The organism is Delftia acidovorans SPH-1, assembly GCF_000018665.1.
Classification (GTDB): Bacteria; Pseudomonadota; Gammaproteobacteria; order Burkholderiales; family Burkholderiaceae_C; genus Comamonas; species Comamonas acidovorans.
In genome coordinates this window covers 5,078,542-5,535,175 of record NC_010002.1, presented here as the reverse complement: position 1 = coordinate 5,535,175, position 456,634 = coordinate 5,078,542, and the positions used below count along the sequence as shown (strand labels likewise).

Below are 456,634 nucleotides of genomic sequence, written 5' to 3'. Positions count from 1 at the left end.
TGGAGTCCGAACTGTTCGGCCACGAGCGCGGCGCCTTCACTGGCGCCCAGACGCAACGGCGCGGACGCTTCGAGCAGGCCGAGGGCGGCACGCTCTTTCTCGATGAAATCGGCGACATGCCCTTCGACCTGCAGACGCGCCTGCTGCGTGTGCTGTCGGACGGGCACTTCTACCGCGTGGGCGGCCACCAGGCCGTCAAGGCCCATGTGCGCGTCATCGCCGCCACCCACCAGGACCTGGAGCAGCGCGTGCGCAACGGCGGCTTCCGCGAGGATCTGTTCCACCGCCTCAACGTCATCCGCCTGCGCCTGCCCGCGCTGCGCGAGCGCAATGAAGACGTGCCCATGCTGGCTCGCCACTTCCTGCAGCAAAGCGCGCGGCAACTGGGCGTGGAGCCCAAGCGCATGGGGGTCGATGCCATGCAGCGGCTGCAGACCTTCGCCTTCCCCGGCAACGTGCGACAGCTGGAGAACATCTGCCACTGGCTGACCGTCATGGCCCCTGCCCAGGTCATCTCGGTCAAGGACCTGCCCCCCGAGGTGCTGGGCGAAGCCGCCCCGCCCGTGGGCGGGGGCAACGGCGGCGTGCCTGCACCGGCCGCGCTGCCGCATGCGCCGGCACCGCTGGCGGAAGAGGGCCTTGGCCGACTGGCCGTGCCCGTGTCCGCGCTGGCCCCGCCGCATGACACCGCCCTGGCCGCTTCCGACCTGGACTGGGTCCATCTGCTGGGGCAACAGGCGCGCCAGCTGCTGGAGCACACCCACGCCCAGGGGCATGGTGAAGTCTGGGACCAGCTGTCCCGCCGCTTCGAGGCGCAGCTGATCCGCTCGGCCCTGGCCGTCACCCACGGCCGCCGGGTCGAGGCCGCCCAGCGCCTGGGCATTGGCCGCAACACCATCACCCGCAAGCTGCAGGAGCTGGGCATGGACGAGGACGCCTTCGAGTAAGGCAAGCCGGTGGGCGGCCGGGCCCTTGCCTCGGCAAGGGTCCGGCTCCTACAGGCCGGCGCCCGGGGTGCTGACGGGCCGGGCCGCCCGGGCTTGGGACAATGGAGTCCTCTTCGCTGGAACGGCCTACGTCCCGACCTATCGTGCCCACAGTCCTCTCCAACCTCTGGCAAAAAGCCAAGCCCGCTCGTCCGGGCCTGATGTACCCATCGACACCGCGCACGCTTGGCGAGCCGGTCGATGCGTACTGGCATGACCGCTACTTCCTGGAGCCTTACTTCGTTGCGGGGCGTGGTTACGACAAATACCGTCCCGCCTACGCACTGGGCTGGAAAGCGTCACTTGAACCCGAGTACGCGCAGCAGGATTTCGACGATGTCGAATTCGAGCTCGAAGAGCGCTGGGAGCAGGTTCGGGGCAGCAGCCTGCTGCGCTGGAGCCAGGTGCGCGAGGCCGTCGAGGCCTCATGGCTGCAGGCGCGCCAGCGCACGCCCACACAGCCAGTGGCCACCACGCTGGAATTGCAGAGCACGGCCCTGCTCAATGCCGTGCTGGCCCTGGGCCGCCAGGCCCATGCACGCCTGGGCGAATGCATGGATCCCATGCCCCAGGGGCTGATCGGACAGGTGCTGGCGCGGCACTTCAATGCCAGCCAGATCCTCGTCGAAGACCTGGAACGCGCCATCGGCTCCAGCGGCGGCGTGGTCCTGCCCGTGCGCGACAGCCGTGCCGCATTGCGTCGCAACGCCTTCTGGGACGGGCTGCTGGGCAGGGAAGAGGGCGCGGACTACGTGCTGGACCAGGCCGAGTCCTGCCAGCAGCAATGGCTGAGCGCCTATGAGGCTGCTGAGCAGTCCCGTCTGCCGGGGCCGCTCAGCGAAGTGCTGCATCGCCAGTCCCTGATGCTGCGCGGGCAGATCGAGGCCATCCACTGGCTGCGCCGGTACATGCTGTAGCCGGTTGGCTGGAATTCAGCCCAAGGTCACGACCACGGGCGCGTGATCGCTGGGCTGCGGGTTCTTGCGCGGCGCGCGATCCACGCTGCAGGCGCTGACGCTGGGGCGCAATGCCTCGCTGACCAGGATGTGGTCGATGCGCAGGCCCCGGTTCTTCTGGAAACCCAGCATCCGGTAGTCCCACCACGAATAGCTTTTCTCGGGCTGGTCGAACATGCGGAAGGCATCGGTCAGGCCCAGCTGCAGCAGCGCCTGGAAATGCGTGCGCTCTTCCACCGTGTGGTGGATCGTGTCCTTCAGGCCGATGGGATCGTAGGAGTCGCGGTCCTCGGGCGCCACGTTGAAGTCACCCACCAGCACCAGGCGCGGGTGGATCGCCATTTCGCTTTTCACCCAGTCCTGCAGCGCCTGCAGCCAGCGCATCTTGTAGGCGAACTTGTCGGTGCCCGGCGCCTGCCCATTGACGAAGTAGCCATTGATCAGGCGCACCGGGCCGCCTTCGGCATCGAGGGTGGCGGCAATGATGCGGGCCTGCTCGTCATCCAGGCCCGGAATATTGCGCACCACGTCGCGCACCGGCGTGCGCGTCAGCCAGGCCACGCCGTTGTAGGTCTTCTGTCCATGGCTGACCGCGTGGTAGCCGGCCTCCTGCAGCGCCTGCAGCGGAAACTTGTCGTCGGTGAGCTTGAGTTCCTGCAGCGCCAGCGCATCGACAGGGTTGGCCTGCAGCCAGGCCAGCACCTGCGGCAGGCGCACGGACAGGGAGTTGACGTTCCAGGTGGCGATTTGCATAAATAAATCCAATTAAATCAAATGGTTGCGTGATTTTTCGATGGTTGCTCTTGTGGTGGTTGCCAGCCTGTTCACCCGAAAAATCATGCCCTTGCCGTAGCAGTCAGCCCCTATTTTGATGCGCGATTGCGCTTGGGTGTTTTTCAGGCGATTCGGCAGCGCGGCTGTCAGCCCTGGCTTCGGCCAGCGTATCGGCATGCGGGGCCGTTGACGTGATGGGGCCTGCCTCGCCACGACCTTCATGGCTCCGGGCAGACCTTGAATCAGATTGATCTGATTTCATCTCGGATGAAAGATGTCTACGATTGAAAATTTACCAAGGAAATGCGGCCTTGGGATTTTTTCATTATCCGGGGGTATTCAAAATGCATATATTCGCAGGTGCTTTTTGCAGAATAAACAAGGCTGTCATGATATTTATTTTGGCAATGATGGCCACCTCCGCATGGTCCGCATGCGCAATTATAGATACAAGTGATGGGTCAGGCTATTACAAGTATGTGTTCAGCAATTTCAATCCTCCAGAATTCAATCCCAATGTAGCCAAGAACACGGTGATTTACTCAAAAACCGCTATAGCGGTACTGCGTAATGGGGTTGGCGATAGATTGATGCGTTGTAGTCCAGCGGTCACGGGCTATAGTTTGGGTAAATCTACACCAGTCAATAATATATACCCGACGACAGTCGAGGGTATTGGAATGAGGGTTTCGACTGTAAATGGTGCTGCGCCTGTAAGTACTTCGGAGCATTCCAATCACCCCGGATCTTTTGCATATCAATATGCCATTGTCACAGTTGAGTTGATCAAGACCGCAGATGGCGATATCACTGCAGGTGGCGTGCTGGACAGCGATTTCCTGTACGAACGCGCGACTGATGCATTTGGCCAGCTTCTCGCTCAATACAGCTTTTCCTCGCCCGTCGTCCTCCGGCCCAAGGTGCCCACCTGTACCCCACAGGCGCCGGAGCCCGTGCGCATGGCCCAGACTGTCACTCAAAAACTCACCTCAATCGGCTCAACCGGTGCTCCCCGCTCCTTCCTCATCTCGTTGTTGTGCAAGGGCGGCATCCCAGGTTCGTTGACCAACGCCTATGTCACCCTGACGGATGTGGCAAATCCTGGAAATATCGGCAATGCTCTGACCCTGTCGAAAACCTCGGTGGCAAAAGGTGTGGGTGTGCAGATCCGCAAGGATGACCAGATACTGGGCTTTGGCCCGGACTCCAATGCCGCCGGCAACAGGAATCAATGGTTTGCAGGGTCTGTTGCCTACGGGCAGGAGCGGTTGGATATCCCGCTGACGGCGCGCTATGTCAAGACCGGAGAGAACGTGACCATAGGCAGTGCCAATGCGGCGGCGACCTTCACCATCAGCTACCAGTAGTTCCCCCTGATCCCTTGCGCTTTCGGTCTGACCGCTGGCAGGCCATTCAGCGTGGTCAGGCAAGTCTGCGGGTGCGTGGCCATGCCCGCAGAATACGCAGATGCTTGATCTACTCGTCATTCACGCCACGCTGCCCGACGGCCGCCAGGACATGTCCATCGCCGTGCAGGGCGGGCGCATCGTCGAGGTCGCGGCCGGTCTTTCGGCGCCTGCCCACCAGGTGGTCGATGCACAGCACCAGCTGGTGTCGCCGCCCTTCGTCGATCCGCATTTCCACATGGATGCCACGCTGAGCCACGGCCTGCCGCGCGTCAACCGCAGCGGCACGCTGCTGGAGGGCATAGCGCTGTGGGGCGAGCTCAAGCCGCTGCTCACGGCCGAGGCGCTGATCTCTCGCGCGCTGGAGTATTGCGACTGGGCGGCGGCCAAGGGGCTGCAGGCCATCCGCAGCCATGTGGATACCAGCGATGCCCGCCTGCTGGCCGTCGATGCGTTGCTGGAGGTCAAGCGCCAGGTGGCTCCCTATATCGACCTGCAGCTGGTGGCGTTTCCGCAGGACGGCGTGCTGCGCTCGCCCGGCGGCGTCGCCAACCTGCGGCGGGCGCTGGACAAGGGCGTGGACGTGGTGGGCGGCATTCCCCACTTCGAGCGCACCATGGCCGAGGGTGCCGACAGCGTCAGGCTGCTGTGCGAGCTGGCGGCCGAGCGCGGCCTGCTGGTGGACATGCACTGCGACGAGTCCGACGACCCGCTGTCGCGCCACATCGAAACCCTGGCCTTCGAGGCGCAGCGCCTGGGCCTGCAGGGCCGCGTGACGGGCTCGCACTGCACCTCCATGCACAGCATGGACAACTACTACGTGAGCAAGCTGCTGCCGCTGATCGCCGAAAGCGGCGTGGCCGTGATTGCCAATCCGCTGATCAACATCACGCTGCAGGGCCGCCAGGACAGCTATCCCAAGCGCCGCGGCATGACGCGCGTGCCCGAGCTGCTGGCCGCAGGCGTCAACGTGGCCTTCGGCCATGACTGCGTGATGGACCCGTGGTACGGCATGGGCTCGGGCGACATGCTGGAGGTCGCCCACATGGGCCTGCATGTGGCGCAGATGACCAGCCAGGACGGCATGCGCGACTGCTTCGACGCCGTGACCACGCGCGCGGCGCGTGTGATGCACCTGGACGGCTATGGCATCGAGGCCGGCTGCGATGCCAGCTTCGTGCTGCTGCAGGCGCGCGATGCGGCCGAGGCGATACGGCTGCGCGCCACGCGCCTGAAGGTGTTCCGCAAGGGCCGGTTGCTGGCCGAGGCGCCTGCTGCAACGGCTGCGCTGCATCTGCCGGGCCGCCCGGCAAGAATCGACTGGCGGCGCTGAACCGGCGCTGAACCGGCGCTGAACCGGCGCTGAACCGGCGCTGAACCGCCGGCGCGCTGGCGCCGGCCTCAGGCGCCGGCCAGGCTGGCCTCGCGCACGATGGTCTGCAGGGCCACCAGGTCCCTCACCACCAGACCCTGGGCTTCCACGCGAATGCAGGCGTCGCGCTCCATGCGCTTGAGCTCCTGGTTCACGCGCTGGCGCGAGGCGCCCAGCAACTGGGCCAGCTCCTCCTGCACCAGTTGCAGGCCTATGCGCAGCTCGCGCGGGTCGTCCAGCACCTGTGTGCCGTAGCTGCGCGACAGGTGCAGCAACTGCTTGGCCAGGCGTGCGCGCAGCGGCAGGGTGTTGAGGTCTTCCACCAGCCCGTAGGTCTGGCGTATGCGGTGGGCCTGCAGGCGCAGCAGGGCGTCGTAGAACTCCACGTGCGTGGCCAGGATGGCGTGAAAGCTCTCCTTGTCCACGCACAGCAGCGTGGTGTCGCCGTGGGCATAGGCATCGCGCGTGCGAGGCTCGTCAAGAAAGGTGGACATGGCACCGAACCAGGCGCCCGGCTCCACATAGGCCAGCGTGGTCTGCCGACCCGACAGGCTGGTCGAGCTCATGCGCACGGCGCCCTGCGCACAGGCATACCACCTGTGCGGCACATCGCCGCGTGCATAGATCAGTGCCCCGTCCTTGAGCCGCCGGACCGTGGTCTGGCGCAGGATGTCATGGCGCAGCGAGGGCGAAAGGCTGCAGAACCACTGGCCGGAATTGATGGCCTCGCGCTCGGCGGGGGTGAGCATGGGCTCGTGGGTACTCGTTTGCAAACCGCTTGTCTCCAATCGGCCGCAATTTTAGGGCGTGCGGGCCTGCGGATAGGCGTGCAATTGCTCGCGCAGCAACTGCACGAAGCAGTCAGCCCTTTCGGTGGGCGCGTATTGGGGCGGCAGGGCCAGCACCACCTCCACCGCACAGGCTGGAAGCAGTGGCAGCACACGCAGGTCGCGTGCGAACACCGAGGCCACGTAGGGGTTGACCACGCCCAGCCCCAGCCCCTGTGCGGCCAGGCTGCAGATGGTGGAGGAGTAGGTGGTCTCCATGGTGGAACCGGCTTCTATGCCCTGCTCCTGCATGGTGCTGCGCAGTTGCAGGTAGATGTCGTCATCGGCGTTGAGGGTCAGCAGCAGCTGGCCCTGCAGGTCACGCACATGCAGCCGCGTGCGCGTGGCCAGCGCATGGTCCGGGTGCATGACGCAGACGGCGCGGCTGCGGTGCAGCACGGTGGCGTCCAGCTCGGGCGTGCTCAGCGCCATGGTGCTGACCACCAGGTCGAAGTGGCCATGCAGCAGGCCCTCGCGCAAGGGCGTGGAGCCCAGGGTCTGCAGGCTGATGTGGGTGCCCGGGTAGCGCTGCGCGAAGCTGCGCACCACGGCCGGGATCACGCTCAGGCCCAGGGCCGGCGTGCAGCCTATGCGCAGCGTGCCGGCGCCGGACTGGCGCAGTGCGGCCAGGTCGCGCTCTATGCGCTCGCGCCCCAGGAAATGCTGCTGCACGGTGGCGAACAGTTCCACGGCCTCGGCCGTGGGGCGCAGCCGGCCCTTGTGCATGTCGAACAGCTTGAGCCCTGCGGCCGCCTGCATCTGGGCCAGCAGCCGGCTGACCGAAGGCTGCGTGGTGTGCAGCAGCCGCGCGGCGGCCGTGGTGGTGCCGGTCTGCATGACGGCACGGAAGGCCTCGATCTCTCGGGAGCTCAGGGGTCTGGACATGGCGATTCGTTCCTGCTCGGGGTGGCTGGCAATGTATATCTTTTCTGTATAGAGGCCACGGAAAAATGCATTTTTCCAAAGATGCCCGGCTTTCTACACTGGCCCCATTGCATCGTTTGCCCAGGCGCAGCAGCGCCATCGAAAGGATTCCATGATCAAGACAAGCGCAGGCCGCAAAGCCGCCATGCTCGCTGCGGCCATCTCCGCCTCGGTGGCAGGCACGGCGCCCGTCGCCGCCATCGCGCAGGATGGCTTTCCCCAGCCAGGGCGCCAGTTGCGCATCATCGTGCCGTTCACTGCAGGCGGCAGCTCTGACGTGCAGGCACGCATGCTGGCCGACCGCCTGAGCCGGCTCTGGGGCCAGCCGGTGGTGGTGGAAAACAAACCTGGCGCGGGCGGTCATCTGGGAGGCCGATATGTGGCCGATCAGCCGGCCGACGGCTACACGCTGATGGTGGGCTCCATCGGCCTGCATGCCGCCTATGGCGTATACGGCAAGCTGGCCTATGACCCCGCAAGGGATCTGCGCGTGGTGACCGTGCTGGCCGAGATGCCGCATGTGGTGGTGGCCACGCCCGGCCTTGCCGCCAGCAACCTGGCCGAGCTGACGGCGCTGGCCAAAAAGGCGCCTGGCACGGTCAACTTCGGCTCGGCCGGCGTGGGCTCGTCCGTGCACATGATGGGCGAGCTGTACAAGCTGCAGGCGGGCGCGCCCATCGTGCACGTGCCTTATCGCGGCAGCTCGGCCGCGCTCAACGACCTGCTGGGCGGCCAGATCCAGCTCATGTTCGAGAACCCGCCCACGGTGCTGTCGCACATACGCGGCGGCAAGCTCAAGGCGTTGGCCGTCACGGGCAGCCAGCGACTGCCGGCCCTGCCGGACGTGCCCACGGCGGCCGAGTCCGGGCTCAAGGACTACGTGGCCACCTCCTGGACCACGGTGGCCGTCTCCTCCAAGGTGCCCGAGGCCATCGTCAAAAAGCTCAACGACGACATCCGAAAGGTCGTGGCCACGCCCGAGTTCCGCAAGGGCCTGCAAGAGCAGGGCATGAGCGCCGTCGCCAACAGCCTGCCTGAGGCGCAATCCTTCGTTGCCCGCGAAAAGCAGCGTTGGGACCGCGTGATCGCCGAAGGCCACATCTCCGCCCAATGAAACGCTCCATGACTTCGAACACCCCCGCATCCTTCGTCCCCTGCCGCCGTCTGGGCGATGGCCGCCAGCACCACTTCTTCGGCTACTACAACAAGTCCAGCTGGGACCGCAGCAATCGCCTGGTGCTGGCGCAGCAAACGCCGTGGATGGACCAGTACCTCACGCCCCAGGCGCGGGCGTCCATCGGCTACTTCGATACCGAAAACGGCGACTGCTTCCACGCCGTGGGCGAGACCGGCGCCTGGAACTGGCAGATGGGCAGCCAGCTGCAGTGGCTGGACGGGCTGGCGGGCCGGCAACTGATCCACAACGACAGGACGGCAGATTCCGGGGGGCGCTATCCGGGGTTCGGCTCCGTGGTCATCGATGTGGACAGCGGCGAGCGGCGCACCCTGCCCATGCCCGTCTATGTGGTGGCGCCCAGCAGCGCCTGGGCGCTGTGCGTGGACTACCGTCGCCTTTACATCACGCACGAAACCATCGGCTACAGCGAAGAGGGTGGTCCCTTCGCCTTGCCCCTGGCGCCCGAGGAAGACGGCATCTGGCGCATGGAGGTCGCGACGGGCGAGGCAAGGCTGCTGGCCAGCTATGCGCGGCTCAAGGCCTTTCATCACCGTACATCGATGGACAAGGCCATCCACTGGGTCAGCCATATCGAGGTCAACCCGTCGTCATCGCGCATCCTGTTCCTGCACCGCTGGACCGAACGCGTCAAGGACGAAACCTGCTTTCTGCACCGCCTGATCACCATGGCGCCCGACGGCTCCGACATGCGCCTGCTCGAATGCTCGGACCATCCGCTGCCTCAGCTGGCCGGCGACTTCGACCCGATGGCCGTGGGCACGTTCGACTACGAAAAGTCCGAATACCAGATCTCGCATCCGCTATGGCAGGACGACAGCCACATCATTGTGTGGGGCCCGCATGCCGGGGCGATCCACTATCACCTCTATGACGATGTGGAGGGCGGTGACGTGCAGGTGGTGGGTGCAGGCGTGCTGGTGGAGAACGGCCACATGAGCTTCTCGCCCGTGGACACGCGCTGGCTGCTCAGTGATACCTACCCCGGCGACCGCACGCACGAGCGCTTCCTGTTCCTGTACGACATGCACACGGGCGAGCGCCACGACCTGGGCAGCTTCTACGCCTCGCCCGATCTCAGCAAGGAAAACCGCTGCGACCTGCACCCGCGCTGGAGCCGTGACGGGCGCCAGGTCTGCATCGACTCCGTGCACGAGCACCAGCGGCAGATGTATGTGCTGGATGTGTCGGGGATCGTGGAGGCTTGACTCGGGTAGCCGGGGGCGCGTGAGCAGCCCCCGGCTACAGCGTACGACTCAGCGCGGCTTGCGCATTCGCGTGCGGCGTCCGGCCAGGACTGCGACGCCCAGCATCAGCGCTGCCAGCATCCACTGACCCCATTGCGAAAGCGTGGGAATGGCCGCGGGGCTGCCGCCGGCAGCGGCGGCCACCACGGCCACGCCGCCCGGGTCACTGATGAAGGCGTTCACATCCAGGTCGTCATCGCCGTTCCTGCCGTCTTCAATCGTCAGCGTCACGCTGTTGTCGCTGGAGTTGAACTGCGCGCCGGTGAAGTGATACCAGTGCGGCGTTGCGTTGTCGGACGTGGGGCCGTACTTCCAGTACTGTGCATTGCGGGGCAGATTGTTCGGGAACGTGAGCTTGATGCTCACCGTGGATCCCGGCGCACCGTTGTGGACAGCGAAATCGAACAGGCCCAGCGGGAACTGAAGATTGGCAGGCGGTGCATCGGCAGGTGACCTGATGTGCCCCTGCAGCGGGATGAAGCCCGCAGTCTGCGCCGGGCCTGTTCCCATGGGTGTGAAGACCCATGGGCTTCCCGCAGCAATCTCTGCTGAGACCGTCGTTCCGCCCACGGTACCGGTGATGGTGCTCAGAGAGTGGGGGGGCAGGGTGATCGTGAAGGTCTGGTTCACGGGCGTTGCCGCGGCGTACTCGGCATCGCCGGCCTGGCTGGCCTGCAATGTGCATTCGCCCGTACGCATCAGGCGCAGCGAGGTGCCCGTGACCACGCAGGTCTGAGGGGTGAGGCTGCTGAAGCTGATGGGCAGGTTGGAGTTGGTGCCGGCGGCGTTGGCCAGAGACAGGGCCTCGGGGCTCAGATAGCGCAGGGACGAGAAATCGAAGGTGATGTTCTGGATCGCCTTGCCGACTGCAATCTGTACCGAGCCGGTGGCCTGTGCATGGTTGGCATCGGCCGCCTTGGTCGCCGTCACCGTGCAGCTGCCTACGGCCGTGCCGGTGACGGTGTTGCCGAACAGCGTGCAGTTGCCAGCGCCTGCCGTCAGCGCCAGCGTGAGCGCACCGCTGCCGCTGCCGCCAGTGACGGTGACCGTGCTGGAGTCGCCTTTGGGAATGCTGGCGGGTGATGCCACCACGGACAGGGCCACCTGGCTTGCCTGTGACACCGTCACCGAAGTGCTGGCCGTGGCCTCTTCATGGTCGGCATCCGCTGCCTTGGTGGCCGTGACCGTACAGGTTCCGACAGCCAGGCCGGTGAGCGTGGAGCCCGCGATGCTGCAGGGGCCCGCGACGCTCAAGCCGATGGCGCCGGTGCCCGAGCCGCCCGTGGTGCTCAGTTGCGAAATGCCGCCAAAGCTGATGGCTGCAGGACTGGCCTGCACCGACAGTGCTGTCTGTCCAGCCTTGGCCACGATGACGGTGGTGCTGGCGCTGATGGCCTGGTGGTTGATGTCGCCAGCCTTGGTGGCCGTGATGGTGCAACTGCCGGCGCCAATGGCACTCAACTGGTTGCCCGTCACCGCGCAGAACTGGGCACCACCCGTCACGGCGTAGGTGACGGCGCCGCTGCCCGAACCCCCAGTGGTCGCCAGGGTTGCCGTGGCGCCGAAGGTCAGGGTTGAAGGCGTGGACTGCACGCTCAGGGTGACCTGGGCTGCAGGGGTCACGGTCACCACGGTGGTGGCCAGCGTGTCCTGGTAGTTGGCATCGCCCAGCTTGGTGGCAGTCACTGTGCAGGAGCCCGTGCCTTCCGCAGTGAGCGTGTTGCCGTTGACGGAGCAAAAGGCGGCTCCATCCGTGATGGAAAAGCCCACGGCGCCTGCCCCTGCGCCGCCACTGGTTGACAGCGCGGCCGTGCTGAAGGCCGCCAGCGTGCTGGGCGTTGCCATCGCCGTCAGAGCAGGCTGCTGGGCCTTGATCACCGAGATGTCCACGGTGGTCGTGGCGGCCAGGTAGCTGGCGTCTCCCGCCTTGGTCGCAGTCACGGTGCAATCGCCCACGGCCGTGGCTGTGACCGTGTTGCCTGTCAGGGCGCAATAGGCCGCGCCTGCGGTTACGGCGTAGCTGATGGCGCCTGCGCCAGAGCCGCCGGTGGTGCTCAGCGTGGTGGTGCTGGCATAGGGCAGGGTCTGGAGTGCTGCACTTGCCGTCAGTGCAGCCTGCGGGCTCTTGTCATTGGTCAGCGAGAACGAGGTGCTGGCCGCCCCTGCCTGCGCCGTTACGGTATAGCTGCCGGCGAACAGGTTGGCCGTGGCACTCAGCGATGCGATGCCCTGGGCGTTGGTCGTGACCGAGGTTCTTGTGGCAAAGGTGGTGGATGGCCCCGATGCGGCAGGCGCATTGAAGTCCACCATGATGCCGGCAAGCGGCTGGTCGTCGATGTCGGTGACCTTGACCGACAACGGCGTGGCAAAAGGCTGCTGGATGCGGGTGGACTGTTGAGAGCCAGTGAGCACCGCCATGGCCGCAGGTGGGCCGAAAGGATCGATGCGAAATACCAGACCATTCGAAAGGCTCTCGTTTGCGCTGAGGGCGCTGTTCGCAGGGTTGGTCAGGCCGTTGGTGCCCGATGTGGTGGTGGCGCCGCCCACGGAAAGAAGGGTCCTGCCCTGCACATTGGTTGCGGCCAGGCTGCGCATGGCCTCGTTTTCCGAGGTGCCCAGGAACCCGGCATAGTCCCAGCCGTTCGGATTGTTGGTTGCGACGCTGACCAGGAAGCCGTCCTGCTTGCCACCTGGCGTGGTGGACAGGCCGCTTTGAGCCTTGACGGGAAAGCCTGCGCCATTGTTGGTGCTGCCCGTGGCGAACCAGTTCCGGCCGTCGCTGGCCAGCCCTTCCACGCTGTCGTAGCCATTGCCACCCAGGTAGGTGGCGTCCAGCACCTGGTCTCCTGTTGCATTCAGGCGCAGCACAAAGCCGTCCATGCCGGTGCTGCGCGCGATCTGCGGCCCGAGGCCCTGGCGCCGTCCGCTGTTGTCGGCGGGAAAGTAGTCGGACCCGGTCTCCCCGCCCACGAGCAGTGAGCCGTCATACATCAGGTTCAGGGCCAGTGCACGGTCCGCACCGTCCCCCGAGCCTGTCAGCAGCGTGAAGTAGTCGAAGGCGCTGCCGTCGGCCCGGATCTTGGCGACGAAGCCGTCTGATCCATCGATGGCGCGCGAATTGATTTGTGTCCTGAAGCCCGTTGCGCCCGGCAGTCCCGAGACAGAGTCGGTAGCGCCAGCCACATAGGCCGCGCCGGTGCTGTCCACGGCAATGGCATATCCGATGTCGGCGCCACCGTCGCCGCCGATGTATCCGGCGTACTCCAGCCCGCTGCCTGAAGCGTCGATGCGGGCCACGAAGGCATCCCGCATTTCTGACTGCGCAGGGCCGGAGCCGTGGTTGAGCTGCGGCCCGTTCACGGCAGGAAAGCCTTTGCCTTCCGTGAATCCGGTCACGTAGGCCCTGCCGCTGTTGTCCAGAGCCAGGGCATTGGCCTGATCGTCACCCGTTCCACCAATCAGGCCCGAATACAGAATGCCGGCACCGTCTGGTGTCAGGCGCATGACGAAGGCATCCCTATCCGTCGTGCTCTTGCTGCGCCGAAAGCGTTGGTTGGCATCTGTGCCAAGCAGGGGGAAGCCGGTGGATTCCGTGCTGCCCGCCAGGTGGATGCGGTTTTGTATGTCCACGGCCAGGCCGTTGCAGGCGTCGTCTTCCGATCCGCCCACATAAGTGACGCTCATGGGGACACCCTTGGGATCGAATCTGACGACGAAGGCATCCTCGCCACCTTTGCTGCTGCCCGCGTTGGGCAGGTCGGACGATTGCGTCACGCCACAGGCGTAGGTGTTGCCGTCGCTGTCTCGCGCCACGGCGTTGACCTGGTCGGCCGAGTTGCCTCCGACCAGGCCCGAGTAGCCGGTCCACGCCGGATCGATGACCAGTGGCAGGCCTTTGTCATGGCTGCCCAGCTCAAAGCCCACGCGCCAGGTGGTGGCGTCCACCTGCTCCAGCCGGTAGCGGGCGGGCACGTCCACGCGGCCATTGCCCCGGGGTTGGTAGACCAGCGGTGCATCGTCGGTGAAAAGGTCGTTGCCTATGCTCCACTGCAGCGCTCCCGTGGGCAGGATGCGTGCATCCGTCGCACCTTCCACGCGCAGCCAGACCTGTGCGGCATCGGCACCAGGAGCCAGTTCAAACTGGTACTTGAGGCCACCGGGCTCACCCTGGAAGACAGCATCGATGCCGGGCCAGACACTGCGGTAGCCCAAGGCGCCGAAGCTGCGCAGGCCCGTGCGCCATTGCGCGGCTTCGCCGACCAGCCAGTGATAGAGAGTGGGCGAAGGGTGCAGGCCCTGCGGGGCCGACATCGATGCGTTCTCGAAGCTGTAGCGCAGGCGCGAATCCGGGCGCAGGCTCAGGCTCCGGGCCACGCCGGATGCGGCCACCGACCGGCCTTGCACGCCGTTGGTCTGGCCGGGCAGGTCGATGCTCATGCCTTGCGCATCGAAACTGATGCGCTTGCCTGCGGCCATGGCGCGAAAGCCGGCACCGGGTATCTCTATGAAGCGGTTGTCCCTGCCGGAGAATTCGCGTTGGACCAGGGGATCGGCCTGGACCCCCGTGGTCAGGGCCAACATGGTCAAGGCCGCAATGGAGCTGCGCATAGGTGTACTCAGCTCCGTGGGGGGAAGATGCCCTGCAAGGCGATGATGAAGTTCATGACCAGGTAGGGCGGAAGATTGTTGTGTGGCTGGCTGCCGCCCGCAGCTTGAGGGGGAGCCATGGTGACCGCAGAGGTGCTGGAGGCTGGCGCGATGTAGGGGCGCGTCGGTGCGGTGCCCAGGACGGCGTCTGCCGGGCTTGCTACAGCGGGATCCGCAGGCGTGCCCGCTCGGGCCAGATGGTTGTGGGCGGGAATTTCCGATGCCTGCAGCGTCACGGTTTCAACACCGCCGGATTCGCCCAGATCGCGCGGTGACAGTCCAGGTCCTTGGCCCGGGTGCATGGGCATGCGGCCCTGCAAGTCGGGAAGCGCGAAGCTGGACTTGCCATCTCCACCATATGCCGTTCCCAGCAGGGAAAACAGCGCCGTATTCTGAGAAATCGGCAGGAGCCGACCATCGCAAAAGGCCCAGCCCTTGGGTGCGAAGTTGAATCCGCCAAGGCGGATTTCGGCGACAAAGGGATCGGACATGGTCTTCAGGTCTGAGAAGGAAAGATGCCTTGCATGGCCATGCAAAAGCTCAGTGGCAGATAGGGCGGCATATTGAGGTGTGGCTGGCTGCCGCCCACATTGGCCAACAGGGCGGGCATGGTCGTATTGCCGCTTTGCGCATAGTGGCCGCGCGCCGCTGCAGGCAGGTTGCCGTTGCCCGATGTCGCCTGGCCCGTAGTGCCGGAAGCGGCCATGGCGTGGCTGTGCTGCGGTATCTCTGGCAGGGTCAGGGTATGGGCTTGCTCGCCTGCTTTCTCTCCCAGGGTATGGCCGGCTCCCATGTGCATGGGCATGCGGCCGCGCAGGTCGGGCAGTGCAAAGTTGGTCTGCCCGTTGCCACCATAGGTGGTGCCCAGCAGCGAGAACAGCGCCTGATTCTGGTTGATGGGCAGCAACTGCCCATTGCAAAGAGCCCAGCCTTTGGGGGCGAAGTTGAAGGAGAAGACGCGAACCTCTCCGAGAAAGGGGGTAGACATCAGGTGGGGGAGGGATAGATGCCGAACAGCGAGATGATGAAGTTCACGCAAAGGAAGGGCGGCATATTGGTATGCGGCTGCGACCCTCCTACCCAACTCACCATCGATGTAGCCATGTACGTGGCGGGGACGCCTTTCACAAAGGCCTTGTGATCCCTGTGCTTGGCAAACACTGCGTCGGCGGGCGAGGCCAGAAAGCCGGTGCCGGAGGAAGCGGGAACGCCGTGCGTGTGGGCTGGAATCTGATTGACGGTCAGCGTGACCTCTTCGACTCCAGCGGCCTGGGCCAGCGTGAATTCGTTGCCCGCGTGCAGGGGGATGCGGCCACGCATGTCTGGCAGGGCGAACGTGCTTTGGCCATCACCGCCGTATGTCGTGCCGATCAGATTGAAAAGGGTTTCGTATTCCGAGATGGGCATTTGCTGCCCTTCGCAGAACATCCAGCCTGCCGGCGCGAAGTTGCCGGCAAACATCCGGATTTCCCCAACGTAGGGTTGAGCCATGGCAAAGTGGGGTGAAGTTAGAAAACGTTAATAATTGCAAAATAGTTTAGTATGCCAACCTGTTGCGCAGCAAAAATATTTTGCTGCCGTTGCTTTGGCAGGAAGGGCCACGATGAAGACAGGACGCCGTGCTTTCATGCAGGTTGCAGGGGCCTTGCCCGCTGCAGCGGCTGCTTCCAGCATTTCGATGGGCGTCAGCGCTGTGGCCATGGAGTTGCGCCGCAGCCACTTTCAGCCGCTGCTTGGCCAAAATTTCTCGGTCGCCGGGGAAGCGGCTGAGTTACGTTTGGTTGCGCTGAGCGCGCTGCCGCACGCGCTGCAGAGTGACCGGTCTTTCAGCGCCCTGTTTGAGTTGTCCCGCCCTGGTGCCTTGCCACAGAACACCTGGGAAATCGCTCACCCGGCTCTGGGACGCCACGCTGTCTTCCTGAGTCCCAGCGACGCGCAAGGCGTTCTGCTGGAAGCCGTGTTCAACCGCGGCTGAGCGCTGCGGTCCTGCGCATGCGCAGGTAGATGCCTTCCTGGTCCTGCTCGACAAAGCCCAGGCGCGTATACAGGCGCCGGGCTGGATTGTTGGTTTCCACGAACAGCTGCATGTCGCGCCCTTCTTGATCTGCCCAGCCGGCCAGCCATTGCATGAGGGCCGTGCCCAGTCCCTGGCCTTGAACAGCGGCGTCGAGCGAGATGTCCATCACTCCCAATGGCCCGGGTGCGAGATTGAGGTAGAGCCGGCCTATAGGCAGTCCTGCCCTCTCGATCACGAAAAACGCGCTGTGTGCGTAGTGCTTGCGGTAGTGCTGGTCCTGCAAAGCGAACTGCGAATCGCAGAAGGCATGCTTTTCAGCTTCGCTCCAGGGCACGGGCGCCAGTTCGGCAGCGCGTACCTGGCGGTACAGGGCGCGGAGAAAAGCGTAGTCGGCTTCTTCGGCCAGGCGCAGCCGCACATCCTCAAGATACAGCGGCGGCAACTCGGGCACGAACGGATCAGACGGCATGGGAAAAGCAGGCCTCGTAATCGACATGGCCTGCCGACTGCGCAATGGGCGTGATGAAGATGGCGTAGTCACCGAGCTGCGCATGGCGCACGCGGTAAGTGCGCTGCGACAGCTGCGGCTGGCGCGGACCGCGAAACACCAGGGAGAACTGCAGCATGCCGGGCGTGTCGATTGATGTCTGCGTTGCGCCGAGCACTTGCATATCGATGCCGATGGTGTGCTCGCCCTCCGCCATGAAGAAGCTCACGGTCTGCTGGGCCAGGGCCTGGGCGTCGCTCCAGGTCAGGGCTCTTGCATACAGCGCGTCGTCCAGCTCGAAGTCGGGAGGGGGAAAAGAGGTGGCGGACATGGGCGGCAGTCGATTCATTGGGGCTGGGCAGGCAGAGCGGCAGCATAGCCCATGCGCAGGCGGCTGCAGCCCTCTGGTGCCCCTCTAATGCACCTCTAGTGCCCCTCTAATGCCCCTCTAATGCGCCCCCAACAACCCAATCCCTCAGCGCCCCCAGCGCAGCACCAGCGGATCGAGCCGCCGCGCGATGTCCAGCAACTGGCGGCGCACCTCGGGGTGCATGGGCGGCCAGGGCGCGCGCGGCGCGTCGCAGGCGATCACGCCGCCGGCCTTCATCAGCGCCTTGGCGGCCAGGAAGCCGGCCTGGCGGTTTTCGTGGTTGATCAGGGGCAGCCAGCGCTGGTAGAGGGCGAATGCAGTGTCGGGGTCGCCGTTTCTGTGCGCTTCGATGATGGGGCGTATGCCGTCGGCAAAGCCGCCGCCCGTCATCGATCCCGTGGCGCCGGCCTGCAGGTCGGCCAGCAGGGTGATCGCTTCCTCGCCATCCCAGGGGCCTTCGATGGCCTCGCCGCCCAGGGCGATGAGTTCGCGCAGCTTGCCGGCGGCGCCTGCGGTTTCCATCTTGAAGTAGCAGACCTGCTCGATCTCGCGGGCCATGCGCGCGAGGAAGGCGGGGGACAGCGGCGTGCCTGCGGCCGGCGCGTCCTGCACCATGATGGGAATGGCGATGGCATCGGACACGGCCTGGAAGAAGCCCTGGATCTGGGGCTCGCCGAAGCGGAAGGTGGCGCCGTGGTAGGGCGGCATGACCATCACCATGGCCGCGCCCATGTCCTGCGCGCGGCGGCTTCGCTCGGCGCACACGCGCGACGAGGTGTGCGTGGTGGTGACGATCACGGGCACGCGGCCCGCCACATGTTCCAGCGCCGTGCGCGTGAGGACCTCGCGCTCGTCATCGGCCAGCAGGAACTGCTCGGAGAAGTTGGCCAGGATGCACAGGCCGTCCACGCCCGAGTCGATCATGAAGTCCAGGCAGCGCCTCTGGCTGGCCAGGTCCAGCGTGCCGTCCTCGTGGAAGGTGGTGGGTACCACGGGGAAGATGCCGCTGTAGCGCGGCCGAGAAATTCCGGGCATGGCGTGCTCCCTCATTCGACGATGCGGAACTGGTCCAGGTACTCGGTCTTGAGCGTGAGGCCCAGGCCCGGCACATCGTCCCTGAGCTGCAGGAAGCCGTTCTCGGCCACGGGCTCGCCGTCGAAGATGTACCAGAACAGCTCGTTGCCCACCTCCACGTCGAAGATGGGAAAGTACTCGGCCATGGGCGAGGCCAGCGTGCTCATGGTCAGGTGGTAGTTGTGCATCTGGCCCGCATGCGGGATGACGGGCACGCTGAACGCCTCGCACAGCGCATTGATCTTGTGCGCGGCCGTGATGCCGCCCACGCGGTTGGTGTCGTACTGCACGACGCTGACGGCCTTCTTGTCGAGCAGTTGCTTGAAGCCGTAGAGGCTGAACTCGTGCTCGCCGCCCGAGATCGGAATGCTGTTGAGGCGGCTGAGTTCGGCGTAGCCGTCGATGTCGTCGGCGATCACGGGCTCCTCCAGCCAGCGCGGCTCGAACTTCTCCAGCTTGGGGAGCATGCGCCTGGCGTACTCCAGGTTCCAGCCCATGTAGCACTCCAGCATCAGGTCGCAGTCGTAGCCTATGACCTCGCGCACGGCCTCGACCGAGCGCAGGTTCTCGCGCACGCCTTCCTGCAGATGGGCCGGGCCGTAGCCGAAGCGCATCTTGAAGGCCTTGAAGCCCTGGTCCAGGAACTTCTGCGCCTCTTCCTGCATGGCCTTGAGGTCGGTGCGGTACAGCTTGCTGTAGTAGCAGGGAATCCTTTCCTTGGTGCGCCCGCCCAGCAGCTTGAACACAGGCTTGTTCACGCTCTTGCCCAGTATGTCCCAGATGGCCAGGTCCACGGCCGAGATGGCGGCCATGGTCACGCCCTTGCGGCCCCAGGCGTGCGTGGCGCGGTACATGCGCTGCCACAGGTATTCGTAGTCCCACGGGTCGTGGCCGATGACCAGGGGCGCCAGGTACTCGTCGATGATGGCCTTGGCGATGCGCGGCGCCAGCGCCACGTTGCCCAGGCCGACGATGCCGTCGTCGGTCTCGATCTCCACCACCGTCCAGGAATGGAAGCGGAAGGTGGACATGGTCTCCTGCGGCGCATAGAGCAGGTCCATGGCGTTGGAGCAGAAGTTGCCCTGGGGCGGCACGGTCTTGCCTTGCCATTCGTAGACGCGGGCGCGGACGGATTTGATTTTCATGATGGTGATGGCGAGGGAGTGAAGTCAGTCAGGACAGGCGCGCGGCGCCCATGCGGCAGGCGATCAGGAAGGCCTGCCAGGTGGCCTCCACGCTGGCCCGGCCCTGGCCCGCGATGTCATAGGCCGTGCCGTGGGCCGGCGTGGTGATCGGGATCGGCAGGCCGCCCTGCACAGTCACGCCGCGCGAGAAGCCCAGCAGCTTGATGGCGATCTGGCCCTGGTCGTGGTACATGGTCACGATGGCCTGGTACTCGCCCGCCTGGGCCTTCAGGAAGATGGTGTCGGCCGGGAAGGGGCCGTGGAACGGATCGGGCGTGGGCCAGTCGCGGGCCTGCAGCGCGCGCACGGCCGGCGCGATGATGTCGATCTCCTCGCGCCCGCAGGTGCCGCCATCGCCGTTGTGCGGGTTGAAGCCCGCCACCGCCACCTTGGGGGCTGCCATGCCGCTGGCCAGCAGCGCGCGGTAGATCAGCTCGGCCGCCTGCGCGATGCGCTCCTGGCTCAGATAGCCGGCCACGTCCCTGAGCGGCACATGGGACGAAATGCGCGAGGTCCACAGATCGCCCAGCGTATTGAATTCGCAGAAATAGCCGGTGACGCCCAGGTACTCGGCAAAGTGGTGCAGCTCGTCTTCATGGCGCAGGCCGCCCAGCTTCATGGCCTGCTTGTTGAGCGGCGCAAAGCAGATGGCGTCGATCTGGCCGGCCTGGGCCGCGTCCATGCACAGGTCCAGCACCTGCAGCACCGAGCGCCCGCCTGCGGCTTCGGCACGGCCCTGGTGCACGGCATCGGGGGCCACCGTGTCCAGGGCCAGGAAGGCGGGCAGGGCGGTGTCGGTGCGGCCCCGTGCATGGGCCATGCTGGCGATGGGTGCGGTGGCCACCTGCAGGCCCGCGATGCGCTGGCCCTGCTGCCACAGCCAGGGGTCGCCGGCCAGCACGATGTTGGCCTTTTGCATGGCCTCGGGCCGCGCCAGCAGGCGTGCGATCAGTTCGGCGCCTATGCCGGCGGGATCGCCCAGGGTCAGGGCGACGACGGGAAGTTCGGATGCGGGCATGTGCGGCTCAGTCGATCTTGATGTGGTTCTTGCGGATGATTTCGCCAAAGCGCTGGTACTCGGCGTTGTGCAAGGCGATGAACTCCGCCTGGCCCATGGGCTGCAGCTCGGCGCCCACGGCCTCCAGGCGCGTGCGCGTCTCGGGCATGGCCAGCACCTTGTTGACCTCGTCGTGCACCCGGGCCTGCACGGCGCGGGGTGTGGCCGCTGGCATGTAGATGCCGTACCAGGCGCCTATCTCCACGCCGGGCAGGCCGGCCTCGGCCAGCGTGGGCACCTGGGGCAGCTGGGCGTTGCGCCGGGGCGATGTCACGCCCAGGGCGCGCAGCTTGCCGGCCTTGATCTGGCCGATCACCGAAGGCATGGTGTCGAAGCTCATCTGCACCTGGCCGCTGACCAGGTCCACCAGGGCGGCGGCGCTGCCCTTGTAGGGCACGTGGGTCAGTTCAATGCCGGCCGCGTCCTTGAACATCTCGGCCGCGATGTGCTGGGTGCTGCCCGTGCCGCTGCTGGCGAAGTTGATCCTGCCGGGCTCCTTGCGGGCCAGGGCGACCAGTTCCTGCACCGAGTTGGCGGGCAGGTTGTTTCCCACCACCAGCACATTGGGCACTGCGCCCACATAGGCCACCGGCACCAGGTCGCGGTTGCTGTCGTAGCCCAGCTTGAGCAGGTGCGGGGCAATGGCATGGGCCGTGACGACGCCCATCACCATGGTGTGCCCGTCCGTGGACTTGGCCGTCATGTCCACGGCCAGGGTGTTGGAGACGCCGGGGCGGTTTTCCACGATCACCGGCTGGCGCAGCAGCGGCGCCAGCCGGTCGGCCACGGCGCGTGCCATGGCGTCGGTGCCGCCGCCGGGGGCCGAGCCCACAAGCATGCGCACGGGCCGCGTGGGCCAGTCCGGCGGGGTTTGGGCCAGGGCGATGGCGGGCAGCAGGGCAGCTGCGGCCAGCAGCAGGGGGCGGCGTTGCATGTCTTGTCTCCGGTGCTTTTGTTGTGGACCCATGCTAGGCAGATGATTGATTGCCGTAAACTGAAAGTTGCTGATGAATCAATAACCTTGGGTAATCAATTCGCGGGATATTCCTATGGGCTCCATCGACCGCAGGGACAGCACGCCGCAACTGCTCAACCGCCTGCGCATGCGGCAGGTGGCGCTGATGCTGGCCATCGACCAGAAGGGCACGCTGCGCGGCGCCGCAGCCGAGCTGGGACTGAGCCAGCCGGCCGCCACCAAGATGCTGCATGAGCTGGAAAGCGCGCTGGGCCTGCCCCTGTTCGACCGCGTGGGGCGCGGCCTGCAGCTGAACGCGGCGGGCGAGCGCGTGACGGGCTACTTCCGCCATCTGCGCGGCGGCATGGAGGCGCTGAACCGCGAGCTGCAGGAACTGCGCGAAGGCAGCGCGGGGCGGCTGGCCGTGGGCAGCATCATGGCGGCCTCGCCGGGGCGGCTGACACAGGCGCTGCTGGCGCTCAAGCGCCAGTGGCCGCTGCTGTCCATCGAGGTGGCCGTGGACACCAGCGACCGGCTGCTGGCGCAGTTGCAGGACGGCGTGCTGGAGGTGGTGGTGGGCCGGCAGACCGGGCAGGCCGATCCCGCCCATCTGTTCCGCACGATTGATGACGAGGCCCTGTCCATCATCGTGGGCTGCAACCATCCGCTGGCGCGTGCTCGCAGCCTGGGCTTTGCGCAGCTGCAGGCCCATGGCTGGGTGCTGCAGCCGCCCGGCAGTCCCATGCGCGCACTGATCGATCAAGAGTTCCAGGCCCATGGCCTGCCGCTGCCGCGCGGCCTGATCGAGACGGGCTCCATCCTCACCACCATGAACCTGGTGCGCAACTCCGACCTGATCGCCGTGATTCCGCAGGCCGTGGCCCGGGACAGCGCCGCGCACGGCATGGTCCGCATCCTGCCCTATCGCATGCGCCGCAACCTGCAGGCCTACGGCAGCCTGGTGCGCCGCGACCGGCCGCTGAGCCAGGCTGCCGCCAGCTTTCTGGCGCTGTTGCACGGGCAGGAGCCGCCGCCGGCATCCGCGCCCTAGCCGATGTACCGCGCCAGATGCGGGCTGACCCGCTTGCAGTAGCTCTTGCAGACCCGGCGCAGCACCTGGGCCGTGTCGGTGACGCCGGGTGACGGGCTCTTGGGGTACCAGGTGGTGATGCGAAAGGAGGGCGGCGTGGGCAGTTCCAGCTCCACCAGCTCCCCGCTTTCGAGCTGCGGCGCCACCAGCATGCCGTGCATGATGGCGACGCCCAGGCCCTCGCGCACCAGCGAGACCAGGGCCGCCAGCGAGGGCGATCCCGAGATGCGCAGGTCGCTGGAGACCATGCCGTTTTGCACGGCCAGCTGCTGTGCCATGGCCACGGCCTGCTCGTAGGGGCCGGTGCCGCGCATCTGCGTCAGCAATTGCTTGCCCAGCGCCTTGTGCAGTCCATCCTTCCTGGGCACCAGGCCCCGCCTGGCAATCCAGTGCACGGGCACTTCCAGCAGGTTCTCGACCACGGCGAACTGGGGGTCCACGCCGCTGCCGGTGCGCACGATCAGGTCCAGGTCGCGCCGCATCATCTGCTCCGACAGGTGGGTGCTCAGATCGACGGTCAGGTCCAGCTCGATGTGCGGCAGGCTGGCGCCCATCGCCTTGACGAATTCGGGCAGGAAGGTGTGTACCGCCGTCTCCAGCACGCCGACCCGCAGGCGGCAGCCGATGGCGTCGTCGGACCTGGCGGCACGCTCCAGGGTGCGTGTGGCTTCGATGACGGCTTCCGCATGCCGCAGCAAGCGGGCTCCGGCATCGGTGATCTGCAGCGTCTTGCGGTCCCAGTGGAACAGGGTCACGCCCAGGTCCGACTCCAGCCCGCGTATGCGCATGGAGACGGCACCGGGGCTGGCGTGGACCAGTTCGGCCACGCGGCGCACGCTGCCGATGCGTGCCAGCAGCACGAAGGTTTCCAGAAAGCGGATGTTCATGGGGAGGCTGCGCGGGCTGCGGTGGCTGTTCAGTTTTCCTGGGGGAGGCTGCGCACAATTCCTGAGTGGACCGGTGGCCTGCTGCTTTTTACATTGGGAGGCATCTCCATTCAATAGAGGCTCCCCCATGACGCATTGGACCCATCCGACCGAATTCCGCCAGGAGGTGCGCGCCGGACGCTTTCGCGGGCAGACGGCCGGGCAGTGCCCCGGCTACACCCAGGGCAACCTGGCGATACTGCCGCGCGAGTGCAGCGAGGAGTTCCTGCGCTTTGCCCGGCTGAATCCCAAGTCCTGCCCGCTGATCGGCGTGACCGAGCCCGGCAGCAGCCGCGTGCCCGAGCTCGGCGATATCGATCTGAAGACCGACCTGCCCTCGTACTGGGTGTTTCGCGATGGTCACAGGGCAGAGCAGGTGAATGACCTCACGGACCTGTGGCGCGACGACCTGGTGGGCTTCGTCATCGGCTGCTCCTATTCCTTCGAGGACGCGCTGCGCGACGCCGGCGTGCCCGTGCGCCACATCGACGAGGGCCGGGGCGCTCCCATGTTCATCACCGACATTGCCAACGGCCAGGCGGGCCGGTTCGGAGGCCGGATGGTGGTCAGCATGCGGCCCATGACGGCCGCCCAGGCCATCCGTGCGATCCAGGTGACTTCGCGCTTTCCCAGCGTGCATGGGGCGCCCGTGCACCTGGGCGACCCTGCGCAGATCGGCATTGCCGATATCGAGCGGCCGGACTTCGGCGAGCCCATGGCGCTCAAACCCGGGGAGATCCCCGTGTTCTGGGCCTGCGGCGTGACGCCCCAGCAGGCCATCCGCTCGGCGGCCCTGCCATTCGCCATCACGCACGAGCCGGGCCACATGCTGGTGACGGAGTTGCGCAACAGCCATCTGGCCGCGTTCTGACGGCCTGCCTGCCTGGCTGACTGGCTTGGGGCCCGCTTCGGCGGGCCTTTTTCTTTGCGTTGCCGGCCGGCAAGGGGCCGCTCCTGTTCAGTTTTCGTGAACAGAGGGGGCGAAAACTTCTCGATGGACGCGGTCCAGGGGCACTTTTAGATTGGACGCCAGTGGTGGGCATCGGCGGCGGGCCGTGCTCCAGGCCACGGTTTTCCTGACTTCAACTTCGAGACAAACGGGTTCCGACACCATGCAAGAACGCTCCACTCCCCATGACAGGCGCTGGCAATTCTGGATAGACCGCGGCGGCACATTCACCGACATCGTGGGCAAGCGGCCCGATGGCAGCCTGGCCACGCACAAGCTGCTGTCGGAAAACCCCGAGCAGTACCGTGATGCGGCCGTGGCCGGCATCCGCCACCTGCTGGGCCTCAAGCCCGGCGAGCCGGTCACGCCGGACCTTGTGGAGTGCGTGAAGATGGGCACCACGGTGGCCACCAATGCGCTGCTGGAGCGCAAGGGCGAGCCCACGCTGCTGGTGACCACGCGGGGCTTTCGTGATGCGCTGCGCATTGCCTACCAGAACCGCCCGCGCCTGTTCGACCGGCATATCCAGCTGCCCGAGCTGCTGTACAGCGAGGTGGTGGAGGCACTTGAGCGCGTGGATGCCCATGGGCAAGTGCAGCAGGAACTGGACGTGCTGCACCTGCACACCGCGCTGCTGCAGGCCCATGCCCGGGGCCTGCGCAGCGTGGCCATCGTCTTCATGCATGGCTACCGCTACATGCGGCACGAGCAGATTGCGGCGCGCATTGCGCGGCAGGCGGGATTCACGCAGATCAGCACCTCGCACGAGACCAGTCCGCTGATGAAGTTCGTGAGCCGGGGCGACACCACGGTGGTCGATGCCTACCTCTCGCCCATCTTGCGCCGCTATGTACAGCAGGTGGCTGGCGAGATGCCGGGCGTGCAGCTGTTTTTCATGCAGTCCTCCGGCGGGCTGGCCGATGCGGGCAGCTTCCAGGGCAAGGATGCCATCCTGAGCGGGCCGGCCGGCGGCATCGTGGGCATGGCCCGCACGGCGGGGCTGGCCGGGCACGACAAGGTCATCGGCTTCGACATGGGAGGCACCTCCACCGATGTCAGCCACTACGCTGGCGCCTTCGAGCGCGAGTTCGAGACCCAGGTGGCCGGTGTGCGCATGCGCGCGCCGATGATGAGCATCCACACGGTGGCCGCCGGTGGCGGCTCGGTACTGGCCTATGACGGCTCGCGCTTTCGCGTGGGACCGGAGAGCGCGGGTGCCAACCCCGGCCCCGTGAGCTACCGCCGTGGCGGGCCCCTGGCCGTGACCGATGCGAACGTGATGGTGGGCAAGGTCCAGCCCCGCTACTTCCCCAGCGTGTTCGGCCCGGCCGCCAACGAGCGGCTCGATGGCGAGGCCGTGCGGGCGCGCTTCGATGAACTGTCGGTGCAGACGGGGCGCAGGCCCGAGGAAGTGGCCGAAGGCTTCATCCGCATCGCCGTGCAGCAGATGGCCAACGCCATCAAGAAGATCAGCGTGGCGCGCGGCTATGACGTGACGCGCTACACGCTGCAGTGCTTTGGCGGCGCGGGCGGCCAGCATGCCTGCCTGGTGGCCGATGCCCTGGGCATGACCCGTGTGTTCGTGCATCCGCTGGCCGGCGTGCTCAGCGCCTACGGCATGGGCCTGGCGGACCAGACCGTCATCCGTGAACAGGCGATGGAGGTGGCGCTGTCTGCTGCGGCCTTGCCGCTGATCGCGGAGTCGCTGGATTCGCTGGGCGACGCGGCCAAGGCCGAGCTTGAGCGCCAGCAGGTCGGTGCCAGCCCCGTGCAGGTACGCTACAACGTGCATGTGCGCTATGAGGGCACGGATTCCGCCCTGGCCGTGCCCTTCGGCGGGCTGGACGACATCCAGGCGGCCTTCGAGTCGGCCTATCGCCAGCGGTTCGCCTTCCTGATGGCGGGCAAGGGCCTGGTGGTGGAAGCCGTTTCCGTCGAAGCCGTGATTGCGGGCGATGCGCCCAGCGAGCCGGTGCTGCAGGAGCATCCGCCGCGCGAGCATCCGCGCCGCGAAACCGTGCGCATGTACTCCGACGGTGCCTGGCATGACGCGGCCCTGGTGGTGCGCGAGGACCTGCGGCCCGGCGACGCCATTCCCGGCCCGGCCATCATCGCCGAGCGCAATGCCACCACGGTGGTCGAGCCCGGCTGGCTGGCGCGGCTCACGGCGCTGGACCATCTGGTGCTGGACCGCGTGGTCGCGCGCAAGGCCGAGTACGCGGCCGGCACCTCGGTGGACCCGGTGCTGCTGGAGGTCTTCAACAACCTGTTCATGAACATCGCCGAGCAGATGGGCCTGCAGCTGCAGAACACGGCCTACTCGGTGAACATCAAGGAACGGCTGGACTTCAGCTGCGCGCTGTTCGACGCCGAGGGCCATCTCATCGCCAATGCGCCGCACATGCCCGTGCACCTGGGCTCCATGGGCGAGAGCATCCAGACGGTGATCCGCAAGAACGCCGGGCGCATGGCCCAGGGCGATGTCTATGTGCTCAACGACCCCTACCAGGGCGGCACCCACCTGCCCGACATCACGGTCATCACGCCCGTTTACGTGGCCGACGAGGCCTCCCCCACCTTCTACGTGGGCAGCCGGGGCCACCATGCCGACGTGGGCGGCATCACGCCCGGTTCCATGCCGCCGTTTTCCACGCGCATCGAGGAAGAGGGCGTGCAGATCGACAACTTCAAGCTGGTCGATCGCGGCGTGCTGCGCGGCCAGGAGATGGTCGAGCTGCTGCAAAGCGGCGAGTACCCGAGCCGCAACCCGCACCAGAACCTGGCCGACCTGAAGGCCCAGATTGCGGCCAATGAAAAAGGCGTGCAGGAGCTGCGCAAGATGGTGGCCCAGTTCGGCCTGCCCGTGGTGCAGGCCTACATGGGCCATGTGCAGGACAACGCCGAGGAGTCGGTGCGCCGCGTCATCACGCGGCTCAGGAACGGGCAGTTCACGCTGCCGCTGGACAACGGCGCGCAGATCCGCGTGGCCGTCACCGTGGATACGGCGGGCCGCAGCGCGGTCATCGACTTCTCGGGCACCAGCGCCCAGCAGACCAACAACTTCAATGCGCCGCGCGCCGTGTGCATGGCGGCCGTGCTGTACGTGTTCCGCACGCTGGTGGACGACGACATTCCGCTCAACGCGGGCTGCCTCAAGCCTTTGAAGGTCATCATTCCCCAGGGCTGCATGCTCAACCCCAATGCACCGGCCTCGGTGGTGGCGGGCAATGTGGAGACCTCCACCTGCATCACCAATGCGCTGTTCGGCGCGCTGGGCGTGATGGCGGGCAGCCAGCCCACCATGAACAACTTCACCTTCGGCAATGCGCGCCACCAGTACTACGAAACCATTGCCGGCGGCAGCGGCGCGGGCGCGGTGCTGGACGCCGAGGGCCGGGTGGAGCGCGGGTTCAACGGCACCAGCGTCGTCCAGACGCACATGACCAATTCGCGCCTGACAGATCCGGAGGTGCTGGAGTTCCGCTTCCCCGTCATGCTGGACAGCTATGCCATCCGCGAAGGCTCGGGCGGCAGCGGGCGCTGGCATGGGGGCAGCGGCGGTGTGCGGCGCGTGCGTTTCCTGGAAGCCATGACGGCCAGCATTCTGTCCAACGGACGCCTGAACCCGGCCTTCGGCATGGCGGGCGGCCAGCCGGGGCAGCCGGGCATCAACCGTGTGCTGCGCGCCGATGGCCAGATCGAGGCGCTGGAGCACATCGGCGCCGTGCAGATGCAGCCCGGCGATGTGTTCGAGGTCTGCACGCCGGGGGGCGGCGGCTACGGAACGGCGGCCTGACACGCCGCCTGCAGGGGTCTGTCCGGGTGGTGGATGAGGGCCGCCCGGCCAGGCCTGGTTCATCACCGATGCAATGCCATTGAAGGCAAGACGCTTCTCCATACCGAAGCGCAAGGAGACTGAAAAATGACAAGCCTTGACAATGCCAAGCCCCTGGCTGGCGAACAGTCGCAGGGCAGCTGGCTGGGCCAGCTCGAACCCCGGGAAAAACGCGCACTGACGGCCTCGTTCGGCGGCTACGCGGTCGATTCCTTCGACTACTACACGCTGCCCCTGGTCACGCCCATCCTGCTGTCGCTGTGGGGCATGAGCAAGACCGAGGTCGGCCTGATCGGCACCTCGACCCTGGTGGCCTCGGCCATTGGCGGCTGGATGGCCGGCATCCTGGCGGACCGCTACGGGCGTGTGCGCGTGCTGCAGTGGACCATCCTCGTGTTCGCCCTTTTCACCTTCGCCTGTGGCCTGGCGCAGACGCCGGGCCAGTTGCTGCTGGCCCGCACGCTGCAGGGTCTGGGCTTTGGCGGCGAATGGGCCGTGGGCTCGGTGCTGATCGCGGAAACCATACGGCCGGCTTTCCGTGGCAAGGCGGTGGGGCTGGTGCAAAGCAGCTGGGCCATAGGCTGGGGGGCGGCCGTGCTGGTGTCCATGGCGCTGTTCTCGTTTCTGCCGCCCGAGATCTCATGGCGGGCCATGTTCCTGCTGGGCCTGCTGCCGGCCTTGCTGATCCTGTTCATCCGCCGTTCCGTCAAGGACCCCGAGGTCTACCTGAAGACCCGCGCCGCCGTGGGCCGGGGCGAGCGCAGCGGGCACTTCCTGGACATCTTCAAGGGCGGCATGCTCAAGACCACGGTACTGGCCAGCCTGATGTTCACCGGCATGCAGGGCGGCTACTACGCCATTGCCGTGTGGCTGCCCACCTTCCTGAAGAACGAGCGCCACCTGACGGTGCTGGGCTCGGGCGGCTACCAGTTCATGTTCATCTTTGGCGCCTTTGCAGGCTACCTGTGCGGTGCCTACGCTTCCGACCGGCTGGGCCGGCGCCTGGCCTTCACGCTGTTCGCCATCGGCGCCGGCAGCCTGGCCTATGCCTATACGCTGCTGCCCATCACCGATGCCTGGATGCTGGTGCTGGGCTTTCCGCTGGGCTTTTTCATGTCGGGCATCTTCAGCGGCGCCGGAGCCTTCCTGGCCGAGCTGTTCCCCAACGAACTGCGCGGCTCCGGCCAGGGCTTTTGCTACAACTTCGGCCGCGGCATCGGGGCCACCTTCCCCGCGCTGGTGGGCGTGTTCAGCGACCGGCTGGGCCTGTCGCTGGGCACGGCCATCGGCATCTGCGCCACGGCCGGCTACGTGATGGTGGTGATGTTCGCCATGTGCCTGCCGGAGACGCGAGGCCGGGATCTGGCCGCGCAATGAAGCGCTGGCCAGACCGGCCACGGCACGCTCAGTAGCTGCCCATGTAGTCGCGCTTGCCGACCTCGACACCGTTGTGGCGCAGCAGGGCATAGGCGGTGGTCACATGGAAGAAGAACTGCGGCAGGCCGTAGTGCAGCAGGTAGGCGCTGGCGCTCAGCTTCTTTTCCTTGGGCGTGCCGGGGCGCAGCACGATCTCACGGGACTCGCTTTGCGCGAACTGCTCGGGCGCGAACGAGCCCACATGGTCCAGCGCCTTGGTGATCAGCGCCTGCAGGTCGGCAAAGCTGGTCTGCGTGTCGGGCCACGAAGGCACCTCGGCGCCGGCCAGGCGCGAGGCGATGCCCTTGGCGAAGTCCGCAGCAATCTGCACCTGGCGCACCAGCGGGAACATGTCGGGGAACAGGCGGGCCTGCAGCAGGGCGTCGGGATCGATGTTCTTCTGCGCGGCGTGTTCCTCGGCCTTTTTGAGCACGTCGGACAGGGCCTTCAGCATCTGCTGCAGGACGGGAATGGAGGCGGTGTACAGGGGGCTGGTCATGGCGGGCTCGCTTCGGGGTTGGCTCGATGGGTCAGGCGCTGGCAGGCGGCTGCCGCGCCAGCGCAGGAAGGCTAACAGCAAACCGCGAAAGCCTGCTCCGTCCCCGCGATGAACCTCACTGGAACCTGTAGTTCAGCGTCGCCACCACGCTTGGCGGCGCACCCCAGGCCGATGCGCCGTAGTAGCCGATCTGGCTGCAGTACTTCTTGTCGAAGGCATTGTTCAGGTTCACTTGCAGCGACAGCTGGCGGTTGAATTGGTAGCGCGCCATAAGGTAGACCAGGCCGTAGGCGCCTTGCTGCACGCGCTCTTGCCCGTTGGGGCTGCTGGCCAGGGTGTAGTTGCTGCTTTGCGCAAGTCCTGCGCGGCGCTGGACTACGACATCAGCGCCAGCACCACGGCGGGCCTGGCCGAGGGACAGCGCCACAGCCGCTCGCGCCCCATGATCTACCAGGGCCAGATCTTCAACACCTGGACGCCCCGGCACATGCTGCGCCAGTGGGGCAGCTACCGCCTGCCGGGCGGGCTGGGCCGCTGGACGGTGGGCACGGGCGGGAATGCGCAGACGGACACCCTCAGCTCCGACCGAGCCTTCCGCCTGGCAGGCTTTGCGCTGTGGAATGCAGGCGTGGCCTACCAGGTCTCGCCCGAGCTGAGCGTGGCGCTCAACGTCAGCAACCTGCTGGACAAGCGCTACTAACTACGGTGCGCTCAGATCGCTGTTGCTGACGCTGCGCTACGCGCCGCGGATCTAGCGCGTGCTATGCGGCAGCGGCCGCCGCAACGCCGAACTCCTCGCTGTCCGCCTGGGCGCCGTCGTCGAAGACCAGGCGGCGCTCGGGCCAGCGCATGGCGGCAAGCTTGAAGCGCTGCTGCGGGTCCTCGCCCGCCAGGCGGGCATTCCAGCGGCCGCCGACCGAGTAGTCCACGCAGAACACATTGCCGCGCCGGCCGTGCCAGGACAGCGGACCGGTCTGGCCGAACAGGTTCTCGGCCTGGGCGCCGTGGAAGGACGGGCCGCCCCGGTTCAGGCGCCGCCAGTAGTGGCCCACGACCACAGCCTGCGCATCCTCATATTCGTTCCACCAGGCCACGCGCTCGACGAAGCGCCACTTGCCGCCCGCGTAGAAGGGATTGCGGCATTCGCGCTCCACGCCCGAGGTCAGCACCTTCAGCGGATTGACCATGGCCTTGGCCAGTTCGCTCTCGCTGTGCGCGGGCAGGAAGGGCGGCAGCCAGTTGCGGTCTTCCAGGTCATGCGGCCATTGCTGGCGTTCGGCACGCATGCGCTCGGCCACCTTGTTGACCTGGGCCTGCTGGGCGGCCAGGGCCTCGTAGTGGTCGTAGGCGCTGCGTGCACTGCCCAGCGGCAGCTCGCGCGCCATGGCGATCTGCTGCGGGCGCCAGGCCGCATGGACCACGCGCAGGTCCTCGCGCTCCATGGCAATGGGCAGGCGTTCCAGCAGGGCCAGGGTGTCAGGGATATCGCACAGCGGCATGCGCGCGAACGGCGCGTACTTGGGCGTATCGGAGGCCACGCGGCTGTCGAAGAACCAGCCGGAGCCGTCCTTGGCATCCTCGCGCAGCAGGTTGATTTCATGGTTGCCGAGCACGGCCAGCGCATGGCCCGACTCCAGCATGGGCACCACACGGGCGAGCACGCCCGGGCTGTCGGGTCCCCGGTCGCAGAAGTCGCCGACGAAGACCAGGCGCCGACCCTGGGTATGGCGGCCCAGCGCGTCGTAGCCCAGGTGCCCCAGCAGCTGGTCCAGCGCCTCGGACTCTCCATGGATGTCGCCGACGATGTCGAGCGGACCGGGGGGCAAGGGCTGGACGAGGCTCATGGCGAAGAGGCGCGAAAGACGGCAAAGGCGTGGAAAAACGACATTATTTGCACAGACCCGCCGCGCCCGCCAGCCCCGTGCGCGACAGGGGTATGTCAGCGTCGTTGCAGGCGCACAAAGCTGTAGGGCAGCCCGTTGGCGGCCACGTGGCGGCTGCGTGACGCTTCCTGCCACTCGGGGCCGAGCGTGGGGGCGAAGGCATCGCCTTCGTAGTCGCGCTCTATCTCGGTCACCTCGATGCTGTCGGCCAGCGGCAGGGCCTGGGCGTAGATCTGGGCACCGCCCATGACCCAGACGTCGGCCGATGCCTGGCGGCCCAGTTCCATGGCCTGCTCCAGGCTGGTGGCGTGCAGCACGCCGGGGGCGACCGGCTCGGGCGCCCAGTCCGCCTGTCGCGTGACGACGATGTTGGTGCGCCCGGGCAGCGGCCTGAAGCGGGCCGGCAGCGAGTCCCAGGTCTTGCGGCCCATGACCACGGCCGAGCCCTGGGTCAGTTGCTTGAAGTGCGCCAGGTCCTCGGGCAGGTGCCAGGGCATGGCATTGTCCTTGCCGATGACGCCGTTGGCGGCGCGTGCGTAGATGAGATGGATGGCCATCGGGCGGGTCTTTCTGCAGCCTCAGACGGCCACGGGGGCCTTGATGGGCTCGTGGTGCTGGTAGCCGACGACCTCGAAGTCCTCGTACTCGTAGCCGAAGATGGAGTCGGGCCGGCGCTTGATCTGCAGCGTCGGGTAGGCGAAGGGCTGGCGCGCCAGCTGGGTCTCGACCTGGGCAAAATGGTTGTTGTAGATGTGGCAGTCGCCGCCGGTCCAGACGAAGTCACCCACCTGCAGGTCGCATTGCTGGGCCAGCATGTGGGTCAGCAATGCGTAGCTGGCGATGTTGAAGGGAACGCCCAGGAAGATGTCCGCGCTGCGCTGGTACAGCTGGCAACTGAGCTTGCCGTCGGCCACATAGAACTGGAAGAAGGCGTGGCAGGGCATGAGCGCCATCTGCGGCAGGTCGGCCACGTTCCAGGCGCTGACGATGATGCGGCGGCTGTCCGGGTTGCTCTTGAGCTGCTTGACCACTTCGGCGATCTGGTCGATGTGGCCGCCGTCCGGCGTGGGCCAGTTGCGCCATTGCACGCCGTAGACCGGGCCCAGGTCGCCGTCCTCGCGTGCCCATTCGTTCCAGATGGTGCAGCCGCGCTCCTGCAGCCAGCGCACGTTGCTGTCGCCGCGCAGGAACCACAGCAGTTCCAGGATGATGGATTTGAGGTGCACCTTCTTGGTGGTGACCAGCGGAAAACCTTCGGACAGATCGAAGCGCATCTGGTGCCCGAACACGCTGCGCGTACCCGTTCCGGTACGGTCGGTCTTGGACACGCCATGTTCGTAGACATGGCGCATGAAATCTTCGTACTGTGAGCGGGCAGGGCGGGGCGCGGCAGTCATGTTCATGGCGGGGATTATCCCTTGATGAATACGGCGCCTTGTCCGACGGTATCCATGCCCCTCGAAACAAGGTTTGCAACCCCGGGTGCGAAAATGACTGCCGACGGGCGCCGGTGTCTTGCCTGGGCTTTCATACCGGCGCCATGGTTTTTTCGCATCCGCTTTGACAAGGAGCTTGCGCATGTCTTCCATGCTCTCCCCCTGGCAGGCCGGAATCGCACTGGGTGCCGCCATGCTGGCGCTGACAGCCTGTGATCCGCGCTCTCCCACCGTTCCCACTCCCAAGGCCGTGCAGTCCGTGGCACTCGATGTGGCCGCGCCCGCGCCCGCATTGACGCTGAACTTTCCCGAGCGCACGCGCCTGCCGTCCACGGCCAAGGCGGGCGAGCCCGGCCTGGACAGCCTGGCCGAGTACCTGGGCAAGTACCCCTATGACGGCACCAACTACCTGGAGCAAGGCGTGCTGGCCGAGCGGCTCAAGGCGCTGCTGGGCACCAGCTACCCGACCCTGCTGAGCAATATGCGCACCGTGGGCCCGCTGACCAAGGAAGGCGATGTGTGGAGCATCGTCGGCCTGCGCCCCCACCAGGGCGGCGAGGAGATGGGCGCCATCGTGATCGACCCCGCGCGCAACGCACTGCGCGTGTGGCTGCTGACCGATGGCAAGCAGACCGACTTCTCCGACGCGGCCGGTGCCGACATCGCCTGGCCCGAACAGGTCAACAAGACGATGGCCAATATCGAGGCCAAGCCGGTTTCCTGACAAGGCAGGCACGGGCCGCTCCTGGCTCAGGACGGCGCGTGCAAACCTGGCGCCGCCCCAGAAGGGGCGGCGTTGCCCTCAGGAGGCTTGTCGCGGCAGGATGCAGCCCGGGTTCATCAGTCCCTGCGGGTCCAGCGCCTGCTTGATGGCGCGCATCATGCCCAGCGCCACGGGCGACTGGTACTTCTGCAGCTTGTCCACCTTGAGCGCGCCCACGCCATGCTCGGCAGAGAACGAGCCGCCGAATTCGGCCACGGCCTCGTAGACCAGGTGGTTGACCAGGTGCTCGCGCTCATTGAGGAAGGCCTTGGCGTCGCCGCCCACGGGCGCCTGCACGTTGTAGTGCAGGTTGCCGTCGCCCAGGTGGCCGAAGTTGACCAGGCGCACACCCGGGATCTCGCGCTGCAGCACGGCATCGGTGTGTTCGACGAAGGCGGGAATGCGCGATGCCGCAATGGAGATGTCGTGCTTGATGTTCAGGCCTTCCTCGGCCTGGGCCAGGGGAATGCTCTCGCGGATATGCCACAGCTCATGGGCCTGCGACAGGCTTTCGGCCACCACGGCGTCGAGCACGCAGCCGTCCTCGAAGGCCAGTTCCAGCAACGCCTCGAAACGCTCGCGCGCATGCTGCTCGGACTCGCTGTCCGAGTTCTCGACCAGCACGTAATAGGGCGGCGCGCCGTCCAGGCCCGCAAAGGGCACGCGCAGCTGGGGCATGTGCTTGATCACCAGGGACAGCGCGAACTGGCCCATGACCTCGAAGCCCGTCAGGCCCGCGCCCAGGTACTGGTGCGCCATGCCCAGCAGGCGCACGGCCGCTTCCATGGAGGGCACGGCGGCAAAGGCCGTGAGCTGGGCCGCAGGCTGGGGGAACAGCTTCATGGTGGCGGCGGTGATGATGCCCAGCGTGCCTTCGCTGCCGATGAACAGGTCGCGCAGGTCGTAGCCGGTGTTGTCCTTGCGCAGGCCCTTGAGGCCGTCCCAGACCTCGCCCTGCGGCGTGACCACTTCCAGGCCCAGGCACAGCTCGCGCGTGTTGCCGTAGCGCACCACCTGGGTGCCGCCCGCGTTCGTGCCCAGGTTGCCGCCAATGGTGCAGCTGCCTTCGGCGGCCAGCGACAGCGGGAACAGCAGGCCCTCTTTCTCGGCAAGCTCCTGCAGGCTTTGCAGGATGCAGCCGGCCTCGACGGTGAAGCTCAGGTTGTCGCGGTCGATGTGGCGCACGGCATTCAGGCGCGTGAGGCTGAGCACGACCTGCGTGCCGCTGTCGTCCGGCGTGGAGCCCACCGACAGGCCGGTGTTGCCGCCCTGGGGAATGATGCTGGTGCCTGCGGCCGCGCATTCGCGCACCACGGCGGCCACCTCGGCCGTGCTGGCCGGGCGCACCACGGCCAGGGACTTGCCGCGCACGCGGCGGCGCCAGTCCTGTTCATAGGCGACGAGGTCGCCCTCGGTGAGGACATGGGCTTCGCCGACGATCTGGCGCAGGCGTTCAAGCAGTGCAGTCATGTTGCAACTTCTTTCAAAGACGTGAAGGCATGAAAACGGGGACTCAGCCGCCGGCCGCCCGGGCCGCGCGGCGCGCGCTGCGCTGGCGCCAGCGCACATGCAGGGCGCAGGCGGTGAACAGCATCAGGCAAAGGAAAACTTCGAGCAGCGCCAGCCAGCGGCCGGGCGCCGGGTCGCTCCAGGCGCGCACCACGCCCTCGGTGAAATAGATCCACACCAGCAGGCTGACCCAGCGGTAGGTATACATGCGGTGCTTGAGCAGGCCTATCAGCGGAACCGCCAGCGGCAGGGCCTTGAGCACCAGCCAGGAGCCCCCTGGCCGCATGGGCGCCAGCCACAGTTCCCAGGCCAGGCTCAGCACGATCAGGCCCATGAGGCTGGAGACCGCCAGCCAGCGGGTGGCGGCGACATCGGCGCCGGGGCGAGAAATGGAATCAGTCATCGGGGTGGCATCATATCGGCCATGGTCTTGTCCTTTGAACATGTGATTGCTTGGATGGTCACGCGCGTTCCCGTTTCAGGCACGCGCGTTGCAGCGGAGATATGGCGATGAGCGGCGGCCTCGGGCAGGAGCCTGCCGGTGGCCTGGAGGACGGTGCCGTTGCACTGCCCGCGCCCGAGCAGGAGCGCAGCCTTTCGCTGATGGAGCGGCCCGAGCCGGTGGTGCCCCCATCCTGGCGCGAACGCCTGCGCTGCTTTCCCTGGCGCAATACCGCGCACACGCTGCGCGAACGCTTTCGCGAGGACCGGCTGGGCGTCACCGCCAGCAGCCTGACCTTCACCACGGTGCTGGCCCTGGTGCCGTTCTTCACGGTGGCGCTGGCGCTGTTCACGGCGTTTCCCATCTTCTCGCGCGTGCAGATCGTGCTGGAGCGCTGGCTGATCGACAGCCTGATTCCGGAGACCATTGCACGCCAGGTGCTGGGCTATCTGACGCAGTTCGCCTCCAAGGCCAGCCAGCTGGGCATGGCCGGTTTTTCCATTCTGGTGATCACGGCGGTCGCGCTGATCCTCACCATAGACCGCACGCTCAACAACATCTGGCGCGTGCGCCAGCTGCGGCCGCTGGGCCAGCGCGTGCTGATCTACTGGGCCGCGATCACGCTGGGCCCGCTGGTGCTGGGCCTGAGCCTGGTGCTGTCGTCCTATGTGATGTCGGCCTCGCGCGGGCTGGTCAATGCGCTGCCCGAAGGCTTGCGCTTCATCTTCGATTCCATCGAGTACCTGGCGCTGGCCGCTGGCATGGCAGGCCTGTACCACTACGTGCCCAATACGGCGGTGCGCTGGCGCCATGCCTGGGTGGGCGGCCTGTTCGTGGCCACCTGCATGGAGCTGGCCAAGAAGGCGCTGGGCCTGTACCTGGCCTCGGTGCCTACCTATTCGGTCATCTACGGCACCTTTGCCACCTTGCCGATCCTGCTGATCTGGATCTACATGGCCTGGATCATCGTGCTGCTGGGCGCCGTGGTCACCGCGTACCTGCCCATCGTGATGGCCGGCGTGCAGCGCATGCCCGGACAGCAGGGCTGGCAGTTCGAGATGGCCGTGGAAATCCTGCAGTACCTGGAGCAGGAGCGCGAGTCGCCCGCCAAGGGCCTGTATGCCAGCGATCTGGCACGCCGCCTGCATGTGGACTGGCAGCAGATCGATCCGGTGCTGCAGGCGCTGTCCGTGCTCGACTGGGTGGGAACGGTGCAGGCGCCAGGCGTCGCGGCGGGCAGCGAGGGCACCGAGCCCCGCTACATGCTGCTGGTGGACCCGCAACACACGCCCTTGGCACCCCTGGTCGAACGCCTGCTGCTGGCGCCTTCCGCGGCCGTGCAGCCGCTGTGGGAGCGCACGGGCCTGGCGGGCATGACGCTGGCCAGCCTGCTGGAGAGCCGGCCCCGGCCGTAGTGCCCGGCGCGGCGCTAGAGCGCAATGCGTCCGGTGAGGATGTCGCGCCACATCACCCAGTCGCCGCGAAAGCTGTACAGCGGGCGCTTGAAGCTGGCGGGCCGGTTTTTCTCGAAGCCGAAGTGCCCTATCCAGGCAAAGCCGTAGCCGAACAGCAGGCCGCCCAGCAGGAACCAGAAATTGCCGGTCAGGAACAGCGCGAACAGGCACAGCAGCGCCAGCGTGGAGCCGACGAAGTGCAGGCGCCGGCAGGTACGGTTGCTGTGCTCCTGAAGGTAGAACGGATAGAACTCGGCAAAGCTCTTGAACTGGCGCGGGTCCACGGCAGCCTGTGCGGCGCCGGGCAGGGGAGCGGAAGCGTGTGACATGGCAGGCCTTCGCGTGCATGGGGTGGCTTCAACTTATACGCCGCTGCCTGGCCTTTCACCATCGGAGGAACCCGCGCGCCCGGGTTCGCAAAAGCTGCCCCGAGAGAGACAAAAGCTGCCGCATTCCGCCCCGCGCGTCGCCACGGTGTCGCCCTCTGGCGGCATGCAGGCGCATGATGTCTGCCGGGCCGGCGCCGACCGGCATGGAGTTTTTTTCGATGCCTTCCTCGTGCATGACCGACATCCCCGCATCCTTGAACGAAATCCGCATTCCCACGCCGCAGGGCAGCATCTACGTCAGGCGCTGGCAGGCGCCGGCGGCCGGCGAAGGCGAACAAGGCCCGGCGCGCGCGCCCATCGTGCTGCTGCACGACTCGCTGGGCTCGGTGGCGCTGTGGCGCGATTTCCCGCAGCAACTGGCCGAGGCCACGCGCCGCGATGTGCTGGCCTATGACCGGCTGGGCTTTGGCCAGTCCGATCCCTATCCGGGCACGCTGGGGCCGGGCTTTGTGGCCCGGGAGGCAGAGACCGCGTTCCCGGCCGTGCACCAGGGGCTGGGCCTTGGGGATTTCATTGTGCTGGGCCACAGCGTGGGCGGCGGCATGGCCGCCATGGTGGCGGCCCGATATGGCGCGCAGTGCAAGGCGGTGGTCACGGAGTCCGCCCAGGCCTTTGTGGAAGATCGCACCTTGCAGGGCATTCGCGCGGCCCAACAGGATTTCGCCCGGCCCGGCCAGCTGGCACGCCTGGAGAAATACCACGGCGACAAGGCGGCCTGGGTGCTGTCTGCCTGGGTCGATACCTGGCTGTCCCCGCCTTTTGCCGACTACCGGCTGGACGAGGCGCTGGAGCGCGTGCGCTGCCCGGTGCTGGCCATCCATGGAGAGCTCGACGAGTTCGGCTCCCTGGTCCACCCCGAGCGCATCCGCGACCGCGCCAGCGGCCCGGTGGAGGTGGAGATCGTGGCCGGTGGCGGCCACGTTCCCCACCGCGAGCAGCCCGAGCGCATTGCCCAGCGCATCGCGCGCTTCCTGGCACGGGTCTGATCCCGGGCGGGCTTCATGGGCCCGCCTGGGCGGACGCCGAGAGTTCCGGCGGAAACAGCGCCTTCTTGATCACGGCGTGCACGCCCCAGTTGCCGTCCACCACCTGCGTCACGGCGAAGTCCACGGCCACGGAGATCAGCGATACGGCCTCGTCCTCGTCCAGCCCGTGGGCCAGCATCAGATAGCGCCTTGCCTTGTGGAAGGCGTCACGCATGGCGCCTTCCAGCGATGACTTGCGATAGACCTGGGACTGCGCCTGGCTGCCCAGTTCGGCCAGGTGGTCGGTGAAGCTGAAGCCCTGTATCACCCACTCGGAGCCGGTCTCCAGGAAAGGGTGGTCCAGCTCTGCAAGGAAGCGGTTGTCCAGCGCGGCGCGCTTGTGCACCCGCAGCTCGAAGCTGCCGGTCAGCGAGCATTCGATGGCCGTGCCGCACAGTTCCGAGTCGCCTTGGGATGCATGCGGGTCTCCCACCGAAAACAGCGCGCCTGGCACCGATACGGGCAGGAAGAGCGTCGCGCCCTTGCCGGCGCGCCAATTGTCCAGGTTGCCGCCGAAGTAGCTCGGCGGTATGGAGTCGATCAGGCCGGCCTCTCGCGGTGCCACGGCCAGCATGCCGAAATGCGGACGCAGCGGCACGCGTGCCTTGTCCAGCACACCAAAGCGCCGGGTGATGGTGGCGGGGTCCACGGGCACGCCCGGGTAGTCGATGGTCGGATGGACCACGCCGAAGGGGTCGGTCTGCGGTGTCCAGCGGTAGTTGTAGACAGCGCGGGCCGTGGGCTCCTCGGGCAGTGCGTGGTCGATTTCGTAGATGGTGACCACTTCGCGCTGGCGGGGCTCCGTGATCTGGTCGCGGTAGTGAAAGCCCCACCAGGCGGCGGCGTTGCTGCCGAAGACACGGCCGTGGTGGGCGGGGCTGCAGCTGGGGCGTGGCTGCACATCGAGGATGCGTATCTCCAGCAGGTCGCCGGGTTCGGCCTCATGCACATAGACGGGGCCGGTGCAGATGTGCACGCCGAAGCCCTCGCCCGCGCCGCGGCCGTAGATCGAGGCGTCCATCGGGCCCGCGCCGCGCCGGTCCACGGCCTTCTGGGCCGCGGTCCAGTGGAACACGCTTTCGGCGCCCGGATCGCCTTCGATCATGCGTTCCCAGTCGTCCGAGGCATGCTGGGTCAGCGTCTCCATGGTCACCACGTCACCCGAGCGCACGGAAAGCACGGGCTTGAGTGAACGGCTCAGGTAGCCCCAGTGCACGGTCTTGTCGGAGACCGGAAGGTAGTAATGCTGGGGCGACGCACCGCCATTGTCTGCGTGCGCCGAGCGCTTGGGCACAAGGGCCAGCGCCTGGGCGTAGCGTGCATGGTCGCGCAGCAGGGCCTGGAACGGGCTGTGTGCCAGGCGCGCTGCGGCCGGTTCTGCACCCTGCGCAGCGCTCTCTGCGGGCGAGGGGCGTCCGCGCTGGCCGGGCGGCGCATCCTGCACACGCGCCGGACTGGCGCGATAGGCCTTGGGGGACAGACCATAGCGGGCCGTGAAGGCTCGGCTGAAGTTGGCGGCATCGCCAAAGCCCCAGCGAAAGCACAGCTCGGCAATGGAGAAATGCTGCAGCGAGCGGTTGCTCAGGTCCATGCGGCAGCGCTCCAGCCGGCGTTCGCGCAGGTAGGTGCTGAAGCTGGTGGCAGCCCCCTTGAACAGCTTTTGCAGATAGCGCGTGGACAGCCCCTCGGCGTCGGCGATGGCATCGATGGACAGCTCGGCATCGCCCAGCCGGGTTTCGATGGCGCGGCAGATGCGGCGCAGATGGCCAAGCTGTACGGCGCTGGGCGGCTCGGTCGCCTCGGCCTGTTCCTGATCGGGATTGCCGGCGCGCGGTGTCAGGCAGGTGACCAGCATGTCGGTGAGCGTGGCCTCCACCGACAGCAGATCGTCCTGTGCCAGTGTGTCGATCTGCTCTGCCAGTGAGGCCGCCATTGCCATGCACATGGCCCCCACGCCGCCTGTCCCGCCGATGTGCCTGGCCTCGGGCGGGCACGAGCGCAGCAGGCGCAGCAGAAAGCTCGAGGACTCCAGCCGCGCAAGCAGCAGGCGGCCGTCGCCGGGCAACTGCAGCTGCCAGTCCCGGTCTGACTCCAGCAGCAAGGCCGAGCCGGCCTTGAGCGGGAATGCGGCGTCCTCAATCACCGCATTGGCGCTGCCTTGCAGCAAGGCGCACAGCAGCAGGCCCGGGCCGCGCAGCCGCTTGGCCACGGCCCGCAGCGTCAGCGGCGAGGTGGCCAGCGTGATGAACACCGATCCCAGTGGCGAGCTGCGCAGCGCCAGGTGGGTGGCCGGCGGCGTGGGCGCTTCGCCATGGATGTCTGCCCTGGACAGCGCCTCATTGAGCGCAGCCTGCCGCAAGGCATCGGGAAATGCGTGGGTGGAAAAGCGTCTTGGATCGTCGTGCATCAGGGGCGAACTATGAACTGCCGCGTACAGCCTGTCCAAGCCGGGCGCACCGGATGGCAGCCGCGACAAGTTTTTGTGCGCGCAGGAACAACCGGCCTGGACATGCTCGCCTGGACACTGGCGCTGCCGGCACCGATCCACAACAGCAGGAGTATTTTCGATGACCATCCCCCACCAAGAACATATCTGCGGCCCGGGCTGCCAGCACGGTGCTTCGCCAGCCGACGAGAAGCTGATCCGCGAGGAATTCCAGGTTGCACGCCGCTCCTTCCTGCGCGACGCCATGGTGGTCGGTGGCGGCGCGGTCTCGGCCGGCGCCATCAGCGGCGCGATGGCACCGTCCCGGGCCTTTGCCCAGGGCGCGCCTGGCGCCCGGGCCGGCCAGGGCATGGCCAGCCACTACTACATTCCCGCCTCTGCCAGCACCGTGCTCTGGGGCTACTTCAGCAGATCGGCCAAGCCGGTGGTCGAAGTCGAATCGGGTGACTACGTGACCATGGAGACGCTGACCCACCATGCCAATGACGATGCCGAACGCATGGTCCGGGGCGACCCGGGCGCCGAGAGCGTGTTCCACTGGGACAGCCAGCGCAAGAACGTCGATCGCCGGGGCGCCGGTCCCATGGATGCCAAGAACGGCGCAGGCGCAGGCCAGGGCGTGCACATCTGCACGGGGCCGGTACGCATCAAGGGCGCCCAGCCCGGCGATGTGCTGGAAGTGCGCATCATTGATGTGGTGCCACGCCCCTCGGGCAACCCGCAGTTCAAGGGCCGGACCTTCGGCAGCAATGCGGCGGCGAACTGGGGCTTTCACTATGGCGACACGCTCACCGAGCCCCGAAAGCGCGAGGTGGTCACCATCTACGAGGTGGACGCGACCGGCGAGCGCAACTGGGCCCGCGCCGTCTACAACTACCGCTGGACGCCACAGACCGACCCCTTTGGCGTGGTCCACCCGACCATCGACTATCCGGGCGTGCCCGTGGACCACCGCACGATCAGCAAGAACGAAAACGTGCTGCGCAATATCCGCGTTCCCGTGCGCCCGCACTTCGGCACCATCGGCGTGGCGCCGGCCGAGGTGGAGATGGCCAGCTCCATTCCGCCCAACCACACGGGCGGCAACATCGACAACTGGCGCATCGGCAAGGGGGCGACCATGTATTTCCCCGTGGCCGTGCCAGGGGCCAACTTCACCGTGGGCGATCCGCATGCCTCGCAGGGGGACTCCGAGCTGTGCGGCACGGCCATCGAGTGCTCGCTGACCGGCACCTTCCAGCTGGTCCTGCACAAGAAGGCGGACCTGCCTGGAACGCCGCTGGCCGAGCTGGCCTATCCGCTGCTCGAAACCCAGGACGAATGGCTGCTGCACGGCTTCAGCTACGCCAACTACCTGGCGGAGCTGGGGCCAGATGCGCAAAACCAGATCTTCAAGAAGTCTTCCGTGGACCTGGCGCTGCGCGACGCCTATCACAAGATGCGCCACTTCCTCATGACCACCCAGGGGCTGGGAGAGGACGAGGCCATCTCGCTGATGTCGATTGCCGTGGACTTCGGCATCACCCAGGTGGTGGATGGCAACTGGGGCGTGCACGCGCTCGTGAAAAAGAGCATCTTCCCCGCGCGCGGCGCGTAAGTGCGTCCGGGCCCTGCGGGCAGGACCCGGCCGGGCTCAGCGCGCCAGGAAATCCCGGATGGCGAACAGCGTCTGGTCGGGCGCCTCGGTCATCTGGTTGTGGCCGCTGGGCAGGTGCACGATGCTGACCTGGCGCTGCGCGCCCCGGGCCGCCTCGATCAGGCCCTTGGCGGCCTTGGGCGGCGTCATCTGGTCCTGCTCGCCCAGGGCGAACAGGACTGGACATTGCAGCGCCGCCATGGCCGCCTCGCCGCCCGCGTAGCTGTCGCAGGCCTTGAAGCCGGTGTGCAGCAGGTTGGTGCGGTCATTGCTGGCCAGCACGCGCCGGCCCAGCGCCATGCCGGCGCCGAATACCCAGCTGCCTGCGCCGCTGGGTGGCGCCAGCGTGGCGCGCGAGAACACATTGACCATGCGGATGGCCTGCTCTGGCGTGCTCAGTGCGGAGTCCAGCAGGGCGGGCGAGACCTTCATCGGATAGGCCGTGCCCACCAGCACCAGGTGGCTGACGCGCGCGCCCAGCCGGGCGGCCGCTTCCATGGCGATCAGACTGCCCCAGCTGTGGCCGACCAGCGCGGCCTTCCCGATGCCTGCCGCATCCATGAGCTGGCCGATGAAATCCGCCGCTGCCTCCACGCTGGCGGGCGCGTCACCCGCGCTGCGGCAGTGGCCCGGCAGGTCTATGGCCAGCACGTTCCAGCCGTGGTTGGCCAGGTAGCGGCTTTGCAGAGCCCAGACGCTGTGGTCGCACAGCACGCCGTGGATGAGGATGGCCGTGGGCTGGGCGGGGTTGAAGGCCTTGCCGCCGGTATAGGCGTAGATGGCGTGGCCCTGAACATCGATCTTCATTGTTGGTGTCTCCCTTGTCGGCTCACGCTGCCTTTTCAGCGGCCTTGAGGGCGCGCTTGAGGTCATCGATCAGGTCGTCGGCATCCTCCAGTCCGATGGACAGGCGTATCGTGCCCTGGCCGATGCCGGCCTGGGCCAGTGCTTCGTCGCTCATGCGGAAATGCGTAGTGCTGGCCGGATGGATCACCAGGCTGCGGCAGTCGCCCACGTTGGCCAGATGGCTGAAGACCTTGAGTGTCTCGATGAACTTGCGCCCCTGGTTGCGGTTGCCCTTGATGTCGAAGCTGAACACCGAGCCCGCGCCGCGCGGCAGCAGCTTCTTTGCCAGTTGGTGCGAGGGATGGGTCTCCAGCAGCGGGTGGCCCACGCGGCCCACCAGCGGATGGCTGGCCAGGAATTGCACCACCTTCTCGGTATTGCGAATGTGGCGCTCCATGCGCAGCGGCAGCGTCTCTATGCCCTGCAGGATCAGCCAGGCCGTGTGCGGGCTCATGCAGGCGCCGAAGTCGCGCAGGCCTTCGCGCCGCGCGCGCAGCAGGAAGGCGCCGGTGCTGCTTTCCTCGCTGAACACCATGTTGTGGAAACCGTCGTAGGGCTCGGTCAGCTCGGGGAAGCGTCCCGACTTTTCCCAGTCGAAGCTGCCGCCATCCACCACGATGCCGCCGACCACGGTGCCGTGGCCCGACAGGAACTTGGTGGCCGAGTGGTAGACGATGTCCGCGCCATGCTCCAGCGGCTTCATCAGCCAGGGCGAGGTCAGCGTGGAGTCCACCAGCAGCGGCACGCCGGCCTCATGTGCGATGGCGCTGATGGTGGGGATGTCCAGCACGTCCAGGCCCGGGTTGCCCACCGTCTCGCCGAAGAACAGCTTGGTGTTGGGGCGCACTGCGGCGCGCCAGCCGTCGATGTCACCGGGCTTGACGAAGGTGGTCTCTATGCCGAAGCGCGCCAGCGTGTAGTGCAGCAGGTTCTGCGAGCCGCCGTACAGCGCCGTGCTGGCCACGATATGGCTGCCCGCGCCCATGAGCGTGGCCACCGACAGGTGCAGCGCCGCCTGGCCGCTGGCCACGGCGATGGCGCCCACGCCGCCTTCCAGGGCCGAGACGCGCTGCTCCAGCACGGCATTCGTGGGATTGGAGATGCGGCTGTAGACGTGCCCTGGGCGCTCCAGGTTGAACAGCGAGGCCGCATGGTCGCTGGACTCGAACACGAACGAGGTCGTGAGGTGGATGGGCGTCGCGCGCGCTCCGGTGGCGGGGTCGGGCTGTGCGCCCGCGTGCAGCGCCAGGGTGTCAAAGCCGGGGTCCGAGTAGCCGGGCATTCCTGTCTCCATGGTTGTCAAGGCAAGCGGGCATTGTGGGCTATATTTCCTGTCAGACACGGGCTTGCCGCAACCACGGCGACACAGACAAATTTGGAGATACGGCATGAAAGTAAGTGACATCCTGCGCGTCAAGGGCAACACCCTCTACACGGTGTCGCCGGACGAAAGCCTGGCCAGCGCGGTGCAGGTGATGTCGGAGCGCGATATCGGCTCCCTCGTGGTCATGGAGCATGGCGACGTGGTCGGCATGCTGACCTTCCGCGAAGTGATCCAGGGCTTCGTCAAGCACGGCGGGGTGGGCGAGACGCTGGTGCGCTCGGCCATGGACGACGCTCCCATGACCTGCACCATGGAAACCGACATGGACGAGGTGCGCCGCATGATGCTGGACCGCCACGCACGCTACATGCCGGTGATGGACAAGCGCATGCTCATGGGCGTGATCAGCCTGTACGACGTGGCCAAGGCCGTGGTGGACAGCCAGAACTTCGAGAACCGTATGCTCAAGGCCTACATCCGCGACTGGCCCGAGGGCGAGCGCCAGGGCGCGGACTGATCGTCGGGGCGATATCGACCTTTCGACCATTTCACCTTGGGCAGCAAGGCCTCCGAACGCAAAATGCGGCGGAGGCCTTTGTCTTTGCGCGCAGGGCGCAAAGCAGACAGTCGCGCGAACAGCGAATGGACGGGAGACCGCAGGACCTGTCAGTGCACGCGGCGGCGTTTGGGCTTGAGCAAGGCGCTGGGCGGCACGTCATAGGCCTGTCTGAAGACACGGCTGAAGTGCGAGAAGCTGGTGAAGCCACAGGCCAGCGCCACATCGGTCACGCGCCGCGCATTGTCTGCCCGAAGCAGCAGGTGCGCCTGGGCCAGCCGTTCGTTCCAGAGCCAGCGGCTGGGGGTCAGGCCTTCGGTGGCAAACAGCCGCGCCAGGCTGCGCAGCGACATGCCCATGTCCTGGGCCACCTGCAAGGGCTTGAGCTCGGGGTCGTCGAGCCGGGCCCGCATGTACTGCTTGGCCTGGGCAAGCCTGTTGCGGGTTCTGAAATCGCCAGGGCTGGACGATGTCAGCAGCACATTCAGCAGCGAGGGGCGAAGGTCCTGCTCCTCGTCCTTGGGCTGAAGGCCTGGCGATGCCGGTGGAGTGCTGCCCGCATGGTCGCCGTGATCCTGGATTTGCGTTGAGTCGTAAGAGGCCTGCATTTCACGAACCTCCCGCAGTTTGCGGCTGGTGCCAGCGTGGTGATCCGCAGGCGGTTGAAAAAGGGTGGATTGCAATTTTAACTATGAATATTTGCAATCCGATAGCTATTTTTATTCTCGCCGGGCGATGGCTGCCTGCGCAATGCACCGCCGCCGCGGGCACGGCGCTTGCGGGCTACCCGGGCATAATCGTCGGCCTATGAGCGGCAACACCTTCGGCACCCTATTCACTGTCACCAACTTCGGCGAATCGCATGGCCCGGCCATAGGCTGCGTCATCGACGGCTGTCCGCCCGGCATGGCGCTGAACGAAGCGGATATCCAGCAAGAACTGGATCGCCGCCGTCCCGGCACCAGCAAGTTCGTGACCCAGCGCAACGAGCCCGATTCGGTGGAAATCCTCTCGGGCGTCTACGAAGGCCGCACCACGGGCACGCCGATCGCGCTGCTGATCCGCAATACCGACCAGCGCAGCAAGGACTACTCCAACATTGCGCAGAGCTTTCGTCCCGGCCATGCCGACTACGCCTACTTCCAGAAATACGGCATCCGTGATCCGCGCGGCGGCGGCCGTTCCTCGGCACGGCTGACGGCCCCCACGGTGGCCGCTGGTGCCGTGGCCAGGAAGTGGCTCAAGGAAAAGTTCGGCACCGAGTTCCGCGCCTGCATGACCCAGGTGGGCGAGCTGTCGCTGCCCTTCGAGAGCTGGGAGCATGTGCGCAACAACCCCTTCTTTGCGCCGGTGGCCGATGTGTCTCAATACGAGGAATACATGGATGCGCTGCGCAAGTCGGGCGACTCCTGCGGCGCGGCGCTGCGCGTGCAGGCCAGCGGCATGCCGGTGGGCCTGGGCCAGCCGCTGTATGACCGCCTGGATGCCGACGTCGCCTACGCCATGATGGGCCTGAATGCGGTCAAGGCTGTGGAGATCGGTGCCGGTTTCGAAAGCGTGGTCCAGCGCGGCACCACGCACGGCGACTCGCTGAGTCCCGAAGGCTTTCGCAGCAACAACGCCGGTGGCATCGTCGGCGGCATCAGCACGGGCCAGGACCTGGAAGTGCGCATAGGCATCAAGCCCACCAGTTCCATCATCACGCCGCGCGAATCCATCGACGTGCAGGGCCAGAGCACCGAGGTCATCACCAAGGGCCGCCACGACCCCTGCGTCGGCATCCGCGCAGCGCCCATCGCCGAGGCGCTGCTGGCCCTGGTGGTGATGGACCATGCGCTGCGCCACCGCGCCCAGTGCGGTGACGTGGATTCGGGCCTGGCTCCCATCCCTGCCGCCGCGCCCTGAAAGCACTGCCAGGCACCAAAGAAAAAGCCGCCCAAGGGCGGCTTTCTTGCGTCCTGCCGGCCTGATCAGCCGGGATTGCGCACCTCATCCATGACGTTCTTGAAATCGTCCACATCCTCGAAACTGCGGTAGACGCTGGCGTAGCGGATGTAGCCGACCTTGTCGAGCAGCTTGAGCTCGCGCATCACCATCTCGCCCAGGCGGCTGGAGAGCACTTCGCGCTCGCCCAGGTTGCGCAGCCGTTCCTCGATGCGCTCGATGGCGGCATCGATCTGCTCTGTGCTCACGGGGCGCTTGCGCAGCGCGATCTTGAACGAGCCCAGCAGCTTGGCGCGCTCGTACTCGATGCGCCGCCCGTCCTTCTTGACGATGGCGGGAAAGCTGACCTCGGGCCGCTCGTACGTGGTGAAGCGCTTGTCGCAGCCGCCGCACTGGCGGCGGCGGCGGATGAAGCCCCCATCCTCGGCCTCACGGGTCTCCACGACCTGGGTGTCCGGATGGCTGCAGAACGGGCACTTCATGGCAGGCCTCTATGCGTGCAACTCAGGCGCCGTAGACCGGGAAGCGGGCCGTCAGCTCGGCCACCTGGGCGCGCACGCGGGCCAGGTTGGCTTCGTCGGCGGGGTTCTCCAGCACGTCGGCCAGCAGGTTGGCTGTCAGGCGGGCTTCCTCTTCCTTGAAGCCGCGCGTGGTCATGGCGGGCGTGCCCACGCGGATGCCGCTGGTCACCATCGGCTTTTCGGGATCGTTGGGGATGGAGTTCTTGTTGATCGTCATGTGGGCGGCACCCAGCGCGGCTTCGGCCGCCTTGCCGGTGATGCCCTTGGCGCGCAGGTCCACCAGCATGACGTGGCTTTCCGTGCGGCCGGAGACGATGCGCAGACCGCGTGCCGTCAGCGTTTCCGCGACAACCTTGGCGTTCTTCACGACCTGTTCCTGGTAGGTCTTGAACTCGGGCGACAGCGCTTCCTTGAAGGCCACGGCCTTGCCGGCAATGACATGCATCAGCGGGCCGCCTTGCAGGCCGGGGAAGATGGCGCTGTTGATGGCCTTCTCGTGCTCGGCCTTCATCAGGATCACGCCGCCGCGCGGGCCGCGCAGGCTCTTGTGCGTGGTGGTGGTGACCACGTCGGCATGGGGCACGGGGTTGGGGTACACGCCTGCGGCGATCAGGCCGGCATAGTGGGCCATGTCCACCCAGAAGATGGCGCCGACTTCCTTTGCGATCTTGGCGAAGCGTTCGAAGTCGATGGCCAGGGCGTAGGCCGATGCGCCGGCCACGATGATGCGGGGCTTGTGTTCGCGCGCCAGCGCTTCCATCTTGTCGTAGTCGATGGCTTCTTCGGCGTTCAGGCCGTAGGAGACCACGTTGAACCACTTGCCCGACATGTTCAGCGGCATGCCGTGCGTCAGGTGACCGCCTTCGGCCAGGCTCATGCCCATGATGGTGTCGCCGGGCTTGGCAAAGGCCATCAGCACGGCCTGGTTGGCCTGGGAGCCGGAGTTGGGCTGAACGTTGGCGGCTTCGGCGCCGAACAGCTTCTTGACGCGGTCGATGGCGAGCTGCTCGACCACATCGACGTTCTCGCAGCCGCCGTAGTAGCGCTTGCCCGGATAGCCTTCGGCGTACTTGTTGGTGAGCTGGGAGCCCTGGGCTTCCATGACGGCAGGCGAGCAATAGTTCTCGCTGGCGATCAGCTCGATATGTTCTTGTTGACGCAGGTTCTCGGCCTGGATGGCGGCAAAGACTTCGGCGTCGACCTTCTCGACGGTATTGGTGCGTTGAAACATGGCAGTCCTGTGAACTTGAAATTCCCTTGAGGCCAAGGGCTGCCCAGGCGAACGGCGGAACACTCCAGATCCCGCGTGCGCATGGAGGCTGGGCGGTACGCTCCCCGGTGGTTCACAGAAGGTGGTCCTTCTCGGGCCTTCTGCTGGTTTCCACGTCAGCGGCAGCGGTGCGTGAAGCGGCTGCGCCTATCGCCAGTTGCGTACCCCGCTAGTGTAGCTGAGCCGGTGGCGCCGAAGACCTGGCAGGGGCGTTGCAGAAGGCGTTTGCGTGGGCCACCTGCAGTTGGAACGGGCATGAAAAAGCTGGCCTTGGCCAGCTGTGCATTCACTATGCCGGGAAGTCAGGCTACAGCGCCGGCTCCTGGGACTGAAGGGCCACCTGCTCGGAGCGGGCAGAGGTGTTGCTCGAGCTGACCGGCACGGCTGCAGGCGCAGCCGCTGCTGCCGGGCCCGAGGCCTCGGCCACGGGGGTGGCCGGCTTGGTGGAGGCAACCTGTACAGCCTGCCGGGGCTGATCGACCTTGGCGGTCATCAAAGGCACGGCACGCAGGCCGGCGGCCATGCGCAGGCGCTGGTGCTCGGCCAGCACCTTGGCGGCGTAGCCACCATCGGTGGGCAGGTTGGCCGCGCCCACATAGTAGCGCAGGCCTCCTTCGATGGAGCCGGCGCGCTCGATGCATTCCTTGAGCACGCGCACGCCCACGCGCAGATTGCTGACCGGGTCGAAGGCAGCATTCTGGCCACCGAAGTTCTCATACTTGTCGGTATGCACCGTGGTCATCACCTGCATCAGGCCCTGCGCGCCGACAGCGCTTTGCGCAAACGGGTTGAAGCTGGACTCGATGGCCATGATGGCCAGGATCAGCGTCGGGTCCAGGCGGTTGACCTTGCCCAGGTCATAGGCCTCGCTGACCAGTGCCGCGATCGGCTCAGGCGCCACGCGGTACTTCTTGCTGAGCCAGAAGGCCACGGCTGCCTGCTCCTTGGGCAGGTTCTTGGGGTTGGTCGCCGTCGCCCGATCGCTGGCAGCGAGTTCGACGGGAACACCCAGCTCGGCCATCTGGCGAGCGGTCAGCCAGGAGCGCAGCTGGCTCTCTCCGGCATCGCGCAGGTCAGGGCGGGCGAACAAGGTGATGGCCATGAAGGCCACAGCAAGGCCCAGCAGGGCGAAGCTGTTGTGGATGATGGCAAGAAAACCGTTGGCCACATCGATGGCGAACGTTCGCGCGGCGGCGAAAAATTTTCCTGACGCTGGCATAGCTTTTTCCTTTCTAGGGGCACCAACCCGAAACGGCCTTCGCCGAAGCGAAGGCCGGTGAGGCTGACACCCTGGATTGGGTGCTGCGGATCCGGGAGGCTGGCGCTTGGTGCGCCATTGCGTTGTAGGCCTGCGGGATCTGCTCAGTCGTGAGGCAGCAGAAACAAAAAACGCTCTATTCGAGCGCTGGCGGATTCTAGGAGTTCACCAAATACACGGTCAACACTATGAAATCAACTTTTTAGATCAATGAATAATAACAAACCATGGATGCAAACACAGTTTTGAGGTCTTGAAGAGCGGGTGGCGTGCTACCGATGTACGCCGCTTCCGTCGTTTTCAGAGTGCGTCATGAAATTGCAATGAAATGCAAAAGCACTGGCAGGCCGACCCTGCGTCCTTCTATATTGGAGGCGACTGCTCCTGCAGTCGTCTCGCCAAGGTGGAAGACAGGTAAAAGTGGTGTTCGATAGTGCGGACACCGTGGTTCAAGTCTTCTTCCGCGGCCTTCCTGGAAGCAATCTCTTGCTTCCAAGCATCAAGGACCATCCTCTCCTTGACTGCGGAAAACGGTCGGGACTTGTGCCCGCCGTAAAGCCCGGAAGCCGGCTCACGGCTTCCGGGCTTTGTCGTTCAAGGATGGCCGCAACGTCAAGAAATGTGCCGTGGTGCGGACCCAGCCGTTGCTGCCGCCCCAATTTCTGGTGCAATGCAGCCGTTGCCCTGTCCTGTGTCCCAGGATGGGCTGTACTAGTTACCAGAGCCCCATGCAATCTCTCTTCAAGCACCGCTGGCTGCGCAGGCTGGCCATCGCCCTTGTGGCGTTCCTTTTGCTGTGGCTGCTGCTGTGGGCGCTGGTGCCCGTTGTGGCCAAGAGTCAACTGGAAAAGCAGGCATCGGCCAAGCTGGGCCGTCAGGTCCGTGTGGGTGCAGTGGAGTTCCGGCCCTGGTCGCTGGAGCTGACCCTGCGGGACCTGAGCATTGCCAGGAGCCAGGCGGAAGGCGCGGCGCCGGAGTCCGTGCCGTCTTCATCTTCGTCCCCCCAGCTTCAGATCGACCGCATCTATGTCAATGCCAGTATCCAGTCGCTGTTTCGGCTGGCGCCGGTGCTGGATGCCATCGAGGTCGATGCGCCGGTGCTGCGCCTGACCCAGCAGAGCCTGGGGCATTTCGATGTGGACGATGTGCTGGCCAGGCTGGCCGAACCCGGCGACACGCCGCCCTCCAAACCCGTGGGCTTTGCGCTGTACAACATTGCGCTGCGCGACGGCCGCGTGGAATTGCAGGACGAGGTCCAGCGGCGCCAGCACATGCTCGAGCAGTTGCAGCTGCGCCTGCCCTTCATCAGCAACCTGGAGTCCAAGCGCGAGATCAAGGTGCTCCCGCACCTGTCCTTCGCGCTCAACGGCAGCCGGTTTGAATCCAGCGCCCAGAGCACGCCCTTCACCGAGCAGCGCCAGACCGCTGTCGATCTGAGCTTGCAGGGCGTGGACCTGACACCTTATTTGGGCTATGTGCCCGTCACCGCGCCTGTCAAGCCGCGTTCCGGCGTGCTGGATGCCAACCTGCACATCTCCTTTGAGCAGGCCGAGCAGGCCGTGGTCCGCATCACCGGGGAGGTCAGCCTGTCCGGCGCCGAGCTGCACGACCGCGACGGCGTCCCCCTGCTGCGCTTCGAGCGCCTGGCCGCCGTGCTCAAGAACGTGCAGCCGCTGCAGTCGGTTGCGGAGCTGGAGTCCGTGCAGTGGAGCGCTCCCGAGATTTTTGCGGCCCGCGATGCGCAAGGCCGCATCAATTGGACGGCGATGGGGGGTGCTTCCTCCCCGGATGCCAGGCCGGCAGCGGAAAAGCCTGCCTCCGACGCGCCCCAGCCGTGGAAGGTCAGCCTGGACAGGCTGTCCGTTGCCCATGCCACGGTGCATTGGCGCGATGCCGCTCCCGACGCTGGAAAGTCGGGCGCTGCGCTGCAGGCGCGCGAGCTGTCGTTGCAGGTGCGCGATATCCGCTGGCCCCTGGAGCAACCGCTGCAGCTTGCTGCCAGCATGCAGGTGCAGCCCGAATCGGCGGGGGAGGGGGCGAAACCTGCCGAGTTGCAGCTGAGCGGGGCCTTGACCGACAAGCAGGGCCAACTGGCCATCTCCGCGCGGCAATTGCCGCTGCAACTGGCAGCACCGTACCTGTCCGCCCATATCAAACCCGAGCTGACGGGCCTGTTGAGCACCGACGCAGGCCTGGGCTGGAACGGTTCCGCCATGGTGGTTCAGGTGGCCGGGCTGGGCGTGGAGCAGTTGAGCCTCAAGGACAAGGCCGCGCCCGTCGACATCGCGCACCTGCAGCTGGAGCAGGTGCAGGTCAATCTGGCCAGCCAGCAGGTCTCCGTTGGCCGCCTGGCACTGCAAAAGCCGCAACTGGCCGTGTTGCGCGATGCCCAGGGCCGGTGGATGTACGAGCAATGGCTGCCGCCCGCCTCCTCGGCACCCGCATCGCAGGACGCCGGCAAGGACAAGTCCCGGCCCTGGGGGCTGAAGCTGCAGGCGGTGGAGGTCGATGGCGGCGCCATTGCGCTGCGTGACGAAGCGCCCGTGCGCAACGCGGATTCCGCGCGCACCGTGTCGCTGGACCTGGGTTCACTGCGCCTTCGCATGGGCGCCATCGAGCCGCTGGCCGCCAAATCCGCGCCCACGCCGCTGGAGCTGTCCGCCCAGGTCGGCTCGGGCCGGCGTGTCCAGGCGGGCTCGCTGAGCCTGCGGGGGGACCTGGGACTGGCGCCGCTGTCGCTTCAGGGCAGGTTGCAGGCGCGCAGCCTGCCGCTGCATGCACTGGAGCCCTACTTTGCCGACATGCTCAATGTGGAGTTGGTGCGTGCCGACGGCAATTTCCTCGGACAACTGCGCTTTGTCAGCCAACCGGCCGGCCCCGAGCTGGCGGTGCAGGGGGATGTCGAGCTCGTGGATCTGCGCATGCGCTCCGCGCTGGCCTCTCCCGTGCAAGCGGCGGGCGAGGCCGCAGGGCAGGGCGCGCCACGCACGGCGGCAGGTGCCGTGGCTGCCGTGCTCAGCGAGTCCACGGCCGACCGGGCCAAGGCCCAGTCGGTTGCCTTGGGACTCGGCCTGCGCGATGAACTGCTGGCCTGGAAGACGCTGGCCGTGCGCGGCCTGGACCTGCAGATGCAGCCCGCCCAGCCGCTGCGCCTGAGCGTGCGCGAGACGGCGCTCAGCGACTTCTTTGCGCGCGTCATCGTGCAGCGCAACGGGCGCATCAACCTGCAGGACATCGTCAAATCGGCGAAGTCCCAGCAGTCCCTGGAGCAGAACGCCACGCCGGCTGCAGAGGGCACGGCGGCTTCCGCCGAACCGGCGCCGCCGCAGGCTGCCTCCGGGCCCGCGCCCGTCATCAAGATCGGGCCGATTGTGCTGACGGGCGGCAGGGTCCAGTTCTCCGACTACTTCATCCAGCCCAACTACTCGGCCGACCTCAGCGAGCTGGCGGGCCGCCTGAGCGCCTTCTCGTCCGAGCAGCCTGCCAGCCAGCAGGCGCCGCAACTGGCGGATGTGGAACTGCGCGGCCGCGCCCAGGGCACGGCTTCGCTGGAGATCACCGGCCAGGTCAATCCGCTGGCCAAGCCGCTGGCCCTGGACATACGTGCCCAGATGCGCGACCTGGAACTGCCCCCGCTGTCCCCGTACTCCATCAAGTACGCGGGCCACGGGATCGAGCGCGGCAAGCTCAGCATGGACGTCAACTACAACATCGAGCCCGATGGCCAGCTCACGGCGCGCAACAAGCTGGTGCTGCATCAGCTCACTTTCGGCGAAGCCGTCGAAGGCGCGCCCGCCTCGCTGCCCGTGCGCCTGGCGGTGGCGCTGTTGGCTGACCGCAACGGAGTCATCGACCTGGACCTGCCGGTCAGCGGCTCGCTCAACGACCCGCAATTCCGGCTGGCGCCGGTCATCTTCAAGATCATTGGCAACCTGATCATGAAGGCCATCACCTCGCCTTTCTCGCTGCTGTCGGGCGCTTTTGGGGGCGGCAGCGAATCGGGAGTGGTGGCCTTTGCCCCGGGGCGTGCCCAGATCGACGGCAAGGCCCGCGAGAGCCTGGACAAGGTGGTTGCCTCCCTCAAGGAGCGCCCGGCCCTCAAGCTCACCGTGATCGGTGAGGCGCGCGAGGCGCAGGACAAAGAGGCCTGGAAGCAGGCGGAGCTCGATCGCCTGCTGCTCGCCCAGAAACGCCGCCAGGTGCTGCGCGACGGCAAGTCGGCAGAGTCCGTGACCGAGTTGCCCGCCTCCGAAGTGCCGGCCTTGACCAAGGCGCTGTACAGTCGCGCCGACTTTGCCAAGCCGCGCAATGTCATCGGCATGGCCAAGGACCTGCCCACCGAACAGATGCGCAGTCTGCTGCTGGAGCAGATTGCCGTGCCCGACGACGCCATGCGCGAACTGGCGCTGGCCCGCGCCGTGGCCGTGCGCGACTACCTTGCCCAGCAGCAGTTGCCGCTTGAACGCCTGTTTCTGGGGGCTCCAAAACTGGACTCCGACGACCAGGAATGGAGTCCGCGCGCCCAGCTCAGCCTGTCCACGCAGTAGCCCGGTTTTGGCTCCGCTTCAAATAACGGCGAGAATATGGTTTTCCCGGTCCGGCTAGCATGCCCGCATGCGGCCTGGCCGGCCGCGTCTGGCGGCCCGCGGCAGCCAGACATTCAACGATTGATTCATGTCTTCTCTTTCCCCCCGCAGCACCATGTCCGATGCACCTGAAGTGAGCCCTGCTTCTGCCAAGAATCCCGAACAACACCCCTTGGATGTGCTCACGGGCGGTGCCTTCTCCGCCGAAACCTCGGGTGATCGCGCCGCGCGCATCCGCGACTGGCTGGCAACCCAGCCTTCGGTCGAGCAATTGCAGGACGTCCTCAAGGAACTGAGCGCGCGCGACAAGGGCGCGGCCCGTGCCGTGCGTGAGCGCCTGGACGAGATCCGCCGCACCAAGGACCAGGAAAAGATCGCAGTGGAGTGGGCTGAAAAGGCCCAGGCGCTGCTGGTCGCATCGCCCTTCAATGCCGCCGACGCCATCGCCTGGCAGCGCGACGCCGCCAAGGCGGGCGCACCGCTGTCGCGTGAACCTCTGTCGCAGCACAAGGCCCAGCTGGCCGAGCGTGTCAAGGCCATCGAAGAGCTGCAGCACCGCGTGCAGGTCCAGCGCGAAGTGGCCGTTTTGCTGGCCCAGCGCATCGAGGTCCTGTCCACCAAGCCCTGGCGCGATGCCCAGGCTGTGCTCGACAACCTGCGCGCCGACGTGGCCCGTTGGCAGGAGCAGGCCGGCGAACTGACTGGCGATGACAACTGGGCCAGCGTGGACGGACGTTTCCCGCCCCAGCTGGAAGCCGCCAGCGCACAGCTGATCCTGGTCTGGGATGCCTTCCAGTCTGCACTGGCGCTCACCGAAGCTGCCGCCGCCGACGAAGCCGCTCCGCTGCCCACCGTGCCCGTGTGGGCCGATGAGCTGCGCGTGGCGCGTGGCCTGCCTCCCGAGGCAGCGGCTGCCGAGCCGTCCAAGCCCGCTCCCGCTGCCCGCAGCGCAGCCCAGCCCAAGGCGAAGACATCGCCTGAGCAAGTGGCTGCCGCCAGCAGTGCACTGACCCAGGCGCTGGAGCAGCTCCAGGCCGAGACGGCTGCAGGCGAAAGCAAGGCGGGTTCCGCCGCCGTGCAGGCCGTGCGCGCCGCCATCAAGGCCCATGGCCGCCTGGTGGACGATGCACTGGTCACCAAGGTGCATGAGGCCCTTCTGGCAGCTGGCGAGTCCGAAGGCTGGCCGCGCCAGAACGCCGACAAGCTGCGCGAGGAACTGGTTGCCAAGGCCGAAGCCCTGCTGAATCGCCCGGAAGGCCAGGCGCTGGGTGGCCGCAAGATCCAGGAATCGCTGCGCAGCCTGCGCGAGCAATGGAAGCTGGCCGATCAGGGCAGCGCGGCCAACCACGCACTGTGGAAGAAGTTTGACGAAGCCTGCAACACGGCCCACAAGGTGGTCGAGTCCTGGCACGACAAGCTGCGCACCGAAACCACCCAGTCCAAGGCACAGCGCCTGGCGCTGATCGAAGAGATCAAGGCCTGGGCGGCACAGCAGTCCGCCAGCGAAGATCTCAAGGGTGCGGCGCGTGCACTGCGCCAGTTCGCTGAACGTTGGCGTGAAAGCGGGCACATCGGCGAGAAGCTGTTTGCCGAACTGCAACCCCAGTTCAAGCAGGCCATGGCCCTGGCCGAGGCTCCGTTGCATGCCGCGCAAAAGGCCAGCCTGCAGCGTCGCCACGCCATGATCGACGAAGCCACCGCTCTGGGCGCAGCGCCCAACCTGCGCATCGACGCCGTCAAGGCCCTGCAGCAGCGCTGGCAGGCCGAGGCGCAGGCCGTGCCTCTGGATCGCAAGCATGAGCAAAAGCTCTGGGATGCCTTCCGCAAGCCGCTGGACGAAGCCTTCAACCGCAAGGGCACCGAGCGGGGCCCCCGCGCCGCAGCCGTGGCACTCAGCGACCATGATCGCCGCGTGCTGGAAGCGTCGCAGGCCGTGGAAGCTGCCAACACCTCGGGTGACGTGCAGCAAATCCGCGCTGCGGTGGAGGCCCTGGAGCAAGCGCTGCGTGGCCGTGCCGATGCTTCCGTGAATGCGGCCCAGCCAGCACAGGAACCTGCCGCTGCTGCAGCGGGTTCGGAAGAGTCCGAAGCCAAGCCGGTGCCGGTGCGCCCCGTGGTTGCCGTGCGCGGCGACGATCGTCCTGGTATGAAGAAGGAAGAGGGCGGTGCACGCGCTGCCCGTCCTGGCGACCGCCGCGATGGTGGCCGTGGTCGCGACGGCCGGGATGGCCGAGACAGCCGCGACAGTGGCCGTTTCAGCCGCGAGCCGCGCGAGGAGCGCGGACCGCGTCTGGCGGACCCCGCCTTCCGCGCCCAGCGTGAAGCCTTGGAACATGCCCAGGACGCCCTGCGCAAGCTCGCGGCCCAGGCCCATGGTGAGGCACTGACCCAGTTGATGGCGGCGTGGGAGTCGCGTGATGCTTCCCAGATGCCGGCTGCACAGCAGCTTGGCAGCCGCGTGTCTGCACAAGTGCGCAGTGCCTGGTCGCAGGCCCTCGGCCAGGCTCCCAAGGGAGACGCGGGCGAAGCCCTGCTGCGCCTTGAAATGGCCGCCGACGTTCCCACACCTGCGGAACATCTGAGCGCCCGCCGTGCCCTGCAGCTGCAGCTGCTGACGCGCCGCAACGATCCTGCTCCGCAGGAAACCTGGGGCAACGATGCCGCCCGGGTGCTGGCATCGCCGCGCGATGATGCCAGCGCGCGCCGTCTGCAGAACGTGCTCAAGCAACTGCTGCGCAAGTGATGCACGGGAGGTGATCCTCTCATCCAGGAAGGGAGCCGCTGGCTCCCTTTTTTTGCGCCATGGATGCGGTCTTCTGAGGCCAATGCGTCTGCAGCGCCCAAGAAAAAAGGCCGTTGCATGTGCAACGGCCTTTTCATGTTTGGTGCCCAGGAGAGGACTCGAACCTCCACGGAGTTACCCGCTAGTACCTGAAACTAGTGCGTCTACCAATTCCGCCACCTGGGCATTTCAGAGTGAGCAAATTATATAGCGCGAAATCTCCGCCTGAAGCCGATTTCCCAAGTTTTTGAGAAATTTCTGCGGGATGGTGCAGAGGCTTGCGACGGTGCCGGCGAGGCAAGGAAAAAGGCCGTTGCGTGTGCAACGGCCTTTTCGTGTTTGGTGCCCAGGAGAGGACTCGAACCTCCACGGAGTTACCCGCTAGTACCTGAAACTAGTGCGTCTACCAATTCCGCCACCTGGGCATTTCAGAGTACGCAAATTATATAGCGTGAAAGCGATGTGCCGGGCAGGTTTGCAAAGATTTTCCTGAACTTTTCTTGCCGAGATGCCCTTGCCATCGGCTTTCAGCGATCAGAAAAGAAAAAGGCCGTTGCGTGTGCAACGGCCTTTTCATGTTTGGTGCCCAGGAGAGGACTCGAACCTCCACGGAGTTACCCGCTAGTACCTGAAACTAGTGCGTCTACCAATTCCGCCACCTGGGCTTGCTGAAGCTGAAATTCTACTGCATTTTTTGCAGAAGCATCCCGATCTTCGATTTTTTTCTTGAGACTGTCATCTGCCAAGCCATGAAGCCAGGGAACTGCCTTCTGCTGAAGATAGTTCCTTAGTTCACCGCAACCTCTGCAGGTTGTCGTTAAACTTGGTGCCCAGGAGAGGACTCGAACCTCCACGGAGTTACCCGCTAGTACCTGAAACTAGTGCGTCTACCAATTCCGCCACCTGGGCATCTCAGGAAAGATTTAGATTGTATACCAAGAAAATGAACCCTCACGCCAAAAGCGCCGATGTGAACGACGAAATCGAGGGCAGTGTGCAGGGGCACCGCGACGGACATGGCTTCGTCATCCGCGATGACGGCGAAGGCGACATCTTCCTCCCCCCCAATGAAATGCGTGCCGTGCTGCACAAGGACCGCGTGAAGGTCCGCATCGTGCGCCAGGACCGCCGCGGCCGGCCTGAAGGCCGCGTGGTCGAGATCATCGAGCGCCCTGCGCACAACATCATTGGCCGCTTCTTGCAGGAAAGCGGTGTGTGGCTGGTGGCGCCCGAGGACAAGCGCTACGGCCAGGACATCCTGATCCCCGCCAATGCCACAGGATCGGCCAAGATCGGCCAGGTGGTGGTGGTGGAACTGACCGAGGCGCCTGCGCTGTTCGGCCAGCCCGTGGGACGCATCATCGAAGTGCTCGGTGAAGTCGATGATCCCGGCATGGAGATCGAGATCGCAGTGCGCAAGTACGGCGTCCCGCATGTGTTTTCCGATGCTTGCCTGGCACAGGCCAAGGCGCTGCCGGACAGGGTGCGGCCTGCCGATTGCAAGAAGCGCATCGACCTGACCGATGTGCCCCTGGTGACCATCGATGGCGAGGACGCACGCGATTTCGACGATGCCGTCTACTGCGAGCCCGCCAAGGTCGGGCGCAGCAAGGGCTGGCGCCTGCTGGTGGCGATTGCCGATGTGAGCCACTACGTGACCACGGGCAGCGCCATCGACATCGATGCCTATGACCGCGCCACCAGCGTCTATTTCCCGCGCCGCGTGATCCCCATGCTGCCCGAGAAGCTGAGCAATGGCCTGTGCTCGCTCAACCCCGATGTGGACCGCCTGTGCATGGTCTGCGACATGCTGATCACCGCCAAGGGCGAGATCCATGCCTATCAGTTCTATCCGGCGGTGATGCACAGCCATGCGCGCTTCACCTATACCGAGGTGGCGGCCATCCTGGCCAATACGCGTGGCCCGGAGGCTGCCCGGCGCTCGGAGCGCGTGGGTGACTTGCTCAATCTTCATGGCGTCTACCAGGCGCTGCTCAAGTCGCGCGAGGCGCGCGGCGCCGTGGACTTCGAGACCACGGAGACGCAGATCGTCTGTGACGAGAACGGCCGCATCGAGAAGATCGTGCCGCGCACGCGCAACGAAGCGCACAAGCTGATCGAGGAGGCCATGCTGGCCGCCAATGTCTGCAGTGCGGACTTCATCGAGCAAAGCGGTCGCGTCGGCCTGTTCCGCGTGCACGACAAGCCCTCGCTGGAAAAGCAGGACATTCTGCGCAACTATCTGAAGGCCATGGGGGTCGGTGTGGCGCTGAGCGAGAACCCGGCCACGTCCGAGTTCCAGGCCATTGCCAACGCCACCAAGGACCGTCCCGACTCCCAGCAGATCCACACCATGCTGCTGCGCTCGATGATGCAGGCCTTCTACACGCCCGAGAATTCGGGCCACTTCGGCCTGGCATTCGACGCCTATACGCACTTCACCAGCCCGATCCGCCGCTATCCCGATTTGCTGGTGCACCGCGTGATCAAGGCCGAGCTCGAAGGCACGCACTATCGCCTGCCCGAGCTGCCCACCCCCGGAGAAGCCGAGGCCAAGCTGGCCAAGCGTCTGGCATCACGCGTCAGCCCACCCGGCCAGAAGCCGCGCAAGCGCGCGCCCGCCGCCGAGGTCCAGGCCTGGGAGGCCGCCGGCCTGCACTGCAGTGCCAACGAGCGCCGGGCCGACGAGGCCAGTCGCGATGTCGAAGCCTGGCTCAAGTGCAAGTACATGCGCGAGCATCTGGGCGAGGAGTTCGGTGGCATGGTCTCTGCGGTGACCACCTTCGGCATCTTCGTCACGCTCGACGCCATGTATGTGGAGGGGCTGGTTCACATCACCGAGCTGGGCGGCGACTATTTCCGCTTTGACGAGGCGCGCCAGGAACTGCGCGGCGAGCGCTCGGGCATTCGCTATGGCATCGGCACGCGGCTGCGCGTGCAGGTCAGCCGCGTGGACCTGGATGGCCGGCGCATCGATTTCCGCCTGGTGCGCGATGGCGAAGAGCAGCCGGCCTCGGGCCGGCCCGGCAGGACGCCGGCGCGCACGGAAACCCATCAGGGCGAAAAATGGGGCCGTCGCGATGCCAAGGAAAAAAGGGCGCAGCGCAACTCGGGAGGCTCCGGCGGTGCAAGGCCTGAGTCTGATGCAGCGGCGTCGGCCGGCAAGCAGGGGCGCAAGGCGTCTAAAAAGGCCATGGTCAAAGGGGTGAACCTGGCCGCGCTGGAAGCTGAATATGCGAATGCCCAGCCGCGCCCGGCCACCACGGCGCGGCAGAGCGACATGGGCGAGGCGGTTGCGGAACCATCATCCGCTGGCTCCGCTGCGCGGCCCCGCAGAGGTCGGGCGTCCGAGGCGCGCAAGTCCGAGGCACGCAAGCCTGCGGCCACGGATGCTGCTGCCCACGGCCTGCCGCAGCTGCCTCCACCGTCGCCGGTGCAGGCACTGCGCGCCTTGGGCAAGAAGGCCTTGGGTGCCGTCAAGTCCAAGGTGACGGGCAACACGTCCAAGCCCCGGCGCAAGTCCTGAGGGTTTTTATGCTCCGAGCCGCTGGGCCAGTGCGCTGGCGCTGAACGGGATGCGCGCAGGCCAATGGTCTGCCGCAAACCCATGGCGCCAGGCTGCCAGGGCTGCTGCCTGCGTGGGCTCCAGGCCCTGGGCCCACAGCGCGGCAATCAGCCCGGCGAGTACATCGCCGGTTCCTCCGGTCGACAGGCGGGCGTTTCCCGTGGGATTGATCCAGCAAGTCGGTGCATCACTATCTCCCTGAGGCCCGGCGATCACGGTGCCGGAGCCTTTGAGCAGCGCGGTGCAGTTGAAGCGTTGCGCCAGTTGCCTGGCGGCGTGCAGCCGCTGTGCCTGGACCTGTGCGGTGTTCGTCTTCAGCAGGCGGGCGGCCTCCAGCGGGTGGGGTGTCAGCACCGTGTGCAGGTTGCGCTGGCGGCGCTCTTTCAGGAGCGAGGCCAGCGATTCATCTTCGGCAACGGCATTCAGTGCGTCTGCATCCAGCACCAGCCTGGGGGCTTGTTCCAATATCTGGGGCAGCCATGCGCGCACCGCCACGCCGCCCCCGCATCCGCACGCCACGGTGGTGCTGCGCCAGTCCTGCGCCTCGGGGCTGCGCAGCATGATTTCGGGCCAGGGCGCGGTGGCCTGGCCTGACCCGGCCGAGGCATCGAGCAGAGCAAGCATCACGCGCCCCGCGCCCCCATGCAGCGCGGCCAGGGCAGCCAGCCAGGCGGCGCCGGTCATGGAAAGGCCGCGCTGTCCCAGCCCCTCTCCGCCAAGGATGGCCACGTCGCCAAAGCTTCCCTTGTGGCTGGCGTGCGGGCGCGGGGTGCTGGCGCCTGGTGAAAACAGTTGTGCGCAGGGCAGGGAAGTGAGGATTGGCTCGCCTTTCGCCAGTCCCGTGTCCAGGTCATCCCACCATATCTGGCCGCAGGCATCGCGGCCACTTCCTGTGAACAGTCCGGGCTGCAGCGTCAGCAGCGCCAGTGTGTGCCGTGCGCTGGCTGGGGCGTTCGGGGGCGCGAATCCAGTCAGGTACTGCCCGGTGTCGGCATCCAGTCCGGAGGCTATGTCCGCGCAAAGGACCGAGCTGGTGCTGGACTGCAGGCTGCGCAGCAGAGTGAGCAGGCGCTCATTCATGCCGGTGCGTGGGCTTGCGGCGTCTGGCAGGCGCAGGCCGATGCCCAGCAATGCGTCAATGCACAAGTCCTGTGGCCCCATGTCGGCGGGCATGTGCTCGGTCCATTGCACGCCGGCTTCTCGGGCGGCGTCCCAGGCGGCGCGTGCATCGTCTGGCATGTGGGCGCGTTCGCGCACGCAGCTGACCAGAATGCGGCAACTGCGTGCCGTTTCTGGCGCCGCATTCAGGCTTTGTTGCAGCCAGGCGGCTGCCTGCAAGCCATCGCCGCCGTTGTTGCCGGGGCCACAGGCTATCCAGATGCAGCGTGCATGGGGAGCGATGGCGCGTGCCAGGCGTGCCAGGCCCGCGCCTGCACGTTGCATGAGGCTGTGCGCGGGCAGTCTGGCTGCCGCCTGCTGTTCCAGGGTGCGAGTGGCCGCCGTATCAAACAGCGGCAAGGCGGTGGATGTGGGAATGCGCAGCATGGACCGAGCATAGCGGTCCGCCGCCCGGTGGTGGATGGGGCGATCAGCCGAAGCGGCGCGGGTCGAGCAGTGCGCTGTCCAGGAAGCTGGCGCGGTTGTCCATCAGGTCGCTCAGCATGCTTGCACACCCCTGCGCGATGGCGGCGCCGCAGCTGCCGTGTCCCAGGTTGAGCCAGATGCCGGGCAGTCCGCTGGCGCCCACCAGCGGCAGTCCATCGGCCGTGCACATGCGCGTGCCATGCCAGATCTGTACGCCCGAGGCCAGCACCGCGCTGCCGGGAAAAACCATGTTGAGGCGGTGATACATGCGCTGCAGTGTGGACTCATGCATGGGGCTGCGGCGGCCTAGCTCCGCGCCGGCCACGATGCGCATGCGCTGGCCCAGGCGGACCAGGGTCATCTGCTCACTCCAGTCCACGATGGCGTGGCGGGGTGCATAACCTTGTTCGCGCAAAGGGGCGCTGACGCCATAGCCGTGCAGGGCGATCATGGGCGGGCGCAGGCCCAGCGGCGTGAGCAGGTTCGCGGCCTCGGCGCCGGCGCAGACGACGATGGCGTCGTGCGAACGGGGGACGTCTTCGCCCAGCAACTGCAGGCGTGCGGTGCGCCCGGCGCCGCCGGGCTGCAATCTCTGCACCAGGCGCTGCGTCTCGAATCGTGCTCCTGCCGACTGCGCTGCCTGGCGTTGCATCAGCGTGGCAAGGCGGCCATTGGCTGCGCCTGCCTGTGGAAAATACAGGGCGCCTGCGAGCGTGGTTTCCTCGCCCAGGGCGGGTTCGCGCAGCCGGGTCTGGGTGGCATCCAGTGCCTCGCAGCGCGTGCCGGCCTCGGCCAGTGCGTCCAGCGCAGGCTTGAGTTGTTCGTGCTCGGCCTCGCTGCCCAGCAGCACCAGGCTTCCGGCGACATATTCCGGGTCAAACTCCCATTGCCGCCACAGCGATTGCTGGAACTGCTGGCTGCGCTGCGTGAGCGCCTCCAGCGCCGCCATGGCGGCTGTGGGCACGTTGCCTTTGCGCAGTTGCCGTCCGGCCTGGCGCCATTGCCATAGCCAGCGCAGCTGGGCTGCGAGGTTTCCGGAGCCCAGTCGCGGCAGGGCCTGCCGGCCGGGGAGGGTGGGGGAGCGTTCGGCGGTTGAAAGGCCGGGTACGCTCCAGGGCTGGAGCAGGCTGGGGCCCAGCCAGCCGGCATGTCCGAAGCTGGCTTCTTCGGCGGCGGTGCCGTGACGCTCGTAGACGGTGACCTCGTGGCCGGCCTGTGCCAGTGCGTGGGCTGTCGCAACGCCAATGCTGCCGGCGCCCACAATCGCGATGTTCATTTTTGGGTGGAATCTGCTGAAGTGCCCGGATTATCAAGCGGATGCAGCTATCACTACAGGAGTGTGTGCATCTTGTGCAACTGCCGTGGCCGTGAGGGGCGGTGAGCGCGCTTTGAGCGCGAAGCCTCGGTTGAGGGGTGGCGTGTGCTAGAATCTTGCGGCTTTGCTAGGGGTTCCCCTGATTTTCTCCGGGATTGCCGGGGGTCAGGCGAAAGCTTTTGGGTGCGGGGTGTTCGTCAAGAACGCCTGCCCATGCTTGGGGATCCTGCGCAAAGTCAATCGCAAACCAGTCCCTTCAAGGTGTTGCGCCCTGTGTTTCAGGGGGCAATTGTCGGGCTGGATTTTAGACCTAACCTTTGAGGTATTCATATGTCCGTCACTATGCGCGAGATGCTGGAAGCAGGCGTCCACTTCGGTCACCAGACCCGTTTCTGGAACCCCAAGATGGCCCCCTTCATCTTCGGTCACCGCAACAAGATCCACATCATCAACCTGGAAAAGTCGCTGCCGATGTTCCAGGACGCCCAGAAGTTCGTCAAGCAACTGGCGTCCAACGGCGGCACGATCCTGATGGTCGGCACCAAGCGCCAAGCCCGCGAGATGGTGGCTGCAGAAGCCCAGCGCGCTGGCGTGCCCTTCGTTGACCAGCGTTGGCTGGGCGGCATGCTGACCAACTTCAAGACCGTCAAGACGTCCATCAAGCGTCTGAAGGAAATGAAGGCCCAGCAAGAAGCCGGCCTGGAAGCCATGAGCAAGAAGGAACAGCTGATGTTCGTTCGCGAACTGGAAAAGCTGGAAAAGGACATCGGCGGCATCCAGGACATGAACAGCCTGCCCGACGCCATCTTCGTGATCGACGTGGGCTTCCACAAGATCGCCGTGGCCGAAGCCAAGAAGCTGGGCATCCCCCTGGTTGGCGTGGTTGACTCCAACCACAACCCCGAAGGCATCGACTATGTCATCCCCGGTAACGACGACTCTGCCAAGGCTGTGCAACTGTACGCCCAAGGCATCGCCGACGCGATCCTGGAAGGCCGCGCTGCTGCACTGACCGACGTGGTCAAGGCTGCATCCGGCGAGAGCGGTGACGAGTTCGTGGAAGTGGAAGAATCCGCTGCCTGATTGAGCTTGTCCGGCTGAGCGACCTCGTCGCTGAATAAGAAGCGGGGCTCAGGGTAGCCCCGTTTTTTTAGCCGAAATCCTGTAACGAATCGAACTGACATTGGAGAAATACGATGGCTGCAATTACCGCAAGCATGGTGGCTGAACTGCGCGCAAAGACTGACGCGCCCATGATGGAATGCAAGAAGGCCCTGACCGAAGCCGAGGGCGATCTGGTCAAGGCTGAAGAGCTGCTGCGCGTCAAGCTCGGCACTAAGGCTGGCAAGGCTGCCTCGCGCGTTACCGCCGAAGGCGTGATCGCCGCCTTCATCAATGGCAACCAGGGTGCCATGATCGAAGTCAACAGCGAAACCGACTTCGTGTCCAAGAACGACAGCTTCATCGCGATGGCCAATGCCGCCGCCAAGCTGGTCGCCGAGCAAAACCCCGCTGACGTGGCCGCGCTGAGCGCCCTGGCCTATGAGCAGGACGGTTTCGGCCCCACCCTGGAAGACGTGCGCAAGGGCCTGATCGGCAAGATTGGCGAGAACATGTCCTTCCGCCGCTTCAAGCGTTTCGACGGCACCAGCCTGGCTTCGTACCTGCACGGTTCGCGCATCGGCGTGGTCGTCGAGTTCGACGGCGATGCAACCGCTGCCAAGGACGTCGCCATGCACGTGGCCGCCATGAAGCCCGTGTCCGTGACCAGCGCCGACGTGCCTGCCGAGCTGATCGAAAAGGAACGCACCGTTGCTGCCGCCAAGGCTGCCGAATCCGGCAAGCCTGCCGAGATCGTCGCCAAGATGGTCGAAGGCTCGGTTCAGAAGTACCTGAAGGAAGTCTCGCTGGCCGACCAGGTCTTCGTGAAGGCTGCCGACGGCAAGCAGACCGTGGCCCAGATGCTCAAGGCCGCCAACACCAACGTCAAGGGCTTCACCCTGTACGTGGTCGGCGAAGGCATCGAAAAGAAGGTGGACGACTTCGCTGCCGAAGTGGCTGCCCAAGTGGCCGCTGCCAAGGCCGGCGCCTGATTCGTCTGAGCGCCTGAACCGTTCCCTTCACCATCCACCACCATCCACCTTTCGGAGAAACACCATGTCCAACGCCGCACCGGCCCACAAGCGCATCCTGCTCAAGCTGTCCGGTGAGGCGCTCATGGGCGACGACTCGTTCGGCATCAACCGTGCCACCATCGAGCGCATGGTCTCCGAGATCGCCGAAGTCACCCGCGTGGGTGTCCAGGTGGCCGTGGTGATCGGTGGAGGGAATATTTTCCGTGGCGTGGCTGGTGGTTCGGTCGGGATGGACCGCGCCACTGCCGACTACATGGGCATGCTGGCCACCGTGATGAATGCCCTGGCCCTGGCCGATGCCATGGACAAGCAGGGCCTCATCGCCCGTGTCATGTCGGCCATTGCCATCGAGCAGGTCGTGGAGCCCTATGTGCGCCCCAAGGCCCTGCAGTATCTCGAAGAGGGCAAGGTGGTGGTGTTCGCTGCCGGCACCGGCAACCCGTTCTTCACGACCGATACGGCCGCGGCACTGCGCGGCGCGGAGATCGGTGCAGAAGTGGTGCTCAAGGCCACCAAGGTCGATGGTGTCTACACCGACGACCCGATGAAGAATCCCAACGCGACCCGCTATCACAAGCTGGCTTTCGACGAGGCCATTTCGCGCAACCTGGGCATCATGGACGCCACTGCCTTTGCGCTGTGCCGCGATCAGAAGCTGCCTATCCGGGTGTTCTCCATCATCAAGCCCGGCGCGCTCAAGCGCGTGGTCATGGGCGAGGATGAGGGCACGCTGGTGTACGCTTGAGCGTTTTGATCCCGCGTTTCACAGCTCTTCAAGGAACAAGAACATGACGATTGCAGACATCAAGAAGACCACCGAGTCCAAGATGGGCCAGTCCATCGAAGCGCTCAAGAACAATCTTGCGCGTGTGCGTACCGGCCGTGCCAACCCCTCGCTGCTGGACTCCATCCATGTGGATTACTACGGCTCCATGGTGCCGCTGTCCCAGGTGGCCAACGTGAACCTGCTCGATGCGCGCACCATCAGCGTGCAGCCCTGGGAAAAGAGCATGTCCGCCAAGGTGGAGAAGGCCATTCGCGAAAGCGATCTGGGTCTGAACCCTGCCTCGCTGGGTGATCTGATCCGTGTGCCCATGCCTCCCATGAGCGAGGAACGCCGCAAGGAAATGACCAAGCTGGCCCGCAACGAAGGCGAAGCTTCCAAGATCGCCGTGCGCAACCTGCGCCGCGACGCCAACGAAGCCGTCAAGAAGCTGGTCAAGGACAAGGAAGCCTCGGAAGACGACCAAAAGCGTTGCGAAGCCGATGTCCAGAAGATGACCGACAAGCACATCACCGAGATCGACGCGCTGGTGGCTGCCAAGGAACAAGACATCATGGCGGTCTGAGGCTTTCTGCCTCGCTTGCCTCAGGGCCTGTACCTTTGACAAACCAAGACTCCGGCGCGGTGCCGCGCCATATTGCCGTCATCATGGATGGCAATGGACGCTGGGCCAATCGCCGCTTTCTGCCGCGACTGGCCGGCCACAAGCAGGGCGTGGAATCGCTGCGCCGCTGTGCCCGCGCCTGCGTCCAGCGCGGCGTGCAGGTCCTGACCGTCTTCGCTTTCTCTTCCGAGAACTGGAACCGCCCCGAAGAGGAGGTTTCCGGTCTCATGGGCCTGCTGGCCAATGCCCTTGCCAAGGAAGTGCAGCAACTGAGCCGCGATGGCGTGCGCCTGCACTTCATCGGCGACCGCAGTGGCCTGAGCGAGAAAGTGTGCGCAGGCCTGGCCCAGGCCGAGCAGGTCACGGCACACAACAACCGCCTGGTGCTCAATGTCTGCTTCAACTACGGCGGGCGCTGGGACATTGCCCAGGCCGCAGCCCGGCTGGCAGAGCAGGGCGAGCCCATCACCCCGCAGAACCTGGACCGCGCACTCGCGCTGGCCCATGTGCCCGACCCGGACCTGCTGATCCGCACTGGCGGGGAGATGCGCATCAGCAACTTCCTGTTGTGGCAGGCCGCGTATTCAGAGCTCTTCTTCAGTGCCAGCCTGTGGCCTGATTTCGACGAGGCCTGCCTGGACGAGGCCATTGCCGCCTTCACTTCGCGCGAGCGGCGCTTCGGCCAGACCTCCGCGCAAGTACACCAATCACAATCGAAGTCGTCCCATCAACAGACGACCTGAACAAGGGGGAGCCATGCTCAAGCAGCGAGTCATCACCGCCCTGATCCTGCTGGCCATCTTGCTGCCTGCGCTGTTCTATCCGACGGGCGTTCCGTTCGCCGTGGTGGTGCTCGTGCTCATGGCGGCGGGTGCCTGGGAATGGGGTCGTCTCAACGGCTTTGGCTCCGCTGGTGCCATCTGCATAGGTGCCATCTGCACGGCGATGTGCGTGGGAGCCTGGGCCGCGGGCTGGCTGGAGCGTCCTCTGACCGCGGTCTGGGTGGTCGCTGGCTCTGCCTGGGTGCTGGGCGGCGGGGCACTGCTGCGCGCAGGCGTGGCCGGCTGGCCGCGCATTGCGGGGCCTGTGCGACTGGTCGGCGGAGTGCTGGCCCTGTGGCTGGCCTGGGTGGCCGTGGTGCAGGCACGCATGATGGGCATCAACTTCCTGCTGTCGGTGCTGGTGCTGGTCTGGGTGGCCGATGTCTTTGCATATTTCGCAGGCCGGACCCTGGGCCTGAAATTCACCAAGTCCAAGCTCGCGCCGTCCATCAGTCCTGGCAAGAGCTGGGAAGGCGTGTGGGGCGGCATGGCCGGCGTGCTGGTGCTGGCCTTGGCCTGGGTCTGGGCGGACCGCCACTACGCGGTGGCCGTGCCCAGTTTCTATTCGTTGCTGTTGGCGCGCGGGGCCTGGTTCCTGCTGCTGGCGGTTGTGTTCATGGCCGCGATGAGCGTGGTCGGCGACCTGGTCGAATCCCTGGTCAAGCGCAGCGTGGGCGTCAAGGACAGCAGTGGTCTGCTGCCCGGCCATGGCGGCGTGCTTGATCGCGTCGATGCCCTGCTGCCGACCCTGCCGCTGGCCATGATGCTTTCCTCTTTCGCGCATTCATGAAGCAGAAAATCACCGTCCTGGGCTCCACGGGCTCCATCGGTACCAATACGCTGGACGTGGTGGCGCGCCACCGCGAGCACTACGAGGTCTTTGCACTCAGCGCGGCCACGCAAGTGGACCTGATGCTGCGCCAGTGCGCCGAATTCAAGCCCCGCTACGCCGTCATGGCCAGCGCGCCACACGCGAAGCTGCTGGCTGAACAGCTGCGCAGCAATGGGCTGGCGACCGAAGTGCTGCAGTCGCCAGACGCGCTGGAGCAGATCGCCTCGCATCCCGAGGTCGATGCCGTCATGGCTGCCATCGTCGGTGCGGCGGGCCTTGCGCCTTGTCTGGCGGCCGCGCGCGCGGGCAAGCGCCTGCTGCTGGCCAACAAGGAGGCTCTGGTTGTTGGCGGCGCACTGTTCATGGACACGGTCAAGCGCCATGGCGCGACCCTGCTGCCCATAGACAGCGAGCATTCGGCCATTTTCCAGTGCCTGCCGGAAGACCGAGCCAGCTGGCCCGATCGCGTGGACAGCCTGCTGCTCACGGCCTCGGGCGGACCCTTTCGCTTGCGCGATCCGGCCACCTTGTCCGAGATCACGCCGGAGCAGGCCTGCGCGCACCCGAACTTCTCCATGGGGCGCAAGATCTCCGTGGACTCGGCGACCATGATGAACAAGGCGCTGGAGGTCATCGAGGCACGCTGGCTGTTCGACATGGCTCCCGACAAGATCAAGGTCGTCATCCACCCGCAGCAGATCGTGCACTCCATGGTGCAGTTCAAGGATGCCTCGGTGCTGGCACAACTGGGCACGCCCGACATGCGCGTGCCCATCGCCTCCGGCCTGGCCTGGCCACGGCGCATCGCCAGCGGCGCGGCGCCCCTGGATTTCGCGAAGCTGTCGGCCCTGACCTTTGAAGAGGCGGATGCCGTGCGCTTTCCGGGCCTGCATCTTTCCTGGCAGGCGCTGCTCGCCAGCGAGGGAACTACGGCGGTTCTCAATGCTTCCAACGAAGTCGCCGTTGCCGCCTTCCTGGAGCGACGCCTGGCATTTGACCGTATCCACGCTGTGAATTTGCGCACTCTCGAAACCTTGCTGCCGCCTACACTGGGCAGCCTGGACGACCTGCTGGCCCTGGACGCCCAGGCCCGCGAAATCGCGCACACCGTGGCTCGGCAGTGGCAGCTGTAGTGCCGGCTTCGCGGGCCAGTCCGGGTTTCTCGGTGGGCCTGCGGCGGTATCCAGGCGCGCATTGGATTCAAAGGAGTATCAATTGTTGCTGACCGTAGTTGCATTCGTGGTCGCGCTGGGCGTGCTGATTGCCGTCCACGAGTGGGGCCACTACCGCGTCGCTGTGGCCTGCGGCGTGAAGGTGCTTCGGTTTTCCGTCGGCTTCGGTCGCCCCATCCTGCGCTGGAAGCGCAAAGGTTCGGACACGGAATTCGTCATCGGTGCACTGCCGCTTGGCGGCTATGTGCGCATGCTCGACGAGCGTGAGGGCGAAGTCCCTGCCGACCAGCGCCATCTGGCATTCAACACCCAGCCGCTGCGTGCACGTGCGGCCATCGTGGCGGCAGGCCCGGTGGCCAACCTCGTGCTGGCCATTGCGCTGCTGGCCATCGTCAATTGGATGGGCATGCAGGAGCCCGTGGCGCGGTTGGCCACGCCGCCGGCGGGCACGGTGCTGCAGATGGCGGGCGTGCAGGGCGGCGATCGCGTGCTGCGCATCGCCTTGGGCGACCAGGAGTGGGAAGAGGTCCGCTCCATCAATGATCTGCGCTGGACACTGACGCGCGCCGCGCTCGATGACGAGTCGGTGCGCATGGAAGTGCTCCAGGGCCGGCGCACGGCTCCGTCCGAACTGCGGCTGGCGCTGGCCGGGCAGGTGCAGGGCGAGCCCGATGCCGCCTTCTTCGAGCGCCTGGGCCTGCTGGGGCCCTGGACACAGCCCGTGCTGGACAAGGTGATCGCCGGTGGTGCCGCCGAAAAGGCCGGCTTGCGCCAGGGCGACCTGGTGCTGCGCGTGGGCAGCACCCTGGTTGATGACGGCACCCAGCTGCGCAATCTCATCCGCAAGATGGGTGCATCGGGCCAGGTCCAGCAGCAGGTCTGGCTGGTGGAGCGCGATGGCAGGCAACTGCAGATCCCCGTGCTGCCCGATCTGGGCCGCTCGGAAGATGGCAAGGAGAGCATCGCCCGCATCAGTGCCTACATCGGCAGCGCTCCCGAGATGGCTCTGGTGCAGCGCGGTCCGCTGGAAGGCCTGTGGGCTGGCGTGCAGCGCACCTGGGAGCTGTCGTCGCTGACGCTGCGCATGATGGGCCGCATGGTGATAGGCGAGGCATCGCTCAAGAACATCAGCGGCCCCTTGACCATTGCCGACTATGCGGGGCGTTCGGCCAGCATGGGCCTGGTTCAATACCTGTCGTTCCTGGCGCTGATAAGCATCAGCCTGGGGGTTCTCAACTTGCTCCCCCTGCCGGTGCTCGATGGCGGGCACCTGATGTATTATCTTTGGGAGGGCGTGACTGGCCGAAGCGTGTCGGAAGTCTGGGCCGGGCGCTTGCAGCGTGCAGGCGTGGCGGTTTTGATGATGATGATGTCCGTCGCCTTTTTCAACGATATCAACCGGCTTTGGGGCTAACTTTTCAGCCGTTTTCGGCAAGCCGCAGCGGCGGCAAATCCATTCATGACTAAACGTATCAATCGCCTGGGCGTGCGCGCTGCATCGACCCTGGCTGCCATGGTTTTGGCTGCCAATGCAGCCTGGGCGCTGGAGCCCTTCCGGGTACAGGACATCCGCATCGAAGGCCTGCAGCGCGTGGAGCCGGGCACGGTCTTCGCATCCATCCCGCTGCGCGTGGGCGACCAGTATGACGATGACAAGGGCGCAGCTGCGATCCGCTCGCTGTTCGCGCTGGGATTGTTCAAGGACATCCGCCTCGAAGCCAATGGCAACGTGCTCGTTGTCGTCGTCGAAGAACGACCGACCATCGCCGAGGTGAACTTCGCCGGCACCAAGGAGTTCGACAAGGAAACCCTGCAAAAGGCCATGCGCGATGTGGGCCTGGCAGAAGGTCGTCCCTTCGACAAGGCCCTGGCCGACCGTGCCGAGCAGGAACTCAAGCGCCAGTACATCAACCGCAGCCTTTATGGCGCGGAGGTCGTCACCACGGTCACGCCCATCGAGCGCAACCGCGTCAACCTGACCTTCACGGTGACCGAGGGCGATCCGGCCCGCATCAACGAGATCCACATCGTCGGCAACAAGGCCTTCAGCGAATCCACGCTCAAGGACCTGTTCGATCAGGATACCGGCAACTGGATGAGCTGGTACACCAAGTCGGACCGCTATGCGCGCAACAAGCTCAACGCCGACCTGGAAACGCTGCGCTCGTACTACCTGCAGCGTGGCTACCTGGAGTTCCGCGTGGACTCCACCCAGGTGGCCATCTCGCCCGACAAGCAGACCATCTCGCTGACCCTGAACATCCATGAAGGCGAGCGTTTCGTCGTCTCCGGCGTCAAGCTGGAGGGCAACTACCTCGACCGCGACGACGAGTTCAAGTCCCTGGTCAAGATCAAGCCGGGCGAGCCCTACAACGCCGACCAGGTCACGGCGACGACCAAGGCCTTCACCGAGTACTTCGGCAACTTCGGCTTTGCCTTTGCACGCGTCGAGGCCGTGCCGGACATCGACCGTGCGACCAACCGCGTGGCCTTGGTACTGCATGCCGAGCCGTCGCGCCGCGCCTATGTGCGCCGTATCAACGTCAGCGGCAACAATCGCACGCGTGACGAAGTGATCCGCCGCGAATTCCGCCAGTACGAAGCTTCCTGGTATGACGGCGACAAGATCCGCCTGTCGCGCGACCGCGTGGACCGCCTGGGCTTTTTCACCGAAGTCAATGTCGAGACCCAGGAAGTGGCGGGCTCGCCCGACCAGGTGGATCTGGTCATCTCGGTGGCTGAAAAGCCCACGGGTTCGCTGCAACTGGGTGCCGGCTTCTCCAGTGCCGAAAAGGTTTCGCTGTCGTTCGGCATCAAGCAGGAAAACGTGTTCGGCTCGGGCAACTACCTGGGCGTGGACGTGAACACCAGCAAGTACCGCCGCACCATGGTGCTGTCCACCACGGACCCGTACTTCACCGACACCGGCATTTCGCGCACCTACGATCTGTACTACCGCACCGACCGTCCCTACTACGACGATGCGGCCTACAAGATCGTCACCTCGGGCGGCAGCGTTCGCTTTGGCGTGCCGTTCAGCGAGATTGACACTGTGTATTTCGGCGGTGGCGTGGAGCGCTCGGAAATCAAGCCCGGCACCTACCTGCCCCAGGCTTACAAGGACTATGCCGACAAGTACGGCTATGCCAACACCGGCATTCCGCTGACTCTGGGCTGGTCGCGTGACAGCCGTGACAGCGCGCTGGCGCCCAACTCGGGTCTCTACCAGCGCCTGAACACCGAGTGGTCGGTGGGTGGCGAGGCCCGCTATGTGCGAGCCAACTACCAGATTCAGCAGTACATCCCGCTGAGCAAGAAGTACACGCTGGCCTTGAACGGTGAACTCGGTTATGGCAAGGGCCTCAATGGCCGTCCGTTCCCATTGTTCAAGAACTTCTTCTCGGGTGGTCTGGGCTCGGTGCGTGGCTTCGAGCAGGGCTCGCTGGGTCCGCGCGACTCTGCAGAGAACATTGCCCTGGGCGGCTCCAAGAAGGTGACTTTGAACGCCGAGTTCATGGTTCCGTTCCCCGGAGCCGGCAATGACAGGACTTTGCGTCTTTTTACATTCCTCGATGTGGGTAATGTCTACGGCGCCAACCAGAACTTCGATCTCGGGGAGCTGCGGGCTTCCACGGGCCTTGGCATCAGCTGGATTTCCCCGCTGGGCCCCCTGCGTCTCGCCTTTGCTCAACCCATCCGCAAGCAGACCGGGGATAAAATCCAGCGACTGCAATTCCAAATCGGAACCTCTTTCTAATGAAATCTCTATCTAGCCATTTTTCCCTGGCTGTGCTGCTTGGCGCCATGGCTGTTTCTGCGCACGCTCAAGAGTTCAAGGCCGGCTTTGTGAACACGGACCGCATCTTCCGTGAAGCGTCGACGGCCAAGGCTGCGCAGTCCAAGCTGGAGCAGGAATTCTCCAAGCGTGAGAAGGAACTGGTCGACCAAGGCAATACGCTCAAGAGCGCTTCGGAGAAGTTCGAGCGTGAAGCGCCCACCATGGCCGAAAGCCAGCGCGTCTCCCGCCAGCGTCAGCTGGTGGACCAGGACCGCGAGTTCCAGCGCAAGCGCCGTGAGTTCCAGGAAGACCTGAACTCCCGCAAGAACGAGGAACTGGCCCAAGTGCTGGAGCGCGCCAACAAGGTGGTCAAGCAAGTGGCGGAAGCCGAGAAGTACGACGTCATCCTCCAGGAAGCCGTCTACATCAACCCCAAGTACGACATCACTGACAAAGTGATCAAGGCGCTGAACGGCGGCGGCAAGTAAGCCAGCGTCCAGGGCTGCATGCCGTGAGCGTATTGTTGGGTCAGATCCTCGATGCACTCGGTGGCGAACTGGTCGGTGGCGACAGGGAGATGCCCATCTCCCGCATCGCGCCGCTGGATTCCGCCGGGGCCGGGGATCTCAGTTTTCTGAGCAACCCCCGCTACCGCCAGCAACTGGCCGCCTCCGAGGCGGCCTGCGTTATTGTGGCGCCCGCCATGCGTGAGCTGGCGCAGCAGCGGGGTGCCTGCATCGTGGTCCCTGACCCGTATGCCTACTTCGCCAGGGCCACGCAGTGGTGGAAGCGGAACTGCAGGTCTGTGGCGCCGGCCGGTATTCATCCAAGCGCGGTGGTGCATGAGAGTGCCATCGTTGATGCCTCTGCCACGATCGGCCCGCTCTGCGTGGTTGAAGAGGGTGCCACCATCGGTGCCCACACCGTGCTGAAGTCGCGCGTCACTATTGGCGAGAACTGCCATGTGGGGGCGCGCTGTCTGCTGCATTCCGGCGTGGTGCTGGGAGCGGACGGCTTCGGGTTTGCTCCCGAGAACGGAGCATGGGTGAAGATCGAGCAGCTCGGTGGCGTGCGGATCGGCGACGATGTGGAAATCGGCGCCAATACCTGCATAGACCGCGGAGCGCTGGACGACACGGTGATCGAGGACGGGGTCAAGCTCGACAACCTGATCCAGATCGGTCACAACGTGCACGTCGGCAAGCATACGGCCATGGCCGGTTGCGTGGGGGTGGCCGGCAGCGCGCGCATTGGCGCGCATTGCACCGTGGGAGGCGGCGCCATCGTGCTGGGCCATCTGCAGCTGGCCGACAGGGTGCATATTTCGGCAGCGACGGTAGTGACCCGTTCGCTGACACAATCAGGTGTTTACACGGGCATGTTTCCCGTGGATGAAAACGCCAAATGGGAAAAAAATGCTGCGACGCTGAAGCAGCTGCACTCCATGCGCGATCGCATCAAGGCCCTGGAGCGGCAACTGCAGCAATCGGCGGATCAAGGCCATAACGGAACGCAATGATGGATATTCACGCAATTCTCAAGCAACTGCCCCACCGCTACCCCTTCCTGCTGGTGGACAAGGTCACGGAGCTTGAGCGCAATACACGCATCAAGGCGATCAAGAACGTCACGTTCAACGAGCCCTATTTCATGGGCCATTTCCCAGGCCGTCCGGTCATGCCGGGCGTGCTCATCCTGGAGGCGCTGGCGCAGGCTGCCGGCCTGCTGGCCTTCGATGCCATGGGCCAGGTTCCCGACGAAAACAACATCTACTACTTCGTGGGCATCGACGGTGCGCGCTTCAAGCGCCCCGTGGAGCCGGGCGACCAGCTGGTGCTGGAGATCACCATCGACCGCGTTCGCGGCGGCATCTGGAAGTTCAAGGGCGTGGCCCGCGTCGAGGACGAAGTGGCCTGCGAAGCCGAGCTGATGTGCACCATGCGCAACGTGGGCTGACGGGCGCATGGCTGGCATTGAACGCATCCATCCCACGGCACTGATAGATTCCGCTGCACAGCTGGATTCATCGGTGTCGGTCGGCCCCTATGCCGTCATCGGGCCGCATGTGGAAATCGGCGCCGGCACCACGATTGGCGCGCATTGCGTTGTCGAAGGCCATACCCGCATTGGTTGCGACAACCGGATTTTCCAGTTCGCGTCCCTGGGCGCGCAGCCCCAGGACAAGAAGTACGCAGGCGAGCCCACGCGGCTTGTCATCGGTGACCGCAACACGGTGCGCGAGTTCTGCACCTTCAATGCGGGCACCGTGCAGGACCAGGGTGTCACGGTCATCGGCCATGACAACTGGATCATGGCCTATGTGCATGTGGCCCACGACTGCGTCGTGGGCAGCCACACCATCCTGGCCAACAACGCCACCCTGGCCGGCCACGTGCATGTGGGCGACCATGTGATCCTGGGCGGCCTGACGGGCGTGCACCAGTTCACCAAGGTGGGCGCCCATGCCATGGCGGGCTTTGCCAGCCATATCTCGCAGGATGTGCCGCCCTTCATGATGGTGGATGGCAATCCCCTGTCCGTGCGTGGCTTCAATATCGAAGGCCTGCGCCGGCGCGGATTCGGGCCGCAGCGTATCCAGGCCATCAAGCAGATGCACCGTCTGCTGTATCGCCAGGGGCTGACCCTGGAGGCCGCGCGCGACGCCATTGGAGCGCTGGCTGGCGAGCAGCCCGAGGCCGCTGCCGATGTATCGCTGATGCTGGATTTTCTGGGCGCTTCGACCCGGGGCATTGCGCGCTGATCCGGCGCGCGAAAGGACGGCATGACAGAGAACGCGGCGCCATTGGCGCGCCTGAGTCCATCGATTGCCATGGTCGCCGGGGAAACCTCAGGCGACCTGCTGGCGTCCTTGCTCCTGGATGGGCTGCAGGCCCGCTGGCCCGAGGCTTCGGCCTTTGGCATCGGCGGGCCCCAAATGCAGCAGCGCGGTTTTGAGGCATGGTGGTCCTGCGAGCGGCTGGCCGTGCATGGCTACAGCTGGGAAGTGTTTCGCCGGTTGGCCGAGATTCTGAACATCCGCCGGCAGTTGCGCCAGCGCCTGCTCAAGCAGCCGCCAGCCGTTTTTGTCGGCATCGATGCGCCCGACTTCAACCTGGGCCTGGAAGCCGACCTGCGGGCTGCGGGCATCAAGACCGTGCATTTCGTCTGCCCTTCGATCTGGGCCTGGCGTGCCGATCGCGTCGAGAAAATCCGGCGTGCGGCCGACCATGTGCTGTGCATCTTTCCCTTCGAGCCCGAGTTGCTGGCCCGTCACGGCATAGATGCCACCTACGTGGGCCATCCCCTGGCCAGCGTGATTCCGCTGCAGCCCGACCGTGCCGCCGCGCGCCGTCGGCTGGGTCTGCCGGAAGATGGTCTGGTGCTGGCCGTGCTGCCCGGCAGCCGACGCTCCGAAATCCGCTATCTTGCAGCCCGTTTCTTTCAGGCTGCAGCTTTGGTCCGGAAGGCGCTGCCAGCTATTAAAATAGTAGTGCCTGCCGTGCCTTTGCAACTGGACGAGTTGCGGCGCATTGCCCAGGAGTCCGGCATGGCCTCGTCGCTGCACATCGTGCGCGGCCAGTCCCATGATGCATTGGCAGCCTGCGACGTGACGTTGATCGCCAGCGGCACAGCCACGCTGGAAGCCGCGTTGTACAAGCGTCCCATGGTGATCGGCTACAACATGCACCCCTGGAGCTGGCGCCTGATGCGTGGCAAGCAGTTGCAGCCCTGGGTGGGCCTGCCCAACATCCTGTGCGGCGATTTCGTCGTGCCCGAGCTGATCCAGGATGCGGCAACGCCCCAGGCGCTGAGCGCGGCTGTGCTGCAATGGCTGCAGGCGTGCGAACATTCCCCTTCAACCGTCGAGGCGCTGGTACAGCGCTTCACAGCGCTGCACCATGAATTGCGGCGCGATACTGCCGAACTGGCCGCCCATGCGATCGAGAAAATCATTGCCCCCACTGCCGCCTGAACAGGCGTGCCTGCCCTGGCATCCGCCGGGGTTGGTTGCGGGCGTGGACGAAGCGGGCCGCGGCCCGTTGGCCGGCCCTGTCGTGGCCGCTGCTGTCATTCTTGACGATCTCAATCCCATCGAGGGCCTGAACGATTCCAAGAAGCTCACGGCTGCGCGCCGCGAGGCACTCTATGACGAGATCCGTGCCAAGGCGCTGTGCTGCAGCATTGCCGAGGCCTCGGTCGAGGAGATTGATCGCCTGAACATCCTGCAGGCCACGCTGCTGGCCATGCGTCGCGCGGTGCTGGGCCTGCGCCTGAAGCCGGTGCTCGTGCTGGTGGATGGCAACCAGCTGCCGGTGCTGGATGTGCAGGCCGAGGCCATCGTCAAGGGGGACTCCCTGGTGCAGGCCATCTCGGCCGCCTCCATTCTGGCCAAGGTCACGCGCGACCGCTGGTGCGAACGGCTGCATGAACAATATCCGGAATACGGTTTCGACGGCCACAAGGGCTACGGCACGGCGGCCCACCTTGCGGCGCTGCGCCTGCACGGTGCCTGCGAGGAGCACCGGCGAACCTTCGCGCCGGTGGCCCATGTCGTGAGCATTGCCCGCATGGCCGAGCCTCTGGCCGCTGCCCGCGTGGCAGCTGCGGCGCAGGGCGCGCAAGCCTTGCTGCTGTCGGCCTGAGCGCCTTTGCCGTTTCTTTCTGCGCCCGTGGCGCGCTGTTCCCTTTGCCCGAAAGCCCCACCATGAGCCGACAACCCGCCGCCACATTGATCCAGTCCCGTGACAACGTCCTGGTCAAGGATTTGCGCAGGCTTGTCCAGGATAGTGGGGCCTACCGCAAGCAAGGGCGCGTCTGGCTGGAGGGGGACCATCTGTGCCGTGCCGCGCTGGCGCGTGGCATGCAGCCCTCCGTGGCCGTGGTGGCCGAATCCTTCTGGCCGCTGGTGCCGCTGGAATGGGTGCAGGGCGCAGGCAAGTGCGTGGTGCTGGCAGATGCCCTGTTTGCCGAAGTCAGCGGCCTGGAGTCCCCGGCGCGCATCGGTTTTCTGATGGACTGGCAGGCATCGGCGGTCATTCGTGCCGGCGTGGCCACGGTGGTGTTGGACCGCGTGCAGGACGCAGGCAACGTGGGCTCCATCCTGCGCAGTGCCGCTGCCTTCGGTTTCAGCCAGGTCGTGGCCCTGAAGGGCACGGCTGCGCTGTGGAGCCAGAAGGTGCTGCGCGCCGGCATGGGGGCGCATTTCGGTCTGCAACTGGTCGAGTCGGCCTCGTCCGAAGACCTGGATGCGCTTGGCTTGCCCCTGATCGTGACCAGTTCCCACCAGGGCGAACTGATCCACAATGCCGCGCTGCCCTGGCCTTGTGCCTGGGCCATGGGCCATGAAGGGCAGGGCGTTGGAGAGGCGCTGATGCAGCGGGCAGCGCAGCATGTGCGCATCGGCCAGCCGGGCGGTGAGGAGTCGCTGAACGTGGCTGCTGCAGCGGCGATATGCCTGCACGCAAGCAGCGTGAGTGCCGGCTCACGTCAAGGGTAATCCCGCCTCCTGTCAGGAGGCTGAAGCACGACCAGCCTATAATGGGCGGCTTTCAAGCATTCCACACTACGCCTAGCGACGCTTCCTCGCCACCCCCTGCAGACAAGCTATAACCCGCCCGGATCCGTCCGTGCGGCACGCTGGGCGTAACCGTAATTAGAACCGGAGAACCCAGTGCTTTTGTCTCTCAAGGGAGCATTCCCATCCGCCATCCTGGCGCTCGCAGACGGCACGGTCTTTGTTGGCAACTCGATCGGTGCGCAAGGCACCACGGTTGGTGAAGTCGTTTTCAACACGGCAATCACCGGCTACCAGGAAATCCTCACCGACCCCAGCTACTGCCAGCAGATCGTGACGCTCACGTATCCGCACATCGGCAACTACGGCGTCAACGCAGAGGATGTCGAGGCTGGCAAGGTCCATGCGGCGGGCCTGATCATCAAGAACCTTCCGCTGCTGGCCAGCAACTTCCGCAAGTCCGAGACCCTGCCCGACTACCTCACGCGCAGCGGCACGGTGGCGATTGCCAACATCGACACGCGTAAGCTCACACGGCTGCTGCGCGACAAGGGCGCACAAAACGGCGCCATCGTCGGTTTGGCCGCTGGCGAAGAAGTGACCCAGGCGCGCATCGACGAGGCACTGGCTGCGGCCAAGGCGGCCCCCAGCATGAAGGGCCTGGATCTGGCCCAGGTGGTGAGCGCCGCCCAGCAGTACGAATGGACGGAAACCGAGTGGAAGCTGGGCGAAGGCTACGGCCAGCAGCAGGCCCCGCGTTTCCATGTGGTGGCCTATGACTTCGGCGTGAAGTTCAACATCCTGCGCATGCTGGCCGAGCGCGGCTGCAAGCTGACCGTGGTGCCGGCCAAGACGCCCGCCAAGGATGTGCTGGCACTCAACCCCGACGGCGTTTTCCTGTCCAACGGCCCTGGCGACCCGGAGCCCTGCGACTACGCCATTGCCGCCACCAAGGAACTGGTGGAGTCCGGCAAGCCCGTCTTCGGCATCTGCCTGGGTCACCAGATCATGGCCCTGGCCGCCGGTGCCAAGACCTTCAAGATGGCCAACAGCCACCACGGCGCCAACCACCCCGTCAAGGACCTGGACAACGGCCGGGTCAGCATCACCAGCCAGAACCACGGTTTTGCCGTGGAGATGGAGTCTCTGCCCGACACGCTGCGCGCCACGCACATCAGCCTGTTCGACGGCACGCTGCAAGGCCTTGAGCACAAGGACAAGCCTGCGTTCTGCTTCCAGGGCCACCCCGAGGCTTCGCCCGGCCCGCACGATATCGCCTACCTGTTTGACCGCTTCACGGCGCTGATGGAGAAACACAAAAATGCCTAAGCGCACCGACCTCAAAAGCATTCTGATCATTGGCGCCGGTCCCATCGTCATCGGCCAGGCCTGCGAGTTTGACTACTCCGGCGTGCAGGCCTGCAAGGCGTTGCGCGAAGAGGGCTACAAGGTCATCCTGATCAACAGCAACCCTGCCACGATCATGACCGACCCGGCCACGGCCGACGTCACCTACATCGAGCCCATCACCTGGCAGACGGTCGAGAAGATCATCGCCAAGGAGCGTCCCGACGCCATCCTGCCGACCATGGGCGGCCAGACCGCGCTGAACTGCGCGCTGGACCTGTGGCGCAACGGCGTGCTGCACAAGTACAAGGTCGAGCTGATCGGCGCAACTCCCGAGGCCATCGACAAGGCCGAGGACCGCCTCAAGTTCAAGGATGCGATGACGCGCATCGGCCTGGGTTCGGCACGCTCGGGCATCGCCCATTCGATGGACGAAGCCTGGGCCGTGCAAAAGGAAATGGGCTTTCCCACCGTCATCCGCCCCAGCTTCACGCTGGGCGGCACGGGCGGCGGCATTGCCTACAACCCCGAAGAGTTCGAGACCATCTGCAAGCGCGGCCTGGAAGCGTCCCCGACCAATGAGCTGCTGATCGAGGAATCGCTGCTCGGCTGGAAGGAGTACGAGATGGAAGTCGTCCGCGACAAGGCGGACAACTGCATCATCATCTGCTCCATCGAGAACCTGGACCCCATGGGCGTGCACACCGGCGACTCGATCACCGTGGCACCCGCGCAGACGCTGACCGACAAGGAATACCAGATCATGCGCAACGCCTCGCTGGCGGTGCTGCGCGAGATCGGTGTGGACACGGGCGGCTCCAACGTGCAGTTCTCGGTGAATCCGAAGGACGGCCGCATGATCGTCATCGAGATGAACCCGCGCGTGTCGCGTTCCTCGGCGCTGGCCTCCAAGGCCACGGGCTTCCCCATCGCCAAGGTCGCTGCCAAGCTGGCCGTGGGCTACACGCTGGACGAACTCAAGAACGACATCACGGGCGGCAAGACGCCCGCTTCGTTCGAACCCTCGATCGACTACGTGGTCACCAAGATCCCGCGTTTCGCGTTCGAGAAGTTCCCCGCTGCCGACAACCGCCTGACCACGCAGATGAAGTCCGTGGGCGAGGTCATGGCCATTGGCCGTACCTTCCAGGAGTCCTTCCAGAAGGCGCTGCGCGGCCTGGAAGTCGGCGTGGACGGCATGAACGAAAAGACCCAGGACCGCGAAATCCTCGAAAAGGAACTCGGCGAGCCAGGTCCGGACCGCATCTGGTATGTGGGCGATGCCTTCGCTGCCGGCTGGACGCTGGACGAGGTGCACAACATCACCAAGATCGACAAGTGGTTCCTCGTGCAGATCGAAGAGATCGTGAAGATCGAACTCGAACTGGACCAGGTCTACGAGGAAAAGGGTGATGCCGCGCTGGCCGCACTGGACGCCACCACGCTGCGCACGCTCAAGCAAAAGGGCTTCTCCGACCGTCGCCTGGCCAAGCTGCTGCACAGCAATGAAAAGGCCGTGCGCGAGGCACGCAAGGCACTGGGCGTGCGTCCCGTGTTCAAGCGTGTGGATACCTGCGCTGCCGAGTTCGCCACCGACACGGCCTACATGTACTCCACCTATGACGAGGAGTGCGAAGCCGAGCCGACGGACAAGAAAAAGATCATGGTGCTGGGCGGTGGCCCGAACCGCATCGGCCAGGGCATCGAGTTCGACTACTGCTGCGTGCATGCTGCGCTCGCCATGCGCGAGGACGGCTATGAAACCATCATGGTCAACTGCAACCCCGAGACCGTGTCCACCGACTACGACACGTCGGACCGCCTGTACTTCGAGCCGCTGACGCTGGAAGACGTGCTCGAAGTCGTGGCTGTCGAGAAGCCTGTTGGCGTCATCGTGCAGTACGGCGGCCAGACGCCCCTGAAGCTTGCGCTGGGTCTTGAAAAGGAAGGCGTGCCCATCATCGGCACCACGCCCGACATGATCGACGCGGCCGAAGACCGCGAGCGCTTCCAGAAGCTGCTGCATGAGCTGGGCCTGCGCCAGCCGCCTAATGCCACGGCCCGTACCGAGCCCGAAGCGCTGGAAAAGGCGGCCGGCCTGGGCTACCCCCTGGTCGTGCGTCCCAGCTATGTGCTGGGTGGCCGTGCCATGGAAATCGTGCACGAGCAGCGCGACCTGGAGCGCTACATGCGCGAAGCCGTCAAGGTCAGCAACGACTCGCCCGTGCTGCTGGACCACTTCCTGTCCAACGCCATCGAGTGCGATGTGGACTGCGTGCGCGACCGCGAAGGCGCCGTCTTCATCGGCGGCGTGATGGAGCACATCGAGCAGGCTGGCGTGCATTCGGGCGATTCCGCCTGCTCGCTGCCGCCTTACTACCTCAAGCCCGAGACCGTGGCCGAGATCAAGCGCCAGACTGCCGCCATGGCCAACGCGCTGAGCGTGGTCGGCCTGATGAACGTGCAGTTCGCCATCAAGGAAACGGCCGACGGCGACGTGATCTACGTGCTGGAAGTCAACCCGCGTGCCTCGCGCACCGTGCCCTTCGTCTCCAAGGCCACCGGCATCCAACTGGCCAAGGTGGCTGCGCGCTGCATGGCCGGCGACACGCTGGCCCAGCAGGGCATCACCAAGGAAGTCACGCCGCCGTACTTCAGCGTCAAGGAAGCCGTCTTCCCGTTCGTGAAGTTCCCTGGCGTGGACACCATCCTCGGCCCCGAGATGAAGTCCACCGGCGAAGTCATGGGCGTGGGCAAGACCTTTGGCGAAGCCTTCGTCAAGAGCCAACTGGGCGCCGGCGTCACGCTGCCGACCCAGGGCAAGGTCTTCCTGACCGTGAAGAACGCCGACAAGCCGCGTGCCGTGGCCGTGGCCAAGGAACTGGCTGCGATGGGCTTCGTGCTGTGCGCCACGCGCGGCACGGCAGCGGCCATCTCCGAGGCCGGCATCGAGGTGCAGCTCGTCAACAAGGTGACCGAAGGCCGCCCCCACATCGTGGACATGATCAAGAACGGCGAGATCGCCATGGTCATCAACACGGTGGAGGAGCGCCGCAATGCCATCGCCGACTCGCGTGCCATCCGTACCAGCGCCCTCCTGGCGCGTGTGACCACCTTCACGACCATCTTCGGTGCAGAAGCTGCCGTCGAGGGCATGAAGTCCATGGGCAACATGGACGTGCACTCGGTCCAGGAATTGCACGCCCAACTGCAGGCTGCCTGAGATCCTTCCATTGCCGCTGCGCCTGTTTTTTGATGGCGCGCAGCGAGCGGCACTGTCCGACAGTGCCGCCGGGTTATCCCACCATTTCGGGTGGGTAAACACGGCATAATGGAACGAATCATTCGATGAAACCGCCGCGCGGCAACGTGCGGCGGTTTGCTTTTGGGGTGCAGGTCCAGCCGCAAAGTCGCCGGCCCGCCTGTACCAAAGAAACCGCGCAGCGCGCGGCGTTCGCTGAACATGGAGACTTTTCAATGGCCACCATTCCCATCACCAAGCGCGGAGCCGAGAAGCTCAAGGACGAACTGCACCGCCTGAAAACCGTGGAGCGTCCCTCCATCATCCAGGCCATTGCCGAGGCACGTGCCCAGGGCGACCTGAGCGAAAACGCCGAATACGAGGCCGCCAAGGACCGCCAGGGCTTCATCGAAGGCCGCATTGCCGAGGTCGAGAGCAAGCTGTCGGCTGCCCAGATCATCGATCCCTCTTCCGTGGATGCCGGTGGCCGCGTGGTCTTCGGTGCAACGGTGGAGCTCGAGGATGAAGACAGCGGCGACACGGTCAAGTACCAGATCGTCGGCGAGGACGAGGCCGACCTCAAGCTGGGCCTGATCAACGTCTCCAGCCCCATCGCGCGCGCGCTGATCGGCAAGGAAGAGGGCGATACCGCCGTCGTGCAGGCACCGGGCGGCGAGCGCCGCTATGAAGTGGTGTCGGTGCGCTACCTCTGATGCGTCGGCGCCTGTGCCTCGATCATTGAGGAAGGCCTAAGCCCATGAGCAACCTGTACGAACGCGTTCCCCTGCTGGCTGCTGCCCTGTGGTGGGGCAGCCTGTCGGCCATCGGCTTCATGGCCGTGCCCATGCTGTTCGCCCAATTGCCCACGCCGGCTGTCGCGGGCTTTATGGCAGCCAAGCTGTTTGCCGCGCAGACCTGGGTGTCCATCGCCTGCGCGGCCGTGCTGCTGGTCCTGTCCCGGCGCAACAAGGAGCAGGTCCTGCAGCCCTGGGCCAAGGCCTGTCTGGGCTTTGTGATCGCAGGCATGCTGCTGGCATTTCTGGTCCAGTACGGCGTGTCGCCGCGCATCGTGGCACGCGACAACCTCAAGCTGTGGCACAGCGTGGGCACGGTGATGTATGCGCTGCAGTGGCTGTGTGCGCTCGTCGTGCTGTGGCGCATAGGCAGTCCGTCTCAAGCGAAAGCCGAGGCCACGGCCTGATCCCGGTCCTGCCGGTTCGGCACCATCCCAAACGAAAACGCCCGCAAGCGCGGGCGTTTTTTTGTGGGTCGAGCTGCTCACTCGTGCCAGTGCTCGGCCACCCAGGTGGCAGGCCGGATATAGCGAAAGCGCCGATTGCGCCGGCCGGCCAACGCGTCAGGCGGGTTGCATTCTCCGTGGAAGATCACCACGCGTGCACCCTCCGGCACGAAGGGCGGCTTCCAATAGTTCGTCGGCCATGCGGGAATGCAGTGGTACTTGAAGCTGGGGCACCAGGCCTGCGGCCAGTACTTGAGCTTGCCCTGCTTGTGCAGCATGTCGGACAGGTAGGCCTGTTCGTTGCGGAAGCTGCTGCGGATCTCTTCGAAATGCGTGCGGAAGTAGTCCAGTACCTCGGGGTGGGCACCCAGCTCGAAGCGGTACACCGAGGAATTGCCCGTGATGCGCCAGGGACGCTTGTAGTCGTGGATGATCAGGAATTCGCCGGGCTCGGTGAAAAAATCGTCCAGCGGCCCGGTGATGACCACGTCCACGTCAAGAAACAGCGCCGTGCCGTGCAGGCCATGCAGGTCGGCGCTGAAGGTGGCCAGCTTGTTCCAGCCACGCTCGGGAATGCCGGCGGGCAGGTTCAGCGGCGGAATGGGCAGGCATTCGACTTCGTCACGAATCCCCACGCCGTCATCGGTCAGGCAGACAAGGCGAAAATCGCCCTTCAGATGCCGACGCACCATGGCGTAGAGCCTGTTGACATACTCCGGACCGTACTTCTTGCCCCACTTCATGCAGATCACGAAGCGCTGCTGCGCAGAGGGGGAGGCGGAGGGCGGTTGCGCGGCCTGGGCCACGCTGGCGGCATGGGATGCTACGGTCATGGATGCGGCGGACTCAGTCTGCCTGGCGCTTCTTGACCGACTTTTGCTTGGGCTTGGCGCGCTTGACCTGGCCGCCTGCCGTCAGGCGCTGGTTGCCCAGCACGCGGATCTGCTTGACCTCGGGCTTCTGGCCGGAGCGCTTGCTGAACTTGAGCAGCTTGACATCGCGAGGACCGGGCATGCGGTTCTCGTCGATGGCTTTTTCCTTTTCTGGCATGGGGCGCCAGAGCACCAGCAGCTTGCCGATGTGTTGAATGGGTGCAGCGCCAAGTTCGTCGCACAGCTGCAGATACATCTGCTCGCGTGCGGCGCGGTCGTCGTTGAAGACACGGACCTTGATCAGGCCATGTGCGTTAAGGCCGGCGTTGACCTCCTTTTGCACGGCAGCCGTCAGGCCGTCACCTCCGATGAGGACCACGGGGTCCAGGTGGTGTGCGTTGGCGCGGTGTTCCCGGCGCTCGGCGGGAGTCAATTGAATTTGGGGCATGGCCGTATTATCGAGGCTGAAAGAATCCAGCATGAAAGTCAACACAAAAAGCAAGAAGGTCAACAAGGCTTGGCTCAACAGCCACGTCAACGATCCTTACGTCAAAGCCGCCCAGAAGGACGGCTACCGCGCTCGCGCGGCCTACAAACTCAAGGAGATAGACGAGCAACTCAAGCTCATCCGGCCGGGTGCCACGGTGGTGGACCTGGGCTCTACGCCCGGGGCGTGGAGCCAGTATGTGCGCCGCTGCCTGTCGCCAGAAGGTGCGGCGGTGGGAGCGCTCAATGGCCGGATCATCTCGCTGGATCTGCTGCCCATGGAGCCCATCGAGGGCGTGCAGTTCATTCTGGGCGATTTTCGCGAGGAGCCGGTGCTGGCGCAGCTTCAGGAGGCTCTGGGCGGAGGCAAGGCCGATGTGGTGGTCTCCGACATGGCTCCGAACCTGTCGGGCAACGGGACGACGGATGCAGCGCGCATTGCGCTGCTGGTGGAGCTGGCGGTTGATTTCTCCATCCACCATATGAAACCTGAAGGGGCCTTGGTCGTGAAGCTCTTCCACGGCGGGGCCTACGACGACCTGGTGGCGCTGTTCCGGCAGACCTTCAAGGTGGTCAAGCCGATCAAGCCCAAGTCCTCGCGCGACAAGTCTTCGGAGACGTTTCTGGTGGGCATGGGGCTCAAGTAGCCCTGCACAGCCGCCCGGCGCGGCCCTGACGCGGGTCAAGACCGCATTCAAGCTATGGCTGCTATAGAGGGATATAGGCGACCAGCCAGCTTGAAACACCTAAAATGAACCGCAAATACGCTTCGAGCACGCTGGAAGTCGTTTTATCTGTATCCCCATTGGAGCCCCGCTTGAACAATCAGTGGTTTTCAAAAATTGCCGTCTGGCTGGTCATCGCCATGGTGCTGTTTACGGTGTTCAAACAATTTGACACCCGCGGCGGCGCCGGCGCGTCCCATGTCGGTTACTCCGAGTTCCTGGAAGAGGTGCGAAGCAACCGCATCAAGAGCGCCACCATCCAGGAAAGCCCCGGCGGCACCGAGATCGTGGCCACGACCAACGATGACCGCAAGGTGCGCACCACGGCCACCTACCTGGATCGCGGGCTCGTGGGCGATCTGATCAACAACAACGTCAAGTTCGACGTCAAGCCCCGCGAAGAAGGCTCGGTCCTGATGACCCTGCTCGTCAGCTGGGGCCCCATGCTGCTGTTGATCGGCGTGTGGGTGTACTTCATGCGCCAGATGCAGGGCGGCGGCAAGGGCGGTGCTTTCAGCTTCGGCAAGAGCAAGGCGCGCATGCTGGACGAGAACAACAACACCGTGACCTTTGCCGACGTTGCAGGCTGCGACGAAGCCAAGGAAGAGGTCAAGGAAGTCGTGGACTTCCTAAAGGACCCCAACAAGTTCCAGAAGCTCGGCGGCCGCATTCCGCGTGGTCTGCTGCTGGTCGGGCCTCCGGGTACCGGCAAGACGCTGCTGGCCAAGTCCATTGCGGGCGAGGCCAAGGTCCCGTTCTTCAGCATCTCGGGTTCCGACTTCGTGGAAATGTTCGTGGGCGTGGGCGCTGCCCGTGTGCGCGACATGTTCGAGAACGCCAAGAAGAACGCACCCTGCATCATCTTCATCGATGAAATCGACGCCGTGGGCCGCCAGCGCGGCGCAGGCCTGGGCGGTGGCAACGATGAGCGTGAACAGACCCTGAACCAGATGCTGGTCGAGATGGACGGCTTCGAGACCAACCTCGGCGTTATCGTCGTGGCTGCAACCAACCGTCCCGACATCCTGGATGCGGCGCTGCTGCGCCCCGGCCGTTTCGACCGCCAGGTGTATGTGACGCTGCCCGACATCCGCGGCCGCGAGCAGATCCTCAATGTGCATATGCGCAAGATTCCTGTCGGCCAGGACGTGAATCCGGGCGTGATCGCCCGCGGCACGCCCGGCATGTCGGGCGCCGATCTGGCCAACCTTTGCAACGAAGCAGCCCTGATGGCCGCGCGCCGCAATGCGCGTACCGTGGAGATGCAGGATTTCGAGAAGGCCAAGGACAAGATCATCATGGGCCCCGAGCGCAAGAGCATGGTCATGCCCGAGGAAGAGCGCCGCAACACGGCCTACCACGAGGCGGGCCATGCGCTGATCGGCAAGCTCCTGCCCAAGTGCGATCCCGTGCACAAGGTCACCATCATCCCGCGCGGCCGTGCGCTGGGCGTGACCATGAGCCTGCCCGAAAAGGACCGCTACTCCTATGACAAGGAGTTCATGCTCAACCAGATCGCCATGCTGTTCGGTGGGCGCATTGCCGAAGAAGTGTTCATGAACCAGATGACCACGGGCGCGAGCAACGACTTCGAGCGGGCCACGCAGATCGCACGCGACATGGTCACGCGCTACGGCATGACCGACGCGCTGGGTCCCATGGTCTATGCGGAGCAGGAAGGCGAGCCTTTCCTGGGCCGCTCGATGAGCAAGACCAACAGCATGAGCGAGCAGACGATGCAGAAGGTGGACCAGGAGGTTCGCCGCATCATCGACGAGCAGTACGGACTGGCGCGCAAGCTGATCGAGGACAACTCCGACAAGATGCACGCCATGGCCAAGGCCATGCTCGACTGGGAAACCATCGACGCCGAGCAACTCGATGACATCATGGCCGGCCGCGAGCCGCGTCCTCCCAAGGACTGGGTGCCGCGCAACCCGCCGTCGTCCGGCGGTGGCAACTCGTCCGGCGGCACGCCGGCAGTGGATGCCGACCCTGCGCCCACCACGGCCTGATCTGCTTGCCGCAGAATCTGCCAATCCCATGCAAAGGGCCCCGAGGGGCCCTTTTGCTTTGCTTGCAGGATGTGCTCAATCGCCCGCAGCGGTGGCCGAGCGAGGGACCAGGTCCGGCAAGCGCCTACCTTCAGGAAATCCCATGCCGCATCAATGGCAGACTTCGCGCTTTGTTCTAGACCTTCAGCGTCCACTGGTCATGGGCATCGTCAATGTGACGCCCGACTCGTTTTCCGATGGCGGGCGGCACAACACGGTGGAGCAGGCCTTGCGGCATGCAGAGCAGCTGGTCGGTGAAGGCGCGCACATCCTCGACATCGGCGGCGAGTCCACCAGGCCCGGGTCGCCGGCCGTGCCGCTGGACGAGGAATTGCGGCGCGTGCTGCCCGTGGTGCAGGGCGCGGTGCAACTGGGCGTGCCTGTCTCCGTCGATACCTACAAGCCCGAGGTCATGCAGGCCGTGCTGGATCTGGGGGCCGACATCGTCAACGACATCTGGGCGCTGCGCCAGCCGGGCGCGCAGCAGGTGGTGGCCGCGCACCCGCGCTGCGGCATCTGTCTCATGCACATGCATGGCACGCCGCAGGACATGCAGACCACGCCCATGCAAGGCGATGCCGTGCCCGCCGTGCGCGATTTCCTGCAGTTGCACAGCGATGCCCTGCTGGCTCGGGGCGTGGCGCGCGAGCGCATTGTCTGGGACTACGGCATCGGCTTCGGCAAAAGCGTGGCGCAGAATTTTTCGCTGCTTGCGCGCCAGCAGGAATTGCTGGGCCTAGACTTCCCGCTGCTGGCGGGCTGGTCGCGCAAGGGCTCGCTTGGGCAGGTCAGTGGCCTTGCGCAGGGCCAGCGCATGGTGCCCAGTGTGGCGGCGGCGCTGCTGGCGGTGGAGCGGGGCGCGCGCGTGGTGCGCGTGCACGACGTGGCCGATACGGTGGCGGCATTGACGGTCTGGCAGACCATGCACGACAACAACTGAACAACAAAGGAGCACTATGGCACGCACATATTTTGGTACAGATGGAATTCGCGGCCTGGTGGGTCGCTCGCCCATCACCCCCGATTTCGCGCTGCGTCTGGCGCACGCCGTGGGCCGTGTGCTGCGGCGCAAGGAAGCCCGCCCGATGGTGCTGATCGGCAAGGACACCCGGATCTCGGGCTACATGCTGGAAAGTGCCCTGGAGTCCGGCTTCAACTCGGCCGGCGTGGACGTGATGCTGCTCGGTCCTCTGCCCACCCCGGGCGTGGCCTACCTGACGCGCGCCCAGCGAGCCAGTCTGGGCGTGGTCATCAGCGCCAGCCACAACCCTTACTACGACAACGGCATCAAGTTCTTCAGCGCCCAGGGCACCAAGTTGCCCGATGCCTGGGAGGAAGAGGTCGAGCAGGCCTTGACCGAAGATCCCGTGTGGGCCGACTCTGCCGCTCTGGGAAAGGCCCGGCGCCTTGAAGACGCGGCAGGGCGCTATATCGAGTTCTGCAAGAGCACCTTTGACCATGCACTCACGCTCAAGGGCGTGAAGATCGTTGTCGATGCGGCCCATGGCGCGGCCTATCAGATCGCACCCAAGGTCTTCCATGAACTGGGGGCCGATGTGGTGGCCATAGGCTGTGCGCCCGATGGACTGAACATCAACGAAGACGTGGGTGCCACGCACCCCGAGGCCCTGGTGCTGGCCGTGCGTGCCAACAAGGCCGATTTCGGCGTGGCGCTGGATGGCGATGCCGACCGGCTGCTGCTGGTCGATGCCGCAGGGCGGCTCTACAACGGCGACGAACTGCTGTATCTGCTGGCAGCCGACCGGCTGGCGCGCGGCGAGGCCGTTCCGGGCGCCGTGGGCACGCTGATGACCAATATGGCCGTGGAGGTGGCGCTGAAGTCCCAGGGCGTGGGCTTTGTGCGTGCCAAGGTGGGCGACCGCTATGTGCTGGAAGAGCTGCACCGCCAGGGCTGGACCCTGGGCGGTGAGGGCTCGGGCCATCTGCTGGCGCTGGACAAGCACACCACGGGCGACGGCCTGGTCAGCGCGCTGCAGGTGCTGCAGGCCTGCGTGCGCTCGGGCAAGAGCCTGTCGCAGTGGCTGTCGTCCGTGCAGCTGTTTCCCCAGGTGCTGCTCAACGTGCGGCTGCAGCCGGGCCAGGACTGGAAGCGCAACACCCAGTTGGAAGAGGCCACCGAGGCCGTCAAGGCCGAGCTGGGAGATACGGGGCGCGTGCTCATCCGCGCCAGCGGCACCGAGCCTTTGCTGCGCGTGATGGTGGAGGCGCGCGATGGCGATCAGGCCAGCCGCTGTGCCGAGCGTCTGGCCAGCGTGGCCAAGAATTCGCCGGCTGCCTGAGCGGTTGCGCGCTCCTGTGCATGGAAGGCCGAGGCTTCATGCCTCGGCTTTTTTTCGTCTGGATTCCGGTGCGCGAGGTGATGCGATGCGCGCGGTGATGCAGCCCGGTCAGCCCTGGCTGCGCAAGAAGGACTCCAACGCCTCTGGTGCCAGCGGGCGGCTGAAATGGTAGCCCTGGGCCTCATCGCAGCCTTGCTCGCGCAGGAACTCCAGCTGTGCCTCGGTCTCCACGCCCTCGGCCGTGGTCTGCATGCCCAGGGCCTGGGCCATGCGGATGATGGCGCTGACAATGGCGCGGTCGTTGCTGTCGTGGTCCAGGTCCTGGATGAAGGACTGGTCGATCTTGAGCTTGTAGATCTGAAAGCGCTTGAGCTGGCTCAGGGATGAATAGCCGGTGCCGAAGTCATCCATGGCCAGGCGCACGCCGTGCTCGCGCAACCGGTCCATGGTGGCTGTCGCCTGGCGCGGATCATGGATGGCCACGCCCTCGGTCAGCTCCAGCTCCAGAGAATCGGCCGGCAGGTCGCTGTCGAGCAGGATGCGGTTGATGATCTCGGGCAGTTGCTGCTGATGGAACTGGATGGCCGAAAGATTCACGGCCACCTTCAGGTCGCACAGGCCCGCATTGCGCCAGACCTGCAACTGCTGCATGGCGCTGCGCAGCACCCATTCGCCGATCTGCAGGATCTGGCCGCTGTCCTCGGCCACGGGAATGAACTCGGCCGGTGAGACCGAGCCCAGTTCCGGGTGCTCCCAGCGCAGCAGCGCCTCCACGCTGCGCACGCGGCCCGTGCTCAGCGTGATCTGCGGCTGATAGTGCAGATACAGCTGATTGCGCTCCAGCGCCCGGCGCAGCGCGTTCTCCAGCTGCAGGGCGCGCAGGGACTGGGCCTGCATCTGCGGCGTGAAGAAGCGGTAGGTGTTGCGGCCGGCCTGCTTGGCGTGGTACATGGCCGCGTCGGCGGCCTGGGTCAGCGAGTCGATGTCGTGGCCGTCGCGCGGGTACAGCGCAATGCCAATGGACGGCGCAATGGTCAGCTCATGGCGGTCGATCTGGTAGGCCTGGCGCGACGCCTCCTGCAGCTTGCCGGCCACGCGGGCCGCACCCTGGGCATTGGCACCGGGCAGCAGCAGCACGAATTCGTCGCCGCCGATGCGGGCCACCGTATCGCGGTCGCGCACGACGGCACGCAGGCGGCGGGCAATCTCCACCAGCAGGGCATCGCCCACGCGATGGCCCAGCGAATCATTGACATGCTTGAAGTGGTCCAGGTCCAGGAACATCACGGCCAGCGGCGTGTCGTTGGCCTTGGCCAGCTCGATGGCGCGGGCACTGCGCTCGGCCAGCAGCGTGCGGTTGGGCAGGCCGGTGAGCGCGTCGTAGTGCGCCATCCAGTAGATGCGTTCCTGGTCCAGCTTGCGGTCGGCAATCTCCCGGTGCAGGTTCTCCACCGTGGCGCTGAGTTCGCGTGTGCGGTCGCGCACCTGCTGCTCCAGCAGTTCGTGGGCCTGGCTCAGGGCCTGCTGGGCACGCAGGCGGTCGTCGATATCGCTCACGATCCAGATCGATCCCTCGCGCGCATCGCCCGGATTGATGAGCCGCCCCGTGAGTTCTCCCCAGAACAGGCTGCCGTCCTTGCGGCGCAGGCGGCGCTGCGTGCGAAAGGACAGGCCGGCGCTCAGCGTGCGGTAGGCCTCGCGTCCCAGGCTGCGCAGCTCATCGCGGCTGGGATGCAGATGTTCGCTGTTGATGCCCACCAGCGCATGCTCGCCCGCGTAGCCGAAGATGTCTGCGTAGCACTGGTTGCAGCGGACGATGACGCGTTGGCGAATGAAGACGATGCCGACGCCGGCATTGTCGAGCAGGGCCTGCTGCTCGCGCAGGCTGCGTTGCAGGGACGCCGCCATCATCGAAGACGGACGTTCGAGTACAGGGTCGTACGCAATCGTCGGCGCGGACATGGCGAAGCGGTGGGGCGGTTATAGAGGGAGGGTGGGAAGCTTACAAAGTGTAGCACTTGTGCGAAAAACACTCCATCGGCCTTCCCTGACGCAAGCAGGGCCTGCGCCGTCATGGGACGTCATGGGCCGGGTGCCACTTGCCTGCGCCTGTGTTTTCCGGAGGCTTCGGCATCCAGCCGTTCAGCCAGCTCATACAGCACGCCATGCCGCAGGGCGCCATGCGTCACGCGCATGCGCTCGATGCCCAGGCTGGAGAAGATCGCCCGCATCACGCTCATGCCGCCGCCGATCATGGGACGCAGTTCTTCCTTGAGCCCGTCCATGTTCACGCGGCTGACATGCCCTGCACGCAGCAACTGCGCCTGGAGCCAATCCAGTCCCTGCCGCGTGATCCAGCCGGCCGTGCCATTAGGTGCATGGGCCAGCACCTTGACGATGGCACCGGCCGTGCCCGAGGACCCATAGGCATGGCTCCACTGCCCGGCGGCAAACCGCGCGGCTTCGGGCGCAATGATGTCGGCCACCGCCGCTTCGGCCTGGGACAGTGCCTTGGCCGACAGCTCTCCATCGGGAAAGTGGCGCAATGCCCAGGTCACGCTGCCGAAGGCGAAGGAGCGTGCCTGCAGCACCTGCCGCTGCTGGCCAAGGCACAGCTCGGTCGATCGGCCACCGATGTCCACCACCAGCCGCCGCTGGGGACCGGGCGGTAGCAACTGGGCGACGCCGCGATAGATCAGGCGCGCTTCTTCCTCGCCGTCGATGACTTCGATGGAGCAGCCCAGGATGCGCTGGCCCTCGTCCAGGAAGACCTGGCGGTTCGATGCCTCTCTCAGCGTCTGCGTGGCCACGGCACGAACGCGGTGGCGGGGCAGGTCGCCCAGCACCTGCGCATAGCGCTCCAGGCAGGCCCAGCCACGCTGCATGGCCTCCAGGCTCAGGGCTCCCTGTGCGTCCAGGGCGCTGCCCAGGCGTATGGCTTCCTTGCGGTGGCTGAACAGCTGTACCTTTGCGCCGTCGCTGCGGGCCATGGCCAGCAGGCAGCTGTTGGAGCCAATGTCGATGGCGGCCAGGCGGCTTTCGGGGGGATTGGAAGAGGGCATGCGCGAAAGGCGGACGACGACACGGCTGCGGCAGGTTTGCAGCAGCCAACGCCATCCAGGGGGATGGCAGTGAGCTTAGCACCCTGGCGATACAGCGTGGCCCTCGTGGCTGCGTGACCTCGTCATGACCTTTGCATGACAGCGCCAGCGCAGCCCTTCATTGCCGGAAGTCGCTTGTATGACAGGTGTCATGCGTGGACGGGATTTATGTCATGAACATGTCACAAACACGGGGCAGACTGCCCGAATCCCCGGTCCACGGGGTGACTACCGGGTCCTGCACAGGCCGGGCCCCTGCATCCATGCCCCAGACATTCACGCCGATTCCCGCCAGCGCCTCTGCCGCGCCTGCCGAGCCAGAACATGAACAGGGGCTGCGCACCATGCCCGCAGGGCCGGCCTCGCTGGGCATGGCCCGCGAGACAGCGCCCATACCCGTCTCTGCACCCTTGAATGTCCCGATGATGCCCCTGGCCAAAAGCCTTTCCACCGCCCTGCTGGAATTGCAGGGCCAGGCGATGCCGGCGTCTGCCCCGGTCTCTGCTGCGGGGCTGGCCGCCGCGGCATACACTGGCCTGTACGCCACAGCCGAAAGCGGTGAAGTGCAACAGCAACAGCAGCAACAACAGTTTCTGGACCGCGACCATTGCATCCTGGCGTTCAACGAACGCGTGCTGGACTGGGCCGTGCGCGAGGATGTGCCGCTGCTGGAGCGGCTGCGCTACCTGTGCATCGTCTCTTCCAATCTCGACGAATGGTTCGAGGTGCGTTGCGCCCCCCATGTGACGGCGGCCAAGGCCGGCGACGCCAAGGGCCTGTATACGCTGCAGAGCTTTCGCTCGCTCATGGACAAGGCGCATGAGCTGGTATTGCGCCAGTACACGCTGTACAACCAATCGCTGATTCCTGCCTTTGCGGGGCAGGGCATACGCGTGGTCTCCCATGGCGAGCGCAGCAGCGCCCAGCGCAAATGGGTGCGCGAATACTTTCTGCGTGAAGTCCAGCCCCTGCTCATGCCGGTGGGCCTGGACCCATCCCATCCATTTCCCCAGGTGGCCAACAAGGCGCTGAACTTCATCGTGCGCCTCAAGGGTGTCGATGCCTTCGGCCGCGCCAACGAGGTGGCCATCGTCAAGGTCCCGCGCGCCTTGCCTCGCCTGGTGCGCCTGCCGGAGAAGATCGCGGGCAAGCAGCGCCTGTTCGTGAGCATCTCCAGCATCGTGCGCGCCCATCTGGTCGAGCTGTTCCCGGGGCGTGAGGTGGCGGAGTTCGCGCAATTTCGTGTCACCCGCCATTCGGACCTGGCGGTGGATGAGGACGATGTCAGCGACCTGCGCATGGCGCTGCGCCAGGGTCTGCACCACCGCCACTACGGTCAGGCCGTGCGGCTGGAGGTGTCCTTTGCCTGCTCGCCCATGTTGTCCGACCTGCTGCTGGGCCAGTTCGGCCTGCCGACCGAGGCATTGTTCCGCGTCAAGGGGCCCGTGAACCTGGTGCGCCAGTCGCAGCTGGTCGATCTGGTCGATGACCCCGCACTGCTGTTCCCGCCGTGGCGTCCGGCATGGCCGCGCCAGCTGCAGCCGGGCCGCTCGGTGATGGCCCAGATCCGCAAGCGTGATGTGCTGATCCACCAGCCTTTCGAGAGCTTCGACGGCGTGCTGGAGCTGCTGCGCGAGGCCGTCAACGACCCCGAGGTGCTGGCCATCAAGCAGACCATCTACCGAACCGGGTCCGACTCCGAAATCATGCAGCTGCTGGCCGAGGCCGTGCGCCGCGGCAAGGAGGTGCTGGCCGTGCTGGAGCTCAAGGCCCGCTTTGACGAAGAGGCCAACATTAACTCCGCCGAGAAGCTGGAGGCGCTGGGCGCCCAGGTGGTCTACGGCGTGCTGGGCCTGAAGACGCACGCCAAGATGCTGCTGATCACGCGCCGCGAAAAGCGCAGCGGGCAGCTCAAGCGCTATGGACACCTGTCCACCGGCAATTACAACGTGCGCACGGCGCGCCTGTACACGGACATCAGCCAGCTGACCTGCGATGCGCAGATCACGGCCGACATGGATGCCGTATTCAGCCACCTGTCCAGCCACAACCGCCTGCCCAAGCTGCACCAGCTGGTGATTGCGCCGTTCCAGCTGCACGACCGCATGCTGGCGCTGATCAACCAGGTGGGCGAGGCGGCGCAGCGCGGCGAAGAGGCGCGCATCGTGCTCAAGATGAATGCGCTGACCGACGAGCTGCTCATGCAGGCCCTGGTGCGTGCCGGCCAGCAGGGCGCGCGCATCGATCTCATCGTGCGCAGTGCCTGCATGCTGCCGCCGCAGCGCAAGGGCTGGACCGACAACATCCGCGTGCGCTCCATCATCGGCCGTTTCCTGGAGCACTCGCGCGTCTTCTACTTTGCCTGGGGTAAGCAGGAGGAACTGCTGCTGTCCAGCGCCGACTGGATGAACCGCAACATGATGCGCCGGGTGGAACTGGCCTGGCCCGTGCGCGACCCCGTGCTGCGCCAGCAGGTGATAGACGAATGCTTGGTCGCTGGCCTGTATGACAACCGCGATGCCTGGACCCTGGAGGCCAATGGTGCCTACCAGCGTGCACCCTATCCGACCACGGGCCTGGGTGCGCAGCGCGCCTTGATGGAGCGCTACGGCCCCCAGGTCTGAGCTGCGTCACGGCCGGCCGGCCGGCCGCCCCGCGCCATCCCCCGGCGCAAGCCGAAGCGGGTGGCCGTGCTCAGTGCAGATGCAGCTGCAAGGTCCAGGGTGTCTTCTGCCATGCCACGGCCTCGGTGCGCAGCAGCTGGGCGGACTGGGGATAGCTTTTGGCCCAGCCTTCCGGCACGGTCAGGTGAAAGACGCTGTCCGAGCGATGCAGGCGAATGCCCTGCAGATCGGGGTCTCGCCGGGCATGGCACAGCTGCACGGCCAGCCGCAGTGCGAGCAAGGGCCAGGCCACGGCCTGGTCCTCGATGGCGGCTTCCAGCTTGCGCAGCTTGCCCTGGTGGCCGAGCACGAGCTGGGTGATGCGCGCGCGCAGCTCCACAGGCCATGTCGCGGCACCGCAGTGCTCGGTGATGTAGGCGCCGTGCCGGTGGTAGGCGCTCAGGGAGATGCGCATGCCGATCTCGTGCAGGCTGGCGGCCGTGTCCAGTGCATGCGTGGACAGGGCATCGGGCGGTTGTTGCGCGTGCAGCGATTGCCAGGCCCAGCGTGCCACCTTGCGCACGCGCAGCGCATGCGGGGCGTCAATGCCGAAGTCCTGCTGCAGCGCGGCAATTTCGGCTGCCTCGCGGTCGGCGGGGGGCTCGTGCTCCAGCAGGTCGTGCAAAACGCCCTGGCGCAGCGCGCCCTGGGCGACTTCCAGTTCATTGATGCCCAGCAGGCCCAGGGCCGCAATCAGGATGCTCAGGCCTCCGGCGATGACGGCGCGGCGGTCTTCCTTGAGTCCGGCCAGCCGGATGCGGTCCACATGGCCGGCCTCCATCAGCTGCTCATGCAGCCAGCGCAGGCTGTCGGGCGTGATCATCCCGCCGGAATATCCGTTGGCAGCCAGGATGTCGCCCACGGCGTTGGCCGTGCCCGACGAGGCATAGGCGCAGTCCCATGCAGTGGCCGGGTAGGCCGAGACGGTCTGGGTGAGGGCCGCCTGCGCGGCCTTGATGGCGGCCGAGAAATGTGCGCGCGACAGCGTGCCTTCGCCAAAGAACTGCGTGCTCCAGGCGACGCTGCCTATGGGGTAGGAGGCCACCTGGCGCGCCTCGCCATGCTGGCCGATGATGACTTCGGTCGAGCGGCCGCCAATGTCCACCACCAGGCGCCGCTGCTGTGAGGGCGGCAACAGGCTGGAGACGCCGCGATAGATCAGCCGGGCCTCTTCCTCGCCCGAGATGACCTCGATGGGAAAGCCCAGCAGGGCGCTGCCGCGTGCGATGAAGACATCGCGGTTGCGGGCCTCCCGCAGGGTTTGCGTGGCCACGGCGCGGACCTGGTCGGCAGGAAAGCCGGCCAGGCGCTCGCCAAAGCGTGCCAGGCAGTCCCAGCCGCGTTGCATGGCCTCGTCGGTCAGCTCATGGTGCTCGTTGAGCCCATTGCCCTGGCGCACGGTCTCCTTGAGATATTCCACGCGCTCTATGCGCTGGTGGCTGCCGACGCGGCCTATTTCCAGGCGAAAGCTGTTGGATCCGAGGTCAACGGCGGCGAGCAGGGATTCTGGTGCCATGAAAGAAACGCCAATCAAGATTCGTCGAGCAGGAGTGCGCAGCGGTGCCGGGTGGCAGGGCTGCGCTTGTCTGGTGCCAGCTCGTGCGAGGCACAAGACTAAGACGGAATTGTGACACCGCGATGACCCGGGTCTTACAGACTATGGCCCAGCATTTGTGACGCCTTTTCTCTGTGTCATATCAATGTCACAAAGCCTTCTTACAGTCCAGCCATCGCATCTTTCAACCCCTAAGAGGTCTGTACATGAAGTTGTCTGTGATTCACATTCTGGTGGCTGGTGCTCTGTCTGCGGGCGGTATGGGCCAGGCCCTGGCCCAGCAGGAAGCCACCGGCGCCGGCGCCAGCTTCCCTGCGCCGCTGTACTCGAAGTGGGCCGCCGATTACCACAAGGCCACCGGCGTGAAGATCAACTACCAGTCCGTGGGCTCCAGCGCCGGCATCAAGCAGATCGAAGCCAAGACCGTGGACTTCGGTGCTTCGGACGAGCCGCTCAAGGACGACGAACTGGCCAAGAAGGGCCTGGTGCAATTCCCCACCGTGATCGGCGGCATCGTGCCCGTGGTCAATATCAAGGGCATCCAGCCCGGCCAGCTCAAGCTGACCGGCCAGGTGCTGGGCGACATCTACCTGGGCAAGATCACCAAGTGGAACGACGAGGCCATCAAGGCCCTGAACCCCGGCGTGACCCTGCCTGACGCCACCATCGCTCCCGTGCGCCGTGCTGACGGCTCGGGCACCACCTTCGGCTTCACGAACTACCTGTCCAAGGTCAATGCCGAGTGGAAGGAAAAGGTTGGCGAAGGCAAGGCCGTGAACTGGCCCACGGGTGCCGGCGGCAAGGGCAATGAAGGCGTGGCCGCTTTCGTGGGCCGCCTGCCCAACTCCATCGGCTACGTCGAGTACGCCTATGTCAAGCAAAACAAGCTGACCTACACGCAGCTGCAGACCGCTGGCGGCGCCTTCGTGTCGCCCGACGACGCCACCTTCAAGGCCGCTGCCGCCGGTGCCGACTGGGCCAAGAGCTTCTACCAGATCCTGACCAACCAGCCCGGCAAGGATGCATGGCCCATCACCTCGGCCACGTTCATCATCATGCACAAGGCCCAGGACAAGCCCGCACAGGCCGCTGCCTCGCTGAAGTTCTTCGAGTGGGCCTACAAGTCCGGCGACAAGACCGCCACCGACCTGGACTACGTGCCCATGCCTGACGCCGTCAAGAACGTGATCTTCCAATCCTGGGGTCAAGTCAAGGATGCCTCGGGTACCGCGATTTCCCTGAAGTAAACCCTGAAAAGGGGCCGTGGCGCACCGCCGGCAGGTGCATCATGGCCCCCCTGATCTCCCCACAAACCGCGAATAAAGGCGCCTCACGTGTCCACAACGTCGCCCTCGAACTCGCTGGCCGCCTCTGCACAGGCTTCCCAGCGACGCACACCTTCTCCGCTACGCCCCCCGATGCTGTCGGGGCGCGTGGCGGATCGCTTGTTTGGCGCTCTCGCGCGTCTGGCCGCGCTGCTGACGCTGGGCCTGCTGCTGGCCATCCTGGCTTCGCTGCTGGTCGGCGCCTGGCCCGCCATCTATGAATACGGCCTGAGCTTTCTGGGCCGCAGCGTCTGGGACCCCGTTCGCAACGAATATGGCGGCCTGGTCATGATTTACGGCACGCTGGCCACTTCGGCCATCGCGTTGCTGATTGCGGTGCCCGTGAGCTTTGGCATCGCCCTGTTCCTCACCGAGCTGTCGCCCGCCTGGCTCAAGCGCCCGCTGGGCACCGCCGTCGAGCTGCTGGCCGCCGTGCCCTCCATCGTCTACGGCATGTGGGGCCTGATGGTCTTCGGTCCCGTGCTCTCCACCTATGTGCAGCAGCCGCTGCAAAAGCTGTTTCAGGGCGTTCCTTATCTGGAAGCCTTCGTGTCCGGCCCGCCCGTGGGCATCGGCATCCTGTCGGCCGGCATCATCCTGGCCATCATGATCATCCCCTTCATCGCCTCGGTGATGCGCGATGTGTTCGAGGTCACGCCGGCCCTGCTCAAGGAGTCGGCCTACGGCCTGGGCTCCACGACCTGGGAAGTGGTCTGGAAGGTCGTGCTGCCCTACACAAAGACCGGCGTGCTCGGTGGCGTGATGCTGGGTCTGGGCCGTGCGCTGGGCGAGACCATGGCCGTCACCTTCGTGATCGGCAACATGAACCAGCTCAACTCTCTGTCGGTCTTCGAGGCTGCCAATAGCATCACCTCGGCGCTGGCCAACGAGTTTGCCGAAGCGGGCGAAGGCCTGCACCAGGCTTCGCTGATCTATCTGGGCCTGGTGCTGTTCTTCATCACCTTCGTGGTGCTGGCCTGCTCCAAGGTGCTGCTCAACCGTCTGCAGAAGAATGAAGGAGCCCGCTCGTGAGCAGCACCTCCACCAAGATGATCAATGCCGCCGAACTGACGCGCGTGCGCCAGGCCAAGTACGCCAAGCGCAAGCGGGTGAACCAGGTGGCGCTGACCCTGTCGCTGGCTGCCATGGCCTTCGGCGTGTTCTGGCTGGTCTGGATCCTGTGGGAAACCATCACGCTGGGTATCGGCGGCCTGAGCCTGGCGCTGTTCAGCGAGATGACGCCTCCGCCCAATGAGGCGGGCGGCATTGCCAACGCCATCTTCGGCTCGCTGATCATGGTGGCGCTGGCCACCTTCGTCGGCACGCCCATCGGCGTGATGGCCGGTGTCTACCTGGCTGAATACGATGCGCGCGGCTGGCTGGCCAATACCACGCGCTTCGTCAACGACATCCTGCTGTCGGCGCCTTCCATCGTGATCGGCCTGTTCGTCTACACCGTGGTCGTGGCGCGCTTCAAGAGCTTTTCCGGCTACGCGGGCGTGGTGGCGCTGGCGCTGATCGTGATTCCCGTGGTCATCCGCACCACCGAGAACATGCTGGTGCTGGTGCCTGCCAGCCTGCGCGAAGCGGCCTATGCACTGGGCACGCCCAAGTGGAAGGTCATCATCATGGTGACGCTGCGTGCAGCGCGTGCCGGCGTGATCACCGGCGTGCTGCTGGCCGTGGCCCGCATTGCCGGGGAAACCGCTCCGCTGCTGTTCACGGCGCTGAACAACCAGTTCTGGAATGCCGACCTGTCCAAGCCCATGGCCAGCCTGCCGGTGACGATCTTCAAGTTCGCGATGAGCCCTTACGAGAATTGGCAGCAACTGGCCTGGGCCGGCGTGTTCCTGATCACCGTGGCGGTGCTCGGTCTCAATATCCTGGCGCGGTTCCTGACCCGCCAGAAGTAATGCAGCAATAAGCAATCAACAAGGACAAGGATCACGCAATGACTGCGACCTCTTCCACCGCGCTGAACTCCTCCAAGCTGACGGTTCGCGACCTGAACTTCTACTACGGCAAGTTCCACGCCCTCAAGGGCATCAACCTGGACATCCCCGAAAAGAAGGTCACGGCCTTCATCGGCCCGTCGGGCTGCGGCAAGTCCACGCTGCTGCGCACCTTCAACCGCATGTTCGAGCTGTACCCCGAGCAGCGCGCCGAAGGCCAGATCATGCTGGACGGCGAGAACCTGCTGACCAGCAAGCAGGACGTGGCGCTGATCCGCGCCAAGGTGGGCATGGTCTTCCAGAAGCCCACGCCGTTTCCCATGTCCATCTACGACAACATCGCCTTCGGCGTGAAGCTGTTTGAAAACCTCAGCTCCTCCGACATGGACGACCGGGTCGAATGGGCACTGCGCAAGGCGGCCCTGTGGGGCGAGGTCAAGGACAAGCTGCAGCAAAGCGGCTCGGGCCTGTCCGGCGGCCAGCAGCAGCGCCTGTGCATCGCGCGCGGCATTGCCATCAAGCCAGAAGTGCTGCTGCTCGACGAGCCCTGCTCGGCCCTGGACCCGATCTCCACGGCCAAGATCGAGGAGCTGATTGCCGAGCTGAAGAACGACTACACCGTCGTCATCGTGACGCACAACATGCAGCAGGCAGCGCGCTGCAGCGACTACACGGCCTACATGTACCTGGGCGATCTGGTGGAGTTCGGAGACACCGAGCAGATGTTCTTCAAGCCCCAGCGCAAGGAAACGGAAGACTACATCACAGGCCGCTTCGGCTGAGCAGGAGCAATCGATGAACGAAAAACACCTTTCCAGCCAGTTCGACAGCGAACTCAACCGCGTCTCTGCGCGCGTCATGGAGCTCGGCGGCCTGGTCGAGTCCCAGATCCGCCAGGCGGTCTATGCGCTGTCGCGCTTCAGCATCGAGGCCGTGGAGCAGGTCGATGCCGCGGAAAAGCGCGTCAACGCCATGGAAGTGGAGATCGACCACGAGCTCTCGTCCATCATCGCCCGGCGCCAGCCCACGGCGCGCGACCTGCGCCTGCTGATCGCCTTCTCCAAGGCCACGGCCAATCTGGAGCGCATGGGTGACGAAGCGCACAAGATGGCGCGGATGGTCAAGTCCATCATCGAAAGCGGTGCTGCGCGCTCCCTGCCCACCGGCGACCTGCGCACGGCGGCCGAGATGGCCTCGGGCCTGCTGCGCAAGACGCTGGACGCCTTTGCACGCCTGGACACCAAGGCGGCCGTGGCCATCCTCAAGGAAGATGATCTGATCGACCAGGAGTTCGACGGCTTCGTGCGCAAGCTCATCACCTACATGATGGAAGACCCGCGCACCATCTCGGCCAGCCTGGACCTGCTGTTCCTGGCCAAGGCCATTGAGCGCATCGGCGACCATTCCAAGAATGTGGCCGAGCTGATCATCTATCTGGTGGAGGGCAAGGATGTCCGTCACCAGACCATGGATGCCATTGAGTCGGCAGTGCTGTAAGTGCCGGAGGCGAACAACGGATGAAGAAGATGCCCATGGTCCTCATCGTCGAGGACGAGCCCGCCATCGCGGAGCTGATCGCTGTCAACCTGCGGCACAACGGCTTCCAGCCGGTCTGGGCCGAGGATGGCGTGACGGCTCAGCGCGAGCTGGATGCCGTGCTGCCCGACGTGATCCTGCTTGACTGGATGCTGCCCGGCGCCAGCGGCCTGTCCCTGGCGCGCAAATGGCGCGCGGACAGCCGCACCAAGGCCGTGCCCATTCTGATGCTCACGGCGCGCGGCGATGAACCGGACAAGGTGGCGGGGCTCGATGCGGGCGCCGATGACTACATCACCAAGCCCTTCTCGACCCAGGAGCTGCTCGCGCGCATCCGTGCCGTGCTGCGGCGCCGTGCGCCCGAGCAGATTCAGGACAAGGTCAATATCGGCGAGCTGGTGCTCGATGCCGCCGCGCACCGCGTGAGCTGGCAGGGCGACATGATCAAGGTGGGGCCCACCGAGTTCAAGCTGCTGCACTATCTGATGAAGCACCCCGAGCGCGTGCACAGCCGTGCCCAGTTGCTGGACAAGGTCTGGGGCGATCACGTCTTCATCGAGGAGCGCACGGTGGACGTGCACGTCAAGCGGCTGCGCGAGGCGCTGGGCATGGCCGGTGCATTGATCGAGACGGTACGCGGCGCCGGCTACCGGCTCAGCGCGCAGGCGCTGGCCTGAGGCCGTTTTTTCCGCATGAATCCACGCATGGCCTTCACGGGTCATGCCAGGGCGCCGCTGCCCCGGGCAGCGAATACAACGCAAAGAAGGCGCAAGTATGGGTTGGCGAGGTTTTCGCTTGTTGGCGTCCCAGATCGCGGGCGCATTGCTGGGCTGGTGGCTCTGGGGCGTCATGTCCGCCTCCAGCCCCGGCATGGCCGCCCAGGCCGTGGCGGCCCTGACGGGAGCGCTGTGCGCGGGCTGGATCTGGTGGCTGGTGGACAGCTGGAACGCCATGCGCCTGCTGTCCTGGCTGCGCCAGTCGGAGTTGCGGGAGGCGCCCGAGCTCAGCGGCATCTGGGGTGAGGCCAGCGTGCGCATGCGCCGGTGGCTGCGCCAGAGCGTGCAGCAGGTGCAGCAGGGCGATCAGCGCCTCAACGACATTCTTTCCGCCCTGCAGGCCAGCCCCAATGGCGTGGTCCTGCTGGATGCCGATGGACGTATCGAGTGGTGCAACCAGATCGCGGCGCGGCAGTTCGGCTTCGATGCCGAACGCGACCTGCTGCAAAGCATTGGCAACCTGGTGCGCGACCCCGAGTTCAGCGCCTATTTCGCCACCCAGGATTTCTCACGCGACCTGGTCATGCAGGGCCGCGAAAGCACGGCCTCGCGGCCCGTCAAGCTGTCGGTGCAGCTGTATGGCTATGGCGAAGGGCGCAAGCTGCTGCTGGCGCGCGATGTCACCGCGGTGGAGCAGGCAGAGGCCATGCGCCGCGACTTCGTGGCCAATGTCTCGCATGAAATCCGCACGCCGCTGACCGTGCTCGTGGGCTTTGTGGAGACGCTGCAGAACCTGCCGCTGGAGCCCGAGGAGCGCAACCGCTACCTGGGACTGATGGCCCAGCAGGCCGAGCGCATGCAGCATCTGGTGGAAGACCTGCTGGCGCTGTCGCGCCTGGAGGGCAGCCCCTTGCCCAGCAGCAACGAATGGGTGCCCGTGGCCCAGCTGATGCAGCGCTGCGAGAACGAGGCGCGCGGCCTGTCTTCCATGCTCACGCGCAAGCAATCCCTGCCGCATGCGCTGAGCTTTCCGTCGGCCGAGATGCTGGCGCAGGCCGGTGAGGTGGCCGGCGCCAGCGCCGAGCTGCAAAGCGCTTTCTCCAACCTGCTGGCCAACGCCATGCGCTACACGCCGGCAGGCGGGCGCATCGAGGTGACCTGGGAGAGCCTGCCTGATGGATCGGCACGCTTTGCCGTGCAGGACTCCGGGCCAGGCATCGAACCCAAGCACCTGGCACGTCTGACAGAACGCTTTTACCGTGTGGACCGCAGCCGTTCGCGCGACACCGGCGGCACGGGCCTGGGCCTGGCCATCGTCAAGCATGTGCTGCAGCGCCATGGCGCCAAGCTGGGCATCACCAGCGCGCCGGGCCAGGGGTCGGAGTTTTCCGTGACCTTTCCGGCCAGCCGTGTCCGCATCGCGGCCCCAGGCACACGCGAAGTCGGCGAGGCCCGCGAAAGCCGCGCCGCATAGGCGTGGCCCCGTGTGAACGGCCGTTGCCGTTCAGCGGCTTGTGGCTTTGCGCACGATGGCGCTGAACACCAGGGCCGTCACCAGCAGCGCACAGGCACTGCTGGCCCAGAACGGGGCGGGCGTGCCATGGTGCAGCCAGGCGGGCAGGGCGCTGTCCGTGCCGTAGGCCAGCCAGTATCCGCCGGCCAGTCCGCCGCCCCACAGCAGCAGGCAGTAGATGACCAGCGGCGCCACGGTGATGCGGTAGCAGCGCAGCACGAAGAGGCAGAAGGTCTGCACGGCGTCGGCCACATGGTAGGCAGCCACCCAGGCCAGCAGGCTGGCGGTAGTGGACACCACCTCGGGGTTGCTGCTGTAGATGCTGGCCAGGCCCTCGCGGGACAGGAACAGTGCCGAGGCCAGCACCAGTCCACCCGTTGCCGCAAGCCGCCATCCCATGGTGACAAGGCGGCGCGCCATGGCCTCGTCCCCCGCGCCGCGCCAGTAGCTGATCCGCGCGCTGGTGGCAATCGCCAGGGACAGGGGCACCATGTAGCACAGCGCCGCAAGATTGGCAGCAATCTGGTGGCTGGCCGAGGACAGCGTGCCCTGGCGCGCCACGAACAAGGCCATCAGCGTGAACGAGGTCACCTCCACCAAAATTGCCAGCCCTGCAGGAACGCCCAGTCGAGCGAACTGCGCCAGTTGCGGCCAGTCCGGGGGCTCCATGCGCTGCCACAGCGCCAGGGGCGCATACAGGCGCTGGCTGCGCATCAGCACGAATGCGAGGGCAACCATGGCGTAGTTCACCACCAGCGTGGCCCAGGCACAGCCCTCGGCGCCCAGCGCAGGCAGGCCGGCGCCGCCAAAGGCCAGCCAGATCGACAGGGGGATTTTCAGCAGCAGCGACAGCAACTGCAGCCAGGTCACCAGCAGGGGATGGCCCAGCGCCTGGTTCAGTGTGCTGTAGATGCGAAACAGCAGCGCGGCCGGAAGGCTCCAGGCCAGCACCGAAAGATAGGCCCGCACCTCCACCTGCAGCGGTGGCGGCACATCGGCCCAGCGCAGCAGCGCATCGGGAAACAGCAGCACGCCCATGCCCAGGGCGCAGGCGGCCAGCAGCATGTACATGGCCTGGCGCAGCGTGCGGCCTATGGCCTCGGGCTGTCCGGCGCCGCGATGCTCGGCCCACAGCGGCAGCAGGGCCTGGAAGATGCCCATCAGCGAGACATAGACACTCACGAAGATGGCCGAGCCCACGGACAGCGCTGCCAGCGCTTCTTCGGCGTAGCGGCCCGCCACGATGGTGTCGGTCACGCCGAAGGCCATCACCGCCAGCTGTCCGGCCAGCACGGTCAGCGCGTGCTGGGCGATGGTGCGCCGTTCGGTGCCCAGTGGCGCGCGCGCGGGCTGGCTCATGGCCTGGCCTGGGCGCGGCTCGCCTGAGGCCTGCGCTTCAAGACCAGCAGGAAGTCCTTGCGATCGGTGGGGCGCACCACGCGGGCCACGGTTTCCCAGGTGCCCTGCAGGCGCGCGCTGTGCGGGTCCAGCCAGGTTTCTTCCTCGGCCACCATCCAGTCGCAGCGTGCGGCGCCGGCCATGCTCAGGCGTTGGGTGTCGATGTCGCCGTAAAACCGCAGCGCCGCAATGTGGGCGCGGGGCAGGCCATAGGTTTGCACGCAGCTGCCGTCCTTGGGCAGTTCGGCCAGCACCTGGCGCATCTGCGGCTCGAAGCTGCGCGCGTGGTCCAGCAGCGGCAGCCACAGCGTCATCAGCAGCAGCCAGCCCAGCGTGGCGCCGCTGGCCGGCAGCACCAGGCTCTTCCAGATGGCGGCGCGGTTGCGCGATGTGCGCCAGGCGACGAGCACGCACCAGGCCAAGGTGGCGGCAACCGCCACGGCGAAGGAGAGCACCGAGAATTCCGGCGTGAACTGCGGAGCCAGCCTGGCCACATTGGCAGCCGGCTTGGCGGGAATGCCTGTCTGCAGCGAAAGCCAGATCACCCAGATGGCAATGGCGGCGGCGCTGAAGAACAGCAGGGTGAACCAGTCGATCAATGCGCTGATGCTGCGGCGCAGCGTCGGCAGGGCAAAGGCTGCCAGCGTGGCGATGGCGGGCAGGCCCAGCAGCAGGGCACGGTCCGCAGGCAGCGTGCTCAGCGAAGCGATCACCGGAATGACGGCGAACCACAGCGGCAGCGCCAGATGGGGATAGCGGCGAGGCGCGGCGATCTGGCGGCGCCAGACCCACAGGGTCCACATGGCCAGCGGCCAGGCCGGCCAGCTGAACCACAGCAGCAGCCTGACCAGGCTTTGCCATTCCTTGGCGGTGCCGCTGTCCACAAGGCGCCAGGCCCATTGGTCCAGCCACCAGGACAGTGCAGCCGCCAGCAGCGTGACCCCCAGCCACAGCGCGGTCCAGATGCGCGCCTCGCGCGGCGCGGGCGAGGGCTCGTCACCCCAGGTGCGCGAGAAAAACGCCATGGTCGCACCGCCCAGGCCGAACAGCGTGGCCACGGTGGGCGCGCCGCTCAGCGCCAGGCCCGGCAGGCCCAGCAGCAGCGCCAGCATGGCGGTGCGGCCGTGGTAGGGCATGGCTGCGGCGGCAAAGAACAGCAGGGCCGCGCAGCCGAGCTGGGTCATGTAGCTGGTGGTTTCATGGGAAAGCTGGGCCAGGCCCAGGCAGGCCACCAGGGCCAGCAGGCCGCCATCGGCCATGGCGCGCGCATAGTCGGTGGGCTGTGCCTCGCCGCCGAAGGCGAAGGCCACGGGGCGCGCGCCCGGCGTGCGCGCCAGGTAGTACACGCCCCACCAGGTGGCCGTCAGCGTAAGCACCAGCATGGCGATGAAGGGCAGGCGTGCCGCCATCTCCAGATGCAGCCAGGAAGGCGCTCCCTGCATGGCCAGCGCGCCAAGCCAGTACGACAGCAGGCCCTCGGATTCGGGCAGCAGGCCCGCCATGCGCGGTGCCAGCCACGAGGTATGGCCCAGGGCCAGCTCCCGCATGTAGCCGAAGGCCTCCATGTCGGCCATGCGCCAGGGGCTGCGCCCCACATATCCGGGCACGACATAGGCCAGGCACAGCAGCAGCAGCGACCAGCGGGGCAGGCGGCGCACGGCGCTTTGGGCAACGATGGCAGGGGTGGGCTGGTTCACTCACAGGACTTTCTGCAACGGAGGGCGCAAGAATACGCGAAGCAAGGGCCTCGAAAAGCGTGGAACATGGCTGGCCGGCAGGGATTGGCCGGACTGCGAAAAACAAAAGGGCAGCGCGGTTGCCCGTGCTGCCCTTCTGGCCGGAGAAGCAGGATTTACTTCTTGCCGAAACGGTTGCGGAAGCGCTCCACACGGCCGCCCATGTTGTCCACCGACTTTTGCGTGCCGGTGTAGAACGGGTGCGACTCGGACGAGGTGTCCAGCTTGAACAGGGGGTAGTCCTTGCCTTCGAAGGTTTCGGTTTCCTTCGTGTTCACGCAGGAGCGGGTCACGAACTTGAAGCCGTTGGACAGGTCCACGAACAGAACTTCGCGGTAGTTGGGGTGGATGCCTTCTTTCATGATCTTTCCTTCTGATGCAAGTGCGGTAGCCGTGCCTGACCCGCTGCAACCTTTGTAGCGGTTCAAATCAAGCGTACTTTCCGCAAGAAAAAGCCCTGCATTATCGCATAGTGCTCAGTTGCGTGCCAAGCCGGCGGGCCTGGGGCCCGTGTACGCCGCGCGTGGCCGAATGATCTGCCGTGTGGCGCGCTGCTCCAGCGCCTGTGCCAGCCAGCCAGCGCAGCGGCCCAGCGCGAACAGCCCGAAGGCGCTGCCCGTCGGCAACTGCAGGTGCCGCCGCAGGGCCACCAATGCGAAATCGACCGAAGGGGCCAGGCCAGTGAGTGCCATCACTTCGGCCGCCAGGGCCGCCGCCGGTCCCTGCCTGGGCAGCATTTCCAGCAGCAGGGCGGCGCGCACATCGCCTTCGGGGTAGAGGTGGTGGCCGAAGCCGGGCAGGGTCTCGCCGCGCGCCAGGCGCTGGCGCAGGCGTGCCGGGGCCTGCGCCTCGCCCAGCTCGTCCCAGAGCGCCTCGACGCGCGCGGTCGTGCCGCCGTGGCGCCCGCCCGTCAGGGCGGCAAGTCCTCCCACCACGGCCGCCCGCAGGCTGGCGCCCGTGGACGCCACGCAGCGCGCCGTGAAGCCGGAGGCGTTGAGTTCATGGTCGGCGCACAGCACCAGGGCCATGCGCACCAGGTCGGCGCCTTGTGTGTCCAGCGCCCAAGCCTGGGCGCATTGCAGGTGGATGGGGGCCTTGTCCGGCGCCGTGCCCAGCAGGCAGGCCGCCAGCAGGCGCAGGAGCGCTCCGCAGCCTGCCGCCAGCCGTTCGGGCGATTGCTGCCATGCGGCAGTGGCCGCGTCATCGCTGGCGACGGTGAACAGGGCCAGCAGCGTGTTTTCGCAAGGCTGGCCGGCCATGCGCTGCTGCAGGTCGGCCAGCACAGGGGCGGCCTCCACGGCGTGTGCGGCGAAGGCGGCATCGGCCGGGTATTGCCAGAGCAGGGCGGCGGCCTCTTCCAGCGTGTGCGAGCGTGCCCAGTCCACGGCGTCCTCGCCACGGTAGTAGAGGCGGCCCTGTTCTATCAGCGTGATCGATGACTCCAGCACCGGCAGTCCCCAGTTGAGCGCGGCCTGGGCGACTTCGCGGGGTTTGCGGCCCTGCCCGCGCTGGCGCGCGAGCTGCTCGACCTCTTCGCGCAGGTAGCGGCTTTCGCGCGGCGTGTCTGCCGCGTGGGCGTGCAGCAGTCCTCGGCTGACATAGGCATACAGCGTGGCGCGGCTCACGCCCAGCAGTGCGGTGGCTTCGGTCGAGTTCAGGTAGTCGGGCATGGATGTGATGATATGTTGATTTATTCAATCAATATTGACAATATTTTCTGGAAATCTATGGTGCGAGTTCCAACCCTTGTTTCCGTTGCCAGGAGTGCTCCATGTCCAGTCTTCCGTCCCCTTGCGCTTTTGATCACTGCGCCGCCCAGATCTGGGCGGCACTGGAAGGTGCCCAGGGCGCGCTGCACCGCCTGGAGATGCGCGGGCAAGGCGCCTTGGCCTCGGTGTTTCCGGTCTCCGATCTGGCGGCGGCCAGCCTGGGTGTGGCAGGCCTTGCCATCTCCGAGCTGGTGGCCCAATGCGGCGCTGCCGCGCCGCAGGTGGTGGTGGACCGCAGGCTCGCGTCCCTGTGGTTTGGCAGCAGCCTGCATCCACTGGGCTGGGAGATGCCCGCGCTGTGGGACGCCGTGGCCGGTGACTACCGCACGGCCGATGGCTGGATCCGCCTGCATACCAATGCGCCCCACCACCGCGCAGCGGCACTGGCCGTGCTCGGCGCGCCGGCCAACCGGGAGGCTGTGGCGACGGCGGCCAGGCGCTGGGCGGCGCATGAATTGGAGTCGGCCGTTGTCGCGCAGGGCGGCTGTGCCGCCGCCATGCGCGGGCTGGCTGCCTGGGCTGCGCATCCGCAGGGGCAGGCCGTGCAGCAGGAGCCTTTGCTGGCGTGGCAGATGCATCCGCAGCCGGGCCAGCCCTTCAGTTTCAGTGCTGGTGCGTGGCAGCCATCGGCGCAGCGGCCGCTGCAGGGGCTGCGCGTGCTGGATCTGACGCGCATCCTGGCCGGTCCCGCCGCCACGCGCTGGCTGGCGGGCCATGGTGCCGAGGTGCTGCGCATCGATCCGCCCGGTTGGGAGGAGCCGGGTACGGTGCCTGAAGTCACGCTGGGCAAGCGCTGTGCCCGGCTGGACCTGCGCGCGCCCCAGGATCGTGCCGTGTTCGAGCAACTGCTGGCCGGCGCCGACGTGCTGGTCCATGGTTACCGGGACGGTGCGCTGGAGGGGCTGGGATTCGGGGCCGCGTGGCGCCGTCGGCTGAATCCCTCGCTCATCGATGTGTCGCTCAACGCCTATGGATGGAGCGGGCCCTGGCAGCAGCGGCGCGGCTTCGACAGCCTGGTGCAGATGAGCGCCGGCATTGCCGATGCAGGCATGCACCGGCTGGGCCGTGACCGGCCCACGCCCCTGCCGCTGCAGGCGCTGGACCACGCCACCGGCTATCTGATGGCTGCCGCCGTGGTGATGGCGCTGGTGCGGCGCATGCAGGGGCAAGGCGGCAGCACGGTGCGCGCCTCGTTGGCGCGCACGGCGCATCTTCTGGCGGGGCATGGCGTGGGCGACCCGGATGCCTGCCCGCTGGCGCCGGTGAACGGTGCCGAGGATTTCAGCGCGGCGATCGAGGCGACCTCCTGGGGCGCGGCGCGGCGCCTGCGGGCGCCGGTGGAGGTGGCGGGTGCGCCCATGCACTGGGAGCGCGCGGCCTGTGCGCTGGGCACCTCTGTCGCAGCGTGGTGAGACGGGCGGCTGGAATGCAAAACGCCCCGCGTGAGCGAGGCGTCTGTGGGGGCCGTGGGCTGGATCTCTGAGATCAGCCGCCGCGGCGCATCATGTCGAAGAAGTCCACGTTGGTCTTCGTGGCCCGCATGTTCTTGATCATCAGCTCCATGGCCTCGATCTCGTCCATGTTGTACATGAACTGGCGCAGGATGCGGGTCTTTTGCAGGATCTCGGGAGCCAGCAGCAGTTCTTCGCGGCGTGTGCCGCTCTTGTTGAGTTCGATGGCGGGGAACACGCGCTTTTCGTAGAGACGGCGGTTCAGGGCCAGTTCGCTGTTGCCCGTGCCCTTGAACTCTTCGAAGATCACTTCGTCCATGCGGCTGCCGGTATCGACCAGGGCCGTGGCGATGATGGTCAGCGAGCCGCCTTCTTCCACATTGCGTGCCGCGCCGAAGAAGCGCTTGGGGCGCTGCAGGGCGTTGGAGTCCACGCCGCCCGACAGCACCTTGCCCGACGAGGGCACGACGTTGTTGTAAGCGCGGGCCAGGCGGGTGATGGAGTCCAGCAGGATGACCACGTCCTTCTTGAGCTCGACCAGGCGCTTGGCGCGCTCGATCACCATCTCGGCCACGTGCACGTGGCGCGTGGCGGGCTCGTCGAAGGTGGAGGCGATGATTTCGCCCTTGACCGAGCGCTGCATCTCGGTCACTTCTTCGGGGCGCTCATCGACCAGCAGCACCATCAGGTGCACGTCGGGATGGTTGGCCGTGATGGAGTGGGCGATGCTCTGCATCATCATGGTCTTGCCGCTCTTGGGCGGTGCGACGATCAGCGCGCGCTGGCCGCGGCCGATGGGGGCGATGATGTCGATGATGCGGCCGGTGATGTTCTCCTCACCCTTGATCTCGCGCTCCAGGCGCAGCTGCTGGGTGGGGAACAGGGGGGTCAGATTCTCGAACAGCACCTTGTGCTTGTTCTGCTCGGGCGAGCCGCCGTTGACGGAGTCGAGCTTGGTCAGTGCGAAGTAGCGCTCGCCATCCTTGGGCGTGCGCACCTCACCTTCGATCATGTCGCCGGTGTGCAGGTTGAAGCGGCGGACCTGGCTGGGCGAGATGTAGATGTCGTCGGTGCTGGCCGTGTAGCTGGTGTCGGGGCTGCGCAGAAAGCCGAAACCGTCCGGCAGGATTTCCAGCACGCCGTCGGCGAACACTTGTTCGCCTGCCTTGGCTCGCTTTTTGATGATGGCGAACATCAACTCTTGCTTGCGCATGCGACCGACGTTTTCGATCTCAAGCGCTTCGGCCTGCTTCAGGACTTCAGACACGTGCAGTGCCTTGAGTTCATTAAGGTGCATGGAGTGACTCCAGAACGGAGTGGAAAGAAACCAGGGGAAGGCGTTGAGCCAAGCGAAACACTGTGGAAGTGGGCTGGCTTGCCTGAGGGTCTCAGCGCGGCCTTCAATGCATAAGGCCGGTGATGAAGGGCATTATGACAGGAAAAAATCCGCAGGTCACAGGGAAATTTGCACTGGCGCCTCGTTTATGCGCCAGTGCGATGCGGTGCTGCGGCCAACGCCGGCCCGCATCTGTGACGGCCCCGTGTGCGGGGCCGTCGGGGGAATCAGGCCAGGTGCTGTTCCAGGAAAGCGGACAGCTGTGCCTTGTTGAGGGCGCCCACCTTGGTGGCGGCCAGCTGGCCATCCTTGAACAGCATCAGCGTGGGAATGCCGCGGATGCCGAACTTGGCGGGGATCTCGCGGTTCTCGTCCACATTCATCTTGGCGATGGACAGCTTTTCCTTGTAGGTCTGCGCTGCTTCGTCGAGGATGGGGGCGATCATCTTGCAGGGGCCGCACCATTCGGCCCAGTAATCGACCAGCACCGTGGTGCCAGGCTGCAAGACGTCGGCTTCAAAGCTTGCGTCGGAGATGTGTTTGATCAGTTCGCTGGCCATGGGTGGAGTCCTTGATTTTTCGCAATGAGGAAGGCGCAGGAAAATCCGCACCGCAAAAAGATTGTGACAGAAACCTATCACCTGCTGCACCGTATGGGCGGTAGCTCAATGCTATGACTGTCATAGCTGTTTATGGGGTGGCGACAGGGTTGCCGGGACTCCGGGAATTAGTGGCGCCTGCGCGCAGACCGGCCTGCGGCAGGGTATTCTGCGCGCCCGCGCTGCAGGCATATGTGCCGGCCGTCAGCGCCAAGTTGAATGCGAGCATGGAATGGAAACTGATGTGATGGATGCTTTTGAACCCGGTGCGGCAGCGCGCACGATGGACTGCGATGTGGCGGTGATCGGTGCGGGGCCTGCGGGCCTGATGGCGGCCGAAGGGCTGGCCGGCAAGGGGCTGGATGTCCATGTGTTCGAGGCCAAGTCCTCCGCTGGGCGCAAGTTCCTCATGGCCGGCAAGGGCGGGCTCAACCTGACCCATTCCGAAAACCTGCCCGCCTTTGTCTCCCGCTACGGCGAGCGCAGTGCCGAGGTGTCGCGCTGGCTGGAGCTGCTGTCGCCGGATCAACTGCGTGCCTGGGCCGGTGAACTGGGCGTGGAAACCTTTGTGGGCAGCTCGGGCCGCGTATTCCCCAAGGACATGAAGGCTGCGCCCTTGCTGCGTGCCTGGCTGGTGCGTGTGCAGACCCAGGGCGTGGTGCTGCACACGCGCCACCGCTGGGTGGGCTGGCAGGACGGCGATGCGCTGGGCTTTGATACACCCGAAGGGCGGCTGCAGGTGCGGGCAAGGGCCGTGGTGCTGGCATTGGGTGGTGGCAGCTGGGCGCGCCTGGGCTCGGATGGCGCCTGGCTGCCCTTGCTGGAACAGCGCGGTGTTGAAGTCGCTGTGTTGAAGCCTTCCAACTGCGGGTTCGATGTGGGTCTGGATGGCGCGGCTTCGGGCGGACAGATCGATCGCCGGGAGTTCATGGCCGAGCTGCTGGGCGCCAGCCCCCAGCCTGCGCGCGGCTGGAGTCCTTATTTCACCGAGCGCTTTGCAGGTCAGCCGTTCAAGTCTGTGGCGCTGTCCTTTGATGATGGCAAGGGCCATGTTTTCTCGCGCAAGGGCGAATTCGTTGCCACGACCACGGGCGTGGAAGGCAGCCTGATCTATGCCGTCTCTGCGGCGTTGCGCGAAGCCATTGCGCGCGACGGGCAGGCCACCGTCCATCTCGACCTGCTGCCCCAGTTGACGCCCGAGCGCGTGCTGGTGGAAGTGCGCCATCCGCGCGGCTCGCGCAGCCTGGCCAGCCATCTGAAGGGGCGCCTGGGCCTGGACGGCATCAAGGCCGCCGTGCTGCATGAGGTGCTGGGCAAGGAAGGTGTGGCCGACCCTGTGCGGCTGGCCCATGCCATCAAGGCCCTGCCCATCACCGTGGTGGCGGCCCGACCCATTGACGAGGCCATCAGCACGGCAGGCGGCGTGCGGCTGGAAGCCCTGGACGCCAACGGCATGTGCGCAGCCGCTCCTGGCGTTTTCTGCGCCGGCGAGATGCTGGACTGGGAGGCTCCCACGGGCGGCTACCTGCTGACGGCGTGCATGGCCAGCGGCCTGCAGGCGGCGCAAGGCGTTGCGCGCTATCTCAAAGTGGATGGCGCAGAGCGTTAAGGAGGAGAGGGTGCCGCAGCGGGCCTGGACGGGGCAGGCGCCCGCAGGGCCTGCTGTTCAATGAAGGTGACGAGCCTTGCCCTCGGCACTGGTTTCACGGTTAGGGCTGCTTGGTTCCCCACCTGACCCGGTTGGCCGCTTCCCCATGCGAGGAGGCCCGTCACTCTCGATTATAGGGGCAAACACCGGGCCGCCCGGACGACATGGCCGGCCAAACCCGGGTCGCCTCGGGCAAGGGCGCCCAGCCCCGTAGAATCGCGGGATGTCTTATCTTGTGCTGGCCCGCAAATACCGCCCCCGCAATTTCTCTGAAATGGTGGGGCAGGAGCATGTCGTTCAGGCGCTCACCAATGCCCTGACGCAGCAGCGCCTGCACCATGCCTATCTGTTCACCGGCACGCGCGGCGTGGGCAAGACCACGGTCTCGCGCATTCTGGCCAAGTCGCTCAACTGCCAGGGCGCCGATGGCCAGGGCGGCATCACGGCAACGCCCTGCGGCGTCTGTGCGGCCTGTACCGAAATCGACAGCGGGCGCTTTCCCGACTACACGGAGCTGGACGCTGCCTCCAATCGTGGCGTGGACGAGGTGCAGAGCCTGCTGGAGCAGGCTGTCTACAAGCCGGTGCAGGGACGCTTCAAGGTCTTCATGATCGACGAAGTGCACATGCTCACGAACACGGCCTTCAACGCCATGCTCAAGACGCTGGAGGAGCCGCCCGAATACCTGAAGTTCGTGCTGGCCACCACCGATCCGCAGAAGGTGCCCGTGACCGTGCTCAGCCGCTGCCTGCAGTTCAACCTGCGGCCCATGGCGCCCGAGACCGTGCTGGAGCATCTGGGCCAGGTGCTGGGGCAGGAAGGCGTGGCCTCCGAGCCCCAGGCCCTGCGCCTGCTGTCGCGAGCCGCGCGTGGCTCCATGCGCGATGCGCTGTCGCTGACCGACCAGGCAATCGCCTTTGGCAGCGGACAGCTGCAGGAGGCCACGGTGCGCCAGATGCTGGGCAGCGTGGACCGCAGCCATGTGTTCCGCCTGATCGAGGCACTCGCCCAGGCTGATGGCCAGGTGGTTGTGGAAACCTCCGAGGCGCTGCGCCGCAATGGCCTGTCTGCCGCCTCCACGCTGGAGGAAATGTGCGCCGTGCTGCAGCGCATGGCCGTGGCACAGGCCGTGCCGCAGATGGCCGCCGACGCCAGCGATCCAGAGGCCGCAGAGATCGCCCGCCTTGCGGTGCTGATGCCGCGCGACGAGACCCAGCTGCTCTACAGCATCTGCCTGCATGGCCGGGCCGAACTGGGCCTGGCACCCGACGAGTACGCGGCGCTGACCATGGCGCTGCTGCGGCTGCTGGCGTTCAAGCCGCAATCTGCAGAGCCCGCCCCGGGCGCGGCTGAAAAAAAAACTCCAGCGCTGACCCCCTCCACGGCGAAGCCTGAATCTCCCGCGCCCGTTGCGCAGGCGCGGCCCGCACAGCCCGCTGTGCCTGAGGCTCCCGCTGCCCCAGCCAAGGCGGCCATGCCCGTCCCGGTCGCGCCTCCTGCTCCTGTCGCGCCTGTCGCGCCTGCCGCATCTCCCGTGACCGCTGCGCCCGCCGTGGTCGCTCCCGTGGTGCAAGCCGTTGCGGCTGCAGCGCCTGTTCAGGCGCCCGTGGCCGTGGCCGCGGTTGCCAGGCCGGAACCCGTGCTTGCGCCTGTCCAGGAGGCCAGGCCTTCCGCTGCTCCAGAGGTGCAGCCGGCCGCCCGTGTCGCCCAAGGGCCCCTGGACGAGCCTGTGGATGAGCCCGTGGACGATGTGCAGGAAGACGAAGACTCTTCTGCCGATGAGGCGCCGCAGGCGCAGGATGCCGATGCGCCCGACGAGGGTGCCTGGGCCGGGATGCCCGATGAAGGCTGGGCCGACGAAGGCCGCTGGAGCGATGACGGAGATCTGGCCCTTGAGCCGCCTGCCGCTGCCGTGGCACGGCAGGCCGAACCGCAGATCGACACTCAGATCGATGTGCAGGACTTCGCTCCCGAACGTGGCCGCCATTCCCCCGGTGCGCCACCCGCGCCGACCGTGGAGCGCACGCCCGAGGGCGATGTCTGGCACGCTGCCGTCCAGCAACTGGTGCAGGCCGAGGCCGTCACGGCGCTGGCGCGGCAACTGGCGCTGCAGTCGCAACTGGTGGCGCGCGATGGCGATGCATGGACGCTGCGCGTGGAAAGCAGCTCGCTGGCCCAGCCCGCCACGCGTGAGCGCCTGCGTGCAGCGCTGGAGGCTGCCGGCCTGGCCCGGCAACTGCATGTGGAGCAAGGCGCCGTGGTGGACAGCCCCGCGCGGCGCAATGCGGTGGCCAGCCATGAGCGCCAGCGCATTGCAGAAGACATCGTAATGAATCATTCTCTGGTGCAGACCCTGATCCGCAGCCATGGCGCGAAAATCGTGCCCGGCAGTATCAAGCCCGTATCCATTCAGCCCTGACACGCTCCAGAGCGTTTCGTTTTTACCCTACAGAAGAAGGAACTCACATGTTCAACAAAGGACAACTGGCCGGCCTGATGAAGCAAGCCCAGGCCATGCAGGACAACCTCAAGAAGGCTCAGGATGAACTGGGCAACATCGAGGTGGAAGGTGAATCGGGCGCGGGCCTCGTGAAGGTGGTCATGACCTGCAAGCACGACGTCAAGCGCATCACCATCGACCCCAGCCTGCTGGCCGAAGACAAGGACATGCTGGAAGACCTGGTGGCTGCCGCCTTCAACGCCGCCGTGCGCAAGGCCGAAGAGACTTCCAACGAGAAGATGGGCAAGCTCACGGCCGGCATGCCCGGCCTGCCGGGCGGCATGAAGTTCCCGTTCTGAGGCAGGCCCCAGCGGTTGTGCCGAACAGCCTGGAGAGGCCATGCCGGCTTCTCCAACTGCCCACTCGTGTGGAGTGGCCATCGAGCGATCTGCCCCTGCAGATCGCTTTTTTTCTGAGAACCTTCTCCATTGAAAGGAAGCTGCCATGTCGGACGTGCAATCGCTCGATGGCCTGATCGAGGCCTTGCGCAGGCTCCCGGGTGTGGGCATCAAGTCGGCGCAGCGCATGGCCTTCCACCTGCTGCAGCGCGACCAGGACGGCGCGCGGCAACTGGCCCGTGCCCTGACCACGGCCGTGGAGTCGGTCACCCACTGCGAGCGCTGCCATACCTTCACCGAAGGCCGCATCTGCTCCATCTGCCAGGATGAAGGGCGCGACGCGGCCCGGCTGTGCGTGGTGGAGGCGCCCGCCGATATGGCGGCCATGGAGCGCACGGGTGCCTACCAGGGCTATTACTACGTGCTGATGGGGCGGCTGTCGCCACTCGACGGCATAGGTCCGCGCGATCTGAACCTGTCATCCCTGCTGGAGCGTGCCGGCGACGGCAAGGTGCAGGAGGTGATCCTGGCCACCAGCTTCACGGCCGAAGGCGAGGCCACGGCCCATGCGATCAGCGAGGCCCTGAAGGCGCGCGGCATCCATGTGACGCGGCTGGCGCGCGGCGTGCCCATAGGCAGCGAACTCGAATACGTGGACCTGGGTACGATCGCCCATGCGCTGGTGGACCGCCGGTAGTGGCCGAGGCGGCTGGCGTTTCTTGTCTATTCATCAGGAGCCTGTATGCCGACCTCTGTCATCCTGCCGCCCGGCGGCTTCTCCATAGCGCATTGGTGCCTGCTGGTGGCGGCCCTGCTGCCGCTGGCCTGCGCCTACATCGCCAAGGCGCCCGGCATGAAGCACCGGCCGGGGCAGCGCGGTTTCGACAACCACGAACCCCGGGCCTGGCTGGCGCAGCAGACGGGCTACCAGGCACGGGCCAACGCGGCGCAGGCCAATAGCTTCGAGTGCCTGCCGTTCTTCATTGGCGCCTTGCTGGTTGCCTGGCAATTGGGTGCACCGTCCGCGCGTGTCGATGGCCTGGCCGTGGCCTTTGTTGTGTTGCGCATTGCCTACATCGCCTTCTATGTGACGGACCGCGCCACGCTGCGCAGTCTGGCCTGGGCGCTGGCGCTGGTGGTGAATCTGCTGCTGTTTTTCGCGGGCTACCGCTGAGGCCTGGGTGAGACCTGGGTGAGGGCCGGGCGCGTGTTCACCGCGCACCGTGCTGGCCCTGAAGCCTACGGTGTTTCACATACGGGCAAGCACCGATGCTGTGCATGCGGGCTCTGGGCATGATCGTGCTGCACTGCAGCAAAATAACCACCATGTCTTCCCACGTGCTTGATCGCCGAACCTTGTTGAGCCTCATGGGGCTGGGTTCCCTTTGGTCGTTTCCTTCCCTCGGTTCGGCCGAGCTGGTGACGATTTCCGTGGGCGGTCAGGGCCTGCTGTATTACCTGCCGCTGGTGATTGCCCAGCAACTGGGGTACTTCGAGGCCGAGGGCCTGACCGTGCGCATCGATGACTATCCGGGCGGGTCGCAGTCGCTGCAGGCGCTGGAATCGGGCGCCGCCGATGTGTGCGCGGGTGCCTATGAACACACGCTTGTCGCGCAGCAGCGCGGCAGTGTGCTGCGTGCCTTCGTCGTGCAGGGGCGTGCGCCGCAGATTGCGCTGGGCGTGTCCTCGCGCTGGATGCCGCGCTACCAGACGCTGGCCGACCTGCGCGGGCGGCGCGTGGGCGTGTCCTCGCTGGGCGCATCCACGGCCCGGGCCGTGCAACTGATGCTGCTGGGCGATGGTCTGGAGGCCGATCTGGTGCAACTGGTGGGTGTGGGCTCGGGGCCTGACGCCATGGAGGCGCTGCGCACCGGGCGCGTGCATGCGCTGTGCCATGCGGACCCGCTGATGAGCGTGCTGGAGGACAAGGGAGCCGTGCGCATCGTCAGAGACCTGCGTGATCTGCGCAGCAGCGCACAGCTGTACGGCGGCTCCATGCCCTCGGGCACGCTGTACGCGACCCAGGCCTTTTTGCGCAAGAACCCTGCCAAGGCCCAGGCGCTGAGCAATGCCATGGTCCGATCGCTCAAGTGGCTGCAGACCGCCGCGCCCATGGATGTGCTCAGGGCCGTGCCTGCACCCTATCTGCTGGGCTCGCGGCGCGCCTATCTGTCGGCCTTCGAGCACATGCGCACCACCATCTCGCCGGATGGCCTGATGCCCGATGACGGGCCTGCCACGGCCCTGCGCGCCCTGGTCCGGCTCAACCCTGCGCTGGCGCGCAGCGGTATCGACCTGGAGCGCTCGTTCACCAACGAATTCGTGCGGCAGTCCCGCCAGCGTTTCCACACCTGAGCCCCCGGGCCGCACGCAAAAGAGCCCGCGAAAGCGGGCTCTTTGGAGTGGGGCAGTGGCGGTGCCTTCAGCGCCTTCAGCGCTTTTTCACCTTGGATGGCTTGCCGCCACGCGGCGCTGTGGTGACCGACACCTTGGCATTGCGGTTTTGCGGCTGCACGGCTACCTTGCGCGCGGTTCCGGTGGACTTGGCCGCCCGGGCATTGCCGCCGCTGCTGGCGCGCACCGGCAGGTAGGCCACCAGCGATTGGCCGGCATGCAAGGTGGCGGATGACTTCAGGTCATTCCAGTCCGCCAGATTGGACGCACTGACGCCGTAGCGGTTGGCCACGCTGATCAGCGTGTCGCGCTTGCGGGCCTTGATGGTGGTGCGGCGCGTGACGATCTCGGGGGCAAAGCTGATCTGGCCGTTGTCGGCCACGTGGCCGGCCACGTCGGCACGCACGTTGGCGCCGCGCGGCACCATGAGCGCGGAGCCGGCCTTGATCAGCATGCGGGGCGGGATGTTGTTGAGGGCGCGCAGGTCGGACTCGCCCAGGCCCACGCGCTGGGCCGCCTCGGCCACGCTGATGGTGGAGGGCACGGTCCACACGGTCCAGCTCGCGTACTGGCCTTCGTCGAAGGCCTGCATGTTGCGGCGGAACACCTTGGCGTTGTCCCAGGGCAGCAGGATTTCCGGCGTGCCGGCCGCAAAGATCACCGGCTTGCGGAAGCTGGGATTGAGCGCCTTGAAGTCATCGGTCGATACATCGGCCAGCTTGGCCACCAGTTCCACGTCGATGTCACGGGTGATGGTGACGGTCTGGAAGTAGGGGTGGTTCTCGATCAGCGGCAGCTCGGTGTTGAATGCATCGGGGTTGGCCACGATGTTCTTGACGGCCTGCAGCTTGGGCACGTACATGCGGGTCTCGGCCGGCATCTGCAGGTCGGTGTAGCCCGTGGGCAGGCCCAGCTTCTCGTTGCGCTTGATGGCGCGGCCCACGCTGCCTTCGCCCCAGTTGTAGGCGGCCAGGGCCAGGTGCCAGTCGCCGAACATGTCGTAGAGCTTTTGCAGGTAGTCCAGCGCGGCGCGCGTGGAGGCCAGCACGTCGCGGCGGTCGTCGCGGAAGGCGTTTTGCTTGAGGTCGAAATAGGTGCCGGTGGCCGGCATGAACTGCCACATGCCGGCCGCCTTGGCGGTGGAGACGGCCTGCGGGTTGAAGGCGCTCTCGATGTAGGGCAGCAGCGCCAGCTCGGTGGGCATGTTGCGCCGCTCCAGTTCCTCGACGATGTGGAACAGGTACTTGCTGGAGCGCTCGGTCATGCGCTGTATGTAGTCGGGCCGGCTGGCATACCACTGCTCGCGGTCCTTGACCAGATCCTGGTCCAGGTCGGGCATGGCGAAGCCCTGGCGAATGCGTACCCACAGATCGCCCGTGGTCTCCAGCGAGGCCACGCCGCCGTTGCCGGCGCTGCCTGTGCCCAGCGGGCTCAGCGGTCCGTTGGGGTACATCGGGGAGTGCGGTGCGGTGCTGGGGGCGGGGGCCGTGCTGGCCAGGTCCGGGCTGCTGGTGGTGGCGCAGCCCGCAAGAGCCAGCAGGCTGCCCAGCAGCAGGGTGTGTAGCAGTTTCATCAGAAGACGTTTTTCCATTGGCGCAGGCCGGCCAGCACGCTGGCGGGGTCCTGCTGTCTCACCTGTGCGTCGAAGCCTGCGGCGGCGGCGGCCACTGCGGATTCGCGCGTTCTAAGAAAGGGATTGATGGAGCGCTCGGTCTCCATCAGGGAAGGCAGCGTGGGCCGGCCGGCCTCGCGCAACGCCTGACAATGCCTCTGGTAGTGAGCCAGGGCTTGGTTGTTTGGTTCCACGGCCTGCGCAAAGCGCAGGTTGGACATTGTGTACTCATGTGCGCAGCAGACCAGGGTGTTGTCCGGCAGCGCGGCCAGATCGTCCAGCGATTGCTGCATCTGCTGCGGCGTGCCTTCGAACAGGCGCCCGCACCCCCCTGAAAACAGGGTATCGCCGCAGAACAGCACGGGCTGCGCCTGCGCCGCGGTACTGTAGAAGGCGATGTGGCCGCTGGTGTGGCCGGGCACGTCAATGACCTGCCAGGGGCCGCCCAGGGCCTGCACGGTATCGCCACCCTGCACGCGCTGCACGGGCTCGGGCAACTGCTCGTAGGCGGGGCCCCAGACCTGGGCGCCCGTTGCCTGGCGCAGCTGCGCCACGCCGCCGACATGATCGGCATGGTGGTGGGTGACTAAAATGCCCTGCAACTGCAAGTCCAGCTGGCGCAGGCTGGCCAGCACGGGCGCTGCATCGCCGGGATCGACGACCAGGGCCTGCCCTGCGTCGTACAGCAGCCAGATGTAGTTGTCGGAAAAAGCGGGGATGGGCAACAGGTTCATGAGCAGCAAAATTATAGGGACGCATCACTGGACGCAATCTGCCCTCGGCCACTACCTGCTGGAATGGGAGCAGCAGCGCTGCGACGAGGCGGTGGCCGATATTTTCGGCTATCACAGCCTGCAGTTGGGCATGCCCATGCTCCAGGGCCTGCGCGCCAATCGCATGCCGCACCGCTGGCTGGCCCTGGATTCCATGCAGGATGCGGCGCCAGCCGAGGGCGTGCCGCCGCTGGAGGTGCCCGTGGCGCTGCTGGCCGATCCGGCCGCGCTGCCATTTTCCGAGGCCAGCCTCGACCTCGTCGTCATGCCGCACACGCTGGAGACCTCGCCGGACCCGCATGCCGTGCTGCGCGAGGCGGCCAGGGTGCTGATGCCCGAGGGCCGTATCGTCGTGTGCGGGCTCAACCCCGCCAGTCTGCTGGGCGTGCAGCGCCGTGCCGAGCGGGGCGTGTACCTGCCCGATGTGGGCTGGGGCGTGGGCTACTGGCGGCTGCGCGACTGGCTGCGATTGCTGGCCTTCGAGATCGAGGCCGTGCAGTTCGGCTGTTATCGTCCCGCCGTGCAGACGGATCGCTGGCTGCGGCGCTGGCAGTTCATGGACCGCGTGGGGCGGCTGGGCTGGCCCATGCTGGGCGGCGTGTACTGCGTGGTGGCCGTCAAGCGCGTGCCGGGCGCACGCATGCTGGAGCCTGCCTGGCGTGGCCGCGCAGCCGTGTCGGGCGCCTCCGTGCCTGTGGCCCACAGCATGCCGACGCAGGCGGTGCAGGGAAGCGATCCGCATTCCAACCGGCCTGAAGGCCGGGCCATTCAACCCAAGGAAATTTTTTGAATCAAGTTGTTATCTACACGGACGGCGCCTGCAAGGGCAATCCGGGTCCCGGTGGCTGGGGCGTGGTGCTGGAGTCCGGCAGCGCCAGGAAAGAGCTGTTCGGCGGCGAGCTGAACACGACCAACAACCGCATGGAGATGATGGCCGTGATCGAGGCGCTGTCCGCGCTCAGGCGGCCCTGCGATGTGGTGCTCTACATCGACAGCCAGTACGTGCTCAAGGGCATCACCGAATGGATCCATGGCTGGAAGGCCAAGGGCTGGAAGACGGCCTCCAAGGAGCCCGTCAAGAACGTCGAGCTGTGGCAGCGGCTGGACGCCCTGGTCCAGGGCGGCGGCCACCGCATCGACTGGCGCTGGGTCAAGGGCCACGCAGGCGACCCTGGCAACGAGCGGGCAGACGCCCTGGCCAACAAGGGCGTGGACCAGGCACTGGGGCGCTGAGCGCCTGGTGCGGGGGCGGGTGCAATGCCCGTCCCTTGCTTCCACGTCCCGAGACCTACCTACAACGCGGTAGATGAAAACCCCAGAACCAGAATTCGGCCCGCGCAGCTAATATTTCCATAAGTGGAAATTAGTTCGCGCCTTGCCAGGCATCTTCCGTGGCGTGGTGTTAAAAATTGCCACTTGTGGAATTTTTTTACCCATCTCACGATGAAAGAGCCTTGCGATGAAATACAAAGCAATTGCCGCATTGGCGATGCTGGGCGGCGCGGGAGCGGCGCTGGCCCAGAGTTCGGTGACGCTGTACGGCAGCATGGACCTGACCATGCCCTGGATCAGCGATGTTCGCGGGAGCCGGCTGACGCGCATGGATTCGGCCATTTCCCAGCCTGACCTCTGGGGCCTGCGCGGATCGGAGGACCTGGGCGGCGGCCTGAAGGCCTCGTTCCAGCTGGAGAACGGATTCCTCACGGACATCGGCTCGCCGATCTCGCCGACCAGCTACTTCAACCGGGCTTCCTGGGTGGGTCTGGACAGCGCGTCGATGGGCTCGGTGCGGCTGGGTCGCCAGGTCGATTTCACGGCCGGCACGCTGAGCCAGTGGGGCAACGGCTACCAGCTCTACAACTTCTATCTCTACCACCCCGGCAACCTGGACGGTCTGTCCAGCCAGTTTCCGGTGGACAACTCCGTGGTCTACCTGACGCCCAGCATGGGCGGCATGCAGTTCGGCGCGCAGTACGGCTTTGGCGAGGTGCCGGGCCGCTCGCAGGCCAACCGCACCTACAGCGTCATGGGCAGCTATTCCAGTGCCAAGCTCAATCTGGCCGTGGCCTACACCGATGCGCGTGGCCGTGCCTTCGATATCGCCGGGCGCACGGGCCTGGCGAACGCGCTGGGCCAGGACCTGGTGGCGGGCCGGCCGCTGGTGCTCGATACCTTCCAGGTGCTGGGCATCGGCGGCGGTTACCAGCTCGATGCGCTTCCGGTCCGGCTCAACGCGCTGCTGACGCGCTCCACGCTGAAGTACGGCGGGGCCTCCAGCAACATGAGTGCCCTTGACCTGGGCCTGGCCTGGCAGACCAGCCAGTCCGTGACCATCAACACGGGCTACTCCTTCAGCCGCTTCGAGCAGACGAAGTGGAACCAGCTGCACCTGGGCGCACGCTATGCCTTGTCCAAACGCACGCAGCTGCATGCCTCGGTCACGCACCAGCGCGCCTCGGATGGCGTGGCGGCGATGAATTCCGTGGGCGTTGCCAGCGGGCGCACGCAGACCGTGATTGCGGCAGGCATACACCACTCGTTCTGAGAGGCATGAGACATGCAGCCCGGTTGATGCGGGCGCATTGGAGACCCCACGATGAAATTCACCCTCAATTCCCGAAGCGTGGCCTTTGATGGCGACGGGCAGACCCCGTTGCTGTGGGTGCTGCGCGATCACTTCAAGCTGCCCGGCACCAAGTTCGGTTGCGGCATCAGCATGTGCGGAGCCTGCACGGTCCATGTCGATGGCGAGCCGGTGCGCTCCTGTGTGCTGCCCGTCTCGACGGTGGGCGGCAAGGCGGTCACGACCATCGAAGGGCTGTCCAGCAACCGTTCCCACCCCATCCAGAAGGCCTGGATGGACAAGGACGTGCCGCAGTGCGGCTACTGCCAGTCCGGCATGGTCATGGCCGCTGCCGCGCTGCTCAAGACCCATCCACAGCCCACCGATGCGCAGATCGACGAGGCCATGACCAATCTGTGCCGCTGCGCCACCTACCACCGCATCCGGGAGGCCATCCATGCCGCAGCGTCCAAGCAATGAACGGGGCCGCACGGCCGGCTCTGCCATCTCGCTGCGGCGCAGGCATCTGCTCCAGAGCGCTGCCGCGCTGCTGGTGGCGCCTGCTGCCGGCAGCCTGCTGATTCCGCTGGCGCAGGCCGCGCCAGCGCAGGCCGGTGCAGCGGCAGCAACGGCTTCCTCCATCGGCGACTGGGTCTGGATCGAGCCTTCGGGGCAGGTGGTGATCGGCGTGTCGCAGTGCGAGGTGGGCCAGGGCATCTACACGGGCCTGCCCCAGGTGCTGGCCGACGAGCTCGATGCCGACTGGGCCAGCGTGACCGTGCGCTTCGTCACGGGGCGCGACGCCTATCGCAACGATGCGGGCGAGATGCCGTTCCAGCAGTTCGTGGGCGCGTCGATGTCGATGAACTATTTCTACGAGCGCATGCGCCTGGCCGGTGCCCAGGCCCGTGATGTGCTGCTGCGTGCCGGCGCGGCCCGGCTGGGCGTGCGGGCATCCCAGTGCAGCACGCGCGCCGGCCGGGTGCTGCACTCCGCGACGGGTCGCAGCGTGGGCTACGGCGAGATCGTGGCCGATGCCTCCAGGCTGTCCATCGCCGCGCGCCCGCGCATGAAGTCGGCTTCCGAGCAGGGCCTGATCGGCCGCAACCTGCGCCGGGTGGACACCCCGGCCAAGGTCGATGGCAGCGCGGTCTTCGGCATCGACGTCGAGGTGCCCGGCATGCTGATCGGCGCCGTGCGCATGGCGCCCAGCGTGACGGGGCGCATCGTGCGCATCCGCAACGAGGCAGAGGTGCGCGCGCGCACCGGCGTACATGCCGTCGTGCGCACCACGCAGTGGCCCGACCCCGAGCCCAGCACCGTGGTCGTGGTGGCCGATTCGTACTGGATCGCCAAGCAGGCCGCCGACGCGCTGGACATCGAATTCGACGCCGGCGCGGCGGCCAGCGTGGACAGCGAGCGCATCCATGCGCAGTTCGTCGCAGGCCTGGCCAGCGACAAGGCCGTCGTTGCCCGCAACCTGGGCAAGCCGCGCGAAATGCTGGCGGCGGGCAAGCCGATCACGGCCGACTACCACTCGCCCTACATCACGCACGCCACCATGGAGCCGCTGGCCGCCACTGTCCATGTGCGCGACGGCGAGGTCGAAACCTGGGGGCCCTACCAGGGCCAGGATTTCCTGCGCGGCGAACTCGGCAAGGCCTGCGGGGTGCCTGCGGACAAGGTCATCGTGCACACCACCTTCCTCGGAGGCAGCTTCGGGCGCAAGTACATGCCCGACTTCGCCTTGCATGCGGCAGCGGCATCCAAGGCCGTGGGCCGGCCCGTCAAGGTCATCCGCTCGCGCGAGGACGACATACGGCATTCCTACTACCGGCCCGGTGCCTCGGGGCGGCTGAGTGCCGTGCTGGGCGCCGACGGCCTGCCTGCCGCGCTGCATGCGCGCATCTCGGGCCAGTCGCTGTACGGGGCCATCAACCCCAAGAAGATGGCCGATGCAGGCGGCTGGGACGAGACCATGGTCGAGTCCATCTACGACCTGATCTACGGCGTGCCCAACCTGCTGGTGGATGCCGTGGACGTGCAGCAGCCCATACCGCTGAGCTATCTGCGCAGCGTGGGCACCACGTCCAGCGTGTTCTTCCTGGAAAGCTTCATCAGCGAGCTGGCCCACACCGCAGGCGTGGACGACTACCAGTACCGGCGCCGCCTGCTGGCCGGCCAGCCGCTGGCGCTGGGCGTGCTGGATGCGGCGGCGCGGGCCGCGCGCTGGGAGCAGCCCGCACCGGCAGGGCTGCACCGCGCCATGACCTTCAACGTCTACACGGGGCGGGGCGAGAGCTTCCAGACCTTCGTCGCACTGGTCATGGAATTGCGTGTTGTGGAAGGCCGCGTGCGGCTGGAGCGCGCCATCTGCGCCATCGACGCGGGCCGCGTGGTCAACCCGGGACTGGTCAAGGCCAATGTCGAAGGCGGCATCGGCTTTGCGCTGACCAACACCTTCAAGAGCCGGCTGGGCTTTGACAAGGGCGTGGTGCAGCAAAGCAATTTCCACGACTACCCGCTGCTGCAACTGGCCGAAATGCCCCGCGTGGAGGTGGTCCTGGTCGAAAGCGACCGGCCGCCCCAGGGCTGCGGCGAAGTGGCCCTGGGCCCCACGGCGCCTGCCGTCGCCACGGCCCTGTTCCATGCCACCGGCCGCCGGTTCCGCTCCATGCCGCTGCCGCAGGACATCGCGTCCACCTGATCACCACCCCAACCCCGCTTTTTTCGAGAAAAGGAATTTCATGCAAGTCGAACACATCACCCCGTGCATAGGATCGGAGATATACGGCATCGATCTCTCGGACCCGGCGCAGGTGCATGACCATGCGGACGCGCTGCGCCGGCTGCTGGCCGAGCGCCAGGTCATCTTCTTCCGCGACCAGACGCTGGACCCTGCGCAGCAGGTGCGCGTGGCCCAGGTGTTCGGCAAGGTAGAGCCCGTGTCCTCCACCTTTCCCTCGCACCCGGACGATCCCCATGTCGAGCTGCTGATCAGCCAGGGCACGCGCACCGGCACCGACATCTGGCATGCCGACCTGACCTGGCAGACCAAGCCGCCCGCCGGTGCCTGCCTCTACGCCGTGGACGTGCCGCCCACGGGCGGCGACACCATGTGGGCCAGCATGACCACGGCCTTCGCCTCGCTGGCGCCCGAGCTGCAGGCCTATCTGCGCAAGCTGCGCGCCACCCACAACTGGGAGGCGCCAGCGCTCAGGCAAAGCCTGATGCGCCGAGATCCGTCTGGCGAGGCCTATCGCGCCACCCGCCTCAAGCATCCGCCGCTGGAGCAGCCCGTGGTCCTGGAGCACCCGGTCACCGGGCTGCCCGTGGCCTTTGTGAACTCGCTCTACACCACGCACATAGAAGGCGTGACCAGCGACGAGAGCGCGGCCCTGATCGCCATGCTCAGCGGCCTGGCCAAGGTGCCTGAATGGCAGGTGCGCTTTCGCTGGCGCAAGGGCTCGGTGGCCATCTGGGACAACCTGGCCACGCAGCACTACGCGGTCAATGACTACCACCCCGCAGCGCGGCGGATGCACCGTGTGGCGATACGCCAGGCTTGAGCCCGGCAACGACCTTTGCCGACAATGAAAAAACCACGATGAAAGCCCTCTCCATGAAAGCGAAACGCAGAACGCTCGCCCTGGGCGCGGCCATGGCCCTGGCGCTGCTCGCCGGTCCGGCGCAGGCCCAGACCTACCCCCACAAGCCGGTCACCATCGTCGTGGCCTACCCCGCAGGCGGCGATACCGACGCGCTGGCGCGGCTGCTGGGCGAGAAGCTGTCGGCCCGCATCGGCCAGTCCGTGCTGGTGGACAACCGCGCGGGCGCCAGCGGCACCATAGGCAGCAGTTTCGTGGCCAAGGCACCGGCCGATGGCTACACGCTGCTGCTGGCGCCCAATACCTTTGCCATGGCCCAACTGGTGCTCAAGCTGGGCACGGGCCACGGCTACGACGTGCTCAATGGCTTCACGCCCGTGATCGAGGTCGGCTCCACTTCGCTGTTCCTCGTCGCCGGGCCTGGTGCGGGCGTGCGAAGCTTCAAGGAGGCCATCTCCTCCAGCCAAGGCCGCTCGCTGGGCTATGCCACGCCGGGCAATGGATCGCCCATGCACTTCCTCGGCGAGATGGTCCGGCGCGCCACGGGCGCCCGCTTCGAGGCCATTCCCTACAAGGGCGTGGCGCCGGCCGTCACCGATGTGGTGGGCGGCCATGTGCCCTTCACCTACAGCACGCTGGGCTCCATTGCTCCCTACCTGCCCGGCGGCAAGCTGGTGGCGCTGGCCGTGGCCGATGCCCAGCGCTCACCGCTGGCGCCCGACGTGCCCACGCTGGCCGAGCTGGGCTACAAGGACGTGGAGCTGACCGCCTGGTATGGCCTGTTCGGCCCCAGGAACATGCCCACCGAGGTGGTCAAGCTGCTGAACACGCAGCTCAACGAGATCCTCAGGATGCCCGACGTGGTGGCGCGCATGGCCACGCTGGGAACCGTCCCTGTGGGCGGCCCGCCCCAGCGACTGGGCAAGACCAATGCCGGCGATTTCGAGCGCTTCGGGCGGCTGGTCAAGGAACTGGGCATACAGCCGGACTAGATTGAACAGGCGCTGAACGAAAGGAGGGAGGAAGCAGCGGGCGCCGGCGCAAGTCATCCCGGGTGGTGGCCCGGGGAAGGAGGGTGGTCTTGCGCCGGCGCATCCTGCCTGATGCGCTCGGCCAGCAGATGGGACATGAAGCGCAGGTAGCGCTCGATCTGCTGGTCTGCCTCGGGTCCCTCACCGAACAGCTCGGCCAGCAACGGCCGTGCCGTGGGCAGGAAGGCCGAAATGCTGAGGATGGCCAGGTGGATGAAGCGCGGGTCCACCTGTGCCGGGTGGCTGGCCTGCGCTCCGTCCATCAGCATGGTCGAGGTCAGCTCCAGCCCGCGCCGCGTGATGCGCTGCAGCGGCGTGCCCGAGGGCGGCGGCTCTTCTTCGCTTTCGTAGTGGTAGATCTCGGAGAGCGCCAGCCGCTCGAACTGCGGGTGCTCGCGCATGAAATCCAGCCGCAGCAGCAGGCGCTGGTAGACGCGCTCTTCCACCGTGCCCTGCGTCCTGAGCGCCACTTCCATGCGGTTTTGCAACTCGCGCATCAGGGACTCCGTCACCTCCTGCAGCAAGCCCTTGAGGCTGCTGAAGTAGTAGCGCACCAGGGCACGCGTGACACCGGCTGCCGCCGCGATTTCCAGAATGCTCAACTGCTCCGGCGTGCGGGTCTTGAGCAGGTTGACCGTGGTCTGCAGGATGATGTCCCGTCCCACGGCATCGTCGGCCAGCGGGCGGCCGCTGTTGCGGCGGGGCTTCTTGGGCGCGGATTCGGTTGGCTTCTTTTGAGGCGGCATGCGGGCCATTGTCGGCGATACACAGGCAGCGGCCGCGCCGCAAGTGTCAGGGCTGGGCGGTGATGCGGGCCAGCGCGTCCGCGATCTCGCGGGCCTGCTGGGGCCGCACCAGCCTTTGCACCTCCTGCCCGTCACGCAGAAAGATCAGGGTGGGCCAGAGCTTGACGCGGTAGCTGCGACCCAGGGCCCGGCCGGGGCCGTCTTCCACTTTGATGTGGGCCACCTGCGGGGCGGCCTCCAGCGCCTGGGCAATCAGCGGTTGCGCGCCCTGGCAGTGGCCGCACCAGGCGGTGCCGAACTCCAGCAAGGTAGCGCCGGGCAGCGTGTCGACGGTGCTGCGATCGGGGGCGTCGGTCAGGTGCTTGGACTGGAAGGGCATGGGAATCTCCTGTCAGGGAAAGGCCTGCAGCGGCAGGATGGACACGGCTTCGCCGGCTTGCACGGCACCGCGCTCATGTTCGAGCACGATGAGGCAGTCCGCCTCGGCCATGGAGCGCAGCATGCCCGAACCCTGCGGCCCGGTCGTGCGGACCAGGCAGCGGCCATCGGCGCCTGTGGACAGAAGGCCGCGCTGGTACTCGGTGCGGCCCGGCCGCTTGGACAGCGCATGGGCAGCCACGGCCTGGGGCAGGGCGGCCGGCTCGGCAGCTGCCTGCGCAGCGCCCATGAGCTGCAGCAGCGCCGGACGGACAAAGACCAGAAAGCTGACCATGGCGGCCACGGGATTGCCAGGAAGGCCGATCAGCACCGTGGTGCGTGCAGGCGTGCGGCTTGCGGCAAACGGCGTGCCCGCATCGGGCTGCAGCAGGCCCACGGCCAGCGGCCGGCCGGGCCGCATGGCCAGTCGCCAGAAGTGCACGCAGCCCATGCGCTGCAGCATGGCGCGCGTGTGGTCGGCCTCGCCTGCGCTGATGCCGCCGCTGGTCAGCACCACGTCGGCCAGGGAGGCGGCTTCGCGCAGGCGCTCCTGCAGGGCCTCGGGCTCGTCGGCCACCACGCCCAGGTCCAGCACCTGCACGCCCATGCGCTGCAGCAGGCCGATGAGGCTGAAGCGGTTGCTGTCGTAGACCGCACCCTCGCGCGGCGCCGTGCCGGGGTGGAGGATTTCATCGCCCGTGGAGAAATAGGCCACGCGCAGCCGCCTGCGCACGCGCACCTGGGGCTGGCCCAGGCTGGCGATCAGGCCCAGGGCTGCAGGATGCAGGCGCTGGCCCGCCGCCAGGGCCACGCGGCCCAGGCTCAGGTCCTCGCCGCGCAGGCGCCGGTTGTCCCCGGCACGCACGCTGCCTGCCGGAATGCCGATGTGGTCAGTGCCTGCGGACACGGTGCGTTCATGCGCGACCACCGTGTCCAGCCCGCTCGGCAACACGGCGCCGGTCATGATCTTGATGCACTCGCCGGCCTGCACGGTACCGTGCCAGGGTTTGCCGGCCATGGCCTGGCCGACCACGCGCAGCACCAGCGGTGCAGCGGGCGAACCGGCGTGAGCAGCCTGCAGCTGGCCGCCATCGAAGGCATAGCCATCCATGGCGGCGTTGTCATGCGCTGGCACATCGACGGGGGAGACGATGTCTTCGGCCAGCACGCGGTCCAGCGCATCGGCCAGCGCCAGCGTCTCCAACTCCGCCACCGGGCCCAGGGGCTGCAGCAGGCTGGCCAGCTGTGTCAGGGCCTGATCGACCCTCAGGTCCTGGGTGGATGCGGTGGTGGGGGATGCGGGCTGGAAGGATGCTGTCATCAGAACGGAATCCGGTTGGGCAAGGCGACGTGCGGGCCGGCGGCGCGGGGCACTACGACGGGGTGGCCGCGGCGCGCGCCAGCGCCTGCAGCTCCTGCTGCGTGTTGGCGTTGGCAAAGGCCAGCGGGCTGTCGCCTGCGCGGTCGAAGAGGGCCGTGGCGCAGCGGTGCTGGCCCGTCCATGCATCGATCTTGCGGCCGCCCGAACGTATGAACGATTGCAGACTATCACGCAGCGATGACCGCATCAGGCAGAACACGGGCTGGGCCCGCAGCAGGGATTGATCTGCGTCAAGCGAGCGCTCCCAGCCATGGGCGACGACGATGTCGGCCGCAGGCTGCTGCGACAGCGCCGCCTGCACAAGCCGCTCCACAAGGTCCAGCGGGAACAGCGGCGTATCGCAGGGCACGCAGACCAGCCAGGGCGTCCGGCAGTGCATCAGGCCACTCAGGAAGCCGGCCAGCGGGCCGGGGTAGTCGGGTTCGGCATCGGGCCAGACCGGCGCACCGTGGGCCGCGCCCAATTGCGCATAGGCCTCGGCATGGCGATTGGCGTTGATCAGCAGATGCCCAACCTGGGGCGCCAGGCGGTCCAGCGCATGGGCCGCCAGCGGCTGGCCCAGAAAGGGCTGCAGTCCCTTGTCGATGCCGCCCATTCGCATGCCGCGCCCGCCTGCCAGCACGCAGCCCGTGATGTCGTTCAGGGGCAGGGAGGCGTGCAGGGGAGCGGGATGGGAAGAAGGGGGCATGTGGGGCGGGAGGGAGCAGCGGGGAAAAGGAGTAGAGGGGCGGGGCGGCGATGGCAGGGCGCCGACGCCCCGCGCACGCCGCACGGATCAGCCGCCGATGTAGCTCATCTCGATGCGCCTGCGCTGCGTGCCCGTGCTGGCCGGCAGGCTGGCGCGCAGCTCGGAGTAGCGGTCGCTGCGCTGCTGCCAGATGGGGGCGAGCGCGGAGGCGACCTCTGCATCGCTGGCGCCGCTGCGCAGCAGGCTGCGCAGGTCCCAGCCTTCGGAGGCGAACAGGCACAGGTACAGCCGGCCTTCGGTGGACAGGCGCGCGCGGTTGCAGTCGCCGCAAAAGGCATGGGTGACGCTGCTGATCACGCCGACCTCGCCCAGCGACGGGTCGTGCAGGCCGCGCGCGTCGGCATAGCCCCAGCGCACGGCCGTCTCGCCGGTGGCGCTGGGCTGCAGCGGCACCAGGGGCAGTTCGGCGCGCAGCCGGGCGATGACCTCGTCGGAGGGCAGGACCTCGTCCATGCGCCAGCCGTTGGTCGCGCCCACATCCATGTATTCGATGAAGCGCAAGGTCACGCCCGTGCCCTGGAAGTGGCGCGCCATGGGCAGGATCTGGTCTTCGTTGGTGCCGCGCTTGACCACCATGTTGACCTTGATGTTGGTCAGGCCTGCAGCCTGGGCCGCCTCGATGCCGGCCAGCACGTCGGAGACCGGGAAGTCCACGTCGTTCATGCTGCGGAACACCGCGTCGTCCAGCCCGTCCAGGCTCACGGTGACGCGGTTCAGGCCGGCGTCCTTGAGCGCGCGGGCCTTGCGGGCCAGCAGGGAGCCGTTGGTGGTCAGCGTCAGGTCCAGCGGCTGGCCGCCGGGCGTGCGCAGGGCGGAGAGCTGCTCCACCAGCGTTTCCACGTTCTTGCGCAGCAGCGGCTCGCCGCCCGTCAGCCGGATCTTCTGCACGCCGTGCTGCACGAACAGGCGCGCCGTGCGCGTGATTTCCTCGAAACTCAGCAGCGAGCCGTGCGGCAGGTAGCTGTAGTTCTTGTCGAAGACTTCCTTGGGCATGCAGTAGCTGCAGCGGAAGTTGCAGCGGTCGGTGATGCTGATGCGCAGGTCGCGCAGCGACCGGCCAAGCCTGTCCTGCAGATCGCCGGTGGGCGTCTGCAGCAGACTTGGCACGGCGGCCGGGCGCGTGGGGGCGCGCTCGTCGACCAGGGGGATCACTCGTTCTGCCATGCCTGCGATTTTGCCCGAATGCCTATGTCCAGGCACTGCGCAAGCCTGCAGTTCTTGATCTGTGTCTAGACGCAGCGCGCTCCGTCCACCTCGATGCAGGTGCCGCTGATGAAGGCGGCCTCGTCGCTGGCCAGATACAGCGCGGCATTGGCCACGTCCCCTGCGGTGGAGAAGCGGCCCAGCGGAATGGTCGCCAAAAAGCGTGCGCGGCGTGCTTCGTCCACCGGGCCGCCGGCAAACTCGGCGGCCAGGCCGGTGTCCGGGTTGAACACGGGGTTGATGCAGTTGACGCGGATGTTCTCGGGCCCGAGCTCGGCCGCCATGGACTTGCTGGTGATGATGACGGCACCCTTGGAGCCGTTGTACCAGGTCAGCCCCGGCCGAGGGCGCAGGCCGGCCGTGGAGGCGATGTTGATGAAGCTGCCGCCGCCAGGGCGGCCATCGGCCAGCGCCGGGTTGGCGCGCATGGCGGGCACGCCGTGCACGGCAGAAAGGTAGATGCTCTTGACGTTGATGGCGTAGACGCGGTCGAACTCGGCCTCGCTGACTTCGAGCATGGGGCGGTTGCGGTGCGTCCAGCCCGCGTTGTTGACGAAGGCGTCGAGCCGGCCATGCGCCTGCAGCGCGGCCTCCACCAGGGCCTTGACCTGTTCGCTGCTTGTCATGTCCGCCTGCACGAAAAGTGCCCGGCCGCCTTCGGCGGTGATGGCCTGTGCCACGCGCGTGCCCGCCTCGCGGTCGATGTCGTTGACGATGACCCGGGCACCTTCGGCGGCCAGCCGCTTTGCGATGCCGGCCCCGATGCCGCTGCCGGCGCCTGTGACGATGATGGATTTGTCCTGGACACGCATCGGGCTTTGCTCCTCGATCGGGGGTCAGGCCCCTTGGGTTTCGGTAGTTGCTGTGGTTGCTGTGGACGCCGGGATCGGGGTCGCGCCGCCTGTGCCGGGCTGCCAGCCCACGAATTGCGGGTAATAGCGGGCCACGCCGGGGCCGTTGAAGTCCCAGCCCAGGCACTGGCCCAGGTGGCGTGGCGGCTGGCTGGGGTCGGCATCGCCAAAGACGCCCGGCACGGACTGGAAGGCGGCCGTGGCCATGTTGAACAGCAGCTCGCGCAGATGCGTGCAGCTGGCCACGCCGCCCAGGTTCTCGTTGATGGCCTTGCGCCAGCCGCGCGCCATGCTGCAGCCGACCATTTTTTGCAGGGCCCGCGTGGCTTCGGGGCAGTGGCCCAGCGGATGGGAGTCCATGACGACCTCGATGGCCTGCACCACCAGGCGCGCATCGACCGTGGTGCGTATCCACATGTGGTGTATGGCCGTGCCGGCGGGCATGTGGCGGCCGCCGCTCAGTTCGATGTCATGGGTCTTGCTGTCGCGCAGCTCGCCTTCGATATCCCAGAGGCCGTCGGCGCGGGCGTAGCTGCGGTAGCGCACGTCGCGTTCATGCTGGGGCGTGCGGTCGGGAATGGGGGACAAGGGCATGGGGGAAGCTGTTCTTTCTGTCGCGGGCTGCCGGCTGGCGCCGGGCATCCCGCGATTTTCCGTCATGCGCAAAGATCAGCCATGCCGTATGGCGACGGTCTTCAGCGTGGTAAAGCCGTAGAGCGCCTCGAAGCCCTTTTCGCGGCCATGGCCGCTGGACTTGACGCCGCCGAAGGGCAGCTCCACGCCGCCACCGGCGCCGTAGTTGTTGATGAAGACCTGGCCGCAGCGCAGGCGCCGCGCCAAACGCAGCTGGCGCGCGCCGTCGCGCGTCCACAGGCCGGCCACCAGGCCGTAGGCCGTGCCGTTGGCCAGTTGCACGGCATGGTCTTCATCATGGAAGGGCATGGCGCAGAGCACGGGGCCGAAAATCTCTTCCTGCGCCAGCCGGTGCTCGGGCGGCACGTCGCGCAGCAGGGTGGGCGCCTGGTAAAAGCCGCTGTCGGGCGCATCCTCGACGATCTGGCCCTGCGCCACCACGGCAATGCCGGCCACCTGGGCGTCGGACAGGAAATCCCAGACGCGCTGCTGCTGGCTGGCGCGGATCAGCGGCCCCAGGTCCAGGTCCATGGCGGCCGGGCCCACGCGCAGCGCCTCGAAGGCCTGGCCCAGGCGTTCGAGCAGCGGCTCGTAGATCAGCGAGTCGATCAGCACGCGCGAACCTGCCGAGCAGGTCTGGCCCGCGTTCTGCACGATGGCGTTGACGATGGCGGGCACGGCGGCGTCCAGATCCGCATCCGCGAACACGATCTGCGGGCTCTTGCCGCCCAGCTCCAGCGTGACGGGGCAATGGCGCTCGGCAGCCGCCTGCTGTATCAGCGTGCCCACGCCGGGGCTGCCCGTGAAGCTCAGGTGGTCTACGCCGGGATGGCGCGCCAGGGCCTCGCCCACCTCGTGACCCAGGCCGGTGACCACGTTGAAGGCGCCGGCTGGAAAGCCTGCCTCGGTGGCCAGCCGCGCCACGCGCAGCACGGACAGGCAGGCGTCTTCCGAGGGCTTGACCACACAGGTATTGCCCGCGGCCAGCGCCGCGCCCACGCTGCGGCCCAGGATCTGCATGGGATAGTTCCAGGGCACGATGTGGCCGGTCACGCCGTGGGGCTCGCGCCAAGTCAGGGCGCTGTAGCCCTGCTGGTAGGGAAGGGTCTCACCGTGCAGCTTGTCGCAGGCGCCGGCATAGAACTCGAAGTAGCGCGCCAGCGCCAGCACATCGGCACGGGCCTGGCGTGTGGGCTTGCCGCAGTCGCGCTGCTCAATGGCCGTGAGCTCATCGGCATGCTGGAGCACGCTGCCCGACAGGCGCATCAGCAGGCGCCCACGCTCTGCGGCAGAAAGCTTGCTCCAGACGCTGTCCTGGCACTCGCGCGCCGAACGCACGGCCAGGTCGATGTCCTGGGGCGAGCCGCGCTGCAGCTCGTCGAAAGCCTGCCCGTCCGACGGGTCCAGCACGGGGATCGTGCGTCCCGACTCCGTGGGCACGGACGCATTGCCGATGTAGTGGTATTGCATGGAGCCCGATTGTGGGGTGCCCGCGCCGCTTGTCCAGTCCCGGGCGTTGCTGCGTTCCCTCGATCGCCTTGGTGGCTCCAGAGGCTACAGCGGCTTCAGTGGCTTCAGTCCTCGGGCCAGCCCGCGTCACGCAGGCCCTGCCGGTCCAGCACCTCCATCTTGCCGCGCCGCAGTTGCAGGCAACCGGCCTGCTGCAGCTCCTGCAGGATCTGGTTGGTGGTCTGGCGCGACAGGCCCAGCATGCGCGCCAGCTGTTCCTGGGAAACATCCAGCTCGCGGCGCCAGCGCTGGCGGCCCTGGCCGTCCGGCTGCCACTGGTCAAAGCCTTCGGCCATGCGCACCAGCCGCCGCGCCAGGCGCTGCGGCGCAGGCAGCAGCGTGTGCTCCTCCAGCGCCATCAGGCACACGCGCAGCTTGTCGGTCAGCAGCAAGGCCAGCACCTGCCAGTGTTCGGGATGGGCCGCCAGCCATGCCTGCAGTGGGGCCTGGGGCACGTGCAGCACGGTGCAGGCCGTGGCTGCCTGGGCATCGTGGGTGCGCTCGGCTCCATCGAACAGCGCGATTTCCCCCAGCCACATGGGAGGCTCCACCAGGGTCAGCAGCGCCGTGCGGGCCTGCTCGCCGCAGGCGGCCGTTCCCGAGATGCTGAGCGCACCACGCGCCACCGCATACAGTCCGCAGGGCGGGTCGCCGCGCCGGAACAGCCAGTCGCCTGCCGCCAGCGTGCGGGGCTGGGCCAGTGCCTTGAGCTGTGCGCCCAGCTCCGGCGGCAAGGCGTGGAACCAGCGGCCCGCCTCGATGGTGGCCCAGAGATCGGCCATGCCCGGCGGGCCGGCCGCAGCACGGCGCCGTACGCCGCGCGGGGTGGCGTGGGCTGCCGGAGCTGCCGGGGCGGGTGCGGGTAAGCCCGAGGTGTGCGATGAGGCTTGTGTCGGATCCATGACAGACGCCAATCCTTGATGACACCACCATGGTTGCGCAACATCCACCCCAGGTGCAGCCTATGAAAACCCTCATCGACCAACTGTCCCAGTACGCGGACTATCACCGTGATCCACGCAACATCCTCACGCACTTCGTCGGCGTGCCGTTGATCATGTGGGCGGTGGTGATTTTGCTGGCCCGCCTGCAGTGGGCTGCCCCCTTGGGCGATGGCCTGCCCGAGCTGCCATTGAGCCTGGCCCTGCTGGCGGCACTGGCGGCAGGCATCTACTACTGTCTGCTGGACCTGCGCTACGGCATCGCCATGGCCCTGGTGCTTGCCCTGATGCTGGCGCTGGCCCAGCCCATCGCCATGCTGCCGATGGGGGCTTGGCTGGGCTGGGGCCTGGGCATCTTCGCCGTGGGCTGGGTGATCCAGTTCGTGGGCCATTACTACGAGGGCCGCAAGCCGGCTTTCCTGGATGACATCGTGGGCCTGGTCATCGGGCCGCTGTTCGTGCTGGCCGAGCTGGGCTTTGCCCTGGGCCTGCGCCGCGAAGTGCAGCATGCGGTGGAGCAGCGCAGCGGTCCCGTGCAGCGGCGCGCGGGCGGCGCACACGCCTGAAACCGGCCCGGGCGCTGCAAGCTTGGCGCAGGCTTGCCGCCGTAGCATGGCAGGCGTTCCTGCGGAGCCATCCGTGGGGGCGTGTGCCTGCGCCTAAAATCACGCTGCTATCCCCCTGCGGGGGCTTTTTTGTTTCAACTCTCCTCATCCATCATGTCTTTCGACAAAGTCACACCGGGCAAGAACGCTCCTGAAACCTTCAACGTGGTCATCGAGATCTCGGCCAACTCCGATCCCATCAAGTACGAAGTGGACAAGGAAAGCGGCGCCGTCTTCGTGGACCGCTTCATGGGCACGGCCATGCACTACCCGGCCAACTACGGCTATGTGCCCCAGACGCTGTCCGGCGACGGCGATCCGGTGGACGTGCTGGTGATGACGCCCTTCCCGCTGCCCCCGGGCGTGGTCGTGGCCTGCCGCCCCATCGGCATCCTGCTGATGGAAGACGAGTCCGGCGTGGATGGCAAGGTCCTGGCCGTGCCCACGCAAAAGCTGCTGCCCGCCTACGACAAGATCAACACGCTGGAAGACATCCACGAGATCACCCTCAAGCAGATCCAGCATTTCTTCGAGCACTACAAGGACCTGGAAAAGGGCAAGTGGGTCAAGGTGCTGGGCTGGAAGGGCGTGGACGAGGCCAAGAAGGAAGTCGTGGACGGCATCGCCAACTACAAGGGCTGATCCCTTTCACTCCCGTTGAGGGAGTCTCAACTGCGCTGAGGTAAATGCCCGCTTCGCAGTTGATACAATTTGAAACGCACCCGTTGCCTACGCGCCGGGTGCGTTTTTTGTTTTGTCGTGGATCAGGGTTTGGGCAGATCAATCAGGCGCTGGTGCGAGCCATCAGCCCGGGAGCGAGCAAATGAAGTTGGCAGATTGGCGCATGGGCACGAAGCTGGGCATGGGATTCCTCGTCATGGTCCTGTTCTCGGCCATCCTGGGGGCGGTGGCCTGGTTGCAACTGGCACAGATGCACCGCAACGCATTGCATTTGTCGGATGTGGCCCTGCCCAGCATGTTCCATGCGGGCGCGATGCGCTCGGAGTACAACCGCCTGCGCCGCCACGAGGCCGGCATTGCCTCGGCCCGCAGCCTGGGCGAGGTCGATGGCTTTGCCAAGCAGGTGCAGGACCGGCTGCAGACCATCGGCGAGCACGAGACGGCGCTGCGTGCGCTGATCGACCAGGAGGGCCTGCGCGCGGCCTTTGACGACTACCTCGGCTTCAAGCAGCAGTTCCTGGCCATGCATGCGCGCCTGCTGGAGCGCGCGCGTGCCGGCAACTATTCGACCACCGAGGAGCAGGCCTTCATGGCCGACGAGATGGGGCTGATGTTCGCCGGCGAATCCGAGGCGCAGTTCGGCAAGCTGGCCGAAAGCGCCGGCCGCCTGCTGACCCTGCAGCGCGAGGCGGGCGAGCAGGCACGCCAGCAGGCGCAGGCCGGCTTTGACCTCGCCCGCATCTGGGTGCTGGGCACGCTGGCCGTGGTGGTTGCCATTGCCGCCCTGGTGGGCTGGGCCATCACGCGTGCCGTGACCGGCCCCGTCGCCCAGGCCGTCCATGTGGCGCGCAACGTGGCGGCCGGCCATCTGGAGACGCCGGTCACCAGCCGCCGCCGCGACGAAATGGGCCAGCTCATCAACGCGCAGGAAGACATGCGCCGCAAGCTCGCCGAGCTGGTGGGCGAGGTGCGCGGCAACGCGCAGGGCGTGGCACTGGCCGCTGGCGAGATTGCCCAGGGCAACGCCGATCTGTCGGCGCGCACCGAAAGCCAGGCCAGCGCGCTGGAGGAAACGGCAGCCTCCATGGAGGAACTGGGCGCCACTGTGCGGCAGAACGCCGACAGCGCGCGCCAGGCCAACCAGATGGCGGCCTCCGCATCGGGCATCGCCGCGCGTGGCGGCGAAGTCGTGGCCCAGGTGGTGGACACCATGAAGGGCATCAACGACAGCAGCCGCCAGATCGCGGACATCATCGGCGTGATCGACGGCATTGCCTTCCAGACCAATATCCTGGCGCTGAACGCGGCCGTGGAGGCGGCCCGCGCAGGCGAGCAGGGCCGGGGCTTTGCCGTGGTGGCGGGCGAGGTGCGTTCGCTGGCCCAGCGCAGCGCCGAGGCGGCCAAGGAGATCAAGGCGCTGATCCAGGCCAGCGAGCAGCGCGTGGAGCAGGGCACGCAACTGGTGGACAAGGCGGGCGAGACGATGTCGGAAATCGTCACCGCCATCCGGCGCGTGACGGACATCATGGGCGAGATCAGCGCGGCCAGCAGCGAGCAGAGCGCGGGCGTGGCCCAGGTGGGTGATGCCATCACGCAGATGGACCAGGCCACGCAGCAGAACGCGGCCCTGGTGGAGCAAAGCGCCGCCGCTGCCCAGTCGCTGCAGCAGCAGGCACAGGCCATGGTGACCTCGGTCTCGGTATTTCGCACGGCGGCTGCCGATGCGCCAGTTGTCTCTGTGGCGACTGCCGCAGCATCGCGCGCAACGGTTGTTGCCTCCCTGGCATCGCGTCCGGCCCTGGCTCCCATGGCCGCCAGGCCGGCGCAACAGATCGCTGCGGCCACCCCGGCCAAGGCCCCCAAGACCACCAAGACGACCACCGCCGACGATGAGGAGTGGGCCGCGTTCTGAGGCCTCACGCGCAGTTCAGCTTCCCTTTCTGGCGGCTCCATGCTTTGCATGGGGCCGCTTTCCTTTTGCGTCTGGCGCTGAGCTGGTGCAAGACGGCAGCGAGAGGCTGTGGCGCAAATCTGCCAGTGAAGGTTTCTGCCTACTACCAGTACCTGAACTTGTCCTGAACAATGCCTGGATACTGGCAGAATGTAAGTGGGTGTAGTCCTATTCTTACAGTGTGAACAATGGCGGCTTCTGGCGCCGCCCCCTAGGAACGAAGGGTATCCCGTGATCACCTTGTTCTCATGGCCGCCACGCCTGGCGGCAATCAGTCTTCCAGCAGACCGCGCCACCGCGGTGGCTCTCCCCCTCCAATCCCTGCCAACAAGCCGACTTGCGCGGTTGCGGCAGATCTGTTTTTGCGAAGTCCGCGCCGGGCCTGGCTGACGCCTGTTCATGGCGCAACACAAAGCTAGGCACAACAAGATGGCAGGACTTCGACAAGAAAGATGAATGTGAAAAACCTCAAGATCTCAACGCGCATGCTGGGCACCTTCGGCCTGCTGGTGCTGCTGCTGCTGGCCGTGGTGGCCGCAGCCCTGGTGCAACTGCGTTCCATGCGCGCCAGCATGGAAGTCATCACGGGCAACGCCATGCCCAGCGTGGAGGTGATCAACCAGATCGGCACCGATGTCGTGCGCACGCGCCTCCTGGAAGTGCGCCATGTCAACAATGACGATGCCGCCTACAAGACCGATTCGGAAAAGCAGCTGGAACAACTGCAGCGCCGCCTGGCCGAGCGCAGGAAGGCCTATGAGCCGCTGCTGTCATCGGACGAAGAGCGCAGGCTCTACGCGCAACTGGTCCAGGAACGCGAGCGCTACCAGCAACTGAGCCAGCAGGTGCTGGCGCTGTCGCGCCAGGGCGAGAAGGAAAAGGCCCAGGCGGTGCTGGGCGGCGAGTCGCTGAAGCTCTACAACGATTCGTCGAACACGCTGGATCTGCTGGTCAAGCTCAACAGTGATGCCGCCTTGCAGGAAAGCCGTAATGCCGAGGCCGTGTACGGGCGCTCGGTCGTCGTCCTCAGCGTGGCGGCGCTGGCTGCCGTGCTGCTGGCCGTGCTGGCCGGCCTGTGGCTGACGCGCTCCATCCGCGCGCCGCTGGCGCATGCGGTCGATGCCGCAGACCGCGTGGCCAACGGCGACCTGGGCGGCACCATCCGCATCGACCGCCATGACGAAACCGGCCTGCTGCTGGGCGCGCTGCAGCGCATGCAGTCCAGCCTGGTGCAGACCGTGCGCAGCGTGCGCCAGAACGCCGAAGGCGTGGCCTCGGCCAGCGCGCAGATTGCCTCCGGCAATGCCGACCTGTCCAGCCGCACGGAAGAGCAGGCCAGTGCCCTGGAGCAGACGGCAGCCTCCATGGAGGAGCTGGGCTCCACCGTGCGCCAGAATGCCGACAACGCACGCCAGGCCAATCAGCTGGCGCTCAATGCATCCAGCGTTGCGCGCCGTGGCGGCGAAGTGGTGGCCGAGGCCGTGGAGACCATGAAGGGCATCAACGACAGCAGCCGGCGCATCGGCGACATCATCGGCGTGATCGACTCCATTGCTTTCCAGACCAACATCCTCGCGCTCAATGCCGCGGTGGAGGCAGCCCGCGCAGGTGAGCAGGGCCGGGGCTTTGCCGTGGTCGCGGGCGAGGTGCGCTCGCTGGCCCAGCGCAGCGCCGAGGCGGCCAAGGAAATCAAGGCGCTGATCACGGCCAGCGTGGAGCGTGTGGAGCAGGGCTCGCAACTGGTGGACCGCGCAGGCACGACCATGACCGAAGTGGTGGCCGCCATCGGCCGGGTCACCGACATCATGGGCGAGATCAGCTCGGCCAGCACCGAGCAGAGCTCCGGCGTGGCCCAGGTTGGCGAAGCCGTCACGCAGATGGACCAGACCACGCAGCAGAACGCGGCCCTGGTCGAGGAAAGCGCGGCCGCCGCTGCCTCGCTGCGCAAGCAGGCGCAGGACCTGGTCGAGGCCGTGGCCGTCTTCCAGTTGCCCCGTGGCGCCACGGACAGCCATGCGCATGTGCCGCACAGGGTGGCGGCACCGGCCAGCGCAGCAGCACGCCCCGCAGCCCCGCCTGTCCGGCCTGCCCCACCCGCCAGCCCTGCGCGGCCTGCGGCCCTGGGCGGCGGCGGTGCACCTGCAGGCGGCGAGACGCTGGCCCGCCGGCTTGAGCGCGATGCCACGCCCCCCATCCGGCCGCGCGCCGGACCCACGCAGGCCAGCAAGCCGGCGCCACGGCAGCCCGGCCAGCCTGGTCAGCCCGGTCAGGGCGATGACGACTGGGAAACCTTCTGAGCCTTACCCCTGGCGCAGCGGGCTGTGGGCCTGCAGCTCCTGCAGATAGCCGGCCATGCCCTCGCCCTCGCGGTCCAGAAAGCGCGAGATGGCATCGGCAAAGGACGGGTGGGCAATCCAGTGGGCGCTGGGAGTAACCACGGGCAACAGTGCCCGTGCCATCTTGTGCTCGCCCTGGGCGCCTCCCTCGAAGTGCGCAATGCCGCGCTCTATGCACCAGGCGATGGGCTGGTAGTAGCAGGCCTCGAAATGCAGGCAATCCACGCGCTCCAGTGCGCCCCAGTAGCGGCCGTAGGCCGTTCCCTGTGGGGCCTGCGGCGCATGGGCGCGCCCGCCCGTATGGCCCGCTGACAGCCTTGCGGCCGCAGCATCCAGCGCGATCAGGCTGCAGGCCATGGGCTGGCCGTCGCGCTCGGCGATGAACATCAGCCAAGCCTCGGGCATCTGGCGCGCCATGGCCTCGAAGAAGGCCGGTTCGAGGTACGGGGCGTTGCCATGCTCCAGGTAGGTTCGCTCGTGGCAGCGGTAGAAAAAGGCCCAGTCCTGTGCGCCCATGTCCGGCCCGTGCAGGGCGCGAAAGCGCACGCCGGCCTCATGCACCTTGCGCCTTTCCTGGCGGATCTTCTTGCGCTTTTCCTGGTTCAGCGTCGCCAGAAAGCGGTCGAAATCGCTGTGCCCGGCGCCATCGGCGCCCTGGTTGCTCCAGTGGAACTGCACGGTGCTGCGCTGCATCCAGCCGTCGGCATCGCAGGCGGCCAGATCCTCGGCATCGCTGAACAGCAGGTGCAGCGAAGACAACTGCTGCGCCTGGGCCCATTCGCGCACCGCGCGCACCAGGGCTGCACGCAGCAAGGGCGTGCGCGCCAGCAGGCGGCTGCCCGGCACGGGCGTGAAAGGCACGGCCAGCACGCCCTTGGGGTAGTAGTCCAGCCCATGCTGGGCGTAGGCACGTGCCCAGGCAAAGTCGAACACGTACTCGCCATAGGAGTGCGCCTTGGCGTAGACCGGGCAGGCGGCGACCAGCTCGCCGCCCTGCCAGAGCGTGACCACGCGGCCGGCCCAGCCGGTTTGCGGCACGGCGCTGCCGCTGGATTCCAGCGCGCTCAGGTACTCGTGGCGCATGAAGGGAGTGGGCGCGGCCTGCGATGCCAGCAGCGCATTCCAGGCCTGGGCATCGAGCTGCTGCACGCTGTCCAGCACGCGGGTGATAATTGCGGTTTCAGCCATGCCATTCCTTGCAGGCCGGTGTGACGCGCGCTGCCGCCTTTCGCTGTGGGGTGGCCTTGTCGGCCCTGTTGGCTCCATTGCATTCCATGACGCTCTCCATCTGCACTGCCCAGCTCAACTTTGTCGTGGGCGACCTGCCCGGCAATGTCCAGAAAATCATTGCCGCAGCCCGTGAAGCTTATGCCACGGGAGCACGCTTGCTGCTGACGCCCGAGCTTGCCCTGTGCGGCTATGCGGCCGAAGACCTGTATCTGCGCCCCGCCTTTCTGGATGCCTGCGACCAGGCCGTGCAGCAGCTTGCGCTGGAGACCGCGCAATGGCCGGGCCTGGCGCTGGTGCTGGGTCATCCCTGGCGCGACCCGGGCGCCGGTGGCGCGTTGCGCAATGCGGCCAGCGTGCTGCGCGACGGGCGCGTGGAATGCAGCCATGCCAAGCAATGCCTGCCCAACTACGGCGTGTTCGACGAGCAGCGCTACTTTGTGGCCGGCCAATCGCCCTGCGTGATCGAAGTGCAGGGCGTGCGCGTGGGCCTGCTGATCTGCGAGGACGCCTGGCATCCCGAACCCGCACGCGCCGCCGCCCAGGCCGGTGCGCAATTGCTGGCCGTGATCAATGCCTCGCCCTTCCATGAGGGCAAGCAGGCCGAACGCGAAGCCACGCTGGCTGCGCGTGCGTGCGAGACCGGCCTGCCCCTGGTCTACGCACATCTGGTTGGCGGCCAGGATGAAATCGTCTTTGATGGCTGCTCCTTTGCCGTGCAGGCGGACGGCTCCATTGCCGCGCGCGCGCCGGCCTTTGCCGAGGCCTTGCCGCGGGTGGAGGTCCGCACGGGCGGGCATGCGCTGGTGCTGGCAGGCGAGGTGATTGCGCAGCCAGGGCACCTGCCGGCGCTGTGGTCCGCCCTGGTGCTGGCCGTGCGCGACTACGTGGGCAAGAACCGTTTCCCCGGTGCCCTGCTGGGCCTGTCGGGCGGTATCGACTCGGCCCTGGTGCTGGCGATTGCAGTCGATGCGCTGGGCGCGGACAAGGTGCATACGGTGATGATGCCTTCGCCCTACACGGCCGACATCAGCTGGATCGACGCGCGTGATATGGCCGAGCGCGTGGGCGTGCGCTATGACGAAATCTCCATCGCGCCGCAGTTCGAGGCCTTCAAGGCCGCGCTGGCCCCGGCCTTCGCGAGCCGCGCCGAGGACACGACCGAAGAAAACCTGCAGGCCCGCATCCGTGGCACCCTGCTGATGGGCCTGTCCAACAAGTTCGGCTCCGTGGTGCTGACCACGGGCAACAAGAGCGAGATGTCCACCGGTTACTGCACGCTCTATGGCGACATGGCGGGCGGCTTCGCGGTGATCAAGGACGTGCTCAAGACCGAGGTCTTTGCGCTGGCGCGCTGGCGCAATGCCAACGATCCGTTCGGCACGGGGCTGGACCCCATTCCGGATCGCATCATCACGCGCCCGCCCAGCGCCGAACTGCGCCCTGACCAGAAAGACCAGGACAGCCTGCCCGCTTATGAGGTGCTCGATGCCATCGTGCGCCGTTACATGGAAAATAACGAAAGCATCGCCTCCATCGTGGCCGACGGATACGCCAGCGCCGATGTGGAGCGAGTGACGCGCCTGATCCAGATCAACGAGTACAAACGCCGCCAGGCGCCCGTGGGGCCGCGACTGACGCGCCGCAGCTTCGGCAAGGATTGGCGCTACCCCATCACCAACCGCTTTCGCGCTTGAAATGAATATCCCCCTGAGTCGCTTCGCGCCTTCCCCCTCTCGCTTCGCGGGGGAGACGACAGCCTCGCTGCGGGGCGGTGCGGCCGGCGTAGGCCCTTGCTCGCTGTCCCTGACTTTGGGGCGCGCCAGTGACTTGGGTCTTGCCGATCTTGTGTGGCCCTCACATTTGTAATACCTAGGAGTTCACCCCATGAAAATGATCACCGCCATCATCAAGCCGTTCAAGCTGGAAGAGGTCCGCGAGGCACTGGCCGACTGCGGCGTCAACGGCCTGACCGTCACCGAGGTCAAGGGCTTTGGCCGCCAGAAGGGCCATACCGAGCTTTACCGCGGTGCCGAGTACGTGGTGGACTTCCTGCCCAAGGTGAAGATCGAGGTCGTGGTCCGCACCGAGGACGTGGATCGTTGCGTGGACGCCATCGTCAACGTGGCGCGCACGGGCAAGATCGGCGACGGCAAGATCTTCGTCACGGCCGTGGAGCGCGTGGTGCGCATCCGTACCGGCGAGCTCGACGACGGAGCCATTTGAGTCCGAGAGCAGGGCAGGGCGCATTCGGCGCCCTGCATTCCTGATATCTCGACGCTGGCGGCCATCCTCTCAAGGGTGGCCGTTTCCGTTTACGCTTCTGTTCAGATCACGGCGCGCAAGGGCGCAGTCTCCAGGCCCGTGCCGGCGTTCTGCACCAGGGATTGCAGCAGCGTGGGGATGTCGCTGCCGCTTTCGATCAGTCCCATCTGCCACTCGCCCATGAAGCCATGGCCCACGCAGGTCTGCAGGAACTGCAGCATGCTGTCGTAGTAGCCATCCACATTGAGCAGGCCGATGGGCTTGTCGTGGTAGCGCAACTGGCGCCAGGTCCAGACCTCGAACAATTCCTCGAAGGTGCCTATGCCGCCGGGCAGGGCGACGAAGGCATCGCTGCGCTCGGCCATCATGGCCTTGCGCTCGTGCATGGTCTGGACGATGTGCAGCTCATCGCAGGCATGGTTGGCCAGTTCCTTGTCCACCAGCGCCTGCGGAATCACGCCCACGACGCGGCCGCCGGCCTGCCGCGTGGCCTCGGCCACCTCGCCCATCAGGCCGCTGCGGCCGCCTCCATAGACCAGCTGGCCGCCGTGCTCACCGATCCAGCGGCCGGTGGCGCGGGCCGCCTCGATGAATCCGGGCTGGTCGCCGGGGCGCGAGCCGCAATACACACAAATGGAAAACGTGGGATTTGTCATGCAATGAACCGTTGATAGAGGGCGGCCAGCCAGACGCCGGCGCACAGCAGCAGCGCCAGCATCACGGCCGCGCTGCCCATGTCCTTGGCCTGCTTGGACAGAACGTGCCATTCGGGGCCTATGCGATCGACCACGGACTCGATGCCGCTGTTGAGCAGCTCCACGATCAGCACCAGCAAGACGGTGCCCGCCAGCAGTGCGACCTCGATCCAGCTGCTTCCCAGCCAGAAGGCGGCAGGGATCAGCACGATGGCTGCCAGCGCTTCCTGGCGGAAGGCTTTTTCGTTCCATCCGGCGCGAAGGCCTGAGAGCGAATAGCCTGCTGCGTGCCAGACGCGCGTCAGGCCTGTGCGGCTTTTCTGAGGATTGACAGGTGCACTGTCGGTCGGGTCGGGAGATGCGGCGGGCATGCTTGCGAGTGTAGGAGATGCGACGCTGCCTATGGGCCTGTCAGCGCTTTTTCCTGGGTGCCGGGGCCTGGTGGATCAACTGGGTGCCGGCCCATGCGTCATGCCAGAACTGGCGGCGCGGATGCAAGCGGCTCAGAAGTGCCCAGAGCGCCACCCACAGCACCAGCAGCATCAGCGTGGTCAGTGCAGGCACGCCGGTCGAATAGGCCGCCAGTGGCGGCAGCAGCCAGATCCAGCTGAACACATAGCGCCGCAGCGCGCGCAACTGGCTGACGGGCTGGCCCGCTGCATCCACCAGGCGAATGTGCCAGGTCTTCATGGCCAGCGTCTGGCCCTTGGACCAGAACCAGACGAAATAGATGCCCAGCACCACGAACATGAAGGCCTGCAGCGCATGGCGGTTGTCCATGGCATTGCGTGTCTGCGACAGGGTGCCGAACAGATAGCCTGCAATGAAGACCACGCCGAACAGCAGCATGCCCTCGTAGAGCCAGCAGGCCATGCGCCGCGCCAGTCGCGGGGCCATCTGTGGGGAGGCTGCGATTGCGGCTGCCGTGGTGGAGGCGGGGGATGTGGCGTTCGTCATGCGGACGGGGAGATCGGTGCGTCAGTGCGTCAGTGCGTCAATGCGAGAGGGGCGCCTCGCCGTGCGATGGCTGGGATGCAGCATCGGGGCTATCATGCAGTTCCATGGGCGGCAAAGGCATGGGCGTGGCCGAGGGCACTTCCACCGGCGCCGTCTCCACCAGCGCCGGCGGGCGCACGGGATGGGTTTCCACGGCCGCAGGGGATGAGGCCGGGGGTACCGGAGGCGGCGGGTTGTAGATGGTGGCGGGCGGAATCTTCGGCGGATTCGGAATGGTGGCCGGAGCCACCGAGGCCGCCGGAATCCGCGCCAGCCGCTTGGGGGCCACGGGCTCTATGGCGGTGGCGGCGCCCTTGGCCTTGGGCGCGGCGCGCGCGGCCAGCAGGCGTTTTTCCTCGTCGCTGAGCGCCTGGTAGGCCTCCCACTGGGCGCGCTTGTCCGTGGCCAGGCGGTTGGTCAGGGCGAAATTCAGGCGAGCCTGGCTGCGCTGCTGGGCGCTGAGGCTGGACCAGGTCTGCATGCGATCGCGCAGCTTTTCCTGCTCTTTCTCGCTGAGCTTGTCCCAGCCCTCGGCCAGCGCCATCCAGCGGCGCTTTTGCAGCGCGTCCATCATGGACCAGCGCTCGGACAGGGGTTCAAGCACGCTGCTCTGCGCCGGTGTCAGCTCTGCCCAGCGCGGGCCGGAGGCCAGGTCCGTGGCGCGCTGGCGTGTGGCTGCATCACCGTGCAGGGTCTTGGAGGCTGCGATCGTGGCCGGCGAGACGGTGCTGGGTGCCAGCCGTACCTGCTGCACGACGCGCCAGCCGGTCCAGGCCAGCGCCATCAACAGCACCGCCGCCAGGATGGCGGCGGCTGAGCGGTGGAACGCGGCGCGTGAATCAGTGGGCATGCAGGCAGGCAAGGCGGGGATCAGCGTTCCGTGTTGGTGGCCGAAGTCTTCAGGTACTGGATGAAGCCGGGGTCGGCGTAGGCGGCGGGCGGCAGATCATCGGTCAGCAAGGCGGTATCCACCTCGGCAACCTCGGTCAGACCTGTCTGGTCCGTCTGCACGTTGACGACCACCAGGCCAACGATCAACGCCAGCACCGGCACGGCCGAGATCAGCGCGCGCCACCAGGTGCCGCCCTCGTCGCCCGAGCCCAGCGTCAGCGTGCCGACCTGGGCCTGGGTTGCGCTGGCAGCCTGCACGGGCGCAGCGCGCAGCTCGCGCCGGCGAACGGACAGGGCGCGCTCGCGCCCAGCGCGCAGCCGCTCGGTGATGTCGTATGGCAGCAACGCCTCGCCATCACCCAGGCGCGCGGTGATCCGGCGTGCGATGCGGTCGGCCGCCATTTCGCTGTGGAGAGTGAGAGTGGGCGCAGTCTTCATAGCTCGATTCCTTTGGCCTTCAGTGCCTTGCTCAATGTCTGGATGGCGCGGAAACAATGTGTTTTTACACTTCCTTCGGAACACCCCATCGCGGCAGCGGTCTCCGCGACGTCCATCTCTTCCCAATAACGCATCAGGAAAGCTTCGCGTTGACGTGCTGGAAGCTCCTGTATCTCTTTTTCAATGCTTTGCAAAATCTGGGCCCGCTCGGTCAGATCTTCGGCGCTGCGGGCGGTTTCGCCGTTCTGGCCGGAGTCGGCATAGGTTTCGAGCCAGTCGAAGTCCGCATCGTCGCCGGCCGACGCCTCCAGATCGCTCATGCGGGTGAAGAGGGCGTTCTGCGTTTTTTGCCTGCGAAACCAGTCCAGCGTGCTGTTGGACAGGATGCGCTGGAACAGCATGGGCAGCTCGTTGATGGGCTTGTCGCCATAGTGCAGCGCCAGCTTGAGCATGCTGTCCTGCACGATGTTCAGCGCCGCCTCCTCATCCCGGACGTGAAAAAAGCTGCGCTTGAAGGCTCGCTTTTCTACGCTTTTGAGGAAGTCGGATAGTTCTTGCTCGGTTGCCAAAAGGAACGCAGGCCCGGATGAGGGGCTCGTTGATGAGGGGCTGAACGGGTGCGGGGCCTGATTATCGCACCGCACTGTCAATTTTTTTCGCAGGATGGCGCGAAGGCTTGTTGCAGTGCGATAATGTCTGCTGCAATTCAAAAAGGCAAACGGGTCACGGTCCGGCGTTTACTCACTCGCCCATGTCTGTTGGTCCTAAGTCCCGCACCGGCCTCACAAGGGCTTCAGGCAAGGGGCACCCAAGGTTTTTCGTTAGAGAAATTCACAAAGGTTGATCATGGAAATTTCCAAAGCCGAGTACTCCAGCGCGGCAGCAGCGGCGTCGCAGTCCCATGCATCCCAGGAGCTGATGGGCTCCGAGATCCTCGTCAAGTCCCTGCAGGCCGAAGGTGTCAAGCAGCTTTGGGGCTATCCGGGCGGTGCGGTTCTGTACATCTACGACGCCCTCTACAAACAAGATTTCATTCAGCATGTGCTGGTGCGCCATGAACAGGCGGCCGTGCATGCGGCAGACGGTTTTGCCCGTGCCACGGGTGAAGTCGGCGTGGCCTTGGTGACCTCGGGTCCCGGCCTGACCAACGCCGTGACCGGCATTGCCACCGCCTACACCGATTCCATTCCCCTGGTCGTGATCAGCGGCCAGACCTCGACGGCCTACATCGGCACCGATGCGTTCCAGGAATGCGACACCGTCGGCATCACCCGTCCCATCGTCAAGCACAACTTCCTGGTGAAGGATGTGCGCGAGCTGGCGGACACGATGAAGAAGGCCTTCCACATCGCGCGCACCGGCCGTCCCGGCCCCGTGGTGGTGGACATTCCCAAGGACGTGTCCTTCAAGAAGGCTCTCTACGCCGGCTACCCCGAGAAGGTGGAGATGCGCTCCTACAACCCGGTGCGCAAGGGCCATGCCGGCCAGATCCGCAAGGCGCTGCAGTTGCTGCTGGCCGCCAAGCGTCCCTATATCTACACGGGTGGCGGCGTGCTGCTGGGCAATGCCTGCAACGAGCTGCGCACCCTGGTGGACATGCTGGGCTACCCGGTCACGCATACGCTGCTGGGCCTGGGTGCCTATCCGGCCAGCGACCGCAAGTTCCTGGGCATGCTGGGCATGCACGGCACCATCGAAGCCAACAATGCCATGCAGAACTGCGACGTGCTGCTGGCGGTGGGCGCGCGCTTCGATGACCGCGTGATCGGCAACCCCAAGCATTTCATGTCGGTGGAGCGCAAGATCATCCACATCGACATCGATCCTTCTTCCATCTCCAAGCGCGTGAAGGTGGACGTGCCCATCGTGGGCGACGTCAAGGAGGTGCTGACCGAGCTGATCTCCATGATCCGCGAGGCAAGTGCCCGTCCCGACGCAGCGGCCCTGGGCCAATGGTGGGAGACCATCGAAGGCTGGCGCAGCCGCGACTGCCTGCAGTACAGCCGTGGCGATGGCTCGGTCATCAAGCCGCAGTATGTGGTGGAGACGCTGTGGAACATGACCCGCGACGCCGATGCCTACATCACGTCCGACGTGGGCCAGCACCAGATGTGGGCTGCGCAGTACTACCGCTTCGACGAACCGCGCCGCTGGATCAACTCCGGCGGCCTGGGCACCATGGGCGTGGGCCTGCCCTACGCCATGGGCATCAAGCTGGCCAAGCCTGAGTCCGAGGTGTTCTGCATCACGGGTGAAGGCTCCATCCAGATGAACATCCAGGAGCTGGCTACCTGCCTGCAGTACAACACGCCGGTCAAGGTGGTGTCGCTGAACAACCGCTACCTGGGCATGGTGCGCCAGTGGCAGGAGATCGAGTACTCGGGCCGCTACAGCAGCAGCTACATGGACTCGCTGCCCAACTTCGTGAAGCTGGCCGAGGCCTATGGCCACGTGGGCATGCTGATCGAGCGCCCCGAGGACGTGGAGCCCGCCCTGCGCGAGGCACGCAAGCTCAAGGACCGCACGGTGTTCATGGACTTCCGTACCGATCCCACCGAGAATGTGTTCCCCATGGTGCAGGCCGGCCGTGGGATCACCGAGATGCTGCTGGGAGCTGACGACCTCTGAGCATGGTCCCTTGCGGGATTTGCCCGGGTTCATTCCTGTCGCATCCGTTCCAGTGAGCCGTCCTCGAGGCGGCCCCTTTGACGAATCTATTGCCTGCCAAGCCCGACGTTTACCGGCGCCGGGGGAGGGCAGCGAAAAGAGGAATCTTTCTTTCATGAAACACATCATTGCCGTGCTGCTCGAAAACGAGCCGGGAGCCTTGTCGCGCGTGGTGGGCCTGTTCTCGGCCCGCGGCTACAACATCGAATCGCTGACCGTGGCCCCCACGGAAGACGCATCGCTGTCGCGCATGACCATTCAGACGAATGGCTCCGAAGACGTGATCGAGCAGATCACCAAACACCTGAATCGCCTGATCGAAGTCGTCAAGGTCGTGGACCTGACCGAAGGTTCCTATACCGAGCGCGAGCTCATGATGGTCAAGGTCCGCGCCGTGGGCAAGGAACGCGAGGAGATGAAGCGCATGGCGGACATCTTCCGCGGCCGCATCATCGACGTGACCGAAAAGAGCTACACGGTCGAGCTGACCGGCGACCAATCCAAGAACGACGCCTTCCTGCAGGCGCTGGACCGCACGGCCATTCTGGAAACCGTGCGCACCGGCTCCTGCGGCATCGGCCGCGGCGAACGCATCCTGCGCGTTTGATGCGCTGCAACGCACCTGAAACCTGTCCCCTTCCCCTTTTCAACCCCTACATACACGAAGCCTGGAGCCAACATGAAAGTTTTCTACGACAAGGACTGTGACCTGAGCCTGATCAAGGGCAAGACCGTTGCCATCATCGGCTACGGCAGCCAGGGCCACGCACACGCGCAAAACCTGAACGAAAGCGGCGTGAAGGTCGTGGTCGGCCTGCGCAAGGGCGGCGCTTCCTGGGACAAGGTCGCCAAGGCTGGCCTGACCGTCGCGGAAGTCGATGACGCCGTGAAGTCCGCCGACCTGGTCATGATCCTGCTGCCGGATGAGAACATCCCCGAGGTCTACAACAACAACGTGGCCCCCAACATCAAGCAAGGCGCCACGCTGGCCTTCGCCCACGGCTTCAACATCCACTACAACCAGGTCGTGCCCCGCGCCGATCTGGACGTGATCATGGTCGCCCCCAAGGGTCCTGGCCACACCGTGCGTTCCGAGTACCTGAAGGGTGGCGGCGTGCCTTCGCTGATCGCTGTGTACCAGGACAAGTCCGGCAAGGCCCGTGACCTGGCCCTGTCCTATGCCATGGCCAACGGCGGCGGCAAGGGCGGCATCATCGAGACCAACTTCAAGGAAGAAACCGAGACCGACCTGTTCGGCGAGCAAGCCGTTCTGTGCGGCGGCGCGGTGGAACTGGTGAAGATGGGCTTCGAGACCCTGACCGAAGCCGGCTACGCTCCCGAAATGGCCTACTTCGAGTGCCTGCATGAGCTCAAGCTCATCGTGGACCTGATGTACGAAGGCGGTATCGCCAACATGAACTACTCGATCTCGAACAACGCCGAATACGGCGAGTACGTGACGGGTACCGAAGTCATCAACGACAAGTCGCGCGAAGCCATGCGTGCTGCCCTCAAGCGCATCCAGACCGGCGAATACGCCAAGATGTTCATCCAGGAAGGCCGCACCAACTACCCGAGCATGACGGCCCGCCGCCGCATGAACGCCGACCACGCCATCGAGAAGGTCGGTGGCCAGCTGCGCGCCATGATGCCCTGGATCTCCAAGAACAAGCTGGTTGACCAGAGCCGCAACTGAGATTGCTGCATTCCATCTTGCCTGGGTCGCGCAAGCGGCCTACGCAAGGTGCAGGACAAGGCCACCCCGACGGGTGGCCTTTTTCGTGCAGGGAAGGGGTGCGGCGCGCAGGTACACTGACCCTTTCGGGGCGGCGCGGTCCGCTCCCTTAGAATACTATCGTTTTAATAGCTGCCCGCGCCCGTAGGCGCTGTGCTGGAGGCTGGATTGATGCAAAACCACAATGAGTCCAACGAGATTGAGGGCGTGGTGGTGCGCAAGCGCCGCAAGGGTATCTACATCCTGCCCAACCTGTTCACGCTGGCTGCGCTGTTCGGTGGCTTCTACGCCATCGTGATGGCCATGAACGGCCGCTTCGAACTGGCTGCTGCAGGCGTGTTCTGCGCCATGGTGCTCGACAGCCTTGACGGCCGTGTGGCACGCATGACCAATACGCAAAGCGCCTTTGGCGAACAGATGGACTCGCTGTCGGACATGGTGTCCTTCGGCGCCGCTCCCGCCTTGATCGCCTATGAGTGGGCGCTCAAGGGCATTGGTCGCTGGGGATGGATTGCCGCCTTTGTCTATTGCGCCTGCGCCGCACTGCGGCTGGCGCGTTTCAACGTGAATACCGGCACGGTGGACAAGCGCTGGTTCCAGGGCCTGCCTTCGCCTGCGGCGGCGGCGCTGGTCACGGGCTTCATCTGGCTGCTGGACGAGGCGGGCCTGCTGCGCGGACAGGATGCCTGGCTGAGCTGGACGCAGATCACCTGGATCATGTTCTTCCTGACGCTGTACGCGGGCCTGACCATGGTCACCAATGTGCCGTTCTACAGCTTCAAGGACGTGCACTTCAAGAAGAGCGTGCCGTTTGCCGCCATCGTGCTGATTGCGCTGGGCATTGCCATCATCAACATCCATCCGCCCATCGTGCTGTTCGGCGTGTTCCTGCTCTACGGTTTCTCGGGCTATGGCGTCTACGCCTGGCGCAAGGCCAAGGGCCAGCGCACCAGCGTCATCAGCACCTCGACCGACGAGCCCGAGGAGCGCGGCCTGCACAAGTGATGCAGCGAAGCATCTTCACAGCCTTTGTGAACCTGTGCTAAAGTCGTTCGAATGCAATACCTGTCGCTAGCTCTACTACTGATGTCCAACGGGCAGAGACAGTAGCGCGCGCGTACATACCTACTTTCACGGCCCGTTTGCACCAGCGACGGGCCGTTTTGCATTTGTGGGGTCGCTGGAGCAGGTGGGTCTTGTTTTTACCTAGACGATAGAAAGCACTTCAGCCATGTTGCAAAACCCTTCGACCAAGTACCGTCCGTTCGCTTTCGCTCCCGTGCGTCTGCAAAATCGCAGCTGGCCCGACGCGACGATTACCAAGGCTCCGATCTGGTGCAGCGTGGATCTGCGCGATGGCAACCAGGCGTTGATCGAGCCCATGGACATCGATCGCAAGATGCGCATGTTCGAGCAGCTGGTGAAGATCGGCTTCAAGGAGATCGAGGTCGGTTTTCCCTCCGCATCGCAGGTGGAGTTCGACTTCATGCGCAAGCTCATCGAGGAAAACCGCATTCCCGATGACGTGACCATCCAGGTGCTGACCCAGGCGCGCGAGCACCTCATCCGCCGTACCTTCGAAGCGCTCGAAGGCGTGCCCCGTGCCATCGTCCATCTGTACAACGCCACCGCGCCCGTGATGCGCCGCGTGGTGTTGAACATGAGTGAAGACGAGATCGTCGAGCTGGCCACCACCAATGCCCGCATGTTCAACGAGATCGCTGCCGGCTACCCCCAGACGCAATGGACCTTCCAGTACTCGCCCGAGATGTATTCGGACACCGAGCTGGAGTTTTCCAAGCGCGTCATTGATGCAGTCACCGATGTATGGCAGCCCACGACCGAGCGCAAGTGCATCATCAACCTGCCCACCACGGTGGAGCATTCCACGCCCAATCTGTTTGCCGACATGGTGGAGTGGACGCACCGCCACATCCAGCGCCGTGATTCCATCGTGCTGTCCGTCCATCCCCACAACGATCGCGGCACGGGCACGGCCACGGCCGAGCTCGCGCTGATGGCCGGTGCCGACCGCCTCGAAGGCTGCCTGTTCGGCAACGGCGAGCGCACGGGCAACCTCGACGTGGTCAACGTGGCGCTGAACATGTACATCCAGGGCGTGTCGCCCGGGCTGGATTTCTCCGATATCGACGGCATCCGCAGCACGGTCGAGCATTGCAACCAGTTGCCCGTGCACCCGCGCCATCCCTACGTGGGCGATCTGGTCTACACCTCGTTCTCTGGCTCGCACCAGGATGCGATCAAGAAGGCCTTCGCCGACCGCAAGGAAGGCGACGTCTGGGACATGCCCTATCTGCCCATCGATCCCAAGGACCTGGGTCGCAGCTATGAAGCCGTGATCCGCGTCAACAGCCAGTCGGGCAAGGGCGGCATCGCCTATCTGCTTGAAAGCGAATATGGCCTCCAGTTGCCGCGCCGCCTGCAGATCGAGTTCAGCCAGGTCGTGCAGCGCGAGATGGATGCCAGCGGCAAGGAATTGGCTGCCGCCGACCTGTGGAATCTGTTCCAGCGCGAATACGGCCTGCAATCCGTGCAGGCGCCGCACTACCGGCTGAGCGAGAACGATGGTGTGGTCAGCCTGTCGGCCGACCTGGCCGTCGAGGGCGGCAAGCGCACGGTCGAGGCCGAGGGCACGGGTCCGATCGACGCCTTCGTGCAGGCGCTGAGCGAGCACAGCGGCCGCGCGGTGCGCGTGCTGGACTATGCCGAGCACGCCATTGGCGAAGGTGCCAACGCCAAGGCCATCGCCTATGTGGAACTGCGCGTGGACGAGTCCCACGTCTGCTACGGCGTCGGGGTCGATGCGAATATCGTCTCTGCCTCTTTCCGGGCCATCATGTCGGGCTTGCAGCGTGTTCCCTCCGCCGAGAATGCGGTGGCGCAGGAGGCGGTCGCCGCCTGAATTTCGTTCCCGAGCCGGTGCAGCCACAAGCGCACCGGCTTTTTTCATCGCCTGCCCGTGGGCAGGGGCTTCGCATCCACAAGAAAGACGAGACTCCCCATGACCGACCAATTGATCATTTTCGACACCACCTTGCGTGACGGCGAGCAGTCGCCCGGTGCCTCCATGACCCGCGACGAGAAGCTGCGCATCGCGCGCCAGCTCGAACGGCTGAAGGTCGATGTGATCGAGGCCGGTTTTGCGGCGAGCTCCAACGGTGACTTCGAGTCGGTACAGGCCATTGCGCGCGCCATCAAGGACTCCACCATCTGCTCGCTGGCGCGGGCCAATGACCGTGACATCGCCCGTGCGGCCGAGGCTCTGAAGGACGCCAACCGCGCGCGCATCCACACCTTCATTGCGACCAGCGCGCTGCACATGGAGAAAAAGTTGCGCATGACGCCCGAGCAGGTGCTGGAGCAGGCGCGCCAATCCGTGCGCTTTGCGCGCAACCTGATTGCCGACATCGAGTTCAGCCCGGAGGACGGCTACCGCAGCGACCCGGATTTCCTGTGCCGCGTCATCGAGACCGTGATCGCCGAGGGCGCAACCACGATCAACGTGCCCGACACCGTGGGCTATGCCATTCCCGAGCTCTACGGCGCCTTCATCAAGAACCTGCGCGAGCGCGTGCCCAACAGCGACAAGGCGGTCTGGAGCGTGCACTGCCACAACGACCTGGGCATGGCCGTGGCCAACTCGCTGGCCGGCGTCAAGCTCGGCGGCGCCCGCCAGATCGAATGCACCATCAATGGCCTGGGTGAGCGCGCCGGCAACTGCTCGCTGGAAGAGGTGGTGATGGCCATCAAGACGCGCAAGGACTACTTTGGCCTGGACGTCAACATCGACGCCCTGCATATCGTGGCCGCCAGCCGCATGGTCAGCCAGACCACCGGCTTCGTGGTGCAGCCCAACAAGGCCGTGGTGGGGGCCAACGCCTTCGCCCATGCCTCCGGCATTCACCAGGACGGCGTGCTCAAGGCGCGCGACACCTACGAAATCATGCGTGCCGAGGACGTGGGCTGGAGCGCCAACAAGATCGTGCTGGGCAAGCTCAGCGGCCGCAACGCCTTCAAGCAGCGCCTGCATGAACTGGGTGTGGAGCTGGACAGCGAAGCTGCGATCAATACCGCCTTTGCCGCCTTCAAGGAGCTGGCCGACCGCAAGAGCGAGATCTTCGACGAGGACATCCTGGCCCTGGTGACCGAGCAGGACGCGCATCAGCAGGCCGATCCCTTCCAGTTCATCTCGCTGGCCCAGCAAAGCGAGACAGGTGAGCGCCCACACGCGTCGGTGGTGTTCAGCCGCGACGGCCGAGAGATCAAGGCCCAGTCCGACGGCAATGGCCCGGTCGATGCCTCGTTCAAGGCCATCGAGTCCGAGGTGAAGAGCGGTGCCGAGATGCTGCTGTACTCGGTCAACGCCATCAGCGGCTCCACCGAAAGCCAGGGCGAAGTGACCGTTCGCCTGCAGCGCAGCGGGCGCGTGGTCAACGGCGTGGGCGCCGACCCTGACATCGTCGTGGCTTCTGCCAAGGCCTACCTGAGCGCGTTGAACAAATTACACAGCAATGCAGAGATCGTGGCTGCACAGGGGTAAGCACTCGCCTTATAATTTCACTTAAATTATCGAAAAGTCGCACAAGTTATTGTCACAGTGCGACTTTTTCGATTAATGTAAGGTCTAGTCACAAATTCTTGCTGCTTGGAGCATTTCTCATGCCCACCCTACGCCGTGCCCGCCTCGGTCGATTTGCTCAGGTCATGTCCTTTCTGGCCCTGAGTTGTGCTCTTGCTGCTCCGGGCGCACATGCCGCGCCCGCCAAGAAAGTTGCCAAGAAACAGGTGGCCGTGGCCCCTGTCAAGAAGAAGGCGGTGAAGGAGCGCGCCACGGCCGCTCCCCAGGGCAAGCGCGTTGCCAAGAGCGCGCGCCAGCCCAGCCGTGTCGCTGCACGCAGCGTGGCCAGCCCCATTCGCGCCGTTGCCTACGAGCCACGCCTGTCCTTCGGCCAGATGGCTGGTCTGCATGCGGTGGCCGATCCTCTGGATCTCAAGAGCAGCGTGGCTCTGGTCCTGGACCAGGACACCCATGAGGTGCTGCTGAGCAAGAACGACCACGCCGTCTTGCCCATCGCCTCGTTGACCAAACTGATGACCGGCCTGCTGATTTCCCAGGCCCATCTGCCGATGGATGAAGCCATCACCATCACGCAGGACGACGTGGATACCGAAAAGGGCAGCAGCTCGCGCTTGGCCGTCGGCACCACGCTCACGCGCGGTGAAATGCTGCACCTGGCCCTGATGTCCAGTGAAAACCGCGCTGCCCATGCCCTGGGCCGCACTTTCCCTGGTGGCCTTGATGCCTTTGTCCAGCAGATGAATGCCAAGGCCCGTCTGCTGGGCATGACCGATACCCGCTACGTGGAGCCCACCGGGCTGTCCAGCCGCAACCAGTCCAGCGCCCGTGATCTGGCTGTGCTCGTGAATGTGGCGCACAGCGATCCGCTGGTGCGCGAGTACACCACCTCGCCCGGCTATGAGGTGGCCGTGGGTCGCCGCACGCTGCAGTACAACAACACCAACCGCCTGGTGATGAGCCCCACCTGGGACATCGGTCTGCAAAAAACCGGCTACATCTCCGAGGCAGGCCGCTGCCTGGTCATGCAGGCGCAGGTGGCTGGCCGCAAGATCATCATGGTCTTCCTGGATTCGGCAGGAAAGTTCAGCCGCCTCGGCGATGCCGAGCGCGTGCGCCACTGGGTGGAGTCCATGGGGCAGGTGGCTGGCGATCCCATGATCCACAAGGTCAAGGGCTGAGTTTTCTTTCCCCTCACAACAAAGGCGCCGATGGCGCCTTTGTTGTTTCTGGTGGGCAGAGGTCTGTGTAGCCAATGGCCCCTGGCCAATGCCAATGGGGTCGATGGTTGTTCAGTGGCTGCTGCGCGCGTAGGGGTTGGGAGGCGGTGCAGCCGGGCGGGTTGCGTTGAAGCCCAAGGCGCTCGAGATCTCCTGTGCGGTGGATTGGAGCTTGGACATCCAGCTTTCGTCCAGCCGGTCGGCGGGAGCAGAGATGGACAGGCCGGCCACCAGCTTGCCCTGGTCGTCGTAGATGCCGGCGGCCATGCAGCGCACGCCCAGTTCCAGCTCTTCGTTGTCGCGGGCCACGCCATGGTGGCGTACCTTGTCCAGTTCGTTTTCCATGTCAGCCAGCCGCGTGATGCTGAAGTGCGTCTTGCCGGGCAGGCCGGTGCGCGTGGCGTAGGCGCGGACCTGTTGCGCATCGTCCGCCGCCAGGAACAGCTTGCCGTTGGATGTCAGGTGCAGCGGCGCATGGCCGCCGATGGCGCGCACCACCTGCATGCCGGAGCGCTCGCTGTAGGCGCGTTCCACATAGACGATTTCATCGCCCTGGCGCACGCTGAGGCTGACCGGCTGCTGGATCTGCTTGTGCAGCTGGCGCATGGGGATCAGGGCCGCTTCGCGCACGCTCAGGCGGGCCTTGACCAGATTGCCCAGCTCCAGGAAGCGCATGCCCAGGCGGTAGCTGCCCGATTCGGGGCGATCGACAAAGCGGCCGATGGCCAGATCGTTGAGGATGCGGTGCGTGGTGGAGGGGTGCAGGCCGGTGCGCTCGCTGATCTCCTTGAGCGATACCGCTTCCTCGCGCGAGGCCAACACGTCGATCAACGTGAACATGCGTTCCAGGACCTGGACGCTGGGCTTGGGGGAGGCCGCGTTATCGTTTTTTTTCATGAGGCGGAGTGGAGTTTCGGCATTCGGTCATTCTAGCGGCGGCCATGGCATGGCGGCATATGTGCCGCCAGCAAACAGCGGCTATGCGCATAAGAAATGTCGCTGAAAAGGCGTGGAGTGACGCTGTATCAGCGCGGCAGCTGATCCACGCGCTGCCAGCGCTCGTCAACGCGCACTTCATGGGGCAGGAAGCGCGCCTTGTAATTCATCTTCTGGCTGTCGGCGATCCAGTAGCCCAGGTAGACATAGGGCAGGCTCATGGACCGGGCCTGGTCGATCTGCCACAACACATTGAAGGTGCCGTAGCTGGCGGGGTCGTTGGGCTCGTAGAAGGTGTAGACGGCAGACAGCCCATCTTCCAGCACATCGAGGATGGAGACCATCTTCAGCGTGCCGATGCCGCCATCGGCCGCGGGCGTGCGGAACTCCACAAGGCGCGAGTTGACGCGGCTTTGCAGAAGGAACTGGGTGTACTGGTCCACGCTGTCATGGTCCATGCCTCCGCCGCTGTGGCGGCTTTGCTGGTAGCGCAGGTACAGCTGGTAGTGCTCGTTCGAGTAGTGCAGGCGCTGGATCGATGCCGTGAGGTCGGCATGGCGCGCGGCGGCGCGGCGCTGGCTGCGGTCAGGGCGGAAGTCGTGGACCAGGATGCGCATCGGCACGCAGGCGCGGCATCCGTCGCAATACGGCCGGTAGGTGAACATTCCGCTGCGGCGAAAACCCAGTGAAACCAGCTCGGAATAGGCGCTGTTCTGGATCAGGTGGCTGGGCGTGGCCACTTGCGAACGCGCCAGCCTGCCATCCAGATAGCTGCAGGGGTAGGCGGCGGTGGCATAGAACTGCAGGGCCTGCAGCGGAAGATCGTTCGGGTGCGTCATGGTGTGCTGGCGGCAGCCGGTGATGTGTCGCCAGCCTCGCCGGACGGTGGCAGCAACGCGTCCCAGTATACGTTTTCGAACTGCCAGCGCATGGGCGGCAGCTGGCTTTGCTCGGCCACGGTTTGCAGGAACCGGGCGCGCGGCATTTCGCGCGCGCCCAGCGAGGCCAGATGCTGCGTGGCCTGCTGGCAATCGATCTGCGCGGCGCCCTGGTGTCTGCACAGCGCAACCAGGGCCGCCAGCGCGATCTTGGATGCGTCGGTGGCATGCGCGAACATGGATTCGCCAAACACGGCGCGGCCCAGTGCCACGCAATACAGGCCGCCCACCAGGCGTCCGTCCACCCAGGTCTCCACGCTGTGGGCTGCACCCTGGTGGTGCAGGTCGGTATAGGCGTCAAGAATTTCCTGCACGATCCAGGTGCCATCCTGGTCGTGGCGCACCGTCTGGGCGCAGTGCTGCATCACGGTCTCGAACGCGCTGTCGATGCGGATCTCGCAGCCCGGCGTGGCGCGAAAGCGCTGCAATGTCTTGCGCAGGCTGCGGTGCAGCCGGAATTGCGATGTCTGCAGCACCATGCGTGGATCGGGCGACCACCACAGCGTTGGCTGGCCTTCGCTGAACCAGGGAAAAATCCCCTGGCTGTAGGCGATGCGCAGGTGTGCCGCATCCAGCGTGCCGCCTGCGGCCAGCAGGCCCGGGATGGGGTCGTTGGGGCCCCATGCCGTTTCCACAGGAGGGAAGGCCTGGTGGGGGATGAGCCATGGGAGGGGATGGGACATGATCGGGTGCGGACGGAGGAAATGGTTTCGTATTCTCTGCAGCCGCAGTCTTGCACAAACCATGCGCAAGAGGGCTGCGTGGATGCGAGGGCATCGCCTGGCCGGGGTAAGTGAACCTCCTACGCGGCCTTGTCGCGCCAGGGGACAGTGCCGTCTGGCAGGCTTGGGCTATGCTGGTTCCGTCTTCTTGCGGATGCTTGGCTTTCGCTGTGAAGGCATCGAAGGAGGATGAGCGATGTTTTTCAGCAAAATCTTTGGCGCAAGCCTTGCCGAGCCGCGCTATATCCGTCGCACCCGGGCCTACCTGCAGGAAGCCCGCATGGCGATGCTCGAGCACACCATTGCCGCGGAGTACTACAAGTCCTCTGCTGACATGTATGCGGAACGTGCCGCACGGCTGGAAGAAGAGCTGCGCGCATGGGAAGAGGGCGTCGAGCAATCCCGTGCTGCCCATGTCTCGCGCCGCGCGCATGCCCGGCACAGCAAGCCCGTCACCGTGGAGCCCGCCGCAACTCCATCGCCACCGAACACGCCCACCGTGGGCATGGTGCGTGCAGCCTGACCCAACAAAAAAGCCCGCATGCGTTGGCATGCGGGCTTTTCATCTGGCTCCTCAACCTGGGCTCGAACCAGGGACCTACGGATTAACAGTCCGGCGCTCTACCAACTGAGCTATTGAGGAATATGTTGGCGTTGGGTCTTGTGCGATTGCAAGGCCACTGAAATTTGGCTCCTCAACCTGGGCTCGAACCAGGGACCTACGGATTAACAGTCCGGCGCTCTACCAACTGAGCTATTGAGGAATACACGTCTATCGACAGAGATCTTGTGCGGTTGCAAGATCTTGAAATTCTTTTGGCTCCTCAACCTGGGCTCGAACCAGGGACCTACGGATTAACAGTCCGGCGCTCTACCAACTGAGCTATTGAGGAACAAGACCTAGATTATATGACGTAAAAAACACGTCACAGAAAACTCGGGGGAATTTTTTCAGGAAGGCCTGCTGCAGGCCTTCATTCTCACGGCTCGGGCCTGAACCACAGCCACACCAGCACGCAGCCCATGGAGGTCAGCGCCACGGCCTGCACCCAGGCGGGCGGGCGTGTCCACAGCAGTATGACGGCGCACAGGCTCATCATGGCGCTGGCGCTCCATTTGGCGCGCCGGCTCACGCAGCCGCCCCGTGCCCAGTTGCGCAGCATGGGGCCGAACAGGCGATGGCGCCACAGCCAGGTGTGCATGCGCTGCGAGCTGCGCGCCGCGGCCCAGCCGGCCATGAGCACGAACACCGTGGTGGGCAATCCTGGAATGAAGATGCCGGCAATGCCCGTGGCCAGGCTCAGGCAGGCAAACAGCTGCAGCGCCCAGCGCAACGGGGCGGCCGGCATGCGGTGCAGGGGAGGGGGATCGTCATCATGGAAGGCCGGCGCCGTGCCTGCCTGCGCAGTGGCCTCGGGCTCCAGGGTCTGTGCCGTGGGTATTTGCTGCGCGCCTGCCTCACGGTCCTCTGGGGACGCGGTGGATGACTCTCTGGCGGTGCTGGGCATGCTGCGATTGTGCCAGCGCGCTGTGGCCATGGCGGCCAAGAGGTAGCCAAGAGGTGGCCAGGGGGCGGCCGGGAGCCGGGCGGCCGCTATGCTTGGCAACCCACACTTACATGCATAGCCTTGCACTGCCATGACTGTCCGCACCATTTTGAAGATGGGCGATCCGCGCCTGCTGCGCGTCGCCCAGCCCGTGACCGAATTCGACACCGACGAACTGCACCTGCTGCTCAGCGATTTGCTGGACACCATGCATGCAGCCAACGGCGCGGGGCTGGCCGCGCCGCAGATTGGCGTGGACCTGCAGATGGTGGTGTTCGGCTCCGGCCTGCCCAATCCACGCTACCCCGATGCGCCCGTGGTGCCGCGCACCGTGCTCATCAACCCGGTCATCACGCCCATGGGCGAGGACGAGCACCTGGACTGGGAAGGCTGCCTGTCCGTGCCCGGAATGCGCGGCATGGTGCCGCGCTGGAACCATATCCGCTACACGGGCTTCGATGTGTTTGGCGATGCCATCGACCGCACGGTGGACGGCTTTCATGCGCGCGTGGTCCAGCATGAGTGCGATCACCTCTGGGGAAAGCTCTATCCCATGCGCATGCGTGACTTCAGCCAGTTCGGCTTCACCGATGTGCTGTTCCCCGGCATCAGCGCGGCCGAGGACGACTGAGCGGGCGGGCGCTGCCCGTATTCAAGGATCTTCGGTCAGGTCTTTGTATACAAATCGGTAGACAATTTTTCCATGCTGGCGCCGTACATTGGCACTTCCCGCCAAGGCGGGGATTGTGTGCGTTCGCCCGCCAAGAGCTGCCAAGCAGCCACCGGGCTTCGCGATGCAGGATGCAGGAGAGCGCGGCCTATCGGGTCGGCGGCAAAGGGTGCGCGGGGGCGCTCCTGCCGCCATCCGGCTGCCGCGTACTTGTCCGGCGTTCTGTGAACAAGAGGACAAGGAGACAGCGATGGAAAAAAGTTCTGGCAATGCGCCGGCCCTGGGTACAGACATCCGCCCGGAGGACGAGCAACTCGGCCTCACGGCCAACACCCTCTATGGTTTGCAGCATGTGCTGACCATGTACGGAGGCATCGTGGCCGTGCCCCTGGTCATGGCCAATGCGGCCGGCATGTCGGCGGCCGACACGGGCCTGCTGATCACGGCCTGCCTTTTCATGGGCGGGCTGGCCACGCTGCTGCAGACGCTGGGCATTCCGTTCTTCGGCTCGCGCCTGCCGCTGGTGCAGGGCGTGTCCTTCTCGGGCGTGGCCACCATGGTCAGCATCCTGCACACGGGTGGCGGCATGCAGGGCGTGCTGGGCGCCGTGCTCTTTGCCTCGGTGTTCGGCCTGATCATTGCGCCCATTTTTTCCAAGCTCACCCGGTTTTTCCCGCCGCTGGTCAATGGCTGCGTGATCACCATCATCGGCCTGTCGCTGATGCCGGTGGCAGCCCACTGGGCCATGGGCGGCAATCCGCAGGCGGCCGACTACGGCAGCATGGGCAACATCGGGCTGGCGGGCCTGTCGCTGGTCATCGTGCTGGCGCTGAGCAAGCTGGGCAACGCCATGATCTCGCGCCTGTCCATCCTGCTGGCCATCGTCATCGGCACGGCGGTGGCGGCCATGATCGGCAAGTCCGACTTTTCCGAGGTGGGCAGCGGCGCCTGGTTCGCCGTGCCCATGCCGCTGCACTTCGGCTGGCCGACCTTCAGCCTGGCGGCGACCCTTTCCATGTCCATCGTGATCCTGGTGACCCTGGTGGAAACCTCGGCCGACATCCTGGCCGTGGGCGACATCGTGGGCACCCGCGTGGATTCGCGCCGCCTGGCCGACGGCCTGCGCGCCGACATGCTGTCCAGCGTGGTGGCGCCGTTCTTCGGCTCGTTCACGCAGAGCGCCTTTGCCCAGAACGTGGGCCTGGTCGCGGTCACGGGCATCAAGAGCCGTTATGTCGTGGCCTTCAGCGGGCTGATCCTGATCGCCTTCGGCCTGCTGCCCATCATGGGGCGCATCGTGGCCTGCGTGCCGCCCTCGGTGCTGGGCGGCGCGGGCCTGGTGCTCTTTGGCACGGTGGCGGCCAGCGGCATCCGCACGCTGGCCAAGGTGGACTATCACAACAACATGAACCTGATCATCGTGGCGGCGTCCATCGGCATGGGCGTGCTGCCCATGGTCAAGCCGGACTTCTATCACCACTTCCCGGACTGGTTCGCCACCATGTTCCATTCGGGCATCAGCTCCACGGCGGTGACCGTGCTGCTGCTGAACCTGGTCTTCAACCACTTCAAGCAGGGCAACCCCGAGGAGCCTTCGGTGTTCGGCGCAGGTTCTGAGCGCGTGCTCAGCGAGGCCGTGCTGTCTGCCCTGGCCGATGGCGACCGGGTGGTCGACGGCAAGCTCTATGACCGCGAGGGCAAGGAAGTGGCCACGGTGTCGGCGCCTGCGGCTGCCATGCACTGACGGCGGCACCCGCACCCGCACCAGCGCCTGGATGCAAAAGGCCCGCCCTGGTTGACAGGGCGGGCCTTTTTTCGCCACAAATTCAGACCGCCAAGGCCTGCAGCAGCTCGGTTTCTATGAGCAGCTGGCGCTGGTTGTTCTGCAGTTCGGCGCCCTCGATCAGAAAGCTGTCTTCCACGCGCTCGCCCAGCGTACTGACCTTGGCCAATTGCACGCTCAGGTGGTGCTGGGCCAGGATGCGCGCTACGGTGTAGAGCAGGCCGGCACGGTCCGTGGCCGAGATGGACAGCAGCCAGTGCTGGGCTTTCTCGTCGGGCTGCAGCGTGACGCGCGGCGCAAAGGGGAAGCTTTTGACGCGGCGCGACAGGCGCCGGGGGGATGGCTCGCGCAGCGGTCCGCCCTGCATCAGTGCGGCGACCAGGTCGTTCTCGACCATGTGCATCAGCTCGCGGTACTGCTCCTGCATGGCGGGCGCGACCACCTGGAAGGTGTCCAGCGCATAGCTGTTGTGGGCCGTGTGCACGCGCGCATCCAGAATGGAGAAGGCCGCCCGGTCGAAGTAGCCGCAGATGCGCGCGAACAGATCGGGCTGGTCAGGCGCGTAGACCAGCACCTGCAGCCCCTCGCCGGCCAGGGAGCGGCGCGCGCGCACCACGGGGCGGGTGGTGCCCACGTGGCGCGACAGGTGGCGCGTGTGCCAGGCGATGTCGGCCGCCTCGTGGCGCATGAAATAGTCCACGCCCAGCGTGTCCCAGAGCTTCTTGTGCGATTCGAAGGGCTGGGCTGTCAGTGCCAGCTGCACCAGGGCCTCGCGGCGGCGGGCCTCGATTTCGGCGGCAGCATCGGGCGCGCGTCCGCCCATGACGCGCAAGGTCAGGCGATAGGTGTCCTCCAGCAGCTTGCCCTTCCAGGCGCTCCAGACCTTGGGGCTGGTGCCGCGGATGTCGGCCACGGTCAGCAGGTACAGGGCCGTGAGGTTGCGCTCGTTGCCCACGCGCTCGGCAAAGGCCTGGATCACCTCGGGGTCCGACAGGTCCTGCTTTTGTGCGACCTGGCTCATGGTCAGGTGCTCGCGCACGAGGAATTCGATCAGCTCGGCGTCGGCGCGCGCAATGCCGTGGGCGCGGCAAAAGCGCTTGGCCTCCACGGCGCCGATGATGGAGTGGTCGCCGCCGCGGCCCTTGCCGATGTCGTGGAACAGCGCGGCCACGTACAGCAGCCAGGGCTTGTCCCAGCCGCTGGCCAGCTGCGAGCAGAACGGGTACTCATGCGCATGCTCGGCCATGAAAAAGCGCCGCACATTGCGCAGCACCATGAGGATGTGCTGGTCCACCGTGTAGACGTGGAACAGGTCATGCTGCATCTGGCCCACGATGCGCCGGAACGGCCACAGGTAGCGCCCCAGCACCGAGGTCTGGTTCATCAGCCGCATGGCGTGCGTGATGCCGCTGGGCTGCTGCAGGATCTTCATGAAGGTGGCGCGGTTGACCGGGTCGCGCCGGAAGGCCGCGTCCATCAGGTCACGCGCGCCGTACAGCGCGCGCAGCGTGCGCGCCGACAGGTCGGTGAGGCCCACATGGGTCTCGTACATCAGAAAGGTTTCGAGGATGGCGTGCGGCTCGCGCTCGTAGAGATCGTCGCTGGCCACCTCGATGGTGCCGGCCTTCTCGTAGAAGCGCGAGTTCAGCCGGATGCGCGGCGTGGGGCGCGGGTTCAGCCGCTCCTCGATGTTCAGCCGCAGGATCTGGCACAGCTGGGTCACGGCCTTGGCCGCCCAGTAGTAGTGGCGCATCAGCGTCTCGCTGGCGCGCATGGCCAGCTTGCGCCCCTCGGCCGAGGTGGAGCGGTAGCCAAAGGCCTCGGCCACGGCGGTCTGCTGGTCGAAGACCAGGCGGTCCTCATGCCGGCCCGCCACCGCATGCAGGCGCGCCCGTATCAGGCTCAGCAGGGCTTCGTTGTCCTCGAGCTGGCGGCGCTCGAAATCGGTGATCAGCCCCTTGCCGGCCAGGGCCTGCCAGCTGCTGCCCAGGCCTGCGGCACGGGCCAGCCAGATCATGGTGTGCAGATCGCGCAGGCCGCCGGGCGATTCCTTGCAGTTGGGCTCCAGCGAGTAGGGCGTGCTCTCGTACTTGTTGTGGCGCTGGCGCATTTCCAGCAGCTTGCCGGACAGAAAGGCGTGCGCATTCATCTGGGCCTGGTAGCGCGTCTGGAACTCGGCGAACAGCGGCTCGCTGCCGCAGATGCGGCGTGATTCCAGCAGGGCGGTCTGCACCGTCAGGTCGCGCTCGGATTCCTCCAGGCATTCGGCCAGCGTGCGCACGCTGGAGCCGATCTCCAGGCCCGCGTCCCAGCAACTGCCGATGAATTTCTCGATGCGCGAGGCCAGCTCGGCATCTGCCGTGCCAGCGGCTGGCAGCAGCACCAGCACGTCGATGTCGGAATAGGGAAACAGCTGGGCGCGCCCGAAGCCGCCTACGGCGGCCAGGCAGGCCTCGGGCGGCATGCCGGCACGATGCCACAGCGCGCGCAGCAGCGTGTCGGCCAGATCGCTCAGGTGCTGCAGCACCAGGCGCACGCCGCGCCGGCCCATGGTGGGCGCCAGCAGCGAGCCTATCCAGCGGCCGCGATCCCGGGCGTACTGCACGCGCAACTGCTCCAGCGAGTCCGGGGCAGAGGGCGCAGCGTGGGAAGGAGTGTGGTCAGTGGTCTGTTTCATGCGCGGCGAGGGCAGGGAAGGCGCCGGGAGCGGGTGCCCCGGACGCCATGCCATTTTGCCTGCGCATCACGCAAGAAACATGCCGAGCCTCAGCAGCTCGTGGTGGTAACAAAGGGGGGCAGCGCGGGCGAGCCGGCCGACAGGGTCATGACTTCGTAGCCGGTCCTGGTCACCACCAGGGTGTGTTCCCACTGGGCCGAGAGGCTGTGGTCCTTGGTCACGATGGTCCAGCCGTCCTTGCCCAGTTCCTTGATCTCGCGCTTGCCCAGGTTGAGCATGGGCTCGACGGTGAAGACCATGCCTTCTTCCAGCACGGTGCCCGTTCCGGGGCGGCCGTAGTGCAGGATCTGGGGCTCTTCGTGGAACTTCTGGCCGATGCCGTGGCCGCAGAACTCGCGCACCACCGACAGGCCGTGGCCTTCGGCAAAGGTCTGGATGGCGTTGCCGATGTCGCCCAGCGTGGCGCCGGGCCTGACCTGCTGGATGCCCAGCCACATGGCGTCGAAGGTCAGTGCCGACAGGCGCTTGGCCGCGATGGAGCACTCTCCGATCATGAACATGCGGCTGTTGTCGCCGTACCAGCCGTCCTTGGTGATGACCGTGACGTCCACATTGACGATGTCGCCCTTCTTGAGCGGCTTGTCATTGGGAATGCCGTGGCAGACCACATGGTTGACCGAGGTGCACAAGTGTCCGGGGTAGGGAGGGTAGCCGGGCGGCTGGTAGCCGATGGTGGCGGAAACCGTGCCCTGCTGCGCCATGCATTCGGCGCCCAGGCGGTCGATCTCGGCCGTGGTGATGCCGGGCTTGATGTGGGGGGTGATGTAGTCCAGCACTTCCGAAGCCAGGCGGCAGGCCACGCGCATGGCTGCGATGTCTTCAGCGCTCTTGATGGTGATGCTCATGCCCGCAATTATCCCATTGCGCCTTCGGGCGTGCAGGGGTAAGGGGCGGCTGTCGCCATCGGGACGGCGCAGCCCGGTAAAATAGCGGCCTCACCGATTCAGCGCCTTGCAGCCAGCCCCCGGAGGGCGGGGCCGCAGGGCGCTTTTCACAAGCCTCCTCACCCAACAGGCCGCCACGTGACCTTGCATCTGACACAGTTGGAGGGTGGAAACGCTCTCAGCTCGTTCCGCGCCCAGCAGCTCCTGACCGAACTGGTCTCCATCCATCCCAAAATCACCGGCATTGCCGCGCGCTTCGTGCACCTGGTGGCCACGGACGCCGCACCCACGCCCGCACTGCAAGAGCGCCTCCAGGCGCTCTTGACCTATGGAGACCCCTATGAAGGCCCGGCCGACGGTGCCGCCCTGGTGGTCACGCCGCGCCTGGGAACGATCTCCCCCTGGGCCTCCAAGGCCACGGACATTGCCCGCAACTGCGGCCTGGGCGTGTTCCGCGTGGAGCGCATCACCGAGTACCGCATCGCCTTCAAGACCGGCCTGCTGAGCAATGTGCTGGGCAGCGCGCCTGAGCTTTCGGCCGAGCAGACTGCACGGATCGCCGCCTTGCTGCACGACCGCATGACCGAGTCGGTCTTCGCCACGCGCGCCGAGGCCGAGCAACTGTTCTCCGCCCTGGACGCCGCTCCCATGGAGTTCGTCGATGTGCTGGGCGGTGGCCGCGCCGCGCTGGAGACCGCCAACCGCCAATGGGGCCTGGCCCTGGCCGACGACGAGATCGACTACCTGGTCGATGCCTTCAAGGGCCTCCAGCGCAATCCCACGGACGTGGAGCTGATGATGTTCGCGCAGGCCAACAGCGAGCACTGCCGCCACAAGATCTTCAACGCCCAGTTCACCATCGACGGCGTGGCCCAGGACAAGAGCCTGTTCGGCATGATCCGCAACACGCACCAGGTCTCGCCCCAGCACACGGTGGTCGCCTACTCGGACAACGCCTCCATCATGGAGGGCCATGAGGTCGAGCGCTTCGTCGCCACCTTCGAGGCGGCCCTGGACAAGATCAAGGCGCCCAGCTACCAGAAGAAGCAGGCCGTCAACCACGTGCTGATGAAGGTGGAGACGCACAACCACCCCACGGCCATCTCCCCCTTCCCCGGCGCATCGACCGGCGCGGGCGGCGAGATCCGCGACGAGGGCGCCACGGGCCGCGGCTCCAAGCCCAAGGCCGGCCTGTCGGGCTTCACGGTCTCCAAGCTGTGGGGCAGCGAAGTGGGCAAGCCCGAGCACATCGCCAGCCCGCTGCAGATCATGATCGAGGGTCCGCTCGGTGGCGCGGCCTTCAACAACGAATTCGGCCGTCCCAACCTGACCGGCTATTTCCGCGAGTACGAGCAGCAGGTCGGCGTGGGTGCCGATGCCGTGATGCGCGGCTACCACAAGCCCATCATGATCGCGGGCGGCCTGGGCGTGATCGACTCCGAGCTGACTCAGAAGATCGAGTTCCCCGCCGGCACCCTGCTGATCCAGCTGGGCGGCCCCGGCATGCGCATCGGCATGGGCGGCGGTGCTGCCAGCTCCATGGCCAGCGGCACGAACGCGGCCGAGCTGGACTTCGACTCCGTGCAGCGCGGCAATCCCGAGATCGAGCGCCGCGCCCAGGAAGTCATCAACCACTGCTGGGCCCAGGGCGACAAGAACCCCATCCTGGCCATCCACGACGTGGGTGCTGGCGGCCTGTCCAATGCCTTCCCCGAGCTGACCAACGATGCGGGCGGTGGCGCGCGCTTCGACCTGCGCGCCGTCAACCTGGAGGAATCCGGCCTGGCGCCCAAGGAAATCTGGTCCAACGAAAGCCAGGAACGCTATGTGATGGCCATCGCTCCCGAATCGCTGGCCGAGTTCACGGCCTTCTGCGAGCGCGAGCGCTGCCCGTTCGCCGTGATCGGCACGGCCACGGAAGAACGCCAGCTGGTGCTGGAGGACACGGCGGTGGCCTCGGGCGACCAGAGGTTCCCCGTGGACATGCCCATGAACGTGCTGCTGGGCAAGCCGCCCAAGATGCACCGCGACGTGGCCACCGTGCAGCGCGAGCTGCCGCCCATGGACCTGACCGGCGTGCCGCTGGAAAAGGCCGTGATCGACGTGCTGGCCCACCCCACCGTGGCCTCCAAGCGCTTCCTGATCACCATTGGCGACCGGGCCGTGGGCGGTCTCACGCACCGCGACCAGATGGTCGGCCCCTGGCAGGTGCCCGTGGCCGACGTGGCCGTGACCCTGGCCGACTACCGTGGCTTCAAGGGCGAGGCCATGGCCATGGGCGAGCGCACGCCGCTGGCCTCCATCAACGCCCCGGCGTCGGGACGCATGGCCGTGGCCGAGGCCATCACCAACATGCTGGCCGCGCCCATCGAGCTGTCCAAGGTCAAGTTGTCGGCCAACTGGATGGCCGCCTGCGGCGAGCCCGGCGAAGACGCGGCGCTCTACGCCACCGTCAAGGCCGTGGGCATGGAGCTGTGCCCGCAGCTGGACATCTCTATCCCCGTGGGCAAGGACAGCCTGTCCATGCGCACCCAGTGGAACGAGGGCGGCCAGGTCAAGAAGGTGACCTCGCCCGTCAGCCTGATCATCACGGGCTTCGCCTCCATCGACGATGTGCGCGGCACGCTCACGCCCCAGCTGGACGCCTCGGAAGACGACAGCACCCTGGTCCTGGTGGACCTGGGCCGCGGCAAGATGCGCATGGGCGGCTCCATCCTGGGCCAGGTGCTGGGCCAGTCCGGCAATGAAACGCCTGACCTCGATGACGCCAAGGACCTGATTGCCCTGGTCGATGCCGTCAACGACCTGCGCGCCAAGGGCCAGATCCTGGCCTACCACGACAAGGGCGACGGCGGCCTGCTGGCCACCGTGGCCGAGATGGCCTTCGCCGGCCATGTGGGCGTGGCCATCAACGTGGACATGCTGGTCACCGAAGGCGACGGCATCAGCGACAGCCGCATGGACTCGGGCGAAGGCAAGAACTGGGCCTCCCAGATCAGCGGCCGCCGCGACGACATGACGCTGCGCGCACTGTTCAACGAAGAGCTGGGCGCCGTGCTGCAGATCCGCACGGCCGACCGCGCCGCCGTGCTGCAGACCCTGCGCGAGCATGGCCTGTCCACCTGCAGCCACATCATCGGCAAGACGCGCCCCGCCTCGTCCAAGGTCGATGCGGGCAAGGGCGAACTGCAGGTCTGGCGCGATGCCAAGTCCGTCTTCGGCGCCTCGCTCAGCGACCTGCACCAGGTCTGGGATGCCGTCAGCTGGAAGATTGCCCAGCAGCGCGACAACCCGGCCTGTGCCGACAGCGAGCACGCCGCAGCCGGCGAGCCTGCCGACCCGGGCATGCACCTGCACCTGACGTTCGACCCGGCCGAGAACCCCGCCGCACCCTTCCTGAACCTGGGCGCGCGCCCCCGCGTGGCCGTGCTGCGCGAGCAGGGCGTGAACTCCCATGTGGAAATGGCCTACGCCTTCACCGAGGCCGGCTTCGACGCAGTGGACGTGCACATGACCGACCTGCAAAGCGGCCGCGCGCAGCTGCAGGACTTCGCCGGCGTGGTGGCCTGCGGCGGCTTCAGCTACGGCGACACGCTGGGCGCCGGCATCGGCTGGGCGCGCTCCATCACCTTCAACGACAGCCTGTCCGCGCAGTTCCAGCAGTTCTTCGGCCGCAGCGATACCTTCGGCCTGGGCGTGTGCAACGGCTGCCAGATGTTTGCCGAGCTGGCCGACATCATTCCCGGTGCGCAGGACTGGCCGCGTTTCACGCAGAACCAGAGCAACCGCTTCGAGGCGCGCCTGTCCATGGTGGAAGTGCTGGAGTCGCCCAGCCTGTTCCTGCAGGGCATGGCCGGCAGCCGCCTGCCCATCGCCGTGGCCCACGGCGAAGGCTTTGCCAACTTCCGCTTCCGCGGCAATGCGGACAAGGCCATCGCCTCCATGCGCTATGTGGACAATCACGGCAAGGCCACCGAGCAGTACCCGTTCAATCCCAATGGATCGGCCGGCGGCCTGACGGCAGTGACCACGGCCGATGGCCGCTTCACGGCCATGATGCCCCACCCCGAGCGCGTGTTCCGCAACGTGCAGATGAGCTGGACCAACGGCGACAAGTCGGAATTCAGCCCCTGGATGCGCGTGTGGCGCAACGCCCGCAAGTGGCTGGGTTGATGCACTGAGCGACGCTGCAAAGCAGACAAAGGCCCTTCGGGGCCTTTTCTTTTTTCTGTTTCTTTTTGGCGGCTGCCGTTACGGCGCCAGCATCTGCGCCGTGCGCGCGCGGGCCTGCTGGACCAGGGTGGAGATCAGCACCGTCTCGGGCAGGTTGTGCCAGTAGCGGCGCGGCATCTCGCGCAGCATGGCCTGCTCCTTCAGGCGCGCCGGGTTGAAGGTGCTGGCGTAGTAGGTCAGCCACAGGGCCTCGCCCGCGTCGGCTGGCGGGGCATCGCTGCGGCGCGCACCGGGCGTCAGGCGCAGCGCATGGCCGTCCCAGTGCGCGCTGCATTGCGGCGTGAGGATGGCCCAGTGCATGTTGGCAAAGCGCTTGCAGAAGAAGTGTGCTGCCGCGCGCACGATGTGGTGCTCGGGCTCGAACCAGGCAATGTGCAGATCGGGCTGGTTCTGCCGCTGCGTGGTCCGAAAGCGCACAAAGGCGTGCATCTTGTGGATCTCGCGCGAGACGGGGCGGGCCAGGGCCTCGATGGCGCGCCAGTCCGCATCCAGCGCATCCAGCCGCAGTTCGGGCCGGGCCTGCATGCGTGCCAGCCAGCGGTGGCATAGCTCGAAGCGGCCTGCCGCGCGGTGCATGCAGGCATGGCGCAGGGCAGACATCTGGGTGTCCGACAGGGATAGCCCTGCCTCGCCGGGGCCGGCCAGCCCGGCAAGCGCCGAGGCGGGCATGGCCTGCTGCGGCGCGCTGGAAAACAGGTCCACCCCCGCGCCGAGTGGCTGCGCACCCTGCGTGTCAGGCCACCGCCAGCGCACCAGGGCGGGGTCGGCGCCATGGGCCAGCAGCGCCCTGCAGGCTGCGCGAAAGCCGGGCCAGTCGTCGGGGCTGTCGAGTTCGATGGTGAGAGCCTGTGCTTGCATGGCGTGCTCCAGGCGCTAGAACAGGCTGGCCTGCAGCGCGCTTTGCACGCGCATGCCGCTGTGCCGTGCCTGGGCCTGGCTGGCCTGCGACTGCGCGATCAGCCGGGTGCGCAGCGCGGCCGAGTCGGTCTCGCCCAGCAGGGGCCGGTGGCCGTCGATCAGCACGAAGGGCAGGGCCTTTTGGACGGGGGCGCGCAGCCGCAGCAGATCGTCCAGCCGCAGCCTGCGCACGCGGCGCGCCGCCAGCAGGCGGTCCACCGTCTGCGTGCCCAGGCCCGGCACGCGCAGCAGCAGGCTGCGCGGCGCACGGTTGAGGTCCACGGGGAACTGCTGTCGGTTGGCCAGTGCCCAGGCCAGCTTGGGGTCGATCTCCAGGTCCAGCATGCCGTGGCGGCTGGCCGCCGCGATCTCGCCCGCCCCGTAGCCGTAAAAGCGCATCAGCCAGTCGGCCTGGTAGAGCCGGTGCTCGCGCATGAGGGGCGGCGCCTGCGGCGGCAGATCGCGCGAGGCATCGGGAATGGGGCTGAAGGCCGAGTAGTACACGCGGCGCAGGCCGTAGCCTGCATACAGCGTGTGGCTGGATTCGAGGATGTCGGCATCGGTTGCGCGGTCGGCGCCCACGATCATCTGCGTGCTCTGCCCGCCCGGCGCAAAGCGCGGCACGGCGGCGCGCTGCGCGGGCGCGCCGGGCAGGGACTGCGCCTGGCGCTGCTCGCGCGTGGCCGCGCGCCAGGCCTGCACATGCCGGTCCACGCCCTGCATGGCCTGGCGTATGCGCTGCCCATCCTTTTCAGGCGCGAACAGCGCCAGGCCGCTGGCCGTGGGCAGTTCCACATTGATGCTCAGGCGGTCGGCATGGCGGCCTGCCTGGGCCAGCAATTCGGGGGCGGCATCCGGGATGGTCTTCAGATGGATGTAGCCGCGAAAGTCATGCTCCTCGCGCAGGCGGCGCGCCACTTCCACCAGTTGCTCCATGGTGTAGTCGCTGGAACGGATGATGCCGCTGGACAGGAACAGCCCCTCGATGCAGTTGCGCCGGTAGAAGTCCAGCGTCAACTGCACCACCTCGGCCACCGTGAAGCGGGCGCGCTGCACGTTGGAGCTCTTGCGGTTGATGCAGTAGCGGCAGTCGAAGATGCAGACATTGGTCAGCAGGATCTTGAGCAGCGAGATGCAGCGCCCGTCGGGCGCATAGCTGTGGCAGATGCCCATGCCGGTGACCGAGCCCATGCCCTTGCCGTCCAGCGAGTCGCGCCCCTGCGATCCGCTGGAGGCGCAGCTGGCGTCGTACTTGGCGGCGTCGGCGAGGATGAAAAGTTTGCGTTGCAGCTCCATGGCTGTATGAATATACAGTATATTTGCCTGGCACGTCCGGTTTTTCGAGAGCCCATCCTCCAGCCTGGGTCTGGTCCGGCCTTGCCTGGCTGCGGGTCGAACGCACTGTCGCGCTATCGCAATGGCCAGCGGATTGCAATGGTTGCCAGTGCAATGAAATGAAACCGTTTTCAGTGCGGAATGAGTGCTTGCTTTCAATGGGGGCGATGTGCATCGCAGGAAATGGTGAATGCATGTTTTCTGCGTCTTTTGCAATGCCTGAAGACTGGCATGGCTTGGTGCCATCAATGCACGCGCTGATATAGCGCAGCTGACTGTGCGCCATGGCGTTCCCCATTCATGGGAGAGAGGTTGGGTGTTGTTGTGAATTGTTTCAAATTGCCGATAACTATTGCTGATAGGCTTTCGGGTTTCCCGGGCAGTGCCGTTTCATTCAATGCGCCCGGCGATGACAAACACTTGGAGAGGGAGCTTCGGTGTCGCGTGTATTAGGAACAGAGAGCGAAGTGCTGGCGCTGTCGCCGGACGCCTCATCCAGCAAGGCCGCCAAGGGCCTGCAATCGCCCGCCAAATGGCCCTCCATGGGCGCCAATGATGTGGCGGTCTGGGGTGAATGCCAGGGCAGCGGCAGCAAGCCCTACCAGACCCAGGTGGACCTGTCGGGGCCTTCCTTCAAATGCTCTTGCCCCAGCCGCAAATTCCCCTGCAAGCACGGGCTGGCGCTGATGCTGATGCGTGCCGGCGGGCAAGTCCCCGAAGGCGGTGATCCGCCCGCCTGGGTGCAGACCTGGCTGGACAGCCGTCAGGAAAAGGCCGAGAAGAAAGAGGCCAAGGCTGCCGCCGCAGCGGCCGAGCCGCCACCCGATCCCGAGGTCGCGGCCAAACAGCAGGCCAGGCGCGAGGACAAGCGCTGGGACAAGGTCGAAGCCGGCCTGCAGGAGTTGTCGCTGTGGATGCAGGACATGGTGCGTGCGGGCCTGGCCAACCAGGCCAGCGACACGCAGATGCGCCAGCGCTGGAACAACATGGCCGCGCGCATGGTCGATGCGCAGGCCACCGGCATGGCGGCGCGCATCAAGGATTGCCGGGATCTGGTGGACAGCCACCGCGACTGGCCGCGCGACATGCTGGTGCAGCTGGGCCACTGGCAGTTGATCATCGACGCCGTTCGCCGCCGCGAATCGCTCAGCCCCGAGGTCAAGGCCGACGTGATGGCCGCGCTGGGCTGGCCCATGGACAAGGCCGAGGTGCAGGCCAGGGGCCAGCTGGTCGAGGACGAATGGCTGGTGGCCGGCCTGCGCATGATCGAGCGCGAAGGCCGGCTCATGGAGCGGCGCGTCTGGCTGCAGGGCCAGCGCACGGGGCGCATGGCCCTGGTGCTGGACTATGCGCAGGGCGGGCGCGGCTTTGAATCGGCCTGGGTGCCGGGCCATCGCTACGGCTGCGCGCTGAATTTCTATCCGGGCCATGCGCCGCTGCGCGCCATTGCGGCCAATGGCAACGGGCCTGCGCTGCCTGCCGATGGCGCCAGCCCGCTGGCCACCTCGGCCGGGGGCGACGTCCTGCAACTGCTGGGCCAGCGCATTGCCGCCAACCCGCTGCAGGCCACGCAGCCGCTGTGCCAGGACCGACTGCGGCTGGTGCCCGCCCAGGGCCAGTGGTTCGCGGCCTGGCCCCAAGCGCTGGATGCATCGCCGGTCACCCTTGGCACGGCGGCGCCAGTGCAGCCCGTTCCCGTGGCGATTGACGATGCCGAGGCCTGGCGCCTGCTGGCGCTCAGCGGCGGCGCGCCCATGCAGCTGTTTGGCGAATGGGAGCCCGGCCCGGCCGTGGGCCGCTGGCGGCTGCTGAGCGCCTGGCAGGCCCGCGAAGGCGAAACCGCCCAGCAATGTATCTGGCAGAACCAGGGTGATCCGGTATGAGCAACGCACAACTTTGGGCTGCGCTGCAGCAATCGGCCATGGTCGGCTCGGACCGGCTGGCGGTGCCGCCTGCGCTGGCTTCGGGCGTGGACCCGTCCGCAAGCGGGTCGCAGCAGGCCGTGCAGGCCGCGCTGCAGCCCCGCACTGACGTGGCCGGTGACTCGCCCGCCCAGCAACTGCTGCGCGCCAGCGCCGTGGCGGCCGTGTTCGAGCGGGCCGGCTGGCAGCCTGGCGCGCTGGTGCGCCTGACGGCACCGCTGGCCGTGCCGGCCGCAGCGCCTGCGGAGTCGCGCGCCGCGCCGGCCGATGCGCGCCTGCACACCCTGATGGGCGACGTGCTCAAGGACGGCCCGTTCGAGCTGCAGGCCTCCATGCTGCGCACCCTGGACCAGGCCGGCCAGCGCCTGCCCCATGACCTGCTGGTGCCTGCGCTGGAGCAGGGCCGCCAGTCCGTGGAACTGCGCCAGTGGCTGGCCCCCGTGCTGGGCGAGCGCGGACGCTGGCTGGGCGCGCTCAACCCGCAATGGGGCTATGCCAGCGGCGTGGAGGAGACCGCCGACCCCGAACTGGTCTGGCAGGAGGGCTCGGTGGAGCAGCGCCTGGCCCTGCTGCGCAGCGAGCGCGCAACCGATGCCGCCAAGGCCCGCACGCGGCTGGAAGGCAGCCTGAAGGAGCTGGGCGCCAAGGAGCGCCTGCCCCTGGTCCAGGCCCTGGCCGTTGGGCTGGGCATGGACGATGAGCCGCTGCTCGAAAAACTGCTGTCCGACCGCAGCAAGGAGATCCGCGAGAACGCCGCGCAAATGCTCTCGTGCCTGCCGGACAGCGCGCACAGCCAGCGCGTCATGGGCTGGATGCAGTCCATGCTGCAGCAGGACGACAAGGGCCAGTGGATCGTGGAGCCTCCCGAAGAAGGCCTCAAGGAATGGGAGCGAGACGGCATCACGCTCAAGCCCGACGCCTACCACCGTGGCGGCAAGAAGGCCTGGCTGCTGGAGCAGATGGTGCAGCTCACGCCCGTGTCCTTCTGGACCCGCGCCCTGGGCCTGACGCCCCTGGAAGTGATGGAATGGAGCCGGCGCAGCGACTGGAAGTCCTCGCTGCGCCAGGGCTGGGTGCGGGCCCTGCAGTACCAGCTGGACGTGGAATGGATCGATGCCGCCCAGACCATGGGCCGCGACATGCGCCACGACGCGCTCCTGCCCGCCCTCATGGCCCGGCTGTCCCGCGAGGAACGCGAGTCCCGCTGGATTGCCCAGTTCGAGCGCGACAGGCACAAGCTCATCGATGCCATCGAAGGCATGTCCCAGTCGCTGGGCGGCGCCGAACTGCTCTCGCCAGCGCTGTCTGCGCGGCTGACCGAGGCACTGCACGTGGCCGTGGGCGGCAAGCAGATCACGGGCAACTGGCACAGCTACCGCGCCGACCAGGCCCTGCTGTCCTGTGCGCGCATGCTGGACGTGACCGCGCTGGAGCGCTTTGCCGAACTGTGGCGCAAGCCCTCGGTGCTGGATGCGCAACCCGAGCCTGAGCCCGAGCCGCAAACCGAACCTGCGGCAGCAGTCACGGCCACCGCTGCCGCCACAGCCGCTGCAGTTGCCGCACCGGCAAGCATTCCCCTCACGCCCCAGCAGCAGGCGCGCCTCGAACGCAGCCGCGTGCGGCCCTGGGACGAGGAGCGCATGCGCGGCCATCTGGAGCGCATCGTCGATCTGCGCCTGGGCCTGCACCAGGCCTTTGTCGCCCTGCGCGGCCCGGCCTGAGCCGCGCCCGTCCTGCCGCATACCCCGAACCGAACCGAATCCAACCTTTACCCCTTCCCGGAAGCACACCATGAGCCAAGTCCTGCGCCAGCATGCCGAACAGCAATTCGCCGAAGAACTCGAAGCCCTGCGCAAGGTGGACGACCGTCCGCGTCCGCCCAACTGGAAGCTCTCGCCCTGGGCCGTGCTCCAGTACCTGATGGGCGGCAAGCTCGGCAACGGCTTCGAAGTCAGCCCCAAGTACATCGGCAATCCGCGCCTGATGGAAATCGCCGTCTCCACCCTGGCCACCGACCGCGCCCTGCTGCTGTACGGCGTGCCGGGCACGGCCAAGTCCTGGGTGTCCGAGCACCTGTCGGCCGCCGTCAGCGGCGACTCCACCATGCTGGTGCAGGGCACGGCCGGCACCAGCGAGGAGCAGCTGCGCTACGGCTGGAACTACGCCCAGCTGCTGGCCCACGGCCCGTCCGAGAAGGCGCTGATCCCCAGCCCCCTGGTCAACGCCATGAAGCTGGGCAAGATCGCCCGCATCGAAGAGCTGACCCGCATCCCGGCCGATGTGCAGGACACGCTGATCACCGTGCTGTCCGAAAAGACCCTGCCCGTGCCCGAGCTGGGCAGCGAAGTGCAGGCCGTGCAGGGCTTCTCGGTCATCGCCACGGCCAACAACCGCGACAAGGGCGTGAACGAGTTGTCCAGTGCGCTCAAGCGCCGCTTCAACACCGTCATCCTGCCCGTGCCGGCCTCGCAGGACGAAGAGGTGCAGATCGTCACCAAGCGCGTGGCCGAGCAGGGCCGCGCCCTGGCCCTGCCCGCCGAGCCGCCGGCCCTGCAGGAAGTGCGCCGCGTGGTGCAGATCTTCCGCGAGCTGCGCAACGGCCAGACCGAAGACGGCAAGACCGTGCGCGTCAAGTCGCCCAGCAGCACGCTGTCCACGGCCGAGGCCATCTCGGTCATCAACAGCGGCATGGCGCTGGCCGGGCATTTCGGCGACGGCGTGCTGCGCGCGGGCGATGTGGCCTCGGGCCTGCTGGGCGCCGTGATCAAGGACCCGGTGCAGGACAGCGTGGTCTGGAAGGAATACCTGGAGACCGTGGTCAAGGAACGCAGCGACTGGAAGGACCTGTACCGCGCCTGCCGCGAGCAGCTCTGAAGCCCCCAGTCCCGCATCGCTGACCGACCGCACCCTCTGCGCATCCCCTGTATGGCCACCTCTGCCAATCCGCTTCATTTCTTCGGCATCCGCCACCATGGCCCGGGCTGCGCGCGCAGCCTGCTGCAGGCCCTGGAGCAGCTGCAGCCCGACTGCCTGCTGGTGGAGGGACCGCCCGAGGGCGAGTCCCTGCTGCCCATGCTGCAGCATGCCGACCTGCAGCCGCCCGTGGCCATGCTGGTCTATGTGCAGGACAGTCCGGCCCATGCCGCCTTCTATCCCTACGCCGAGTTCTCGCCCGAATGGCAGGCCCTGCAATGGGCGGCGCGCCAGGGCGTGGCCACGCGTTTCATCGACCTGCCCCAGACCCACCGCATGGCGCTGGACATGGCCGAGCAGGAGCGGCGCCGGGCCGAGGCGGCGGCAGCAGATGCAGCTGATGCAGGCGCGGATGCGGCCGATGAAGGCCAGGATGCAGATGCCGGCTCCGATTCCGTCGCCGCTGCGGCAGACGGCAGCCAGCTCCAGAGCAATGCCGCCGAGGCCCTGGACCGCGACGACACCACGCAGTCCGTGCCGGCTGCCGACCTCGCCGTCGATCCCTCGGACTCCGGCAGGCGGGACTGGCGCGATCCGCTGGACCTGCTGGCCGAGGCCGCTGGCTACCCCGACGGCGAAAGCTGGTGGAACCGCATGGTCGAGGAACGCGGCGACGGCGCCACCCTGTTCGAGGGCATTGCCGAAGCCATGACCGTGGTGCGTGCCGAGCTGCCCAACGAAGTGCGCGGAGAACGCCATGCCCAGCGCGAGGAGCTGCGCGAAGCCTGGATGCGCCAGTGCATGCGCGAGGCCGTCAAGGCCGGCCACCAGCGCATTGCCGTGGTCTGCGGCGCATGGCATGTGCCGGCCCTGCAGGCGCAGGTCACCGCCAAGGCCGATGCCGCCACGCTCAAGGGCCTGCCCAAGGCCAAGGTCCAGGCCACCTGGGCACCCTGGACCTACCGCAACCTGTGCTCATCCAGCGGCTATGGCGCGGGCGTGGATTCGCCGGGCTGGTATGAACATCTGTGGCGCTGCTCCGAGCCTGTGCCCGAGTCCTTGCTCCAGCCCGCACCTGCTGCCGACCCGGCACGCGCCAGCACCCAGCGCACCGTCGGCTGGCTGGCGCGCGTGGCCCATCTGCTGCGCTCCAAGGACCTGGACTGCTCCAGCGCCCACATCATCGAGGCCACGCGCCTGGCCGAAAGCCTGGCGGCCCTGCGCGGCCACGCCAGCCCCGGCCTGCCCGAGCTGGACGAGGCCATCGTCACCGTCATCAGCATGGGCGAGCGCACGCCGCTGCGCCTGATCGAGCGCGAACTCAGCGTGGGCGACCGCATCGGCGGCGTGCCCGCCGACGTGCCCCAGGTGCCGCTGCAGCGCGACATCGAGCAGCAGCAAAAAAGCCTGCGCCTTAAGCCCGAGGCGGCCGCCAAGGTCCTGGCCCTGGACCTGCGCAAGGACACGGACCGCGAACGCAGCCACTTCCTGCACCGCCTGCGCCTGCTGGGCATAGAGTGGGGCAGCGTCACCACCGACCAGCAGCGCAACCGCGGCACCTTCCGCGAAAGCTGGCAGCTGCAGTGGGAGCCCGAGCTGGCCGTGCGCATCATCGAGGCCAGCCGCTACGGCGGCACCCTGGTGCAGGCCGCCGCGGCCAAGGTGCGCCAGGCGCTGACGCCCGAGACCCCGCTGCCCGAGCTGGCCAAGACCATCGACGACGCCCTGCTGGCCGACCTGCCGCACCTGGTCGATGCCCTCATGCACGACCTGGCCGACCGCTCGGCCAGCACCGGCGATGTTTCCCAGCTCATGCAGGCGCTGCCGCCGCTGGCCAATGTGCTGCGCTACGGCAGCGTGCGCCAGACCGACACCCAGGCCCTGGCCACGGTGATCGACAGCATGGCGCTGCGTGCCGCCATCGGCCTGCCCCTGGCCTGCATGGCGCTGGACGAAGACGCTGCAAGACACATGCAGGCCACGGTGCTGCAGGCCCACGAGGCCCTGCGTCTGCGCGATGCCGAGGAGCCGCGCGAAGCCTGGTTCGGCGCCCTGCGCAGCATTGCCATGGGCGACGCAGGCGCCGCCTTGCTGCGCGGCGCGGCCTGCCGCCTGCTGCTCGATGCCCACCGCCTGGACAGCGAGGCCGTGGCCACGCAACTGGGCCGCAATCTCTCGCTGGGCGTGCCGCCGCTGGACGCTGCCGCCTGGCTGGACGGCTTTCTCAACCGCCAGGCCCTGGTGCTGCTGCACGACGACGCCATCTGGGGCGCCGTCGATGCCTGGCTGGCGCAGCTGGGCGAGACCCAGTTCACCCAGATCCTGCCCCTGGTGCGCCGCAGCTTCTCGGCCTTCTCCAACCATGACCGCCAGAGCCTGGGCGAAAAGGCCCGGCGCGGCCAGGGCAGTGCGGCCGTGGCGGCCGCATCCGCAGGTGCCGCAGGCGCGGCAGGCGATGGGGACGACGGCGCCTGGAACGAGGCGCGTGCCGTGCTCGCCATTCCCGTACTCGATCAACTGCTGGGCCTGAACCTGCCCGCGCAACCGCTGACCCGCCTGCAGGAGGCCCAGCCATGAACACCGCTGCCACCGTGAACGATGCATCCCTTGCCGGCGCCGACCCGCAGGAGACCGCCCCCCAGCCCACCACCCGCCTGCAACGCTGGCGCCTGGTGCTGGGCCAGCCGTCCGAGGCCAGCTGCGGCGGGCTGGGCCCCAAGGGCAGCTCCATCGACGAGATGGACAAGGCCCTGGCCGCGCTCTACGAAGAGGACAACAAGGACGGTGGCCTCTCGCGCCGCGGCGGGCGGGGCAACTCCTCGCCCAGCGTGGCGCGCTGGCTGGGCGACATCCGCAAGTACTTTCCCAGCCAGGTCGTGCAGGTCATGCAGCGCGACGCCATGGAGCGCCTGAACCTGCGCGAACTCATGCTCCAGCCCGAAATGCTGGAGCATGTGCAGCCCGACGTGCACATGGTGGCCGACCTCATCTCCCTGGGCTCCGTCATCCCGCAGAACACCAAGGAGACCGCGCGCATCGTCGTGCGCAAGGTGGTGGATGACCTCATGCGCCGCCTGGAAGAGCCCATGCGCAGCGCCGTCTCGGGCGCGCTGGACCGCAGCCAGCGCAACCGCCGCCCGCGCCACTCCGAGATCGACTGGAACCGCACCATCCGCGCCAACCTGCGCCACTGGCAGCCCGACTACCGCACCATCGTGCCCGAGACCCTGGTCGGCTACGGCCGCAAGGTCCGCCGCCCGCAGCGCGAAGTCATTCTGTGCATAGACCAGAGCGGCTCCATGGCCAACTCCGTCGTCTACTCCAGCATCTTCGGAGCCGTCATGGCCAGCCTGCCGGCCGTCGCTACCCGTCTGGTGGTCTTCGACACGGCGGTGGTGGACCTGACCGACAAGCTCTCCGACCCGGTGGACGTGCTCTTTGGCGTGCAGCTGGGCGGCGGCACCGACATCAACCGTGCCGTGGGCTACTGCCAGGGCCTGATCAGCGAGCCGCGCAACGCCATCGTCGTGCTCATCTCCGACCTCTATGAAGGCGGTGTGGAAAGCGGCCTGCTGCGCCGCGCCTCCGAACTGGTGGAGTCGGGCGTGCAGTTCATCACCCTGCTGGCACTCAGCGACGAAGGCGCCCCCGCCTACGACGCGCAACTGGCCGCCAAGCTGGCCGCGCTGGGCGTGCCCTCGTTCGCCTGCACGCCGGATGCCTTCCCGCAGCTCATGGCAGCCGCCATCCGCCGCGACGACGTGGCTGCCTGGGCGGCAGGGCAGGGCTTCAAGACCAGCAAGTGACGGACGGCCGGTCGGCCCCGTGACCGGGCTGGCCGCCGGGCATCTCCTACATGGGCAGGACATGCCCAGGCCCCATGATGGCGCCCGGGCAAAAAGAAGTTCCCCGAACAATTCACTGGAGTAATGCGATGGCTGGTGCTGGTTTGCTGATGCTGCTGGACGATATTGCAGCGATCCTGGACGACGTGGCCCTCATGACCAAGGTGGCAGCACGCAAGAGCGTGGCCATGGCCGACGATGTGTCCGTCATGACCAAGGTGGCCGCACAGAAGACGGCCGGCGTGCTGGGCGATGACCTGGCCCTGAACGCCCAGCAGGTCACGGGCGTGCGGGCCGAGCGCGAGATTCCCGTGGTCTGGGCCGTGGCCAAGGGCTCGCTGATCAACAAGGCCATCCTGGTGCCGGCGGCGCTGCTCATCAGCGCCTTCATTCCCTGGGCTGTCACGCCGCTGCTCATGGTCGGCGGCGCCTTTCTGTGCTTTGAGGGTTGCGAGAAGCTGGCCCACAAATTCCTGCATTCGCCCGAGGAAGATGCCGTGGAGCGCGAGCGCCTGACCCAGGCCAATGCTGATGCGGGTGTCGATCTCGTCGCCATGGAAAAGGACAAGATCAAGGGCGCCGTGCGCACCGACTTCATCCTCTCGGCCGAGATCATCGCCATCACGCTGGGCACCGTGGCCTCGGCGCCGTTCGGGCAGCAGGTCGCCGTGCTGGCGGGCATTGCCCTCATCATGACCGTGGGCGTCTATGGCCTGGTGGCCGGCATCGTCAAGCTCGATGACCTGGGACTGTGGCTGGGCCAGCGTGCCAGCGCCGCGGCCCGCGCGCTGGGCCGGGGCATCGTCGCCGCCGCACCCTGGCTGATGAAGGGGCTGTCCGTTGCGGGCACGGCCGCCATGTTCCTGGTGGGTGGCGGCATCCTCGTGCACGGCGTGCCTGCGCTGCACCACGCCGTGGAGGGCCTGGGCGAGGCCGTGGCCCAGGGCGCGCTGGGCGGCCTGTGGCGGGTGCTGGCCGTCAATGTGCTCAACGCGGTGGCCGGCATCGTGGCCGGTGCCATCGTGCTGGCGGCTGTCGAAGGCATCAAGCGCCTGCGCCGCCGCTGAGTCGCGGCAAACATCGCCGGCCGGCCCTGCAGCCGGCAAGGCACGCCACGGGGGCCGGACGGCCCCCGTTTGCATGGAATTTTCGCTTTGGCGCATCGCATTTGACTGTGGGCGCAAGCACGTGCATTTCCCCTGGAACTCCGCAAGGCCAGGCGTCCTCCTGTCCCTTGGCGGCGGCGCAATGCGTTTGCGCCTGCCGGCCGCCGAGGCTCCGGGAACGGCACATGGCCGCAGCGGAGCTGTTGTCGGGACCGGGCGGCTGAATTCGCATCCGCACCGGTCCCTGGGTGTTCATCAGGGGGACTCCATGATTTCCAACCTCACCAAGGCCCGCGTGCTGCGGTCCGTCATCGCCGGCTGCACGCTCGCGCAAGCGGGCAGGGCCGAGAAACTCAGCACCGAGCGCGCGCGCACGGCGCTCAACCGCATCTGCGAGCTGCTGCATCTGCCCAACGACCTGGCCGCCATCCACGCGGAGCCGCAGCTGTACCTCGAATCCCTGGCCCACTTCGAGAGCCTGCCCCAGTTCGAGCTGCGCACGCCGCTGGTGGCCAAGCTCAAGCAGATGCTGGGCCTGCGCTCGTCCAGGCAACTGACGCCGGCCGTGCTCGCGCAGGTCAGCGCGTCACAGCTCATCAACCAGGGCGTCTCCATCATCGCCCTGGCCGATCTGCAGGAGTGGCTGCTCAAGCATGACCTGTCGCTGATGCATGGCCCGCCCATCACGGACATCGACTTCAGGGAGGCCAGAAAGGCCATTGCCTTGCTCGACGCCTTCGACTTCGACACCGAATCGCTGGAATGGCAAATGAATCACCTGGCCCGCAAGCGCGGCCGGGCCAGGAGCCGGCCTGCCCCGCCTGCCTGCGCAGTGGAATCCCTGCCTGCCGTCAGCACCACAGGGGCTGCGCCCTAATATCGGGGCTTCCCAACAAGGCCCGATACACCATGAAGTTCTCCTTGCTTGCTGCCGCGGCTGTGGCATTGCAACTGCTGGCGCCGGCGCCTGCCCTGGCGGCCGACGACATCGTGTTCAAGGACAGCGCCGGCCGCGTGCTCAGGCGCAGCGACCTGGACAAGGCCGATGGCCGCTTCAGCTGGGAGCTGCCCTCCGCCACACCCGTCAGCCAGGCCGCGCGCGATGCCCATGCCTTGGGCCGCGCTGCAGGGCAGAACGGCGATTACCGCGCCGCCCTGGCACATTTCGAGACCGCCTCGAAGCTGGCGCCCCGCTGGCCCTATCCCGTCTACGACGCTGCATTCACCTACCTGCTGCAAAAGGACTTTGGCGCGGCCTATCGTCGTTACCGGCGCGTGGATGCACTGGCGCCCAGGGGCTTCTTCACCGCCAAGACGGCCGTGCACAGCCTGCGCATGGAGCGTGACGGCAAGCTCCCCCAAGGCACCTACCTGCGCTACCTTGCCCTGGAATGGGAAACCGACCGCGACAAGACGCGCCAGGCCGCCTTGGCCATGACCCGCGAGACGCCCGGCTTCGCTCCCGCCTGGAAGACGGCCGCTCATCTGGAGGACGACCCCGCAAAACGTCTCGCCCTGCTGGACAGCGGCCTGAAGGCCGACCCCGATGCCGAGACCCGCGGCTTTCTGCTTCTGAACAAGGCCATGGTGCTGCGCGAACGCAACCAGATCCCAGAGGCCATGGTGATGCTGGGAGAGCTTGCGGTAGACCCGCAGTCGCCGCTGGATGTCGAGGCCCTGGCGCGGCACACGCTGGCGCAGTGGGCGCGGCCTTGACGCTGGCACCTGCACCTTCACCCGCCCTGCAGCCAGCTCAGCGCAGGGCGAGCTCCACGGCCTCCGCAGACAACCCGTAGGCCTCCACAAAGACCTCGATGCGGTCCTGCGTCTGCGCGTTCACAAACGTCTCCATGCCCACGCTGTCCATCTCCCCTGACAGCATCTGGCCCGTATTCACGGGGCGGGTATCGAGCTGCTGCGCCAGCACGCAGCTGTCCTCTCCCTCCGGCTGCAGGCCGATGAGCCCCGTCTGGTTGTTGATGGCAATCACCCTGGCTTGTCTTTGCATGCTCCACCCTGTCGTCTGAATCCGTCGTTTCTGGAATGGCGAGAAGGCGCCGCCTTGTGCAACGCCCCTGCCTGTCCTGGCGACTGTAGGCAAGCTTTGGGGGCGGCGGTAGAGGCCCGGGGCTTGGTGGACTGCCAAGGGAAATTTACGAATGGCTGTCTGGGTTTTTGTTTTTGCTAGTGAATGCGTGTGGAAGATTGAAGCAACAGTTGATTTGAGATTGCCTAGAATATGTCGCTAACTGACCTTGAAGGAGCGAGATATGACCATCGTTCGCACCACCGTGGATGACAAGATCTACGACAGCGCTGCTGACATACTTTCTACGCTGGGCATGGATGTGAACGCCGCCGTGCGCATGTTTCTGCAGGGCGTTGTGCTGCACAACGGCATTCCCTTTGACCTGCGGCTGACGGCGGAGCAGGTGCAGGCGATGCGGCTGCGTCGCGAGACAAACCGGCAGGCCACTTTGGAGGCGAGAGAAATCGCCAGAGGCGGTGAACCTGGACATGCCTCTGTTGAAGCCATGCTGCAGGCCATGGAAAAGGATGAAGCCTGATGGCCGGCAAGAAGGGCTACAGGCTGCGCACCATCGCGTACACCAAGACCTTCAAGAAGGACTACCAGCGCATGGCGGCATCAGGCCGCTACGACATGACACTGGTGAACCAGGTCGGCGGCCTGCTCATCGCCCACACGGCGCAGCAGGTGCTGTCGGCACAGTGGAGCGATCACGCCTTGATCGCCGACGATGAATGGGACGCGGGCGATCGGGATATTCATCTGGGGGGCGACTTCCTGCTGATCTATCGCATTGATCCGCATCCCGAAGCCAAGGACATGGAGATCGTCATCTTCAAGCGCCTTGGAACCCACAGCGATCTGTTTGGCTGAGAGCGGCCATCGCAGGCCGCGGGCAGCCTCCCCCTCTCAGCTCCCCAGCGCCCCGCGCACGGCAGCGCGCTCGCCCATGCGCTTGAAATGCGCCTGCACCTTGGGGAAGCCGGCGATGTCCACTCCGTCGCCTTCCAGCCAGCCGGCAATGGTGAACAGATAGGCGTCGGCCACGGAATAGTCGGCGCCCAGCACCCAGGGCGCATCGCCCAGGTAATGGCGCTCGATCACGCCAAAGCATTCGGCCATGTTGGCTGCCACCTTGCGCTGCATGGAGGCAATGGCCGCTTCGTCATCGGCCCAGCGGCCTGCGCGGCGGCCGTGGGCGTGGGCCACGTGCACGGTGGAGGACAGGTAGCTGTGGAAATCCTGCATATGGGCAAAGGCATACGCATCGTCCAGCGGGGCGAGCCGGGCCTCGGGGAAGCGGCGCGCGACGTAGGCCAGCAGTGCCGGTGTTTCGGTGAGCACGCCGCGCTCGGTCACCAGGGCGGGCACGCGGCCCTTGGGATTGATGGCCAGGTATTCGGGGCTGCGCTGCTCGCCCTTGGGGAAGTCGAGCTTGATGACTTCGTGCGGCGCATTGGCTTCGATCAGGGCGATGCGGGTGGCCAGGGCGCAGGTGCCGGGCGCGTAGTAGAGCTTGAGGGTGGTCATGAAAGAGACGGGCAGGAATGGGATACGTGCAGATTCTGCAGCCGGCGCCGATGGCCGGGCCGGCCCTCCAACTTAGTGCGTATCGCACGGCCGTGCAAGCGGCATCTGCGTCTTTGCTTATGCCGACCCGGTGTTCCAGCGCCCGGCTTCCTGTCCTGTCGAAAGGAGCCGTCAATCGCCGGCCGGGTCACTGCCCTGTCCGATCACCTTCAGGCGCTTTTCCACATCCTTGATCAATGCAGACGGCGTGATGTCCAGGGCATCGCCGAGGTGAAACAGCATGCGTCCAGCGAGGACGTAGTCAATCAACCAATGCAGCCACGACCTCGCAGCTCAAACCTCAAGCCAGGCAGCTCGAATCGGTTGCCGCTGGCCCGCCGCGCAATGCGTTGCATGCATCCAACGCGATCCGGCCATGCGGGGCTGCGCACCTTCGGGTTTGAGCTAGGACAAGATCGGCCACGTCCGCCCCTGATGCAATACAGCTACGGGATTTGCCCCGGGCTACTCCAAGACTCTCCATCATGAAAAGAACTCTGCTCGCCGTTGCTGCCGTTTGCGCCCTGTCGTCGGGTGCCGCGTTTGCGCAGCAGGCCGAAGGCCCCTGGATGGTGCGCGTGCGCGCCGTGAATCTGGACAGCGCCAACAAGGACAGCACGGGTCTGGGTCTGTCGATCAACAACAAGTGGATGCCCGAACTGGATGTGTCCTACTTCTTCACGCCCAACATCGCGGCCGAGCTGGTGCTGACCTACCCGCAAAAGCACGACCTGCGTGCCAACGGCCTGGGCCAGATCGGCAGCCTCAAGCACCTGCCGCCCACGCTGCTGGCGCAATACCACTTCACCAATTTCGGCGCCTTCAAGCCCTACGTCGGCGCCGGTGTGAACTACACCCGCTTTTCGAGCGTGAGCTTCGACCCTGCCGTGCAGGCCGCGCTGAACCCCTCGATCAAGAAGAACAGTTTCGGCGGCGCGCTGCAGATCGGTTTCGACTACGCGCTGGACAAGAACTGGTCGCTGAATTTCGACGTGAAGAAGGTCTTCATTGAAACGGACGTGAGCTCCGCCGGCACCAAGGTGGGCACCTTCAAGGTGAACCCGGTGCTGGTCGGTGTGGGACTGGGCTATCGCTTCTGATCTCCGGATCATGAGTGAGGCACGCGCTGCTTCATCCGGCAGCGCGTAGTGAGGCAAGGATGGGTACTTGGTCCGGTATGCCGTTCGCGGCATACCGGATTTTTTTCGTCCGAACCGGCGCTTTCGCCTGCTGCGGACATGCTGCGGTGCACCACCGGACAGGTCACGAAAAAATCACGCGCGGGGGAAACTGTCCTACCCGCATGCCATGGGCAGGCGCCTAGGCTGGTGCCTCGGCCTGCCGGTGCGAGTCTTGCGAGGCTCGCTTGCCGTTTGCAGGCGTCAGTCACCATTGGCTGTCCGCCCCGTGGCGACCGCGCCCTGCTGCAAGCCGGGATGCGGCATTCACCATGCTGCGGCGGGCGGCGCACAACGCGAGGCCCCCACCATGCTGTCTGCCCACGATTCGACCGTGTCTTCCTCTGCCCTGGCATCGCGCGCCCAGCGCGTGCCGCTGCCTTTGCCTTCGGCGCCGCGTGCGCCCGCCGAAGGCGGCAGGCGCGAGGCGGCCCCGGAATGGGCGGACCACGCACTGCGCGCGACCCGCGCCGAGCTGCAGCACGGGCTGATGCAGCCCCAGGCCCAGGTCTCTCCCAAATACCTCTACGACGCGCGCGGCTGCGACCTGTTCGAGCAGATCACGCGGCTGCCCGAGTACTACCCCACGCGCACCGAGGCCGCCATCCTGGCCGACTCTGGCGCCGCCATGGCCGAGGCCCTGCGCGGCAGCGAGGTGCTGATCGAGCTGGGCGCCGGCAATTGCGAGAAGGTGCGCGGCCTGTGCCGCAGCCTGCGGCCACGGCATTTCGTGGGCGTGGACATTGCGGGCGCGTTCCTGCGCCAGTCCGTGCGGCGGCTGGCCGAGGAGTTTCCGCAGCTGCAGACCCATGCCGTCACGGCCGACATCACCGAGCCGCTGACCCTGCCGCCCCATATCCCGCAGGCCGGGCGGCTGCTGTTCTATCCGGGTTCGTCCATCGGCAATTTCGACCCGGTACAGGCCCAGCGCATGCTGGGCCAGATGCGTGCCATGGTCAACGACGACGGCGGCCTGCTGATCGGCATAGACCTGCCCAAGTCCACGCAATGGCTGGAGCCCGCCTATGACGATGCCCAGGGCGTGACGGCGCGCTTCAACCTGAACCTGCTCAGCCACGTCAACAGCCTGCTGGGCAGCGACTTCAACCCGGACGACTGGGAGCATGTGGCCTTCTTCAACGCCGAGCATTCGCGCATCGAGATGCACCTGCGCGCGCGCCGCCCGCTGATCGTGGGCTGGCCGCAGGGGCTGCGGCATTTCTCGGCCGGCGAGACCATCCACACCGAAAACAGCTACAAGTACCCGCTGCCCGAATTCCTGGGCATGCTCGCCTGCGCGGGCTTCGGGCCCTGCCAGGTCTGGACGGATGAGCGCCAGTGGTTTGCCGTGATCCATGCCCATGCGTGAAATGCCCGCCGTCTTCCGCTGGGTGCAGCGCTACGAGGCCGTGCGCCAGAGCACCGTGCTGCTGGCCGCACCCCTGTCGGCCGAGGATGCCTGCGTGCAGTCCATGCCAGACGCCAGCCCGGCCAAATGGCATCTGGCGCATACCACCTGGTTCTTCGAGACCTTTGTGCTGGCCGAGCACGCGCCCGGCGTGCCGCCCTTCGATGCCGACTTTCGCGTGCTGTTCAACTCCTACTACCAGCAGGTGGGCGAGCGGCATCCGCGTGCCCAGCGCGGGCTGCTGACGCGCCCCTCGCTGGCGCGGGTGCTGGCCTACCGCGAGGCCGTGGACCAGCGCATGCTGCAGATGTTCGAGGACTGGGGCACGCAGCCGCCTGCACGGCTGGCCGCGCTGCTGGAGCTGGGCCTGCAGCATGAGCAGCAGCACCAGGAACTGCTGCTGACCGACATCAAGCACCTGCTGTCCTGCCACCCGCTGTGGCCTGCGTACCGGGCGCAGGAAGAGGGCGCGCCTGCGCCGCAAGAGCCCGATGGACTGCCCCCGCCGCTGCAGTGGCTGACCGTGCCGCGCGGCATGCATGCCGTGGGCCATGCGGGGGAGGGCTTTGCCTTCGACAACGAGCGCCCGCGCCACGAGGTGTTCCTGCAGGGCTGCGAGATGGCGCAGCGGCCCGTGAGCAATGCCGAGTTCCTGCGCTTCGTCAAGGATGGCGGCTATGCCCAGCCGCAGTGGTGGCTGGCCGAAGGCTGGGACTGGCGCTGCGCGCAGCAGCTGGAGCACCCGTGGTACTGGCGGCGCCAGGCCGGCGGCGTGATGGACGGCATGTGGCAGGAATTCAGCCTGCATGGCGCGCTGGCCCTGGACGGGCGCAGGCCCGTCTGCCACCTCTCGTACTTCGAGGCCGATGCCTATGCGCGCTGGGCTGGCGCGCGCCTGCCCACCGAGGCGGAATGGGAGGCGGCCCTTGCCGCGCAGATGGCGCAGCGCCCGCAGCACGGCGAGCCGCCCGGCCCCGTGCACCCGTGCGCCATGCAGCCCGGCAGCCATGCGCTGGGCGAGGTCTGGGAGTGGACCCAGTCGGCCTACACCGCCTACCCGGGCTTTGTGGTGGCCGAGGGCGCGGTGGGCGAATACAACGGTAAGTTCATGGTCAACCAGTACGTGCTGCGTGGCGGCTCCTGCCTCACTCCGCCCGGCCATGCGCGCGCCAGCTACCGCAATTTCTTCCCCACCCAGGCGCGCTGGCAGATGACCGGCCTGCGGCTGGCAAGGGATCTGGCCTGAGCCTGCCTGTGCCGCGTTGCCTGGCATTGCATCGCGCGCCGGCGCATGCAGTAGCATCGTCGGCCTCAATGATCCGAGGGAGTTCCATGTTGTTGCGTTCGCTTGTTCTTGCCATGCCGCTGTCCCTGGTCCTTGCCGGCTGCGCCACTGCGCCGCCCCAGGCACCGGCGCCCAGCCAGCCACAGGACCAGCCCCGGCCCGAGGTGCCCGCCAAGGCCCCGGCCGATGCGCCGCACGCCGAACCCGAGGTCGCCAACCTCACGCCCCTGCCCAGCCTGCTGCTGATCGGCGAAGACGCTGCCGGCCGCTACTACTCCATGGTGGCCAAGGCCACGTTCACCATCGAGGCCGATGGCCGCCTGAGCCTGGCCGACCAGGGCGGCGGCCACGGCGGCGAGCCCATGGCGCCCCAGGCCGACATGCAGGACCAGAGCATGTCCACCGAATGCAAGCCCTATGGCGCCGTGGCCAACCAGCGCACCACCTGGTTCCCGTACACGGGCGTGTTCGTGCGCGGCGGCACGCTGGTTGGCGCCAGGGCCGATGGTGCGGACGTGGCCGCCAAGGCGCTCACCGAGCATGAAGGTGCCCAGATGCTCTACACCGGCAAGGATGCCGACGCCACCGAGTACTACTACGCGCCCTGCGTGGGTGCGCAGCGTGTATCCACGGGCTGGCGGCTGGACCGCTACCTGCCCGACGGCGGGCAGCTGCGCGTGCGCGCCGATGCGCGCGGCGGCAAGGGCCAGACACTGGAGCTGAAGATTCCCAAGCCCTTTGCGCCCTTCGTGCTGGTGCGCTACCAGTCGGGCGCCATGATTCCCGTGCCCATGCGCGCCGTGCTGGCCACGGTGGACCTGGCCGAGCGCCGCGTGGTGATGCAGTACCAGGGCACCTATGCCGTGGAGCCTGCCATCCGCAAGATGGAGCTGCGCCTCATCGTGCCCGGCAGCCGCCCGTCCGCAGGCGAGACCGCCGCGCGCCACGCCGAACGCACCCAGGCCCAGTTGCGCGACCTGGCCCGCTGCGCCCCGCCCAAGGGCCATGCCATCGAGCCCTGCGCCAACCCGCAGCGCACTCCCGATCCGCTGATCTTCTACTCCTCGCAGCAAGTGCGGGAGCGCGCCAAGCGGCGCTGACAGGCCAGTGCCTGCCTGCAAGGGCCGGGCCGCCGCGCAGTCCGGCCCGCCCTTGCGCGGGAATCAGACCTTGGCCAGCGCCTGCTCCAGGTCGGCCAGCAGGTCGCTGATGTGCTCGATGCCCACGGACAGGCGCACCATGCCTTCGGTCACGCCGGCCTTGGCAAGCTCCTCGGCGTCCAGCTGGCGGTGCGTGGTCGATGCCGGGTGCGTGGCCAGGGACTTGGCGTCGCCGATGTTGACCAGGCGCGTGAACAGCTGCAGCGCATCCAGGAAGCGCGCACCGGCGGCGCGCGTGTCGCTGTCGCCGCTGCCGTTCCTGAGGCTGAAGGAGAGGATGCCCGAGGCGCGGCCGCCCAGCTGCTTTTTCACCAGGGCGTGGTCGGGGTGGTCCTGCAGGCCGGCGTAGCGCACCCATTCGATCTTGGGATGCTTTTGCAGCGTCTCGGCGATCTTCTGGGTGTTCTCGCAGATGCGGTCCATGCGCAGGGCCAGCGTCTCGATGCCCTGCAGGATGAGGAAGGCGTTGTGCGGCGACAGCGCGGCGCCGGTATTGCGCAGCGGCACCACGCGCACGCGGCCGATGTAGGCGGCCTCGCCCAGGGCCTCGGTGTAGACCACGCCGTGGTAGCTGACATCGGGCTCGTTCAGGCGCTTGAAGCGTGTCTTGTGCTCGGCCCAGGGGAACTTGCCGCTGTCCACGACGGCGCCGCCCACGCTGTTGCCGTGGCCGCCCAGGTACTTGGTCAGCGAGTGCACGACGATGTCGGCGCCGTGCTCGATGGGGCGCAGCAGATAGGGGCTGGGCACCGTGTTGTCCACGATCAGCGGCACGCCATGGGCGTGGGCCACGTCGGCCAGCGCGCGGATGTCGGTGACATTGCCCAGCGGGTTGCCGATGGACTCGATGAAGATGGCCTTGGTCTTCTCATCGATGTGCTGGGCGAAGCTGGCCGGGTCGCGCGGATCGGCAAAGCGCACGGTGATGCCCTGCTGCGGGAAGGTGTGGGCGAACAGGTTGTAGGTGCCGCCGTAGAGCGTGCTGGCCGAGACGATGTTGTCGCCGGCCTCGGCAATCGCCTGGATGGCATAGGTGATGGCGGCCATGCCCGAGGCCACGGCCACGGCGGCAATGCCGCCTTCCAGCGCCGCGACGCGCTTTTCCAGCACGTCGGTGGTGGGGTTCATGATGCGCGTGTAGATGTTGCCGGCCACCTTGAGGTCGAACAGGTCGGCGCCATGCTGGGCACTGTCGAAGGCGTAGGCCACGGTCTGGTAGATGGGCACGGCGGCCGACTTGGTGGTGGGGTCGGGCGAGTAGCCGGCGTGGACGGCCAGGGTTTCGATGCGCATGGAAGATTGCCTTTCTGGTGACGGCTTACGCAAGAAGGGCACGGGCGGGCCATTTGCCATGGGGAGCGGCGCGTTCCCGCGTCGTGTTTGCGTAAGTCCTGAGGTTTTACTAGCGGAGGACGGTTGGCATTGTGGCGTGCCGGCCTCCGGTGCCCAACGATGCGTTGGTTACGAACATATACGCCGCAGCCCGGTTGCGCCTCTGCCACGCGCAGATATGCCCAGCCTGCCATTGCCAGAACCGTGAGTGAATGTGTATTTTTGTTAACGATGTGTTGTAACGTGACCTGATCGCTAGACTCCATCAGGGAGTTGATGGTGACGTTGACAGCAAGACATCTTCTGGCGCTGGCGGTGCCCCTGTGCACCTTGCTGCTGGCCGGCTGTTTCTATGTCTGCTGGCGGCATCTGCGTGCCCGGCGCGAGTTGCGCAGCATGTCCTTCGCCTTCACCGGCTTCAGCCTGGCGCTGCTGCTGCAGATCCTGGAGCGGCCTGCGGCCGTTCCCGTCAATGCATTGACGACGGCCGCGCTGCAACTGTGCGCGGCCTGGTTCATCACCGAGGCCATGGCCATACGCCAGGGCGTGCGCCCGGATGCACCGCTGGCGGCCGTCTTTGGCGGCGCGGTGCTGGTGGCGCTGGGCTACTACGCCTGGGCCGTGCCCGATGCCCAGGCGCGCCAGCATGTGCTCAATTTCGGCCTGGGCCTGCAGCTGGCCCTGCCGCTGTGGCGGCTGCCACGCAGGCATCCCTGCACAGGCTGGGACCGGCTGCTGCTGTGGGTGTTCGTGGTCTTTGCGCTGAGCTTTTTCGTCCGCACGCTGTGGGTGACGCCGCGTGCTGCTTCGGTATCGGCCAGCGCAGCCGGGGAATGGCTGGGCATTTCTTCCTCGTGGATGGCGCTGCAGTTGAGCCTGCTGGTGTTCGGCCTGCTGTTTGCCATGCTCTTCCTGGCCGCAGCGGTGCGCGACACCGTGCAGGAGCTTCACGAGGAGCGCGACCGCGATCCGCTGACCGGTCTGCTGAACCGGCGCGCCTTCAAGGAGGCCGTGCAGCGCCGGCTGGCCGAGCAGCCGCAGCTGTCGGCCGCCGTACTGGTGTGCGACCTGGACCATTTCAAGCGGGTCAACGACGGCTGGGGCCATGCGGCGGGCGACGAGGTGCTGCAGCGCTTTGCGCGCCTGCTGCTGCGCAGCACACGCCAGCAGGACCTGGTTGCACGCTTTGGCGGGGAGGAGTTCGTGGCCCTGCTGCCGCACGCCGACCCGCTGGCCGCGCAATGGATCACCCGGCGCATCCAGACCCAGCTGCGCCTGATGGGCTTCAGCGCGCTGCCCGACGACATACGCATCACGGCCAGCTTTGGCGTGGCCTGGATGGCCCAGGGCCAGACGCTGGAGCAGGCGCTGGCGCGTGCCGACGCCATGCTCTACGAGGCCAAGCGCGCAGGCCGCGACCGGGTGCGGCTGGTGCCGCAAGAGGAAGATGCCTAGCCAGGGCTTGGCTTGCCCGGTGTGACCGGCGCCTGCAGCAGGCGTGGGGTGCGGGAAGGGCGTGGCGATGAGCGTGGGGCGCTGGACTCGCGCGGTGCATGTGGCTCATGCGGCTCGTGTGACACATGCTGCTCGTGCGACACATGCGGCTCGCGCGGTGCGTCCTGCTCGCGTGGCGCGTGGTGCCTGCGTGGTCCCCGCGGGCCGCTGGAGCTGCCGGGGCCGCGGGGTTCAGGCGCAGGCCTGGCGGGCCTTGCGGGGCGTTCGGCCACGGCCGGTTGGCGCTGTTCCCAGGCGGGCAGGGCGGCATGCACCATGGCGGCGCCGTGGGCGTCGTTGGCCGCGTAGTGGCGCTGGGCCAGGCTCAGCTGCGGTGCAGCCCAGTTGGAGGTGGAGATCTTCTTGGACTTGTGGAAGTTCTGCCCCAGCACCAGGGCCACGGCCGCGCGCACGCCTACCGAGCTGGCATAGCCGTGGCGCTTGAACACGCGGTCCAGGTCGATCACGTTGTGCAGCGCAACACCCAGGCGCCCGGGCAGCGCGCTGCGGTCATGGTCCAGGCCGAAACCGGCCTTGCAGATGGACTCGCTGGCCAGCACGTCGGCCGCAAGCGCGCGTGCCTGCGCATGGTGCAGCTGCAGCAGCCAGGCCTGGTCGCAGGTGGCCAACTGCACCACATGGGGGCCGGTGTCGGTCTGGTGGGCGTGGAACAGCGGCTTGCTCTCGGTATCGAAACCGAGCACGGGAGCCGCCATCAGCGCGGCGCGTGCGGCCGCGAATTCGGCGTCGGTGGCGGGCACGTGGATGCAGCGCTCGGGCAGGGCGGCAAAAGGCGGCAGCAGGCGGCTGTCATCCTTGCTGGGAGCGTGCAGGCGGGGCATGGGAAAAGAGGGGGAAGCCGAGGCAAGCCGTCAAGTATGCCTGCACTTGCATGCCCCTCAGGCACCGGGTTTTTATCCCCGGTGCGTGTGGACGGAGTTGTGGAAAACTCCGGGTGTAACTTGCCGAATCCGCGCCCTGCAAGGCTTTCCACGGAATGCCTAAAAAATCAGCGCAGTGGCGAAAGGGCATCGAATAAGGGTATTTGCGGATGGCTGCGCCGGACCCCGATGCAGGGTCCGGTGGCTGTTTCAAAAGGTGTCTAAAGGCCTTGATCGTTGAAGACCGGCACCCGCTTTTCCAGGCCGGCGCGCACGGCCTCGGCCTGGTTGGGGCTGCCCAGCAGGGCCTGCTGCTCCTGCGCCTCGGCCAGCAGGATGTCTGCGGGAGAGGCGGTTTCGCTGAGCTGCATCAGGCGCTTGGATGCGCGTATGGCGTGCGGGCTGCTGGCCGCGATCTGGCGGGCCAGGTGGCGCGCTTCCTCCAGCGGTGCAGCGCTCACGCGCGTGGCCAGGCCCAGGGCCACGGCCTCGGGGCCGGGCACGATGCGGCCGGTGTAGACCAGTTCGCGCAGTACATCGCCGCGCACCAGCGGCGCGGCCAGCGCGCAGCCGGCCATGTCGGGCACCAGTCCCCACTTGATTTCCATGATGGACAGCCGCGCATCATCGGCCACCAGGCGGATGTCCGCACCCAGCGCCAGCTGCAGGCCGCCGCCGTAGGCCACGCCGTGCACGGCGGCGATCACGGGCACGGGCAGTTCGCGCCAGCCCCAGCAGATCTGCTGGAAGCGGTTGGCCATGCCGTGCGTGCGTGCGGCCAGGTCCGTCATCTCCGCCGTCTGCTGGCCGTCGGCAATGCCGGCCATGCTGCCCATGTCCAGGCCCGCGCAGAAGGCGCGCCCTTCGCCATGCAGCACCACGGCGCGCAACCCGGGCGTGTCCCGCAGCCGCGCCAATGCGTCGATCAGGGCGTCGAACATGGCGGGGTCCAGCGCATTCATCTTGTCGGGCCGGGCCAGGGTCACCTCGGCCACGCCGTGGTCCACCGATATGCGCACGCGTTCTTGGCTCATGGCTTGTCTCCTTGTGTCTATGCGGTTCTTTGCTGGCGGTCGGCCGCGTTGCGCGATTCGATGGCGCTGCGCGCATTCGCCCAGTCCTGGTCGCTCCAGCTGGCCAGCCCGGCGAAGTTGCCGCCCGTCGCCTGGTATTGTCCGCCGTCTATGGCGATGGTCTGTCCCGTCAGGTACTCGGCCTGGCGGCTCATGAGGAAGACGGCCAGGTTGGCCAGCTCGGGCATGCGGCCGTTGCGGCCCATGGGGTTGTCGGCACGCACATGCTCGCCGCCCTGCGGGTTCAGCCGCGCGCTCATGCCTTCGGTGGGGAACAGGCCCGGCGCGATGGCGTTGAAGCGTATGCCCCGGTTGCCCCATTCCACGGCCAGCGACTGCGTCATGGCATGCACGCCCGACTTGGCCATGGCCGAGGGCACGGTGAAGGCCGAGCCGTTCCAGACCCAGGTGGTGAGGATGGACAGCACGCTGGCCTTGCGGCCCTCGGCCAGCCAGCGGCGGCCGCACTCCAGCGTGAGGTTGAAGCTGCCGCGCATGACGATGTTGGCCACGGCGTCGAAGGCGCGCATGGACAGGTCCTCGGTGCGGCTGACGAAGTTGCCGGCCGCGTTGTTGACCAGACCCGTGAGCGCGCCGCCATCGGCCCAGATGGCCTCGATCATCTGCTCCACGGCCTCGGGCTGGCGCACGTCGCAGGCATGGCCCGTGGCCCGGCCGCCGTGCTGCTGCACCAGCTCCTGCGCTGTCTGCTCGACCACGGCGCCGCGCCGGCCGCACAGGTAGATGTCGGCGCCCATCATGAGAAAGGCCTCGGCCATGACACGGCCCAGGCCGGTGCCGCCGCCAGTGACGAGGATGCGTTCGCCCTGGAGCAGGCCGGGCTTGTAGATGAGGTCGTCGAGGGTCATGGCTGCTGTCTCCTGTGCTGCCGGGGAAGGGATAGGGGGACTGCGGCAGCGCTTGGCGCCGCCAGCGGATCAGAGCGTCAGAGCGTCAGAGCGTCAGAGCGCGCGAGCGATCACTTCCTTCATGATTTCGCTGGTGCCGCCGTAGATGCGCTGCACGCGCGCATCGGCGTACATGCGGGTGACCATGTATTCGTTCATGTAGCCGTAGCCGCCATGCAGTTGCACGAGTTCGTCGAGCACGCGGCCCTGCGCTTCCGAGCCCCACAGCTTGGCCATGGAGGCCGTGGCCGTGTCCAGCGTGCCGGCCACCAGTTGCTCCACGCAGCGGTCGATGAAGGCGCGGCCCACGGTCAGCGTGGTGGCCACCTCGGCGAGCTTGAACCGGGTGTTCTGCATGTCGGCAATGGCCTGGCCGAAGGCGCGGCGCTCGCGCACATAGGCCAGCGTGGCCTCGTAGGCGCCTTCCATGCAGGCCAGTGCGGTCAGGCCGATGATCAGGCGCTCGTAGGGCAGGTCGCCCATGAGCTGGTAGAAGCCCTGGCCTTCGCGCCCGCCCAGCAGCGCGTCCTGCGGCACGGTCACGTCATCGAAGAAAAGCTCCGAGGTGTCCTGGGCCTTCATGCCCATCTTGTCGAGCACGCGGCCCACGCGAAAGCCCGCGCAGTCCCGGGTCTCCACGATGAGGATGGAGGTGCCGCGCGCGCCCTGGGCCGGGTCGGTCTTGCAGACCACGAGGATCAGGCCGGCCAGCAGGCCGTTGGTGATGAAGGTCTTGCTGCCGTTGATGCGGTAGCGGCCGTCCCTGAGTTCTGCGCGCGTGCGCACGCCCTGCAGGTCCGAGCCCGCGCCGGGCTCGGTCATGGCGATGGCGCCCACCAGCTCGCCGCGCGCCATGGCGGGCAGGTACTTGCGCTTTTGCGCCTCGGTGCCGTGGTTGAGCAGGTAGTGGGCCACGATGGAGTGCACGGAGTTGCTCATGCCCGAGAGGGCGCGGCGCGCCATCTCCTCGTGGATCACGGCCTCGTGGCGGAAGTCGCCGCCGCCGCCGCCGTAGTCCTCGGGGATGTCGGTGCACAGCAGGCCCAGCTCTCCGGCGCGGCGCCAGATGGCATGGCCCACGTTGCCGCGCTGGCGTGCGGCCTCGTCCTGGGGCTGCATTTCGGTTTCCAGAAAGCGCACGGCGGTGGCGCGCAGGCTTTCCAGCTCGGGGGTGCTCCAGGAGCGTGTCAGTTGCAGTGGCATGGCGTGGCCTGGTGGTTCGTGGGGGTCAGTTGATGCGGCGTTCGCGGCCCTGCCAGTAGGGTTCGCGCAGCTGGAATTTCTGCAGCTTGCCGGCGGCCGACAGCGGCAGCTCGGCGCGGAACTCCACCGAGCGCGGGCACTTGTAGCCCGCGATGCGTTCGCGGCAGTGGGCGATGACCTCGGCCTCGGTCAGCGGCTGGCCCTCGCGCGCGACGATCACGGCGTGCACGCGCTCGCCCCAGCGTTCGTCGGGCACGCCGATGACGGCGCACATGGCGACCTGGGACAGCTGGGCGATGGCGTTCTCGACCTCGGCCGAGTACACGTTCTCGCCGCCGCTGACGATCATGTCCTTGAGCCGGTCCACGACGAAGAGGTAGCCGTCGGCATCCAGCCGGCCCATGTCGCCCGTGTGCATCCAGCCGTCCTTGAGCGCGGCGGCCGTCTCGGCGGGCCTGTTCCAGTAGCCCTGCATGACCATGGGGCCGCGCGCCGTGATCTCGCCCACCTCGCCAGGCGGCAGCTCGCGGCCCTCGCCATCGACGATGCGCACCTCGGCAATGGTCACGGGCCGGCCGGCCGCGCGCAGCAGGCGCTCGCGCTGCGGGCCGGGACGGTGCTCGGCCGGGCCCATGGACACGATGGTGGGCGACAGCTCGGTCATGCCGTAGGCCTGGGCGAAGTCGGCTCCGGGCAGCAGCTGCATGGCGCGCTCCAGCAAGGTGGCATCGATGGGCGCCGCGCCATAGAGCATGAGGCGCAGGCTGGACAGATCGAATTCGGCCAGGCGCGGATGCTCGATCAGCCGGCGGATCATGGTGGGCACCAGGAACAGCTCGTTCACGCCGTGCTGCTGGATGCCGGCGAGGATGGCCAGCTCGTCGAATGCCGGCACGATGACCTGGGGCACCAGGCGCTGGGCCATGAGCAGGGCCAGGCCGCAGCCGGCCACATGGAACATGGGCGTGACCACCATGCCCACCTTCACATGCTGGCGCGGCACGTTGCTGGCATTGGACAGGGCGTTGATGAACAGGTTGTCGTGGCTGAGCATCACCCCCTTGGGCCGGCCCGTGGTGCCGCCCGTATACATCACGGCGGCCAGGTCGTTGCCGCTGCGCAGCGCGTCGGCGCAGGGCGTGGCGGCGGCCAGCAATTGCTCGTAGTGCAGAGCGCCTTCGGGCGCGGCGCCCGTGCCGCAGAACACCACGGTGTGCAGGCTGGAGGACAGCTCGCGCAGCCGGGGCACCAGGGGCGCGAAGGCATCGTCCACAAAGAGCACGCGCGTGTCGCAGTCGTCCAGCGAGTAGGCCACCTCCTGCGCGCTCCAGCGGATGTTGACGGGGTTGACCGCGGCGCCTGCCCACCAGCAGCCATAGAAGTATTCAAGGTAGCGGATGGAGTTCAGTCCCATCATGCCGACGCGGTCGCCGGGCGCCACGTCCAGCGCCCGCAGCAGGCCGGCACAGCGTTCGATGCGCTGCGCAAGCTGCGACCAGCTGGCCTGCTCTTCGCCGCAGATGGCCGCCGTGGCGCCGGCCCTTTCGCGGCGGCCCTTGTGGATGGCCTGGGTGAGATACATGGGCATGGGGTTTCCTCAGGAGCGGGCATTCCAGGCGGCCAGCGTGTCTTGCAGGCTGGCGGCGCGCGGGGGGCGGGGCTGCTCGGGCACGCTGCGCGAAAAGCGCGGCGCCGGCGCGGGCTGGAGCACGCCACCGGCCTCGGTGAACGTGGCGCGCGCGCGGTTGTGGGCGTGCTGGGGCGCCTCGTCCCAGTCGAGCACGGGGGCGAAGCAGGCATCGCTGCCTTCCAGCAGTTCGCACCACTGCTGGCGCGTGCGCGTGCGGAACACGTCGGCCAGGCGCAGCTTGAGCAGGGGCCAGCGTGCGGCGTCCAGCTGCGCGTCGAACAGCGGGTCCTGTATGCCGCAGCGCTGGCGCAGCTCGGCGTAGAACTGCGGTTCGATGGCGCCTATGGCGATGTATTTGCCGTCGGCGCAGGCATAGGTGTCATAGAAGTGCGCGCCGCCGTCCAGCAGGTTCTCTCCGCGCTGGTTGCTCCACTGGCCCTTGGCCTTGAAGCCGTACATGAAGGCCGACAGCAGGGCCGTGCCATCGGTCATGGCCGCATCGATGACCTGGCCCCGGCCGCTGCGCCCGGCCTCGTGCAGGGCGGCCAGCAGGCCCACGGCCAGCAGCATGCCGCCGCCGCCGAAGTCGCCCACGTAGTTGAGCGGCGGCACGGGCGCCTCGCCCGCGCGGCCGATGGCGTGCAGCGCGCCGGAGATGGCGATGTAGTTGATGTCATGCCCCGCCGCATGCGCAAGCGGCCCGTGCTGGCCCCAGCCCGTCATGCGGCCGTAGACCAGGCGCGGGTTGCGCGCCAGGCAGGGCTCGGGGCCCAGGCCCAGGCGCTCCATCACGCCGGGCCGAAAGCCTTCAATGAGCAGATCGGCGCGTGCGATCAGCGCCAGGGCCGAGGCCTGGCCTTCCTCGCCGCGCAGGTCGATCTCGACTTGGCTGCGGCTGCGCGTGGTGATGTCCTGTGCATCGACCGGCGTGCCGGGCCGCGCGATGCGCAGCACCTCGGCACCCATGTCGGCCAGCAGCATGGCGCAGAACGGCCCCGGGCCCAGGCCCGCGAACTCGACTACGCGCACGCCTTCAAGCGGTCCTGGCATGGAGGTCTCCTTTCAGGCCGTCGGCAGTGGATGGTTCTTGTACTGCTCGCGCAGCTTCGTTTTCAGCAGCTTGCCGGTGGCCGTGTGCGGCAGCTCGGCCACCTGCAGCACGTCGTCGGGCAGCCACCATTTGGCGATGCGCGTGGACAGGAAATCGAGCATGGACTCGCGGCTGACGCTGTGGCCTGCGCGCGGCACCACCAGCAGCAGCGGCCGCTCCTGCCACTTGGGATGGGCCACGCCGATGATGGCGGCCTCGGCCACGCCGGGATGGCCCATGGCGGCGTTCTCCACGTCGATGGAGGAGATCCACTCGCCGCCCGACTTGATCACGTCCTTGGCGCGGTCCACCAGCTGCAGGAATCCGTCGGCATCGATGGTGGCCACGTCGCCCGTGGTGAAGAAGCCTTCCTCATCGACGGGCGAGCCGCCTTCGCCCTTGAAGTAGCCGCTGGCGATCCAGGGGCCGCGCACGCGCAGGTGTCCCCGGGCCTGGCCGTCCCAGGGCTGGGGCCTGCCGTCGTCGTCCACGATCTTGAGGTCCACGCCCCAGACGCCGCGTCCCTGCTTGAGCTTGACCTTGACCAGTTCCTCGCCCGACAGCGCGTCGTGCCGGGGCAGCAGCTTGCTGACCACGCCGATGGGGCTGGTCTCGGTCATGCCCCAGCCCTGCACGACCTGGGCGCCGAACTGGTTCTCGAAGCGCTCCAGCATGGCGCGCGGCACGGCCGCGCCGCCGATGCCTATGCTCTTGACGCCCAGCGCGCGCGGGTCGATGTCGGGATGCGCATCCAGGTACTGGAACAGCATCAGCCACACGGTGGGCACGCCCTGCGAGAAGGTGACCTTCTCGTCGCGCATGAGCTCGTAGACGCTCTGGCCATCCAGGTGGGGGCCGGGCAGCACCAGCCGTGCGCCGGCCATGGCCGCCGCATAGGGTGTGCCCCAGGCGTTGGCATGGAACATGGGCACGATGAGCATCACGGTCTCGCTCGCGTTCAGGCCGAAGGTGTCGGGCGCCAGCTCCATCAGCGTGTGCAGCACGGTGGAGCGGTGCGAGTACAGCACGCCCTTGGGGTGGCCCGTGGTGCCCGAGGTGTAGCACAGCGAGGAGGCCGTGCGCTCGTCGAACTCGGGCCAGTCGAAGTCCTCGCTCTGGTTGCCCACCAGCTCGTCCCAGCAGTGCAGGTCGGGCAGGTCCAGCGCGGGCATGTGCTCGCGCGAACTCATGCAGACATAGGTGGTGACGGTCTTCAGATGCGGTGCGAGCTTTTCCACCAGCGGCGCGAAGGTCACGTCGAAGAACAGCACCCGGTCCTCGGCATGGTTGGCGATGTATTCGATCTGCTCGGGAAACAGGCGCGGGTTGATGGTGTGCAGCACCGCGCCGCTGCCCGAGACGCCGAAGTACAGCGCCAGGTGGCGCCAGCTGTTCCAGGCCAGCGTGCCCACGCGTTCGCCAGGCTGCACGCCCAGCGACTGCAGGGCGTTGGCCACCTGGCAGGAGGCGCGGCGCATGCCGGCCCAGTCGGTGCGGTGCAGGCCACCGTCCCGGGTTTCCGGCAGGCGCGAGACGATCTCGGTGTGCGGATGAAAGCGCGCCGCATGCTCGATCAGCGACGAGATCATGAGCGGGCGGTCCTGCATCAGTCCTTGCAAGGCGGGCATGGGGTGTCTCCTGTCGTTGTCCTGAAGGCCGGGGTCATTGCACGGGCGCGTAGCGGCTGCCATCGAAGCGCACGAGCTGCATCTTCTTGATGGGGAAGAAATCCTCCCCACCGGTCTGCAGGCTGATGCCCGGGTAGAGCATGGGCAGGTCCATCTTCAGGCTGGCGGCCTGCTTCATGATGTTGGCGCGCGTGAGCTCGTCGCCGGCCTGCCTGAGCACCTGTACCAGGGTCTGGGCCTGGGAGTAGCCGATGACGTTGAGCGAATCGTTGGGGTCGCCGGCCGGGTAGAACTGCTTCATGAAGGCCAGGTAGCCGGCCAGCTCGGGCGTGCCCTGGTTGGAGGGGTCCGAGGGCTCGCGCAGGTAGCTGGCCGTCATCACGCCGCGCGCGTTGTCCAGGCCCGCGGGCTTGAGCACCGAGCTGATGGACAGCGAGACGCTGACCAGGTAGTGCGCGGGCTTCCAGCCGATGTCGGCGGCCTTGCGTATGGACTGGGCCGCGAACTTGGGCGTGCTGATGTTGATGAAGGTGTCCGCCCCCGAGCCCTTGAGCGCCACCATCTGGCTGTCCACCGTGGGGTCGCCGACCTCGTAGGTCTGCTGCACGACGATGCGCTGCTTGGCCTGCTCGCCAAAGCCGTCGAGCACGCCCTTGAGGTAGTCCTTGCCGAAGTCGTCGTTCTGCATCAGGACGGCCACCTTGGCCTGGGGTCGCGTGGCCAGGATGTGCTGGGCGAAGGTGCGGCCTTCGAGCTGGTAGGTGGGCTGCCAGCCCATGGTCCAGGGGAAGTTCTTCGGATCGCCCCAGCGCGTGGCGCCCGTGGAGACGAACAGCTGGGGCACCTTGCGCTGGTTCATGTAGCGATGCACGGCCTGGTTGTGCGAGGTGCCCAGCGCGCCGAACATCAGCAGCACGCCGTCGCGCTCGACCAGCTTGCGCGTCTGCTCCACGCTCTGGGCGGGGTTGTAGGCGTCGTCGGCCGAGAGGTAGGTGATCTTGCGGCCGTTGATGCCGCCCTCGGCGTTGATCTTGGCGAAGTAGGCCGCATGGGTCTTGCCTATGGTTCCATAGGCCGACACGGGACCTGAGTAGGGCACGAAGTTGCCGATGCGGATCTCGGTGTCGCTGGCGCCGGTGTCGTACTTCTTCTGGGCCTGGGCTGGCACTGGGGTGACGGCCGGCAGGACCAGCGCCAGGCAGGCGATCAGGGCGCGGGGGCCGCGGGCGAAGGGGTTGCGCATGGTGGTCTCCTGGCTTGCGGGCGCCGTGCCCGCTTTTCTTGTGGTGGCCGGTCCATGGTAGGAACCGGCCCGGCGCGCGCCCATCGTCGATTCCGACGAATGCATGTGCGGGCGCAGCAAGGTGCGTCGGGAAGGTGTGGCGCTCAGCCCGGCTGGCGGGGCGCGAACACGGGCTCGCGCTTTTGCATGAAGGCCTGCACGCCTTCCATGAAGGCCGGCGCGCCCACCAGCTCGCGCTGGCGTTCAGCCTCGTAGTGAAGCTGCTGCTCCAGCGTGGAAGCGGCTGCGTGGTCCAGCGCGCGGCGGGCTTCCAGCACGGCACCGGCCGGCAGCCGCGCCAGGCGGGCGGCCGTGGCCAGGGCCTGCTCGCGCAGGGCCTCGTCGTCCACGCAGGCCCAGACCAGGCCCCAGTCGGCGGCCTGCTGCGCGCCCAGCCTGTCGCCCAGCAGGGACAGGCCCAGGGCGCGCGCACGGCCCAGCCGCCGCTCGATGAACCAGGTGGTGCCCAGGTCCGGCACGATGCCCAGGCGCGGCAGGAAAGGCAGGTAGAAGTAGGCCGAGCGCGCCGCCAGCGCCACATCGCCGGCCAGGGCCAGGCCCACGCCGGCCCCGGCTGCCGCGCCGTTGATGGCGCAGACCACGGGCACGGGCAACTGCTGCAGGTCCAGGATGAGGCGGTTGGACAGCTGGTGCATGTTGTCGGCCGTCTGCGCGCCCAGCGTGCGGCCATCGGCCTGGGCTCCGCCTTGTGCCCCGCCTTGCGCGCCGCCCATGGACGACAGGTCCGCGCCCACGCAAAAGCCCCGGCCCTCGGCGGTGAGCACAAGGGCGCGGAGGGTGGTGTCCTCGCGCACCTCGGCCAGCAGTTCGCGCAGACGCAGCTGCAAGGGCCTGCCCAGCGGATTCATGCGGGCGCTATCCTGGAGGACGATGAGGGCGATCTCGCCGCTGTCGCCGTTGTCGCCGTGGCGTTCCATGCGGACGGCCGGACTGGAATTCATGGGGGACTCCTGTGGGTGGGGATGGAAAGTCAGGCACGCGGCCGCTGCCGGGGCAGGCGCCGGCCCGGCCGGCCCAGCCGGTGCAGCAGGCCCATCACGCCGCCGGGCATGGCGAACATGAAGACGATGAGCACGGTGCCGTAGACGGCCCAGGGCGCGGCCTTGGACACCTGCTCGGCCAGCCCCGGGATGAACATGATGAACAGGGCGCCGAACAGCGCGCCCCACAGCGTTCCCACGCCGCCCACCACCACGCCCACCAGCAGCGAGATCGACAGGAACATGGTGAAGGAGTCGGGCGCCACGAACTGCACGGCAATGGCCGACAGCGCGCCGCCCACGCCCGTGTAGCCGGCCGAAATCGCAAAGGCCATGGACTTGCAGTGCGCGTTGTCCACGCCCATGGCCTCGGCCGCCATGGCGTGGTCGCGGATGGCGCGCAGCGCCAGGCCGCTGCCGCTGTCTATGAGGTTGCGCGCCATCCAGAACAGCAGCGCCGCCACGGCCAATGCATAGAGGTAGAACCACTGGTCGGCATCCAGCGGCAGGCCCCAGGGCGCCTCGGGCTTGGTCAGCACGATGCCGCCCACGCCGCCCGTCCAGGCCTCCAGGTGGCGGTACTTGAGCAGCTGGGGCATGGCCACGCCCAGCGCAAAGGTGGCCAGCGCCAGGTACAGCCCTTCCAGCCTGAGCGCGGGCCGCCCGAACAGGTAGCCCGCCGCCAGGCTCACCAGGCCCGCTGCAGGCACGGCCAGCCAGTAGGCCAGGCCCGCGCGGTCCATCAGGATGCCGGCCGCATAGGCGCCTATGGCGAAGAAGGCGCCATGGCCCAGCGAGATCTGGCCGCTGTAGCCCGTGAGGATGTTCAGCCCCACCAGGGCCACGGCATAGGCCAGCACCATGGTGGCCTGGAACAGCTGGTAGCCCTTGGCCACGAAGACCAGCGAGCAGGCCGCCAGCGCCAGCGCCGCGATCAGTACCGTGCCCAGGGGCAGGGGGCGGCGCGCGCTGGTGGCGGCGACCAGTGCGTCAGACGAGGAGGCGGATCGTGTGGACATCATTGTTCTCCAGGGCGTTTGGCACAAAACTGGCGTGGCCCAAAAGCGAGGGACACCGAGCAAGGGCCTACGCCGGCCGCGCCGCGCTGCCGCGAGGGTGTCGTCCCCCTCCCGCGTAGCGAGAGAGGGGGGCGCCGTGCAACGGGAAGCGGCGTAGCCGCTCAGGGGGGGCATTGTTCAAACCCTCCTGACGACCTTGCGGCCCATCAGCCCGGCCGGCCGCACGATGAGCACGCCCACGATCAGCACCAGGGCCACCGAGAGCTTGAGTTCGGTGCCGACCACGTAGCTGCCCACCAGGTTTTCAAGCACGCCCACGATGAAGCCGCCCAGCACAGCGCCCGCGGGGCTGTCGATGCCGCCCAGCAGCGCGCCCGCAAAGGCATACAGCAGCACGCCGCTCATCATGTGCGGATCGAGGAAGACCACGGGCGCCACCATCATCCCGGCCACCGCGCCGATGGCGCCGGCCAGGCCCCAGCCCAGCATCAGCATGCGCCCCACGGAGATGCCCACCAGGCGCGAGGAGGCCGGGTTCTGCGCGGCCGCGCGCATGGCCAGCCCCAGCGGTGTGAGCCGGAAGAAGGCAAACAGCAGGGCCACGATGGCCAGGGCCACGAAGATGGTGCCCACCTCATGGGCCGACATCAGGGCGCTGCCATACCAGGCGTCGGCCGGGAACGGGCTGGGGAACTCCTTGATGGTGTAGCCGAAGATCCAGCCGGCCAGGCTGTGGAAGACGATCAGCAGGCCGATGAAGACCACCACCTGGGCCAGGTCCGCCGCCTTGTGCATGGGGCGGATGATGGCGAACTCCACGGCCGCGCCCAGCACGAAGGACAGCGCCACCGTAGCCAGGAAGGCCCACCAGTACGGCAGCCCCGCCTGCAGCAGCGCCCAGGCGATGAAGGTGGAGAACATGGCCATCTCGCCCTGCGCGAAATTGATGTGGTGCGTGGCCTGGTAGATCATGACCAGGGCCAGCGCCACGGTGGCGTAGATACCGCCCGTGGCCAGGCCGGCCAGCAACTGGTGGATGAAGGCGTCCATGGCCGCTACTCCCCGAGATAGGCCTGGCGCACCGCATCGTTGCGGCGCATGGCTTCGCTGGGACCGTGCAGCACGATGCGGCCGGTCTCCAGCAGGTAGGCGCTGTGCGCCAGCTCCAGCGCCAGGCGCGCGTTCTGCTCCACCAGCAGGATGGTCGTGCCCTGCTCGGCGTTGATGCGCCGCAGGATGCCGAAGATGTCGCGCACCACCAGCGGCGCCAGCCCGAAGGAGGGCTCGTCCAGCAGCAGCAGGCGCGGGCGGCCCATGAGGGCGCGGGCAATGGCCAGCATCTGCTGCTCGCCGCCCGACAGCGTGCCGGCCTGCTGGGTGCGGCGCTCGCGCAGGCGGGGGAAGTAGCCGAACATGCGCTCCATATCGCCGCCCACGTCGGCACGGGCAGCGCGCGTGGGCCGGGCCTGCGCGCCCAGGCGCAGGTTGTCCTCGGCGCTGAGCTGGGCGAAGGTGCCGCGCCCGTCGGGCACATGGCCCACGCCCTGGCGCGCGATGCGCTCGGTGCTGTGCCGGTCTATGCGTTCGCCGGCCAGGCGCACCTCGCCGCGCGTGTCCACCAGATGGCGGCAGATGGCGCGCAGCGTGGTGGTCTTGCCCGCGCCGTTGGCGCCCAGCAGGGCCGTGACGCGGCCTTCGGCCAGGTCCATGTCGATGCCGTCCAGCACGCGCACCGACCCGTAGGCCGCATGCAGTCCGCGGATTTCAAGCAGTGCCGGCATGCGCCACCTCCCTGTCCTGATCCTGCGGCTGCATGTCCGAACCCAGGTAGGCGCGGATGACTTCGGCATGGGCGCGAACCTCGCCCGGCGTGCCCTCGGCGATCTTGCGGCCGAAGTTCAGCGCCACGACCTTGTCGCTCACGCGCATGACCAGGCCCATGTGGTGCTCCACCAGCAGCACGGTCAGCCCCAGCCGGTCGCGCAGCGACAGGATCAGGTCGCCCAGGCCGGCCAGCTCCTCATGGTTGAGGCCGCAGGCCGGCTCGTCCAGCAGCAGCAACTGCGGGCGGCAGGCCAGGGCGCGCGCCAGCTCCACGCGCTTTTGCGTGCCGAAGGGCAGGTCGGCCACACGGCGCTCTGCCACGCCCGTCAGCTCCAGAAGGGCCATCAGCGACTGCGCCTGGGCGCGGGCTTCTGCCTCGCGCCGGCGCACGCCGGGCAGGCGCAGGGCATCGCGCACAAAGCCGGCGTGCTGGTGGCTGTGCGTGCCCAGGCGCACGTTGTCGGCCACCGTCATGCTGGAAAACAGGGCCAGGTTCTGGAAGGTACGGCCCATGCCCAGCGCGGCCATGCGGTGGCGCGCCAGCGTGGCCAGCGGCTGGCCGCGAAAGCGGATGCGGCCGGCCTGCCAGGCATACAGCCGCGACAGGCAGTTGAACAGGCTGCTCTTGCCTGCGCCGTTGGGGCCGATGAGGCCGCAGATCTGGCCTGCCGCAACATCGAAACTCACGCTGTCCAGCGCGACGATGCCGCCGAAGCGCAGCGAAACGCCTTCGATGCGCAGCAGGGGCTGCGAGTCCTGGCTCATGGCTTTCCCTCCCCCCGATGGTGGGCGACCGGCGCGGGCTGCGCCGGTCGCACGGTGGCATGGCGGCGCCTAAAGACGCTCGATGATGGTGACGTTGGCCATGCCCCCGCCTTCGCACATGGTCTGCAGGCCGTAGCGCCCGCCGCGCGCATGCAGGGCGTGGATCAGCGTGGCCATGAGCTTGGTGCCCGAGGCGCCCAGCGGATGGCCCAGCGCAATGGCGCCGCCGTTGACGTTGAGCCGCGCCGGATCGGCGCCCGTGGCCTGCAGCCAGGCCAGGGGCACGGGGGCGAAGGCCTCGTTGACTTCGTACAGGTCGATGTCGGAGATGCGCATGCCGGCCTTCTTCAGCGCGGCCTGGGTGGCGGGGATGGGGGCCTCCAGCATGATCACGGGGTCATGCCCCAGCAGGCTCATGTGGTGGATGCGCGCCAGCGGCTGCACGCCCAGGGCCTTGAGGCCGCGCTCGCTGACCACCATGACGCCGCTGGCGCCATCGCAGATCTGGCTGGCCGTGGCCGCCGTCACGCAGCCGCCCTCGCGGATGGTCTTGACGCCGGCAATGCCCTCCAGCGTGGCATTGAAGCGTATGCCTTCGTCCACCGTGTGCGGCTGGCCTTCGCCCTCGGCACCGCCTTCGGCGCTGCGCGCCTGCACGGCCAGGATCTCGCGGTCGAAGCGGCCCTCGCGCGCGGCCTGCACGGCGCGCTCATGGCTTTGCAGCGCATAGGCGTCCAGCTGGTCCTTGGCCAGGCCGTACTTGCCGGCCATCATCTCGGCGCCCATGAACTGGCTGAACTCCACGCCCGGGTAGCGCTGCTGCATGGCCGGGCTCATGTAGACGCCCAGGCCGGCCTTGGCGGGCAGGGCGTTGGGCGTGCCCATGGGCACGCGCGACATGCTCTCCACGCCCGCGGCGATCACCATGTCCATGCTGCCCGACATCACGGCCTGGGCCGCGAAATGCAGTGCCTGCTGGGACGACCCGCACTGCCGGTCCACCGTGGTGCCCGGCACGGACTCGGGCAGGGACGAGGCCAGCACCGCGTTGCGCGCCACGTTCGTCGCCTGCTGGCCGACCTGGCTGACGCAGCCCATGATCACGTCCTCGACCTGGGCCGGGTCGGCCTGGCTGCGGCGCACCAGCTCGTCCAGCACCTGGGCCGCGAGATCGGCCGGATGCCAGCCCGAGAGCTTTCCGCCGCGCTTGCCGCCCGCCGTGCGCGTGGCGGCAACGATGTATGCCTGTGCCATGGATATGTCTCCTGTTCCTGTATTCCTGGGGGGATGGTGGCCCGGCCGGCGCGGGCCGGGCATCGTCGCAAGCGACGATTCCGGCCAGGGAAAACGCGGGGACGGTGCCTGCCGTGAGGCCTGGGCTGTACGCCTAGCGCGGCGCCATGCGGATGGCACCGTCCAGGCGCACGCACTCGCCGTTGAAGTAGCCGTTGGTGATCATGGTCTCGGCCAGGTGGGCGTATTCGTCGGGCTGGCCCAGCCGCTTGGGAAAGGGCACGGAGGCGGCCAGCGCGGCCTTCACGTTGTCGGGCGCGCCCTGCAGCAGCGGGGTGTCGAAGATGCCGGGCAGGATGGTGTTCACGCGGATGCCCTCGCCCATGAGGTCGCGCGCAATGGGCAGGGTCATGCCCGTGATGCCGGCCTTGCTGGCCGAGTAGCTGGCCTGGCCCATCTGCCCGTCCTGCGCCGCCACCGAGGCGGTGTTCACGATGGCGCCGCGCTCGCCGTCGGCCAGCGGCTGCAGCGTGAGCATGCCCGCCGCCGACTTGGCGATGCAGCGGAAGGTGCCCACCAGGTTGATCTGGATGATGCGGTCGAAATTGGCCACGGGCAGGTGCCGGATCTCGCCCGTAGCCTTGTCGCGGCTGGCGGTCTTGACGGCATTGCCCGTGCCTGCGCAGTTGACCAGGATGCGCTCCTGCCCATGGGCCGCGCGCGCCTGGGCAAAGCCCGCGTCCACGCTGGCCTCGTCGGTCACGTCCACGCGGCAGAACAGGCCGCCTGTCTCGCGCGCCAGCGCCTGCCCGGCCGTCTCGTTGAGGTCGAACAGGGCAACGCGCACGCCTTTGGCGGCCAGGCGGCGCGCGGTGGCCGCGCCCAGGCCCGATGCCCCGCCCGTGACGACGGCGCTGATGCTTGCGTCAAGCTGCATGTGAAGGTCTCCTTGGTTGGTGCGTTGGCGGCGCGCCGTTGCCTGTCGCCTTGGATCGGGACAGGCGGCGGTCCGCCACCTATGATCTGCCTCCAAGTCTAGGAATCGCCCCGTCTTGCCGCCATCGTCGAAACCGACGAAAGTGCCCGGTGCCTCACCCCTTCACAGTGCCTCCTGCCTGCATGCAGCCCCCAGCGCCCACCCCTTCCTCCGGCCCCGGTCCGGGTTCCGGCTACGTGCCGCAGGCCAAGCTGAGCCCGCCGCGCGCCGCTGCCGCCCAGGTGGCCCGGCTGGCCGTTGCCGCGCGCTGGCCCGAGGCCTTGCGCGCCCGCGTGGTGCTGGTGCGCGCCCCTGCCGGCTTCGGCAAGACCACGGCCATGCGCCAGATGCGCGAGCGCCTGCAGGCCGAGGGCCAGGCCACGGCGTGGCTGACGCTGGATGCCGCCGACAACGATGTCTCACGCTTTCTGCAGTGCCTGGGCGCGGCCGTGCGCACCCTGGGGGTGGGGCCGTCGCAAGGCGCCGGCGAGTTGTCCCAGGCCCTGCATGCGCTGGCCGGCGAGGGCCGCTCCTTTGCGCTGTTCATCGATGATTTCGAGGTGCTGCACAACGATGCCGTGCTCGGCCTGGTGCGCCAGCTCATGGAGCAGCTGCCCGAGCGCGGGCGCCTGGTCATAGGCTCGCGCGCGCTACCGGCCCTGGGACTGGGGCGGCTGCGCACCAGTGGCCAGTTGCTGGAGATCGATGCGGCGCTGCTGCGCTTTTCCGTGGGCGAGGCCGAGGAGTTCTTTCGCCTGCGCGGCTGCCCGCTGCCGCGCGAGGCCCTGGCGCGGCTGCTGGACAAGACCGAAGGCTGGATAGGCGCGCTGTGGCTGGCCTCGCTGGCGCTGGAGCGCCATGGCCCGCACAGCGATTTCATCGAGCGTTTCTCGGGCTCGGAGCGCGCCGTGGCCGACTACCTGGCCGAGGATGTGCTGGCCCAGCAGCCCGCGTCCGTGCGCGACTTCCTGCTGCGCACCAGCATCCTGCGCACGCTGGATGCCCAGGTCTGCCAGGCCCTGGTGCCGCGCGCCGACGGCGCCGCCATGCTGCAGGCGCTGGAGCAGGCCCACCTGTTCCTGGTGCCGCTGGCCGACGAGGCGCAGGGTGGCCAGGGCGGGCACAGCTGGCGCTACCACAGCATGTTTGCCGACTTCCTGCGCGCACAGCTGCTGCGCGAGCAGCCCGGTGAATTGACGCGCCTTCACCTGGCGGCCAGCGGCTGGTACGAATCCTGCGGCCGGCCCGTGCCCGCCATCGAGCATGCGCTGGAAGGCGGCGACCTGCCGCATGCCCTGTCCCTGCTGGCGCGCCATGCCGAGGCGCTGATGGAGCAGGGCCGCATGCGCCTGCTGTCGCGCTGGTTCTCGGCCATGCCGGCACCGCTGATGGCGCGCGAGCCGCTGCTGCAGGCCGTGGCCGCCTATGCCGACTGCTTCACGCGCGGCCCCTGGCAGGCGCAGCAGCGGCTGGACGCCTTGCGGCCCCGCATGGCCGCAGACCCCGCCGCGCAGGCGCTGGTCATGGCCCTGCAGCCGCTGCTGCTGGCCATGATGGACCGCGTGGAAGAGGCGGCGCCCCTGGGCCGCCAGGCGCTGGCCTGCCTGCCCAGCTGCCGGCCGTTTGCAGACAGCTCGCTGACCAATGCCATGGCCTACGTGGTGTCGGTGCTGGGCGATGCCGAGGAGGCCCACCGCCTGCTGGACGCGGCGCGCAGCACCCAGGCCGGCAGCCTGTTCAGCCGCATGTACACCGAGGCCATGGAGGGCGTGCTGGACCTGTCGGGCGGGCGGCTGCGGCAGGCGGCATCGCGCTTTCGCGTGGCGCTGGCCGCCACACCGCGCAGCGCCTCCTACAACCCCACCAACGGCAATGCCTGGGCCGGCGTGCTGCATGCCGGCGTGCTCTACGAGACCAACGACCTCGACGGCGCCGACCACCTGCTCAACGTCTACCTGCCGCTGGCCCGCGACGTGGGCCTGCCCGACCATGTGATCTCCAGCTACCGCATGCGTGCGCGCATTGCCTTCGTGCGCGGCGATGTGGATGCGGCCTTCGGCCTGCTGACCGAACTGGAGTACCTGGGGCATGAACGCCAGCTGCCCCGCGTGACGGCCAGCGCGCGGCTGGAGCATGCGCGCATCTTCGTGCTGCAGGGCAACCGGGCCGCCGCGTCCGAGGCGCTGGAGCGTGCCGACGATCCCGGCGTATGGCCGCGCGTGGAACGCCTGCGCCTGCCGCCGCACGAGGTGGAGGACATCGCCATCGCCCGGCTGCGCTGGGGGCTGCACTTTGGCGACTGCCGTGCCGTGCGCGATGCCATCGCCCCCTTGCTGGCCGATGCGCAACTGCGCGGGCGCCGCCACCGCAGCCTCAAGCTGCAGGTGCTGTGCGCGCTGGCCGAGGCGGGCTGCGGCGACATGGACGCCGCAGCCGCCATGCTGGCCCAGCCGCTGCGCCACGGTGCCAGCGAAGGCTTTGTGCGCCTGATGCTCGATGAGGGGCCGCTGCTCGCGCCCGTGCTGCAGCGCGTGCTGTCGCCTTCACTGTCGCTTTCACAGACGCCTTCACTGACGCGCCGCACCGAAGCGGCGGAGCCGGAGGCGGCCGCCCATGCGCAGCGGCTGCTGTCTGCCCTGGGCGAGCCTGCCGAGCCCGCCGATCCCCCCGAGCTGCAGGCAGCGGATGCGCCCCAGGGCCCGGTGCCGGCCACGGCGCTTGCCGAGCCCCTGACCCGCAAGGAGCTGCGCGTGCTGGAGCTGCTGGCCTCGGGCTACTCCAATGCGGCCATGGCCGAGAAGCTCTTCGTCTCGGACAGCACGGTGCGCACCCACCTGCGCAGCATCAACCTCAAGCTGGGCGCGCGCAGCCGCACCCAGGCCGTGGCGCTGGCGCGGGAGCTGCGGGTTCTGCGCTAGGCCGCTGGCGGCTCAAGCCTGCAGATGGCGCGCATAGGTCAGGAACACTTCGTCACGCACCCAGCCCAGCGACTCGTACAGCGCCTGGGCGCGCAGGTTGTTGCGGGCCGTGGTCAGGTCCATGCGTGCATGGCCCGTGGCGCGTGCATGGGCTTCGGCCGCCAGCAGCAGGGCGCGGCCCACGCCCAGGCGGCGCGCATCGGGCGCCACGAAGAGGTCGTAGAGCACGTAGATGGGCGCGGCCAGCACCGAGCAGAACGAGGGATAGAGCTGGCAAAAGCCCAGGGCACTGCCGTCCGGTCGGCGGGCCAGCAGGATGACGGATTCGCCGCGCTCCAGCCGCGCCGTGATGAAGGCCAGCGCCGCGTCGGCATCCGCAGGTTGCTCGTAGAACTGGCGGTAGGCATCGAACAGCGGCGCGATCAGCGCGGCGTCTTCGGGGATGGCGGTGTGTATGGCTGTGGAGTTCATCGGTGGTGCAGGGCTGAGGTTGCCAGCATGGCGCAGGGCAAGGATGCCGTGCTCATATCTTTGCTGAATCTCTCCATTTGGAGATGTGATTTGACCTGGATCATGGACAGGCGGAACACTCTCGGCCCATGTCCGAACAAAAGATCGAGTTCTACAAGGGGGCCGCTGGCGGCTGGGGCGCATTGCGCAGCGTGAGCCAGGCCCTGATGCGCCAGGATATCGCCGTCAAGGGCGCCAAGACGCTGCTGTCGGCCAACCAGCCCGACGGCTTCGACTGCCCGGGCTGCGCCTGGCCCGACCGCAACCACCATTCCACCTTCGAGTTCTGCGAGAACGGCGCCAAGGCCGTGGCGGCCGAGGCCACGGCGCGCCGCGTGACCCCCGAGTTCTTTGCCCGGCACACGGTGGCCGAGCTCGTGGCGCAAAGCGATTTCTGGCTGGAGGACCAGGGCCGGCTCACCGAGCCCATGGTGTACGACGCGGCCAGCGACCAATACCGGCCCATCGACTGGGACAGCGCCTTTGCACTGATCGCCCGCCACCTGAACGCGCTGCCCGACCCGAACCAGGCCATCTTCTACACCTCGGGCCGCGCCAGCAACGAGGCGGCCTTTCTCTACCAGCTGTTCGTGCGCGCCTACGGCACGAACAATTTCCCCGACTGCTCCAACATGTGCCACGAGCCCAGCGGCAGCGGTATGAAGCCCCAGATCGGCGTGGGCAAGGGCACGGTGCAACTGGCCGATTTCGAGCAGGCCGATGCCATCTTCATCTTCGGCCAGAACCCCGGCACCAACCACCCGCGCATGCTGGGCGAGCTGCGCGCAGCCCACAAGCGCGGCGCGCGCATCCTGAGCTTCAACCCGCTGCGCGAGCGCGGGCTGGAGCGCTTCCAGGACCCGCAAAGCAAGCTGGAGATGGCCACCCTGGGCGCCACGCCCATCAGCACGCACTACTTCCAACTGCGCGTGGGCGGCGACATCGCGGCCGTCAAGGGCATCATGAAGCATGTGATCGCGCAGGACGATGCACTGGGGCACGGGTGCGGCGGCGTGCTGGACCATGCCTTCATCGCCGAACACACGACCGGCTTCGAGGCCCTGGCCGAGGACCTGCGTGCCGAGGACTGGGGCCTGCTGGAGGCCGAGTCCGGCCTGAGCCGCGCGCAGATGCAGACGGCGGCCGACGTCTACATCGCCGCCCGCAGCACCATCGTCTGCTGGGGCATGGGCATCACGCAGCACATGCATTCGGTGGCCGCCGTGCAGATGCTGGTCAACCTGCTGCTGCTGCGCGGCAACATCGGCCGCCCCGGCGCGGGCGCCTGCCCGGTGCGCGGCCACAGCAATGTGCAGGGCGACCGCAGCATGGGCATCTGGGAGAAGCCGCCGGCCGCGCTGCTGGACCGGCTGCAGCAGGTCTTCGGCTTCGAGCCGCCGCGCGCCAACGGCGTGGACGTGGTCGAGTCCATACGCCTCATGCTCGAGGGCCGGGGCAAGGTCTTCTTTGCGCTGGGCGGCAACTTCGCGGCGGCCACGCCCGACACGCATGCCACCTGGCAGGCGCTGCGCCGCTGCGACCTGACCGTGCATGTGACCACCAAGCTCAACCGCAGCCATCTGGTGCACGGCCGCGAGGCGCTGATCCTGCCCTGCCTGGGCCGCACCGAGATCGACATGCAGGCCACCGGGCCGCAGGGCGTGACGGTGGAGGACTCCATGGGCATGGTCCATATCTCCAGCGGCATCAACCCGCCTGCGTCGGAGCACCTGCTCAGCGAGATCGCCATCGTCGCGCGCCTGGCCGCCGCCACGCTGGGCGTGCAGCGGCCCGTGCCCTGGCTGGAGCTGGCCGGCGACTATGTGCGCATACGCGAGCTGATCGAGCAGGTCTTCGACGACTTCCACGACTTCAACGCGCGCGTGGCCGTGCCGGGCGGCTTCAAGCTGCGCAATGCGGCGAGCGAGCGCATCTGGGAGACGCCCCGGGGCAAGGCCGGCTTCTTCGTGCACGCCGTGCCGCGCGACACGCCCGTGCACCGCGCGCGCGCCGCGCGCAGCCCCGGCGCATCGCCGGTGTTCACGCTGTTCACCACGCGCTCGCACGATCAGTACAACACCACCATCTACGGCATGGACGACCGCTACCGCGGCGTCTTCGGACAGCGCCGCGTGGTCTTCATCCATGCCGAGGACATCCGCGCCCTGGGCATGAAGAATGGCGACTGGGTGGACCTGCAGACGGTGTGGGATGACGGCCAGCAGCGCAGCGCCGAGCGCTTCAGGCTCGTGGCCTACGACATTCCGCGCGGCTGCATCGCTGCCTACTATCCGGAGACCAATCCGCTGGTGCCGCTGTCAGCCACGGCGATAGTGGCGGGCACGCCCAGCTCCAAGTCCATTCCCGTGCAGCTGGTGGCGCACAGGCTGCCTGCCGTGCCATCTCCCGCGCTGGAAGAAATGGCGGCCTGAAGTGCAAGGCATGGAAGAACTGGCCGCCGCCATCCTGCGCGAATTGGCCACCGAGCCCGCACCCATGTCCCTGCCCAGGCTGGGCAAGCGACTGGGGCAGGGCGCCAGCGTGCTCATGCGCTGCCTTGCGCTGATGGGCGATGCGCCCATTGCCGGCACACCGGGGCCGGGCTGGGTCAGGCTGGAGCAGGAAGAGGGGCGGTGGCTGGCGGCCCTGACGGAGCGCGGGCGCTTGTGGGTGGAGGCCGAAGCCTGTCAGGCGCTGGCCGAGGGCACGGGCCGCGTGCGGTAGAACTGCATCGGAAACTCCTGCATTTCCTTGGCGTGCTGGTTGATCACCGCGCGCTTCATCTTGCCGACCACGTGCATCTCGCAGGGCTTGCAGTCGAAGCGCAGCGTGAGTTTTTCCTTGCCGTTGATCAGCTGCAGCGGCTCGGCCTTGATGGTGCCCTTGACGCCGATCACGCCCTTGGCCTGCTTGGGGCACAGGCTCATGGAAAAGCGCACGCAATGCTTGGTGATCATCAGGCTGACTTCGCCTTCTTCTTCCTTGCTCTCGTAGGCCGCGTCCATGACCTTGACGCCGTGCTTGATGTAGAAGTCGTGTGCCTTCTGGTTGTAGACGTTGGCCAGATAGGTCAGCGTGTCCTCGGGGAAGGGCACGGGCGGCTCCACGGGCAGGGCGCGCGGCAGGCGCACGAAGCCGGCCTGGCGCGCGGCCTCCAGCGCGGCGACGGCGTCGCGGCGCAGCTGGTTCAGGGCCGAGGCCGGCACGAACCAGGGCTGGCTCAGCTGCAGGCCGATGTCATGCACGGAGAAGATGGTGGCGCCGAAGCGGCCCAGTTGCTCGCGCAGCGTGGCCTCGGCACGGGCTGCGTCGGTGGCGGCCTGGTGTTCCTGCGCGATGGCGGCGGTGGCAGTGAAGCCGTCCTCGTCGGTCAGCGTGAGCGCAAAGCCGTCAGGCGTTTCCTTGAGTTCGGCCCACAGGCCGATGCGGCGGTCGCTGGACTTCTTGTCCAGCGTGCGCACCCAGGCCATGTCGCGGTTGCGGTTGACCTCCAGGCCCTTGCGCAGGTCCTTGAAGCCGGCGATGGGGTCCTTGGGGAACAGGCGCCACAGCGACTTCTTCGCATCCACCGATTCGGCGCGGTTGATCTGCAGGCCCACCAGTTCCTTTTGCAGGTCGTAGTAGCACAGGCCGTCGCCGTTGTGCAGTTCGGTGTCGCGGCTCGAGGTCTCGATCTCCACGAAGTTCTCGCCCACCTTGGTGACCCAGCCGATCGCGCGGCCCGGCGTCTTGGGCGTGTCGAAGGCGCCGATGTCTTCCTTGCGGCCGTTGACGAAGTAGTCGGTGAACTCGCGGTTGAAGTTCTGGTCGGGGTCGGGCGTGAAGCTGAACGTGGTGCTGCCCGAGGATGAGCGCGCCAGGGGCGTGTCGGAGAACTCGCGCTCCTCGATGATTTCGTCCAGCAGCTTGCGGTAGTGGGCCGTGATGTTCTTCACGTAGCCCATGTCCTTGTAGCGGCCCTCGATCTTGAAGCTGCGCACGCCGGCGTCGATCAGGGCGCGCAGGTTGTCGCTCTGGTTGTTGTCCTTCATGGACAGCACGTGCTTTTCGTGGGCGATGATGCGGCCGCTCGCGTCCAGCACCTCGTAGGGCAGGCGGCAGGCCTGGTTGCAGTCGCCGCGGTTGGCGCTGCGGCCCGTGTGGGCGTGGGTGATGTAGCACTGGCCCGAGTAGGCCACGCACAGCGCGCCGTGCACGAAGAATTCGATGGTGGTGCGCGCCGGGTCGGTGGCCGCGCGCACGGCGGCGATCTGCTGCAGGTCCAGCTCGCGCGCAACGACGATCTGCGACAGGCCGGCGTCCTGCAGAAAGCGCGCCTTCTCGGGCGTGCGGATGTCGGTCTGGGTGCTGGCGTGCAGCTGGATGGGTGGCAGGTCCAGCTCCAGCAGTCCCATGTCCTGGATGATCAGCGCGTCGGCACCGGCCTCGTAGATCTGCCAGGCCATCTTGCGCGCGGCCTCGAGTTCATCGTCGCGCAGGATGGTGTTGAGCGTGATGAAGATGCGGCTGCCGAAGCGGTGCGCGTGGTTGATCAGCCGCTGCAGGTCGCGGATGTCGTTGCCTGCCGTGGCGCGCGCGCCGAAGGCGGGGCCGCCGATGTAGACGGCGTCGGCGCCATGGTTCACGGCCTCGATGCCGATGTCGGCATCGCGCGCGGGTGACAGGAGTTCGAGCTGGTGGGGCAGGAGGGACATGGGGCTTTGTGGTGTTCTGTGTTCGTACCCGCACCGGCGTGGGGGCCGGGCGTCGGGCGCAATGCGGGGGAAACTGGCCCCCACGCTACCCTTGCTGCGCAAGGTCCGCTGCCCCCCAAGGGGGCCGCTTTTTGTCTTGGGGCGGCCCGGCGACAAAAAAAGGCCCCCACTCTTGGGGCGGTCCGGCGACGAAAACCTCGCAGCCCGCTTGCGGTGAGGCGCAGCATTATCGCCGCAGCCCCGAAAAAACGCGCGCCAGGGGGTATGCGCCCGATGCCCTGGCGGGCGGCGCCGGTTTTTGCCTATCCTTTAGGATGCGCACTGCACAGGCCGGGCCGCCATGCCGGATACCCCGGCCCGTGCCTGCCCCGCCCCGGGCCTGACGCGCGCTTTCTGCGCCAGGCCTTGCCCGGCCGGGCAGCGCCCGAGTGGGCCACGCCGCAGCGGATTTCGTTTGCCAGGGCGCCTGTTTCACAGATTGACCGTTTTTTCCAGGAGTTGCCATGCACGCCTCGATTCGCCATTTCCCGTGGGCCGGCCCGGCCCTGCTGTGCACCCTGCTGGGCAGCGGCGGCCTGGCCTGGGCGCTGCCGGGAAGCGGCCCGGCCAACGGGCAGTCGGCAGGGGCTTCCGCTGCGGCGGCTGTACCCGGTACGGCCGCTGCGCCCGCTGCACCCGCTGCACCTGCTGCTCCCGGTACAGCCGATGCGCCCCTGGTGGTGCGCATTGCCCATGCGGGGCCGGTGTCCGGCCCCATCGCCAGCCTGGGCAAGGATGAGGAAAACGGCGTGCGCATGGCCCTGGACGATCTCAACGCCAAGGGGCTGGAGATCGGCGGGCGCAAGTTGCGCTGGAAGCTGGAGGCCGGCGACGATGGCGGCGACCCCGGCCAGGCCGTGGCCCTGGCCCGGCGCCTGTGCGACAAGAAGGTGGCGGCCGTGGTCGGCCACCTGCAGTCGGGCACCACGCTGCCGGCCACATCCATCTACCACGACTGCGGCATCGTCATGGTCACGCCCGCAGCCAGCAACCCGGCCATCACCCAGGCGGGCTACGACACCACCTACCGCGTGATCGCCGACGACCGCGCCATGGTCGATGCGCTGGTCGCGCACGCCGTGGGCAAGCTGGGCGTCAAGCGCGCGGCCATCATCGATGACCGCTCGGCCTACGGCCAGGGCATCGTGGCGCTGTTCGAGGCCGAGGCGCGCGAGCAGGGCATCGAGATCGTGGACAAGCAGTTCACCGGCGACAAGGCCACCGACTTCGTGCCCATCCTCACCGCCATCAAGGGCAAGAAGCCGGACGCCATCTTCTTCGGCGGCCTGGACGCCCAGGCCGGCCCCATGCTCAGGCAGATGGCCCAGCTGGCCATGGACAAGGTGCGCCTGCTGGGCGGCGACGGCCTGTGCACGCTGCGCCTGCCCGAGCTGGCCGGCAACACGTCCCCGCTGCGCAATGTGACCTGCGCCGTGGGCGGCAGCCCGCTGGAGCGCATGCCGGGCGGCGCTGCCTGGAAGCAGCGCTACGACCAGCGCTTTCCCGACCAGTACCAGGTCTTCAGCCCCTACGCCTACGACGCCACCATGGTGCTGGCCCAGGCCATGCTGCGGGCCGACTCCATCCGGCCCGATGCCTATATCCCCTATCTGCGCCAGACCCGGCATGACGGCGTGACGGCGCCGATTGCCTTCACGCCCCAGGGCGAGCTGCAGGCGCCGGTCGTCACGCTCTACCACTATGCGCAGGGCGTGCGCAAGCCGCTTCCCTGACCCCCAGTCGCCCGGACACCGTGACACCTTGACTGCCGAGCACCGTCCACTGCCGCAGGCCGACGACGAGGCCTGGATGCGCGCCGCCCTGGAGCTGGCGCGCGCCGCCGCCCAGGCGGGCGAGGTGCCCGTGGGCGCCGTCATCGTCAAGGACGGCGCCATCGTCGGCCAGGGCCGCAATGCGCCCGTGGCCCAGGGCGACCCCACGGCCCATGCCGAGGTGCTGGCGCTGCGCGACGCGGCCGCGCGCCTGGGCAACTACCGGTTGGACGATTGCACGCTCTACGTGACCCTGGAGCCCTGCACCATGTGCAGCGGCGCCATGCTGCATGCGCGCCTGGGCCGCGTGGTCTATGGCGCGGCCGAGCCGCGCACGGGCGCGGCCGGATCGGTGCTGGACGTGTTTGCGCTGCCGCAGATCAACCACCACACGCAGGTGACGCGCGGCGTGCTGGCCGGCGAATGCGCGGCCCTGATGTCGGACTTCTTTCGCACGCGCCGCGCCGAGCAGCGCGCGGCCCAGCCGCATCCGCTCAAGGACACGGCGCTGCGCCATGCGGATTCCACCTTCGGCGGCTTTGCCCAGCCGCAGTGGCGCAGCGATCTGCCGGCGCTGGCAGGCCTGCGCCTGGCCGTGGTCGATGAAGGACCGCATGATGCACCGCTGACCTGGCTGTGCCTGCACGGCAGCCCCTCATGGGGCCAGCTGTTCCAGCCCATGCTGCCCGGCTGGCTCCAGGCCGGCCATCGCGTGGTGGTCCCCGACCTGCCTGGCTTTGGCCGCAGCGACCAGCCCAAGAAGGAGAAGGCGCACAGCGCGGCCTGGCATGTGCAAGTGCTGCGCGAGCTGGTGCTGGCGCTGGACCTGCGGAGCGTCGTGCTGGTCGGCCATGACGATGGCGCGCGCCTGGGGCTGGCCGTGGCGCAGGCCGAGCCCGCACGTTTTTGCGGCGCCTGGCTCATGAATGCCTGGCCCGCAGGCCCGGCGCCCGATGCCTGCGTGCAATGGTTTGCGCAGGCGGCGCGCAAGCCGTCATGGCCCGTGGGCCGCGCCATGCACGAGGCGGGTGAGGAGGCCGGTGCACAGCCGCAGGCCTGGAACCTGCCGTTTTCCCAACCCGGCCACCGCGCCGCGCTGCAGGCATGGCCCCGGGTGCAGGCCGAAATGCCGGCCCTGCCGATGGAGTTGCTGGTGCAGTGGAGCCAACAGCAGCGCCTGTGGGTCCAGGGCGGCGAGCACGATGCGCTGATGCCTGCGCCCGCATGGCGCCATGCCTGGCTGCAGGCGCTGCCACAGCTGCCGCCAGCGCAGCTGCGCCTATCCCCGTGCGGCCATTGGGTTCCCCTGTGCGCTGCCGGCATGGTGGCCGACGCTGTGGAATACTTCCGCCCGTAGGCCTGCGCCGCCGGCCCCTTGCCGGGGCTGCGCAGCGGCAGTGCCCCGTCTTCACTCCCCTTGCAATATGGAGCATGCCGGCCAGGGCCGGCATGGAACCACCTTGGCCACTTCGCGCAGTTCCCGCTCTTCCAGCACGCCCGGCACACCCAGCACGCCCGGCACGCCCCGCAAAAAGGCAGCCGCTGCCGCCCCCGCACCCGTTGATCACGCGCACGAACATGTGCATTCCGCCGACGGCACCTGCTGTGCCCATGGGCACGAACATCCACATGATCATGGCGCTGCCCACAGCCACGATCACGGCCATGTGCATGCCGCCGACGGCAGCTGCTGCGGCCATGCGCATGACCAGGGTCCGCGCCACATCTATATCTACTCGCCCGCCGGAGCCGTGCGCGACAAGGCCGGCTTCAAGCGCGGCGTGCGCCGCCTGGAGGCCATGGGTCACCAGGTGGAGATCGATGCCGACGCGTTGAGCAGCCACCAGCGCTTTGCAGGCGACGACGCCACGCGCCTGGCGGCCATCGAGCGCGCAGCGGCCAGCGGTGCCGACCTGGCGCTGCCCACGCGCGGCGGCTACGGCCTCACGCGCATCCTGCCGGGCATCAAGTACAAGGCCGTGGCCAAGGCCATCGCAGGCGGCACGCGCTTCGTGGGCCTGAGCGACTTCACGGCGCTGTCGCTGGCCCTGCTGGCCAGGACCGGCGCCACCACCTGGGCCGGCCCGCTGCTGGTGCACGACTTCGGCCGCCCCGACGATGAGGGCGGCGTGGACGACATCATGCTGGACTGCTTCAACGACCTGCTCAGCGGCCAGGGCGAGGGCGCGGGCTGGCAGATGCCGAAGATCGGCCTGCGCGAAGACGGCAAGCCTGCCGTCAAGGATTTCTACATCAGCGGCGGCGCCACGCTGTGGGGCGGCAACCTGGCCGTGCTGGTCTCCCTGCTGGGCACGCCGTACTTCCCGCAGATCAAGGGCGGCATCCTGTTCCTGGAAGACGTGGGTGAGCATCCCTACCGCGTGGAACGCATGCTGACCCAGCTGCTGCATGCCGGCGTGCTGGCCCAGCAAAAGGCCATCGTGTTCGGCCAGTTCAGCGAGTTCAAGCTCAGCTCGCATGACAAGGGCTTCAAGCTGCAGACCGTGATCGACTGGCTGCGCAGCCAGGTCAAGTGCCCCGTGCTGCAGGGCCTGCCCTACGGCCATGTGCCGACCAAGGTGATGCTGCCCGTGGGCGCGCCCGTGTCGCTGTCGGTCGAAGGGCGCGATGCGCTGATCTACTGGGGCCACGTGCACTGAGCGCAAGGGAGCGGACGGCATGCTGCAGATGTGGGAGTTCGCGGCCTACCCGCTGCTGGCGCTGATGTTCGTCGGCATCTTCACGCGCGAGGTGATCGCGCCGGCCTCGCGCAACCATTGCGACCGGCGCTGGCTGCTGCTGTCCACGCTGCTGGGCCTGGGCACGCTGGCCACCACCTTGGCGGTAGGCCATCTGTTCTCGGACAGCATCCGCCGCCATGCGTTGCTGGACGTGGGCCGGCAATGGCCGGCCTGGGCCGTGGGCGCGCTGAGCTTTGTGCTGACCAGCTTTGTCTTTTACTGGTGGCACCGCGCCACGCACCGGTCGGACACGCTGTGGCGCCTGTTCCACCAGCTGCACCACAGCGCGCCGCGTGTGGAGGCGCTCACGGCGTTTTTCGCCCATCCCATGGACACGGCCGCCGCCGTGCTGCTGAGCGCGCTGTCCAGCTACTGGGTGCTGGGGGCCAGCCCGCTGGCGGCTGCCTTCGCCATCGGCCTCACGGGGGCGTTCGACCTGTTCCTGCATGCCGACATCCGCACGCCGCGCTGGCTGGGATACATCGTGCAGCGGCCCGAGATGCACACCGTGCACCACCAGTACGGCCACCATGCGCAGAACTACGGCCTGCCTGTCTGGGACCTGCTGTTCGGCACCTGGGCCAATCCGGCCGAGCGGGTGGAGCGCCTGGGCTTCGATGCCGACAAGGCCGAGCGCGTGACCGACATGCTGCGCTGGCAAGACGTGCACAAGCAGAACTCCCCCTGAGGCGCTGCGCGCCTTCCCCCTCTCGCTTCGCCGGGGGGGGGACTACAGCCTCGCTGCGGGGCGGCGCGGCCGGCGTAGGCCCTTGCTCGCTGTCCCTTGTTCTTGGCCGCGCCAGTTTTTGAGGCTCTGTACGGTGGCGGTGGGGGCTGACTGCTATTCGAGATACCGGCCGTTTTCCTTGCGGCGGGCGCGCATGCCGGTGCGCAGGAAGAGCACGGTGCCGCCTTGCTCGGCCAGCGGCACGCGCGTGTCGCCGGACAGGTGGGCGTCCAGGCGCTGGGGCAGGTTCTCCAGCAGGGAGCGGATGGCGGACAGGTCGGTGTCGGCCGCTTCGGGGTGGTCGCGCACGAAGCCTTCAAGGTAGGCGCGGGCGTCGGCCTCCAGCTGCTCGCGCGTGGTGGCCAGCGAGACATAGCTGACGCCGGCCTGGCCCGGCGCCTCGGTGCCCAGCAGGTAGCAGCCGATGTAGTCACCACGGGGCTGGCCCACGGGCGGGTCCTGGGTGAGCTTCTTCAAGAGGCTGAAAGGCCACATTCCACGTACTTCCTGTTTCTGTCGGTTGCCCTGCATCCATGCGCGCAGGGCCGGCAGTGATTGTCGCCTGAAGCCTGCGCCCTGCAGGCGCGGCTTTCTGTCGTGAGCAATGTGAGCATGTCGCGCGCGCATATGCTACAAACTGCAACACTACGATACGAAAAAAGCAGAGGGTGGGGAAAAGAATGGGAATCATGCGAATCCTGAACTCGCGGTGGTGGGGTGTGGGCGCCGTGGCGGTGGTCGGCTCGGCCCTGCTGGCCGGCAGCGCGCTGGCCATCTATGCCGTGCGCGTGCAGCCGGTGCTTGACGGACAGCTCACGCTGGCCGGGCTGGAGCAGCCCGTGCGCGTGCGGCGCGATGATGCCGACATCACCCATATCAGCGCCTTCTCGCCGCAGGACCTGTGGCGTGCCCTGGGCCATGTGCATGCACAGGAGCGCGGCTGGCAGCTGGAGTTCAACCGCCGCCTGATGCACGGCACGCTGTCCGAGATCCTCGGGCCGGCCACGCTGGACACCGACAAGCTCATGCGCGCGCTGGACATACGCGGCGCGGCGCGGCGCCAGTACGCATCCCTGCCCGCCAACGCGCGCGAGGCGCTGCAGGCCTACAGCGAAGGCATCGCGGCCTTTTACGCGGCCCTGCCCATGCGCCAGCACCCGCAGGTGCCCGAGTTCATGCTGCTGGACACGTCGCCGGGCGGCGGCGACAACTCGGCCTGGGCGCCCGAGGACAGCGTGGGCTGGGCGCTGATGATGGCGCTGGACCTGGGCGGCAACTGGGGCAACGAATTCGCGCGGCTGGCCGCGCTCTCGCAACTGGACACACAGCAGCTGTGGCAGCTGATGCCGCCTTATCCCGGCGAGGCGCCGGCCACCTCCACCGACCTTGCGGCCCTCTACCGAGGTCTGGGCGTGTACCGCCAGGAGGCACAGACTGCGTCTGCGCCCAAGGTGGCTGCCGCCGGCGAGGCGAGCGATGCCTGGGCCCGCTGGTCCCGCGACATGGTGCGCGATGCGGGCACCAACGACGGCAAGGGCAGCAACAACTGGGTGCTGTCGGGCAGCCGCACGGCCAGCGGCAAGCCGCTGCTGGCCAACGATCCCCATCTGGGCCTGAGCGCGCCCGCCATCTGGTACTACGCGCGCCTGCAGTCGCCCGCCGGCCAGGCGCAGGACGGCACGCCGCTGTCGCCCATCGACGTGGTGGGGGCCACCCTGCCGGGCCTGCCCTTCGTGGTGCTGGGGCGCACGCGCGAGGTGGCCTGGGGCTTTACCAACACGAATCCCGATGTGCAGGATCTGTACCTGGAGCAGATCGATCCAGGCAACCCGGGCCGCTACCGCACGCCGGACGGCTGGGCGCCTTTCACCGAGCGCAGCGAGCGCATCAGGGTCAAGGGCCGGGCCGATGTGCAGCTCACGCTGCGCAGCACGCGCCACGGCCCTGTGATCAGCGATGTGCAGCCCCAGTACGAGGCCGTGCTCGACAAGCGCCGCTACGCCGTGGCCCTGCGCTGGGCCGCGCTGGACACCGACAACCTCACCGTGCAGGCGGGCCTGCGGGCCAACGAGGCGCGCAGCGTGGCCCAGCTGTTCGAGGCCTTTGCCGACTACCACTCGCCCATGCAGAGCATCGTCGCGGCCGATGTGCATGGCGCCATCGGCTTCAAGGCCGCAGGCCGGGTGCCGCTGCGGGCGGCCGACAACGACCTGCGCGGCGTGGCGCCCGCACCGGGCTGGGAGGCACGCTACGACTGGCAGGGCTGGCTGCCCTACGACCAGGCACCGCAGGACGATGGAACGGCGCTGGGCTATCTGGCCACCGCCAACCAGCGCATCACGCGCGAGGGCTATGCCCACTTCCTCACCCAGGACTGGAGCCTGCCGTACCGGCACCGCCGCATCTCCGAGCTCATCGAGGCGAAGGACAGGCACGACATGGTCAGCATGGCCTCCATCCAGAACGACCAGACCTCGCTGGCCGCCCGCGCCCTGCTGCCGCAAATGCTCAAGGCCCTGGACGAAGCGCCGGCCACACATCCGCTGGCCCCGCAGGCGCGCCGGGTGATGGCGCAGTTCGACGGCCGCATGGATGCCGCGCAGGCCGCGCCCCTGATCTTTGCCGCCTGGGTGGACGAACTGACGCGCGGCCTGGTGATCCCGCGCATTGGCGCCCAGACCTTTGCGGCCACCTATGGCAAGCGCGACTACCGCGCAGGCATCGAAGGCATGCTGGAACGCCGCGACGGCTGGTGGTGCGCGGCTGCAGGCTGCAGTGCCCAGGTCAGCCAGGCGCTGGACCGGGCGCTGGTGCGCCTGCAGTCCATGCAGGGCAGCGTCCTGGGCCGCTGGCGCTGGGGCACGGCGCATGCGGCCCTGAGCAGCCATCGGCCGCTGGGCAGCGTGGGGCTGCTGGCGGGCATCTTCAATGTCAGCGTGCCTTCGGGCGGTGACAGCTACACCGTCAACGTGGGACAGTACCTGCCCGGTGATGCCAGGGCGCCGTTCGCCAACCGCCATGCGGCATCGCTGCGCGCCATCTACGACCTGGCCGAGCCCGAGCGCTCGCTGTTCATCTACCAGACCGGACAAAGCGGCGTGGCCCTGTCCAGCCGCTATGCGGACATGTCTGCCGAATGGGCCGACGGCCGCTACCGGCCGCTGCAGATGGCGCCCGCGCGCTGGCGCCATTCCATGATGCTGCGGCCGCAGTAGGTTGCAGTAGGTTGCATTAGGCTGCAGTAGCGGCGCGCGCAGGACTCAGGTGCTGAGGAATTGCTCGATCAGCCCGGCCACGTCCGCCGGCTGGTCGTGGTGCAGCATGTGGCCGGCGTCCTGGACCACGGCCGTGCGGCAGACGGCAATCTGCCCGATGCGCTCGTGGTACTCGGCCAGCGTGTAGCGGTCCTTCCACCACATGCCCAGGCTGTCGTCGCTGGCCTCGACGGCCAGTACCGGCGCCGTGATGGCACGGTACAGGGCCAGGATTTCTTCCACGCGGAACAGCTGCGCGCTGATGAGCTTGTGCGCCGTGTCGCCCAGGATTTCCCAGCGGCCCTGCGCATTGGGCGCCGCCCAGTGGTGGGCCAGCCACAGCGCCTTGTCCCCGGGCAGGCGGCGGTTGGTCTTCATCAGCCTGCGCGCCACGTCCTGCACGCTGTCGTAGCTCTTGAGCTCCATGCCGCCGCTGCGCAGCTGGCGCAGCTCGTCCATCCACTGCGCATAGCGTGCGGGCGCCTGGTCGGGCCGGGTGGCCGGCATGCCGAAGCCCTCCAGATTGACCAGCCGGCGTATGCGCGCAGGCCGCGCGCCCGCATACATCATGGACACGTTGCCGCCCATGCTGTGGCCCACCAGGTCCACGGGCGTATCGCCCACCAGGATGTCCAGCAGGTGGTCCAGGTCGCCCAGGTAGTCGGCAAAGTCATGCCGGTCGGCAGGCCAGGCCGGCCGGCTCAGGCCGAAGCCGCGCCAGTCCGGCGCAATGATGCGGCGCCCCGCCATGAAGGCCTCGCCAAAGGCATCGACCACGAACTGGTAGGAGGCCGCCACATCCATCCAGCCGTGCACCAGCACCAGCGGCGCCAGGGCGGGATCGCCATCCACGGGCCCCCACTCGCGCACGTGGTACTCCATGGTGCGCACCGGCACCATGCGCGAGCGCCAGGGGCGGCGGGCAACGTAGATGGGCGCTTCTTCAGCGGCCGGGGCAGAGAGGGAGGAGGGGGCTTGCAGCATCCCGCCGATTATTCCGGTTTGCTGCTGTGCAGCAGTCAGGGGCGGGACAGCGGTGGCTGGGGATTTCCCGGTGCGCCAGCACGGCTCCCGGCCGGGGTGGGCATCAGCCGTGGCTTTCCGAGGCGGCGGTGCGCGGGCGGGACAGCAGGCTCTCGGCCGGTATGCCCAGGTCATGAAGCCTGTAGAGCATGTTCAGCGTCAGGGGGCGGCTGCGATTGAGTATTTCGTAGATGCGGTTGGTCTGCCCGATGTAGGGCACCAGGTCCTTGACCGTCATGCCCCGGGACTCCATGAGCAGGCGCAGCGCATCGATAGGGTCGGGGGGAGCGATGGGGTAATGCCTTGCCTCGTAGGCCTCAACCAGCGTTCCGAGAATGTCCAGCCTGTCGCCGTCGGGCGTTCCCGAGGCCGGGTCCTTGTCGATCAGTTGCGAGATCTCGGTCAGTGCTGTCCTGTAATCCTGCTCGGTCCGGATGGGGCGGATTTCCATGGTCATTCCTTTCATTGCAGGCTCTGGTCCACCGTGGCGGCATCCACCTTGTCGTACTGCGCGTGCGTGCCTATGAACTTGATGTACAGCCACTGCTGCCTGTAGGCGATGGCGGCAATCAGGCGGTAGTCGTTGCCTTTGACGTTGAACACGACCCGGTTGTTGCCCACGATGCTGGCATTGCCGATCTGGTCCTTCACGTCCTGAGGGCAAGTCCACTGCGCGCGGGCGGCCATGTCGAACCACGCCTCAAGCGGCCCTTTGGCATCCGCATGCTCCGGCCTGCTGTAGAAATTGACGAGGGTGGAGCGGGCCACGATGTGCATGGGTGGATGTTAGTCCCAAATTGGGACTGAGGCTGCCGGCATGGTCTTTGTGCTCTTTGCCGTGCTTGTGCTTTCGCGCCGGGTTAACCCGAGCGCCGCCGCCGCTGATGCACGGCATCAGAAACAATGATTGGCCGGCAGGGCCGGCGCTGCCTACAGTGGGTTGCAGATTGACCGCACAACAACCCGAAGGAGACAGCAATGCAGCAACGCAGATGGCTGACGGCCGCCATGGCCGCAGGATTGGGGGGCGCCGCCATGGCGGCCCAGGCCGGCACGGTGACGGTGCTGACCTCGTTTCCCAAGGAGCTGACCACGGCCTACCAGAAGGCCTTCGAGGCGGCCAATCCGGGGATCAAGATCGAGATCCTGAACAAGAACACCACGGCTGCCGTAGCGTATGTGCGCGAGTTGCCCGAGGGCCAGCGGCCCGACATCATGTGGGCCAGCGCCCCTGATGCCTTCGAGGTGCTGGCGCGCAACAAGCTGCTGACCGCCGCGCCCGAGACGCGCAATCCGGCCGCGCCCGCCAAGATCGGCAACTACCCGCTCAACGACCCGCAGGGCCTGTACTACGGCCAGGCGCTGGCCGGCTACGGAATCATGTGGAACACGCGCTACCTGAAGGCGCACAAGCTGGCGGCGCCCAAGGAGTGGAGCGATCTGACGCGGCCCGAGTACTTCGGCCACATCGCCATCTCCTCGCCCTCGCGCTCGGGCACCACGCAGTTGACGGTGGAGACCATCCTGCAGGGCGAGGGCTGGGACAAGGGCTGGCGCCAGCTGCTGTCCATGATGGGCAATGCCGCTGCCGTGACCGACCGCAGCTTTGCCGTGCCCGATGGCGTGAACAACGGCCAGTACGGCATAGGCATCGTGATCGATTTCTTCGGGCTGGCGGGCAAGTACTCGGGCTTCCCGGTGGACTTCGCCTACCCGGCGATGACGGCCGTGGTGCCGGCCAACATCGCGCTGATCGCGGGCGCCAAGAATGCCGATGAGGCCCGCAAGTTCATGGCCTTCACCATGTCGGTGCCGGGCCAGCAGCTGCTGTTCGACCCCAAGATCAGCCGCCTGCCCATCCTGCCCTACAGCCAGCTCAAGGCGCCGGCCGGCTACCCGGTGCCGCAGGAGGTGGCGCAGCGCGCCAAGGTGCAGTTCGACGCCAACCTGTCCGAGTCGCGCTATGCCGTGGTGATCAGCCTGTTCGACCAGATGGTGACCTTCCGCCTCAAGGAACTGCAGGCGGCCACGCGCGCCATCCAGGAGGCGCACAAGGCCCTGCAGGCCAAGCCCAATGCCAAGGGGCAGGAGCTGCTGGCGCAGGCGCGCGACATCGCCTACTCGCCGCTGGTGGGCGAAGCCAATGTGAAGGACGAGCAGTTTCTGGAGCTGTTCCGCAAGAGCCGGCGCGATGTGGCCGTGTCCAAGGAGCTGACGGGCCTGGAGCAGATGTGGGCCGACAAGGCGCGTGCCAACTACGAGCGCGCGGCCAAGCTGGCGGCCGAGGCGCGCGGCCTGGCCCGGTAGGTGGCGCGGTAGGTGGCGCAGGGGCCCGGCACCGGGCGCCTGCATGCACTCCCCTTGACAGTCTCTTTCGCTGCGGAGCATTCGCATGAGCATCGATTCCATGGCGGCGCCCGGCGCCGCCCCCCTTGCTGCGCGCGCACGGCGCATTCCGTCGGGCTGGGGGCCGTGGCTGGCCTTCGCGCTGATCCTGGCCTTTTTGCTGGCCTTTCTCATCGTGCCCGTGGGCATGGTGGTCTACACCGCCTTCGTCAATGAAGGCGGCGGGCTCACGCTGGGGCACTTCGGCAATTTCTTCGGCCAGACCGTCTTCCGCGAGTCGTTCTTCAACAGCCTGGGCGTGTCCCTGGCCAGCGTGTTCTTCGCCAGCCTGATCGCCGTGCCGCTGGCCTACCTGACCGTGCGCTTCGAGTTCCGGGGCGCGCTGCTGATACAGACGCTGGGCGTGCTGCCGCTGATCATGCCGCCCTTCGTGGGGGCGGTGGCGCTGCAGCTGATCTTCGGGCGCAGCGGCTCGGTCAACCTGCTGCTGGACGACTGGTTCGGCTTCACCGTGCCCATCATGGAGGGGCTGACGGGCGTGATCTTCGTGGAGAGCATCCACTACTTCCCGTTCATCTTGCTCAACCTCGTGGCGGCCATGCGCAATATCGACGGGGCCATGGAGGAGTCGGCGCTGAACCTGGGTTCGCGCGGTTTCCGGCTGTTCCGGCGCGTGATCTTTCCGCTGGCCATGCCCGGCTACCTGGCGGGCGCGGCCCTGGTGTTCGTCAAGGTGTTCGACGACCTGGGCACGCCGCTGGTGATGGGCGTGACCAATATGCTGGCGCCCCAGGCCTATCTGCGCATCACCTCGGTGGGGCTCGATGATCCGCTGGGCTATGTGATCAGCGTGATCATGATCGCGTTCTCCATCGTCGCCCTGTGGCTGGCCGCGCGGGTGATGAAGGGCAAGGACTACGCCACGCTGCAAAAGGGCGGCAGCGCGCTGCAAAAGCGCCGGCTGTCGGCCTGGGAGGCGCTGCTGGCCTATGGCTGGATCGCCCTGGTGCTGCTGGTGGTGCTGGCGCCGCACATCGGCATCTTGCTGATGTCGTTCTCCAAGGTCTGGAGCTTCTCGGTGCTGCCCGACAGCTACACGCTGGAACACTACGCCACGGTGTTCACCGACTCGGGCTACATGATCGGCAACACGCTGCTGTACTGCCTGATGGCGGCGGGCATTGACGTGGTGATCGGCACCGCCATCGCCTACCTGATCCTGCGCACCCGGCTGCCTGCCCGGCAGTGGCTGGACTACCTGGCCTCGGTGGCGCTGGCGATTCCGGGGCTGGTGCTGGCCATCGGCTACCTGCGGCTGTTCAAGGGCGTGAACCTGCCCTTCACCGATACGCCCATCGTCACGACCTGGGTGCTGATCATGCTGGCCTATGCGGTGCGGCGGCTGCCGTATGCGCTGCGCTCGTGCATGGCGGCGCTGCAGCAGGTGCACATCTCGCTGGAGGAGGCCGCGCAAAGCCTGGGCGCGGGCCGCACCAGCGTGATACGGCGCGTGATGGTGCCGCTGATGGCCGGCGGCATCCTGGCCGGCTTCGTCACCAGCTTCATCACGGCAGCGGTGGAGCTGTCGGCCACCATCATGCTGGCCTCGGCCCAGAGCCAGGCGCCCATGAGCTACGGCATCTACCTGTACATGCAAAGCATCTCGGGGCGCGGGCCCGGTGCGGCATTGGGCGTGCTGGCCGTGGTCGTGGTCGGCCTGGGCACGTATTTCTCGCACCGCTTCGTGGAGCGCTCGCGCGCCACCGTGCAATCGACTTCGGAGTGAACCGCCATGCACCTGGACCCTGTCTCCCTCGAATGCAGGCACATCAGCCTGAGCTACGGCAGCAACGAAGTGCTGCGCGACGTCAACCTCAAGATCGAGCCCGGCGAGTTCTTCGCGCTGCTGGGGCCTTCGGGCTCGGGCAAGTCCACGCTGCTGCGGCTGATCGCGGGCTTCAACCGGCACCAGCGCGGCGAGCTGCTGGTGGGCGGGCAGGACATCACGGGGGTGCCGCCGCATGCGCGCAACATCGGCATGGTGTTCCAGAACTATGCGCTGTGGCCGCACATGACGGTGTACGACAACGTGGCCTTCGGCCTGGTCGAGCGCCGCGAAAGCCGCGACACCATCCGCCGCAAGGTGGGCGAGGTGCTGGAGCTGGTGGGCCTGTCGCAGTACGCGCAGCGCCGCCCGGGCCAGCTGTCGGGCGGGCAGCAGCAGCGCGTGGCGCTGGCGCGCACCGTGGTGATCGCGCCCAAGCTGCTGCTGCTGGACGAGCCGCTGTCCAACCTCGACAAGCAGCTGCGCGTGCAGATGCGCGAGGAACTGCGCAGCCTGCAGCGCAAGCTGGGCCTGACCACCATCTTCGTCACCCACGACCAGGAAGAGGCCATGACCACGGCCGACCGCATGGCCGTGCTCGACAAGGGCGTGCTGCAGCAGGTGGGCTCGGCGGCGGGGCTGTACGACTATCCGGCCAACCGCTTCGTGGCGGGCTTTGTCGGCACGGCCAATGTGCTGGAGGGCGAGGTGCTGCCGACGATAGGCGAGTCGCTGGTCTTCAAGGTGCCGGGCCTGGGCACGCTGACCCTGCCGCGCCCGGCCCAGCCGCCCGTGCCGGGGCGCGCGGCGCTGGCCTTCCGGCCGCACCAGGTGCAGATTGCGGTGCGCGACGATGCGGGCGATGCCTCGCGCGTGTGGGTGGAAGGGCAGATCGAGAGCGCCGAGTTCCTGGGCGAGTTCTCGCGCTACCGCGTGCGCGTGGGCGAGGTGGCCGTGGTCGCCGACCAGGCGCACTACGCGGGCATTGCCATGTTTCCCATGGGCATGCCGGTGCGCCTGGGCATCGAGCCCACGCAGCTGCGCTACCTCGATGAGTGAACGATGAGACGGCTAGGGATGTTCCCTGAAACCCGGGCCTGCCCGGGCCGCAGGCCCTGGCGCCTGCGCTAGGCTGGCCGCCCATGGAGATGTATCAGCTGCGCGCCTACGTCACGGCGGCCACGCTGGGCAGCGTCACGCGCACGGCCGAGGCCCTGCACCTGACCCAGCCCGCCATCACGGCCCAGATCAAGGCGCTGGAGGAAGAGCTGGGCGTGGCGCTGTTCGACCGGCGCCCGGGCCGCATCAGCCTCACGCGGGCCGGCGAGGCCCTGATGGAGCCCGCCCGGCAGGTGCTGGATGCGGCAGGACGCCTGCAGGGCCAGGCCCGCGAGCTGCAGGGCGAGATCACCGGCCAGCTGCTGCTGGGCACGGTGGCCGACCCCGAGGCGCTGCGCCTGGGCTCGCTGCTGCACGGCCTGGTGGAGGCGCTGCCGCTGCTGGACATCAAGACACGCCAGGGCTGGGCCGAGGAGTTGCGCGCGCAGGTCGCGGCCGGCGGCCTGCAGGGCGCGTTCTACATCGGCGCCCACATGCCGCGCGACCTGGGCGCCCTGGTGCTGCAGACACTGCACTACCGCGTGGCGGCGCCGCCCGCGCTGCGCGAGCGCGTCCTGCAATCGGGCTGGAAGGACCTGGCGCAACTGCCCTGGATCGGCGCACCCGCGCAGCACCATGAGCAGGCCCTGCTGCTGGCGCTGTTCGCCCGCCAGGGGCTGAGCCCCAATCAGATCGTGGAAAGCGATGCCGCCGCCGCGCCCGAGAGCCTGGTGCGCGCCGGCCTGGGCCTGGCGCTGCTGCGCGAGGACCGCGCCCTGGCCGCGGCCGAGCATGGCTGCGTGGCCATCTGGCCGCATGCGCGCGTGTCGGCGCAGCTGGGCTTCATCCACCCGCGCGAGGCCGAGCACGACCCGGCCCTGGTGGCCACGCTGTCGCAGCTGCGCAGGGTCTGGGGACTGACCGAGGTTCAGGCGCCGCCGCCGCCGCCGCCGGCCTGAGGGGTGCCTGCCTGGACGATGGCCTCGACCAGCGCATCGAGGCTGCCCTGGCGTTCCTGCTCGCCCACCTCGAACAGCTCCAGCACGCCGGTGCCGCGCAGGATGGCAAAGGCCATGGCCGCAAAGCCCTGGGGGCGGGGATGGTGGGCCGCGATCTCGGGGAAGACGTCCAGGAAGCGGGTATAGAACACGCTGTCCACATGTACCCGGCGCGCGTCCACGCGGTCGAACAGCGAGGGGGAGGCCTTGCAGCCGAAGAACATGCTCCAGGCCGCCTGGTAGTTGGCCGCGCCGAAGATGTTGTCCCAGGCCAGGGTGACGAAGGTCTGTGCGCGTTCGCGCAGGGGCAGGGCCTTGTCGGGCCAGACCGTGCCCTGGTCGCTCAGTGGCTCCATGACCTCGATGACCAGCCGCTCCATCAGCGCATCGCGGCTCTCGAAGTGGTGCTGCAGCGCGCCCAGCGACACATCGGCGCCGCGCGCGATGGCCTGCAGCGTGGCGCTCTTGAAGCCGCCCTCGCGCAGCAGCGCCAGGGCGGAGTCGATGATCTTGCGTTGCGTTGTCTCCACACGCTCGGTCTGCGGCGTGCGTGCGCGCCGCTGCGTGGCGGACGTCGTCATGTTCTGGGCTCCAGAGGGCAAAAAAATAATAGTAGATTGTTTTTGTTTGTTGCGGGCGTTCAACCGTTGCCGCAGTGCGGCATGGCGGGCGGCAATGCGTCGATCGCCTTCGCTACTCCTTCTTTTTGGGCTTGTCCATAGGGATAAATTACAAGAAATAATAATTTATTGTTTTTTATAGTTGATACCCATCAACAAGGGGCGCACAAGGCCCCGCATTCCAACAGGCACCCCACGAGGAGACATTGCCGTGAAGACCACCGAAGTGTTCCAACCCCTGCGCCGCCGCGCGCCTTGCTGAGAGCCGGAGCACCCCCTTGATGCACAGTTCTTCTTCGCAGGGCCATCTGGAGCGCAGGCTCAAGAACCGCCATATCCAGCTCATCGCGCTGGGCGGCACCATTGGCACGGGCCTGTTCCTGGGCTCGGCCGGCATCATCGAGCTGGCCGGGCCGTCCGTGCTGCTCGGCTACGCCACTGGCGGGCTGATCATCTTTTTCATCATGCGTTTCCTGGGCGAGATGCTGGTCGAGGAGCCCAACGCGGGCTCGTTCAGCTATTTCGCCAACCGCTACCTGGGCCGCTTCGCGGGCTTTCTGGCGGGCTGGAACTGTGTGGCGCTGTATGTGCTCGTGGGCATGCTGGAGCTGACGGCCGCAGGCAAGTTCATCCAGTTCTGGTGGCCCGGCATACCCACCTGGGTGACGGCGGCGGTGTTTTTCGTGCTGATCAACGGCGTGAACTTCATCAACGTCAAGGCCTATGGCGAGTTCGAGTTCTGGTTCGCGCTGATCAAGATCGCGGCCGTGCTGGCCATGATCGCTGCGGGCGTGTATTTGCTGTTCAGCGCCGACCGGCCCGAGCAGACCGTGCGCAACCTGTGGACGCACGGCGGCTTCTTTCCCAACGGCTTCTCAGGCCTGGTGATGGCCTTCGCCTTCATCATGTTCGCCTTCGGCGGCGTGGAGATGCTGGGCTTCGCGGCGGCCGAGACCGACCAGCCGCGCACCGTCATCCCCAAGGCCGTGAACCAGCTGATCTATCGCGTGCTGGTGTTCTACATCGGCTCCATGGCCGTGCTGATGTCGCTGATGCCCTGGACGGACCTGCTGGGCCAGCTCAAGGCCGGCGGCGACACCTACAGCAGCAGCCCCTTCGTGCTGGTGTTCTCGGGCCTGGGCGAGAACACTGCCGCCCACCTGCTGAACTTCGTGATCCTCACGGCCACGCTGTCGGTCTACAACAGCATGGTCTACAGCAACAGCCGCCTGCTGTACGGCATGGCCAGCGAAGGCAATGCGCCGCGCTCGCTGATGCAGGTCAACCGCCGCGGCGTGCCGGTGCGGGCCATCGTCTATCCGGCCATCTTCACGGCGCTGGCCATCGTGCTGAACTATGTGGCGCCGGCCGGTGTGCTGGAGTTGCTGATGTCGCTGATCGTGGCGGCCCTGGTGATCACCTGGACCATCATCATCGTGGCGCACTGGCGCTTTCGCCGGGCGCATGTGGCGCGCAAGACCGTGCTGGGCTTTCCCGCACCGGCCGCGCCGCTGACCAACGCCATCTGCCTGGCTGCCATGGCCCTGGTGGTGGGCGTGATGCTGCTGACACCGTCGGTGCGGTCCTCCGCGCTGGCCATTCCGATCTGGGTCCTGGTGGTCTACGGGGCCTATCGCCTCGTGTTCCGCCAACGTCCCACGCCTGTGCTGGAATCCGTACTGGAACCCGCGCACATCCCCCGTTGAAACCTTCAAGGAGAACCAACCATGGCAGACCTGTTCGACAACCCGATGGGCCTGATGGGCTTCGAATTCGTGGAATTCGCGTCGCCCACGCCCGGCGTGCTGGAGCCGCTGTTCGAGAAGCTGGGCTTCACCCTGGTGGCCAAGCACCGTTCCAAGAACGTGCTGCTGTACCGCCAGGGAGGCATCAACTTCATCATCAACAATGAGCCGGGGCAGGCCGCCTATTTCGCGGCCGAGCACGGCGCCTCGGCCTGCGGCCTGGCCTTCCGCGTCAAGGACGCGCACCAGGCCTACAAGCGTGCGCTGGAGCTGGGCGCGCAGCCCGTGGAAATTCCCACCGGCCCCATGGAATTGCGCCTCCCGGCCATCAAGGGCATCGGCGGCGCGCCGCTGTACCTGATCGACCGCTTCGACGAAGGCAAGTCCATCTACGACATCGACTTCGAGTTCCTGCCCGGCGTGGACCGCAACCCCAAGGGCCACGGCTTCCAGGTGGTGGACCACCTGACGCACAACGTCTACCGCGGCCGCATGACCTACTGGGCGGACTTCTACAGCAAGCTGTTCAATTTCCGCGAGATCCGTTACTTCGACATCTCGGGCGAGTACACCGGCCTGGCCTCCAAGGCCATGACGGCGCCCGACGGCCTGATCCGCATTCCGCTGAACGAGGAATCGCGCCAGGGCGGCGGCCAGATCGAGGAGTTCCTCATGCAGTTCAACGGCGAGGGCATCCAGCACATCGCGCTGCTGACGGATAACCTGCTGGACTCCATCGACCAGCTGCAGATGGCCGGCATTCCGCTGCTGACCGCGCCCAACGACATCTACTACCAGAACCTGGAAGGCCGCCTGCCCGGTCACGGCCAGCCCGTGGGCGAGCTGCAGGCGCGCGGCATCCTGCTGGACGGCACGACCGAGGGCGGCCAGCCGCGCCTGCTGCTGCAGATCTTCTCCCAGCCCATGCTGGGCCCCGTGTTCTTCGAGTTCATCGAGCGCAAGGGCAACTACCGCGAGGGCTTCGGCGAAGGCAATTTCAAGGCCCTGTTCGAGTCCATGGAGCGCGACCAGATCAACCGCGGCGTGCTGCAGGCCGAGGCACCGCAGGGCGCCTGATCCCGACGGACGCAGCGCGCCCGCCCGGCCCTGGCCGGGTGGGCGCGCTGTCGTCAGGGTAAACACGGGCGGCCCTACACTCGGTGCCCATGAATTCCCCCTCGATGCAACCGGTGGCGCTCGGTCAAAGCGCATTGCAAGTCAGCCCCATCTGCCTGGGCACCATGACGTTCGGCGAGCAGGTCGGCGAGGCCGAGGCCTTCGCCATCATGGACCGCGCGCTGGAGCGCGGCGTGGACTTCTTCGACACGGCCGAGATGTATGCCGTGCCCGCACGCGCCGAAACCTGCGGCGCCACCGAGACCATCATCGGCCGCTGGTTCGCCCAGCGCCCCGGCGCGCGCGCCAAGGTCGTGCTGGCCACCAAGGTGGCCGGTCCTTCGCGGGGCATGCCCTGGGTGCGCGAGGGCAAGGGCATGACGGCGGCCGACATCGCCGCCTCCTGCGAAGGCAGCCTGCGCCGCCTGGGCACGGACGTGATCGACCTCTACCAGATCCACTGGCCCGAGCGCAATGTGCCGGCTTTCGGCCAGCTGTACTACGACCCGGCCAAGGAAAGCTCGCAGACCGGCATCCACGAGCAGCTCGAGGCGCTGGGCCGCCTGGTCCGGGAAGGCAAGGTGCGCCACATCGGCTTGTCCAATGAAACGCCCTGGGGCGTGCACGAATTCGTGCGCCTGGCCGAGCAGCACGGCCTGCCGCGCGTGGCCTCGGTGCAGAACGCCTACTGCCTGCTCAACCGCAGCTGGGAAAACGGCATGGACGAAAGCTGCCACCGCCTGGGTGTCTCGCTGCTGGCCTATTCGCCGCTGGCCTTTGGCCTGCTCACGGGCAAGTTCGACGTGCATGCGCCCACCGATCCCGCTGCGCCGCAGGCCGCACGCATTGCGCGCTACGAGTCCGTGCGCAAGCAGCGCTGGGGCCGGCCCGAAGCCCTGGCCGCCGCGCGCCGCTACAGCGCGCTGGCGCGCGAGCATGGCCTCACGCCCACGCAGCTGGCGCTGGCGTTTTGCTACACCAAGTGGCAGGTGGCCAGCACCATCATCGGCGTGACCTCGGTGGCCCAGCTCGATGAGGACCTGAACGCCTGGGGCACGCAACTGTCGCCCGAACTGCTGTCGGCCATCGACGCCATCCGCTGGGAAGTGCGCGACCCCGCGCAATAGGCCTCGGCCCCACGCCTTCAGCGGCTGCACTCGCCCTTGAGCGCAGCAGCCGCCAGCATGGGCAGGCTCAGCAGGCCCATGCCGCCGCCCTTGAACTCGCCCTTCATGCAATCGCCCTGGGCGGCCTGGCGCATGCCGCTGGCCAGCGGGTCCTCGCGCTGCGCAGGGATCTGGGGCCTGACCAGGCCTTGCCGGGCCGCCGACTGCACGGCCTCGCGGCCTGCGGCCGAGTCCAGCAGGCGGCCCATGGCCCTGGCGCTGCGCGCGGTGTCCGGGACGGCCTCGGTGTCGGCGGGGACAGGCGCTTGCGGCGCGGCGGCTGTCGCGGCCTGCTCCGTGGCCTTTGCAGCCCCTGCGCCTTGCCTTGATGGCGGTGCGACGGCGGCGGTGTCCGGCCGTCGCGTAGGCGCGGACGCAGGCGCCGGTCCGGGCCGGGCAGCCACTGGAGCAGGAGCAGGAGAGGGGGCTGGCGTCGGCGTCGAAGTCGGCGTCTCGACCCAGACCACCTGAAGGCGGTGCGCCTCGGCCTGCCCGGTGCCGGGCCGCGCAATGTCCGGGGCCAGACCCCGCCACAGCAGCGCCCCATGCAGCAGCAGCGACAGCAGCAGGCCCGCGATCAGCCGCAGCCGTCCGCTGCTCAATCCTCGGGCCCTGCCACCCATTCCAGCAGGTCGCCTGGCTGGCACTGCAGTGCCTCGCAGATGCGCTCCAGCGTGTCGAAGCGCACGCCGCGCACCTTGCCGCTCTTGAGCAGGGAAATATTCTGTTCGGTGATGCCGACCATCTCGGCCAGTTCGCGCGAGCGCATCTTGCGGCGCGCCAGCATCACATCGAGGTGGACGATGATGGGCATGCTCAGACGAATCCCGCGTTCTCGTCGGCGATGCGCCGCGCCTGCAGCATCACATGGGCGATGGAGACCAGCACCACGCCGAGCAGGACCAGCAGGCCATCGTGCCAGTACAGGCCCAGCGTGACGAAGCGCTGCCCTGGCGGATTGCCCATGCTGGCCGCCACCGACATCAGCGCGCGCGTGAAGGGCAGGGCCAGCGCGCCCGCCAGCACCGTCCAGGCAAAGCGCATCAGGGCGTGCTGCGCCTGCTGGCCGAAGACACGGCCCTGCAGGTACTCGCCGAACAGTGTCCACAACTGGCGCAGCGCATACAGGCCGCAGCCCACGGGCAGCAGGCTGACCAGTGCGGTGCGCCAGCGCGCAGCCATGTCCAGCGGCTGGCCGGGCGGCATGCCCAGCAGGCCTTCCGCCTGGCCCGAAAGATCTTGCGGCGACAGCAGGGCGGCTGCCGGCAGGGCCAGCAGCGCGACGGCACCGAGCGCAATCAGGATGCGCGCCGCCTGGGAGTGGCGCCTCAGGGTGTTGCCCGCGGCGTGGGGCGTATAGTTCATGGCACAGCCTTGTATTGATGAATCGATAAAAAATTATTGTAAAACGATAAAAAATTCATGTCCAAGAAAAACTCTCATGTCAGCGAGACACCGGCCACGCAGCTGCTGCGCGCCCACAAGGTGGAGTTCACCGAGCATCCCTATGAATACCTGGAACACGGCGGCACCGAGCACAGCGCGGCCAGCCTGGGCCTGGACGAGCACATGGTGGTCAAGACCCTGGTGATGCAGGACCAGGACGCCAGGCCGCTGATCGTGCTCATGCATGGCGACTGCAAGGTCTCCACCAAGAACCTGGCGCGGCAGATCGGCGCCAAGAGCGTGGAGCCCTGCAAGCCCGAAGTCGCCAACCGCCACAGCGGCTACCTGGTTGGCGGCACCTCGCCCTTCGGCACGCGCCGCGACATGCCGGTCTATATCGAAGAGAGCATCCTGGCGCTGCCGCGCATCGCCATCAACGGCGGGCGCCGCGGCTTTCTGGTGCAGCTGGACCCGCAGGTCTGCGTGCAGCTGCTGGATGCACGGCCCGTGCACTGCGCGCTGGCAGAATAGATGCCCTGAAGAAATGAACATGACTTGCGCACACGGGAAGGCGGCCACCGCCTCCCACGGGTTCGCGCAGGTCCTGATGAAAAACATGTGTCGGCGATCAGGGAGGGCGGGCCATCATGGCCGGCCGGATCGCGCGCCGGCGCTCCACAGACCGGCCAAGGACTTCAATTGAACGCGCTCTACCCCCTTCTCGCCACCGTGGCGGCCTACCTGATCGGCTCGCTGTCGTTCGCCGTCATCGTCAGCCGGGCCATGGGCCTGAACGATCCGCGGACCTATGGCAGCGGCAACCCCGGCGCCACCAATGTGCTGCGCTCCGGCAGCAAGGCGGCCGCAGCCGTGACCCTGCTGCTGGATGCGGCCAAGGGCTGGCTGCCCGTGGCGCTGGTGCAGTGGTTCGGCAGCCGCTTCGGCCTGGGCGACGGCACGGTGGCCATGGTGGCGCTGGCCGCCTTCCTGGGCCACCTGTACCCGGTGTTCTTCCGCTTCAAGGGCGGCAAGGGCGTGGCCACGGCCCTGGGCGTGCTGCTGGGCATCAGCGTCTGGCTGGGCCTGGCGGTGGCGCTGACCTGGCTGATCATTGCCGTGTTCTTCCGCTATTCCTCGCTGGCTGCCCTGGTGGCCTCCGTGTTCGCCCCCGTCTACTACCTCCTGTGCAGTGGCGTGGTCTGGTATGCCGAGACGCCTATTGCCGCCGCCATCGTCGCCATGGCGGCCCTGCTGATCTGGCGCCACCGCGAGAACATCCAGCGCCTGATGGCCGGCAAGGAATCCAGGCTGGGCAGCAAGAAGGCCGACGCCGCCACTGCGCCAGCCAAGCCCGGCACTGGCAAGGGCAAGCCGCATTGACCGCCGCCGCCGCGCTGCGCTACACGGGCGCAGCTTGCGTGAATGGCGTGGCCGGCCAGCTGCGCTCCAGGCCCTCTCACCACTGACGACCTTCCCACATGGCATCGAGTCCATCGCAGCGCGTCTACCGCGCACCTTGCCCCGGCTGCGGCGCGCCCGTGGAATTTTCCAGCGCCCAGGCCAGCTACGCCGTCTGCGAGTTCTGCCGCAGCACCGTGGTGCGCCAGGGCGATGTGCTGCAGCGCCGCGGCTCCATGGCCGAGGTCTTCGAGGACTACAGCCCCCTGCGCATCGGCGCCACGGGCCAGATGCTGCGCAACGGCAAGCCCGAGCACTTCACCCTGGTCGGGCGGCTGCAGCTCAAGAGCGAGGCAGGCGCCTGGAGCGAATGGGTGGCCGCGTTCAGCGATGGTGCGCTGGGCTTCCTGAGCGAGGACAATGGCCAGTTCGTCTGGTCCTGGCCCTGGGAGGCCGAGGCCCTGCGCAACGGGCCGTTCAAGGCCTCCGACTGGCTGCTGGGCTCGCAGCGCGTGCTCGGCGGCAAGAGCTTCACGGTCAGCAGCGTGCAGAACGCGCGGCTGGTGTCGGCCCAGGGCGAGCTGGCGCAGCTGCCCGAGCCCGGCACGCCGTACCGGCTGGTGGAGCTGCGCAGCGAGCAGGGCCAGGTCCTGTCCGTGGACTTCTCGGCCCAGCCGCCTGCGCTGAGCCTGGGCGAACGCGTGGTGCTGGACGACCTCAGGCTGCAGGGCCTGCGCGACGGCGCCTCGCTCAAGGGCGAGCAGGGCAGGCACTTCAACTGCCCCAAGTGCGGCGCCGTGGTGCCTGTGCGCTTCACCACCACCAAGAGCCTGAGCTGCCCCAGCTGCGGATCGCTGGTGGACCTGAGCCAGGGCATTGGCAAGGAACTGTCCTATGCCGAACAGAACGAGCCCGTGCGCCCCGCCATCCCCCTGGGCAGCAAGGGTGCATTGGAAGGCCTGCAGTGGCAGGTGGTGGGCTTTCAGCACCGCATGGGCGAGGAGGCCGGCGACGACGAGAGCTTTGGCTGGGAGGAATACCTGCTGTTCAGCCAGAAGGCCGGCTTCGCCTTCCTGGTCGATTCCTCCGATGGCTGGAGCATGGCCCGCGTGACCACGGGCGTGCCCAAGCTCTCCAAGAACCGCAGCACGGCCAAGTACATGGGCCGGCAATATCAGCTTGAATCGCGCTACACGGCCGAGACCACCTATGCGCTGGGCGAGTTCTACTGGCCCGTGCAGCGCGGCCAGACCACGCGCAATGTGGACTATGTGAGCGCAGGCGCGCAGAACAAGGCCTTTCTGGCCAGCGAGACCGAGAACGGCGAGACCACCTGGTCGCATGGCAGCGCCGTCTCGGCCACCACGCTGGCCACGGCCTTCGGCCTCAAGCAGCTGCGGGACCGCTCGCAGGTCGGCGTGATGTCGGGTAGCCGCTTCGGCCTGTGGACCATCGTCATCGGCGTGGTCATCCTGTGGCTGGTGTTCGTCATGCTGCGCGGCTGCATGTCGCGCCCGAACTGCGACCCGAACACCGATCCCAACTGCAACAGCTACACCCGCAGCAGCGGCGGCTCCTGGGGTGGCTACACCTCGGGCGGCAGCCACAAGTAAACAACGGAGAAACTGATCATGAACGTAGACTGGTTCAACCCCGCCGCCTTCGTCGGCTCGATCCTCTATGCGCTGGTGGGCGTGGTGGTGTTCTGGCTGTGCTTCATCATCATCGACAAGATCACGCCCGTGGACATGTGGGCCGAGATCGTCGAGAAGCACAACAAGGCGCTGGCCATGGTGGTGGCCGCCATGTGCCTGGGCATCAGCATCATCGTCGCTGCCGCCATCCACTGAACGGGGCCGCCTGGCCCCCCCTGCACTCCCCATCTCCCGCCGACACGCAGCCCGCCTGAAAAGGTGCGGCTGCGCTGCGCATGGCGGCGTTGCTGCGTCGCAACAAATTCCTTGTTGATAGTGAGTTTGCAAATGATATTCGTTTGCATTCTAAATAGAATCGCCCCCTTCATTCGAAGAGAGGGTTTCCATGACAGACCATCAAGCTGCCCGCAGAGCAAGGCTTTCAGTGGGTGTGACCGCTGGCATCATCACCACCGCGCTGGCGGGCGCGGTCCATGCCCAGGATGCCGCTCCAGCCGATCCGGCACAGACGCAGACGCAGCCTCAACAGGCCCACACCCTGCCCACACTGCAGGTCAACGCCTCCCAGTACGACCCTGACGACGTGCGCCCCGAAGGCGTGACCACGGCGACCAAGACCTACCTGGCGCCCAAGGACATCCCGCAGACCATCGATACGCTGGAGGTCAACAAGTACAAGAGCTACGGCATCAACGACCTGGCCACCATGCTGGACGGCGTGCCGGGCGTGAACACCACCTACGACATGCGTGGCGAGGGCGTGTACATCCGCGGCTTCAAGGCCGATGAGAGCGACATCTACCGCGACGGCGTGCGCGAAAGCGGCCAGGTGCGCCGCAGCACGGCCAATGTGGAGCGCATCGAGATCCTCAAGGGCCCGGCCTCGGTGCTCTACGGCCGCAGCGCGGGCGGCGGCGTGGTCAACATGGTGAGCAAGCAGGCGCGCTTCGACGCCAAGAGCAGCATCACGCTGCGCGGCGGCTCCTGGGACAACGTGGGCGGCACCATCGACATCAACCGCGTGCTCAACGAGAACGTGGCCGTGCGCCTGACGGCCGACCGCGAGCAGGCGCACAGCTTCCGCGAAGGCATACGCAACCGCAACGAGATGGTCTCGCCCAGCATCCTGGTGGACACCCGCACGGGGTGGCGCTGGACCGGCCAGTACACCTATGACAACGTCTGGCGCGTGCCCGATCGCGGTCCGGTCTATGACCAGTTGCCAGCCGGCGTTTCCATCCGCAAGGGCTTCGCGGCGCCTGGCGACTACGTGGAAGACCGCCTGCGCGTGCTGCGCTCCGATCTGTCCTATGACTTCAACAACCGCTGGAGCCTGCGCTGGGTGGCCAGCAAGCGCGAGGCCAGCCAGGACTTCGACCACTATTTCGCCGGCACCTACCGCGCCGCGACCGGCAAGATCACGCCCAACTACGCCTGGCAGCAGACCCGCAACACCACGCTGTCCAACACGCTGGACCTGACGGGCAAGTTCAGCACGGGCAGCATCAAGCACGATCTGCTGGTGGGCCTGGAGGCCAGCGAGGAAGAGCGCGCGCCGCGCGTCGGCCAGCCCGGCAGCACCTTTTCCTACGATCCGTTGCAGCCCATCGTCTGGCCCAGCCGTCCGGTGCAGGGCAAGCCGACCCAGGACAACTATCACAAGGGCAAGGGCCAGGCGCTGTACATGCAGGACCTGGTCAGCCTGACCGAGCAGTGGAAGCTGCTGCTGGGCCTGCGCTACGACAGCTATGACTTCCAGAGCACCAACAAGATCGCCAACCTCACGCGCAAGACCGACGGCAACGGCTTCAGCCCGCGCGTGGGCGTGGTGTGGCAGCCGGTGCGTGAGCACAGCTTCTATGCGTCCTGGAACAAGAGCTACTCGCCCTATGGCGGCCGCGGCATCCTGACCGTGGAAACCGCCGTGGGCGCGGTGCCGGACGACGAGCCCCAGTACTCGCGCCAGTCCGAGGTCGGCGTCAAGAGCGACTGGCTGGGCGGCGCGCTGTCCACCCAGGTCTCCGTCTACCAGTTGGAGAAGTACAACATCCGCTACCGCCCCGATCCCGAGAACGATCCCTACACCTGGGCCATCCGGGGCAAGGACCGTTCGCGCGGCATCGAGTTCAGCGCGGCGGGCCGCGTGGCCAGTTCCTGGTATGTGCGCGGGGGCGTGGCCTTCATGGAGGCCAAGGTGGCTGAAGACGCGCAAAACCCCGCCAACGTGGGCCTGTACCTGCGTGACACGGCCAAGCGCAACGGCAACCTGTTCCTGCGCTATGCGCCCAAGGGCCCCTGGTATGGCGAAGTCGGCGTGACCTACACGGGCAGCCGCTTCACCAACGCCGCCAACACGGCCCTCCTGCCCGGCTACACGCGCTGGGATGCGCTGGTGGGCTGGCGCCAGGACGCCTGGACGGTGACGGTGGCGCTGTCCAACCTGTTCGACAAGCAGTACTGGCGCTCCAGCTCCATGCCAGGCGCACCGCGCAGCGTTCTGGTCAGCGCCAACTACCAGTTCTGACGGCGGCGCCCGAGGCGCTGCGCTCCTTCCCGCTTTGCACGGTGTCCGTTGCACGCGGGAAGGGGCGCATCGCGCACAATACCGGCCGTGCAAACCTCAGCCCCTCTTGCCGGCGCGCAGCCGGCGCGTCCCATCGACATCGCCCTGCTGGTCAGCGTCTTCGTGATCGCGGCCTGCGGCCTGCTTTACGAACTGGCTGCGGGTGCGCTGGCTTCCTATCTGCTGGGCGATTCGGTCCTGCAGTTCTCCACCATCATCGGCAGCTACCTGTTCGCCATGGGCATAGGCTCCTGGCTGTCGCGCTATTTCGAGGACCATCTGCCCGCGCACTTTCTGCGCATCGAGCTGATGGTGGCCCTGGTCGGCGGCGCGCTGCCGGCCACGCTGTTCATTGCCAATGCCTACGCGCCCGGCGCCTTCCGGTTCCTGCTGTACGGCATGGTGCTGGTGGTGGGCACCCTGGTGGGGCTGGAGATTCCGCTGGTGATGCGCATCCTCAAGCGCAATGTGACGCTCAAGGACCTGGTGTCCCAGGTGCTGACCTTCGACTACCTGGGCGCGCTGGCCGTGTCGCTGGCATTTCCGCTGCTGCTGGTGCCCAAGCTGGGCCTGGTGCGCACGGGGCTGCTGTTCGGCTTCATGAATGCGGCGGTGGCGGTCTGGGCACTGCTGCTGTTTCGGCATGAGCTGCGGCGCCCGCGCGCCCATGCCCTGGCCTGCGCGGCCGTGCTGGCCCTGCTGGGCACGGGCATCTGGGGCGCCGACCATCTGACGCGCCTGGCCGACGACCATTTCTACCAGGACCGCATCGTGCTCTCCAGCAGCTCGCCCTACCAGCGCATCGTGGTGACGCAGGGGCGCCAGGGCGCGCGGCTGTACCTCAACGGCAACCTGCAGTTCGCCCAAAGCGACGAGTACCGCTACCACGAGGCCCTGGTCCACCCCGTGATGGCCGCGCATGGCGCGCCCAAGCGCGTGGCCGTGCTGGGCGGCGGCGACGGCATGGCCGTGCGCGAGGTGCTCAAGTACCCCTCGGTGGAGTCGGTCACCCTGGTGGAGCTGGACCCGGCCATGACGGACCTGTTCAAGGACAACGCCATGCTGCGCCGGCTCAACGGCGAAGCGCTCAGCGATGCGCGCGTGCACATCCTCAATACCGATGCCTTCCACTGGCTGCAGCAGGGCGGCGATACCTTCGACGTGGTCATCGTCGATTTCCCCGACCCGACCAATTTCGCCATCGGCAAGCTGTTCACCAACAGCTTCTATGCCTTGCTGGACAAGCGCCTGGCCGCCAGCGGCTACGCCGTGGTGCAGACCACCTCGCCCCTGATCGCACGCAAGAGCTACTGGACCGTGGTGCAGACCATCGAATCCATCGGCCTGCAGGCCACGCCCTACCACGCGCATGTGCCCAGCTTTGGCGAATGGGGCTTCGTCATCGCCAGCCACCGGCCTTGGCGCGAGCCCGATGCCCTGCCTGCGGGCCTGCGCTTTCTGAGCGCGCAGACCATGGCGCTGATGTTCGACTTCCCGCTGGACATGGCGCGCGTTCCGGCCGAGGTCAACCGCCTGTCCAACCAGGTGCTGGTCAACACCTACGAGCGCGAATGGGGCAGGGTGGAGCGTTGAGCACCGGCCTCTCGCCCCTGTGGAGCCGGCGCCAATGGCTGCAGGGCCTGGCCGGCGGTGCAGCCCTGGGCCTGTCCGGCTGCACGCCAACGCCACCGCGGCTTGAGGACCTGCCCGGCGGATTCAGCGGCGTGGCGCTGGAGCGCGGCCATGCCTTGCGCGCGTTCTGGCAGCGCTTGGGCCAGGGCCTGGCGCTGCCGCCGCCGGCCGTGGTGCACCGTGCCAAGGTGGTGATTGCCGGCGGCGGCATGGCAGGCCTGGCCGCCGCGCGCGCACTGGAGCTGGCGGGCGTGCAGGGCGTGGCCCTGCTGGACACGCAGCAGGCCATGGGCGGCAACAGCCAGGGCGGCAGCATTGCGGGCCTGCCCTGTCCGCTGGGTGCCCACTATCTGCCCCTGCCCGGCGACGATGCGGCCGAGGTGCAGGACTGGCTGGAGGCCCTGGGCCTGCGCCAGCGCCGCGCGGGCCGCTGGCAGTACGACGAGCGCCATCTGTGCCACAGCCCGCAGGAGCGCCTGTTCTGGCAGGGCGCCTGGCATGAGGGCCTGCTGCCCGTAGATGGCGTGGCATCGCGCACGCTGGAGCAGTACGAACTCTTTGCGCGCAGCGTGGCCCAGGAGATGGACAGGGCGGCGTTTGCCATGCCGTCCATCCGTGTCTGGCAGCGCGAGGGCCGGCTGCCCGCCGCCCATGCCGCGCTGGACGGCCAGACCATGCAGGCCTGGCTGACCAGCCAGGGCATCGATGATGCGCAGCTGATCTGGTATCTGGAGTACTGCTGCCGCGACGACTTTGGCGCGGGCCTGGCGCGCGTATCGGCCTGGGCAGGCATTCACTATTTCGCCAGCCGCCATGGCTTCTCGGCCCCGCGCCGCCAGGACGAGCGCACGGCAGAAGAGGCCGGCGACGCCGTGCTGACCTGGCCCCAGGGCAATGGCTGGCTGTCGCAGCAGCTGGTGGCAGGGCTGGGCTCCACCGACCTGCAGACGGATTGCAGCGTGCTATCCATCGCCGAAGGTGCCGACGGTGTGGAGATCGACGTCTACCACCATGGCCGCCAGCAGCACGAACGCTGGCTGGCCGCGCGCTGCGTCGTGGCCCTGCCCAGCTTCATCGCGGCACGCGTGGTGCGCGATGCGCCGGATTTCCTGCGCGCGGTGGCGGGGCGGCTGGACTGGGCGCCCTGGCTGGTGGCCAACATCCATCTGCAGCGGCCGCTGGCCGACCGGCCCGGCGCCGATCCTGCCTGGGACAACGTGCTGTTTGCCGATCCGAATGCGGGCGGTCTGGGCTACGTGGACGCGGGCCACCAGGGCCTGGACCGGCTCACGCCTCGGCCCACGGTGCTCAGTTACTACCAGGCGCTGGGCGACTGGCCTGACGGGCGCGCGCAACTGCTGGGCCAGCCCTTCGGCTTCTGGCGGGACCGCATCGTCGGCAGCCTGCTCGTCCCCCATCCCGACCTGCTGCACAAGGCCACGCGCATGGAGATCACGCGCTACGGCCACGCCATGGCCATTCCCCGGCCTGGCGACCAGCAGCTGCTCAGCCAGGTGGCGCTGCAGTCGCTGCACCGGGGGCGCAGCGCGCTGTGCGCCGGCGAGCGCGTGGCCTTGCTGCCCACGCCGGGCACGCGCCGCCTGTGGTTCGCACATTCCGACTGGGCCGGCTACTCGGTACTGGAGGAGGCCTTCACGCGTGGCCACCATGCGGGCCTGTGGGCTGGCGCGCGGACCTGACACGGGCCGCGGCGCCGGTGTCGCGCGCTTCAGGCGCCAGATCGTTCAGACAGGCCCGGGCATCTGCACCATGCGGTACAGCGACTGGCTGCCGCGTGCGGCCAGCACGCCCAGCTGCGCCAGCGTGCGCGGGTCCAGCTCTAGCGTGATGGCGGCGCGCGCCAGTGCCGAGCGGATGCGGGGGCCGTCCTCGCCTTCATGGATGACGGGGGGGTAGAGGCTGGTGCCGTCGGCGCCGATCACGCTGGCCACCAGCGGCGGCTGCGGCGGCTCGCCACGGCGCAGCACCACGGCGATGTCGCCGTTGTCCAGCCGCACATAGGTGCCCGGCGGGCACAGGCCCACGGCGCGCACCAGCGCGAAGCCCACCTCGTCGGAGTAGCGCTGCTGCTGGGTGAGTGCGCGCAGCGACTCGGCGGCGCTGCGGCCTTCGCGTGACTTGCGCGGGCTGATCAGGGCCGCGTAGCGGTCCACCGTGCCCAGGATGCGCACCAGGCGCTGCACCGGGGGCAGTGTGGCCAAGGGCTGCTGGGGCACGGCTTCATGGTGGCGGGCCACCAGTTCCAGCCACTGCGCGTCGTTGACGAACAGACGCGCCAGCAGGGCCTGGCTTTGCAGCGGATGGCGCTGCACGGCCTGTTGCTGTGCGGGGGTCAGCGGCTCGCGCTGCAGCGCCAGTTCGTCCTGCAGGGCGTTCATGCCGATGTTCATGGTCAGCGCGCCGCGTACCAGGGTGCGGTGCTCGGTCTCGTTCAGGCGCAGCTCGCGCGCCAGCACATGGCACAGGCAGGCGCAGACCAGGGCATGGGAGGCGCTGTAGCCCACGGTGGACGAGCAGGCGCGCTGGAACATCAGGTACAGCGCGGCATCGCTGTCGTGGGCGATCAACTCCTGCAGCCACAGGTCGATCTGCTGCAGCTTGACCAGGAAGCCCTGCACCTGCAGCGGCGCGGACAGCAGCACGGACAGCGCGGCCTCCAGGTCGGACCACAGGCCCAGCAGGTCTTCGTAGGAATCGTCGGGGCGTCTGCTCATCGGTGGCGGGGTGCGGAAAACGGGGCGCGTGCAGGCCGCATCAGCGCCGCTCCAGCACCATCTCGCTGCCCTGGCGGGTCATCTGGACGTGGGCCAGAAAGCTGTTTCCCAGCAGCACATAGGGCATGGCAAGAGGGGCGACCACGGCGTCCACGCCAAAGACCTCGACATCGCCCACGCGCACCGAGTCCAGCCGCAGGCTCCAGCCCTGGGCGTCGCCGTTGGCGGTGCGCATCATCACGGGCTGGCCCTTGAGAAAGGGCAGGCCCATGCGTTCGGCGTCGGACCGGCCTATCGCGACCGAGCTGGCGCCCGTGTCCACCATGTACACCATGGTCTTGCCATTGATCTGGCCGCGTTCGATGAAATGGCCCCGGTTGTCGGCCTTGAGCACCACGCGCCGGCCGAGCGCGGGATCGCCCGCTGCCGCGCCCCGGCCGCCCAGGCTGATGGGCGCCTCGCCCAGGCGCAATGTCTGGCGGCGGCCCTTGATTTCCACCTCGGCCGTGTCGCCCGATACCTGCAGCACGCGCACGTCCTGCAGGCTGTCGCCGGCCGCCAGCGCGCGCGGCGTGCCGCCGTCGATGACCAGCAAGGCCTTGCTGCCCAGCACGCCGCTGAGTGCCACGGACTGCGCTGCCGCCAGCGGCGGAAGCGCAGCGGCCACGCCGGCCAGGCTCAGAAGTACGGCACGCAGGTGGCGCATGGGGCTTGTGCTGGAGGGGTGGATTGCCGGGCGATCAGTCGCGGAAGTTGTTGAAGGACAGCGGGTGGTCGGCCAGGTCCTTGCGGATCAGGGCCATGGCGGCCTGCAGGTCGTCGCGCTTGGCGCCGGTGACGCGCACGGCGTCGCCCTGGATGGCGGCCTGCACCTTGAGCTTGCTGTCCTTGATCAGCTTTTGCAGCTTCTTGCCCAGCTCGGCCTCGATGCCGTTCTTGACCTTGATGGTCTGCTTGAGCTTGTCGCCGCCGATCTTCTGGGCCTTCTGGATGTCCAGGAAGCGCACGTCCACGCTGCGCTTGGTCAGCTTGTTGCGCAGGATGTCCTCAACCTGCTGCAGCTGGAAGTCGGCATCGCCGAACAGCGTGATTTCCTTGTCCTTGAGTTCGATGGCGGCCGAGGTGCCCTTGAAGTCGAAGCGCGTGCCGATTTCCTTGGCGGTGTTCTCCACGGCGTTCTTCACTTCGACGAAGTCGGCTTCGCACACGGTGTCAAAAGAAGGCATGGCAAATATTTCCTGTAAATGTTCTGAAAAAGTATCGCAGCGCGGGACCGGGCGATGCGGGCACGGTGCCGGAGGCGTGGGGACGCGGTGCGACAATCCGGCTGATGTTAGTCGAGAAAAATGTTCCGCTGCAGCATTGCAACAGCTTCGGCATCGCCGCCCGTGCCCACACCCTGGTGCGTGTGCGCAGCGATGAGGATATTCGCCATTTCCTGGCCGATCCGCTGTGGGGCCGCCAGCCCGTGTTCGTGCTGGGCGGCGGCAGCAACGTGGTGATCACGGGCGATGTCGATCCCGTGGTCCTCAAGATGGAAATAGTGGGCATGCGCCTGCTGCGCGAGACCGAGCGCCACTGGATCGTCGAGGCCGGTGCCGGCGAGCGCTGGCACGACCTGGTGGCCTGGACCCTGTCGCAGGGCTATGGCGGCCTGGAGAACATGGCGCTGATTCCCGGCACCGTGGGCGCATCGCCGGTGCAGAACATCGGCGCCTACGGGCTGGAACTGCAGGACCGCTTCGAGTCGCTGGATGCCATCGACCTGGCCACGGGCGAGTCCTTCACGCTGGATGCCGCGCAATGCGCCTTCGGCTACCGCGACTCGGTATTCAAGCACGCCCCGGCCGAACCCACGCCCGTGGCGCGGGCGCGCATGAGCGGCGTGCCGCCGCGCGGCATGGGCCTCAAGGGCCGCGCCGTGATCACGCGCGTGCGCCTGGCCCTGCCCAAGGACTGGAAGCCCGGCCTGGGCTACCTGGACCTGCAGCGCCGCCAGGCCGAGGCCGGCGTGGCCGAGCCCACGGCCCGCCAGATCTTCGACTGGGTCTGCGAGATCCGCCGCGCCAAGCTGCCGGACCCGGATCAGATCGGCAACGCCGGCAGCTTCTTCAAGAACCCGACAGTGACGCCCGAGCAGTGCGCCGACATCATTGCGCGCGAGCCCAAGATCGTGCACTACCCCATGGACGACGGCTCCATCAAGCTGGCCGCCGGCTGGCTGATCGATGCCTGCGGCTGGAAGGGCAAATCCATGGGCCGCGCCGGGGTGTATGACAAGCAGGCCCTGGTGCTGGTCAACCGGGGCGACCGGCACAGCGTGGACCGCAGCGTCACCGGGGGCGAGGTCATGACGCTGGCCGGCGCGATACAGACCAGCGTCTACGAGCGATTCGGCATCCGGCTGGAGCCCGAGCCCGTCGTGGTCTGATCGATCGACGGCCTCAAGAAAACAGCGGCCCGCAGACCATGGAGGCCTGCGGGCCGCTTTGCTTGCTTTGTATCAGCGCTTCAGTGGGCGGAGTGGCTGCTGCGCCAGCTCATGTAGTCCTTGTCGGTCATCAGCACCCACAGCGCCAGCACCATGACCACCACGCCGGACACCACGGCATTGCGCATGGCGTCCATCTGGCCGGCAAAGCCCAGCACCCAGGGCGAGATCACCATCCACAGTCCCAGCAGGCCTTCGGTCCATTCCTCCCACGCGCGGGGCATGAAGATGGCCCCCAGCGCAGCGGCAATCAGCGCCAGGCCGATGACCACGCCATTGGCCGTGGGCGCCATCTGGTCCTGGAACCCGAGCACCCAGGGCGAGACCGCCAACCAGGCTCCCAGCAGGACATTGATCGGGTCCTGCCAATGCTTCATGTATTTCATGGCTGCACCTCCTGCCGCCACGACGAATGAGGGCGGCAACTCGTTGGATCAAGGCTGCAGCATGCAGGTTCCATGAGGATTTTTGTGAAAGTGCCTGCTTACCAGGGCATCTCGCCCTTGTTCACCTTGGCGCCAATGTCCAGCGACAGCGCCATGCCGGCCTGCGGGTAGGCCTGCTTCATGGCGCCGATCAGCTCGGCGCTGTTTGCGGCCTTGGCGGCGGCGGCCTCGAAACGCTGGAGATAGTCGCGTGTATAGGCGATGGCGCTGGCGTCCATGGCGGTGCCGGCCTGCATGTGGCCGGGCACGACGACGGCGGGCTTGAGGGCCTGCATCTCGTCCAGCTGCGCCAGCCAGGCCTTGCGCTCGGCGCTCTTTTGCGTGTCCGCCGTCCAGACATGCAGGTTGCCGAACACGCCCACGTTGCCGACGATGGCCTGCAGCGCAGGCACCCAGACATAGGGGCGGTGTGCCAGCGGGCCGGTGGTGCCGCGCAGCTCCAGCGTTTGGCCGTCCACGGTCACCGTATTGCCCTGCAGGGCCTCGGGCAGCACGGGATGGCTGGGGGCGTTGGCTCCCATCTTGGGGCCCCAGAAGGCCAGCTTGCCCTGCAGCTTGGACTCGATCTTCTCGCGCACGGCGGGCGTGGCCACGACCTTGGCCTGCGGGAACAGGTTCTTCAGCACCTCGGCGCCGAAGTAGTAGTCGGGGTCGGCATTGCTGATGAGGATGGTGGTCAGCTGCTTGCCGCTGTCCAGCACATTGGCGGCAATGCGCAGGCCGTCGGCGCGGGTGAAGCCGCTGTCCACGACCACGGCCTCCTTGGCGCCGGTGATCAGGGTGGAGGTCACGGCAAAGCTGTGTTCGTCGGCCTGGTAGACCTTCATCTGCAGCGGGGCGGGCGCCTGGGCATGGGACAGGCCGGCCGACAGGGCCAGGGTGAGCGAAAGCACGGTGGTGCGAAGCATGTCGATTTCCTTTGAAAAAAGCACAAGACAGAAAACGGGTGGCAGCGCCGTGCTGCCATGTGCCGTACTTTAGTTTTTGAAATCGAGCAGATAAACCGCAGAATATGCGCTTGTTTGTTGCAGAAATAGAGCAGATCCATGGACCGATTGCTGGCGATGCAGGTGTTTGCCACGGTGGCCGAATGCGGCAGCTTCACGGCGGCGGCCGAGCGGCTGGACCTGTCGCGTGCCATGGCCACGCGCCATGTGGAGTCGCTGGAGCAGTGGCTGGGCGCGCGCCTGCTGCACCGCACCACGCGCCGCGTCTCGCTCACCGATGCCGGTGCGCAGTGCCTGCGCTACAGCCAGCAGATGCTGGCCCTGGCCGATGAGGTGCAAGGCGAGATGCGCGCCGGCGACAGCCAGTTGCGCGGCCTGCTGCGCGTGACCTGCAGCATGTCCTTCGGCCATGCGCAGATGGCGCCGGCCATTGCGCAGTTCATGCGGCTGCACCCGCACCTCAAGATCGACCTGCTGGTGGACGACGGCGCGCTGGACCTGGTGCAGCAGCGCATCGACCTGGCCATACGCATCAGCGCCGATCCCGGCGCGGCACTCATCGGCCGGCCGCTGGCCGTGTGCGAATCGGTGCTGGTGGCCTCGCCCGCCTACCTGGACGCGGCAGGGCGGCCGCAGACACCGGCCCAGTTGCAGGCCCACCGCTGCCTGGGCCATATGCGCGTGGGCCGCAATGTCTGGCAATTGGCGCGGCGTGACGACGAAAGCGATGAGCAGCAGATCGCCGTCACCACCTGGTTCAACGCCAACGAAGCCACCGTGCTGGCCGCCGCTGCCGTCGAGGGTGCGGGCATCGCCTTCCAGCCCACCTACCTGGTCCAGCCCATGCTGCAGGCCGGCCAGCTGGAGCTGGTGCTGCCGGACTGGCGCCCGCAGCCGCTGACCGTGCATGCGCTGTACAGCTCGCGCCGCCACCTGCCGGTGGCCGTGCGCGCGCTGCTGGATTTTCTCGTGCAGCGCTTCGAGGGCGCGCGCTGGTAGCAAGGGCGTAAAAAAGCCGCCTTGCGGCGGCTTGTGGGATGCAAGTGTGCGATTTTCTGGCCCATGGCGTCGCGTGCTTGGCGGGCGCGTCCCATGCCAGGGACGCCGAGCAAGGACCGCCCCGCAGCGAGGGCGTCGTCCCCCTCCCTCGCGAAGCGAGTAGAGAGGGGGAAGCGGCGTCAGCCGCTCAGGGGGTGTAGGTCATTCCTTGCCGCCCAATTGGGGCAGGGCGGTGCTGGTGCCCAGCGACAGCAGGCCGGCCTTGGCGTAGATGGCCAGCTTGTCGCGCGTGTCCATCAGGTCCAGGTTGCGCATGGTCAGCTGGCCGATGCGGTCGGCGGGGCTGAAAGGCGCGTCCTCGACCTTTTCCATCGACAGGCGCTCGGGAGCGTAGGTCAGGTTGGGCGATTCGGTGTTCAGGATGGAGTAGTCGTTGCCGCGGCGCAGTTCCAGCGTCACGGTGCCGGTCACGGCGCGGGCCACCCAGCGCTGGGCGGTTTCGCGCAGCATGATGGCCTGCGGGTCGAACCAGCGGCCCTGGTACAGCAGGCGGCCCAGGCGCAGGCCGTTGATGCGGTACTGCTCGATGGTGTCCTCGTTGTGGATGCCGGTCACCAGGCGCTCGTAGGCGATGTGCAGCAGGGCCATGCCGGGGGCTTCGTAGATGCCGCGGCTCTTGGCTTCGATGATGCGGTTCTCGATCTGGTCGCTCATGCCCAGGCCGTGGCGGCCGCCGATGCGGTTGGCTTCCAGGAACAGCTCCACGGGGTCGGCGATTTCCTTGCCGTTGATGGCCACGGGGCGGCCTTCGTCAAAGGTCACCGACACTTCCTCGGCCTTGACCTCGACTTCGGGCTTCCAGAACGCCACGCCCATGATGGGGTTGACGATACGGATGCCGCTGTTCAGGAACTCCAGGTCCTTGGCCTCGTGCGTGGCGCCCAGCATGTTGCTGTCGGTGGAGTAGGCCTTCTCGGCGCTCATCTTGTAGCCGAAGCCTTCCTTGGTCATGAAGGCTGACATCTCGGCGCGACCGCCCAGCTCGTCGATGAAGGTCTGGTCCAGCCAGGGCTTGTAGATCTTCAGCGCGGGGTTGGTCAGCAGGCCGTAGCGGTAGAAGCGCTCGATGTCGTTGCCCTTGAAGGTCGAGCCGTCACCCCAGATGTTGACGTCGTCTTCCTTCATGGCGGCCACCAGCATGGTGCCGGTCACGGCACGGCCCAGGGGCGTGGTGTTGAAGTAGGTGATGCCGCCCGTGGAGATGTGGAAGGCGCCGGCCTGGATGGCGGCAATGCCTTCGCCGGCCAGCTGCGAGCGGCAGTCGATCAGGCGTGCCTGCTCGGCGCCGTACTCCATGGCCTTGCGGGGGATTTCGTCGTAGTCGGCCTCGTCGGGTTGGCCCAGGTTGGCCGTGTAGGCGTAGGGCAGGGCGCCCTTGTTCTTCATCCAGCGCAGGGCAGCGCTGGTGTCCAGGCCGCCCGAGAAGGCGATGCCGACCTTCTGGCCGACGGGAACGTTTTGCAGGATGGTTTCCATACGATGCTTCTCTCAAAAACGATGGCGGCTGGCGTGCGGGACGCGGCTGCCGGAAAACACGGAAGGCGCCTTGGCGCCGTCATGTCGAATGCGTCGGTCTGCTCAGGCGCTCAGGCGCTCAGGCGTAGTGGCAGATGTAGTGGTAGGCCTCGGTCACGCGGATGTCGAACTTGGAGTTCGCAGGCACCTGGAAGGACTCGCCGGCCTTGGAGGTGAGCCACTGGTCCGAGCCGTCGAGCTTGTACTCGCAGGAGCCGGCCACGCATTCCATGATCTCGGCAGCGGCCGTGCCGAAAGTCAGCTGGCTGGGCAGCACCACGCCGGCAGACTTCTTCGTGCCATCGGCCAGCGTGAAGCCGTGGCTGATGCATTTGCCGTCGAAATAGACATTGGCCTTGGTGGTCAGGGTGATGCCAGAGATGGTTTCGGTGGTCATGGAAGCTGGGCAGAGGGTGGACTAAACCGCCCATTTTAGGCCAGCACCCGGCCGCTGCCCGTACGTGCTGGCCGCCGCCATGCAAAAAGCCCCTTGTCGGGGCTTGCAGGGCGAGCGCATGGCGGCCTCAGCGGCGCCAGCCATGGCGGTAGCCGCCGCGCCAGCCGTGATAGCTGGGACGCGAGGCGTAGTACACGCCGGCAGCAAGGGCTGCACCAATCACCACGGGCGCCACATAGTCACCTGCCGAATACACCGGTTGCACCGGCTGGGCCGGGTAGTAACCACCGTCGTAGTAATTGTTTTCATAGACCACGGGCGGCGGCACGGGCGTGGTGGAGTACGCGGCCTGGGGCGGCTGGTTGGTGCTGTAGTAACCATTGCTGCCGTAGGCGCCGCTGTTGGCGGCGGGCTGCACGCTCAGTGCAATCCAGTCGCCAGGCGGCGTGGCGGTCCGCGTCGTGTAGTTGCGGCCCGCGTACTCATAGACCACGTCGTAGGCTACGGCGCGGTTCTGGTAGTAGGTCTGGGTGGTGCAGTTGCGCACCGTCTGGTATTGGGGCTGCTGTCCCGAGGCTTCAGCCTGGTTGCCCAGCATGGCGCCGCCAATCACGCCGGCTGCCGTGGCCGCAGCGCGTCCGCCGCCGTGGCCAATGGCATTGCCCACCACGCCGCCTGCCAGCGCACCCAGCACGGCGCCCGCGCCCGAGGTGCTGCGCTGGCCCGAGTAGACGTTCTCATCGCGGCAGACCTGCTGGGGCACGGCCACCTATTGCGTCACCGGGGTCACGGAAAGCACCCGGCCTTGCTCCTGGGCCAGGGCTACGGTGGCGGTGGTGGCCGCCAGCGTCAAAAGAACCAGGGATTTCATGTTTGCACTCCTGTTGCGCTGGCGGTACTTCCTGCCAGGCTCCATGCAAGTGTATTCCTCGGGCCCGAAAAGCTGTTTGCGGCTGCGTAAATCCACGTAATAAGCTGTTCCAGGCTTGACGGCAGTGTTAGCGCTTGCCCTCGTGGGCCAGCTCTGCCCAGGCGTCGGGCGCAAAACCCACGGTGATGCGTCCCTGCGGCCATTGGACGACCGGGCGCTTGATGACGCTGGGCTGCTGCTGCATGAGGGCTGCGGCACCGGCCGCGTCCTGGGCGCCTGCCTGGGTGTCGGCGTCGAGCTTGCGCCAGGTAGTGCCCTGGCGGTTGAGCAGCTTTTCCCAGCCCACGGCCTGCATCCAGGCAGGCAGTTGAGCGGCAGGGACGCCTTGTTTCTTGAAGTCGTGGAATTCGTAGGCGATGCCCTGGTCGGCAAGCCAGGCGCGGGCCTTCTTGACGGTGTCGCAGTTGGGAATGCCGTAGAGCGTCACAGTGTTTGAGGTGGTCATGATTGGTTGCAGTTGCCGCAGTCCGCGGATGGCGAGGACCCCATAAGGACACTGTCCCTGGGTAACAATAGCGCGCAGTATGCACACCTCATTTCCCACATTGGATGCATGGCTCGCATATTGCGAGCGCCTGCACCCCAAGAATATCGCGCTGGGCCTGGATCGCGTGCGCGAAGTCGCCCAGCGCCTGGACCTGCGTTTCGACTGCCCCGTGATCACGGTGGCGGGCACCAATGGCAAGGGCTCGACCTGCGCCATGCTGGAGGCCGTGGCGCTGCAGTCGGGCTTTCGCCCCGGCGTCTACACATCGCCGCATCTGGTGCATTTCGAGGAGCGCTGCCGCGTGGGCGGCGAGATCGTGAAGGCCGCCGAGCTGCTGCCGCACTTCGAGGCCGTGGAGCAGGCGCGCGTGCAGGGCACGGAAGTGGCGCTCACCTATTTCGAATTCACCACGCTGGCCATCCTGCGGCTGATGAGCCAGTCCAGGCTGGATGTGGCGATTCTCGAGGTGGGCCTGGGCGGGAGGCTGGATGCCACGAACGTGATCGACGCCGATTGCGCCGTCATCACCAGCATCGACATCGACCATGTGGAGTTCCTGGGCCCGGACCGCGAGAGCATCGGCCGCGAGAAGGCCGGCATCATGCGCGCCGGTCGGCCGGTGGTGGTCAGCGATCCCATGCCGCCGCAAAGCGTGCTGGACCATGCACAGGCCATTGGCGCCGATCTCTGGCGCCTGGGCCAGGACTTCAACTTCTCGGGCGACAAGCAGCAGTGGGGCTGGGCAGGACGCGGGCGGCGCTATGCGGGCCTGGCCTATCCGGCGCTGCGCGGCGCCAACCAGCTGGTCAATGCATCGGGTGCGCTGGCCGCGCTCGAAGCCATTCGCAGCCGCCTTCCGGTCACGGCCCAGGCCGTGCGCACGGGGCTGGCCATGGTCGAGCTGCCGGGGCGTTTCCAGATCATTCCGGGCCAGCCCACGCTGGTGCTGGACGTAGCGCACAACCCGCATTCGGTGGCGGCGCTGACGGCCAACCTCGACGCCATGGGCTACTTCCCCTGCACGCATGCGGTGTTCGGCGCCATGCACGACAAGGACCTGGCGCCCATGCTGGGCAGGATCGCACCGCTGATCGACCGCTGGTACCTGACCGACCTGCCCACGCCGCGTGCCGAAAGCGCCGAAGTGCTGCGCCAGAAGATCGAAGCCCTGCCGCCCGCGCCCGGCGTGCCCCGCGAGCTGTCGGTGGCCACCTTCGCAAACCCGCAGCTGGCGCTGGATGCAGCGGTTCTGGCCGCAGGTCCCACTGATAGAATCGTGGTCTTTGGCTCGTTCTTCACGGTGGGCGGCGTGCTGCAGGACGGCCCGCCCCGGCTGAACGCCAAGCATCTGGGCACCTGAATCCAGTGATCCGCACCGCAGGCGGCCATCGTGGCCGCTGTGGTGGCCGATATGAACGAGTCCGCACTCCATGGCATTTTTCAATTTTCGTTGGCCCGGCAAAAAAGACGACGGTGATTCGTCGTCCGCATCGAGGCGGCCCACACGGCTGGGACAGGCGGAAAGCGTCGATGTCATGCGCCGCCGGGCGCGCCACCGCCTCATCGGCGCTGCCGTGCTGGTCCTGGCGGGCGTGGTGGGTTTCCCCCTGCTGTTCGACACCCAGCCGCGTCCGATTCCCGTAGACATCCCCATCGAGATTCCTGACCGCGACAAGGTTGCGCCCCTGGTCGTGCCCGGCGCCAATGCCGTGGACGCCCATTCGCATGGCGCGGCTGCGCCGACGGGCCGCGTGTCGGCCCAGGCCTCGCTGGGTGCCGATGAGGAAGAGGTTCCCATGGGCAGGCCTTCGGCGCCGTCCGTGCCGTCCATGCCTGTGGCCCCTCCCGTTTCCCAGGTGGCTCCGGTCAAGCCTGAAGCGAAGCCCGAGGCAAAGCCGGAGCCCAAGCCCGCCGCCAAGCCTGAGACCAAACCCGAGCCCAAGCCGGAACCCAAGCCGGAACCCAAGCCCAAGCCGGAGCAGCCGAAGCCCGAACACAAGCCGGAGCCCAAGCCCGAGCCGAAACCCGAGCCCAAGCCAAAGCCCGAACCCAAGCCCGAGCCGTCCAGGAGCGACGACGCCGCGCGTGCCCGGGCCCTGCTGGAAGGACGCAGCGCGCCCGCCGCTTCAACGGCGGCCGCGGCGACGGACGAACGCTTCATCGTGCAGGTCGGTGCCTTCTCCGACGCCGGCAAGGCCCAGGAAATCCGCGCCAAGCTGGAGCTGGCGGGCCTGAAGACTTTCACGCAGGTGGTGGACACCAAGGACGGCAAGCGCACGCGGGTGCGTGTGGGCCCGTTCAACGGCCGGGCCGAAGCCGACAAGGCGGCGGCGCGCGTCAAGGGCCAGGGCCTGCCGGCGTCGGTGATCAAGCTCTGACGCGGTGACGTACATCTTGCAAAGCAGCACGGGCGCACAGAAATAGCGTATGTCCACGGTGGACTGGGTTTTGCTGGCCTGCGTGCTGGCCTCGATGCTGCTTGGCGCCTGGCGCGGGCTGGTGTACGAGGTGCTGTCTCTGCTGGGCTGGCTGGTGGCCTTTGTCGTGGCCCGCATCTGGGCGGCCGACGTGGCGCTGTGGCTGCCCATGCAGGACTGGGACATGCAGCTGCGCTACGCCGCAGGCTTTGTGCTGTTGTTCGTGCTGGCGCTGTTCGGCTGGGGCCTGGTGTCCTGGCTGTCGCGCCGGCTGATCGAGGCGGTGGGCCTGAGGCCCGTGGACCGCACGCTGGGCGCGCTGTTCGGCGTGCTGCGCGGGGCGCTGCTGGCCCTGGTGGCAACGATGGTGATCAGCTACACGCCGCTGCACCAGGGGCAGTGGTGGCAGGATTCAGCCCTGGCGCCATGGCTGATGCAGGCGCTGGCTGTGGTTTTGCCACAGCTGCCGCAGGAATGGGGACGCTATCTGCCGGCTGCATGACAAGGCGCTGCAGCGCAGGAGTCGGCTGGCAGAAACAGTTTGGATAGAGAAATCGGGCGCAGGCGTGGCCAATGGGTGGCTGCTACGGCCCAGACAGCGAAGGGCGACCTTCGCAAACGGATGGAACGCAACTATGTGTGGAATCGTTGGTGTAGTCAGCACCGCGCCCGTGAATCAACTGATCTATGACGCCCTGCTGCTGCTGCAGCACCGTGGCCAGGATGCCGCAGGCATCGTGACCCAGCAGGAGCGCAAGTTCTTCATGCACAAGGCCAAGGGCATGGTGCGCGACGTGTTCCGCACCCGCAACATGCGTGCCCTGCCGGGCACGGTGGGCCTGGGTCAGGTGCGCTACCCGACGGCCGGCAACGCGACCAGCGAGGAAGAGGCCCAGCCCTTCTACGTGAACGCGCCCTTCGGCATCGTCATGGTGCACAACGGCAACCTCACCAATGCCAAGCAGCTGCGCGAGGAGCTGTCGGACACCGACCACCGCCACACCAACACCGAGAGCGACTCCGAAGTCCTGCTCAACGTGCTGGCCCACGAGCTGGCCCGCGCCAGCAGTGGCGCGCCGCTCAAGAGCGAAGACGTGTTCCAGGCCGTCAGCGCCGTGCACAAGCGCATCAAGGGCTCGTATGCGGTGATCGCGCTGATCGCCGGCTACGGCCTGCTGGCCTTCCGCGACCCGTTCGGCATCCGCCCCCTGTGCATGGGCCGCGGTGCCGACGGCTCGGTGATGCTGGCCAGCGAGTCCGTGGCCCTGGAAGGCACGCTGCACCAGCTCGAGCGCGATGTCGCCCCGGGCGAGGCCGTTTTCGTGCACAGCGACGGCCAGGTCGAAACCCGCCAGTGCTCTGAAAAGAGCGAGCTGCACCCCTGCGTGTTCGAGTACGTTTACCTGGCCCGCCCGGACTCCGTGCTGGATGGCATCTCCGTCTACCAGGCCCGCCTGAACATGGGCGAGACGCTGGCCAAGCGCGTGGTCTCCACCGTGCCGCCCAACGAGATCGACGCCATCATCCCGATTCCCGAATCCAGCCGCCCCAGCGCCATGCAGCTGGCCCAGCTGCTGGGCATTCCGTACCGCGAAGGCTTCGTCAAGAACCGCTACGTGGGCCGGACCTTCATCATGCCGGGCCAGTCCTCGCGCAAGAAATCGGTGCGCCAGAAGCTCAACGCCATCGGCAGCGAGTTCAAGGGCCGCAAGGTGCTGCTGGTGGATGACTCCATCGTGCGCGGCACCACCTCCAAGGAAATCGTGCAGATGGCGCGTGATGCCGGTGCCGTCAAGGTCTACCTGGCCTCGGCAGCGCCTCCGGTGCGCCATCCCAACGTCTACGGCATCGACATGCCCACGCGCGCCGAACTGGTGGCGCATGGCCGCACGGTCGAGGAAATCCGCCAGGTCATCGGTGCCGACGCGCTGATCTACCAGGACGTGGCCGCCATGAAGCAGACCGTGGGCAAGATCAACCCGCAGGTGCAGGGCTTCGAGGCCTCGTGCTTCGATGGCGTCTACATCACGGGCGACATCTCCGAGGACGAAGTCACGGCACTCAATGAAGGCCGCAACCGCGGCGGCGAGGAAGAGTCCAGCGACGCCTCGCGCCTGTCCCTGCCCAACGCCCAGGAAGCCTGAGCCCGAGCCCGAGCCTGAGTCAGAGCGATCGGGCTTCAGTGACAATACGGGGGCGGGCCTGAGGCCCGCCCTTTTTTGACAAATGAGCTAAAAGCGCTGGTGCTGGAGGACTGCAGGCTGCAACGCCCAGCAAGTCCCCAGGTGACAAGTGTTTCTAGCTCCTTTTTTCCGGGCACCGCCGCCATCGGCGGGCCGCGCCCGACCCCAAGGACCATCAACGTGACGAACAAGACACTTCCCGAAGGCCTGCATCCCGATACGCTGGCCCTGCGCGTGGCCGTGGAACGAAGCCAGTGGGGCGAGCACAGCGAAGCCCTGTACATGACCAGCAGCTTCGTGCAGCCCGACTGCGCAACGGCAGCGCGCCGCTTCGCCAACGAAGAGCCCGGCTACACCTACAGCCGCACCTCCAACCCCACGGTGACCAGCTTCGAGCAGCGCCTGGCCGCCATGGAAGGCACGGAATGCGCCGTGGCCACGTCCACCGGCATGTCGGCCATCTTGCTGGTGGCGCTGACCACGCTCAAGGCGGGCGACCATGTGATCTGCTCGCAGTCCATGTTCGGCTCCACCATCAAGCTGCTGGGCGGCGAGATGGCGCGCTTCGGCATCGAGACCAGCTTTGTCTCGCAGACCGATGTGCAGGCCTGGAGGGCGGCCATTCGTCCCAACACGCGATTGCTGTTCGCCGAGACGCCGACCAACCCGCTGACCGACCTGTGCGACATCGCCGCGCTGGCCGAACTGGCGCACGCCCATGGCGCGCTGCTGGCGGTGGACAACAGCTTTGCCTCGCCCGCGCTGCAGCGGCCCGCCCAGTTCGGTGCCGACCTGGTCGTGCACTCCGGCACCAAGCTGCTGGACGGCCAGGGCCGCGTCATGTCGGGCGCGGTCTGCGGCACGACGGCGCTGGTGGACAAGGTCATGGGCACCTTCCTGCGCAGCGGCGGCCTGAACCTGGCGCCGTTCAACGCCTGGGTGGTGCTCAAGGGTCTGGAGACGCTGTCCCTGCGCGTCAAGGCGCAAAGCGCCGCCGCGCTGGAGCTGGCCACCTGGCTGGAGGCCCATCCCAAGGTCGCCCGTGTCTACTACCCGGGCCTGGCCAGCCACCCGCAGCACGAGCTGGCCATGCGCCAGCAAAACGGCATGGGCGGCGGCGTGCTGTCCTTCGACGTGGTGGGCGAGGGCGCCGAGCAACTGCGCGCCAATGCCTTCCATGTGGCCGACAGCACCCTGGTGTGCTCGATCACGGCCAACCTGGGCGACGTCAAGACCACCATCACCCACCCGGCCAGCACCTCGCATGGCCGCCTGAGCGAAGAGCAGCGCCGCGTCGCCGGCATCGGCCAGGGCCTGCTGCGCATCTCCGTCGGACTGGAATACCTGGGCGACATCAAGAACGATCTGTCCCGCGGACTGGATACCCTGCAATGACACAAAAAGTACGAACCCGTTTTGCCCCGTCTCCCACGGGCTTCATCCACCTGGGCAACATCCGCTCGGCCCTGTATCCCTGGGCCTTCGCACGCGCCACGGGTGGTGATTTCATCCTGCGCATCGAAGACACCGACGTGGAGCGTTCCACCCAGGCCTCGGTGGACGTGATCATCGAAGGCATGGCCTGGCTGCAGCTGGACCATGACGAAGGTCCGTTCTATCAAATGCAGCGCATGGACCGCTACAAGGAGGTGCTGGCAGGCCTGCAGGCCTCGGGCCATGTCTACCCCTGCTACATGAGCGTGGAAGAACTCGACGCCCTGCGCGAGCGCCAGATGGCCAACAAGGAAAAGCCGCGCTACGACGGCACCTGGCGCCCTGAAGAAGGCAAGGTGCTGCCGCCCGTGCCTGAAGGCGTGCGTCCCGTGCTGCGCTTCAAGACGCCGCAGGGCGGCGTCGTGGCCTGGGAAGACAAGTGCAAGGGCCGCATCGAGTTCCAGAACAGCGAGCTGGATGACCTGGTGATCGCGCGTCCCGATGGCACGCCCACCTACAACTTCTGCGTCTGCGTGGACGATATGGACATGGCCATCACCCATGTCATCCGTGGCGACGACCACGTCAACAACACGCCGCGCCAGATCCACATCTTCGAGGCGCTGGGCGCCAGCGTGCCCGTGTTCGCCCACCTGCCCACAGTGCTCAACGAGCAGGGCGAGAAGATGAGCAAGCGCAACGGCGCCAAGGCCGTCACCCAGTACCGCGACGAAGGCTACCTGCCCGACGCCATGGTCAACTACCTGGCCCGCCTGGGCTGGAGCCATGGCGACGACGAAATCTTCAGCCGCGCCCAGTTCCTGGAGTGGTTCAACCTCGACCACCTGGGCCGCAGCGCAGGCCAGTTCGACGAGGCCAAGCTGCGCTGGGTCAACGCCCAGCACCTGAAGGCCCTGGACGATGCGGCCCTGGCAGAGCTGGTGCGCCCCTTCGTGCTCAAGACGGGTCTGGACCAGGCCCTGCTCGATGCCGACGACCGCCTGCCGCGCATCTGCGCCCTGTTCAAGGACCGCTGCGAAACCCTGGTCGATCTGGCCGGCTGGGTGCGTCTGTTCTATGTGGACGCCTTCGACCGCAACGCCGAAGACCTGGCCAAGCATGTGACCGATGTTGTGGCGCCCGCCCTGGACGCCTTCGCCGAAGGCATCGCCTCGGTGGAGTGGAGCAAGGAAGCCATTGCCGCCCTGATCAAGGAAGTGCTCAAGGCCCAGGGCCTGAAGATGCCGCAACTGGCCATGCCGGTGCGCGTGCTGACGCTGGGCACGGCGCACACGCCTTCGGTGGACGCGGTGCTGGAGCTGCTGGGTCGTGAAAAAATTCTGGCCCGTTTGAAAAACCGCTAAAAACCTGTCTATAATTCGAGTCTCTGATGCAAACGCAGCAACTAACAAGAAGCAGCGATTGCAGCATGAAGGGGGTATAGCTCAGCTGGGAGAGCGCTTGCATGGCATGCAAGAGGTCATCGGTTCGATCCCGTTTACCTCCACCAAAAATTGAGACTTGAGTATTTACGCAAGTTCTAGGATTGACCCTATCGTCTAGAGGCCTAGGACATCACCCTTTCACGGTGAGTACCGGGGTTCGAATCCCCGTAGGGTCGCCAAGTTTGCAGCACTTGGCTCGAAAGAGCGCAAAAGCTGTCTGCCAGGAGTGGTAGTTCAGTTGGTTAGAATACCGGCCTGTCACGCCGGGGGTCGCGGGTTCGAGTCCCGTCCACTCCGCCAAAATTTGCCGCTTGGTATGTAAGCGCCTTTGAAAAAACGAAGGCGCTTTTTTATCGGCGGATCATAGGCTGTGACCCTATCGTCTAGAGGCCTAGGACATCACCCTTTCACGGTGAGTACCGGGGTTCGAATCCCCGTAGGGTCGCCAAGTTTGCAGCACTTGGCTCGCAAGAGCACAAAAGCAGCCTGCCAGGAGTGGTAGTTCAGTTGGTTAGAATACCGGCCTGTCACGCCGGGGGTCGCGGGTTCGAGTCCCGTCCACTCCGCCAGTATCGGATTTTTGGGGGTATAGCTCAGCTGGGAGAGCGCTTGCATGGCATGCAAGAGGTCATCGGTTCGATCCCGTTTACCTCCACCAAAATTGAAACTTGAGTATTTACGCAAGTTCTAGGATTGACCCTATCGTCTAGAGGCCTAGGACATCACCCTTTCACGGTGAGTACCGGGGTTCGAATCCCCGTAGGGTCGCCAAGTTTGCAGCACTTGGCTCGAAAGAGCGCAAAAGCTGTCTGCCAGGAGTGGTAGTTCAGTTGGTTAGAATACCGGCCTGTCACGCCGGGGGTCGCGGGTTCGAGTCCCGTCCACTCCGCCAGATTCCTTGTGCAAACCCAGCGTCTGCACAGACAAGAAGCCACCGCAAGGTGGCTTTTTTGTTTCTGCCGCGTGCAGCTCGCCTGCATGGCTGCCTCGCTTTCGCTTGGGAGCAGGCATGCATGTGCGAAAAGCGGGCTTTGCCACAGATTTTTTAAGGGCAAACCCGGAACTTTGCCTCAACATTCGTAACAATAGATGGTGTCCCGATCACGGGGCATTCACTTTCACTGCTCCCGCCTTCGTCTCGCCCCATGCGCCTTGCGCCATCGTTCCTGTTTTCCTTGCTGATGCTGTTGTCCATCTTCTGTGGACAGGTGGCGGCGTCGGCATCGTCCGATGGACTGGAAAGCGATGGCTTGCTGGCGCACCACCCCATCGTGACCATCGATGAGGAATTCCTCGAAGAACTCGCGGAAGTCGAGGAAGACGACGAGACGGAGTTTGCCGAGCTGACGGCACACGGCGGCAATACCCGCCAGCTGCTGGCCCTGCTGGCCTGTGGCGAGGACCGCTCCGCCGAGATGTACTGGCCGCCCGAGCCCATCGCCGTGCAGGTGGTGTCGCTGTGGGCCCCGCCTTCGACCTATTCCCAGGCGCACCTGTCGCCCGCTCCGGGCCAGCTGCTGCGCCCTCCAAGACCTTCCCTGCTCGGCTGACCGCATATTGCGGCGCAGGCATGCCTTGTGCCCCCTGCGCCCCTTGTCGGCTGACGCATCCCACTGCCTGATCACTGCTCGTGCGCGCCTTGCTGGCGTGCATGCCATGCCGTCGTCCGCGCGCTGACTGCGCACGGCCCGGCCATGCCCGTCCCCACGTTGTCCGCAGGGGAGGGCCCATCTCTTACTCAACCCCTCGACTGTCGTTTCGCGGCAGATGCATGCCATGGTGAATCCAACGGTATTGGCGGGAATGGCCCCCGCTCGTTTTCCATCCTTTTCGCGCAAGGCCTTGCAAGGCGCGATCTGCAGCCTGCTGGTGGGCTGGGGTGCCGGTGCCTCGGCACAGGCATCCCAGCCTCCCATGACCCAGGCGGCTCCAGCCGCCGCCGCGGCCGCCGAGGCCGCGGCATCCCGTACGCCGATCGTGCCGAAGGCCGGTTCGGCAGCAGAGGCCACAGCGGCTGCAGCGGGCCCTTCGGTGGCTTCGGCTGCCGCACAGCGCCTGCCCCAGCTGAGCCTGAACGAGGTCGTTCGCGCCGTGCTGGACCACAACCCCGATCTGCGCGCTGTCGAGCAGTCGCGGACCACGGCGCGCGCAGGTGTGGTCAGTGCCTCGGCGCTGCCCAATCCCAAGCTCGAATGGAACCAGGGCCGCAACAGCGCCCGCGTGCCTGGCGCGGCGGCCGGCACGGTGCAGGGCTGGGCCGTGGCGTTGCCCATCGAGAACCCCGCCGTGCGCGGTGCACGCGTGGAGGCCGCGAGGGCAGGCGAGCAGGGCTCGGTGCACTTCGTGGCGACCACGCGCAATGCGCTGGTGGCCCAGGTGCGGCTGCGCGCCTACGAAATGGTGCTGCGCGAGGCGGAGGTCGAGGCCGCCAAGGAGGCGGTGCGCCTTCTGGAGCAGGCCCATGAGCGCGTCCGCGTCCGCGTGGACAGCGGCGAGGCGGCCCGCTACGAAATCATCAAGGCCGATGCCGAAATCATCCAGGCGCGCCAGCAGGAGCAGACCGCAAGGCTGCGCGCCGAGCAGGCGCAGCTGTCGCTGGGCCGCCTGGCCGCAGGCCAGCTGCCCGTGCGCTTCCGCCTGGATGTGTCGCTGGAGGACCCGCTGCGCATCGAGGACATGGGCGAGATCGATCCCATGGAGCATCCCGAACTGCGCCAGCTCAAGGCGGAGGTCGAGCGTGCGCAGGCGCGGCTTGACGGTGCCAAGGCTTCGCGCTGGCCGGGCGTGGAGCTGCGCTACGGCCAGACGCGCGAGCCCGACGTGCGCCTGAACACGGTGGGCGTGAGCATCCAGATCCCCTTGCTCGACCAGCACCGCGGCCCCATCGACGAGGCCGCCTCCGAGCTGGAGCGCGCGCGTCTGCAGCTGGAAGGCCGGCAGATCGAGCTGCGCCAGCAGACGCTGCAGGCCTGGAAGGAGCTGGAGATGGCACGACTGCGCACCCAGGCACTGAGCCAGGGTTCGGTGCGCGAGGCCGAGTCGGCCCTGCGCGTGGCCGAGGCCGCCTACCGCTTCGGTGAGCGCGGCATTCTCGATGTGCTCGATGCGCAGCGCGTGCTGCGCTCCATCCGTGCAGACCTGCTCGACGCGCGCTACCAGCTGCAGGCGGCGCGCATACAGCTCGAATACCTGGCGGGCCGCTACGACGATCCGTCCGCGCTGTGAAGCGCGCCGTCCCTGCCTCACACCCGAAATCAGAAACGAACATGTCCTTGAATATGCATCCGAAACCCATCGCCGCCCGCGCAGGCAGCAGCACCTTGGTGAACTCCCTGGCCCTGGCCGGCCTGCTGGCCGCAACGCTGGCGCTGAGCGCCTGCGGCAAGAACGAAGAGGCCGAGGCCAAGGCGGCGCCAGCGGCAGCCGCTGCCCAGGAGCAGGACCCGATGGAGGTCCATGTGACCGCCGAGATGGCGCCCAACTTCGCCGTCAAGCCCGTGGCGCAGGCGCAGATCGCGCTGCTGCAGGAGGTGTCCGGCCGCATCGAGGCCAATGAGCGCCAGGTCACCCGCATTGGCGCGGCCGCCACGGGGCGCGTGACCGAGGTGCTGGTCGAAGTGGGCGACCGCGTGCGCGCGGGCCAGGTGCTGGCCCGCGTGGCCAGCCCCGAGCTGACCACCGCCCAGCTGGCCTATCTGCGTGCACACTCCGCCGCCACGCTGGCCGAGCGCGGCGTGGAGCGCGCGCGCCAGCTGATCGCGGCTGATGTCATCGGCTCGGCCGAGCTGCAGCGCCGCGAGTCCGAGCTGTCGATTGCGCGCGCCGAGCAGCGCGCTGCCGGCGACCAGTTGCGCCTGATCGGCATTCCCGACAGCGCCATCGCCCAGCTGCGCGACAAGGGCACGCTGCAGTCGCATGCCGCCGTGCTGTCCACAGGGGCCGGCGTGGTGATCGAGCGCAAGGTCAGCTCCGGCCAGGTGACCCAGCCCGGCGATCCGCTGTTCACCGTGGCCGACCTGAGCAGCGTCTGGGTGGTGGGCGCGATCCCCGAGCAGATGGCCAGCGGCGTGCGCGCCGGCCAGGCCGTGGAGATCGCCGTGCCCGCCCTGGGCGAGCGCGTGCTGTCCGGCCAGATCGTGCATGTGGGCGACACCGTGACGCCCGAGACCCGCACCGTCACCATCCGCACCCAGGTGGACAACACCGAGCGCGACCTCAAGCCCCAGATGCTGGCCACCATGCGCATCCAGGGCGAGGTGCGCCAGCTGCTGGCCGTGCCGGCCGAGGCCGTGGTGCGCGAGAACGATCGCGACCATGTCTTCGTCAGGAAGGGCGAGAACCACTACCGCCTCACGCCCGTCGAGCTGGGCACCGCCAGCGGCGGCATGCGCCCCGTGAACAAGGGCGTGGCTGATGGCACGGTCATCGTCACCACGGGCGCCTTCCACCTGAACAACGAGCGCAAGCGCGCAGAGCTGGAGTAAGCCCATGATCGCTTCCATGATCCGGGCCGCACTGAGCCAGCGACTCATCGTGATCGTGCTCTCGCTGGTGCTGTGCGGCTTTGGCCTGCGCGCCGCCATGAATCTGTCGGTGGATGCCTTTCCTGACGTGACCAACGTCCAGGTTCAGGTCGCTACCGAGGCGCCAGGCCGCTCGCCCGAGGAAATCGAGCGCTTCGTGACCGTGCCGCTGGAAATCGCCATGACCGGCATGCCGGGCCTGGTGGAGATGCGCTCGCTCAACAAGAGCGGCCTGTCCATCATCACTCTGGTCTTCACCGATACCACCGACGTGTACTTTGCGCGCCAGCTCGTCACCGAGCGGCTGATGGAGGTCACGCCGCGCATGCCCGAAGGCATCATCCCCGTGCTGGGGCCGGTGTCCACGGGCCTGGGCGAGGTCTACCAGTACACGCTGGACCATCCCGACGACGGCAAGCGGGCCCTCACGCCCGAGGAACTGACCGAGCGCCGCACCATCCAGGACTGGGTGGCGCGCCCGCTGCTGCGCTCCATTCCCGGCGTGGCCGAAATCAACTCGCAGGGCGGCTACGTCAAGCAGTACCAGGTGGAGGTTGACCCAGGCCGGCTGCGCCACTACGGCCTGTCCGTGCGCCATGTGGTCCAGGCCATCGCCGACAACAACGCCAACGCCAGCGGCGGCATCCTGCCCCAGGTCACCGAGCAGTACCTGATCCGCGCCGTGGGCCTGATCCAGTCGCTGGAGGACATCGGCAACATCGTCCTCAAGCAGGATGGCGGCGTGCCGGTCTTCGTGCGCGATGTGGCCGAGGTCCAGCTGGGCCAGGAAGTGCGCCAGGGCGCCATCATCAAGGGTGGCTACACCGAAGGCGTCTCCGGCATCGTGCTGATGATGCGCGGCGGCAATGCCAAGGAAGTCGTCACCCGCGTGAAGGAGCGCGTGCAGGAGATCAACTCCAAGGGCATGCTGCCCGGCGGCCTGCAGATCGTTCCCTACTACGACCGTACCGACCTGGTCGACTCGGCGCTGTGGACCGTGGGCAAGGTGCTGATCGAGGGCATCCTGCTCGTGGTCGTGGTGCTCTTCATCTTCCTGGGTGACGTGCGCTCCAGCCTGATCGTGGTGGCCACGCTGATCATCACGCCGCTGACCACCTTCATCATGATGAACCGCTGGGGCATCTCGGCCAACCTCATGTCGCTGGGAGGGCTGGCGATCGCCATCGGCCTCATGGTCGATGCCACCGTGGTGGTGGTGGAGAACGTGTTCCACAAGCTCGGCCAGGCCGGCGACAGCATGGGCGCACGCGTGCGCACCGTGCTCTCGGCCACCACCGAGGTGGCCACGCCCACCATCTTCGGCATCGCCATCATCATCCTGGTGTTCCTGCCGCTGATGACGCTGCAGGGCATCGAGGGCAAGATGTTCGGCCCGCTGGCGCTGACCATCGCGATCTCGCTGGCGGTCTCGCTGGCCGTGTCGCTGTTCCTGTCGCCCGTGCTGTGCTCGTACTTCCTCAAGGGCGGCGCGGACCATGACACGCGCCTGATCGCCTTCCTCAAGCGCCACTACCTGCGCCTGCTGGACCTGGCCACCGCACGCAACCGCGCCACGCTGGCCGTGGCCGTGGCGCTGCTGCTGGGCTCGCTGGGACTGTTCCCGCTGCTGGGCAAGTCCTTCATGCCCACCATGAAGGAGGGCGCGCTGACGCCGCAGATCAACCGCGTGCCCAGCATCTCGCTGGACGAGTCCATCCGCATGGAAATGGCGGCGATGAAGGCCGTGGCCGAGGTGCCCGGCGTGCTCAGCGTGGTCTCCAAGCTCGGACGCGGTGAATCGCCGGCCGATCCCGCAGGCCCCAACGAGTCCGACCCCATCGTGCTGCTGGACCCCGAGTCCGACCGCACCCAGGACGAGATCGACGAAGACATCCGCCAGCGCCTGTCCTCGATCCCGGGCGTGCAGATCGTGCTGTCCCAGCCGATCTCCGAGCGCGTGGATGAAATGGTCACGGGCGTGCGCTCGCAACTGGCCATCAAGGTCTTCGGCGACGAGCTGGACGATCTGCGCGATGTCTCCGAACAGGTGGCCCGCATCCTCAAGAGCGTGCCGGGCAGCACGGACATCCGCGTCGAGCGGCTGTCGGGCCAGCAGGCGCTCACGGTGGATATCGACCGCAAGGCCATTGCCCGCCACGGCCTGAACGTCACCGACGTGCAGGGCGTGATCGAGTCGGCCATCGGCGGCAAGGACGTGACCACGGTCTACGAGGGCGAGCGCCGCTACAACGTGGTCGTGCGCTTCCCCGAGCCCTTCCGTGGCTCGCCCCAGGCTGTCGGCGCCACCTTGCTGACCACCAGCACCGGCGCGCAGGTTCCGCTCAACAGCGTGGCCCGCATCGAACTGGTGGACGGACCCGCGCAGATCAGCCGCGAAGGCGGCAAGCGGCGCGTGGTCGTGGGCGCCAACGTGGAAGGGCGCGACCTGGGCGGCTTCGTGACCGAAGTGCAGCAGCGCATCGACAAGGAAGTGCAACTGCCCGACGGCTACTACTTCAAGTACGGCGGCCAGTTCGAGAACATGGAGCGCGCCATGGGCACGCTGCAGGTGATCGTGCCGCTGACCATCGTGGCCATCTTCTTCCTGCTGTTCGTGCTGTTCAATTCAGTCAAGCTGGCCGGGCTGATCATCCTGGTGCTGCCTTTCGCCTCCATCGGGGGACTGATAGGCCTGTTCGTCACGGGCGAATACGTGAGCGTGCCGGCATCGGTGGGCTTCATCGCGCTGTGGGGCATTGCGGTGCTCAACGGCGTGGTGCTGGTCACCTGCATCCGCAAGCTGCGCGAGGATGGAATGGACGTGGCCGAGGCCGTGCGCGAAGGCTGCGTGCAGCGCTTCCGCCCCGTGATGATGACGGCCACCGTCGCGCTGCTGGGCCTGGTGCCCTTCCTGTTCGCCACCGGCCCCGGCTCGGAGGTGCAACGCCCGCTGGCCATCGTCGTGATCGGTGGCCTGATCTCGTCCACCCTGCTCACGCTGGTGGTGTTGCCGACCCTGTACCGCTGGTTTGACGAGAAACCGCTGGAAGCCTGATGAAGGAGACACTGCAATGACCATGAAGGAAATCCGGGCCATCGTGCGCCCCAGCCGCCTGGAGCGCCTGCGCGACGCGCTGCGCGCCATTCCCAACTTCCCCGGCGTGACGCTGTTCCGTGCCGAGGGCTTCACGGCCCCGGCCGCCATCGACAAGCGCAGCGTGAAGGAGGAGTTGACCGACTTCTCCGACAAGGTCATGGTCTGCGTGCTGGCCGAGGCCTCCATGGTCGAGCCCATCCGTGCGGCCATCACCACGGCCTGCCATTCGGGCCAGGTCGGCGACGGCCTGGTCTGGGTGGTGGACATCGCCGAGATCCACCGCATACGCGACGGGCAAAGCCTGGCCTGACCCGGGCTTGAGCAGGGCACCGGAATGCAGGGCGACATAAAAAAGTCATGCATTCCGGAATTGCCTCAAAAACGCTGTGCTACAATTTTTGAATCGCAGCAACGAAGCAGTGCAACGTTGCAGCAAGGGGGTATAGCTCAGCTGGGAGAGCGCTTGCATGGCATGCAAGAGGTCATCGGTTCGATCCCGTTTACCTCCACCAAAAATTGAGACTTGAGTATTTACGCAAGTTCTAGGATTGACCCTATCGTCTAGAGGCCTAGGACATCACCCTTTCACGGTGAGTACCGGGGTTCGAATCCCCGTAGGGTCGCCAAGTTTGCAGCACTTGGCTCGAAAGAGCGCAAAAGCTGTCTGCCAGGAGTGGTAGTTCAGTTGGTTAGAATACCGGCCTGTCACGCCGGGGGTCGCGGGTTCGAGTCCCGTCCACTCCGCCAGATTCCTTGTGCAAACCCAGCGTCTGCACAGACAAGAAGCCACCGCAAGGTGGCTTTTTTTCGTCTGCAGGTTGCAGCAGCAGGCTGCTGCGCTCCCTTCGCTTTTCCTGCCTGCGCACCCAGCCCTTCGGTGCCCCCGCGCTGCGCTTGGGGCATCACCAGTCCGTCATGATCCAGGCCCATCATCCATGGCGAGGGAAAGCCATGGACGACGGGAATCCATAGGCACCGGCTGCCGATTTGCCAGTGCCGATAGCCGTGTCTTCGTTTGCCTTGGCGGGACGTCTTCCAGACAGGTACGAGATGCCGATCCAGACCCGGTTTTGTCGCCGGAGCTGTTAATGCTTCTCATTTAATTTTCTGGAAAACGTTAGAGGAGCACCACTGCATGCCTTGGTCCCGGTTCAAGTCTCAGCACGTCTGCAAGGCCGCACAGCCCTTGCCGATCCTGTTCCAGGACGCATGGGCCCGGCGAGGTCGGCCGCCGCCATGAAGCCGGCATGAGGCCGATCTAAGGCCCGACTCCCCAAGTCACGCCGATGCGCATCGGCGTGCACTGATGCCCTGCGGTCAGCGGTCGTGCCGCCGCTTTCCGCCTGTGCCGAGCCCCGTTCCCGTCTTTTTGCACGGGCGGCGCTCCGGCAGTCCATCGACCTGCGGTCGACATTTCCCCTTGACGTTCTTGCCTAGCTTGCGAGAGGAACTGCATCGTGTCCTTGAATCACACACATTCTTCGCTGGAAGAGGTCTTCATTGCTTCGCGTGGACAGTTGGTGAGGGTCGCGCGAAGAATTCTCAGGAATCCCGAACTGGCCGACGACGCCGTGCAGGACACCTATCTGCGCGTTGCCGAGATGCGCAGCGATGCCGAGATCGCCAAGCCCGCCGCCTACTGGACGCGCGCCGTCTGCAACATGGCGCTGGACTACCTGCGCCGCCAGGAGCGCGAGAACAGCTACCGCACCCACGGCGTGGATGTGGAGACGCTGGAGATACCGGACAGCCGCTCGCCCGAGCGCCTTTTGTTCGAGTCCCAGGCCATACGCCTGATCGACCAGGCCCTGGACGAGGTGCCGCCCAAGACCCGCGAGACCTTCGAGCTGTACCGCATCAAGGGCCTCACCCAGCGCCAGATCGCCGAGCACATGGAGTGCGCGCTGGGCCTGGTGAACGCCAGGATTGCCGACGCCTGCAGGGCCATCCATGTCCACCGCTCGCTGCTGGACCACCATTGAACGGTGCAGCCCCGCGCATGACCCGGAACCGGCGCGCACGCGGCGTGAACAGTTTCGGATCTGGAACGTCATGTTCAACAGAGGCGCAGTACCGGATCGCCGCGATCCCGTACTGGCCTCACCGATGTTCAACCGCATTAAGGACGCCTGCATGTCTACAAGCTGCTTCGACCGCGAAGACGAAACCTTCATCGTTCTGGTCAACCACGAGGAACAGTATTCCATCTGGCCGCACTGGAAGGCCGTGCCCGGCGGCTGGACCGCCGTGGAGGGCGTGAAGGGCGACAAGAAAACCGTGCTCGACTACGTGGACGCCACCTGGACCGACATGCGGCCCAAGTCGCTGCGCGTGTGGATGCAGCAGCAGGAGCAGGCGGGTGCCGGCGCCGCGCTGCAAAGCGATACCGATACCGTTATCGAAACCGCAGCGGGCTGACGCGCATGCACGCGCCGCTGACCCTGCTGTGCCTGCCGTGCGCAGGCGCCAGCGCCACCATGTACCTGCGCTGGCGCAGGCTGCTGCCCCACTGGATCCGCATTGCGCCGGTGGAGCTGCCGGGGCGGGGCAGCCGGCTGGGCGAGCCTGCGGTCGAGGACTTCGGGCAGCTGGTCTCGCTGCTGTGCGCCGAGCAGCGCCAGGCCATGCGCGGCCGCTTTGCGCTGCTGGGCCACAGCATGGGCGCGCTGCTGGCCTTCGGCATGGCGCGGCAGTTGCGCGAGGAGGGCAGGGAGCTGCCGCTGGCCCTGGTTGCCTCGGGCAGCCCGGCACCGGCCTGCCGCGATCCCGAGCGCTTTGCGGGCAAGGGCGACGATGCGGCGCTGATTGCCGATCTGCGCAGGCAGGGCGGCACGCCCGAAGAGGTGTTTGGCAGCCCCGAGCTCATGCGCATCACGCTGGATGTGCTGGGCTCCGACTACCGCGTCTGCGAGAGCTTCGGCCATGTGCCCGCTGCGGGCCTGCCGCTGCCGGTGCACGTCTTTGCGGGGCGGCAGGATGACATCGAGGCGCCCCGCGTCCAGGCCTGGTCGCAGGAGGCCGCCGGGGCCTTCACGCTGGACTGGTTCGAGGGCGGGCATTTCTTCATCAAGCAGCGCGAAGGCGATGTGCTGGCCGTGCTGGCGCAGCGCCTGGCCGGGTCCCAGTCACTCCAGGGAGGCATCCATGCAGCTCGTGTCCGTGCGTGAGGCCATGAGCCAGGGCATCGAGGTCTTCAGGCTGGACCTGGACCTGTCGGCCGAACTGAGCGACAGCCTGCCGCACCTGACCCCCGAGGAGCGCGGTCGCGCCGCGCGCTTCGTGCGGGCCGCCGACCGGCTGCGCTTCGCACAGACACGCGCTGCCACGCGGCGGCTGCTGGGGCGCAGGCTGGGCTGCTGCCCGGCAGATGTGCCGCTGGCGGTCGGCGTCCACGGCAAGCCCTTTGTCGACGAGGACCCGCTGCGGGCACCGCTCTTCAATGTCTCGCATTCGGGCGGGCATGCGCTGATCGCGCTGGCCGATCCCGGTGGCGTGCTGCACCTGGGCGTGGACATCGAGCAGCACAAGCCCGACCTCGATGCCGAGGTCATGCTCGACGCCGTCTGCACCGACCAGGAACGCGCCAGCGTGCGCCGTGCGCCTGATCGGCTGGCGGCCTTCTACCAGCGCTGGGTGGGCAAGGAAGCCGTGCTCAAGGCCATCGGCATCGGCGTGGCCGACCACCTGCGCTCCATAGGCATCAGCCCGGGAGGGGACGGACGGCTGGCCATCGCCTGCGCGGTCCCCGACTGGAATGGTTTTCAAGCGATGGCGCTGCCAGCGCCGCCGGGCTACGCGGCAGCTCTTGCGTGGCGCACCAAGGAATCGACATGAACGAAACCCTCCAGCGCTTCGAGCGCAAGGCCCCCGCGGGCTCGCTGCTTCCCCAGCTCGTCACGCCCGCCCAGCCGGGCCAGGACCTGCTGGCCGCGCTGCCGCCGCTGCGCCGCGACATCGACGAGGCCCTGCTGACCACGGGCGGCGTGCTGCTGCGCGGCTTTGGCGTGCCCGATGTGGAGACCTTCCAGCGCTTCGCCTCGGCCTTTGGCCACCCGCTGCTCAAGTACGAATTTGCATCCACGCCGCGCAGCGCGGTCGAGGCCTCCAGCGGCGCGGGCGTCTACACCTCCACCGAATACCCGGCCCACCAGAGCATTCCGCTGCACAACGAGCAGGCCTACACGCGCGAATGGCCCATGAAGATCTGGTTCCACTGCGTCACCGCATCGCCCGAGGGCGGCGAGACGCCGATTGCCGACAGCCGTGCGGTCTACCGCCGCATTCCGGCGCGCATCCGCGAGCTGTTCGAGCCCGGAATTCTGTACGTGCGCAACTTCGGCGAGATGGACGTGCCCTGGCAGAAGGTCTTCAACACCGAAAGCCGCGCCGAGGTCGAGGCCTTCTGCCGCCATGCGCGCATGGACTGGGAGTGGAAGGAAGACGACGGCCTGCGCACGCGCCAGCTCTGCCAGGCCATGGAGAGCCACCCCGTCACGGGCGAGATGGTCTGGTTCAACCAGGCCCACCTGTTCCACATTTCGGCGCGCGAGCCCGAGGAGCGCGAGGTGCTGGAGGAGGTCTACGGCATCGAGAACCTGCCGCGCAACACCTTCTTCGCCGACGGCTCCACCATCGGCGACGACATCTTCGCCGAGGTGCGCGCCGCGCTGGACGCCGAGACCGTCAGCTTCCCCTGGGAGCAGGGCGACGTGCTGATGCTGGACAACATGCTCGTGGCCCATGCGCGCTCTCCCTTCAAGGGGCCGCGCAAGGTCATCGTCGCCATGGCCGAGCCGCGCAGCAATCTGGACCGTTTCTGAGAACCCGGGAGGCAGCTGACATGCTGAGTGGACAAAGTGCAATCGCGGCAGCAGGCCAGGCGCCGGCCAGCCTGGTCGAGCATCTGAGGGGCCTGGCGCAGCAGCGGCCCGACGACATCTGGCTCACCGTGGCCGCCGTGCAGGACGGCCGCGTGGTCGAGCGCAGCCACAGCTATGACGAGTTCGACCGCCGCGTGCGCGCGCTGGCCGCCCGGCTGCAGCAGCTGTGCCCCGTGGGCGCGCGCGCCCTGGTGATGATGGACAACGACGAGCACTACGCCGCCAGCATGCTGGCCTGCTTCTACGCTGGCGTGATCGCCGTGCCGGTGCCGCCGCTGGAATCGCTGCGCGTGCAGCATCTGGAGCGGCTGCTGGGCATCGTGGGCGACGCGGATGCGGCCTGCGTGATCAGCACGGCCGAAGTGATGCAGGCCCTGCCCGGCGCCGATGCGCGCTTTGCCGGCATTGCCGCCGTGGCCGCCGACCAGGTGGACCTGGCCGATGCCGACGCCTGGCGGCCCCATGCGCCGGCTGCCGACGACATCGCCTTCCTGCAATACACCTCGGGCTCCACCTCGGCGCCCAAGGGCGTGATGGTCAGCCACGGCAACCTCATCGCCAACGAGGCCGCCATCCAGCAGCGCATGGACATCGGCGCGGGCGACCGCTTCATGTCCTGGGCGCCGCTCTACCACGACATGGGCCTGATCGGCGGACTGCTGCAGCCGCTGTACAGCGGCCTGCCGCTGGTGCTGACCTCGCCGCGCCTCTTTCTGGAAAGCCCCGTGCGCTGGCTGGAGCTGATCTCGCGCCACCGCGCCACCATCAGCGGCGGCCCCGACTTCGCCTACCGCATGTGCCTGGAGCGCATCAAGCCGTCGCAACTGGCGCAGCTGGACCTGTCGAGCTGGCGGCTGGCCTACACGGGTGCCGAACCCGTGCGTGCCGACACCGTCACGGCCTTCGCGCAGCGCTTTGCCGCCTGCGGGCTGCGGCCCGACGCGGCCTATGCATGCTACGGCCTGGCCGAGGCCAGCCTGTTCATCACCGGCGGCAGCTGCGGCGCGGGCGCCACGATCACGTCCTTCGATACCGAGGCCCTGGCGCAGGGCCGGGCCGAGGAAAGCCCCGGCGCCTCGCAGACCACCTCGCTGGTGGGCTGCGGCCCCGCCGTTCCCGGCCATGCCGTGGCCATCGTCGATCCGCACAGCCTGCAGGTGCTGGAGCCCGGCCACGTGGGCGAGATCTGGGCGCACGGCCCCAGCATCAGCCAGGGCTACTGGGGCAAGCCGCAGCAAACGCAGCAGGCCTTTGTCGAGCATGCAGGCCGGCGCTGGCTGCGCACGGGCGACCTGGGCTTCGTGCACGGCGGGCAGGTCCATGTGGCGGGCCGCATCAAGGACCTGATCATCGTGCGCGGGCACAACCTCTACCCGCAGGACATCGAGCGCGTGGTCGAGGCCGAGGTCGAAGCCGTGCGCAAGGGGCGCGTGGCCGCGTTTGCAGTGGACATCGATGGCCGGGAAGGCATAGGCATTGCTGCCGAAGTCTCGTTCGGCATGCAAAAACTGGTGCCGGCCCAGGCCCTGGTCGATGCCCTGAGCACCGCCGTGGGCGCGCAGTGCGGTGAGGCACCCACGGTGATCGTGCTGCTCAACCCCGGCGCCTTGCCCCGCACCTCCAGCGGCAAGCTGCAGCGCGCAGCCTGCCGCCAGGGCTGGTCCGCGCGCACTCTGGATGCCTGGGCGGTGTTCGAGTCGGGCCGCTTTGCGGACGGCGGCAGCCACGCACCGCAGGAGGCGGGCGCGGCAGATCCCACCACAGGCACGCTGGCCGGCCTGTGGCGCGAGGTGCTCGGTGGCGATGCCCAGCACGGGCCGGCCGGCGAGGCCAATTTCTTCGCGCAAGGCGGCAACTCCCTGGCCGCCGTGCGGCTGGCCGCGCGCATCTGCCGGCAATGGTCCCTGGAATATCCGGTCGGGCGGGTCTTCGAGCACCCGCGGCTGCGCGACCAGGCGCAGGACATCGACCGGCTGTGCCAACAGCGCCAGCCGGGCACGGCGCTGCAGCGCATTGCCCCGCTGACCGAGGCCCGCCGCGCCATGCCCCTGCCGCTGACGCCGGCCCAGCAGCGCCAATGGTTTCTCTGGAAGATGGATACGCGCAGCACGGCCTACCACGTGCAGGGCGCCCTGCGCATCACCGGGCCGCTGGATGCAGGCGCCCTGCGTGCGGCCGTGCAGGGCCTGGCCGAACGGCACGGTTCGCTGCGCACGGTATTCAACGCCCGGCCCGATGGGGAGGTCGAGCAGCGCCTGGACCCCCAGGGCAGGCTGGAGCTGCAGTGGCTGGATGCCGCGCAGGCCGCGCAGGGCGACTCCGCGCAGGGCGACTCCGCGCAGCGCGAGGAGCACGCCGCCCAATGGCTGCAGGCGCTGTGCGCCCAGCCCTTTGATCTGCAGCAGGGGCCGCTGGCCCGGGCTGCCCTGGTGCGGCTGCAGGCCAATGAGCACATCCTGGCGCTGGTGATGCACCACATCGTCTCCGACGGCGCCTCCATGCAGATCCTGCTGGACGATCTGGCGGCGCTGTATGCCGGCGCCCCGGACAGCGGCCCGGCGCTGCAGTATGTGGACTACGCCGTCTGGCAGCGGGAGCAGGCTCAGCAGGCCCAGCAAGGCCAGCAGGCCTCGCTGGCCTACTGGCTGGAACGGTTGCAGGTGCCCCCAGGCGAGGCCCAGCCTGTGCTGGCCCTGCCTACCGACCATCCGCGCCAGGCGCTGGCACGCTATCGGGCGGGACGGCACGGCTTCGAGCTGTCCGGCGCGACCTTGCAGGCGCTGCGCGCGCAGGCCCGCCAGCAGGGGGACACGCTCTTCACGCTGCTGCTGGCCGGCTGGCAGGCGCTGCTGTACCGCTACACGGGGCAGGAGGACATCCGCGTCGGCGTGCCCGTGGCCAACCGCGCGCATGCCGACCTGCAGGGCGTGGTCGGCTTTTTCGTCAACACCCTGGTGCTGCGCAACCGCATCGACGGGCGCATGCGCCTGGCTGACGTGCTGCAGCAGGCCCGCGAGGCGGCGCAGGGCGCCCAGGCCCACCACGATCTGCCGTTCGAGCAGCTGGTGGAGGCGCTGCAGCCGCAGCGCAGCCTGGCGCACAGCCCCTTGTTCCAGGTGCTGTTCAATCATCTGGTGGAGGACTGGCACGCGCTGCAGCAGGTGCCGGGCTGGACGGTGGCCGGCCAGCCGCTGGCGGCCGCAGATGCGCAGTTCGAGCTGACCGTGGAAGTGCGCGAGCGCTCCGATGGCAGCCTGGGCATCAGCCTGGTCTATGCCCGCGAGCTGTTCGAGCCGGGCAGCATGCAGCGCCTGGCCGCCCACTATGCGGCCATGCTGGGCGCACTGGCGCACCAGCCCCAATGTGCCGTGGACGAGGTGCCGCTGCTGGGTCCCGACGAACGCCAGCAACTGGCGGCCTGGAGCTGCAATGACCAGGTCCTGCACGGCGGCGACATCGTGCACCGCCGCTTCGAGCAGCAGGTGGCGCGCAGCCCCGGTGCCCCGGCCCTGTGCCTGGGCGAGGCCACGCTGGGCTACGCCGAGCTCAATGTGCGCGCCAACCAGCTGGCGCATCACCTGATCGCATCGGGCGTGCGGCCCGGCGTGCCGGTGGGCATTGCCATGGAGCGTTCCATCGAGATGGTCGTGGGGCTGCTGGCCATCATGAAGGCCGGCGCAGCCTATGTGCCCATCGACCCCGAGCACCCGGCCGACCGCATCGCCTACATGCTGGAGGACAGCGGCGTGTCCCTGGTGCTGGTGCAGCCGCAGGTGCGTGACCGCCTGCCGGCCAACTGCAGTGCCCAACTGGTCGATGTGCCGGGCCTGGCGTCCCGGCTGCAGGACATGCCGGCCCACAACCCGGCCGTTGCCCTGCATGGCGACAGCCTGGTCTATGTGATCTACACCTCGGGTTCGACCGGGCGGCCCAAGGGCGCGGCCAACCGCCACCGTTCGCTGTGCAATCGCCTGGCCTGGGGGCAGGTGCACCAGCCGCTGGGCCCGGGCGACACGGTGCTGCAGAAAACGCCCTTCGGCTTCGACATCTCCTTCTGGGAATTCTTCTGGCCGCTGACCACCGGCGCACGCCTGGCGCTGGCCGCCCCCGGCGACCACCGCGATCCCCGGCGCCTGGCCGAGCTGATAGCGCGCCATCAGGTCAGCACCATCCACTTCGTGCCGTCCATGCTGCAGGCCTTCATGGCGCACCCGGCGGCCGCCACCTGCCAGGGGCTGCAGCGCATCATCTGCAGCGGCGAGGCCCTGTCCGCCGAATTGCAGGCGGCCGTGCTGCAGGCCTTCCCCGGCACCCGCCTGCTCAATCTCTACGGCCCCACGGAGGCGGCCATCGAGGTCACCTGGTGGGACTGCCGCGACGAGGGCGCGTTGTCCGTGCCCATAGGCCGCCCCGTGGCCGGGCTGCGCACCCATGTGCTGGATGCCGCGCTCAACGAGGTGCCGCGCGGCGTGGCCGGCGAGCTGTATCTGGGCGGTGTGGGCCTGGCGCGCGGCTACTGGCGGCGGCCGGGCCTGAGCGCCGAGCGCTTTGTCGCCGACCCCGCCAGCCGCACGGGCGAGCGCCTGTACCGCACGGGCGACCTGGTGCGCTGGCGCGGCGACGGCCAGATCGACTACCTGGGCCGCGTGGACCACCAGGTGAAGATCCGCGGCTTTCGCATCGAGCTGGCCGAGGTGGAGGCGCAACTGCTGGCCCACCCCGCCGTGCGCGAGGCCGTGGTGGTCGCCCGCCAGGCGGCCGACGGCGCGCGGCTGGCCGCCTTTGTCTCGGTGCAGCAGGGGCAGACCCTGGACATGGCCGCGCTGCGCAGCGCGCTGGCCGCAGCCCTGCCCGACTACATGCTGCCCTCGTCCATCACCGTTCTGGATGCCTTGCCGCTGAACGCCAACGGCAAGGTGGACCGCAAGGCGCTGCCCGATGCGCCCGCCCTGCCGGCCCTGGAGCGCCAGGCCTACGAGCCGCCCGAGGGCGGCGTGGCCGCGACCATTGCCGCCCTCTGGGCCCAGGTGCTGGGCGTGGAGCGCATAGGCGCCAGCGACAACTTCTTCGACCTGGGCGGGCATTCGCTGCAGCTCATCCGCGTGCATGGCCTGCTGGAGTCGCGGCTGGGCCGGGAGCTGTCCCTGGTCGATCTCTTCAAGCACCCCACGGTGTCGGCCCTGGCGCGGCGCATCGAGCAGGGCGCAGATGGCGAGGGCGGGGGCGACGGCGCCGCGCAGGCGGCCGCCGCCCGGGACGGCATGGACGCGGCCCAGCGCCGCCGCGAGGCGCTGCTGCAGCGCAAGCGCCACATCGAAAGGACCCTCTGATGTCTTCTTCCTCCGAAACCACCGGCCTGGAGATCGCCGTCATCGGCATGGCCGGGCGCTTTCCGGGCGCCGACGACATCGACCGCTTCTGGGCCAACATCCGTGACGGCGTCGAGTCCGTGAAGCGCTACAGCGACGATGAGCTGCGCGCCCTGGGCGTGCCCCAGGCCCTGCTGGACGATGCCGGCTACGTGAAGGCCGGCGTGCCGCTGGCCGGCATGGACCTCTTCGATGCCGACTTCTTCGGCTACACCCCGCGCGATGCCGAGCAGCTGGACCCGCAGCACCGCCTTTTCCTGGAGTGCGCGTGGCAGGCGCTGGAGCATGCGGGCTACGAGGGCCGGCGCCATCCCGGCGCCATCGGCGTGTACGCGGGCACGGGCGCCAGCGTCTACCTGATGCGCCATCTGCTGCCCCGCCATGCGCCGGGCCCTGGCGCCCAGGTCGCCGACCTGCTGGGCCTGATGAGCGGCAACATGGCCGATGCCCTGGCCACGCGCGTGGCCTACAAGCTGGACCTGCGCGGCCCGGCCGTCACCGTGCAGACGGCCTGCTCGACCTCGCTGATGGCCGTGCACACCGCCTGCCAGGCACTGCTGGGCCATGAATGCGCCATGGCGCTGGCCGGTGGCGTCTCGCTCAACCTGCTGCAAAACGGCGGCTACCGCTACCAGGCCGGCGCCATCTTCTCGCCGGACGGGCATTGCCGCGCCTTCGATGCCCAGGCCGCAGGCACGCTGCAGGGCAGCGGCGCGGGCATTGTGGTGCTCAAGCGCCTGGACGATGCGCTGCGCGACGGCGACACCATCCACGCCGTCATCCTGGCCAGCGCCGCCAACAACGATGGCGCAGACAAGGTGGGCTTCACGGCGCCCGGCGTCAACGGCCAGGCCGCCGTGGTGCGCGCGGCGCAGGCCCTGGCGGGCGTGCCGGCCGACACCATCGGCTATGTGGAAGCCCATGGCACGGGCACGGCGCTGGGCGACCCCATCGAGATCGCGGCGCTGACCCAGGCCTTTCGCGCCAGCACGCAGCGCAGGGGCTACTGCGCCATCGGCTCGGTGAAGACCAATATCGGCCATCTCGATGCGGCCGCCGGTGTCACGGGCCTGATCAAGGCGGTGCTTTCGCTGCGGCATGCCACCTTGCCGCCGAGCCTGCATTTCGAGCGGCCGCATCCGCAGATCGACTTCGAGCGCAGTCCCTTCCATGTCAACACCGCGGCCAGGCCCTGGCCCCGGGCGGGCACGCCGCGCCGCGCGGGCGTGAGCGCCTTCGGCATTGGCGGCACCAATGTCCATGTGGTGCTGCAGGAGGCTGCTGCCTCCCCTGCCACCTCTGCCGCCCCTTCCGGCGCACCGGCGGATACAGCCCGGGGCTGGCAGGTGCTGCCGCTGTCCGCTCGCAGCCCCCGTGCGCTGGACGAAGCGGCGCGCCACCTGGCTGCCCATCTGCAGCAGGCCGGCAGCGGCCTGTCGCTGGACGATGTGGCCCACACCCTGCAGCAGGGCCGCCGCGCCTTCGGCCATCGCCGTGCCGTGGTGGCCGACGGCATGGGCATGGCGGTGGAGGGCCTGCACCTCGCTGCTGCTTCTGCGGTGGCGGCGCCGGCAGGCCAGGCCACCGAGGTGCCGGCGCAGCCGCCCGGCGTGGTCTTTCTTTTCCCGGGCGGGGGCGTGCAGCACGCCAACATGGGCCTGGACCTGTACCGCGACGGCGGTGTGTTCCGTCAGGAGGTGGACCGCTGCTGCGGGCTGCTGCAGGCCGAAACAGGCTGGGACCTGCGCCAGTGGCTGTTCCCCGCCCCGGGTGAAGAGGTGGAGGCCGACGCGGCGCTGTCCGCCATGGACAAGGCCCAGCCGGCCCTGTTCGTGATCGGCTATGCGCTGGCCCGGATGTGGATGGCACGCGGCGTGCAGCCCGTGTCCATGCTGGGCCACAGCCTGGGCGAGTATGTGGCGGCCTGCCTGGCTGGCGTGTTCGAGCTGCCGCATGCCCTGAGCATCGTCGCGGCGCGCGGCCGCCTGCTGCAGTCGCTGCCGCAGGGCGCCATGACCTCGGTGCCCCTGGCCGAGGCCGAGCTGCAATCCCTGCTGGATTGGGGCTGTGACCTGGGTGCCGTCAATGGCGAACGCCTGTGCGTGCTGTCCGGCCCGCTGGCCGCCATCGAGGCGGCTGAAGAGGCGCTGCGCGCGCGCGACATCACCGCCCGCCGGCTGCACATTGCCGTGGCCTCGCACTCGTCCATGACCGAGCCCCTGCTGGCGCAGCTGGAGCAGGTGGTGGCCAGCGTGCCCCGGCATGCGCCGCGCCTGGCCTTCATCTCCAGCGTGACCGGCAAGCCCATCACGGCCGAGCAGGCCATAAGCCCCGCCTACTGGGCCCGCCACCTGCGCCATACCGTGCGCTTTGCGGACGGGCTGGACGAGCTTGTGCGAGAGCCGGGCCGTGTGCTGCTGGAGGTGGGCCCCGGCCAAGCCCTTACCGCCCTGGCTCGCCAGCATGCGCGCGCTGCCACGGCGGCCGGCATCTGGCCCAGCCAGGCCCATCCCCAGCAGACCGCACGCAGCGCGCAGCTGCTGGCGCAGGCCGTAGCTGGACTGTGGTGCGCGGGCGTGGATATCGACTGGACTGCCTGCCGGGGCGGGCGGCCAGGGCGGCGCGTGCCGCTGCCGGCCTATGCCTTCCAGCGCCGCTCCTTCTGGGTGCAGGCGGCGGGGCAGGGTGGCGATGCACCGAAAGCGGCAGGCACGGCAGGTCCCTCGGCGACCGCCGGTCCGTTCTACGCAGCCGCCTGGCAGCGCAGTCCCTTGCAGTGGGCGGCAGGCACCGCCGCAGCCGCAGCCGCAGCCGCAGCACAGGTGGCCCTGGTATTTGGCGACGGCAGTGCCACGGCCGAGACCCTGGTGCACGCATTGCGGGCGCAGGGCACCGATGTGGTCTGCGTGGAAGCGGGCGCCGCCCCCGCCTGCCTGGCCCCGGGCCGGCATGCCGTGCGCCCCGGCGAGCGCCGCGATTGCGAGGACTTGCTCGATGCGGTGCAGGCGCAGTTCGGCCCCGTGGACGCCATCTACCACCTGTGGGCCATGGACGCGGCTGCCCCTGCGCCGCTGGAGCGCGGCTTTCACAGCGTGCTGGCGCTGGCGCAGGCGCTGGAGACCCGTGCGCACGATGCTGGAGGCCCGCGCGAAAGGCGGCTGCTGCTGGTGGCCGCAGGCGGTTCGGAAGATGTGACCGGAGCGGAAGCGCTGAACCCCGAGATGGCCGCCGTCTTTCCGCTGTGCAAGGCGATCGGGCAGGAATGCCCGTCCATCGACTGCCGTTTCGTCGATGTGGTGCAGGCGGATTCGCACGCAATGCAGGCCCGGCTGGCGCGCCAGCTGCTGGACGAAGCCCGCGCGCCGCATGGGCTGCGCGCGGCCGACACGGCCATCGCCCTGCGCGGTGCCCACCGCTGGCGCAAGACCTACGAGCCCCTGCAGTGGCAGGACGCCGCGGCGCCGCGCCTGCGCAGGCAGGGCGTGTACCTGATCACGGGCGGCCTGGGCGGCGTGGGCCTGGCGCTGGCCCGGCATCTGGCCGCGCACTGGCAGGCCCGCCTGGTGCTGGTGGGCCGCACGGCGCTGCCAGCACGCAGCCAATGGGAGGCGCTGGCCGCGGATGACGGGCAGCCGAGCACCCTGCGCCAGCAACTGCTGCAGCTGCTGGCCCTGGAGGCCGAGGGCGCCCAGGTGCTGGCCCTGGCGGCCGATGTGGCCGACGCCGCGCAGATGCAGGCGGCGCTGGCGCAGGCGCACCAGCGCTTTGGCGCGCTGCATGGCGTGGTCCATGCCGCAGGCCATGCCGACAGCGGCATGCTGTCCACCCGCACGCGGGACAGCGTGGAGCGCACGTTCGCCCCCAAGCTGCGCGGCACCCGGCTGCTGCTGGACCTGCTGGGCACGCTGGACATGCAGGCGCCGGACTTCGTGCTGCTGTGCTCGTCCATCTCCAGCCTCACCGCAGGCCTGGGCAAGAGCGACTACGCCGCCGCCAATGCCTGCATGGATGCATTGGCGGCACTGGCCAGCCGCCAGCGCGCCTGGCCCGTCATCTCCGTGGACTGGGACGCCTGGCGTGACCTGGGCATGGCCGCCGGCATGCGCATTCCCGAGGGCATAGGCTGGAGCGGCGCAGAAGCGGCAGCGGTGTTCGAGCGCATCGTCAACGGCGATGTGCCGCACCAGGTGGTCATCTCCACCACCGACCTGCAGCAGCGCCTGGGCGAGATCGATGCCGGGCTGGTGGATGCGCTGGCAGAACCTGCCGCCGAAGCCTTCGCCGAACCTGCCAACGGATCGCAGGCCCGTGGCGGCCATCCGCGCCCGGCGCTGCAGACCGCCTACGTTGCGGCCGAAGGCGAACTGCAGCAGGCCCTGGCCGCGCTGTGGACCGACATGCTGGGCATTGCCCCGGTGGGCGTGCACGACAACCTGTTCGAGCTGGGCGGCGACTCGCTGCTGGCCCTGCAGATCCTGGGCCGCGTGAAAAAGCGCTTTGGTGTCGAGCTGCACCCTGCCGCCTTCTTCAAGGCCCCCACCGTCGGCGAGCTGGCCGTGCTGGTGGAGACCCGGCTGATCGAGGAGATCGAGGCCACCGTTACCGATGAAGGCGATGCCCTTGCCGCCTTCGCATCTGCGTGAGAAGACCACCATGTCCCTGAACGATCTCGATTCCCGCAAGTCCCGCCTGTCCGATGCGCAGCGTGCCGCACTGGCCCTGAGGCTCCGGGGTGCATCCGGTGCATCCGGCGCACCCGCTGCATCTGACGCAGGTGGCGCAGGTGGCCTGCCGGACGGCGACACCCGCAATACGGCCCACACCATCACCCGCTGCGACCGCACGCTGGCCATTGCCCTGTCCCCCGCGCAGCGCAGCCTCTGGCTCACCTGGCGGCTGGAGCCCGCCAGCCCCGCCTACAACATGGTGGGATCGCTGTCGCTCAAGGGGCCGCTGGATGCGCTGGCGCTGGAGCAGGCGCTGCAGGCCCTGGCCGAGCGCCACGAGATCCTGCGCACCTGCTATCCGGCCGGCGAGGACGGCGAGCCCCGGCAGTCCATCCAGCCCGCCGCGCCCGTGCCCCTGCGCCATGTCGATCTGGGCGCATGGACGGACGGCGATCCGCAGGCCGAGGCGCAGCGCCAGGTGCTGCTGCTGGCCCGCCAGCCCTTTGCGCTGGACACGGAAACGCCATTGCGCGCCGTCCTGTGCCGGCTGGGCGCGCAGGAGCATGTGCTGGGCCTGTCGCTGCACCACATTGCGGGCGATGGCTGGTCCAACGGCATCGTGGTCGAGGAGCTGTTCCACCTGTACGAGGCCCTGCGCACGCAGCAGCCATCGCGCCTGCCGGCCATGGCCCTGCAGTTCGCCGACTATGCCGTCTGGCAGCGCCGCTGGTTCGATGCCGGTGAGCGCGAGCGGCAGCTGGCCTACTGGCGCGCCCGGCTGGGCACCGAGCACGAGGCCCTGGCCCTGCCGATGAAGCAGGCCAGGGCGGCCGCGCAGGAAGCACAGGAGCAGCGCCTGGAGTTCACGCTGCCCGCCGCGCTGGCCACCCGCGTGCGTGCCCTGGGCCGCGCGCATGGCGCCTCGCTGTTCATGGTGATGCTGGCCCTGCTCAAGCTGGTGCTGTACCGCTTCAGCGGCACGCGCGAGCTGCGCGTGGGCACGCCCGTGGCCAACCGCCAGAAGGCCGAGACGCATGGGCTGATCGGCTACTTCCTGAACCTGCTGGTGCTGCGCACGCACATCGATCCCGCGCAGGACTTCGGCGCGCTGCTGGCGCAGGTGCGCGAGGCGGTGCTGGGCGCGCAGGCCCACCAGGACCTGCCGTTCCACCTGCTGGTCGAGGCGCTGCAGCCGGCCCGCCAGCCGGGCGTTCACCCGCTGTTCCAGGTCAAGTGCACCCAGCAGGAAGATGCCTCGGCCGCGCGCCACATCGCCGGCCTGGAGATCGCCATGCAGGCCGTCTCCAGCGGCCAGGCGCATTTCGACCTGAGCCTGGACTTCACCGACCGGCAGGACGGCATCGACTGCGTGCTGATCTACGCCCATGAACTGTTCGACGAGGCCGTGGTGCGCGACATGGCCGCCGCATTCCAGGATTTTGCGCGGCAGGTCAGCGGCGCAATCAGCGACAGGCAGCCCAGGCTGGGCGAGCTGTCGCTGCCAGGCCGCGTGTCGGAGTCTGCAGGCCCGGTGCAGGCCTTTGGCGCCGACAGCGTGCTGCAGCTGTGGTCGCGCGCCGTGCAGGCCCATCCCGATGGCACGGCGGTCAGGGACGCAGGCTCGGCCCTGGACTACGCGCAGCTGGACCGGCAGTCCGACCAGCTGGCGCGGGCCCTGGTGGCGCGCGGCGTGGGTGCCGATGTGCGCGTGGCCCTGCATGCCGAGCGCAGCTGCGCCTTTGTGCTGGGCCTGCTTGCCGTGCTCAAGGCCGGTGGCACCTATGTGCCCCTGGACCCCGGCCTGCCGGCGCAGCGGCTGGCCTGGCAGCTGCGCGACAGCGGCGCGGTGCTGATGCTCTGCCAGCAGGCGCCCGCCTGGGACGCGGGCGTTCCCCTGCTGAGCCTGGACCTGAATGCCTGCCAGGACCCGTGCATTGCGGGGCAGGCGCCGCCGGCCGCGCCGCCGCATTCCGCACAGGGCGCCTATGTGATCTACACCTCGGGCTCGACCGGGCAGCCCAAGGGCGTGGTCGTCAGCCACGGCGCGCTGGCCCACTATGTGCAGGCCGTGCTGCAGCGGCTGGACCTGCCCGATGCGGCGCGCAGCATGGCCATGGTCTCGACCGTGGCGGCGGACCTGGGGCACACCGTGCTGTTCGGCGCGCTGTGCTCGGGGCGCGCGCTGCATCTGATGGCGCCCGAACTGGCCTTCGACCCCGACGGCTTCGCGCGCTACATGGCAGAGCACCGGGTGGACGTGCTCAAGATCGTGCCCAGCCATCTGCAGGGGCTGCTGAATGCCGGCATGCCCGCTGACGTGCTGCCTGCCAGCCGCCTGGTGCTGGGCGGCGAAGCCACGCGCTGGCCGCTGGTGGACCGCATTGCCGCGCTCAGGCCCGGCTGCCGCGTGCTCAACCATTACGGCCCCACCGAAACCACGGTGGGCATCCTCACCCAGGAGGCGGACGAGGCGCTGCGCGGCGGCGAAAGCCTGCCCGTGGGCAGGCCGCTGGCCAATAGCCGCGCCCTGGTGCTGGATGCCGACCTCCAGCCCGTGCCCCTGGGCGCCAGCGGCGAGCTGTACCTGGGCGGGCCGGGCCTGGCGCGCGGCTACCAGGCCCGGCCCGGGCAGACGGCAGAGCGATTCGTGGCCAGCCCGTTCCAGCCGGGCGAGCGCCTGTACCGCACGGGCGACCGCGTGACCATGCTGGCCGATGGCAGCCTGCAGTTCCTGGGCCGCATGGACGACCAGGTGAAGGTGCGCGGCTACCGCGTGGAGCTGCGCGAGGTGGCGCTGGCGCTGCAGGCCGTGCCCGGCGTGGCCCAGGCCGAAGTCGTGGCGCGGCCGGACGGGAATGGGAATGGGAATGGGGGCGGGGACGGGCGCATGCAGCTGCATGCCTATGCCGTGCCCCAGGCCGGCGTGCCCGCCGACAGGCCGGGGTGGGCCGCCGCGCTGGCGCAGGCGCTGCCCGAGTACATGGTGCCCGCCAGCATCACCGTGCTGGAGTGCATGCCCCTGACGGCCAACGGCAAGATCGACCGCAAGGCCCTGCCCGTGCCGGAGCAGGCGGCCGCCGATCTTTTCGAGGCGCCGCAAGGCGAGGCCGAGCAGGCGCTGGCCGCCGTCTGGGCCGACCTCTTCGGCCTGGAGCGCGCGGGCCGGCATGACGACTTCTTCGCGCTGGGCGGGGACTCCATCCTCGCGCTCAAGCTGGTGGCGCGTGCCCGCAAGCGCGGCGTCAAGCTCACGCCCAAGCAGCTGTTCACGGGCAAGACGCCAGCGGGTGTGGCACGGCTGGTGGAGGGGCCGGTCGCCGGAGCCGAGCAGACCGAAGGCACGGCGCCCCTGCCCAGGGCCGACCGCAGTGGCCCGCTGCCGCTGTCCTTTGCGCAATTGCGCCAATGGTTCCTGTGGCAGCTGGAGCCGGCCGGTACGGCCTATCACATCAGCGGCGCGCTGCGTCTGCTGGGCACGCTCGATGTGCTGGCGCTGCAGCAAAGCTTCGACGCGCTGGTGGCGCGCCACGAGTCGCTGCGCACGGTGTTCCGCATGGGCGGGGACGGGCAGGTGGTGCAGGTGATCGCCGCACAGGGCGGTGTGCGGGTCGAGCAAACGGATCTGTCCGAACTCCCCGCTGCGCAGCGTCAGGAACAACTGGAACAGGCGGCGGCCGCCGTGCACCGCCAGCCCTTCGACCTGCAGGCCGGGCCGCTGCTGCGCGTGGGCCTGATCCGCGAGTCGGCCGAGGCGCATCTGCTGGTCGTGGCCATGCACCACATCGTCTCCGACGGCTGGTCCATGCAGATCATCGTGGATGAATTCGTGCAGCAGTACCGCGCACGGTGCCAGGGACAGGTGCCGCAGGCCGCACCCCTGCCGCTGCAGTACGCCGACTACGCGGCCTGGCAGCGCCAGTGGCTGGAGGCCGGCGAGCGGCAGCGGCAACTGGCCTACTGGCGCACCCAGCTGGGCGATACGCACCCCGTGCTGCAACTGCCCACCGACCACCCTCGCCGGCCCGGCGCGGACCATGTGGCCGCCAGCCATGGCCTGCAGCTGCCGGCCGAACTGGTCGTCAGCCTGCGCCGCCGCGCCCAGGCGCAGGACGCAACGCTGTTCGTGCTGCTGCTGGCGGGCCTGCAGGCCGTGCTGCACCGCTACACGGGCCAGGAAGACATTCGCGTGGGCGTGCCCATTGCCAACCGCCACCGGGTGGAAACGCAGGGCACGGTGGGCTTTTTCGTGAACACCCAGGTTCTGCGCGCCACGCTGGACGGGCGCATGGGCCTGGCGCAGCTGCTGGACCAGGCCCGGCAGGCCGCCCAGGGCGCGCAGGCCCACCAGGACCTGCCCTTCGAGCAACTGGTCGAGGCGCTGCAGCCCGAACGCAACGCCGGCACCCAGCCGCTGTTCCAGGTGCTGTTCAACCACCAGCGCCAGGACCGCAGCGCGCTGCAGCAACTGCCTGGGCTGGAGCTGCAGGAATATGCGCTGCAGGGCCAGGGCGCCCAGTTCGAGCTGACGGTGGACACCACCGAGGATGCGCAGGGCCGCCTGCACCTGCGCCTGACCTATGCCCGCGAATTGTTCGAGGCCGCCACCATCGGCGCGCTGGCCGGCCACTATGTGGCCATGCTGCAGGCGCTGGCCGATGATCCGAGCCGCAAGGTGGACGAGGTCGCCTTGCTGGGCGCGGCCGAACTGCACAGGCAGCAGGCATGGGGCCGCGCCGCTGCCCTTCCTGCCTGCCGGCCGGCCGCAGCGCAGACGCTGCACGGCCGCTTCGCCAGCCAGGTATTGGCGCGAGCCGGGGCGCAGGCGCTGTCCTTCGAGCACCACGTTCTCGGCTACGCAGAACTCGACGCCCAGGCCAACCGCCTGGCCCACCGCCTGATCGCCCTGGGCGTGCGGCCGGAGACGCGCGTGGGCATTGCCATGCAGCGCTCGCTGGAGATGGTGGTCGGCCTGCTGGCCATCCTCAAGGCCGGTGGCGCCTATGTGCCGCTGGACCCGGATTACCCGGCGGATCGTCTGGCGCACATGGTCGAGGACAGCGGCATTGCCCTGGTGCTGACGCAGGCGGCGGTGCGCGAGCGCATTCCCGGCGCTGCTGCACTGCAGGTGCTGGAGATCGACATGCTGGACCTGTCGGGCGAACCCGGTACCGATCCGCAGGTTGAAGTCTCGGCCGACAGCCTGGCCTATGTGATCTACACCTCGGGCTCCACGGGCCGTCCCAAGGGCGCGCAACTGAGCCACCGCAACGTGGCACGGCTGCTGGACGCCACCGATGCCTGGTTCGGCTTCGGGCCTGACGATGTCTGGACCCTGTTCCACTCCTATGCCTTCGACTTCTCGGTCTGGGAGATCTTTGGTGCGCTGTGCACGGGCGGCCGGCTGGTGGTGGTGCCGTACTGGGTCAGCCGCTCGCCCCAGGACTTCCTGGCTTTGCTGCGTGCGGAGCGCGTAACGGTTCTCAATCAAACACCTTCGGCCTTTGGGCAACTGGTCCATGCCGTCGAGCAGGAAGATGGGAACGGCGCTGGCCTGGCGCTACGCCAGGTGATCTTTGGCGGCGAGGCGCTGGAGCCCGAGAGCCTGCGGCCCTGGTTCGACCGCTTCGGTGACCAGAGCCCCCAACTCATCAACATGTACGGCATCACCGAGACCACGGTGCATGTGACGTACCGTCAGATCACCAAGGCGGATTTGGATGGTGGCCGCAGCCCCGTTGGCGTGGCTATTCCGGACCTGGGCCTGTACGTGCTCGATGGCAGCCTGAACCTGCTGCCGCAGGGCGTGGCCGGGGAGCTGTACGTGGCGGGCGAAGGACTGGCACGCGGCTACCTGAATCGCGCTGGCCTGAGCGCCGAGCGCTTTATCGCCAATCCCTTCACACAGGCAGGCGATCGCCTGTACCGCACGGGCGATCTGGTGCGCTGGAGTGCACAGGGCGAACTCGAATACCTGGGTCGTGCCGACCAGCAGGTCAAGATCCGGGGCTTCCGCATCGAACTGGGCGAGGTGCAGTCGCAGCTGCTGGCCCAGCCTGAAGTGCGTGAGGCGGTGGTGCTGGCCAAGGAGGGTGCAAGGCTGATCGCCTATGTCTCCCTGCGTGACGCGGTGGAGGAAAGCCAGCTCAAGCAGCGCCTGGGCCAGGCGCTGCCCGACTACATGGTGCCCTCGGCCATCGTCGTGCTCGAAGCCCTGCCGCTGACAGCCAACGGCAAGGTGGACCGCAAGGCGCTGCCCGAGCCGGAGATGATCAGCGCCCAGCAATACGAGGCACCGCAGGGCGAGTTGGAGGAAACGCTGGCGACGATCTGGGCCGAGGTGCTGGGCGTGGATCGCGTGGGCCGGCAGGACGGCTTCTTCGAGCTGGGCGGGCATTCGCTGCTGGCCCTGGGCCTGCTGGAGCGCGTGCGCGCCCAGGGCCTGCGCGTGCAGGTGCGCACGCTGTTCCAGCACCCGAGGCTGGCGGAGTTTGCGCAGGCAGTGTTGCAGGCGCAGCAGGGGGACCAAGGGGAGCAGGTGGCCGGCGAGATCGATGTGCCGCCCAACGGCATCCCCGAAGGCTGCACGGCGATCACGCCGGACATGCTGACCCTGGTGGCGCTGGATGAGGAGGAGATTGCTCGCATTGCGCAGGCGGTGCCCGGTGGCGCAGCCAACATCCAGGACATCTACCCGCTGGCGCCGTTGCAGGAGGGAATTTTGTTCCACCACCTGCTGCAGTCCGGGGGCGATGTGTTCGTCTCGCCCAACCTGCTGAGCTTCGGGGCGCGCGAGCAGCTGCAATCCTTCGTGCACAGCCTCAACCAGGTGATTGCGCGCCATGACATCCTGCGCACGGCCGTGCTCTGGGAGGGGCTGTCCGAGCCGGTGCAGGTGGTGCTGCGCCAGGCACCGCTGCAGCTGCAATGGCCTGATGCGGATGAGGCACATGAGGCACTGGTGCCGCAGATGCTGGAGCAACTGCGCAGCCACGACCTGCGCCTGGACGTGCGGCAGGCGCCGATGATAGGGGCGCGGGCCGCGCACGATGCCGGGCAAGGCCGCTGGCTGCTGCAGCTGCTGAGTCACCACCTGGTGATGGACCGCATCACGCTGGACCTGCTGCTGCAGGAAGTGCTGCGGCTTCAGCAGGGCCGCGTGGCCGAGCTGCCGGTGCCCGTGCCCTTCCGGCGCTTTGTGGCGCAGGCGCGCCAGGGCGTGGCGGCCGAGGCGCACGAGCGGTTCTTCCGCCGCATGCTGGCCGATGTGCAGGAGCCCACGGCCGCCTTCGGCCTGCTGGATGTGCAAGGCGATGGCCGCGGCATGGAGGAGGCCCGCCTGCGGCTGGACGCCCCACTGGCCCAGGGCATGCGCCGCCAGGCGCGTGCGCACGGGGTCAGCCCCGCCGCGCTCTGCCACCTGGCCTGGGCGCTGGTGCTGGCCCGCACCAGCGGCAGGCAGGAGCCGGTCTTTGGCACCGTGCTGATGGGCCGCATGGACGGCGGCGCCGGTGCGAACCAGGCGCTGGGCATGTTCATCAACACCTTGCCGCTGCGCCTGCCGCTGGGCGAAGGCAGCGTGCTCCAGGGCCTGCGCAGCACGGCGGCGGCGCTTGCGGCGCTGCTGCAGCACGAGCATGCCAGCCTGTCGCTGGCCCAGCGCTGCAGCGGCCTGCCTGCGGGAACGCCGCTGTTCAGCGCATTGCTGAACTACCGGCATGGCGCGGCCGAGGGCGCTGCGCAAGAGCTGGCCCGGGCCGGCGTGCAGGTGCTGGGCCGCCCCGAGCGCAGCAACTATCCCGTGGGCATGGCCGTGGATGACGACGGCCAGGGCTTTGTGCTCGTCGCCCAGGTGGTTCGCAGCGTAGGGGCCGGGCGCGTCTGCGCCTACATGCAGCAGGCCCTGCAGGCGCTGGTGCAGGCGCTGCAGCAGCAGCCCGGCCGCGACCTGCGCACGCTGGACGTGGTGCCCCCGGCCGAGCGCCAGGCGCTGCTGGCGCAGGCCTGCAACCCCCGGTCCTGGCCCCAGGCCTTGCCGGTGCACCGCATGTTCGAGGCGCAGGCAAGGCAGCGGCCCCAGGCCCCGGCCCTGGCCGCGGACGGGCAGGTGTTCAGCTACGGCGATCTGGACCGGCGGGCCAGCCGCCTGGCGCAGGCCTTGATCGCCCAGGGGCTGCGGCCCGGGCAGCGCGTGGGCCTGGTGGCCGAGCGCGGGGCCGCCATGGTGGCCGGCCTGCTGGCCATCCTCAAGGCGGGCGCCGCCTACGTGCCCGTCGATCCGGCCCTGCCCGATGAGCGCATGCAGTACATGCTGCAGGACAGCGGGGCCTGCCTGGTGCTGGCCTCGGGCCTGGCGCCGGGCCGGCTGGCCGTGCTCGCCGCCAGCGTGCCGAAGGTGCTGGAACTGGAGGCGCTGGAGGTACTGGAGGCAAGGGAGCCAGGGCCGCAGGCAGGCTCGGAACGCGCGCCCCGCGTCGAGGTGCATGGCGACCAGGCCGCCTATGTGATCTACACCTCGGGCTCCACCGGGCGGCCCAAGGGCGTGGTGGTGCGGCATGCGGCCTTCTCCAACTTCCTGCAGTCCATGGCGGCACAGCCGGGCCTGCAGGCGCAGGACGTGGTGCTGGCCACGACCTCCGTGTCCTTCGACATTGCGGGCCTGGAGATCTTCCTGCCCCTGGCCGTGGGCGCGCAGTTGGTGGTGGCCGGGCGCGAACAGGTGCGCGACGCGGCCGCGCTGGCGGCGCTGCTGGAGCGCAGCCGCGCCAGCGTGATGCAGGCCACGCCCTCGGGCTGGCGCCTGCTGCTGGCCGGTGGCTGGAAGGCGGCACGGCCGCTGAAGGCGCTGTGCGGCGGCGAGGCGCTTGCGCCGGACCTGATTGACCTGCTGCGCGCGGCGGGCGTGGACCTCTGGAACCTCTACGGCCCGACCGAGACCACGATCTGGTCCAGCCTGCAGCAGGTGCAGGGCGATGCCGCCACCCTGGGCCAGGCCATCGCGGCCACCCGGCTGCTGGTGCTTGACGAAGGACTGCGCTGCGTGCCGCAAGGCGTGGCCGGGGAGCTGTTCATTGGCGGCCAGGGCCTGGCGCGCGGCTACTGGCAGCGGCCGGGCCTGAGCGCAGAGCGTTTTGTGGCCGATCCTTTCGCGGGACCGGGCGCGGCTGGCGAACGCCTGTACCGCACGGGCGACCTGGTGCGCCGCAATGCCGATGGCGCGCTCGAATACCTGGGCCGGCTGGACCACCAGGTCAAGATCCGCGGCCACCGCATCGAGCTGGGCGAGGTGGAGGCCGCACTGCTGGCCCAGCCCGAGGTGCGCGAGGCCGTGGTCACGGCAGCGGGGTCCGGCAGTGATACGCGCCTTGTGGCGCACGTATCTCTACATGCATCGCTACATGCGTCGCTGCATGCACCGCTGCATGCAGGCCCGCCCCTGGACGCTGCGGCACTGCGCGCAAGACTGGCCAGCGGCCTGCCCGACTACATGCTGCCGTCCGCCATCGTGGTGCTGGACACGCTGCCGCTGAACAACAGCGGCAAGGTGGACCGTGCCGCGCTGCCTGCGGCGCAGGCGCCGGCCGGCCAGTCCTACGAGGCGCCCTCGGGGCAGGCCGAGGAAATGCTGGCCGGGCTCTGGTCCGAGCTGCTGGGCGGTGGCCGCGTGGACCGCCGCGACAGCTTCTTCGAGCGCGGCGGGCACTCGCTCAAGGTGGTGCAACTGCTGGCGCGGCTGCAGGGGGCAGGCGCTGCGGGGCTGACCGCCCAGGACATTTTCCGCACCCCGGTGCTGCAGGACATGGCGGGCCTGGTGCGCCTGCCGGCCCATGGCGGCGCGGATGCTGCGGGTGCTGCGGGTGAAACAGGCACGACAGGCGCGGATGCGCAGGCGCTCGATGCGCTGGATTCCTTTCTCGAAACTCTGGGAGATATCTGATGGACCGTGGCCGCCTGCGCCAAATCGCCGAGCGCTTTGCAAGCCTGACCCCTGCCCAGCGCACGCTGGCATTGCAAAAGATCCGGGCCGAGGGACTGGATCTCTCGCACTTCCCCATCCCGGTCCGCGCACCCTCGTCCGACCAGACCGAAGCCCTGTCCCATGCGCAGTTGCGCCAGTGGTTCCTGTGGAAGCTGGACCCGCAAAGCTCGGCCTACCACATCGCCCAGGCCTCGTGGATGCATGGCGAGCTGGATCTGGCGGCCTTGCGGCAGGCGTTCGGCGTGCTGCTGGAGCGCCACGGCGGACTGCGCACGGTGTTCGAGGAAAGCCCCGACGGCCTGGCGCGGCAGCGCATCGTGCCGCAGCTGGCCCTGGAGTTGCCGCTGATCGACCTCAGCTCCCTGCCTGCCGCACAGCGGCGCGAACGGGCCCTGGCCGAAGCCTCGCGCCTGTGCCTCACGCCCTTTGACCTGACGCGCGGCCCGCTGCTGCGCGTGGCCGCCGTCCGCCTGGACAGCCGCCAGCACCTGCTGGTGGTGGTGATGCACCACATCATCTCCGACGGCCGCTCCATGCAGATCCTGCTGGAGGAGTTCGCCGGCCTGTACGCGGCACTGGTGCAGCAGCGCCCGACCCGCCTGCCGCCGCTGCCCATTGCCTACAGCGACTACGCCGCCTGGCAGCGCGACTGGCTGGAGGCCGGGGAAAGGCAGCGCCTGCTGGACTACTGGCTGCCCGAACTGGCCGGGGGTCAGGACCTGCATCTGGAGCTGCCCGCCGACCATGCCCGCGCGCCGGGCGCCGAGACCCGCTGGCATGCCGCCTGGCACCGGCTGGAGCTGCCCGCCAGCCTGGTGGCCGGACTGGAGCAGCGCGCCCGCGAGCAGGGCACCTCCCTCTTCGTGGCGCTGCTGGCCGGGTTCCAGGCCCTGCTGCACCGCTATACCGCCGAGACCGATATCCGCGTGGGCGTGCCCGTGGCCAACCGCAACCAGCCCGAGACCGAGCCGCTGGTCGGCTTCTTCGTCAACACGCTGGTGATGCGTGGCCGGCTCGATCCCCGCATGCGCCTGCACGAGCTGCTGGCTCAGCTGGCCGAGCGGGTCCGCCTGGGACTGGCCCACCAGGACCTGCCCTACGAGCAACTGGTCGAGGCACTGCAGCCGCGCCGCAGCCTGGAGGGCAGCTCGCTGTTCCAGGTGATGCTGAACTACCAGCACGAAGAGGCGGCCGGCCTGGCGGGCCTGGAGATCCAGAAGCTGGAGCTGGACGGCCTGGCCGCCCAGTTCGAGCTGACCCTGCACGCCAGCCGCCGCGCCGACGGCAGCCTGCAACTGGGCTTTGCCTATGCGCGCGAGCGCTTCGAGCCGGCCACGGTGCAGCGCATGGGCGCGCATCTGTCGCTGCTGCTGCAGGCGCTGGCGCATGCGCCGCAGTGCGCGCTGGACCAGGTGCAGCTGCTGCCCGGCGATGAGCAGGCGCAGCTTCTGGACCGCAGTGCGCGCCGCAGTACACGCAATGGACCTGCCCTCAACCATGCGCAGCCCGCCTGCCTGCACCAGCGCTTTGCGGCGAGCGCGCAGCAACGGCCGGATGCGGTGGCGTTGACCTGCGAGTCCGCACGACTGACCTACGCCGAACTCGACGCCCAGGCCAACCGCCTGGCCCGCCGCTTGATCGCCCTGGGCGTGCGCCCGGAGACGCGCGTGGGCATTGCCATGCAGCGCTCGGTGGAGATGGTGGCCGGCCTGCTGGCCATCCTCAAGGCCGGTGGCGCCTATGTGCCGCTGGACCCGGACTACCCTGCCGATCGTCTGGCGCACATGGTCGAGGACAGTGGCATTGCCCTGGTGCTGACGCAGGCTGCGGTGCGCGAGCGCATTCCCGGCGCTGCTGCGCTGCAGGTGCTGGAGATCGACACGCTGGACATGTCGGGCGAACCCGATACCGATCCGCAGGTTGAAGTCTCGGCCGACAGCCTGGCCTATGTGATCTACACCTCGGGCTCCACGGGCCGCCCCAAGGGCGCGCAACTGAGCCACCGCAACGTGGCACGCCTGCTGGATGCCACCGATGCCTGGTTCGGCTTCGGGCCTGACGATGTCTGGACCCTGTTCCATTCCTACGCCTTCGACTTCTCGGTCTGGGAGATCTTTGGTGCGCTGTGCACGGGCGGCCGGCTGGTGATGGTGCCGTACTGGGTCAGCCGCTCGCCCCAGGACTTCCTGGCTTTGCTGCGTGCCGAGCGCGTAACGGTTCTCAATCAAACACCTTCGGCCTTTGGACAGCTGGTCCATGCCGTGGAGCAGGAAGATGGGAACGAGGAGGGCGGCGCTGGCCTGGTGCTGCGCCAGGTGATCTTCGGCGGCGAGGCGCTGGAGCCCGAGAGCCTGCGGCCCTGGTTCGACCGCTTCGGTGACGAGAGTCCCCAACTCGTCAACATGTACGGCATCACCGAGACCACGGTGCATGTGACGTACCGGCAGATCACCCGGAAGGATCTGGAGGGCGGACGCAGCCCCGTGGGCGTGGCGATTCCGGACCTGGGCCTGTATGTGCTGGACGGCAGCCTGAACCTGCTGCCGCAGGGTGTGGCCGGGGAGCTGTACGTGGCGGGCGAAGGACTGGCACGCGGCTATCTCAACAGGCAAGGGCTGACGGCAGAGCGCTTCATTGCCAACCCGTTCAGCGAGACGGGCGAGCGCCTGTACCGCACGGGCGATCTGGTGCGCTGGAGTGCACAGGGCGAACTCGAATACCTGGGCCGTGCCGACCAGCAGGTCAAGATCCGGGGCTTCCGCATCGAACTGGGCGAGGTGCAGTCGCAGCTGCTGGCCCAGCCTGAAGTGCGTGAGGCGGTGGTGCTGGCCAAGGAGGGGGCGGGCGGTGCCAGACTGATCGCCTATGTGTCGCTGAATGCAGAAATCGCAGAGGGTCTGCTCAAGGGACGACTGGGCGAGGTACTGCCCGACTACATGGTGCCCTCGGCCATCGTCGTGCTTGACGCCCTGCCTTTGACGGCCAACGGCAAGGTGGACCGCAAGGCGCTGCCCGAGCCGGAGATGGTCAGCGCCCAGCAATACGAGGCACCGCAGGGCGAGTTGGAAGAAGCGCTGGCGAAGATCTGGGCCGAGGTGCTGGGCGTGGATCGCGTGGGCCGGCAGGACGGCTTCTTCGAGCTGGGCGGGCATTCGCTGCTCGCCCTGGGCCTGCTGGAGCGCGTGCACGCCCAGGGCCTGCGCGTGCAGGTGCGCACGCTGTTCCAGCACCCGAGGCTGGCGGAGTTTGCGCAGGCGGTACTGGAGGAACAGCAGGAGCAGCAGGGTGAGCAGGGTGAGCAGGTGGCCGGCGAGATCGATGTGCCGCCCAACGGCATCCCCGAAGGCTGCACGGCGATCACGCCGGACATGCTGACCCTGGTGGCGCTGGATGAGGAGGAGATTGCACGCATTGCCGCTGCGGTGCCCGGTGGCGCAGCCAACATCCAGGACATCTACCCGCTGGCGCCGTTGCAGGAGGGAATTTTGTTCCACCACCTGCTGCAGTCCGAGGGCGATGCCTATGTCACCTCGCACACGCTGAGCTTCGACTCGCGCGAGCGGCTGCAGCGGTTTGCCGAGAGCTTCGACCAGGTGGTCGCGCGGCATGACATCCTGCGCACGGCCGTGTTCTGGGAGGGCCTGGCGACGCCCGTGCAGGTCGTCTGCCGGCAGGCCCGCCTGCCGCTGTCCTGGCTGGAGGAGGGCGGAACAGCGGCACCATCGCAGGACGCGCTGGCCCGGCTGGCCGCCTGCGCCCAGGGCTACCGCATCGACCTGCGCAAGGCGCCGCTGATCCACCTGGTGGCCGCGCACGACGCGCCGGGCAAGCGCTGGCTGCTGCAGATCCTGGCCCACCACATGGTGGACGACAACACCACGCTCAAGCAGGTGATCGGTGAGATCGCGCTGATCCAGCAGGGCCGCTCCAGTGCGCTGCCCCGGCCGCTGCCGTTCCGCCAGTTCGTGGCCCAGGCGCGCTCGGGCGAGGGCACGGACGGGCATGAGGCGTTCTTTCGCGCCATGCTGGGCGATGTGCAGGAGCCCACGGCGCCATTCGGGCTGCTGGATGTCCAGGGCGACGGAGCGCGCACGAACGAGGTGCGGCAGGTGCTTGATGGCGGCCTTGCAGCCCGGTTGCGGCAGCAGTCCCGGCGCCACGGCGTCAGCGCCGCCGCGCTGTTCCACCTGGCCTGGGCCCTGGTGCTGGCCAGGACCAGCGGCAGGGACGACGTGGTGTTCGGCACCGTGCTGTTTGGCCGTATGCAGGCGCAGCAGGGTGCGGCCCGCGCGCTGGGCATGTTCATCAACACGCTGCCGCTGCGCGTTCGCCTGGCCGGCCGTGGCGTGGCCCAGGCCCTGCGCCAGACCCAGGCCGCGCTGACGGACCTGCTGCATCACGAGCATGCCAGCCTGTCGATGGCTCAGGCCTGCAGCGGCCTGGCCGGCGGGGCTCCGCTGTTCACGGCCCTGCTCAACTACCGGCACACGGCGCTGCAGGACGCGGACGCTGGCGATGCCTGGACCGGCGTGCAGATACTGCAAAGCCACGAGCGCACCAACTTCCCGTTCGGCCTGTCGGTCAACGACACGGGCGAGGGCTTCACGTTGATTGCGCATGTGATCGATGCGGTGAATGCCCACAGCATGTGCGGCTACATGCACGAGGCGCTGGACGGCCTGGCCGATGCCCTGGCGCGCGACCCCGGCCAGCCCGTGACCGCGATTGCGGTGCTGCCCGCGCATGAACGGGACAGGCTGCTGCATTGGAGCCTCAATGGCAAGTCCCATCCCGAGGCCCTGCCCGTGCACCGGGAATTCGAGGCCCGCGTGCGGGAGCAGCCCGATGCCGTCTGCCTGGTCCATGGCGACGAGGCGCTGACCTCGGCCCGGCTCAACGCCCGTGCCAACCGGCTGGCCCACCGGCTGATGGCCCTGGGCGTGGGGCCGGACGTGCGCGTGGGCGTTGCGCTGGAGCGCTCGGTGGACATGGTGGCGGGACTGCTGGCGGTGCTCAAGGCCGGTGGCGCCTACGTGCCGCTGGACATGGAGTACCCGGTGGATCGCCTGGCCTACATTGCCCAGGACAGCGGCATTGCCCTGCTGCTGACCGAGCGCAAGGCGCGCGAGCGCCTGCCGTTCGCGCAGGCGCTGAACGTGGTCGAGCTCGACGATCTGGACCTGGACGCGGGGCCTGACCACAATCCCGGCGTGGCGGTCCATGGCGACCATCTGGCCTATGTGATCTACACATCGGGCTCCACCGGCCGGCCCAAGGGGGCGGCCAACCGGCATGCCGCGCTGTCCAATTGCATGGCCTGGATGCAGGACCACTACCGGCTCACGCGGGCCGACGCGGTGCTGCACAAGGCGGCCTTCGGCTTCGATGTCTCGGCCTGGGAAATCTTCTGGCCGCTGACGGCGGGCGTGCGCCTGGTGGTGGCCCGGCCCGGCGACCACCGCGATCCCGAGCGCATCGTCGCGCTGATCCGCCGCCACCAGATCACCACGCTGAACTTCGTGCCGGCCATGCTGCAGGCGTTTCTGGCCCATGAAGGCATCGAGGAGGAGACCCGCCTGCGCTATGTGATCTGCGGCGGCGAGGCCATGCCGGCAGAGACACAGCGCGAGGCCCTGCGCCGCCTGCACGGCGTCAGCCTGCAAAACCTCTACGGCCCGACCGAGGCCGCCATCCACGTGACGCACTGGACCTGCCGCGACGACGGCCGCAGCCCGGTCCCCATCGGCCGCCCCGTCAGCGCGACCAAGGCCCTGGTGCTGGGCCAGGATCTGGGACTGGTCCCCGCAGGCGTGGCTGGCGAACTCTATCTGGGCGGGCAGGCGCTGGCGCAGGGCTACCTGGGCCGGCCCGGCCTGAGCGCCGAGCGCTTCGTCGCCGACCCGTTCGACCAGGGCGGCGGCCGCCTGTACCGCACGGGCGACCTGGTGCGCTGGAACGATGAAGGCCAGCTGGAGTACCTGGGGCGCCTGGACCACCAGGTGAAGATCCGGGGCTTTCGCATCGAGCTGGGCGAGATCGAGGCCCGGCTGCTGGCCCAGCCCCAGGTGCGGGAGTCCGTGGTCGTGGCCCGCAAGGGCCCGGCGGGCATGCACCTGGCAGCCTATGTCTCGGCGCATGAAGGGCAGCAGGTCACGGCGGCCGAACTGCGCGAGCGCCTGGCCCTTGAACTGCCGGACTACATGGTGCCGGCCTCCATCATGGTGCTGGACCGCCTTCCCCTGAATGCCAACGGCAAGGTGGACAGGGCCGCCTTGCCCGAGCCTGAACTGCTGGCCAGCCTGCACTACGAGGCGCCCGTGGGCGACGGCGAGCAGCGTCTGGCCGCACTCTGGAGCGAGGTGCTGGGCGTGGAGCGCGTGGGGCGCCAGGACCATTTCTTTGAGCTGGGCGGGCACTCGCTGCTGGCCCTGAAGCTGCTGGAGCGCATGCGCGCCCAGGGCTGGGTGACACAGGTGCGCACGCTGTTCCAGCACCCCCGGCTGGCGGATCTTGCGCTGGCGCTGCGCCGCGAGCAGGGCCTGCCCCGGCATGAGGTGCAGCTGCCGCCCAACGGCATCCCCGAAGGCTGCACGGCCATCACGCCCGACATGCTGACACTGGTGGCACTGGACGCGCAGGAGATCGCGCGGGTGCAGGACGCCGTGCCCGGTGGCGCGGCCAACATCCAGGACATCTATCCGCTGGCGCCGCTGCAGGAAGGCATTCTGTTCCACCACACGCTGCACCAGCAGGGCGACGCCTATGCCACGCCGACGCTGCTGGGCTTTGACACGCGCGAACGGCTGCTGGGCTTTGTGGCCCACCTGAACCAGGTCATCGCACGCCACGACATCCTGCGCACGGCCGTGCTGTGGGAAGGGCTGGCCGAGCCCGTGCAGGTGGTCTGGCGGCAGGCACAGGTGCTGGTCGATTGGCTGGAGGAGAGTGAAGGGGAGCTCGCGGACGTGGCAGGCCGGCTGCAGGCCGTGCTGGACCCGCGCGTGCAGCACATCGATGTGCGCCGTGCGCCCATGATCCGCGCCGTGGCGGCGCAGGATGCGCCCAACGGGCGCTGGCTGCTGCAGCTGCTGACCCACCACCTGGTGCTGGACCACACGACGCTGGAGCGCATCGTCGAGGAGATCGCGCTGATGGCCCAGGGCCGCGAGGCGGAGCTGCCCAGGCCCCTGCCGTTCAGGCGCTTCGTGGCCCAGGCCCGGCTGGGCGTGAGCACCAGCGAGCATGAGGACTTCTTCCGCGCCATGCTCGGCGATGTGGATGAGCCCACGGCGCCGTTTGGCCTGCTGGATGTGCAGGGGGACGGCAGTGCGGTGCAAGAGGCAAGGCTGGCCTTGGACGAGCCCCTTGCGCGCAGCGTGCGCCGGGCGGCGCAGCGCCATTGGGTGAGTGCAGCCAGCCTGTTCCACCTGGCCTGGGCGCTGGTGCTGGGCAGGACCACGGGCAAGGATGATGTGGTGTTCGGCACCGTGCTCTTTGGCCGCATGCAGGGCGGGGAGGGCGCGCACAGCGCGCTGGGCATGTTCATCAACACGCTGCCGCTGCGCATACGGTTGGGCGGTCGGCTGGGCGGGCGCAGCGTGCAGGAGTGCCTGCAAGAGACGCATGCGGGGCTGACGGGGCTGATGCACCACGAGCACGCCACGCTGTCGCTGGCACAGCGCTGCAGCGCTGTGGCGGGGGGAACGCCGCTGTTCTCTGCCCTGCTCAACTACCGCTACAGCGTGGCGCCGCAGGAGGGGGGCGCAGCGGGCGCGTGGGAAGGCATGACGGCGCTGGGCGGGCAGGAGCGCACCAACTACCCCGTGACCGTGTCCATCGATGACCTGGGCGAAGGCTTTGGCATCGTGGCCCAGGCCGATGCTGCTTTGGGGGCTGAACGGCTGTGTGGATACATGGCGGCGGCCGTGGCCTCCCTGGTCCACGCGCTGGAAAGCGAGCCCGGCCTGGAGGCTGCGGCGCTGGACATGCTGGACGGCAAGGAATGGACGCAGCTGCAGGCCTGGAGCCTGGGCGCCCGAACCGAACCAGGGATGCAGCCCGTGCACCAGCTGATCGAGCGCCAGGCCCAGGCACGGCCGGATGCCGTGGCGCTGGTCTTTGGCGATCAGGTGCTGAGCTACGACCAGCTCAACCGCCGCGCCAACCAGCTGGCACACCGGCTGATGGCCCTGGGCGTGAGGCCGGAGACCCGGGTCGGCATCGCCATGGAGCGGTCCATCGAGATGGTGGTGGGCCTGCTGGCCATCATGAAGGCCGGCGGCGCCTATGTGCCCCTGGACCCCGATCACCCGCCCGAACGGCTGGCGCAGATGATCGAAGACGGCGCCGTGCGGCGCCTGCTCACCCACAGCGCGCTGCGCGAGCGCCTGCCCGCAGGCGAGGATCTGCAGTGGCTGGACATCGACCGCATCGATGTGGCCGGTGAATCGCAGCGCAACCCGGTGGTTGCCGTGCATGGGGAGCATCTGGCCTATGTGATCTTCACCTCGGGCTCCACGGGCCGCCCCAAGGGCGCGGCCAACCGGCATGCGGCCCTGCACAACCGGCTGGCCTGGATGCAGCAGGCCCATGCGCTCGATGCCTCGGACGCCGTGCTGCAAAAGACACCGTTCAGCTTCGATGTGTCGGTCTGGGAGTTCTTCTGGCCCCTGATGGTCGGCGCCCGGCTGGTGATGGCCGCGCCTGGCGATCACCGCGACCCCGCAAGGCTGGTGGCGCTGATCACGGGCCATGGCGTCACCACCGTGCACTTCGTGCCTTCCATGCTGCAGGCCTTTGTGGCGCACGCGGGCGTTGCGGCATGCACGGGCCTCAGGCGCATCCTGTGCAGCGGCGAGGCCCTGCCGGCCGAGGCGCAGAACGCCGTCTTCAGGCTCCTGCCCGGGGCCGGTCTCTACAACCTCTATGGCCCGACCGAGGCGGCCATCGACGTCACCCATTGGCGCTGCCGCGACGACGGGCGGCGCCAGGTTCCCATCGGCCAGCCCATCAGCGGCATCCGCACCTATGTGCTGGACTGCGCCATGCGGCCGGCGCCACAGGGCGTGGCCGGCGAGCTGTACCTGGGAGGCATTGGCCTGGCGCGCGGCTATCTGAACCGCCCCGCACTGACGGCCGAGCGCTTTGTGGCCGACCCGCTGGACACGCAGGGCGGCCTGCTGTACCGCACGGGCGACCTGGTGCGCTGGAACGGCGAGGGTCAGATCGAGTACCTGGGGCGCCTGGACCACCAGGTGAAGATCCGCGGCCTGCGCATCGAGCTGGGCGAGATCGAGGCCCATCTGCTGGCCCAGCCCGGCGTGCGCGAGGCCGTGGTGGTCGCGGCGCAAGCCACGTCGGGCGCGGCGGGCGCGCGCCTTGTCGCCTATGTGGCCGGTCCGGACGCCGATGCGGGGCTGGCCGAAACCTTGCGCCAGGCTTTGGCCGGGCGGCTGCCGGACTATATGCAGCCTTCGGCCATCGTCGTGCTGCCTGCGCTTGCGCTCAATGCCAACGGCAAGGTGGACCGCAAGGCCCTGCCGCAGCCCGAATGGGCGCAGCGTGGATACGAGCCGCCGCACAACGGGGTCGAGCAGCAGCTGTCGGCGATATGGGCCGAGCTTCTGGGGCAGGACCGCGTGGGGCGACGTGACAACTTCTTCGAGCTGGGCGGACACTCGCTGCTGGCCATGGGCATGCTGGAGCGCATGCGCGCGCATGGCCTGTCGGCCTCGGTGCGCAGCCTGTTCCAGCATCCGCAGCTGGCGGATTTTGCGGCGCAGCTGATGCAGGCGGATGGCGCCGCCCAGGTGCAGGTGCCGCCCAACGGCATCCCCGAAGGCTGCACGGCCATCACGCCCGCCATGCTGACGCTGGTGGCGCTGGACGTGCAGGAGATCGCGCGGGTCGAGGCCGCCGTGCCCGGTGGCGCGGCCAACATCCAGGACATCTATCCGCTGGCGCCGCTGCAGGAAGGCATTCTGTTCCACCACACCCTGCACCAGCAGGGCGATGCCTATGCCACGCCCACACTGCTGGGCTTCGACACGCGCGAGCGGCTGCTGGGCTTTGTGCAACGGCTCAACCAGGTCATCGCACGCCACGACATCCTGCGCACGGCCGTGCTGTGGGAAGGGCTGGCCGAGCCCGTGCAGGTGGTCTGGCGGCAGGCACAGGTGTTGGTCGACTGGATGGAGCCTGGTGAAAGCGGGGGCGAAGGCGATGTGGCCGCCGCACTGCAGCAGCGCCTGGACCCGCGCGTGCAGCGCATCGATGTGCGCCGCGCGCCCATGATCCGCGCCGTGGCGGCGCAGGATGCGCGCAATGGACGCTGGCTGCTGCAGCTGCTGACCCACCACCTGGTGCTGGACCACACGACGCTGGAGCGCATCGTCGAGGAGATCGCGCTGATGGCCCAGGGCCGCGAGGCGGAGCTGCCGAGGCCCTTGCCGTTCAGGCGCTTCGTGGCCCAGGCGCGCCTGGGCGTGAGCACCAGCGAGCATGAGGACTTTTTCCGCGCCATGCTCGGCGATGTGGATGAACCTACGGCGCCGTTTGGCCTGCTGGATGTGCAGGGCGACGGCAGCGCGGTGGAGGAGGCCAGGCTGGCGCTGGATGCACCGCTGTCGCGCGAGCTGCGCCGGCAGGCGCAGCGCCATGGGGTGAGTGCAGCCAGCCTGTTCCACCTGGCCTGGGCGCTGGTGCTGGGCAGGACCACGGGCAAGGACGACGTGGTGTTCGGCACCGTGCTCTTTGGCCGCATGCAGGGCGGGGAGGGTGCGCACAGCGCGCTGGGCATGTTCATCAACACGCTGCCGCTGCGCATACGGCTGGGCGGGCGCAGCGTGCAGGAGTGCCTGCAAGAGACGCATGCGGGGCTGACGGGGTTGATGCACCACGAGCACGCCACGCTGTCGCTGGCACAGCGCTGCAGCGCTGTGGCGGGGGGAACGCCGCTGTTCTCGGCCCTGCTCAACTACCGCTACAGCGTGGCCCCGCAAGAGGGCGCCGCAGCGGACGCAGCCTCGGGCGCATGGGAAGGCATGACGGCGCTGGGCGGGCAGGAGCGCACCAACTACCCGCTGGACATGTCCATCGATGACCTGGGCCAGGGCTTTCGCCTGGTCGGGCAGGCCAGCAAGACCGTGGGCGCGCAGCGCCTGTGCGCCTACATGCTGGCCGCCGTGGAAGGCATTGTTGCGGCCCTGGCCGAAACGCCCGCGCTGCCGGCCTGCGATATCGAGCTGCTGGACCGAGATGAATGGGCGCAGCTGACGCAATGGGCGCAATCGGTGCAGTCTGGACGCAACCCGCAGAGCCGCGACGCCCAGCCCCTGGTGCACAGGCTGTTCGAGCAGCAGGTGGACGAGCGGCCCCAGGCCACGGCCCTGGTCTTTGGCGACGAATGCATCAGCTATGCGCAGCTCAACCGGCGTGCCAACCGCTTGGCGCACCGCCTGATCGCCGAGGGGGTGGGCGCGGAGGTGCGCGTGGGCATTGCGGTGGAACGCTCGGTGGAGATGGTGGTTGCCGTACTGGCCGTGCTCAAGTCGGGCGCGGCCTATGTGCCCCTGGACCCCGGCTATCCGGCCGAGCGCCTGGCCCACATGGTCGGGGACAGCGGCATGGCCTGCCTGCTCACGCAGTCCCGCCTGGGGCTGGAGGTGGCCGGTCGCGTGAAGGCGCTGGACCTGGATGCCATCGGCGCGATGCCGGGGTCCGACCACAACCCCGGCGCCGCCGTGCATGGCGAATGCCTGGCCTATGTGATCTACACCTCGGGCTCCACCGGCCGGCCCAAGGGCGTGGGCATCTCCCACCGCTGCCTGGCCGAACAGGCGCAGCTGGCCGTCGGCTTTGCCGCGCTGTCGCCGCAGGACCGCGTGCTGCAGTTCGCCACGCTGAATTTCGATGGCTGCATCGAGCAGCTGTTCGCGCCGCTGGTGGCCGGCGCGGCCATGGTGCTGCGCGGGTCCGAACTCTGGGACAGTGCCACCTTCCACAGGGAACTCATGGCCAGGCAGATCAGCGTGGCCGATCTGACCACCGCCTACTGGCTGCTGCTGGTCCAGGATTTCGCGCGCCAGGGCCTGCGCGGGTACGGGCGGCTCAGGCAGGTGCATGTGGGCGGCGAGGCCATGCCGGGCGCCGGCCTGCAGGCCTGGCGCGATGCCGGGCTGGGCCATGTGAGGCTGCTCAATGCCTACGGCCCGACCGAGGCCACCGTCACGGCCTCCCTCTTCGACTGCACGGGCCTGGTGGAAGGCGCCGGCGCGGCGCCGCAGGACCTTCCCATAGGCCGGCCCCTGGCGGGCCGGCACATGTGGGTGGTGGACGACCGGATGCGCCCCGTGCCCCTGGGCGTGGCCGGCGAGCTGTGCATAGGCGGGCCCCTGCTGTCGCGCGGCTACCTGAACCGGGCAGGGCTCAGCGCGGAGCGCTTTGTCGCCGACCCCTTCGGCCACGATGGCGCAAGACTCTATCGCACGGGCGACCTGGTGCGCTGGAATGCGCAGGGCCAGCTGGAGTACCTGGGGCGGGTGGACCACCAGGTCAAGATCCGCGGCCTGCGCATCGAGCTGGGCGAGGTGCAGGCGCAACTGCTGGCGCTGGACGATGTGCGCGAGGCCGTGGTCGTGGCCGGCGAGGGACCGGCGGGCACGCGGCTGCTGGCCTATGTGTCTGCCCGCAGCGGGCGCACCCTGGACGAGCAGGAGATGCGCGAGCGCCTGGCCACGGTACTGCCCGACTACATGGTGCCGGGCGCCATCATGGTGCTGGACCAGTTGCCGCAGAACGCCAACGGCAAGCTGGACCGGCAGGCCCTGCCCGCGTTCGGCATGCCAGCCGCCAGCCAGGCTCCCGAGGGCGAACTGGAGACGCTGCTGGCCCGTATCTGGGCCGAGGTGCTGGGCCTGGAGCGGGTGGGGCGCAGCGACAACTTCTTCGCGCTGGGCGGTGATTCCATCCTGGGCCTGCAGATCGTCTCGCGCCTGCGCCGCTTCGGCTGGAAGCTGTCGCCACGGCAGCTGTTCGAGCGGCAAAGCATTGCCGAGCTGGCGCGTGTGGCCGAGCCCGTGCAGGACGAGGCCGTGGAGCAGGAGACCCCGGTCCAAGGGAGCGTTCCCCTGCTGCCCATTCAGGCGGAGTTCTTCGAAACGGACGTGCCGCAGCGATCCCACTGGAACCAGGCCCTGCTGCTGCGCAGCATGCAGCCGCTGCAGTCTGCGCCGCTGCGCCAGGCCCTGGCCGACCTGCTGGCCCGGCACGACAGCCTGCGCCTGCGCTTTCGCCTTACGGCGCAGGGTGCCTGGGAGCAGGCCTACGCAAGCCCGTCCGAGGCCGACCTGCAGGCACTGCTGTGGGTGCGCCAGGCACGGGATGCCGGCGCGATCGAGGCCTTGTGCGAACAGGCGCAGCGCAGCCTGGACATCGTCCACGGGCCGCTGCTGCGCGGGCTGTGCATCGAGGTGGGCGACGGCAGCTGGCGCCTGCTGCTGGTGGCCCACCATCTGGTCGTCGATGGGGTCTCCTGGCGCATCCTGCTCGAGGACCTGCGTTCGGCCTATGCCAGCCGGCTGCAGGGCCTGGAGCCCGCCAGGGTCCACAAGACCGCCAGCTACCAGCGCTGGTCGCAGGCGCTGCAGGCCCATGCCGCGCAATGCGGCGGCGAGCTGGCCTTCTGGCAGGCGCTGGCCCAGGTGCCGGCCGGCCTGCCCTGTGCCCGCCCCGAGGGGGCCAACACCCTGGCATGGCAGTCCAGCGTCGAGCTGCGGCTGGACCGCGAGCGCACCGAGGCCCTGATCAGCCGCGCGCCGGCGGCCTACAGGACGCAGATCAACGACATCCTGCTGGCCGCCCTGGGGCGCGCCCTGTGCGCGTGGAGCGGGCAGCAGCGCATCCTCGTGGACCTGGAGGGCCATGGCCGCGAGGAGCTGTCGGCCGGCGTGGACGTCTCGCGCACCGTGGGCTGGTTCACCAGCGTCTTCCCGGTGGCGCTCGATGCGGGCACAGGCCCGGGCGACGCGCTCAAGCGCGTCAAGCAAAGCCTGCGCGAGGTGCCGCTGCACGGCCTGGGCCATGGCGTGCTCAAGTACCTGGGCACGGCGCAGCAAAGGCAGGCCATGCAGGCCTTGCCCCAGGCCAGCCTGGTCTTCAACTACCTGGGGCAGTTCGACGCAAGCTTTGACAGCGCGGCTCAATGGCTGCCGGCTGCGGAGGGCAGCGGCATGCCGGCCGACGCCTCGGCGCCGCTGTCGCACGAGTTCACCATCAATGGCCGCGTCTACGACGGCGAGCTGGTGATGACGGCCGCCTTCAGCACGGCCCGCCACGACACCGCCGATGTGCAGGCCTGGATGGGGCGCTACCGGCAGGAGCTGGAAGGCCTGATCGACCACTGCCTGAGCGGCGCGCAGGGGGTGACGCCCTCGGACTTCCCGCTGGCGCGGATCACGCAGGCGCAACTGGACGGCCTGGACCTGCCTGCGGGCAATCTGGCGGACCTCTATCCGCTGTCGCCCATGCAGTCGGGCATGCTGTTCCACAGCCTGTCCGATCCCTCCGGGCTGTCCTATGTCACCCAACTGCGCATCGACGCGCATGGCCTGGATGCCGCGCGCTTCCGAAAGGCCTGGCAGGCGGTGCTGGACCGCCATGCCGTGCTGCGCAGCGGCTTCCTGGCCGATGCGTCCCTGCCGCTGCAATGGGTGGCCAGGCAGGTCCTGCTGGACATCACCGAGCATGACTGCCGGCACAGCGAGGATGTGGCGGGGGCCCTGGATGCCCTGGCCGCCGGGCAGTTCGCGGCCTTCGACCTCAGGAAGCCGCCTCTGATGCGGCTGGCCCTGGTGCGCGTGTCCGATGGCAGCCACCACTGCATCTGGACCGCCCACCACCTGCTCACGGACGGATGGAGTTCATCGAGCCTTCTGGGCGAGGTGCTGCGCGACTACAAGGGCATTGCCGTGGAGCCCGTGGACACCAGCTACCGCGACTACATCGCATGGCTGCAAGGCCTGGACCACGGGGCCAGCGAGGCCTACTGGAGGCGCCTGGTGCAGCCGCTGCACGAGCCCACCTTGCTGGTGGATGCGCTTGCCCGGCCTGCTGTCCGGCCTGGTGCCTTGCCTGCAGCCCGGCAGGGGCACCACGAGGCCGGCGCCGCGCTGGATGCCGGTGCCACGCAGCAGCTGGTGGAGTTTGCCCAGCGCGAGCGCGTGACGGCCAACACCCTGGTGCAGGCCGCATGGTCGCTGGTGCTGGCGCGGTACACGGGCCAGGCCACGGTGGCCTTCGGGGCCACGGTGGCAGGCCGCCCGCCCGAGCTGGCCGGCGTGGAAAGAATGCAGGGGCTGTTCATCAACACCTTGCCGGTGGTCGTGGCCTGCGACGGCGCGCTGGAGCTGGGCCCCTGGCTGCGCACGCTGCAGGCACAGAACCTGGCCTCGCGCGAGCATGAGCAGACGTCGCTTTCGGACATCCAGCGCTGGGCGGGCAAGGGCCAGCGCGGCCTGTTCGACAGCATCCTGGTGTTCGAGAACTACCCCATGGATGCGGTGCTGTCCGCGCACGACGACCCGCATCTGCGATTTGCGGTGACGCATGCCATCGATGTGACCTCCTATCCCATGGACCTGGAGGTGCGGCTGGGCGATGTGCTGTCGCTCAAGATGATCTATCAGCGGAGCAGCTTCGGCGATGACGCCGTGCAGGCCCTGCTGCGGCAACTGGTGCAGGTGCTGGCGTCCATGGCGGGCGAGGGCATGCACTGCCTGCGTGACATCGCCTTGCTGCCCGAGCCCGGCCGCGATGGGCCGGCGGGCACGGGCACGGGCATGGGCACGGATGCCTGCCGCCCGCCGTTCCTGCCCGTGCATGCCGGCATGGCGCTGCAGGCGCGCCGGGACCCGGGTGCGGTGGCGCTGGTCATGGGCGAGCAAACCATCAGCCATGGCGAGCTGCAGGCGCGCAGCAACCATTTCGCCAACCGCCTGGTGCAGGCCGGCGTGGGGCGCGGCGCCATCGTCGGCATCGCCATGGAGCGTTCGCTGGAAATGGTGATCTGCCTGCTGTCCGTGCTCAAGGCGGGCGCGGCCTACCTGCCCTTGGACCCGGCGTCGCCGGCCGAACGCCAGAGGTTCATGCTGGCAGACAGCGGTGCATCCCACCTGATCGCCCACAGGGCGGCGCTGCACAAGCTGGGCACGCCCGCCGTGGCCCATCTGGTCGTGGCCGAGGAGGTGGACTTCACGCAGGCCTGCAACGCGGCGCCAGCCCATGCCGTGCATGAGCGCGACCTGGCCTATGTGATCTACACCTCGGGCTCGACCGGGCAGCCCAAGGGCGTCGTTGTCGAGCACGGGCCGCTGTCCATGCACTGCGCGGCCACGGCCGGGATCTACGGCATGCGGGCGAACTCGCGCGAGCTGCATTTCATGTCCTTCTCCTTCGACGGCGCGCACGAGCGCTGGCTGACGGCGCTGAGCATCGGCGCCGGCCTGGTGCTGCGCGAGCCGCAGATGTGGACGGCGGAGCAGGCCTGGGAGGCCCTGCGCCACCATGGCATATCCAATGCCGCGTTCCCGCCGGCCTATCTGGCGCAGATCGCGGACTGGGCCGCAGAGCAGTCGCAGGAGCCGCCGCCGGTGGAGTTGTATGTCTTCGGTGGCGAGGCCATGCCCAAGGCCGCCTACGACAAGGTGCGCCAGAGCCTGCGCCCGCGCCTGCTCATCAACGGCTACGGCCCCACCGAGACGGTGGTGACGCCGCTGATCTGGAAGGCCGAGGCCAGCGAGACCTTCGACTGTGCCTACGCCCCCATCGGCCGGCCGGTGGGCGAGCGCACGGTGCACATCCTGGATGCCGACCTGCACCGGGTGCCGCACGGCGTCGTGGGCGAGCTGTACATCGGCGGCTATGGCCTGGCGCGCGGCTATCTGTCGCGCCACGGCCTGACGGCCGAGCGCTTCGTCGCCGACCCCTTCGACGGCGGTGGCGGCCGCCTCTACCGCACGGGGGACCTGGTGCGCGAGATGCCGGACGGCAACATCGAGTACATCGGCCGGGCCGACCACCAGGTCAAGATCCGGGGCTTTCGCATCGAGCTGGGCGAGGTCGAGAAGGCCGTCCGGGCCGTGCCCGGCGTGGTCGATGCCGCCGTGCTGGTCCAGGATGCCGGTACAGGCAAGCAGCTGGTGGCCTATGTGGTGGGGGAGGAGGGCACCGCCGCGCAGACCCTGGTCCAGCGCATCCGCCAGCAGACAGGCGAGCACCTGCCCGACTACATGCTGCCGGCCCATACGCTGGTCCTGCCCGCCTTGCCAAGACTGGTCAGCGGCAAGCTTGACCGTGGTGCGCTGCCGCTGCCGCAGGCAGATGCCGGGCGGGTTCACGTGCCACCGTCCACAGCGTCGGCCATGGCGCTGGCCCGCATCTGGCAGGAGGTGCTTGGCGTGGAACGCGTGGGCGAGACCGACAACTTCTTCGAACTGGGCGGGGACTCCCTGCTCAGCCTCAGGATGCACGCCAAGGTGCGCAAGCTGGGCGATCCGCAGCTGGACTTCAAGCTGCGCGACCTGCTGCAGCGGCCGACCATTGCCGGCCTGCTGGAGCTTCGCTCAGCCGGCGCCGGTGGAGCTGGGGGAGCTGGAGGAGTCGTGGCGCTCAACGCCGTGTGTGAAGCCGCACCACCGCTGTTTTGCGTGCATGCCGGGTTCGGCACGGTGTTTGACTACCAGCCGCTGGCGCGGGCATTGCAGGACCGGCGCACCGTCCACGCCATACCCTGCCGCAGCCTGGGCGATCCCGGCTACCGCGACCGCTCGCTGGAGCAGATGGCCGACGACTACTGCGCGATGGTGAGGCAGGTACAGCCCGCCGGCCCCTACCACCTGCTGGGCTGGTCCCTGGGCGGCAGCCTGGCGGCCCTGATCGCGGCCCGGCTCGAAGGCCAGGGACAGGCGGTGGGTTTCCTGGGACTGGTGGACCCGTTCGTACCTGCTGGCGATGCGGCCGGGTCCCCGTCGTGGTGGGATGACTTCCAGCTCTTCGTCTCGCAGATGCTGCCCTTGGCGCGCATCGAAGACCTTGCGGACCTCGATGCATCGGCGCCGCCCCGCGCCGATCTGCTGGCTGCCGCGCTGGGCCGCGAAGCGTCAAGGCAGGGACCGGGCGGACCTAGCGGCCATGCCTCCATGGACGGCGCCGATCTGGCCCAGGCCTTTCTGACGACCCTGCACCTGAAGCACCTGGCGCTGCAGGCGCAGGCCCTGGCGCCCGTGCGAGCGGCGGCAAGCCTTTGGTGGAGCGATGAAACGCCTGCCGCGCACCGGCTGCGGCTCGCGTACCAGCTGCGCCAGGAGGGGGCCGAGGGGGTCGAGAGTGCCGGGGGGGCGGTGATCCGCGCCGACCACTACGCCATCATGAGGAACGAGGGGCTGACGGCCGAAATCCTCGATGCATTGGCGCTGGAGTACGCGCTGGACTGACGGGCGCCGGGGACGGGGGCAGGACGCCCCCGTCCCATCCCGGTTTTTTTCGTGAAATCGGGGTTACACCTTGTCTCCATTTTTCTGCGCAGAACGTCTTTGGAATGCACAACAACCAGCGCCGAGGTCCGCGCCCGGTTGGTAACCAGTCTCATTCAATGCCTTTGGAAATTCTTCAGCCATGCGTTCCTTGCCCCGTCAACATCTGCTGAGCCTGGCCCTTGCCACGGCCTTTGGTTCCGTCTCGTTCTGGAGCACCGGGGCGGTGGCCCAGGCCACAGGGCAGGAGGCTGCCCAGGTGTTCGATATCCATGTGCCGGCCCAGGCCCTGGCTTCGGCCATCAACGAGCTGTCCCGCCAGACGGGAACCCAGATGTTTGCCGCAGGCGAACTGGTGGCCGGGCTCAGTTCCCGCGCCGTCAACGGCCGCCTGACATCGGAGCAGGCCTTGCGGGAGCTGCTGGCCGGCACGTCCCTGGAAGCCACCAGGACGCACAACGGAGGCTTCGCCATCCGCCGTCCCGCAGCCTCCGGCGCGACCTTGCCGACCATCAACGTCACGGACAGCGAAACCGCAGCCGGCCCCGTGCAGGGCTATGTCGCCCGGCGCAGCTCAACGGGCACGAAGACCGATACGCCCATCCTGGAGACACCGCAGTCCATCACGGTCATCGGTGCCCAGGAGATCGAGACGCTGAAGTCGCAAAGCCTGCAGGATGCGCTGGGCTACGCCGCCGGCGTCACCCGCGCCGAGGGCCTGGACCGGACCTCGGACAGCCTGTACCTGCGCGGATTCCGCACCACGGGCATGTACCGGGACGGCAGCCTGTTCACGGCCAACATCTACGACGGACGGCAGGAGCCCTACGGCCTGGAGCGCATCGAGCTGCTCAAGGGCGCCTCTTCGGTGATCTTTGGCTCGGTCTCCCCGGGCGGCGTGGTCAACACCGTGAGCAAGCGGCCCACCACGGAAAAAATCCGGGAATTGAACATCGACGCCGGAAGCTTCGGGCGCAGGCAGGTCTCGGGTGATTTTGCGGGCGCCCTGGACGACGAGGGCAAATGGTCCTACCGGCTGGTGGCGCTCAAGCGCGACAGCGACAGCTTCATCGACCATGTGCCCGATGACAGAACCTATATCGCCCCGTCGCTCAAATGGCAGCCCGATGCGAACACCTCGCTGACACTGTTGGCCGAGGTCCAGAAGGACCGCACCGCCTACGTCTACGGACTGCCCGCCTACGGCACCCTGCTGCCCAACATCAATGGACAGATTCCCCGCAACCGCTTCATCGGAGAGGCGGGACGGGACAAATTCGATCTGGACCGCTACTCCATCGGCTATCTCTTCGAACATGCCTTTTCCGAGAAGCTCAAGCTCAGGAACAGCATGCGCTACTACAACGCAAAGAGCAGCTACTTCAGCACGGACGGCTGGGGCCTGTCCGCCGACCAGCGCTCGGTGGTGGAGCGCTACTTCCAGCCGCGCTGGGACCGCTCGTCGGCCTTCGTGACCGATACCTCGCTGCAGTACCAGCTGGACCAGGGCCGCGTCAAGCACACCATGCTGGTGGGCTTCGACTACGCCCTGCCAAAGCACGAGACCGAGCGCTATGAACAGCAGGCCGCCGACCTCGATGTCTTCAACCCGGTCTACGGCAAGCCGGTGGGGCCTGTCTCCCCCTACTACCGCTCGTCCTGGAAGAACGACTACAAGCGCCTCGGCATCTATGCGCAGGACCAGATCAAGATCGATGACAAGTGGGTGGTTCTGCTGGGCGGCCGCTATGACAAGGTCCGCTTCAACGAGACGAACTTCTTCACCGGGGACGTGAGCGCGGCCAATGAGAAAAGCTCGGCCTTCACGGGCCGGCTGGGCGTGGTCTATCTCGCCGCCAATGGCCTTGCCCCCTTCTTCAGCTACAGCGAATCCTTCGAGCCCACCCAGGGCCAGGACCGCCTTGGATCACGGTTCAAGCCGACGACGGGGCAGCAGTACGAGGCTGGTGTCCGCTACCAGCCCAGCGGCTCCCGGGCCATGGTTTCGGCGGCGGTCTTCCAGCTCACCCGCCAGAACCTGCTCGTGCCCGACCCCCAGGACGCCAGCAGGGCGTTCAACATACAGGCCGGGGAAGTCCGTTCCCGCGGCTTCGAACTGGAGGCACGAAGCTCCATCGGCCGCAATGTGAACATCATTGCCGCCTATGCCTACACGGATGCGCGCACCACGCAGGCAAGCCCCCTGCAGCCGGACGAACTGGGCAAGCGCTCCATCGGCGTGCCCTACAACCAGATATCGCTGTGGGGCGACTACAGCTTTGGAGACTTCGGGCTTGCCGGCCTCAAGGTGGGCATGGGCGCCAGGTACCTGGGCCAGACACGCGGCCTGGCCTATGGCGTTCCCGTCTCGCTGCCGGCGTTCACCCTGGTGGATGCCATGGTCAGCTACACCACCGGACCCTGGCGCTTCGCCCTGAACCTCACCAACCTGACCGACAAGACCTATATCGCCAGCTGTTCCTACGGCTGCTTCTACGGCGAGCCCCGCAAGGTGATCGGCACGGCCACCTATCGCTGGTAAGCGGGCATGGTCCATGGGCCACGGCTGGAGCGATCCGGCCGTGGCCTTTTCTTTGTCGGGGAACCGAAGGCGCCGTTCAGAGCGCCTGCAGCTGCACGCCGCCACCGGCCTGCGGGCGCACCCTCAGCGGAAGGATGGACGGCAGCACGGCCAGCAGGCCGGCCGAGTCATTGGCGCGAAAGCGCCCGGTCAGGCGCAGCGCGGCCACGCGCGCATCGGCGGCTTTGATGGGCTGGGTGCGGTAGGCGTTGACGGTGGCCAGGGCCTCGGCCAGCGGGGTGTTCTCGAAGACCAGCCAGCCCTCGCGCCAGGCGGACAGCGTGGCGGCATCGGCCTGGCGCACGGCCTCGGCCTGGCCGTTGCGGATGTCCACGATCTGGCCGGGCAGCAGGTCCAGCGTTGCCGCCGCCGGGCCCGTCGCATCCTGCGCATCCCTGCCCAGCACCCGGACCCTGACATGGCCATGCTCCACGCCCACGGTGACGGGGCCGCCGCGGTCGCGCACGGTGAAGACCGTGCCCACGACCTCGATGCGCGCCTCGCGCGTGATGACCTCGAAGGGCCGGTCGGGATCGGGGGCCACGTCGAATCGCACTTCGCCCCGGGCCATGGACACGCTGCGGCGCTGGCGGTAGAGCGTCACGGCAATGGCGCTTTGGGGCGCCAGTTCCACCAGGCTGGCCTGCAGCGGCAGCTTGCCGTCGGCCAGAGTGATCTTGAGGATCTGCGAGTTGCGCGTGGCGTAGGCCGAGGTGTGTATGGGCTGCTGCCAGTACCAGTAGGCGCCCCGGCCCGCCAGCGCGCCTGTGCCCAGCAGCCCGGCGAAGGACAGCAGCAGCTTGCGGCGCCGGACGGCCTGGGTGGAGCGCGAGGCCCGGTCGGCCAGCAGGGCGGTTTCCTGGAACTGCTCGCGCAGGCCGCCGGACATGCCGCCCAGCAGGTTCCAGCGCAGGTGCGCCTCGCGTGCGGCGGCATCGTGCCGGGCTGATTTCCCGCGCCATTCGCCCAGGGTCAGGCGGGCCTGGTCGGCCACCGGGTCGGGAGCGATTTCGCTTTGAACGATCAGCGTCAGCGCATGCTCGACCATGCGCTCGCTAGGTGCACTTGCCATGGAAAGGGGGAGTCAGGATGCGTCGTCGGTCAGTGTACTGTTGTCGAAATCCATGGCGCTGCCCAGCGCATGGTCCTCGATCAGTTCGGAGCGCAGCTGGGCCAGCACGCGCGAGCAGTCCAGCGTGGCGCGCACCATGTGCTTGGCGACGGCCATTTCGGTGATGTTGAGCTGGTCGGCGATTTCCGCGCGCGTGTAGCCATGGGCGCGAAAGAGGATGAAGACTTCGCGCCGGCGCGGCGGCAGGCCTTCCAGCGCCTGGACGACGCGGTTCAGGATCTGGCGCTGGGCGGCCAGGGTTTCGCTGGAGGGCGCACTGTGCTGCACCACCATTTGCTGGCGCGTCCATTCCTGGGCGGTCTTGCGCTTGCGCGCATCGTCGATGCACAGATTGCGTGCCACGCGAAACAGCAGGGCGCGCGGGGATTCGATGCCGGCGTCGGGCAGGGTTTCGGCCTTCTTGCCGCTGCGCAGGCCCAGGGCGTGCACATAGACCCGCTCGAAGCTCGATTGCGCGATGTCGGCCGCATAGTGCGGATCTCGGAGATCGCGCGTGAGCTGGCGGCGCAGATCGCCATAGTGAGCCACGAGTTCCTGGATCAGGTCACGCATCCGGATACCTGCCTTTCCGCAAGGGCGATGGGTTGGAACCCCTGGGTCCGTACAGAGAAGGGCCTACCGGATGCTGCAACCCCGGCCAGGGCCGGGGTTGCAGCAGCGGGTATGGGATTCAGCGGCGCAGGTGATTCAAGTTCAAATGCAAATGGTTTGCATTCAAATTATGGCATGGGAGATCCCTGCGCCATCATGCCCTGTGCGATCTTTCAGTCCTGCAGCGCCAGCTGTTCTGTGCGCGCAACATCGGGTCTTTGGGCTTGCGCTGCCAGCAGGGCTTCACCGATTTCGCCGGTGCGCACCGAAGTGACGGACAGCAGGGTGTCGCTGAGGCCGTGGGAGCCCTCGCAGGCGCCCTGCAGGAAGATGGCGGGGCGAAAGTCCGGCGTGGTGTGCACCTGGTAGTCGCGGCTCACGGAGAAGTCGCCCAGGTAGGGGGCCAGCGGGTCCAGCAGGGTCTTGTGGTGCTCGCGCGCATAGCCGGTGGCCAGCACCACCACGTCGTAGCGCGATGCATGGTCGATGCCGCTGTTGAGATCGCGCAGCCCCAGGTGGATGCCGTCGCTGGCGGCGCGCACGTCCTGCACCTCGTGGCGGCGCAGGAAGCGGTGGCGCGTGTCGCCGACGACCTTCTGTTCATAGAACACCTTGAAGATGCTCTCGATCAGCTCCAGGTCGGGACAGGCGTAGTTGGTGTGCCAGAACTCGCGCAGCAGGGCGCCGCGCTCGTCGTGCGGGCGGCTGTAGACATGGTCCACGAAGTCGGCGTTGAAGATTTCGTTGACGAAGGGGCTGTCGTCCGAGGGGCGGATGGAGCGGGCGCGCATGACCAGGTCGATCTCGGCGGCGGCGTAGCGGCCGTGCAGGTCCATGAAGATTTCCGCTGCGCTTTGGCCCGCACCGACCACGGCGATGCGCAGCGGCCGGGCATGCTCGGCAATGCTGCGCAGGTAGGCACTGGAGTGGAAGACGCGCGCGTCGCCGCGCAGGGGCTTGAACTGCTCGGGAATGCTGGGCGTGCCGCCGATGCTCATGACCAGGTTCTGTCCCAGGCGCTCATGCACGTTGCCGGCCGCATCGCGCGAGCGCACGCGCAGCAGCTCCACCTTGCCGTCGCGTTTTTCAGGCAGCACCTCGATGACTTCCTGGCCGTAGACGCAGCGGTCCTCGAACTTGGAGGCGGCCCAGGCCAGGTAGTCGTTGAATTCGTGGCGGCTGGGAAAGAAGGTCTTGAGGTTGATGAAGTCCTGCAGCCGGCCCTTCTCGTGCAGGTAGTTGATGAAGGTGAAGCGGCTGGTGGGGTTGCGCAGCGTGGCCAGGTCCTTGAGGAAGGACACCTGCATGTGGGCCTGCTCCAGCAGCATGTCCCGGTGCCAGGCGAAGCGCGGCTGCTTTTCGATGAAGACGGGGTGCATGGCCCGCGCGGCGGTTTCGCGCTCCTTGAGGGCGATGGCCAGGGCAATGTTGGAGGGGCCGAAGCCGATGCCGATCAGCGGGTGGGTTTGCATGGAAGGTCCTTTCATTGGGTCGATGCGTCCAGTGCGTCCGGCGCGGCTGCGTCGGTCTGCGGTATCCACAAGGCGTCTGCGAAAAAGCGTTCCCTGAGCAGGACTCCCAGCACGGCGCGCTTGTGCGGGAAGTCGAATTCCTTGACCAGCGCATAGCCGCAGCGCGGCAGGCTTTTGCGCATCTTGCGGTTGTCGGCGCGCGGCTCCACGACGATGCGCTGCGTGCGGCAGTCGTCCAGAAAGAGGTAGTGCGACAGCGAGGGCAGCCAGGCCGTCAGGTAGGGCTGGCCGCGAAACCGTGCCTCACCTACCAGCGCATGCCAGCCCCGGTCATGGTCGCCCGCGTCATAGAAGGGGGCGATGCGGTCTTCCTTGGCCCAGTAGGCCTCGAAGTAGCCGAAGGGCTCGCCGTCGAAGCAGCCGATGAGGCCGAGCGCATGCGGGTCGCCGGCCATGCGCTGCAGGTAGGCGCGGTGGTGGGCAAGGTCGCCGCTTTCCTCCCAGAAATGCGCGACGACCGGGTCGTTCATCCAGCGGTGGATGAGGGGCAGGTCGGCCTCGGGCTCCACGGTGCGAAAGCTCAGCGTGCGGCCCAGCCAGGGGATGAAGCGGCGGTAGACCTCGCCGCGCGGCTTGTGCAGGCGCACGGGGTGGCGCCGGCCTTCGCTGATCGTGTAGTGCAGCGCATAGGGTGGGCGCGGGCGGGGCAGCCACAGGGGCTGCTGCCACAGCACGCTTCTTGCCACGCACGGGGCCTGGCCCGGCTGCACTGTGGCAATGCTGTCGCGCAGGCCGGGCGGCAGCCGGGGCAGGGACAGCTCGATGGCTTGCGCATCGGGATGCAGGCCAAAGCCGGCCTGCAGTGCGGCCAGCAGTTCATCCGCTTCGGGCATGCCCGAGCAGGGGCCCAGCCATTGCAGCTGCATCAGGCCTGGCGCGGCCGTGGGCGACAGGTTCCAGAGACTGTGCTTGCCGGGCCTGCCGGCATCCACGGACCCCGAACGTTCCAGGCGCAGCCGCTGTCCATCGACGAAGACGGTGGTCGTCTCGGCGCCTGCATGGGCAAGGTAGCTGGCGCCGGAGGCGTCTGGTGACGGTGTAGCGGTGGCTTCGACTGGACGCACGTGGACTCTTTCAGATGGAGTGCCCCGCGTGCGGGACACGGGTGGGGGCTCGGGCAAGGGCACAAGGGGCACAAGGGACACAAGGGACACAAGGCAGCCTCATGACCGGGATGACGCGCAGGCGCGGCAAATGTTCATGCCAGGGCCGTTCATGCCAGGGCCGGGCTGCGGGCCGCCTGGAAGGCATGGGCCAGTGCCTTGCAGAGCCGGCCGCGCAGCACCTCGGTCTCTTCGGTGAGGGCGCCCAGCCGCGCAAAGTCATGGACCATGCCGGCGTAGATCTGCAGGTCCACGGCCACGCCGGCGGCCTGCAGCCGCTCGGCATAGCGCTTTCCTTCGTCGATCAGCGGGTCGTACTCGGCCAGCACCATCAGCGTGGGTGCCAGCCGGCCCAGGTCGGATGCCTGCAGGGGGGCAAAGCGCCAGTCCTGCCGGTCCGCATCGCTGCGCAGGTATTGGCCGAACATCCAGGCCAGGGTGTCACCTTCCAGCAGATGGCCGGTGGCCAGGCGCGCATGCGAGTCGCTGTCCTGCTGCGCTGCCGTGCAGGGGTAGAGCAGCAACTGCAGCAAGGGCTGGGGCATGCCCGCGTCGCGCGCGGCGATGCACAGGGCCGTGGCCAGCGTGCCCCCGACGCTATCGCCGCCAATGGCCAGGCGCTGCGCGTCCAGGCCATGGCGGCCGCCGTGCTCCAGCAGCCAGGCCAGGGCGTCCTGTGCGTCGAGGAAGGCGGTGGGAAAGCGGTGCTCTGGCGCCAGCCGGTAGTCGATGGCCAGCACATTGCAGGGCGTGCCCAGCGCCAGGCTGCGGCACAGGCTGTCATGCGATTCGAGCCCGCCCAGCACGTAGCCGCCGCCGTGAAGGAACAGCAGGCAGGGCGCGGCTGTGTGTCCAGGGGCTGCGCGGTAGAGCCGGGCGCGGATACGCGCGCCGTCGCGCGTGGGCAGATCCAGGTCCTCGGTGGGCAGATCGTCGCCCGGCAGGTCCAGCGCCAGCGTGGCGTTGTCGTAGGCGGCGCGCGCCTGCGCTGCCGTCATCTGGCTCATGCGCGGGCGGCTGGATGCCTGGGCGTTGGCGAGTTCAAGAAATGCTTGCAGGTCGGGGTGGAGAGCCATGGCGTCCTTCAGGTGTGCGGCAGACAAGGCAAAGCGGGCCGGTGCAGGGCATGGCGCCCGCGCTGCCCCTTCTTCGTGATGACGCAGGGCGGCGGAATTTGTTCATCGCCTGGGCGGTGAACATTTTTGGCGCACGCACGTCTTGCAGGGAGTAGGGAGCGCTCGCCGTGCGTCGCGCTCCAGGAAACGCCGGGCCGCGCCGGCATTGCAAGGTCATGCGCCCACGGGCGCCAGAGGAATCCCTTATGGAAAACGCCAGCCGACCGCCCTCCGAGGTACTGCGCCTGCTCAAGCCCTTCCTGCCGTGGATGGCGCTGTCCGTGGTCACGGGCATTTGCGCGGGTGGGGCCACGGTGGCGCTGCTGGCGACCATCAACCAGGTGCTCAACCGTCCCGGTGGGCTGGCGGGCGGGCTGCTGCTGACCTTCATCGCCCTGTGTGCCACCGTGCTGGTGTGCCGGGCCACGTCCGACATGTCGGGCAATTTCGTGGGGCAGCGCCTGGTGGCGCAGCTGCGCAAGGAACTGGCCGGCAAGATCCTGGCCGCGCCCATCGATGCGCTGGAGCGCTACCGCACGCACCGCCTCATGCCCGTGCTCACGCAGGACGTGGACATGATCAGCGACGTGGCCTTCGTGCTGGCCTCCAACGTGATCGCCCTGGCCATTGCGCTGGGCTGCCTGGCCTATCTGGCCCTGCTGTCGCCGCCGCTGTTTGCCATGCTGGTGGTGGCGCTGGTGCTGGGCGTGAGCCTGCAGGCGCTGGCGCAGTCACGCGGCGTGGCGGGGTTCTGGAAGGCGCGCGATCACGAGGAAGTGCTGCACAAGGCCTACCGCGCCATCAGCGAAGGCGCCAAGGAGCTGCGCATGCACCGCGCGCGCCGGGGCCGCATCTTCGACGGGCAGATTGGCTCCACCGTGGATGCCATCCGCAGCATCAACAGCCGCGCCATCAACACCTATGTGCTGGCCACGGCCTTCGGTTCGGCGCTGTTCTTTCTGTTGATTGCCCTCATCCTGGGCTGGGCCGCGCTGCGCACCACCGAGCCCGTGGTGCTCAGCGGCTTCGTGCTGGTGCTGCTGTTCCTCAAGGGCCCCATGGACCAGATCGCGGGCGCGCTGCCCAATCTGGGCCGTGCCAAGGTGGCGCTGCAGCGCATTGCCGACCTGTCGGCGCGCTTTGCCAGCCCCGAGCCGCACCTGCACCTGGACAGTCCACCCGGCGAGGTCCGCCTGGACCACGGCCTGGAGCTGCGGGGCGTGCGCTATGCCTTCGATGCGCCCGAAGGCGGCAAGGCCTTCGAGATCGGCCCCATCGACCTGAAGCTGGGCAAGGGCGAACTGGTCTTTGTGGTGGGCGACAACGGCTCGGGCAAGACCACGCTGATCAAGCTGCTGCTGGGCCTGTATGCGCCCCAGCAGGGCGAGATCCTGCACGACGGCCAGCCGGTCACGGCCCTGGCGCGCGACGACTACCGCCAGCTGTTCACCACGGTGTTCTCGGACTTCTACCTGTTCGAGGACCTGGTGGCCGGCGGCGAAGAGGGCCAGGCCGCCGCGCTGCCCGAGGCCGCGCTGCCCTACCTGCAGCGGCTGGAGATCGCCCACAAGGTCAGCGTGCGCAACGGCAGCTTCAGCACCATCGACCTGTCCACCGGCCAGCGCAAGCGCCTGGCCCTGGTCCACGCCTATCTGGAGGGCCGGCCCGTGCTGGTCTTCGACGAATGGGCGGCCGACCAGGATCCGAGCTTCCGCCACCTGTTCTACACCGAGCTGCTGCCCGAACTGCGCGCCAGGGGCCACCTGCTGGTGGTCATCTCCCATGACGATCGCTACTTCCACCTGGCCGACCGCATCGTGCGCATGGAGGCCGGCCGCATGGTCCTGCCGCAAGACGGGGCGCAGCCGGTGGTGGCTGCATCGGCCAGTCCCGCCAGTCAAGGCGCGCTGGCCGACATCTGAATTCCTGCTGAATCCACGAACATGGCAAAGACAAAACTCGTCTACATCTGGTCCCTGAGAAACGCCGCTGCCGACCAGGCCGGCCAGCACATCGCCTACAAGGGCGCAACGCGCTACATGAAGTCGCCGCTCGAATACCTGGGCGAGTTGCTGGACACCAGCCCGCTGGGCGATATCTACAGCCTGGAGGCTGTGATCCACGACGACGACGAGGCCTCGCCGCGCGACCGGGAAAAGATCGGCGACTACGGCTTCAGCTACCAGCCGGGTGGGCGCTGGTTCTATCCGCCGGACCTGCGCATCCAGGGGCGCAGCGTCAATGACCTGCTCATGGCCGTGCCATCCTCCTACCGGCGCCTGCCGCTGAACGATCCGCAGCGCGCCGCGGGCAAACAGATGTTCGAGGCGCAACTGCAGGACAGGCTGGTGCAGCTGGGTGCCGAGCGGGTGGTGCTGGACGGCCTGCTCGTCATACTGGACCGGCTCGTGCGGCCCGGGGCCCTGTTCCACCGCAGGATCGCCAACATCCACCCCGGCATCACGCGGCTGGAGTCACCCTATGAACGCCGGGGCGCCTGCGCCACGCTGGACGCGCTGCATGGCGCGCAGGGCTACAAGATCGTGGACTGGAAGACCATGGAACAGCGCCCGGTCCCGCCCCTGTTCAAGACCGGCGCATCCTTTCACTACGTGGACAACGGCATCGACTCCGGCGAAGTCATCGCCGACGTGCTGGGCACCGATATCGATCCCCAAGACACGATTCTTGAGCTGCGCTGGAACAACTTCCAGCACAGCCTGTTCCCTGCATTGCGCAAGGGGCTGGAGATGATGGCCAGAGCGCCTGCAGACACGCCTGCAGACACCACGGTGTGACAACGCGCGTATCTCAAAAACCGGCACGGCCCAAAGCGAGGGACACCGAGCAAGGGCCTATGCCGGCCGCGCCGCCCCGCCGCTAGGGTGTCGTCCCCCTCCCTCGCGAAGCGAGAAAGAGAGGGGGAAGCGGCGCAGCCGCTCAGGGGGTGCTTACTTCGGCGCCAGACGAATGGCCCCATCCAGCCGGATCACCTCGCCATTGAGCATGTCGTTGTCCAGGATGTGGCGCACCAGCTTGGCATAGTCCTGGGGCGTGCCCAGGCGGCTGGGGAAGGGCACGCCGGCGGCCAGCGCGTCCTGCACTTCCTGCGGCATGCCGAACAGCATGGGCGTGCCGAAGATGCCGGGAGCAATCGTCATGTTGCGGATGCCGTTGCGCGCCAGATCCCGCGCAATGGGCAGCGTCATGCCGACCACGCCGCCCTTGGACGCCGCATAGGCCGCCTGGCCGATCTGGCCGTCGTAGGCCGCCACGCTGGCCGTGGAGATCAGCACGCCGCGCTCGCCCGTGCTCTCGGGCTCGTTGGCCGACATGGCGGTGGCGGCCAGGCGGATCATGTTGAAGCTGCCGATCAGGTTGACGGTGATGGTCTTGGAGAACAGACCCAGGTTGTGCGCGCCGTTCTTGCCCACGGTCTTCTCGGCGGGCGCAATGCCTGCGCAGTTGACCAGGCCTGCCAGCTTGCCCAGGCTCACGGCCTTGTCCACCACGGCCTGGCCATCGGCTTCCTGGCTCACGTCACATTTGACGAAGACGCCACCGATCTCGCGCGCCACCGCCTCGCCCTTGTCCGCCTGCATGTCGGCAATCACCACCTTGCCGCCCTCGGCAGCCAGCATGCGCGCCGTGCCTTCGCCCAGCCCGGAGGCGCCGCCCGTGACGATGAATACCCGGTCCTTGATCTGCATGGAATGTCTCCTTGGTTATCTGACGTTGACGTAAACGTAACTCTCAAATTATGCATGCAGCCCCGGCCGCAGCCATGCCGCGCCCAAGAAAAAGCCCGGCAGTGCCGGGCTGGTGATGGGCGCGATGGGGGTTACTGGAACCCGGCACGGTCCAGCATTTGCTGGACCTTGGTCATGTTCTTGCCCACGGCCGTGATCGGGATGGTCTCGCTCTTGAAGGGCTTGCCGCCGGTCATTTCCTTGAGTGCGGGGTTGTCCAGTTCCACGCCCTTGGCTGCGGGCCACTCGTTGTTGCCGTTGGCAAAGTAGTTCTGGGCTGCGGGGCTGGCCAGGTACTCCAGGAACTTGACGGCGTTGTCCTTGTTCTTGGCGTGGCGTGCCACGGCGCCGCCTGCGATGTTCAGGTGCGTGCCCCAGCTGGACTGGTTGGGGAAGACCACGCCGATCTTGCCGACCACGGCCTGGTCCTCAGGCTTGCCCGAGCGCATCATGCGCGCCAGGTAGTAGCTGTTGGTCACGCCGATGGTGCATTCGCCCGAGGCCACGGCCTTGATCTGGTCGGTGTCGCCACCCTTGGGCGGGCGGGCCAGGTTGGCCTTCATGCCCTGGATCCAGCCTTCGGCCTTCTGGTCGCCCATGTGCTCGACCACGGTGCCGAACAGGCTCAGGTTGTAGGGATGCGAGCCCGAGCGGATGCACAGCTGGCCCTTGAACTTGGGGTCGGCCAGCGATTCGTAGTTCTGCACGTCGGCAGGCTGGACCTTGGCCTTGTTGTAGACGATGACGCGGGCGCGTGTGGACAGGCCGAACCAGCTGATGCCATCGGCCGTGGGCTGGGCGCGCAGGTTGGAGGGGATGGCGTCTTCCAGCAGCTTGGAGTGGATGGGCTGGAACAGGCCATCGACCTCGCCGCGGTACAGGCGTGCGGCATCGACCAGCAGGATCACGTCGGCCGGCGAGGCCTGGCCCTCGGCCTTCAGGCGCGCAATGATGCCGGCGTCGTCGCCGTCCACGCGGTTGATCTTGATGCCGGTGGCCTTGGTGAAGCCGTTGTACAGCTCCTCGTCCGTGGAGTAGTGGCGCGCGGAGTAGAGGTTGACGACCTGGGAGTCGGCAATGGCTGTGCCGGCAGCCACCAGGGCGCAAGCGGCAAACAGGGCTTTCAGGGATTTCGACATGAAGACAGGCCTCTCTTTGTTGGCAAAGCGCGATGATAGGTCAAACGCGAATTGTTCTTAATAAAGGGTGGGGCCCGTCTAAGGGCTTGTGCGCGGTGGTCCCTGGTGGGCCGTGAGCCCTGGCGCGCGAAAAAGCGCACGAAAAAAAACCCAGTCCAAAGACTGGGTTTGAAAGGATCCAGAAACGGGGGTTTCAAGAGGATCCAAGGAGACAACTGGTCAGGTCTTTCGACCCGGGATGCGTGCAATTATGCGGGTAATCACTGATTCTTGCACACAGCCCTGTTGTAAGACAGCGTGATCAACGCTTGCGGGTCTGGGCCGACTGGACGGCTTCGCTGGCGGTGTTGGTCACGGCCGTGAAGTTGGCTTCCGCCAGGTCCGAAGCCTGCTTGACGGCCTTTTGCACCGACTCGAAGGCATTGTTGGCAGCCGACACGGCGCTCTTCATCACGGCAACGGCGGTTTCGGAACCGGCGGGTGCGTTCTTGGCCGTGGTGTCCACCAGGGCGCTGAAGTTCTTTTGCAGGTCGGATGCCTGGCTTTCGAAGGTCTTGGCCAGTTCGGCGCCGGTGCCGCTGGCGATGTCGTACAGGTGACGGCTGTAGGCAGCGGTCTTTTCAGCCAGGGGCTGGAACAGGTTGGCCTGCAGCGACAGGAGTTCCTGTGCGTCCTTGACGCTCAGGACAGCCTGGGTGTGCTGGGCAGCTTCGGTCAGTGCGGCGCGCGAGGCGGTCACATTCAGTTCCACCAGCTTTTCAACGCCTTCGAAGGCCTTGCTCGTCAGGCCGAACAGGGTTTCCAGGTTGGCCTTTTGTGCGCTCAGGATTTGGTCAGGGGTCAAGCTCATGTCAGTCTCCAGAAAAACGGACCACAGGGGGTCTCGGGTTACGGGGAATTGCCTGCGCTGACCTGACTGAGTGTCATGTTGCAGTGCAGCATGGGTCTTATTGTAGGGATTGCAAAAAAGGAATCAAGTACCTGATGCTGCGGTGCAGCAAAAAAATCCGGAAAGCTGTGGGTTTTTTGTAAGTCTTTGATTTTGAATTGGTTTTATGTCGGTTTGACGACATTTTTCGGTTTGCATGCTTACTCGATTGGCGAGTGATCGGCAGCAGTGCGCGTCGTGATGGCGACAGTGTCCGGGGACAGGGCGCATTCGGCCGGCGGCACAATGGCCGCCATGAATGAATCGCCCCCGAGCCGCCCCGCGCCGCAGCCCCGTTCGGCCTATGCGGCATTCCGACGCATCAGCACGCGCTGGTCGGACAACGATGTCTACGGGCACGTCAACAACGTCGTCTATTACAGCTGGTTCGATACGGCGGTGAATGCCCATCTGATAGAGCAGGGCGCGCTGGACATTCATGCGGGCGAGACGATAGGACTGGTCATAGAGACCCAATGCAATTACTTCGCCCCGCTGGCCTTTCCGCAGGAGGTGGATGCCGGCATCCGCGTGGCCCGCATCGGCGGCTCCAGCGTGCGCTACGAGGTGGGGCTGTTTGCGCAGGGTGAGCCGCTGTCGGCCGCAGCCGGGCATTTCGTCCATGTCTACGTGGACCGGCAGACGCGCCGGCCTGCCCAGATTCCGCAGGCGCTGCGCCGGGTGCTGGAGCCGCTGCTGCGCGGTTGATGGCGTTGGGGGCGCATGCAAGGCGCCCGCTCGCAGCGCGGCGGCGTGTGGATGGCCTACACTCGAAAGCTGTCTGCCATCTGACCGCTTGGGCGCTTACCGCCCGGCTCTGTCCATGATCATCACCAGCCTGCTCGATACCGACCTGTACAAATTCACGATGATGCAGGTGGTGCTGCATCAGTTTCCCGGGGCACAGGTCGAGTACCGTTTCAAGTGCCGCAATCCCGGCGTGCAGCTTGCGCCCTATGTGAACGAGATCCGGGCCGAGATCCGCTCGCTGTGCAGCCTGCGGTTCCAGGATGCGGAGCTGGCCTACCTGAGCTCGCTGCGCTTCATCAAGAGCGATTTCGTCGATTTCCTGAGCCTGTTCCACCTCAACGAGAAGTGCGTCACGGTGCAGGCGCTGCCCAATGGCGAGATCGACATCACCATCCGCGGGCCCTGGCTGCACACCATCTTGTTCGAGATTCCCGTGCTGGCCATCGTCAACGAGGTGTACTTCCGCAACACCCAGCCGGTGCCCGATTTTCCCGAGGGCCGGCGCCGGCTGGATGCCAAGATCGCGCTGCTGCAGCAGCCGGGCCTGGAGCAGCTCAAGATTGCCGACTACGGCACGCGCCGCCGCTTTTCGCGGGCCTGGCATGAAGAGGTGCTGCGCGTGCTGTGCGCACGCCTGGGCCGGCCCGGCGCATCCGCGGAGTCCGAGGGGCAGTTCGCGGGCACCAGCAACGTGCTGTATGCCATGAAGCTGGGCGTGCGGCCCCTGGGCACGCTGGCCCATGAATACCTGCAGGCCTGCCAGTCGCTGGGCCCGCGCCTGCGCGACAGCCAGATCTTCGGCTTCGAGTCCTGGGCGCGCGAGTACCGGGGCGACCTGGGCATTGCGCTGTCGGACGTCTACGGCATGTCGGCCTTCCTGCGCGATTTCGACCTGTACTTCTGCAAGCTCTTCGATGGCGCGCGCCATGACAGCGGGGACCCGTTCGAGTGGGGCGAGCGGCTGCTGGCCCACTACCGCGCCAACCGCATCGACCCGCTGACCAAGACGCTGATCTTCAGCGACGGCCTGACGGTGCCGCGCACCATCGAGCTGTTCCAGCGCTTCCACGGGCGCTGCCAGCTGGCCTTTGGCATCGGCACCAACCTGACCAATGACCTGGGCGACGCGCCCGACCATGTGCCGCTGCAGATCGTCATCAAGATGACGCGCTGCAACGGCCAGCCCGTGGCCAAGCTCTCGGACACGCCGGGCAAGAGCATGTGCGACGACGAGAAATACCTGGCCTATCTGCGCCAGGTGTTCGAGATCGCGGCGCCCGCGGCACAGACTTGATCGCTGCGCGGCCCGCTGCCAGGAGGGGACAGTGAATACAGAACAAAGAGGAGACGGGACCATGAAGGCCTTGCGTGGATTGTTGGTGCTGCTTGTCGCCTGCGTGCCCTCCTGGGCCCTGGCGGCCGAGATCGATGGCGGCCAGCTGTCGGTGCTCTGGGGCGTGCCCTTTGCGGGCATGCTGCTGTCGATTGCCCTGGTGCCGCTGGTGGCGCCCCATTTCTGGCACCGGCATTTCGGAAAGTTGACGGCGGCCTGGGCGCTGGCCTTCCTGCTGCCCTTTGCAGCGGTGTTCGGTGCGGGTGCGGCCCTGGTCAACCTGGTGCATGCGCTGCTGGCCGAGTACCTGCCCTTCGTGATCCTGCTGACGGCGCTGTACACGGTGTCGGGCGGCATCTATGTGCGCGGCAATCTCAAGGGCTCGCCGGGGCTGAACACGGCCATCCTGGCCATCGGCGCCGTGCTGGCCAGCTTCATGGGAACCACGGGCGCATCGATGCTGCTGATCCGGCCGCTGCTGCGCGCCAACGACAACCGCAGGCACCAGGTGCATGTGGTGGTGTTCTTCATCTTCATCGTCTCCAATGCCGGGGGCTCGCTGACGCCGCTGGGCGACCCGCCGCTGTTCCTGGGCTTTCTCAAGGGCGTGGACTTCTTCTGGACGGTGCGCCACATCTTCACCGAGACCCTGTTCCTGGTCGGCGTGCTGCTGGCGCTGTTCTACGCGATCGACACCTGGCTGCTGCGCAAGGCCGGCGAGGCGGACCTGCCCGATCCCACGCCCAGCATCGACGCCTCGGGCCGCGCCAGCCGCCTGGGCTTCGATGGCAGCGTGAACTTCGCGCTGCTGCTGGCCGTGGTGGCCCTGGTGCTGATGAGCGGCCTGTGGCGCACCGATGCAGGGCTGGTGCTGGCCGGCACGCATGTGGGCCTGCCGGGGCTGGTGCGCGATGCGGGCCTGATCGTGGTGGCGCTGCTGTCCCTGCGGCTCACGCCGCGCAGCGTGCACCAGGCCAACGAATTCGGCTGGGGGCCCATGCAGGAAGTGGCCAAGCTGTTCGCGGGCATCTTCCTGACCATCATCCCCGTGATCGCCATGCTCAAGGCGGGCACGGGCGGGCCGTTCGGCGCCATCGTGGGCGCCGTCACGCGCGCCGACGGCACGCCCGATCCGCTGATGTACTTCTGGGCCACCGGCCTGCTGTCCTCCTTCCTCGACAACGCGCCGACCTACCTGGTGTTCTTCAACACCGCAGGGGGCGACGCCGCGCAGCTGATGACCACGATGGCCTCCACGCTGGCGGCCATCTCCGCGGGCGCGGTGTTCATGGGTGCCAACACCTATATCGGCAACGCGCCCAATCTGATGGTCAAGGCCATTGCCGAGGAGCGCGGCGTGAAGATGCCCAGCTTCTTCGGCTACATGGCCTGGTCGCTGGGCATTCTGGTGCCGCTGTTCGTATTGATGAGCTTCATCTGGTTCCGCTGAAGAACCGCCTCCCGCCAAGACAAGGAAAGAGACAGACATGGCAAGCAAACCCCGCATCCTGATCGCCCGCGCCATCCCGCCCGAGGTGGTGCGCAAGCTGGAGCAGCACTTCGAGGTCGAGTCCAACCAGGACGACGTGGTCTGGAGTCCGCAGGAGCTGGCCGCGCATCTGCAGGACAAGGACGGCGTGCTGACCACAGGCTCGCAGACCATCGATGCGGCACTGCTGGCGGCCTGCCCGCGGCTGAAGGTCGTGGCCAACATGGCCGTGGGCTACAACAACTTCGACGTGCCTGCGATGACGGCTGCAGGCGTGCAGGGCACGAACGCGCCCGACGTGCTGACCGAGACCACGGCCGACTTCGGCTTCGCCCTGCTCATGGCCACGGCCCGCCGCGTGACCGAGAGCGAGCACTACCTGCGCGCAGGAAAGTGGAACTCCTGGCGCTACGACCTGTTCGCCGGCTCGGAAGTGCACGGCAGCACGCTGGGCATCATCGGCATGGGCCGCATCGGCCAGGGCATTGCCAAGCGCGGGGCGCATGGCTTCGGCATGAAGGTGGTCTATCACAACCGCTCGCGACTGTCGCCCGAGCTGGAAGCCGAATGCAAGGCCGGCTACGTGGGCAAGGACGAACTGCTGGCCATGGCCGACCATGTGGTGCTGGTGCTGCCCTACACCAAGGAAAACCACCACACCATAGGCGCGGCCGAGATCGCCAGGATGAAGCCCACTGCCACGCTGATCAACATCGCGCGCGGCGGCATCGTCGATGACGCGGCGCTGGCCAGGGCGCTGCGCGACAGGACCATTGCCGCCGCCGGCCTGGACGTGTTCGAGGGCGAGCCCTCGGTCCATCCCGACCTGCTGACCGTGCCCAATGTCGTGCTGACCCCGCACATCGCCAGCGCCACCATGGGCACGCGCAGCGCCATGGCCGAGCTGGCAGCCGACAACCTGATCGACTTTCTGAGTGGCAAGGGCCCGCGCACGCCCGTCAACCAGCCCGAGGCGGCGGCTGCAGGCGCGCGCGCCAAGGCCTGAGTGCCGTATCCCGACAATCGCGGGAAGGCAGGCCCTGGCCGCTTCCCGCTGCATGGAGCTGAAGCAAGATCTTGACCCAGATATCCGGAGTGTGGTGGGCGGCATGGGCCGTGCTGCTGTTGGGGCAGGCAGCCGTGATCTGGCTGCTGTGCAGGCGCTCGGCGCAGCGCGATGACGGGGTGGCGCCGCAGCAGTTGCTGCAGGCGCTGCAGATGCTGGATGTGCGGCTGCAGCAGCTCGAGCGCGGCGCCCAGGCCACGCAGATGGCCGTGGCCAAGAGCGACGGCGGGCTGGACCGCGTGTCGCAGCAACTGCAGGCCCATCTGGCCCAGGCCCAGCTCGATGCCCAGGCGGCGCGGCGCGAGCAGGGCGAGGCGCTGGCGGCCTTTCGCATGGAACTGGGCCGGCTCACGGTGCGCCTGGCCGCCGACAGCGCCCAGGCCCGCGAGGCCCAGGGCGAAAGCACGCAGCGCTTCAACGCCCATGTGCAGGAGCGCTTCGAGGCGCTGGCGCAGACCACGCGCAGCACGCTGGACTCCCTCAAGAACGACATCCAGCAGCAGCTGGGCGGGCTGGCGCAATCCAGCCAGGTCCATGCCGAACAGCTGCGCGGCACGCTCAACGAGCGCCTGGCCACCATCCAGTCGGACAACGCGGCGCGGCTGGAGGAGATGCGGCGCACGGTGGACGAGAAGCTGCATGCCACGCTGGAGCAGCGCCTGGGCGAATCGTTCAAGCTGGTCAGCGACCGGCTGGAGCAGGTGCACAAGGGCCTGGGGGAGATGCAGACACTGGCCGGCAGCGTGGGCGACCTCAAGCGCGTGATGACCAATGTGAAGACGCGCGGCACCTGGGGCGAGCTGCAGCTGGGCGCCATCATCGAGAACGTGCTCACGCCCGAGCAGTACGCGCGCAACGTCAAGACCGTGCCCGGCAGCGACGACATGGTGGAGTTCGCCATCCGCCTGCCCGGGCGCAGCGACGAGACGCCGGTCTGGCTGCCCATCGATGCCAAGTACCCGGTCGAGCAGTACCAGCGCCTGCTGGATGCCCAGGATGCGGCGGACAAGGCCGCAATTGCCTCGGCCGGCAATGCCTTCGAGGCATCGATCAAGTTCGAGGCCCGCAAGATCCATGGCAAGTATGTGAGCCCGCCCCACACCACGGACTTTGCCGTGCTCTACCTGCCCACGGAAGGCCTGTTTGCCGAGGTCATGCGCCGCCCCGGCCTGGTCGAGGCCGTGCAAAACGGCTGCCGCGTGATGGTCACCGGCCCGGCCAACCTGGCGGCCATGCTCAGCAGCCTGCAGATGGGCTTCAAGACGCTGGCCATCGAAAAGCGATCGTCCGAGGTCTGGGCCGTGCTGGGCCAGGTCAAGACCGAGTTCGCCAAGTTCGGCGAAGTGGTGGATGCCACGCGCAAATCCATCGATGCCGCCGCCAAGCGCTTCGAGCAGGTGGGCGTGCGCACGCGCGCCATCCAGCGGCAATTGCGCGATGTGCAGGAGTTGCCCGCGCCGGCCTCGAGCGCAGGGCTGCCCGGTCTGCCGGACGACAAGGACACGGCGGCAGGCATGGAGCCAGGGTCGGAGCAGGACTGAGATGAATCTGGCGCTGTTCAAAGTCATCATGGCCCAGGTCAGCGTGCACGCCACCATGGCCGGCATGCGGCTGGCCGCGCCTTTGCTGGCGCTGCAGCAGGGCTACAGCGCGGCGGCCGTGGGGATCTTGCTGGCGCTGTTTGCGCTGACCCAGGTGTTCCTGGCGCTGCCGGCCGGGCGCTTTGCGGACAAGCATGGTTTTCGCAAGCCGTTTTTCCTGTCCATGCTGGCGGCCAGCGGCGGCTGCGCGCTGGCGCTGGCGTTTCCGGTCTATCCCGTGCTGTGCCTGGTGGCGCTGCTGACGGGCGGTGCCAGCGGCGCGGTGGTGATTGCCGTGCAGCGCCATGCGGGCCGGGTCACGCACGACGCCGTGGCGCTCAAGAAGGTGTTCAGCTGGCTGGCCATAGGTCCGGCCATCTCCAACTTCATCGGGCCTTTCAGCACCGGGCTGCTGATCGATCACGCGAATTTTGGCGGCGAGGGCAGCACCATGGGCTACCGCGTCGCCTTCGGCCTGCTGGCCCTGGTGCCCGTGCTGGCCTGGAGCTGGGTGCGCCACACGCAGGAGCTGCCGCCCGTGCGCGCGCCCATCGGCGGCCCCAAGCAGCATGCCTGGGACCTGCTGCGCGACCGCAACTTCCGCAACCTGCTGCTGGTCAACTGGCTGCAGTCGGCGTGCTGGGATGTGCACACCTTCGTGCTGCCGCTGCTGGGCCATGAGAAGGGGTTGAGCGCCTCGGTCATCGGCACGCTGCTGGGCATTTTTGCCGTGGCGGCCGCCGCCATCCGCCTGGCCATGCCGCTGGTGGCCGAGCGCCTGCGCGAAGGCGCCGTGATCTCCGGCGCCATGGCCATCACCGCCTTCGTCTTTGCGCTGTACCCCTTCATGGACTCGGCGCTGACCATGGGCGTGTGCTCGGTGCTGCTGGGCTTTTCGCTGGGCTCGGTGCAGCCCATGGTCATGAGCATGCTGCACCAGATCACGCCCGAGCACCGCCATGGCGAGGCGCTGGGCCTGCGGCTCATGGCCATCAATGCCTCCAGCGTGGCCATGCCCGTGCTGTTCGGCTCGGCGGGGGCGCTGATCGGCGTGTCTGCGCTGTTCTGGGTGGTGGGCGCGGCCGTGGCCTCGGGCATCCGCACGGCCTGGTTCATGGGGCTGCCGCCGCGCAAGCCGGAATGAAAAAGGCGACCTGCGCCTTGGTGCGCAGATCGCCTTGCGAAGCGGCGGCGGCTTACCAGCCGCCAGCGTGGAACTGCTTGATCAGCGCCCAGGCCTCCACCGGATCATCGGTATAGCGGAACAGCTGCAGGTCCTTGGGCGAGATCGTGCCTTCCTCGATCATCAGGTCGATGTTGAGCAGCCGCTTCCAGAACTCGGTGCCGAACAGGATCACGGGCACGGAATGCGTCTTGCCGGTCTGCATCAGGGTCAGCACCTCGAACAGCTCGTCCAGCGTGCCGAAGCCGCCGGGGAAGGCCACCAGGGCCTTGGCGCGCATCATGAAATGCATCTTGCGCAAGGCGAAGTAGTGGAACTTGAAGCTCAGGTCCGGCGAGATGAAGCGGTTGCCGTTTTGCTCGTGCGGCAGCTCGATGTTCAGGCCGATGCTGGGTGCGCCCACATCATGGGCGCCACGGTTGGCCGCCTCCATGATGCCGGGGCCGCCGCCGGTGCAGATATAGAGGCGCTCCTCGGGCGGCTGGTTCAGGCTGTCGGCGGCCACGATGCGCGTGAAGGCGCGGGCCTGCTCGTAGCGGTGGGCGTTGCGCACGGCGCGCTCGGCCACTGCAATGCGCTGTGCATCGCCGCTGGCCTGCGCGTCGGCCAGTTGCTGCTCGGCCTGCTCCAGGTCCACGAAGCGCGCGCTGCCATAGACCACGACGGTGTGCTCTATGCCGCGTTCGATCTGCGCCAGGTCGGGCTTGAGCAGCTCCAGCTGCATGCGGATGCCGCGGGTCTCGCGGCGGAACATGAATTCCGGGTCCGCGAAGGCCAGGCGATTGGAATTCTGCTGCAATGCCATGCCGTTGTGCGCCTGGTTGTGAAGGGCCGACCAGCCGTTGGCCAGATCGGTATCGGTCAGGGGGGAAGAGATTTGCATGAACCCTCGTACACAGAAAAACCCAGGGCGGCCACGCCTGTGGCCGTTCCATCAAATGCGTTGCCAGCGTAGATGATGACTGCACTATACGCTCACAAACTCATAGCCGCGGGGCTCGCGTATCCGTTGCTTTGCGCATTGACGGGGCCGGTGGCAGATTCATATGCTGAGCAGTTGGGCAGGGCCTTGGCCTGGGGCCCGCCACCGGCAATGGGCGGGCATTTTCATGCGCCGCAAGCGATTTCAGACGTCCGGGTGCTCGGCCGGTTCGTTGCGCACGACGGTGCTCAGCGGCGGCGGCACGTCCTGGCCCGCACGGCGCGCGCGGAACAGGGCTGCGCGCATCAGGAAGATGGTGGTGATGGGCACGGTCACGGAAATGAAGACCGCAATCAGCAGCGCATGCACGGCCAGGCTCTGGCCACTGACGGAAAAGTAGATCCAGGTGGCATGCATGATCAGCCAGCAGCCCATGGTGGCGATGATGGAGGGCGCATGCACGCGCTCGAAATAGCTGCCCAGCCGCCACAGTCCCATGGAGCCCAGGAAGGCGATGATGGCGCCGCCCAGCGCCAGCGCGGCAACCAGGATCTGGCACCACAGCGGCAGTGTGGTCTCCGGCGTCATTCGATCACCTCGCCGCGCAGCAGGAACTTGGCCATGGCGGTGGAGCCCACGCAGCCGAACAGAGCGACCAGCAAGGCCGCCTCGAAGTAGCTTGTGCTGTCGTAGATGATGCCCATGAGCAGCATGGCCAGCATGCCGTTGAGGTACATGCAGTCCAGCGCCAGCACGCGGTCCTGGGCGTGCGGGCCCTTGAGCAGGCGCAGCACGGCGCAGCCCATGGCCGCGACCAGCAGGCCCAGCGCGAACATCAAAGTCCAGTGGAACCAGGGCATCATTCGAAAATCTCCATCAGGGGGCGCTCGTAGCAACGCTTGACGTGCTGGACGATCTCCTCGGGATCATCGACCTCCAGCACATGCAGCATGAGCTGCGAGCGGTCGCGCGAGATCTCGGCCCAGGCCGTGCCGGGCGTGATGCACACGATCATGGCGAGCACGGCCAGGCCGTTGGGGTCGCGCAGTTCCAGCGGGATGCGCACGAAGTTGGCCGGGTGCTTGCGCATGCCCGGAAACAGCATGAACCGCACGACGTTGAAGTTGGACACCGAGGTGTCCCAGACCACGCGCAGCGCCAGGCGCAGGATGGTCAGCGGATGGCGCACCCGCACGGGCAAGGGGCGCAGGCCGCGCAGCAGCAGCGGCAGCAGCAGGCCCAGCAAGGCGCCCAGCAGGATCTGTCCACTGCTGAACGAACGGTTGAGCAGCAGCCACAGCAGGAACAGCGCCACCGATAGCAGCGGTGCGGGCAGCAGGGTTTTCATCATCGGGAATCCTCCTTGCCCGCCGTCGTGCCTGCATCGCCTATGCCTGCGGGTATGGGGGCGCCACTGGCCTGGGCCGCAGCGCGTGCCGCGCCTTCGGGGCCGGCTTCCAGGCGGGCCTTCTTTTCTGCCGGGCTGGGCTCGGGCTGCGTGCCCATGACGGAGCGCACATAGACATCGGGCGCCAGCAGCGCATCGGCTGCGCGCTGTGTGTAGCCCATCAGCTCGCCGCCGCGCATCGTCAGTGCCACGCAGCAGGCCAGCAGCAAGGCGATGGGCAGGCCTTCGACCACGCGCAGCGAGGGGGAGTTCTGCTCCTCGGTCGCCCAGAAGTGGCGAATGCCGGCGCGCACCAGCGACAGCAGGGCCAGCAGCCCGGTGATGATCATCAGCGCCACCAGCACCCAGCCGGCCCAGCCGGCCTGGAAGCCGCTGGAGTTGCCCAGGCCCAGCGGGTTGAGCAGGGCAGACAGCATGGCGAACTTGCCCACGAAGCCCGACAGCGGGGGCAGGCCGGTAACCACCAGGGTGGCCAGCATGAAGCTCAGGCCGATGAAGGCGGCTGCGGCGGGAATGGCGCGGCCGATCAGCACCTCTTCGGATTCGTCAAGGTTGAATCCCTCGGTGGGAAGCAGCTCGGCGTTGAGGAAGGGCGCCTCATCGTCTTCATAGGGCTCGCCCGCGTCGTCGTCCACGCGCCAGCGGTCCACCACGTCGGCAATCAGGAAGAGCGCGCTCACGGCCAGGGTGGAGCTGGGCAGGTAGTACAGCAGCCCTGCCGTCAGTGCGTTCTGGCCAAAGCCCGTGGCAGCCAGCAGGGTGCCTGACGACAGGATGGCCGCAAAGCCCGCGATATGCGTCAGGCGCTGCGAGCCCAGCATGCCCAGGCCGCCGAAGGCCATGGTCAGCATGCCGCCGACGATCAGCCAGGTGCTGCCGAACAGGGCGGAGGAGCCGGCCTCGGAACTGAACAGCAGCGTCCACAGCCGCAGCACCACGTAGACGCCCACCTTGGTCATGAGTGCGAACACGGCACCGACGGGCGCGGTGGCCGCGCTGTAGGCCGGCACCAGCCAGAAGTTCAGCGGCCACATGGCCGCCTTGGTCAGGAAGGCGATGCCCAGGATGGCCGCTGCCGAATGCAGCAGCCCGCGGTCGGCACTGCTGATCTGGGGAATGGCGCGCGCCAGGTCGGCCATGTTCAGCGTGCCGGTCAGGCCATAGAGCATGGACACGCCGATGAGGAACAGTGACGAGGCGGCCAGGTTGATGGCGATGTAGTGCAGGCCCGCCTGGATGCGCGCCCGGCCCGAGCCATGCAGCAACAGGCCGTAGGAGGCCGCGAGCATGATCTCGAAGAACACGAACAGGTTGAACAGGTCCGCCGTGAGGAAGGCGCCGCTCAGGCCCATCAGCTGGAACTGGAACAGCGAGTGAAAGTGCATCCCCGCGCGGTGCCAGCGGGCGCTGGAGAAGATCAGCGAGGCCAGGGCCACCGTGTAGGTCAGCACCAGCATCATGCCGGTCAGGCGGTCCAGCGCCAGCGAGATGCCGAAGGGCATGGGCCAGTTGCCGGGCATGTAGACGCCCAGGTTGACGGGTGCGCCGGCCTGGTCGGTCCACAGCATCAGCAGCACGGCCACGCCCAGGCCCAGCACGGTGGACACCAGGCCGAGGGCGAACTTCACGCGCTGGCGTTCCTCGCGCAGCAGCAGCATCAGCGCTGCCGAGAGCATGGGCAGCACGATGGGCGCCAGCATCAGGTGCGGCATGAGACGGGCGGTCAGCTCGTTCATGGCATCTCCTGCTCGGTGCGGGAATGGGCTCCGTCCACATGGTCGGTGGCGGTGGTGCCGCGCGAGGCCAGCAGCACCACGAGGAACAGCGCCGTCATGGCAAAGCCGATCACGATGGCCGTGAGCACCAGCGCCTGGGGCATGGGATCGGCATAGTGCGCGAGATCCTGCGGTACGCCGGCCCGCAGCACGGGCTCCTTGTCAATGGCCAGGCCCTGGCGGCCCATGCTGAAGATGAACAGGTTGACCGCATAAGACAGCAGGGCCAGCCCCATGATGACCTGGTAGGTCCGTGGGCGCAGCAGCAGCCACACGCCCGAGCCGGTCAGTACGCCGATGGCAATGGCAAGCACGACTTCCATCAGAAACCTCCTCGCGCCAGGGCTGCGGCGGTGGCCTGCTGCACGGCGGCTTCGGCCTCCTCGGCCTGTTGTTGCTGCTCCTCCAGCAGGCGGGCGTGGTAGCGGTGGCTGCGAACCGATTGGTGGGCGATGGCCGTCAGAATGAGCATGGTCGCGCCCACCACCAGCGAGAACACACCGATGTCGAAGAACAGGGCGCTGGCGAGATGCACGTCGCCGACGACTGGCAGGGTCATATGGAAGGTGTGGCTGGTGAGGAAGGGATAGCCGGCCACGATAGAGCCCATGCCGGTACCCAGTGCGAACAGCAGGCCGACACCGATCCATCGGCGCGGGAAGATCGGCAAGTGGGCCTCGACCCACTGCGTGCCGGAGATGATGTACTGCATCAGCAAGGCCACCGAGAACACCAGGCCGGCGACGAAGCCGCCTCCGGGTTCGTTGTGGCCGCGCATGAAGATGTAGACCGAGACCAGGGCCGCGAAAGGCAGCAGCAGGCGGACCAGCACGGCGGGCACCATCAGGTAGCCCACGGCCGTATCGCCGGCATTGCGCGGATTGAACAGATCGGTCTGCAGGTCGCCTGGCACGTAGCGCTGCTGTTCGGGCAGGTCCAGCGTCTCGCGCGCCGGGCGGAAGCGCCGCAGCAGGGCATAGACCACCAGGGCCACGATGCCCAGCACCACGATTTCGCCGAAGGTGTCGAAGCCACGGAAGTCCACCAGCATGACGTTGACCACGTTGGTGCCGCCGCCGTCGCTGAGCGCATGTTCGAGGAAGAAGGTGGAGGCGCCGTCATAGAAGGGGCGGCTCATCATGGCGAAGGCCAGCCAGGCCATGCCGCCTCCGGCCACCAGCGACAGCAGCAGGTCGCGCATGCGGCGCGAGCGGGCACGCAGCTCGGCGGACAGCACGGGAATGTGCAGGCTCTTGTCGCGCTTGGGCATCCAGCGCAGGCCCAGCAGCATCAGCACCGTCGTGGCGACCTCGACCACCAGCTGGGTCAGCGCCAGATCGGGCGCCGAGAACCACAGGAAGGTCAGGCAGGTGCACAGGCCGGCGCCGCCCAGCATGATCAGCGCGGTCAGCCGGTGGTACTTGGCCTTCCAGGCCGTGCCCAGGGCGCAGAGAATGCCCACGGCCCACAGCAGCACGAAGGCGGGCGACAGTGGCAGCATGCCCCGATCGCCCAGCTTGATGCCCTGCAGCCACAGCGGCAGAACGCCCGCCAGCACGGCGGTGCAGACCAGCCACAGCATCTGCCACTGCAGTCGCATGGTGGACAGGCGCCGGCGCGACCAGCGGCCCAGCAGGGACAGGCGGGCCAGCAGGTTCTCGAAGATGCGCTGGCCGCTGAGCGTGCCCACCAGCGGTGCGGTATCGATATGGCCGGCCTGGCGCTGCCAGCGCAGCAGCATGTACAGCAGGATGCCGCCAATCAGGGCGACCAGGCTCATGATCAAGGGCATGTTCCAGCCGTGCCAGATGGCCAGGCTGTACTCGGGCAGATCGCCGCCGACCACGGGCGTGGCGGCCGCTGCAAGGAAGCTGCCCACCGCCCACGCCGGCAGCATGCCCACGACCAGGCAGGCCAGCACCAGCAATTCGACGGGCACGCGCATCCAGTGCGGCGGCTCGTGCGGCTCGTGCGGCAGGTCGGTGGCCTTGGGGCCGAAGAAGACGTCGATGGTGAAGCGCAGCGAATAGGCCACGCTGAACATGCCTGCCACCGTGGCGGCCACGGGCAATGCTGTGCGCACCCAGGGGGCAGCGTCCAGGTAGACGGTCTCGGCGAAGAACATTTCCTTGGACAGGAAGCCGTTGAGCAGCGGCACGCCCGCCATGGCCGCACTGGCCACGCAGGCCAGCGTGGCCGTGATGGGCATCATGTGGCGCAGGCCCGAGAGGCGGCGGATGTCGCGCGTGCCGCTTTCATGGTCAACGATGCCTGCGGCCATGAACAGCGAGGCCTTGAAGGTCGCGTGGTTCATGATGTGGAACACCGCAGCCACGGCGGCCAGCTTGCTGTTGAGGCCCAGCAGCAGCGTGATCAGGCCCAGGTGGGAAATCGTCGAATAGGCCAGCAATCCCTTGAGATCGTGCTGGAACATGGCCAGATAGCCACCGATGAGCAGCGTTGCAGCGCCTGCTCCGCCCACCAGCCAGAACCAGGCATCGGTGTCACCCAGCACGGGCCACATGCGCGCCAGCAGGAAGACGCCGGCCTTGACCATGGTGGCGGAGTGCAGGTAGGCCGACACCGGCGTGGGCGCGGCCATGGCGTGCGGCAGCCAGAAGTGGAAGGGGAACTGCGCGCTCTTGGTCAGAGCGCCCAGCAGGATCAGCACCAGGGCGACCAGGTACAACTGGTGGTCGCGCACCTGCTGGCCGGCAATGAGCACGTTGTCCAGATCATAGCTGCCCACGATGTGGCCCAGCACCAGCATGCCGGCCAGCATGGCCAGGCCGCCCGTTCCCGTCACCGTCAGCGCCATGCGCGCGCCCCGGCGTGCATCCTTGCGATGGTGCCAGTATCCGATGAGAAGAAAGGAGAAGAGGCTGGTCAGCTCCCAGAAGAAGGCAATCTGGATGATGTTGCCCGACAGCACCACGCCCGCCATCGCGCCCATGAAGGCCAGAAAAAACGAGAAAAAGCGCGGCACGGGATCGGCCGGCGACATGTAGTAGCGCGCATAAAGCACCACCAGCGAGCCTATGCCCAGCACCAGCATGCAGAACATCCAGGCAAAGCCGTCCATGCGGATCACCAGATTCAGCCCCAGTGCCGGCAGCCACTCGATCTCCTGGCGCAGTACCTCTCCATCGGCGATCTGGGGGAACAGCAATGCCGTCTGGATGGCGCAGCCCAGAGCAATGACGCCAGCTAGCGTTGACTCCGTATTGCGCGCATTGGCGGGCAGCATTGCGGCAATCAGGCTGCCGATGAAGGGTAGGAGGATGAGGGTGATCAGGGGCATGGGCGGTTCATTTTACGGGCAAGGTTTTTTGCTTCGCTATGAAAACCTGAGCATGTTTCAGGCTATGGCCGCGCGTACCCCGAGGGTAGTACGCATGAAAAACCCGCCGAAGCGGGTTGGATAGAGACAGTTGGCGTACTCAGGAGGCCGCGCCGGCCTTGGCCGGCGTGGCCGGTTTGGCGGCCTGGTCCTTGGTCGGCTTGGCGCCTTTGGCTGCCGTGTCCTTGGTGTCCTTGGCATCCTTGGCCGCCGTGTCCTTTGCATCGGGCTTGGCTCCCTGGCCCTTGTAGCTGGCGCCATTGACCGTCAGGCCTTCACCCGAGAACTTGGCGGCGGTCGGCTCGCCCACGCCTTTGACGCGGGCAATGAAATCGGGCCAGTCCTTGAAGGCGGAAGATTTGCGCTCCTCGAGAATGCGTGCCGACATGGCCGGGCCAATGCCCTTGATGGATGTCAGTTCGGCTTCATTCGCCTTGTTGACCTCCACGGCGGCCAGGGCCATCACGGACCACAGCAGTGCAATGAAGCCAGCCATCAGTTTTCTGAACATACAAACCTCCTGATCCCAAAATGTTGAGGGCCGCAACATTGCGACCCAGAGGCATCTTATGCAGGGCCTTGGCGTGCGGCTAGACGGTGAAGGGGGCCAGCAGGCCCGTGCAAGCATGGCCGAACGTGTGCAAAGCCAATGGCCATGCGCCTGCCAAGGCGGTTTCTAGGAATACTCTGAAAATACACCGTCCATGCCGTGTTTGCCAATGGGGGTGACGCGATGCAGGGGGGGGAGCTGCCTCTCGCGCCTGCCCCGCATCACAGCTCCTCGACGCGCCGGGCCGGATAGCTGTCCCAGCTCTGGCAGCCGGGGCAATGCCAGAAATGCTGGCGTGCCTCGAAGCCGCAGGCTGCGCAGCGGTAGCGGGTCAGCGGCTTGGCCGCGTGGTCCAGCGCGCGTTGCACGGCCGGGTGGTATTGCTCCTCGGCCAGCTTCTCGCCTGCCAGCCACTGCGCGGCAGCCACCAGGGAGGGCTCCCTGTCCAGATGCTGTACCAGGCGTGCGCGTCCCGGTGCCCCGGTTTCACCATCGTTGCTCTGTTCTTCAATCTGAGCGTCCAGCGCGACCAGGGCCTGCAGCAGATCCAGCGAGGGTGCCTGCTCGTACTGCTGGCTGAGCAGTTGGTGGATGTGCTGGCGCTGGCCCGTGGCGGCGGCAATGTCCACCAGCAGCTGAGCCGCCAGCGGCAGCGAGGCCGGGGACTGCTCGGCCAGGCTTTCCAACGTGTGCAGGGCCTGGGCCGATTGCCCCATGCGGTGCTGCAGCTGCGCGTGCTCCAGGCGCGGGCGTGCGGCCTGTGGGGCGGTGGTGATGGCCTGCTGCAGCCGCTGCAGTGCCTCGGCCTGCTGGCCCTGGGTCAACAGGGCCTGGGCGTCTTCGCAGAGGTAGTGGGCCAGGCGGCCGCTGAAGTCGCCCTGGTTGGCTTCCTGCATGCGGCGCGCAATGGCGGCGGCCTGTGTCCAGTCGCGCGAGCGTTCGTAGATGGCCAGCAGGGCCAGGCGGGCTTCTGCCTCGAAGGCCGTGCCTTCCAGGCGGCGCAGCGCGTCCTCGGCGCGATCGAGCAGGCCTGCCTTCAGAAAGTCCTGGGCCAGCGCGTGCTGGGCGCGGTCGCGGTCCACGCGGCTGAGGTCGCCGCGCGACAGCAGGTGTTCGTGCACGCGCACAGCGCGGTTGTATTCGCCACGGCGGCGGAAGAGGTTGCCCAGCGCGAAGTGCAGCTCCGAAGTGTCGGGGTCGTTCTGCACGGCTTCGATGAAGGCGTCGATGGCCTTGTCCTGCTGCTCGTTGAGCAGGAAGTTCAGACCCTTGAAATAGGCCTTGGGCGCCTGGCGGTTTTCGGCGCGAATCTGCCTCAGGTCCCAGCGCGAGGCCAGCCAGCCCAGCACGAAGGCGACGGGCAGGCCCAGCAATATCCAGCTCAGATCAAATTCCATGCACGTCGCCCGGCAGGATGGGGGATGGGGCAGCCTTGGGCGCCGTGGCCGCTGCCGGTGTCTCGGCTGCGGCAGGCACCGTGGCCTGGGTCGAGCGCGCGGCGTTGCGGTGCTTGAGCCAGCGCGGCACCATGCCCAGAACGCCCACGATCAGGCCCAGGGCGAAGGCGGCCAGCACCACCAGTACCAGCGGCGCAGTCCAGGAGGTGCCGAAGAAGAAGTGCACCGTCGCGTCCTGCTGGTTGTTCAGGGCGAAAGCGAACAGCGTAAAAAAAATGGCCGCCTTGAGCAGCCACAGGAAGTACTTCATGTGTTCCCTTGTGTGACGGGAACGATTCTAGAGCCTGGCGGAGAGGGCGGCTGCGGCGCGCGCAGCCGGTCAGCCCGCTTTCAGGCGGCAGGGCCGGAGCCTGTGCCGGAGCCTGTGTTGTCTGTATCGATGGCCACACCGGGGCGCAGGTCCACGGCTTCGCGCAGGGCCTTGCCGGGCTTGAAGTGCGGCACGCGCTTGGACGGAATGTGGACGGCCTCGCCACTGCGGGGATTGCGGCCCATGCGGGGCGGGCGATGGTTGACCGAGAAACTGCCAAAGCCGCGGATTTCGATGCGATGGCCTCGCACCAGGGCATCGCTGACGGCGTCAAGAATCGTCTTGACGGCCTGCTCGGCATCGCGCTGGCTCAGTTGGCCAAAGCGGGCGGCGAGTTCTTCGACGAGATCGGATCGGGTCATCAAGGATAGGAATCAGGGGTTGAAATGGCGACGGGCGCCCGGAGGCGCCCGTCGCATCCGACCTTCAGCGGTCAGCAGACTGGCTGCTGATTACTTGTCGGAGTTGTCCAGCTTGGCGCGCAGCAGGGCGCCCAGGCTGGTCGTGCCGGCGTTTTCCTTGGCCGACTGAGCGGACAGGGAAGCCATGGCTTCTTGCTGGTCGACCTGGTCCTTGGCCTTGATCGACAGCTGGATGTTGCGGGTCTTGCGATCCACATTGACCACCACGGCGGTGATCTCGTCGCCTTCCTTCAGCACCGAGCGGGCATCTTCCACGCGGTCCACGGCGATTTCCGAAGCACGCAGGTAACCGATGATGTCTTCGCCCAGGTCGATTTCAGCACCACGTGCGTCCACCGTCTTGACCTTGCCCGACACGATCTGGCCCTTGTCGTTCACGGTCACGAAGGTCGTGAAGGGATCGCTGTCCAGCTGCTTGATGCCCAGGGAGATGCGCTCGCGCTCGACGTCCACGGCCAGCACGATGGCTTCGACTTCCTGGCCCTTCTTGTAGTTGCGCACGGCGGCTTCGCCGGGCTCGTTCCAGGACAGGTCGGACAGGTGCACCAGGCCGTCGATACCGGCAGCCAGACCCACGAACACGCCGAAGTCGGTGATCGACTTGATCGGGCCCTTGACGCGGTCGCCGCGCTTGGTGTTCTGCGCGAACTCTTGCCAGGGGTTGGCCTTGCACTGCTTCATGCCCAGCGAGATGCGACGCTTGTCTTCGTCGATCTCCAGCACCATGACTTCGACTTCGTCACCCAGGGTAACGAGCTTGGTCGGAGCAATGTTCTTGTTGGTCCAGTCCATTTCGGAGACGTGCACCAGGCCTTCGATGCCGGGTTCCAGCTCGACGAACGCGCCGTAGTCGGCAATGTTCGTGACCTTGCCGAACAGGCGGGTGCTCGAGGGGTAGCGGCGCGAAACGCCCATCCACGGGTCGTCGCCCATTTGCTTCAGACCCAGCGAGACACGGTTCTTCTCGGTGTCGAACTTGAGGATCTTGGCGGTGATTTCCTGGCCAGCCTGCACGACTTCCGAGGGATGACGCACGCGGCGCCATGCCATGTCGGTGATGTGCAGCAGGCCGTCGATGCCGCCCAGGTCCACGAACGCACCGTATTCGGTGATGTTCTTGACCACGCCTTGAACGATGGCGCCTTCCTTCAGCGTTTCCATCAGCTTGGCGCGCTCTTCGCCCATCGAGGCTTCGACCACGGCGCGGCGGCTCAGCACCACGTTGTTGCGCTTGCGGTCCAGCTTGATGACCTTGAACTCCATCGTCTTGTTTTCGTACGGAGTCAGGTCCTTGATCGGACGGGTGTCGATCAGCGAACCGGGCAGGAAGGCGCGGATGCCGTTGACCAGCACCGTCAGGCCGCCCTTGACCTTGCCGGAGGTCGTGCCGGTCACGAATTCGCCCGATTCCAGGGCCTTTTCCAGGGCCAGCCACGAGGCCAGGCGCTTGGCGGTGTCGCGCGACAGGATGGTGTCGCCGTAGCCGTTTTCGATCGAGCCGATGGCGACCGACACAAAGTCGCCCACCTGGACTTCGATTTCTCCCTGGTCGTTCTTGAATTCGTCGATTGGCACGTAGGCTTCCGACTTCAGGCCAGCGTTCACGACGACGAAGTTGTGCTCGACGCGCACGACTTCAGCGGTGATGACCTCGCCAGGACGCATTTCCGTGCGTTGCAGCGATTCTTCAAACAGGGAGGCAAAAGATTCAGACATGTATTTCCTTGCCCGCAAACAGGTTTCCGCCGGCACTATTGCCAGGCGTTTCTAGGACTGCTTGCGGAGGTGTTGTGGGTTCAACCACGGTGTTGGAGTCTATGGACCTCGGGCTGTACATGGGGCGGTGCCGCCATGTCTGGGCCCGGAGGGCGGGTTTGCCGACCGTGCGGCGCAACTGGCAATCAGTCGCGGCCGAACGGCTGGCGTTCCTGCCACCACGAAAGCACCTGTTCTGCCACCTCTTCGATGGAGAGCTCGGAGCTGTCAAGCAGCATGGAATCCTGGGCGGGCTTGAGCGGCGCAACGCTGCGGTTCATGTCCCGCGCATCGCGTGCTTCAAGGTCAGCCCGAAGGGCGCTTATGTTAGCGGCAATTCCTTTGGAAATCAACTGCTTATGCCGGCGCTCGGCGCGACAGGCGGCGGAGGCCGACAAATAGACCTTGAGGGGAGCATGGGGAAAGATCACCGTGCCCATGTCGCGGCCGTCGGCAACCAGCCCCGGAAGCTGCTGGAAGGACAGCTGCAGGTCCACCAGCGCGTCGCGCACGGCAGGCAGGGCCGAGACGCGCGAGGCGTTCATGCCCGACTCCTCGCTGCGCAGGATGAGGGTGACATCCTCGTCACCCAGCCAGATGCGCTGCTCGGCGTCAAAGCGCACGGGCAGCTCACGCGCCAGCACGGCGATCTGCTGGGCGTGCGGTTCATCCAGCACCAGGCCGGCGCGCGATGCGGCCAGCCCCGTGAGCCGGTACAGCGCGCCCGAGTCCAGCAGGTGGTAGCCAAGAGCCTGGGCGACCTCGGCGGCAATCGTGCCCTTGCCCGAGGCCGTGGGGCCATCGATGCAGATCACGGGAATGCGCGCGCGGGCCGTCTCGCAGACCGAGAACAGGGCCTCGAAGTAGTCGGGGAAGGTCTTGGCGACGCACTTGGGGTCTTCGATGCGCACGGGCAGGGCGGCCGGATTGAAGGCCGCCAGCGAGAAGCACATGGCCACGCGGTGGTCGTCATAGGTGTGGATGCTGGCCGCACGCCATGCGGCGGTGGACGCGGGCGGCGTGATGCGGATGTAGTCCGCGCCCTCCTCGACATCGGCGCCCAGCTTGCGCAGTTCCTTGGTCATGGCCGCGATGCGGTCGGTTTCCTTGACACGCCAGCTTGCGATGTTGCGCAGCGTGGTCGTGCCATCGGCATACAGGGCCATGACGGCCAGCGTCATGGCGGCATCGGGGATGTGGTTGCAGTCCAGGTCGATGGCCTTGAGCGGCCATGCGCCACGGCGGATGCGCAGCCAGTTGGGGCCGCCTTCCACCTCGGCGCCCATGGCGCGCGCGGCCTCGACAAAGCGGATATCGCCCTGGATGGAGTCCAGTCCCACGCCGAGGATGCGGATGCCTTCGGCGCTGTCCGAGGCGATGGCGCCCAGTGCGATGAAGTAGCTGGCCGACGAGGCGTCTGCCTCGACATGGATCTCGCCCGGCGAGCTGTAGCGGCTGCCGGCCGGGATGGTGAAGCGCTGCCAGTTCTCGTTGTGCACGGCAATGCCGAAGCGGGCCAGCAATTCCAGCGTGATGTGGATGTAGGGCTTGGAGATCAGCTCGTCCACGACTTCGATGGTGATGTCGCGCGTGTTGGCCAGCAGCGGCAGCGCCATCAGCAGCGAGGTCAGGAACTGGCTGGAGACATCGCCACGCACCTGGATGGGGCTGTGCGGCAGCTGCGAGAAATCGGGCTGGCGGATGTGCAGCGGAGGAAAGCCCTCGTTGCCCAGATAGTCGATGCGGCAGCCGAGCTGGCGCAGCGCATCGACCAGATCGCCGATGGGGCGCTCATGCATGCGCGGCACGCCGCTGAGCTTGAAGTCGCCGCCCAGCACGGACAGGGCTGCCGTCAGCGGCCGCATGGCCGTGCCGGCGTTGCCCATGAACAGCTCGGCACTGGCGCCAGAGGGCAGGACGCCGCCCAGGCCGGTGATGCGCACGGGCTGGCCGAGGGTGATGGTCGCAGGCTCCACCGTGCAGCCCAGTTGCTGCAGGGCCCGGAGCATGACGCGCGTGTCGTCCGAGTCGAGCAGGTCGTGGACCACGGTCGTGCCCTGGCTCAGTGCCGCGAGCAGCAGCACGCGGTTCGAGATGCTCTTGGAGCCCGGCAGGCTCACCGTGCCCTGCGCGCGGGAAAGAGGGGGGATATCGAGAAAGGCGGTACTGAACATGGCAATTCGAAGGCAAACAGGCTGTCGGGAGGCATTGCGGCCGCGCCGGCCGCAATGCCCAGGAGCGCTTTGGGTGCGCCGGGCTTGCGTCTGGCGCTTGCCCTGCGTTGCGCGTCAGCGGCGCGGAGCGCCCATGCGCCAATGGGCGCGCGCGGCACTGGCCAGGGTCAGGCGGTCTTCAAGACCTTGTCCGTCACCGGCCTGGATCAGGGATTCGAGTTGCTGCAGCGCCTGCTGGAACTGGCGCGACTGTGCCAGAACCTGCTCGCTGTTGGCCAGCAGCACATCACGCCACATCTTGGGATCGCCTGCGGCAATGCGCGTGAAGTCGCGGAAGCCGGGGCCGGCCAGTGACAGCACGTCGTCGGAGTCGGGCTGGGTGATCACGCTTTGCATCATGGCGAAGGCCAGCAGATGCGGCAGGTGGCTGACCGTGGCAAAGGCGCTGTCGTGGGCTTCGGGCGACATGGCGCGCACGCGGCAGCCCAGCAGTTCCCACAGGGAGCGGGCCTTTTGCAGGTGGTCGGTCAGCGTGCGTTCGGTGGGCGTCAGGATGACCTGTGCACCCTTGTACAGCTGGGGGTCGGAGTGCTCGACGCCCGAGACTTCCTTGCCTGCAATGGGGTGGGCCGGCACGAAGGAGCCGAGCTGGTCGCGCAGGGCCGAGCGGGCGGCATGCACCACATCGACCTTGGTGGAGCCCACGTCCATGATCATCATCTCGGGCGTGACCAGGTGCTTGATGGACTTGAGCGTGGCCTCGGTCGCCGCCACGGGCACGGCCAGCAGCACCAGGTCGGCACCGGCGGCGGCCAGCAGGGCGGAGGGGGCCTCCACATCGATGACGCCCATCTGGCGAGCGCGTTCGGTCGTCGAAGGCGACTTGCTGTAGCCCACGACGCGCTTGACCAGCCCTGCCTGCTTGAGCGCCAGGGCGAACGAGCCGCCCATGAGGCCGCAGCCGATCAGGCCCAGTTGTTCAAAGGGCTGCATCACTTGGATACCGGGTAGGTGCCCAGCACCTTGTAGAAGGCGCACAGGCCGCGCAACTCTTCCAGCGCGCTGGCCACGTTGGGCTGTGCCGGGTGGCCTTCGAGGTCGATGTAGAAGTAGTACTCCCACTGGCCGGTGCGCGCGGGGCGCGACTCGAAGCGCGTCATCGACACGCCGTGCTTCTTCAGCGGCACCAGCAGGTCATGCACGGCACCGGGGCGGTTGGGCACGGAGATGATGATGCTGGTGCAATCCTGGCCGCTGGGCGAGGGCGTGGCCAGCGTGTGCGGCAGGCAGATGACGGCGAAGCGCGTGCGGTTGTAGGCATCGTCCTGGATGGCATGCGCCACCACATGCAGGCCGAATTGCTGGGCCGCGCGTTCGCTGGCCAGGCCGGCGATGTTGGGGTGCAGCGCCGCCAGGCGGGCGCCTTCGGCATTGCTGGACACCGGGCGGCGCTCGGCATGCGGCAGGTGCTTGGCCAGCCAGCCCTGGCACTGTGCCAGGGCCTGGGGATGGGCTGCCACGACCTCGATGCCCTCGGTCGTGTTGCTGCTGCGAAGCAGGTTGTGGCGCACCAGCAGGCTGACCTCGCCCACCACGTGGCAGGGCGTGTGCAGGAACATGTCCAGCGAGCGCGTGACCACGCCTTCGTTGGAGTTCTCCACGCCCACCACGCCGTACTGCGCGCTGCCTGCGGCCGTGGCGTGGAACACCTCGTCGAAGCTGTTGCAGTACATCAGATCGGCCGCGCCGCCGAAGTACTGGATGGCGGCTTCCTCGCAGAACGTGCCCGCCGGGCCCAGCACGGCCACGCGCTGGGGCGACTCCAGCGCCAGGCAGGCCGACATGATCTCGCGCCAGATGGCCGAGACATGGCCATTCTTGAGCGGGCCGGGATTGGCGGACTCGATCTTCTGGATGACCTGGGCCACGCGGTCCGGGCGGAAGAAGGGCGTGCCTTCACGCTTCTTGACCTCGCCGACCTGCTCTGCCACGCGGGCACGTCGGTTCAGCAGATCCAGCAGTTGCTGGTCGATATCGTCGATCTGCACGCGCAGATGCGCCAGATCGGGAGAGGCTTGGGGTGTGGTGCTCATGGGCGGGAGTGTGGGTCGGTCAGGCGTTGCGCTGTTCGAATTCGCGCATGTACTCCACCAGCGCCTGCACGCCAGCGATGGGCATGGCGTTGTAGATGCTGGCACGCATGCCGCCGACGGACTTGTGGCCCTTGAGCTGCAGCAGGCCGCGTTCCCGGGCTCCGGCCAGGAAGGCGTCATTGCGCGATTCGTCGCGCAGGAAGAAGGGGATGTTCATGCGCGAGCGGCAATTGGCAGCGACCTTGTTCACGTAGAACGAGGACTGGTCCACGTACTGATAGAACAGGTCGGCCTTGGCGATGTTGCGCGCCTCCAGGGCGGCCACGCCGGTCAGGCCGCCTTCGGTCTGGCGCTTGATCCATTGGAACGTGAGGCCCGCGATGTAGATGCCCCAGGTCGGCGGCGTGTTGTACATCGACTGGTTGTCGGCCACGGTCTTGTAGTCGAAGGCCGAAGGGCAGGCCGGCAGGGCGTGGCCCAGCAGGTCCTCGCGCACGATGACCAGGGTCAGGCCGGCAGGGCCCAGGTTCTTCTGCGCGCCGCCGAACGCCAGGCCCACGCGGCTCCAATCGACGGGGCGCGAGGCCACGTGCGAGGAGAAATCAACCACCAGCGGAGCATCGCAGCCCAGCGCCTTCAGGTCGGGCAGTTCCTGGAACTCCACGCCATGGATGGTTTCGTTGCTGCAGATGTGCACGTAGCTGGCGCCGCGGCTCAGTTGCCAGCTCTCGGGGGCGGGCAGGGCGGTGAACTTGCCGTCCTCGCCGCTGGCCGCGATGTGCGCGTCCGCCACGTACTTGCGTGCTTCCTTGGCCGACTTCTGGCTCCAGCTGCCACTGAGCACGAAGTCCACCGTGCCTGCGCGCGAGAGGTTCAGGGGAACGATGGCGTTCTCGGCCAGGCCGCCGCCTTGCATGAACAGGATCTTGAACTCGGGCGGTACGGCCAGCAGCTCGCGCAGGTCGGCCTCGGCCTGTTCATAGATGGAGATGAACTCCTTGCCGCGGTGGCTCATCTCCATCACGCTCATGCCGGACCCGTGCCAGTCGAGCATTTCGGCGGCTGCCTGCTGCAGCACTTCGGCGGGAATGGCGGCAGGGCCGGCGGAGAAGTTGTAAGGGCGGTTCATGGAGTTCACTGTCAAGTCACGCGCAGGCGCCAGTTCGGGCGGTGCCTGCAACTGTCAAAAATCTGGGCCGCCGCTGGGACTGCGCTCCCGGTGCGGGAGCAGCCCCAGCGGCGGCTGGGTCATCAGGCGGGCTCGCCCGTGCCTTCGGCAGCGGCTTCGTCGCCGCCTGTGGCCTCCTCGCCCGTGGCCTCGTCCTCGACTTCGCTGGCATCGTTTTCAACGATGCGCTGCAGGCCGCCGAGCTTGGCGCCTTCGTCCAGGGAGATCAGCGTCACGCCCTGGGTGGCGCGGCCCAGTTCGCGGATTTCCGAGACCCGGGTACGTACCAGCACGCCAGTGTCGGTGATCAGCATGATTTCGTCATCGGCATGCACCAGGGTGGCGGCGACGACCTTGCCGTTGCGCTCGGACTGCTGGATGGCAATCATGCCCTTGGTGCCGCGGCCATGGCGCGTGTACTCCACGATGGAGGTGCGCTTGCCGTAGCCGTTCTCGGTGGCCGTGAGCACGCTTTGCGACTCGTCCTCGGCCACCAGCATGGCGATCACGCTCTGGCCTTCTTCCAGGTTCATGCCCTTGACGCCGCGCGCGTTGCGGCCCATGGGGCGCACGTCGTTCTCGTCGAAGCGCACGGCCTTGCCGCCGTCGCTGAACAGCATCACGTCATGCTTGCCGTCGGTGAGGGCTGCGCCGATCAGGAAGTCGCCCTCGTCCAGGCCCACGGCGATGATGCCGGCCTTGCGCGGGTTGGAGAACTCGTCCAGCGCCGTCTTCTTCACGGTGCCCATGCTGGTGGACATGAACACATAGTGGTCGGCCGGGAAGCTGCGGTACTCGCCCGTCAGCGGCAGCACCACGTTGATCTTCTCGCCATCCTGCAGCGGGAACATGTTGACGATGGGGCGTCCGCGCGAGCCGCGCGAACCTGCGGGCACTTCCCAGACCTTGAGCCAGTACAGGCGGCCGCGGTTGGAGAAGCACAGCAGGTAGTCGTGCGTGTTGGCGATGAACAGCTGGTCGATCCAGTCGTCTTCCTTGGTGGCCGTGGCCTGCTTGCCGCGTCCGCCGCGCTTTTGCGAGCGGTACTCGGACAGCGGCTGGCTCTTGATGTAGCCCGTGTGGCTGAGCGTGACCACCATGTCGGTGGGCGTGATCAGGTCCTCGGTGGACAGGTCCTGCGCGCTGTATTCGACCGTGCTGCGGCGGGCGCCGACCTTGCTCTGGCCGAACTCGGCCTTGATCTGCTTGAGCTCGTCGCCAATGATGGCCGACACGCGCTCGGGCTTGGACAGGATGTCCAGCAGGTCCTCGATGACGGACATCACGTCCTTGTACTCGGCGACGATCTTGTCCTGCTCCAGGCCGGTCAGGCGCTGCAGGCGCATCTGCAGAATTTCCTGGGCCTGGGTTTCGGACAGGCGGTACAGGCCATCGGCCTGCATGCCGAATTCGCGCTCCAGCCCGTCGGGGCGGTAGTCGTCGGCGTTGACCACGCCGCCATCGGTGCGGGTGCGCGTCAGCATCTCGCGCACCAGCTTGCTGTCCCAGTTGCGCGTCATCAGCTCGGCCTTGGCCACAGGCGGCGTCGGCGCGTTGCGGATGATGGCGATGAAGTCGTCGATATTGGCCAGCGCGACCGCCAGGCCTTCCAGCACATGGCCGCGCTCGCGCGCCTTGCGCAGCTCGTACACCGTGCGGCGCGTGACCACTTCGCGGCGGTGCTGCAGGAAGACCTCGACCAGATCCTTCAGGTTGCACAGCTTGGGCTGGCCATCGACCAGCGCCACCATGTTCATGCCGAAGGTGTCTTGCAGCTGGGTCAGCTTGTACAGGTTGTTGAGAACGACCTCGGGCACTTCGCCGCGCTTGAGCTCGATCACCAGGCGCATGCCCGACTTGTCGGACTCGTCCTGGATGTGGCTGATACCTTCGATCTTCTTTTCGTGCACCAGCTCGGCCATGCGCTCCTGCAGCGTCTTCTTGTTGACCTGGTAGGGCAGCTCGTCAACGATGATGGCCTGGCGCTGGCCGCGATCGATGTCCTCGAAGTGGCACTTGGCGCGCATCACCACGCGTCCGCGACCCGTGCGGTAGCCTTCCTTGACACCGTTGATGCCATAGATGATGCCGGCCGTGGGGAAGTCAGGCGCGGGAATGATCTCCATCAGCTCGTCGATGGTGGCCTGAGGCGTCTGCAGCAGGTGCAGGCAGGCATCCACCACCTCGTTGAGGTTGTGCGGAGGAATGTTGGTGGCCATGCCCACGGCAATGCCCGAGGAACCATTGACCAGCAGGTTGGGCAGCCGCGCGGGCAGCACCAGCGGCTCGCGCTCGCTGCCGTCGTAGTTCGGGCCGTAGTCCACCGTCTCCTTGTCGATGTCGCCCAGCATCTCGTGGGAGATCTTGGACAGGCGGATTTCGGTGTAACGCATCGCCGCCGCGCTGTCCCCGTCCACCGAACCGAAGTTGCCCTGCCCGTCGACCAGCATGTGGCGCAGCGAGAAATCCTGTGCCATGCGCACGATGGTGTCGTACACCGCGCTGTCTCCGTGCGGGTGGTACTTGCCGATCACATCGCCGACGATACGCGCCGACTTCTTGTACGGCCGGTTCCAGTCGTTGTTGAGCTCGTGCATGGCGAACAGCACGCGCCGATGCACAGGCTTGAGACCATCTCGCGCATCGGGCAGCGCCCGGCCCACGATCACGCTCATTGCGTAATCGAGATAGCTGCGACGCATCTCCTCTTCGAGGCTGATGGGCAGGGTTTCTTTAGCAAACTGGGTCATGTGTGGCGATACTCTGACGGCGGGAAAAGGCCCATTTTAGGTCGAATGACGTGTAGCAGCCGAGCAACATAACCCTGGAATTCCGCCGCTGTCCTACTTGTTGGCGCCCGCTTGGCGGTCCGTCTGCTTGTGACGTATGGCACAATCAATTCAACGTTTTTGGTGATGGTCACTGATAACGTCCACAGATTCGCAGCCCTGCTGCGGCTTTTTCCCCAAGAGGAGAACCATGAAGAAACTGAACAAAGTGGCGATGTTGTTTGCCTCTGCCGCCCTCGCAACGGCTGCTGGCGCACAAGTGAAGGCTGCTGACGGTGGCAAGACCATCGACAACTGGCAAAACGGCACCAGCGAACTGGTGTGGAAGAACGGCACGAACGAACTGTGCTGGCGCGATGCCAACTGGACGCCCGCCACTGCAGCAGCTGACTGCGACGGTGCCCTGAAGCCTGTGGCAGCCGCTGTGGCTCCTGCCGCAACGCCCGCTCCGGCAGCTCCCGCTCCGGCACCGGCTCCCGCTCCGGCCGTGGCTTCCAAGGTGACCTTCTCTGCTGACGCTTTCTTCGACTTCGACAAGTCGGTTCTGAAGCCCGAAGGCAAGGCCAAGCTGGATGACCTGGCCTCCAAGGTCAAGGGCATCAACCTGGAAGTGGTCATCGCCGTCGGTCACACCGACTCCGTTGGCTCTGACGCCTACAACCAGAAGCTGTCGGTTCGCCGCGCTGAAGCTGTGAAGGCTTACCTGGTGTCCAAGGGCATCGAAAAGAACCGCGTCTACACTGAAGGCAAGGGCGAAAAGCAGCCCATCGCCGACAACAAGACCAAGGAAGGCCGCGCAAAGAACCGTCGCGTGGAAATCGAAGTGGTCGGCACCCGCGCCGCTCAGTAATCTTTCGATTGCTTCCCGCAAAAGCCCCGGCAACGGGGCTTTTTTTATGGCCGAACGGTCGTCGCAATCACCGACAATCGAGCCATGAGCAACGCAATCAACGTCAATGCCGACCCGGCGGAGCTGGAGAAATTCTCCAGCCTGGCCCATCGCTGGTGGGACCCGGAAAGTGAGTTCAAACCTTTGCATCAGATCAATCCGCTGCGCCTGGACTGGATTGATGCGCAAGCTCCCTTGAAGGGCCGCAGGGTCCTTGATGTCGGCTGCGGTGGCGGCATCCTCGCCGATTCCATGGCCCGCAAGGGGGCCAGAGAGGTGGTGGGCATCGACCTGGCCACCAAGGCATTGCGTGTGGCCCAGTTGCATGCGCTGGAAACGGGTACTCCGAACATCCACTACCACGAAGTCAGCGTGGAACGTCTGGCCGAGGAGCAGCCGGGCTCCTTTGACGTGGTGACCTGCATGGAGATGCTCGAGCATGTGCCCGATCCCGCTTCCGTGGTCGCGGCCTGCGCCGAACTGGTCAAGCCTGGGGGCTGGGTGTTCTTCTCCACGATCAACCGCAGTGCCAAGGCCTTTGGTCTGGCCATTGTGGCGGCTGAGTACCTGCTCAAGATGATTCCCAAGGGGACGCATGAGTACGCCAAGCTGATCCAGCCCAGCGAACTCGCCATGTTTGCCCGTCAGGCTGGCCTTGACCTGCAGGCGAGCAAGGGTCTGCAGCACAACCCCATCACCGGGCGCTACTGGCTCAGCGCGGACACGTCGGTGAACTACATGCTGGCAACGCGCCGGGCAGAAGGGTGAGCCGCATGTGGCAAGAAATCCGAGCTGTTCTGTTCGACTTGGACGGCACCCTGATCGACAGTGCACCCGACCTGGGTGCGGCCGCAGACAGGATGCGCATTGACCGTGGCCTGCAGTCGCTCCCCTATGAGCAGTATCGGCCCATGGCGGGCGCCGGGGCACGGGGGATGCTGGGAGTGGGCTTCGGGCTCACGCCTGACTCGCCGGAGTTTCCGGAGATGCGCGAGGAGTTTTTCCGCAACTACGAGCAGTGCATGACCGAGCGCACCTATGCGTTCGATGGTGTCCCGGAGCTCATTGCACAGCTCCAGGCGGCATCCATGCCCTGGGGAGTGGTCACCAACAAATCCATGCGTTTCACCGACCCTCTGACGCAGCAGATGCCGCTTTTCGCGAGCGCGGGTGCCATCGTCAGCGGTGATACCACGCCCCACGCAAAGCCCCATCCAGCGCCGTTGCTGGAAGCTGCCGCGCGTATCGGCCTGCCCCCGCAGTGTTTTGTCTATGTGGGTGATGATGAGCGCGACATCGTTGCAGGCAAGGCCGCAGGCATGAAGACCGTGGCGGCCTGCTACGGCTACCTTGGCGCAGCGGGCGATACGCTGCAGTGGCAGGCGGATGCGCAAATCTATTCTCCGCTGGAGCTCTTGAAACTGCTGGAAAGAGGCTAAGATAGGAGCCTTGGGGCTGTCCTGGTTTCGACGTGGGTTCGGGACCGGTGTGGTGCATGTCGAGCTTGAGTGACGCTCGTAAATCTCCATTCAAAAAACTAACTGCAAACGACGAACGTTTCGCACTCGCCGCTTAAATCCGGTGAGCCTTGCAACAGCACGCTGATGGGCTGGGCAAGGGGGTAGCAATACCTCCCGGCTGCAAGGGAATTTACATCAGCTGGCTGCGTGCTGGGCTTCTTAGTACGTGGCAAGATCCAAGGAAGCTGGCATCCCGGGTAGCGTGCGCCTGCGCGACTTGGGAGGCGAGACTCAAAACAGAACGCTAAACATGTAGATCTGCCCGGCGAAGGCTTGCGGACGCGGGTTCAATTCCCGCCAGCTCCACCATCCAAGACACCGCCACACACTGATGACCTCAGCGTGTGGCGGTTTTTTTTGCCTGCAAGTGTTCTGCGGTGTCGTCGAAATCGCACGGATTTCGCACGGGCTGCGGGGGCAGGCTCGGCAAGGAGGCTGGCCCAGAGTTGATTCAGCTGCTGCCCATGTCGGGCATGGGCTGTTGCGACAGTTCCTGGATCAGCGTGAGGCGGAAATGCGCCAGGGCCTTGGCGCCATGCTGTATGTGGTGCAGGTCTGCCACCCCGCCGATGCCCGAGACCAGCAGCTCCGGTTTGTTGGACAGGATGACTTCTATGAAGTGGTCAGCCAGTTCTGCTGCCAACAGGGTGTCTGTGCTCTGTTTGCTCATGTGCGTTTCCTCCTTGTGGTGGAAATCGCATGGTATGGCATCGCGGCGGAATAGGGGGTGCCGACTGGAGGCATGGCCGGCGCCCGGTGTCGACCCTCAGATGGCGAGGCTTGCGCGGTCCTTGCCTTCTATCCATTTGGGCGGCTTGCCGCGGCCTGTCCAGGTGGCGCCGGTTTCTGGGTTGCGGAATTTGGGCTCTCCCACGCTGCGCTTGCCGGCCTTGTCGGGTTTGCTCTTGGCGGAGGGGAAGACATCCTCCTTCGTCAAACCATATTGCTGCACCATCGCCTTTGCTTCAGCGATCGCATCGGTTTTCGCGTGCTGGATGAGTGCGTCGATTTTTTTCTCAAGCTCGGCTTTTTGTTGCAGCAGGGCCTTGTAGTCGGATGTCATGGCAATGATGATTTTCAGTGGGAGATGCGCGTGTATATCACGGGCATGAATATTTTGTAAGTTATGAGTAAGAAAAAGAGGGTGCGGATGCGGGAACGGTCACCAGCGACGTGGCGCGTTCAGAACAGGTGATGGGGATGGTTGGGGCGATGAGGTGCGCCCAAGAAAAAGGCCAGCGGCTTGCGCTGGCCTGGGAAGAAAGAGCCGGTGCTTTTTGAAAGCTTCCTGGGGGAATGAGAGGGAGGGAGGAGGAAATGCCCCAGACCCGGCAATGAAACGGTGCAGAAACTGAAGGCGATGATGCCTGCCGTGCGCAGGCCGGCCGATGGGTGAGAGGCGAGTCTGCACGTAGGACGGGGGAGCATCTGCCGAGTCACAGGCTGGTCATCTCCATGCGCGATAAACCGGGAGTTGCGCAACCATGGGGGGGAGCGCATTGTTTTTTTATTGCGCATCCATGTCCATTGCTGCCACGCTGATTCCATTTGTTTTCAACCCGGCCAATTCGATGAGTGCGCCATTGCAGCGGCATCGTTGGCGTCTGTATGGTGCGGGCCTGCTTCTTTCGGCGTCTGCCGGGGTATGGGCGCAGGTTCCCTTCAACGGCACCTACACGCAGAATTTCGACACCCTGGCCGCGTCCGGGGCGGGGCTGGCCTGGGCCAATAACAGCACCTTGCCGGGCTGGTTTCTCTTCAACAAGAACTTGGCATCCATCACCTCTTATGTGGCTGGCAATGGTGCCTCCAACACCGGCAGCTTCTACAGCCTGGGGCTGAGCACGGACCGTGCCTTGGGGGGAGTGGCATCAGGCGGTGCCTACTTTGGCAGCCCGGCCCAGGGCGCTGTAGCGGGTTGGATTGCGCTGGCGGTGCGCAATGACACGGGCGGCTCGGTCGATGGCATCACCTTGCGATTCAACGGCGAGCAATGGCGCAACGGTGGCAATACGGAACCGCAGCCCATGGTGCTGGAGTACGGCATGGGAGCCACCTTTTCCGATGTGCCTGAATGGCTGCCTGCCGGCGCGAACTTCAATTGGCAATCGCCTGTTGCCACCGGAACTGCTGCCGCCGTGGACGGCAATGTGGCCGGGCGGGTGAACAATGTGGGCGGGGATCTGCGCGGCCTGGGCTGGGCGCCAGGTGCCACGCTGTGGCTGCGTTGGGTGGAACTCAATGATGTGGGCAACGACCACGGCCTGGCCATTGATGACGTCTCCATCACCCTGGCGCTGCCCGACACCACGGCGCCCACGCTGCAGGCAAGCATTCCCGCGGAGGCGGCAACCGGGGTGGCGCTGAATCCCGAAATCAAGCTGAGTTTCGATGAGGCGGTGAAGCCCGGTAGCGGCAGCTTCGAACTGCGCCAGGGCGCCACGGTGGTGGCAACGCTGCAGGCTGGCGATGCGGCGCAGGTGAAATTCAGTGGCTCGACCATCACGCTCAACGCGGGTGTGCGGCTGGCTGTCAATACGCCCTACAGCCTGGTTTCCGTGGGCGAGCCGGTGTTGGATACCTCGGGCAATGTGTGGACCGGCACGACGCTGGGCTTCACGACAGGAGACGAGCCGCCGGTCACCAGGATTTCTGCGGTCCAGGGCTCTGGCGATCAGTCTCCGCTGGTGGGGCAGAAGGTGACGGTGAGTGCCGTGGTGACGGCCTATATGCCTGGACTGAGCGGTTTCTTCATGCAGGAAGAGGCGGCAGACTCCGATGGGGACGCTGCTACCTCGGAGGGCATCTTTGTCTACTACGGCAACGCCAATCCTGGCGTGGATGAGAGCACGGTGGGCAAGCTGGTGCAGATTTCCGCCTCGGTGAGCGAGTTCCGCAATCAGACCCAGCTCAGCGCCATCACGGACTTCGTGGTCCGCGGCGCGGCGGCCTTGCCGGAGCCAGTGCGCATCGCACTGCCTGTCAGCGACATGGGGCAATGGGAGCGTCTGGAAGGCATGCGTGTGGAGGTGGCATCCGCCACCGCAGGCGGCAAGCTGGTGGTGAGCGACAACCGCACGCTGGGCCGCTACGGCAATGTCACGCTGTCTGCCGATACGCCGTTGGCGCAGTACACCGAAGTCAACGCTCCCAGCGTGGCGGGCTATGCAGCCTACGTGCAGACGCTGCAGCGCAGCCAGATCATTCTCGATGATCGCTCCGGGGCCCAGAATCCCGAGTTCGTGCCGGGTCGTGGCGGCTTGCCGCTGTCGGCGTCCAACACGCTGCGGGCTGGCGATGGCGTGGATCGCGTCATCGGCGTGCTCGACCAGTTTTTTGATGCTGCCGCCAGCGAGCCCTATCTGACCAGCTACCGCGTGCAGCCCACGCAGACGCCGCAGTTCACGGGAGCCGCGCGCCCTTCTGCTGCTGAATTGCAGCAGGCCGTGGGAGCGGCCACGCTCAAGATCGCGTCTGCCAACGTTCTCAATTTCTTCAACCTGACCGGTGCCACAAGCGGCTCTTCTCAGGTGATGTTCAACACGCCGCTGGGCAACCAGCAGGGCATTCGCGGTGCCAACAGCATTGCCGAGCTGGACAGGCAGCGCGCCAAGATCGTGGCCAATCTGCTGGGGCTGGGCGCCGATGTGTATGGCCTGATGGAGGTGCAGAACAATGGCTTTGGTCCGGGCAGCGCCATCCAGGATCTGGCCGACGCCCTGAACGCGAGTGCCGACAAGCCTGCCGGCGCCGTGTATGCGGTGGTCAAGGCACCCTTCACTGAGGCTGCAGGCACGGTGCCAGGCGCGGGCACGGATGCCATTACCGTGGCCATCGTCTATCGCAGCGACCGCGTCACGCCGGTGGGCAGCGCAGCGGCACCCAATGTCTCTACCTACGATGCCTTCAACGCAAGCATCGGCGGAGCCCGGGTGCCGATTGCGCAGACCTTTGCCGTGGGCGGCAGCACGGAGCAGTTCACCCTGGTGGTGAACCATTTCAAATCCAAGGGCAGCGTGCTCGGTGGCGCGGGCAATGCGGACGTGCTCGACGGCCAGGGCGCCAACAACGCGGCGCGCGTGAAGACGGCCCAGCAACTGAGCAACTGGCTGGCAACCCGGCCCACAGGCGTAACCAGCCCCCACGTGGTGCTGGTGGGCGATTTCAACGCCTATGCGAAGGAAGACCCCATCACCACGCTGGAGTCCGGCGGCTATGTCAAGGTCTCCCAGGGGCTGTCCTATGCATTCGACGGAATGTGGGGTTCGCTGGACCATGTGCTGGTGAGCACCAGCCTGCAGCCCAGCGTGGGGCGTGAGGTCAAGTGGGCCATCAATGCCGAGGAGCCCGAGGTGCTCGACTACAACGTCGAGTTCAAGTCGCTGGATCAGCAGGCCAGCTTCTATGCGCCCACCGCCTATCGTTCCAGTGATCACAACCCCATTCTCCTGGGGCTGAATTTCGGTGGCCAGGCGCCATCGTTCAGTGGCGTGCCTGCCAATGCGCAGGCGGTGGTGGTGGGGCAGGCGGCCGATCTGGCGGACGTGGTGGTGGCCGATGCCGACAGCCCCGTCGTCACACTGTCCATCGTCGCCAGCGGCGGACAGGTGCTGGGCCTGGAGGATGCTGATGCTGTACAGCCCGGCATACAACTGCGCGGCAGCCCCGAACAGGTATCGCAGCAATTGCGCGCCGCCATGTACATGGCTTCGGTAGCCGGCCCGGCCAGCCTGCAACTGAGCGTGAGTGATGGTGTCCATGCGGCTGTGACGGCCAGCTATCCGCTGCTGGCGACCGCAGCGGGCGCAGTGGACCCGGCCAATCGATTCAACATCACCGGAGCAAGCCAGATTGCGGTTGCGGGCGAGGTCGTGGGCGGTGGCGCCAACTGCCGCTTGGCCGAGCCGCCGCAGGTCATGGCGGCACCGGGTACTCCGCGTTCTGGGGCGGTGGTGCCACACGGGCTGTTGAAGCTCAACACCGATGGCTGTGATGCGGGTGCGCTCGTGACGGTCAGGCTGACCTATCCGAACGATTTGCCCAGTGGTGCTGAATACTGGAAGTGGGGCCGCACGGCAGATAACACCACGCAGCACTGGTACCGCATACCTGCAACGCTGCAGGGTCGCGTCGTCTCCTTCGTGCTGCGCGATGGCGGCCTGGGCGATGACGATCTTCTGGCCAATGGCCGTGTGGAAGACCCTTCGGCCCTGGTGCTGCCTGCCGCGGTCGGTGGCGGTACGCCGGCGGCGATTCCGTCACTGAGCGAGTGGGCGGTCGCGCTGCTGAGCCTGATGATGGGTGGACTGGCCATCCGCCTGCGCCGCCGCAAACCTTGATGCTGCCGTGAAAAGCCCGGTCTGCACCACGTGCAGGCCGGGCTTTTTGCATTGGGGCAGGGGAGGCCGCGGACAGGCATTTGCCCGACTGCGTGCAAGAGGGATAGGTGGGAGAGGATCTTGGTGTGCAGCCGCAGGCCGATGCTTGATGATGGCCGGGCTGGGTGCGAAGTGGCGCGTCTGCTGCTGCGGGCGCCGTCTCGGTGCAAGGAATGAGAGAGATATCCAGAAACGATCGTGCTTGAAAAAGAGCCTGGCTAACCGGCATACCGCTGGCTGGCAAAAACGACTGCAGGCTGAACTGGCCTGACGAGTCGCCCCACGATGAAACTGAACTGCTGCAGCACCATGAATGATGCAGCATGGATTGAATGATATACGCAAACAAGAATCATTCTCAAATAAACCCAGAACTTTCTCTGGAATTAGAAAAAGCTTGTGTTTTGCGGTTTTCGCCTGCTGGGCTGGTATCTGGCGTGGTGCCGCTCAAGAAAAAACGCCCCGGCTGCGGAGGCGGCCGGGGCGCTGAATGGAGCGTTCCATGCGATCAATCCAGGAAGGACACATGCTAGGGGTTTTGAATGAGAGCGCTTGCGTCTGCGTCTCCGGTCCTTCCTGGTTGTCAAGTGTAAATTGAAACAAGGTGCTTGATGGGGTCAAAGCAGCCGAAGTTGCATGCATCTGAGCCGTAAAGCTGTTTTTTGTATTCCGATGCGACCGCCTCAAGCCAAATGCGCCGTGCAATGCAAAAAGCCCGCTGTGGAGCGGGCTTTTTTCTGGGAATGTGGACGATGGCTCTTACGCGACCATCGTTTTACGGCAGAACGTCTCTGCGGCTGTCACCGTTGTTTTTTTCGTCGTAGTGCACGACGCGCCGGCGTGAGATACAGCATTGCCTGCGCAGACAACCATGGGATTATAGCAGAGGCAGAATTTGCCGCTGGAGCCATGGGCCTGTGTTGCCGCAGAAGGGGTTTGAAGATGAATGAAATGACGCAAAGGCTTGAGGGCCTGCTCGCATCCGGCAAGGACTCGGCCCTGCTGCGCTGTACCTTGGGCAAGACCTATCTTGAAAACGAGGCGCCTGAGGTGGCTCATTCACACCTGGAGCGGGCCACTGAACTCGATCCCGGCTATTCGGTGGCGTGGAAGCTGCTGGGCCGGGCATTGCTGGCGCTGGGCGACGCTGCTGGAGCGCGGCGGGCGTGGAATACGGGATTGGCCTGCGCGCAGCAGAAGGGGGATGCCCAGGTCGTAAAGGAGATTGGTGTGTTCCTCAAGCGCCTGGACAGGCAGCAGGCGGGCTGAGTCGAGGCCCTGCGAAAGGGTGTGGGTGCGGGTGTGTGTGTTTTGGTGCGGAGCGGGATTCACGCCTGCAAAAGAGCTTCCCTGGCCAGGGCGTCGGCCTCGGTGTTGCGGTGGCGGGGTATCCAGCGCAGTTGCACGTGCTCGAACCCGGTCAGCATGGTGCGGGCCTCATCAAAGAGGTCTGCCAGACGCGCGATGGGCTTGATGGGGCGTAGCGATGGAGTCAGCTGCTCCACCAGGATGCTGCTGTCCGTGAAGATGGTCAGGCGGCGCGCCTGCAGGCCTTGCAGGGCCTGCAGCGCGGCCATCAGGGCGCGCAGTTCGGCTTCGTTATTGCAGCCTCGCTCGTGGCAGGGCTCGGACAGAAGGTGGCGGCGTCCGTCGGGTGCGGTGATGACGGCGCCCATGGCCATGCGTCCGGGGTTCGGTACGGCGCTTGCATCGATGTAGGCAGTCCAGAGGTCGGCGTCTGAGGGCGCGGGGCCGCAGGCGCTTGGGCGTGATGGGGGCTTTTCCAGAGGCATGCCCGCATCATGCGGCAGCGGTGGAGGTTCGGTCGCATTTCTTGTCGGATGGCGCGGGACAATGCAGGTCTGCAAATCACCGAAACCGAAGAAGGCAGCGAATGATCAGGATTCTGGGCAAGTCATCGTCCATCAATGTGCGCAAGGTGCTGTGGCTTTGCGTGGAGTTGGGAATTTCTTTGGACCAGGAGGAATGGGGCTCAGGTCATCGATCAACGCAGGAGCCGGAATTTCTGGCGCTCAATCCGAATGCGATGGTTCCGGTGCTGCTTGATGGGCCGCTGGTGCTGTGGGAGTCCAATACCATTTGCCGCTACCTGGCGGCCCGCCATGACCGGCAGGACCTGCTGCCGGCAGCGCCCGCTGAACGCGCGCTTGTCGAGCAGTGGATGGATTGGCAGGCCACCGAGTTGAACAATGCCTGGCGCTATGCCTTCATGGGATTGGTGAGGCACAGCCCCGAGCACAAGGACCCCGTGCAACTGGCTGGCAGCATGGCGAACTGGCATCGCCACATGCGCATTCTGGAGGACCAGTTGTCGCGCACCGGCGCCTTTGCTGCTGGCGCGCAATTGAGCCTGGCCGATATCGTGCTGGGCCTGTCCACGCACCGCTGGATGTCGGCGCCCATGGAGCGCCCGGAATTGCCTGCAGTCCGCGCCTACTACGAACGGCTTTGCGAGCGGCCGGGCTTTCGCCTGCATGGCGCCAACGGCATGCCTTGATGGCGGTTTGGCGCCCTGCGTGACAAAGCCCGCCAGGTTTCCTGCGGGCTTTGGTTGTTGAAGGACTGGGGTCAGGGGGCGACGCGCACCAGCATCATGTCGGCCTTCGAGCCTGCACCACGGGTCAGCACCGGGTGGACGGTGTCATTGATGAAGATGAGTTGATTGCCCTGGGTAATGCGTGAGGTGACCGTGTATTGCGCGGCAGGATTCAGGCGGCTGGGCTCGACGGGCAGCTTGAAGCTGTAGGGCGGCTTGAGGCCTTCGAGCCGCATGGACTGCTGGGATATCACCGGGGCGGGAGCATCGGCGCGCGAGGTGTCCTGCAATTCGACGACCAGCACGGCGTCGGGCGCAAGCGGAGCGGGCTCCCTCAGGTCAACCGTTCCCATGACCGCAGTGACGGGCGCATTGGGCGCAGGCTGGGTCTGGGCGCATGCACCCAGCAGTGCTGCGGACATCACGAGGGCCAGGGCTGTGCGGCGCTGAAGGCTGTTGGAATTCATTGGAGCTCCTTCTTGATTTGGGAGTCCCAGTCTGGCCTGGCGTGGCTTGCGGGGCTGTAGGAGCAGGCTCAACGCAAGCTGCTGCCATTTCCCAAAGTCGCATGGGCCGATCTGCTGGCTGGTTGCCAGTCTTGGAGGCAAAGGTGTGAAAGGTTTGTGCTCGTGCTGCGGGCGCTGCGCTGGCGACGCTCGGTTGGGCAATTGCGATCTGGACAGACAAAAGCCCCTGGCTCTTTCGAACCAGGGGCTTGAATCATTTGGTCGGAGCGGCGGGATTCGAACTCGCGACCCTCTGCTCCCAAAGCAGCCGGTCGAATTATTGAAATCAACGGCTTGCACCGTTTTCTTCTAACGCGCGCATCTGCCAACGGTGCTGTCCGCCATAGGCAGCGCAGAGGCGCGTTAGAAGAAATTCAGCGTGTCGCGTCCACCTTCAGCGCGCGTTTGTGGCGCACATAGTCGGCGGTCTGGGACTGGGTGGAGTGGGCGCCCATGCGCTGCGCCTCCATGATCCCGCGCCCACGGTCCACATCGGTCAGGGCCTTGCCGCGGAGGTCGTGGAAATGGCAATCCTTCACGCCGGCCCGCTTCACTGCCCGCTTCCAGGCGGTGGATGCGCCCGAGTAGGTGTAAGGCTGGCCCTGCAGCGTGCAGAACACGAAATCGGGGCTCTGGTTGGGTAGCGCCCGCAGGCGGTCCACCACATTGCGCAGGCGCTGTGTCCATGCGATCAGGACCTGGGCGCCGGTCGAGCCCTCGGTTTTTGCCGGCTGGAACGTGATGCCCTGCTTGCCCACATCGCTCCACCGCAGGGTCAGCAGGTCGCCAATGCGCTGCCCGGTCAGGTAGGCCATATCGATCAGCGCGCAGATCGTGTGGCCGGAGCGCGTGCGCTTGCCGTCGTCCCCGTACATCACGGCCACCTTGATGCGGCGCACTTCGGAATCCGTGATGTACCGCGTGCGCGCCTTCACGGACATGGTCTTGAGGCTGTCCACTGGGTTCGTGCCGGGCGGCCGATAGCCTTTCTCTTCGGCGAACCGCATCAGCTCTCGCAGCATGGAGCGGTAGGCGTTGTAGGTTCGCGGCTTGTCGCTGAAGTGTTTCAGGAACTCCACAATGGCCGGCGCGGTGACCTCCTGCGCGCGAAACTCCTGGAACGATTCGGAGATCGTGCGCGTTTGGTAGGCGTCGTTGGCCTGCGTTTTCACGCTGTGCCTGCTGCCGACCTCCGCAAGCCAGTCCGCGATCAGCGCGGCCATGCTGTCCCGGGTCTGATCAGCCTGCTCCATTGCTGCTAGGGCGCGGTACAGAGCAGGCAGGCCGTCACGGATGGTGGACAGGCGCGCCCAGATCCGCTTTTTCCCTTCGGCGCGGACATGCCAATAGGCGCCGCCCTTTTCATAGACACGCTTGGGCAGGTCGCTGCGGCGCTTGCTCATGCTGGCCTCCGCATCTGCGGCGGCCGCACGCGCGGCACGGTGGACGGCGCTGGGCCAGCGCATACGGCTAGGTAGTGGTCGCGCTCCAGCAGCACCTTGCCCGTGCGCTCGCTTAGCCGTGCACGGAAGAATCCGCGCTTGTGCAGCGCCTTGAGCTGCATGGAGGGCCATTGGTAGTGGGTGAGCTCCCTGATTTCGTCTTCAGAGAGGGTCAGGCTGATGCTCATGGTGGGCACCTTTCAAAAACAAAGGCCAGCAGGTGCTGGCTCTGGGGTTGGGTCGGGCAAATGGGGGGGCATGAAAAAGCCCGCGAATGCGGGCGATGTCAGGACAAATGGCTTACCCTCTCTGCCGAAAAGGAGAGGGCAATGGCGTATTGGTGGGTCAATCACAAACAGACTTTCAAGTCCGAGATCGAAGGCGGGTACATCTGGAGCCCTCAGCGCAAGGCCAACGGCGGGTACAACCAGACCTACGAGAATCTGCGCCTGGTGAAGAAGGGCGACACGGTGATCTCGTATGCAGACGGCCAGGTCAAAGCGATTGGCGTGGCCACGTCCGGATACCGAGACGAGGGCAAGCCCGAAAATTTCGGCAAGGCCGGCGACGCATGGCACTCAGATGGTTGGCTGGTGCCCGTTGCATGGGAACTGCTCGAAAGCCCGGTTCGGCCTAAGCACCACATGGGTGTGTTGGCCGGTGATCTCCCGGAGAAGTACTCGCCTATCCGTGCCAGCGGAGATGGCAACCAGGGGGTGTACCTTGCATCGGTGTCTCAGGCGCTGGGCGAGAACATCTTGGGACTGGCAGGCAAGGCCAACGACGCCGCGCTGGAGTTCCACGATGAGCAGCTCATGGAACTGGAAGCAGACCAGGTCCAGCAGGAGCTCAGCGCATCCCCCACGCTTTCATCCACAGAGATCGAGCAGTTGGTGAAAGCGCGCCGTGGCCAGGGTATCTATCGCACCAACCTCATGCAGATTGAAAAGCGCTGCCGCCTCACTGGAGTTTCAGACACGCGGCTTCTGGTGGCCAGCCACATCAAGCCCTGGAAGGACTCTACGAACCAGGAGCGGCTGGATGGCCACAATGGGTTGCTGCTGTCACCCCATGTGGACAGGTTGTTCGATCGCCACTTGATCAGCTTCACGGACGATGGGCAAATCATCGTTGTAGAGGCGTGGGTAGTGAACGCCATGCTTGCGTGGGGCCTTGATCCGAAGATGAACGCTGGGCAGTTCACTCCGAAGCAGCGACAGTACCTTGAGGTGCATCGCGCCAAGCTCACCCAACAGTCGCACTGAACCCTGTGGCTTTGTGATTTCGCAAAATCCGGGCTGCTTGTACTGGCCGAGTTATTGGGTGGCTTGCGGTATCTTCTATTGAAGAAGAGAGGTTCGTATGGAAAATGCTAAGACTAGAAAAATTATCCCGATTTCTGATACTCACGCGGCCATTGCAGCGGGAATGATGATGTCGTTCTTTGTTATTTGGATATTGATTTCTGGGATGGGTGACGATTTTATTTCATGGATTGGTGGAAAGGGTAATCTGTCTGGCTGGGTGCAAGCAGTCGCTGTAATAGTTTCTTTGGCTATTTCAATTTATTTGCCTTACAGGGAAAAAATTATTAAACGCAACGCTAACTATGAGTTGGTGCTCGCATGTATGCATCAGTTGCGTGATGTTCTTCATATTCTTGTTTTAGAAGTGCCTCGCACAAATAGAATAGATTCAGCTTTTTCTGTTCATAAAGAAGAAATTTCTGTAGTGCGAGGTTTGCTTTCTCGTGTAAATCCAGAAGATCTACCTACCTCCATAATCAGGATCTGGCATAACGTATTAGTTATTGCAGAAAAATTAGAACGACATGGATCTTCTGTGAGATCTAGAGCAGAGTTACAGGAGTTTATGCGCATTGAAATTAGTAGGTTGAATGGCTATATTAACGATATCAAATGAAATAGAAGATATGCCTGTTCATTTTTTGGTTTATGACGGTGACGTGGGCACTCCTGATTGCTCGAGCTAGATTCCGAGCGCTTGCTGGACGGCAGGTGGCGCGGCCAGGTGCTGCTGACAAGCTGGGTTGAGCCAAAGCACCTCTGTTTTCACGGCGGTGCCGCGCCCGGCCGAGATACGGGCGCCGGTGGTGTGGACCTGCCAGTCGGCCAGCTCGCGCTCGTACAGTTCCGATGGGTAGCCGCTGAGCACGACCATGCCTCTGAGGCCACGCAGCACGCCCAGCAGCTCGATGTGCTGCTCGTCCGTCATCTCGTGGCGGTAGCAGCCCTGCGTGACGTTGCGCAGCGAGCGCGTGCCGAACACGTAGGGCGGATCCACGAAGTGCAGCGTGTCGGCGGTGTCGTGCTGCTGCATGACCTCGACCGCGGGCCGGTTCTCGATCAGCACGCCCTGCAGGCGCTCGATGATGGGTGGCAGCTGGCCTGGGTAGCGGCTCCAGAGGTGCTGGGCCGTGCCGTAGGGCCTGGCAGTGTCAATGCGAAAGCCCGTCACGCCCTTGGTGGCACCTGCAGAGCCGAAGCCCATGCACGCTCGCACGGCGGTGCGCCGCGCCCGCTCTACCGGCTCTTCGCAGTCCTGATATGACAGGTCGAACTCGGCCCGCGCGTATGGCGTGAGGTGCAGCAGCTGGATGAGTCGTTCGGACTGGCCAGGGTCCCGCAACACGCGGAAGAAATTGGCGATGTCGTCGTCCAGGTCATTGTAGACCTCGGCATATGCCCGCGGCTTTTGCAACAGCACGCCAGCCGCGCCGCCGAATGGCTCGACGTAGCAGCGGTGCGTGGGGAAGTGTTGAAGCACCCAGGGCGCCAGCCGGAACTTGGCGCCGTGATAGCGCAATGCGGGGGATGTGACTTGTGGCATGAGTGCAAAAAGCCCGAGAGGCGACTGCTAAACGGGCTATGGGAGGTTAGGATTCACCGCTCATGAAAGGAGAGGGCGATGGACGTTTATCAATGGATGGATAGTTCGATTCAGGCTATGAAGGCAATGAAGGTGTTGCCTCCGCCGGAGGATGTGTGCTGGGCTTTTTGGTGTATGAGTAAATCAGAATGGGCTGCATGGATGCAAGCAGTCTTTAGCGTTTTTGCTATATGCGTGGCTATAGCCGTTCCCCTATGGCAGCACAAAGTAGTCGCAAGACGAGAAAATGTTGTTGCAATTCTTCTCGCAATTTCAGTTGATGAGCAGCTTAAAGACCTTTGTATAAAACTTAGGCAGCTTGCTGAGGAGAGTGAGAATTGGATTCTGAAAATACCAGAGTTCCACGATGTTATTAGAGTGGTTCGCAACGTGCCAGTCATGAATTTTCCAGGACTTGATGACCACGCTGCTCTTTCGCCTCTTGGAGTTAAGTATCTTAGAAAGGCTTTTAAGGCTGCTGCTCAGATTAAGCAAACCAAAGATTTTGTAGATTTGTTTTTTTCAGAATATAATCAATCATCTGATAGATGGACGCAGGCAATGTGGAATGTTAGTGAATCAGCGGCTAAAGCGGCCGACCTCTGTTCCATAGCGCATAAGGAGATTGAGGGGTTTCAGAGAAAGCATCGAATCATCAGGTGATGATTTACCCATTTGCGTAATCGTTTCTTGCATGTCTAGAAGAGATCAGAGCCCGCAATGGACTCTGGTTGCAAGGCCTTTTCAAGCGGCGGGCTTGATCAGGAACTGATTCCGGTCCTTGCCGTTGATCCAGTTCGGCGGCTTGCCCCGGTCGGTCCAGTGGCGCAGGATGTTGCACCAAGTGGATCAATGTCCGCAGGGCAATCCTTCACCCTCGGCCAGCTCCGAAGGAACCGTAGCCCCGCAGCTCAGGCAGCGACGCAATGGCGCCCGGGCTGTCGGCTGGTGGGCGCTGCACTTCACCGCCTTGACGCCATCTGGATATGACTTGATGACTGGCATGGAGCTGAAAGGCAGGGTGGCACAGGCGCGGCTGCCGCCGCAGCAGGTCTGGCACATGGAGCCTTTGGGCTGATGATGAGTCATCGCCTGGGCTCCTTGTCGCTGGTGCGGTGGACCAGGCCTTGCCAGTGCTGGCCCGGTGGCAGTGGCGTGGTGTGGCCGGCTCCGTCTGCTGTGGGCTTGGGCATCGCACCTTGCAGTGCTGGCGAGTCAAGAAATCCCACGCGCGAAGCCTTCGTGATCCGCGCAAACTCGATCTCTGCGCGCGAGCTGGCCACCAACGTCTGGCCTATGTCGGTGATGGCGCGGGCGATCTGCGGAGTGGTAGCGCCGCTGCGCAGGTCCTTGATGGTCTGGAGCAGCAGCGATTGCAGCTGGCCCATGCCGCTGGTTTCAGGCGGCGCGGGCTGGGTGTCGGTTGTGGTGGTGGTCATGCTCGGCTTTCTCGATTTCCTTGATCTCTTGGTCCAGCTGGCGTGTGAGTTCCCACACGGGCAGCAGGTCGATGGGGACGGCGGCCCCGTTGCTGCGGGACAGCTCTGCGCGAGGGATGCAGCGCAGGTTGTTGATGTCGAAATTGGATGTGTCGCCGTCATGGAAGATGACGGCATGGCCCTCCGGGATGGGGCCGCGGTGCTGCTCCCACACGATGCGGTGCACCAGTGCCCAGCGGTTTGGCTCGGCCACCTTGCGCTTGAGGTAACGGGCTGCATGTGGCAGCGCGCGGGGCGGCGTGGTCCAGCGCTCGGTGCCTACGGGCACCCAGGTTGGCGGCCGGTTGCCGGCCTTGAAATGGCTTCGACCCAGCTCCGCGCTGTACCCGTGCAGCCCCTTGTTCCAAGGCTTGAATCCAGCGGTGAACTGACCCTGCCGCCGGCCCTGGCGCAGCATGGAGGTGCTGTAGGTCTGGGACAGCACTGCAGGGCTTTTGTGCAGCCCTAGGCGGCTGGCCCGGGTAGCGATGTCCTGCATGGGCATGCCCAGCAGCTCGCCCAAGTCCTCGTTGAGCATGTCGGCATACAGCAGCTGCAGCAGGTCATCAAGGTGCGTCCAGCGGCCGGTGCGCAGGGTCTTGGCGCCGGGTGCCTTTTTCACGCCCAGGCCATAAGCGCGCTGCTGCACATGCCTGGCCGAGCGCTGCAGGTGCGCAGCGACGGCAGCCGTGGGCTGGGTGGGGTAGTGCGCGCGCAGGTAGGCATCATCCTCGGCACGCCATGGCGTGTTCTTGCTCATAGCGGGAGACCTACCTGCTGCCCCTTGATCTGCAGCACGCGGCGCGCTGCGTTGCCGACTTCGGCAGTGACCGAGTAGCCGAATCCATCGGGGTTGATCAGCTCGCGGAGCAGGTCGAAGGCCTCGGCAGCATCCGGCGCCAGGTGGCTGGCGTCGTAGGTGGTGGTTTCGAGGTTGGGTAGGTGCTGGGCCATGCGCAGCAGCTCCAGTGCGGCCGCGTCCTCGGTCTGCAGGCCGCGCCCAGGCACCGGGCGGGGCAGGTTGGTGGTCAGGGCAACACGGCCCTCGTCGTCGGCGGAAATGGCAATGATGATCTGGCGGGCCATGGTGGTCTCCTGTGAAGTGGCGGGGTCAGGACGGGGTTGCGTCAAGGTGCAGAAGGCGGTGTATCTGGTCGCGCGAGCGGTCGAACTGGACAGCCCACGCGGCACGCTGGGTGATGGGTGGCCTGCTGGCGTGCTGTGCTGCCAGGGCGTGGGCGTCGGCCAGCGCGAGGGCGTGGCGCAGCGCGTAGTGCCAATCGCTGGCCCAGTGGTGGTCGCGGTCAGCGGTGGCAGATGACGACATAGGGCCGGTCTCCGAATTGCTCCAGCGCCCAGGCGCATGCGTCTTGCGTGCAGGCGCCGACGAATTGCTGCTGCGTGCAGCCGCATTTGATGGTGAAAGTGCGCATGTGACTCCAGTAATCAGAGGGATGGCAGTTCCAGCGGGATCTGCTGGAGCTTGGTTGCGGCGGGCGCATCAGCCGCGCTGGCCTTGCGGCTGCGGCGCTTGGGTGGAGCTGCAGCAGCTGCGGCGCTGGCCAACTGCTCGCGCGCCCTGGCGAAGGTCTGGGCCACGTTGGTGTGCTCGCTGCGGCGGTAGACAAAGGCCTGATCGGTGATCGGCGTGGAGGGGCGGGTGATGCGGGCGAGTTGCATGTGGGTCTCCGGCATGCAAACGGCCCGCTCAGTGGCGGGCCGTTGGTTGGTCAAAGAAGGTGGTGCCGCACCAGGCGTAGAGCAGCATTCCGCTGTGCCTGGCCTCGTCCAGCGCCGCATATCCCGCGTTGCTCAGCAGCGCGCATGCGCTCCAGATCAGGGGGTGGCCGTCGCCCTCGCGCTCCATCACGGCGCCTTCGGCCAGGTCGCGGAAGTAGGTGGCCAGCCAGAACGGGCCAGGTGGCGTCGGCGGCGGTGTCTCGGGGTACGGCGGGCTCATTGGTGCTGCGTGACCGCGTCGAAGAACGTGGTGCCTGGCCAGGCGTAGAGCAGCATGCCGTCTTCCTGCGTGTATTTCGCGGATTTGCGCGCCTTCTCCTGCGTGAGCGTCGCCGCCATGTAGGTGGCTGATCGGGTGACCTGATCCGACTTGGGGGCGCCGATCGCTTCCAGCTTGGTTGCCAGGCCTTCCAAGGCAACGCAGTGCGCAAGGTCTATTAGGTAGGCGGCGAGCCAGAAATTCTTTTTGTCAGGGTCTGGCAATCGGGGGAAGGCCATGCACAGGTGCTCGGCCTTCGGTTTGCGAAGTGGGCGGCGCGGTGGGATGGCATTTGCCATGGCAGATCTCCAGTGGTGGACGAAGAAAAGGGCCGGTGCCGCGTGGCGGCTGCGTGGGCTAGATGGCTGGTGGTTGCGAAGAAAGAAGCCCAGGCCCGGCGGAAAGGAAAGCCACATGTGCCATTCAGAGCTGAGGTGCTCCAGCGAGGGCATGGCTGTATGGCGTGACAACCTGTAAACTCAGGTGTCAAAAGTTTGGAGCAGATATGAATTTGAGGACGGTTGGCAGCACCATTGCCCTGAGCATTCTTCTCACCGCTTGCGCTACTACTTATGAAGATAGGGCGATCAAGGATAAGAATTATTCTGGTGCTCTGTACTCGGTCAGTTACTACGAGGCCAAGGCCGGCAGAGACGACGTTGATAAGCTGGTGGCAAGAATCAAGGATGCCGCCGGTTCTCAGTATCAGGTGCAGTTCTACGAAGACACCAAAAAATTCATTCAATATAAAGAAAAGAATCGCGCCTTCTTCAAGGACATGGTCTTGTATATGGCCAATGCTCAACGAGGTGGTTTGCTGGATGCGGCGCAAGCGGCAGATATCAACCAAATTCTTTATAAGGAATTGGCGCAGCAAGCTATCTTGAAGCCCACGATTTTGAATGCTGAGCTAAAGGAGAGCTATCCAGATTTGCCGAAGTACATGGGCGCAGCGTACGAGTCTGAGTATCGCCGAGCTCTCAATGGAGAACTGCCGGATATGGAGGCGTATGCGTCCGTTTACTCGGCCATGAAGAATAGTGACAATGCAAAGGCTGCTGCGCTTTTGCCGGTTGTGCGCACAAAAATGGCTGACCTGATCAAGTCAATGGGGCCGGGTGCGTGGCGCGATCTTGCTGGAGTTCTTGCCGTCTACACAGCGACCCGCGACCCAGTCATTGAACAACATGTTCTGCAGTTCGTCACGCGCGCAGACCTCTCGAAAAAGCAGCTCAAGGAAGAGGTGGCGACTGTCCTTCCCGACTTGGCCGCCAAGGCAAGGGCAGAGAGAGAGCTTCAAGTGAAGATCGTTTCCGACAGCAACGATCCGTTCATAGATGAGCTTCCCAAGGCGCTTGAAGATTTTGATGAGTGGATAACTGTTGAAGACGAGGCGAAGCGAAAGCTGACCATTGCCCGGTTGCGCATTACTGAGCGGCCTGGAAATCCTCTTGTCAGAACGCAAACGGTTAGCGATCTGGATTTTGCTACGAGACTGCTGATTCCGAAGAATGCCAGCGTTCTTTACGATACCACCACAACCAACTATGAGATCAGTTGGAGCATGAATGTCAGCGATTCTGCTGGCAAGGGATCAAAAGTCATATCTGGCAAGAAATCTGAGCAGAAAATTGAATGCTCCAACATCCGATATAAAAATGTGTTTGGCGGTGAAGGCGAAGTTGGGTTGATCCCAACCAGCATCCAAGGCGTCTGTAACAGGAAGAGCGGCATAAACTTTGATGCCATCCGCTCCGAGGCTGTCAAGGAAATTGCGGGAGAAATCGTGCAGCTGCTGCGTAAGGACCAAAAGGTATCCGGTACTACGCGCAGTTAATAGTCCTCAGTCCTTTGTGATCTTTTCGTATTTCACAGCGTCATTGACAGGCCCAGCACCTTAAGTGCCGGGCCTTTTTATTGCCCGTTCTTTCCGGGCCGTCAGCCATCTCTGGCTGGGGTTTTCTGTTCTTGGCAACCCTGTTTGCCTCACCTGGTCGCCCGTCTACCGCGCTTTGGCAGGACTGGGCCGGGCAGGACTACCCGCGCAGAGCAGCGGCCCATGCCCGCTGGTGCTTGTGCCGGTCTGCCCCGCAGGTCGGGCAGACATCATCGGCGTGCAACTTTTGAAAGACCGGGGCTTGCCCGGTCGATGCCGTGGTGCCCGGCGCAGCCGGTTGGGGCGGCGCTGGATGATTGTAAACACGTTTACATAAATGGCGCAATTGATTTGTAGATGAGTTTACAAATTTGAATTTTCCCCATCCAAAAAAATTCCCTTGTGAAGCGTGTTGGGGTGCGGCTATGATTCAGATATGTATGGAAACACAGTACTCTCGAGCGAGGCTGAAGAGCAAACGCTCGTCAGAGTACGCGGCGCGAACGAGGCCGAAGTGGGGGTCGAAGTGTGTTTGAGCGAGCTGACGCGCCAGGGCGTGAAGGCCCTAATTTTTCCCAACGAGGAACTGCTTAGGACTTGGCGGCTGCGTCTTGCAGCACTTGCATGATGGCAGTGCTGGCAGCGTTGAAAGCTTTTGCGCGACTCAGCTTGTCGGACTGCGAGATCATGTCGAAGAGCACCGCCAACTCTACGGCAGCCGGGGATAGTTCTGTGGGTGCGTTGATCGCTGGCGGCTGGTCCATCTGGCCTTCACCGGTCAGTAGCCATCTCGAATTCACCTTGAGATAGGCGGCAACTTTTTCATGCGCCTCGGTGCGCAGCTTTTGGTCCCGCCCCTTGGCGTTCGTCAGGATCATGCCAATGTTCTGAACGGACCTGCCTGCCGCGGCAGCAACGTCCTTGCGCTCGATCTCACGCCCAAGCGCCTCTGATCGCTTCTGCATGGCTTGTAGTAGGCGTTCCCCATAGAGCATGGCGCACCTTAATCCCTAATATGTAAATTTGGTTGCCTCAACTCTTGTAAACATGTTTACAATGAGGTATGAAAAAAGATCACGCTATAGCGCTGCTGGGCGGTACGGCCAGGAAGGCCGCTGAAGCGATGGGCTATCGCGCAGTTCAAACCATCTACTTGTGGCCCGACGAACTGCCACAGGCGACCGCCGATCGTGTGATGGGCGCTGCCGCGCGGATCTCAAAGTCGGTAAGTGAAGGGTTGCCAACGTTCAGCAACCAGGAGGTCGCCCATGGCTGAACCCCTCTACCGTCCCGCGTTCATGGTGCTCTCTCGTGCCAATGGCGGTGTGCGCATGGAGCTGCGCAAGGGTCATCGCTCCGTGCGGCGCTCGTTCACTCCAGAAGAGGCGCAGTTGCTGATGTTCATGCTGGCGACCGCGCTGGCGGACTTTGATCAAGATCGCGCGCCAGAGATTGCTAAACAGGCAGTTCTGTGCGAGATCGGCCGTTACGGCAAGAAGCAGCATGGCTGACCCCTCATTCCATACCCGTCTGGAGCACGTTTGCCTGAGAGCGGATGGCACTCAGCAGGCTGTAGCGCATTTCACGCATGACAGCTTCGGCACCTCCCTGCTCACTTTGGTGTTTGCGGGCGCTCAGGTAGATCTCCGCTCGGCTGACCAGTCGATCCGCTTTCCTCGTGATGTACGGGTCAAGGCCTTTGAGTTCATTAGCCACAAATGCGATTCGCTGATAGCGCATTGCATCCGCCTTGGGCATGGCGTCTGCAAGCAGTGCCTCAATTTCGTCACACAGTTTGTGAATTTTCTGATGGGAAAGACTGGTCATGAATTTCGGTTTCCTTGTCAGTGGATTTTTCTTGTCAGTTTCTTCGGCCTGCTGGCTTCCCAGATGCCGGGCCACTCCTGCCGCAACACCGATTTGATGGAGAGGCTGTGATGCGTGCCTACCTTTGGTTTTCCCTGGTGGTCTGCGCTCTTTGTGTATGCGGTCGGGCTATTTGGCTGGCACGCGGAGAGTTCCCTCGGCGCACGGCTGGCCAAGCCGTAGTGGATCTGATTTTTGATTTGGTGATGGCTGGCTGGGCTCTGGGTTTGCTGCTGCAAGGAGGTGCCCATGCTTGAAGAACTGCGCCGAGAACTGTTCCGATGCCAGGCGCGAGCGCTGTGGCTGCGCTCGCTGGCGGTGTCTGATCCGCTTCTCAGCGCGCGGCTGCAGGCGGAGTCCAGTCTTGCATTTCTTCGTGCAACGCAAGGCGAATGTCCTCTGGACTCATTGAGCGGACATCCCGAGGCAGCCAGTGATATTTCCGAATCAGGTGGTAGTGCACTGCCTCCATGCCATCGATCGTCTTCCAGCCATGTTTCTCCGCAAGGTGGAAACCAAAAACTTCCAGCAGGTAGTTCAAGTTCCCATTCGATTCGTGCCACTTCTTGAGTATGTCGAAGCGATCTTTTTCGGTGTATTGCTGCTGGCTCATGTCCGCCCTCCTTGGCGTAATTGGTTGTGTGAGAGCTTCCATCGTAACCAAGGCATGGGCGGACACCCTTTTGCGCTCTCATGCCACAAGCCTCGCAGCAATGGCCTGCAAATGGGAAATCACTGCAGGATGTGCTGTCCGGGTCTCCTGCATGCGCTGGCAGCACAGCTCGCTCCAGCGGGCCAGCGCGGCCGCGCCGAAACCGGCTCGGCCTTCGCCTTCCAAGACTTCGATCATCTGGCCCAGGAACAGCTCCAGGGCCTGCGCCCATTGGGGGCTGCCGATGTTGTCTGCTGTGGGCGTTGCGGGTGCGGTGCTGTGGCTCATGTCGATGGCTCGCAAGGGGTTGTGCTGATGAGTGCAACTTTCTCAGTTGGCATCGCCCCTGGCTATGTCGAAAGTGAGCCTCAAGCCGACATTGCCGCCGGCATGGACGTGCTCGACGCGGCTTACCTGATCGCGCAGACCAGCCAGGGCGGCATCAAGGCCCTGGCGGTGCGCATGGGCATCAACGCCGGCACGCTGCAGCACAAGCTCAACACCAACAACGACACCCACCACCTGACGCTGCGCGAATCCGTGCGGCTGCAGGTGGTGACGGGCAATGCAGCGGTGCTGCATGCCATGGCCAGCGAACTCGGCTACGAGTGCCGGCGAACCCTCCCAGACCAGGCCGAGGGCGATCCGGTGGAGGCCTTCATGCATTTCCAGTCCGCCGTGGCCGAGGTCACGCGCGCCGCAGCTGATGCGCACCGGCAGCCGTCGCGCAATGCCGTGCGGCGCCTGGATCGCCAGGTGCAGGAACTCACGGTCATGGCGCAGTACCTGGCCCGCTCGGCACAGCAGCGCCTGGCCGACACCCCTGGAGGTGGCAATGCGTATTGATATCAAGCCTGAGGGCGGTGCCCGATACAAGCGTGCCCTGGCCGGCCTGGATGGCGGGCAGATTGCTCAGGCCACGGCCGAGGCCATCAACATGGGTGCGGGCCGCGTCAAGAATTCCATGCGCTCTGAAATGCAGAACGTTTTTGACAGACCCACAGGCTACGTGCTGCAGTCCGTGCAGGTGGTGAAGAAGGCCACCGCCGGAGACCTCAATGCGCTGGTGGCGCCTACCTACATGGGCGGCAAGGGCGTGGACCCGCAGCAGATCCTGGCCGCTCAGGAGGATGGGGGCCGGCGCCGTGACAAGCGTAGCGAGAAGGCCCTGCGCACGGCAGGCATCTTGCCCATTGGCTACCAGACCGCGATCCCGGCCACGCCATACCCGGGCAGCGATGACGGGCGCGGGAACCTCAAGGGCTCGACCCTGGTACAGCTGATTGCCTACTTCCAGGCCTTCGGCGAGCAAGGCTACCGGGCCAACATGACCAAGGGGCGCATGCAGGCCCTGCACCAGCGCGGCGGCAAGGGCGCGCGCTTCATGGGGCCGGTGAAGGGCATCCGCTACATCGTGGCCTATGGCCGCTTGCGCGGCGGTGCGCGGGCCACCGCGCGTGGCGAGTTCGACAAGCGGGCATCCAATCTGCCGCCCGGCATCTGGGCGGTGACCGGCACAGGCGGCGCAGATGTGCGGCCGGTGCTGATGTTCGTGCGCGGTGGCAACTACAAGCCGCGCATCAGCCTGGACGGGGTGCGCAAGCGCTCGGGCATCGATGAGCTGGTTCCTCGCTGGGTCCGTGGCCGCGTCTACGACGCATTCAAGAAAGCCAGTCAGGGCTGACGGCCCGGCTGATATCAGGAGAGATAGACATGCAACACATCACGCATCAGGTGACCTCGCATGACACCAAGGCGGATTCGTTTTCCGCCATTGGCAATGCCATGCGGGTGCGCCTCAACGAACGGCTGTACAGCAGCCTGGCCGAGGCCCACCGCCGGGGGCAGCCCGCCCTGAGCCGGCGCGAGCTGCGGGACTTCCACAACGAGTGCACGGGCGAATGGCTGGAGATCTCCAGCGTGGCCAGCACGGTCAATGCGCTGGTCGCGGCCAAGCGGGTGGAGGAGGTGGAGGCACGGGCCTGCTCCCTGCCGCCCCATCGCCTGGTCAAGCCTGTGCGCTGCCGCCTGCAACAGGCGACGTTGACGGACTGAATTGATATCGAAGGTTGTGCAGGCATGAATCACTATCCCCACCACATCGGCGACTTCGACACGGAGACGCGGCATTTGTCACGGCTGGAGCGTGCCATCTACCGTGACATGCGTGACATGTACTGCAAGACGGAAGAGGCATTGGACGGTTCGGACATGGATCGCTTGGCGCGGCGCCTGTTGTGTCGTTCGCCGGAAGAGATCGATGCCTTGCAGTTCGTGCTGGCAGAGTTCTTCACGTTGCTGCCTGATGGCCGATATCAGAACGATAAGTGCGAGCAGATTGTGGCCCAGTTCCGCCAGCAGCAGGAGGGGCGCGAAGAGGTCAAGAGCAACGAGCACCTGCGGCAGAAACGCAGTAGGGCTAGGCGTAGTGCTATCTTTTCTGCGCTTCGTGCTCTGGGTGTCGTGCCCGCTGCCAAGGCCAAGGCGGCAGAGCTGATGGCCCTGTGCCGCCAGCATGGGATCGTTGTGACAGATACCAGTGTCACGCTCAATGGCACGGACTGGCTTGGTGGTGATACGGGCAATGTCACGCCACGTCACGGTGATGTCACGGGTGTTGTCACGCCTCGTCACGGCGATGACACGGGTAACCAGAACCAGAACCAAAACCAATACATACCCCCCAACCCCCCTGCAGGGGGGGCGAACGGTGGATTGGCTATCGCCACGGCACTTGCAGGCAGCTTCCCGGAGCATCGGCGCACCCGGTTGGTGGACGTGGCCGACGCCGTGGCCGATGCCATCGCCCGTGGCGACGTGACCGCCGAGGAACTGCTGGCTGCCGCTGAGCAGCAGCGTGGACTGCTGGCGGCGAAGGATGGCAAGGCCTGCCCCAGCCTGCTGCGCTGGGTGCGTGAGCAGCGTTGGAGGGACGTGGTGATGCTGGCCTCTGCGGCTGGAGAGGGGCAGCAGCCCGACAACTGGGCGGACACGCGCAGCGGCGTCGAGGGCATGGCGGCCAGCCTGGGCATGCCGGGCTACGACGACTGGTGCGATGCGCGAGCGGGGCAGGGCCTGCGGCGGGCGTTCGCGGACTACGAGGCGGCAGTGCATGCGCTGCTGGGCGAGCGTCAGGGGGTGTCGGCATGACGGTGCGCACCCTCATCGGCGCGGCGGCGCCCCTCTCGATGTGCTTAAAAAATAGGCAGGATCGCGGGTCCTTTTTGGCCCCCTTGGAAGCGGGTAATTCGAGCCGCGCTCTCGGACTGTTGCGCAACCTTCCTAAGGGGGTTAAGTGAAGGTCCTGCCTTACTTTGATGCTCCTATTTCGCAAGCAGAATTCGCTGCTTTGATCGGTGTCAGCGAGGCCCGCGTGAGCCAGCTGGTGAGCGAAGGCGTGATCGTCCGGGGCGATACGGGCCACGAATGGCTGCTGGGCTACTGCGAGCGCCTGCGCGACCAGGCGGCGGGCCGTGCCTCGGCCGGTTTGGGTGGGCTGGACCTGGTTCAAGAGCGTGCGGCGCTGGCGCGCTCGCAGCGCGAGGCCCAGGACCTGAAAAACGCCGTCGCCCGTGGTGAATTCGCGCCCATCGGCGCCCTGGCGGACGTGCTGGGCCTGGCCAGCTCGGCGGTTGTGGACCGCATGGACCAGATCGAGGGCCAGTTGCGCAAGGCCTGCCCGGATCTGCCCGAGGATGCCCGCGTCACGGTGCTGCGCGTGCTGGCCGATGCTCGAAACGAGTGGATCCGTGTCACGTCCAAGCTGATCGGAGAGCGCGTGGCGGCCATGGCCGAGGCTCCTGACGAGGATGAGCTGGACGAGGAGGCCGCATTTTGAGCGCGCCCCTGTCGAGAGAAGCGATTTCCGCCATCCAGGCCGCCGCGCAGCTGGGCCTGTCCAGCCTGCGGGCGGACGCACCGCAAACACTGTCCGAATGGGCAGCCGACCACTTCCTGCTGGCCGGCGAATCCAGCCACCAGAAGGGCGGTTGGGTGGCATGGCCGTTTCAGATCGGGATCTTGGACTTCATGTCCGATGACCGCATCGAGGAACTGGCCGTCAAGAAGTCCAAGCGCGTCGGCTACTCCAAGATGATTACCGCCTTCGTCTGCTACAACATCGCGCACCGCCGCCGCAAGCAGGCGCTGTGGCAGCCTACGGACGACGACCGTGACAGCTTCGTCAAGACCGAGATCGAGCCCCTGCTGGACAGCAAGGACGGCGTGCCTTCGGTGATCGCGGCCCGCAAGCAGGGCAGCCGGGTCGAGGAGACCATCAAGTACAAGCCTTTCCGCGACAGCGTGCTGCACCTGCTGGGCGGCAAGGCTGCGCGGGCCTACCGCCGGATCACGGTGGCCGTGGCCATCCTGGATGAATGGACTGCGTTCGACCAGACCATCGGCGGCAGCAAGGACAAGTCGGCGGGCTCGCCGGGCACCTTGGCCAAGGGCCGGCTGGAAGGCGCTCCTTACCCCAAGTTCATCGGCGGCAGCACGCCCGGCATCAAGGGCCTGTGCCACGTCAGCCGCGCCTGCGAGGATTCCGATGACGAGGTCGACTACCTGATCGAGTGCCCGCGCTGCGAGGCCGAGCACCCGCTGACCTGGGGCGGCAAAGAGGTCATGCACGGCTTCAAATGGGAGGCCGGCAAGCCCGAGACCGTGCGCCACATGTGCCCCCACTGCCGGGAGTCCATCAGCCAGGCCGAGTACCTGCCCGGCGGCTGGCCGCTGACGGGCGCCTGGGTGTGCCGGCGTTCTGGCCGCCGCTTCGGCGCCGACCGCATCTGGCGCACTGCCGATGGCACGCCCTGCAGGCCCCCACGCACTCTGGGCGTGCACCTCTGGGCCGCGTACAGCCCGCAGCGCACCTGGGCGTCCATCGTGGACGAGTTCGAGAAGGCCCACCGCGCCCTGCAGGAGGGCGATGCTGGCCCCATGACCTCGTTCACCAACGAGACGCTGGGCCAGGCCTGGGAACTCAAGGGGGAGGGCACCGACGACCATGTGCTGCAGGCCCGCGCCGAGCCCTACGCCCTGGGCACGGTGCCCGTGGGTGGCCTGGTGCTGGCGGCTGGCGTGGACGTGCAGCGCACCTGGTGGCAGATCAACGTCTGGGCATGGGGCCGTGGCATGGAAAGCTGGATCGTGGACCGCCACATCATCGAGGGCAATCCTTCCAGCGAAGGCGACTGGGCGCCCGTGACCGCTTACCTGCAGCGCCGCTACCGCCAGGCCTGGCACGGTGGCAGCCTGGGCCTGAGCGCCATCAGCATCGATTCGTCCGACCAGACGCAGGCCGTCTACAACTATGTCCGCACGCACCAGCACATGCTGCCCAACCTGCGCGCCATCAAGGGCGACAACAACGACAACCGGCCCATCGTGGGGCCGGCCAGCATGCAGGACCTGGACTGGCGCGGGCAGAAGGTCAAGCAGGGCATCAAGCTCTGGCTGGTGGGCGTGGACAACGCCAAGGATCTGCTGCTGGGCCAGCTGGCGATCACGGACGCCGGCCCGGGTTGCGTGCACTTCAGCGAGGACCTGCCGCGCGAGTTCTTCGAGCAGCTGACCGCCGAGCAGCGCATCCTGGCCAAGGTCCAGGGCCGCGAGGCCTACCGCTGGGTCAAGCGCCGCCAGCGCAATGAGGACCTGGACTGCCGCAACTACGCCATCCACGCGGCCATGGCCCAGGGCCTGCACAAGTACACCGATGCGCGCTGGTCGCAGGTCGAGCAGATGGTGCAGCCAGCCCGCGACCTCTTCAGCCCGCCTGAACTGCCACCCGCTGGCGCACTTCCGGCCGCTGCGACTGCCACCGCTTCAGCACCGTCGCCTGCTCCTACATCATCCCCTGCCCGTGCTCCGGACCCAGCGCCGCGCCGTGCAGCTCCCATTCGCCGAAACGGCGGCTTCTCCCGTTCCTGGTAGCCCTCATGACCTCCAAAACCAACACCACTCTGCCCCTCATGCAACCGGACGCGGCCAAGTCGCCCGCCACGCCAGAAGCGGATTTCGCACCAGACCTCGTGGACCGCATGTTCGACTATCTGGTCGAACTGTTACCCGAGCTGCGTGGCAGCCCCGCCATTGTTGAGCGTGTCCAGCAGCAGCTGCGCAGCGAGTTCGCCGGCCAGGATGCCTACATTCCCGCCCGGTCTTCCGTGGGCAAGGCAGAGGAACGCCGGCAGGTGCTGCGGCTGTGGAACGGGCGCAACGCCAAGGCTGTGGCGCGCACGCTGGGCATCAGTCGGGCAACGGTGTACCGGTACCTAGAAGCGAGTCGGCTGAATCCGTCTCAGGTTTCCGGGAAATGAGACAGTTGCCCCGGTAGCGTGCGGCATATGAGCACGCTCCAAGACCTTCAGATGCGCCTCGCGCGCCTCAATGCTGCCATCCACAGTGGTGAGCGCACCATTACGACCGAGGATGGCGCCTCGGTCACCTATCGCAGCCTGGACGAGATGATGGGCGCACGCCGGGATCTGCACACGCAGATCTCGGCCGTGGCCGGCACCGGCCAGTCGCGCGCCCTGGTGGCACGGTTTCGCTTCGCCGGCCTGCGGGACCGTTGATCATGCAGCGCCGTACCGTAGCCCGCAGGGCCTCCCCCACGCTGGTTGACCGTGTTGTCGGCTATTTCTCGCCCGCGCAGGGCGTGCGCCGCCAGGTTGCCCGGGAAATGCTGGTGCGCGCCTACGAGGGCGCCAGCCGCGCCGATGGATGGCGCGTCAAGCGCTCGGGGGCCAGCCCCACGGCAGACCACGCCGCCGATGCGCGCGAGCTGCGCATGCGCGCGCGCTCACTCGCGCAGAACGTGCCGAACATCGTGCGCGCCGTCAATGCCGTGCTCGCCATGCGCGTAGGCCAGGGCATCGTGCCCGTGTGGGCCGACGAGGGCCTGGCCAAGCGCTGGCGCGAATGGGTGCCCCATGCCGACTATGACGGCCTGCTGGACTTCTACGGCCTGCAGTACAAGGCCGAGCGCACGCGCGATGTCGACGGCGCCGTGCTCATCCGCAAGCACATCCAGCGCATGGGCTCCACGGTGCCGCTCAAGCTGCAGCTGCTGGAGATCGATTTCCTGGACGTGGAGCGCAACGGCGTGCTGGCTGGCGGGCGCGAGATCATCCGGGGCATCGAATACGACAAGCGCGGGCAGCGCGTGGCCTATTACCTCTTCGACCGTCACCCGGGTGATGCCGGCATGTGGACCCTGGGGCGCAGCGGCACCAGCCAGCGCGTGCTGGCCGAGGAAATCATCCACTTCTTCGACTCCGAGCGCCCCGGCCAGCAGGACGGCATCACGCGCCTGGCGCCCATCATCGCCAAGGTGCGCGACCTGCATACCTACGGCGACTCTGAGCTGCAGCGCAAGCAGCTGGAATCGCGCATGGGTGTGCTGGCCGAGATGGAAGGGGCTGGCGGCATGCCGCCGCCGCTGCCCGAGGAGGCCGGGGGGCAGAAGCCCGGCCTCATGGACCTGGGAGATCTTGCGGGCGGCGGCATCGTGGGCCTGCCGCCGGGCATGACCAATCCCACCTTCATCGAGCCGAAGGCCGTGCCGGGCTTTGGCGACTACATGAAAGGGGGTTGGAAGGAGGTGGCCGCAGGCTATCGCTGCCCCTACGAGCTGATGACGGGCGACTTGACGGAGGTGAATTTCAGCACCTCGCGCATGAGCATGAACCAGTTCCGGGCCGAGGTCGAATCCGAGCAGTGGCGCGTCACCGTGCCGCGCCTGTGCGCTCCCATTGCGCGGTGGTTTGTGGCGGCCGTGGATCTGGTCGCCCCGGTGCCGGCCGTTGTGGCTGCGCCGGACTGGAGCACGCCGCGTTGGGCCAGCCCGAACCCTGTGCAGGACGTGGCCAGCGACCTGAGCGCCGTCAAGGGCGGTATGCAGAGCATCAGCGAAGTGATCCGGCGCCGGGGCTATGACCCCGAGGCCGTCTTCAGCGAGCTGGAGGGCGACCTGGTGCAGCTGCGTGATCGCGGCATCCTGCCCCTGCTGGCTGCGCTGTGGGGTGCGCAGAACCCCATTGACTTAGTGGCCCAGATGGAGGGGCAGGGGCAGAAGTGAAATCGTCTCAGTTTTCCGGGATTTGAGACAGTCAAACCGGAAAACTGAGCGCCATGCCACAAGCCAACGCCCAATCTTCCGCGCCCCAGGTCCACGATTTGCCGGTGCAGACGCGCGCCGCAAGCCTGGTCCCCGACACCTACAACGAGGCCGACAGCACGGTCGAGGTGGTCTGGACCACGGGCGCCATGGTGCGCCGCTACGACTGGTGGAACGACCGTCCCTACGACGAGGACCTGCAAATCACCCCCGAAGCCGTGGACATGGCCCGTTTTGACGCCGGCACTGTCCAGGTGCTGGACGGTCACCGTGCCTATGGCGGCGTGGCTGCCATCCTCGGCATTGCCGAGCGCGGCTGGATCGAAGGTGGCGAAGGCCGGGCCGTGATCCGGCTGAGCCAGCGTCCCGAGCTGGCCGGCATCGTGGCCGACATCCGCGCCGGGATCATCCGCGCCATCAGCTTTGGCTACAGCGTCCAGCGCTACGAAATCACCCGCGCCCAGGACCGCACGGACGGCATCAACGTCGATCTCTACCGCGCAGTCGCCTGGACTCCGCAGGAAATCTCTTTCGTCACCGTGCCTGCCGACCCCAACGCCGGCACGCGCAGCGCACCCACTTCCCAGGCCCCGTCCGGTGCAGCGCCCCAGGGCGGCATGCCGTGCGAGTTCTTCCAACGGGCAGCCGCCCAACCTACCACCCAGGAGCACCAACGTATGCCCCAAGCAAACCAAGCCGGTGAAGGCGGCCAGACCGCCAACACCCCCCAGGGCGCCGCGCCCACCAACGTCTCTCAGGTCCCGCAGAACCGCCAGACCGAGGGTGCGCCGCAGCCCGCGCCTGCCGGTGCGTTCGACGGCCAGCGCGCCGCCGACATCGTTGCGCTGTGCCAGCGCCACAACCTGGCCGAACTGCAGACCGAACTGCTGCGCAACCAGTTCACCATGGACCAGGCTCGCGCCGCCGTGCTGACGGCGCTGGACCAGCGCAGCCAGGCCAACGCCAGCGGACCCACAACCACCATCCGCACCGTGGGCGACGAGCACGAAACCCGCATGCGCGGCATCGAAAACGCGCTCATGCACCGCCTGGACCCTGGCGCGCAGCTGGACGACAACGGCCGTCAGTACCGCTCGCTGTCGCTGGTGGAGATGGCGCGCGAGGTGGCCGAAGGCCTGGGCCAGAAGACACGCGGCATGAGTCGCGCCGAGATCGTCAACGTGGCGCTGCGCGTGCGTTCCGGCATGCTGGGCACGGGCGACTTCCCCGCGCTGCTCGGTGGCGTGGGCCAGCGCGTGCTGCGTGCTGCCTATGACGAGGCGCCCAGCACCTACCAACTGTGGGCTCGCCGTGCCTCCAACCTGCCGGACTTCCGTATCCGCCAGGCCATCGGCGTGGGCGGTGATGTCGAACTCAAGAAGCTCAACGAGCACGGCGAGTACACCTACGGCAGCCTTTCCGAGGATGTCACGGGCTACCGCGCCTTCACCTTCGGCCGCTCGCTGGCGATCACCCGCCAGATGATCGTCAATGACGATCTGGACTCCCTGACACGTACAGGGACCAAGTTTGCCGCCGCAGCGCGGAGCCTGGAAAACCGTCTGGTTTATGGCCAGATCCTCAATAACCCGGACATGTCCGATGGCGAGCCTCTGTTTGATGCCGCGCATCGCAACCTGCTGACCGGCGCAGGGTCCAAGTTCTCGCTGGAAGCACTGTCCAGCCTGCGCACGCTGATGCGCAAGCAAAAGGGCCGGGATGAGGAGACGCTGAACATCGCTCCGGCCTACCTGCTGGTCCCCTCCGACCTGGAAACCCTGGCCTACCAGTACACCAGCCCCAACTACCAGCCCACCAAGGCTGGCGACATCAACGAGTTCCGTACAGGCGGACGCACTGCGCTGGAGCCCATCGTGGAGCCGCTGCTGGATGACGTGTCCACCACTGCGTTCTACCTGGCGGCCCGCGCTGGCCAGATCGACACCGTCGAGTACGCCTACGTGGACGGCTACGAAGGCCTGCGCACCGAGACCTTCTCCAGCGAAGACGTGGACGGCGTGAAGCTGCGCGCCAGCCTGGACTTTGCCGCCAAGTGCCTGGACTGGCACGGCCTGGCCAAGAGCAACGGCGCCTGAGCGCGCCGCCATCCACACACACGCTTTCAGGAGTTCAACCCATGAAAAACTACCAACAGCGCGGCCACGTCATCGAGGTCCCGGCAGCTGCCGCCGCAGTGGCAGCAGGCCAGGCCGTGGCCATCGGTGCCATCCTCGCCGTGGCCAATGGCCCGGCCCAGGTCGGCGAGCCCTACAACGCCGAGCGCGTGGGCGTCTTTGTCCTGCCCAAGGCGGCAGGCACCGCGTGGACGCAGGGCCAGCCCCTGCGCTGGGATGTCGAAACCGGCGCGTTCGCCGTTGGCGGCGCGGCCACGGCCGGCGACGTGACGGGGGCGGCGTTCGCCTTCGAGGCGGCCGACAGCGCAGCCACGCAGGGCGCCGTCTGCCTGCCCGGCGTCATCGGCACGGTCGCCTAAGCGGAGCGGGTACTGGCATGACTTTCCTCCTCATCCCAGGCGCCGAGCGGGCAGGGCGCGTGCGCTCTGCCCAGCAGCGGCACCACGCCAATGCGGTGGCTGTCTGGCAGGGCGGCGAGCCCTTCGGCGTCATCCTGCGGCGCGGCCCGCGCGAGGCCTTGGGGATGGTGGGTGCCTACGTCCTGGCCTGCCGGCTGCCCGCTGACATGGTGCCGGGCATCGCCCAGGGCGAGCCCATCGACATCGACCAGGTCACCTACCGGATCGCCGAGCCGCCCCAGCCCGACGAGTCCGGCTGGCTGCTGCTGCAGCTGGAGGTGGCCTGACATGGCGCAGCACATGCAACAGCAGATCCTGGCCGCCTGGCGCGTGGATCTTGTGCTCGCGGCCACCCTGGCTGGAGACAGCGTGCGCGTCGAAGGTCGCAACGCATACCCGGTAAGTGCCCTGCCAGCCATTGATATCAGCGCGGCGGACGAAGGCATCGAACCCCTCTCGGGCGGGCGCGGTGGCCTGGCCACGCTGCACCGGGAATTCCTGGTCGATGTCACCAGCATCGCCACGGGTGAGCAGGCACGCGAGCAGGCCATGGAGCTGCATGCGCAGATCGAGGAGCGCATGGGGCCTGCTGCTGGCGGCGTGCTGCACGGCTTGCTGATTGCGCCACCGCGCCTGCGCGGCATCCGGGGGCAGTGGGACGACGCCGCTACCCAGCCCATCTACATCGTGCGCGGCATGTGGCTGTGCCGATACCTCACCGCCGAGGGCGCCCCGCGCGGCCCGGCATCCCATCCTTGAAAGGAAACGACCATGGCAGTCCAAAACGTTCGTACCTCGGCCGGCAGCAAGCTGCTGATCTGTGCCGCCCGGCCAGCATCCTACGATGCTGCCGGCTTCCAGGCCCTGGCCTTCAAAGAGATCGCTGAGATCACCGACCTGGCCGAACTGGGCCGGGAATACAACCAGGCCACGCATTCGCCCCTGGCAACCCGCCGCATCGTCAAGCGCAAAGGCAGCTTCAACGATGGCAGCCTGTCCGTGCCCATGGCCCGCGACATGAACGACGAAGGCCAGGTGCTGCTCAAGGCTGCATCTGTGTCCGACGACAGCTACAGCTACTGCATCCGCCTGCAGGACGGTTCGAGCCACTATTTCACGGCGCAGTGCATGAGCTTCAAGCTCAACGTGGGCAGCGTCGATTCCATCACGGCGCACACGGCGCAGTTGGAAATCGACAACGACATCATCGAAGTCCCGGCCATCTCGTTCACCCTGGCCTACACGGCCGGCGCCAATGGCTCCATCGTGGGCGTCGCCAGCCAGACCGTGCTGCAGGGCGCCACGGGCAAGCCTGTGTTCGCGCAGGCTGCGGCCGGCTTCGACTTCGAAAAGTGGAGCGACAACAGCACGGAAAACCCGCGCTCCGATGCCAACGTGCTCGCCAACGTGGCGGTGCAGGCCAGCTTCATCCCTGAGTAATTCGCCGCCGCCTTGCCCGGCTGCGGCCGGGTGGCATGCCCCTCTGTCTTTCTTTCATCGCCACCACCATGCTCAAGCTTTCCCAACTCCGCGTTGCCGACACCGCTGCCCTGCATCTGAAGGATGCCGCCGGCGAACCCCTGTACTTCAAGGACCCCACCAAAGGCGCTGGGGCTGTGGAGCAGCCCGTGCTGATCCATGTGTACGGCCCCGGTTCGGAGCCCTACCGCAAGGCCCAGTTGGGCGCCCAACGCCGCGTCATGGCGCTGGTCAAGAAGAACCGCCGCGCGCTGGAAGAGCGCACGCCCGAGGAGCGTACTGCCGATACCGCAGCGCTGCTGGCGGACATCACGCATTCCGTCGAAGGCCTGGATCTGGAGGGCCGCCCCGTGCGCGAGGGCATGCAGGTCCTGTACGCGGACCCTGCTGCCGGCTGGGTGGCTGACCAGGTCAACGCCTTTGCGGCGGACTGGGCAAATTTTTCCAAGAGTGCGCCGAAGGACTGAGCCTCTACGTGCGCACATGGGCGTGGCTCAACGCCCCGCTCAAGCCCAAGAACGGAAAAAAGACCCAGCCGCAAGATGATGAACCCAGGATCACACGCATCGAGGAATTCAAGGCAGAAGGCCGTGAGCCTGACGTGCCTGACCCTGGTCCGGCCGGCTATCTCCTCGAAGTGTTCTTCGACCTGGGGCCATCGCTGCAGTCGCCCATGGGAGAAACGCCCATCGGCTACGAGCAGCTGGTGGCGTGGCAGTCCATTCACGGCGTGCAGCTCACGCCCTGGGAGGGCAAAACGCTCTGCGACCTGTCCATCGCATGGATGGTTGCCAAGGACGCAGCCAAGGACCCCGCTGCCCCTCGGCCGGGCAGCGTCGATGAATCGCCTGAGCAAGCCGAGGAGCGGCGCAAGCGTGTCTCCAGCGGCCTGGGCGACATGCTGCGCTCGTTCCGGCGCGCGCCGAAGTGACCTGCAGGGGGCTGCATGATCGGCTCCGGCAACATCAACTACCTGCGGTTCCTGATCACGGGCGACAGCTCGCAGCTGCAGGCCGAGGTCGAGAAGTCCAAGCGCACCGTCACGGGCATGGTCGATGGCATGGCCGGCTCGCTCGGGCGCCTGGGCACGCTGCTCGGTGGCGTTTTTGCCGGCGTGTCCGTCACGGCGTTCGTCGGCAAGCTGGTATCGGTGCAGCGCGAATTCGACGTGCTCAACAGCTCGCTGGTCACGGTCACGGGCAGTGCCCAGGCGGCTGGCCGGGAGATGGCCTGGATCAAGACCTTTGCCAAGGACACGCCCTATGGGCTGGCCCAGGCCACCGAGGCTTTCGTGAAGATGAAGGCCTTGGGCCTTGATCCCACCCAGGCCAAGCTCACCAGCTTCGGCAATACGGCCGCTGGCATGGGCAAGAGCCTCATGCAGATGATCGAGGCCGTGGCGGATGCGGCCACGGGCGAATTCGAGCGCCTGAAGGAATTCGGCATCAAGGCGTCCAAGCAGGGCGACATGGTGGCGTTCACCTTCCAGGGCGTCACGACCCGGGTGAAGAACTCGGCCAAGGACATCACCGACTACCTGGAGAACATCGGCAACACCGCCTTCGGCGGCGCCATGGAGCAGCGTGCCAAGACCCTGGACGGCGCCATTGCTGCCCTGGGTGACTCCTGGGACGAACTATTCCGCACCATCAACGAGAGCACGGGTTTTTCGGAGAAGGCTGCCGGGGGCGTGCGCCTGGTCACGGACGCCATCGATGGGCTCGGCAAGATGGTCGAGAACCACCAGGGCGTGGTGATGACCTTCCTGGGTGCTGCTGGCGGCGCGGCCGCAGCGGCGGGCCTGGTGGCCGTGGGCGGGGCCATCGGCGTGGTCAAGGGGGCCATCGTCACGCTGGCCGCCGTGCTGGCCGCGAATCCCGTGACGCTTGCGCTGCTGGGTGTTGGCGTGGTGGCTGGTGCCGGCGTGGCGGCGGTCAACATGTACGCCAAGACGGCTGCGGGCATCGAGGACGCGATTGCCACCTTGCGCGTCGAGAACGAGCGTTCCGAGGCTGCCATGGCGCGCGCCGTGGCGGGTGGCCGCACGGCTGGCGCGGACAACATCGCCAAGACCATCGAGGCACGCAAGGACCAGATTGCCAAGCTGCGGGCCGAGCTGGACATGCTCAACGCCAGCAGCAAGGGCGCGGGCGGCGGGCGTGGCTCCGTCAATCCTCCCACCGCTGCAGAGGCTGCTGCGAAGAAGGCCCAGGAAGATGCGGACGCCGAGCAGGCTCTGCTGGAGATCCGCCAGAAGCTCTACGGCGTCAACAAGGACTACCTGCCGCAGCTGCAAAAGCTTAACGAGCTGCGCCAGGCCGGCCGCATCACAGAGGCTGCCTATGTCGAGCTGGTCAGCAAGCTGGCCAAGGAAAATTACAAGGAAGACGAGTCGGCCAAGGCCCGTGCCAGCTCGGCCAAGCAGCTGCACACGGCCTATGGCAACCTGGTCGATTCCATCGAGGAAAAGATTGCAGCCCAGCGCCTGGAGATCTCCGGCGGGGAGAAGCTGGGCGAGGCCGACAAGCTGCGCATCAAGTATTCGCAGGACCTGCTGGGCTCGCTCAAGGGGCTCAATGCTGGAGAGCGCGCCAACATCGAAGCCAAGCTCAAGACCCTCAAGACGCTGGAGAAGGAAAACGAGGCCCGGCAGAAGGCCCTGAAGCTGGCCGAGGAGGAACGCAAGTACCGCCAGGAGTGGATGACCACACAGGGCAAGACAGTCGAGGAGCTGACGGCCAGCAACCAGGCGCTGCGCGACGAGATCGAGCTGATCGGCCTGAGCGCCGAGCAGCAGCGCGTGGTCATCGAGCAGCGGCAGATGGCCATCATCCTGAGCAAGGAGCAGCAGCTGGCCGAGATGGAGCGCTCGGCTGCGCTCACCGGCACCATGACCATGGAGCACGCGCTGCTCCAGCAGGAAATCGAGCTGCTGCGCGAGCGCCTGGGTCTGACCTCGGTGAAGGCTTCGCGCGAAGCCTCAGCCGACGCGGCAAAGGCCAGCACCTCGGAGTGGCAGAAGGGTGTGGACCAGATCGGGCAGAGCCTGGCTGACCAGTTGATGCAGGGCGGTCAATCATTCGGTCAATACCTGAAGAATCTGGCGCGCACGCTGGTGTTCAAGCCGTTGATCCAGGCCACGGTCCAGATCGCTGGCGGTGCCCTGGGCAGTTTGTTTGGCGCACCCGCTGCTGCTGGCCAGAGTGGTGGTGCAGGCATGGGCATGCTCAACAACCTCGGCGCGCTGGGTGCAGGTGCCCAGGCAATGTGGGGCTTCCTGCCGGGCGCCTCGGCTGCCAGCCTTGCTGGTGCCAATGCCGTTGGCATGGTTGGCGGTGATGCCCTCGGTGCCTTGATCGCAGGCAATGGCAGCTGGGCCGGTGTCGGCAGCAGCTTCGGCTCGCTGATGTCTGGCATCGGCGCTGCGATGCCCTGGATTGCGGGTGCCATCGCCATTTTCTCGCTGCTCAAGGGCGGATTATTTGGTTCGCGCGGTGCCAACCACGTTGGCGCGGCCTACAGCACCACGGGCGCGGGCAATGACAAGGCCGCCGAGATGCTGTTCGATCGTGCGGGCGGTGACTGGTATGACGACCTGACCAAGCGCCATAACGCTGATCTTGAGAAGCAACTTGGCAAGACCGTGGATTCGCTGTCCGATGTCTACAAGCGTCTCGCGCGATATGCCGGTGACAGCGCCAAGCAGATCGATATCGTCGCGGGCTTTGCGTCGAATCCCAAGTACGACGACGAGGATTCCTACGGCTACTTCAAGCTGATCGACAAGGTGACCGGCGAGGTCCTGAGCAGCTACACCAAGCGCGATGGCGCGCTTGGCACGGACCCCACCAAGGCCTATGCCCAGTTCATTGCGGACATGGGCGGTGCCCTGATCGAGCAGTTGAAAAAGGCTGATATCCCCAGCTGGATGCGCAATGTCTTCGATGACATGGGCGAAGACATCACGCTGGAGAGCTTCAACGCTGCTATGCAGACCGTGGAGCTGACGGGCGCGGCCATTGAGGGCTGGACCCGCAACATCACCAATTTCGGCAAGCTGGGTGACGAAGCCATTGCCAAGCTCATCAAGAGCGCGGGCGGCATCCAGGACCTGATCGCGGGCATGGATGCGTTCTACACCAGCTTCTACAGTGAGCGCGAGCGCATCGAGAACGCGGCCAAGGCCGTGGACAAGGCGCTGAAGGATCTCAAGATCGACATCGATCCCCGCATGGGCCAGGACGCCAAGGCCAAGTTTCGCAAGCTCATCGAGGACGCCATGGCGGCCGGCGACGTGGAGCTTCTGGCCAAGCTCATCCCGCTGGCCAAGGAATTCGGCGCCGTGGCCGATGCCGCTGGCCAGGTGCTGGACACGCTCAAGAATGAGCGCCGGCAGTTGGAAGCCGAGTATCTGCGCGCCACGGGTCAAACCGACAAGTACCGCGAGGCCCTGCGCAAGCTGGCCACCGAAGGCATGAGCGAAGCGGAGAAGGCTGCATGGGACTACAACCAGGCCCTGCGCGAGGAGATCGCGCGCCTGGACCAGCGCACGGATCTGGAGCGCAGACTGCTGGAACTGCAGGGCAACACTGCCGAGCTGCGCAAGCGCGAGCTGGCTGCGCTGGACCCCAGCAATCGGGCGCTGCAGGAGCGCATATGGGCCATCGAGGACGAGAAGGCCGCGCAGTCTGCTGCCTATGACATGTTCCGGCGTGCGGTGGACCGCGACCGGGAGGAACTGCAGCAGCGCGTATCCGTGGTCCAGGAGACCATCAACGCCATCGCCTCGTCGGTGGACGTTCTCAAGGGCGCTGCTCAGGAGCTGTATGGCACCGTCGATTCAACGGCCCAGCTCGCGGCAGTCCGCGGGATGGTCTACATCGAGCAGGCTCTGGATGGGGTGAGGGCGGGGCGCAAGCTCTCCGAATACACCGACATCGGCGGGGCCGTGCAAGCCACCCGTGCTGGCCTGGCGTCGGGCGTGTATGCCACGGACTTCGAGCGCCGCCGCGATGCGCTGGTGTGGGCTGGCAAGTTCTCCGAGCTGGGTGACCTGGGCGAGATCCAGTTGAGCGTGGAGGAGCGCTCGCTCAAGGCGCTGCAGTCCCAGCTCGAATCCCTGGATACGCTGGCCAAGCGAGCTGATGACCTGGTCAACGGCACTGCGGCGCTCACTGGCACGGTGGACGAGCATTTCAACAAGCTCATGGCTTTCTTGAATCCGGCCAAGCCCGATCAGCCGGCTGCTGGCGGTGGTGGCAGCGGTGGCGCTCAATTGGGCGGGGGTGGCCCCAGTACCGTAGGCACGCCAGTCTTCGATCCTGATGCGGGCACGCTGACCTATCCGGACGGCAGCGTGGCGCACTTGACGCCGGACGAGGTGTATTGGCACAAGCTGATTCGCGGGGATGACTGGAAGGGGCCAGTGTTTGCCACAGGGGCAGCTTTTTCCAGCGGCGTGGTATCGCGGCCCACCGTTTTTGACATGGGCCTGATGGGTGAGGCTGGGCCGGAAGGCATCCTGCCTTTGGCCAATGTCGGCGGCAGGCTTGGCGTGTATGCCGCCACCGGCCCAGGCAGCGATGAGCTGACACAGGCGCTGCTGGCAGAGATCAGGGCCATGCGCGCTGAGCTGTCGGAGCTGCGGCAGTCATCCGCCCAGACGGCGCGGAACACGGCCGGTGCACCGCAACTGGTCGAGCAGTTTGACCAGGTCAGTGGTGGTGGCCAGCGCCTGCGCGTGAGCGCACCTGCGGCAGGGAAGGTGACGGCATGAACATTCTTCTGCCAAAAACCATCGTGGCCGAGATGTTCGGCCCCGGCACTACCGTCCCGGAAGTGGACACGGTCATGGGCGAGCAGGCCTGGGCCAGCGGGGTGGATGCCGCTGTCGGCGTCCGCCGAGTCTGGAAGGGGTCAACCTACGAGTGTGTGGGGGCTGTGTCTGGTTCGCCGGCAAACACCTACGAGCCGGGCACAACCAATGCCGCCGGGCTTTGGGAACGCGACGAGGGCGCGCCGAGTAATCGCATGGCGCCTTTCGACAAATACCTTTTCACGAAAACCCGCCGGCCTGGCTCTTTCACGTTCGTTCTCAAGCCCGGTTTCATCAACGGCCTTGCGATCTATGGGCTGGAGGCTGACACGCTCGACATCACTGTGCGGGCCGCGGGTGAGGACCTGATCGAGCCGGTCCATGTGGAGCTGTGGCAGCAGGCCTTCGGTGAGTGGGAATACCTCTTCGGCGATCTGCAGCGGGGTACGTATTTCACGCTCAAGGATCTGCCCATTCATCCAGATCTGGAGATAAGCATCACGGTCTCACGCAGCAGTGCGGAAGCTATCGCTGCCGTGGGCTACATCAGCGTCGGCAATTGGAAGCGACTGCTGTTCCCGGGCCGTGCGGACATGGGGGGCACGCAGTTTGGCGTCGAGGCCAGCACTCGCGATTACTCCTACCTCGATGAGCGCAAGGACGGCACCTACACCGAGGTCGAGGGGCGCAAGGCCACCAACATCAATTTGAGCTGCGTCATCGACGCGGACCAGGCGCCGGCGGCCAAGGCGCTGCTGGACCAGATCCTGGGCAAAGCAGTCGCAATCGAGGTTGACCAGCTGCCTCGCTATGGGCACCTGGCCACCGTTGGCAAGGTAACGGGCGCTGTGCGCTCGACAGATTGGACATCGGCGCAGGTCGATCTGCAAATCAAAGGAAACGTATGACGTCTATTGTTCCAACCCCAGCGGCTCCGACAGTGCCGATATATCCAGCGCTGGGTAGCGCTGCTTTCAACCAGGAAGCTTACGCATATGGCACTGCAATGCCCTCTGTGTCGCTGCGCATTTGGGAGATCGGCAGGTCCAGCGAGATTAACGCGACTGCCTCGTACGAGTGGGCAATGGCATCGACAGATCTTCGCGACCAAGCCCAAGCCGCTGCGGGCACCTCCGTGGCAAAGGCCGGCGAAGCAGCCGCTAGCGCTGCGGCTTCGGCCGGCTCTGCAACTGCTGCATCCACGTCGGAAGGCAATGCTGCAGGCTCGGCAACGTCAGCTTCTGGCTCTGCGACGGCAGCAGCTGGCAGTGCCACGGGGGCTGCGGGGTTTGCCACGGCAGCGAATACCGCGAAGACCGGGGCGGAGGCTGCGCGCGACGCGGCGCAAGGCTTCCGTGACCAGGCGGCAGTGTTTGCGACCCAGCAGATCAAGGGCAGCAGCACGACGAGCGTGACGCCAGGCGCCGGGGCAAAGAGCTTCACGATTGAAGCGAGCCGCTCGTTTGTGACTGGCATGTATGTCGTGGCCACGTCCACCAGTGACCCGGCCACATCGATGAGCGGCTACGTGCAGAGCTACAACCTGAGCACGGGCGCCCTGGTAATCGGCGTGGATATGTACGCCGGAAGTTCGGCAAAGGCGGACTGGGTGATCGGTGTCGCTGCACCTGGCGCTGCTGACTCCATGACAACGCAGGTTCTGACTGCATCCGCTACGGCTGTGCCGGGGGTTTATTACGTGCTGGCCACTGCAGGCATCACGCTCACCATCCCCACAAATTTCAGCGCTGGCCAGGCAATCGGCTTCGGCATGTCGCGTGGCATTGCGACGGCGTATGTGGATTGGCTGACGAACAAGGTCAAGGGACGCACGCCCGGGGTGATGCAGCTGCTCAGCCAGAACGACTCTGCTGTGTGCCGCAAGGTTAATGAGACAGATGGATTTATGGAGGCCGCATGAGCTTTTTCTCTGAATTTTTCGGTGGTGGCGGCGGGGGCGGTCGCCTGCGCTACCAGGACTTCCCAACCTCCGGCACCTTCACGCCCTCGGCGATCCTGCAGGCCAATGGCGGGCCGTGTGTTGTGGTGTTGGTCGGCGGGGGTGGTGGGGGTGGTGGCTCGACCGCAGGCCTCGGTGCGGGCGGCGGCGGCGGAGGTGGTGGTGCGGTTCGCATCCAGCCGCTGACGATTACAACTGCGCAGACCGTGACCATTGGCGGCGGCGGCGCGTCGGGCACCGCTGGCAGCCCGTCCAGCATCGGATCGCTGCTGACCGCTGCAGGTGGCGGCGCGGGCGCTCTTGGCAACGGCGCCACGAATATCGGTGGAGCTGGAGCCAGCGGAGGAGGTGGTTCGCGGATCTGTGCGGGCGGCGGCGGCGGCGCTGGTGCGCCCGGTCAGGACTTCTCAAACTATGCAACAACATCTCCGGCCAGTCTGGCGGCTGGAGGCTCCGCCTCGTATGGCTCCTCCGGTGGCTATGGTTCCGATGCCAACGGCGCTAACGTCAGGAGTGGCGATGGTGGTGCCGGTCTGGAGGGATTCGGCGGCGGCGGCGGTGGCGGCGGCACGGGATCAGCGCGTCCAGGTCGTGGGTGCCACGGAGGCGGCGACGGCGGGGCAATCGGCGGCGGCGCTGGAGGGGCAGGGCGTGCCAACTCCGGCGGCGGCGGGGGTGGGGCGGGTGCGCAGTCTGGCGTGACCAACAGCGGTGGTGCTGGTGGCTCCGGCTTCTGCCGTATTTACTGGTGGGAGTAAGGACGATGGAGTACGCACTTATCAAGGGCGGCGTTGTTGTGCGCTGCATCGTTGCTGATGCGGAGTTTGTCGATGGCATCCGCGACATGTGGGACCACATCGAACCCGTTGCAGCCGGCGCGGGCATTGGCTGGGCCTGGACTGCAGCGGGCTACTCACCTCCGCCGCCTGCGCCTGCCGAGCCGGAGCATCCTGCCGAGGCGCCGCACTCATGCACCCGCCGTCAGGGCCAGCTCGCACTGCTCATGCTGGGCCTGCTCGATGCTGCTGAGGCTGCCATCGCAGCAATGCCCGAGGGGAGTGACAAGCGCGCCGCGCAGATCGAGTACGAGGCCGACACCTGGGAGCGGCACAACCCGTTTCTGTCGGCCTTGTGGGCGCAGCTGGGCGGTACGTCGGAATCGCTCGATGCCGCTTTCTTGCTCGCCGTGACGCTGTAGGAGGATCAATGCAAGACGATTTCGGAAATGCAATCAACCCTCACACGGCGCGCAACATCAATGCCCGGCTCGATGAGGGCGATGCGCGAATGACGCGCATTGAAGCAGAGCTGCGTGCGAACACCGAGGCCACGGAAAAGGTTCGTGTCAACACGGCTGAAATGGTGGAGTTCTTCGCCGCCGCGCAAGGTGCTTTCAAGGTGCTCAACTGGATCGGCAAGGTGGCCAAGCCCATCACTTACATCGTGATGATGGCCAGCGCTGGTCTTGCCTTCTGGAAGGCGCTCACCATTGGCGGGGGTGGACGATGAATGAAGCCCTGCGCAATCGCCTCTTGGCTGCAGCCGCCGGCTTGGCGGTCACTGCGGCCGGTGGCTACGTTGCCACGAAAGAGGCCGGGCCAAGCGCGGCCGTGACGCTGGCCCGTGAGATCGGGCTGTACTACGAAAGCAGCGGACGGCACATCGGCACGCCCTACATCGACCGCCTGGGCAAGGGGCAGCCGCTGACCGTCTGCGCGGGCGTCACAGGCCCCGAAGTTGTGGCGGAGCGCTACTACACGACCGAGGACTGCGAGCGCCTGGAGCGTCCCAAATACCGCGAGGCCGAGCGCTTGGCGCGGCGCGCCCTGCGGCACTGGGACGCCTACAACGTGTGGGTGCAGGCCAGCTTTATCGACATGGCCTACAACGTGCCCTCGGCGCTGTCACCTGACACCACGGTCATGCGGCTGGCCAACGCCGGGCAGCTCAATGCGGCATGCGAGCAGATGCCGCGATGGGTCTATGGGACGGTCAACGGCGTTCCAACACGGCTGCCTGGTCTTGTTGATCGCCGCGATGCCACGCGCGAGCTGTGCGCGCAGTGGGGTAGGGATGGGCATTTCAGTGCTGGCCTGTTGGCGAGGGCTTCGCAATGATCAGTCCTCTCTCAACTCACTTGACTGCCGCCATTGCGGCCCTTGCCATCGGTGCTGGCGGCGCCTGGTGGACCCAGGGCCAGCGCTACGGCCTGCAGCTGGAGCAGCTGCGGCACCAACAGACCAGCACCGAATTGGAGAGCACAAGGCAGGCTGTTCGCGACATGGCTGGATTCCAGAAAGGACTGACCGATGCACTCGCAACATTTCAAGCAACAGGCCAGCGCAACGCGGCCGCACAGCAGGATCTTGACCGTAGCCTGCGCGAGCTGCGCAATGCTACTGCAGGCATGCGGGGCGACTTTGCAGGCCTCCCAGAGCGCATCGCTGGAGCTGCCCAGCCCGCCCTCGCTCAGTACGCCTCAACCTGCACAGCCGTACTCCAAGAGCTGGCAGACCGAGGTGGACGCATGGCAGAGCGCGGTGCAGACGTCGCGCGAGCGGCTGATGGCCACGCCGCTGACGCCGCGCTGATGCGGAATGCATGGCCTAAGGCGTCGCGTTGAACTCGGTGCGCTACGATCACCAAATTACCTAAGTACGGAGATGGAATGACTGCGGCGAGCGAGTACCTGTCGAAAGAGACGCTTGAGCAAGTCTCCACTGAGAGCTTTGCCCAGAACGTGGCCAATTACCGAGCCCTTCTCATCCGATGGGGGAAAGAGGTTGATGCGGACAGCGTTGATGACAAGCGAGCTCAGCTTCTTTTCAAGGAAGCTTCAATGCTTCAGGAGATCATCCAAGGTCAAATGTCAGAGGCTAGAAGTCGTGGCACATCCATCGGTGTGCCCCGGCAGGAGCTAGATGAGGTTGTCGACATTTATGCAAATGTGTTGCGCAAACTTATTCTCCGAGTTGCTAGGTCGTTGGACTTGTACGCTCCGGAATTGCAGAGGATCATTGATCTAGTAGACGAGCAGCCGGAAGGTTCGCAACCTCAACAGCTAAAAGGCTTGGCCGGGAAGGTGAAGACTGCAAGGGCTACCCAGAGCCAGCTGATAAATGACCCCGCCCACGCCAGTCTTGTTGCGCCCGCCTACTTGACGTTGATGAACGACATCGCTGCCCTAGTGCGAGAAATCGCGCCAAGAGCATCTAGCGGTGGGCCGCCGCCACCGCCACCGGCGCTTGGCGCCCAGCCATCGAGCGGCGGCGGGTCTGACCTCCCTCGCCGTGTTCAGAAATTGGAGGACAAGATGGACTCGGTAGCTGGAGACATCGCTGCCATCAAGAACACTCTGACTCGAATGGAGGAGTTCCTGAAGCATTCAGCAATGAAGCCAGACATCGCTAAGTTGGAAGAGCGTCTGACCCACACCCCTACAAAGGCTGAGATGTACATTGCAGGAGGCGCCGCAATCGCAGCGATCATGGGACTGATGGCAAAGGGGTTTGGCTGGCTTTAGATCAATCATTCAATGTCCTGAAGAGAACAAAGTGCTATCTCTAGTCCTCCACCTTCTGACTTCAGCTATAGTCTTGAAATCTGTTAGAGATTCTGTAGAAGGAGTTGAAAGTGGGCGAGGCAAAGAGACGCGGAAGTAGGCAAGATCGCATTGATCAAGCAAAGATTAGGCCAGAGGTAAAATTGAAGGCTGGATCGATCCCTGATCTCAATGAGATCATCAGGCTAAAAAACAAAGCAGGACGTTTGAATGATGCTTTTAATGGATTGACGACTCCATCATCTATTGATGAAAATGTCAAAATTTTCGCCCAAAAAATCGGCGGGAAAGATCCGATTTTTTTGGAATGTCAGCCTGAGTTGTGGAGCCGACAGAGTTGCTGTGACTCAAACGTTTTGGAATACATCAAGACGAATGGTGGAAGAATGCTTTGCGGATACCGTATATGGTATACACCTCCGCGTTACATTGAAGGCGAGCGGCATGCTGTTTGGACGGATGGCACAAACATCCGGGATGTATCCTTTGTCGATACAGGCGAGGAAAAAACTGTCTTCGTTGCTGATGAGCATGCGTTTGCTGATGCACCACGCAAAGTGCGATTGGCGTTCGGGGCGGAAGATAAGCAGGCTCTAGAGGCATACGAGCGCTTAGAGAGCCATGTCCCAATCGGCATTATGTCACCGGAGAAAGCTTGGGAAACATCGATAACTTATGCGCAATGGCTCGAGGGCAAGCGCATGCCTAACCTCATCCCGGGCTTCTTACGGTAAGCGAAGGATTTACGGGCGCTATCGACCCAACCGTTCCGTCGATTGCCACCATCTCGGCCCGGGTTGTGCTCACTCCTCCGGGCATCGCTCCATAGCCCAGTCTAGCGCTGCCTCGGCCGTGTCATGCGGCCCGTCGAAGGCAAGAATGCCGCGCTCATCGTCCCAGAGCTCCCCGGTCCAGCGCCGTGCAGAAGGGAAGGGTAGGTGCCCATAGTCCACTATGACCGCATACCAGCCGGGCGTCGTGGGCGCGCCGCCCCAGGACAACGAGTCCATGATGCTCAGCCAGCGAGCTGCTCCAGTTGCACCGCTCCCTTGCCGACCCAATGCCAGAAGCGGTGGCGCCCGTGGCCATACATCTGCAGCTCGAATGTGATGCGCACGCGCCCGGCAAGCAGGGTGTTGATCTCGCAGGTGATCTGCTGGGGTTGCTCCCGTCCAGCGACAGGCAGCAGGCGCTGTGCTGCGGACATCTCTTCGCCACGCACTTTGGCGATTACGCCGCGTTCGATCTGGTTGTGGTTTTGCATGGTGAGCTTTCAGAAGGGGGCCGGCGACCGGTCAACGGAGACCGGGCCACAGCCGCTGTACACGCGGTCATCTCCCGGGCCCCAGACGACGAACCAATCGCTGTGGATTTGCTCGATGCGATAGTCCTCAGGCAGCCCTGGCAGCACCTGCTGTGTTGGCCAATCCAGCCATTTCGGGTAGGTGAGCAGCGTCGGAAATTCTTCGTACTTGAGCATGCCGAACTCCATCAGTAGTCGAACTCGCAGGACCACTCCTGCGCGTGCCATGCGCGGTCACAGTGCTCCAAACCGCTGAACTTCATCTTGCCCGCGCACGCGTAGATCAGCCGCGGCTCGAACAGTTGGTTCTTGCCGTCGTCTCCGAGGATGCGCAGCACGGGAACGGTCCGCTTCTCGCCAGGCACGGGTGCATGCAGCAGGTCCAGTTCGCCCCTGACCTCTTGCTGTGGTCCGCGGTGATAGCTGCGCGCGCCGGCTTCCCTGAGGATGGTGACTTTGACTTTCATGACTGTATAAATATACAGTTATATGGCAGAGCGAGAAAAGTTAGCATCCACTTATGTGCAATCGATATAACACCCCGCGTGAGATCGAAGTTGAGCGCATGTGGAGGGTCGGCCGGCAGGCGCCACTGCCATGGTGGAAGCCGCACGTCACACCACTGGCCCTGGGGCCGTACATCAAGCCCGGTGGCGAGATTGATGTAGGGCAGTGGGGCATGATCCCGCGCAGTTCGAAGACGCGCCGGCCCATGACGGCTGGCGGCAAGCCGATGAGCACGAACAACGCGCGGCGCGAGATGCTGGCCAAGTCGTGGACATTCGCGCCTGCCTGGCGCGCGGGCCAGCGCTGCCTGATTCCCGTGGAGTCGTGGGTGGAGCCGTACTGGGGCCTCGGATCGCGCAATGTGTGGTGGTCGTTCCGGCGCGCGGACGGCTCACCTGCGGCCCTGGCCGGGCTGTACAGCGAATGGACTGACCCCGAGACTGGCGAGCTTGTGCCGAACTACACGATGATCACGCAGCCGGCGGACGGGCACCCTGTCTTGGCCCTGATGCACAGAACCGAAAAGGAAAAGCGCGGCGTGGTGATGCTGGAGCCAGGCGATTGGGATGCCTGGCTGAATGGCAAACCGAAACAGGCGGATGCGCTCATCAAGCTGCCGCCGCTGGGTGTGCTGGTCAGCGGGGCCGAGAGACCGGAGGAGGAGGCCCTGCTGCCCGACGAGCAGTTGGCGGCGCTGAAGGCTGAGGGGTAGGGCGACGGCAGGCCCTTGGCGATGTTGATTTCTCCCAGGGTGGATGTAGGCCCCCAAGCGCAAAAAAGCCCCCTCGACATCTGTGAAGGTGCCGAGGGGGCTTTGTCTTTTTGAGACTTCTGGTTAGAAGGCTATGAATTTGGTTAGAAGAAAGGGGCTAGCCCTTCGAGCTAACCCCTTGATTCTGTGGTCGGAGCCACGAGATTCAGGCTCGCGACCTCCGCGATCAGCCTTTGATGGATCGAGGATCGCTGCCGTGGCTGTCTTTCTGAGCGATCTGGCCATTTTTGTTGTGAATGTAAAATTCACTACCTTGGTTCCGGCTGATGGTGCGGCCTATATCCACAGCCTCCTGCTTGGTTGATGTGTGTACGCTGGCACGTTGTGCGCCGCCAGCCTTCACATCCCAGCCGCCGGATTTGTTGGGAACAACATGATGAGATTTGGCCATTTGGGCCTCCACTGGAAAGTTGATGATGGGTGGCTAAACCATTTCAGCCACCCTCCAGCGCACTTCGGCGCTGGCACCGGCAAGGCCGGGCGCATGGGCCTAAACGCCCTACATGAACAGCGGTAGCTGCCCAGGATGGGAGCGCCAGTGTTGGCACACCCACTCCCATTGCCCCTTGCGGAAGCGATGGTAGGCGCTGACATAGACGCTCTTCAAGCGGTTGGCTGACATTGCTGTCCTCCTATGCGAGAGACCGAAGGGTTTTACTTGCCCTATGCGCCACTGCTAGATAAAATTCCAGCCGTCCTGCAAGACCGGTGCATGGGTGTCGAGGGAACCCTTCCTCAACCTCTTCATCGTCAGAGCCCCGAGGTGTTGGAAGCACTTCGTGGGCTTTTTCTTTTAAGTGTCGAACAGTCCAATCTCTAATTTAGGCGCGATCACTTTGCGCTCCACAAGCTTGCTTAAGCGATAGCGCGCTGCTTGGGTGCTAGTGCCGCAAAGTTGGGCAAGTTCGTGGGCAGAGCGTGCTTCTTGGCAAAGGCTTGCCGGCATCATGAGCGCTGCGGTTAGTGCCTTTGCCTGCCACTCCGAGTCCTCACAAAACCTGTGTTCTCCGAGGACAGCACCCCGATGCAGGGTAACAGCATGCTCTAAAACGATATGGGACAGTTCGTGTATCACGGTGCTGCGAGCGAAGACATCGTCTGCAAAAAGTCCTTCATAGACATCTTCACGCAGGACGACCACATGGCGCTCTGGGATGGTGAAGGCGGCGCAGTCGTTCAGTTCCTCCACAGATACATACATGTAGTTGTATCCAGCCTTCGGCAACGTTTGCTCCAGCACCTTAAGGCAGTCAATTGCCTCAATCGCACGGCCTTGCCGAACGATTCTCGGCAGGAGAGGCCGAAGCCCATCCGCGACCGTTTCTAGCTTGGCGTAGCTCATCGGTGCGACCTTCATGCCGCTTGGGTTCCGCGCGTGGGTGCTGTTACCGAAAGTAGTCATCGTCTTAGCCCTTGCGATTTTTGATCCATGCCTCCAACTCCGGAGTGGGTTGGTTGCCCTCTTGCAAGCGGCGAGCGAATGCGGCCACAAGCCCTCTGGCATCGGGAGTAAGCGTGTTTACCATCACTATGTCGCGTGATGCCTCAGCTGCTTGACGAACCCCCTGCAGTTCCTCGGTCGAGGCCCAGGTGCTGAGAAATTTGACTGCTTGGTCGGTATGTTGCTCAGTGAGGCGTCGATCCCCGTACTCGATTCCGCTGAGGTAAGAAGGGCTGATGCCCATTGCATCTGCCATCGATTTCAAAGAAGAGTCGTACCTCATGCGTAGGTGGCGGACTTTCTCGCCGAATGGTGTGAGCTTCATGATTTCTCCTGGGTGCGGGTGCGGGTGCGGGGTTCTTAGCAGTATTGTAGATTGCTTCGCAAGATTGTGAACATGATCGCAGTGTAGCGTTGTAAAAAGATTTGTGAAGCTGGGTTTTTATACAGCATATTTGGTGCGTATTGACTAGCCTAGATGCAGTTGACGGGGTCCTGCTTCCTGAGTGGCTGAACGTGCTGAAGGGCGCGAGGCCGGCTTCAGGTTGCGCATGTTGATCCCAGAAGCGCGAAAGCCCCCTAAGCAGCCGTGATGATGGCGCCGAGGGGGCTTTGTCTTTTTGCGGCTTCTGGTTAGAAGACCCTGAATTTGGTTAGAAGAAAGGGGTTAGCTCTTTCGAGCTAACCCCTTGATTCATTGGTCGGAGCGGCGGGATTCGAACTCGCGACCCTCTGCTCCCAAAGCAGATGCGCTACCAGGCTGCGCTACGCTCCGACTAAAACGCTATTGTAGCGTCAAAAAAATGGGTATTTCCGCAATGGGCGAATTTTTTGCTCAACGCGAGCCGGGTCCCGGGCCGCGGTTGGCCAGGTGGCGGAAGGTGATGCGGCCCTTGGTCAGGTCGTAGGGCGACATCTCCAGCGATACCTTGTCGCCAGCCAGGATGCGGATGTGGTGCTTGCGCATCTTGCCGCCGGTGTAGGCGATCAGCTGGTGTCCGTTTTCCAGCGTCACACGAAAGCGAGAGTCAGGCAGGACTTCCGTGACGGAACCCTGCATTTCAATCAGTTCTTCTTTGGCCATGTGTTCAATCTCTCAGGTCTGGGTCGGTTGCGGCACTCACTTGTCGGAACCACGAAGGCCTTGCCTGGCCCACAGAACATGGGGTACGTGGGCCGAGGCTGAAAAAGCAGTGGATGTTCTGCGCAAGAGGCGCAGACCGAACGGAAGGCCAGGTCACAATGGTGTCGCAAAGGCAAAGCCCGGCAACAGCTAAACCTCCCAATTCTACAGCGTTGCATTCCCGCGCGTGCGCGGCCCAATGCGGCCGTCGCACGCAAAACACAGGTTGGATTTTTGCTGGAACGGTGCTGCCTTTGTCATCTGCGTTTCATCCGCGGCCTCCGGAAATCGTGCGCTTGGCTTCAACGCGGGCGTGACAAGTGCTGAAAGCGGCGGGAGGAGTGGAGGGCGAGGGGTGTGGGTTGGCTAGAATCCGCCCACAACTTCTATTACTTTCATAGCAAAACCTCGATGTCTGATCGACTTGCCGTTCTCTCCCAGTATCTTTTGCCCAAGCAGGCGCTGACTGCCGTCATGGGGCGCCTGGCCCAGGCGCGTGCTGGCGACCTGACCACGGCAGTCATCCGGCGCTTCATTGCACGCTATGGCGTGGACATGTCGGAGGCGGCCGATTCCGATCCTGCGGCCTATGCCAGCTTCAACGAGTTCTTCACGCGGGCGCTCAAGCCCGGTGTGCGGCCGCTGGCTTCGGCCGACTGGGTCTGTCCGGTGGATGGGGCCATCAGCCAGATCGGCGCCATCGAGGGCGAGCAGATCTTCCAGGCCAAGGGACACAGCTACAGCGCCACGGCGCTGGTCGGAGGCGATGCGCAGTTGGCGCGGCAGTTCGACAACGGGCATTTCGCCACCATTTACCTGAGCCCGCGCGACTACCACCGCATCCACATGCCCTGTGCCGGCCGGCTGCGGCGCATGATCTATGTGCCGGGCGAACTGTTCTCGGTCAACCCGGTCACGGCGCGCGGCGTGCCGGGCCTGTTTGCGCGCAACGAGCGCGTGGTCTGCGTTTTCGATACCGACCACGGTCCCATGGTGCTGGTGCTGGTGGGCGCCACCATCGTGGGCAGCATGGGAACGGTGTGGCACGGCATCGTCAATCCGCCCCGTCCCGGACGCATCCAGGACTGGCGCTATGACGACCAGTCCATCGTCCTGGGCCAGGGCGAGGAAATGGGGCGCTTCCAGCTGGGCTCCACCGTCGTCATGCTGTTTCCCGCATCGGCAGGGCTTCGCTTCAACGGGCAGTGGACGCATGCTGCGCCCGTGCGCCTGGGCCAGAAGATGGCAGGGCGCAACGAGGCCTGAGCCTGGATGGATGATCGATGAAACCGGGCCCAGGCCCGGTTTCTTTCAAAGGATCCAGCTCAGGGCTTCAGGGCGCCGCTGTGTGGTGAACATCGAAGGCGTGATGCTCAGCCGTTCAGGCCTGACGGGGTCTTCATGGCCGACCAGGTAGACCATCAGTTCGCGGCGACGCAGTATCACGTGGCTGACCTTCTCGGCCTTGCCGTTTTGCGTGACATGCGTGCCGGGGCGAAACAGCGGCATCTGGAAGGTGAAGCTGCGCGGATCGGCCGGTGGCGCGATCGCGGTGCTGGGAGGGGCTTCGAGTGTGGCAACCATAGGCTTGATGTGCATGAGTGGACGCTGCCAACTCTATCGACACTGCCGCGCCAAACTGTAGGGCCGCCGGGGGGCGGCCACGAGGAATCATGCCTGCGGGTGGGAAACGCCGAGGATGGCGTGCAGCCGTGCGCTGGTCGTCGTGTACTGCAGCAGCGGTTTTTCGCCCTGCAGATACTCGGCGGCGGCAAAGGCCGCCATGGTGGCTTCATGGAAGCCGCACAGGATCAGCTTGTGCTTGCCCGGGTAGCTGACGATGTCGCCAATCGCATAGATGCCTGGCGCATCGGTGGCCTGGGTTGCAGGGTTCACCAGCAGCTGCTTGCGCTCCATGGCCAGGCCCCATTCGGCGACCGGGCCCAGGCGGGGGGAGATGCCCAGGCAGACGACCAGTTGCTGCGCCGCCAGTTCGTGCTCCTGGCCTTCGCCATCCATCCACTGCACGGCGCGCAGTTGGCCTGCATCGGCATGCAGTTGCGTGATCTGGCCGATCACCACGCGGATGGCGCCGCTGTCGCGCAGCTCCTGCAGGCGCTCCAGCAGTACGGCCGAAGCCTGGAAGGCGTCGCGGCGGTAGAGCAGATAGGTGGCCTGGGCCCTGTCGGCGCAGGCAATGGCTGCGGCCACGGCCTCTTCGTCGCCACCGTGGACGATGGCGGTCTGGCCGCGCACCATTTCCAGATCGGCAGGATGGTAGTGAAGCTGGCCTGCAGCCAGCAGCTCCACGCCGGGCACCTTCAGCGCCTTGGGCACAAAGGCACCCACGCCAGCCGCAATGAAGACGCTGCGCGCGTGCAGTTCAAGGCCGTGCGTGGTCTGCGCCAGCCAGCGGCCATCGTCCATGCGCTGCAGCTGGGAGACCTGCTGGGAAAGGTGCAGTTGCGCGTCCATGGGCGCGACCTGCCGCTGCAGCAGCTGGACCAGTTCATGGCCCGTGCATACCGGAATGCCGGGAATGTCGTAGATGGGCTTGTCGCCGTACAGCTGCGCGCACTGCCCGCCCACATGGGGCAGGGCATCGACGACATGGCAGCGAATGCCTTGCAGGCCCAGCTGAAACACCTGGAACAGGCCCGCCGGGCCCGCGCCTATTACGAGGGCATCGGTCTGGATCGGTTGCGTGCCGGAGGTGTCTTGCATGGGCTGCGCGGCTTCAGCGTTCGAGCTGGTCCAGCTTGCCGGGCTTGCCGTTCCAGTCGTCGGCGTCGGGCAGCGAGGCCTTGCGCTTGGTGATGCTCTTCCAGCCCTTTTCCAGCGACAGCTCGGCATTGAGCTTGATGAAGGCCAGTTGGTCGGCGGGGACGTCTTCCTCGGCAAAGATGGCATTGGCCGGGCATTCGGGAATGCACACGGCGCAGTCGATGCACTCGTCAGGATCGATCACGAGGAAGTTGGGGCCTTCGCGGAAGCAGTCCACGGGGCAGACATCCACACAATCTGTGTATTTGCACTTGATGCAGTTTTCGGTGACGACGTGAGTCATGGGAGTCTTTTATGGCAGTGTGAATGTCGGTATCAACCCGGGATTCTAAAATTTTTCAGGAGCCAGTCCCGCACATGGCAAGGATTCTGGCGCGGACTGCTGCGGTTTTCCGAAAGCCCACGAGCCGGCATGTGCCGGCTCGCGAAGCGGGACTGTCCAGTTGCTCAATCCAGCAGTGCAGCGCCTGCGGTAGCGTGGCTGGCCGTGTCCACAAGGATCAGCGCACCCAACTGGCGGGCCTGGGCGAAGGGCGCTGCGGGAATGCTTTCCTGCAGCAGCAGCTCCACGCGGCCGATGGCGTTGGGCTCCAGCTGGGTGGCCTCTTCCTGGGCCAGCGTGTGGATGTTCAGGCGGTGCACCACGCGGCGGGCCTTGGCCTTGATCCAGCGGTGGCCATGCAGCGCCAGGTAGGTGCGGCCGGGGACCAGCGGCTGCTCGTCCATCCAGGCCACGGTGGCGGTCAGCTCGCGCTTGCTGGGCCATGCGGGCTGCGCTTGCGGGGCGTCGAAGTCGTCATCGGCAGCGGCCGCTGCAGCCGCAGGGGCTGCGACGAGCCAGTCGCCGCGCGAGACATCGACCTCGCGGTCCAGCGTGATGCCGGCCGACAGGCCTGCGTCGATGGAGCCGGGGACGCGGGCATGGTCCAGCACCTGGGCAATCACGGCCTGCTGGCCGCTGGGCAGGATCTGCACGGCGTCGCCCACGCGTGCGCGGCCTGCGGCCACGCGGCCCCAGAACACGCGGCGGCCCTGGCTGGTATCGGCCGAGGACGAGAATTTCTCCACCCACTGCACGGGAAAGGCCAGCGCCAGGCCGGTGTCGGTCGGCGTGTTGGGCAACTGCTCCAGCAGCTGCAGCAGGCTGGGGCCGTCGTAGCCGGCCCAGCCGGGCTCGGCGTTGACCACATTGAAGCCCTTGAGGGCCGAGACGGGCACGGTGGCCGCGGAGGCAATGCCGGCCTCGGCCGTGAAGCGCTCCAGCGCGCCGCGGATGTGGACGAAGGCCTGTTGCGGGTCTTCGACGGCGTCGAGCTTGTTGACGGCAAACACCAGCGAGTGCACGCGCAGCAGGTGGGCCAGCAGGCTGTGGCGGCGTGTCTGCGGCAGCAGGGTGAGCTGCGGGTTCTTCCAGTCGAGCTTGGTGGCATCGACCAGCACCACGGCGGCGTCGGCGCTGCTGGCGGCGGTGACCATGTTGCGCGTGTACTGCTCATGGCCCGGCGCGTCGCCGATGATGAACTTGCGGCTTTCGGTGGCGAAGTAGCGGTAGGCCACGTCGATGGTGATGCCCTGCTCGCGTTCGGCCGACAGGCCGTCGGTCAGCAGCGCCAGGTCGGTCTCGCCGCTCTTGGTGACGCCGGCCAGCTGGTCCTGCAGCACGGCGCGCGTGTCCACCAGAAGTCGGCCGATCAGCGTGCTCTTGCCGTCATCGACGGAGCCGCAGGTGATGAAGCGCAAGGCCGAGGCGTTGGCGGCGGTCTGCTGTGTGGCCTGGCTGGCCTGGGTGGCCGTGGAATCCGCGACGGCTGCGTCGGCGGCAATGCTTGCGGTGGTCATCAGAAATATCCGTCCTTCTTGCGCTTTTCCATGGAGGCGTCGCTGGTCTTGTCGTCCATGCGCGTGGCGCCGCGTTCGCTGACTTCGGCGGCCAGGGTTTCGAGCACGATGTCGGCTGCCGTGGCGGCTTCGCTTTCCACGGGGCAGGTGCAGGTGATGTCGCCCACGGTGCGAAAGCGCACGTCGCGCACCACGACTTGCTCGCCGTCGCGCGGGGGTGTGAGTTCGGTCACGGGCACCAGCAGGCCGCGGCGCTCCACCACTTCGCGCTTGTGCGTGTAGTAGATGCTGGGCAGGGCGATCTGCTCGCGCTCGATGTATTGCCAGACATCGAGTTCAGTCCAGTTGCTGATGGGGAACACGCGGAAGTGCTCGCCGGGGGCCAGACGCGTGTTGAACAGCGTCCACAGCTCGGGGCGCTGGGCCTTGGGCTGCCATTGGCCGAAGCTGTCGCGGTGGCTGAAGATGCGTTCCTTGGCGCGGGCCTTTTCCTCGTCGCGGCGGGCGCCGCCGATCAGGGCGTCGAAGCGGAATTCATCGATGGCCTCCAGCAGCGTCACCGACTGGTGGACGTTGCGGCTTTCGCCCGGATGGGCCAGGCGCACGGTGCCGCGTGCCATGGAATCCTCGACGCTGCGCACGATGAGTTCGGCACCGAGCTCCTTGGCACGCAGGTCGCGGAAATCGGTCACTTCCGGGAAGTTGTGGCCGGTGTCGATCATCAGCAGCGGATAGGGGATGCGGCCCTTGCCGAAGGCCTTTTCGGCGCAGCGCAGCATGACCAGCGAGTCCTTGCCGCCCGAAAACAGCAGGGTGGGGCGCTCGAAGGCGGCGGCCACTTCGCGCAGCACGAAGATGGTTTCCTCTTCGAGGGCGTCGAGGTGGCGGTTGCTGAGATGGCTCAGCACGGAGGTGTCCACACGGGCATTCATTTCTTGGTTTCCAATCAAATCGGTGTCAAACCCTGCAGGCTTCACTTCTTGGCATGCAGGCCGCATTCCTTGGCCGCTTCATCCTCCCACCACCAGCGGCCGGCGCGGAAGTCCTCGCCCAGGCTGACCGCGCGCGTGCAGGGTGCGCAGCCGATGCTGGGATAGAACTGGTCGTGCAGCGGGTTGTAGTCCACACCATGGCTGGCGATGTAGTGCCAGACATCGCCCTGGGTCCAGTCGGTCAGCGGGTTGAACTTGGTCAGGCCCTTGGTCTCGACCTCGCTGCGGTCCACGGCGGGCACGTCGGCGCGGGCATTGGACTGCTCGCGGCGCAGGCCCGTGATCCAGGCGCTCTTGCCAGCCAGCGCGCGCGCCAGCGGCTCCATCTTGCGCACGCCGCAGCAGGCCTTGCGCAGCTCGATGCTGCGGTACATGGCGTCCTGGCCGTTGTCGCGGATGAAGTGGATCACCGATTCGAGCTGCGGCCGGTAGACCTTGACGCTCAGGCCGGGCAGCGACTGGGTGCGCTCCAGCAGGGCCAGGGTCTCGGTGTGAAGGGCGCCGGTGTCCAGCACGAAGACGGGGATGTCCAGACCCAGGCGGTGGATGATGTCGGTGATCACCACATCCTCGGCGCCCAGGCTGGAGGCCTGCGTCACGGCCTCGGCGCCCAGGGCTGCTGCCTCGCGCAGCAGGGCCTCGGTGGCGGCCAGCTTGTCGGCAAAGCCGTTGCTGGCACGGCCGTTGACCTCGGTGGCCTTGGCCGATGCCTGTCGCGACAGAAAGCTTTGCGCACCCATGTCAGGCCGCCTTGACGAAGTGGGGCTCGGGATGGACGGCATCACCCTGGTAGAAGCCGTGGAAGCGGTCCAGCTGGCGCTGGGCGTCGGCGATGTCCACGCCTTCGCGCAGCACGGCCACGTCGAAGCCGCAGCGCTGCATCTGCACCAGCTGGTCGATCAGCACGTCGCCGGTGGCGCGGATTTCGCCCTGGAAGCCCAGGCGCTTGCGCAGCAGGCGGGCCTGGCTGAAGGCGCGGCCATCGGTGAACTTGGGAAAGTTGAGGTCGATGCGCTGCACGCCGGTCAGATCCAGCGTGAAGGGATCGGCGTCATTGGCCGGGGCGATGATGGTCTGCTGGCCTTCGGCCGGGCTTTGGTGCTCTTGGGCGGCGATGATTTTCATGGGGATCTCCTGCGGCTCTCACCTGGGGTCAGGCGGCCGCCTCCTCGGTGTGCTTGGCGGGGTGGCGGGCGGCATTGCCGGCGGCCTTGAACGGGTCGATGCCCACGCGGCGCACGGTGGCGATGAAGGTCTCGAAACGGCCGCCTTCGCTTTGGCGCTGCTCGCGGTAGGTGGCCAGCAGGGCCTCGATCACGCCGGGCACTTCGGCGGCGCTGAACGAGGGGCCGATGATCTTGCCGGGCGTGGCCGGGCCGGACAGGTGGGAGCCGTCGGCGCCGCCCAGCGTGATCTGGTACCACTCCTTGCCGTCCTTGTCCACGCCCAGGATGCCGATGTGGCCGCTGTGGTGGTGGCCGCAGCTGTTGATGCAGCCGCTGATGTGCAGGTCGATCTCGCCCAGGTCCCACAGCTCGTCCAGGTCCTGGTAGCGCTCGGTGATGGCCTCGGCAATGGGCAGGGAGCGTGCATTGGCCAGCGAGCAGAAGTCGCCGCCGGGGCAGGCGATCATGTCGGTCAGCAGGCCGATGTTGGGCTTGGCCAGGCCCAGGGCCTTGGCTGCCTTGTACAGCTGGGGCAGCTGGTCGCGGCGCACCCAGGGCAGCAGCAGGTTCTGCTCGTGGGTGACGCGCATCTCGCCGGCCGAGAACTGGTCGGCCAGCGCGGCGGCGGCATCCATCTGGTCGGCCGTGGCGTCGCCGGGGGCGTAGCCCAGGCGCTTGAACGACAGCAGCACGGCGCGCAGTTGCGGGTGGCGGTGCGGGCGCACGTTGCTGATCAGCCAGCGGCCGAAGTCCTTGTCTTCCTCGGCGGCCGTGCGCAGCAGGGCCAGGGTCTCGGCCTCGGCATTGGCGGGCGACAGGTCCAGTTCGGGCTCGCGGAAATTGGCGGCCACGCGGTCGTACTCGGCTTGCGTGATGGTGTGGGGACCACCCTCGACCTCGACGATCTGGCGGAATTCCTCATCGACCTGGTCGATGAAATTCTGTCCTTCGGACTTCACGAGGATCTTGATGCGCGCCTTCCAGGCGTTGTCGCGGCGGCCGTAGCGGTTGTAGACGCGGATCACGGCTTCCAGGTAGTTCATCAGCTGGTTCCAGGGCAGGAACTCGCGCAGCACCGGGCTGATGGTGGGCGTGCGGCCCATGCCGCCGCCCACGCGCACCTTGAAGCCCAGCTCGCCAGCCTCGTTCTTGAGCAACTGCAGGCCCACGTCGTACCAGCCCAGCGCGGCGCGGTCTTCCTCGGCGCCGCTGATGGAGACCTTGAACTTGCGCGGCAGGAAGCTGAACTCGGGGTGCAGCGTGCTCCACTGGCGCAGGATTTCGGTGAAGGGGCGGGGGTCGGCGATCTCGTCGATGGCAATGCCCGCCAGCGCGTCGCTGTTGATGTTGCGGATGCAGTTGCCGCTGGTCTGGATGCCGTGCAGGTTGACGCTGGCCAGCAGGTCCATCACGTCGGCGGCCTTGGACAGCGGAATCCAGTTGTACTGGACGTTGGTGCGCGTGGTGAAGTGGCCGTAGCCGAACTTCAGGTCGGAGCCGATGCGGCGGCCGTCGTGCAGCGGGATGTCGCCCAGCCGGTCCTGGGTGGCGCGGGCCTCGGCCAGCAGGGCGGCGTCGGGCTGGTCGTACTCGCGGGCCACGCGGGCCAGCACGCGCAGCTGGGCGCTGGACAGTTCGCCGTAGGGCACGGCCACGCGCAGCATGGGCGCGTAGCGCTGCACATACCAGCCGTTTTGCAGGCGCAGGGGCTTGAACTCATCCTCCGAGAGCTTGCCGGCCTGCCAGCGTTCGAGCTGGTCACGGAACTGCTCGGCGCGCAGGCGGATGAACTGTTTGTCGAATTCGGTGTATTGGTACATGGCGCTTCGGATGTGGGGTCTTCGACTGCCGCCAGTGGCGGCGGTGCAGGGGTTCATTGCGTGGCACCGAGGCACTTGCGGGAAACGCACAGAACCCTGCATGGACGGAAATGTAAGCAATGGCCTTATAGAAGCAAACGATTGTTTTGTCCTGCAAGTATGTGGATATGGATATAAGTGAATGGCAGCAGGCTTTGTGGGGCCGGGCATGTCAAACGCATGAGCGGCCGATATGCTTTCTGGCCAGAGGGAGGATTTCAGAATGCGAAACCGTTGTGCCGCCATCGGGCTGGCCTTGGCATTGGCAACTGCTGCTCAGGCGCAGGCCCAGAAGCCGGCACCGCCGCAGTCCCCGTTGTCAGCAGCGCACACAGCTGACACGCCTGAACCCGACAAATCCGCACAGGAATCAGCCTGGGATGCGTATCTGCATCGCGTGGCGGCGCAGTTGGCTGGTTCCGGCAGTGGGCGCGATCTGGCCTTTGCGGCCATCCTGATCAATCTGTCGGTCCCACCCTTCCTACAAGAGGATGCCGACAGCCGAGCCCCGCAATGGCGCCAGGCCGCCTTGGAGCGAGCCGGGCAGGACGTGCTGGCCTACCAACTGCTGGCTGCCAGGGCGCCTGAACGTGAAGGCGAGTTGCGGTCGCAGGCTGCGCGCCGCTGGCTGGCGCTGGAACCCAGCAATCTCACTGCGCTGATGTGGCAGGCGCTGGGACCGCAGGAACTGCTGGTTGCAGCGCGCGAAAGCCGCTATGCGGACCTGCACATGTATGACGGCGTGCGCTGGATGCAGTCGGCGCTGCTGAAACACCCGCCCACGGCCGAGGAGTTGCAGGCGTTTGGAGGTGGGCAGCCCTACCGCCCTGAGGAAGGCGCTGCCATCACGGCCATGGGCATCTGGGCGGCCTTTGAACTGCCCGGCTACCGGACCTTGATCGATGCCTGCAAACCCGAAAGGCGGGGCGATGCCCCGTCGCGAGATGCCGACTGCCTGCATGTGGCGCACCTGATGACGGAACGCTCATCCACCGTGCTGGATGAGGCCTTTGGACTGGCGATACGGCGCTGGCTTGCCAGAACCCCGGCCGAGCGCGCTGCAGTGCAATCCCGGCGGCGCCAGCTGGACTGGCTGATGCACAAGTCCAACCCACTGAGCATGCAGGCGGGTGGCGATCCGTTTGTCCGGCTGTTGTCCGATCCCTCCATCCACAGCGAACAGCAACTGCTGGAGCGCATGCTCAAGGACGCAGGTCGCCCGCTGCAGCCCCCGCCTGGCTGGAGGCTGCCCGTTCCCAAGCACTAGATGCCACCGCGGCGCCTGTCCAGGTCTGCGGGCAGCCGCGCCGCCACCGCCGCCTCGCTCACCCCATAGAGCGCAGCCAGCGCGGCCGGTGTCGCCACCTGCGCCGCCGCACCGCAGGCCTGCAGGCCGCCGCGGCCCAGCAGGGCGATGCGGTCGGCCACCTGCAGCGCATGCTCGGGCTGGTGGGTGGACAGCAGCACGGCCATGCCGCGTGCACGCAGCGCGGCAATCTGGTCCAGCACGCGGATCTGGTTGCCGAAGTCCAGGCTGGCCGTGGGCTCGTCCATGACCAGCAGCGCGGGCTCCTGGGCCAGGGCGCGTGCGATCAGCACCAGCTGGCGCTCGCCGCCGCTCAGCTCGGTATAGGGGCGCAGCGCCAGATGGGCGATGCCCAACTGCTCCAGGCAGCCCAGCGCCAGGGCGCGGTCGGCACTTGAAGGCCGGGCCAGCGCAGGCAGGCGCGCGGCACGGCCCATGAGCACCATGTCCAGCGCTTCGAAGCCGAAGACGCCGGCCTGCGCCTGGGGCACATAGCCCACGCGCCGCGCAAACTCGGCACGCGGCCAGCTGTGCACGGGCTGGCCCTGCACGCGCACCTCTCCGGCCAGCGGCGCCAGCAGGCCCAGCACGGTGCGGAACAGCGTGGTCTTGCCGCAGCCGTTGGGGCCCAGCAGGCACAGCACCTCGCCTGCGGTGATGGCCAGGTCCAGCCCCTGGCTGACGTGCCGCCGCCCATGGCCCGTGGCCAGTGCGAGCGTCTGCAGCACGGGCGCCGTCGGCATTTCAGTCATTGCGGCCCGTGCGCGACAGCAGGTAGAGAAAGAAGGGCGCGCCGACCAGGGCCGTGAGAATGCCCAGCGGCAGCTCGATGCGCGCCGCGCTGCGCGCCAGGGTGTCGGCCGCAACCACGAAGCCCGCGCCCAGCAGCGCCGAGGCCGGCAGCAGGCGCACGAAATTGGGGCCAACCAGCAGGCGCGCCACATGCGGCACCACCAGCCCCACCCAGCCGACGATGCCGGCCAGCGACACGGCGGCCGCCGTGCCCAGCGTGGCACAGGCCACCAGCAGCAGGCGCAGGCGTGCCACGGGCACGCCCAGGGCCAGCGCCTCCTCGTCAGGCAGGCCCAGCAGGTTGATGCGCCAGCGCAGCAGCATCAGGGGCAGCAGGGCGCACAGCATCACGGGTGCCGTGGCACCCAGCTCGGGCAGGGTCACGGCGCTCAGGCCGCCCATGAGCCAGAAGGTGATGGATGGCAGCTGCGTATTGGGGTCGGCCAGCGTCTTGACCAAGGCGATGCCCGCGCCCAGCAGCGCGCCCAGCGCAATGCCGGCCAGCACCAGAACCAGCACGGGGTCATGGCGGCGCACGCTGGCGCTGATGGCCACCACCACGGCCACGGCGGCCAGCCCGCCGCCAAAGGCCAGGGCCTGCACGGCCGCCATGGACCAGCCCAGGAAGATGCCCAGCACCGCGCCCAGGCCGGCACCGGCCGAGACGCCCAGGATGTCGGGCGAGACCAGCGGGTTGCGGAACATGCCCTGGTAGGCCGCGCCTGCCGCCGCCAGCGTGGCGCCCACGGCCAGGCCTGCGGCGATGCGCGGCAGGCGGATGTTCCAGAGCACGGTCTCGGCGCTGGCCGACAAGGGCGAGGCAGTGCCCATTGCGCGCGCCAGCAGCGACTGCCACAGCTGCTGCGGCGCGATGGAGAACTGACCCGCTGCCAGTGCCCACAGCAGCACGGCGGCCAGCAAGGCCAGTGCGAGCACCCACCCCAGGCGGCGGCCTGTGGCAGGCATCAACGCGCAGTCTCCATCAGCCTGCCCAGCGCTGCGGGCGACAGGTCGGCGCCGTAGAACAGGCGGTAGAAGTCGCGCACCTCGCGTTCCAACGGCGGCAGTCCCTGCAGTGCCGGCGCCTGCGGGTGGAGCTTTTCCAGCAGCCAGCGCACGCCGATCAGCCGGTTGACGCCGGGCGGACCATCCAGCCAGCCGAAGGGCCAGACCGGCGCGCAGTGCACGCGGCCCGAGCGCACGGCGGCCACGCCGCGCCACAGCGGGTCCTGGCGCATGCGCTCGGCAAGGCCGGGTTCCTGCGTGACGATGACCTGCGGGTCCCAGGCCAGGATCTGCTCCATGGACACGCGCGTGAGCCCGCCACGCCCTGCATCCGTCGCCACATTGCGCCCGCCCGCATATTCGACGGCTTCCACATTGATGGAGCCCGCCAGCCCTGTTTCCAGCCCATTGGCGCTGCGTGCGAAGTACACGCGCGGGCGCTCGGCCGGTGCCATGCCCTGGGTGGCACGCTGCGCCAGCGCCGCCACGGCATCGGCATGGCGGGCCAGGGTTTCGCCACGTGCGGCCTCGCCCAGCAAGGCGCCGACCTCGCGCAACTGGCGTGCGTGGTCGGCCAGCGAGCCCTGGATCAGCACGCAGGGCAGGCCGGTCTGGCGCGCCAGCCGCTCGGTTGTCGAGATATAGGTGGCATCGGCCGTGCCGGCGTCCAGTACCAGGTCGGGCTGCAGCTTCAGCAGCGACTCCAGCGGCATGGTGCTGCCGCGCCCGGACAGGCGGCCCAGGTGCGGCAGTGCCTGCAGTGTGGGGCCCAGGTAGGAGCGCGAGACATCGTCCAGCTGCTGGGGCCAGCCCAGCAGCTTGTGCGGTGCCAGCGTGGCCACCAGCACGCCTGCGGGGGGGCCGGCAGCAAACACCCGGCGCAGTTTGGTCGCGTCCGGTATCTGGCCTATGCGCGCGGCAATGGTCGTGGTCTGGGCATGGCCGGGAACAAGAGCCGATGAGGCCAGCGCCGCCATGGCCTGGCCCAGCCAGCGGCGGCGGGTGAACAGAAGATCGGTCATGAAAATCAGGGGATGGGGCTGGCGCAGCCACGGCGCTCAAGCTGTGCCTGGCACCATTGCTCGATCTGCACCTCATCGGCTGCCAGCTCGGCATGCAGGCTGCCGGTGTACCTGCGCCAGTCTTCAAGATGGCGGGCCGCGACGGCCGTGAGCACGGGCGTGCCGGCCTCGACAAAGGCCGCGAATTCTGCGGCAAAGCCTTGCCTCGAGGCCTCGACGATGCCGAAGCGGTTGATCACCACCAGATCCACGCCATCGTCCAGCGCCTGGCGCAGCACGGCGCTGGCCTGGGCCAGGGCCTGGGGGTTGAGACTGCAGGCGCGCGAGGCGCAGCCCAGGTCCTGGGACAGCTCGAATTGGCGGTCACTGCGCAGGTCGAACAGCTGCATGCGCTTGTTGCCGTTGGCATAGCGGTCCTGGCGATGCACCAGCCCGCCCACGCGCCAGCCCGCGCCTTGCAGGCGGCGCGCCACGCGTTCGAGCAGCAGCTCCATTGCATGCTCGTCGTCGGGATGGACCAGGGCGGCCAGGGGCAGGGCGGCAGGTGAGTTCATGGCATGCGGTGCTTGTGGAATCCAGGCAGGTTTTTACTCCTGGCCGCCGCCGGTGTCGTTGACCAGGGGCATGCTGTCGCGTTCGAAGATCCAGGGACCTCCGGCAGCGGCATTGGCCAGCGCCAGTTCATGCTGGCCCGGTGCGGACAGCAGATGCTCGGCCAGGCGTTGCGCGCTGCGGCGCTGGCCAGCGTCGGCCGGATGGCGCGGCCCGGGCGTGAGCAGCACATAGGGCCGGCGCATCAGCGGGTCGCCGTGCAGCAGCAGCTCGATGCCGGGCGCGCCCATCTTGCCGAAATGCAGCGGGATATGGCCGACCACGGCATAGGCCTGGAGCTCGGCCGCCAACTGCAGCACGGCCTGGGGGCGCGGCCCGGTATCGGCGCGCAGCCAGCGGGCGTCCGGCCGTATGCCGGCGCGGCGCCACAGGCGCTGGACCACGGTATAGCTGCCGGGGTCGCGCAGCGCGATGAAGGGCGAGCCGCTGGCAACGATGCGGCGCATGGCCTCCACGCCATCGGCCGCGCCGCGCACGCGGGCCGGGTCGTGCGAAGGGCCGGCGAACACATGCTCGTTCCAGCCCCAGACCCGCGCGGCCGATGCCAGGCCGGCAGCCTCCAGCGACATGGCTTCGTCGCTGGCGTGGATCAGCAGCAGCTGGGCGCGGCCCTGGGCCATGGCGGGGATCACGCCCTCCTTGGGCGCGGCAACGGCGGTGCGCACGGACAGGCCCAGGCTGCGGCCCGCCGCGTCGGCCAGGCGCGGCCACACACCGCACAGCGACAGGCCGCCGACCACGGCCACGTCGACGCTGACAGCTTCTGCCGGCAGGCTGGCGCAGCCGCTCAGGGCGGCCAGCGCGGGCAGGGCGCCCAGCAGGCGGCGGCGATCGGGGTAGAGCGGTTCCATGGATTCAGGGCCAGTCCGTGCTTCAGAAGCGATAGCCCAGGTTGACATACCAGCTGCGGCCCGGCATGGGCAGGCCGTCATCGAACTGGTACCACTTGTCGCCGATATTGGCCACGCCAAAGTCCACGGTGATGTCGCTGCGCGGCTTGTAGCGTGCGCGCAGGTTGGCAATGCCGTAGCCGGGCAGTTTGAGCGTCTGCAGCTGGCCGCTGCCCGACAGCGGCACGTAGCGGCCCTTCTCGGTCTCGACCTCGGCATTGAATTCCCACTGTGCCAGCGGACGCCACTGGACACCGGCCAGCAGGCGGTGGCGCGGCGTGTTGGTCAGCGTGATGCTGGAGTCGCTGGTGTTGCGGCGGTTCAGGTAGGTGTAGCCGGCGTTCACGCCCCATTGCGCGGACAGTTGCTGGGCCAGGGACAGCTCCATGCCGATGTTGCGCGTGCGCCCCACGTTCTGCGCCTGGTTGCAGGTGGTGCCGCCGCATTCGGCCGAGGCCACGACCACGGTCTGGATCTGGTTGCGCACGCGGCTGTAGAACAGCGCGGCCTGGCCCTGGCCGCCCTGCCAGGGCGAGCCGCTGACGCCCAGCTCCAGGTGGTTGGCGGTCTCGGGCTGCAGGTCGGGGTTGGCCAGGGCCGTGCCCATGCGTGCCGAGTAGCGGTCCTTGATGGTGGGAAAGCGCGTCTTGTGCGAGGCGATGAAATACGCCTCGCTGCCACCGCCCAGCGCATAGCCGAGCTTGGCCACGCCATTGGTGGCGCTGGCGGAGCCCGTGGGCCACTGGTAGACCTCGCGCGCATCGCGCTGGTCGTGGCTGAGCGCCAGGTTCAGGCTCCAGCGTTCGGCCAGGGAGATCGTGTCCTCGACCACCAGCGAGCGCGTCACGTCGCGGTAGTGCTTGCTGGGGTCCTTGGCCGAGGCGGCATCGGTGTGCTCGTCGATCTTGTAGTGCGCGCCCAGGCGCAGCGCATGGCCCTTGAAGCTGTAGTTGGCCCACTCGATGCTGGCGCCCTGGCTCACGTCCTTGTAGCTGCTGGTGGGGTCATGGCGCGAGTAGCTCGCGTCCGTGTACATGTCCAGGCCATTTTGGTAGGTGTCGTGGTAGATACGCGTCTTGAGCAGGTTGTCGGCATTGATGCGCGTGGTGCTCAGAAAGTACACGCTGTCCTTGTCCCAATAGGGCCAGCGCCAGTAGCGGATGACGTTCTTGCCCGTGGCGCTGCCGCTATACACGGGGTTGCCCTTCTCGCCTTCCTGGCGCACATAGCCCAGCGCGTATTCGTCCGTGGCATTGGGCGTCAGGCCCAGCTTGAACGACAGCCGCTTGTCCGTGCGGTAGGCGTTGTCGCGGTAGTTGCCCGTGTCGGTGGGCTGCTTCTTGAAGTCCTTGAAGCCCTTGGGCAGCGGAAAACTGTCCGCGTCCAGGTAGGAGGCGCCAAGCTGGTAGTACCAGGTGCCCAGGTTGCCGCCCAGGTTCACGGCGGCCTTGCGTTCGCCGCCTGCGCCTGCGCCGATGCGTGCATCGCCCTCGAACGCTTTGACGGGCTTGCGCGTGACCAGGTTGATGGCGCCGCCCAGCGTATTGGGGCCATACATCAGCGATGCGCCGGCCTTGGCCACGCGGATCTCGGACAGGTCGAACGTGGTGAAGCGGCCGAAGTCCACATAGCCGTCATAGGGCACGTACAACGGCACGCCGTCCACGAAGACCGGCACCTGGCGCGGATCGAAGCCGCGCAGATAGATCATTTCCTCGTTGCGATTGTTGCGCGACAGCGTGGCGCCCGGCAGCAGGCGCACGGCGTCGGCCACGGTGTCGGCATTGCGCTGGCGCATCTCGGCGGCGTCCAGTCGCTGTTCATCGCCGGATATGGCCTGTGCTTCATCACGCGCACCGTGCACATCGACCGTGCCCAACTGGAAGGTCTGCGAAGCCGGTGCTGCAGGCGTACCCGATGGGGCCTCGACCTGGGCTTGCGCCTGCGTGCTGGCGGCCAGGCCTGCGAGCAGCAGGGCGTGTGTCAGCGTGGAGCGAAGGCGGAACGAGGGTGAGCAGAGGGCGGGTGAGGATGCGGGAGCGCAGGAGCGGGGCTGGCGGGTCACGGTTTCAGGTTCTTGTGTGGTTGAACACGGGGAGCGGCTGGTTGTTTCCTTTTGAAAACAGGTTCCGGATTCTAGCGATATGCACTTGAAAACATAACGAGTGACAAAAAACCGTCTGCGGGAAGACTCGGGTTTTCTTTCAGGCCGTTGTGTGAATGCCCGGCCGTTCAGCGGCCGGGCGGTTCAACGGCTCAGCGCCTGCGGCCCAGGCGCTCGCTGGCCAGGGCAGCCGCCAGCCTGGCGTCCAGGGGCAGCGGTTCGTCGTGCAGGCGTGCTGCCAGCAGCTCGCCGCACAGCAGCGACAGGGTGAGCCCGCGCGAGCCCATGGCCGTCAGCGCCCACAGGCCGGGAGCCTGATCGGACACCGGTCCGACCACGGGCAGCCGGTCTGGCGAGGCCACGCGCACGGCGCCCCAGGTGGCGCGCGGTGGCGCGTCGAAGAAGCCTTGCAGCCCCTGGTAGGCACGTGGCAGCAGCTGCGCCAGCTTGGCGCCATTGGCTGCATGGGCTGCGGCCTGGTCTTCGGGACTTGGCGGCAGCGCGGTCTGGTCGCGCTCGAAGGTCGATCCCATGACCCAGCCTGGCCCGGCCGCATCGCCAGGCAGCGGCATGGCAGGCACCAGGTTGCCATGGCCGTTGACGGGAAAGGGCGGCATGGCCTGTGCGCTGGCCGGGGTGTGCACATCCCAGCTGACCTGGCCGCGAATGGGCTGCAGCGGCCAGGCGGCCTGCGCACCCAGGCTGTGCTCCAGCAGCGCATTGGTTGCCGGGCCCAGTGCGAGAACGACCAGTTCAGCCTCGGCCAGCAGATTGCCCTGTGCATCCAGGGCCTGCCAGACGGGCGCGCCACCGGCTGTGTCGGTGCGTGCAAGACGCGCCACGCAGGCGCGGCCCTGCCAGCGCACGCCCGGCAGTGCCAGCTGCGCCTGCACCAGCCGCGCCGGGCGCACCCAGCCGGCCTGCACATGCCAGCAGGCCGGGGCGTCGGCGGGCAGGCCGGCCGCCGAGAGTTGATCGGCGCTGGCGGGCCGGCTCCAGTGGTCGCCCGGGCCGGGGGATTGCCAGTCGCGCGGCAGCCGCGGTGCGGCTTCCACGCCATGCTCCAGCACGCCGGTATCGCACCAGTCCGTGCCCGGTTGCAGCAGGCCCTGGCCGGAGAGCATTTGCAGCTGTGCCAGGGTCAGGCGTGCGCCATCGCGGCTCAGGCGGGACAGCAGGCTGTCATCGGGCGAGACATGGGGGCAGAACAGGCCCGCGGGCAGGGCCGAGGCGCCCGCTGCAGGCGCGTCGGCAGTATCCAGCACGGTGACCTGCCAGCCACGGCGCGACAGGCTGGCGGCAGCGGCCGCACCGGCGATGCCTGCACCCAGCACCATGCAGCGCCGTGGGGTGATGGCTTCCTGCGGCTGCGCACGCGGCCCGCGCGGTTGCCAGGCCGGGTCAAAGACGGCATGCAGGTTGTGGCGCTTGGGTGGGACGCCATCGACCTTGCGCACCTGAAAGCCGTGCTGGGCCAGGCCATCGCGCACCGTGCGCGCCACGCACCAGGTGGACAGCTGCGTACCGCGCCGGCAATGGCGCGCCAGCGCGCGCAGGGTGTCGGCGCTCCAGAGGTCGGGGTTGAGTTCCGGCGTGAAGCCGTCCAGGTAGATGCTGTCGGCAGTGATCTGCTGGCGCCGCAGCATGGCCTGGGCATCGCCGATGTACAGCGTCAGCAGCACGCGCCCCTGCTCGAAGGCGAGGCGGTGCACGCCGGGCAGCAGGCCCTGGAACCGGGTGGCCAGCTCTTCGGCCAGAAGGCGCAATCCTGGCTCGCGCGGCATGGCCTGGCGCATGGCGTCGGCACTGACGGGAAAGGCTTCGGCCGAGACGAAATGCAGCAGCCTCGGGCGCCGGGGATCGGCCTTCCAGGCTTCCCAGGCCACGAGGAAATTCAGCCCGAACCCGAAACCGGTCTCCAGGATGCGCCATTGCGGCGCATCGGCCCAGGCCGCCGGCAGACCGCAGCCGCCCAGAAAGACGTGGCGGGCCTGGTCCAGGCCGCCGAGTTCGCTGTGGTAGCGGTCGCCGAAGCGCGGGCTGTAGGGCGTGCCATCGGGCAGCCAGTCAATGGGTTCGGACATGGGCAAGGGGCAGAACTACTCCTCCCAGCGCTGCTGGTAGGAGAACACGGGCAGCCGCCACTTGAAGCGGATGGCGGCCAGGCGCAGCGTGAGTCCGCCGGCAAAGCAGACGACGGTGCTGAGGTTGGAGCCCACTTCCAGCGTGCGCAGCCCCAGGAACAGCAGGCACACGGCCAGCGACACGCTGGCGTACAGCTCGCGCCGGAAGACGACCGGCACCTGGTTGCACAGCACGTCGCGCAGAATGCCGCCGCTGATGCCGGTCAGCATGCCCGACATCACCACCACCACGGGCGGGTAGCCCAGCTCCAGCGCCACGTTGCAGCCGATCAGCGAGAAGGCGATCAGCCCCATGGCGTCCAGCAGCAGAAAGACCTGCTTGAGATGGTGCATGTGGCGCGCCACGACGATGGTCAGCAGCCCGGCCGAGATGACCAGGTAGACATATTCAGGGTGCTGCGTCCAGCCGATGGGGTAGTGGCCCAGCACCATGTCGCGGATGGTGCCGCCGCCCAGCGCGGTGACGAAGGCGATCACGGCCACGCCGAAGATGTCCATGTTGCGCCGGCCCGCCGCCAGCGCGCCCGACATGGCTTCGGCCGTGATGGCCACGAGGTAGATCACCAGCATGACGGTGAACTGCGATGCCTGGAACGATTCCAGCAGGGAGACGGATGGAAGCACGGAAAACCTCGGATGAAGACCGGCCCGCGCCGCAGGGTGTGCGGCCACTGCGCCGTCCAGCGCAAGAAGGCGGGCATTGTAGGCGGTCTCTGGGCGGCGGCCGTTTGCGGCACCGCAAATGAAACCGCCCCCGGCGCGGTGCGACGGGGGCGGTGAAAGGGCGCGAAGCGGCTCAGGCCGTAGGAGGCACGTAGCCGGCCGCCGCATCGGCGCCGCCGCCGAAGAAGTGGTTTTCCATCTGGCGGGCCAGGTACTGGCGGGCGCGTGCGTCGGCCAGGTTCAGGCGGTTTTCGTTGACCAGCATCGTCTGGTGCTTGAGCCAGTCGGCCCAGGCCTGCTTGCTCACGCCTTCAAAAATGCGCTTGCCCAGCTCGCCGGGGTAGGGCGGGAAGTCCAGGCCTTCAGCGTCAACGCCAAGCTTGATGCAGTGAACGGTACGTGCCATGGGGAATTGAGTCCTTGTCTTGTGGAGATTCAGATGTTTTGGGAATAACAAACTGAAATCTTATTGGTTTGAGTTTTAAGAGTTGGCTTTGAGAATGCTTTCCACGGCACCAGACCGTCGTCTCCACTCTCTACCGACACTCCAATGAAAATTCGCCGCCACTTTATCAAGTTTCCTGTCGCCGCCGGCCTGATCGCGGGCTTGACCCTGTCGGCTCTGCCGGCGTTGGCCCAGTCGGTGCAACTGCTCAATGTCTCCTACGATCCGACGCGCGAGCTGTACGTGGAATACAACCAGGCCTTCGCCAAGCACTGGAAGGCCAAGAGCGGCCAGGACGTGAGCGTCAAGCAGTCGCATGGCGGCTCGGGCAAGCAGGCGCGTTCCATCATCGACGGCATCGACGCCGACGTGGCCACGCTGGCGCTGGCCGGCGACATCGACGCCCTGGTCAAGAACGGCAACCTGCTCAAGGCCGACTGGCAAAAGCGCCTGCCGCACAACTCGGCGCCCTACAGCTCCACCATCGTCTTCCTGGTGAAGAAGGGCAATCCCAAGAACCTCAAGGACTGGGACGACCTGGTCAAGCCCGGCGTGCAGGTGATCACGCCCAACCCCAAGACCAGCGGCGGTGCGCGCTGGAACTACCTGGCCGCCTGGGAATTCGCCAAGCGCAAGTACGGCGGCGACGCACAGGCCAAGGACTTCATCGGCAAGCTGTTCAAGAACGTGCCCGTGCTGGACACCGGCGCGCGCGGCGCCACCATCACCTTCGTGCAGCGCGGCGTGGGCGATGTGCTGCTGGCCTGGGAGAACGAGGCCTTCCTGGCACTCAAGGAGTTCGGTCCCGACAAATTCCAGATCGTCGTGCCTTCGCTGTCCATCCTGGCCGAGCCTTCGGTGGCCGTGGTCGACAAGGTTGTGGACAAGAAGGGCACGCGCGCCGTGGCCGAGGAGTACCTGAAGTACCTGTACTCCGAGGAAGGCCAGCGCATCGCCGGCCGCAACTACTACCGTCCCACGGATGCCAAGGTCAAGGCCGAGTTCGCGGACAAGTTCCCCAAGCTGGAGCTGGTCACCATCGACCAGGCCTTTGGCGGCTGGGCCAAGGCCGACAAGGATCACTTTGCCGACGGCGGCAGCTTCGACCAGATCTACACCAAGAAGTGAGTGCGGCGCGCCGGCCCGGCCGGCGCCCACCCACTGAATTCACCCGCTGTCCCAGACCCCTGCCAACTCCCACGATCCGCCATGTCCATCTTGCTGACTTCCCGCCACTCTTTGCAGGCCCCGCGCCGCACGGCGCAGGCAGGCGTGCGGATGCACAAGGCAGGAGTGGCAGGCAAGGCATGCGTGGCAGGCGTGGTGGCATCCAGCTCTTTTCTTCGCTTCGAGACCGTGGCCTTCGCCAGCCGGCGATGTAGCACCTGACGACTCCGTGCGGCGCGTCTGCAGGCCTGGCCCTGCAGGCGGCCGCCCCTTGCTCCGCCTTCCCTTTTTTGTTTTCTGGCTGCATGCCGCGCGCATGCATGGGCAGCGCTTTGTCTGCGCCACGCACCACGCACCACTCTTCCAAGGATGTCCGTCATGGTCTCGTTTGATTCTTTCCCCCGACACACAGCCAACTGGCGCCGACGCCAACTGCTGGGCGCGGGCCTTGCCGCAGCAGTCGCCACGGTGGGCGGCCCGGCCCTGGCCCAGGACAAGGCGGGCGACCGCGTGCTGCGCGTGGGCCACCAAAAGGGCTGGCTGTCCATCCTGAAGAGCCGGGGCACGCTGGAAAAGCGGCTGGCGCCGCTGGGCGTATCCGTGCGCTGGATCGAGTTCAACGCCGGCCCCGTGCAGCTGGAGGCGCTGAACGTGGGCTCCATCGACTTCGGCGATGTGGGCGAGGCCCCGCCCATCTTTGCGCAGGCCGCAGGCGCGCCTTTGGTCTATGCGGGCGCCACCGTGCCGCGCCCCGGGCTGGAGGCGGTGATCGTGCCCAAGGATTCGCCCATTCGCAGCGTGCAGGACCTCAAGGGCAAGCGCGTGGCCTACAACAAGGGCTCGAACGTGCAGTACTTCCTGGTCAAGCTGCTGGAAAAGCACGGCCTGAAGTACGGCGATGTGCAGTCCGTCTTCCTGGCGCCGGCCGATGCGCGTGCCGCCTTCGAGCGCGGCTCCGTCGATGCCTGGCTGATCTGGGACCCCTTCCTGGCTGCTGCGCAAAAGACGCTGGACGCCCGCCTGCTGGCCGATGCCACGGGCGTGGTCAACAACCGCGCCTACTACTTCACCTCGCGCGATTTCGCCACGCGCAATGCCGATGTGCTGCGCATTGCCATCGAAGAGGTCGATGGGATTGACCGCTGGGCCTCGAAGAACCAGACGGCCGCTGCCGCCGAGCTGTCCAGCATCCTGGGCCTGGACAAGTCCATCACCGAGCTGTACCTGAGCCGCGCACGCTTCGGCACCTCGTCCGTGACACGCGAGATCCTGGCCGAGCAGCAGCAGATCGCCGACACCTTCTTCGAGCTCAAGCTCATCCCCCGCAAGCTCAACCTGCTGCATGCCGCGCCGGTGGACCTGATCGCGTCGCGCCCCTGAGCCCACTGCAAGGAGTCCGCACCATGAATGCCAATTCCAAGAAGCCCCGCCTGGACCGCGTGCGCCGCCAGGCCCTGCAACTGCTGGGCACCACCGCCTTCAGCTGGAGCCTGGCCGGCCAGTACGCACGCGCCGAGACGCCGGCCGCCGTGGCCGGGCCCGAGCAGTTGCGCATCGGCTATCAGAAGTCGGCCGTCAACCTGGTCATCCTCAAGCAGCAGGGCGTGCTGGAAAAGCGCTTTGCGGGCACCAAGGTCAGCTGGCTGGAGTTCCCGGCCGGCCCCCAGCTGCTGGAGGCCCTGGCCGCAGGCAGCCTGGATTTCGGCCTGACCGGCGATTCGCCCCCGGTCTTTGCCCAGGCCGCGGGCCGCGACCTGCTGTACGTGGGCGCCGAGCCGCCCAAGCCCGAGAGCTCGGCCATCCTCGTGCCATCGGACTCGCCGCTGCGCACCCTGGCCGATCTCAAGGGCCGGCGCGTGGCGCTGCAAAAAGGCTCCAGCGCCCATTACCTGCTGGTGCGCGCGCTGGACAAGGCGGGCCTGGCCTGGAACGAGATCCAGCCCGTGTACCTGGCCCCGGCCGATGCGCGCGCCGCCTTCGAACGCAAGAGCGTGGACGCCTGGGCCATCTGGGACCCGTTCTACGCGGCCACCGAGCTGGCGATTCGCCCGCGCGTGCTGGCCAATGGCGAAGGCCTGTCGGGCAACGCCTCGTTCTACCTGGCCGCGCGCGGACTGGTGGAGCGCCATCCGCAGGTGCTGCGCGCGCTGTTCGACGAGCTCACGCGCGCCGATCGCCTGGCCCAGAGCGCGCGCCAGGAGGCCGTGGCCCTGGTGGCCGGCTTCAGCGGCCTGGATGCGGCGGTGGTCAGCCGCTTCATTGCGCGCCGGCCCAGCTCCCCCGTGGGCCTGCTGGCTGCGCAGACCGTGGTGGACCAGCAGCGCGTGGCCGATGCATTTTTTCGGCTGGGCCTGATTCCGCGCCAGGTGCAGGTGGCCGACATCGTCTGGCGGCCCTCGGCGGCCGAGTACGCGCGGCTGGCCGAGCCTGCGGCGGCACGGCCTTCTTCCGCCCTTTGATTTCCTTCCTCGATTCCGTCCCCTGACTGGAGCAGCGCATGCAGGTTTTCTGGTTCATCCCCACCCACGGCGACAGCCGCTACCTCGGCACGGCCGAGGGCGCCCGCCCGCTCAGCCACGACTATGTCAAGCAGGTCGCCATCGCGGCCGACAGCCTGGGCTACGAGGGCGTGCTGATTCCCACGGGCCGCTCCTGCGAAGACCCCTGGGTCGTCGCCTCCAGCCTGATTCCGGTCACCAGGCGCCTGAAGTTCCTGGTCGCCGTGCGGCCCGGCCTGCACCAGCCCAGCCTGGCGGCGCGCATGGCGGCCTCGTTCGACCGCCTGTCGGGCGGGCGGCTGCTGATCAACCTGGTCACGGGCGGCGACCGCGCCGAGCTGGAGGGCGACGGCGTCTTCCTCGACCATGCGCAGCGCTACGAGCAATCGGCCGAGTTCATCCGCATCTGGCGCGAGATCCTTGAGCGCAGCCATGAGGGCGGCACGCTCGACTACGAAGGTGAACACCTCTCGGTCAAGGGCGCCAAGCTGTTGTTCCCGCCGCTGCAAAAGCCGTATCCGCCCGTGTACTTCGGCGGTTCGTCCGAAGCCGCGCACGACCTGGCCGCCGAGCAGGTCGATGCCTACCTGACCTGGGGCGAGCCCCCGGCCGAGGTGGCCAAAAAGATTGCCGATGTGCGCGAGAAGGCGGCGCGCCATGGCCGCAGCGTGAAGTTCGGCATCCGCCTGCACGTCATCGTGCGCGAGACCGAGGACGAGGCCTGGGCCGATGCCGATCGCCTGATCAGCCGCCTCAAGGACGAGACCGTGGTCCAGGCCCAGGCCGCCTTCGCGCGCATGGACTCGGAAGGCCAGCGCCGCATGGCCGCCCTGCATGCCGGCGGCAGCCGCCGCACGCGCGCCGAGCTGGAGATCAGCCCCAACCTCTGGGCCGGCGTGGGCCTGGTGCGCGGCGGCGCGGGCACGGCCCTGGTGGGCGATGCGCAGACCGTGGCCGACCGCATCAAGGAGTACGCGGACCTGGGCATAGACACCTTCGTGCTGTCCGGCTATCCGCACCTGGAAGAGGCCTACCGCTTTGCCGAGCTGGTCTTCCCGCTGCTGCCGCTGTCCGTGCGCGACAGGCTGGCTGGCGGCGTGGGCGGGCCGCTGGGCGAGACCGTTGCCAACCTGTACTCGCCGCGCGCGTCGCAAAGCTGAGGGAGTCACGCATGTCCGATGCACGTACCGTTACTGCGCTGCCGGCCTCCTCGGCCCCCCCGGCCGGCGATGCCTGGTCGCCGCTGCTGCGCTTTGCGGCCGGCGTGGGCCGCCGCCTGGTGCCCTGGCTGGTGCCGCTGGCGCTGATCGCCGTCTGGCAGGCCGCCTCGGCGTGGGGCTGGCTCTCCACGCGGGTGCTGCCCGCTCCGTTGGATGTGCTGCGCGCCGCGCAGGCGCTGGCCGAGTCGGGAGAGCTGCTCAAGCATGTGCAGGTGAGCGCGGGCCGCGCGCTGGGTGGCCTGGCCATCGGCGGCGGGCTGGGGTTGGCGCTGGGCCTGCTCACGGGCTCGCTGCGCTGGGCGGAGACGCTGCTGGACTCCACCATCCAGATGGTGCGCAACATCCCCGCGCTGGCGCTGATTCCGCTGGTCATCCTGTGGTTCGGCATCGACGAGAGCGCCAAGCTGTTCCTGATCAGCGTGTCGGTGTTCTTTCCCATCTACCTGAACACCTTCCACGGCATACGCAATGTGGATCCCGCGCTGATCGAGATGGGGCGCAGCTACGGCCTCACGCGCTGGCAGCTGTACCGCGAGGTCATCCTGCCGGGCGCGCTGTCCTCCATCCTCGTCGGCCTGCGTTTTTCGCTGGGCCTGATGTGGGTGATCCTCATCGTGGCCGAGACCATCTCGGCGCAGTCGGGCATCGGCTACCTGACCATGAACGCCCGCGAGTTCCTGCAGACCGACGTGGTGCTGGTCGGCATCCTGCTGTACGCCCTGCTGGGCAAGCTGGCCGACTGGTTTGCGCGTGCGCTGGAGCACTGGTGGCTGCGCTGGCATCCGGGCTACCAGCCCAAGTGACACAAGGAGCACGACATGAGCCGATGGAACCGCATGAAGACCACGCTGGCACAGGCCGTGGAGCTGAACACCACCGCGCCGGCGATGGCCTGGGAGGCCTCGTTCGATGCCGATGGCCTGGACGTCAGCGACCGCCTGGCCCAGAACGACGATGCGCCGCAGTCCGCATCCCCCCAATCCGCACCGCGCCGTGGCGTGCGCCTGCAGGCCGGCGGGCTGACCAAGCGCTACGGCCAGCGCGAGGTGCTGCACGAAGTGCAGCTGCAGGTGGAGCCTGGCGAATTCGTCGCCATCGTGGGCCGCAGCGGCTGCGGCAAGAGCACCTTGCTGCGCCTGGTGGCTGGGTTGGAGCAGGCCACGGCCGGCACCCTGCTGCTGGACGGCGAGCCCGCACGGGCCGTGCAGGGCGCGCAAGGCGGCACGCGCATCATGTTCCAGGACGCGCGCCTGCTGCCCTGGCGGCGTGTGCTGGCCAATGTGACGCTGGGCCTGCCCGCCTCGGCCCAGGAGCGTGGCCGCGAAGTGCTGGCCCAGGTCGGCCTGGCCGACCGCGAGGGCGAATGGCCGGCGCGCCTGTCCGGCGGCCAGCGCCAGCGCGTGGCCCTGGCGCGCGCCCTGGTGCATCGCCCGCAACTGCTGCTGCTGGACGAGCCGCTGGGCGCGCTCGATGCGCTCACCCGCATAGAGATGCACCGCCTGATCGAAGGCCTGTGGCAGCGCCACGGCTTCACGGCCTTGCTGGTCACGCACGATGTGCAGGAGGCCGTGGCCCTGGCCGACCGCGTGGTGCTGATCGAGGACGGCCGCATCGCGCTGGATGAACGCATCGCCCTGCCACGGCCGCGCGTGCACGGCAGCGTGGCGCTGGCGGCCATCGAGCAACGCATTCTCGACCGCGTGCTGCAAAAGCCCGCCGCCGAGCCCGAAGCCAATCCGCTGACCGACACCACGGCCTGGCCCGGCGTACCGGCCCATGGCCTGCGCTGGGCGGTCTGACTTTCCGTTTTCCCCAACCTTCCTTTGATTCCTTTTGATCCCCAGGAGAAAAACATGTCCATTCAAGCCATCAACGTGCGCAACCAGTTCAAGGGCCAGGTGCGCGAAATCATCCGAGGCGACGTTGTCTCCGAAGTCGATGTGCAAACGCCCTGGGGCGTGGTCACCTCGGTGATCACCACGCGCTCGGTGGACGAGCTGGGCCTGGTCGTGGGCTCCGATGTGGTGGCCCTGGTCAAGTCCACCGAAGTGTCCATTGCCAAGCTCTGAGGCCAGGCTCTGAAGGTACTGCCGATGCTCAACCGCCCCAGAGCATCGGCTTGTTGACCATGAGGTAGTAGGTCACGGCCATGGCAATGAAGGCCGGGTAGCCCAGCGCCTCCCAGCGCCGGGCGTAGACGGCATACAGCGCGGGAAGGGCGGCCTGCGCTGCGTGCGCGCCGCGCGCCATGGCGGCCATGCGCACCTGCAGCCAGACCACGGGCAGCCAGCAGGCGCCGGCCAGCAGGTACAGGCCCAGCGACAGTGCCAGCCACGGCGTGGTCAACGGCCAGCCCGCCATGTGGGCCAGGGCAATGCCGCTCACAGGCTGTATGACCACGCAGGGCGTGGTGAACCACCAGTCCGCACGCACCACCAGGCGGCTGACCACGGCCTGGGCAGCGACGCTGCCGCTGCGGTTGGCGAAGAACATGTAGAAGGCCGAGCCCAGGCCGGTGCCGACCAGCAGCACGCTGGACGCGATATGCAGCGTCTTGAGCAACAGGTAGAGATTCATGCGGACTCCTTCGGGGTGACAGGTGCCGACATCAGGTGCAGCAGCATGGCTGCGATCGGCAGGTTCTTGAGCAGCGGCCCCAGCGGATGCAGCCACAGCGTGGGCTGCAGCACCGTGGCCAGCACCGTCATTGCAGCCATCAGCAGCAAGGCCGCCAGATAGCTCTCCCGGCCCGGCCGCAGCCACAGCGCCAGGCCCACGGCCAGGTCGGCGAGCAGGCCGCTCCAGATCAGGAATGTCTGCCAGCGCGCATCGTGGATGCCGGCATCGGCCAGTACCTGCACGCTCAGGCCGCGGTGTTCGATGGCGCTGACCAGGGCCGTGCCCAGCCAGACGGCGATCAGGCTCAAGTGCATGGTGCGCTGTGAAGGGGGCACCTGGCGCAGGCGGTGTTCACCCATGGCGCAGCGTGGCCAGCAGCTGGGCGGGCGCAATGCCGGGCCGGCCCAGCAGGCCTTGCAATCCCGCCGGATCGGTGACGTTGTCGCTGGCCAGCATGGCCAGTGTCTCGCTGCACCACGGTGAGGCGCTGACCCAGTCGCCAGCGCGTGCGCTGGCGCGGGTGAGCCAGCCGGGCAGCGTGCCCACGCGGGCTGGAGCGCGGCCCATCTGCGCGCGCAGGCTGGCAATCAGCGCGGCCAGCGGCAAGGGCAGGGGGCCGCCGATCTCGATCATGCCCACGGGCTCGGGGCTCGTCACCAGGCCGGCCACGGCCTCGGCCAGGTCGCGCACGGCCACCGGCTGCACGCGGGCCTGCAGCACGGGGCGCGGCAGCAGCAGCGCTGGCAGGCGCGCCATGGACAGGAACATCTCGCTGCTGGCGCCGCCGGCGCCGAACACCACGCTGGGGCGGACCACGCAGCCCTGAAGATGGCCGGCTGCCGTGAGTGCCAGCAGGTGCTCGTCAGCGGTGCGCTTGGTGGTGGCGTAGCGCGTGGCACTGCCTTCTATGCCCAGGGCAGAGATCTGCACCACGCGCCGCACGCCGGCCGCCGCGCAGGCATCGAACAGGGCGATGGGGGCCTGGGCGTGCATGGCATCGATGGGCCGGGAGGCGCTGTCGCGCAGCACGCCCACGGCATTGACCACGGCATCCACGCCCGCCAGGTGCGGCAGCCAAGCCTCGGGCGTGGTGGCCTTGGCGTAGTCGAGCGCAGGCAGGGAATGGCGGCTGCGCGCCACGGGATCATGGCCGGCCAGGGCCAGCAGGTTGACGATATGGCGGCCGATGAAGCCGTTGCCGCCGCAGACCAGAATGCGCATGGTGACCTCCAGTTTCTCTTGTGACGGAAATTTCAGGCTCGGCGCCCGCGCTTGACGCGGGTGTCAGCGGCCTCGGAGCGCACGAAGCGCTGCACGCTGGCGCCCAGGCGCAGCAGCTTGTCCAGCGTGGAGGGCGACAGGCGCAGCATCTCGTCGGTCCAGATGCCCAGTGACTCCATGAGGCGCAGCGTCTCGTGCACGCGGTCCTGGGTGTCGGGGGATTCGGCATCGAAACCGGGCTCGGCGATCAGTTCTCGCAGCATCTCCGAGGTAGGGTCGAACTCGCGCTGCTTGCGCTCTCGCACGATGGTGCGCAGCAGCTCCCAGACATCGGACGAGGTCTCGAAGTAGTCGCGGCGGTCGCCGGGCCTGCGGCTGGTGCGGATCAACTCCCAGCCTTGCAGTTCCTTGAGGCTGTTGCTCACGTTGGAGCGAGCGGCGCCCAGCGTGTCGGCAATCTCTTCCGCGTTGAGCGGGCGGCCATGGAAGAACAGCAGGGCGTGGATCTGGGCGACCGTGCGGTTCACTCCCCAGGAGCTGCCCATGTCGCCCCAATGGTGGATGAAACGGTGTGCGATGGGACTCAGTTGCATGGCCTCAGTGTCTGCAGGCCTGAAATTTCTGTCAAGAGAGAAATTTGTGAAAGCTGAAAAATCAAAACCGGCTGCAGCGCGGAGGCGGCACCTGACGGGGCGCGGCATGTGCTGCTCCATAATGCTGGGCAGCCTGGCCTGCCACCCAGTACATACACAGGCGGGCCGCCGTTTTGAGGGGAACACCATGACTGCTGTGCAAAACCTGCGTGCCATCACCGTGCTGGCCGGCTGCGCGCTGGCGCAGGCCGCGTCTGCCGCCTGCTATTCCGTCTACACGCCCGAGCAGGAGCTGATCTACCGCTCCAACCGCCCGCCGGTGGACCTGACCTTGCCGCTGCACCAGACCGTGGACAAGATCGAGCGCGGTGCCACCATGGTGTTCACGCTGGACGAATTCAACTGCATCACCGAAATCAACCTGCTGGCCGAACGCGAGCAACTGGCCCGGGCGCGCCAGGAGCGGCAGCGGGACCTGGGCCGCAGCAGCACTCCGCGGTCCTGAGAGGCAAAAGCGAGTTGGGGGCTTTTTTGGGGAGCCGCCAACAGGGCAAGGGGAGAGCCTGAGACAATCGTGCCCCATGAGTGAACCCCGCGACAACAAGATCCCCGACAACCTGCCCGAAGCCGACATCGACGCCCCTGCACTGCCCGAAGGCTGGCTGCAGGTGTTGTCCATGGATATGGACGCCCAGGGCGTGGCCCGCAAGAGCGATGGCAAGGTGGTATTCATCGACGGCGCCCTGCCTACCGAACTGGTCAGCGCCAACACCCATCGCAAGAAAAACAACTGGGAAGCCGCCAGCCTGACGGCCATCCACCGCGAATCTTCCCAGCGCGTGCGCCCCGGCTGCCCGAATTTCGGTCTGCACGCCGGTGCCTGCGGCGGCTGCAAGATGCAGCATCTGCACGTGGGCGCCCAGGTGGCCATCAAGCAGCGCGTGCTGGAAGACAATCTCTGGCATCTGGCCAAGGTCAAGCCCGAGACGCTGCTGCGCCCCATCGAAGGTCCGTCCTGGGCCTACCGTTTCCGCTCGCGCCTTTCGGTGCGCTATGTGGCCAAGAAGGGCAAGGTGCTGGTGGGCTTTCACGAGCGCAAGAGCCGCTACATCGCCGACATGGAGACCTGCAAGATCCTGCCGCCCCATGTGGACGCCATGCTGCTGCCCATGCGCGCGCTGATCGCCTCCATGGATGCGCGCGAAACCTGCCCGCAGATCGAGGTTGCCTGCGGCGATTCCGTCACGGCCCTGGTGCTGCGCCATCTGGAGCCGCTGTCCGAGAACGACCAGGCCCGTCTGCGCGCTTTCGCAGTCGAGCACAACGTGCAGTGGTGGCTGCAGCCCAAGGGCCCGGACACCGTGCACCTCATGGAGCAGGGAGGCGCCCAGCTCGACTACGGCCTGCCCGATTTCGGCATCACCATGCCGTTCAAGCCCACGGACTTCACCCAGGTCAATCCGCACATCAACCGCGTGCTGGTCACGCGCGCGCTGCGCCTGCTGGATGTCAAGAAGGACGAGCGCGTGATCGACTGGTTCTGCGGTCTGGGCAACTTCACCCTTCCCCTGGCCACGCAGGCGCGCGAGGTGCTGGGCATCGAGGGCAGCGATACCCTGGTCAAGCGCTCCCATGAAAACTACGCGGCCAACAACGCACAGCGCGCAGAGGGCGACAAGCTCGCGCCCACGCGCTTTGTGGCGCGCAACCTGTTCGAGATGACGCCCGAGATGCTGTTCGCCGACGGCGTGGCCGGCAAGTGGCTGGTCGATCCGCCGCGCGAAGGCGCGTTTGCGCTGTCCAAGGCCCTGGCCGACATCCACCAGGCGCGCATCGGTGCCGAAGGCGCCGAGCCCCTGCCGGCAGGGCATGAGGCCTGGCGCTTTCCCGAGCGCATCGTCTATGTCAGCTGCAATCCCGCCACGCTGGCGCGCGATGCCGGCCTTCTGGTGCATCTGGCCGGCTATCGCTGTGTGTCGGCAGGCGTGGTCAACATGTTCCCCCACACGGCCCACGTGGAGAGCATGGCGGTGTTCGAGCGCTGCGCAGACTGACGGCCTGGCTGCCCGTGCCATGAAAAAAGCCGTGGAGCCCTCGGGCGGCCACGGCTTTTTGACGGGCGGATCCAGATCTCAAATCCGGATCTCAAAAGGGGTCAGCTGCGATTGCGGCCTGAGGTCGGCTCGGCAGGCGCCTCGTCCTTGTCGCTGCGGCGGCGGTCGCTCTGGCCCAGGACCGAAGGCGTGCCCTCCATCTTGTTGGCGCGCATGTATTCGTCCATATCCTTCCAGCCTGCAAACACCAGGGCCTTGGACGATTTGGGGTTGAGCGTGTAGCAATCCTCCAGTCCGCGCAGGGCATGGCGGCACGCCCCGCCGATGGCCTTGGCCTCGGCCTCCTTGGCGACGGTGCGGGGGTCCGGTCCCAGGCCCGGAATATCATCCAGCTTGCAGCCGGCGAGCAGCGTGGGCAGCAGCAGGATGGCGAAGGTGCGGGGAAGATTAGGCATGGTCATCTTGAGGAGATTATCGGCAGGCCCTGGAAGAAGTTGAGTCCGCTTTGCACAAATGATGATCCCGGACATGCAAAAGGCCTCCCGAAGGAGGCCTTTGGTGTGCGGCAGGGAAGGCGAAGCCTTCCGCGTGCGGCATCAGTCGCGTTCGCCGCCCATGATGCCCAGCAGGGCCAGCAGGCTCTGGAACACGTTGAACAGGTCCAGGTACAGAGCCAGCGTGGCGCTGATGTAGTTGGTCTCGCCGCCGTCCATGATCTGCTTGAGGTCATAGAGCATGTAGGCGCTGAAGATGCCGATGGCCGCCACCGAGATCGCCATCATGCCGGCCGTGGAGCCGATGAAGACGTTGATGATGGAGCCCACGAACAGTACCAGCACGCCGACGAACAGGAACTTGCCCATGCCCGACAGGTCGCGCTTGATCACCGTGGCCAGCGAGGCCATGACCAGGAACACGCCGGCCGTGCCTGCGAAGGCGGTCATGATCAGCTCGGAGCCGTTCTTGAAGCCCAGGATCATGCCGATCATGCGCGACAGCATCAGGCCCATGAAGAACGTGAAGCCCAGGAGCACGGGAATGCCGGCTGCCGAGTGCTTTGTCTTCTCGATGGCGAACATGAAGCCGAAGGCGCCGCCCAGGAAGACGATGAGCCCCAACCCGCCGCTCAGCGAGCGCGTGATGCCCGTGGCCACGCCCAGCCAAGCGCCCAGCACGGTGGGGAGAAGACTCAGGGCCAGCAGCCAGTAGGTGTTGCGCAATACGCGATTGCGCTCTTGCTGCGAGACACCGTAGCCCGCAGAGCCCAGTGTGGTGACTTGATCATTCATGTGGCCAGTCCTCCGAAGGAGTGTTGTTGCGACTTGCCCATTCTAGGTGGCGGCTTGCGCGCGACTTGCAATACCCCGAGCCGCCGCCATGGTTTGGTTTCGAATGTTTTGTTCTGCGCATGCATTGTCAGTCCTCATACGATTGCTATGCTTATAGGACATTTGTGATGGAATGGATAATTGGAATCTTATGAAGACCAAGCATGAACTCGAACTGGCCGACGTGAAGGCCATTGCCGCCGCCGCAGAAGCCGAGGCGCTGAAGAACAAGTGGGCCGTGACCATTGCTATCGTCGATGACGGCGGCCACCTGCTGTGGCTGCAGCGCCTGGATGGCGCCGCCGCCGTGTCGGCCCACATCGCTTCGTCCAAGGCCCGCTCGGCGGCCCTGGGCCGCCGCGATACCAAGGGCTATGAAGACATGATCAACAACGGCCGCACGGCCTTCCTGAGCGCGCCCACGCTGGACGGCCTGCTCGAAGGTGGCGTGGCCATCATGAAGGACGGCCAATGCCTGGGCGCCGTGGGCGTCAGCGGTGTCAAGGCCAGCGAGGATGCGCAGGTTGCCAGCGCCGGCATTGCTGCTCTGGGCCTGTAATAGCTCTTTGTGCACCCATGCTGCATGAATCTGTCCTTGGGGACTGATCCATGCAGCCAAGAAAAAGCCCCTGTGCCGATGCACAGGGGCTTTTTCTTTGGTCAATCTGCGCTGCAGTGCGGGAAAAAATGCTTGGCTACGCAAAATCCGGAGATTTTGTTGGCTGGCTAATCGACCTCTGAGACTGGAAGTCCCAAGGTCGCCCCACGATGAAACGAAGAAGCCGCCGGTCGGGCATCCGACGACGGCCGGAATCTTGCTTATTTGGTCAGGATGAGCTTGCCCAGCTTGGTGGCCTGCAGGCGGTAGGGCGTGCCGTTGTGCACGATGGTCACAGCCTTTTGTCCATTGAGCAGCAAGGTGCTGTCGAGTCCGCTGGCGGCCCCGGTCAGGGCTGCAGATGCTGCGGCCTGCAGCGCTGCAAAGGCCTGGGCGTTGGAGTTGCCGGACAGATGCGAGGTGGCGGCGGAAGTGGCAGACATGCAGGGAATTCCTCAAAAATTGGAAAGTTTTGTGAATGATAACAATTCTCAATTGAAAATCAAGTGAGACTTACTCGCATTGTGGTTTCTGGGACCAGTCCTATCCCTGCGACCCGATGCACTGCCAACGCAAAGAGAATGAAAAACGGCCCCGAAGGGCCGTTGTCGTTGATCGCCAGGCAAGAAATGCCTGCCACGGCCTACTTGGCCGGGTCCGTCACGAAGCCGATCTTGCGCACGCCTGCACGCTGTGCGGCAGCCATGGCCTGGGCCACGCGCTCGTAGCGGACTTCCTTGTCGCCCTGGATATGCAGGTCAGGTTGCGGCTCCTTGGCCGCCTCGGCCTTGAGGTTCTCCTCGAACTGCGTATCGCTGACGGCAACGCCATTCCAGTGGTACTGGCCATCGGCGGAGACGGTCAGGCGCACCGTGGCGGGCTTGACGTCCTCGGGCTGGTTGGTGGCGCGGGGCAGGTCCACGTTCACCGAATGCTTCATCACCGGCACGGTGATGATGAAGATGATCAGGAGCACCAGCATGACGTCGACCAGCGGCGTCATGTTGATCTCGTTCATCACCTCTTCGCCGTCATCGTCCATTGTTCCGAATGCCATGGCTTACGCGCCTTTCTTCAGCGGCAGCACGTTGCCGGCTTCCTTGCCGTCGATGGACACGCGGGCGCCGGTCACGAAGTAGGCGTGCATGTCGTGGGCAAAGCTGTTGAGGGCGTTGAGGATGGACTTGTTGCCACGCACCACGGCGTTGTAGCCGAGCACGGCGGGAATCGCCACGGCCAGGCCCAGGGCGGTCATGATCAGCGCTTCACCGATGGGGCCCGCGACCTTGTCGATCGAGGACTGGCCGGACAGGCCGATGGCGACCAGCGCGTGGTAGATGCCCCAGACGGTGCCGAACAGGCCGATGAAGGGAGCGGTCGAGCCCACGGAAGCCAGAATGGCCAGGCCCGATTGCAGGCGGGCGGTGAACTCGCTGATGCCGTTGCGCATGCAGCGGGTCACCCAGTCACTGATGTCCAGCGTGTCATGCAGGTGGGCGCTGGTCTTGCGGTGGTGGGCGGTGGCTTCGCGGCCTTCGAGCACCAGGTAGCGGAAGGGGTTGGAGCGGTCATCGCCCAGCTTTTCCAGGCCGCTGGCCAGGTCGGGGCTGTGCCAGAAGTCCTGGGCGTTGCGCGCCAGCTTCTTGAACTTCACGATGTCCAGGGCCTTGATGATCATCACGAGCCAAGAGGCCACCGACATGGCCAGCAGGATGATGGCGACGGCACGGGTGACGAAGTCTCCCTGCGTCCAGACGTGGGCAATGCCGAATTGGGAATCCATGGATACTCCTGAGAATCAATTGAGGGTGAATTTGACCGGGACGGTGACCCACATGGGGGTTGGTGTGCCGTTGCTCTTGCCGGGGACGAATTTCCAGTTCTTGACGCCGTCCACGGCCTGCTGGTCCAGACGGTCGTAGCCGCTGGATTTGCTGACCTCGATCTTTTGAGGCAGGCCTTGCGCGTCCACGAAGATGCGCAGCGTGACCGTTCCCTGTTCCCCCATGCGCCTGCTGATGGCGGGGTAGTTTGGGGCCGGGTTGTTGAGGTAGGCCGCGTTGGTGGACGGCAATTCGATCTTGGGCGGAGCCGGTGGTGCCGGGGGCGCGGGAGGCGCTGGCGGCGCAGGAGGGGCGGGCGGTGCCGGTGGTGCTTCCACCACGGGCTTGGGCTCGTCGTCCAGCGTGCCGCGCGGCGCCGCAGGTGCGGGCTTGGGGTCGGCTATGGCCTTGGGCAGCGGCGGTGCCTTCTTCACGACCGGCTGCGGTTTGGGAGGTGGCGGCGGAGGAGGGGGCTTGGGTGCCTCGGGCTCGGGAGCGGGTGGCGAAATGAATTCCGCAATCACCTGGGCTGGCACGATGACCTCTTCGGGTGCGCGCTGGAGCAGGCCATGCTGCATCGCCCAAAGGGTTGCTGCATGCAAGACCACGACCGAACCCGCGATGGCCACGTTACGGCCAAGGCCCCCGGGGGGGCCAAAACGATCAGACTGGGACATAGAGACAGAAGGAGCGGTCAGCGTATGGGAGCCGGGTGCTGTCGCTCGGAAGACGGAGTATCAGCTGCGCAGAATCCACCAGGTGCATGTAACGACGAGGATCAGGCTGCCGACAAGTGCTGAGAGGAGGACCATGCTTTGCTCTCCAGAATGTTGTTGGCAAGCTGGACGGTCTGGGCCGCGACCTCGTTGTGGATGGCCGCCACGGGCTGGCTGGCGCAGCATTGCGCCACCACATCCCGGGCGCAGCTCTCGCAGCGGCCGCACTGCATGGCGATACCCAATTCGAATTGGATCTCGTCAAAGCTCATGCCCGCATGAGCGTGGCGTGCGATCTCACGGTCGGAAACCCGGCGGCATACACAGACGATCATGGCTACAGGCAGTAGTGGCTGGCTATTGATAGGATGAAAAATTATAAATGAGAATTCATCGCATTTGCAATTCTTGGTTGTCTGTAGGGATGTATGGCGCTCGGCTTTACTCGGTATCCAGTAGTTCCACAGTGGCCTGTGCGAGGGTGGCACACCCTGTCAGCGCCATGGCGATCTCCAGTTCATCGCGCAGCAACCTGAGCACATGGGCCACGCCGGCGGCGCCCGCATTGGCCAGCCCCCAGAGTACGGGGCGGCCTATCAGAACCGCCGTCGCACCGAGGGCGATCGCCTTGAGCACGTCTGTGCCGCGCCGTATGCCCCCGTCGGCCAGCAAGGGGAGCTCGTGGCCCGCGCCGCGCACGGCCCTGGCCACGCGGGCTAGGGCTGTTGCCGTGGCCGGTGCGGTGTCCAGCGTGCGCCCTCCATGGTTGGAGACGATGATGCCCGCTACTCCCAATCTCGCGGCCTGCAGCGCATCGGCCGAGTGGAGCACGCCCTTGAGCAGCAGCGGCAGTCGTGTCTGCTGCTGCAGCCAGGCGACGTCATCCCAGGTAGGTGCATGGTGCAGCAGGCCGTCGAACAGGGCGCTCTGGCCTGGCGCGAGTTGCATGGCTGCAAGTGGTGCCATCCCCTGCAGGTTGACTGCAGACACGCCCGGCGGAAGACAAAAGCGCGCGCGGCGTTCACGGTCCCGTACACCGCTGGTGGGCGCGTCCACCGTCAGCACCAGCGCTTCGTAGCCTGCGGCCTCTGCGCGCTTGATCAGTTGCGTGGTGAAGCCTCGGTCATGCTGCAGATAGAGTTGGAACCACAAAGGGCCATGGCCCGGCGTGAGCCGTGCTGCTTGTGCCACTGTCTCCAGCGGCAGGCTGGCCTGTGTGCTGAGTACCATGCCCGCGCCCAGCGCCGCAGCGGCATAGGCCGTTGCAAGCTCTGCGTCCTCATGGGCCATGCGCTGGAAGGCCATGGGGGCCACCAGCAGCGGGCAGGCCAGCTCCCTGCCCAGCAACTGCAGCCGGGTATGACCGCCTGCAAGGGGGCGGAGCACGCGCGGCCACAGTGGGAGAGCGTCCCAGGCGCTGCGGTTGGCCGCAAGACTGCGCTCATCGGCCGCGCCGCCCGAGAAATAGGCCCAGGCGTTGTCGTCCATCCGCTGCCGCGCATGCGCCTCGTGGTCGGCCAGATTGATGATGCCGTCGGGAACGGCTTGCAGCGCGGGCACTTGACTCATGGCATTGGAATGTTGTCGGTGTGCAGCATCTTCGGCAAGAAGAGGAGGTGGCATCCCGGAAAAAAGAAAAGCCGGCCCAGGGGCCGGCTTTCATCCGTCGTGGCGCAGGCCCGAGGATTACTTGACGTGCTTGCCGATCAGGCCAGCCATCTCGAACATCGAGACTTGGGGCTTGCCGAACACTTCCTTGAGCTTCGCGTCGGCGTTGATCATGCGCTTGTTGGCAGCGTCTTGCAGCTTGTTGGCCTTGATGTAGACCCACAGCTTGCTGATGATCTCGGTGCGGGGCAGGGGGGTGGAACCCACCACGGCAGCCAGAGCGGGGCTGGGGGTGAGGGGTTTCATGAAGGCGGCGTTGGGAGTGCGCTTCTTTGCGGGAGCTGCCGGAGCAGCCGTTGCCTTCTTTGCAGTTGCCATGTTGCTTGTTCCTAGTATGGAGTGGATTCTTTACCAGCGAAAAACCGTCGCTATCCACTGGCAGGCTGATGCTAATGGGAAAAAAACGCTCTTCCAAGCTTACCCGTCAAATTTTTGCCTCGATTTGTTGCTGTGGCGCTGTTTTTTGAGGAGTTTTTGCATTCTGGCTCGCTTTCGAGGGCCGCACTGGCAGGTTGGCCGTCGGCGGCAGCGTCTTCAGAGGGGGCTGGCACCGCTCGCGGAAGGGTGTTGTGCAAGGCGTTTTCTGCCCGGCCAGGTGGCCACGAGAATGCCCAGCAGGGCGATCGCAAAGGCCAGCGCCTGCATGGATGTGACCCGTTCGCCCAGCACGCACATGCCGACCACGGCAGCGCTGATCGGCAGCAGTACCGTAAAGGTGCCGGCCTGGGAGGCTGGCACGTTGCGCAAGCCTGTCATCCACAACCACACGGTCCACACGCAGGCGGCAAGGGCGTAGAACAGCAACAGACCCCAGATGCTCCATGCCACGCTGCCGAAGTCGAAGCGCCACGCCAGATACAGCCCGAAGGGCGTAGACAGCGCAAATCCCCATAGATTGACGATGGATGTGATGCGCTTGGACCCCAGGGACGTGGTCAGGCGCTTGCCGATGACGGCGTAGAACGCCTCGCAAAGCACGGCACCGACCAGCAGCATCTGCCCCAGCCACGCCTGCGGTGAGGCTGATGCTGCCGAGGCGGCGCCAGCGTCCGGGCGGGACAGTGCATACAGGCCGATGCCCGCCACGGCCAGCGCAATGGCCAGCCAGGTGCGCGCAGCCACGCGCTCGCGCAGAAACAGCCAGCTCATCAAGGCCACGGCAGCAGGGATGGCAGCCATGGTCACGCCGGCCGTGACGGCGCTTGTCAGGCTCACCCCAGTCACCATGCAGATGGTGAAGAGGAAGTTGCCGAACAGCGACTCAAGAAACAGCAGGCCCTGCGTGCGCCGAGACAGGGGTGCCTCGTCAGCCGGCTTGCGCAGCCAGCGCAGCATGGCGATGGCCCCGATGCCAAAGCGCAGCCAGGCCAGCAGCAGCACCGGAAAAATGGCCGCCAGAGGCTTGGAGAGGGCGACATAGCTGCCGACCAGGGACATGCTCAGCGCCAGGCAGGCATAGGCAGATCTGCGATGGGAGGTGTTCACGGCAAGTGCAGGTTTGAGAGGCGGTAGCGCCGCCTGAACGCGCGATGGTACCTGTGAGCGCGTCCGGTGTGCGTGACATGTGCCTGTCGCGGACGCTTGCCATGCTGTGGTGACTTTTCATGGCATGGAATTCATGTTTTGCATTGTGAAATATTGAAATGCTGCAATGCGCCAATTTTTCTCAATACGAGAAATGTGATTTCATATTGAAAAATATGAAAATAACTCGTTGATTTATATGGTGAAAAATTTAGTCTTGTATAAGACACAAGATGTTGATGAGGTCTTCTATAAGACTTAAATTTGATCCCAAGGCCGACGCAAGAAAGCCGCTTGTTTCAACCACCTCCCAGGAGAGCAACATGCCCCAATCCCTGACCCAGCAACTGAGCCGTGAACAGCAGATTTCCGCCCTTGAGAAAGACTGGGCGCAAAACCCCCGTTGGAAGGGCGTCAAGCGCGGCTACAGCGCCGCCGACGTGGTGCGCCTGCGCGGCAGCCTGCAGCCCGAGTACACGCTGGCCCAGCGTGGCGCGGAACTGCTCTGGGACAGGATCAACGGCGGTGCCAAGAAGGGCTACGTGAATGCCTTTGGCGCCATCTCCGCAGGCCAGGCCATGCAACAGGCCAAGGCTGGCCTGGAAGCGGTGTACCTGTCGGGCTGGCAGGTGGCTGCCGACGGCAACACCAGCGAAACCATGTACCCCGACCAGTCGCTGTACGCCTATGACTCGGTGCCCACCATGGTGCGCCGCATCAACAACACCTTCAAGCGTGCCGACGAAATCCAGTGGGGCCGGGGCATCAACCCCGGCGACAAGGAATTCATCGACTACTTCCTGCCTATCGTCGCCGATGCGGAAGCCGGTTTTGGCGGCGTGCTCAACGCTTTTGAACTGATGAAGAACATGATTGCCGCTGGCGCAGCCGGCGTGCACTTCGAGGACCAACTGGCTGCCGTGAAGAAGTGCGGCCACATGGGCGGCAAGGTTCTGGTGCCCACCCAGGAAGCCGTCGAGAAGCTGATCTCCGCCCGCTTTGCCGCTGACGTGATGGGCGTGCCTACCATCGTGCTGGCCCGCACCGATGCTGAAGCCGCCAACCTGATCACCTCCGATCACGACGCCAACGACAAGCCGTTCCTGACCGGCGAGCGCACGCAGGAAGGCTTCTACCGTGTCCGCAATGGCATGGAGCAGTCCATCAGCCGCGGTGTGGCCTATGCGCCCTATGCCGACCTGGTGTGGTGC

391 protein-coding genes, 19 tRNA genes, 2 other RNA genes, 1 pseudogene and 1 riboswitch (2 of these 414 running past the window's edge) are annotated in these 456,634 nt (G+C 66.7%); of the genes and pseudogenes, 216 read left to right on the top strand and 197 right to left on the bottom strand.

The window, feature by feature from the left end; genetic code table 11:
- Together ntrC and DACI_RS25270 are read left to right on the top strand one after the other, a co-directional pair.
- Positions 1-947, top strand: partial view of a nitrogen regulation protein NR(I) gene (ntrC, locus tag DACI_RS25275; RefSeq protein ID WP_012206798.1) — the 3' portion only. The gene continues 625 nt to the left of window position 1, outside the view; only the last 947 of its 1,572 coding nucleotides appear in the window; its start codon lies off the left edge, out of view; the stop codon is at positions 945-947.
- A gap of 143 nt (positions 948-1,090) precedes the next feature.
- Positions 1,091-1,903 (top strand): hypothetical protein, encoded by an 813-nt coding sequence (locus DACI_RS25270; RefSeq protein ID WP_225970997.1) that lies wholly within the window; start codon positions 1,091-1,093, stop codon positions 1,901-1,903.
- A 15-nt stretch (positions 1,904-1,918) separates the two neighbouring features.
- Here the strand turns inward: DACI_RS25270 and xth are convergent, their stop codons facing one another.
- Positions 1,919-2,695, bottom strand: coding sequence for an exodeoxyribonuclease III (xth, locus tag DACI_RS25265; RefSeq protein WP_012206796.1), 777 nt, complete (start codon positions 2,693-2,695; stop codon positions 1,919-1,921).
- Between the two features lie 305 nt (positions 2,696-3,000).
- Between xth and DACI_RS32280 the strand changes: the two genes are divergently transcribed.
- The gene (locus DACI_RS32280) at positions 3,001-4,083 is read left to right on the top strand and encodes a fimbrial protein (protein ID WP_157059704.1); all 1,083 of its coding nucleotides are present in this window, start codon (positions 3,001-3,003) and stop codon (positions 4,081-4,083) included.
- 100 nt (positions 4,084-4,183) lie between these two features.
- The gene (locus tag DACI_RS25255) at positions 4,184-5,455 is read left to right on the top strand and encodes an amidohydrolase family protein (RefSeq protein ID WP_012206794.1); all 1,272 of its coding nucleotides are present in this window, start codon (positions 4,184-4,186) and stop codon (positions 5,453-5,455) included.
- A gap of 68 nt (positions 5,456-5,523) precedes the next feature.
- On the opposite strand, the gene DACI_RS25250 is transcribed toward DACI_RS25255, so the two are convergent.
- On the bottom strand, positions 5,524-6,243 hold the full coding sequence (locus DACI_RS25250; RefSeq protein WP_016451304.1) for a Crp/Fnr family transcriptional regulator: 720 nt from the start codon (positions 6,241-6,243) through the stop codon (positions 5,524-5,526).
- A gap of 51 nt (positions 6,244-6,294) precedes the next feature.
- Complete coding sequence (locus DACI_RS25245) at positions 6,295-7,206, bottom strand: LysR family transcriptional regulator (protein ID WP_012206792.1); 912 nt, start codon at positions 7,204-7,206, stop codon at positions 6,295-6,297.
- A gap of 151 nt (positions 7,207-7,357) precedes the next feature.
- On the opposite strand from DACI_RS25245, the gene DACI_RS25240 reads away from it, so the two are divergent.
- Both DACI_RS25240 and DACI_RS25235 read left to right on the top strand, forming a co-directional pair.
- The gene (locus DACI_RS25240) at positions 7,358-8,359 is read left to right on the top strand and encodes a Bug family tripartite tricarboxylate transporter substrate binding protein (RefSeq protein ID WP_012206791.1); all 1,002 of its coding nucleotides are present in this window, start codon (positions 7,358-7,360) and stop codon (positions 8,357-8,359) included.
- Positions 8,356-9,648 (top strand): hypothetical protein, encoded by a 1,293-nt coding sequence (locus DACI_RS25235; RefSeq protein ID WP_012206790.1) that lies wholly within the window; start codon positions 8,356-8,358, stop codon positions 9,646-9,648. The genes DACI_RS25240 and DACI_RS25235 overlap by 4 nt, the downstream gene beginning before the upstream one ends.
- 48 nt (positions 9,649-9,696) lie before the next feature.
- Here the strand turns inward: DACI_RS25235 and DACI_RS25230 are convergent, their stop codons facing one another.
- Genes DACI_RS25230 through DACI_RS25215 form a run of 4 tightly spaced genes read right to left on the bottom strand, consistent with a single transcriptional unit; the run spans position 9,697 to position 15,795 of the window.
- On the bottom strand, positions 9,697-14,295 hold the full coding sequence (locus DACI_RS25230; protein WP_012206789.1) for an IPTL-CTERM sorting domain-containing protein: 4,599 nt from the start codon (positions 14,293-14,295) through the stop codon (positions 9,697-9,699).
- A gap of 8 nt (positions 14,296-14,303) precedes the next feature.
- Positions 14,304-14,825, bottom strand: a complete 522-nt coding sequence (locus tag DACI_RS25225) for a phage tail protein (protein WP_012206788.1) — start codon at positions 14,823-14,825, stop codon at positions 14,304-14,306.
- A 5-nt stretch (positions 14,826-14,830) separates the two neighbouring features.
- On the bottom strand, positions 14,831-15,322 hold the full coding sequence (locus tag DACI_RS25220; RefSeq protein WP_012206787.1) for a phage tail protein: 492 nt from the start codon (positions 15,320-15,322) through the stop codon (positions 14,831-14,833).
- Positions 15,322-15,795: a phage tail protein gene (locus tag DACI_RS25215; protein WP_012206786.1), complete on the bottom strand. Its 474-nt coding sequence runs from the start codon at positions 15,793-15,795 to the stop codon at positions 15,322-15,324. The genes DACI_RS25220 and DACI_RS25215 overlap by 1 nt, the downstream gene beginning before the upstream one ends.
- 142 nt (positions 15,796-15,937) lie before the next feature.
- Here DACI_RS25215 and DACI_RS25210 point away from each other — a divergent pair, with 142 nt between their 5' ends.
- A complete protein-coding gene (locus tag DACI_RS25210; RefSeq protein ID WP_043782563.1) occupies positions 15,938-16,309 on the top strand; it encodes a DUF6916 family protein in 372 nt (123 codons plus the stop codon).
- On the opposite strand, the gene DACI_RS25205 is transcribed toward DACI_RS25210, so the two are convergent.
- The 6 genes from DACI_RS25205 to DACI_RS25180 all read right to left on the bottom strand — a co-directional run bounded on the left by DACI_RS25205 (position 16,296) and on the right by DACI_RS25180 (position 21,457).
- On the bottom strand, positions 16,296-16,820 hold the full coding sequence (locus tag DACI_RS25205) for a GNAT family N-acetyltransferase (protein ID WP_012206784.1): 525 nt from the start codon (positions 16,818-16,820) through the stop codon (positions 16,296-16,298). The two genes, DACI_RS25210 and DACI_RS25205, sit on opposite strands and share 14 nt — an antisense overlap.
- Positions 16,810-17,169: a DUF6916 family protein gene (locus DACI_RS25200; RefSeq protein ID WP_043782558.1), complete on the bottom strand. Its 360-nt coding sequence runs from the start codon at positions 17,167-17,169 to the stop codon at positions 16,810-16,812. Before DACI_RS25200 ends, DACI_RS25205 begins: the two co-directional genes overlap by 11 nt.
- Positions 17,170-17,313: 144 nt before the next feature.
- Positions 17,314-18,243 carry a dihydrodipicolinate synthase family protein gene (locus DACI_RS25195; RefSeq protein ID WP_012206782.1) on the bottom strand — a complete coding sequence of 310 codons (930 nt, stop codon included), beginning with the start codon at positions 18,241-18,243 and terminating at the stop codon, positions 17,314-17,316.
- Between the two features lie 11 nt (positions 18,244-18,254).
- Positions 18,255-19,427: an L-rhamnonate dehydratase gene (locus DACI_RS25190; RefSeq protein ID WP_012206781.1), complete on the bottom strand. Its 1,173-nt coding sequence runs from the start codon at positions 19,425-19,427 to the stop codon at positions 18,255-18,257.
- Positions 19,428-19,455: 28 nt separating this feature from the next.
- Positions 19,456-20,484, bottom strand: coding sequence for a 4-hydroxythreonine-4-phosphate dehydrogenase PdxA (locus DACI_RS25185; protein WP_012206780.1), 1,029 nt, complete (start codon positions 20,482-20,484; stop codon positions 19,456-19,458).
- Between the two features lie 7 nt (positions 20,485-20,491).
- On the bottom strand, positions 20,492-21,457 hold the full coding sequence (locus DACI_RS25180; RefSeq protein WP_012206779.1) for a Bug family tripartite tricarboxylate transporter substrate binding protein: 966 nt from the start codon (positions 21,455-21,457) through the stop codon (positions 20,492-20,494).
- A 115-nt stretch (positions 21,458-21,572) separates the two neighbouring features.
- Between DACI_RS25180 and DACI_RS25175 the strand changes: the two genes are divergently transcribed.
- Positions 21,573-22,529: a LysR family transcriptional regulator gene (locus tag DACI_RS25175; RefSeq protein WP_012206778.1), complete on the top strand. Its 957-nt coding sequence runs from the start codon at positions 21,573-21,575 to the stop codon at positions 22,527-22,529.
- Here DACI_RS25175 and DACI_RS25170 read toward each other — a convergent pair.
- Positions 22,526-23,455, bottom strand: coding sequence for a LysR family transcriptional regulator (locus DACI_RS25170; RefSeq protein WP_012206777.1), 930 nt, complete (start codon positions 23,453-23,455; stop codon positions 22,526-22,528). The genes DACI_RS25175 and DACI_RS25170 overlap by 4 nt on opposite strands.
- A 127-nt stretch (positions 23,456-23,582) precedes the next feature.
- On the opposite strand from DACI_RS25170, the gene DACI_RS25165 reads away from it, so the two are divergent.
- The 3 genes from DACI_RS25165 to DACI_RS25155 all read left to right on the top strand — a co-directional run bounded on the left by DACI_RS25165 (position 23,583) and on the right by DACI_RS25155 (position 29,655).
- On the top strand, positions 23,583-24,365 hold the full coding sequence (locus DACI_RS25165) for a putative hydro-lyase (RefSeq protein ID WP_012206776.1): 783 nt from the start codon (positions 23,583-23,585) through the stop codon (positions 24,363-24,365).
- A gap of 241 nt (positions 24,366-24,606) precedes the next feature.
- Positions 24,607-28,239, top strand: coding sequence for a hydantoinase B/oxoprolinase family protein (locus DACI_RS25160; protein ID WP_012206775.1), 3,633 nt, complete (start codon positions 24,607-24,609; stop codon positions 28,237-28,239).
- 126 nt (positions 28,240-28,365) lie between these two features.
- The gene (locus DACI_RS25155) at positions 28,366-29,655 is read left to right on the top strand and encodes an MFS transporter (RefSeq protein WP_012206774.1); all 1,290 of its coding nucleotides are present in this window, start codon (positions 28,366-28,368) and stop codon (positions 29,653-29,655) included.
- A gap of 28 nt (positions 29,656-29,683) precedes the next feature.
- Here DACI_RS25155 and DACI_RS25150 read toward each other — a convergent pair whose 3' ends face one another.
- Together DACI_RS25150 and DACI_RS32855 are read right to left on the bottom strand one after the other, a co-directional pair.
- A complete protein-coding gene (locus tag DACI_RS25150) occupies positions 29,684-30,193 on the bottom strand; it encodes a DUF1993 domain-containing protein (RefSeq protein WP_012206773.1) in 510 nt (169 codons plus the stop codon).
- Positions 30,194-30,308: 115 nt separating this feature from the next.
- Positions 30,309-30,497 carry a TonB-dependent receptor gene (locus DACI_RS32855; RefSeq protein WP_043782551.1) on the bottom strand — a complete coding sequence of 63 codons (189 nt, stop codon included), beginning with the start codon at positions 30,495-30,497 and terminating at the stop codon, positions 30,309-30,311.
- A gap of 45 nt (positions 30,498-30,542) precedes the next feature.
- Here DACI_RS32855 and DACI_RS25140 point away from each other — a divergent pair, with 45 nt between their 5' ends.
- A complete protein-coding gene (locus DACI_RS25140; RefSeq protein ID WP_043782548.1) occupies positions 30,543-30,893 on the top strand; it encodes a TonB-dependent receptor domain-containing protein in 351 nt (116 codons plus the stop codon).
- 61 nt (positions 30,894-30,954) lie between these two features.
- Here the strand turns inward: DACI_RS25140 and DACI_RS25135 are convergent, their stop codons facing one another.
- From DACI_RS25135 to DACI_RS25125, 3 genes are all read right to left on the bottom strand, one after another.
- Complete coding sequence (locus DACI_RS25135; RefSeq protein WP_012206771.1) at positions 30,955-32,037, bottom strand: metallophosphoesterase; 1,083 nt, start codon at positions 32,035-32,037, stop codon at positions 30,955-30,957.
- 95 nt (positions 32,038-32,132) lie between these two features.
- Positions 32,133-32,633 carry a dihydrofolate reductase gene (locus DACI_RS25130; RefSeq protein ID WP_012206770.1) on the bottom strand — a complete coding sequence of 167 codons (501 nt, stop codon included), beginning with the start codon at positions 32,631-32,633 and terminating at the stop codon, positions 32,133-32,135.
- Positions 32,634-32,654: 21 nt separating this feature from the next.
- Entirely contained in the window at positions 32,655-33,479 is an 825-nt protein-coding gene (locus DACI_RS25125; RefSeq protein ID WP_012206769.1) for a thymidylate synthase, read from the bottom strand.
- A gap of 175 nt (positions 33,480-33,654) precedes the next feature.
- Between DACI_RS25125 and DACI_RS25120 the strand changes: the two genes are divergently transcribed.
- Positions 33,655-34,236, top strand: a complete 582-nt coding sequence (locus DACI_RS25120) for a hypothetical protein (protein WP_012206768.1) — start codon at positions 33,655-33,657, stop codon at positions 34,234-34,236.
- A gap of 78 nt (positions 34,237-34,314) precedes the next feature.
- Here the strand turns inward: DACI_RS25120 and DACI_RS25115 are convergent, their stop codons facing one another.
- On the bottom strand, positions 34,315-35,745 hold the full coding sequence (locus tag DACI_RS25115) for an FAD-binding oxidoreductase (protein ID WP_012206767.1): 1,431 nt from the start codon (positions 35,743-35,745) through the stop codon (positions 34,315-34,317).
- Between the two features lie 43 nt (positions 35,746-35,788).
- The gene (locus DACI_RS25110) at positions 35,789-36,187 is read right to left on the bottom strand and encodes a DUF2069 domain-containing protein (RefSeq protein ID WP_043782539.1); all 399 of its coding nucleotides are present in this window, start codon (positions 36,185-36,187) and stop codon (positions 35,789-35,791) included.
- Positions 36,188-36,294: 107 nt separating this feature from the next.
- Here DACI_RS25110 and DACI_RS25105 point away from each other — a divergent pair, with 107 nt between their 5' ends.
- Entirely contained in the window at positions 36,295-37,641 is a 1,347-nt protein-coding gene (locus tag DACI_RS25105) for a YihY family inner membrane protein (RefSeq protein ID WP_012206765.1), read from the top strand.
- A 14-nt stretch (positions 37,642-37,655) separates the two neighbouring features.
- Here DACI_RS25105 and DACI_RS25100 read toward each other — a convergent pair whose 3' ends face one another.
- A complete protein-coding gene (locus DACI_RS25100; RefSeq protein WP_012206764.1) occupies positions 37,656-38,009 on the bottom strand; it encodes a DUF962 domain-containing protein in 354 nt (117 codons plus the stop codon).
- Between the two features lie 218 nt (positions 38,010-38,227).
- Here DACI_RS25100 and DACI_RS25095 point away from each other — a divergent pair, with 218 nt between their 5' ends.
- Positions 38,228-39,055 (top strand): alpha/beta fold hydrolase, encoded by an 828-nt coding sequence (locus DACI_RS25095; protein ID WP_012206763.1) that lies wholly within the window; start codon positions 38,228-38,230, stop codon positions 39,053-39,055.
- A gap of 13 nt (positions 39,056-39,068) precedes the next feature.
- Here the strand turns inward: DACI_RS25095 and DACI_RS25090 are convergent, their stop codons facing one another.
- Positions 39,069-41,501 (bottom strand): acetamidase/formamidase family protein, encoded by a 2,433-nt coding sequence (locus DACI_RS25090; RefSeq protein ID WP_012206762.1) that lies wholly within the window; start codon positions 41,499-41,501, stop codon positions 39,069-39,071.
- 160 nt (positions 41,502-41,661) lie between these two features.
- Between DACI_RS25090 and DACI_RS25085 the strand changes: the two genes are divergently transcribed.
- Positions 41,662-43,137 (top strand): acetamidase/formamidase family protein, encoded by a 1,476-nt coding sequence (locus tag DACI_RS25085; protein ID WP_012206761.1) that lies wholly within the window; start codon positions 41,662-41,664, stop codon positions 43,135-43,137.
- A gap of 36 nt (positions 43,138-43,173) precedes the next feature.
- Here DACI_RS25085 and DACI_RS25080 read toward each other — a convergent pair whose 3' ends face one another.
- Both DACI_RS25080 and DACI_RS25075 read right to left on the bottom strand, forming a co-directional pair.
- Positions 43,174-43,983: an alpha/beta fold hydrolase gene (locus DACI_RS25080; RefSeq protein ID WP_012206760.1), complete on the bottom strand. Its 810-nt coding sequence runs from the start codon at positions 43,981-43,983 to the stop codon at positions 43,174-43,176.
- A gap of 22 nt (positions 43,984-44,005) precedes the next feature.
- On the bottom strand, positions 44,006-45,304 hold the full coding sequence (locus DACI_RS25075; RefSeq protein WP_012206759.1) for an O-acetylhomoserine aminocarboxypropyltransferase: 1,299 nt from the start codon (positions 45,302-45,304) through the stop codon (positions 44,006-44,008).
- Positions 45,305-45,410: 106 nt separating this feature from the next.
- On the opposite strand from DACI_RS25075, the gene DACI_RS25070 reads away from it, so the two are divergent.
- On the top strand, positions 45,411-45,863 hold the full coding sequence (locus tag DACI_RS25070) for a CBS domain-containing protein (protein ID WP_012206758.1): 453 nt from the start codon (positions 45,411-45,413) through the stop codon (positions 45,861-45,863).
- Between the two features lie 149 nt (positions 45,864-46,012).
- On the opposite strand, the gene DACI_RS25065 is transcribed toward DACI_RS25070, so the two are convergent.
- Entirely contained in the window at positions 46,013-46,510 is a 498-nt protein-coding gene (locus DACI_RS25065) for a helix-turn-helix domain-containing protein (protein ID WP_012206757.1), read from the bottom strand.
- Between the two features lie 199 nt (positions 46,511-46,709).
- On the opposite strand from DACI_RS25065, the gene aroC reads away from it, so the two are divergent.
- Complete coding sequence (gene aroC, locus DACI_RS25060; RefSeq protein ID WP_043782533.1) at positions 46,710-47,807, top strand: chorismate synthase; 1,098 nt, start codon at positions 46,710-46,712, stop codon at positions 47,805-47,807.
- 65 nt (positions 47,808-47,872) lie between these two features.
- Here the strand turns inward: aroC and nrdR are convergent, their stop codons facing one another.
- From nrdR to DACI_RS25045, 3 genes are all read right to left on the bottom strand, one after another.
- Positions 47,873-48,328 (bottom strand): transcriptional regulator NrdR, encoded by a 456-nt coding sequence (gene nrdR, locus DACI_RS25055; protein WP_012206755.1) that lies wholly within the window; start codon positions 48,326-48,328, stop codon positions 47,873-47,875.
- Positions 48,329-48,350: 22 nt separating this feature from the next.
- A complete protein-coding gene (gene glyA, locus DACI_RS25050) occupies positions 48,351-49,598 on the bottom strand; it encodes a serine hydroxymethyltransferase (RefSeq protein WP_012206754.1) in 1,248 nt (415 codons plus the stop codon).
- Between the two features lie 34 nt (positions 49,599-49,632).
- Positions 49,633-49,808: riboswitch (ZMP/ZTP riboswitch) on the bottom strand.
- Between the two features lie 136 nt (positions 49,809-49,944).
- A complete protein-coding gene (locus DACI_RS25045) occupies positions 49,945-50,856 on the bottom strand; it encodes a lytic transglycosylase domain-containing protein (RefSeq protein ID WP_012206753.1) in 912 nt (303 codons plus the stop codon).
- Positions 50,857-51,623: 767 nt separating this feature from the next.
- Between DACI_RS25045 and DACI_RS25040 the strand changes: the two genes are divergently transcribed.
- Positions 51,624-55,442 carry a DUF748 domain-containing protein gene (locus DACI_RS25040; RefSeq protein ID WP_043782531.1) on the top strand — a complete coding sequence of 1,273 codons (3,819 nt, stop codon included), beginning with the start codon at positions 51,624-51,626 and terminating at the stop codon, positions 55,440-55,442.
- Positions 55,443-55,596: 154 nt separating this feature from the next.
- Entirely contained in the window at positions 55,597-58,224 is a 2,628-nt protein-coding gene (locus DACI_RS25035; protein WP_043782529.1) for a DUF349 domain-containing protein, read from the top strand.
- Between the two features lie 140 nt (positions 58,225-58,364).
- Here the strand turns inward: DACI_RS25035 and DACI_RS25030 are convergent.
- The 4 genes from DACI_RS25030 to DACI_RS25015 all read right to left on the bottom strand — a co-directional run bounded on the left by DACI_RS25030 (position 58,365) and on the right by DACI_RS25015 (position 59,172).
- A tRNA-Leu gene (locus DACI_RS25030) sits at positions 58,365-58,449 on the bottom strand.
- Between the two features lie 154 nt (positions 58,450-58,603).
- Positions 58,604-58,688 (bottom strand) — tRNA-Leu (locus DACI_RS25025).
- A gap of 155 nt (positions 58,689-58,843) precedes the next feature.
- A tRNA-Leu gene (locus DACI_RS25020) sits at positions 58,844-58,928 on the bottom strand.
- A gap of 159 nt (positions 58,929-59,087) precedes the next feature.
- Positions 59,088-59,172 (bottom strand) — tRNA-Leu (locus DACI_RS25015).
- A 34-nt stretch (positions 59,173-59,206) separates the two neighbouring features.
- Between DACI_RS25015 and rnr the strand changes: the two genes are divergently transcribed.
- The gene (gene rnr, locus DACI_RS25010; protein ID WP_043782527.1) at positions 59,207-61,789 is read left to right on the top strand and encodes a ribonuclease R; all 2,583 of its coding nucleotides are present in this window, start codon (positions 59,207-59,209) and stop codon (positions 61,787-61,789) included.
- Positions 61,790-61,795: 6 nt separating this feature from the next.
- Here rnr and DACI_RS25005 read toward each other — a convergent pair whose 3' ends face one another.
- Positions 61,796-63,373 carry an NAD(P)H-hydrate dehydratase gene (locus DACI_RS25005; RefSeq protein WP_012206749.1) on the bottom strand — a complete coding sequence of 526 codons (1,578 nt, stop codon included), beginning with the start codon at positions 63,371-63,373 and terminating at the stop codon, positions 61,796-61,798.
- Between the two features lie 43 nt (positions 63,374-63,416).
- Entirely contained in the window at positions 63,417-64,688 is a 1,272-nt protein-coding gene (locus DACI_RS25000) for an FAD-dependent oxidoreductase (RefSeq protein ID WP_012206748.1), read from the bottom strand.
- 369 nt (positions 64,689-65,057) lie between these two features.
- On the opposite strand from DACI_RS25000, the gene rpsB reads away from it, so the two are divergent.
- The 20 genes from rpsB (at position 65,058) to DACI_RS24900 (ending at position 86,157) form a co-directional block, all read left to right on the top strand.
- Positions 65,058-65,810: a 30S ribosomal protein S2 gene (rpsB, locus tag DACI_RS24995; RefSeq protein WP_012206747.1), complete on the top strand. Its 753-nt coding sequence runs from the start codon at positions 65,058-65,060 to the stop codon at positions 65,808-65,810.
- Between the two features lie 113 nt (positions 65,811-65,923).
- Complete coding sequence (tsf, locus tag DACI_RS24990) at positions 65,924-66,820, top strand: translation elongation factor Ts (RefSeq protein WP_012206746.1); 897 nt, start codon at positions 65,924-65,926, stop codon at positions 66,818-66,820.
- Positions 66,821-66,884: 64 nt separating this feature from the next.
- The gene (pyrH, locus tag DACI_RS24985; RefSeq protein ID WP_012206745.1) at positions 66,885-67,607 is read left to right on the top strand and encodes a UMP kinase; all 723 of its coding nucleotides are present in this window, start codon (positions 66,885-66,887) and stop codon (positions 67,605-67,607) included.
- A gap of 43 nt (positions 67,608-67,650) precedes the next feature.
- Positions 67,651-68,211, top strand: a complete 561-nt coding sequence (gene frr / locus DACI_RS24980) for a ribosome recycling factor (RefSeq protein WP_012206744.1) — start codon at positions 67,651-67,653, stop codon at positions 68,209-68,211.
- Positions 68,212-68,246: 35 nt separating this feature from the next.
- On the top strand, positions 68,247-68,993 hold the full coding sequence (gene uppS, locus DACI_RS24975; protein ID WP_012206743.1) for a polyprenyl diphosphate synthase: 747 nt from the start codon (positions 68,247-68,249) through the stop codon (positions 68,991-68,993).
- Between the two features lie 13 nt (positions 68,994-69,006).
- Entirely contained in the window at positions 69,007-69,861 is an 855-nt protein-coding gene (locus DACI_RS24970; protein ID WP_012206742.1) for a phosphatidate cytidylyltransferase, read from the top strand.
- The gene (gene ispC, locus DACI_RS24965) at positions 69,858-71,036 is read left to right on the top strand and encodes a 1-deoxy-D-xylulose-5-phosphate reductoisomerase (protein ID WP_012206741.1); all 1,179 of its coding nucleotides are present in this window, start codon (positions 69,858-69,860) and stop codon (positions 71,034-71,036) included. Before DACI_RS24970 ends, ispC begins: the two co-directional genes overlap by 4 nt.
- An 82-nt stretch (positions 71,037-71,118) precedes the next feature.
- Positions 71,119-72,489 carry an RIP metalloprotease RseP gene (gene rseP, locus DACI_RS24960; protein WP_012206740.1) on the top strand — a complete coding sequence of 457 codons (1,371 nt, stop codon included), beginning with the start codon at positions 71,119-71,121 and terminating at the stop codon, positions 72,487-72,489.
- 45 nt (positions 72,490-72,534) lie between these two features.
- Positions 72,535-74,832 (top strand): outer membrane protein assembly factor BamA, encoded by a 2,298-nt coding sequence (gene bamA, locus DACI_RS24955; RefSeq protein WP_012206739.1) that lies wholly within the window; start codon positions 72,535-72,537, stop codon positions 74,830-74,832.
- Positions 74,832-75,341, top strand: coding sequence for an OmpH family outer membrane protein (locus DACI_RS24950; protein WP_012206738.1), 510 nt, complete (start codon positions 74,832-74,834; stop codon positions 75,339-75,341). The genes bamA and DACI_RS24950 overlap by 1 nt, the downstream gene beginning before the upstream one ends.
- 23 nt (positions 75,342-75,364) lie before the next feature.
- Positions 75,365-76,372, top strand: coding sequence for a UDP-3-O-(3-hydroxymyristoyl)glucosamine N-acyltransferase (lpxD, locus tag DACI_RS24945; protein ID WP_012206737.1), 1,008 nt, complete (start codon positions 75,365-75,367; stop codon positions 76,370-76,372).
- The gene (gene fabZ, locus DACI_RS24940; protein ID WP_012206736.1) at positions 76,369-76,809 is read left to right on the top strand and encodes a 3-hydroxyacyl-ACP dehydratase FabZ; all 441 of its coding nucleotides are present in this window, start codon (positions 76,369-76,371) and stop codon (positions 76,807-76,809) included. Before lpxD ends, fabZ begins: the two co-directional genes overlap by 4 nt.
- 7 nt (positions 76,810-76,816) lie before the next feature.
- Complete coding sequence (lpxA, locus tag DACI_RS24935) at positions 76,817-77,614, top strand: acyl-ACP--UDP-N-acetylglucosamine O-acyltransferase (RefSeq protein WP_012206735.1); 798 nt, start codon at positions 76,817-76,819, stop codon at positions 77,612-77,614.
- Between the two features lie 21 nt (positions 77,615-77,635).
- On the top strand, positions 77,636-78,826 hold the full coding sequence (lpxB, locus tag DACI_RS24930; RefSeq protein WP_012206734.1) for a lipid-A-disaccharide synthase: 1,191 nt from the start codon (positions 77,636-77,638) through the stop codon (positions 78,824-78,826).
- Entirely contained in the window at positions 78,789-79,496 is a 708-nt protein-coding gene (rnhB, locus tag DACI_RS24925) for a ribonuclease HII (RefSeq protein ID WP_012206733.1), read from the top strand. Before lpxB ends, rnhB begins: the two co-directional genes overlap by 38 nt.
- Positions 79,497-79,558: 62 nt before the next feature.
- Positions 79,559-80,350, top strand: a complete 792-nt coding sequence (locus DACI_RS24920; RefSeq protein WP_012206732.1) for a TrmH family RNA methyltransferase — start codon at positions 79,559-79,561, stop codon at positions 80,348-80,350.
- 174 nt (positions 80,351-80,524) lie between these two features.
- A complete protein-coding gene (gene carA, locus DACI_RS24915; RefSeq protein ID WP_016447475.1) occupies positions 80,525-81,697 on the top strand; it encodes a glutamine-hydrolyzing carbamoyl-phosphate synthase small subunit in 1,173 nt (390 codons plus the stop codon).
- The gene (gene carB / locus DACI_RS24910) at positions 81,690-84,938 is read left to right on the top strand and encodes a carbamoyl-phosphate synthase large subunit (protein WP_013801459.1); all 3,249 of its coding nucleotides are present in this window, start codon (positions 81,690-81,692) and stop codon (positions 84,936-84,938) included. Before carA ends, carB begins: the two co-directional genes overlap by 8 nt.
- A gap of 254 nt (positions 84,939-85,192) precedes the next feature.
- On the top strand, positions 85,193-85,669 hold the full coding sequence (gene greA, locus DACI_RS24905) for a transcription elongation factor GreA (protein ID WP_012206729.1): 477 nt from the start codon (positions 85,193-85,195) through the stop codon (positions 85,667-85,669).
- Positions 85,670-85,713: 44 nt separating this feature from the next.
- Entirely contained in the window at positions 85,714-86,157 is a 444-nt protein-coding gene (locus DACI_RS24900; protein WP_012206728.1) for a DUF4149 domain-containing protein, read from the top strand.
- A gap of 77 nt (positions 86,158-86,234) precedes the next feature.
- Here the strand turns inward: DACI_RS24900 and DACI_RS24895 are convergent, their stop codons facing one another.
- Positions 86,235-87,029, bottom strand: a complete 795-nt coding sequence (locus tag DACI_RS24895) for a hypothetical protein (protein WP_012206727.1) — start codon at positions 87,027-87,029, stop codon at positions 86,235-86,237.
- 13 nt (positions 87,030-87,042) lie between these two features.
- The gene (locus tag DACI_RS24890; protein ID WP_012206726.1) at positions 87,043-87,516 is read right to left on the bottom strand and encodes a YhbY family RNA-binding protein; all 474 of its coding nucleotides are present in this window, start codon (positions 87,514-87,516) and stop codon (positions 87,043-87,045) included.
- Positions 87,517-87,547: 31 nt separating this feature from the next.
- Between DACI_RS24890 and DACI_RS24885 the strand changes: the two genes are divergently transcribed.
- The 4 genes from DACI_RS24885 to glmM all read left to right on the top strand — a co-directional run bounded on the left by DACI_RS24885 (position 87,548) and on the right by glmM (position 92,633).
- Positions 87,548-88,201 (top strand): RlmE family RNA methyltransferase, encoded by a 654-nt coding sequence (locus tag DACI_RS24885; RefSeq protein WP_012206725.1) that lies wholly within the window; start codon positions 87,548-87,550, stop codon positions 88,199-88,201.
- 170 nt (positions 88,202-88,371) lie between these two features.
- Entirely contained in the window at positions 88,372-90,294 is a 1,923-nt protein-coding gene (ftsH, locus tag DACI_RS24880) for an ATP-dependent zinc metalloprotease FtsH (protein WP_012206724.1), read from the top strand.
- A 142-nt stretch (positions 90,295-90,436) separates the two neighbouring features.
- Positions 90,437-91,273: a dihydropteroate synthase gene (gene folP, locus DACI_RS24875; RefSeq protein WP_012206723.1), complete on the top strand. Its 837-nt coding sequence runs from the start codon at positions 90,437-90,439 to the stop codon at positions 91,271-91,273.
- A gap of 16 nt (positions 91,274-91,289) precedes the next feature.
- A complete protein-coding gene (gene glmM / locus DACI_RS24870) occupies positions 91,290-92,633 on the top strand; it encodes a phosphoglucosamine mutase (RefSeq protein WP_012206722.1) in 1,344 nt (447 codons plus the stop codon).
- A gap of 108 nt (positions 92,634-92,741) precedes the next feature.
- On the opposite strand, the gene DACI_RS24865 is transcribed toward glmM, so the two are convergent.
- Positions 92,742-94,595 carry an EAL domain-containing protein gene (locus DACI_RS24865; RefSeq protein ID WP_012206721.1) on the bottom strand — a complete coding sequence of 618 codons (1,854 nt, stop codon included), beginning with the start codon at positions 94,593-94,595 and terminating at the stop codon, positions 92,742-92,744.
- 119 nt (positions 94,596-94,714) lie between these two features.
- On the bottom strand, positions 94,715-95,695 hold the full coding sequence (locus DACI_RS24860; RefSeq protein WP_012206720.1) for a Ppx/GppA family phosphatase: 981 nt from the start codon (positions 95,693-95,695) through the stop codon (positions 94,715-94,717).
- 212 nt (positions 95,696-95,907) lie between these two features.
- Here DACI_RS24860 and ppk1 point away from each other — a divergent pair, with 212 nt between their 5' ends.
- Entirely contained in the window at positions 95,908-98,358 is a 2,451-nt protein-coding gene (gene ppk1, locus DACI_RS24855; protein ID WP_012206719.1) for a polyphosphate kinase 1, read from the top strand.
- 70 nt (positions 98,359-98,428) lie between these two features.
- On the opposite strand, the gene DACI_RS24850 is transcribed toward ppk1, so the two are convergent.
- Positions 98,429-99,913, bottom strand: a complete 1,485-nt coding sequence (locus tag DACI_RS24850; RefSeq protein WP_012206718.1) for a Ppx/GppA phosphatase family protein — start codon at positions 99,911-99,913, stop codon at positions 98,429-98,431.
- Between the two features lie 245 nt (positions 99,914-100,158).
- On the opposite strand from DACI_RS24850, the gene pstS reads away from it, so the two are divergent.
- The 7 genes from pstS (at position 100,159) to phoR (ending at position 106,955) form a co-directional block, all read left to right on the top strand.
- A complete protein-coding gene (pstS, locus tag DACI_RS24845) occupies positions 100,159-101,199 on the top strand; it encodes a phosphate ABC transporter substrate-binding protein PstS (RefSeq protein ID WP_012206717.1) in 1,041 nt (346 codons plus the stop codon).
- Between the two features lie 171 nt (positions 101,200-101,370).
- Positions 101,371-102,309 (top strand): phosphate ABC transporter permease subunit PstC, encoded by a 939-nt coding sequence (pstC, locus tag DACI_RS24840; protein ID WP_012206716.1) that lies wholly within the window; start codon positions 101,371-101,373, stop codon positions 102,307-102,309.
- Between the two features lie 17 nt (positions 102,310-102,326).
- Positions 102,327-103,190 carry a phosphate ABC transporter permease PstA gene (gene pstA, locus DACI_RS24835; RefSeq protein ID WP_034398840.1) on the top strand — a complete coding sequence of 288 codons (864 nt, stop codon included), beginning with the start codon at positions 102,327-102,329 and terminating at the stop codon, positions 103,188-103,190.
- Between the two features lie 38 nt (positions 103,191-103,228).
- Entirely contained in the window at positions 103,229-104,011 is a 783-nt protein-coding gene (pstB, locus tag DACI_RS24830) for a phosphate ABC transporter ATP-binding protein PstB (RefSeq protein ID WP_012206714.1), read from the top strand.
- 13 nt (positions 104,012-104,024) lie between these two features.
- The gene (gene phoU, locus DACI_RS24825; protein ID WP_012206713.1) at positions 104,025-104,726 is read left to right on the top strand and encodes a phosphate signaling complex protein PhoU; all 702 of its coding nucleotides are present in this window, start codon (positions 104,025-104,027) and stop codon (positions 104,724-104,726) included.
- Positions 104,727-104,746: 20 nt separating this feature from the next.
- Complete coding sequence (gene phoB / locus DACI_RS24820; RefSeq protein ID WP_012206712.1) at positions 104,747-105,442, top strand: phosphate regulon transcriptional regulator PhoB; 696 nt, start codon at positions 104,747-104,749, stop codon at positions 105,440-105,442.
- Positions 105,443-105,560: 118 nt separating this feature from the next.
- Positions 105,561-106,955, top strand: coding sequence for a phosphate regulon sensor histidine kinase PhoR (gene phoR, locus DACI_RS24815; RefSeq protein WP_012206711.1), 1,395 nt, complete (start codon positions 105,561-105,563; stop codon positions 106,953-106,955).
- A 30-nt stretch (positions 106,956-106,985) separates the two neighbouring features.
- On the opposite strand, the gene DACI_RS24810 is transcribed toward phoR, so the two are convergent.
- From DACI_RS24810 to DACI_RS24795, 4 genes are all read right to left on the bottom strand, one after another.
- The gene (locus DACI_RS24810; RefSeq protein WP_012206710.1) at positions 106,986-108,353 is read right to left on the bottom strand and encodes an MATE family efflux transporter; all 1,368 of its coding nucleotides are present in this window, start codon (positions 108,351-108,353) and stop codon (positions 106,986-106,988) included.
- Positions 108,350-110,089, bottom strand: coding sequence for a hypothetical protein (locus DACI_RS24805; RefSeq protein WP_012206709.1), 1,740 nt, complete (start codon positions 110,087-110,089; stop codon positions 108,350-108,352). The genes DACI_RS24810 and DACI_RS24805 overlap by 4 nt, the downstream gene beginning before the upstream one ends.
- Positions 110,090-110,244: 155 nt before the next feature.
- Positions 110,245-110,490: a type B 50S ribosomal protein L31 gene (locus DACI_RS24800; protein ID WP_012206708.1), complete on the bottom strand. Its 246-nt coding sequence runs from the start codon at positions 110,488-110,490 to the stop codon at positions 110,245-110,247.
- 114 nt (positions 110,491-110,604) lie between these two features.
- On the bottom strand, positions 110,605-111,798 hold the full coding sequence (locus DACI_RS24795; RefSeq protein ID WP_012206707.1) for a citrate synthase family protein: 1,194 nt from the start codon (positions 111,796-111,798) through the stop codon (positions 110,605-110,607).
- A 101-nt stretch (positions 111,799-111,899) separates the two neighbouring features.
- On the opposite strand from DACI_RS24795, the gene DACI_RS24790 reads away from it, so the two are divergent.
- Positions 111,900-113,309 (top strand): CoA transferase, encoded by a 1,410-nt coding sequence (locus DACI_RS24790; RefSeq protein ID WP_012206706.1) that lies wholly within the window; start codon positions 111,900-111,902, stop codon positions 113,307-113,309.
- A gap of 73 nt (positions 113,310-113,382) precedes the next feature.
- On the opposite strand, the gene rho is transcribed toward DACI_RS24790, so the two are convergent.
- Both rho and trxA read right to left on the bottom strand, forming a co-directional pair.
- The gene (gene rho / locus DACI_RS24785; RefSeq protein ID WP_012206705.1) at positions 113,383-114,645 is read right to left on the bottom strand and encodes a transcription termination factor Rho; all 1,263 of its coding nucleotides are present in this window, start codon (positions 114,643-114,645) and stop codon (positions 113,383-113,385) included.
- Between the two features lie 266 nt (positions 114,646-114,911).
- Complete coding sequence (gene trxA, locus DACI_RS24780; RefSeq protein ID WP_012206704.1) at positions 114,912-115,244, bottom strand: thioredoxin TrxA; 333 nt, start codon at positions 115,242-115,244, stop codon at positions 114,912-114,914.
- Between the two features lie 271 nt (positions 115,245-115,515).
- On the opposite strand from trxA, the gene DACI_RS24775 reads away from it, so the two are divergent.
- The gene (locus DACI_RS24775) at positions 115,516-116,892 is read left to right on the top strand and encodes a TIGR03862 family flavoprotein (RefSeq protein WP_012206703.1); all 1,377 of its coding nucleotides are present in this window, start codon (positions 115,516-115,518) and stop codon (positions 116,890-116,892) included.
- Between the two features lie 65 nt (positions 116,893-116,957).
- On the opposite strand, the gene ffs is transcribed toward DACI_RS24775, so the two are convergent.
- Positions 116,958-117,054: signal recognition particle sRNA small type (ffs, locus tag DACI_RS30845), an RNA gene on the bottom strand.
- Positions 117,055-117,154: 100 nt separating this feature from the next.
- Here ffs and dnaX point away from each other — a divergent pair.
- From dnaX to DACI_RS24750, 5 genes are all read left to right on the top strand, one after another.
- Positions 117,155-119,350, top strand: a complete 2,196-nt coding sequence (gene dnaX, locus DACI_RS24770) for a DNA polymerase III subunit gamma/tau (protein ID WP_012206702.1) — start codon at positions 117,155-117,157, stop codon at positions 119,348-119,350.
- Positions 119,351-119,397: 47 nt separating this feature from the next.
- A complete protein-coding gene (locus DACI_RS24765) occupies positions 119,398-119,730 on the top strand; it encodes a YbaB/EbfC family nucleoid-associated protein (RefSeq protein ID WP_012206701.1) in 333 nt (110 codons plus the stop codon).
- 145 nt (positions 119,731-119,875) lie between these two features.
- Positions 119,876-120,466, top strand: coding sequence for a recombination mediator RecR (gene recR, locus DACI_RS24760; RefSeq protein ID WP_012206700.1), 591 nt, complete (start codon positions 119,876-119,878; stop codon positions 120,464-120,466).
- 45 nt (positions 120,467-120,511) lie between these two features.
- A complete protein-coding gene (locus DACI_RS24755) occupies positions 120,512-120,943 on the top strand; it encodes an MAPEG family protein (RefSeq protein ID WP_012206699.1) in 432 nt (143 codons plus the stop codon).
- A 95-nt stretch (positions 120,944-121,038) separates the two neighbouring features.
- Positions 121,039-122,124 carry an ABC transporter substrate-binding protein gene (locus DACI_RS24750; protein ID WP_012206698.1) on the top strand — a complete coding sequence of 362 codons (1,086 nt, stop codon included), beginning with the start codon at positions 121,039-121,041 and terminating at the stop codon, positions 122,122-122,124.
- Between the two features lie 76 nt (positions 122,125-122,200).
- Here the strand turns inward: DACI_RS24750 and DACI_RS24745 are convergent, their stop codons facing one another.
- Together DACI_RS24745 and gloB are read right to left on the bottom strand one after the other, a co-directional pair.
- Positions 122,201-123,736: a transglycosylase SLT domain-containing protein gene (locus DACI_RS24745; protein WP_012206697.1), complete on the bottom strand. Its 1,536-nt coding sequence runs from the start codon at positions 123,734-123,736 to the stop codon at positions 122,201-122,203.
- Complete coding sequence (gloB, locus tag DACI_RS24740; RefSeq protein ID WP_012206696.1) at positions 123,736-124,509, bottom strand: hydroxyacylglutathione hydrolase; 774 nt, start codon at positions 124,507-124,509, stop codon at positions 123,736-123,738. Before gloB ends, DACI_RS24745 begins: the two co-directional genes overlap by 1 nt.
- Between gloB and DACI_RS24735 the strand changes: the two genes are divergently transcribed.
- The 7 genes from DACI_RS24735 to DACI_RS24705 all read left to right on the top strand — a co-directional run bounded on the left by DACI_RS24735 (position 124,508) and on the right by DACI_RS24705 (position 131,711).
- Positions 124,508-125,338 (top strand): class I SAM-dependent methyltransferase, encoded by an 831-nt coding sequence (locus DACI_RS24735; RefSeq protein WP_043782509.1) that lies wholly within the window; start codon positions 124,508-124,510, stop codon positions 125,336-125,338. The genes gloB and DACI_RS24735 overlap by 2 nt on opposite strands.
- Positions 125,335-125,781, top strand: coding sequence for a ribonuclease HI (gene rnhA, locus DACI_RS24730; protein WP_012206694.1), 447 nt, complete (start codon positions 125,335-125,337; stop codon positions 125,779-125,781). The genes DACI_RS24735 and rnhA overlap by 4 nt, the downstream gene beginning before the upstream one ends.
- Positions 125,782-126,007: 226 nt before the next feature.
- A complete protein-coding gene (locus tag DACI_RS24725; protein ID WP_012206693.1) occupies positions 126,008-127,093 on the top strand; it encodes a porin in 1,086 nt (361 codons plus the stop codon).
- A gap of 51 nt (positions 127,094-127,144) precedes the next feature.
- Positions 127,145-127,591 (top strand): (2Fe-2S)-binding protein, encoded by a 447-nt coding sequence (locus tag DACI_RS24720; protein ID WP_012206692.1) that lies wholly within the window; start codon positions 127,145-127,147, stop codon positions 127,589-127,591.
- Positions 127,569-129,818 (top strand): xanthine dehydrogenase family protein molybdopterin-binding subunit, encoded by a 2,250-nt coding sequence (locus tag DACI_RS24715; RefSeq protein ID WP_012206691.1) that lies wholly within the window; start codon positions 127,569-127,571, stop codon positions 129,816-129,818. The genes DACI_RS24720 and DACI_RS24715 overlap by 23 nt, the downstream gene beginning before the upstream one ends.
- Positions 129,819-129,858: 40 nt before the next feature.
- Positions 129,859-130,680, top strand: coding sequence for a TauD/TfdA dioxygenase family protein (locus DACI_RS24710; RefSeq protein ID WP_012206690.1), 822 nt, complete (start codon positions 129,859-129,861; stop codon positions 130,678-130,680).
- Between the two features lie 53 nt (positions 130,681-130,733).
- A complete protein-coding gene (locus DACI_RS24705; protein WP_043782505.1) occupies positions 130,734-131,711 on the top strand; it encodes a Bug family tripartite tricarboxylate transporter substrate binding protein in 978 nt (325 codons plus the stop codon).
- Between the two features lie 53 nt (positions 131,712-131,764).
- Here the strand turns inward: DACI_RS24705 and DACI_RS24700 are convergent, their stop codons facing one another.
- From DACI_RS24700 to DACI_RS24660, 9 genes are all read right to left on the bottom strand, one after another.
- Positions 131,765-132,496 (bottom strand): TetR/AcrR family transcriptional regulator, encoded by a 732-nt coding sequence (locus DACI_RS24700; protein WP_225970995.1) that lies wholly within the window; start codon positions 132,494-132,496, stop codon positions 131,765-131,767.
- Positions 132,497-132,542: 46 nt separating this feature from the next.
- Positions 132,543-132,875 (bottom strand): thioredoxin family protein, encoded by a 333-nt coding sequence (locus DACI_RS24695; protein WP_012206687.1) that lies wholly within the window; start codon positions 132,873-132,875, stop codon positions 132,543-132,545.
- Between the two features lie 12 nt (positions 132,876-132,887).
- A complete protein-coding gene (gene moeA, locus DACI_RS24690) occupies positions 132,888-134,234 on the bottom strand; it encodes a molybdopterin molybdotransferase MoeA (RefSeq protein ID WP_012206686.1) in 1,347 nt (448 codons plus the stop codon).
- A gap of 52 nt (positions 134,235-134,286) precedes the next feature.
- Positions 134,287-134,982: a molybdenum cofactor guanylyltransferase MobA gene (gene mobA / locus DACI_RS24685; RefSeq protein ID WP_012206685.1), complete on the bottom strand. Its 696-nt coding sequence runs from the start codon at positions 134,980-134,982 to the stop codon at positions 134,287-134,289.
- Positions 134,983-135,069: 87 nt separating this feature from the next.
- Positions 135,070-136,206, bottom strand: a complete 1,137-nt coding sequence (gene moaA / locus DACI_RS24680; protein ID WP_012206684.1) for a GTP 3',8-cyclase MoaA — start codon at positions 136,204-136,206, stop codon at positions 135,070-135,072.
- A gap of 65 nt (positions 136,207-136,271) precedes the next feature.
- On the bottom strand, positions 136,272-137,057 hold the full coding sequence (locus DACI_RS24675; RefSeq protein WP_012206683.1) for an SDR family oxidoreductase: 786 nt from the start codon (positions 137,055-137,057) through the stop codon (positions 136,272-136,274).
- A gap of 24 nt (positions 137,058-137,081) precedes the next feature.
- The gene (locus DACI_RS24670) at positions 137,082-137,690 is read right to left on the bottom strand and encodes a DUF2889 domain-containing protein (protein WP_043782501.1); all 609 of its coding nucleotides are present in this window, start codon (positions 137,688-137,690) and stop codon (positions 137,082-137,084) included.
- A 75-nt stretch (positions 137,691-137,765) separates the two neighbouring features.
- Positions 137,766-139,199 carry an aldehyde dehydrogenase family protein gene (locus DACI_RS24665; protein ID WP_012206681.1) on the bottom strand — a complete coding sequence of 478 codons (1,434 nt, stop codon included), beginning with the start codon at positions 139,197-139,199 and terminating at the stop codon, positions 137,766-137,768.
- Positions 139,200-139,303: 104 nt separating this feature from the next.
- Positions 139,304-140,140, bottom strand: coding sequence for a Crp/Fnr family transcriptional regulator (locus DACI_RS24660; RefSeq protein ID WP_012206680.1), 837 nt, complete (start codon positions 140,138-140,140; stop codon positions 139,304-139,306).
- A gap of 62 nt (positions 140,141-140,202) precedes the next feature.
- Here DACI_RS24660 and DACI_RS24655 point away from each other — a divergent pair, with 62 nt between their 5' ends.
- From DACI_RS24655 to DACI_RS24640, 4 genes are all read left to right on the top strand, one after another.
- Positions 140,203-140,745: an Mpo1 family 2-hydroxy fatty acid dioxygenase gene (locus DACI_RS24655; protein WP_012206679.1), complete on the top strand. Its 543-nt coding sequence runs from the start codon at positions 140,203-140,205 to the stop codon at positions 140,743-140,745.
- Positions 140,746-140,898: 153 nt separating this feature from the next.
- On the top strand, positions 140,899-141,426 hold the full coding sequence (ppa, locus tag DACI_RS24650) for an inorganic diphosphatase (RefSeq protein WP_012206678.1): 528 nt from the start codon (positions 140,899-140,901) through the stop codon (positions 141,424-141,426).
- A gap of 181 nt (positions 141,427-141,607) precedes the next feature.
- Positions 141,608-143,377 (top strand): methyl-accepting chemotaxis protein, encoded by a 1,770-nt coding sequence (locus tag DACI_RS24645; protein ID WP_012206677.1) that lies wholly within the window; start codon positions 141,608-141,610, stop codon positions 143,375-143,377.
- Positions 143,378-143,868: 491 nt separating this feature from the next.
- Complete coding sequence (locus tag DACI_RS24640) at positions 143,869-145,713, top strand: methyl-accepting chemotaxis protein (protein ID WP_012206676.1); 1,845 nt, start codon at positions 143,869-143,871, stop codon at positions 145,711-145,713.
- Between the two features lie 3 nt (positions 145,714-145,716).
- Here DACI_RS24640 and DACI_RS24635 read toward each other — a convergent pair whose 3' ends face one another.
- Positions 145,717-146,940, bottom strand: a complete 1,224-nt coding sequence (locus DACI_RS24635; RefSeq protein ID WP_012206675.1) for a GNAT family N-acetyltransferase — start codon at positions 146,938-146,940, stop codon at positions 145,717-145,719.
- 86 nt (positions 146,941-147,026) lie between these two features.
- Between DACI_RS24635 and DACI_RS24630 the strand changes: the two genes are divergently transcribed.
- Both DACI_RS24630 and DACI_RS24625 read left to right on the top strand, forming a co-directional pair.
- Entirely contained in the window at positions 147,027-148,676 is a 1,650-nt protein-coding gene (locus DACI_RS24630; RefSeq protein WP_043782496.1) for an NAD+ synthase, read from the top strand.
- Between the two features lie 190 nt (positions 148,677-148,866).
- Positions 148,867-149,205 carry a P-II family nitrogen regulator gene (locus DACI_RS24625; protein ID WP_012206673.1) on the top strand — a complete coding sequence of 113 codons (339 nt, stop codon included), beginning with the start codon at positions 148,867-148,869 and terminating at the stop codon, positions 149,203-149,205.
- Positions 149,206-149,306: 101 nt separating this feature from the next.
- Here the strand turns inward: DACI_RS24625 and DACI_RS24620 are convergent, their stop codons facing one another.
- The 6 genes from DACI_RS24620 to DACI_RS24595 are packed head-to-tail and all read right to left on the bottom strand — an operon-like array spanning position 149,307 to position 152,833.
- Complete coding sequence (locus DACI_RS24620) at positions 149,307-149,900, bottom strand: LOG family protein (RefSeq protein WP_012206672.1); 594 nt, start codon at positions 149,898-149,900, stop codon at positions 149,307-149,309.
- Positions 149,897-150,310 (bottom strand): diacylglycerol kinase, encoded by a 414-nt coding sequence (locus DACI_RS24615; RefSeq protein WP_012206671.1) that lies wholly within the window; start codon positions 150,308-150,310, stop codon positions 149,897-149,899. The genes DACI_RS24620 and DACI_RS24615 overlap by 4 nt, the downstream gene beginning before the upstream one ends.
- A 40-nt stretch (positions 150,311-150,350) precedes the next feature.
- Positions 150,351-150,896, bottom strand: a complete 546-nt coding sequence (locus DACI_RS24610) for an RDD family protein (RefSeq protein WP_012206670.1) — start codon at positions 150,894-150,896, stop codon at positions 150,351-150,353.
- A gap of 37 nt (positions 150,897-150,933) precedes the next feature.
- Positions 150,934-151,785, bottom strand: coding sequence for a DUF3106 domain-containing protein (locus DACI_RS24605; protein WP_012206669.1), 852 nt, complete (start codon positions 151,783-151,785; stop codon positions 150,934-150,936).
- 20 nt (positions 151,786-151,805) lie between these two features.
- The gene (locus DACI_RS24600) at positions 151,806-152,264 is read right to left on the bottom strand and encodes a DUF3619 family protein (RefSeq protein WP_012206668.1); all 459 of its coding nucleotides are present in this window, start codon (positions 152,262-152,264) and stop codon (positions 151,806-151,808) included.
- Positions 152,261-152,833 (bottom strand): RNA polymerase sigma factor, encoded by a 573-nt coding sequence (locus tag DACI_RS24595; protein WP_043782492.1) that lies wholly within the window; start codon positions 152,831-152,833, stop codon positions 152,261-152,263. Before DACI_RS24595 ends, DACI_RS24600 begins: the two co-directional genes overlap by 4 nt.
- A gap of 277 nt (positions 152,834-153,110) precedes the next feature.
- Between DACI_RS24595 and DACI_RS24590 the strand changes: the two genes are divergently transcribed.
- The 7 genes from DACI_RS24590 to DACI_RS24560 all read left to right on the top strand — a co-directional run bounded on the left by DACI_RS24590 (position 153,111) and on the right by DACI_RS24560 (position 162,444).
- Positions 153,111-154,892: an acetolactate synthase 3 catalytic subunit gene (locus tag DACI_RS24590; RefSeq protein ID WP_012206666.1), complete on the top strand. Its 1,782-nt coding sequence runs from the start codon at positions 153,111-153,113 to the stop codon at positions 154,890-154,892.
- 154 nt (positions 154,893-155,046) lie between these two features.
- A complete protein-coding gene (gene ilvN, locus DACI_RS24585; protein ID WP_012206665.1) occupies positions 155,047-155,538 on the top strand; it encodes an acetolactate synthase small subunit in 492 nt (163 codons plus the stop codon).
- A gap of 72 nt (positions 155,539-155,610) precedes the next feature.
- Positions 155,611-156,627, top strand: a complete 1,017-nt coding sequence (gene ilvC / locus DACI_RS24580) for a ketol-acid reductoisomerase (RefSeq protein WP_012206664.1) — start codon at positions 155,611-155,613, stop codon at positions 156,625-156,627.
- Positions 156,628-156,837: 210 nt separating this feature from the next.
- A complete protein-coding gene (gene pssA / locus DACI_RS24575; protein WP_012206663.1) occupies positions 156,838-157,671 on the top strand; it encodes a CDP-diacylglycerol--serine O-phosphatidyltransferase in 834 nt (277 codons plus the stop codon).
- A gap of 226 nt (positions 157,672-157,897) precedes the next feature.
- Positions 157,898-159,589, top strand: a complete 1,692-nt coding sequence (leuA, locus tag DACI_RS24570; protein WP_012206662.1) for a 2-isopropylmalate synthase — start codon at positions 157,898-157,900, stop codon at positions 159,587-159,589.
- Positions 159,590-159,688: 99 nt separating this feature from the next.
- A complete protein-coding gene (locus tag DACI_RS24565; protein WP_012206661.1) occupies positions 159,689-161,227 on the top strand; it encodes a 2-isopropylmalate synthase in 1,539 nt (512 codons plus the stop codon).
- 119 nt (positions 161,228-161,346) lie between these two features.
- Positions 161,347-162,444, top strand: a complete 1,098-nt coding sequence (locus tag DACI_RS24560; protein WP_012206660.1) for a serine hydrolase — start codon at positions 161,347-161,349, stop codon at positions 162,442-162,444.
- A 111-nt stretch (positions 162,445-162,555) separates the two neighbouring features.
- On the opposite strand, the gene DACI_RS24555 is transcribed toward DACI_RS24560, so the two are convergent.
- The 3 genes from DACI_RS24555 to aat all read right to left on the bottom strand — a co-directional run bounded on the left by DACI_RS24555 (position 162,556) and on the right by aat (position 165,040).
- On the bottom strand, positions 162,556-163,380 hold the full coding sequence (locus tag DACI_RS24555) for an IclR family transcriptional regulator (protein WP_012206659.1): 825 nt from the start codon (positions 163,378-163,380) through the stop codon (positions 162,556-162,558).
- 128 nt (positions 163,381-163,508) lie between these two features.
- Complete coding sequence (locus DACI_RS24550; protein WP_012206658.1) at positions 163,509-164,258, bottom strand: arginyltransferase; 750 nt, start codon at positions 164,256-164,258, stop codon at positions 163,509-163,511.
- Positions 164,255-165,040 carry a leucyl/phenylalanyl-tRNA--protein transferase gene (aat, locus tag DACI_RS24545; RefSeq protein WP_013801510.1) on the bottom strand — a complete coding sequence of 262 codons (786 nt, stop codon included), beginning with the start codon at positions 165,038-165,040 and terminating at the stop codon, positions 164,255-164,257. The genes DACI_RS24550 and aat overlap by 4 nt, the downstream gene beginning before the upstream one ends.
- Positions 165,041-165,275: 235 nt before the next feature.
- Here aat and DACI_RS24540 point away from each other — a divergent pair, with 235 nt between their 5' ends.
- On the top strand, positions 165,276-165,602 hold the full coding sequence (locus DACI_RS24540; RefSeq protein ID WP_012206656.1) for a hypothetical protein: 327 nt from the start codon (positions 165,276-165,278) through the stop codon (positions 165,600-165,602).
- A 44-nt stretch (positions 165,603-165,646) separates the two neighbouring features.
- Here the strand turns inward: DACI_RS24540 and DACI_RS24535 are convergent.
- The 4 genes from DACI_RS24535 to DACI_RS24520 all read right to left on the bottom strand — a co-directional run bounded on the left by DACI_RS24535 (position 165,647) and on the right by DACI_RS24520 (position 166,428).
- Positions 165,647-165,722 (bottom strand) — tRNA-Asn (locus DACI_RS24535).
- Between the two features lie 45 nt (positions 165,723-165,767).
- Positions 165,768-165,843: transfer RNA gene (locus DACI_RS24530), tRNA-Asn, on the bottom strand.
- Between the two features lie 53 nt (positions 165,844-165,896).
- A tRNA-Asn gene (locus DACI_RS24525) sits at positions 165,897-165,972 on the bottom strand.
- A gap of 87 nt (positions 165,973-166,059) precedes the next feature.
- Entirely contained in the window at positions 166,060-166,428 is a 369-nt protein-coding gene (locus DACI_RS24520; RefSeq protein WP_049801494.1) for a YbaN family protein, read from the bottom strand.
- Between the two features lie 289 nt (positions 166,429-166,717).
- On the opposite strand from DACI_RS24520, the gene def reads away from it, so the two are divergent.
- The gene (gene def, locus DACI_RS24515) at positions 166,718-167,257 is read left to right on the top strand and encodes a peptide deformylase (protein ID WP_012206654.1); all 540 of its coding nucleotides are present in this window, start codon (positions 166,718-166,720) and stop codon (positions 167,255-167,257) included.
- A gap of 289 nt (positions 167,258-167,546) precedes the next feature.
- Positions 167,547-169,040: a nucleobase:cation symporter-2 family protein gene (locus DACI_RS24510; RefSeq protein ID WP_012206653.1), complete on the top strand. Its 1,494-nt coding sequence runs from the start codon at positions 167,547-167,549 to the stop codon at positions 169,038-169,040.
- 82 nt (positions 169,041-169,122) lie between these two features.
- Here DACI_RS24510 and DACI_RS24505 read toward each other — a convergent pair whose 3' ends face one another.
- Together DACI_RS24505 and map are read right to left on the bottom strand one after the other, a co-directional pair.
- Positions 169,123-171,756: a [protein-PII] uridylyltransferase gene (locus tag DACI_RS24505; RefSeq protein WP_013801514.1), complete on the bottom strand. Its 2,634-nt coding sequence runs from the start codon at positions 171,754-171,756 to the stop codon at positions 169,123-169,125.
- Positions 171,757-171,845: 89 nt separating this feature from the next.
- Positions 171,846-172,661, bottom strand: coding sequence for a type I methionyl aminopeptidase (gene map, locus DACI_RS24500; protein ID WP_012206651.1), 816 nt, complete (start codon positions 172,659-172,661; stop codon positions 171,846-171,848).
- 177 nt (positions 172,662-172,838) lie between these two features.
- Between map and purL the strand changes: the two genes are divergently transcribed.
- The gene (gene purL / locus DACI_RS24495) at positions 172,839-176,873 is read left to right on the top strand and encodes a phosphoribosylformylglycinamidine synthase (protein ID WP_043782486.1); all 4,035 of its coding nucleotides are present in this window, start codon (positions 172,839-172,841) and stop codon (positions 176,871-176,873) included.
- 78 nt (positions 176,874-176,951) lie between these two features.
- Here purL and DACI_RS24490 read toward each other — a convergent pair whose 3' ends face one another.
- Positions 176,952-177,791 carry a TIGR03915 family putative DNA repair protein gene (locus DACI_RS24490; RefSeq protein ID WP_012206649.1) on the bottom strand — a complete coding sequence of 280 codons (840 nt, stop codon included), beginning with the start codon at positions 177,789-177,791 and terminating at the stop codon, positions 176,952-176,954.
- A gap of 15 nt (positions 177,792-177,806) precedes the next feature.
- Positions 177,807-179,126, bottom strand: coding sequence for a putative DNA modification/repair radical SAM protein (locus DACI_RS24485; RefSeq protein WP_012206648.1), 1,320 nt, complete (start codon positions 179,124-179,126; stop codon positions 177,807-177,809).
- Between the two features lie 476 nt (positions 179,127-179,602).
- On the opposite strand from DACI_RS24485, the gene DACI_RS24480 reads away from it, so the two are divergent.
- The 8 genes from DACI_RS24480 (at position 179,603) to DACI_RS24445 (ending at position 190,667) form a co-directional block, all read left to right on the top strand.
- Positions 179,603-181,048 (top strand): SWIM zinc finger family protein, encoded by a 1,446-nt coding sequence (locus DACI_RS24480; protein ID WP_012206647.1) that lies wholly within the window; start codon positions 179,603-179,605, stop codon positions 181,046-181,048.
- Entirely contained in the window at positions 181,045-182,808 is a 1,764-nt protein-coding gene (locus tag DACI_RS24475; RefSeq protein ID WP_012206646.1) for a DUF5691 domain-containing protein, read from the top strand. The genes DACI_RS24480 and DACI_RS24475 overlap by 4 nt, the downstream gene beginning before the upstream one ends.
- A 70-nt stretch (positions 182,809-182,878) precedes the next feature.
- Positions 182,879-183,961 (top strand): AAA family ATPase, encoded by a 1,083-nt coding sequence (locus DACI_RS24470; protein WP_012206645.1) that lies wholly within the window; start codon positions 182,879-182,881, stop codon positions 183,959-183,961.
- A 51-nt stretch (positions 183,962-184,012) separates the two neighbouring features.
- A complete protein-coding gene (locus DACI_RS24465) occupies positions 184,013-186,577 on the top strand; it encodes a DUF5682 family protein (RefSeq protein ID WP_012206644.1) in 2,565 nt (854 codons plus the stop codon).
- Positions 186,574-187,806 carry a VWA domain-containing protein gene (locus DACI_RS24460; RefSeq protein ID WP_012206643.1) on the top strand — a complete coding sequence of 411 codons (1,233 nt, stop codon included), beginning with the start codon at positions 186,574-186,576 and terminating at the stop codon, positions 187,804-187,806. The genes DACI_RS24465 and DACI_RS24460 overlap by 4 nt, the downstream gene beginning before the upstream one ends.
- Positions 187,807-187,934: 128 nt before the next feature.
- Complete coding sequence (locus DACI_RS24455; RefSeq protein WP_012206642.1) at positions 187,935-188,912, top strand: DUF808 domain-containing protein; 978 nt, start codon at positions 187,935-187,937, stop codon at positions 188,910-188,912.
- 307 nt (positions 188,913-189,219) lie between these two features.
- Positions 189,220-189,828 (top strand): hypothetical protein, encoded by a 609-nt coding sequence (locus DACI_RS24450; protein WP_043782482.1) that lies wholly within the window; start codon positions 189,220-189,222, stop codon positions 189,826-189,828.
- Positions 189,829-189,860: 32 nt separating this feature from the next.
- Entirely contained in the window at positions 189,861-190,667 is an 807-nt protein-coding gene (locus DACI_RS24445; protein ID WP_012206640.1) for a tetratricopeptide repeat protein, read from the top strand.
- A gap of 37 nt (positions 190,668-190,704) precedes the next feature.
- Here the strand turns inward: DACI_RS24445 and DACI_RS24440 are convergent, their stop codons facing one another.
- Complete coding sequence (locus DACI_RS24440) at positions 190,705-190,959, bottom strand: hypothetical protein (protein ID WP_012206639.1); 255 nt, start codon at positions 190,957-190,959, stop codon at positions 190,705-190,707.
- Positions 190,960-191,221: 262 nt separating this feature from the next.
- Here DACI_RS24440 and DACI_RS24435 point away from each other — a divergent pair, with 262 nt between their 5' ends.
- On the top strand, positions 191,222-191,518 hold the full coding sequence (locus DACI_RS24435) for a type II toxin-antitoxin system RelB/DinJ family antitoxin (protein WP_012206638.1): 297 nt from the start codon (positions 191,222-191,224) through the stop codon (positions 191,516-191,518).
- Positions 191,518-191,853, top strand: a complete 336-nt coding sequence (locus DACI_RS24430; protein WP_012206637.1) for a type II toxin-antitoxin system YafQ family toxin — start codon at positions 191,518-191,520, stop codon at positions 191,851-191,853. The genes DACI_RS24435 and DACI_RS24430 overlap by 1 nt, the downstream gene beginning before the upstream one ends.
- Before the next feature lie 36 nt (positions 191,854-191,889).
- Here the strand turns inward: DACI_RS24430 and DACI_RS24425 are convergent, their stop codons facing one another.
- Positions 191,890-192,510: a glutathione S-transferase family protein gene (locus tag DACI_RS24425; protein ID WP_012206636.1), complete on the bottom strand. Its 621-nt coding sequence runs from the start codon at positions 192,508-192,510 to the stop codon at positions 191,890-191,892.
- Between the two features lie 524 nt (positions 192,511-193,034).
- On the opposite strand from DACI_RS24425, the gene DACI_RS24420 reads away from it, so the two are divergent.
- The 4 genes from DACI_RS24420 (at position 193,035) to DACI_RS24405 (ending at position 197,520) form a co-directional block, all read left to right on the top strand.
- Positions 193,035-193,649: an OmpW/AlkL family protein gene (locus tag DACI_RS24420; RefSeq protein WP_012206635.1), complete on the top strand. Its 615-nt coding sequence runs from the start codon at positions 193,035-193,037 to the stop codon at positions 193,647-193,649.
- 388 nt (positions 193,650-194,037) lie between these two features.
- On the top strand, positions 194,038-195,096 hold the full coding sequence (gene egtD, locus DACI_RS24415; protein WP_043783646.1) for an L-histidine N(alpha)-methyltransferase: 1,059 nt from the start codon (positions 194,038-194,040) through the stop codon (positions 195,094-195,096).
- Positions 195,083-196,381, top strand: a complete 1,299-nt coding sequence (egtB, locus tag DACI_RS24410; RefSeq protein WP_043782479.1) for an ergothioneine biosynthesis protein EgtB — start codon at positions 195,083-195,085, stop codon at positions 196,379-196,381. The genes egtD and egtB overlap by 14 nt, the downstream gene beginning before the upstream one ends.
- Before the next feature lie 86 nt (positions 196,382-196,467).
- Complete coding sequence (locus DACI_RS24405) at positions 196,468-197,520, top strand: hypothetical protein (protein WP_012206632.1); 1,053 nt, start codon at positions 196,468-196,470, stop codon at positions 197,518-197,520.
- Between the two features lie 63 nt (positions 197,521-197,583).
- Here the strand turns inward: DACI_RS24405 and DACI_RS24400 are convergent, their stop codons facing one another.
- The gene (locus DACI_RS24400) at positions 197,584-198,873 is read right to left on the bottom strand and encodes an O-acetylhomoserine aminocarboxypropyltransferase/cysteine synthase family protein (RefSeq protein WP_043782476.1); all 1,290 of its coding nucleotides are present in this window, start codon (positions 198,871-198,873) and stop codon (positions 197,584-197,586) included.
- A gap of 315 nt (positions 198,874-199,188) precedes the next feature.
- On the opposite strand from DACI_RS24400, the gene DACI_RS24395 reads away from it, so the two are divergent.
- Positions 199,189-200,367, top strand: a complete 1,179-nt coding sequence (locus tag DACI_RS24395) for a GGDEF domain-containing protein (protein ID WP_012206630.1) — start codon at positions 199,189-199,191, stop codon at positions 200,365-200,367.
- Here the strand turns inward: DACI_RS24395 and DACI_RS24390 are convergent.
- From DACI_RS24390 to DACI_RS24320, 15 genes are all read right to left on the bottom strand, one after another.
- Positions 200,364-201,248, bottom strand: coding sequence for a 3'-5' exonuclease (locus DACI_RS24390; protein ID WP_012206629.1), 885 nt, complete (start codon positions 201,246-201,248; stop codon positions 200,364-200,366). The two genes, DACI_RS24395 and DACI_RS24390, sit on opposite strands and share 4 nt — an antisense overlap.
- A gap of 260 nt (positions 201,249-201,508) precedes the next feature.
- Positions 201,509-202,321: a crotonase/enoyl-CoA hydratase family protein gene (locus DACI_RS24385; RefSeq protein WP_012206628.1), complete on the bottom strand. Its 813-nt coding sequence runs from the start codon at positions 202,319-202,321 to the stop codon at positions 201,509-201,511.
- 17 nt (positions 202,322-202,338) lie between these two features.
- On the bottom strand, positions 202,339-203,229 hold the full coding sequence (locus tag DACI_RS24380; protein ID WP_012206627.1) for an SDR family oxidoreductase: 891 nt from the start codon (positions 203,227-203,229) through the stop codon (positions 202,339-202,341).
- 93 nt (positions 203,230-203,322) lie between these two features.
- Entirely contained in the window at positions 203,323-204,471 is a 1,149-nt protein-coding gene (locus DACI_RS24375; RefSeq protein ID WP_012206626.1) for an acyl-CoA dehydrogenase family protein, read from the bottom strand.
- A gap of 25 nt (positions 204,472-204,496) precedes the next feature.
- Positions 204,497-206,059 carry a long-chain-fatty-acid--CoA ligase gene (locus DACI_RS24370; RefSeq protein ID WP_012206625.1) on the bottom strand — a complete coding sequence of 521 codons (1,563 nt, stop codon included), beginning with the start codon at positions 206,057-206,059 and terminating at the stop codon, positions 204,497-204,499.
- A gap of 9 nt (positions 206,060-206,068) precedes the next feature.
- Positions 206,069-207,151 (bottom strand): CaiB/BaiF CoA transferase family protein, encoded by a 1,083-nt coding sequence (locus tag DACI_RS24365; protein WP_012206624.1) that lies wholly within the window; start codon positions 207,149-207,151, stop codon positions 206,069-206,071.
- A gap of 12 nt (positions 207,152-207,163) precedes the next feature.
- A complete protein-coding gene (locus DACI_RS24360; protein WP_012206623.1) occupies positions 207,164-208,819 on the bottom strand; it encodes a long-chain-fatty-acid--CoA ligase in 1,656 nt (551 codons plus the stop codon).
- A 34-nt stretch (positions 208,820-208,853) separates the two neighbouring features.
- On the bottom strand, positions 208,854-210,062 hold the full coding sequence (locus DACI_RS24355) for an ABC transporter substrate-binding protein (RefSeq protein ID WP_043782469.1): 1,209 nt from the start codon (positions 210,060-210,062) through the stop codon (positions 208,854-208,856).
- Between the two features lie 143 nt (positions 210,063-210,205).
- Positions 210,206-211,063: an enoyl-CoA hydratase-related protein gene (locus DACI_RS24350; RefSeq protein ID WP_012206621.1), complete on the bottom strand. Its 858-nt coding sequence runs from the start codon at positions 211,061-211,063 to the stop codon at positions 210,206-210,208.
- A 29-nt stretch (positions 211,064-211,092) separates the two neighbouring features.
- The gene (locus tag DACI_RS24345) at positions 211,093-212,121 is read right to left on the bottom strand and encodes a branched-chain amino acid ABC transporter permease (RefSeq protein ID WP_013801544.1); all 1,029 of its coding nucleotides are present in this window, start codon (positions 212,119-212,121) and stop codon (positions 211,093-211,095) included.
- 177 nt (positions 212,122-212,298) lie between these two features.
- Complete coding sequence (locus DACI_RS24340) at positions 212,299-213,171, bottom strand: branched-chain amino acid ABC transporter permease (protein WP_012206619.1); 873 nt, start codon at positions 213,169-213,171, stop codon at positions 212,299-212,301.
- A 5-nt stretch (positions 213,172-213,176) separates the two neighbouring features.
- Positions 213,177-213,902 carry an ABC transporter ATP-binding protein gene (locus DACI_RS24335; protein WP_012206618.1) on the bottom strand — a complete coding sequence of 242 codons (726 nt, stop codon included), beginning with the start codon at positions 213,900-213,902 and terminating at the stop codon, positions 213,177-213,179.
- On the bottom strand, positions 213,886-214,710 hold the full coding sequence (locus tag DACI_RS24330) for an ABC transporter ATP-binding protein (protein WP_012206617.1): 825 nt from the start codon (positions 214,708-214,710) through the stop codon (positions 213,886-213,888). The genes DACI_RS24335 and DACI_RS24330 overlap by 17 nt, the downstream gene beginning before the upstream one ends.
- 69 nt (positions 214,711-214,779) lie before the next feature.
- A complete protein-coding gene (locus DACI_RS24325) occupies positions 214,780-215,964 on the bottom strand; it encodes an acetyl-CoA C-acetyltransferase (protein WP_012206616.1) in 1,185 nt (394 codons plus the stop codon).
- Between the two features lie 133 nt (positions 215,965-216,097).
- Entirely contained in the window at positions 216,098-216,880 is a 783-nt protein-coding gene (locus tag DACI_RS24320) for an SDR family NAD(P)-dependent oxidoreductase (protein WP_012206615.1), read from the bottom strand.
- A gap of 182 nt (positions 216,881-217,062) precedes the next feature.
- Here DACI_RS24320 and DACI_RS24315 point away from each other — a divergent pair, with 182 nt between their 5' ends.
- Positions 217,063-219,837 (top strand): LuxR C-terminal-related transcriptional regulator, encoded by a 2,775-nt coding sequence (locus tag DACI_RS24315; protein WP_012206614.1) that lies wholly within the window; start codon positions 217,063-217,065, stop codon positions 219,835-219,837.
- Positions 219,838-219,849: 12 nt separating this feature from the next.
- Here DACI_RS24315 and DACI_RS24310 read toward each other — a convergent pair whose 3' ends face one another.
- Positions 219,850-220,308, bottom strand: coding sequence for a GNAT family N-acetyltransferase (locus DACI_RS24310; RefSeq protein ID WP_012206613.1), 459 nt, complete (start codon positions 220,306-220,308; stop codon positions 219,850-219,852).
- A gap of 128 nt (positions 220,309-220,436) precedes the next feature.
- Here DACI_RS24310 and DACI_RS24305 point away from each other — a divergent pair, with 128 nt between their 5' ends.
- Together DACI_RS24305 and DACI_RS24300 are read left to right on the top strand one after the other, a co-directional pair.
- The gene (locus DACI_RS24305) at positions 220,437-222,779 is read left to right on the top strand and encodes an FdhF/YdeP family oxidoreductase (RefSeq protein ID WP_012206612.1); all 2,343 of its coding nucleotides are present in this window, start codon (positions 220,437-220,439) and stop codon (positions 222,777-222,779) included.
- A gap of 10 nt (positions 222,780-222,789) precedes the next feature.
- A complete protein-coding gene (locus DACI_RS24300) occupies positions 222,790-223,071 on the top strand; it encodes a hypothetical protein (RefSeq protein ID WP_012206611.1) in 282 nt (93 codons plus the stop codon).
- Here DACI_RS24300 and DACI_RS24295 read toward each other — a convergent pair.
- Positions 223,035-225,041 (bottom strand): peptidase U32 family protein, encoded by a 2,007-nt coding sequence (locus tag DACI_RS24295; RefSeq protein ID WP_012206610.1) that lies wholly within the window; start codon positions 225,039-225,041, stop codon positions 223,035-223,037. The two genes, DACI_RS24300 and DACI_RS24295, sit on opposite strands and share 37 nt — an antisense overlap.
- Positions 225,042-225,544: 503 nt before the next feature.
- On the opposite strand from DACI_RS24295, the gene DACI_RS24290 reads away from it, so the two are divergent.
- From DACI_RS24290 to DACI_RS24275, 4 genes are all read left to right on the top strand, one after another.
- Entirely contained in the window at positions 225,545-226,813 is a 1,269-nt protein-coding gene (locus DACI_RS24290; RefSeq protein ID WP_012206609.1) for a branched-chain amino acid ABC transporter substrate-binding protein, read from the top strand.
- Entirely contained in the window at positions 226,782-228,209 is a 1,428-nt protein-coding gene (tadA, locus tag DACI_RS24285; protein WP_012206608.1) for a tRNA adenosine(34) deaminase TadA, read from the top strand. The genes DACI_RS24290 and tadA overlap by 32 nt, the downstream gene beginning before the upstream one ends.
- Positions 228,210-228,519: 310 nt before the next feature.
- The gene (locus DACI_RS24280) at positions 228,520-229,512 is read left to right on the top strand and encodes an LD-carboxypeptidase (protein WP_013801556.1); all 993 of its coding nucleotides are present in this window, start codon (positions 228,520-228,522) and stop codon (positions 229,510-229,512) included.
- Between the two features lie 19 nt (positions 229,513-229,531).
- Positions 229,532-230,281: a sterol desaturase family protein gene (locus tag DACI_RS24275; RefSeq protein WP_012206606.1), complete on the top strand. Its 750-nt coding sequence runs from the start codon at positions 229,532-229,534 to the stop codon at positions 230,279-230,281.
- 153 nt (positions 230,282-230,434) lie between these two features.
- Here DACI_RS24275 and DACI_RS24270 read toward each other — a convergent pair whose 3' ends face one another.
- Positions 230,435-230,815, bottom strand: coding sequence for a hypothetical protein (locus DACI_RS24270; RefSeq protein ID WP_012206605.1), 381 nt, complete (start codon positions 230,813-230,815; stop codon positions 230,435-230,437).
- 185 nt (positions 230,816-231,000) lie between these two features.
- Between DACI_RS24270 and DACI_RS24265 the strand changes: the two genes are divergently transcribed.
- Positions 231,001-233,535, top strand: coding sequence for a penicillin acylase family protein (locus tag DACI_RS24265; RefSeq protein WP_012206604.1), 2,535 nt, complete (start codon positions 231,001-231,003; stop codon positions 233,533-233,535).
- A 45-nt stretch (positions 233,536-233,580) separates the two neighbouring features.
- Here DACI_RS24265 and DACI_RS24260 read toward each other — a convergent pair whose 3' ends face one another.
- From DACI_RS24260 to DACI_RS24250, 3 genes are all read right to left on the bottom strand, one after another.
- A complete protein-coding gene (locus DACI_RS24260; protein ID WP_012206603.1) occupies positions 233,581-234,558 on the bottom strand; it encodes an alpha/beta fold hydrolase in 978 nt (325 codons plus the stop codon).
- A gap of 103 nt (positions 234,559-234,661) precedes the next feature.
- A complete protein-coding gene (locus DACI_RS24255) occupies positions 234,662-235,054 on the bottom strand; it encodes a helix-turn-helix domain-containing protein (protein WP_172642952.1) in 393 nt (130 codons plus the stop codon).
- A 5-nt stretch (positions 235,055-235,059) separates the two neighbouring features.
- Entirely contained in the window at positions 235,060-235,374 is a 315-nt protein-coding gene (locus tag DACI_RS24250; protein WP_012206601.1) for a type II toxin-antitoxin system HigB family toxin, read from the bottom strand.
- Between the two features lie 201 nt (positions 235,375-235,575).
- On the opposite strand from DACI_RS24250, the gene DACI_RS24245 reads away from it, so the two are divergent.
- The 4 genes from DACI_RS24245 (at position 235,576) to DACI_RS24230 (ending at position 240,825) form a co-directional block, all read left to right on the top strand.
- The gene (locus tag DACI_RS24245) at positions 235,576-236,904 is read left to right on the top strand and encodes an ABC transporter substrate-binding protein (RefSeq protein ID WP_012206600.1); all 1,329 of its coding nucleotides are present in this window, start codon (positions 235,576-235,578) and stop codon (positions 236,902-236,904) included.
- A gap of 85 nt (positions 236,905-236,989) precedes the next feature.
- Entirely contained in the window at positions 236,990-238,729 is a 1,740-nt protein-coding gene (locus DACI_RS24240; protein WP_012206599.1) for an ABC transporter permease, read from the top strand.
- 6 nt (positions 238,730-238,735) lie between these two features.
- A complete protein-coding gene (locus tag DACI_RS24235) occupies positions 238,736-239,827 on the top strand; it encodes an ABC transporter ATP-binding protein (protein WP_012206598.1) in 1,092 nt (363 codons plus the stop codon).
- A gap of 83 nt (positions 239,828-239,910) precedes the next feature.
- Complete coding sequence (locus tag DACI_RS24230; RefSeq protein WP_012206597.1) at positions 239,911-240,825, top strand: LysR family transcriptional regulator; 915 nt, start codon at positions 239,911-239,913, stop codon at positions 240,823-240,825.
- Here the strand turns inward: DACI_RS24230 and DACI_RS24225 are convergent.
- Positions 240,795-241,445, bottom strand: a complete 651-nt coding sequence (locus DACI_RS24225; RefSeq protein ID WP_012206596.1) for a TetR/AcrR family transcriptional regulator — start codon at positions 241,443-241,445, stop codon at positions 240,795-240,797. The two genes, DACI_RS24230 and DACI_RS24225, sit on opposite strands and share 31 nt — an antisense overlap.
- A 320-nt stretch (positions 241,446-241,765) precedes the next feature.
- On the opposite strand from DACI_RS24225, the gene DACI_RS24220 reads away from it, so the two are divergent.
- The 3 genes from DACI_RS24220 (at position 241,766) to DACI_RS24210 (ending at position 245,472) form a co-directional block, all read left to right on the top strand.
- Positions 241,766-243,190 carry an amino acid permease gene (locus DACI_RS24220; protein ID WP_012206595.1) on the top strand — a complete coding sequence of 475 codons (1,425 nt, stop codon included), beginning with the start codon at positions 241,766-241,768 and terminating at the stop codon, positions 243,188-243,190.
- A gap of 21 nt (positions 243,191-243,211) precedes the next feature.
- A complete protein-coding gene (gene hppD, locus DACI_RS24215) occupies positions 243,212-244,306 on the top strand; it encodes a 4-hydroxyphenylpyruvate dioxygenase (RefSeq protein WP_012206594.1) in 1,095 nt (364 codons plus the stop codon).
- A gap of 104 nt (positions 244,307-244,410) precedes the next feature.
- The gene (locus DACI_RS24210) at positions 244,411-245,472 is read left to right on the top strand and encodes an aldo/keto reductase (RefSeq protein ID WP_043782455.1); all 1,062 of its coding nucleotides are present in this window, start codon (positions 244,411-244,413) and stop codon (positions 245,470-245,472) included.
- A gap of 17 nt (positions 245,473-245,489) precedes the next feature.
- Here DACI_RS24210 and DACI_RS24205 read toward each other — a convergent pair whose 3' ends face one another.
- From DACI_RS24205 to DACI_RS24195, 3 genes are read right to left on the bottom strand one after another with little or no spacing between them, the layout of a single operon-like run.
- Complete coding sequence (locus tag DACI_RS24205) at positions 245,490-246,113, bottom strand: hypothetical protein (RefSeq protein ID WP_043782451.1); 624 nt, start codon at positions 246,111-246,113, stop codon at positions 245,490-245,492.
- Complete coding sequence (locus DACI_RS24200; RefSeq protein WP_012206591.1) at positions 246,110-246,325, bottom strand: helix-turn-helix domain-containing protein; 216 nt, start codon at positions 246,323-246,325, stop codon at positions 246,110-246,112. The genes DACI_RS24205 and DACI_RS24200 overlap by 4 nt, the downstream gene beginning before the upstream one ends.
- A 2-nt stretch (positions 246,326-246,327) precedes the next feature.
- Positions 246,328-246,876, bottom strand: coding sequence for a DUF2975 domain-containing protein (locus DACI_RS24195; RefSeq protein WP_012206590.1), 549 nt, complete (start codon positions 246,874-246,876; stop codon positions 246,328-246,330).
- 57 nt (positions 246,877-246,933) lie between these two features.
- Between DACI_RS24195 and ybaK the strand changes: the two genes are divergently transcribed.
- From ybaK to DACI_RS24160, 7 genes are all read left to right on the top strand, one after another.
- Complete coding sequence (gene ybaK, locus DACI_RS24190; protein ID WP_012206589.1) at positions 246,934-247,428, top strand: Cys-tRNA(Pro) deacylase; 495 nt, start codon at positions 246,934-246,936, stop codon at positions 247,426-247,428.
- A 168-nt stretch (positions 247,429-247,596) separates the two neighbouring features.
- Complete coding sequence (gene plsY, locus DACI_RS24185) at positions 247,597-248,277, top strand: glycerol-3-phosphate 1-O-acyltransferase PlsY (RefSeq protein ID WP_012206588.1); 681 nt, start codon at positions 247,597-247,599, stop codon at positions 248,275-248,277.
- Positions 248,278-248,375: 98 nt separating this feature from the next.
- Entirely contained in the window at positions 248,376-249,908 is a 1,533-nt protein-coding gene (locus DACI_RS24180; RefSeq protein WP_012206587.1) for a DUF4178 domain-containing protein, read from the top strand.
- 18 nt (positions 249,909-249,926) lie between these two features.
- Positions 249,927-250,145 (top strand): DUF350 domain-containing protein, encoded by a 219-nt coding sequence (locus DACI_RS24175; protein WP_012206586.1) that lies wholly within the window; start codon positions 249,927-249,929, stop codon positions 250,143-250,145.
- A 190-nt stretch (positions 250,146-250,335) separates the two neighbouring features.
- Entirely contained in the window at positions 250,336-252,474 is a 2,139-nt protein-coding gene (locus tag DACI_RS24170; protein WP_012206585.1) for a TonB-dependent receptor, read from the top strand.
- An 87-nt stretch (positions 252,475-252,561) separates the two neighbouring features.
- Positions 252,562-254,106, top strand: coding sequence for a polyamine aminopropyltransferase (locus tag DACI_RS24165; RefSeq protein WP_034395892.1), 1,545 nt, complete (start codon positions 252,562-252,564; stop codon positions 254,104-254,106).
- Positions 254,085-255,845 (top strand): FAD-dependent oxidoreductase, encoded by a 1,761-nt coding sequence (locus tag DACI_RS24160; protein WP_050771868.1) that lies wholly within the window; start codon positions 254,085-254,087, stop codon positions 255,843-255,845. Before DACI_RS24165 ends, DACI_RS24160 begins: the two co-directional genes overlap by 22 nt.
- 45 nt (positions 255,846-255,890) lie before the next feature.
- On the opposite strand, the gene DACI_RS24155 is transcribed toward DACI_RS24160, so the two are convergent.
- The 3 genes from DACI_RS24155 to DACI_RS24145 are packed head-to-tail and all read right to left on the bottom strand — an operon-like array spanning position 255,891 to position 258,106.
- Positions 255,891-256,880, bottom strand: coding sequence for an HD-GYP domain-containing protein (locus DACI_RS24155; RefSeq protein WP_012206582.1), 990 nt, complete (start codon positions 256,878-256,880; stop codon positions 255,891-255,893).
- A gap of 40 nt (positions 256,881-256,920) precedes the next feature.
- Positions 256,921-257,586, bottom strand: a complete 666-nt coding sequence (locus DACI_RS24150; protein ID WP_012206581.1) for a retropepsin-like aspartic protease family protein — start codon at positions 257,584-257,586, stop codon at positions 256,921-256,923.
- A gap of 34 nt (positions 257,587-257,620) precedes the next feature.
- The gene (locus tag DACI_RS24145; RefSeq protein WP_012206580.1) at positions 257,621-258,106 is read right to left on the bottom strand and encodes a YajQ family cyclic di-GMP-binding protein; all 486 of its coding nucleotides are present in this window, start codon (positions 258,104-258,106) and stop codon (positions 257,621-257,623) included.
- A gap of 104 nt (positions 258,107-258,210) precedes the next feature.
- Here DACI_RS24145 and murB point away from each other — a divergent pair, with 104 nt between their 5' ends.
- Positions 258,211-259,311: a UDP-N-acetylmuramate dehydrogenase gene (gene murB, locus DACI_RS24140; protein ID WP_012206579.1), complete on the top strand. Its 1,101-nt coding sequence runs from the start codon at positions 258,211-258,213 to the stop codon at positions 259,309-259,311.
- Between the two features lie 80 nt (positions 259,312-259,391).
- Here murB and DACI_RS24135 read toward each other — a convergent pair whose 3' ends face one another.
- Together DACI_RS24135 and DACI_RS24130 are read right to left on the bottom strand one after the other, a co-directional pair.
- Positions 259,392-259,757 carry an SPW repeat protein gene (locus tag DACI_RS24135; protein WP_012206578.1) on the bottom strand — a complete coding sequence of 122 codons (366 nt, stop codon included), beginning with the start codon at positions 259,755-259,757 and terminating at the stop codon, positions 259,392-259,394.
- A 98-nt stretch (positions 259,758-259,855) separates the two neighbouring features.
- Positions 259,856-260,725: an MBL fold metallo-hydrolase gene (locus tag DACI_RS24130; RefSeq protein WP_012206577.1), complete on the bottom strand. Its 870-nt coding sequence runs from the start codon at positions 260,723-260,725 to the stop codon at positions 259,856-259,858.
- Positions 260,726-260,863: 138 nt separating this feature from the next.
- On the opposite strand from DACI_RS24130, the gene DACI_RS24125 reads away from it, so the two are divergent.
- Positions 260,864-261,763: a LysR family transcriptional regulator gene (locus tag DACI_RS24125; protein ID WP_012206576.1), complete on the top strand. Its 900-nt coding sequence runs from the start codon at positions 260,864-260,866 to the stop codon at positions 261,761-261,763.
- A 201-nt stretch (positions 261,764-261,964) separates the two neighbouring features.
- Here the strand turns inward: DACI_RS24125 and argG are convergent, their stop codons facing one another.
- The 4 genes and pseudogenes from argG to DACI_RS24105 form a co-directional block, all read right to left on the bottom strand.
- Positions 261,965-263,299 (bottom strand): argininosuccinate synthase, encoded by a 1,335-nt coding sequence (argG, locus tag DACI_RS24120; protein WP_012206575.1) that lies wholly within the window; start codon positions 263,297-263,299, stop codon positions 261,965-261,967.
- Between the two features lie 118 nt (positions 263,300-263,417).
- A complete protein-coding gene (ppnP, locus tag DACI_RS24115; RefSeq protein WP_012206574.1) occupies positions 263,418-263,735 on the bottom strand; it encodes a pyrimidine/purine nucleoside phosphorylase in 318 nt (105 codons plus the stop codon).
- 127 nt (positions 263,736-263,862) lie between these two features.
- Positions 263,863-264,606: pseudogene (locus DACI_RS24110) on the bottom strand (glycine zipper 2TM domain-containing protein).
- Between the two features lie 127 nt (positions 264,607-264,733).
- Positions 264,734-265,111 (bottom strand): ArsC family reductase, encoded by a 378-nt coding sequence (locus tag DACI_RS24105; RefSeq protein WP_013801585.1) that lies wholly within the window; start codon positions 265,109-265,111, stop codon positions 264,734-264,736.
- A 79-nt stretch (positions 265,112-265,190) separates the two neighbouring features.
- Here DACI_RS24105 and folC point away from each other — a divergent pair, with 79 nt between their 5' ends.
- From folC to DACI_RS23945, 32 genes are all read left to right on the top strand, one after another.
- Positions 265,191-266,513: a bifunctional tetrahydrofolate synthase/dihydrofolate synthase gene (gene folC, locus DACI_RS24100; protein ID WP_012206571.1), complete on the top strand. Its 1,323-nt coding sequence runs from the start codon at positions 265,191-265,193 to the stop codon at positions 266,511-266,513.
- A 70-nt stretch (positions 266,514-266,583) separates the two neighbouring features.
- Positions 266,584-267,531 carry an SPOR domain-containing protein gene (locus tag DACI_RS24095; protein WP_012206570.1) on the top strand — a complete coding sequence of 316 codons (948 nt, stop codon included), beginning with the start codon at positions 266,584-266,586 and terminating at the stop codon, positions 267,529-267,531.
- Between the two features lie 49 nt (positions 267,532-267,580).
- Positions 267,581-268,072, top strand: coding sequence for a CvpA family protein (locus DACI_RS24090; protein ID WP_012206569.1), 492 nt, complete (start codon positions 267,581-267,583; stop codon positions 268,070-268,072).
- Between the two features lie 133 nt (positions 268,073-268,205).
- Positions 268,206-269,714: an amidophosphoribosyltransferase gene (gene purF / locus DACI_RS24085; RefSeq protein ID WP_012206568.1), complete on the top strand. Its 1,509-nt coding sequence runs from the start codon at positions 268,206-268,208 to the stop codon at positions 269,712-269,714.
- A gap of 219 nt (positions 269,715-269,933) precedes the next feature.
- Positions 269,934-271,148, top strand: a complete 1,215-nt coding sequence (locus DACI_RS24080) for an O-succinylhomoserine sulfhydrylase (protein ID WP_043782438.1) — start codon at positions 269,934-269,936, stop codon at positions 271,146-271,148.
- Positions 271,145-272,551 (top strand): glutamate--tRNA ligase, encoded by a 1,407-nt coding sequence (gene gltX / locus DACI_RS24075; RefSeq protein ID WP_012206566.1) that lies wholly within the window; start codon positions 271,145-271,147, stop codon positions 272,549-272,551. Before DACI_RS24080 ends, gltX begins: the two co-directional genes overlap by 4 nt.
- Before the next feature lie 70 nt (positions 272,552-272,621).
- Positions 272,622-272,697: transfer RNA gene (locus tag DACI_RS24070), tRNA-Ala, on the top strand.
- Positions 272,698-272,735: 38 nt separating this feature from the next.
- Positions 272,736-272,811 (top strand) — tRNA-Glu (locus DACI_RS24065).
- 44 nt (positions 272,812-272,855) lie between these two features.
- Positions 272,856-272,932: transfer RNA gene (locus tag DACI_RS24060), tRNA-Asp, on the top strand.
- Between the two features lie 72 nt (positions 272,933-273,004).
- Positions 273,005-273,080, top strand: a tRNA-Glu gene (locus DACI_RS24055).
- Positions 273,081-273,124: 44 nt separating this feature from the next.
- A tRNA-Asp gene (locus DACI_RS24050) sits at positions 273,125-273,201 on the top strand.
- A gap of 13 nt (positions 273,202-273,214) precedes the next feature.
- Positions 273,215-273,290, top strand: a tRNA-Ala gene (locus tag DACI_RS24045).
- Between the two features lie 37 nt (positions 273,291-273,327).
- Positions 273,328-273,403 (top strand) — tRNA-Glu (locus DACI_RS24040).
- A gap of 44 nt (positions 273,404-273,447) precedes the next feature.
- Positions 273,448-273,524, top strand: a tRNA-Asp gene (locus DACI_RS24035).
- A 289-nt stretch (positions 273,525-273,813) separates the two neighbouring features.
- Complete coding sequence (locus DACI_RS24030) at positions 273,814-274,182, top strand: hypothetical protein (RefSeq protein ID WP_224986538.1); 369 nt, start codon at positions 273,814-273,816, stop codon at positions 274,180-274,182.
- A 226-nt stretch (positions 274,183-274,408) separates the two neighbouring features.
- Complete coding sequence (locus DACI_RS24025) at positions 274,409-275,857, top strand: TolC family protein (RefSeq protein ID WP_043783642.1); 1,449 nt, start codon at positions 274,409-274,411, stop codon at positions 275,855-275,857.
- A gap of 41 nt (positions 275,858-275,898) precedes the next feature.
- Positions 275,899-277,116: an efflux RND transporter periplasmic adaptor subunit gene (locus DACI_RS24020; RefSeq protein WP_012206563.1), complete on the top strand. Its 1,218-nt coding sequence runs from the start codon at positions 275,899-275,901 to the stop codon at positions 277,114-277,116.
- A 4-nt stretch (positions 277,117-277,120) separates the two neighbouring features.
- Positions 277,121-280,210 carry an efflux RND transporter permease subunit gene (locus DACI_RS24015; protein WP_012206562.1) on the top strand — a complete coding sequence of 1,030 codons (3,090 nt, stop codon included), beginning with the start codon at positions 277,121-277,123 and terminating at the stop codon, positions 280,208-280,210.
- A 16-nt stretch (positions 280,211-280,226) separates the two neighbouring features.
- Positions 280,227-280,562: a P-II family nitrogen regulator gene (locus DACI_RS24010; protein ID WP_012206561.1), complete on the top strand. Its 336-nt coding sequence runs from the start codon at positions 280,227-280,229 to the stop codon at positions 280,560-280,562.
- 126 nt (positions 280,563-280,688) lie between these two features.
- Positions 280,689-280,764: transfer RNA gene (locus tag DACI_RS24005), tRNA-Ala, on the top strand.
- 38 nt (positions 280,765-280,802) lie between these two features.
- Positions 280,803-280,878: transfer RNA gene (locus DACI_RS24000), tRNA-Glu, on the top strand.
- Positions 280,879-280,922: 44 nt separating this feature from the next.
- Positions 280,923-280,999 (top strand) — tRNA-Asp (locus DACI_RS23995).
- A gap of 710 nt (positions 281,000-281,709) precedes the next feature.
- The gene (locus tag DACI_RS23990) at positions 281,710-282,234 is read left to right on the top strand and encodes a sigma-70 family RNA polymerase sigma factor (RefSeq protein WP_012206560.1); all 525 of its coding nucleotides are present in this window, start codon (positions 281,710-281,712) and stop codon (positions 282,232-282,234) included.
- A 151-nt stretch (positions 282,235-282,385) separates the two neighbouring features.
- A complete protein-coding gene (locus tag DACI_RS23985) occupies positions 282,386-282,670 on the top strand; it encodes an MbtH family protein (RefSeq protein WP_034395838.1) in 285 nt (94 codons plus the stop codon).
- A gap of 5 nt (positions 282,671-282,675) precedes the next feature.
- Positions 282,676-283,419: a thioesterase II family protein gene (locus DACI_RS23980; protein ID WP_012206558.1), complete on the top strand. Its 744-nt coding sequence runs from the start codon at positions 282,676-282,678 to the stop codon at positions 283,417-283,419.
- The gene (locus DACI_RS23975; RefSeq protein WP_012206557.1) at positions 283,397-284,086 is read left to right on the top strand and encodes a 4'-phosphopantetheinyl transferase family protein; all 690 of its coding nucleotides are present in this window, start codon (positions 283,397-283,399) and stop codon (positions 284,084-284,086) included. The genes DACI_RS23980 and DACI_RS23975 overlap by 23 nt, the downstream gene beginning before the upstream one ends.
- Complete coding sequence (locus DACI_RS23970; protein WP_012206556.1) at positions 284,083-285,072, top strand: TauD/TfdA family dioxygenase; 990 nt, start codon at positions 284,083-284,085, stop codon at positions 285,070-285,072. Before DACI_RS23975 ends, DACI_RS23970 begins: the two co-directional genes overlap by 4 nt.
- Positions 285,073-285,092: 20 nt before the next feature.
- On the top strand, positions 285,093-290,462 hold the full coding sequence (locus DACI_RS23965; protein ID WP_012206555.1) for a non-ribosomal peptide synthetase: 5,370 nt from the start codon (positions 285,093-285,095) through the stop codon (positions 290,460-290,462).
- Complete coding sequence (locus DACI_RS23960; RefSeq protein ID WP_012206554.1) at positions 290,462-295,144, top strand: type I polyketide synthase; 4,683 nt, start codon at positions 290,462-290,464, stop codon at positions 295,142-295,144. Before DACI_RS23965 ends, DACI_RS23960 begins: the two co-directional genes overlap by 1 nt.
- A 10-nt stretch (positions 295,145-295,154) precedes the next feature.
- Positions 295,155-305,102, top strand: coding sequence for a non-ribosomal peptide synthetase (locus tag DACI_RS23955; RefSeq protein ID WP_192812298.1), 9,948 nt, complete (start codon positions 295,155-295,157; stop codon positions 305,100-305,102).
- Complete coding sequence (locus tag DACI_RS23950) at positions 305,102-323,632, top strand: non-ribosomal peptide synthase/polyketide synthase (protein WP_012206552.1); 18,531 nt, start codon at positions 305,102-305,104, stop codon at positions 323,630-323,632. The genes DACI_RS23955 and DACI_RS23950 overlap by 1 nt, the downstream gene beginning before the upstream one ends.
- Positions 323,633-323,813: 181 nt before the next feature.
- Positions 323,814-326,213 carry a TonB-dependent siderophore receptor gene (locus DACI_RS23945; RefSeq protein WP_012206551.1) on the top strand — a complete coding sequence of 800 codons (2,400 nt, stop codon included), beginning with the start codon at positions 323,814-323,816 and terminating at the stop codon, positions 326,211-326,213.
- 76 nt (positions 326,214-326,289) lie between these two features.
- On the opposite strand, the gene DACI_RS23940 is transcribed toward DACI_RS23945, so the two are convergent.
- The 5 genes from DACI_RS23940 to DACI_RS23920 all read right to left on the bottom strand — a co-directional run bounded on the left by DACI_RS23940 (position 326,290) and on the right by DACI_RS23920 (position 331,686).
- Positions 326,290-327,324: a FecR family protein gene (locus DACI_RS23940; protein ID WP_012206550.1), complete on the bottom strand. Its 1,035-nt coding sequence runs from the start codon at positions 327,322-327,324 to the stop codon at positions 326,290-326,292.
- Between the two features lie 12 nt (positions 327,325-327,336).
- On the bottom strand, positions 327,337-327,936 hold the full coding sequence (locus tag DACI_RS23935; protein ID WP_012206549.1) for an RNA polymerase sigma factor: 600 nt from the start codon (positions 327,934-327,936) through the stop codon (positions 327,337-327,339).
- Positions 327,937-328,148: 212 nt separating this feature from the next.
- Entirely contained in the window at positions 328,149-329,447 is a 1,299-nt protein-coding gene (locus tag DACI_RS23930; protein ID WP_012206548.1) for a lysine N(6)-hydroxylase/L-ornithine N(5)-oxygenase family protein, read from the bottom strand.
- Positions 329,448-329,458: 11 nt separating this feature from the next.
- Complete coding sequence (locus DACI_RS23925; protein ID WP_043782431.1) at positions 329,459-330,571, bottom strand: GNAT family N-acetyltransferase; 1,113 nt, start codon at positions 330,569-330,571, stop codon at positions 329,459-329,461.
- 149 nt (positions 330,572-330,720) lie between these two features.
- On the bottom strand, positions 330,721-331,686 hold the full coding sequence (locus DACI_RS23920) for an alpha/beta hydrolase (RefSeq protein WP_012206546.1): 966 nt from the start codon (positions 331,684-331,686) through the stop codon (positions 330,721-330,723).
- 245 nt (positions 331,687-331,931) lie between these two features.
- Between DACI_RS23920 and DACI_RS23915 the strand changes: the two genes are divergently transcribed.
- A complete protein-coding gene (locus DACI_RS23915; protein WP_012206545.1) occupies positions 331,932-333,647 on the top strand; it encodes a cyclic peptide export ABC transporter in 1,716 nt (571 codons plus the stop codon).
- Between the two features lie 21 nt (positions 333,648-333,668).
- Positions 333,669-334,523 carry a hypothetical protein gene (locus DACI_RS23910; RefSeq protein ID WP_012206544.1) on the top strand — a complete coding sequence of 285 codons (855 nt, stop codon included), beginning with the start codon at positions 333,669-333,671 and terminating at the stop codon, positions 334,521-334,523.
- A 153-nt stretch (positions 334,524-334,676) separates the two neighbouring features.
- On the opposite strand, the gene DACI_RS23905 is transcribed toward DACI_RS23910, so the two are convergent.
- From DACI_RS23905 to DACI_RS23895, 3 genes are all read right to left on the bottom strand, one after another.
- Complete coding sequence (locus tag DACI_RS23905) at positions 334,677-335,435, bottom strand: 3-hydroxyacyl-CoA dehydrogenase (protein WP_012206543.1); 759 nt, start codon at positions 335,433-335,435, stop codon at positions 334,677-334,679.
- Between the two features lie 131 nt (positions 335,436-335,566).
- Positions 335,567-336,613, bottom strand: a complete 1,047-nt coding sequence (locus tag DACI_RS23900) for a Fe(3+) ABC transporter substrate-binding protein (RefSeq protein ID WP_012206542.1) — start codon at positions 336,611-336,613, stop codon at positions 335,567-335,569.
- A gap of 301 nt (positions 336,614-336,914) precedes the next feature.
- On the bottom strand, positions 336,915-337,463 hold the full coding sequence (locus tag DACI_RS23895; RefSeq protein ID WP_012206541.1) for a phasin family protein: 549 nt from the start codon (positions 337,461-337,463) through the stop codon (positions 336,915-336,917).
- Between the two features lie 324 nt (positions 337,464-337,787).
- Between DACI_RS23895 and DACI_RS23890 the strand changes: the two genes are divergently transcribed.
- The 6 genes from DACI_RS23890 (at position 337,788) to DACI_RS23865 (ending at position 344,903) form a co-directional block, all read left to right on the top strand.
- The gene (locus DACI_RS23890) at positions 337,788-338,249 is read left to right on the top strand and encodes an acyl-CoA thioesterase (protein WP_012206540.1); all 462 of its coding nucleotides are present in this window, start codon (positions 337,788-337,790) and stop codon (positions 338,247-338,249) included.
- Positions 338,250-338,364: 115 nt separating this feature from the next.
- The gene (pncB, locus tag DACI_RS23885; RefSeq protein ID WP_012206539.1) at positions 338,365-339,585 is read left to right on the top strand and encodes a nicotinate phosphoribosyltransferase; all 1,221 of its coding nucleotides are present in this window, start codon (positions 338,365-338,367) and stop codon (positions 339,583-339,585) included.
- 61 nt (positions 339,586-339,646) lie between these two features.
- Positions 339,647-341,074, top strand: a complete 1,428-nt coding sequence (locus tag DACI_RS23880) for a sodium:proton antiporter (RefSeq protein WP_012206538.1) — start codon at positions 339,647-339,649, stop codon at positions 341,072-341,074.
- Between the two features lie 37 nt (positions 341,075-341,111).
- Positions 341,112-342,119, top strand: a complete 1,008-nt coding sequence (locus tag DACI_RS23875) for a 2-hydroxyacid dehydrogenase (protein WP_012206537.1) — start codon at positions 341,112-341,114, stop codon at positions 342,117-342,119.
- 110 nt (positions 342,120-342,229) lie between these two features.
- On the top strand, positions 342,230-343,720 hold the full coding sequence (locus DACI_RS23870) for a DNA recombination protein RmuC (protein ID WP_034398730.1): 1,491 nt from the start codon (positions 342,230-342,232) through the stop codon (positions 343,718-343,720).
- 1 nt (position 343,721) lies between these two features.
- Positions 343,722-344,903 (top strand): MFS transporter, encoded by a 1,182-nt coding sequence (locus tag DACI_RS23865; RefSeq protein WP_012206535.1) that lies wholly within the window; start codon positions 343,722-343,724, stop codon positions 344,901-344,903.
- A gap of 52 nt (positions 344,904-344,955) precedes the next feature.
- Here DACI_RS23865 and DACI_RS23860 read toward each other — a convergent pair whose 3' ends face one another.
- The 17 genes from DACI_RS23860 to gyrA all read right to left on the bottom strand — a co-directional run bounded on the left by DACI_RS23860 (position 344,956) and on the right by gyrA (position 365,066).
- Positions 344,956-345,825 carry an LOG family protein gene (locus DACI_RS23860; RefSeq protein ID WP_012206534.1) on the bottom strand — a complete coding sequence of 290 codons (870 nt, stop codon included), beginning with the start codon at positions 345,823-345,825 and terminating at the stop codon, positions 344,956-344,958.
- Between the two features lie 243 nt (positions 345,826-346,068).
- Complete coding sequence (locus tag DACI_RS23855; RefSeq protein WP_012206533.1) at positions 346,069-346,452, bottom strand: monovalent cation/H(+) antiporter subunit G; 384 nt, start codon at positions 346,450-346,452, stop codon at positions 346,069-346,071.
- Complete coding sequence (locus tag DACI_RS23850) at positions 346,449-346,727, bottom strand: K+/H+ antiporter subunit F (protein WP_012206532.1); 279 nt, start codon at positions 346,725-346,727, stop codon at positions 346,449-346,451. The genes DACI_RS23855 and DACI_RS23850 overlap by 4 nt, the downstream gene beginning before the upstream one ends.
- A complete protein-coding gene (locus DACI_RS23845) occupies positions 346,724-347,215 on the bottom strand; it encodes a Na+/H+ antiporter subunit E (protein ID WP_012206531.1) in 492 nt (163 codons plus the stop codon). Before DACI_RS23845 ends, DACI_RS23850 begins: the two co-directional genes overlap by 4 nt.
- Entirely contained in the window at positions 347,212-349,008 is a 1,797-nt protein-coding gene (locus DACI_RS23840; RefSeq protein ID WP_012206530.1) for a monovalent cation/H+ antiporter subunit D, read from the bottom strand. Before DACI_RS23840 ends, DACI_RS23845 begins: the two co-directional genes overlap by 4 nt.
- A complete protein-coding gene (locus DACI_RS23835; protein WP_012206529.1) occupies positions 349,005-349,370 on the bottom strand; it encodes a Na+/H+ antiporter subunit C in 366 nt (121 codons plus the stop codon). Before DACI_RS23835 ends, DACI_RS23840 begins: the two co-directional genes overlap by 4 nt.
- Entirely contained in the window at positions 349,370-352,348 is a 2,979-nt protein-coding gene (locus DACI_RS23830) for a monovalent cation/H+ antiporter subunit A (RefSeq protein WP_012206528.1), read from the bottom strand. Before DACI_RS23830 ends, DACI_RS23835 begins: the two co-directional genes overlap by 1 nt.
- A gap of 139 nt (positions 352,349-352,487) precedes the next feature.
- Entirely contained in the window at positions 352,488-352,898 is a 411-nt protein-coding gene (locus tag DACI_RS23825; protein ID WP_012206527.1) for a ComEA family DNA-binding protein, read from the bottom strand.
- Positions 352,899-353,158: 260 nt separating this feature from the next.
- The gene (gene lapB, locus DACI_RS23820) at positions 353,159-354,334 is read right to left on the bottom strand and encodes a lipopolysaccharide assembly protein LapB (RefSeq protein WP_012206526.1); all 1,176 of its coding nucleotides are present in this window, start codon (positions 354,332-354,334) and stop codon (positions 353,159-353,161) included.
- Complete coding sequence (locus DACI_RS23815) at positions 354,324-354,644, bottom strand: LapA family protein (RefSeq protein WP_012206525.1); 321 nt, start codon at positions 354,642-354,644, stop codon at positions 354,324-354,326. The genes lapB and DACI_RS23815 overlap by 11 nt, the downstream gene beginning before the upstream one ends.
- Positions 354,645-354,724: 80 nt before the next feature.
- Positions 354,725-355,066 carry an integration host factor subunit beta gene (locus tag DACI_RS23810; protein WP_012206524.1) on the bottom strand — a complete coding sequence of 114 codons (342 nt, stop codon included), beginning with the start codon at positions 355,064-355,066 and terminating at the stop codon, positions 354,725-354,727.
- 90 nt (positions 355,067-355,156) lie between these two features.
- Positions 355,157-356,860 carry a 30S ribosomal protein S1 gene (gene rpsA / locus DACI_RS23805; RefSeq protein WP_288124655.1) on the bottom strand — a complete coding sequence of 568 codons (1,704 nt, stop codon included), beginning with the start codon at positions 356,858-356,860 and terminating at the stop codon, positions 355,157-355,159.
- Between the two features lie 167 nt (positions 356,861-357,027).
- On the bottom strand, positions 357,028-359,055 hold the full coding sequence (locus tag DACI_RS23800) for a bifunctional 3-phosphoshikimate 1-carboxyvinyltransferase/cytidylate kinase (protein WP_012206522.1): 2,028 nt from the start codon (positions 359,053-359,055) through the stop codon (positions 357,028-357,030).
- Between the two features lie 114 nt (positions 359,056-359,169).
- Positions 359,170-360,048: a prephenate dehydrogenase gene (locus DACI_RS23795; protein WP_012206521.1), complete on the bottom strand. Its 879-nt coding sequence runs from the start codon at positions 360,046-360,048 to the stop codon at positions 359,170-359,172.
- Positions 360,048-361,148, bottom strand: a complete 1,101-nt coding sequence (gene pheA, locus DACI_RS23790) for a prephenate dehydratase (protein WP_012206520.1) — start codon at positions 361,146-361,148, stop codon at positions 360,048-360,050. Before pheA ends, DACI_RS23795 begins: the two co-directional genes overlap by 1 nt.
- Before the next feature lie 19 nt (positions 361,149-361,167).
- Entirely contained in the window at positions 361,168-362,277 is a 1,110-nt protein-coding gene (serC, locus tag DACI_RS23785) for a 3-phosphoserine/phosphohydroxythreonine transaminase (RefSeq protein ID WP_012206519.1), read from the bottom strand.
- 122 nt (positions 362,278-362,399) lie between these two features.
- The gene (gene gyrA / locus DACI_RS23780; RefSeq protein WP_012206518.1) at positions 362,400-365,066 is read right to left on the bottom strand and encodes a DNA gyrase subunit A; all 2,667 of its coding nucleotides are present in this window, start codon (positions 365,064-365,066) and stop codon (positions 362,400-362,402) included.
- Positions 365,067-365,295: 229 nt separating this feature from the next.
- Here gyrA and ompA point away from each other — a divergent pair, with 229 nt between their 5' ends.
- From ompA to ssrA, 4 genes are all read left to right on the top strand, one after another.
- Positions 365,296-365,955, top strand: a complete 660-nt coding sequence (ompA, locus tag DACI_RS23775; protein WP_012206517.1) for an outer membrane protein OmpA — start codon at positions 365,296-365,298, stop codon at positions 365,953-365,955.
- Between the two features lie 84 nt (positions 365,956-366,039).
- Positions 366,040-366,762 carry a bifunctional 2-polyprenyl-6-hydroxyphenol methylase/3-demethylubiquinol 3-O-methyltransferase UbiG gene (ubiG, locus tag DACI_RS23770; RefSeq protein WP_012206516.1) on the top strand — a complete coding sequence of 241 codons (723 nt, stop codon included), beginning with the start codon at positions 366,040-366,042 and terminating at the stop codon, positions 366,760-366,762.
- 5 nt (positions 366,763-366,767) lie between these two features.
- Positions 366,768-367,433 (top strand): HAD family hydrolase, encoded by a 666-nt coding sequence (locus tag DACI_RS23765; protein WP_012206515.1) that lies wholly within the window; start codon positions 366,768-366,770, stop codon positions 367,431-367,433.
- 12 nt (positions 367,434-367,445) lie between these two features.
- Positions 367,446-367,823: a transfer-messenger RNA gene (gene ssrA / locus DACI_RS31670) on the top strand.
- A gap of 142 nt (positions 367,824-367,965) precedes the next feature.
- Here the strand turns inward: ssrA and DACI_RS23760 are convergent.
- Both DACI_RS23760 and DACI_RS23755 read right to left on the bottom strand, forming a co-directional pair.
- Positions 367,966-368,184, bottom strand: a complete 219-nt coding sequence (locus DACI_RS23760) for a hypothetical protein (protein WP_012206514.1) — start codon at positions 368,182-368,184, stop codon at positions 367,966-367,968.
- 96 nt (positions 368,185-368,280) lie between these two features.
- A complete protein-coding gene (locus DACI_RS23755; RefSeq protein ID WP_012206513.1) occupies positions 368,281-368,577 on the bottom strand; it encodes an H-NS histone family protein in 297 nt (98 codons plus the stop codon).
- 457 nt (positions 368,578-369,034) lie between these two features.
- Here DACI_RS23755 and DACI_RS23750 point away from each other — a divergent pair, with 457 nt between their 5' ends.
- Together DACI_RS23750 and DACI_RS23745 are read left to right on the top strand one after the other, a co-directional pair.
- Positions 369,035-372,853 (top strand): ExeM/NucH family extracellular endonuclease, encoded by a 3,819-nt coding sequence (locus tag DACI_RS23750; protein WP_043782420.1) that lies wholly within the window; start codon positions 369,035-369,037, stop codon positions 372,851-372,853.
- 981 nt (positions 372,854-373,834) lie between these two features.
- On the top strand, positions 373,835-374,161 hold the full coding sequence (locus DACI_RS23745; RefSeq protein WP_012206511.1) for a tetratricopeptide repeat protein: 327 nt from the start codon (positions 373,835-373,837) through the stop codon (positions 374,159-374,161).
- A gap of 59 nt (positions 374,162-374,220) precedes the next feature.
- Here the strand turns inward: DACI_RS23745 and DACI_RS23740 are convergent, their stop codons facing one another.
- Positions 374,221-374,685: a ribonuclease HI family protein gene (locus DACI_RS23740; protein WP_012206510.1), complete on the bottom strand. Its 465-nt coding sequence runs from the start codon at positions 374,683-374,685 to the stop codon at positions 374,221-374,223.
- Between the two features lie 101 nt (positions 374,686-374,786).
- On the opposite strand from DACI_RS23740, the gene DACI_RS23735 reads away from it, so the two are divergent.
- Complete coding sequence (locus DACI_RS23735) at positions 374,787-375,410, top strand: glutathione S-transferase family protein (RefSeq protein WP_012206509.1); 624 nt, start codon at positions 374,787-374,789, stop codon at positions 375,408-375,410.
- A 71-nt stretch (positions 375,411-375,481) separates the two neighbouring features.
- Here the strand turns inward: DACI_RS23735 and DACI_RS23730 are convergent, their stop codons facing one another.
- The 3 genes from DACI_RS23730 to DACI_RS23720 form a co-directional block, all read right to left on the bottom strand.
- Complete coding sequence (locus DACI_RS23730; protein ID WP_012206508.1) at positions 375,482-375,916, bottom strand: YbaY family lipoprotein; 435 nt, start codon at positions 375,914-375,916, stop codon at positions 375,482-375,484.
- Between the two features lie 413 nt (positions 375,917-376,329).
- The gene (locus DACI_RS23725; protein WP_012206507.1) at positions 376,330-377,358 is read right to left on the bottom strand and encodes a tyrosine-type recombinase/integrase; all 1,029 of its coding nucleotides are present in this window, start codon (positions 377,356-377,358) and stop codon (positions 376,330-376,332) included.
- Complete coding sequence (locus DACI_RS23720) at positions 377,355-377,585, bottom strand: DUF4224 domain-containing protein (protein ID WP_012206506.1); 231 nt, start codon at positions 377,583-377,585, stop codon at positions 377,355-377,357. Before DACI_RS23720 ends, DACI_RS23725 begins: the two co-directional genes overlap by 4 nt.
- A gap of 141 nt (positions 377,586-377,726) precedes the next feature.
- On the opposite strand from DACI_RS23720, the gene DACI_RS23715 reads away from it, so the two are divergent.
- Both DACI_RS23715 and DACI_RS32270 read left to right on the top strand, forming a co-directional pair.
- Positions 377,727-378,662 carry an HNH endonuclease gene (locus tag DACI_RS23715; RefSeq protein WP_012206505.1) on the top strand — a complete coding sequence of 312 codons (936 nt, stop codon included), beginning with the start codon at positions 377,727-377,729 and terminating at the stop codon, positions 378,660-378,662.
- Between the two features lie 97 nt (positions 378,663-378,759).
- The gene (locus DACI_RS32270) at positions 378,760-379,320 is read left to right on the top strand and encodes a hypothetical protein (protein WP_157059702.1); all 561 of its coding nucleotides are present in this window, start codon (positions 378,760-378,762) and stop codon (positions 379,318-379,320) included.
- A 66-nt stretch (positions 379,321-379,386) separates the two neighbouring features.
- On the opposite strand, the gene DACI_RS23710 is transcribed toward DACI_RS32270, so the two are convergent.
- A complete protein-coding gene (locus DACI_RS23710) occupies positions 379,387-380,247 on the bottom strand; it encodes a DNA adenine methylase (protein WP_012206503.1) in 861 nt (286 codons plus the stop codon).
- Positions 380,248-380,325: 78 nt separating this feature from the next.
- Between DACI_RS23710 and DACI_RS32265 the strand changes: the two genes are divergently transcribed.
- A complete protein-coding gene (locus tag DACI_RS32265) occupies positions 380,326-380,949 on the top strand; it encodes a hypothetical protein (RefSeq protein WP_157059701.1) in 624 nt (207 codons plus the stop codon).
- 422 nt (positions 380,950-381,371) lie between these two features.
- Here the strand turns inward: DACI_RS32265 and DACI_RS23695 are convergent, their stop codons facing one another.
- The 8 genes from DACI_RS23695 to DACI_RS23665 are packed head-to-tail and all read right to left on the bottom strand — an operon-like array spanning position 381,372 to position 384,062.
- Positions 381,372-381,725 carry a hypothetical protein gene (locus DACI_RS23695; RefSeq protein WP_012206502.1) on the bottom strand — a complete coding sequence of 118 codons (354 nt, stop codon included), beginning with the start codon at positions 381,723-381,725 and terminating at the stop codon, positions 381,372-381,374.
- A complete protein-coding gene (locus DACI_RS23690) occupies positions 381,685-382,524 on the bottom strand; it encodes an HNH endonuclease signature motif containing protein (RefSeq protein ID WP_012206501.1) in 840 nt (279 codons plus the stop codon). Before DACI_RS23690 ends, DACI_RS23695 begins: the two co-directional genes overlap by 41 nt.
- On the bottom strand, positions 382,521-382,850 hold the full coding sequence (locus DACI_RS23685) for a hypothetical protein (RefSeq protein ID WP_043782402.1): 330 nt from the start codon (positions 382,848-382,850) through the stop codon (positions 382,521-382,523). Before DACI_RS23685 ends, DACI_RS23690 begins: the two co-directional genes overlap by 4 nt.
- Before the next feature lie 25 nt (positions 382,851-382,875).
- The gene (locus DACI_RS23680) at positions 382,876-383,091 is read right to left on the bottom strand and encodes a hypothetical protein (protein WP_043782399.1); all 216 of its coding nucleotides are present in this window, start codon (positions 383,089-383,091) and stop codon (positions 382,876-382,878) included.
- Positions 383,069-383,197, bottom strand: coding sequence for a hypothetical protein (locus DACI_RS32740; protein WP_255247323.1), 129 nt, complete (start codon positions 383,195-383,197; stop codon positions 383,069-383,071). The genes DACI_RS23680 and DACI_RS32740 overlap by 23 nt, the downstream gene beginning before the upstream one ends.
- Before the next feature lie 13 nt (positions 383,198-383,210).
- The gene (locus tag DACI_RS23675; protein ID WP_012206499.1) at positions 383,211-383,444 is read right to left on the bottom strand and encodes a hypothetical protein; all 234 of its coding nucleotides are present in this window, start codon (positions 383,442-383,444) and stop codon (positions 383,211-383,213) included.
- A gap of 28 nt (positions 383,445-383,472) precedes the next feature.
- The gene (locus DACI_RS23670) at positions 383,473-383,724 is read right to left on the bottom strand and encodes a hypothetical protein (protein ID WP_012206498.1); all 252 of its coding nucleotides are present in this window, start codon (positions 383,722-383,724) and stop codon (positions 383,473-383,475) included.
- Positions 383,721-384,062, bottom strand: a complete 342-nt coding sequence (locus DACI_RS23665; protein ID WP_043782397.1) for a hypothetical protein — start codon at positions 384,060-384,062, stop codon at positions 383,721-383,723. Before DACI_RS23665 ends, DACI_RS23670 begins: the two co-directional genes overlap by 4 nt.
- A 206-nt stretch (positions 384,063-384,268) precedes the next feature.
- On the opposite strand from DACI_RS23665, the gene DACI_RS23660 reads away from it, so the two are divergent.
- On the top strand, positions 384,269-385,600 hold the full coding sequence (locus DACI_RS23660) for a hypothetical protein (RefSeq protein WP_012206497.1): 1,332 nt from the start codon (positions 384,269-384,271) through the stop codon (positions 385,598-385,600).
- Positions 385,601-386,229: 629 nt separating this feature from the next.
- Here the strand turns inward: DACI_RS23660 and DACI_RS23655 are convergent.
- A complete protein-coding gene (locus DACI_RS23655) occupies positions 386,230-386,517 on the bottom strand; it encodes a hypothetical protein (protein ID WP_225970993.1) in 288 nt (95 codons plus the stop codon).
- Positions 386,518-386,702: 185 nt separating this feature from the next.
- Between DACI_RS23655 and DACI_RS23650 the strand changes: the two genes are divergently transcribed.
- Both DACI_RS23650 and DACI_RS23645 read left to right on the top strand, forming a co-directional pair.
- Positions 386,703-386,915, top strand: coding sequence for a hypothetical protein (locus DACI_RS23650; RefSeq protein ID WP_034395226.1), 213 nt, complete (start codon positions 386,703-386,705; stop codon positions 386,913-386,915).
- The gene (locus DACI_RS23645; protein ID WP_012206495.1) at positions 386,908-387,150 is read left to right on the top strand and encodes a hypothetical protein; all 243 of its coding nucleotides are present in this window, start codon (positions 386,908-386,910) and stop codon (positions 387,148-387,150) included. Before DACI_RS23650 ends, DACI_RS23645 begins: the two co-directional genes overlap by 8 nt.
- A gap of 4 nt (positions 387,151-387,154) precedes the next feature.
- Here DACI_RS23645 and DACI_RS32260 read toward each other — a convergent pair whose 3' ends face one another.
- The 4 genes from DACI_RS32260 to DACI_RS23630 all read right to left on the bottom strand — a co-directional run bounded on the left by DACI_RS32260 (position 387,155) and on the right by DACI_RS23630 (position 388,445).
- On the bottom strand, positions 387,155-387,466 hold the full coding sequence (locus DACI_RS32260) for a hypothetical protein (RefSeq protein WP_012206494.1): 312 nt from the start codon (positions 387,464-387,466) through the stop codon (positions 387,155-387,157).
- Between the two features lie 17 nt (positions 387,467-387,483).
- Positions 387,484-387,756 carry a hypothetical protein gene (locus tag DACI_RS32255; protein ID WP_157059700.1) on the bottom strand — a complete coding sequence of 91 codons (273 nt, stop codon included), beginning with the start codon at positions 387,754-387,756 and terminating at the stop codon, positions 387,484-387,486.
- 83 nt (positions 387,757-387,839) lie between these two features.
- Positions 387,840-388,118, bottom strand: a complete 279-nt coding sequence (locus DACI_RS23635; protein ID WP_043782392.1) for a molybdopterin-binding domain-containing protein — start codon at positions 388,116-388,118, stop codon at positions 387,840-387,842.
- 78 nt (positions 388,119-388,196) lie between these two features.
- Positions 388,197-388,445, bottom strand: a complete 249-nt coding sequence (locus DACI_RS23630; RefSeq protein ID WP_043782390.1) for a hypothetical protein — start codon at positions 388,443-388,445, stop codon at positions 388,197-388,199.
- A gap of 27 nt (positions 388,446-388,472) precedes the next feature.
- Between DACI_RS23630 and DACI_RS30840 the strand changes: the two genes are divergently transcribed.
- The 26 genes from DACI_RS30840 (at position 388,473) to DACI_RS31645 (ending at position 412,359) form a co-directional block, all read left to right on the top strand.
- Positions 388,473-389,003 (top strand): phage regulatory CII family protein, encoded by a 531-nt coding sequence (locus DACI_RS30840; RefSeq protein WP_050771867.1) that lies wholly within the window; start codon positions 388,473-388,475, stop codon positions 389,001-389,003.
- On the top strand, positions 388,993-389,841 hold the full coding sequence (locus DACI_RS23620) for a hypothetical protein (protein ID WP_012206490.1): 849 nt from the start codon (positions 388,993-388,995) through the stop codon (positions 389,839-389,841). Before DACI_RS30840 ends, DACI_RS23620 begins: the two co-directional genes overlap by 11 nt.
- 29 nt (positions 389,842-389,870) lie before the next feature.
- Positions 389,871-390,212, top strand: a complete 342-nt coding sequence (locus DACI_RS23615; RefSeq protein WP_012206489.1) for a hypothetical protein — start codon at positions 389,871-389,873, stop codon at positions 390,210-390,212.
- A gap of 24 nt (positions 390,213-390,236) precedes the next feature.
- Positions 390,237-391,307 (top strand): YdaU family protein, encoded by a 1,071-nt coding sequence (locus DACI_RS23610; RefSeq protein WP_012206488.1) that lies wholly within the window; start codon positions 390,237-390,239, stop codon positions 391,305-391,307.
- 199 nt (positions 391,308-391,506) lie between these two features.
- On the top strand, positions 391,507-391,995 hold the full coding sequence (locus DACI_RS23605) for a hypothetical protein (protein ID WP_050771866.1): 489 nt from the start codon (positions 391,507-391,509) through the stop codon (positions 391,993-391,995).
- Positions 391,992-394,088 (top strand): phage terminase large subunit family protein, encoded by a 2,097-nt coding sequence (locus DACI_RS23600; protein WP_012206486.1) that lies wholly within the window; start codon positions 391,992-391,994, stop codon positions 394,086-394,088. Before DACI_RS23605 ends, DACI_RS23600 begins: the two co-directional genes overlap by 4 nt.
- A gap of 5 nt (positions 394,089-394,093) precedes the next feature.
- The gene (locus tag DACI_RS23595; protein WP_012206485.1) at positions 394,094-394,474 is read left to right on the top strand and encodes a Mor transcription activator family protein; all 381 of its coding nucleotides are present in this window, start codon (positions 394,094-394,096) and stop codon (positions 394,472-394,474) included.
- A gap of 27 nt (positions 394,475-394,501) precedes the next feature.
- Positions 394,502-394,732, top strand: a complete 231-nt coding sequence (locus DACI_RS23590; protein WP_012206484.1) for a phage head-tail joining protein — start codon at positions 394,502-394,504, stop codon at positions 394,730-394,732.
- 2 nt (positions 394,733-394,734) lie between these two features.
- Positions 394,735-396,237 carry a phage portal protein gene (locus DACI_RS23585; RefSeq protein ID WP_012206483.1) on the top strand — a complete coding sequence of 501 codons (1,503 nt, stop codon included), beginning with the start codon at positions 394,735-394,737 and terminating at the stop codon, positions 396,235-396,237.
- 53 nt (positions 396,238-396,290) lie between these two features.
- Positions 396,291-398,372, top strand: coding sequence for a prohead protease/major capsid protein fusion protein (locus DACI_RS23580; protein ID WP_012206482.1), 2,082 nt, complete (start codon positions 396,291-396,293; stop codon positions 398,370-398,372).
- 41 nt (positions 398,373-398,413) lie between these two features.
- Positions 398,414-398,770: a DUF2190 family protein gene (locus tag DACI_RS23575; RefSeq protein WP_012206481.1), complete on the top strand. Its 357-nt coding sequence runs from the start codon at positions 398,414-398,416 to the stop codon at positions 398,768-398,770.
- Positions 398,771-398,787: 17 nt separating this feature from the next.
- Complete coding sequence (locus DACI_RS23570; RefSeq protein ID WP_012206480.1) at positions 398,788-399,096, top strand: head-tail joining protein; 309 nt, start codon at positions 398,788-398,790, stop codon at positions 399,094-399,096.
- A gap of 13 nt (positions 399,097-399,109) precedes the next feature.
- A complete protein-coding gene (locus DACI_RS23565; RefSeq protein ID WP_225970992.1) occupies positions 399,110-399,568 on the top strand; it encodes a hypothetical protein in 459 nt (152 codons plus the stop codon).
- A 12-nt stretch (positions 399,569-399,580) separates the two neighbouring features.
- Positions 399,581-400,249, top strand: coding sequence for an InlB B-repeat-containing protein (locus tag DACI_RS23560; protein WP_012206478.1), 669 nt, complete (start codon positions 399,581-399,583; stop codon positions 400,247-400,249).
- Between the two features lie 68 nt (positions 400,250-400,317).
- Complete coding sequence (locus DACI_RS23555) at positions 400,318-400,755, top strand: hypothetical protein (protein ID WP_225970991.1); 438 nt, start codon at positions 400,318-400,320, stop codon at positions 400,753-400,755.
- 8 nt (positions 400,756-400,763) lie between these two features.
- Positions 400,764-401,219, top strand: a complete 456-nt coding sequence (locus DACI_RS23550) for a phage tail assembly chaperone (protein WP_012206476.1) — start codon at positions 400,764-400,766, stop codon at positions 401,217-401,219.
- A 15-nt stretch (positions 401,220-401,234) separates the two neighbouring features.
- Positions 401,235-406,064, top strand: a complete 4,830-nt coding sequence (locus tag DACI_RS23545) for a tape measure protein (RefSeq protein ID WP_012206475.1) — start codon at positions 401,235-401,237, stop codon at positions 406,062-406,064.
- Positions 406,061-407,011, top strand: a complete 951-nt coding sequence (locus DACI_RS23540) for a hypothetical protein (protein ID WP_012206474.1) — start codon at positions 406,061-406,063, stop codon at positions 407,009-407,011. The genes DACI_RS23545 and DACI_RS23540 overlap by 4 nt, the downstream gene beginning before the upstream one ends.
- A gap of 176 nt (positions 407,012-407,187) precedes the next feature.
- Positions 407,188-408,024, top strand: coding sequence for a hypothetical protein (locus DACI_RS23535; protein ID WP_225970990.1), 837 nt, complete (start codon positions 407,188-407,190; stop codon positions 408,022-408,024).
- Positions 408,021-408,821: a glycine-rich domain-containing protein gene (locus DACI_RS32850; protein WP_012206472.1), complete on the top strand. Its 801-nt coding sequence runs from the start codon at positions 408,021-408,023 to the stop codon at positions 408,819-408,821. The genes DACI_RS23535 and DACI_RS32850 overlap by 4 nt, the downstream gene beginning before the upstream one ends.
- A 5-nt stretch (positions 408,822-408,826) precedes the next feature.
- Positions 408,827-409,261 (top strand): hypothetical protein, encoded by a 435-nt coding sequence (locus tag DACI_RS32655; RefSeq protein WP_012206471.1) that lies wholly within the window; start codon positions 408,827-408,829, stop codon positions 409,259-409,261.
- An 8-nt stretch (positions 409,262-409,269) separates the two neighbouring features.
- Positions 409,270-409,572 (top strand): hypothetical protein, encoded by a 303-nt coding sequence (locus DACI_RS23520; protein ID WP_012206470.1) that lies wholly within the window; start codon positions 409,270-409,272, stop codon positions 409,570-409,572.
- Positions 409,569-410,180, top strand: a complete 612-nt coding sequence (locus DACI_RS23515; protein ID WP_012206469.1) for a lysozyme — start codon at positions 409,569-409,571, stop codon at positions 410,178-410,180. Before DACI_RS23520 ends, DACI_RS23515 begins: the two co-directional genes overlap by 4 nt.
- Before the next feature lie 303 nt (positions 410,181-410,483).
- On the top strand, positions 410,484-410,654 hold the full coding sequence (locus tag DACI_RS32250; RefSeq protein WP_157059699.1) for a hypothetical protein: 171 nt from the start codon (positions 410,484-410,486) through the stop codon (positions 410,652-410,654).
- A gap of 77 nt (positions 410,655-410,731) precedes the next feature.
- Positions 410,732-411,586, top strand: a complete 855-nt coding sequence (locus DACI_RS23510) for a hypothetical protein (RefSeq protein WP_043782386.1) — start codon at positions 410,732-410,734, stop codon at positions 411,584-411,586.
- A 110-nt stretch (positions 411,587-411,696) separates the two neighbouring features.
- Positions 411,697-412,359, top strand: coding sequence for a hypothetical protein (locus tag DACI_RS31645; RefSeq protein ID WP_197968050.1), 663 nt, complete (start codon positions 411,697-411,699; stop codon positions 412,357-412,359).
- 281 nt (positions 412,360-412,640) lie between these two features.
- Here the strand turns inward: DACI_RS31645 and DACI_RS23495 are convergent, their stop codons facing one another.
- Genes DACI_RS23495 through DACI_RS23485 form a run of 3 tightly spaced genes read right to left on the bottom strand, consistent with a single transcriptional unit; the run spans position 412,641 to position 413,395 of the window.
- On the bottom strand, positions 412,641-412,889 hold the full coding sequence (locus DACI_RS23495; protein WP_012206467.1) for a hypothetical protein: 249 nt from the start codon (positions 412,887-412,889) through the stop codon (positions 412,641-412,643).
- 9 nt (positions 412,890-412,898) lie between these two features.
- Entirely contained in the window at positions 412,899-413,105 is a 207-nt protein-coding gene (locus DACI_RS23490; protein ID WP_225970989.1) for a hypothetical protein, read from the bottom strand.
- An 11-nt stretch (positions 413,106-413,116) separates the two neighbouring features.
- Positions 413,117-413,395: a hypothetical protein gene (locus tag DACI_RS23485; protein ID WP_012206465.1), complete on the bottom strand. Its 279-nt coding sequence runs from the start codon at positions 413,393-413,395 to the stop codon at positions 413,117-413,119.
- Between the two features lie 53 nt (positions 413,396-413,448).
- Here DACI_RS23485 and DACI_RS23480 point away from each other — a divergent pair, with 53 nt between their 5' ends.
- Entirely contained in the window at positions 413,449-414,147 is a 699-nt protein-coding gene (locus DACI_RS23480) for an SOS response-associated peptidase (RefSeq protein ID WP_012206464.1), read from the top strand.
- A gap of 226 nt (positions 414,148-414,373) precedes the next feature.
- Here DACI_RS23480 and DACI_RS31640 read toward each other — a convergent pair whose 3' ends face one another.
- From DACI_RS31640 to infA, 5 genes are all read right to left on the bottom strand, one after another.
- Positions 414,374-414,598: a DUF2188 domain-containing protein gene (locus DACI_RS31640; RefSeq protein ID WP_012206463.1), complete on the bottom strand. Its 225-nt coding sequence runs from the start codon at positions 414,596-414,598 to the stop codon at positions 414,374-414,376.
- Positions 414,599-415,000: 402 nt separating this feature from the next.
- Positions 415,001-415,564 carry an ImmA/IrrE family metallo-endopeptidase gene (locus DACI_RS23475; protein ID WP_225970988.1) on the bottom strand — a complete coding sequence of 188 codons (564 nt, stop codon included), beginning with the start codon at positions 415,562-415,564 and terminating at the stop codon, positions 415,001-415,003.
- Positions 415,565-415,613: 49 nt separating this feature from the next.
- Complete coding sequence (locus DACI_RS23470; protein ID WP_012206461.1) at positions 415,614-415,973, bottom strand: helix-turn-helix domain-containing protein; 360 nt, start codon at positions 415,971-415,973, stop codon at positions 415,614-415,616.
- Positions 415,974-416,346: 373 nt separating this feature from the next.
- Positions 416,347-416,423, bottom strand: a tRNA-Pro gene (locus DACI_RS23465).
- 60 nt (positions 416,424-416,483) lie between these two features.
- A complete protein-coding gene (gene infA / locus DACI_RS23460) occupies positions 416,484-416,732 on the bottom strand; it encodes a translation initiation factor IF-1 (protein WP_012206460.1) in 249 nt (82 codons plus the stop codon).
- A gap of 450 nt (positions 416,733-417,182) precedes the next feature.
- Between infA and asd the strand changes: the two genes are divergently transcribed.
- Complete coding sequence (gene asd, locus DACI_RS23455) at positions 417,183-418,037, top strand: archaetidylserine decarboxylase (protein ID WP_012206459.1); 855 nt, start codon at positions 417,183-417,185, stop codon at positions 418,035-418,037.
- 45 nt (positions 418,038-418,082) lie between these two features.
- On the opposite strand, the gene DACI_RS23450 is transcribed toward asd, so the two are convergent.
- The 8 genes from DACI_RS23450 to DACI_RS23415 form a co-directional block, all read right to left on the bottom strand.
- The gene (locus DACI_RS23450; RefSeq protein ID WP_224986237.1) at positions 418,083-418,355 is read right to left on the bottom strand and encodes a hypothetical protein; all 273 of its coding nucleotides are present in this window, start codon (positions 418,353-418,355) and stop codon (positions 418,083-418,085) included.
- Between the two features lie 87 nt (positions 418,356-418,442).
- Positions 418,443-419,495 carry an NAD(P)/FAD-dependent oxidoreductase gene (locus tag DACI_RS23445; protein ID WP_012206457.1) on the bottom strand — a complete coding sequence of 351 codons (1,053 nt, stop codon included), beginning with the start codon at positions 419,493-419,495 and terminating at the stop codon, positions 418,443-418,445.
- A gap of 13 nt (positions 419,496-419,508) precedes the next feature.
- Positions 419,509-419,838 carry a ferredoxin FdxA gene (gene fdxA, locus DACI_RS23440; RefSeq protein WP_012206456.1) on the bottom strand — a complete coding sequence of 110 codons (330 nt, stop codon included), beginning with the start codon at positions 419,836-419,838 and terminating at the stop codon, positions 419,509-419,511.
- Between the two features lie 164 nt (positions 419,839-420,002).
- Positions 420,003-421,394 carry a sulfate adenylyltransferase subunit 1 gene (locus DACI_RS23435; RefSeq protein WP_012206455.1) on the bottom strand — a complete coding sequence of 464 codons (1,392 nt, stop codon included), beginning with the start codon at positions 421,392-421,394 and terminating at the stop codon, positions 420,003-420,005.
- On the bottom strand, positions 421,394-422,326 hold the full coding sequence (gene cysD, locus DACI_RS23430) for a sulfate adenylyltransferase subunit CysD (RefSeq protein WP_043782375.1): 933 nt from the start codon (positions 422,324-422,326) through the stop codon (positions 421,394-421,396). The genes DACI_RS23435 and cysD overlap by 1 nt, the downstream gene beginning before the upstream one ends.
- 41 nt (positions 422,327-422,367) lie before the next feature.
- On the bottom strand, positions 422,368-423,126 hold the full coding sequence (locus tag DACI_RS23425; RefSeq protein WP_012206453.1) for a phosphoadenylyl-sulfate reductase: 759 nt from the start codon (positions 423,124-423,126) through the stop codon (positions 422,368-422,370).
- Position 423,127: 1 nt separating this feature from the next.
- The gene (locus DACI_RS23420; protein WP_012206452.1) at positions 423,128-423,511 is read right to left on the bottom strand and encodes a DUF934 domain-containing protein; all 384 of its coding nucleotides are present in this window, start codon (positions 423,509-423,511) and stop codon (positions 423,128-423,130) included.
- A gap of 28 nt (positions 423,512-423,539) precedes the next feature.
- The gene (locus tag DACI_RS23415; protein WP_013801649.1) at positions 423,540-425,372 is read right to left on the bottom strand and encodes a nitrite/sulfite reductase; all 1,833 of its coding nucleotides are present in this window, start codon (positions 425,370-425,372) and stop codon (positions 423,540-423,542) included.
- A 262-nt stretch (positions 425,373-425,634) separates the two neighbouring features.
- Between DACI_RS23415 and DACI_RS23410 the strand changes: the two genes are divergently transcribed.
- A complete protein-coding gene (locus DACI_RS23410) occupies positions 425,635-426,678 on the top strand; it encodes a hypothetical protein (RefSeq protein ID WP_012206450.1) in 1,044 nt (347 codons plus the stop codon).
- On the opposite strand, the gene DACI_RS23405 is transcribed toward DACI_RS23410, so the two are convergent.
- The 9 genes from DACI_RS23405 to DACI_RS23365 all read right to left on the bottom strand — a co-directional run bounded on the left by DACI_RS23405 (position 426,675) and on the right by DACI_RS23365 (position 436,355).
- Positions 426,675-427,460: an ABC transporter ATP-binding protein gene (locus tag DACI_RS23405; RefSeq protein WP_012206449.1), complete on the bottom strand. Its 786-nt coding sequence runs from the start codon at positions 427,458-427,460 to the stop codon at positions 426,675-426,677. The two genes, DACI_RS23410 and DACI_RS23405, sit on opposite strands and share 4 nt — an antisense overlap.
- 1 nt (position 427,461) lies before the next feature.
- A complete protein-coding gene (locus DACI_RS23400; RefSeq protein WP_012206448.1) occupies positions 427,462-428,475 on the bottom strand; it encodes a FecCD family ABC transporter permease in 1,014 nt (337 codons plus the stop codon).
- Positions 428,475-429,536 carry an iron ABC transporter substrate-binding protein gene (locus DACI_RS23395; RefSeq protein WP_012206447.1) on the bottom strand — a complete coding sequence of 354 codons (1,062 nt, stop codon included), beginning with the start codon at positions 429,534-429,536 and terminating at the stop codon, positions 428,475-428,477. The genes DACI_RS23400 and DACI_RS23395 overlap by 1 nt, the downstream gene beginning before the upstream one ends.
- Positions 429,537-429,541: 5 nt before the next feature.
- Positions 429,542-430,090 (bottom strand): DUF2478 domain-containing protein, encoded by a 549-nt coding sequence (locus tag DACI_RS23390; protein WP_012206446.1) that lies wholly within the window; start codon positions 430,088-430,090, stop codon positions 429,542-429,544.
- A 33-nt stretch (positions 430,091-430,123) separates the two neighbouring features.
- Positions 430,124-430,999, bottom strand: coding sequence for a tungsten ABC transporter permease (locus DACI_RS23385; protein ID WP_012206445.1), 876 nt, complete (start codon positions 430,997-430,999; stop codon positions 430,124-430,126).
- Positions 431,000-431,021: 22 nt separating this feature from the next.
- A complete protein-coding gene (locus DACI_RS23380) occupies positions 431,022-433,103 on the bottom strand; it encodes a TonB-dependent receptor plug domain-containing protein (protein WP_012206444.1) in 2,082 nt (693 codons plus the stop codon).
- Positions 433,104-433,294: 191 nt separating this feature from the next.
- Positions 433,295-435,226, bottom strand: a complete 1,932-nt coding sequence (gene mnmC, locus DACI_RS23375; RefSeq protein ID WP_043782366.1) for an FAD-dependent 5-carboxymethylaminomethyl-2-thiouridine(34) oxidoreductase MnmC — start codon at positions 435,224-435,226, stop codon at positions 433,295-433,297.
- Between the two features lie 15 nt (positions 435,227-435,241).
- Positions 435,242-435,910: a trimeric intracellular cation channel family protein gene (locus DACI_RS23370; protein ID WP_012206442.1), complete on the bottom strand. Its 669-nt coding sequence runs from the start codon at positions 435,908-435,910 to the stop codon at positions 435,242-435,244.
- A gap of 172 nt (positions 435,911-436,082) precedes the next feature.
- A complete protein-coding gene (locus DACI_RS23365; protein WP_012206441.1) occupies positions 436,083-436,355 on the bottom strand; it encodes an oxidative damage protection protein in 273 nt (90 codons plus the stop codon).
- A 144-nt stretch (positions 436,356-436,499) separates the two neighbouring features.
- On the opposite strand from DACI_RS23365, the gene DACI_RS23360 reads away from it, so the two are divergent.
- The 7 genes from DACI_RS23360 to DACI_RS23325 all read left to right on the top strand — a co-directional run bounded on the left by DACI_RS23360 (position 436,500) and on the right by DACI_RS23325 (position 443,348).
- The gene (locus tag DACI_RS23360; protein ID WP_012206440.1) at positions 436,500-437,522 is read left to right on the top strand and encodes a sulfate ABC transporter substrate-binding protein; all 1,023 of its coding nucleotides are present in this window, start codon (positions 436,500-436,502) and stop codon (positions 437,520-437,522) included.
- Positions 437,523-437,939: 417 nt separating this feature from the next.
- Complete coding sequence (locus tag DACI_RS23350) at positions 437,940-438,941, top strand: sulfonate ABC transporter substrate-binding protein (protein ID WP_016448337.1); 1,002 nt, start codon at positions 437,940-437,942, stop codon at positions 438,939-438,941.
- A 23-nt stretch (positions 438,942-438,964) separates the two neighbouring features.
- Positions 438,965-440,020, top strand: coding sequence for an aliphatic sulfonate ABC transporter substrate-binding protein (locus DACI_RS23345; protein ID WP_012206438.1), 1,056 nt, complete (start codon positions 438,965-438,967; stop codon positions 440,018-440,020).
- A gap of 38 nt (positions 440,021-440,058) precedes the next feature.
- A complete protein-coding gene (gene ssuD, locus DACI_RS23340) occupies positions 440,059-441,219 on the top strand; it encodes an FMNH2-dependent alkanesulfonate monooxygenase (protein WP_012206437.1) in 1,161 nt (386 codons plus the stop codon).
- An 11-nt stretch (positions 441,220-441,230) separates the two neighbouring features.
- Positions 441,231-442,082 (top strand): aliphatic sulfonate ABC transporter permease SsuC, encoded by an 852-nt coding sequence (gene ssuC / locus DACI_RS23335; RefSeq protein ID WP_012206436.1) that lies wholly within the window; start codon positions 441,231-441,233, stop codon positions 442,080-442,082.
- Positions 442,083-442,097: 15 nt separating this feature from the next.
- A complete protein-coding gene (locus DACI_RS23330) occupies positions 442,098-443,078 on the top strand; it encodes an ATP-binding cassette domain-containing protein (RefSeq protein ID WP_012206435.1) in 981 nt (326 codons plus the stop codon).
- Between the two features lie 54 nt (positions 443,079-443,132).
- Positions 443,133-443,348: a TOBE domain-containing protein gene (locus DACI_RS23325; protein WP_012206434.1), complete on the top strand. Its 216-nt coding sequence runs from the start codon at positions 443,133-443,135 to the stop codon at positions 443,346-443,348.
- 28 nt (positions 443,349-443,376) lie between these two features.
- On the opposite strand, the gene DACI_RS23320 is transcribed toward DACI_RS23325, so the two are convergent.
- The 4 genes from DACI_RS23320 to DACI_RS23305 are packed head-to-tail and all read right to left on the bottom strand — an operon-like array spanning position 443,377 to position 445,712.
- Positions 443,377-443,856: a DUF2269 family protein gene (locus tag DACI_RS23320; protein ID WP_012206433.1), complete on the bottom strand. Its 480-nt coding sequence runs from the start codon at positions 443,854-443,856 to the stop codon at positions 443,377-443,379.
- Positions 443,853-444,257, bottom strand: a complete 405-nt coding sequence (locus tag DACI_RS23315) for a DoxX-like family protein (RefSeq protein WP_012206432.1) — start codon at positions 444,255-444,257, stop codon at positions 443,853-443,855. The genes DACI_RS23320 and DACI_RS23315 overlap by 4 nt, the downstream gene beginning before the upstream one ends.
- Positions 444,250-445,119 (bottom strand): NAD-dependent epimerase/dehydratase family protein, encoded by an 870-nt coding sequence (locus DACI_RS23310; RefSeq protein WP_012206431.1) that lies wholly within the window; start codon positions 445,117-445,119, stop codon positions 444,250-444,252. Before DACI_RS23310 ends, DACI_RS23315 begins: the two co-directional genes overlap by 8 nt.
- Positions 445,120-445,151: 32 nt before the next feature.
- Positions 445,152-445,712 carry a GbsR/MarR family transcriptional regulator gene (locus DACI_RS23305; protein ID WP_012206430.1) on the bottom strand — a complete coding sequence of 187 codons (561 nt, stop codon included), beginning with the start codon at positions 445,710-445,712 and terminating at the stop codon, positions 445,152-445,154.
- Between the two features lie 187 nt (positions 445,713-445,899).
- Here DACI_RS23305 and DACI_RS23300 point away from each other — a divergent pair, with 187 nt between their 5' ends.
- Together DACI_RS23300 and rlmD are read left to right on the top strand one after the other, a co-directional pair.
- Positions 445,900-446,217, top strand: a complete 318-nt coding sequence (locus tag DACI_RS23300) for a hypothetical protein (RefSeq protein ID WP_012206429.1) — start codon at positions 445,900-445,902, stop codon at positions 446,215-446,217.
- A gap of 76 nt (positions 446,218-446,293) precedes the next feature.
- Positions 446,294-447,766 carry a 23S rRNA (uracil(1939)-C(5))-methyltransferase RlmD gene (gene rlmD, locus DACI_RS23295; RefSeq protein WP_012206428.1) on the top strand — a complete coding sequence of 491 codons (1,473 nt, stop codon included), beginning with the start codon at positions 446,294-446,296 and terminating at the stop codon, positions 447,764-447,766.
- A gap of 101 nt (positions 447,767-447,867) precedes the next feature.
- Here the strand turns inward: rlmD and DACI_RS23290 are convergent, their stop codons facing one another.
- Together DACI_RS23290 and DACI_RS23285 are read right to left on the bottom strand one after the other, a co-directional pair.
- The gene (locus DACI_RS23290; RefSeq protein WP_012206427.1) at positions 447,868-448,296 is read right to left on the bottom strand and encodes a hypothetical protein; all 429 of its coding nucleotides are present in this window, start codon (positions 448,294-448,296) and stop codon (positions 447,868-447,870) included.
- 66 nt (positions 448,297-448,362) lie between these two features.
- A complete protein-coding gene (locus DACI_RS23285; protein WP_012206426.1) occupies positions 448,363-449,055 on the bottom strand; it encodes a Bax inhibitor-1/YccA family protein in 693 nt (230 codons plus the stop codon).
- Positions 449,056-449,245: 190 nt separating this feature from the next.
- Here DACI_RS23285 and DACI_RS23280 point away from each other — a divergent pair, with 190 nt between their 5' ends.
- On the top strand, positions 449,246-449,653 hold the full coding sequence (locus DACI_RS23280) for a heme-binding protein (RefSeq protein WP_043782359.1): 408 nt from the start codon (positions 449,246-449,248) through the stop codon (positions 449,651-449,653).
- Positions 449,654-449,913: 260 nt separating this feature from the next.
- Here the strand turns inward: DACI_RS23280 and hemP are convergent, their stop codons facing one another.
- The 8 genes from hemP to DACI_RS23240 form a co-directional block, all read right to left on the bottom strand.
- Positions 449,914-450,135 carry a hemin uptake protein HemP gene (hemP, locus tag DACI_RS23275; RefSeq protein ID WP_012206424.1) on the bottom strand — a complete coding sequence of 74 codons (222 nt, stop codon included), beginning with the start codon at positions 450,133-450,135 and terminating at the stop codon, positions 449,914-449,916.
- Between the two features lie 200 nt (positions 450,136-450,335).
- Positions 450,336-450,749, bottom strand: coding sequence for an ExbD/TolR family protein (locus DACI_RS23270; RefSeq protein ID WP_012206423.1), 414 nt, complete (start codon positions 450,747-450,749; stop codon positions 450,336-450,338).
- A gap of 3 nt (positions 450,750-450,752) precedes the next feature.
- Positions 450,753-451,475: a MotA/TolQ/ExbB proton channel family protein gene (locus tag DACI_RS23265; protein WP_012206422.1), complete on the bottom strand. Its 723-nt coding sequence runs from the start codon at positions 451,473-451,475 to the stop codon at positions 450,753-450,755.
- Positions 451,476-451,490: 15 nt separating this feature from the next.
- Positions 451,491-452,192 carry an energy transducer TonB gene (locus tag DACI_RS23260; protein WP_012206421.1) on the bottom strand — a complete coding sequence of 234 codons (702 nt, stop codon included), beginning with the start codon at positions 452,190-452,192 and terminating at the stop codon, positions 451,491-451,493.
- Positions 452,193-452,293: 101 nt separating this feature from the next.
- Complete coding sequence (locus tag DACI_RS23255; RefSeq protein WP_012206420.1) at positions 452,294-452,566, bottom strand: (2Fe-2S)-binding protein; 273 nt, start codon at positions 452,564-452,566, stop codon at positions 452,294-452,296.
- Between the two features lie 106 nt (positions 452,567-452,672).
- Positions 452,673-453,800: an alpha-hydroxy acid oxidase gene (locus DACI_RS23250; protein ID WP_043782356.1), complete on the bottom strand. Its 1,128-nt coding sequence runs from the start codon at positions 453,798-453,800 to the stop codon at positions 452,673-452,675.
- Between the two features lie 117 nt (positions 453,801-453,917).
- Positions 453,918-454,217 carry an SWIB/MDM2 domain-containing protein gene (locus tag DACI_RS23245; RefSeq protein WP_012206418.1) on the bottom strand — a complete coding sequence of 100 codons (300 nt, stop codon included), beginning with the start codon at positions 454,215-454,217 and terminating at the stop codon, positions 453,918-453,920.
- Between the two features lie 216 nt (positions 454,218-454,433).
- A complete protein-coding gene (locus tag DACI_RS23240; RefSeq protein WP_012206417.1) occupies positions 454,434-455,384 on the bottom strand; it encodes a DMT family transporter in 951 nt (316 codons plus the stop codon).
- Positions 455,385-455,746: 362 nt separating this feature from the next.
- On the opposite strand from DACI_RS23240, the gene aceA reads away from it, so the two are divergent.
- A protein-coding gene (gene aceA / locus DACI_RS23235) for an isocitrate lyase (RefSeq protein ID WP_013801675.1) crosses the window boundary here: on the top strand, positions 455,747-456,634 show its 5' portion. It continues 444 nt past the right edge of the window; the window shows 888 of its 1,332 coding nt (coding positions 1-888); it begins with the start codon at positions 455,747-455,749; the stop codon falls past the right edge of the window.

Excerpts from the sequence above, each read along its gene's own strand:
- DACI_RS32655 (WP_012206471.1), top strand. The coding sequence starts at position 408,827 with ATGGAGTACGCACTTATCAAGGGCGGCGTTGTTGTGCGCTGCATCGTT.
- def (WP_012206654.1), top strand. The coding sequence starts at position 166,718 with ATGACTGTCCGCACCATTTTGAAGATGGGCGATCCGCGCCTGCTGCGC.
- DACI_RS23570 (WP_012206480.1), top strand. The coding sequence starts at position 398,788 with ATGACTTTCCTCCTCATCCCAGGCGCCGAGCGGGCAGGGCGCGTGCGC.
- DACI_RS24170 (WP_012206585.1), top strand. The coding sequence starts at position 250,336 with ATGACAGACCATCAAGCTGCCCGCAGAGCAAGGCTTTCAGTGGGTGTG.
- fdxA (WP_012206456.1), bottom strand. The coding sequence starts at position 419,838 with ATGACTCACGTCGTCACCGAAAACTGCATCAAGTGCAAATACACAGAT.
- DACI_RS23615 (WP_012206489.1), top strand. The coding sequence starts at position 389,871 with ATGCAACACATCACGCATCAGGTGACCTCGCATGACACCAAGGCGGAT.
- DACI_RS25130 (WP_012206770.1), bottom strand. The coding sequence starts at position 32,633 with ATGGCCATCCATCTCATCTACGCACGCGCCGCCAACGGCGTCATCGGC.
- tsf (WP_012206746.1), top strand. The coding sequence starts at position 65,924 with ATGGCTGCAATTACCGCAAGCATGGTGGCTGAACTGCGCGCAAAGACT.
- DACI_RS24175 (WP_012206586.1), top strand. The coding sequence starts at position 249,927 with ATGAACGTAGACTGGTTCAACCCCGCCGCCTTCGTCGGCTCGATCCTC.
- DACI_RS24705 (WP_043782505.1), top strand. The coding sequence starts at position 130,734 with ATGAAAGCGAAACGCAGAACGCTCGCCCTGGGCGCGGCCATGGCCCTG.
- DACI_RS31640 (WP_012206463.1), bottom strand. The coding sequence starts at position 414,598 with ATGGCCAAATCTCATCATGTTGTTCCCAACAAATCCGGCGGCTGGGAT.
- DACI_RS23630 (WP_043782390.1), bottom strand. The coding sequence starts at position 388,445 with ATGAGCCACAGCACCGCACCCGCAACGCCCACAGCAGACAACATCGGC.
- ppa (WP_012206678.1), top strand. The coding sequence starts at position 140,899 with ATGTCTTTCGACAAAGTCACACCGGGCAAGAACGCTCCTGAAACCTTC.
- DACI_RS25245 (WP_012206792.1), bottom strand. The coding sequence starts at position 7,206 with ATGTCCAGACCCCTGAGCTCCCGAGAGATCGAGGCCTTCCGTGCCGTC.
- DACI_RS25005 (WP_012206749.1), bottom strand. The coding sequence starts at position 63,373 with ATGCTGCGCATTCCCACATCCACCGCCTTGCCGCTGTTTGATACGGCG.
- ssuD (WP_012206437.1), top strand. The coding sequence starts at position 440,059 with ATGCAGGTTTTCTGGTTCATCCCCACCCACGGCGACAGCCGCTACCTC.
- DACI_RS25180 (WP_012206779.1), bottom strand. The coding sequence starts at position 21,457 with ATGCAACGCCGCCCCCTGCTGCTGGCCGCAGCTGCCCTGCTGCCCGCC.
- DACI_RS23985 (WP_034395838.1), top strand. The coding sequence starts at position 282,386 with ATGTCTACAAGCTGCTTCGACCGCGAAGACGAAACCTTCATCGTTCTG.
- DACI_RS24025 (WP_043783642.1), top strand. The coding sequence starts at position 274,409 with ATGGTGAATCCAACGGTATTGGCGGGAATGGCCCCCGCTCGTTTTCCA.
- DACI_RS23795 (WP_012206521.1), bottom strand. The coding sequence starts at position 360,048 with ATGCAGCCCTTTGAACAACTGGGCCTGATCGGCTGCGGCCTCATGGGC.
- DACI_RS24590 (WP_012206666.1), top strand. The coding sequence starts at position 153,111 with ATGGAAATTTCCAAAGCCGAGTACTCCAGCGCGGCAGCAGCGGCGTCG.
- DACI_RS23540 (WP_012206474.1), top strand. The coding sequence starts at position 406,061 with ATGAACATTCTTCTGCCAAAAACCATCGTGGCCGAGATGTTCGGCCCC.
- ompA (WP_012206517.1), top strand. The coding sequence starts at position 365,296 with ATGAAGAAACTGAACAAAGTGGCGATGTTGTTTGCCTCTGCCGCCCTC.
- DACI_RS24160 (WP_050771868.1), top strand. The coding sequence starts at position 254,085 with ATGGGGCAGGGTGGAGCGTTGAGCACCGGCCTCTCGCCCCTGTGGAGC.
- DACI_RS24700 (WP_225970995.1), bottom strand. The coding sequence starts at position 132,496 with ATGCCGCCTCAAAAGAAGCCAACCGAATCCGCGCCCAAGAAGCCCCGC.
- DACI_RS23385 (WP_012206445.1), bottom strand. The coding sequence starts at position 430,999 with ATGGAACCGCTCTACCCCGATCGCCGCCGCCTGCTGGGCGCCCTGCCC.
- DACI_RS24550 (WP_012206658.1), bottom strand. The coding sequence starts at position 164,258 with ATGACGCACCCGAACGATCTTCCGCTGCAGGCCCTGCAGTTCTATGCC.
- DACI_RS24250 (WP_012206601.1), bottom strand. The coding sequence starts at position 235,374 with ATGCACATCGTGGCCCGCTCCACCCTCGTCAATTTCTACAGCAGGCCG.
- DACI_RS23250 (WP_043782356.1), bottom strand. The coding sequence starts at position 453,800 with ATGAGTCAAGTGCCCGCGCTGCAAGCCGTTCCCGACGGCATCATCAAT.
- DACI_RS25065 (WP_012206757.1), bottom strand. The coding sequence starts at position 46,510 with ATGCAGGCCTCTTACGACTCAACGCAAATCCAGGATCACGGCGACCAT.
- DACI_RS24330 (WP_012206617.1), bottom strand. The coding sequence starts at position 214,710 with ATGAGCCAGGACTCGCAGCCCCTGCTGCGCATCGAAGGCGTTTCGCTG.
- DACI_RS23980 (WP_012206558.1), top strand. The coding sequence starts at position 282,676 with ATGCACGCGCCGCTGACCCTGCTGTGCCTGCCGTGCGCAGGCGCCAGC.
- ybaK (WP_012206589.1), top strand. The coding sequence starts at position 246,934 with ATGTCCAAGAAAAACTCTCATGTCAGCGAGACACCGGCCACGCAGCTG.
- pyrH (WP_012206745.1), top strand. The coding sequence starts at position 66,885 with ATGTCCAACGCCGCACCGGCCCACAAGCGCATCCTGCTCAAGCTGTCC.
- DACI_RS23475 (WP_225970988.1), bottom strand. The coding sequence starts at position 415,564 with ATGAAGGTCGCACCGATGAGCTACGCCAAGCTAGAAACGGTCGCGGAT.
- DACI_RS25090 (WP_012206762.1), bottom strand. The coding sequence starts at position 41,501 with ATGCACGACGATCCAAGACGCTTTTCCACCCACGCATTTCCCGATGCC.
- DACI_RS23560 (WP_012206478.1), top strand. The coding sequence starts at position 399,581 with ATGGCAGTCCAAAACGTTCGTACCTCGGCCGGCAGCAAGCTGCTGATC.
- DACI_RS24755 (WP_012206699.1), top strand. The coding sequence starts at position 120,512 with ATGCCGACCTCTGTCATCCTGCCGCCCGGCGGCTTCTCCATAGCGCAT.
- DACI_RS32270 (WP_157059702.1), top strand. The coding sequence starts at position 378,760 with ATGGAAAATGCTAAGACTAGAAAAATTATCCCGATTTCTGATACTCAC.
- DACI_RS23545 (WP_012206475.1), top strand. The coding sequence starts at position 401,235 with ATGATCGGCTCCGGCAACATCAACTACCTGCGGTTCCTGATCACGGGC.
- DACI_RS23660 (WP_012206497.1), top strand. The coding sequence starts at position 384,269 with ATGAATTTGAGGACGGTTGGCAGCACCATTGCCCTGAGCATTCTTCTC.
- DACI_RS24630 (WP_043782496.1), top strand. The coding sequence starts at position 147,027 with ATGACGCTCTCCATCTGCACTGCCCAGCTCAACTTTGTCGTGGGCGAC.
- DACI_RS23535 (WP_225970990.1), top strand. The coding sequence starts at position 407,188 with ATGGCATCGACAGATCTTCGCGACCAAGCCCAAGCCGCTGCGGGCACC.
- DACI_RS24890 (WP_012206726.1), bottom strand. The coding sequence starts at position 87,516 with ATGCCCCAAATTCAATTGACTCCCGCCGAGCGCCGGGAACACCGCGCC.
- DACI_RS23960 (WP_012206554.1), top strand. The coding sequence starts at position 290,462 with ATGTCTTCTTCCTCCGAAACCACCGGCCTGGAGATCGCCGTCATCGGC.
- DACI_RS24810 (WP_012206710.1), bottom strand. The coding sequence starts at position 108,353 with ATGAGCCAGCCCGCGCGCGCGCCACTGGGCACCGAACGGCGCACCATC.
- ilvN (WP_012206665.1), top strand. The coding sequence starts at position 155,047 with ATGAAACACATCATTGCCGTGCTGCTCGAAAACGAGCCGGGAGCCTTG.
- map (WP_012206651.1), bottom strand. The coding sequence starts at position 172,661 with ATGAGCATCACCATCAAGAGCGCTGAAGACATCGCAGCCATGCGCGTG.
- DACI_RS25255 (WP_012206794.1), top strand. The coding sequence starts at position 4,184 with ATGCTTGATCTACTCGTCATTCACGCCACGCTGCCCGACGGCCGCCAG.
- DACI_RS24370 (WP_012206625.1), bottom strand. The coding sequence starts at position 206,059 with ATGCCCATGTATCTCACCCAGGCCATCCACAAGGGCCGCCGCGAAAGG.
- DACI_RS24390 (WP_012206629.1), bottom strand. The coding sequence starts at position 201,248 with ATGCCCCGCCTGCACGCTCCCAGCAAGGATGACAGCCGCCTGCTGCCG.
- DACI_RS24275 (WP_012206606.1), top strand. The coding sequence starts at position 229,532 with ATGCTGCAGATGTGGGAGTTCGCGGCCTACCCGCTGCTGGCGCTGATG.
- DACI_RS25070 (WP_012206758.1), top strand. The coding sequence starts at position 45,411 with ATGAAAGTAAGTGACATCCTGCGCGTCAAGGGCAACACCCTCTACACG.
- DACI_RS24400 (WP_043782476.1), bottom strand. The coding sequence starts at position 198,873 with ATGCGCATCGAAACCCTGGCCGTCCACGCCGGCTACTCGCCCGACCCC.
- DACI_RS24430 (WP_012206637.1), top strand. The coding sequence starts at position 191,518 with ATGGCCGGCAAGAAGGGCTACAGGCTGCGCACCATCGCGTACACCAAG.
- DACI_RS23645 (WP_012206495.1), top strand. The coding sequence starts at position 386,908 with ATGGCTGAACCCCTCTACCGTCCCGCGTTCATGGTGCTCTCTCGTGCC.
- DACI_RS25225 (WP_012206788.1), bottom strand. The coding sequence starts at position 14,825 with ATGTCCGATCCCTTTGTCGCCGAAATCCGCCTTGGCGGATTCAACTTC.
- DACI_RS25205 (WP_012206784.1), bottom strand. The coding sequence starts at position 16,820 with ATGCCGTCTGATCCGTTCGTGCCCGAGTTGCCGCCGCTGTATCTTGAG.
- DACI_RS23420 (WP_012206452.1), bottom strand. The coding sequence starts at position 423,511 with ATGAAAATCATCGCCGCCCAAGAGCACCAAAGCCCGGCCGAAGGCCAG.
- DACI_RS24130 (WP_012206577.1), bottom strand. The coding sequence starts at position 260,725 with ATGCTTCGCACCACCGTGCTTTCGCTCACCCTGGCCCTGTCGGCCGGC.
- DACI_RS24380 (WP_012206627.1), bottom strand. The coding sequence starts at position 203,229 with ATGACCCTCGACGACCTCATCTACAAGCCCGGCCTGCTCCAGGGCGAA.
- DACI_RS25075 (WP_012206759.1), bottom strand. The coding sequence starts at position 45,304 with ATGCCCGGCTACTCGGACCCCGGCTTTGACACCCTGGCGCTGCACGCG.
- aroC (WP_043782533.1), top strand. The coding sequence starts at position 46,710 with ATGAGCGGCAACACCTTCGGCACCCTATTCACTGTCACCAACTTCGGC.
- gyrA (WP_012206518.1), bottom strand. The coding sequence starts at position 365,066 with ATGACCCAGTTTGCTAAAGAAACCCTGCCCATCAGCCTCGAAGAGGAG.
- DACI_RS24365 (WP_012206624.1), bottom strand. The coding sequence starts at position 207,151 with ATGCCAGGACCGCTTGAAGGCGTGCGCGTAGTCGAGTTCGCGGGCCTG.
- DACI_RS23840 (WP_012206530.1), bottom strand. The coding sequence starts at position 349,008 with ATGAACGAGCTGACCGCCCGTCTCATGCCGCACCTGATGCTGGCGCCC.
- DACI_RS24850 (WP_012206718.1), bottom strand. The coding sequence starts at position 99,913 with ATGGCACCAGAATCCCTGCTCGCCGCCGTTGACCTCGGATCCAACAGC.
- DACI_RS23835 (WP_012206529.1), bottom strand. The coding sequence starts at position 349,370 with ATGGAAGTCGTGCTTGCCATTGCCATCGGCGTACTGACCGGCTCGGGC.
- DACI_RS24420 (WP_012206635.1), top strand. The coding sequence starts at position 193,035 with ATGAAAAGAACTCTGCTCGCCGTTGCTGCCGTTTGCGCCCTGTCGTCG.
- DACI_RS23290 (WP_012206427.1), bottom strand. The coding sequence starts at position 448,296 with ATGTCCGGGATCATCATTTGTGCAAAGCGGACTCAACTTCTTCCAGGG.
- DACI_RS25105 (WP_012206765.1), top strand. The coding sequence starts at position 36,295 with ATGAGCGGCGGCCTCGGGCAGGAGCCTGCCGGTGGCCTGGAGGACGGT.
- DACI_RS24315 (WP_012206614.1), top strand. The coding sequence starts at position 217,063 with ATGCAGCCCCCAGCGCCCACCCCTTCCTCCGGCCCCGGTCCGGGTTCC.
- DACI_RS23620 (WP_012206490.1), top strand. The coding sequence starts at position 388,993 with ATGCGTATTGATATCAAGCCTGAGGGCGGTGCCCGATACAAGCGTGCC.
- bamA (WP_012206739.1), top strand. The coding sequence starts at position 72,535 with ATGACTAAACGTATCAATCGCCTGGGCGTGCGCGCTGCATCGACCCTG.
- DACI_RS23585 (WP_012206483.1), top strand. The coding sequence starts at position 394,735 with ATGCAGCGCCGTACCGTAGCCCGCAGGGCCTCCCCCACGCTGGTTGAC.
- moeA (WP_012206686.1), bottom strand. The coding sequence starts at position 134,234 with ATGACAGCATCCTTCCAGCCCGCATCCCCCACCACCGCATCCACCCAG.
- DACI_RS24900 (WP_012206728.1), top strand. The coding sequence starts at position 85,714 with ATGAGCAACCTGTACGAACGCGTTCCCCTGCTGGCTGCTGCCCTGTGG.
- DACI_RS24375 (WP_012206626.1), bottom strand. The coding sequence starts at position 204,471 with ATGCCACTGCAACTGACACGCTCCTGGAGCACCCCCGAGCTGGAAAGC.
- DACI_RS23590 (WP_012206484.1), top strand. The coding sequence starts at position 394,502 with ATGAGCACGCTCCAAGACCTTCAGATGCGCCTCGCGCGCCTCAATGCT.
- DACI_RS24735 (WP_043782509.1), top strand. The coding sequence starts at position 124,508 with ATGAGCAGCAAAATTATAGGGACGCATCACTGGACGCAATCTGCCCTC.
- DACI_RS23580 (WP_012206482.1), top strand. The coding sequence starts at position 396,291 with ATGCCACAAGCCAACGCCCAATCTTCCGCGCCCCAGGTCCACGATTTG.
- nrdR (WP_012206755.1), bottom strand. The coding sequence starts at position 48,328 with ATGAAGTGCCCGTTCTGCAGCCATCCGGACACCCAGGTCGTGGAGACC.
- DACI_RS25190 (WP_012206781.1), bottom strand. The coding sequence starts at position 19,427 with ATGAAAATCAAATCCGTCCGCGCCCGCGTCTACGAATGGCAAGGCAAG.
- DACI_RS24355 (WP_043782469.1), bottom strand. The coding sequence starts at position 210,062 with ATGCGCAACCCCTTCGCCCGCGGCCCCCGCGCCCTGATCGCCTGCCTG.
- DACI_RS23485 (WP_012206465.1), bottom strand. The coding sequence starts at position 413,395 with ATGAAAGTCAAAGTCACCATCCTCAGGGAAGCCGGCGCGCGCAGCTAT.
- DACI_RS25240 (WP_012206791.1), top strand. The coding sequence starts at position 7,358 with ATGATCAAGACAAGCGCAGGCCGCAAAGCCGCCATGCTCGCTGCGGCC.
- DACI_RS24105 (WP_013801585.1), bottom strand. The coding sequence starts at position 265,111 with ATGACCACCTCAAACACTGTGACGCTCTACGGCATTCCCAACTGCGAC.
- dnaX (WP_012206702.1), top strand. The coding sequence starts at position 117,155 with ATGTCTTATCTTGTGCTGGCCCGCAAATACCGCCCCCGCAATTTCTCT.
- DACI_RS24795 (WP_012206707.1), bottom strand. The coding sequence starts at position 111,798 with ATGCCCGACTACCTGAACTCGACCGAAGCCACCGCACTGCTGGGCGTG.
- asd (WP_012206459.1), top strand. The coding sequence starts at position 417,183 with ATGTCTGATCGACTTGCCGTTCTCTCCCAGTATCTTTTGCCCAAGCAG.
- DACI_RS23680 (WP_043782399.1), bottom strand. The coding sequence starts at position 383,091 with ATGTCGTCATCTGCCACCGCTGACCGCGACCACCACTGGGCCAGCGAT.
- recR (WP_012206700.1), top strand. The coding sequence starts at position 119,876 with ATGTCGGACGTGCAATCGCTCGATGGCCTGATCGAGGCCTTGCGCAGG.
- lapB (WP_012206526.1), bottom strand. The coding sequence starts at position 354,334 with ATGGAATTTGATCTGAGCTGGATATTGCTGGGCCTGCCCGTCGCCTTC.
- DACI_RS23315 (WP_012206432.1), bottom strand. The coding sequence starts at position 444,257 with ATGGGTGAACACCGCCTGCGCCAGGTGCCCCCTTCACAGCGCACCATG.
- DACI_RS23815 (WP_012206525.1), bottom strand. The coding sequence starts at position 354,644 with ATGAAGTACTTCCTGTGGCTGCTCAAGGCGGCCATTTTTTTTACGCTG.
- fabZ (WP_012206736.1), top strand. The coding sequence starts at position 76,369 with ATGATGGATATTCACGCAATTCTCAAGCAACTGCCCCACCGCTACCCC.
- DACI_RS25035 (WP_043782529.1), top strand. The coding sequence starts at position 55,597 with ATGTCCGATGCACCTGAAGTGAGCCCTGCTTCTGCCAAGAATCCCGAA.
- DACI_RS24605 (WP_012206669.1), bottom strand. The coding sequence starts at position 151,785 with ATGCCCACTGATTCACGCGCCGCGTTCCACCGCTCAGCCGCCGCCATC.
- DACI_RS24425 (WP_012206636.1), bottom strand. The coding sequence starts at position 192,510 with ATGACCACCCTCAAGCTCTACTACGCGCCCGGCACCTGCGCCCTGGCC.
- DACI_RS23470 (WP_012206461.1), bottom strand. The coding sequence starts at position 415,973 with ATGAAGCTCACACCATTCGGCGAGAAAGTCCGCCACCTACGCATGAGG.
- DACI_RS23970 (WP_012206556.1), top strand. The coding sequence starts at position 284,083 with ATGAACGAAACCCTCCAGCGCTTCGAGCGCAAGGCCCCCGCGGGCTCG.
- egtD (WP_043783646.1), top strand. The coding sequence starts at position 194,038 with ATGCTGTCTGCCCACGATTCGACCGTGTCTTCCTCTGCCCTGGCATCG.
- rho (WP_012206705.1), bottom strand. The coding sequence starts at position 114,645 with ATGCACCTTAATGAACTCAAGGCACTGCACGTGTCTGAAGTCCTGAAG.
- DACI_RS25250 (WP_016451304.1), bottom strand. The coding sequence starts at position 6,243 with ATGCTCACCCCCGCCGAGCGCGAGGCCATCAATTCCGGCCAGTGGTTC.
- lpxA (WP_012206735.1), top strand. The coding sequence starts at position 76,817 with ATGGCTGGCATTGAACGCATCCATCCCACGGCACTGATAGATTCCGCT.
- DACI_RS23415 (WP_013801649.1), bottom strand. The coding sequence starts at position 425,372 with ATGTACCAATACACCGAATTCGACAAACAGTTCATCCGCCTGCGCGCC.
- argG (WP_012206575.1), bottom strand. The coding sequence starts at position 263,299 with ATGGAAACCATCCTGCAAAACGTTCCCGTCGGCCAGAAGGTCGGCATC.
- DACI_RS23880 (WP_012206538.1), top strand. The coding sequence starts at position 339,647 with ATGAAGGCCTTGCGTGGATTGTTGGTGCTGCTTGTCGCCTGCGTGCCC.
- aat (WP_013801510.1), bottom strand. The coding sequence starts at position 165,040 with ATGTCCCATCCCCTCCCATGGCTCATCCCCCACCAGGCCTTCCCTCCT.
- DACI_RS24155 (WP_012206582.1), bottom strand. The coding sequence starts at position 256,880 with ATGAGCAGACGCCCCGACGATTCCTACGAAGACCTGCTGGGCCTGTGG.
- DACI_RS25135 (WP_012206771.1), bottom strand. The coding sequence starts at position 32,037 with ATGAGCCTCGTCCAGCCCTTGCCCCCCGGTCCGCTCGACATCGTCGGC.
- DACI_RS24260 (WP_012206603.1), bottom strand. The coding sequence starts at position 234,558 with ATGCTGCAAGCCCCCTCCTCCCTCTCTGCCCCGGCCGCTGAAGAAGCG.
- DACI_RS24790 (WP_012206706.1), top strand. The coding sequence starts at position 111,900 with ATGTCCAGTCTTCCGTCCCCTTGCGCTTTTGATCACTGCGCCGCCCAG.
- DACI_RS24560 (WP_012206660.1), top strand. The coding sequence starts at position 161,347 with ATGCCCACCCTACGCCGTGCCCGCCTCGGTCGATTTGCTCAGGTCATG.
- DACI_RS24665 (WP_012206681.1), bottom strand. The coding sequence starts at position 139,199 with ATGCAATACCACTACATCGGCAATGCGTCCGTGCCCACGGAGTCGGGA.
- DACI_RS23495 (WP_012206467.1), bottom strand. The coding sequence starts at position 412,889 with ATGCAAAACCACAACCAGATCGAACGCGGCGTAATCGCCAAAGTGCGT.
- hemP (WP_012206424.1), bottom strand. The coding sequence starts at position 450,135 with ATGTCTGCCACTTCCGCCGCCACCTCGCATCTGTCCGGCAACTCCAAC.
- pstS (WP_012206717.1), top strand. The coding sequence starts at position 100,159 with ATGAAGTTGTCTGTGATTCACATTCTGGTGGCTGGTGCTCTGTCTGCG.
- DACI_RS25170 (WP_012206777.1), bottom strand. The coding sequence starts at position 23,455 with ATGAACATCCGCTTTCTGGAAACCTTCGTGCTGCTGGCACGCATCGGC.
- DACI_RS24885 (WP_012206725.1), top strand. The coding sequence starts at position 87,548 with ATGAAAGTCAACACAAAAAGCAAGAAGGTCAACAAGGCTTGGCTCAAC.
- ppk1 (WP_012206719.1), top strand. The coding sequence starts at position 95,908 with ATGAACATGTCACAAACACGGGGCAGACTGCCCGAATCCCCGGTCCAC.
- DACI_RS23575 (WP_012206481.1), top strand. The coding sequence starts at position 398,414 with ATGAAAAACTACCAACAGCGCGGCCACGTCATCGAGGTCCCGGCAGCT.
- DACI_RS23425 (WP_012206453.1), bottom strand. The coding sequence starts at position 423,126 with ATGGGTGCGCAAAGCTTTCTGTCGCGACAGGCATCGGCCAAGGCCACC.
- DACI_RS25155 (WP_012206774.1), top strand. The coding sequence starts at position 28,366 with ATGACAAGCCTTGACAATGCCAAGCCCCTGGCTGGCGAACAGTCGCAG.
- DACI_RS23255 (WP_012206420.1), bottom strand. The coding sequence starts at position 452,566 with ATGATCGTCTGTGTATGCCGCCGGGTTTCCGACCGTGAGATCGCACGC.
- DACI_RS32260 (WP_012206494.1), bottom strand. The coding sequence starts at position 387,466 with ATGACCAGTCTTTCCCATCAGAAAATTCACAAACTGTGTGACGAAATT.
- DACI_RS23650 (WP_034395226.1), top strand. The coding sequence starts at position 386,703 with ATGAAAAAAGATCACGCTATAGCGCTGCTGGGCGGTACGGCCAGGAAG.
- DACI_RS23725 (WP_012206507.1), bottom strand. The coding sequence starts at position 377,358 with ATGAGCAAGCGCCGCAGCGACCTGCCCAAGCGTGTCTATGAAAAGGGC.
- DACI_RS23675 (WP_012206499.1), bottom strand. The coding sequence starts at position 383,444 with ATGCAACTCGCCCGCATCACCCGCCCCTCCACGCCGATCACCGATCAG.
- DACI_RS23365 (WP_012206441.1), bottom strand. The coding sequence starts at position 436,355 with ATGGCACGTACCGTTCACTGCATCAAGCTTGGCGTTGACGCTGAAGGC.
- gloB (WP_012206696.1), bottom strand. The coding sequence starts at position 124,509 with ATGAACCTGTTGCCCATCCCCGCTTTTTCCGACAACTACATCTGGCTG.
- DACI_RS24460 (WP_012206643.1), top strand. The coding sequence starts at position 186,574 with ATGAACACCGCTGCCACCGTGAACGATGCATCCCTTGCCGGCGCCGAC.
- DACI_RS23565 (WP_225970992.1), top strand. The coding sequence starts at position 399,110 with ATGCAACAGCAGATCCTGGCCGCCTGGCGCGTGGATCTTGTGCTCGCG.
- DACI_RS25045 (WP_012206753.1), bottom strand. The coding sequence starts at position 50,856 with ATGCCAGCGTCAGGAAAATTTTTCGCCGCCGCGCGAACGTTCGCCATC.
- DACI_RS24860 (WP_012206720.1), bottom strand. The coding sequence starts at position 95,695 with ATGCCCTCTTCCAATCCCCCCGAAAGCCGCCTGGCCGCCATCGACATT.
- rnr (WP_043782527.1), top strand. The coding sequence starts at position 59,207 with ATGAACCCTCACGCCAAAAGCGCCGATGTGAACGACGAAATCGAGGGC.
- DACI_RS24300 (WP_012206611.1), top strand. The coding sequence starts at position 222,790 with ATGGAAGAACTGGCCGCCGCCATCCTGCGCGAATTGGCCACCGAGCCC.
- DACI_RS24765 (WP_012206701.1), top strand. The coding sequence starts at position 119,398 with ATGTTCAACAAAGGACAACTGGCCGGCCTGATGAAGCAAGCCCAGGCC.
- DACI_RS23395 (WP_012206447.1), bottom strand. The coding sequence starts at position 429,536 with ATGACCGATCTTCTGTTCACCCGCCGCCGCTGGCTGGGCCAGGCCATG.
- DACI_RS23905 (WP_012206543.1), bottom strand. The coding sequence starts at position 335,435 with ATGCAGATCAAGGACCGGGTATTCATCGTCACGGGCGGCGCCTCCGGG.
- DACI_RS24800 (WP_012206708.1), bottom strand. The coding sequence starts at position 110,490 with ATGAAAGAAGGCATCCACCCCAACTACCGCGAAGTTCTGTTCGTGGAC.
- DACI_RS25220 (WP_012206787.1), bottom strand. The coding sequence starts at position 15,322 with ATGTCTACCCCCTTTCTCGGAGAGGTTCGCGTCTTCTCCTTCAACTTC.
- DACI_RS23360 (WP_012206440.1), top strand. The coding sequence starts at position 436,500 with ATGAAAATTCGCCGCCACTTTATCAAGTTTCCTGTCGCCGCCGGCCTG.
- DACI_RS24565 (WP_012206661.1), top strand. The coding sequence starts at position 159,689 with ATGACCGACCAATTGATCATTTTCGACACCACCTTGCGTGACGGCGAG.
- DACI_RS23865 (WP_012206535.1), top strand. The coding sequence starts at position 343,722 with ATGAATCTGGCGCTGTTCAAAGTCATCATGGCCCAGGTCAGCGTGCAC.
- DACI_RS32255 (WP_157059700.1), bottom strand. The coding sequence starts at position 387,756 with ATGGGCACCTCCTTGCAGCAGCAAACCCAGAGCCCAGCCAGCCATCAC.
- DACI_RS24305 (WP_012206612.1), top strand. The coding sequence starts at position 220,437 with ATGTCCGAACAAAAGATCGAGTTCTACAAGGGGGCCGCTGGCGGCTGG.
- DACI_RS23390 (WP_012206446.1), bottom strand. The coding sequence starts at position 430,090 with ATGAACTCACCTGCCGCCCTGCCCCTGGCCGCCCTGGTCCATCCCGAC.
- pstB (WP_012206714.1), top strand. The coding sequence starts at position 103,229 with ATGACTGCGACCTCTTCCACCGCGCTGAACTCCTCCAAGCTGACGGTT.
- frr (WP_012206744.1), top strand. The coding sequence starts at position 67,651 with ATGACGATTGCAGACATCAAGAAGACCACCGAGTCCAAGATGGGCCAG.
- DACI_RS25125 (WP_012206769.1), bottom strand. The coding sequence starts at position 33,479 with ATGAACATGACTGCCGCGCCCCGCCCTGCCCGCTCACAGTACGAAGAT.
- DACI_RS24520 (WP_049801494.1), bottom strand. The coding sequence starts at position 166,428 with ATGCCGGCCGCCCCGTTGCGCTGGGCGCTGCAGCTGTTTGCCTGCCTG.
- DACI_RS24255 (WP_172642952.1), bottom strand. The coding sequence starts at position 235,054 with ATGACCATGGAAATCCGCCCCATCCGGACCGAGCAGGATTACAGGACA.
- DACI_RS23350 (WP_016448337.1), top strand. The coding sequence starts at position 437,940 with ATGGTCTCGTTTGATTCTTTCCCCCGACACACAGCCAACTGGCGCCGA.
- DACI_RS24470 (WP_012206645.1), top strand. The coding sequence starts at position 182,879 with ATGAGCCAAGTCCTGCGCCAGCATGCCGAACAGCAATTCGCCGAAGAA.
- DACI_RS25120 (WP_012206768.1), top strand. The coding sequence starts at position 33,655 with ATGTCTTCCATGCTCTCCCCCTGGCAGGCCGGAATCGCACTGGGTGCC.
- DACI_RS23900 (WP_012206542.1), bottom strand. The coding sequence starts at position 336,613 with ATGTCGAAATCCCTGAAAGCCCTGTTTGCCGCTTGCGCCCTGGTGGCT.
- phoB (WP_012206712.1), top strand. The coding sequence starts at position 104,747 with ATGAAGAAGATGCCCATGGTCCTCATCGTCGAGGACGAGCCCGCCATC.
- purF (WP_012206568.1), top strand. The coding sequence starts at position 268,206 with ATGTGTGGAATCGTTGGTGTAGTCAGCACCGCGCCCGTGAATCAACTG.
- DACI_RS32850 (WP_012206472.1), top strand. The coding sequence starts at position 408,021 with ATGAGCTTTTTCTCTGAATTTTTCGGTGGTGGCGGCGGGGGCGGTCGC.
- DACI_RS23750 (WP_043782420.1), top strand. The coding sequence starts at position 369,035 with ATGTCCATTGCTGCCACGCTGATTCCATTTGTTTTCAACCCGGCCAAT.
- DACI_RS23940 (WP_012206550.1), bottom strand. The coding sequence starts at position 327,324 with ATGGCAAGTGCACCTAGCGAGCGCATGGTCGAGCATGCGCTGACGCTG.
- DACI_RS24095 (WP_012206570.1), top strand. The coding sequence starts at position 266,584 with ATGGCATTTTTCAATTTTCGTTGGCCCGGCAAAAAAGACGACGGTGAT.
- DACI_RS23320 (WP_012206433.1), bottom strand. The coding sequence starts at position 443,856 with ATGAATCTCTACCTGTTGCTCAAGACGCTGCATATCGCGTCCAGCGTG.
- pssA (WP_012206663.1), top strand. The coding sequence starts at position 156,838 with ATGCAAAACCACAATGAGTCCAACGAGATTGAGGGCGTGGTGGTGCGC.
- DACI_RS24950 (WP_012206738.1), top strand. The coding sequence starts at position 74,832 with ATGAAATCTCTATCTAGCCATTTTTCCCTGGCTGTGCTGCTTGGCGCC.
- DACI_RS24335 (WP_012206618.1), bottom strand. The coding sequence starts at position 213,902 with ATGCCGGCACTGCTTGAAATCCGCGGACTGCATGCGGCCTACGGGTCG.
- DACI_RS25095 (WP_012206763.1), top strand. The coding sequence starts at position 38,228 with ATGCCTTCCTCGTGCATGACCGACATCCCCGCATCCTTGAACGAAATC.
- DACI_RS23665 (WP_043782397.1), bottom strand. The coding sequence starts at position 384,062 with ATGGCAAATGCCATCCCACCGCGCCGCCCACTTCGCAAACCGAAGGCC.
- phoU (WP_012206713.1), top strand. The coding sequence starts at position 104,025 with ATGAACGAAAAACACCTTTCCAGCCAGTTCGACAGCGAACTCAACCGC.
- DACI_RS24150 (WP_012206581.1), bottom strand. The coding sequence starts at position 257,586 with ATGCGCCACCTGCGTGCCGTACTTCTGAGCCTGGCCGGCGTGGCCGCT.
- ppnP (WP_012206574.1), bottom strand. The coding sequence starts at position 263,735 with ATGACCACCGAAACCATCTCTGGCATCACCCTGACCACCAAGGCCAAT.
- DACI_RS23435 (WP_012206455.1), bottom strand. The coding sequence starts at position 421,394 with ATGACCACCGCAAGCATTGCCGCCGACGCAGCCGTCGCGGATTCCACG.
- DACI_RS23715 (WP_012206505.1), top strand. The coding sequence starts at position 377,727 with ATGGCGTATTGGTGGGTCAATCACAAACAGACTTTCAAGTCCGAGATC.
- DACI_RS24270 (WP_012206605.1), bottom strand. The coding sequence starts at position 230,815 with ATGTGGCCTTTCAGCCTCTTGAAGAAGCTCACCCAGGACCCGCCCGTG.
- DACI_RS23685 (WP_043782402.1), bottom strand. The coding sequence starts at position 382,850 with ATGGCCCGCCAGATCATCATTGCCATTTCCGCCGACGACGAGGGCCGT.
- DACI_RS24445 (WP_012206640.1), top strand. The coding sequence starts at position 189,861 with ATGAAGTTCTCCTTGCTTGCTGCCGCGGCTGTGGCATTGCAACTGCTG.
- DACI_RS23405 (WP_012206449.1), bottom strand. The coding sequence starts at position 427,460 with ATGCCGACGGCGCCCGTGCTGCAGACGCTCGCACTGGCCACGGGCCAT.
- DACI_RS23400 (WP_012206448.1), bottom strand. The coding sequence starts at position 428,475 with ATGCCTGCCACAGGCCGCCGCCTGGGGTGGGTGCTCGCACTGGCCTTG.
- DACI_RS23490 (WP_225970989.1), bottom strand. The coding sequence starts at position 413,105 with ATGCTCAAGTACGAAGAATTTCCGACGCTGCTCACCTACCCGAAATGG.
- DACI_RS24195 (WP_012206590.1), bottom strand. The coding sequence starts at position 246,876 with ATGAACTATACGCCCCACGCCGCGGGCAACACCCTGAGGCGCCACTCC.
- DACI_RS23555 (WP_225970991.1), top strand. The coding sequence starts at position 400,318 with ATGCTCAAGCTTTCCCAACTCCGCGTTGCCGACACCGCTGCCCTGCAT.
- pstA (WP_034398840.1), top strand. The coding sequence starts at position 102,327 with ATGATCAATGCCGCCGAACTGACGCGCGTGCGCCAGGCCAAGTACGCC.
- DACI_RS24510 (WP_012206653.1), top strand. The coding sequence starts at position 167,547 with ATGGAAAAAAGTTCTGGCAATGCGCCGGCCCTGGGTACAGACATCCGC.
- rlmD (WP_012206428.1), top strand. The coding sequence starts at position 446,294 with ATGAGTGAACCCCGCGACAACAAGATCCCCGACAACCTGCCCGAAGCC.
- DACI_RS24010 (WP_012206561.1), top strand. The coding sequence starts at position 280,227 with ATGACCATGAAGGAAATCCGGGCCATCGTGCGCCCCAGCCGCCTGGAG.
- DACI_RS24615 (WP_012206671.1), bottom strand. The coding sequence starts at position 150,310 with ATGCCCGCCGCATCTCCCGACCCGACCGACAGTGCACCTGTCAATCCT.
- DACI_RS24895 (WP_012206727.1), bottom strand. The coding sequence starts at position 87,029 with ATGACCGTAGCATCCCATGCCGCCAGCGTGGCCCAGGCCGCGCAACCG.
- DACI_RS23855 (WP_012206533.1), bottom strand. The coding sequence starts at position 346,452 with ATGACGCCGGAGACCACACTGCCGCTGTGGTGCCAGATCCTGGTTGCC.
- DACI_RS24555 (WP_012206659.1), bottom strand. The coding sequence starts at position 163,380 with ATGAAAAAAAACGATAACGCGGCCTCCCCCAAGCCCAGCGTCCAGGTC.
- DACI_RS23730 (WP_012206508.1), bottom strand. The coding sequence starts at position 375,916 with ATGAATTCCAACAGCCTTCAGCGCCGCACAGCCCTGGCCCTCGTGATG.
- glmM (WP_012206722.1), top strand. The coding sequence starts at position 91,290 with ATGGCACGCACATATTTTGGTACAGATGGAATTCGCGGCCTGGTGGGT.
- DACI_RS23445 (WP_012206457.1), bottom strand. The coding sequence starts at position 419,495 with ATGCAAGACACCTCCGGCACGCAACCGATCCAGACCGATGCCCTCGTA.
- DACI_RS24440 (WP_012206639.1), bottom strand. The coding sequence starts at position 190,959 with ATGCAAAGACAAGCCAGGGTGATTGCCATCAACAACCAGACGGGGCTC.
- DACI_RS24235 (WP_012206598.1), top strand. The coding sequence starts at position 238,736 with ATGCACCTGGACCCTGTCTCCCTCGAATGCAGGCACATCAGCCTGAGC.
- DACI_RS25175 (WP_012206778.1), top strand. The coding sequence starts at position 21,573 with ATGGGCTCCATCGACCGCAGGGACAGCACGCCGCAACTGCTCAACCGC.
- carB (WP_013801459.1), top strand. The coding sequence starts at position 81,690 with ATGCCTAAGCGCACCGACCTCAAAAGCATTCTGATCATTGGCGCCGGT.
- cysD (WP_043782375.1), bottom strand. The coding sequence starts at position 422,326 with ATGAATGCCCGTGTGGACACCTCCGTGCTGAGCCATCTCAGCAACCGC.
- DACI_RS24020 (WP_012206563.1), top strand. The coding sequence starts at position 275,899 with ATGTCCTTGAATATGCATCCGAAACCCATCGCCGCCCGCGCAGGCAGC.
- DACI_RS24240 (WP_012206599.1), top strand. The coding sequence starts at position 236,990 with ATGAGCATCGATTCCATGGCGGCGCCCGGCGCCGCCCCCCTTGCTGCG.
- DACI_RS24210 (WP_043782455.1), top strand. The coding sequence starts at position 244,411 with ATGCAACCGGTGGCGCTCGGTCAAAGCGCATTGCAAGTCAGCCCCATC.
- DACI_RS23670 (WP_012206498.1), bottom strand. The coding sequence starts at position 383,724 with ATGAGCCCGCCGTACCCCGAGACACCGCCGCCGACGCCACCTGGCCCG.
- DACI_RS24920 (WP_012206732.1), top strand. The coding sequence starts at position 79,559 with ATGAGCCGACAACCCGCCGCCACATTGATCCAGTCCCGTGACAACGTC.
- DACI_RS23860 (WP_012206534.1), bottom strand. The coding sequence starts at position 345,825 with ATGCAAATCTCTTCCCCCCTGACCGATACCGATCTGGCCAACGGCTGG.
- DACI_RS24725 (WP_012206693.1), top strand. The coding sequence starts at position 126,008 with ATGAAATACAAAGCAATTGCCGCATTGGCGATGCTGGGCGGCGCGGGA.
- DACI_RS23300 (WP_012206429.1), top strand. The coding sequence starts at position 445,900 with ATGACTGCTGTGCAAAACCTGCGTGCCATCACCGTGCTGGCCGGCTGC.
- DACI_RS24695 (WP_012206687.1), bottom strand. The coding sequence starts at position 132,875 with ATGCCCTTCCAGTCCAAGCACCTGACCGACGCCCCCGATCGCAGCACC.
- pstC (WP_012206716.1), top strand. The coding sequence starts at position 101,371 with ATGCTGTCGGGGCGCGTGGCGGATCGCTTGTTTGGCGCTCTCGCGCGT.
- DACI_RS23720 (WP_012206506.1), bottom strand. The coding sequence starts at position 377,585 with ATGAGCATCAGCCTGACCCTCTCTGAAGACGAAATCAGGGAGCTCACC.
- DACI_RS25160 (WP_012206775.1), top strand. The coding sequence starts at position 24,607 with ATGCAAGAACGCTCCACTCCCCATGACAGGCGCTGGCAATTCTGGATA.
- DACI_RS24360 (WP_012206623.1), bottom strand. The coding sequence starts at position 208,819 with ATGCCCGCCTTGCAAGGACTGATGCAGGACCGCCCGCTCATGATCTCG.
- DACI_RS23735 (WP_012206509.1), top strand. The coding sequence starts at position 374,787 with ATGATCAGGATTCTGGGCAAGTCATCGTCCATCAATGTGCGCAAGGTG.
- rpsB (WP_012206747.1), top strand. The coding sequence starts at position 65,058 with ATGTCCGTCACTATGCGCGAGATGCTGGAAGCAGGCGTCCACTTCGGT.
- DACI_RS24340 (WP_012206619.1), bottom strand. The coding sequence starts at position 213,171 with ATGGACGCCTTCATCCACCAGTTGCTGGCCGGCCTGGCCACGGGCGGT.
- DACI_RS25115 (WP_012206767.1), bottom strand. The coding sequence starts at position 35,745 with ATGACTGCACTGCTTGAACGCCTGCGCCAGATCGTCGGCGAAGCCCAT.
- DACI_RS32740 (WP_255247323.1), bottom strand. The coding sequence starts at position 383,197 with ATGCGCACTTTCACCATCAAATGCGGCTGCACGCAGCAGCAATTCGTC.
- DACI_RS23595 (WP_012206485.1), top strand. The coding sequence starts at position 394,094 with ATGACCTCCAAAACCAACACCACTCTGCCCCTCATGCAACCGGACGCG.
- DACI_RS23285 (WP_012206426.1), bottom strand. The coding sequence starts at position 449,055 with ATGAATGATCAAGTCACCACACTGGGCTCTGCGGGCTACGGTGTCTCG.
- DACI_RS23910 (WP_012206544.1), top strand. The coding sequence starts at position 333,669 with ATGGCAAAGACAAAACTCGTCTACATCTGGTCCCTGAGAAACGCCGCT.
- DACI_RS24645 (WP_012206677.1), top strand. The coding sequence starts at position 141,608 with ATGAAGTTGGCAGATTGGCGCATGGGCACGAAGCTGGGCATGGGATTC.
- DACI_RS23330 (WP_012206435.1), top strand. The coding sequence starts at position 442,098 with ATGAGCCGATGGAACCGCATGAAGACCACGCTGGCACAGGCCGTGGAG.
- DACI_RS24015 (WP_012206562.1), top strand. The coding sequence starts at position 277,121 with ATGATCGCTTCCATGATCCGGGCCGCACTGAGCCAGCGACTCATCGTG.
- rnhB (WP_012206733.1), top strand. The coding sequence starts at position 78,789 with ATGCGATCGAGAAAATCATTGCCCCCACTGCCGCCTGAACAGGCGTGC.
- DACI_RS24720 (WP_012206692.1), top strand. The coding sequence starts at position 127,145 with ATGAAATTCACCCTCAATTCCCGAAGCGTGGCCTTTGATGGCGACGGG.
- DACI_RS23520 (WP_012206470.1), top strand. The coding sequence starts at position 409,270 with ATGCAAGACGATTTCGGAAATGCAATCAACCCTCACACGGCGCGCAAC.
- DACI_RS24670 (WP_043782501.1), bottom strand. The coding sequence starts at position 137,690 with ATGCCCTTGTCCCCCATTCCCGACCGCACGCCCCAGCATGAACGCGAC.
- DACI_RS23800 (WP_012206522.1), bottom strand. The coding sequence starts at position 359,055 with ATGTTCAGTACCGCCTTTCTCGATATCCCCCCTCTTTCCCGCGCGCAG.
- DACI_RS24325 (WP_012206616.1), bottom strand. The coding sequence starts at position 215,964 with ATGGCACAGGCATACATCGTTGCCGCCACGCGCACGGCGGGCGGCAAG.
- DACI_RS23325 (WP_012206434.1), top strand. The coding sequence starts at position 443,133 with ATGTCCATTCAAGCCATCAACGTGCGCAACCAGTTCAAGGGCCAGGTG.
- DACI_RS25200 (WP_043782558.1), bottom strand. The coding sequence starts at position 17,169 with ATGTCCGCCACCTCTTTTCCCCCTCCCGACTTCGAGCTGGACGACGCG.
- mnmC (WP_043782366.1), bottom strand. The coding sequence starts at position 435,226 with ATGTCCGAACCCATTGACTGGCTGCCCGATGGCACGCCCTACAGCCCG.
- DACI_RS25080 (WP_012206760.1), bottom strand. The coding sequence starts at position 43,983 with ATGAAGATCGATGTTCAGGGCCACGCCATCTACGCCTATACCGGCGGC.
- hppD (WP_012206594.1), top strand. The coding sequence starts at position 243,212 with ATGGCAGACCTGTTCGACAACCCGATGGGCCTGATGGGCTTCGAATTC.
- gltX (WP_012206566.1), top strand. The coding sequence starts at position 271,145 with ATGACACAAAAAGTACGAACCCGTTTTGCCCCGTCTCCCACGGGCTTC.
- DACI_RS23280 (WP_043782359.1), top strand. The coding sequence starts at position 449,246 with ATGAAGACCAAGCATGAACTCGAACTGGCCGACGTGAAGGCCATTGCC.
- DACI_RS23755 (WP_012206513.1), bottom strand. The coding sequence starts at position 368,577 with ATGACATCCGACTACAAGGCCCTGCTGCAACAAAAAGCCGAGCTTGAG.
- DACI_RS24200 (WP_012206591.1), bottom strand. The coding sequence starts at position 246,325 with ATGCCCATCATCGTCCACCTCGATGTGATGCTGGCGCGCCGCAAGATG.
- DACI_RS23305 (WP_012206430.1), bottom strand. The coding sequence starts at position 445,712 with ATGCAACTGAGTCCCATCGCACACCGTTTCATCCACCATTGGGGCGAC.
- moaA (WP_012206684.1), bottom strand. The coding sequence starts at position 136,206 with ATGGCAGAACGAGTGATCCCCCTGGTCGACGAGCGCGCCCCCACGCGC.
- DACI_RS23710 (WP_012206503.1), bottom strand. The coding sequence starts at position 380,247 with ATGCCACAAGTCACATCCCCCGCATTGCGCTATCACGGCGCCAAGTTC.
- DACI_RS23410 (WP_012206450.1), top strand. The coding sequence starts at position 425,635 with ATGCGAAACCGTTGTGCCGCCATCGGGCTGGCCTTGGCATTGGCAACT.
- DACI_RS23945 (WP_012206551.1), top strand. The coding sequence starts at position 323,814 with ATGCGTTCCTTGCCCCGTCAACATCTGCTGAGCCTGGCCCTTGCCACG.
- DACI_RS24395 (WP_012206630.1), top strand. The coding sequence starts at position 199,189 with ATGGTGACGTTGACAGCAAGACATCTTCTGGCGCTGGCGGTGCCCCTG.
- DACI_RS23895 (WP_012206541.1), bottom strand. The coding sequence starts at position 337,463 with ATGAGCTTGACCCCTGACCAAATCCTGAGCGCACAAAAGGCCAACCTG.
- DACI_RS25150 (WP_012206773.1), bottom strand. The coding sequence starts at position 30,193 with ATGACCAGCCCCCTGTACACCGCCTCCATTCCCGTCCTGCAGCAGATG.
- DACI_RS24710 (WP_012206690.1), top strand. The coding sequence starts at position 129,859 with ATGCAAGTCGAACACATCACCCCGTGCATAGGATCGGAGATATACGGC.
- DACI_RS23760 (WP_012206514.1), bottom strand. The coding sequence starts at position 368,184 with ATGAGCAAACAGAGCACAGACACCCTGTTGGCAGCAGAACTGGCTGAC.
- DACI_RS23515 (WP_012206469.1), top strand. The coding sequence starts at position 409,569 with ATGAATGAAGCCCTGCGCAATCGCCTCTTGGCTGCAGCCGCCGGCTTG.
- glyA (WP_012206754.1), bottom strand. The coding sequence starts at position 49,598 with ATGTTTCAACGCACCAATACCGTCGAGAAGGTCGACGCCGAAGTCTTT.
- DACI_RS24405 (WP_012206632.1), top strand. The coding sequence starts at position 196,468 with ATGTTGTTGCGTTCGCTTGTTCTTGCCATGCCGCTGTCCCTGGTCCTT.
- DACI_RS24310 (WP_012206613.1), bottom strand. The coding sequence starts at position 220,308 with ATGAACTCCACAGCCATACACACCGCCATCCCCGAAGACGCCGCGCTG.
- DACI_RS23950 (WP_012206552.1), top strand. The coding sequence starts at position 305,102 with ATGGACCGTGGCCGCCTGCGCCAAATCGCCGAGCGCTTTGCAAGCCTG.
- DACI_RS23975 (WP_012206557.1), top strand. The coding sequence starts at position 283,397 with ATGCAGCTCGTGTCCGTGCGTGAGGCCATGAGCCAGGGCATCGAGGTC.
- DACI_RS24030 (WP_224986538.1), top strand. The coding sequence starts at position 273,814 with ATGCTGTTGTCCATCTTCTGTGGACAGGTGGCGGCGTCGGCATCGTCC.
- DACI_RS24145 (WP_012206580.1), bottom strand. The coding sequence starts at position 258,106 with ATGCCTTCTTTTGACACCGTGTGCGAAGCCGACTTCGTCGAAGTGAAG.
- DACI_RS24350 (WP_012206621.1), bottom strand. The coding sequence starts at position 211,063 with ATGAATTCCAGTCCGGCCGTCCGCATGGAACGCCACGGCGACAACGGC.
- ilvC (WP_012206664.1), top strand. The coding sequence starts at position 155,611 with ATGAAAGTTTTCTACGACAAGGACTGTGACCTGAGCCTGATCAAGGGC.
- DACI_RS24135 (WP_012206578.1), bottom strand. The coding sequence starts at position 259,757 with ATGAAATACATGAAGCATTGGCAGGACCCGATCAATGTCCTGCTGGGA.
- DACI_RS23955 (WP_192812298.1), top strand. The coding sequence starts at position 295,155 with ATGTCCCTGAACGATCTCGATTCCCGCAAGTCCCGCCTGTCCGATGCG.
- DACI_RS23245 (WP_012206418.1), bottom strand. The coding sequence starts at position 454,217 with ATGGCAACTGCAAAGAAGGCAACGGCTGCTCCGGCAGCTCCCGCAAAG.
- DACI_RS24640 (WP_012206676.1), top strand. The coding sequence starts at position 143,869 with ATGAATGTGAAAAACCTCAAGATCTCAACGCGCATGCTGGGCACCTTC.
- DACI_RS24660 (WP_012206680.1), bottom strand. The coding sequence starts at position 140,140 with ATGGATCCGACACAAGCCTCATCGCACACCTCGGGCTTACCCGCACCC.
- DACI_RS24320 (WP_012206615.1), bottom strand. The coding sequence starts at position 216,880 with ATGCAGCTTGACGCAAGCATCAGCGCCGTCGTCACGGGCGGGGCATCG.
- ubiG (WP_012206516.1), top strand. The coding sequence starts at position 366,040 with ATGAGCAACGCAATCAACGTCAATGCCGACCCGGCGGAGCTGGAGAAA.
- DACI_RS24225 (WP_012206596.1), bottom strand. The coding sequence starts at position 241,445 with ATGACGACGTCCGCCACGCAGCGGCGCGCACGCACGCCGCAGACCGAG.
- DACI_RS23740 (WP_012206510.1), bottom strand. The coding sequence starts at position 374,685 with ATGCCTCTGGAAAAGCCCCCATCACGCCCAAGCGCCTGCGGCCCCGCG.
- DACI_RS23890 (WP_012206540.1), top strand. The coding sequence starts at position 337,788 with ATGGCCGCCATGAATGAATCGCCCCCGAGCCGCCCCGCGCCGCAGCCC.
- infA (WP_012206460.1), bottom strand. The coding sequence starts at position 416,732 with ATGGCCAAAGAAGAACTGATTGAAATGCAGGGTTCCGTCACGGAAGTC.
- DACI_RS23265 (WP_012206422.1), bottom strand. The coding sequence starts at position 451,475 with ATGGATTCCCAATTCGGCATTGCCCACGTCTGGACGCAGGGAGACTTC.
- DACI_RS25230 (WP_012206789.1), bottom strand. The coding sequence starts at position 14,295 with ATGCGCAGCTCCATTGCGGCCTTGACCATGTTGGCCCTGACCACGGGG.
- DACI_RS23655 (WP_225970993.1), bottom strand. The coding sequence starts at position 386,517 with ATGATCCTGACGAACGCCAAGGGGCGGGACCAAAAGCTGCGCACCGAG.
- DACI_RS23450 (WP_224986237.1), bottom strand. The coding sequence starts at position 418,355 with ATGGTTGCCACACTCGAAGCCCCTCCCAGCACCGCGATCGCGCCACCG.
- DACI_RS25195 (WP_012206782.1), bottom strand. The coding sequence starts at position 18,243 with ATGCCCGGAATTTCTCGGCCGCGCTACAGCGGCATCTTCCCCGTGGTA.
- pncB (WP_012206539.1), top strand. The coding sequence starts at position 338,365 with ATGATCATCACCAGCCTGCTCGATACCGACCTGTACAAATTCACGATG.
- DACI_RS25185 (WP_012206780.1), bottom strand. The coding sequence starts at position 20,484 with ATGCCCGCATCCGAACTTCCCGTCGTCGCCCTGACCCTGGGCGATCCC.
- DACI_RS25100 (WP_012206764.1), bottom strand. The coding sequence starts at position 38,009 with ATGTCACACGCTTCCGCTCCCCTGCCCGGCGCCGCACAGGCTGCCGTG.
- folP (WP_012206723.1), top strand. The coding sequence starts at position 90,437 with ATGCCGCATCAATGGCAGACTTCGCGCTTTGTTCTAGACCTTCAGCGT.
- DACI_RS24970 (WP_012206742.1), top strand. The coding sequence starts at position 69,007 with ATGCTCAAGCAGCGAGTCATCACCGCCCTGATCCTGCTGGCCATCTTG.
- DACI_RS23270 (WP_012206423.1), bottom strand. The coding sequence starts at position 450,749 with ATGGCATTCGGAACAATGGACGATGACGGCGAAGAGGTGATGAACGAG.
- DACI_RS24540 (WP_012206656.1), top strand. The coding sequence starts at position 165,276 with ATGTTTTTCAGCAAAATCTTTGGCGCAAGCCTTGCCGAGCCGCGCTAT.
- serC (WP_012206519.1), bottom strand. The coding sequence starts at position 362,277 with ATGAACCGCCCTTACAACTTCTCCGCCGGCCCTGCCGCCATTCCCGCC.
- DACI_RS23965 (WP_012206555.1), top strand. The coding sequence starts at position 285,093 with ATGCTGAGTGGACAAAGTGCAATCGCGGCAGCAGGCCAGGCGCCGGCC.
- DACI_RS24125 (WP_012206576.1), top strand. The coding sequence starts at position 260,864 with ATGGACCGATTGCTGGCGATGCAGGTGTTTGCCACGGTGGCCGAATGC.
- DACI_RS23765 (WP_012206515.1), top strand. The coding sequence starts at position 366,768 with ATGTGGCAAGAAATCCGAGCTGTTCTGTTCGACTTGGACGGCACCCTG.
- DACI_RS23920 (WP_012206546.1), bottom strand. The coding sequence starts at position 331,686 with ATGGCTCTCCACCCCGACCTGCAAGCATTTCTTGAACTCGCCAACGCC.
- DACI_RS25110 (WP_043782539.1), bottom strand. The coding sequence starts at position 36,187 with ATGACTGATTCCATTTCTCGCCCCGGCGCCGATGTCGCCGCCACCCGC.
- DACI_RS24490 (WP_012206649.1), bottom strand. The coding sequence starts at position 177,791 with ATGCAAGCACAGGCTCTCACCATCGAACTCGACAGCCCCGACGACTGG.
- DACI_RS24750 (WP_012206698.1), top strand. The coding sequence starts at position 121,039 with ATGCTGTGCATGCGGGCTCTGGGCATGATCGTGCTGCACTGCAGCAAA.
- DACI_RS24090 (WP_012206569.1), top strand. The coding sequence starts at position 267,581 with ATGTCCACGGTGGACTGGGTTTTGCTGGCCTGCGTGCTGGCCTCGATG.
- DACI_RS32265 (WP_157059701.1), top strand. The coding sequence starts at position 380,326 with ATGGACGTTTATCAATGGATGGATAGTTCGATTCAGGCTATGAAGGCA.
- DACI_RS23825 (WP_012206527.1), bottom strand. The coding sequence starts at position 352,898 with ATGTTCAGAAAACTGATGGCTGGCTTCATTGCACTGCTGTGGTCCGTG.
- DACI_RS25215 (WP_012206786.1), bottom strand. The coding sequence starts at position 15,795 with ATGTTTGCCGGCAACTTCGCGCCGGCAGGCTGGATGTTCTGCGAAGGG.
- DACI_RS24745 (WP_012206697.1), bottom strand. The coding sequence starts at position 123,736 with ATGAAACTGCTACACACCCTGCTGCTGGGCAGCCTGCTGGCTCTTGCG.
- DACI_RS23480 (WP_012206464.1), top strand. The coding sequence starts at position 413,449 with ATGTGCAATCGATATAACACCCCGCGTGAGATCGAAGTTGAGCGCATG.
- DACI_RS23610 (WP_012206488.1), top strand. The coding sequence starts at position 390,237 with ATGAATCACTATCCCCACCACATCGGCGACTTCGACACGGAGACGCGG.
- DACI_RS25235 (WP_012206790.1), top strand. The coding sequence starts at position 8,356 with ATGAAACGCTCCATGACTTCGAACACCCCCGCATCCTTCGTCCCCTGC.
- murB (WP_012206579.1), top strand. The coding sequence starts at position 258,211 with ATGTTAGTCGAGAAAAATGTTCCGCTGCAGCATTGCAACAGCTTCGGC.
- DACI_RS24345 (WP_013801544.1), bottom strand. The coding sequence starts at position 212,121 with ATGTCCACACGATCCGCCTCCTCGTCTGACGCACTGGTCGCCGCCACC.
- DACI_RS23845 (WP_012206531.1), bottom strand. The coding sequence starts at position 347,215 with ATGATGAAAACCCTGCTGCCCGCACCGCTGCTATCGGTGGCGCTGTTC.
- DACI_RS23935 (WP_012206549.1), bottom strand. The coding sequence starts at position 327,936 with ATGCGTGACCTGATCCAGGAACTCGTGGCTCACTATGGCGATCTGCGC.
- egtB (WP_043782479.1), top strand. The coding sequence starts at position 195,083 with ATGCCCATGCGTGAAATGCCCGCCGTCTTCCGCTGGGTGCAGCGCTAC.
- DACI_RS24620 (WP_012206672.1), bottom strand. The coding sequence starts at position 149,900 with ATGACAAATCCCACGTTTTCCATTTGTGTGTATTGCGGCTCGCGCCCC.
- DACI_RS23930 (WP_012206548.1), bottom strand. The coding sequence starts at position 329,447 with ATGCAAACCCACCCGCTGATCGGCATCGGCTTCGGCCCCTCCAACATT.
- DACI_RS24625 (WP_012206673.1), top strand. The coding sequence starts at position 148,867 with ATGAAAATGATCACCGCCATCATCAAGCCGTTCAAGCTGGAAGAGGTC.
- folC (WP_012206571.1), top strand. The coding sequence starts at position 265,191 with ATGCACACCTCATTTCCCACATTGGATGCATGGCTCGCATATTGCGAG.
- DACI_RS24635 (WP_012206675.1), bottom strand. The coding sequence starts at position 146,940 with ATGGCTGAAACCGCAATTATCACCCGCGTGCTGGACAGCGTGCAGCAG.
- DACI_RS23695 (WP_012206502.1), bottom strand. The coding sequence starts at position 381,725 with ATGACCACCACCACAACCGACACCCAGCCCGCGCCGCCTGAAACCAGC.
- DACI_RS25165 (WP_012206776.1), top strand. The coding sequence starts at position 23,583 with ATGACGCATTGGACCCATCCGACCGAATTCCGCCAGGAGGTGCGCGCC.
- DACI_RS24455 (WP_012206642.1), top strand. The coding sequence starts at position 187,935 with ATGGCTGGTGCTGGTTTGCTGATGCTGCTGGACGATATTGCAGCGATC.
- DACI_RS24290 (WP_012206609.1), top strand. The coding sequence starts at position 225,545 with ATGCACGCCTCGATTCGCCATTTCCCGTGGGCCGGCCCGGCCCTGCTG.
- lpxB (WP_012206734.1), top strand. The coding sequence starts at position 77,636 with ATGACAGAGAACGCGGCGCCATTGGCGCGCCTGAGTCCATCGATTGCC.
- DACI_RS24655 (WP_012206679.1), top strand. The coding sequence starts at position 140,203 with ATGAAAACCCTCATCGACCAACTGTCCCAGTACGCGGACTATCACCGT.
- DACI_RS24465 (WP_012206644.1), top strand. The coding sequence starts at position 184,013 with ATGGCCACCTCTGCCAATCCGCTTCATTTCTTCGGCATCCGCCACCAT.
- DACI_RS23635 (WP_043782392.1), bottom strand. The coding sequence starts at position 388,118 with ATGAGCCAGCAGCAATACACCGAAAAAGATCGCTTCGACATACTCAAG.
- DACI_RS24505 (WP_013801514.1), bottom strand. The coding sequence starts at position 171,756 with ATGAAACAGACCACTGACCACACTCCTTCCCACGCTGCGCCCTCTGCC.
- DACI_RS25040 (WP_043782531.1), top strand. The coding sequence starts at position 51,624 with ATGCAATCTCTCTTCAAGCACCGCTGGCTGCGCAGGCTGGCCATCGCC.
- DACI_RS24180 (WP_012206587.1), top strand. The coding sequence starts at position 248,376 with ATGGCATCGAGTCCATCGCAGCGCGTCTACCGCGCACCTTGCCCCGGC.
- DACI_RS24865 (WP_012206721.1), bottom strand. The coding sequence starts at position 94,595 with ATGTCCGCGCCGACGATTGCGTACGACCCTGTACTCGAACGTCCGTCT.
- DACI_RS24295 (WP_012206610.1), bottom strand. The coding sequence starts at position 225,041 with ATGTCCCTCCTGCCCCACCAGCTCGAACTCCTGTCACCCGCGCGCGAT.
- DACI_RS25000 (WP_012206748.1), bottom strand. The coding sequence starts at position 64,688 with ATGAACATCGCGATTGTGGGCGCCGGCAGCATTGGCGTTGCGACAGCC.
- DACI_RS23260 (WP_012206421.1), bottom strand. The coding sequence starts at position 452,192 with ATGTCCCAGTCTGATCGTTTTGGCCCCCCCGGGGGCCTTGGCCGTAAC.
- pheA (WP_012206520.1), bottom strand. The coding sequence starts at position 361,148 with ATGAGCACCACACCCCAAGCCTCTCCCGATCTGGCGCATCTGCGCGTG.
- DACI_RS23745 (WP_012206511.1), top strand. The coding sequence starts at position 373,835 with ATGAATGAAATGACGCAAAGGCTTGAGGGCCTGCTCGCATCCGGCAAG.
- DACI_RS23310 (WP_012206431.1), bottom strand. The coding sequence starts at position 445,119 with ATGCGCATTCTGGTCTGCGGCGGCAACGGCTTCATCGGCCGCCATATC.
- DACI_RS25210 (WP_043782563.1), top strand. The coding sequence starts at position 15,938 with ATGAAGACAGGACGCCGTGCTTTCATGCAGGTTGCAGGGGCCTTGCCC.
- DACI_RS24600 (WP_012206668.1), bottom strand. The coding sequence starts at position 152,264 with ATGAAGACTGCGCCCACTCTCACTCTCCACAGCGAAATGGCGGCCGAC.
- DACI_RS24475 (WP_012206646.1), top strand. The coding sequence starts at position 181,045 with ATGAGCAACGCACAACTTTGGGCTGCGCTGCAGCAATCGGCCATGGTC.
- DACI_RS24230 (WP_012206597.1), top strand. The coding sequence starts at position 239,911 with ATGGAGATGTATCAGCTGCGCGCCTACGTCACGGCGGCCACGCTGGGC.
- DACI_RS25085 (WP_012206761.1), top strand. The coding sequence starts at position 41,662 with ATGACCATCCCCCACCAAGAACATATCTGCGGCCCGGGCTGCCAGCAC.
- greA (WP_012206729.1), top strand. The coding sequence starts at position 85,193 with ATGGCCACCATTCCCATCACCAAGCGCGGAGCCGAGAAGCTCAAGGAC.
- DACI_RS24265 (WP_012206604.1), top strand. The coding sequence starts at position 231,001 with ATGGGAATCATGCGAATCCTGAACTCGCGGTGGTGGGGTGTGGGCGCC.
- DACI_RS23830 (WP_012206528.1), bottom strand. The coding sequence starts at position 352,348 with ATGCCCCTGATCACCCTCATCCTCCTACCCTTCATCGGCAGCCTGATT.
- DACI_RS24715 (WP_012206691.1), top strand. The coding sequence starts at position 127,569 with ATGCCGCAGCGTCCAAGCAATGAACGGGGCCGCACGGCCGGCTCTGCC.
- DACI_RS30840 (WP_050771867.1), top strand. The coding sequence starts at position 388,473 with ATGAGTGCAACTTTCTCAGTTGGCATCGCCCCTGGCTATGTCGAAAGT.
- DACI_RS24775 (WP_012206703.1), top strand. The coding sequence starts at position 115,516 with ATGGAAACTGATGTGATGGATGCTTTTGAACCCGGTGCGGCAGCGCGC.
- DACI_RS23915 (WP_012206545.1), top strand. The coding sequence starts at position 331,932 with ATGGAAAACGCCAGCCGACCGCCCTCCGAGGTACTGCGCCTGCTCAAG.
- DACI_RS24385 (WP_012206628.1), bottom strand. The coding sequence starts at position 202,321 with ATGAGCCAAGAACGCGTGCGCATATCGGTGGACCACGGCGTGGCCGAG.
- leuA (WP_012206662.1), top strand. The coding sequence starts at position 157,898 with ATGTTGCAAAACCCTTCGACCAAGTACCGTCCGTTCGCTTTCGCTCCC.
- DACI_RS23875 (WP_012206537.1), top strand. The coding sequence starts at position 341,112 with ATGGCAAGCAAACCCCGCATCCTGATCGCCCGCGCCATCCCGCCCGAG.
- trxA (WP_012206704.1), bottom strand. The coding sequence starts at position 115,244 with ATGGCCAGCGAACTGATCAAACACATCTCCGACGCAAGCTTTGAAGCC.
- DACI_RS24485 (WP_012206648.1), bottom strand. The coding sequence starts at position 179,126 with ATGGAGCTGCAACGCAAACTTTTCATCCTCGCCGACGCCGCCAAGTAC.
- DACI_RS23345 (WP_012206438.1), top strand. The coding sequence starts at position 438,965 with ATGAATGCCAATTCCAAGAAGCCCCGCCTGGACCGCGTGCGCCGCCAG.
- DACI_RS23510 (WP_043782386.1), top strand. The coding sequence starts at position 410,732 with ATGACTGCGGCGAGCGAGTACCTGTCGAAAGAGACGCTTGAGCAAGTC.
- tadA (WP_012206608.1), top strand. The coding sequence starts at position 226,782 with ATGCGCAGGGCGTGCGCAAGCCGCTTCCCTGACCCCCAGTCGCCCGGA.
- DACI_RS23810 (WP_012206524.1), bottom strand. The coding sequence starts at position 355,066 with ATGACCCGATCCGATCTCGTCGAAGAACTCGCCGCCCGCTTTGGCCAA.
- mobA (WP_012206685.1), bottom strand. The coding sequence starts at position 134,982 with ATGCCCCCTTCTTCCCATCCCGCTCCCCTGCACGCCTCCCTGCCCCTG.
- xth (WP_012206796.1), bottom strand. The coding sequence starts at position 2,695 with ATGCAAATCGCCACCTGGAACGTCAACTCCCTGTCCGTGCGCCTGCCG.
- ssuC (WP_012206436.1), top strand. The coding sequence starts at position 441,231 with ATGTCCGATGCACGTACCGTTACTGCGCTGCCGGCCTCCTCGGCCCCC.
- DACI_RS24450 (WP_043782482.1), top strand. The coding sequence starts at position 189,220 with ATGATTTCCAACCTCACCAAGGCCCGCGTGCTGCGGTCCGTCATCGCC.
- DACI_RS24245 (WP_012206600.1), top strand. The coding sequence starts at position 235,576 with ATGCAGCAACGCAGATGGCTGACGGCCGCCATGGCCGCAGGATTGGGG.
- ispC (WP_012206741.1), top strand. The coding sequence starts at position 69,858 with ATGAAGCAGAAAATCACCGTCCTGGGCTCCACGGGCTCCATCGGTACC.
- DACI_RS24435 (WP_012206638.1), top strand. The coding sequence starts at position 191,222 with ATGACCATCGTTCGCACCACCGTGGATGACAAGATCTACGACAGCGCT.
- DACI_RS24675 (WP_012206683.1), bottom strand. The coding sequence starts at position 137,057 with ATGCGTGTCCAGGACAAATCCATCATCGTCACAGGCGCCGGCAGCGGC.
- DACI_RS24610 (WP_012206670.1), bottom strand. The coding sequence starts at position 150,896 with ATGACGAACGCCACATCCCCCGCCTCCACCACGGCAGCCGCAATCGCA.
- DACI_RS23850 (WP_012206532.1), bottom strand. The coding sequence starts at position 346,727 with ATGATGCCCTGGTTCCACTGGACTTTGATGTTCGCGCTGGGCCTGCTG.
- DACI_RS23690 (WP_012206501.1), bottom strand. The coding sequence starts at position 382,524 with ATGAGCAAGAACACGCCATGGCGTGCCGAGGATGATGCCTACCTGCGC.
- DACI_RS24220 (WP_012206595.1), top strand. The coding sequence starts at position 241,766 with ATGCACAGTTCTTCTTCGCAGGGCCATCTGGAGCGCAGGCTCAAGAAC.